Origin of the sequence: Streptomyces ruber, from assembly GCF_014648075.1 — a bacterium.
Lineage (GTDB): Bacteria > Actinomycetota > Actinomycetes > Streptomycetales > Streptomycetaceae > Streptomyces > Streptomyces ruber.
In genome coordinates, this window is sequence record NZ_BMQK01000002.1 from 1 (window position 1) to 461,373 (window position 461,373).

318 protein-coding genes, 1 tRNA gene, 1 rRNA gene, 10 pseudogenes and 1 riboswitch (1 of these 331 only partly in view) are annotated in these 461,373 nt (G+C 72.2%); of the genes and pseudogenes, 188 read left to right on the forward strand and 142 right to left on the reverse strand.

The window, feature by feature from the left end; translation table 11 throughout:
• Positions 1-159: 159 nt before the first annotated feature.
• The 3 genes from rrf (at position 160) to IEZ04_RS04905 (ending at position 1,220) form a co-directional block, all read left to right on the forward strand.
• Positions 160-276 (forward strand): 5S ribosomal RNA (gene rrf / locus IEZ04_RS04895).
• 113 nt (positions 277-389) lie between these two features.
• A complete protein-coding gene (locus tag IEZ04_RS04900) occupies positions 390-1,052 on the forward strand; it encodes a DegT/DnrJ/EryC1/StrS family aminotransferase (protein WP_189216013.1) in 663 nt (220 codons plus the stop codon).
• A gap of 92 nt (positions 1,053-1,144) precedes the next feature.
• Positions 1,145-1,220, forward strand: a tRNA-Thr gene (locus tag IEZ04_RS04905).
• A 44-nt stretch (positions 1,221-1,264) separates the two neighbouring features.
• Here IEZ04_RS04905 and IEZ04_RS04910 read toward each other — a convergent pair.
• On the reverse strand, positions 1,265-4,015 hold the full coding sequence (locus tag IEZ04_RS04910; RefSeq protein WP_189215423.1) for a SpoIIE family protein phosphatase: 2,751 nt from the start codon (positions 4,013-4,015) through the stop codon (positions 1,265-1,267).
• Positions 4,016-4,398: 383 nt separating this feature from the next.
• Between IEZ04_RS04910 and IEZ04_RS04915 the strand changes: the two genes are divergently transcribed.
• From IEZ04_RS04915 to IEZ04_RS04955, 9 genes are all read left to right on the forward strand, one after another.
• Complete coding sequence (locus IEZ04_RS04915; RefSeq protein ID WP_189215424.1) at positions 4,399-9,927, forward strand: HAMP domain-containing protein; 5,529 nt, start codon at positions 4,399-4,401, stop codon at positions 9,925-9,927.
• Between the two features lie 381 nt (positions 9,928-10,308).
• Positions 10,309-10,986, forward strand: a complete 678-nt coding sequence (locus tag IEZ04_RS04920) for a response regulator (RefSeq protein WP_189215425.1) — start codon at positions 10,309-10,311, stop codon at positions 10,984-10,986.
• 202 nt (positions 10,987-11,188) lie between these two features.
• Complete coding sequence (locus tag IEZ04_RS04925) at positions 11,189-13,918, forward strand: DNA translocase FtsK (RefSeq protein ID WP_189215426.1); 2,730 nt, start codon at positions 11,189-11,191, stop codon at positions 13,916-13,918.
• A 274-nt stretch (positions 13,919-14,192) separates the two neighbouring features.
• Complete coding sequence (locus tag IEZ04_RS04930) at positions 14,193-15,053, forward strand: helix-turn-helix domain-containing protein (protein WP_189215427.1); 861 nt, start codon at positions 14,193-14,195, stop codon at positions 15,051-15,053.
• A gap of 116 nt (positions 15,054-15,169) precedes the next feature.
• A complete protein-coding gene (gene rimO / locus IEZ04_RS04935) occupies positions 15,170-16,642 on the forward strand; it encodes a 30S ribosomal protein S12 methylthiotransferase RimO (RefSeq protein ID WP_189215428.1) in 1,473 nt (490 codons plus the stop codon).
• Complete coding sequence (pgsA, locus tag IEZ04_RS04940) at positions 16,639-17,325, forward strand: CDP-diacylglycerol--glycerol-3-phosphate 3-phosphatidyltransferase (RefSeq protein WP_189215429.1); 687 nt, start codon at positions 16,639-16,641, stop codon at positions 17,323-17,325. The genes rimO and pgsA overlap by 4 nt, the downstream gene beginning before the upstream one ends.
• The gene (locus tag IEZ04_RS04945; protein WP_189215430.1) at positions 17,322-17,867 is read left to right on the forward strand and encodes a CinA family protein; all 546 of its coding nucleotides are present in this window, start codon (positions 17,322-17,324) and stop codon (positions 17,865-17,867) included. The genes pgsA and IEZ04_RS04945 overlap by 4 nt, the downstream gene beginning before the upstream one ends.
• Positions 17,868-17,976: 109 nt before the next feature.
• Positions 17,977-18,354, forward strand: coding sequence for a helix-turn-helix domain-containing protein (locus IEZ04_RS04950; protein ID WP_189215431.1), 378 nt, complete (start codon positions 17,977-17,979; stop codon positions 18,352-18,354).
• Positions 18,355-18,764: 410 nt separating this feature from the next.
• On the forward strand, positions 18,765-19,001 hold the full coding sequence (locus IEZ04_RS04955) for a hypothetical protein (protein ID WP_189215432.1): 237 nt from the start codon (positions 18,765-18,767) through the stop codon (positions 18,999-19,001).
• Positions 19,002-19,030: 29 nt separating this feature from the next.
• Here the strand turns inward: IEZ04_RS04955 and IEZ04_RS04960 are convergent, their stop codons facing one another.
• The 3 genes from IEZ04_RS04960 to IEZ04_RS04970 form a co-directional block, all read right to left on the reverse strand.
• Entirely contained in the window at positions 19,031-19,861 is an 831-nt protein-coding gene (locus IEZ04_RS04960; RefSeq protein ID WP_189215433.1) for a DNA-formamidopyrimidine glycosylase family protein, read from the reverse strand.
• A 95-nt stretch (positions 19,862-19,956) separates the two neighbouring features.
• Positions 19,957-24,903 carry an ATP-dependent helicase gene (locus IEZ04_RS04965; RefSeq protein ID WP_189215434.1) on the reverse strand — a complete coding sequence of 1,649 codons (4,947 nt, stop codon included), beginning with the start codon at positions 24,901-24,903 and terminating at the stop codon, positions 19,957-19,959.
• 70 nt (positions 24,904-24,973) lie between these two features.
• Positions 24,974-25,969, reverse strand: a complete 996-nt coding sequence (locus tag IEZ04_RS04970; RefSeq protein WP_189215435.1) for a hypothetical protein — start codon at positions 25,967-25,969, stop codon at positions 24,974-24,976.
• Between the two features lie 79 nt (positions 25,970-26,048).
• Between IEZ04_RS04970 and IEZ04_RS04975 the strand changes: the two genes are divergently transcribed.
• The 4 genes from IEZ04_RS04975 to recX all read left to right on the forward strand — a co-directional run bounded on the left by IEZ04_RS04975 (position 26,049) and on the right by recX (position 29,969).
• Complete coding sequence (locus IEZ04_RS04975; protein WP_189215436.1) at positions 26,049-26,243, forward strand: DUF3046 domain-containing protein; 195 nt, start codon at positions 26,049-26,051, stop codon at positions 26,241-26,243.
• A gap of 116 nt (positions 26,244-26,359) precedes the next feature.
• Positions 26,360-27,607, forward strand: coding sequence for an AI-2E family transporter (locus IEZ04_RS04980; protein WP_189215437.1), 1,248 nt, complete (start codon positions 26,360-26,362; stop codon positions 27,605-27,607).
• 253 nt (positions 27,608-27,860) lie between these two features.
• Positions 27,861-28,988, forward strand: a complete 1,128-nt coding sequence (recA, locus tag IEZ04_RS04985) for a recombinase RecA (RefSeq protein ID WP_189215438.1) — start codon at positions 27,861-27,863, stop codon at positions 28,986-28,988.
• Between the two features lie 3 nt (positions 28,989-28,991).
• Positions 28,992-29,969, forward strand: coding sequence for a recombination regulator RecX (gene recX / locus IEZ04_RS04990; RefSeq protein ID WP_229820850.1), 978 nt, complete (start codon positions 28,992-28,994; stop codon positions 29,967-29,969).
• A 58-nt stretch (positions 29,970-30,027) separates the two neighbouring features.
• On the opposite strand, the gene IEZ04_RS04995 is transcribed toward recX, so the two are convergent.
• The 8 genes from IEZ04_RS04995 to IEZ04_RS05025 form a co-directional block, all read right to left on the reverse strand.
• Positions 30,028-30,453 carry a rhodanese-like domain-containing protein gene (locus IEZ04_RS04995; RefSeq protein ID WP_189215439.1) on the reverse strand — a complete coding sequence of 142 codons (426 nt, stop codon included), beginning with the start codon at positions 30,451-30,453 and terminating at the stop codon, positions 30,028-30,030.
• Complete coding sequence (locus tag IEZ04_RS05000) at positions 30,450-31,001, reverse strand: cupin domain-containing protein (protein ID WP_189215440.1); 552 nt, start codon at positions 30,999-31,001, stop codon at positions 30,450-30,452. The genes IEZ04_RS04995 and IEZ04_RS05000 overlap by 4 nt, the downstream gene beginning before the upstream one ends.
• 85 nt (positions 31,002-31,086) lie before the next feature.
• Positions 31,087-31,266, reverse strand: a complete 180-nt coding sequence (locus IEZ04_RS35925; protein ID WP_373296252.1) for a putative leader peptide — start codon at positions 31,264-31,266, stop codon at positions 31,087-31,089.
• A 24-nt stretch (positions 31,267-31,290) separates the two neighbouring features.
• Positions 31,291-33,054, reverse strand: coding sequence for an FAD-dependent monooxygenase (locus tag IEZ04_RS05005; RefSeq protein ID WP_189215441.1), 1,764 nt, complete (start codon positions 33,052-33,054; stop codon positions 31,291-31,293).
• Positions 33,055-33,244: 190 nt separating this feature from the next.
• The gene (locus IEZ04_RS05010) at positions 33,245-34,201 is read right to left on the reverse strand and encodes an amino acid ABC transporter permease (protein ID WP_189215442.1); all 957 of its coding nucleotides are present in this window, start codon (positions 34,199-34,201) and stop codon (positions 33,245-33,247) included.
• Positions 34,198-34,866 carry an amino acid ABC transporter permease gene (locus IEZ04_RS05015; protein WP_189215443.1) on the reverse strand — a complete coding sequence of 223 codons (669 nt, stop codon included), beginning with the start codon at positions 34,864-34,866 and terminating at the stop codon, positions 34,198-34,200. The genes IEZ04_RS05010 and IEZ04_RS05015 overlap by 4 nt, the downstream gene beginning before the upstream one ends.
• A 75-nt stretch (positions 34,867-34,941) precedes the next feature.
• Entirely contained in the window at positions 34,942-35,772 is an 831-nt protein-coding gene (locus IEZ04_RS05020) for a glutamate ABC transporter substrate-binding protein (protein ID WP_189215444.1), read from the reverse strand.
• A 178-nt stretch (positions 35,773-35,950) separates the two neighbouring features.
• Positions 35,951-36,727, reverse strand: a complete 777-nt coding sequence (locus IEZ04_RS05025; RefSeq protein ID WP_189215445.1) for an amino acid ABC transporter ATP-binding protein — start codon at positions 36,725-36,727, stop codon at positions 35,951-35,953.
• A gap of 469 nt (positions 36,728-37,196) precedes the next feature.
• Between IEZ04_RS05025 and IEZ04_RS05030 the strand changes: the two genes are divergently transcribed.
• Positions 37,197-37,883: a response regulator transcription factor gene (locus tag IEZ04_RS05030; RefSeq protein WP_189215446.1), complete on the forward strand. Its 687-nt coding sequence runs from the start codon at positions 37,197-37,199 to the stop codon at positions 37,881-37,883.
• 9 nt (positions 37,884-37,892) lie between these two features.
• A complete protein-coding gene (locus IEZ04_RS05035; RefSeq protein WP_189215447.1) occupies positions 37,893-39,323 on the forward strand; it encodes a sensor histidine kinase in 1,431 nt (476 codons plus the stop codon).
• Positions 39,324-39,338: 15 nt separating this feature from the next.
• On the opposite strand, the gene IEZ04_RS05040 is transcribed toward IEZ04_RS05035, so the two are convergent.
• Both IEZ04_RS05040 and IEZ04_RS05045 read right to left on the reverse strand, forming a co-directional pair.
• On the reverse strand, positions 39,339-40,334 hold the full coding sequence (locus IEZ04_RS05040) for a TAXI family TRAP transporter solute-binding subunit (RefSeq protein ID WP_189215448.1): 996 nt from the start codon (positions 40,332-40,334) through the stop codon (positions 39,339-39,341).
• 153 nt (positions 40,335-40,487) lie between these two features.
• Positions 40,488-41,681, reverse strand: a complete 1,194-nt coding sequence (locus IEZ04_RS05045; protein WP_189215449.1) for an N-acetylmuramoyl-L-alanine amidase — start codon at positions 41,679-41,681, stop codon at positions 40,488-40,490.
• Positions 41,682-41,909: 228 nt separating this feature from the next.
• On the opposite strand from IEZ04_RS05045, the gene IEZ04_RS05050 reads away from it, so the two are divergent.
• The 3 genes from IEZ04_RS05050 (at position 41,910) to IEZ04_RS05060 (ending at position 44,654) form a co-directional block, all read left to right on the forward strand.
• Positions 41,910-42,314, forward strand: coding sequence for a pyrophosphohydrolase domain-containing protein (locus tag IEZ04_RS05050; protein ID WP_189215450.1), 405 nt, complete (start codon positions 41,910-41,912; stop codon positions 42,312-42,314).
• Positions 42,315-42,393: 79 nt separating this feature from the next.
• The gene (gene miaB, locus IEZ04_RS05055; RefSeq protein ID WP_189215451.1) at positions 42,394-43,911 is read left to right on the forward strand and encodes a tRNA (N6-isopentenyl adenosine(37)-C2)-methylthiotransferase MiaB; all 1,518 of its coding nucleotides are present in this window, start codon (positions 42,394-42,396) and stop codon (positions 43,909-43,911) included.
• A 29-nt stretch (positions 43,912-43,940) separates the two neighbouring features.
• Positions 43,941-44,654 carry a class III extradiol dioxygenase subunit B-like domain-containing protein gene (locus tag IEZ04_RS05060; RefSeq protein ID WP_189215452.1) on the forward strand — a complete coding sequence of 238 codons (714 nt, stop codon included), beginning with the start codon at positions 43,941-43,943 and terminating at the stop codon, positions 44,652-44,654.
• A gap of 65 nt (positions 44,655-44,719) precedes the next feature.
• Here IEZ04_RS05060 and IEZ04_RS05065 read toward each other — a convergent pair whose 3' ends face one another.
• Both IEZ04_RS05065 and IEZ04_RS05070 read right to left on the reverse strand, forming a co-directional pair.
• Complete coding sequence (locus IEZ04_RS05065; protein WP_189215453.1) at positions 44,720-44,968, reverse strand: antitoxin; 249 nt, start codon at positions 44,966-44,968, stop codon at positions 44,720-44,722.
• Positions 44,969-44,992: 24 nt separating this feature from the next.
• Entirely contained in the window at positions 44,993-45,217 is a 225-nt protein-coding gene (locus IEZ04_RS05070; RefSeq protein WP_308429780.1) for a hypothetical protein, read from the reverse strand.
• A 288-nt stretch (positions 45,218-45,505) separates the two neighbouring features.
• Between IEZ04_RS05070 and miaA the strand changes: the two genes are divergently transcribed.
• The 6 genes from miaA to hflX all read left to right on the forward strand — a co-directional run bounded on the left by miaA (position 45,506) and on the right by hflX (position 53,873).
• Positions 45,506-46,444, forward strand: coding sequence for a tRNA (adenosine(37)-N6)-dimethylallyltransferase MiaA (gene miaA, locus IEZ04_RS05075; protein ID WP_189215455.1), 939 nt, complete (start codon positions 45,506-45,508; stop codon positions 46,442-46,444).
• Between the two features lie 101 nt (positions 46,445-46,545).
• Positions 46,546-47,091 carry a hypothetical protein gene (locus IEZ04_RS05080; protein ID WP_373296253.1) on the forward strand — a complete coding sequence of 182 codons (546 nt, stop codon included), beginning with the start codon at positions 46,546-46,548 and terminating at the stop codon, positions 47,089-47,091.
• A gap of 64 nt (positions 47,092-47,155) precedes the next feature.
• Complete coding sequence (dapF, locus tag IEZ04_RS05085) at positions 47,156-48,025, forward strand: diaminopimelate epimerase (RefSeq protein ID WP_189215456.1); 870 nt, start codon at positions 47,156-47,158, stop codon at positions 48,023-48,025.
• A gap of 297 nt (positions 48,026-48,322) precedes the next feature.
• Positions 48,323-50,461 (forward strand): RelA/SpoT family protein, encoded by a 2,139-nt coding sequence (locus IEZ04_RS05090; RefSeq protein WP_189215457.1) that lies wholly within the window; start codon positions 48,323-48,325, stop codon positions 50,459-50,461.
• A gap of 173 nt (positions 50,462-50,634) precedes the next feature.
• Positions 50,635-52,203, forward strand: coding sequence for a M1 family metallopeptidase (locus IEZ04_RS05095; protein WP_189215458.1), 1,569 nt, complete (start codon positions 50,635-50,637; stop codon positions 52,201-52,203).
• Positions 52,204-52,376: 173 nt separating this feature from the next.
• Positions 52,377-53,873, forward strand: a complete 1,497-nt coding sequence (gene hflX, locus IEZ04_RS05100; RefSeq protein ID WP_189215459.1) for a GTPase HflX — start codon at positions 52,377-52,379, stop codon at positions 53,871-53,873.
• A gap of 136 nt (positions 53,874-54,009) precedes the next feature.
• Here hflX and IEZ04_RS05105 read toward each other — a convergent pair whose 3' ends face one another.
• Entirely contained in the window at positions 54,010-55,191 is a 1,182-nt protein-coding gene (locus IEZ04_RS05105; protein ID WP_373296254.1) for a trypsin-like serine peptidase, read from the reverse strand.
• A 73-nt stretch (positions 55,192-55,264) separates the two neighbouring features.
• Complete coding sequence (locus tag IEZ04_RS05110; protein WP_189215461.1) at positions 55,265-56,491, reverse strand: trypsin-like serine peptidase; 1,227 nt, start codon at positions 56,489-56,491, stop codon at positions 55,265-55,267.
• Between the two features lie 421 nt (positions 56,492-56,912).
• Here IEZ04_RS05110 and IEZ04_RS05115 point away from each other — a divergent pair, with 421 nt between their 5' ends.
• The 3 genes from IEZ04_RS05115 (at position 56,913) to IEZ04_RS05125 (ending at position 61,264) form a co-directional block, all read left to right on the forward strand.
• On the forward strand, positions 56,913-58,361 hold the full coding sequence (locus IEZ04_RS05115; RefSeq protein ID WP_189215462.1) for a diaminobutyrate--2-oxoglutarate transaminase family protein: 1,449 nt from the start codon (positions 56,913-56,915) through the stop codon (positions 58,359-58,361).
• A 68-nt stretch (positions 58,362-58,429) separates the two neighbouring features.
• A complete protein-coding gene (locus IEZ04_RS05120; RefSeq protein ID WP_229820851.1) occupies positions 58,430-59,143 on the forward strand; it encodes a GNAT family N-acetyltransferase in 714 nt (237 codons plus the stop codon).
• Between the two features lie 138 nt (positions 59,144-59,281).
• Positions 59,282-61,264, forward strand: coding sequence for an ATP-dependent DNA helicase (locus IEZ04_RS05125; protein ID WP_189215464.1), 1,983 nt, complete (start codon positions 59,282-59,284; stop codon positions 61,262-61,264).
• Positions 61,265-61,439: 175 nt separating this feature from the next.
• On the opposite strand, the gene lexA is transcribed toward IEZ04_RS05125, so the two are convergent.
• Complete coding sequence (gene lexA, locus IEZ04_RS05130) at positions 61,440-62,222, reverse strand: transcriptional repressor LexA (protein ID WP_189215465.1); 783 nt, start codon at positions 62,220-62,222, stop codon at positions 61,440-61,442.
• A 553-nt stretch (positions 62,223-62,775) separates the two neighbouring features.
• Here lexA and nrdR point away from each other — a divergent pair.
• Positions 62,776-63,339: a transcriptional regulator NrdR gene (gene nrdR, locus IEZ04_RS05135; RefSeq protein ID WP_189215466.1), complete on the forward strand. Its 564-nt coding sequence runs from the start codon at positions 62,776-62,778 to the stop codon at positions 63,337-63,339.
• A 159-nt stretch (positions 63,340-63,498) separates the two neighbouring features.
• Positions 63,499-66,393 (forward strand): vitamin B12-dependent ribonucleotide reductase, encoded by a 2,895-nt coding sequence (locus tag IEZ04_RS05140; RefSeq protein ID WP_189215467.1) that lies wholly within the window; start codon positions 63,499-63,501, stop codon positions 66,391-66,393.
• Positions 66,394-66,456: 63 nt separating this feature from the next.
• Here IEZ04_RS05140 and IEZ04_RS05145 read toward each other — a convergent pair whose 3' ends face one another.
• Positions 66,457-66,990 (reverse strand): TerD family protein, encoded by a 534-nt coding sequence (locus IEZ04_RS05145; RefSeq protein WP_189215468.1) that lies wholly within the window; start codon positions 66,988-66,990, stop codon positions 66,457-66,459.
• Between the two features lie 154 nt (positions 66,991-67,144).
• On the opposite strand from IEZ04_RS05145, the gene IEZ04_RS05150 reads away from it, so the two are divergent.
• The 5 genes from IEZ04_RS05150 to IEZ04_RS05170 all read left to right on the forward strand — a co-directional run bounded on the left by IEZ04_RS05150 (position 67,145) and on the right by IEZ04_RS05170 (position 71,265).
• A complete protein-coding gene (locus IEZ04_RS05150; protein WP_189215469.1) occupies positions 67,145-67,750 on the forward strand; it encodes a YdbC family protein in 606 nt (201 codons plus the stop codon).
• Between the two features lie 107 nt (positions 67,751-67,857).
• Positions 67,858-68,517 (forward strand): histidine phosphatase family protein, encoded by a 660-nt coding sequence (locus IEZ04_RS05155; RefSeq protein WP_189215470.1) that lies wholly within the window; start codon positions 67,858-67,860, stop codon positions 68,515-68,517.
• Between the two features lie 40 nt (positions 68,518-68,557).
• Positions 68,558-69,541, forward strand: coding sequence for an ADP-ribosylglycohydrolase family protein (locus IEZ04_RS05160; protein ID WP_189215471.1), 984 nt, complete (start codon positions 68,558-68,560; stop codon positions 69,539-69,541).
• Positions 69,542-69,849: 308 nt separating this feature from the next.
• Complete coding sequence (rnhB, locus tag IEZ04_RS05165; RefSeq protein ID WP_189215472.1) at positions 69,850-70,551, forward strand: ribonuclease HII; 702 nt, start codon at positions 69,850-69,852, stop codon at positions 70,549-70,551.
• A 69-nt stretch (positions 70,552-70,620) separates the two neighbouring features.
• Positions 70,621-71,265 (forward strand): hypothetical protein, encoded by a 645-nt coding sequence (locus IEZ04_RS05170; protein WP_189215473.1) that lies wholly within the window; start codon positions 70,621-70,623, stop codon positions 71,263-71,265.
• 241 nt (positions 71,266-71,506) lie between these two features.
• Here the strand turns inward: IEZ04_RS05170 and IEZ04_RS05175 are convergent, their stop codons facing one another.
• Both IEZ04_RS05175 and IEZ04_RS05180 read right to left on the reverse strand, forming a co-directional pair.
• Positions 71,507-72,133 (reverse strand): hypothetical protein, encoded by a 627-nt coding sequence (locus IEZ04_RS05175; protein ID WP_189215474.1) that lies wholly within the window; start codon positions 72,131-72,133, stop codon positions 71,507-71,509.
• A 403-nt stretch (positions 72,134-72,536) separates the two neighbouring features.
• On the reverse strand, positions 72,537-74,717 hold the full coding sequence (locus IEZ04_RS05180) for a RecQ family ATP-dependent DNA helicase (protein ID WP_189215475.1): 2,181 nt from the start codon (positions 74,715-74,717) through the stop codon (positions 72,537-72,539).
• Between the two features lie 163 nt (positions 74,718-74,880).
• Between IEZ04_RS05180 and IEZ04_RS05185 the strand changes: the two genes are divergently transcribed.
• The 5 genes from IEZ04_RS05185 (at position 74,881) to IEZ04_RS05205 (ending at position 83,188) form a co-directional block, all read left to right on the forward strand.
• The gene (locus IEZ04_RS05185) at positions 74,881-76,536 is read left to right on the forward strand and encodes a DUF4192 domain-containing protein (protein WP_229820852.1); all 1,656 of its coding nucleotides are present in this window, start codon (positions 74,881-74,883) and stop codon (positions 76,534-76,536) included.
• 738 nt (positions 76,537-77,274) lie between these two features.
• Positions 77,275-79,170, forward strand: coding sequence for a glycogen debranching N-terminal domain-containing protein (locus IEZ04_RS05190; RefSeq protein ID WP_189215476.1), 1,896 nt, complete (start codon positions 77,275-77,277; stop codon positions 79,168-79,170).
• A 142-nt stretch (positions 79,171-79,312) separates the two neighbouring features.
• Complete coding sequence (locus IEZ04_RS05195; RefSeq protein WP_189215477.1) at positions 79,313-80,071, forward strand: NUDIX hydrolase; 759 nt, start codon at positions 79,313-79,315, stop codon at positions 80,069-80,071.
• A gap of 93 nt (positions 80,072-80,164) precedes the next feature.
• Positions 80,165-82,138, forward strand: a complete 1,974-nt coding sequence (locus tag IEZ04_RS05200; protein ID WP_189215478.1) for an ATP-binding cassette domain-containing protein — start codon at positions 80,165-80,167, stop codon at positions 82,136-82,138.
• A gap of 162 nt (positions 82,139-82,300) precedes the next feature.
• Complete coding sequence (locus IEZ04_RS05205; RefSeq protein WP_189215479.1) at positions 82,301-83,188, forward strand: FadR/GntR family transcriptional regulator; 888 nt, start codon at positions 82,301-82,303, stop codon at positions 83,186-83,188.
• Between the two features lie 353 nt (positions 83,189-83,541).
• Here the strand turns inward: IEZ04_RS05205 and IEZ04_RS35565 are convergent, their stop codons facing one another.
• Positions 83,542-83,676: a hypothetical protein gene (locus tag IEZ04_RS35565; RefSeq protein WP_268245656.1), complete on the reverse strand. Its 135-nt coding sequence runs from the start codon at positions 83,674-83,676 to the stop codon at positions 83,542-83,544.
• On the opposite strand from IEZ04_RS35565, the gene IEZ04_RS05210 reads away from it, so the two are divergent.
• Together IEZ04_RS05210 and IEZ04_RS05215 are read left to right on the forward strand one after the other, a co-directional pair.
• Complete coding sequence (locus IEZ04_RS05210) at positions 83,618-85,159, forward strand: RNA polymerase sigma factor (protein WP_189215480.1); 1,542 nt, start codon at positions 83,618-83,620, stop codon at positions 85,157-85,159. The two genes, IEZ04_RS35565 and IEZ04_RS05210, sit on opposite strands and share 59 nt — an antisense overlap.
• A gap of 160 nt (positions 85,160-85,319) precedes the next feature.
• Positions 85,320-86,144 carry a S1 family peptidase gene (locus tag IEZ04_RS05215; protein WP_189215481.1) on the forward strand — a complete coding sequence of 275 codons (825 nt, stop codon included), beginning with the start codon at positions 85,320-85,322 and terminating at the stop codon, positions 86,142-86,144.
• Positions 86,145-86,340: 196 nt separating this feature from the next.
• On the opposite strand, the gene IEZ04_RS05220 is transcribed toward IEZ04_RS05215, so the two are convergent.
• On the reverse strand, positions 86,341-86,571 hold the full coding sequence (locus IEZ04_RS05220) for a DUF7455 domain-containing protein (protein ID WP_189215482.1): 231 nt from the start codon (positions 86,569-86,571) through the stop codon (positions 86,341-86,343).
• Positions 86,572-87,013: 442 nt separating this feature from the next.
• On the opposite strand from IEZ04_RS05220, the gene IEZ04_RS05225 reads away from it, so the two are divergent.
• On the forward strand, positions 87,014-89,137 hold the full coding sequence (locus IEZ04_RS05225) for a DNA gyrase/topoisomerase IV subunit B (RefSeq protein ID WP_189215483.1): 2,124 nt from the start codon (positions 87,014-87,016) through the stop codon (positions 89,135-89,137).
• A 95-nt stretch (positions 89,138-89,232) separates the two neighbouring features.
• Here the strand turns inward: IEZ04_RS05225 and IEZ04_RS05230 are convergent, their stop codons facing one another.
• From IEZ04_RS05230 to IEZ04_RS05250, 5 genes are all read right to left on the reverse strand, one after another.
• Entirely contained in the window at positions 89,233-89,913 is a 681-nt protein-coding gene (locus IEZ04_RS05230; RefSeq protein ID WP_189215484.1) for a response regulator, read from the reverse strand.
• Complete coding sequence (locus tag IEZ04_RS05235) at positions 89,910-91,622, reverse strand: sensor histidine kinase (protein ID WP_189215485.1); 1,713 nt, start codon at positions 91,620-91,622, stop codon at positions 89,910-89,912. The genes IEZ04_RS05230 and IEZ04_RS05235 overlap by 4 nt, the downstream gene beginning before the upstream one ends.
• Before the next feature lie 142 nt (positions 91,623-91,764).
• Positions 91,765-92,697 (reverse strand): ferredoxin family protein, encoded by a 933-nt coding sequence (locus IEZ04_RS05240; RefSeq protein WP_373296272.1) that lies wholly within the window; start codon positions 92,695-92,697, stop codon positions 91,765-91,767.
• Positions 92,698-92,952: 255 nt separating this feature from the next.
• Entirely contained in the window at positions 92,953-93,195 is a 243-nt protein-coding gene (locus IEZ04_RS05245) for a hypothetical protein (RefSeq protein ID WP_189215487.1), read from the reverse strand.
• Between the two features lie 164 nt (positions 93,196-93,359).
• Positions 93,360-93,917 carry a DUF6082 family protein gene (locus IEZ04_RS05250; protein WP_189215488.1) on the reverse strand — a complete coding sequence of 186 codons (558 nt, stop codon included), beginning with the start codon at positions 93,915-93,917 and terminating at the stop codon, positions 93,360-93,362.
• Between the two features lie 392 nt (positions 93,918-94,309).
• Between IEZ04_RS05250 and IEZ04_RS05255 the strand changes: the two genes are divergently transcribed.
• On the forward strand, positions 94,310-95,383 hold the full coding sequence (locus IEZ04_RS05255) for a CobW family GTP-binding protein (RefSeq protein ID WP_373296255.1): 1,074 nt from the start codon (positions 94,310-94,312) through the stop codon (positions 95,381-95,383).
• Here the strand turns inward: IEZ04_RS05255 and IEZ04_RS05260 are convergent.
• Positions 95,380-97,833, reverse strand: a complete 2,454-nt coding sequence (locus IEZ04_RS05260) for a DNA gyrase/topoisomerase IV subunit A (protein WP_189215490.1) — start codon at positions 97,831-97,833, stop codon at positions 95,380-95,382. The two genes, IEZ04_RS05255 and IEZ04_RS05260, sit on opposite strands and share 4 nt — an antisense overlap.
• A gap of 420 nt (positions 97,834-98,253) precedes the next feature.
• Here IEZ04_RS05260 and IEZ04_RS05265 point away from each other — a divergent pair, with 420 nt between their 5' ends.
• The 4 genes from IEZ04_RS05265 to IEZ04_RS05280 all read left to right on the forward strand — a co-directional run bounded on the left by IEZ04_RS05265 (position 98,254) and on the right by IEZ04_RS05280 (position 103,282).
• Positions 98,254-99,630, forward strand: a complete 1,377-nt coding sequence (locus IEZ04_RS05265; protein WP_189215491.1) for a M16 family metallopeptidase — start codon at positions 98,254-98,256, stop codon at positions 99,628-99,630.
• A complete protein-coding gene (locus tag IEZ04_RS05270; protein ID WP_189215492.1) occupies positions 99,627-101,015 on the forward strand; it encodes a M16 family metallopeptidase in 1,389 nt (462 codons plus the stop codon). The genes IEZ04_RS05265 and IEZ04_RS05270 overlap by 4 nt, the downstream gene beginning before the upstream one ends.
• Positions 101,016-101,218: 203 nt before the next feature.
• Positions 101,219-101,385, forward strand: a riboswitch (cyclic di-AMP (ydaO/yuaA leader).
• Positions 101,386-101,397: 12 nt separating this feature from the next.
• Positions 101,398-102,174, forward strand: a complete 777-nt coding sequence (locus IEZ04_RS05275; RefSeq protein ID WP_189215493.1) for a M23 family metallopeptidase — start codon at positions 101,398-101,400, stop codon at positions 102,172-102,174.
• Between the two features lie 406 nt (positions 102,175-102,580).
• The gene (locus tag IEZ04_RS05280; protein ID WP_189215494.1) at positions 102,581-103,282 is read left to right on the forward strand and encodes a GntR family transcriptional regulator; all 702 of its coding nucleotides are present in this window, start codon (positions 102,581-102,583) and stop codon (positions 103,280-103,282) included.
• 244 nt (positions 103,283-103,526) lie between these two features.
• Here the strand turns inward: IEZ04_RS05280 and IEZ04_RS05285 are convergent, their stop codons facing one another.
• Complete coding sequence (locus tag IEZ04_RS05285; protein ID WP_189215495.1) at positions 103,527-103,808, reverse strand: HPr family phosphocarrier protein; 282 nt, start codon at positions 103,806-103,808, stop codon at positions 103,527-103,529.
• Between the two features lie 201 nt (positions 103,809-104,009).
• On the opposite strand from IEZ04_RS05285, the gene IEZ04_RS05290 reads away from it, so the two are divergent.
• The 4 genes from IEZ04_RS05290 to IEZ04_RS05305 all read left to right on the forward strand — a co-directional run bounded on the left by IEZ04_RS05290 (position 104,010) and on the right by IEZ04_RS05305 (position 109,568).
• Positions 104,010-106,877 carry a bifunctional acetate--CoA ligase family protein/GNAT family N-acetyltransferase gene (locus IEZ04_RS05290; protein WP_189215496.1) on the forward strand — a complete coding sequence of 956 codons (2,868 nt, stop codon included), beginning with the start codon at positions 104,010-104,012 and terminating at the stop codon, positions 106,875-106,877.
• Between the two features lie 86 nt (positions 106,878-106,963).
• The gene (locus IEZ04_RS05295) at positions 106,964-107,551 is read left to right on the forward strand and encodes a DUF5998 family protein (protein ID WP_189215497.1); all 588 of its coding nucleotides are present in this window, start codon (positions 106,964-106,966) and stop codon (positions 107,549-107,551) included.
• A complete protein-coding gene (locus tag IEZ04_RS05300) occupies positions 107,551-108,792 on the forward strand; it encodes an alkaline phosphatase family protein (RefSeq protein ID WP_189215498.1) in 1,242 nt (413 codons plus the stop codon). The genes IEZ04_RS05295 and IEZ04_RS05300 overlap by 1 nt, the downstream gene beginning before the upstream one ends.
• Positions 108,793-108,884: 92 nt before the next feature.
• Entirely contained in the window at positions 108,885-109,568 is a 684-nt protein-coding gene (locus IEZ04_RS05305) for a thymidine kinase (protein WP_189215499.1), read from the forward strand.
• Here the strand turns inward: IEZ04_RS05305 and IEZ04_RS05310 are convergent.
• Positions 109,545-110,345 carry a VOC family protein gene (locus IEZ04_RS05310; RefSeq protein WP_189215500.1) on the reverse strand — a complete coding sequence of 267 codons (801 nt, stop codon included), beginning with the start codon at positions 110,343-110,345 and terminating at the stop codon, positions 109,545-109,547. The genes IEZ04_RS05305 and IEZ04_RS05310 overlap by 24 nt on opposite strands.
• Positions 110,346-110,703: 358 nt before the next feature.
• On the opposite strand from IEZ04_RS05310, the gene IEZ04_RS05315 reads away from it, so the two are divergent.
• A complete protein-coding gene (locus IEZ04_RS05315; RefSeq protein ID WP_189215501.1) occupies positions 110,704-111,531 on the forward strand; it encodes a sulfurtransferase in 828 nt (275 codons plus the stop codon).
• A gap of 89 nt (positions 111,532-111,620) precedes the next feature.
• Here the strand turns inward: IEZ04_RS05315 and sepH are convergent, their stop codons facing one another.
• Complete coding sequence (sepH, locus tag IEZ04_RS05320) at positions 111,621-112,649, reverse strand: septation protein SepH (protein ID WP_189215502.1); 1,029 nt, start codon at positions 112,647-112,649, stop codon at positions 111,621-111,623.
• A 472-nt stretch (positions 112,650-113,121) separates the two neighbouring features.
• Between sepH and IEZ04_RS05325 the strand changes: the two genes are divergently transcribed.
• Positions 113,122-113,985 (forward strand): hypothetical protein, encoded by an 864-nt coding sequence (locus IEZ04_RS05325; RefSeq protein ID WP_189215503.1) that lies wholly within the window; start codon positions 113,122-113,124, stop codon positions 113,983-113,985.
• On the opposite strand, the gene IEZ04_RS05330 is transcribed toward IEZ04_RS05325, so the two are convergent.
• Together IEZ04_RS05330 and IEZ04_RS05335 are read right to left on the reverse strand one after the other, a co-directional pair.
• Complete coding sequence (locus IEZ04_RS05330) at positions 113,909-115,240, reverse strand: D-arabinono-1,4-lactone oxidase (RefSeq protein WP_189215504.1); 1,332 nt, start codon at positions 115,238-115,240, stop codon at positions 113,909-113,911. The two genes, IEZ04_RS05325 and IEZ04_RS05330, sit on opposite strands and share 77 nt — an antisense overlap.
• Positions 115,188-116,441, reverse strand: a complete 1,254-nt coding sequence (locus tag IEZ04_RS05335) for an MFS transporter (RefSeq protein ID WP_189215505.1) — start codon at positions 116,439-116,441, stop codon at positions 115,188-115,190. The genes IEZ04_RS05330 and IEZ04_RS05335 overlap by 53 nt, the downstream gene beginning before the upstream one ends.
• A gap of 166 nt (positions 116,442-116,607) precedes the next feature.
• On the opposite strand from IEZ04_RS05335, the gene IEZ04_RS05340 reads away from it, so the two are divergent.
• Together IEZ04_RS05340 and IEZ04_RS05345 are read left to right on the forward strand one after the other, a co-directional pair.
• Positions 116,608-117,735: a ferrochelatase gene (locus IEZ04_RS05340; RefSeq protein WP_189215506.1), complete on the forward strand. Its 1,128-nt coding sequence runs from the start codon at positions 116,608-116,610 to the stop codon at positions 117,733-117,735.
• An 8-nt stretch (positions 117,736-117,743) separates the two neighbouring features.
• Positions 117,744-118,571 (forward strand): inositol monophosphatase family protein, encoded by an 828-nt coding sequence (locus tag IEZ04_RS05345; RefSeq protein WP_189215507.1) that lies wholly within the window; start codon positions 117,744-117,746, stop codon positions 118,569-118,571.
• A 113-nt stretch (positions 118,572-118,684) separates the two neighbouring features.
• On the opposite strand, the gene IEZ04_RS05350 is transcribed toward IEZ04_RS05345, so the two are convergent.
• Complete coding sequence (locus tag IEZ04_RS05350) at positions 118,685-118,858, reverse strand: hypothetical protein (protein WP_189215508.1); 174 nt, start codon at positions 118,856-118,858, stop codon at positions 118,685-118,687.
• 475 nt (positions 118,859-119,333) lie between these two features.
• Here IEZ04_RS05350 and IEZ04_RS05355 point away from each other — a divergent pair, with 475 nt between their 5' ends.
• The 4 genes from IEZ04_RS05355 to IEZ04_RS05370 all read left to right on the forward strand — a co-directional run bounded on the left by IEZ04_RS05355 (position 119,334) and on the right by IEZ04_RS05370 (position 122,967).
• Positions 119,334-119,987 (forward strand): response regulator transcription factor, encoded by a 654-nt coding sequence (locus IEZ04_RS05355; protein ID WP_093832080.1) that lies wholly within the window; start codon positions 119,334-119,336, stop codon positions 119,985-119,987.
• Positions 119,988-119,992: 5 nt separating this feature from the next.
• On the forward strand, positions 119,993-121,231 hold the full coding sequence (locus IEZ04_RS05360; RefSeq protein WP_189215509.1) for a sensor histidine kinase: 1,239 nt from the start codon (positions 119,993-119,995) through the stop codon (positions 121,229-121,231).
• Between the two features lie 418 nt (positions 121,232-121,649).
• A complete protein-coding gene (locus IEZ04_RS05365; RefSeq protein ID WP_005481602.1) occupies positions 121,650-121,946 on the forward strand; it encodes a DUF4193 domain-containing protein in 297 nt (98 codons plus the stop codon).
• A 13-nt stretch (positions 121,947-121,959) separates the two neighbouring features.
• Positions 121,960-122,967: a hypothetical protein gene (locus tag IEZ04_RS05370; RefSeq protein WP_189215510.1), complete on the forward strand. Its 1,008-nt coding sequence runs from the start codon at positions 121,960-121,962 to the stop codon at positions 122,965-122,967.
• Between the two features lie 69 nt (positions 122,968-123,036).
• On the opposite strand, the gene IEZ04_RS05375 is transcribed toward IEZ04_RS05370, so the two are convergent.
• Positions 123,037-123,498: a DUF3093 domain-containing protein gene (locus tag IEZ04_RS05375; protein WP_189215511.1), complete on the reverse strand. Its 462-nt coding sequence runs from the start codon at positions 123,496-123,498 to the stop codon at positions 123,037-123,039.
• 58 nt (positions 123,499-123,556) lie between these two features.
• Here IEZ04_RS05375 and IEZ04_RS05380 point away from each other — a divergent pair, with 58 nt between their 5' ends.
• From IEZ04_RS05380 to IEZ04_RS05415, 8 genes are all read left to right on the forward strand, one after another.
• Positions 123,557-124,141: a PaaI family thioesterase gene (locus IEZ04_RS05380; protein WP_189215512.1), complete on the forward strand. Its 585-nt coding sequence runs from the start codon at positions 123,557-123,559 to the stop codon at positions 124,139-124,141.
• A complete protein-coding gene (gene dut / locus IEZ04_RS05385) occupies positions 124,138-124,653 on the forward strand; it encodes a dUTP diphosphatase (RefSeq protein WP_189215513.1) in 516 nt (171 codons plus the stop codon). The genes IEZ04_RS05380 and dut overlap by 4 nt, the downstream gene beginning before the upstream one ends.
• Position 124,654: 1 nt before the next feature.
• Positions 124,655-125,422 (forward strand): DUF3710 domain-containing protein, encoded by a 768-nt coding sequence (locus IEZ04_RS05390; protein WP_189215514.1) that lies wholly within the window; start codon positions 124,655-124,657, stop codon positions 125,420-125,422.
• 335 nt (positions 125,423-125,757) lie between these two features.
• Positions 125,758-126,468 carry an ABC transporter ATP-binding protein gene (locus IEZ04_RS05395; protein WP_189215515.1) on the forward strand — a complete coding sequence of 237 codons (711 nt, stop codon included), beginning with the start codon at positions 125,758-125,760 and terminating at the stop codon, positions 126,466-126,468.
• A 136-nt stretch (positions 126,469-126,604) separates the two neighbouring features.
• The gene (locus IEZ04_RS05400; RefSeq protein WP_189215516.1) at positions 126,605-129,229 is read left to right on the forward strand and encodes an ATP-binding protein; all 2,625 of its coding nucleotides are present in this window, start codon (positions 126,605-126,607) and stop codon (positions 129,227-129,229) included.
• Positions 129,226-129,906 (forward strand): response regulator, encoded by a 681-nt coding sequence (locus IEZ04_RS05405; protein WP_189215517.1) that lies wholly within the window; start codon positions 129,226-129,228, stop codon positions 129,904-129,906. Before IEZ04_RS05400 ends, IEZ04_RS05405 begins: the two co-directional genes overlap by 4 nt.
• Positions 129,907-129,997: 91 nt before the next feature.
• On the forward strand, positions 129,998-130,396 hold the full coding sequence (locus IEZ04_RS05410; RefSeq protein ID WP_189215518.1) for an OB-fold nucleic acid binding domain-containing protein: 399 nt from the start codon (positions 129,998-130,000) through the stop codon (positions 130,394-130,396).
• A 3-nt stretch (positions 130,397-130,399) separates the two neighbouring features.
• On the forward strand, positions 130,400-131,164 hold the full coding sequence (locus tag IEZ04_RS05415) for a DUF3159 domain-containing protein (protein ID WP_189215519.1): 765 nt from the start codon (positions 130,400-130,402) through the stop codon (positions 131,162-131,164).
• A gap of 80 nt (positions 131,165-131,244) precedes the next feature.
• Here the strand turns inward: IEZ04_RS05415 and IEZ04_RS05420 are convergent, their stop codons facing one another.
• Positions 131,245-131,922: a potassium channel family protein gene (locus IEZ04_RS05420; protein WP_189215520.1), complete on the reverse strand. Its 678-nt coding sequence runs from the start codon at positions 131,920-131,922 to the stop codon at positions 131,245-131,247.
• The gene (locus tag IEZ04_RS05425) at positions 131,922-132,593 is read right to left on the reverse strand and encodes a potassium channel family protein (protein ID WP_189215521.1); all 672 of its coding nucleotides are present in this window, start codon (positions 132,591-132,593) and stop codon (positions 131,922-131,924) included. Before IEZ04_RS05425 ends, IEZ04_RS05420 begins: the two co-directional genes overlap by 1 nt.
• A gap of 494 nt (positions 132,594-133,087) precedes the next feature.
• On the opposite strand from IEZ04_RS05425, the gene IEZ04_RS05430 reads away from it, so the two are divergent.
• Positions 133,088-135,136, forward strand: coding sequence for an APC family permease (locus IEZ04_RS05430; protein ID WP_189215522.1), 2,049 nt, complete (start codon positions 133,088-133,090; stop codon positions 135,134-135,136).
• 68 nt (positions 135,137-135,204) lie between these two features.
• Complete coding sequence (locus IEZ04_RS05435) at positions 135,205-136,533, forward strand: class I SAM-dependent RNA methyltransferase (protein WP_189215523.1); 1,329 nt, start codon at positions 135,205-135,207, stop codon at positions 136,531-136,533.
• A 367-nt stretch (positions 136,534-136,900) separates the two neighbouring features.
• Here IEZ04_RS05435 and IEZ04_RS05440 read toward each other — a convergent pair whose 3' ends face one another.
• Together IEZ04_RS05440 and IEZ04_RS05445 are read right to left on the reverse strand one after the other, a co-directional pair.
• Positions 136,901-137,800, reverse strand: a complete 900-nt coding sequence (locus IEZ04_RS05440) for an MBL fold metallo-hydrolase (RefSeq protein WP_189215524.1) — start codon at positions 137,798-137,800, stop codon at positions 136,901-136,903.
• Between the two features lie 38 nt (positions 137,801-137,838).
• Positions 137,839-139,110: an MFS transporter gene (locus IEZ04_RS05445; protein WP_189215525.1), complete on the reverse strand. Its 1,272-nt coding sequence runs from the start codon at positions 139,108-139,110 to the stop codon at positions 137,839-137,841.
• A gap of 125 nt (positions 139,111-139,235) precedes the next feature.
• Between IEZ04_RS05445 and IEZ04_RS05450 the strand changes: the two genes are divergently transcribed.
• A complete protein-coding gene (locus IEZ04_RS05450) occupies positions 139,236-139,445 on the forward strand; it encodes a hypothetical protein (protein WP_189215526.1) in 210 nt (69 codons plus the stop codon).
• Entirely contained in the window at positions 139,432-140,823 is a 1,392-nt protein-coding gene (locus IEZ04_RS05455) for an amidase (protein ID WP_189215527.1), read from the forward strand. The genes IEZ04_RS05450 and IEZ04_RS05455 overlap by 14 nt, the downstream gene beginning before the upstream one ends.
• 65 nt (positions 140,824-140,888) lie before the next feature.
• Here the strand turns inward: IEZ04_RS05455 and IEZ04_RS34600 are convergent, their stop codons facing one another.
• Positions 140,889-141,683 carry a creatininase family protein gene (locus IEZ04_RS34600; protein ID WP_229820854.1) on the reverse strand — a complete coding sequence of 265 codons (795 nt, stop codon included), beginning with the start codon at positions 141,681-141,683 and terminating at the stop codon, positions 140,889-140,891.
• Positions 141,684-141,975: 292 nt separating this feature from the next.
• Between IEZ04_RS34600 and IEZ04_RS05470 the strand changes: the two genes are divergently transcribed.
• Positions 141,976-142,551, forward strand: coding sequence for a TetR/AcrR family transcriptional regulator (locus IEZ04_RS05470; protein ID WP_189215529.1), 576 nt, complete (start codon positions 141,976-141,978; stop codon positions 142,549-142,551).
• A gap of 194 nt (positions 142,552-142,745) precedes the next feature.
• Here the strand turns inward: IEZ04_RS05470 and IEZ04_RS05475 are convergent, their stop codons facing one another.
• Positions 142,746-143,201, reverse strand: coding sequence for an alpha/beta hydrolase (locus IEZ04_RS05475; protein ID WP_229820855.1), 456 nt, complete (start codon positions 143,199-143,201; stop codon positions 142,746-142,748).
• A 636-nt stretch (positions 143,202-143,837) separates the two neighbouring features.
• On the opposite strand from IEZ04_RS05475, the gene IEZ04_RS05480 reads away from it, so the two are divergent.
• From IEZ04_RS05480 to IEZ04_RS05495, 4 genes are all read left to right on the forward strand, one after another.
• Complete coding sequence (locus tag IEZ04_RS05480) at positions 143,838-144,041, forward strand: cold-shock protein (RefSeq protein ID WP_014145516.1); 204 nt, start codon at positions 143,838-143,840, stop codon at positions 144,039-144,041.
• A gap of 343 nt (positions 144,042-144,384) precedes the next feature.
• Positions 144,385-145,881: a DEAD/DEAH box helicase gene (locus IEZ04_RS05485; protein WP_189215530.1), complete on the forward strand. Its 1,497-nt coding sequence runs from the start codon at positions 144,385-144,387 to the stop codon at positions 145,879-145,881.
• 46 nt (positions 145,882-145,927) lie between these two features.
• Positions 145,928-146,332 (forward strand): CBS domain-containing protein, encoded by a 405-nt coding sequence (locus IEZ04_RS05490; protein WP_189215531.1) that lies wholly within the window; start codon positions 145,928-145,930, stop codon positions 146,330-146,332.
• A gap of 49 nt (positions 146,333-146,381) precedes the next feature.
• Complete coding sequence (locus tag IEZ04_RS05495; RefSeq protein WP_189215532.1) at positions 146,382-146,717, forward strand: SCO5918 family protein; 336 nt, start codon at positions 146,382-146,384, stop codon at positions 146,715-146,717.
• A gap of 134 nt (positions 146,718-146,851) precedes the next feature.
• Here the strand turns inward: IEZ04_RS05495 and IEZ04_RS05500 are convergent.
• Together IEZ04_RS05500 and IEZ04_RS05505 are read right to left on the reverse strand one after the other, a co-directional pair.
• Positions 146,852-147,288: pseudogene (locus tag IEZ04_RS05500) on the reverse strand (DDE-type integrase/transposase/recombinase); the annotation flags it as partial.
• Between the two features lie 66 nt (positions 147,289-147,354).
• Positions 147,355-147,897, reverse strand: a pseudogene (locus IEZ04_RS05505) (hemolysin III family protein); the annotation flags it as partial.
• Between the two features lie 550 nt (positions 147,898-148,447).
• Between IEZ04_RS05505 and IEZ04_RS05510 the strand changes: the two are divergent.
• The 3 genes from IEZ04_RS05510 (at position 148,448) to IEZ04_RS05520 (ending at position 154,307) form a co-directional block, all read left to right on the forward strand.
• Complete coding sequence (locus tag IEZ04_RS05510; RefSeq protein ID WP_189215533.1) at positions 148,448-150,133, forward strand: ribonuclease J; 1,686 nt, start codon at positions 148,448-148,450, stop codon at positions 150,131-150,133.
• A gap of 744 nt (positions 150,134-150,877) precedes the next feature.
• On the forward strand, positions 150,878-152,527 hold the full coding sequence (locus tag IEZ04_RS05515) for a glycoside hydrolase family 43 protein (RefSeq protein WP_373296256.1): 1,650 nt from the start codon (positions 150,878-150,880) through the stop codon (positions 152,525-152,527).
• Between the two features lie 352 nt (positions 152,528-152,879).
• Complete coding sequence (locus IEZ04_RS05520; RefSeq protein WP_189215534.1) at positions 152,880-154,307, forward strand: non-reducing end alpha-L-arabinofuranosidase family hydrolase; 1,428 nt, start codon at positions 152,880-152,882, stop codon at positions 154,305-154,307.
• 953 nt (positions 154,308-155,260) lie between these two features.
• Here the strand turns inward: IEZ04_RS05520 and IEZ04_RS05525 are convergent.
• Positions 155,261-158,359, reverse strand: coding sequence for an FG-GAP repeat domain-containing protein (locus IEZ04_RS05525; protein WP_229820856.1), 3,099 nt, complete (start codon positions 158,357-158,359; stop codon positions 155,261-155,263).
• Positions 158,360-158,808: 449 nt separating this feature from the next.
• Here IEZ04_RS05525 and IEZ04_RS05530 point away from each other — a divergent pair, with 449 nt between their 5' ends.
• From IEZ04_RS05530 to IEZ04_RS05540, 3 genes are all read left to right on the forward strand, one after another.
• On the forward strand, positions 158,809-165,591 hold the full coding sequence (locus IEZ04_RS05530; protein ID WP_229820857.1) for a polymorphic toxin-type HINT domain-containing protein: 6,783 nt from the start codon (positions 158,809-158,811) through the stop codon (positions 165,589-165,591).
• Positions 165,592-165,700: 109 nt separating this feature from the next.
• A complete protein-coding gene (locus IEZ04_RS05535) occupies positions 165,701-166,267 on the forward strand; it encodes a hypothetical protein (protein WP_189215537.1) in 567 nt (188 codons plus the stop codon).
• Positions 166,268-166,327: 60 nt separating this feature from the next.
• Positions 166,328-167,140 carry a transposase family protein gene (locus tag IEZ04_RS05540; RefSeq protein WP_229820858.1) on the forward strand — a complete coding sequence of 271 codons (813 nt, stop codon included), beginning with the start codon at positions 166,328-166,330 and terminating at the stop codon, positions 167,138-167,140.
• 1,143 nt (positions 167,141-168,283) lie between these two features.
• Here IEZ04_RS05540 and IEZ04_RS05545 read toward each other — a convergent pair.
• Positions 168,284-168,529: a DUF397 domain-containing protein gene (locus tag IEZ04_RS05545; RefSeq protein WP_189215538.1), complete on the reverse strand. Its 246-nt coding sequence runs from the start codon at positions 168,527-168,529 to the stop codon at positions 168,284-168,286.
• Positions 168,526-169,386 carry a helix-turn-helix domain-containing protein gene (locus IEZ04_RS05550; RefSeq protein WP_189215539.1) on the reverse strand — a complete coding sequence of 287 codons (861 nt, stop codon included), beginning with the start codon at positions 169,384-169,386 and terminating at the stop codon, positions 168,526-168,528. The genes IEZ04_RS05545 and IEZ04_RS05550 overlap by 4 nt, the downstream gene beginning before the upstream one ends.
• A gap of 201 nt (positions 169,387-169,587) precedes the next feature.
• Here IEZ04_RS05550 and IEZ04_RS05555 point away from each other — a divergent pair, with 201 nt between their 5' ends.
• Positions 169,588-169,992 carry an ATP-binding protein gene (locus tag IEZ04_RS05555; protein ID WP_373296257.1) on the forward strand — a complete coding sequence of 135 codons (405 nt, stop codon included), beginning with the start codon at positions 169,588-169,590 and terminating at the stop codon, positions 169,990-169,992.
• Between the two features lie 169 nt (positions 169,993-170,161).
• Positions 170,162-171,652, forward strand: coding sequence for an ATP-binding protein (locus tag IEZ04_RS05560; protein WP_373296258.1), 1,491 nt, complete (start codon positions 170,162-170,164; stop codon positions 171,650-171,652).
• A 161-nt stretch (positions 171,653-171,813) separates the two neighbouring features.
• On the opposite strand, the gene IEZ04_RS05565 is transcribed toward IEZ04_RS05560, so the two are convergent.
• Both IEZ04_RS05565 and IEZ04_RS05570 read right to left on the reverse strand, forming a co-directional pair.
• Positions 171,814-173,181: an FG-GAP repeat domain-containing protein gene (locus IEZ04_RS05565; RefSeq protein WP_189215542.1), complete on the reverse strand. Its 1,368-nt coding sequence runs from the start codon at positions 173,179-173,181 to the stop codon at positions 171,814-171,816.
• 282 nt (positions 173,182-173,463) lie between these two features.
• The gene (locus IEZ04_RS05570; protein ID WP_189215543.1) at positions 173,464-174,531 is read right to left on the reverse strand and encodes a mannose-binding protein; all 1,068 of its coding nucleotides are present in this window, start codon (positions 174,529-174,531) and stop codon (positions 173,464-173,466) included.
• Between the two features lie 407 nt (positions 174,532-174,938).
• Between IEZ04_RS05570 and IEZ04_RS05575 the strand changes: the two genes are divergently transcribed.
• The 4 genes from IEZ04_RS05575 to IEZ04_RS05590 all read left to right on the forward strand — a co-directional run bounded on the left by IEZ04_RS05575 (position 174,939) and on the right by IEZ04_RS05590 (position 181,836).
• Positions 174,939-175,745, forward strand: coding sequence for a type VII secretion system-associated protein (locus IEZ04_RS05575; protein ID WP_189215544.1), 807 nt, complete (start codon positions 174,939-174,941; stop codon positions 175,743-175,745).
• On the forward strand, positions 175,742-177,064 hold the full coding sequence (locus IEZ04_RS05580; protein WP_189215545.1) for a ricin-type beta-trefoil lectin domain protein: 1,323 nt from the start codon (positions 175,742-175,744) through the stop codon (positions 177,062-177,064). The genes IEZ04_RS05575 and IEZ04_RS05580 overlap by 4 nt, the downstream gene beginning before the upstream one ends.
• Positions 177,065-177,295: 231 nt before the next feature.
• On the forward strand, positions 177,296-180,610 hold the full coding sequence (locus IEZ04_RS05585; protein ID WP_189215546.1) for a right-handed parallel beta-helix repeat-containing protein: 3,315 nt from the start codon (positions 177,296-177,298) through the stop codon (positions 180,608-180,610).
• Complete coding sequence (locus IEZ04_RS05590; protein ID WP_189215547.1) at positions 180,607-181,836, forward strand: S8 family serine peptidase; 1,230 nt, start codon at positions 180,607-180,609, stop codon at positions 181,834-181,836. The genes IEZ04_RS05585 and IEZ04_RS05590 overlap by 4 nt, the downstream gene beginning before the upstream one ends.
• Before the next feature lie 622 nt (positions 181,837-182,458).
• Here IEZ04_RS05590 and eccCa read toward each other — a convergent pair.
• Complete coding sequence (gene eccCa / locus IEZ04_RS05595) at positions 182,459-186,514, reverse strand: type VII secretion protein EccCa (protein ID WP_189215548.1); 4,056 nt, start codon at positions 186,512-186,514, stop codon at positions 182,459-182,461.
• Positions 186,515-186,975: 461 nt separating this feature from the next.
• On the opposite strand from eccCa, the gene eccD reads away from it, so the two are divergent.
• The 11 genes from eccD to IEZ04_RS05650 all read left to right on the forward strand — a co-directional run bounded on the left by eccD (position 186,976) and on the right by IEZ04_RS05650 (position 246,230).
• A complete protein-coding gene (eccD, locus tag IEZ04_RS05600; protein ID WP_189215549.1) occupies positions 186,976-188,379 on the forward strand; it encodes a type VII secretion integral membrane protein EccD in 1,404 nt (467 codons plus the stop codon).
• 102 nt (positions 188,380-188,481) lie between these two features.
• A complete protein-coding gene (gene eccB / locus IEZ04_RS05605) occupies positions 188,482-190,086 on the forward strand; it encodes a type VII secretion protein EccB (protein ID WP_189215550.1) in 1,605 nt (534 codons plus the stop codon).
• 430 nt (positions 190,087-190,516) lie between these two features.
• Complete coding sequence (locus IEZ04_RS05610) at positions 190,517-190,852, forward strand: hypothetical protein (protein ID WP_189215551.1); 336 nt, start codon at positions 190,517-190,519, stop codon at positions 190,850-190,852.
• An 89-nt stretch (positions 190,853-190,941) separates the two neighbouring features.
• Entirely contained in the window at positions 190,942-191,250 is a 309-nt protein-coding gene (locus IEZ04_RS05615) for a WXG100 family type VII secretion target (protein ID WP_189215552.1), read from the forward strand.
• 281 nt (positions 191,251-191,531) lie between these two features.
• Positions 191,532-191,999, forward strand: a complete 468-nt coding sequence (locus tag IEZ04_RS05620) for a type VII secretion system-associated protein (protein WP_189215553.1) — start codon at positions 191,532-191,534, stop codon at positions 191,997-191,999.
• 131 nt (positions 192,000-192,130) lie between these two features.
• Entirely contained in the window at positions 192,131-196,285 is a 4,155-nt protein-coding gene (locus IEZ04_RS05625) for an AAWKG family protein (RefSeq protein WP_189215554.1), read from the forward strand.
• A gap of 178 nt (positions 196,286-196,463) precedes the next feature.
• Positions 196,464-196,919, forward strand: a complete 456-nt coding sequence (locus IEZ04_RS05630) for a YbaB/EbfC family nucleoid-associated protein (RefSeq protein WP_189215555.1) — start codon at positions 196,464-196,466, stop codon at positions 196,917-196,919.
• A gap of 2 nt (positions 196,920-196,921) precedes the next feature.
• Entirely contained in the window at positions 196,922-197,293 is a 372-nt protein-coding gene (locus tag IEZ04_RS05635; RefSeq protein WP_189215556.1) for a hypothetical protein, read from the forward strand.
• An 81-nt stretch (positions 197,294-197,374) separates the two neighbouring features.
• Complete coding sequence (locus tag IEZ04_RS05640; protein ID WP_189215557.1) at positions 197,375-244,816, forward strand: lonely Cys domain-containing protein; 47,442 nt, start codon at positions 197,375-197,377, stop codon at positions 244,814-244,816.
• On the forward strand, positions 244,813-245,454 hold the full coding sequence (locus IEZ04_RS05645; protein ID WP_189215558.1) for a type VII secretion system-associated protein: 642 nt from the start codon (positions 244,813-244,815) through the stop codon (positions 245,452-245,454). The genes IEZ04_RS05640 and IEZ04_RS05645 overlap by 4 nt, the downstream gene beginning before the upstream one ends.
• Positions 245,451-246,230 carry a type VII secretion system-associated protein gene (locus IEZ04_RS05650; RefSeq protein WP_189215559.1) on the forward strand — a complete coding sequence of 260 codons (780 nt, stop codon included), beginning with the start codon at positions 245,451-245,453 and terminating at the stop codon, positions 246,228-246,230. The genes IEZ04_RS05645 and IEZ04_RS05650 overlap by 4 nt, the downstream gene beginning before the upstream one ends.
• A gap of 409 nt (positions 246,231-246,639) precedes the next feature.
• On the opposite strand, the gene IEZ04_RS05655 is transcribed toward IEZ04_RS05650, so the two are convergent.
• The 4 genes from IEZ04_RS05655 to IEZ04_RS05670 are packed head-to-tail and all read right to left on the reverse strand — an operon-like array spanning position 246,640 to position 253,170.
• Complete coding sequence (locus tag IEZ04_RS05655) at positions 246,640-247,005, reverse strand: STAS domain-containing protein (RefSeq protein ID WP_189215560.1); 366 nt, start codon at positions 247,003-247,005, stop codon at positions 246,640-246,642.
• Positions 247,006-247,011: 6 nt separating this feature from the next.
• A complete protein-coding gene (locus IEZ04_RS05660) occupies positions 247,012-248,442 on the reverse strand; it encodes a PP2C family protein-serine/threonine phosphatase (RefSeq protein WP_229820859.1) in 1,431 nt (476 codons plus the stop codon).
• Positions 248,443-248,500: 58 nt separating this feature from the next.
• The gene (locus IEZ04_RS05665; RefSeq protein WP_189215561.1) at positions 248,501-248,818 is read right to left on the reverse strand and encodes an STAS domain-containing protein; all 318 of its coding nucleotides are present in this window, start codon (positions 248,816-248,818) and stop codon (positions 248,501-248,503) included.
• A complete protein-coding gene (locus IEZ04_RS05670; RefSeq protein WP_373296259.1) occupies positions 248,818-253,170 on the reverse strand; it encodes a SpoIIE family protein phosphatase in 4,353 nt (1,450 codons plus the stop codon). The genes IEZ04_RS05665 and IEZ04_RS05670 overlap by 1 nt, the downstream gene beginning before the upstream one ends.
• A gap of 403 nt (positions 253,171-253,573) precedes the next feature.
• Here IEZ04_RS05670 and IEZ04_RS05675 point away from each other — a divergent pair, with 403 nt between their 5' ends.
• Positions 253,574-253,936, forward strand: coding sequence for an STAS domain-containing protein (locus IEZ04_RS05675; RefSeq protein WP_189215562.1), 363 nt, complete (start codon positions 253,574-253,576; stop codon positions 253,934-253,936).
• Positions 253,937-254,112: 176 nt separating this feature from the next.
• Here IEZ04_RS05675 and IEZ04_RS05680 read toward each other — a convergent pair whose 3' ends face one another.
• Both IEZ04_RS05680 and brxD read right to left on the reverse strand, forming a co-directional pair.
• Positions 254,113-256,251 carry a DEAD/DEAH box helicase gene (locus IEZ04_RS05680; protein ID WP_189215563.1) on the reverse strand — a complete coding sequence of 713 codons (2,139 nt, stop codon included), beginning with the start codon at positions 256,249-256,251 and terminating at the stop codon, positions 254,113-254,115.
• A 12-nt stretch (positions 256,252-256,263) separates the two neighbouring features.
• A complete protein-coding gene (gene brxD, locus IEZ04_RS05685) occupies positions 256,264-257,604 on the reverse strand; it encodes a BREX system ATP-binding protein BrxD (protein ID WP_189215564.1) in 1,341 nt (446 codons plus the stop codon).
• A gap of 105 nt (positions 257,605-257,709) precedes the next feature.
• On the opposite strand from brxD, the gene IEZ04_RS05690 reads away from it, so the two are divergent.
• A complete protein-coding gene (locus IEZ04_RS05690; protein ID WP_189215565.1) occupies positions 257,710-258,456 on the forward strand; it encodes a DUF3800 domain-containing protein in 747 nt (248 codons plus the stop codon).
• Positions 258,457-258,616: 160 nt separating this feature from the next.
• Here the strand turns inward: IEZ04_RS05690 and pglZ are convergent, their stop codons facing one another.
• Positions 258,617-261,610 carry a BREX-2 system phosphatase PglZ gene (gene pglZ, locus IEZ04_RS05695; protein ID WP_189215566.1) on the reverse strand — a complete coding sequence of 998 codons (2,994 nt, stop codon included), beginning with the start codon at positions 261,608-261,610 and terminating at the stop codon, positions 258,617-258,619.
• Positions 261,607-265,536, reverse strand: coding sequence for a BREX-2 system ATPase PglY (pglY, locus tag IEZ04_RS05700; RefSeq protein WP_189215567.1), 3,930 nt, complete (start codon positions 265,534-265,536; stop codon positions 261,607-261,609). The genes pglZ and pglY overlap by 4 nt, the downstream gene beginning before the upstream one ends.
• Before the next feature lie 367 nt (positions 265,537-265,903).
• Between pglY and IEZ04_RS05705 the strand changes: the two genes are divergently transcribed.
• Both IEZ04_RS05705 and IEZ04_RS05710 read left to right on the forward strand, forming a co-directional pair.
• Positions 265,904-268,423: an NACHT domain-containing protein gene (locus IEZ04_RS05705; RefSeq protein WP_189215568.1), complete on the forward strand. Its 2,520-nt coding sequence runs from the start codon at positions 265,904-265,906 to the stop codon at positions 268,421-268,423.
• A gap of 363 nt (positions 268,424-268,786) precedes the next feature.
• Positions 268,787-269,554 (forward strand): hypothetical protein, encoded by a 768-nt coding sequence (locus tag IEZ04_RS05710; protein WP_189215569.1) that lies wholly within the window; start codon positions 268,787-268,789, stop codon positions 269,552-269,554.
• Positions 269,555-269,763: 209 nt separating this feature from the next.
• Here the strand turns inward: IEZ04_RS05710 and IEZ04_RS05715 are convergent.
• Both IEZ04_RS05715 and IEZ04_RS05720 read right to left on the reverse strand, forming a co-directional pair.
• Positions 269,764-270,000, reverse strand: a pseudogene (locus IEZ04_RS05715) (hypothetical protein); the annotation flags it as partial.
• On the reverse strand, positions 269,997-270,347 hold the full coding sequence (locus tag IEZ04_RS05720; RefSeq protein WP_229820860.1) for a hypothetical protein: 351 nt from the start codon (positions 270,345-270,347) through the stop codon (positions 269,997-269,999). The gene IEZ04_RS05720 and the pseudogene IEZ04_RS05715, both read right to left, overlap by 4 nt.
• 251 nt (positions 270,348-270,598) lie before the next feature.
• Between IEZ04_RS05720 and IEZ04_RS05725 the strand changes: the two genes are divergently transcribed.
• Together IEZ04_RS05725 and IEZ04_RS05730 are read left to right on the forward strand one after the other, a co-directional pair.
• The gene (locus IEZ04_RS05725; protein WP_189215571.1) at positions 270,599-271,441 is read left to right on the forward strand and encodes a helix-turn-helix domain-containing protein; all 843 of its coding nucleotides are present in this window, start codon (positions 270,599-270,601) and stop codon (positions 271,439-271,441) included.
• Positions 271,423-271,632 (forward strand): DUF397 domain-containing protein, encoded by a 210-nt coding sequence (locus IEZ04_RS05730; RefSeq protein ID WP_189215572.1) that lies wholly within the window; start codon positions 271,423-271,425, stop codon positions 271,630-271,632. Before IEZ04_RS05725 ends, IEZ04_RS05730 begins: the two co-directional genes overlap by 19 nt.
• A gap of 77 nt (positions 271,633-271,709) precedes the next feature.
• Here the strand turns inward: IEZ04_RS05730 and pglX are convergent, their stop codons facing one another.
• The 3 genes from pglX to wrbA all read right to left on the reverse strand — a co-directional run bounded on the left by pglX (position 271,710) and on the right by wrbA (position 280,832).
• A complete protein-coding gene (gene pglX, locus IEZ04_RS05735) occupies positions 271,710-275,336 on the reverse strand; it encodes a BREX-2 system adenine-specific DNA-methyltransferase PglX (protein ID WP_189215573.1) in 3,627 nt (1,208 codons plus the stop codon).
• On the reverse strand, positions 275,333-280,051 hold the full coding sequence (pglW, locus tag IEZ04_RS05740; RefSeq protein WP_189215574.1) for a BREX system serine/threonine kinase PglW: 4,719 nt from the start codon (positions 280,049-280,051) through the stop codon (positions 275,333-275,335). The genes pglX and pglW overlap by 4 nt, the downstream gene beginning before the upstream one ends.
• 175 nt (positions 280,052-280,226) lie before the next feature.
• Positions 280,227-280,832, reverse strand: a complete 606-nt coding sequence (wrbA, locus tag IEZ04_RS05745) for an NAD(P)H:quinone oxidoreductase (RefSeq protein WP_189215575.1) — start codon at positions 280,830-280,832, stop codon at positions 280,227-280,229.
• A gap of 318 nt (positions 280,833-281,150) precedes the next feature.
• Here wrbA and IEZ04_RS05750 point away from each other — a divergent pair, with 318 nt between their 5' ends.
• The 4 genes from IEZ04_RS05750 (at position 281,151) to IEZ04_RS05765 (ending at position 284,097) form a co-directional block, all read left to right on the forward strand.
• On the forward strand, positions 281,151-281,540 hold the full coding sequence (locus tag IEZ04_RS05750) for a cell division protein SepF (RefSeq protein WP_189215576.1): 390 nt from the start codon (positions 281,151-281,153) through the stop codon (positions 281,538-281,540).
• Positions 281,541-281,691: 151 nt separating this feature from the next.
• A complete protein-coding gene (locus IEZ04_RS05755) occupies positions 281,692-282,903 on the forward strand; it encodes an AAA family ATPase (protein WP_189215577.1) in 1,212 nt (403 codons plus the stop codon).
• An 87-nt stretch (positions 282,904-282,990) separates the two neighbouring features.
• The gene (locus IEZ04_RS05760) at positions 282,991-283,338 is read left to right on the forward strand and encodes a nucleotide pyrophosphohydrolase (protein WP_189215578.1); all 348 of its coding nucleotides are present in this window, start codon (positions 282,991-282,993) and stop codon (positions 283,336-283,338) included.
• A 288-nt stretch (positions 283,339-283,626) separates the two neighbouring features.
• Positions 283,627-284,097, forward strand: coding sequence for a DUF6099 family protein (locus IEZ04_RS05765; protein ID WP_189215579.1), 471 nt, complete (start codon positions 283,627-283,629; stop codon positions 284,095-284,097).
• A 42-nt stretch (positions 284,098-284,139) separates the two neighbouring features.
• Here IEZ04_RS05765 and IEZ04_RS05770 read toward each other — a convergent pair whose 3' ends face one another.
• Both IEZ04_RS05770 and IEZ04_RS05775 read right to left on the reverse strand, forming a co-directional pair.
• Positions 284,140-285,015, reverse strand: a complete 876-nt coding sequence (locus tag IEZ04_RS05770) for a PhzF family phenazine biosynthesis protein (protein ID WP_189215580.1) — start codon at positions 285,013-285,015, stop codon at positions 284,140-284,142.
• Positions 285,016-285,108: 93 nt separating this feature from the next.
• Positions 285,109-285,477, reverse strand: coding sequence for a hypothetical protein (locus IEZ04_RS05775; RefSeq protein WP_189216062.1), 369 nt, complete (start codon positions 285,475-285,477; stop codon positions 285,109-285,111).
• Between the two features lie 248 nt (positions 285,478-285,725).
• Here IEZ04_RS05775 and IEZ04_RS05780 point away from each other — a divergent pair, with 248 nt between their 5' ends.
• The 3 genes and pseudogenes from IEZ04_RS05780 to IEZ04_RS05790 all read left to right on the forward strand — a co-directional run.
• The gene (locus tag IEZ04_RS05780; protein ID WP_189215581.1) at positions 285,726-286,649 is read left to right on the forward strand and encodes an LLM class F420-dependent oxidoreductase; all 924 of its coding nucleotides are present in this window, start codon (positions 285,726-285,728) and stop codon (positions 286,647-286,649) included.
• Positions 286,650-286,850: 201 nt separating this feature from the next.
• Complete coding sequence (locus IEZ04_RS05785) at positions 286,851-288,332, forward strand: 3' terminal RNA ribose 2'-O-methyltransferase Hen1 (protein WP_189215582.1); 1,482 nt, start codon at positions 286,851-286,853, stop codon at positions 288,330-288,332.
• Positions 288,329-289,114, forward strand: a pseudogene (locus IEZ04_RS05790) (AAA family ATPase); the annotation flags it as partial. The gene IEZ04_RS05785 and the pseudogene IEZ04_RS05790, both read left to right, overlap by 4 nt.
• Before the next feature lie 151 nt (positions 289,115-289,265).
• On the opposite strand, the gene IEZ04_RS05795 reads toward IEZ04_RS05790, so the two are convergent.
• The 3 genes from IEZ04_RS05795 to IEZ04_RS05805 all read right to left on the reverse strand — a co-directional run bounded on the left by IEZ04_RS05795 (position 289,266) and on the right by IEZ04_RS05805 (position 290,714).
• On the reverse strand, positions 289,266-289,517 hold the full coding sequence (locus IEZ04_RS05795; RefSeq protein ID WP_189215583.1) for a hypothetical protein: 252 nt from the start codon (positions 289,515-289,517) through the stop codon (positions 289,266-289,268).
• 509 nt (positions 289,518-290,026) lie between these two features.
• On the reverse strand, positions 290,027-290,215 hold the full coding sequence (locus tag IEZ04_RS05800) for a hypothetical protein (protein ID WP_189215584.1): 189 nt from the start codon (positions 290,213-290,215) through the stop codon (positions 290,027-290,029).
• Between the two features lie 319 nt (positions 290,216-290,534).
• Positions 290,535-290,714, reverse strand: coding sequence for a hypothetical protein (locus IEZ04_RS05805; protein WP_189215585.1), 180 nt, complete (start codon positions 290,712-290,714; stop codon positions 290,535-290,537).
• A gap of 117 nt (positions 290,715-290,831) precedes the next feature.
• Here IEZ04_RS05805 and IEZ04_RS05810 point away from each other — a divergent pair, with 117 nt between their 5' ends.
• Entirely contained in the window at positions 290,832-291,083 is a 252-nt protein-coding gene (locus IEZ04_RS05810; RefSeq protein ID WP_229820861.1) for a GntR family transcriptional regulator, read from the forward strand.
• Here the strand turns inward: IEZ04_RS05810 and IEZ04_RS05815 are convergent.
• Positions 291,080-291,655 carry a hypothetical protein gene (locus tag IEZ04_RS05815; protein WP_229820862.1) on the reverse strand — a complete coding sequence of 192 codons (576 nt, stop codon included), beginning with the start codon at positions 291,653-291,655 and terminating at the stop codon, positions 291,080-291,082. The two genes, IEZ04_RS05810 and IEZ04_RS05815, sit on opposite strands and share 4 nt — an antisense overlap.
• Positions 291,656-291,744: 89 nt before the next feature.
• Positions 291,745-291,942, reverse strand: coding sequence for a hypothetical protein (locus tag IEZ04_RS05820; RefSeq protein ID WP_189215586.1), 198 nt, complete (start codon positions 291,940-291,942; stop codon positions 291,745-291,747).
• A gap of 1,240 nt (positions 291,943-293,182) precedes the next feature.
• Here IEZ04_RS05820 and IEZ04_RS05825 point away from each other — a divergent pair.
• The 15 genes and pseudogenes from IEZ04_RS05825 (at position 293,183) to argF (ending at position 307,218) form a co-directional block, all read left to right on the forward strand.
• Positions 293,183-293,413, forward strand: a complete 231-nt coding sequence (locus tag IEZ04_RS05825; RefSeq protein WP_189215587.1) for a helix-turn-helix domain-containing protein — start codon at positions 293,183-293,185, stop codon at positions 293,411-293,413.
• A gap of 112 nt (positions 293,414-293,525) precedes the next feature.
• Positions 293,526-295,853 (forward strand): AAA family ATPase, encoded by a 2,328-nt coding sequence (locus IEZ04_RS05830; RefSeq protein ID WP_189215588.1) that lies wholly within the window; start codon positions 293,526-293,528, stop codon positions 295,851-295,853.
• Positions 295,854-296,091: 238 nt separating this feature from the next.
• On the forward strand, positions 296,092-296,646 hold the full coding sequence (locus IEZ04_RS05835) for a hypothetical protein (RefSeq protein ID WP_189215589.1): 555 nt from the start codon (positions 296,092-296,094) through the stop codon (positions 296,644-296,646).
• Between the two features lie 460 nt (positions 296,647-297,106).
• Entirely contained in the window at positions 297,107-297,313 is a 207-nt protein-coding gene (locus tag IEZ04_RS05840; RefSeq protein ID WP_189215590.1) for a helix-turn-helix domain-containing protein, read from the forward strand.
• Positions 297,310-297,597, forward strand: coding sequence for a hypothetical protein (locus IEZ04_RS05845; protein WP_189215591.1), 288 nt, complete (start codon positions 297,310-297,312; stop codon positions 297,595-297,597). Before IEZ04_RS05840 ends, IEZ04_RS05845 begins: the two co-directional genes overlap by 4 nt.
• Positions 297,590-298,180, forward strand: coding sequence for a hypothetical protein (locus tag IEZ04_RS05850; protein ID WP_189215592.1), 591 nt, complete (start codon positions 297,590-297,592; stop codon positions 298,178-298,180). The genes IEZ04_RS05845 and IEZ04_RS05850 overlap by 8 nt, the downstream gene beginning before the upstream one ends.
• Positions 298,167-298,541, forward strand: a complete 375-nt coding sequence (locus IEZ04_RS05855; RefSeq protein ID WP_189215593.1) for a hypothetical protein — start codon at positions 298,167-298,169, stop codon at positions 298,539-298,541. The genes IEZ04_RS05850 and IEZ04_RS05855 overlap by 14 nt, the downstream gene beginning before the upstream one ends.
• Positions 298,542-298,720: 179 nt before the next feature.
• Entirely contained in the window at positions 298,721-299,239 is a 519-nt protein-coding gene (locus IEZ04_RS05860; RefSeq protein WP_189215594.1) for a hypothetical protein, read from the forward strand.
• 449 nt (positions 299,240-299,688) lie between these two features.
• A complete protein-coding gene (locus IEZ04_RS05865) occupies positions 299,689-300,363 on the forward strand; it encodes a hypothetical protein (protein WP_189215595.1) in 675 nt (224 codons plus the stop codon).
• Between the two features lie 60 nt (positions 300,364-300,423).
• Positions 300,424-300,621 carry a hypothetical protein gene (locus tag IEZ04_RS05870; protein ID WP_189215596.1) on the forward strand — a complete coding sequence of 66 codons (198 nt, stop codon included), beginning with the start codon at positions 300,424-300,426 and terminating at the stop codon, positions 300,619-300,621.
• 11 nt (positions 300,622-300,632) lie between these two features.
• Positions 300,633-300,818 (forward strand): hypothetical protein, encoded by a 186-nt coding sequence (locus tag IEZ04_RS05875; RefSeq protein WP_189215597.1) that lies wholly within the window; start codon positions 300,633-300,635, stop codon positions 300,816-300,818.
• Between the two features lie 74 nt (positions 300,819-300,892).
• Positions 300,893-302,731, forward strand: a pseudogene (locus tag IEZ04_RS34605) (recombinase family protein); the annotation flags it as partial.
• 147 nt (positions 302,732-302,878) lie between these two features.
• A pseudogene (locus tag IEZ04_RS34610) lies at positions 302,879-304,723 on the forward strand (polynucleotide kinase-phosphatase); the annotation flags it as partial.
• 100 nt (positions 304,724-304,823) lie between these two features.
• Entirely contained in the window at positions 304,824-306,050 is a 1,227-nt protein-coding gene (locus IEZ04_RS05885) for an arginine deiminase (protein ID WP_189215599.1), read from the forward strand.
• A gap of 157 nt (positions 306,051-306,207) precedes the next feature.
• Entirely contained in the window at positions 306,208-307,218 is a 1,011-nt protein-coding gene (argF, locus tag IEZ04_RS05890) for an ornithine carbamoyltransferase (protein WP_189215600.1), read from the forward strand.
• Between the two features lies 1 nt (position 307,219).
• On the opposite strand, the gene IEZ04_RS05895 is transcribed toward argF, so the two are convergent.
• The 4 genes from IEZ04_RS05895 to IEZ04_RS05910 all read right to left on the reverse strand — a co-directional run bounded on the left by IEZ04_RS05895 (position 307,220) and on the right by IEZ04_RS05910 (position 309,978).
• Positions 307,220-307,669: an ATP-binding protein gene (locus IEZ04_RS05895; protein WP_189215601.1), complete on the reverse strand. Its 450-nt coding sequence runs from the start codon at positions 307,667-307,669 to the stop codon at positions 307,220-307,222.
• A gap of 339 nt (positions 307,670-308,008) precedes the next feature.
• Entirely contained in the window at positions 308,009-308,827 is an 819-nt protein-coding gene (locus tag IEZ04_RS05900; protein ID WP_189215602.1) for a PaaX family transcriptional regulator, read from the reverse strand.
• An 84-nt stretch (positions 308,828-308,911) separates the two neighbouring features.
• Positions 308,912-309,118: a DUF5999 family protein gene (locus IEZ04_RS05905; RefSeq protein ID WP_189215603.1), complete on the reverse strand. Its 207-nt coding sequence runs from the start codon at positions 309,116-309,118 to the stop codon at positions 308,912-308,914.
• A 212-nt stretch (positions 309,119-309,330) separates the two neighbouring features.
• Complete coding sequence (locus IEZ04_RS05910) at positions 309,331-309,978, reverse strand: TetR/AcrR family transcriptional regulator (RefSeq protein WP_189215604.1); 648 nt, start codon at positions 309,976-309,978, stop codon at positions 309,331-309,333.
• 132 nt (positions 309,979-310,110) lie between these two features.
• On the opposite strand from IEZ04_RS05910, the gene IEZ04_RS05915 reads away from it, so the two are divergent.
• Positions 310,111-310,809 (forward strand): YqeB family protein, encoded by a 699-nt coding sequence (locus IEZ04_RS05915; protein ID WP_189215605.1) that lies wholly within the window; start codon positions 310,111-310,113, stop codon positions 310,807-310,809.
• Between the two features lie 309 nt (positions 310,810-311,118).
• Here IEZ04_RS05915 and IEZ04_RS05920 read toward each other — a convergent pair whose 3' ends face one another.
• Entirely contained in the window at positions 311,119-311,604 is a 486-nt protein-coding gene (locus IEZ04_RS05920) for an NUDIX hydrolase (RefSeq protein ID WP_189215606.1), read from the reverse strand.
• Positions 311,605-311,810: 206 nt separating this feature from the next.
• Between IEZ04_RS05920 and IEZ04_RS05925 the strand changes: the two genes are divergently transcribed.
• Positions 311,811-311,954, forward strand: coding sequence for a hypothetical protein (locus IEZ04_RS05925; RefSeq protein ID WP_189215607.1), 144 nt, complete (start codon positions 311,811-311,813; stop codon positions 311,952-311,954).
• A 381-nt stretch (positions 311,955-312,335) separates the two neighbouring features.
• Here the strand turns inward: IEZ04_RS05925 and IEZ04_RS05930 are convergent, their stop codons facing one another.
• Complete coding sequence (locus IEZ04_RS05930) at positions 312,336-312,635, reverse strand: hypothetical protein (protein WP_189215608.1); 300 nt, start codon at positions 312,633-312,635, stop codon at positions 312,336-312,338.
• 79 nt (positions 312,636-312,714) lie between these two features.
• Entirely contained in the window at positions 312,715-313,476 is a 762-nt protein-coding gene (locus IEZ04_RS05935) for a carbonic anhydrase (RefSeq protein ID WP_189215609.1), read from the reverse strand.
• Between the two features lie 504 nt (positions 313,477-313,980).
• Here IEZ04_RS05935 and IEZ04_RS05940 point away from each other — a divergent pair.
• The 4 genes from IEZ04_RS05940 to IEZ04_RS05955 are packed head-to-tail and all read left to right on the forward strand — an operon-like array spanning position 313,981 to position 318,500.
• On the forward strand, positions 313,981-315,693 hold the full coding sequence (locus tag IEZ04_RS05940; protein WP_189215610.1) for a carbamoyltransferase family protein: 1,713 nt from the start codon (positions 313,981-313,983) through the stop codon (positions 315,691-315,693).
• Positions 315,694-315,744: 51 nt separating this feature from the next.
• Positions 315,745-316,464, forward strand: coding sequence for an HAD family hydrolase (locus IEZ04_RS05945; RefSeq protein WP_189215611.1), 720 nt, complete (start codon positions 315,745-315,747; stop codon positions 316,462-316,464).
• Positions 316,457-317,767: an MFS transporter gene (locus IEZ04_RS05950; RefSeq protein WP_189215612.1), complete on the forward strand. Its 1,311-nt coding sequence runs from the start codon at positions 316,457-316,459 to the stop codon at positions 317,765-317,767. The genes IEZ04_RS05945 and IEZ04_RS05950 overlap by 8 nt, the downstream gene beginning before the upstream one ends.
• On the forward strand, positions 317,736-318,500 hold the full coding sequence (locus IEZ04_RS05955; RefSeq protein WP_189215613.1) for a hypothetical protein: 765 nt from the start codon (positions 317,736-317,738) through the stop codon (positions 318,498-318,500). The genes IEZ04_RS05950 and IEZ04_RS05955 overlap by 32 nt, the downstream gene beginning before the upstream one ends.
• A gap of 102 nt (positions 318,501-318,602) precedes the next feature.
• Here IEZ04_RS05955 and IEZ04_RS05960 read toward each other — a convergent pair whose 3' ends face one another.
• Both IEZ04_RS05960 and IEZ04_RS05965 read right to left on the reverse strand, forming a co-directional pair.
• Positions 318,603-320,132 (reverse strand): helix-turn-helix domain-containing protein, encoded by a 1,530-nt coding sequence (locus tag IEZ04_RS05960; protein ID WP_189215614.1) that lies wholly within the window; start codon positions 320,130-320,132, stop codon positions 318,603-318,605.
• 89 nt (positions 320,133-320,221) lie between these two features.
• Positions 320,222-320,419: a DUF4236 domain-containing protein gene (locus tag IEZ04_RS05965; protein WP_189215615.1), complete on the reverse strand. Its 198-nt coding sequence runs from the start codon at positions 320,417-320,419 to the stop codon at positions 320,222-320,224.
• A 394-nt stretch (positions 320,420-320,813) separates the two neighbouring features.
• Here IEZ04_RS05965 and acnA point away from each other — a divergent pair, with 394 nt between their 5' ends.
• On the forward strand, positions 320,814-323,537 hold the full coding sequence (acnA, locus tag IEZ04_RS05970; RefSeq protein WP_189215616.1) for an aconitate hydratase AcnA: 2,724 nt from the start codon (positions 320,814-320,816) through the stop codon (positions 323,535-323,537).
• A gap of 233 nt (positions 323,538-323,770) precedes the next feature.
• On the opposite strand, the gene IEZ04_RS05975 is transcribed toward acnA, so the two are convergent.
• A complete protein-coding gene (locus IEZ04_RS05975; protein WP_189215617.1) occupies positions 323,771-327,565 on the reverse strand; it encodes a GH92 family glycosyl hydrolase in 3,795 nt (1,264 codons plus the stop codon).
• 548 nt (positions 327,566-328,113) lie between these two features.
• Here IEZ04_RS05975 and ngcE point away from each other — a divergent pair.
• The 9 genes from ngcE to IEZ04_RS06020 all read left to right on the forward strand — a co-directional run bounded on the left by ngcE (position 328,114) and on the right by IEZ04_RS06020 (position 341,252).
• On the forward strand, positions 328,114-329,565 hold the full coding sequence (gene ngcE, locus IEZ04_RS05980) for an N-acetylglucosamine/diacetylchitobiose ABC transporter substrate-binding protein (RefSeq protein WP_189215618.1): 1,452 nt from the start codon (positions 328,114-328,116) through the stop codon (positions 329,563-329,565).
• 62 nt (positions 329,566-329,627) lie between these two features.
• A complete protein-coding gene (locus tag IEZ04_RS05985; protein WP_189215619.1) occupies positions 329,628-330,551 on the forward strand; it encodes a carbohydrate ABC transporter permease in 924 nt (307 codons plus the stop codon).
• A complete protein-coding gene (locus IEZ04_RS05990) occupies positions 330,551-331,477 on the forward strand; it encodes a carbohydrate ABC transporter permease (protein WP_189215620.1) in 927 nt (308 codons plus the stop codon). The genes IEZ04_RS05985 and IEZ04_RS05990 overlap by 1 nt, the downstream gene beginning before the upstream one ends.
• A 674-nt stretch (positions 331,478-332,151) precedes the next feature.
• Positions 332,152-333,351, forward strand: coding sequence for an ROK family transcriptional regulator (locus IEZ04_RS05995; RefSeq protein WP_189215621.1), 1,200 nt, complete (start codon positions 332,152-332,154; stop codon positions 333,349-333,351).
• Between the two features lie 133 nt (positions 333,352-333,484).
• Positions 333,485-334,582, forward strand: a complete 1,098-nt coding sequence (locus IEZ04_RS06000) for a sugar ABC transporter substrate-binding protein (protein ID WP_189216024.1) — start codon at positions 333,485-333,487, stop codon at positions 334,580-334,582.
• Positions 334,583-335,067: 485 nt separating this feature from the next.
• On the forward strand, positions 335,068-335,859 hold the full coding sequence (locus tag IEZ04_RS06005; RefSeq protein WP_189215622.1) for an ATP-binding cassette domain-containing protein: 792 nt from the start codon (positions 335,068-335,070) through the stop codon (positions 335,857-335,859).
• Positions 335,856-337,151 carry a sugar ABC transporter permease gene (locus tag IEZ04_RS06010; protein WP_189215623.1) on the forward strand — a complete coding sequence of 432 codons (1,296 nt, stop codon included), beginning with the start codon at positions 335,856-335,858 and terminating at the stop codon, positions 337,149-337,151. The genes IEZ04_RS06005 and IEZ04_RS06010 overlap by 4 nt, the downstream gene beginning before the upstream one ends.
• 222 nt (positions 337,152-337,373) lie before the next feature.
• The gene (gene dxs / locus IEZ04_RS06015; RefSeq protein ID WP_189215624.1) at positions 337,374-339,341 is read left to right on the forward strand and encodes a 1-deoxy-D-xylulose-5-phosphate synthase; all 1,968 of its coding nucleotides are present in this window, start codon (positions 337,374-337,376) and stop codon (positions 339,339-339,341) included.
• A gap of 387 nt (positions 339,342-339,728) precedes the next feature.
• The gene (locus IEZ04_RS06020) at positions 339,729-341,252 is read left to right on the forward strand and encodes an amino acid permease (protein ID WP_189215625.1); all 1,524 of its coding nucleotides are present in this window, start codon (positions 339,729-339,731) and stop codon (positions 341,250-341,252) included.
• 5 nt (positions 341,253-341,257) lie between these two features.
• On the opposite strand, the gene IEZ04_RS06025 is transcribed toward IEZ04_RS06020, so the two are convergent.
• Positions 341,258-341,635: an NTP pyrophosphohydrolase gene (locus IEZ04_RS06025; RefSeq protein ID WP_189215626.1), complete on the reverse strand. Its 378-nt coding sequence runs from the start codon at positions 341,633-341,635 to the stop codon at positions 341,258-341,260.
• Between the two features lie 76 nt (positions 341,636-341,711).
• Here IEZ04_RS06025 and IEZ04_RS06030 point away from each other — a divergent pair, with 76 nt between their 5' ends.
• A complete protein-coding gene (locus IEZ04_RS06030; RefSeq protein ID WP_189215627.1) occupies positions 341,712-342,734 on the forward strand; it encodes a PLL family lectin in 1,023 nt (340 codons plus the stop codon).
• A gap of 82 nt (positions 342,735-342,816) precedes the next feature.
• Here the strand turns inward: IEZ04_RS06030 and IEZ04_RS06035 are convergent, their stop codons facing one another.
• The 4 genes from IEZ04_RS06035 to IEZ04_RS06050 form a co-directional block, all read right to left on the reverse strand.
• Complete coding sequence (locus tag IEZ04_RS06035; RefSeq protein WP_189215628.1) at positions 342,817-344,946, reverse strand: 3-hydroxyacyl-CoA dehydrogenase NAD-binding domain-containing protein; 2,130 nt, start codon at positions 344,944-344,946, stop codon at positions 342,817-342,819.
• Positions 344,943-346,160, reverse strand: a complete 1,218-nt coding sequence (locus IEZ04_RS06040; RefSeq protein ID WP_189215629.1) for a thiolase family protein — start codon at positions 346,158-346,160, stop codon at positions 344,943-344,945. Before IEZ04_RS06040 ends, IEZ04_RS06035 begins: the two co-directional genes overlap by 4 nt.
• Before the next feature lie 117 nt (positions 346,161-346,277).
• Positions 346,278-347,333 (reverse strand): LacI family DNA-binding transcriptional regulator, encoded by a 1,056-nt coding sequence (locus IEZ04_RS06045; protein WP_189215630.1) that lies wholly within the window; start codon positions 347,331-347,333, stop codon positions 346,278-346,280.
• On the reverse strand, positions 347,330-349,756 hold the full coding sequence (locus IEZ04_RS06050) for a glycoside hydrolase family 2 protein (protein ID WP_189215631.1): 2,427 nt from the start codon (positions 349,754-349,756) through the stop codon (positions 347,330-347,332). Before IEZ04_RS06050 ends, IEZ04_RS06045 begins: the two co-directional genes overlap by 4 nt.
• 165 nt (positions 349,757-349,921) lie before the next feature.
• Between IEZ04_RS06050 and IEZ04_RS06055 the strand changes: the two genes are divergently transcribed.
• From IEZ04_RS06055 to IEZ04_RS06065, 3 genes are read left to right on the forward strand one after another with little or no spacing between them, the layout of a single operon-like run.
• On the forward strand, positions 349,922-351,253 hold the full coding sequence (locus tag IEZ04_RS06055; RefSeq protein ID WP_189215632.1) for an ABC transporter substrate-binding protein: 1,332 nt from the start codon (positions 349,922-349,924) through the stop codon (positions 351,251-351,253).
• Complete coding sequence (locus IEZ04_RS06060; RefSeq protein ID WP_189215633.1) at positions 351,253-352,140, forward strand: carbohydrate ABC transporter permease; 888 nt, start codon at positions 351,253-351,255, stop codon at positions 352,138-352,140. The genes IEZ04_RS06055 and IEZ04_RS06060 overlap by 1 nt, the downstream gene beginning before the upstream one ends.
• Positions 352,137-352,961: a carbohydrate ABC transporter permease gene (locus IEZ04_RS06065; protein ID WP_189215634.1), complete on the forward strand. Its 825-nt coding sequence runs from the start codon at positions 352,137-352,139 to the stop codon at positions 352,959-352,961. Before IEZ04_RS06060 ends, IEZ04_RS06065 begins: the two co-directional genes overlap by 4 nt.
• A gap of 15 nt (positions 352,962-352,976) precedes the next feature.
• Here IEZ04_RS06065 and IEZ04_RS06070 read toward each other — a convergent pair whose 3' ends face one another.
• The 3 genes from IEZ04_RS06070 to IEZ04_RS06080 all read right to left on the reverse strand — a co-directional run bounded on the left by IEZ04_RS06070 (position 352,977) and on the right by IEZ04_RS06080 (position 356,182).
• On the reverse strand, positions 352,977-354,266 hold the full coding sequence (locus IEZ04_RS06070; RefSeq protein WP_189215635.1) for a ribonuclease D: 1,290 nt from the start codon (positions 354,264-354,266) through the stop codon (positions 352,977-352,979).
• 224 nt (positions 354,267-354,490) lie between these two features.
• Positions 354,491-355,153: a response regulator transcription factor gene (locus tag IEZ04_RS06075; RefSeq protein WP_189215636.1), complete on the reverse strand. Its 663-nt coding sequence runs from the start codon at positions 355,151-355,153 to the stop codon at positions 354,491-354,493.
• A gap of 357 nt (positions 355,154-355,510) precedes the next feature.
• Entirely contained in the window at positions 355,511-356,182 is a 672-nt protein-coding gene (locus IEZ04_RS06080) for a DUF3000 domain-containing protein (protein WP_189215637.1), read from the reverse strand.
• A gap of 201 nt (positions 356,183-356,383) precedes the next feature.
• Here IEZ04_RS06080 and hemE point away from each other — a divergent pair, with 201 nt between their 5' ends.
• Complete coding sequence (gene hemE / locus IEZ04_RS06085; RefSeq protein ID WP_189215638.1) at positions 356,384-357,451, forward strand: uroporphyrinogen decarboxylase; 1,068 nt, start codon at positions 356,384-356,386, stop codon at positions 357,449-357,451.
• A gap of 28 nt (positions 357,452-357,479) precedes the next feature.
• On the opposite strand, the gene IEZ04_RS06090 is transcribed toward hemE, so the two are convergent.
• Positions 357,480-358,298: a rhomboid family intramembrane serine protease gene (locus tag IEZ04_RS06090; RefSeq protein ID WP_189215639.1), complete on the reverse strand. Its 819-nt coding sequence runs from the start codon at positions 358,296-358,298 to the stop codon at positions 357,480-357,482.
• A gap of 121 nt (positions 358,299-358,419) precedes the next feature.
• Here IEZ04_RS06090 and IEZ04_RS06095 point away from each other — a divergent pair, with 121 nt between their 5' ends.
• The gene (locus IEZ04_RS06095; protein WP_189215640.1) at positions 358,420-358,749 is read left to right on the forward strand and encodes a hypothetical protein; all 330 of its coding nucleotides are present in this window, start codon (positions 358,420-358,422) and stop codon (positions 358,747-358,749) included.
• Positions 358,750-358,781: 32 nt separating this feature from the next.
• Here the strand turns inward: IEZ04_RS06095 and IEZ04_RS06100 are convergent, their stop codons facing one another.
• Positions 358,782-360,173, reverse strand: a complete 1,392-nt coding sequence (locus IEZ04_RS06100) for an FAD-dependent oxidoreductase (RefSeq protein ID WP_189215641.1) — start codon at positions 360,171-360,173, stop codon at positions 358,782-358,784.
• Between the two features lie 80 nt (positions 360,174-360,253).
• Between IEZ04_RS06100 and hemG the strand changes: the two genes are divergently transcribed.
• Positions 360,254-361,738, forward strand: a complete 1,485-nt coding sequence (gene hemG / locus IEZ04_RS06105) for a protoporphyrinogen oxidase (RefSeq protein ID WP_189215642.1) — start codon at positions 360,254-360,256, stop codon at positions 361,736-361,738.
• Complete coding sequence (gene hemQ / locus IEZ04_RS06110) at positions 361,735-362,466, forward strand: hydrogen peroxide-dependent heme synthase (protein WP_189215643.1); 732 nt, start codon at positions 361,735-361,737, stop codon at positions 362,464-362,466. The genes hemG and hemQ overlap by 4 nt, the downstream gene beginning before the upstream one ends.
• A gap of 11 nt (positions 362,467-362,477) precedes the next feature.
• On the opposite strand, the gene IEZ04_RS06115 is transcribed toward hemQ, so the two are convergent.
• From IEZ04_RS06115 to IEZ04_RS06130, 4 genes are all read right to left on the reverse strand, one after another.
• The gene (locus IEZ04_RS06115) at positions 362,478-364,139 is read right to left on the reverse strand and encodes an alpha/beta hydrolase (protein ID WP_189215644.1); all 1,662 of its coding nucleotides are present in this window, start codon (positions 364,137-364,139) and stop codon (positions 362,478-362,480) included.
• Positions 364,140-364,262: 123 nt separating this feature from the next.
• Positions 364,263-365,639 carry an MbnB/TglH/ChrH family RiPP precursor modification enzyme gene (locus IEZ04_RS06120; RefSeq protein ID WP_189215645.1) on the reverse strand — a complete coding sequence of 459 codons (1,377 nt, stop codon included), beginning with the start codon at positions 365,637-365,639 and terminating at the stop codon, positions 364,263-364,265.
• A 115-nt stretch (positions 365,640-365,754) separates the two neighbouring features.
• Positions 365,755-366,558 carry a DUF4142 domain-containing protein gene (locus tag IEZ04_RS06125; RefSeq protein WP_189215646.1) on the reverse strand — a complete coding sequence of 268 codons (804 nt, stop codon included), beginning with the start codon at positions 366,556-366,558 and terminating at the stop codon, positions 365,755-365,757.
• A gap of 107 nt (positions 366,559-366,665) precedes the next feature.
• Positions 366,666-367,406 carry a peptidyl-tRNA hydrolase gene (locus IEZ04_RS06130; protein ID WP_189215647.1) on the reverse strand — a complete coding sequence of 247 codons (741 nt, stop codon included), beginning with the start codon at positions 367,404-367,406 and terminating at the stop codon, positions 366,666-366,668.
• A gap of 71 nt (positions 367,407-367,477) precedes the next feature.
• On the opposite strand from IEZ04_RS06130, the gene IEZ04_RS06135 reads away from it, so the two are divergent.
• Positions 367,478-368,356, forward strand: a complete 879-nt coding sequence (locus IEZ04_RS06135; RefSeq protein WP_189215648.1) for an ABC transporter ATP-binding protein — start codon at positions 367,478-367,480, stop codon at positions 368,354-368,356.
• Positions 368,353-369,027 (forward strand): ABC transporter, encoded by a 675-nt coding sequence (locus tag IEZ04_RS06140; RefSeq protein ID WP_189215649.1) that lies wholly within the window; start codon positions 368,353-368,355, stop codon positions 369,025-369,027. The genes IEZ04_RS06135 and IEZ04_RS06140 overlap by 4 nt, the downstream gene beginning before the upstream one ends.
• On the opposite strand, the gene IEZ04_RS06145 is transcribed toward IEZ04_RS06140, so the two are convergent.
• The 5 genes from IEZ04_RS06145 to IEZ04_RS06165 form a co-directional block, all read right to left on the reverse strand.
• Positions 369,019-369,216 carry a hypothetical protein gene (locus IEZ04_RS06145; RefSeq protein ID WP_189215650.1) on the reverse strand — a complete coding sequence of 66 codons (198 nt, stop codon included), beginning with the start codon at positions 369,214-369,216 and terminating at the stop codon, positions 369,019-369,021. The genes IEZ04_RS06140 and IEZ04_RS06145 overlap by 9 nt on opposite strands.
• On the reverse strand, positions 369,213-369,428 hold the full coding sequence (locus IEZ04_RS06150; protein WP_189215651.1) for a hypothetical protein: 216 nt from the start codon (positions 369,426-369,428) through the stop codon (positions 369,213-369,215). The genes IEZ04_RS06145 and IEZ04_RS06150 overlap by 4 nt, the downstream gene beginning before the upstream one ends.
• Positions 369,429-369,829: 401 nt before the next feature.
• Positions 369,830-370,738 (reverse strand): hypothetical protein, encoded by a 909-nt coding sequence (locus IEZ04_RS06155; protein ID WP_189215652.1) that lies wholly within the window; start codon positions 370,736-370,738, stop codon positions 369,830-369,832.
• A 175-nt stretch (positions 370,739-370,913) separates the two neighbouring features.
• On the reverse strand, positions 370,914-371,732 hold the full coding sequence (locus IEZ04_RS06160) for a polysaccharide deacetylase family protein (RefSeq protein WP_189215653.1): 819 nt from the start codon (positions 371,730-371,732) through the stop codon (positions 370,914-370,916).
• Positions 371,733-371,800: 68 nt separating this feature from the next.
• Positions 371,801-373,708, reverse strand: coding sequence for an FAD-dependent oxidoreductase (locus IEZ04_RS06165; protein WP_373296260.1), 1,908 nt, complete (start codon positions 373,706-373,708; stop codon positions 371,801-371,803).
• Here IEZ04_RS06165 and IEZ04_RS06170 point away from each other — a divergent pair.
• A complete protein-coding gene (locus IEZ04_RS06170; protein ID WP_189215654.1) occupies positions 373,707-373,913 on the forward strand; it encodes a hypothetical protein in 207 nt (68 codons plus the stop codon). The two genes, IEZ04_RS06165 and IEZ04_RS06170, sit on opposite strands and share 2 nt — an antisense overlap.
• 84 nt (positions 373,914-373,997) lie before the next feature.
• Here the strand turns inward: IEZ04_RS06170 and IEZ04_RS06175 are convergent, their stop codons facing one another.
• The 4 genes from IEZ04_RS06175 to zapE form a co-directional block, all read right to left on the reverse strand.
• Positions 373,998-375,389, reverse strand: coding sequence for an alkaline phosphatase PhoX (locus tag IEZ04_RS06175; RefSeq protein WP_189215655.1), 1,392 nt, complete (start codon positions 375,387-375,389; stop codon positions 373,998-374,000).
• Between the two features lie 192 nt (positions 375,390-375,581).
• Entirely contained in the window at positions 375,582-377,189 is a 1,608-nt protein-coding gene (locus IEZ04_RS06180; RefSeq protein WP_189215656.1) for a SulP family inorganic anion transporter, read from the reverse strand.
• A gap of 8 nt (positions 377,190-377,197) precedes the next feature.
• On the reverse strand, positions 377,198-377,779 hold the full coding sequence (locus IEZ04_RS06185; protein ID WP_189215657.1) for a carbonic anhydrase: 582 nt from the start codon (positions 377,777-377,779) through the stop codon (positions 377,198-377,200).
• Positions 377,780-378,540: 761 nt separating this feature from the next.
• A complete protein-coding gene (gene zapE, locus IEZ04_RS06190; protein ID WP_189215658.1) occupies positions 378,541-379,665 on the reverse strand; it encodes a cell division protein ZapE in 1,125 nt (374 codons plus the stop codon).
• 30 nt (positions 379,666-379,695) lie between these two features.
• Between zapE and IEZ04_RS06195 the strand changes: the two genes are divergently transcribed.
• The 7 genes and pseudogenes from IEZ04_RS06195 to IEZ04_RS34620 all read left to right on the forward strand — a co-directional run.
• Positions 379,696-380,520 (forward strand): pyrimidine reductase family protein, encoded by an 825-nt coding sequence (locus IEZ04_RS06195; protein ID WP_189215659.1) that lies wholly within the window; start codon positions 379,696-379,698, stop codon positions 380,518-380,520.
• A 128-nt stretch (positions 380,521-380,648) separates the two neighbouring features.
• Positions 380,649-381,134, forward strand: a complete 486-nt coding sequence (locus tag IEZ04_RS06200) for an indole-3-glycerol phosphate synthase (protein WP_373296261.1) — start codon at positions 380,649-380,651, stop codon at positions 381,132-381,134.
• 76 nt (positions 381,135-381,210) lie between these two features.
• Entirely contained in the window at positions 381,211-382,617 is a 1,407-nt protein-coding gene (gene murC / locus IEZ04_RS06205; RefSeq protein WP_189215661.1) for a UDP-N-acetylmuramate--L-alanine ligase, read from the forward strand.
• Positions 382,618-382,631: 14 nt separating this feature from the next.
• On the forward strand, positions 382,632-383,039 hold the full coding sequence (msrB, locus tag IEZ04_RS06210; protein WP_189215662.1) for a peptide-methionine (R)-S-oxide reductase MsrB: 408 nt from the start codon (positions 382,632-382,634) through the stop codon (positions 383,037-383,039).
• 167 nt (positions 383,040-383,206) lie between these two features.
• Positions 383,207-383,479 (forward strand): annotated as a pseudogene (locus IEZ04_RS06215) (ATP-binding cassette domain-containing protein); the annotation flags it as partial.
• A gap of 4 nt (positions 383,480-383,483) precedes the next feature.
• Positions 383,484-383,762 (forward strand): annotated as a pseudogene (locus IEZ04_RS06220) (ATP-binding protein); the annotation flags it as partial.
• A pseudogene (locus tag IEZ04_RS34620) lies at positions 383,729-383,857 on the forward strand (response regulator transcription factor); the annotation flags it as partial. The pseudogenes IEZ04_RS06220 and IEZ04_RS34620, both read left to right, overlap by 34 nt.
• A gap of 36 nt (positions 383,858-383,893) precedes the next feature.
• Here IEZ04_RS34620 and IEZ04_RS06225 read toward each other — a convergent pair.
• Positions 383,894-384,769 carry a Sco1979 family transcriptional regulator gene (locus tag IEZ04_RS06225; protein ID WP_189215663.1) on the reverse strand — a complete coding sequence of 292 codons (876 nt, stop codon included), beginning with the start codon at positions 384,767-384,769 and terminating at the stop codon, positions 383,894-383,896.
• A gap of 384 nt (positions 384,770-385,153) precedes the next feature.
• Here IEZ04_RS06225 and IEZ04_RS06230 point away from each other — a divergent pair, with 384 nt between their 5' ends.
• Positions 385,154-386,059, forward strand: coding sequence for an ATP-binding protein (locus IEZ04_RS06230; RefSeq protein WP_189215664.1), 906 nt, complete (start codon positions 385,154-385,156; stop codon positions 386,057-386,059).
• The gene (locus tag IEZ04_RS06235; protein WP_189215665.1) at positions 386,037-387,029 is read left to right on the forward strand and encodes an adenosine kinase; all 993 of its coding nucleotides are present in this window, start codon (positions 386,037-386,039) and stop codon (positions 387,027-387,029) included. The genes IEZ04_RS06230 and IEZ04_RS06235 overlap by 23 nt, the downstream gene beginning before the upstream one ends.
• 30 nt (positions 387,030-387,059) lie before the next feature.
• On the opposite strand, the gene IEZ04_RS06240 is transcribed toward IEZ04_RS06235, so the two are convergent.
• From IEZ04_RS06240 to IEZ04_RS06270, 7 genes are all read right to left on the reverse strand, one after another.
• Complete coding sequence (locus tag IEZ04_RS06240) at positions 387,060-387,656, reverse strand: GTP-binding protein (RefSeq protein ID WP_189215666.1); 597 nt, start codon at positions 387,654-387,656, stop codon at positions 387,060-387,062.
• Positions 387,637-388,011: a DUF742 domain-containing protein gene (locus IEZ04_RS06245; protein WP_189215667.1), complete on the reverse strand. Its 375-nt coding sequence runs from the start codon at positions 388,009-388,011 to the stop codon at positions 387,637-387,639. Before IEZ04_RS06245 ends, IEZ04_RS06240 begins: the two co-directional genes overlap by 20 nt.
• A complete protein-coding gene (locus IEZ04_RS06250) occupies positions 388,004-388,432 on the reverse strand; it encodes a roadblock/LC7 domain-containing protein (protein WP_189215668.1) in 429 nt (142 codons plus the stop codon). Before IEZ04_RS06250 ends, IEZ04_RS06245 begins: the two co-directional genes overlap by 8 nt.
• A gap of 98 nt (positions 388,433-388,530) precedes the next feature.
• The gene (locus tag IEZ04_RS35570) at positions 388,531-391,341 is read right to left on the reverse strand and encodes a sensor histidine kinase (RefSeq protein WP_189215669.1); all 2,811 of its coding nucleotides are present in this window, start codon (positions 391,339-391,341) and stop codon (positions 388,531-388,533) included.
• Positions 391,342-391,532: 191 nt separating this feature from the next.
• The gene (locus IEZ04_RS06260) at positions 391,533-392,723 is read right to left on the reverse strand and encodes an NAD(P)/FAD-dependent oxidoreductase (protein ID WP_189215670.1); all 1,191 of its coding nucleotides are present in this window, start codon (positions 392,721-392,723) and stop codon (positions 391,533-391,535) included.
• 62 nt (positions 392,724-392,785) lie between these two features.
• Positions 392,786-394,369: an amino acid adenylation domain-containing protein gene (locus IEZ04_RS06265; protein ID WP_189215671.1), complete on the reverse strand. Its 1,584-nt coding sequence runs from the start codon at positions 394,367-394,369 to the stop codon at positions 392,786-392,788.
• Positions 394,366-396,300: a beta-ketoacyl synthase N-terminal-like domain-containing protein gene (locus IEZ04_RS06270; RefSeq protein ID WP_189215672.1), complete on the reverse strand. Its 1,935-nt coding sequence runs from the start codon at positions 396,298-396,300 to the stop codon at positions 394,366-394,368. Before IEZ04_RS06270 ends, IEZ04_RS06265 begins: the two co-directional genes overlap by 4 nt.
• Positions 396,301-396,955: 655 nt before the next feature.
• Between IEZ04_RS06270 and IEZ04_RS06275 the strand changes: the two genes are divergently transcribed.
• A complete protein-coding gene (locus IEZ04_RS06275; protein WP_189215673.1) occupies positions 396,956-397,987 on the forward strand; it encodes a GAF domain-containing protein in 1,032 nt (343 codons plus the stop codon).
• 128 nt (positions 397,988-398,115) lie between these two features.
• Here IEZ04_RS06275 and IEZ04_RS06280 read toward each other — a convergent pair whose 3' ends face one another.
• Both IEZ04_RS06280 and IEZ04_RS06285 read right to left on the reverse strand, forming a co-directional pair.
• Positions 398,116-399,072, reverse strand: coding sequence for an AraC family transcriptional regulator (locus IEZ04_RS06280; RefSeq protein WP_229820864.1), 957 nt, complete (start codon positions 399,070-399,072; stop codon positions 398,116-398,118).
• Positions 399,073-399,253: 181 nt separating this feature from the next.
• Positions 399,254-400,528: a cytochrome P450 family protein gene (locus IEZ04_RS06285; RefSeq protein ID WP_189215674.1), complete on the reverse strand. Its 1,275-nt coding sequence runs from the start codon at positions 400,526-400,528 to the stop codon at positions 399,254-399,256.
• 518 nt (positions 400,529-401,046) lie between these two features.
• Here IEZ04_RS06285 and IEZ04_RS06290 point away from each other — a divergent pair.
• The 6 genes and pseudogenes from IEZ04_RS06290 to IEZ04_RS06315 all read left to right on the forward strand — a co-directional run.
• Positions 401,047-402,516: pseudogene (locus tag IEZ04_RS06290) on the forward strand (S8 family peptidase); the annotation flags it as partial.
• A 68-nt stretch (positions 402,517-402,584) separates the two neighbouring features.
• Positions 402,585-403,163, forward strand: a complete 579-nt coding sequence (locus IEZ04_RS06295; RefSeq protein WP_189215676.1) for a hypothetical protein — start codon at positions 402,585-402,587, stop codon at positions 403,161-403,163.
• Entirely contained in the window at positions 403,156-404,331 is a 1,176-nt protein-coding gene (locus IEZ04_RS06300; RefSeq protein WP_189215677.1) for a damage-control phosphatase ARMT1 family protein, read from the forward strand. The genes IEZ04_RS06295 and IEZ04_RS06300 overlap by 8 nt, the downstream gene beginning before the upstream one ends.
• Before the next feature lie 137 nt (positions 404,332-404,468).
• Complete coding sequence (gene cyc2, locus IEZ04_RS06305; protein WP_189215678.1) at positions 404,469-406,685, forward strand: germacradienol/geosmin synthase Cyc2; 2,217 nt, start codon at positions 404,469-404,471, stop codon at positions 406,683-406,685.
• 53 nt (positions 406,686-406,738) lie between these two features.
• Complete coding sequence (gene phsA, locus IEZ04_RS06310) at positions 406,739-408,616, forward strand: O-aminophenol oxidase PhsA (protein WP_373296262.1); 1,878 nt, start codon at positions 406,739-406,741, stop codon at positions 408,614-408,616.
• Positions 408,617-408,863: 247 nt separating this feature from the next.
• Positions 408,864-409,772 (forward strand): phosphotransferase family protein, encoded by a 909-nt coding sequence (locus IEZ04_RS06315; protein WP_189215679.1) that lies wholly within the window; start codon positions 408,864-408,866, stop codon positions 409,770-409,772.
• A 29-nt stretch (positions 409,773-409,801) separates the two neighbouring features.
• On the opposite strand, the gene treZ is transcribed toward IEZ04_RS06315, so the two are convergent.
• Complete coding sequence (gene treZ, locus IEZ04_RS06320; protein WP_189215680.1) at positions 409,802-411,547, reverse strand: malto-oligosyltrehalose trehalohydrolase; 1,746 nt, start codon at positions 411,545-411,547, stop codon at positions 409,802-409,804.
• A gap of 172 nt (positions 411,548-411,719) precedes the next feature.
• Here treZ and IEZ04_RS06325 point away from each other — a divergent pair, with 172 nt between their 5' ends.
• Positions 411,720-412,271, forward strand: a complete 552-nt coding sequence (locus IEZ04_RS06325; protein WP_189215681.1) for an FHA domain-containing protein — start codon at positions 411,720-411,722, stop codon at positions 412,269-412,271.
• Positions 412,272-412,297: 26 nt separating this feature from the next.
• On the opposite strand, the gene IEZ04_RS06330 is transcribed toward IEZ04_RS06325, so the two are convergent.
• From IEZ04_RS06330 to glgX, 3 genes are all read right to left on the reverse strand, one after another.
• Complete coding sequence (locus IEZ04_RS06330; protein WP_189215682.1) at positions 412,298-413,548, reverse strand: M14 family zinc carboxypeptidase; 1,251 nt, start codon at positions 413,546-413,548, stop codon at positions 412,298-412,300.
• Positions 413,549-413,694: 146 nt separating this feature from the next.
• Entirely contained in the window at positions 413,695-416,064 is a 2,370-nt protein-coding gene (gene treY / locus IEZ04_RS06335; protein ID WP_189215683.1) for a malto-oligosyltrehalose synthase, read from the reverse strand.
• A gap of 181 nt (positions 416,065-416,245) precedes the next feature.
• Positions 416,246-418,378 (reverse strand): glycogen debranching protein GlgX, encoded by a 2,133-nt coding sequence (glgX, locus tag IEZ04_RS06340; protein WP_189215684.1) that lies wholly within the window; start codon positions 418,376-418,378, stop codon positions 416,246-416,248.
• A gap of 333 nt (positions 418,379-418,711) precedes the next feature.
• Here glgX and IEZ04_RS06345 point away from each other — a divergent pair, with 333 nt between their 5' ends.
• Positions 418,712-419,950 carry a DUF5919 domain-containing protein gene (locus IEZ04_RS06345; protein ID WP_189215685.1) on the forward strand — a complete coding sequence of 413 codons (1,239 nt, stop codon included), beginning with the start codon at positions 418,712-418,714 and terminating at the stop codon, positions 419,948-419,950.
• Positions 419,951-420,064: 114 nt separating this feature from the next.
• Positions 420,065-420,787 carry a 3'-5' exonuclease gene (locus IEZ04_RS06350; protein ID WP_189215686.1) on the forward strand — a complete coding sequence of 241 codons (723 nt, stop codon included), beginning with the start codon at positions 420,065-420,067 and terminating at the stop codon, positions 420,785-420,787.
• A gap of 40 nt (positions 420,788-420,827) precedes the next feature.
• Here IEZ04_RS06350 and IEZ04_RS06355 read toward each other — a convergent pair whose 3' ends face one another.
• A complete protein-coding gene (locus IEZ04_RS06355) occupies positions 420,828-421,679 on the reverse strand; it encodes a phosphotransferase enzyme family protein (protein ID WP_189215687.1) in 852 nt (283 codons plus the stop codon).
• A gap of 262 nt (positions 421,680-421,941) precedes the next feature.
• Here IEZ04_RS06355 and IEZ04_RS06360 point away from each other — a divergent pair, with 262 nt between their 5' ends.
• From IEZ04_RS06360 to IEZ04_RS35760, 5 genes are all read left to right on the forward strand, one after another.
• A complete protein-coding gene (locus IEZ04_RS06360) occupies positions 421,942-422,913 on the forward strand; it encodes a carbohydrate ABC transporter permease (protein ID WP_189215688.1) in 972 nt (323 codons plus the stop codon).
• Positions 422,910-423,743: a carbohydrate ABC transporter permease gene (locus IEZ04_RS06365; RefSeq protein ID WP_189215689.1), complete on the forward strand. Its 834-nt coding sequence runs from the start codon at positions 422,910-422,912 to the stop codon at positions 423,741-423,743. Before IEZ04_RS06360 ends, IEZ04_RS06365 begins: the two co-directional genes overlap by 4 nt.
• Entirely contained in the window at positions 423,743-425,035 is a 1,293-nt protein-coding gene (locus IEZ04_RS06370; RefSeq protein ID WP_189215690.1) for an ABC transporter substrate-binding protein, read from the forward strand. The genes IEZ04_RS06365 and IEZ04_RS06370 overlap by 1 nt, the downstream gene beginning before the upstream one ends.
• Before the next feature lie 68 nt (positions 425,036-425,103).
• Positions 425,104-426,294 (forward strand): macrolide-inactivating glycosyltransferase, encoded by a 1,191-nt coding sequence (gene mgt, locus IEZ04_RS06375; protein ID WP_189215691.1) that lies wholly within the window; start codon positions 425,104-425,106, stop codon positions 426,292-426,294.
• Positions 426,287-427,261: a TIGR03086 family metal-binding protein gene (locus IEZ04_RS35760; RefSeq protein WP_308429781.1), complete on the forward strand. Its 975-nt coding sequence runs from the start codon at positions 426,287-426,289 to the stop codon at positions 427,259-427,261. Before mgt ends, IEZ04_RS35760 begins: the two co-directional genes overlap by 8 nt.
• Positions 427,262-427,271: 10 nt before the next feature.
• Here the strand turns inward: IEZ04_RS35760 and IEZ04_RS06390 are convergent, their stop codons facing one another.
• The 20 genes from IEZ04_RS06390 to IEZ04_RS06485 form a co-directional block, all read right to left on the reverse strand.
• Complete coding sequence (locus tag IEZ04_RS06390) at positions 427,272-428,021, reverse strand: sirohydrochlorin chelatase (RefSeq protein WP_189215692.1); 750 nt, start codon at positions 428,019-428,021, stop codon at positions 427,272-427,274.
• A gap of 6 nt (positions 428,022-428,027) precedes the next feature.
• Entirely contained in the window at positions 428,028-428,957 is a 930-nt protein-coding gene (locus IEZ04_RS06395) for an ABC transporter permease (RefSeq protein WP_189215693.1), read from the reverse strand.
• Positions 428,944-429,735: an ABC transporter ATP-binding protein gene (locus IEZ04_RS06400; protein WP_189215694.1), complete on the reverse strand. Its 792-nt coding sequence runs from the start codon at positions 429,733-429,735 to the stop codon at positions 428,944-428,946. Before IEZ04_RS06400 ends, IEZ04_RS06395 begins: the two co-directional genes overlap by 14 nt.
• Positions 429,736-429,780: 45 nt before the next feature.
• Positions 429,781-430,884, reverse strand: coding sequence for an aliphatic sulfonate ABC transporter substrate-binding protein (locus IEZ04_RS06405; protein ID WP_189215695.1), 1,104 nt, complete (start codon positions 430,882-430,884; stop codon positions 429,781-429,783).
• A gap of 243 nt (positions 430,885-431,127) precedes the next feature.
• A complete protein-coding gene (locus tag IEZ04_RS06415) occupies positions 431,128-432,462 on the reverse strand; it encodes a sulfate adenylyltransferase subunit 1 (protein WP_189215697.1) in 1,335 nt (444 codons plus the stop codon).
• Positions 432,463-432,464: 2 nt separating this feature from the next.
• Positions 432,465-433,400 carry a sulfate adenylyltransferase subunit CysD gene (gene cysD / locus IEZ04_RS06420; protein WP_189215698.1) on the reverse strand — a complete coding sequence of 312 codons (936 nt, stop codon included), beginning with the start codon at positions 433,398-433,400 and terminating at the stop codon, positions 432,465-432,467.
• A complete protein-coding gene (cysC, locus tag IEZ04_RS06425; protein WP_189215699.1) occupies positions 433,397-433,975 on the reverse strand; it encodes an adenylyl-sulfate kinase in 579 nt (192 codons plus the stop codon). Before cysC ends, cysD begins: the two co-directional genes overlap by 4 nt.
• 1 nt (position 433,976) lies before the next feature.
• The gene (locus IEZ04_RS06430) at positions 433,977-434,723 is read right to left on the reverse strand and encodes a phosphoadenylyl-sulfate reductase (protein WP_229820865.1); all 747 of its coding nucleotides are present in this window, start codon (positions 434,721-434,723) and stop codon (positions 433,977-433,979) included.
• Complete coding sequence (locus IEZ04_RS06435) at positions 434,720-434,899, reverse strand: hypothetical protein (protein WP_189215700.1); 180 nt, start codon at positions 434,897-434,899, stop codon at positions 434,720-434,722. Before IEZ04_RS06435 ends, IEZ04_RS06430 begins: the two co-directional genes overlap by 4 nt.
• Before the next feature lie 151 nt (positions 434,900-435,050).
• Positions 435,051-436,742, reverse strand: a complete 1,692-nt coding sequence (locus IEZ04_RS06440; RefSeq protein ID WP_189215701.1) for a nitrite/sulfite reductase — start codon at positions 436,740-436,742, stop codon at positions 435,051-435,053.
• A 136-nt stretch (positions 436,743-436,878) separates the two neighbouring features.
• Positions 436,879-436,962: a putative leader peptide gene (locus tag IEZ04_RS35930; RefSeq protein ID WP_316944184.1), complete on the reverse strand. Its 84-nt coding sequence runs from the start codon at positions 436,960-436,962 to the stop codon at positions 436,879-436,881.
• 150 nt (positions 436,963-437,112) lie between these two features.
• The gene (locus IEZ04_RS06445) at positions 437,113-437,688 is read right to left on the reverse strand and encodes a GNAT family N-acetyltransferase (RefSeq protein ID WP_189215702.1); all 576 of its coding nucleotides are present in this window, start codon (positions 437,686-437,688) and stop codon (positions 437,113-437,115) included.
• A 79-nt stretch (positions 437,689-437,767) separates the two neighbouring features.
• Entirely contained in the window at positions 437,768-439,177 is a 1,410-nt protein-coding gene (locus IEZ04_RS06450; protein WP_189215703.1) for a hypothetical protein, read from the reverse strand.
• A 164-nt stretch (positions 439,178-439,341) separates the two neighbouring features.
• Positions 439,342-440,406 carry a GAF domain-containing protein gene (locus IEZ04_RS06455; RefSeq protein ID WP_189215704.1) on the reverse strand — a complete coding sequence of 355 codons (1,065 nt, stop codon included), beginning with the start codon at positions 440,404-440,406 and terminating at the stop codon, positions 439,342-439,344.
• A gap of 302 nt (positions 440,407-440,708) precedes the next feature.
• Complete coding sequence (locus IEZ04_RS06460) at positions 440,709-442,346, reverse strand: acyl-CoA dehydrogenase family protein (RefSeq protein ID WP_189215705.1); 1,638 nt, start codon at positions 442,344-442,346, stop codon at positions 440,709-440,711.
• A 202-nt stretch (positions 442,347-442,548) separates the two neighbouring features.
• The gene (gene sbnA / locus IEZ04_RS06465; protein ID WP_189215706.1) at positions 442,549-443,538 is read right to left on the reverse strand and encodes a 2,3-diaminopropionate biosynthesis protein SbnA; all 990 of its coding nucleotides are present in this window, start codon (positions 443,536-443,538) and stop codon (positions 442,549-442,551) included.
• 198 nt (positions 443,539-443,736) lie between these two features.
• Positions 443,737-444,834: a 2,3-diaminopropionate biosynthesis protein SbnB gene (gene sbnB / locus IEZ04_RS06470; protein WP_189215707.1), complete on the reverse strand. Its 1,098-nt coding sequence runs from the start codon at positions 444,832-444,834 to the stop codon at positions 443,737-443,739.
• Positions 444,831-445,832: a TauD/TfdA family dioxygenase gene (locus IEZ04_RS06475; protein WP_189215708.1), complete on the reverse strand. Its 1,002-nt coding sequence runs from the start codon at positions 445,830-445,832 to the stop codon at positions 444,831-444,833. Before IEZ04_RS06475 ends, sbnB begins: the two co-directional genes overlap by 4 nt.
• A gap of 53 nt (positions 445,833-445,885) precedes the next feature.
• A complete protein-coding gene (locus IEZ04_RS06480; protein ID WP_189215709.1) occupies positions 445,886-448,534 on the reverse strand; it encodes a non-ribosomal peptide synthetase in 2,649 nt (882 codons plus the stop codon).
• Positions 448,535-448,551: 17 nt separating this feature from the next.
• On the reverse strand, positions 448,552-450,951 hold the full coding sequence (locus IEZ04_RS06485) for a Pls/PosA family non-ribosomal peptide synthetase (RefSeq protein WP_229820889.1): 2,400 nt from the start codon (positions 450,949-450,951) through the stop codon (positions 448,552-448,554).
• Between the two features lie 1,385 nt (positions 450,952-452,336).
• On the opposite strand from IEZ04_RS06485, the gene IEZ04_RS06490 reads away from it, so the two are divergent.
• Both IEZ04_RS06490 and IEZ04_RS06495 read left to right on the forward strand, forming a co-directional pair.
• On the forward strand, positions 452,337-453,497 hold the full coding sequence (locus tag IEZ04_RS06490; protein WP_189215711.1) for a YihY/virulence factor BrkB family protein: 1,161 nt from the start codon (positions 452,337-452,339) through the stop codon (positions 453,495-453,497).
• Between the two features lie 464 nt (positions 453,498-453,961).
• Positions 453,962-454,654, forward strand: a complete 693-nt coding sequence (locus IEZ04_RS06495; RefSeq protein WP_189215712.1) for a helix-turn-helix domain-containing protein — start codon at positions 453,962-453,964, stop codon at positions 454,652-454,654.
• Here the strand turns inward: IEZ04_RS06495 and IEZ04_RS06500 are convergent.
• Both IEZ04_RS06500 and IEZ04_RS06505 read right to left on the reverse strand, forming a co-directional pair.
• On the reverse strand, positions 454,651-455,067 hold the full coding sequence (locus IEZ04_RS06500; protein WP_189215713.1) for a VOC family protein: 417 nt from the start codon (positions 455,065-455,067) through the stop codon (positions 454,651-454,653). The genes IEZ04_RS06495 and IEZ04_RS06500 overlap by 4 nt on opposite strands.
• A 271-nt stretch (positions 455,068-455,338) precedes the next feature.
• Positions 455,339-456,523 carry a LacI family DNA-binding transcriptional regulator gene (locus IEZ04_RS06505; RefSeq protein ID WP_189215714.1) on the reverse strand — a complete coding sequence of 395 codons (1,185 nt, stop codon included), beginning with the start codon at positions 456,521-456,523 and terminating at the stop codon, positions 455,339-455,341.
• Positions 456,524-456,681: 158 nt separating this feature from the next.
• Here IEZ04_RS06505 and IEZ04_RS06510 point away from each other — a divergent pair, with 158 nt between their 5' ends.
• Positions 456,682-458,403, forward strand: coding sequence for a carboxylesterase/lipase family protein (locus IEZ04_RS06510; RefSeq protein ID WP_189215715.1), 1,722 nt, complete (start codon positions 456,682-456,684; stop codon positions 458,401-458,403).
• Here IEZ04_RS06510 and mmuM read toward each other — a convergent pair whose 3' ends face one another.
• Positions 458,404-459,321, reverse strand: a complete 918-nt coding sequence (gene mmuM, locus IEZ04_RS06515) for a homocysteine S-methyltransferase (RefSeq protein WP_189215716.1) — start codon at positions 459,319-459,321, stop codon at positions 458,404-458,406.
• Between the two features lie 358 nt (positions 459,322-459,679).
• On the opposite strand from mmuM, the gene IEZ04_RS06520 reads away from it, so the two are divergent.
• The 3 genes from IEZ04_RS06520 to IEZ04_RS06530 form a co-directional block, all read left to right on the forward strand.
• The gene (locus IEZ04_RS06520) at positions 459,680-460,444 is read left to right on the forward strand and encodes an XRE family transcriptional regulator (RefSeq protein WP_189215717.1); all 765 of its coding nucleotides are present in this window, start codon (positions 459,680-459,682) and stop codon (positions 460,442-460,444) included.
• A gap of 151 nt (positions 460,445-460,595) precedes the next feature.
• Positions 460,596-461,072 carry a putative endonuclease domain-containing protein gene (locus IEZ04_RS06525; RefSeq protein WP_189215718.1) on the forward strand — a complete coding sequence of 159 codons (477 nt, stop codon included), beginning with the start codon at positions 460,596-460,598 and terminating at the stop codon, positions 461,070-461,072.
• 184 nt (positions 461,073-461,256) lie between these two features.
• Positions 461,257-461,373: the 5' end (the start) of an RICIN domain-containing protein gene (locus tag IEZ04_RS06530; protein ID WP_189215719.1), read on the forward strand. Its footprint extends 1,296 nt past the window's final position; only the first 117 of its 1,413 coding nucleotides appear in the window; its start codon is at positions 461,257-461,259; its stop codon lies off the right edge, out of view.

Sequence of the window (461,373 nt, forward strand, 5' to 3'; positions counted from 1 at the left end):
GGGTTGATAGGCCGGATATGGAAGCCAGGTGACTGGTGGAGTTGACCGGTACTAATAGGCCGAGGGCTTGTCCTCAGTTGCTCGCGTCCACTGTGTTGGTTCTGAAACCACGAACGACCCCGTTGCTGTGCAGCGGTCGGGTTGAGAGTTTCATAGTGTTTCGGTGGTCATAGCGTGAGGGAAACGCCCGGTTACATTCCGAACCCGGAAGCTAAGCCTTACAGCGCCGATGGTACTGCAGGGGGGACCCTGTGGGAGAGTAGGACGCCGCCGAACAATCATTGAAAGAGTCGGTCCCCGGACTTCAGGTCGGGGACCGACTCTTTTTTGCTTTACGTCACTTCACGTTCACGTTGCGCGATCACCATCCCTGCATGGGTACGGTTGAAATGCTCAACGCAGCGGGCATCGGGGCTGGTGACGAGGTCGTCGTGCCGGCCTTCGGCAACGTGGAGATCGCGGAGGCCGTGGCCCTGAACGGTGCCGTGCCGGTCTTCGCCGACATAGATCCGGTGACGTACTGCCTCGCCCCCACAGCGGTGGACGCGGTCGTCACCTCCCGGACAGCAGCTGTCGTCGTCGTACACCGCTTCGGCCGGTCGGCCGACATCACAGGATTGCGTACTCTCGGTCGGCGGCACGGATTCCTCGTGCTGGAGCAGGGTGAGTCCGAAGCCCCGTACGACGAGATCGCCCGGCGGAGACAACGGGCCGCCTACCTCGACGCGAGACTCAACGGGGTCTGGACGCCGCAGGACGCCGAGGGGCACACCTACCAGCAGTACGTCGTGCGCGTACCCGGCAATGGGCGACCGGACCGGGACGCCTTCGCGCGGGCCATACAGGTCAGGGGAATCGACTGCCGGGTGCCGGTGAAGACCCCTGTGCACCGTACGCCGGCCTTCCGCCGGGACGTGTGTCTGCCGGAGACCGAGCGAGCCGCGGACGAGACGCTGGCCCTGCCGGTGGACGCGTCGCTGACCAGGCGGGACATGCAGCGGATCGTGTCCGCGTGCAACGCACTCGGCGGACTGCTCCAGCCCGCTTTCTGAGCGGGCGGAGCGATCGGCCACGGTTGGGAGCACACGCCCGTTCGGGGTATGATCTATTCCGTTGCCGCGGGGAAACACCGAAAAGGCAACAGGCCCCTATAGCTCAGTCGGCAGAGCGTCTCCATGGTAAGGAGAAGGTCAACGGTTCGATTCCGTTTGGGGGCTCCAGCGAAGAAGGCCCCGCCCATTCGGGCGGGGCCTTCTTCGTGCCCTCAGTCCTGCAGGCCGGGGACCCGCATCGCCAGGATCGCCATGTCGTCCGACGGGGCGTCGGAGGCGAAGCGTTCGACCGCGCGCATGATGCGGGCCGCGACGGCGCCCGCCGTGAGGCCCGTGCAGGCCGTCAGGACGTCCGCGAGGCCGTCGTCGCCCAGCATGCGCGTGCCCTCGCGGCGCTCGGTGACACCGTCCGTGACACACAGCAGGACATCGCCCGGGTCGAGCCGCACCTCCTGCTCGTACAGGTCGAGTTCGTCCATGACACCGAGCAGCGGCTGCGGTTCGGCGGCCGGCTCGACCGTGCCGTCCTGGCGCAGGCGCAGCGGCAGCGGGTGGCCGGCGCAGACGACCTTCAGCAGGGCGCCGCCGTCCTCCTGGGGCCACAGCTCGCCGTACAGCAGGGTGAGGAAGCGGCCGCGGTCGCCCTCGTCGAGGATCGCGGAGTTCAGTCGTTCGAGGACCGACGGTCCGCTCAGCCCTTCGCGGGCCAGCAGCCGGAGGGCGTGCCGGGCGAGGCCGGTGACGGCGGCCGCGTTCGGTCCCGTGCCGCAGACGTCGCCGATGGCGAACCCGTACGCGCCGTCGCGGATCGGGAACAGGTCGTAGAAGTCACCGCCGACCTCGTTGCCCTCGCCGGCCGCGCGGTAGATGACGTCGACCTCGACGCCGTCGATGTCCGGCAGGCCGGGCGGGAGGAGGCTGCGCTGGAGGGACTGGCTGATCGCCATGCGCTCCGAGTACAGGCGGGCGTTGTCCAGGGCCAGGGCGGCCCGGCGGCTGAGGTCCTCGGCCAGTTCCAGGATCTCCTGGCGGAAGTGTTCGTCGGTGGGCTTGCCGAGCGTCAGCATGCCGATCACGCGGTTGCGGGCGACGAGGGGCAGGACGACCGTCTCGCCGCCCACCGCCGAAGCCGTCGCCAGGGTCGTACCGATGCCCGAGCTGACCGTGGTCGGCTCGTTCAGGCCCAGGCTGCGCATGGACTGGCGCAGTGCCGCCTGGTGGGCGGCCTCGGACGGAGCCGACCAGACCCGGGCGCCGGGAGTGGGGATCGGCTCCGGTGGCGGAATCTTGGACAGGAGGGCCTTGAGGCCGTCGATGCGCTCCTCGTCCTCGTGGAGGACGTACGAGAGGTACGGCTCCGAGGCCTGGTCGGCGATCGTGTAGACCGCGCACCAGGTGGCGAGGGTCGGGATGGTCATCTGCGCCATCAGCGCCAGGGTCTGGTCGCGGTCCAGGGTGCCGGCGAGCAGGTCGGACGCCTCGACCAGGAAGCTGAGCGAGCCGCGGCGCAGCCGTTCCAGCTCGCCCAGGCGGGCCGACTCCACGGCGAGCGCGATCCGGTCGGCGGCGAACTGCAGGCGCAGCGCCTCCTCGTTGGAGTACCGGCCGGGTGCCTCCGCCGCCACGCCCAGCGATCCCGTGAGGCGGCCCTCGACCTTGAGCGGGACCGTGACGACCGAGCGCATGCCCGTGCCGTTCATGAGGGGCACGGCGCCGGGGACGGCCGTGAGGTCGTCGTGGACCGCGGGCATGCGGGCCGAGCTGTAGCGGCCGGGGCCGGCCTCGACGGGGACGCGGGCGAAGCGCTGCCGGGCGGAGGGCAGGCCGGTGGAGGCGCGGACCTCCAGTTCCGTCTCGTCGTCGGTGGCCAGCAGCAGGAAGGCCGCGTCGCTGTCGAGCATGTCGCGGGCCCGCTCGACGGTGCGCTGCAGCAGGCCGTCCAGGTCGTCGGGGGCGGGGGAGCCGATGAAGACCTCGAAGGGGTCCGTGTTCTGGCTCTCGGACGAGGTCGCCGTGTCCGAGGACGAGCCGCGCAGCGGGGTCTGCAGCACGGCGCGCTCGTGGTCCCGTACCAGGAGGCAGACCGTCGAGGGATCGCCGTCCGTGTCCCGTACGCGCAGGTGGGAGGCGTACACGGGGGTCACGCGGCCGTTGGCGCCGCGGATGCCGTAGCTGCCCTCCCAGCGGGAGAGCTGGAGGGCCTCGACGATGCCGGTGCTGGTGCCCGGGGTGTGCGGCCAGGCGGCGAGGTCGGTCAGCGGCTTGCCGACGACCTGCTCGGCGGGGTAGCCGAAGAGTTCCTCGGCGTCCTCGTTCCAGGCGCTGATCGCGCCCGAGCGGTCGATCTGGACGACCGCGACGCGCACCCGGCCGTCGGCGAGCGGCAGCAGGTCGGCCGGCAGCGACGGGCCGGCGGCCCGGGTGCCCACCGGGCGCTCGGGGAGGTCGAGCTGGAACCAGACCTGCTTGTGCGTCGGCGTGTACTCGACGCCCCAGCGGGCGGCCAGGGCCGCGCACAGCTGCAGTCCGCGGCCGCCCTCGCGGTCGGGGCTGCCCATGTTGACGGGCGCCGACTGGAGAGCGATCTCACGTTCTGGGTATCTGTCGGCGACCTCGATCCGTACGCCGTCCTCCGTGCGGAGGCACAGGACGTCGGCCGCGGTGCCCGCGTGCACCACCGCGTTGGTGACCAACTCGCTGGTCAGGACCACGGCGTCGTCGACGATGTCGGCGAACCCCCAGCCCTGGAGGGTGTCGCGGACGAAGGAGCGGGCGGTCGCGACCGATCGCCCGACGGGCTCGAAACTGGCAGCCGCGCGCGCGGTGATCACAGAACTCCTTGTCCGGTTCTCTACGAGCGGATGTGCGTGGCCGGCCCGCTCCTGGGGAGGCAGAAGCAGGGGGTGGTGCTTTGTCGGCCGAGGATCCTGGGGTGTTCCCCCGGGATGCAGTCCGGTGGTCATGGTGCGGCCGCCCCTCCGATGCCTGCCCGCTCGTGCTCGTGCCACCGCCCAGGCCGGACGGACCGGCATGGCTGGACAGCCGCATGCAAGGTTACTTACCTTCGCCGTCCATGCGGATGCCGGTCGCCCGTGAATCCGCCTTCGAAGGCGCGCGGACGATGTGCGAAGCTGCCGAACTGTTATGGCCTGGTTCAGCCATGGTGAAACACTGGGCAAGCTTCTAGGGAAGGTCCGGCCAGGTCGAGTGCCTTCCGTACAACCGGGCAGCAGCTTTCCGGCGGCTCCTGGTATATCGAGGCGGCGCCACACGGCTGCGCACGGCACGCCGAGTAGCACCTGAAACACGCAGAGCAGTGACGGTCGACCCCTGCGGGAGGGACACAGTGGAGTCTGGCGCAGCGGCGCGAGGCACGAAGACGCGCGCGAAAGGCGGACAGTCCCTGGGGAGTAGGCGCACTACGCGCAACGGCACCACCGCGGTGGACACGGCTGCCCTGAACCGGCTGCTCGCGGCCCTGGAGGCGATGCGCGACGGCAACTTCCGCAAGCGCCTGCCGGTCACCGGCGACGGCGTGATGTCGGAGATCGCCGCCGTGTTCAACGACGTGGCGGACCGGAATCTGCACCTGACCGGTGAGCTGTCGCGCGTGAGGCGCGTGGTGGGCCGCGAGGGCAAGCTGACCGAGCGGCTGGAGACGGGTGCCTGTGAGGGCTCCTGGGCGGCGGCGATCGACGCCTCCAACTCGCTGGTGGACGAGCTGGCACGGCCCGTGTCCGAGGTCGGCCGGGTGCTGTCCGCGGTGGCGGAGGGTGATCTGTCGCAGCGCATGGAGCTGCGGGCCCAGGGCACGGACGGGAACGGCGGGCATCCGCTGCGCGGAGAGTTCCTGAAGGTCGGGCGCACGGTCAACAATCTGGTCGACCAGTTGTCGACGTTCACCGACGAGGTCACGCGCGTGGCCAGTGAGGTCGGTACCGAGGGCAAGCTGGGCGGTCAGGCCCGGGTGCGCGGGATGTCCGGTTCGTGGAAGGACCTGACCGATTCCGTCAATACGATGGCGTACCGGCTCACCGCGCAGGTACGGGACATCGCGCTGGTGACGACGGCGGTCGCTAAGGGGGATCTGTCGCGCAAGGTCACGGTGCACGTGGCCGGCGAGATGCTGGAGCTGAAGAACACCGTCAACACGATGGTCGATCAGCTGTCCTCGTTCTCGTCCGAGGTGACGCGCGTTGCGCGTGAGGTGGGTGTCGAGGGTGAGCTCGGCGGCCAGGCCCAGGTGCCGGGTGTGGCCGGGGTGTGGAAGGACCTCACCGACTCGGTGAACCTCATGGCCGGCAATCTCACGGCCCAGGTGCGCGGGATCGCGGAGGTCACCACCGCCGTCGCCAACGGTGACCTGTCGCGGAAGGTGACCGTCAGCGCGCGCGGCGAGGTCGCGCAGCTCGCCGAGACGATCAACCAGATGACCGAGACGCTGCGGACGTTCGCGGACGAGGTCACACGTGTCGCCAACGAGGTCGGTGCCGAGGGCCGCCTCGGCGGTCAGGCGAACGTGCCGGGCGCGGCGGGTACCTGGAAGGACCTGACGGACTCCGTCAACACGGTCTTCCGGAACCTGACCACGCAGGTCAGGGACATCGCCGCGGTGACGACGGCGGTGGCCAACGGTGATCTCTCGCAGAAGGTCACCGTGGACGTCGCGGGCGAGATGCTGGAGCTGAAGAACACCGTCAACACGATGGTGGACCAGCTGTCCGCGTTCGGTGCCGAGGTCACGCGCGTGGCCCGGGAGATCGGTGTCGAGGGTGAACTGGGCGGTCAGGCGCAGGTGCCGGGGGCGGCCGGGACCTGGAAGGACCTCACCGACTCCGTCAACACGGCGTTCCGCAACCTCACCGGACAGGTGAGGAACATCGCGCAGGTGACGACGGCGGTGGCCAACGGTGATCTCTCGCAGAAGGTCACCGTCGACGTGTCCGGCGAGATGCTCAAGCTGAAGAACACCGTGAACACGATGGTGGACCAGCTGTCGAGCTTCGCCGACCAGGTGACCCGGATGGCCCGTGACGTGGGCACGGAGGGCCGCCTGGGCGGTCAGGCCCGTGTGGACGGCGTCTCGGGCACGTGGAAGGAGCTCACCGACTCCGTCAACTTCATGGCGGGGAACCTGACCATGCAGGTGCGCAACATCGCGCAGGTGACGACGGCGGTGGCCCGCGGCGATCTGTCGCAGAAGATCGACGTGGACGCGCGCGGGGAAATCCTCGAGCTGAAGAACACCATCAACACGATGGTCGACCAGCTCTCCGCCTTCGCCGACCAGGTCACCCGGGTCGCCCGCGAGGTGGGCACGGAGGGCCGGCTCGGCGGTCAGGCGCAGGTGCCCGGCGTCGCCGGTGTGTGGCGGGACCTCACCGACTCCGTGAACGGCATGGCCGGCAACCTCACCGCCCAGGTGCGCAACATCGCGCAGGTCGCGACGGCGGTTGCCCGCGGTGACCTGTCGCAGAAGATCGACGTGGACGCGCGCGGGGAGATCCTCGAGCTGAAGAACACCCTCAACACGATGGTCGATCAGCTCTCCAACTTCGCCGAGCAGGTCACGCGCGTGGCCCGCGAGGTGGGCACCGAGGGCATGCTCGGCGGCCAGGCCGAGGTCCAGGGCGTCTCCGGCACCTGGAAGGACCTCACGCAGTCCGTGAACGGCATGGCCAACAACCTGACCATGCAGGTGCGCAACATCGCCGAGGTCACGACGGCGGTCGCCAACGGCGATCTGTCCAAGAAGATCACCGTCGACGCGAAGGGCGAGATCCTCGAGCTCGTCACGACCGTCAACACGATGGTGGACCAGCTGTCGAACTTCGCCGAGCAGGTGACCCGGGTGGCCCGTGAGGTGGGCACGGAGGGCCAGCTGGGCGGCCAGGCCCGGGTGCCCGGCGTCTCGGGCATCTGGAAGGACCTCACGGACAACGTCAACGTGATGGCCAACAACCTGACCAGCCAGGTGCGCAACATCTCGCAGGTCGCGGGCGCGGTCGCCAACGGCGACCTCACCAAGAAGGTCACCGTCGAGGCCAGCGGCGAGGTGGCGCAGCTCGCCGACACCGTCAACACGATGGTGAAGACCCTGAGCTCGTTCGCCGACCAGGTGACGCGGGTGGCCCGTGAGGTGGGCACGGACGGCATCCTCGGCGGGCAGGCGCGCGTACCGGGCGTGTCCGGCACGTGGAAGGACCTCACCGAGTCCGTGAACCAGATGGCGTCCAACCTGACCGGCCAGGTGCGCAACATCGCGATGGTCACCACGGCCATCGCCAAGGGCGATCTGACCAAGAAGATCGACATCGATGCGCGCGGCGAGATCCTGGAGCTCAAGACCACGATCAACACGATGGTCGACCAGCTCTCGTCCTTCGCCGAGGAGGTCACCCGCGTCGCCCGCGAGGTGGGCACCGAGGGCCAGCTGGGCGGTCAGGCGCGGGTGCGCGACGTCGACGGCACCTGGCGCGACCTGACCGAGTCGGTGAACGAGATGGCCGGGAACCTGACCCGGCAGGTGCGTGCCATCGCGCGCGTGGCCACCGCGGTGACCCGCGGCGACCTCAACCTGAAGATCGACGTGGATGCCTCGGGCGAGATCCAGGAGCTCCAGGACTACATCAACAAGATGATCGCCAACCTGCGCGACACCACCATCGCCAACAAGGAGCAGGACTGGCTCAAGGGCAACCTCGCCCGGATCTCGGCGCTGATGCAGGGCCGCCGGGACCTGGCGGACGTGGCCTCGCTGATCATGAGCGAGCTGACGCCCGTGGTCTCCGCGCAGCACGGGGCGTTCTTCCTCGCGCTGCCGCTGGTCGACGGCAAGGACCTCAAGGACCTCGGCGTCGCGGACGACGACGCGTACGAGCTGCGCATGCTCGGGTCGTACGGCTACTCCATGGGGTCCATGCCGACGTCGTTCCACCCGGGCGAGGCGCTCATCGGGACGGCCGCGAAGGAGAAGCGCACGATCCTCGTGGAGAACGCGCCGAGCGGCTACCTGAAGATCTCCTCCGGCCTCGGCGAGGCACCCCCGGCGCAGGTCATCGTGCTTCCGGTGCTCTTCGAGGGCACGGTCCTGGGCGTCATCGAGCTGGCCTCGTTCACGCCGTTCACGCAGATCCAGAAGGACTTCCTGAACCAGATCGCCGAGATGATCGCGACGAGCGTCAACACCATCTCCGTCAACACCAAGACCGAGCTGCTGCTGAAGCAGTCGCAGGAGCTGACCGAGCAGCTCCGGCTGCGCTCGGAGGAGCTGGAGCAGCGGCAGAAGGCCCTGCAGGCCTCCAACGCAGAGCTCGAGGACAAGGCCGAGCTGCTGGCCCGGCAGAACCGCGACATCGAGGTGAAGAACACGGAGATCGAGGAGGCGCGGCAGGTCCTGGAGGAGCGCGCCGAGCAGCTCGCCGTCTCGATGCGCTACAAGAGCGAGTTCCTCGCGAACATGTCGCACGAGCTGCGCACCCCGCTCAACTCGCTGCTCATCCTCGCCAAACTGCTCGCCGACAACCCGGAGACCAACCTCACCCCCAAGCAGGTCGAGTTCGCCGAGACGATCCACGGCGCGGGTTCCGACCTGCTCCAGCTGATCAACGACATCCTCGACCTGTCCAAGGTCGAGGCGGGCAAGATGGACGTCTCCCCGACGCGCATCGCGCTCGTCCAGCTCGTCGACTACGTGGAGGCCACCTTCCGCCCGCTGACCGCGGAGAAGGGCCTGGACTTCTCGGTGCGGGTCTCGCCGGAGCTGCCCGCCACGCTGCACACCGACGAGCAGCGCCTGCTGCAGGTGCTGCGCAACCTGCTGTCCAACGCGGTGAAGTTCACCGACACCGGCGCGGTGGAGCTGGTGATCCGGCCGGCGGGCGCGGACGTGCCCACGGCGATCCGGGAGCAGCTGCTGGAGGCCGGCTCGCTGCGGGACGCGGACGCCGACCTGATCGCGTTCTCCGTCGCCGACACCGGCATCGGCATCGCGGCCAGCAAGATGCGGGTCATCTTCGAGGCCTTCAAGCAGGCGGACGGCACCACGAGCCGCAAGTACGGCGGTACGGGCCTCGGGCTGTCCATCTCGCGGGAGATCGCGCGCCTGCTGGGCGGCGAGATCCACGCCCAGAGCGAGCCCGGACGCGGCTCCACGTTCACCCTGTACCTGCCGCTGCACCCGAGTGAACTGCCGCCCCAGGGCTACTCGCAGGCGGCGCCCGCCATGGAGGCCGGGGAACTGGTGGAGGCCGAGGCCGGGGAGGGCAGGCCGTCCGGCATCGAGACGCCGGCCGAGGTGAGGTCGTACCAGGCGACCCAGAACGGGCCCGCCGCGCTCTTCCGGCGGCGCCGCAGGGCACTGCCGGCCGCGGGCGGGCACGGCACCGCGGCGGGCGGGACCGCCGCGCCCTCCGGACCTCCCGGGCAGGAGCAGTGGTCGCCGAACGGCCAGGACGCGGCGCAGCAGCCGCAACAGCAGCCGCGCCGGCCGGTCCTGTTCGAGAGCGAGAAGGTGCTGATCGTCGACGACGACATCCGTAACGTCTTCGCGCTGACCAGCGTCCTGGAGCAGCACGGCCTGTCGGTGCTGTACGCGGAGAACGGCCGGGAGGGCATCGAGGTCCTGGAGCAGCACGAGGACGTGGCGGTCGTCCTGATGGACATCATGATGCCGGAGATGGACGGCTACGCCACGACGACGGCGATCCGGCGGATGCCCCAGTTCGCCGGGCTGCCGATCATCGCGCTGACGGCCAAGGCGATGAAGGGCGACCGGGAGAAGGCCATCGAGTCGGGCGCCTCGGACTACGTCACGAAGCCGGTCGACCCCGATCATCTGCTGTCGGTGATGGAGCAGTGGATGCGGCCCGAGTGACCGGTGTTCCGGAGCGCGGGGACCGCGTCGCGGACGGCCGGGAGCACGGCGGTGTGCGAGCCGCGCGCCCGGGTACGAGGCGGAAAGCGGGTCCCGCGGTGGCGAGTTGTCGCCCCCGCGGGACCGGTGCGGCATAACTGAGTGTGGTGGAAGTCGTGTAGAAGGGCGGGATTCGGGGAACCTTCTGGTCCCCCGCTACGTTTCTGCTACGTGCACGGTGACATCGCGGTGACAGGGTGTGGCGACAGGCGGGGTACGGCTACGATGACCGGCACAAGGACGGGCGGCGCAAGGAAGTCGTCCCCTGGGGCGGCTCCCGGAAGTGCCGCTTCAGGTCCTGCGGACAGGGGAGGCCCCACGCCGGGGCGAGGAGGGCGGGCCATGGTGCAGAAGGCCAAGATCCTCCTGGTCGATGACCGGCCGGAGAATCTGCTGGCGCTGGAGGCCATTCTCTCCGCGCTCGATCAGACACTGGTGCGGGCATCGTCCGGGGAGGAAGCGCTCAAAGCGCTGCTGACGGACGACTTCGCGGTCATTCTGCTGGACGTCCAGATGCCGGGCATGGACGGTTTCGAAACGGCCGCGCACATCAAGCGGCGGGAGCGGACCCGGGACATCCCGATCATCTTCCTCACCGCCATCAACCACGGGCCGCACCACACCTTCCGCGGGTACGCGGCAGGCGCGGTCGACTACATCTCCAAGCCGTTCGACCCATGGGTGCTGCGCGCCAAGGTCTCCGTGTTCGTCGAGCTGTACATGAAGAACTGCCAGCTCAGGGAGCAGGCCGCGCTGCTGCGGCTGCAGCTCGAGGGCGGCTCGGCCGCCGGTGACAGCAAGGAACCGACGGGAATCATCGCGGAGCTCTCCGCGCGGCTCGCCGCGGTCGAGGAGCAGGCCGAGGCGCTCTCCAAGCAGCTGGACGAGGAGTCGGCGGACGCCGCGGTGGTGGCCACGGCCGCCCACCTCGAACGCAAGCTGTCGGGGCTGCGTGGCGCGCTGGACGCCCTCGAACCGGGCACGGGCAGCGGAACGCCTTCCGTGCCGTCGCAGAACTGACAGCGGCTCGCGGAGGGCTCCCCGCCACCGCCACCGGGCCGCGCGAGTCGCGCCGCGTTGCGGCAGGCGGCGTAAGCCCCGTGACGGGAAGTCAGGGCGTCGCACGGGCCGCGTCAATTCCTCGTTCCCCCGGATACGACACGAACGGGTGAAGCATTGGGCACACGTGTCCGTTGTGGTCTCCGACGGTAATCTCACACTCATGGCCTCACGTCAGCCCGCAGCCAAGAAGCCGCCCGCGAAGAAGGCGGCCGCCCCCACCAAGGCTCCGGTGAAGAAGGCCCCCGCGAAAAGGCCCGCCGCGCGGAAGGCGCCCGCCAGGAAGGCGGCGGTGAGGAAGGCTCCACCGAAGCCGGCACCCAGCCCGACCGGGGGCGTGTACAGGCTTGTGCGCGCTGTCTGGCTCGGTGCCGCGCATGCCGTCGGCGCCGTGTTCCGAGGCGTGGGGCAGGGCGCGCGGAATCTCGACCCGGCGCACCGCAAGGACGGCGTCGCGCTGCTGCTGCTCGCCCTCGCGCTGATCGTCGCCGCCGGCACCTGGTCCAGCCTGCAGGGACCGGTCGGCGACCTCGTCGAGATGCTCGTCACCGGTGCCTTCGGCCGGCTCGATCTGCTGGCGCCGATCCTGCTCGCGGTGGTCGCCGTACGGTTCATCCGCCACCCCGAGAAGCCCGAGGCCAACGGGCGCATCGTGATCGGCCTGTCGGCGCTCGTCATCGGCGTGCTCGGGCAGGTGCACATCGCGTGCGGGTCGCCCGCGCGCAGCGACGGCATGCAGGGGATACGGGACGCCGGGGGCCTCATCGGCTGGGGCGCGGCGAGCCCGCTGACGTTCACCATGGGCGAGGTGCTGGCCGTACCGCTGCTCGTGCTGCTGACGGTCTTCGGGCTGCTCGTCGTCACGGCGACCCCGGTGAACGCCGTCCCGCAGCGGCTGCGGCAGCTCGGCCAGAAGCTCGGCATCATCCAGGACGACGCCGGCCGGGCGTACACCGATGACGACGAGCGGTACGAGGAACAGTGGCGCGAGGCGCTGCCCGCGCGCTCCCGCCGGCGCGGTCCCGCCCCGCAGGGCTACGACGCCGACGAGGCCGAGCAGGACGAGCTCGCACAGCGCCGTGGGCGCTCGCGGCGCTCCAGGGCGTCGCAGTCCGACCCGAACCGCCCGAAGGGCGCCGTGGACGTCGCCGCGGCCGCCGCGGCCGAGCTCGACGGCGCCGTCCTGCACGGCATGCCGCCCTCTCCGGTCGTCGCCGACCTCACCCAGGGCGTCACCGCCGAGCGCCAGGGCCGCGAGGAGACCACACCCGTCCCCGCGGCGCGCACCAAGGAACCCGCGCGGCCCGCCGCCAAGGCCTCCCGGCCGGAGACGAGCGGCGCGGTCCCGGACCTCACCAAGGCTCCCCCGGAGGCCCCCCGCGACCTCCCCGCGCGCGCGGAGCAGCTCCAGCTCTCCGGCGACATCACCTACGCGCTGCCGTCCATGGACCTGCTGGAGCGCGGCGGACCCGGCAAGGCGCGCAGCGCGGCCAACGACGCCGTCGTCGACTCGCTCACCACCGTCTTCACCGAGTTCAAGGTGGACGCCCGGGTCACCGGCTTCACCCGCGGGCCGACGGTCACCCGGTACGAGATCGAGCTCGGCCCGGCCGTGAAGGTCGAGCGGATCACGGCGCTCACCAAGAACATCGCGTACGCCGTCGCCAGCCCCGACGTGCGGATCATCAGCCCGATCCCCGGCAAGTCCGCGGTCGGCATCGAGATCCCCAACACCGACCGCGAGATGGTCAACCTCGGCGACGTGCTGCGGCTCGCGGAGTCCGCGGAGGACGACGACCCGATGCTGGTCGCGTTCGGCAAGGACGTCGAGGGCGGCTACGTCATGCACTCGCTGGCGAAGATGCCGCACATGCTGGTCGCCGGCGCCACCGGCTCCGGCAAGTCGTCCTGCATCAACTGTCTGATCACCTCGGTCATGATGCGGGCGACCCCGGAGGACGTCCGGATGATCCTGGTCGACCCCAAGCGCGTGGAGCTGACCGCGTACGAGGGCATCCCGCACCTCATCACGCCGATCATCACCAACCCGAAGCGGGCCGCCGAGGCGCTCCAGTGGGTCGTGCGGGAGATGGACCTCCGGTACGACGACCTGGCCGCCTTCGGCTACCGGCACATCGACGACTTCAACCGCGCGGTGCGCGAGGGGAAGGTCAAGCCGCCGGAGGGCAGCGAGCGCGAGCTCCAGCCGTACCCGTACCTGCTGGTGATCGTCGACGAGCTGGCCGACCTGATGATGGTGGCGCCCCGGGACGTCGAGGACGCCATCGTGCGCATCACGCAGCTCGCGCGCGCAGCCGGCATCCATCTGGTGCTCGCCACGCAGCGCCCGTCCGTGGACGTCGTCACCGGTCTGATCAAGGCGAACGTGCCGTCGCGGCTCGCCTTCGCCACCTCCTCGCTCGCCGACTCGCGCGTCATCCTGGACCAGCCCGGCGCCGAGAAGCTGATCGGCAAGGGCGACGGGCTGTTCCTGCCGATGGGTGCGAACAAGCCGGTCCGTATGCAGGGCGCCTTCGTGACCGAGGAGGAGGTCGCGGGGGTCGTCCGGCACTGCAAGGAGCAGATGACGCCGGTCTTCCGGGACGACGTCGTGGTCGGCACCCAGCAGAAGAAGGAGATCGACGAGGACATCGGCGACGACCTGGACCTGCTGTGCCAGGCGGCCGAGCTGGTCGTCTCCACGCAGTTCGGCTCCACCTCGATGCTCCAGCGCAAGCTGCGGGTGGGCTTCGCCAAGGCGGGGCGGCTGATGGACCTGATGGAGTCCCGGAACATCGTGGGGCCCAGTGAGGGCTCCAAGGCGCGGGACGTCCTGGTCAAACCCGACGATCTGGACGGTGTGCTGGCGACACTCCGTGGGGAGGATTCCTAGAGCCCGGGCGTCGGCCGGTTCCGCACGCGTACGCGTGACGGGGCCGGGTAGGTGACCGTGACTCACCCGTAAGGAACCGGTGAGCAACCGTTTCCCTCCGGCATACGTCAAGTTGAGGGAGGGGACAGTCGGCTGTCCCACCCTTGTCCCACCCGCAGGATGTCGGGCCATTCTGATGGCGTACAAAGTCCCACCGCCCGGTTGCCCCACCCTTTCGTACCACCCCTAGACTGAACCTCCAGCACAGGTGGCTACACCCTCGAAAGGCGCCCCCGTGTCCATCGGCAATCCCTCTGACGGCAACTCCTCCGAAGACGAGCGTCCGTTCGACATCGAACAGGACGAACACGAGGCGGAACGCCCCTCGATCGGTCACGTCCTCAGGCAGGCGCGCATCGCGGCCGGGCTGACCGTGGACGACGTCAGCAACGCCACCCGGGTCCGCATCGCCATCGTGCACGCGATCGAACAGGACGACTTCGCGCCCTGCGGCGGCGACGTCTACGCGCGCGGGCACATCCGCACGCTGGCGCGCGCGGTGCACGTCGATCCCGAGCCGCTGCTCGCCCAGTACGACGGCGATCACGGCGGGCGGCCCGCACCCACCCCGGCGGCCCCGCTCTTCGAGGCGGAGCGCATCCGTCCCGAACGCCGTGGCCCCAACTGGACCGCGGCCATGGTCGCCGCCATCGTCGCGGTGATCGGGTTCGTCGGCTTCACGCTGTTCAACGGCGACGACGGAGACAGCGGGACGACGCAGGTCGCCGAGGGCTCCACGCCGACGACGAGCAAGCCCGCCTCGCAGGCACCGGAGGCCGAGAAGCCCGAGACGGAGCCCGAACCCTCGGACAGCGCCATCGCGGCGGCCCCCCGCGACAAGGTGACCGTCCAGGTGAGCGCCGTCGACGGCCGCAGCTGGATCTCCGCCAAGGACCACAGCGGCCGGCTGCTCTTCGACGGGCTGCTGAAGCAGGGCGACACCCAGACCTTCCAGGACCAGCAGCAGATCGACCTCGTCCTCGGCGACGCGGGCGCGATCCAGCTGTACGTCAACGGCAAGAAGATCGAGGACGAGTTCCGGGCGGGCGCGGTCGAGCGCTTGACGTACACCAAGGGTGACCCCGAGGCCGGATAGGCGCAGGCCGGAGCGGACCGAGGGACACCGCACGGGGACACGGGGACACGGGGTTGGCCGGGATCGGCCAACCCCGTCGACGTGGGTCGTCAGTAGGACGAAGTAGTCTTGAGCCCATGCCTGAACGCCGTACCGTCGCACTGGTCACTCTCGGCTGCGCCCGTAACGAGGTGGACTCGGAGGAGCTCGCAGGCCGCTTGGAGGCGGACGGCTGGGAGCTCGTGGAGGACGCCGAGGACGCGGACGTCGCCGTCGTCAACACGTGCGGCTTCGTCGAGGCCGCCAAGAAGGACTCCGTGGACGCGCTCCTGGAGGCCAACGACCTCAAGGGCCACGGCAGAACCCAGGCCGTCGTGGCGGTCGGCTGCATGGCCGAGCGGTACGGCAAGGACCTGGCCGAGGCGCTGCCCGAGGCCGACGGCGTGCTCGGGTTCGACGACTACGCGAACATCTCCGACCGGCTCCAGACCATTCTGTCCGGCGGCATCCACGCCTCGCACACCCCGAAGGACCGGCGCAAGCTGCTGCCGATCAGTCCCGCCGAGCGGCAGAGCGCGGGCGCGGACGTGGCCCTGCCCGGGCATGCCCCGGCCGACCTCCCGGACGGCCTCGCCCCGGCCTCGGGCCCCCGCGCGCCCCTGCGCCGCCGGCTGGACGGCTCGCCCGTCGCCTCGGTGAAGCTCGCCTCCGGCTGCGACCGGCGGTGCTCCTTCTGCGCCATCCCGTCCTTCCGCGGCTCCTTCATCTCGCGCCGGCCCAGCGACGTGCTGAACGAGGCGCGCTGGCTCGCCGGGCAGGGCGTCAAGGAGATCATGCTGGTCTCCGAGAACAACACCTCGTACGGCAAGGACCTCGGCGACATCCGGCTGCTGGAGTCGCTGCTGCCCGAGCTCGCCGAGGTGGACGGCATCGAGCGGGTGCGCGTCAGTTATCTGCAGCCCGCCGAGATGCGGCCCGGGCTCATCGACGTGCTCACCTCCACGCCGAAGGTGGCGCCCTACTTCGACCTGTCCTTCCAGCACTCCGCCCCCGGTGTGCTGCGCGCCATGCGGCGCTTCGGCGACACCGACCGCTTCCTGGAACTGCTCGACACGATCCGCGCCAAGGCCCCGCAGGCCGGTGTCCGCTCCAACTTCATCGTCGGTTTCCCCGGCGAGACCGAGGACGACCTGGCGGAGCTGGAGCGCTTCCTGAGCGGCGCGCGGCTGGACGCGATCGGTGTCTTCGGGTACTCCGACGAGGAGGGCACCGAGGCCGCGACATACGAGAACAAGCTGGACGAGGACGTGGTCGCCGACCGTCTCGCGCGCGTGTCCCGGCTGGCGGAGGAGCTGGTCTCGCAGCGCGCCGAGGAGCGCGTCGGCGAGACGCTGCAGGTACTGGTCGAGTCGGTCGACGGTGAGGACGGTGCGTACGGCCGCGCCGCGCACCAGGCACCCGAGACGGACGGCCAGGTGGTGTTCACGAGCCGCGAGGGGCTGCGCGTCGGTCTCGTGGTCGAGGCGAAGGTGATCGGTACGGAGGGCGTCGACCTGGTGGCCGAGCCGCTCCCGGGCCCGTCCGTGAGCGGCGAGGAGGAGGCCAGATGACGGGAGTCCCGGCATCCGCGGCGGGCGGTTCCCCCGGCGCTCCGGGGGGCACCAAGCCCGTACGCGGTGGGAAGCTGGGCGCTGCCGCCGTCGACCAGGCCAGCCTCTGGAACATCGCGAACGTCCTGACCATGCTGCGGCTGGTCCTCGTGCCGGGTTTCGTCGCGCTGATGCTGATGGACGGCGGATACGACCCGGTGTGGCGCGCCTGGGCCTGGGCTGCCTTCGCCGTCGCCATGATCACCGACGTCTTCGACGGGCACCTGGCGCGCACGTACAACCTCGTCACCGATTTCGGGAAGATCGCCGACCCGATAGCGGACAAGGCGATCATGGGCGCGGCGCTGGTCTGTCTCTCCGCGCTGGGCGATCTGCCGTGGTGGGTGACGGGCGTCATCCTCGGCCGGGAACTCGGTATCACCCTGCTGCGTTTCCTGGTCATCCGGTACGGCGTCATCCCCGCGAGCCGCGGCGGCAAGATGAAGACGCTGGCGCAGGGCACTGCCGTGGGCATGTACGTGCTGGCGCTGACTGGACCCCTGGCGACCCTGAGGTTCTGGGTGATGGCCGTGGCGGTCGCGCTGACCGTGGTGACCGGACTCGACTACGTAAGACAGGCCATTGTGCTGCGGAGGCGAGGAATGGCCGAGCGCAAGGCCGTGTTGAAGGAGGCGGAAGGGTGAGTTCCGAGGTCGCCGACGTGCTGCGACTACTGACGGTGAGGCGGGAGACCCTCGCCGTCGCCGAGTCGCTGACCGGTGGTCTGGTGGCCGCGGAGATCACTGCGGTCCCTGGGGCCTCGCGGGCCTTCCGGGGGTCGGTGACCGCGTACGCCACGGAACTCAAACGGGAACTGCTGGGTGTCGACGGCACCTTGCTGGCGGCACACGGAGCGGTACATCCGCAGGTGGCGGCCCAGATGGCGGCCGGAGTGCGCAGAGCGCTCGGCGCGGACTGGGGGATCGCGACCACCGGCGTCGCGGGCCCCGATGCACAGGACGGGCAGCCGGTCGGCACCGTCTTCGTAGCGGTCGACGGGCCCGGCGACCCGGATTCCGGCGACGGCGGTGGCCGGAAAGTGTCCTCTCTACGGTTGAACGGCGACCGGGCGGAAATCCGTATGGAGAGTGTACGGAGCGTACTCGCCCTGCTGCTTCAGGAGCTCGCGGGCGAACAGAGCGGGAATGAGCGGGCACAGGATACGGAACAGAACGGGGGGACTTGATGTTTGCAGCCCTGAGTGAACACGACAGCGCTCCCCGCACGGCCGCGGCACGAGGCGGTACGGTGGGGCGTGAAGGATGCGGTTACGCGGTCCGAGGAGGGAGCCACCGATGATTCTGCTCCGTCGCCTGCTGGGTGACGTGCTGCGTCGGCAGCGCCAGCGCCAGGGCCGTACTCTGCGCGAAGTCTCCTCGTCCGCCCGAGTCTCACTCGGCTATCTTTCCGAGGTGGAGCGGGGGCAGAAGGAGGCTTCCTCCGAACTGCTCTCCGCGATCTGCGACGCGCTGGACGTACGGTTGTCCGAGCTCATGCGGGAAGTGAGCGACGAGCTCGCCCTCGCGGAGCTGGCCCAGTCGGCATCGGCCACCGAACCGGTGCCCGCACCAGCGCGCCGTCCCATGCTGAACTCCGTCTCGGTGACCGGTGTGTCACCGGAGCGGGTCACGATCAAGGCGCCTGCCGAGGCGGTGGACGTCGTCGCCGCGTGAGGTGCGCACACGGCTGAAGAACAGTCGAGAGGCCCCGGCCGGGGCCCTGTCCGGGACACCCGGAGGGGCCCCGGCCGGGGCTTTTCCGTATCCCTGTTTCGCGACAGGCCGTACTCCGCTTGCCGGTCCCCGGTACGGCGGTCATCGTGGAGAAGGCGGGGCCTGAGGCTGAGGAGCACGGGTGGCGCCTGTGGGCGGCGGTCACCGAGCGCGTACGGCGCACTCGGTGACCGGTGGGTGCGGAACGCGCCGTCGTCACGTCGGTCGCGCTGTCGTCGTACCGGTGCGGTCGCGGTGCCTCTTCGTGCCCCCTGATGCGCCCTGCCGACTGATACGGACGGCTGCCTAATGTCGGACCGGAGGGCCCGATACGGCTCCGGAGAGCCGGGGCGGCCTGGAGGTGGCGGCCAATGCGGACAGTGCGCTGGGGGGCGGTACTGGGGTTCGGGGCGCTCTGGTGGTGGGGCACGCTGCGGATCGCGTGCGCCTCGGACGCGGGCCTGGTCGAGGCGACCGTCGCCGCCGGCGGATGGGGGCTGAGCCTGCTGCCGGTGCACTGCGCGCCGAAGGACCGGAGCGAGCCCGGCGACGCGCCCGCCACGGTGCCGTCGCCTCAGGCGGACGGTACCGTGCCCGGACCGCCGTGATCAGTACGTAGCCGTCCGTATGTCCGTGATCAGTACGTCGTACGGCGGTGGCGGTGCTGTGAGCCGGCCGGGGCCGGGCCCGTCTGGCACGTCGGGCACCAGTAGGAGACACGTTCTCCGGCGCCGTCGCCCTGGTAGGCCACGCGGACGGAGGTCCGGCAGCGCAGACACGGGCGGGGCGCTCGGCCGTACACGAAGAAGTCCGGGCGGGGCAGGCCCGTGGTGTTGCGGACCGGGCGGTCGCGGTTGACCTCCAGGAGCTTCTGGGCCAGGTGGGGGAGTTGCGCGGCATGGCCCGGCGGGAGGTCGCCGACCGGGAGCCACGGGGTGACCCGGAGCAGGAAGCAGAGCTCGCACTTGTAGACGTTGCCGATGCCGGCGAGGACGCGTTGGTCCAGGAGCGCCTCGCCGAGGGGGCGGGCGGGGTCGGCGAGCAGGTTGGCGAGGGCACGGTCGGGGTCCCAGTCGGGGCCGAGGAGATCGGGGCCCAGGTGACCGACGGCGTGCTGCTCCTCGGAGGTGCGGATCAGCTCCAGGACCGGGAGGCGGTAGCCGACGGCCGTGCGGTCGGTGTTGCCGAGGACGGCACGGATCTGGTGCGAGGGACCGCCGCTCCAGCGCTGTCCGGCGGCGAACACCTTCCAGACGCCGTCCATCCGCAGGTGCGAGTGCAGCGTCAGGCCGCCCTCGATCCGGGCGAGGAGGTGCTTGCCGCGCGGAGTGACGTCCAGGACGGTACGACCGGTGAGGTCGGCGGTGGCGAACCGCGGTACCCGCAGGTCGGAGCGGGTCAGCACCGTGCCCGCGAGGGCGGTGTGCAGCCGGGCCGCGGCCTGCCAGACGGTGTCTCCTTCGGGCATGGTTCCAAGGGTGGCATGTCGTATGCCGACGAGGACGGGCGCGGTGCGGGGAGCGGTGGTGGGCGGGGGCCGGGGCCGTCCGGGAACGGGCGGGGTCAGGCGCGCAGTCTCAGGCCGCGCGGCGTGGCGACGAAACCCGCTCCCTCCAGGAGGGCGCCGAAGGGCGAGGTGAGGGCCGGAGCGCCGTTGACGCGCTCCACCGTGACCGTGCCGAGGGCACCGGCGCGGGCGGACGCGGCGAGGGCCTCGGCGGCGGCCGGCAGCCGGGGGTCGGCGGTGACCGCGGCGTCCGGGTCCGCGGGCCAGGCCAGCAGGGTCTTGCCGCCGCGCTCCATGTACAGGGTCAGCTCGCCGTCGACCACGACGACCAGGGCCCCCGCCTTGCGGCCCGGCTTGTGGCCGGCCCCGGACGGCGGCTCCGGCCAGGGGAGGGCCGCGCCGTACGTGTTGGCCGGGTCGGCGGCGGCCAGGACCACGGCCCGGTCGCCGCCGGCGCGGCGGCCCGCCCGGTCGCCCGGGTCCGTGGCGTGGCGGCCGGTGTAGCCGTGGCCATGGGGGGCGGCCCCGAAAGGGTGGCCGGGCGGGCCACCCGTGTCGGTCGGGAGGCCGTGCCGGCTGTGCGAAGGAATCGGGAAGCCCGGCCGCCCGACACGCGGGGCCGGGAAGCCCGGGTCGTCACCGGAGCCGCCCGGGGGGAATGCGGCCGCACCGGTGGCGTTCGGTGGGATGCCGGTCCGGTCGAGGTGCGGGGGGTACTCGACAGGCGCGAATCCGGCCTCCGAGCCGCCGCCGGTCTCTCCCCGCTCCCGCGCGTTCGCCGTCGCACGCAGGCGGTCCACCGCGCCGTCCATCGCGAACTGGGCCGCGCCGAGCCCCTCCACCACATAGCCGCGACGTGCCTGCCCGCTGTCCTCGAACGCGGACAGCACACGGTAGACCGCCGAGAAACCGCCCTCGACGCCCTCGGCGGCCACGGCGCCCCGGGTCACCACGCCGTGCCGGTCGAGGAGCGTGCGGGCCAAGGCGTGGGCGCGCACGGTGGGGTCCGGCTCCTGCGCGGGGAGCAGCGACCAGCGGCCCGCGACCGTCGGAGGGCCGGTACGGGACTGGGGGCGTGCGGCGGCCGTCAGGGAGCCGTAGCGGCCGCGTGGCACGCTGCGCTTGGCGCGGTGGGCCGTGGCACCGGCCGTGCGGCCCGAGCCGAGGAGCGAGCGCATCGGAGTGAGCGTGTCGTTGGTGAGCAGTCCCGACCAGGCCAGGTCCCAGACGGCGTCGGCCAGTTGGGGGTCGGTGACGTCGGGGTGCGTGGTGGCGCGGACCTGGTCGGCGATCTGGCGGAAGAACAGTCCGTACCCCCCGGACAGGGCGTCCAGCACCGCCTGGTGGAGCGGTGTCGTCTCCAGGAGGTGCGGGGCGGGCAGCAGCAGCGGGGCCGCGTCCGCGAGGTACAGGGAGACCCAGCCGTCCTTGCCGGGGAGCGCCCCGGCGCCCGCCCAGACGACCTCGCCCGACGCGGTCAGCTCGTCGAGCATGGACGGCCGGTAGTCGGCGACCCGGGACGGCAGCACCAGCTTCTCCAGGGCCGACGCCGGCACGGAGGCGCCCTGCAGCTGTTCGACCGCGCGGAGCAGTCCGTCGACGCCCCGCAGCCGGTGACCGCCGCCCACGTGCTGCCACCGCGGCAGGAACTGCGCGAGCGCGGCGGGCGGCACCGGCTCCAGCTCGTGCCGCAGCGCGGCGAGCGACCGGCGGCGCAGCCGACGCAGCACGGCCGCGTCGCACCACTCCTGGCCGATGCCCGCCGGATGGAACTCGCCCTGGACCACCCGTCCGTTGGCCGCGAGACGCTGGAGGGCGCCCTCGGTGACGGCCGTACCGAGGCCGAACCGGGCCGCCGCCGCGGCCGAGGTGAACGGGCCGTGGGTGCGTGCGTACCGCGCCAGGAGGTCGCCGAGCGGGTCCTTGACCGGCTCGGTGAAGGCCTCCGGGACGCCGACGGGCAGCGCGGTGCCGAGCGCGTCGCGCAGCCGTCCCGCGTCCTCGATCGCCGCCCAGTGGTCGGCCCCGGCGATCCTGACCCGGATGACGCGGCGGGCCGCGGCCAGCTCCCGGGCCCACTGCGGGTCGGCGCCCCGCTCCGCCAGCTCCGCCTCGGTGAGCGGGCCCAGTAGCCGCAGCACGTCCGCCACACCCTCGGAGTCCTTCACCCGGCGGTCGTCGGTACGCCACTGCAGCTCCCGCTCCAGCTCGGCCAGCACCTCGCCGTCGAGCAGTTCGCGCAGTTCCGCCTGGCCCAGCAGTTCGGCCAGGAGCCGTGAGTCCAGCGACAGCGCGGCGGCGCGCCGCTCGGCGAGGGGGGAGTCGCCCTCGTACAGGAACTGCGCCACGTACCCGAAGAGCAGGGAGCGGGCGAAGGGGGAGGGCTCGGGCGTGGTGACCTCGACGAGCCGGACCTTGCGGGACTCGATGTCGCCCATCAGCTCGCCGAGGCCCGGGACGTCGAAGACGTCCTGGAGGCACTCGCGGACCGCCTCCAGCACGATCGGGAACGAACCGAACTCGCTCGCCACCTCGAGCAGCTGGGCGGCCCGCTGGCGCTGCTGCCACAGCGGGGTCCGCCTGCCCGGGTTGCGCTTGGGCAGCAGCAGCGCGCGGGCGGCGCATTCCCGGAACCGGGACGCGAACAGGGCCGATCCGCCCACCTGGTCGGTGACGATCCGGTCGACCTCGCCCTTGTCGAAGGCCACGTCCGCCGCCCCGACGGGCGCCTTCTCGGCGTCGTACTCCGTGCCCCCCTTCACGGGGTCCTGGTCGAGCAGGTCCAGCCCCATCAGGTCGGCGTCCGGCAGGCGCAGCACGATGCCGTCGTCGGCGTGCATGACCTGGGCGTCCATGCCGTACCGCTCGGTGAGGCGGGCACCCAGGGCGAGCGCCCAGGGGGCGTGCACCTGGGCGCCGAAGGGCGAGTGCACGACCACCCGCCAGTCGCCCAGCTCGTCACGGAAGCGCTCGACGACGACGGTGCGGTCGTCGGGCACATGGCCGCATGCCTCGCGCTGTTCGGCGAGGTAGGTCAGGACGTTGTCCGCGGCCCAGGCGTCGAGGCCGGCCGTGAGCAGGCGCAGCCGTGCGTCCTCGGGGGTCAGGGAGCCGATCTCGCGCAGGAAGGCGCCCAGCGCGCGGCCCAGCTCCAGCGGGCGGCCCAGCTGGTCGCCCTTCCAGAAGGGCAGCCGGCCCGGGACTCCGGGTGCGGGGGAGACCAGGACCCGGTCGCGCGTGATGTCCTCGATCCGCCAGGAGCTGGTGCCCAGCGTGAAGACGTCCCCCACACGGGACTCGTACACCATCTCCTCGTCGAGCTCGCCGACCCGGCCGCCGCCCTTCTTGGGGTCGGAGCCCGCGAGGAACACCCCGAAGAGACCGCGGTCCGGGATGGTGCCGCCGGAGGTGACGGCGAGGCGCTGGGCACCGGGGCGGCCCGTGACCGTGCCGGCGACCCGGTCCCACACCACGCGCGGGCGCAGCTCCGCGAAGGCGTCCGACGGATAGCGGCCCGCGAGCATGTCGAGCACGGCCGTGAACGCGGACTCCGGGAGCGAGGCGAAGGGTGCGGCGCGCCGGACCACGGCGAGCAGGTCGTCGACCTGCCAGGTGTCCAGCGCGGTCATGGCGACGAGCTGCTGGGCGAGCACGTCCAGCGGGTTGGCGGGGACGCGCAGGGACTCGATGGCACCGCCGCGCATCCGCTCGGTGACCACGGCCGCCTGCACGAGGTCACCGCGGTACTTGGGGAAGACGACGCCCGTGGAGACCGCGCCCACCTGGTGTCCCGCGCGGCCCACGCGCTGGAGGCCGGAGGCGACCGAGGGCGGCGACTCGACCTGGATGACGAGGTCGACCGCGCCCATGTCGATGCCGAGCTCCAGGCTGGAGGTGGCGACGACGGCCGGCAGGCGGCCCGCCTTCAGGTCCTCCTCCACCTGGGCGCGCTGCTCCTTGGAGACCGAACCGTGGTGGGCGCGGGCGATGACCGGAGGCGCGCCGTGGGCCGCGCCCGAGTTGCCCATCAGCTCGGCCGGGGAGTGATGCTCCTCCAGGGCCTCCAGTGACTCCCCGGTGGCCCGCTCGTAGGCGATCTCGTTGAGCCGGTTGCACAGGCGCTCCGCGAGGCGGCGGGAGTTGGCGAACACGATCGTCGAGCGGTGCGACTGGACGAGGTCGACGATCCGCTCCTCCACGTGCGGCCAGATCGACGGCCGGTCGGTGCCCTGCCCGTCGTCGGCCGCCGGGGAGCCGCCCAGCTCGCCCAGGTCCTCGACCGGGACGACCACGGACAGGTCGAACTCCTTGCCGGACGGCGGCTGGACGATCTCCACCTTGCGGCGCGGCGAGAGGTACCGGGCGACCTCGTCGACCGGCCGGACGGTCGCGGAGAGGCCGATGCGGCGGGCGGGCCTCGGCAGGAGCTCGTCCAGCCGCTCCAGGGAGAGGGCGAGATGCGCGCCGCGCTTGGTGCCGGCGACCGCGTGCACCTCGTCCAGGATCACTGTCTCCACGCCCGCCAGCGCGTCGCGCGTGGCCGACGTGAGCATCAGGAACAGCGACTCGGGAGTGGTGATCAGGATGTCCGGCGGCCGGGTGGCGAGGGCGCGGCGGTCGGCGGCCGGGGTGTCGCCGGAGCGGATGCCCACCTTGATCTCGGGCTCGGGCAGACCGAGGCGCACGGCCTCCTGGCGGATGCCGGTGAGGGGGCTGCGCAGGTTCCGCTCCACGTCGACGGCGAGGGCCTTCAGCGGGGACACGTACAGGACGCGGCAGCGCTTCTTCGGGTCGGCGGGCGGCGGGGTCGAGGCCAGCTGGTCGAGGGCCGCGAGGAACGCGGCCAGAGTCTTGCCGGAGCCGGTCGGGGCGACGACGAGCACGTCGGAACCCTCGCCGATCGCCTGCCACGCCCCGCTCTGCGCCGCCGTGGGCGCGGAGAACGCCCCCGTGAACCAGGCGCGGGTCGCGGGGGAGAAGGCGTCGAGCGGGGAACGGACCATGCACCCATCCTGCACCCACGCACTGACAATGCGGTTGACCTGCGAGGACGGCGTCGCTGCGCCTCCGGCGTCACAGCCTCCCGTACGCGCGGAGCGTGAGCAGTGCCTCGAGGGTGACGATGGCACGGCCCTCCAGCTCGGGGCCCGGAGCCCAGTGGCCCCGGGAAGACCGTGCATGCGCCGAAGAGCGGGAAGGACGCGGCCAGCCGCCGTCGTCCCGTTGCGCTGCCGCCAGGAAGTCCAGCGAGCGGGCCATCTCCTCGTCGGTGAACCACGCGCGCGCGAGGGAGTCCGGAGTGCGGGCGAAGTCGTACGGGAAGTGGTGCCCGCCCGGCACGTCGCCGGGCGGATCCGGTGGCGCCGCCGTGTCCTTGTCCCTGTCCCTGTCCTTCAGGTCGTCCGGGTCCAGCACGACCAGCCGGTGGTCGCGGACGAGGCGGCCCAGCCGGTCGGCGGCCGCCTCCGCGCGCGAGCGGTCGGGCACGGAGTCCAGGAAGGCCACGGCCGCCTCGACCTCGTACGGATGGGACCGTTCCAGGGACTCCACCGCCTGCCAGCAGAAGTCGGTCGCCCGGAACAGCCAGGCGTGCCACACCTCGTTGCCGTGCAGCAGCCCCACCACCGGCCCGGTCGCGAGGAGGTCACTGGGCGGGGCGTCGACGACGGGGAGGAAAGGAGCCGCCGGATACCCCCGCTGACTGGGATGGATCGCCGGGAGGGCGCCGTCCGGCGTCGACACGGACGTCAGGTACCGGCAGATGCGCTCCGCCCGCTGTCCGGCGCAGCGCCCGATCGAGTCGAGCACGCGCAGCGCGTGCCCGGTGTGCAGCGGCTGGCTCACGGGTCCGCGCAGATCGGGTTCGAGCGCGTGGCCGTATCCCTCGTCCGCGTTGCGGTAGGCGGACAGCGCGGTCTCCACCGCGTCGGCGCTCCCGCCCAGGAAGTGGTACACGAAGCGGTGTTGCTCCAGCACGCGCGCGGTGTGCCAGACGAACTGCTCGGCGCGCGTGAGAAGGGTGTGCGCCGGGGGCGTCGGGGGGAGTGGGGGTGCTCCTGTTTCGGCCATGCGTCAGACCGTAGGGTGGAAAGCGTTCTCGGCAAGCGGTCCCGGCTCGGCCCACCCCCGGGCGCGGGATACTGGTGTCATGCGGTTGACGGTCTTCTGGCAGCGGATGGCGGAACACTTCGGTGAGGGGTACGCGGACACCTTCGCACGCGACCACGTGATGTCCGAGCTGGGCGGGCGCACGGTCCGGCAGGCGCTCGACGCCGGCTGGGAGGCGAAGGACGTGTGGCGCGTGGTGTGCTCGGCGATGAACGTTCCGGCCGAGAGGCGCTGAACCTTTCGGACGGAAAGTGCTGAACACCTGCCGAACGCGCGGCCCGGCCGCCGAATGCCCGTACGAAGACACCGAGGTGGGGACTGATCGCCCCCGCCGTGGGCGAAACTTGCTCCGTGGCACCCACAGACGAGACCGCGCAGGTCGACCAGCCCGCACACCCTGACGGCACCGCACCGCCCCCGGCGGCCGACACCGGACGGGGCGACCGCATGCCGCGCTGGCTGCCGCGCGCCATGGTGCTGGCCCTGTCGCTCGTCGCCGCGTTCCAGCTCGGGAGCTGGGCGTTCCACCAGCTCATCGGGCTGCTGATCAACGTCCTCATCGCGTTCTTCCTGGCACTCGCGATAGAGCCGGCGGTCAGCTGGATGGCCTCGCGCGGGCTGCGCAGGGGGTTCGCCACCTTCATCGTCTTCTTCGGCGTGCTGGTCGCCACCGCCGGGTTCTTCACGCTGATGGGCTCGATGCTCGCGGGCCAGATCATCAGGATGATCGAGGGCCTCCCGGAGTACTTCGACTCCGTGATCAGCTGGGTCAACACCACCTTCCACACCGAGCTCAAGCGGGTGGACATACAGGAGGGCCTGCTCCGGTCCGACTGGTTGCAGAGATACGTGCAGAACAGCGCCACGGGTGTGCTGGACGTCTCCACACAGGTCCTGGGCGGTCTCTTCCGGCTGCTGACGATCACGTTGTTCTCGTTCTACTTCGCCGCGGACGGCCCGCGGCTGCGGCGCGCGCTGTGCTCCGTGCTGCCGCCCGCCCGGCAGGCCGAGGTGCTGCGCGCGTGGGAGATCGCCGTCGACAAGACCGGCGGTTACCTGTACTCGCGCGGCCTGATGGCGTTGATCTCCGGCATCGCGCACTACGTCCTGCTGCAGTACCTGGACGTGAACTACGCACCCGTGCTCGCCGTCTGGGTCGGCCTGGTCTCCCAGTTCATCCCCACCATCGGCACCTACCTGGCGGGTGCCCTGCCGATGCTGATCGCCTTCACGGAGAACCCCTGGTACGCCCTCTGGGTGCTCGTCTTCGTGGTGATCTACCAGCAGTTCGAGAACTACGTCCTGCAGCCGAAGCTGACCGCCAGGACGGTGGACGTCCATCCGGCGGTCGCCTTCGGATCGGTCATCGCCGGCACCGCCCTCCTCGGTGCCGTCGGGGCACTGATCGCCATTCCCGCGGTCGCCACGATGCAGGCGTTCCTCGGGGCGTACGTGAAGCGGTACGACGTGATGGACGAGTCCCGGGTGCAGGGCCGTCGCAGGCGCAGTCCGGGCAGGGTCCTCGCTCGCGTGCGGCGGCTGCTGGAGCAGGAGAAGCGGCCGGAGCAGAAGCGGAAGTCGGGCGACGGTTCTCCCTGAAGGGCGGGGCCGGGGCGGACGGCGTCGACCCGTGTGGTGCGCTTGACACTAAAATCGAACATCCATTCTTATGGAGGCTCCGGCCAGGCTCTCGGCGGGGGATTCCGGGGGGTTTGTCGCGGTTTCTGTCGCGGTTCCCGCGGAGGGGCGCCGGAGTTATCCACAGGCCGAACGGCGTCGAGGCGCATTGTCAGTGGCAGGCGTTAGCGTTTTTGACGTGAAGCGAACGACTCAAGCAAACCGGGTGGAACCCATGGCAGGAACCGACCGCGAGAAGGCGCTCGACGCCGCGCTCGCACAGATCGAACGACAATTCGGCAAGGGCGCGGTCATGCGCATGGGCGAGCGGTCGAAGGAGCCCATCGAGGTCATCTCGACCGGCTCGACCGCGCTCGACGTGGCCCTCGGTGTCGGCGGCCTGCCGCGCGGCCGCGTCGTGGAGATCTACGGACCGGAGTCCTCCGGTAAGACCACACTGACACTGCACGCCGTGGCGAACGCGCAGAAGGCCGGTGGCCAGGTCGCCTTCGTGGACGCGGAGCACGCCCTCGACCCCGAGTACGCGAAGAAGCTCGGCGTCGACATCGACAACCTGATCCTCTCCCAGCCCGACAACGGCGAGCAGGCCCTGGAGATCGTGGACATGCTGGTCCGCTCCGGCGCCCTCGACCTGATCGTCATCGACTCCGTCGCCGCGCTGGTCCCGCGTGCGGAGATCGAGGGCGAGATGGGTGACAGCCACGTCGGTCTGCAGGCCCGTCTGATGAGCCAGGCCCTGCGGAAGATCACCAGCGCGCTCAACCAGTCCAAGACCACCGCGATCTTCATCAACCAGCTCCGTGAGAAGATCGGTGTGATGTTCGGCTCCCCGGAGACCACGACCGGTGGCCGGGCGCTCAAGTTCTACGCCTCGGTGCGCATCGACATCCGACGCATCGAGACCCTGAAGGACGGCACGGAGGCGGTCGGCAACCGCACCCGCTGCAAGGTCGTCAAGAACAAGGTCGCGCCACCCTTCAAGCAGGCCGAGTTCGACATCCTCTACGGCCAGGGCATCAGCCGTGAGGGCGGTCTGATCGACATGGGCGTGGAGCACGGCTTCGTCCGCAAGGCCGGCGCCTGGTACACGTACGAGGGCGACCAGCTCGGGCAGGGCAAGGAGAACGCCCGCAACTTCCTGAAGGACAACCCCGACCTCGCCAACGAGATCGAGAAGAAGATCAAGGAGAAGCTGGGCGTCGGGGTGCGGCCGGAGGAGGCCGCCGCCGAGCCGGGAACGGACGCGGCGGTCCCGGCCGCGGCCGTGGGCGACGCCGCGAAGACGGTGCCCGCTCCGGCGGCCAAGACGGCCAAGACCAAGGCCGCGGCCGCCAAGAGCTGATCCGTGACACGGCGAACGGACTGGGCCGAGTACACCCGCCCCGTGGTCCCCGGCGACGGCGACCCATGGGGCGGGGACCACGCGGACGATGCCGAGGCCGAGGGGACGTACGGGGGATGGCCGGCCGGAGCTCGGCCGCCGGCCGACGGCCGCCGATCCGAAGGCGGCCGGGTGGGTGTCGGTGGCCGGTCGGCCGACGGGACGTGGCCGACCGACGGTCCGGGCGGTACGGAGCCCTGGCCGACGGGCGACGGACCGGGCCGCGAGGGCGGTGACCGGAGCCACGAGGACGGTGCCCCTGGTCGTGAGGGTCGCGGTCGAGCTCGCGGCGGCGGTAGCCCGCACGGGAGGCACGGCCGTGGGCGCCGGCGGCGCGACTTCGGGGAGTCGTCCTTCGGGGAGTCGTCCTTCGAGGACGCGTCCGGCGGCCCGCAGGACGAAGGCTCCTCCTCCTCGTCGAGGGCCGAGAAGGGGGAGTCTTCCTCGGGGGACCCGGTCGAGCGGGCGCGGGCGATCTGTCTGCGGCTGCTCACCGGGACTCCGCGTACGCGGAAGCAGCTCGCCGACGCGTTGCGCAAGCGGGACATTCCCGAGGACGTCGCGGACCAGGTGCTGTCGCGGTTCGAGGAGGTCGGCCTGATCGACGACAGCGCCTTCGCGGACGCCTGGGTGGAGTCCCGGCATCACGGCCGGGGCCTGGCCCGACGGGCGCTGGCGCGGGAGCTGCGGACCAAGGGCGTGGACTCCACACTGATCGACCAGGCCGTGGCCCGGCTGGACTCCGATCAGGAGGAGGCCACGGCACGCGAGCTCGTCACCCGCAAGCTCCGCTCGACGCGCGGCCTCGACCGCGACAAGCGCCTGAGACGCCTCGCGGGCATGCTCGCCCGCAAGGGCTACTCCCAGGGACTGGCCCTCAAGGTGGTCCGCCAGGCACTGGAGGAGGAAGGGGAGGACACGGAGGGACTGGAGGAGTTCTGACGGACCGCGGGGCACCGGCGTGCCCCGGCCGACGGACCGCCCCGTCGGCCGACGGGCGTCAGCGCGTCACCGGTAGTCCGGCTCGTCTCCAGGCCTGGAAGCCGCCCACCAGGTCCGTCGCCCGGTGGAGTCCCAGTTGCCGCAGGGACGCGGCGGCGAGGCTGGAGGCGTAACCCTCGTTGCAGACGACCACGATGCGCTGGTCGTGACTCGTGGCCTCGGGAAGCCGGTGGCTGCCCAGGGGGTCGAGACGCCACTCGAGTTCGTTGCGCTCGACGACGAGGGCATCGGGGATCGAACCGTCACGGTCGCGCAGGGCCGCGTAACGGATGTCGACCAGCAGGGCCTCGTCCGCCCGGCGGGCCTCGTACGCCTCGCGCGCCTCGACACGGTCGAGGTCCTCGCGGACGCGCTCCAGCAGCTCGTCGATCCCGACCGGGCGCCCTCGCCGGTGCGACGGTCCGCGTTCGGGGCCGGCGTTCACTGCCAGTCCTCCGGGATCTCGACCTGCTCCAGCCGCAGGACCCGCCCCGTACGGGAGTAGCGGCGGATGCTGGGCAGGGGCGGGTAGTAGGCGTGCGCGGAGACGGCGTGCTGCTCGGTGGACTCGTTGAGCACCTCGTGCACGTGGTGGCGGCCGAACGCGCGGCCACGGCCGGCCGGCAGCTGCCGGGTGCGGTCCACGCCCTCGGTGAGTTCCAGCGTCTGCCAGCCCTCGGTGGGCAGCCGGGCGGCGAGCGCGTTCTCGGTCAGCTCACCGGCGGCGGTGACGAAGGCGCCCACGGAGTCGGCGTGGTCGTGCCAGCCGGTGCCGGTGCCGGGCGGCCAGCCGATCAGCCAGGCCTCGCTGCCGCCGGGACCTTCGAGGCGGATCCAGGTGCGGCCCTCGGGATCGAGGGGGAGCGAGGCGATCAGCTCGGCGTCGGCGGCCGCACGGCGCGCGAAGTCGAGCAGTTCCGCCTGGGTCGGAGCGGAGGCACGGGCGCGGGAAGGGGAGGGAGAAACGGGGGAGGCAGCGGGCGTTACAGACACGGGTACCGTCCTGAGAGTGTTCGCGTGGGGCGCACGGCAGCGCTCGCGGGCGCGTGCCGACGCGCACGGGGAAGCAGAGACGCGTTCAGCAGGACGGACGACACACGCAACCCGCATAGCGGAGCAGGTCCATGTGGACCCTCCGCCAGAGGTGCACGCAGGTGTCGGTCACGGACGGGAGTACACCACGGCCGGGAGAAGCGGTCAACCGGTGGTCACGTGCTGGACATCGTCGTGCCCGCGGGAGTCCGGTTCCTCGGCTCACAGCGCCATCGGCTCCCCCGCTCCCTCAGCCGGTCCCCGCCTCCTCCTCCGTCTCCGGCGTTGCGCGTCTCCCCAGCGTCGCCTCCGCCGCCGCGTACAGCTCGGCCGGGCGCACCCCGCTCAGCGCGGTCACCAGGTGGCCGTCGGGGCGGATCAGCAGGACGGTGTGGGCGGCCGCGCCCGGGTAGCCCTCGGCGACCAGCAGTTCGGCGGGGCCCGGCAGCGCGGTCACGGCGGCCGCGAGCCGGGGCATGATCCCCGCGCTCACCCAGTGCTTGCGCTCCCACACTCCGGTGCCCGGCGCGATCAGCACCACCAGCAGCGCTCCGCGTCCGAACCGGTCGCGCAGCCGTACGAAGGAGCCGTCCTCGGCGGTCACCCGCACGTCGGTGACCGCGGCGCCCGGCCGCGTGTCCACGGTGGTCTCCGACTCGGCGTGCGGAGGCGTGAGCGGTGACTCGGCGTATGTTCCGGGCGCGCCCAGCGGTCCGCGCCCCAGGTGCCCGCCCTCGAGGAGCGCGTCATGGCCGCGGCCCGGACCGCGGACGTACGAGCGCAGCCCACCGCCTCCGCGCAGGACGGGCAGCGCCTGGTCGGCGGCGCGCAGCCGGGCGGCGACGATCGCCCGCCGCTCCGTCTGGTAGCTGTCGAGCAGTGCCTCGTGCGGGCCGTGGTGCCAGGCCAGCGCCAGCTTCCAGGCGAGGTTGTCGGCGTCCCGCAGGCCCTCGTCCAGCCCCTGGGTGCCCAGCGCGCCGAGCAGGTGTGCCGCGTCCCCGGCGAGGAAGACCCGGCCGGCCCGCCAGCGGCGCGCGAGGCGGTGGTGGACGGTGTGGACTCCGGTGTCGAGCAACTCGTACGGCGGGGTCGAGCCACCGCTCCAGCCCGCCAGCGTCTCCCTGATCCGGGTCACCAGCAGCTCCGGTGTGACCAGGTCCTTGCCCGGCGGCAGCAGCCAGTCCAGGCGCCACACCCCGTCGGCGAGCGGCCGCGCGGTCACCTCCCCGCCCGAAGGGCCGGTCGTCCGCCACGGCGGTGACCGGTGCAGCAACGCCTCGCCGGGACGGGGGAGTTCCGTGCGCAGCGCCGCCACCGCGTGCCGTTCCACGGCCGTACGCCCGGGGAAGCGGATGTCCTGGAGCTTGCGGACCGTGGAGCGGGGGCCGTCGCAGCCGACGAGGTAGCTGCCGCGCCACCAGGTGCCCTTGGGGCCCCGGGTGTGTGCCGTGACGCCCGACGCCTCCTGCTCGATGCCGTCCAGGCGGCTCTCCACGGCGACCTTGACCAGCCGCTCGCCGGAGACGGCCGCGCGCAGGGCGTCGGTCAGCACGTGCTGGGCGATGTGCAGCGGGGCGACGTGCGTGTCACCGGCATCCGCGCCCGCCGCGGTACGGCCGGCACCCGTCCCGGCACGGCCGGACGCAGCGGCGTCGGCCGTCCGAGCGGAGACCCGCCCCGGTGCTTCCCCGGGAGCCCCCGCGGGGCCCCGTCCCGAAACGCCTCCTGGGGCCCCTCCGGACACGTCCTCCGCGAAACGCACCTCCCGCGTCACCTGCTTGCGCCGCATCGACCGCCAGCCGGTCCAGCGCAGGCCCGCCTCGTCGAGCGGCGTCCCGGTCAGCCGGGTGAGCAGCGCGGCCGTGTCCTCGCGCAGGACGACCGTTCTCGCCAGGCGCTGCTCGTCCTTCCCCGGGCCCTCGTCGAGGAGGACGGAGGGGACGTCCTGGCGGGCGAGCGCGAGGGCGAGCGTGAGCCCCACGGGCCCTGCTCCCACGATGATCACAGGGTCCACGGCGCGGTACCCCCTGCCGGGACCGGTGCCCTGCGGAACGTACGGGAACAGGCAGTTGAAGGGGGGTGCACGATCACATAGCGTATGCAACCCATTGCCGGTGCTTGCGTCAAGTGACGGAGGCAGTGGCGATCACGCCACTGCCTCCGCTTTTTCACACAACGTCAGTTCATTCCGACCGGCGGGCCGTTCAGTGCGGTGTTCGTCCGTCTCCCTGCGCGGCCGCGGTTCCGCCCCCGGCCCTGGCACCCGGGTCGGCGCCGTGCACACCGACCACCTCGCCCGGCGCGTTCAGGTCGGCCACCTCCTCGGCACCGAGGACCGCGCCCGTGCTCTTCTTGCTGCGCCGCAGCCTGCTCTCCAGCCAGGAGGCGAGGCTGGTGAGGATGAAGTTCAGCACGATGTAGATGACCGCCACCACGATGAAGCTGGGGATGACGTTGGCGTAGTTCGCCGCCAGGGTCTTGCGGGCGTTGAGCAGTTCGGTGAAGTTCAGCATGGCGCCGCCGAGCGCCGTGTCCTTCACGATCACGACGAGCTGGCTGACGATCGCCGGCAGCATCGCGGTGACGGCCTGCGGCAGCAGGATGCTGGTCATCACCTGCGTCTTGCGCATGCCGATCGCCTGCGCGGCCTCCGTCTGTCCCTTGGGCAGCGACAGGATGCCCGCGCGGACGATCTCGGCGAGCACCGAGGCGTTGTACAGGACCAGACCCGTGACCACCGCGTACAGCGGCCGGGAGTCGCTCTCGATGCCGGTGTAGTCCGAGTAGAACTGGTTGGCGAACACCATCAGCAGCAGCACCGGGATGGCGCGGAAGAACTCGACGATCACCGCCGCCGGGACGCGTACCCACTTGTGGTCCGACATCCGGGCGATGCCGAGGGCCGCACCCAGCGGCAGGGCGATGATCATCGCCAGGGCCGCCGCCTTGAGCGTGTTGCCGAGGCCGGGCAGCAGATACGTCGTCCAGGCCGCGCCCTCGACGAAGGGCGTCCACTTGGCCCCCTCCGTCTGGCCCGCGTCGGACATGGTCTGCCATGTCCACCACAGGGCGAGCACCAGCACGACGGCGAAGACCACCGAGAGGATCAGGTTGCGCCGCTTGGCCCGGGGGCCCGGAGTGTCGTACAGGACGGAACTCATCGCTTCACCGCCAGTCGCTTGCCGAGCCATCCGAGAAGCAGGCCGGTCGGCAGCGTCAGCACCACGAAGCCCAGGGCGAAGATCGTGGCGATGAGGAGGAGCTGCGCCTCGTTCTCGATCATTTCCTTCATCAGCAGCGCGGCCTCGGCCACGCCGATGGCCGCCGCCACCGTGGTGTTCTTGGTGAGGGCGATCAGTACGTTGGTCAGCGGGCCGATCACCGTGCGGAACGCCTGCGGGAGCACGATGAGCGTCAGCACCTGGGTGAAGCTCAGCCCCAGGGCGCGGGCCGCCTCCGCCTGGCCGACGGGCACCGTGTTGATGCCGGAGCGCAGCGCCTCGCACACGAACGTGGCGGTGTACGCGCTCAGTCCCAGCACGGCCAGCCGGAAGAACTTCGTGTCGAAGTCGTCGGCCGCGCCGAGGGCGACACCGAAGATGTTGGAGAGGCCCAGCGAGGTGAACACGATGATGACGGTGAGCGGGATGTTCCGCACGATGTTCACGTAGGCCGCGCCGAAGCCGCGCATCAGCGGCACGGGGCTGACCCGCATCGCGGCCAGTAGCGTTCCCAGGACCAGGGAACCGACGGCCGAGAGCAGCGTCAGCTGCACTGTGGTCCAGAACGCCCCTAGGACGTCGTAGCCTTCAAGAAAGTCGAACACGATCTCCCGCGCTTCCGCGTGTGCCGAGGGGAGTGGTGGGCCGCCGCGCCGGACGGCCCGCCACGGGTGCCTGCCTTACTGGACGATGTCGCCGATCTTCGGGGCGGGCTCGTTCTCGTAGTTCGCCGGGCCGAAGTTGTCCTCGACGGCCTTGTCCCACGCCTTCTCGCTGACCATCTTCTCCAGGGCGGCGTTGATGTCGTCGAGCAGCTCGGTCTCGCCCTTCTTGACACCGATGCCGTAGTTCTCGTTGCTCAGCTCCAGGCCGGCCAGCTTGAACTTGCCCTTGTACTGCTCCTGCGCCGCGTAGCCCGCGAGGATCGAGTCGTCCGTGGTCAGGGCGTCGACCGCACCGCTCGCCAGACCGTCCAGGCACTCGGAGTACGTGCCGGTCTCCTGCAGGTTGGCCTTGGGCGCGAAGTCGTCCTTGACGTTCTGCGCGGAGGTGGAGCCGGCGACCGAACACAGCTTCTTGCCGTTGAGGTCCTCGCCCTTGGTGACGTTCTCGTCGGCGCGGACCAGCAGGTCCTGGTGCGCGAGGAGGTAAGGGCCGGCGAAGTCGACCTTCTCCTTGCGCTCGTCGGTGATCGAGTAGGTCGCCGCGATGAAGTCGACGTCGCCGCGCTCCAGGGCGTTCTCACGGTCGGCGCTCGGCGTCTCCCGCCACTCGATGTCCGCCTCGTCGTAACCGAGCTCCTTGGCCACGTACTTCGCGACGTCGACGTCGAAGCCCGTGTAGCTGCCGTCGGGCGTCTTGAGGCCGAGGCCCGGCTGGTCGAACTTGATGCCGATGGTGATCTTGTCGCCGCCCGAACCGCTGTCGCTGCCGCCGCCACCGCAGGCGGTGGCGGTCAGGGCGAGCACGAAGGCGGTGGCCGAGGCGGCGGTGACCTTGCGGAGCTTCATGGTGAACATCCTTTGCGTGGTGACGAGAAGCGGGCCGTCGGTGCGGGCGACGGTGCGTCGGCTGCGGGTGGCGCGGGAGCCGGGCCCTGCGGGTGAGCAGGTAGGGAAGACGCCTCCGAGGAGAGGAAGGGACCCCTCGGAGGCGCGGGACCCGGTGACCAGGCCCTTGTCGTGGACCTCAGTGGTGCAGGATCTTCGACAGGAAGTCCTTGGCCCGGTCGCTGCGCGGGTTGCTGAAGAACTGGTCGGGCGTCGCCTCCTCGACGATGCGCCCGTCGGCCATGAACACGACCCGGTTGGCGGCCGACCGCGCGAAGCCCATCTCGTGGGTGACGACGATCATGGTCATGCCGTCACGCGCGAGCTGCTGCATGACCTCCAGGACCTCGTTGATCATCTCGGGGTCGAGCGCGGAGGTCGGCTCGTCGAAGAGCATGACCTTCGGGTCCATCGCCAGTGCCCGCGCGATCGCCACCCGCTGCTGCTGACCGCCGGAGAGCTGGGCGGGGTACTTGTCCGCCTGCGTGCCCACGCCGACGCGGTCGAGCAGGGCGCGTGCCTTCTCCTCGGCCTTCGCCTTGTCGGCCTTGCGGACCTTCACCTGCCCGAGCACGACGTTCTCGAGCACCGTCTTGTGCGCGAAGAGGTTGAAGGACTGGAACACCATGCCGACGTCGGCACGGAGCCGGGCGAGCCCCTTGCCCTCCGCGGGCAGCGGCTTGCCGTCGATCGTGATGCTGCCGGAGTCGATCGTCTCCAGGCGGTTGATGGTGCGGCACAGGGTGGACTTACCGGACCCGGAGGGTCCGATCACCACGACGACCTCACCCCGGGCGATGGTCAGGTCGATGTCCTGGAGCACGTGCAACGCGCCGAAGTGCTTGTTGACGTCCTTCAGGACGACCAGGTCGTCGGTCGCGGCCACGCTCTCCTTGGCCACCGATACTTCGGTCATCGCTTACTGGCTCCGTCCTCCTCGGTTTCGGAGGACAGTAGTGACCCTACGCGACCAGCGTCATTACATCTGAGGGGAAATTGAGCATAACGATCCGATAGCAGATCATCACGCTGCGTGGTGGACCATGGTGGCCGATTACCGCCCTGTACCGGCTGGGTAACGCCGGACGACACCCACTTGACGCCGTCCTCGGTCATCGGCGTCACTGCCAGGAGACACACGCGCGCGTGCCCGCGTTCTCCGCGCGTTGCGATCTCGTTCACGCGAACGCGACCCGTGCGGCCGGAATTCGGCGTCCGCGCGCGGGAACCGTACGGCCGACCCACTCCGAGACGAAAGACGCACCCGTCACTCGCCGAGACCGACACAGCCCCCTTCACAGAGACCGACACGCACCCATTCACAGGAACCGACACCCACAGCGACCGCCGCGCACAGACACCACCGCACACCGGAGGGGGACCGAATGAGACTGCTGCTCGTGGAGGACGACAACCACGTCGCCGCCGCCCTCTCCGCGGTGCTGGCCCGGCACGGCTTCCGGGTCACACACGCCCGCAGCGGCGAGGAGGCACTGCAGGCACTCGTGCCCGGCAGCGCCGGCTTCGGCGTGGTGCTGCTCGACCTCGGCCTGCCCGACCAGGACGGCTACGAGGTCTGCGGCAAGATCCGCAAACGCACCAGCACCCCCGTCATCATGGTCACCGCCCGCTCCGACGTGCGCTCACGCATCCACGGCCTGAACCTCGGAGCGGACGACTACGTCGTCAAGCCCTACGACATCGGCGAGCTGCTCGCCCGCATCCACGCCGTCAGCCGGCGCCGGGCGGCCGACGACAGACCGGGGACCGCGGCGGGCGTGATCGGACTCGGACCCGTGCACATCGAACTGCCCACCCGCCAGGTCAGCGTGGACGGCATGGTGGTCCAGCTGACCCGCAAGGAGTTCGACCTGCTGGCGCTGCTCGCCCAGCGCCCCGGAGTGGTCTTCCGCCGGGAACAGATCATCAGCGAGGTGTGGCGCACCAGTTGGGAGGGGACGGGGCGCACCCTGGAGGTGCACGTCGCGTCCCTGCGCTCCAAGCTGCGCATGCCCGCACTGATCGAGACAGTGCGCGGAGTCGGGTACCGGCTCGTCACCCCCGCGGCATAGCGTGCCCGGGTGCGCACTCGTCTGCTTCCGCTGCTCATCGTCCTCATGGCCGCCGTGCTGCTGGCGCTCGGTATCCCGCTGGCGGTGAGCCTGGCGACCGCCAAGCAACAGCAGGTGGTCGTCGACCGCATCGACGACACGGCGCGCTTCGCGGCCCTCGCGCAGTACGTCACCGACCGTTCCGCCGGTGCACCGGCCGACGGCACGAGCGAGCGCCGCGAGACCCTGCAGCGGGAGCTCGACCGCTACCACGAGGTGTACGGCATCCGCGCGGGCGTCTTCGAGCGCGGATGCAAGGTCGAGCGCGAGGCGGAGTGCGGGGCCATGGCGGCGGCCCCGCGCCGCTGGACGGTGCCCGAGGCGGGCGGAGGCCTCGACGCCTACGGCGAGGCGCTGCTGGGACGGCGCAGCCACGACCCGAAGCAGGTGTGGCCCTGGGAACGCGGCCGGCTCGTCGTCGCGTCGCCCGTCGTCCGGGACGGCGACGTCGTCGCCGTCGTCGTCACCGACTCGCCCACCGACCGGATGCGGTCGGCCACCCTGCGCGGCTGGCTGGTCATCGCGGCGGGCCTGGTCGCCGCGATGCTCCTCGCCGTCGGTGCCGCGCTGCGGCTGACCGGCTGGGTCCTCAAGCCCGTACGGGACCTGGACGCCACCGCCCACGACATCGCCACCGGACGGCTGAAGTCCCGGGTCCCGGTGGCCGGCGGGCCGCCCGAGTTCCGGCGGCTGGCCCGGTCGTTCAACGAGATGGCCCACAACGTGGAGGAGGTCCTGGAGCAGCAGCGCGCCTTCGTCGCCGACGCCTCGCACCAGCTGCGCAACCCCCTGGCCGCGCTGCTGCTCCGCATCGACCTGCTCGCCCTCGAACTGCCCAGCGACAACGAGGAGATCGCCTCCGTGCGCGCCGAGGGCAAGCGGCTCGCACAGGTCCTCGACGACCTGCTCGACCTGGCGCTCGCCGAGCACGCCGAGGCGGATCTCGCGCTCACCGACATCGGTGAACTGGCCGCCGAGCGGGTCGCCGCATGGGGTCCGGTGGCCGAGAGCAAGGGCGTACGGCTGCTGGGCGACTGCCCGCCCACCACCGCCTGGGCCGACCCGATCGCCTTGTCGAGCGCGCTGGACGCCGTGATCGACAACGCGCTGAAGTTCACTCCGGAGGGACAGGACGTCTCGGTGACGGTGTCCGCCGACGGCGAGGTCTCCACGGTCGTCGTCGCCGACAGCGGGCCCGGACTCGGCGAGGAGGAGCTCGGCCGCATAGGCGACCGCTTCTGGCGCAGCCCGGGGCACCAGAACATCAAGGGCTCCGGGCTCGGTCTGTCCATATCCCGCGCGCTCCTCGCGGCGGGCGGCGGATCGATCGCGTACGCCCACCACGAACCGCAGGGGCTCAAGGTGACGGTGACGGTGCCGAGGAGCGGGCCGCTCGCCTGAGAGAGGGCCCGGGCCCTACGGCTTCACCGAGCGGTAGTAGCGCCGTGCGCCCTCGTGCAGGTTCACGGGGTCGGTGTAGATGGCCGTGCGCAGGTCCACGAACTGGGCCGAGTGGACGTGCGAGCCGATGTCGTCGCGGCTGTTGATCACCGTCCGGGTGAGCCACTCGGTCAGCCGGGGGTCCACGTCCGCGCGCGTGATGAGCAGGTTCGCCACGGTGAGCGTCTGTATGGGGTGTCCCGGGCGGCCGGACCCGTACGCGTCGGCCGGCATCACCGAGGACCGGTAGTGGCCGAAGACGTCGTCCTGCTCGTGCAGGCTGTCCACGGTGGCGGCGTCGATCTCCACGAACCGGAAGTCGTCCGACTCGACGAGCTTCTCCAGCCCGTCCGTCGGCAGCCCGCCCGACCAGAAGAAGGCGTCGATGCCGCCGCTGCGCAGCCGCTCCGGTCCCTCCGCGATGCTGTCCGCCTCCGGCACGACGTCCTGCCGCGGATCCAGCCCGGCCGCCCGCAGCACCCGGTCCGCGATCAGCCGTACCCCGGAGTCGTCCGGTCCCACGCCGACCCGCTTGCCCTCGAGGTCCTTGATCTCCTCGATCCCCGACGCACGCGACACGACGAGCTGCACGTAGTCGTCGTACAGCCGGGCGATGCCGCGCAGCCGCTCGTGACCGGGCTGCCGGTTCTGCCGGTACGCCTCCACCGCGTCGGCCGCGGCGATGGCGAAGTCGGCCCCGCCGTCGGCCACGCGCTTCACGTTCTCCTGCGAGCCCTCGCTCGGCCGCAGCTCCACCTTCAGACCGGGCATGTCCTCGTGGATCGCGTTGCGCAGGCGGTTCCCGTACTCGTGGTAGACGCCCTTCTCCGTCCCGGTGCTGATCGTGATCGTTCCGGTCGGGGGCTCCTCGCGCGGCCACAGCCACCACAGGAGCAGCCCCAGGACCACGAGCGCCGCCGTGACGGCCGGCAGGCGGCGGTGGGCGCCATAGCGGCGGAGTGCCTCGAACATGGCGTGATCCTGCCAGGTCAGGGGGCGGCGGCCAAGGGCCGCGGGCGGCCGGGACGGAGCCGTTACCTCCCTCCGCCGCCCCGCGGGCGACGGTCCGGCCGCGTGCCGCGCGGCGCCGGGCCCGCGCACCGCGGACCCGGCACGCGCGAGGTCCTAGAGGCCGTCCGCCACCGCCGAGCGCAGGCGGTCCAGCTCCCGGTACATCCTCCCGCCCGGGCACTTCGTCCTCATCCAGTCCCGGTGGCCGCTGATCTCCGGCACCTCCTTGCGGGTGTCGTCCACGGGGTTCGTGTACGTCACGCGCGCGTACGGGTCGACACCGTGCTGCCGTACCAGCACACGGACCAGACGGGTCAGCGCCTTCCGGGCGGCCCGCGAGGGACCCTGCTCCGTCAGGTTGCCGATCAGGGCGATGCCCAGGTTCCCGGAGTTGCAGCCGCCGACGTGGAAGGCGGTCACCACCCTGCCGTCGGCGTCGTGTCCGGGCAGTCCGTCGCCGCCGGTATGGCGTCCCTCGTAGACGCGGCCCCGATGGTCGACGAGGAAGTGGTAGCCGATGTCGCCCCAGCCGTTGGTCATGGTGTGGAGCTGGTAGATACCGCGCACCGTGGCGGCCGGGTGCGGGTCGGCGTTGGACGTGGCGGTGTGGTGCACGGTGATGGTCTGGAAGGGGTGGTAGGCGGCCGGTGTCCGCTCCGCGCCGTCCTCGTCGTACCGCAGCGACTCGTCCGCGCCCCAGGCCGCCCGGGACACGTAGGCGAGGCCGCGCATCCGCGTCGTGTGCCTCGGGACGGTCATCGCCCGCCGCGGACCGCGTGTGGTGTCGAGCGCCAGCGACCGCAGTCCGGTCGCCCCGGCGGGCGCCCTCAGCTCGTAGCCGGCGGCCTGACCGGCGGGGATCAGCAGCCCGCCGCCGTCGGCGGGGGAGCAGCCGCTCGTGGGGAACGCCCGCCAGGCGCCCTCGGTCCCGTCGGCGCCGCGCAGCCGGATGCCGCCGCCGGTGGCCTCCGGCGCGCCCTCCCAGCGCACGCCCACGAAGCCGATGGGGAAGGCGGCCGACACGGGCGCCTCGCCGACGGCCGCCTCGGCGCGGGTCACGGGGAAGGTCTCGGCCATGAGGCCGGCCCGCGCGGCGGCGGCGACGGCGGTGCCCGCCCCGGCCGTGCCGGCCTCGACGGGGTCCGCTCCGACGGTGTCCGGCCCGGGGGTGTCCGGTTCCGTCGGCCCGGCCGTCACGGCCGGTGTGATCACGGCCCCGGCGGCGACGGCGCCCGCGGCGCCGATCAGGGCGCGCCGGGTGACGTGGGACTGCGCCCGGTGGGCGGGAGAGGCGGGAGGAACGGTCACGGCGGGTCCTCAACATTCCTGGTCGTACGGCGTCTGCCGGAGTACGGACGACCGGCCGCCCGGGTGCGCCCGGGTCGGCCGTGCTTGTGAAGACCCAACGGAGCGTAGGGGGTTACGTCACCGCCTTCCATGGCGCGTCCCGCCGTCGGCGGTCCGCCGTATCGCTGTCGGCCGTCCGCCCCGACGCACGGGCGGGGGCGGACGGACGGGTGTGGTGAGGGTTGCCGGATGCAGCCCTCACCCGCCACGTCCGTCCATGAGTTCCACCGTGCCTTCGGGCTCGACGCGCGCACCGTGCCGACGGAGGCGTCACCGGAGCTCGCCGCCCACCGGGCCGAACTGCTCGCGGAGGAGGCCGCCGAGGTCGCTGAGGTGGCCGTCACGGGCCCGCTGGACCGGCTGGCGCACGAACTGGCCGACGTGGTGTACGTGGCGTACGGCACCGCGCTCGTCCACGGGATCGACCTGGACGAGGTGATCGCCGAGATCCACCGCGCCGACATGTCCGAGCGGGGCCCCGACGGGCACGTGGCCCGGCGGGCGGACGGCAAGGTGCTGAAGGGCGAGCACTACCGGGCGCCGGACGTGGCGGGGGTGCTGCGCCGGCAGGGATGGCGGGACGGGCAGGGCTGACGCGGGGAGCGGGCCGCGTACCGACGGCCGGCGACGGCCGGAGGCGGAGGCTCCCCGGTACACCGCCTACCCTGGTGGCATGAGCAGCAGTGACCGGAGCCAGGCAGCGGGCGTCAAGACCTACGAAGTACGCACCTACGGGTGCCAGATGAACGTCCACGACTCCGAGCGCTTGTCCGGTTTGCTCGAGGAGGCGGGGTACGTCCGCGCCCCCGAGGGCACCCGCGAGGGCGACGCCGACGTCGTCGTCTTCAACACCTGCGCCGTCCGGGAGAACGCCGACAACCGCCTCTACGGCAACCTCGGCCGTCTCGCCCCCATGAAGGCCGCCCGCCCCGGCATGCAGATCGCCGTCGGCGGCTGTCTGGCGCAGAAGGACCGCGACACCATCGTGAAGAAGGCGCCCTGGGTGGACGTCGTCTTCGGCACGCACAACATCGGCAAGCTGCCGGTGCTGCTGGAGCGCGCCCGCGTCCAGGAGGAGGCGCAGGTCGAGATCGCCGAGTCGCTGGAGGCGTTCCCCTCCACGCTGCCGACCCGCCGCGAGAGCGCGTACGCCGCCTGGGTGTCCATCTCGGTCGGCTGCAACAACACCTGCACGTTCTGCATCGTCCCGGCGCTGCGCGGCAAGGAGAAGGACCGCCGCCCCGGCGACATCCTCGCCGAGGTCGAGGCCCTGGTCGCCGAGGGCGTCTCCGAGATCACGCTGCTCGGCCAGAACGTCAACGCGTACGGCTCCGACATCGGTGACCGCGAGGCGTTCAGCAAGCTGCTGCGGGCCTGCGGGAACATCGAGGGCCTGGAGCGCGTCCGCTTCACCTCGCCGCACCCGCGCGACTTCACCGACGACGTGATCGCCGCCATGGCCGAGACGCCGAACGTGATGCCGCAGCTCCACATGCCGCTCCAGTCCGGCTCGGACACCGTCCTGAAGGCGATGCGCCGCTCGTACCGGCAGGAGCGTTACCTCGGGATCATCGAGAAGGTCCGCGCGGCCATCCCGCACGCGGCCATCACCACCGACATCATCGTGGGCTTCCCCGGCGAGACCGAGGAGGACTTCGAGCAGACCCTGCACGTGGTGCGCGAGGCGCGGTTCTCGCAGGCCTTCACCTTCCAGTACTCCAAGCGCCCCGGCACCCCCGCGGCCACCATGGAGAACCAGATCCCCAAGGAGGTCGTCCAGGCGCGCTACGAGCGTCTCGTCGCCCTCCAGGAGGAGATCTCCTGGGAGGAGAACAAGAAGCAGGTCGGCCGCACCCTGGAGCTGATGGTCGCCGAGGGCGAGGGCCGCAAGGACGGCGCCACCCACCGCCTCTCCGGCCGCGCCCCCGACAACCGCCTGGTGCACTTCACCAAGCCGGAAGCGGAGGTCCGCCCCGGCGACGTGGTGACCGTGGAGATCACCTACGCCGCCCCGCACCACCTCCTCGCCGAGGGCGCCGTCCTGGACGTGCGCCGCACGCGCGCGGGGGACGCCTGGGAGAAGCGGAACGCCAAGCAGGACGCCAAGCCGGCCGGCGTGCTGCTCGGTCTGCCGAAGATCGGTGTCCCGGAGCCGCTGCCGCTCGCCACCACGGGCTGCGGCTGCGACTGATCCCGGCATACGGGACTACGCTGCTGATCATGCTTGTAGCCGCCGCCGTCTGTCCCTGCCCGCCGCTGCTCGTGCCCGAGGTCGCCGCCGGGGCGGCGCCCGAACTGGACGCCGCGCGGGCCGCGTGCGCCACCGCGCTCGGGGTGCTGGCCACCGCGCTCCCCGACCGGCTCGTGGTGGTGGGGCCGGCCGGGGAGACCCTTCCGTACCCGCAGGGCACGGCGGGCTCCTTCCGCGGCTTCGGTGTCGACGTCGACGTACGTCTCGGGCCCGGCGAGCCGGACGGCACGGCCGCGGAGACCGGTCTGCCGACCTCCCTCGCGGTCGCCGCGTGGCTGCTGGCGCGCACGGAGTGGGCCGACACGCCCGTCGAGGGGCTCGGCGTGGCGCAGCACCTCCCGGCCGGCCGGTGCGTGGACACGGGACGGGAGATCGCGGCACGGTCGCCGCGTGTGGCGATGCTGGTGATGGGCGACGGCAGCGCGTGCCGCACGCTCAAGGCGCCGGGGTACCTCGACGAGCGCGCGGCCGGCTTCGACGCGGAGGTCGCGCGGGCGCTCGGCTCGGCCGACGGCGCCGCCCTGAAGGCGCTCGACACCGGCCTGGCGCACGACCTCAAGGCGGCCGGCCGGGCCCCGTGGCAGCTCCTCGCGGGCGCCGCCGAGGGCACGGGCCTGTCGGGCTCGTTGCTCTACGAGGACGCCCCCTACGGCGTGGGGTACATGGTGGCCACCTGGTCCTGAGCCATGGGACGGCGGTGGGCGGCCGCGGAGTGCTCCGCGGCCGCCCACCGCCGTCGTCATGCGGCTCAGGAGGCCGGAGGACGGGGCGGGGGCCCGGCTCCGTCGTCCTTGTGCGCGAGCCGGTCCATGGCGCCCTTGGCCTTGTCCGTGCCCATGTGGATCCGGTCGCTGTACCTGCCCTTGGTCCTCTCGTCGACCATGTGCGCGGCTTTGTCGAGACCCCGCTCGACCTTGCCCCCGTGTTCCTTCGCGAGACCCGAGATCCTGCTCGTGGCGGGGCCGCATTTGGCTTTCAGACTGTCCAGGAGACCCATGGGTCCACCTTCCTCGCGGAGCGGTTATGTGCGGGCGCCCTCGCCGGCCGTGTCGTCCGCGGCGTCGTCCGCGGCCCCGGCGGCGGTCTGCTGCGCCGGGATCTCCACGTCGTCGGTCCCGCCGGGGTTGTCCGGCGCGTCCTTCCCGCCGTCCTCGGTGCCCGGCACCGCCGCCTCGGTGACGGCACCGGCCCCGGACGCCTCCGGGGTGCCCGCCGCCTCCGGCGTCCCGGCCTCTCCGGGTGTCACCGGCCCGTCCGCTTCTGACTCCTCCGTCGGAGCGGCGGCCAGTGCCTTTCCGGTCGACGCCTCTTCCGCCGCCTTCGACCTCCGCAGAAGTCGTGCAAAAACGCCCATATACACTCCAACATTACTCGTACGGGCGAAATCTCGCGTCGCCCGGTGCGTCCGATTGCCTCGCCCGGCCGCCGGCGCCGGGATACCGGCGGTCCGAACCTCGCAACAGGAACGACACCGACCGTGTCGCGTCACGTAACTCGTTCGAGGGGAGGATGTGAGGTTTGCGAGACTGGGGCGGTGAGCAGCGCACCCTCCGCCCCCCGTGTCATCGCCGTCGTCGGACCCACCGCGGCCGGCAAGTCCGATCTCGGCGTCTTCCTGGCCCAGCGCCTCGGCGGTGAGGTCGTCAACGCCGACTCGATGCAGCTCTACCGGGGGATGGACATCGGTACCGCCAAACTGACGCCCGAGGAACGCGGTGACGTCCCGCACCACCTGCTGGACATCTGGGACGTGACCGTCACTGCCAGCGTCGCCGAGTACCAGCGGCTCGCCCGCGCGCGGATCGACGCGCTGCTCGCCGAGGGGCGCTGGCCCGTCCTGGTGGGCGGTTCCGGGCTGTACGTCCGCGGCGCCGTCGACAACCTGGAGTTCCCCGGCACCGACCCCGAGATCCGGGCCCGGCTGGAGGAAGAGCTCGCCCTGCGCGGCTCCGGCGCCCTGCACGCCCGCCTGGCCGCCGCCGACCCCGAGGCCGCGCAGGCGATCCTGCCCAGCAACGGCCGCCGCATCGTGCGCGCCCTGGAGGTCATCGAACTCACCGGCAAGCCGTTCACCGCCAACCTCCCGGGACACGACTCCGTCTACGACACCGTGCAGATCGGCGTAGACGTGGCCCGTCCGGAACTGGACGAGCGCATCGCCCGCCGGGTCGACCGCATGTGGGACGCGGGGCTCGCCGACGAGGTGCGCGCCCTGGAGGCGCGCGGGCTGCGCGAGGGGCGTACCGCGTCGCGCGCGCTCGGCTACCAGCAGATGCTCGCCGCGCTCGCCGGGGAGTGCTCCGAGGAGGAGGCGCGGGCCGAGACGGTGCGCGCCACCAAGCGTTTCGCGCGCCGCCAGGATTCCTGGTTCCGGCGCGATCCCCGGGTGCACTGGCTGAAGGGCGGCGCGGCGGACGTCACGGAACTGCACGGGCACGCGCTCGCATTGGTCGAACGACCGGTCACAGCCTGATCACGTCCTGGCATCGGGACGCTCAGGCCGTCATCCGGGCCTTCGGGACCGTGCCATCATCGAGCTTCGATCGACCAGTGGAAGCCTAGTTGGGAGGGCGCGTGGCGATGGAGGCCGGCCCTCGCGACACCGCGCAAGGAGCGGGCGGTGACGTCGCGGCACCCGCGACCCCCGCGGCCCAGGAGCAGCGGACCCTCGAGGAGTACCGCCCGGACCCGGAGGCCGGTCCGCTGAGTCCCGACGGCCCCGAGGAGCAGCCGCCGGACGGAGTGACCGCCGACGGACCGGCGCCGGACGAGATGTCCGGACCGGAGGTCGAGGTGGAGCTGCGCCCGCAGCGGCGGATGCGGATCTGGCAGCTCGCGCCCATCGTGGGCCTGGGCGCGGTCGGTTCGCTGATGTTCGCCTTCCCGCTCGCCTTCGAGTTCGGCGACGGCGGCGCCGTGGTCGCCATGCTGGGCCTGCTGATCTGCGCCTGTGCGGCCGGCTGGGGGATGATGGCCGCCCGCCGGGTCGGCAGCACCTGGCCGGGACTGCCGCAGCGCGGATCGGGCCGGCGCCCGGACTGGCGCGTGGTGCTCGCGTACGCGGTGGTGGTCGCCGTCCTGGTCGGCCTGGCCGTGTGGCGCGTCGCCCGGCTGCGCTGAGGCCCGTCGCGCGACCGGCACCCGCGCCGCCGGGGCTGCCGTACCCACCCCGTACGATCGAGGAATGAGCACGCGGATCGCCTTCCTCAAGGGGCACGGCACCGAGAACGACTTCGTGATCGTCCCGGACCCCGAGAACGCCATCGACCTGCCCCCGGCCGCCGTCGCCGCGCTGTGCGACCGCCGCGCGGGCATCGGCGGTGACGGTCTGCTGCACGTCGTGCGGTCCGCCGCGCACCCCGAGGCGCGGGCGATGGCGGCCGAGGCGGAGTGGTTCATGGACTACCGCAACGGCGACGGCTCGGTCGCCGAGATGTGCGGCAACGGCGTGCGGGTCTTCGCCCGGTACCTGCAGCACGCGGGCCACGCGGCCGAGGGCGACCTGACGATCGCCACGCGCGGGGGCGTGAAGACCGTGCACCTCGCCAAGGACGGCGACGTCACCGTCGGCATGGGCCGGGCCCGCCTTCCCGAGGGCGACGTCACGGTGGCCGTCGGCGAGCGCTCCTGGCCCGCGCGCAACGTGAACATGGGCAACCCGCACGCGGTCGCCTTCGTGGACGACCTCGGCCACGCCGGCACCCTGTACGAAGCCCCCTCCTTCAGCCCGGCCGCCGCCTACCCGGACGGGGTCAACGTGGAGTTCGTGGTGGACCGCGGCCCCGGGCACGTGGCGCTGCGCGTGCACGAGCGCGGGTCCGGCGAGACCCGCTCGTGCGGCACGGGCGCGTGCGCCGTGGCCGTGGCGGCGGCCCGCCGTGACGGCGCCGACCCGGCGGTGACGGGGCTGCCTGCGACGTACACCGTCGACGTGCCCGGCGGCACCCTGGTGATCACCGAGCGCCCGGACGGCGAGATCGAGATGACCGGCCCCGCGGTGATCGTCGCCGAGGGGGAGATCGACGCCGAGTGGCTGGAAAGCGCGGTGCGCTGATGCGCTCCGCGGCTCGGCATAGCAGCGCACGGGGCGCCGCGGAACACGGAATCGCACGTGACGAGCGCGTGCGCGATCGATTCCACGGTCCGCGGTGTTCCGCATGGCGCGAAACCGTAAACACCACCCGCCTCGCTCGAATGGGTGATCCGTTTCACGCTCGGCGAGAGGCGGTCAACCGGGCGTGGTGGGCTCGATAGCATCAAGCACCGGTCCGGACGGGGGAACGACGCCCACCCCTGAGCCGCCGTATGCCCAAGGGCACCCGTCCGCCGGTCCACGGAGCCGGAGGTGCCCATGAGTGCGGAGGCCACGAACCCCCTCACGCCCGCCACTGTGACGACCGCGAGTCACCGCAGGAAGAACCGCCCGCGCATCGATCTGCGCCGCCTCGGCCGGGCCGCCGTGCTCGGCCCGGCCGCCCGCGACCGGCTGCCGGACGCCATCGGCCATGTGGTCGAGGCCCACCGCGCCCACCACCCCGACGCCGATCCCGACATCCTGCGCCGCGCCTATCTGCTCGCCGAGTCCTCGCACCGCGGCCAGATGCGCAAGAGCGGCGAGCCGTACATCACGCACCCGCTCGCCGTGACGCTGATCCTCGCGGAACTCGGCGCCGAGACCACGACCCTGACGGCCTCGCTGCTGCACGACACGGTCGAGGACACCGAGGTGACGCTCGAGCAGGTCGGTGCCGAGTTCGGCGAGGAGGTCCGCTACCTCGTCGACGGCGTCACGAAGCTGGAGAAGGTCGACTACGGGGCCGCCGCCGAACCCGAGACCTTCCGCAAGATGCTCGTCGCCACCGGCAACGACGTCCGCGTGATGTCGATCAAACTCGCCGACCGGCTGCACAACATGCGCACGCTGAGCGTGATGCGCCGCGAGAAACAGGAGCGCATCGCCAAGGTCACCCGCGACGTGCTGATCCCCCTCGCCGAACGGCTCGGCGTCCAGGTCCTCAAGACCGAGCTCGAGGACCTGGTCTTCGCGATCCTGCACCCCGAGGAGTACGAGCGCACCAGGGAACTGATCGCCGGCAACGCGGACCGGGCGGCGCGCGACGGCGACACCCTGTCCGAGACCGCCGACGAGGTGCGCGGGGTGCTGCGGGAGGCCGGCATCCAGGCCGAGGTCGTCATCAGGCCCCGGCACCACGTCTCCGTGCACCGCGTCGCCCGCAAGCGCGGGCAGCTGCGCGGCGCCGACTTCGGACGGATCCTGGTGCTCGTGGGGGAGGACGCCGACTGTTACGCGGTCCTCGGTGAGCTGCACACCTGTCTCACCCCGGTCGTCTCCGAGTTCAAGGACTTCATCGCCGTACCCAAGTTCAACCTGTACCAGTCGCTGCACACCGCCGTCGCGCGCCCGGACGGGCAGGTGGCCGAGGTCCTCATCCGTACGCACCAGATGCACCGGGTCGCCGAGGCCGGCGTCGTCGCGCTCGGCAATCCCTACGCGCCGGGGGCCGACGACCCGTCCGACGGCGAGCGCGCCGACCCCACCCGCCCCGGCTGGCTCTCCCGCCTCCTCGACTGGCAGGAATCGGCGCAGGACACCGACATGTTCTGGTCCACCCTGCGCGAGGACCTCGCCCAGGACCGCGAGATCACCGTGTTCCGCCCCGACGGGGGCGCACTGGGGCTGCCCGAGGGCGCGAGCTGCGTGGACGCCGCGTACGCCCTGTACGGGGAGGACGCGCACGCCTGTATCGGCGCCCGGGTCAACGGCCGGCTGGCGACGCTCAGCACGGTCCTGAAGGACGGCGACACGGTGCAGCTCCTGATGGGCCAGGACGTGGCCTCGGAGCCCTCCCGGGAATGGCTGGAGCACGCGCACACACCCGGCGCGCGCATCGCCATCCAGCGCTGGCTGGCCACCCATCCCTCGGACCCCGGCACCGGCACCGCCGCCGAGGACCCCGCCCCGCGCCCCGGCGGCGGTGGCGCCCGGCACGTGCCGGACGCGCCCGCCCCGCGCCCGGCCTCCGAGAGCGTCGTCGTCGACCGGCCGGGCACCGGCGCCCGCCTCGCGCGCTGTTGCACACCGGTACCGCCCGACGAGATCACCGGCTTCCTCGTGCGCGGGGGCGTGGTCACGGTCCACCGCGTGGAGTGCGCCGGTGCGGCGCGCATGCGGTCCGCGGAGCGCGCGGAAGTCGGCGTGCGCTGGGGCGACACCGGGGAGTGCCGTGTCACGCTGGTCGCCGAATCCTTCCAGCGGCCGCACCTCCTCGCCGACCTGACCGAGGCCATCGCGCTGGAGGGCGTGGCGATCGTCTCGGCCACCGTCGAGCCCCCCACCCAGCAGCGCGTCCGCCACACCTACACGCTGCAGCTCCCGGACGCCGCGCACCTGCCCGCCCTGATGCGCGCGATGCGCGATGTCGCGGGCGTCTACGACGTCGGCCGCGCCCAGCACCCGGCCGCGCAGTAGCACCCGGTCGCGGGCGGTCGCAGAGACCTTTCAGCAACGGCCGGCCGCACGGCACGCGCGCGGGACACAGGTCCGGGGCGTTCGCGCCGGGAGGAGTCGTCGGGTGCCCCCGTTCGAGTGGGCTCGGCGCGCGTCGTCGTCGCGGAGCGCCGGCGCGCTGATAGCCGTGGTCCATGCTGCTCACACCCCGCTCCAGGACCCGTGGCGCCCAAGGGGCCCGGCCCGTCTCCCGGCCCCGTCGCGCCAGGGCGGCCCTGCTCGCCTCCGCCGTCTCCGTCTGTCTGCTCGCCGCGAGCGCGCCACCGCCGGCCGAACCCCTCGGCGTCGGCGACCGGCTCTTTCCCGACCTCGGCAACCCGGGGTACGACGTCACGTCGTACGACCTCGCCTTCACCTACTCCGGCGACAACAGGAAGCCGCTCTCCGCCGTCACCACCGTCGTGGCGCGGACGACGTCCCGGCTGGAGCGCGTCAACCTCGACTTCGCCCACGGCGAGGTCGAGTCCGTCCGGGTCGACGACGCGCCCGCCACCTTCGCCAGTGCGCGAGAGGACCTGGTCGTCACCCCCGAGGAACCGCTCGACGAGGGCAGCACGGTGCGCATCACCGTGCGGCACACCAGCGACCCCGTGTCCGCGGGCCGGGAGGGCGGCTGGCTGCGCACCCGGGACGGCCTCGTCATGGCGGGCCAGGCCGACGCCGCCCACAGGGTGTTCCCCTGCAACGACCACCCCTCCGACAAGGCGATGTTCACCTTCCGGATCACCGCGCCCGCCGGGTACAGAGCCGTGGCCAACGGTCTGCCCGCCGGTGAGGGCCACACCACCAGGTCGACGACCTGGACGTACCGCACCGAGCACCCCATGGCCACCGAGCTCGCCCAGATCGCGATCGGCCGCTCCGCGGTGCTCCACCGGTCCGGACCGCACGGCCTGCCCGTCCGCGACGTGGTCCCCCGCAAGGACCGCGGCACACTGGAACGGTGGCTCGGCAAGACCCCCGGCCACATCGCCTGGATGGAGGGCAAGGTCGGCCGGTACCCCTTCGAGACGTACGGCCTGCTGGTCGCCGACGCGAAGACGGGCTTCGAACTGGAGACGCAGACGCTCTCCCTGTTCGAGCGGCAGCTCTTCACCCGGCGCGAGTTCCCGGAGTGGTACGTCGACTCGGTGATGGTCCACGAACTGGCACACCAGTGGTTCGGCAACAGCGTCAGCCCGCGCACCTGGTCCGACCTGTGGATCAGCGAGGGCCACGCCACCTGGTACGAGGCGCTGTACACGGAGGAGAAGGGCGGCAGGACCCTGGAGGAGCGCATGAGGCTGGCCTACGCCGCGTCCGACGGCTGGCGCGCCGCCGGAGGACCACCGGCGGCTCCCAAGGCGGCGGAGCCCGGCCGGAAGAGCGCCATCTTCCGGCCCAACGTCTACGACGGCGCCGCGCTCGCCCTGTACGCCCTCCGGCAGGAGATCGGCCGTTCCGCCTTCGAACGGCTGCAACGCGCCTGGGTGTCGCTGCACCGCGACGGGACGGCCGGCACGGACGACTTCCGGGAACTGGCCTCCGCCATGGCGGGACGCGACCTCGACGGCTTCTTCCGCGCCTGGCTGTACGGGGAGCGGACGCCCCCGATGCCGGGCCACCCGGACTGGAAGCCCGCTCCGCAGACGAAGCCCGCACCGGAGGGCGGGCCCGAGCCGGAGACGAGGCCCGCGGCGCCGGGACGGTCCGGAGCGGAATAACACGGTGCCGATACGGGCCGTGCCGTGCGACCATCTTCCGGTCGGCGTCGCGGCCCGGCCCCTCGGGGCGGCGGTACCGGGAATCTCCCGGGGTACCCGGACGTTGTCATGAGTGACGGAGCACAGCCGTCGCCGTTCGAGCAGTCATCGACTCCCATCGACGTAAGGATCCAATGACCTCCTCTTCTTCCCCTTCCCAGGCCGCACAGAGTGTCATCGAGCAGAACTATTCCGACGGTCTCCGGGCCGATGCCCTGATGGAAGAGGACGTCGCCTGGAGCTACGAGATCGACGGAGAGCGGGACGGCGACCAGTTCGACCGCTCCGAGCGCGCGGCGCTGCGCCGCGTGGCCGGCCTCTCCACCGAGCTCGAGGACGTCACCGAGGTCGAGTACCGCCAGCTCCGCCTGGAGCGCGTCGTCCTCGTGGGTGTCTGGACCTCGGGAACCGCTCAGGACGCCGAGAACTCGCTGGCCGAGCTGGCCGCCCTCGCGGAGACCGCGGGCGCGCTCGTGCTCGACGGCGTGATCCAGCGCCGCGACAAGCCGGACGCGGCGACCTACATCGGCTCCGGCAAGGCGGGCGAGCTGCGGGACATCGTGCTGGAGTCCGGCGCGGACACCGTCATCTGCGACGGTGAGCTCAGCCCCGGCCAGCTCATCCACCTCGAGGATGTCGTCAAGGTCAAGGTCATCGACCGTACGGCCCTGATCCTCGACATCTTCGCCCAGCACGCCAAGTCCCGCGAGGGCAAGGCGCAGGTGGCGCTCGCGCAGATGCAGTACATGCTGCCGAGGCTGCGCGGCTGGGGCCAGTCGCTGTCCCGGCAGATGGGCGGCGGCAAGGGCGGCGGCCTCGCCACCCGCGGTCCCGGTGAGACCAAGATCGAGACGGACCGGCGGCGGATCCGCGAGAAGATGGCGAAGATGCGCCGGGAGATCGCGGAGATGAAGACCGGCCGCGAGATCAAGCGCCAGGAGCGCCGGCGCAACAAGGTGCCCTCGGTCGCCATTGCGGGCTACACCAACGCCGGCAAGTCCTCGCTGCTCAACCGCCTCACGGGCGCGGGTGTGCTGGTGGAGAACGCCTTGTTCGCGACCCTCGACCCGACCGTGCGCCGGGCCGAGACCCCGAGCGGGCGGCTGTACACGCTGGCGGACACCGTCGGGTTCGTCCGCCACCTGCCGCACCACCTCGTCGAGGCGTTCCGCTCCACGATGGAGGAGGTCGGCGACTCCGACCTGATCCTGCACGTGGTGGACGGTTCGCACCCGAACCCGGAGGAGCAGCTGGCCGCCGTGCGCGAGGTGATCCGGGATGTCGGCGCCACCGGCGTGCCCGAGATCGTCGTGATCAACAAGGCGGACGCGGCCGACCCGCTGTCGCTCCAGCGGCTGCTGCGGATCGAGAAGCGCGCCATCGCCGTCTCGGCCCGTACCGGCCAGGGCGTCGACGAACTGCTCGCACTGATCGACAACGAGCTGCCGCGGCCGTCGGTCGAGCTCGAGGTGCTGGTGCCGTACACGCTGGGCAGGCTGGTCGCCCGCGCCCACACCGAGGGCGAGGTGATCTCCGAGGAGCACACCGCGGAGGGCACGCTGCTCAAGGTGCGGGTCCACGAGGAACTGGCCGCGGACCTGGCGCCGTACGTACCGGCACCCGCGGTCTGATCCACCGCACGCGCCCCGGCCGTCAGCGGACCGGCCGCACGCACCACGGACGGAGGCCCGCCCCCCCGCGAACGTGTGGGGGCGGGCCTCCGCACAGGCGCAGACCGGCATCGCGCGGTGTGCGTCCGGCCGACGGCTACCGGCCGCCGTACCGGGCGCCCATCGTGTCGTACACGCGCTTGGCGTCCCCGCCCAGTCGCGGTCCGGCGAGCCAGGCGCCGTCGACCGGGCCGATCGACGTGTTCGACACCAGTTCGAGCCGGTCGCCGACGCGCCGGAACCAGCCGCCGCCGGACGCGCCACCGGTCAGGGGGCAGCCGACGCGGTACATCGTCGGCAGCTCCGGGCCCAGCGACAGACGGCGGGGCCGGTCGACGCAACGGAACATCGTGAGGCCGTCGTACGGGGGTGCGGCCGGGTAACCCCACACGCTCACGGGGCCGACCTCGGACACGGGCGGCGCGGAGAAGTCCACGGGCAGGGCCGTGCCGACCGTCTCCTCCAGCGACCTGCCGCCCGACTCCGGGCGTACGCGCAGGACCGCGTAGTCGTACGCGGCACCGGCGCCCCCGGTCTCTGAGCCGTTCCTGATCCACTGCTCGGAGGTGGCGGCCCGGTCCGCCCACCACAGGCCGTACGGGGCGACCTCCCGCTCGGTGGCGTCCGCCAGCCCGGCCTCGGACCTGCCCAGGTCGTTGAAGGCCGGGACGAAGGCGATGTTGCGGTACCAGCCGCCCGACCTGCCCGCGTGCACGCAGTGGCCCGCCGTCCACACCAGGTTGGACTTTCCCGGGTGGTACACGTCCCGCACGACCGTGCCCGAGCAGACCAGGGAGCCCCCGGGGGAGTCGAAGAAGAGCTTGCCCATGGGAGCGGCGTACTCGCGATACGGGGTGCGTTCGGGCACGGCTTCGGCCAAGGGCGGCGGGGGATCGCTGAGCTGCCGGTGGGCGAGGGCGTCCCGAGCCGGGACGGTCTTCCCGGCCGCGTCGGCGGACCGCATCCGGTCGGGCTGCCACAGCCCCGCGATCACCGGGTTGACGAAGTCCTCGGCCGCACCGGACCACCGGTCCCAGTCCCGCCACCCGCCGTCCCGCCAGTGGTCGACGTCGATGCCCAACCGGCTGAGCCGGTCGGCGAGGCTGTCGCCGGTGCGGCCCGGCGGCCGGGAGACGCCGCCCGCGCCGCCGTGACCCGGCTCGCAGGCCGTCGCGGTCAACGCCAGCGCCACGGCGACTCCCGCCGCGGCGAGTACACGGTGCCGAAGTGCGGAGAACATGGTGCGCCCCCCGGTGGACTGCTGTCTGGCGCGCCTCATCGCGTGCGGCGCGCGGGAGCGGACAACGGGTGGGCGGAAGCGTATCCGGGCGCCCGGCCCGCCCGCGCGCACATCACTGCCCGGCGAACTTCTCGCTCACCGCTTCGTAGACGCCCTCGGCCTCCGTGCCCAGCCGCGGACCCGCCAGCCAGCCCGCGCTCACGGGGCCGATGGAGGTGTTGGACACCAGCGCCGGCCTGCCGTCCGAGCCGGTCGCCACCCAGCCGCCGCCGGACGCGCCGCCGGTCATGGTGCAGCCGATGCGGTACATCGTCGGGTCCGACGCGAGGAGCGACAACCGGCCGGGCGCGTCCGTGCACTGGTACAGCGTCTGGCCGTCGTAGGGCGCCGAGGCCGGGTACCCGGTCGCGGTGATGCTCTCCACGTCCGGCACCGCCGGCGCGTCGAAGTCCACGGGCAGCGCCGAACCGACCGTCTCCTCCAGCGACCTGCCGTCGCCGCCCTCCTCCGGCGTCACATGGATGACCGCGAAATCGTACGACGCGCCGTCACCGCCGGTCCGACCGCCCTGCTCGATCCACTGCTCGGAGGACTGCGCCCAGTCGGCCCACCAGACGCCGTACGGAGCGATCTCCTCCTTCGTGGCGGTCTGCACGTCCGCCGCGCTCATCGCGCTGTCGTTGTACGACGGCACGAACGCGATGTTGCGGTACCAGCCGCCCGACCTGCCCGCGTGCACGCAGTGACCGGCCGTCCACACCAGGTTCGACCTGCCCGGGTTGGCCGGGTCCTCGACCACGGTCGCCGAGCAGACCATCGTGCCCTCGGGCGAGTCGAAGAACACCTTGCCCGCCTCGGGCACGTTGTCGTGGTACCCCGCCGGCACGGCACTGGCCTGTACGGGCGCCGGAGTCGGATCGGTCACGCCCCGGTCACCCGTGAGGTCGCTCGCGTCGACCTCCTTCTGCGGCTCCTCCGCCTCCCGCATCCGGTCCGGGTCCCAGAGGTCCTGGATGATCGGGTTGACGAAGTCCTCGGCCTCGCGCAGCCAGTCCTGCCGGTCCCAGTCCTTCCAGGCGCCGTCGCGCCACTTGTCGACGTCGATCCCGTGCTCTTTCAGCTTGTCCTTGATGCGGTCCGGGATCTCGATCCTGCCGTCCTTCCCCGGGGAGTCCTCGGTGGCGGGCGCCGCGTCCGCGCCGCCGTCGTCGCCCGAGCCACAGGCCGTGGCGGTCAGCGCGAGCGCCATGGCCAGCCCGACGGCGGCCGGCACGGGGGAGGTTCTGCGGCGCGCGCCCCGGACTCGGCGGGCGGCGAAGAGCGGACGTATGGATCGCATGGTGTGAAACTCCCCCTGGAGCGCTGGAGCGAAGAATCCTGTGCTGCCGAAGCGGTCGGCCTCCGCGGCGGACACCGGCCGCACACCTCCGGTCGCGTACGTCTCCTCTTCGTACGCGCCCCCGCGCGCGGCCCGGTACGGTTCGCCGCACCGTGTTCCGGTGTGAACTCCCGTGCCAGGAGGTCCGTCCGTGACGGCATCACACAGTATGCGGTCGCCGTGTGCGACCGCCGCGCGGCACTTCCGGCGGACCGGCGACGGTCGCGTCACGAGTGATCCCGCCGGGCCGCCCGTCCGCCGCGCAACGATCTCCGGCTCGCCCGCTTCCCGGTGCGCGCCGCGTCGTTGGTACGGCAAGGGGCCCGCCGTCCGTGCTCGGGCCCCGGCCGACTCGCTGCCGGAAGCGGAAGGAACCGCCGTCGTGGGTGTGACCGAGTCCGCGGACATCACCGCGGAGCGCGGACCCGAGGGAACGCGTGCAACGAAGGGGTACGGCGAGGAGCGGGGGAGCGCGAGCGTGCGAGCGGCGCACGGCGGTGTTCCGCGCCGTCAGCCGGCCCGTGAGCCGGCGGCCCGCACCTATGCGCACGCGCTGCCCGTCGTGCCGGTGCGGGCACGCGGGCTGACCATCGAGGGCGCGGACGGGCGCCGCTACCTGGACTGCACGTCCGGCGCGGGCGCGCTCGCGCTCGGCCACAACCACCCCGTGGTGCTGGAGGCGATCCACGGCGTCCTGGACTCGGGGGCGCCGCTGCACGCCCCCGGCCTGGCGACGCCCGTCGAGGACGCCTTCACCACCGAGCTGTGGCGGACGCTGCCGCCCGGACTCGCGGACCACGCGCGCGTGCGGTTCTGCGGACCGGCCGGGACGGACGCGGTGCAGGCGGCCTTCGCGCTGGTGCGCGCCGCGACCGGGCGCTCCGGGATGCTCGCCTTCACCGGCGCCCACCACGGGACGGCCGGGAACGCCCCCGAAGCCGCCGAAGCCGCCGAGACCTTCGCGGACGTGGCCGGGGCGCGGGTGACGCGGCTGCCCTATCCCCAGGACTTCCGCTGCCCGTTCGGCGTGGGCGGCGAGCACGGTGCCGAACTCGCCGCCCGCTGGACGGAGTCCCTGCTCGACGACGCGCGCCCCGGTACGCCCCGGCCCGCCGGGATGATCGTCGAACCCGTCCAGGACGAGGGCGGGGTGGTCCCCGCGCCGGACGGCTGGATGCGCCGGATGCGCGAGATCACCGCCGCGCGCTCCATCCCGCTGATCGCGGACGAGGCACAGACCGGCGTGGGCCGCACCGGACGCTTCTGGGCGGTGGAGCACAGCGGCGTCGTGCCCGACGTGATGGTCCTGTCGAAGGCCGTCGGCGGCAGCCTGCCCCTGGCCGTCGTGGTCCACCGCGACGACCTCGACGTACCGGGACCCGACGGTCGCGTGGGCACCTTCCGCGGCAACCAGCTGGCCATGGCCGCCGGCACGGCCACCCTCTCGTACGTCCGTGAGAACCGTCTCGCCGAGCGCGCCGAGGCGCTGGGCGCCCGGGTGCTCGGCCGACTCCGGGAGCTGTGGCAGCGATTCCCGTGCGTCGGTGACGTACGCGGCCGCGGGCTGATGGTCGGCGTGGAACTGGTCGGTCCGGAGGGGGCTCCGGCCGGCTCCACCCCGCGGCCGGCCGCCCCCGCACTCGCCGCCGCGGTACGGAGGGAGTGCCTGCGGCGCGGCCTCATCGTGGGACTCGGCGGGCACCATGCCGCCGTCGTACGTCTGCTGCCGCCCCTGACGATCACGGACGAGCAGGTGGACGCGGTGCTCGACCGGCTGGTGGACGCGGTGGCGGCCGTGTGCTCGACTCATCCCTCGACTGAAGGTGACTGAGGTAACTGAAGGGACTGAGGTGACTGAAGGTGACCCGATGTGACCGCGGTGACTGAAGGAGTGTGACCGTGTCTTCCGACACCCAGGACAATGCGCAGGACAACGAGGACACGCTCGATCTCCGTCTGACCGAGGACTTCCTGTCCTTGCTCGGCCGGGAGGACGAGTGCCAGGACCGGGGCGCCGGGGTGTCCGGTCCGGAGCCGGCGGGGGACCTGCTCGACCACCTCGCCGACTGGGGTCCGGCCGTGACCCCGATGGGCCCGCTGCACCTGAGGCCCGTACGGGTCGAGCGCGACGTGCCCCTGATCGCGCGCTGGATGAACGACCCCGCGGTAGCTGTTTTCTGGCAGCTCGCCGGGCCCGGATCCGTGACCGAACGGCACCTGCGCCGCCAGTTCGACGGGGACGGGCGCAGCGTGCCCTGCCTGGGCGTGCTGGACGGCACCCCCATGAGCTACTGGGAGGTCTACCGCGCGGATCTGCACCCCGTCGCCCGGCACTATCCGGCCCGGCCGCACGACACCGGCGTCCACCTCCTCATCGGCGGTGTCGCCGACCGGGGGCGGGGAACCGGCTCCGTCCTGCTCCGGGCCGTCGCGGACCTCGTTCTCGCCAGGCGGCCCTCCTGCGCGCGCGTCGTCGCCGGACCCGACCTCCGCAACACGCCCTACGTCTCCGCCTTCCTGAGCGCGGGCTTCCGGCTGTCCGCCGAACTCGACCTGACCGACCGGCGAGCCGCCCTCATGGTCCGGGACCGGGCACTGCGCGATGTGCTGTGACGCCGCCCGCCGCGTGCCCGCCGGCGCCGCTCGTCCCCCGACCGTCGACGCCGGCCCGCAGCCGCCCGTCCTGATCACACCGCCCGTTCCCGCCTCGACCGCACGGTTGTCAGTGCCGGGCCGTAGGGTGGTCGCGCTATGACGAAGCCCTCACTTCCCGAACTCCTGCATGCTGCCGTCGCCGCTGTCGGCGGCACGGAGCGCCCCGGCCAGGTGACCATGGCCGAAGCCGTCGCGGAGGCGATCGACGACGGCTCCCACCTGCTGGTCCAGGCGGGCACCGGCACCGGAAAGTCGCTCGGCTACCTGGTGCCCGCGCTGGCGCACGGGGAGCCCGTGGTCGTGGCGACGGCCACCCTGGCGCTGCAACGGCAGCTCGTGGAGCGGGACCTGCCGCGTACGGTCGACGCGCTGCACCCGCTGCTGCGCCGCCGCCCGGAGTTCGCGATGCTGAAGGGCCGGTCGAACTACCTGTGCCTGCACCGACTGCACGAGGGGGTGCCGCAGGACGAGGAGGAGGGACTCTTCGACCAGTTCGAGGCGGCCGCCCCCACCAGCAGGCCGGGCCAGGACCTCGTGCGGCTGCGCGACTGGTCCCAGGAGACCGAGACGGGTGACCGCGACGACCTCACCCCGGGCGTCTCCGACCGGGCCTGGTCCCAGGTGTCGGTGTCCTCCCGCGAGTGCCTCGGCGCGTCGAAGTGCGCGTACGGCGCCGAGTGCTTCGCCGAGATGGCACGCGAGCGCGCCAAGCTGGCCGAGGTCGTCGTCACCAACCACGCCCTGCTCGCCATCGACGCCATCGAGGGCGCCCCCGTGCTGCCGCAGCACGAGGTGCTGATCGTCGACGAGGGGCACGAGCTGGTCTCCCGGGTCACGGGCGTGGCCACGGGGGAGCTCACCCCGGGCCAGGTGAACCGCGCGGTGCGCCGCGCGGCCAAGCTCGTCAACGAGAAGATCGCCGACCAGCTCCAGACCGCCGCCGAGGGCTTCGAGCGGCTCATGGAGCTCGCCCTGCCGGGCCGGCTGGAGGAGATCCCGGAGGACCTCGGCTATGCGCTGATGGCGCTCCGGGACGCCGCCCGTGCGGTGATCTCGGCACTCGGCAGCACCCGCGACAAGTCCGTCCAGGACGAGGACGCGGTACGCAAGCAGGCGCTGGCGTCCGTGGAGAACGTGCACGACGTGGCGGAGCGGATCAGCAACGGCTCCGAGTGGGACGTCGTCTGGTACGAGCGCCACGACCGCTTCGGGGCGTCGCTGCGCGTCGCGCCGATGTCGGTGTCGGGTCTCCTCAGGGAGAAGCTCTTCACGGACCGCTCGGTGATCCTCACCTCGGCGACGCTGAAGCTCGGCGGCGACTTCAACGGGGTGGGTGCCTCCCTGGGCCTCGCCCCGGAGGGCACCCAGGGCGAGGACGTCCCGCAGTGGAAGGGCGTCGACGTCGGCTCACCGTACGACTACCGCAAGCAGGGCATCCTCTACGTCGCCAAGCACCTGTCACGTCCCGCGCGGGACGGCGACCGCGCGGACATGCTGGACGAGCTCACCGAGCTGATCCAGGCGGCGGGCGGACGCACCCTCGGTCTGTTCTCCTCGATGCGGGCGGCCCAGCTGGCGGCCGAGGAGCTGCGCACCCGCATCCCCGAGTACCCGGTTCTCCTGCAGGGCGAGGAGACGCTCGGCGAGCTGATCAAGAACTTCGCGGCGGACCCGAAGACCTGCCTCTTCGGGACGCTCTCCCTCTGGCAGGGCGTCGATGTGCCAGGACCGAGCTGCCAGCTCGTCGTCATGGACAAGATTCCCTTCCCGCGTCCCGACGACCCGCTGATGAGCGCCCGCCAGAAGGCCGTCGAGGAGGCGGGGGGCAATGGCTTCATGGCCGTGGCCGCCACCCACGCCGCCCTGCTGATGGCCCAGGGCGCCGGCCGTCTCGTCCGGGCGTCCGGGGACCGCGGTGTGGTCGCCGTGCTCGACCAGCGGCTGGCGACGGCCCGGTACGGAAGCTATCTGAAGGCGTCGCTGCCCGACTTCTGGTACACGACGGACCGCAACCAGGTGCGCCGGTCGCTCGCCGCCATCGACAAGGCGGCGCAGGCGGCGGAAGCGGCGGAGGCTTAGACAGAACGACGGCCGGTTACGCTCCGTCCCGGACGGGACGGAGCGTAACCGGCCGCTCAAGCGCTACGGGAGCCGGGGTGCCCGGGGGTCCTGCGAGGTGGACAGCACAGGACCCCGGAACCGGCGCAGGGGGTTCCGGGGCCCGGATCGGGGGCGGTGTGTTCTCGCCCGGGGCTCACACCCGCCGCAGTACGGCCACCACCTTGCCGAGGATGGTCGCGTCGTCGCCGGGAATCGGTTCGTAGGCCGCGTTGTGCGGGAGGAGCCAGACGTGGCCGTCCTCGCGCTTGAAGCGCTTCACGGTGGCCTCGCCGTCGAGCATCGCGGCCACGATGTCGCCGTTCTCGGCGACGGGCTGGCGGCGGACCGTCACCCAGTCCCCGTCACAGATCGCGGCCTCGATCATCGAGTCACCGACGACCTTCAGCACGAAGAGCTCACCGTCGCCGACGAGCTGACGCGGGAGGGGGAAGACGTCCTCGACGGACTCCTCGGCGAGGATCGGGCCGCCGGCGGCGATCCGGCCGACGAGCGGGACGTACGACGCGGCCGGCTTGCCCGCGGTGTCCGTGGGCTGCGCCGTCGTCTGGTCGGAGCCGCGCACCTCGTACGCGCGCGGCCGGTGCGGGTCGCGCCGCAGGAAGCCCTTGCGCTCCAGGGCCATCAGCTGGTGCGCCACCGACGAGGTGCTGGACAGCCCGACCGCCTGACCGATCTCGCGCATCGACGGCGGGTAGCCGCGCCGCTGCACGGAGTCCCTGATGACCTCGATGACGCGACGCTGCCGATCCGTGAGCCCCGAGCTGTCGGCCCGGATGCCGGGAGGTCGGCCGGGCAGGGACCTCTTCGGTCCCTCCTGGGTCGTGGCTTCGTTGATCGCGTGCACCTGGTCGTAACCGCCCCGGGAACGGTCCTGGGTGGTGATGGTGGCGCTGGCGCTGTCTGCGGTGGTGGTCACGTCGTCGGCCCCTCTCGATGTTCTCCCGTGCTGGACAACGGTAGAGGCTTTCGAAAGGTTGCGCCAAACACACGTTCGAGTGAAAAAGTGCCGATCGCCTGACGCGATCGCGGGTCAGGGTGTAAGGCGCTGCCCGGCGGGCAGAGAGGTCACTGCGTGTACTCTTCACCGCCGGGACGGGGCCCTGTGTGCCCCCCGCCGCCGCGCGCCCCAGTCTGCCATCCGGTGCCCTCGCGCGCGTGCGCCGGCTCCTCCGTGCGGCCCTGTCCGTGCCGCGCTCGCCGTAGCCGCGCCCGCCTCCGCGGGAAACGTCCGGGACGTCGCGGCCGGGCGCACTCCGAGGCATATGCCGATACGTGTGCGACACGCGCGGCGTGGGCGGTTTTTCGCGCCGATCCCTACATGTAGTGCTTGGATTGCGGGAGCGACCCAGAAGTTGTGGTCCCCCTGGTCTCCGGGCCCACGGGGATCGCCTATGCTGGGGGCTGCTTCGCGGGGCTCCAGTGGCCCGGCGAGGCTGTTGAGTCTGCTGTGGAGGAGGGTTCGGAGTCCCATGCACTGCCCCTTCTGCAGGCACCCCGACAGCCGTGTCGTCGACTCCCGTACGACCGATGACGGCACGTCGATCCGCAGGCGCCGCCAGTGTCCCGACTGCACCCGTCGCTTCACGACGGTGGAGACGTGCTCACTGATGGTGATCAAGCGGTCCGGCGTCACGGAGCCCTTCAGCCGCACCAAGGTGATCAATGGCGTGCGCAAGGCATGCCAGGGGCGTCCCGTCACCGAGGACGCGCTCGCCCAGCTCGGCCAGCGGGTCGAGGAACAGGTGCGCGCCACCGGCAGTGCCGAGCTGACCACCCACGACGTGGGACTGGCCATACTCGGCCCGTTGCAGGAGCTCGACCTCGTGGCCTATCTGAGGTTCGCCTCGGTCTACCGGGCGTTCGGCTCGCTGGAGGACTTCGAGGCCGCCATCGCGGAACTCAGGGAAGAGCGGGACAAGCGCTCGGCCGCGGACGACGAGGACGGCAAGGGTGCCGCCGCGGAGTGCGCGGAGCCCGCGCACGGGCCCGGGAGGACCGGACAGGTCCCCGTGCCCGCCCGCACCGCCGACTGACCGGCGGGCCGCCCGGCCGGGCCGTCCAGGCCCCGGCGACGGGCGACGATCAAGACCTGTCGCGGATGATTGAGCGGCGCCGCGACATATGACAGGAACACCGTGCCACGGAAACAAAGTGGCACTTCAGGGCGTTTTAGCCCGATACAGGGAGGCGGCATGACAGAGACGGCGAGCGGTCCGGCAGCACGAGGTTCCCGCGCGAAGGGCACCAAGGCCACCAAGGGACTGCGTATCGAGCGGATCCACACGACCCCCGGCGTGCATCCGTACGACGAGGTCGAGTGGGCGAGCCGTGACGTCGTCATGACCAACTGGCGCGACGGCTCGGTCAACTTCGAGCAGCGTGGCGTCGAGTTCCCCGAGTTCTGGTCGGTGAACGCGGTCAACATCGTCACCAGTAAGTACTTCCGCGGTGCCGTCGGTACGCCGCAGCGCGAGGTGAGCCTCAAGCAGCTCATCGACCGCATCGTGAAGACGTACCGGAAGGCCGGTGAGGACTACAAGTACTTCGCCTCGCCCGCCGACGCCGAGATCTTCGAGCACGAGCTGGCGTACGCCCTCCTGCACCAGATCTTCAGCTTCAACAGCCCGGTCTGGTTCAACGTCGGAACCCCGCAGCCCCAGCAGGTCTCCGCCTGCTTCATCCTGTCCGTCGACGACTCCATGGAGTCGATCCTCGACTGGTACAAGGAAGAGGGCATGATCTTCAAGGGCGGCTCCGGCGCCGGCCTGAACCTGTCCCGCATCCGCTCCTCCAAGGAGCTGCTCTCCTCCGGCGGCAACGCCTCCGGCCCCGTCTCCTTCATGCGCGGCGCCGACGCCTCCGCCGGCACCATCAAGTCCGGTGGTGCCACCCGCCGCGCCGCCAAGATGGTCATCCTCGACGTCGACCACCCGGACATCGAGGACTTCATCGAGACGAAGGTCAAGGAGGAGGAGAAGATCCGCGCCCTCCGTGACGCGGGCTTCGACATGGACCTGGGCGGCGACGACATCACGTCCGTCCAGTACCAGAACGCCAACAACTCGGTCCGGGTCAACGACACCTTCATGAAGGCCGTCGAGTCCGGCGGCAAGTTCGGCCTGACGTCCCGCATGACCGGCGAGGTCATCGAGGAGGTCGAGGCCAGGGCCCTGTTCCGCAAGATGGCCGAGGCCGCCTGGGCCTGCGCCGACCCGGGCATCCAGTACGACGACACGATCAACCACTGGCACACGTGCCCGGAGTCCGGCCGTATCAACGGCTCGAACCCGTGCAGCGAGTACATGCACCTGGACAACACGTCCTGCAACCTCGCCTCGCTGAACCTGATGAAGTTCCTGAAGGACGACGGCAAGGGCAACCAGTCCTTCGAGGCCGAGCGCTTCCAGAAGGTCGTCGAGCTGGTCATCACGGCGATGGACATCTCCATCTGCTTCGCCGACTTCCCGACCGAGAAGATCGGTGAGAACACCCGCGCCTTCCGCCAGCTCGGCATCGGCTACGCCAACCTCGGCGCCCTGCTGATGGCGACCGGCCACGCGTACGACTCCGACGGCGGCCGTGCCCTCGCCGGTGCCATCACCTCCCTGATGACCGGCACCTCCTACCGCCGCTCCGCCGAGCTCGCCGCGGTCGTCGGCCCGTACGACGGCTACGCCCTGAACGCCCAGCCGCACCTGCGCGTGATGAAGCAGCACGCCGACGAGAACGAGAAGGCCGTCCGCATGGACGACCTGGACACCCCGGTCTGGGCCGCCGCCACGGAGGCCTGGCAGGACGTGCTCCGCCTCGGCGAGAAGAACGGCTTCCGCAACGCCCAGGCGTCCGTCATCGCCCCGACCGGCACCATCGGTCTGGCGATGTCCTGCGACACCACCGGCCTGGAGCCCGACCTCGCGCTGGTCAAGTTCAAGAAGCTGGTCGGCGGCGGCTCGATGCAGATCGTCAACGGCACCGTCCCGCAGGCCCTGCGCCGCCTGGGCTACCAGGAGGAGCAGATCGAGGCGATCGTCGCCCACATCGCCGAGAACGGCAACGTGATCGACGCCCCGGCCCTCAAGCAGGAGCACTACGAGGTGTTCGACTGCGCGATGGGCGAGCGCGCCATCTCCCCGATGGGCCACGTGCGCATGATGGCCGCGATCCAGCCGTGGATCTCCGGCGCCCTGTCCAAGACGGTCAACATGCCGGAGTCGGCGACCGTCGAGGAGGTCGAGGAGATCTACTTCGAGGCATGGAAGATGGGCGTCAAGGCGCTCGCCATCTACCGCGACAACTGCAAGGTCGGCCAGCCGCTCTCCGCGAAGAAGAAGGACGAGAAGGAGAAGATCGCGGAGAAGGCGGAGGAGACGATCCGCGAGACGGTCGAGAAGGTCGTCGAGTACCGCCCGGTCCGCAAGCGCCTCCCGAAGGGACGTCCCGGCATCACCACGTCGTTCACCGTCGGCGGCGCCGAGGGCTACATGACCGCCAACTCCTACCCGGACGACGGCCTCGGCGAGGTCTTCCTGAAGATGTCGAAGCAGGGCTCCACGCTCGCGGGCATGATGGACGCCTTCTCCATCGCCGTCTCGGTGGGCCTCCAGTACGGTGTGCCGCTGGAGACGTACGTCTCGAAGTTCACGAACATGCGCTTCGAGCCGGCCGGCATGACGGACGACCCGGACGTGCGGATGGCGCAGTCGATCGTCGACTACATCTTCCGCCGCCTGGCGCTCGACTTCCTGCCCTTCGAGACCCGCTCCGCGCTCGGCATCCACTCCGCCGAGGAGCGCCAGCGCCACCTCGAGACCGGTTCGTACGAGCCGGCGGAGGAGGAGGTCGACGTCGAGGGCCTCGCCCAGTCCGCGCCCCGCGCGCAGGAGCTGAAGGCCGTCACCACGCCGAAGGCCGAGGACGAGGGGGTCAGGCCCGCCCCGAAGCAGGCCCACACCAGCGCCGAGCTGGTGGAGATGCAGCTGGGTATCCAGGCGGACGCCCCGCTCTGCTTCTCCTGCGGCACGAAGATGCAGCGGGCCGGTTCCTGCTACATCTGCGAGGGCTGCGGCTCGACCAGCGGCTGCAGCTGATCCGACACGCCGGAGGGCGGTACGGCCCACAGCCGTATCGCCCTCCGGCGGTCGCGGGCGGGCTCAGGGCTGCCGGGGAGCGCCCATGATCCGGGCGAAGGACGCGGGGTCCGCGTCGTACCCCTGGAGGTCGGGGCGGAAGCTCCACACGCCGGCGTCGTCGCGCACGAACTCCGCCACGGTCGCGGCCGTCGCCCCGCGCGCGTCGCCGAAGTCGTGCTCGTCCATGACGTCGTAGCCCTCGCGTATGCGCAGCGCGGGGTGCTGGATGTCGGCGAACGTCTTCTTGCCGTTCTGCTGCTGGATGGCGACACCGACCACCACGCGCGCGTAACGCGGGGCGAGCCGGTCCAGCTCCAGGACCATGACCTCGTCCCAGCCGAAGCCCTGACCGGTCTTGCTGTCCCGGCCCAGGGTGATGGTGCCGTCGGGGGAGCGGCTGTCGAAACTCACCACGTAGTCGGGGTCTCCGTGCGGGGCCGATGCCAGGTAGGTCGCGGCCAGGAGATCCAGGTCCACGGACGGCTGTCCCAGCGGACTGGGGTCCCACTTCACCGACACCTCGACCTTGCGAATGCCCTTGTTGAGGCCCTTCACCGGATCTCCCTCCCTTTGTCACGGTGTGTCTGTCACCTGAACTGACGTGCAGTCCAAGCCAGTTGCCCATCCTCGCACGCGCGCGCGACGTGTGCGCCGATGCGCCGCGACAGCGCGTGACCGGCGCCACGTCCTGTGGCCTTACCATGGCGCGGTGCTGGTCAAGTGGACACGCTGCACCGTGATGGACCGCCGGGGGTTCGAACGGGGGCAGCGGAAGTGGGCGGGGCTTCCGGGGGAGCCGGGTTTCCGAGGGCAGGGCGGTGGCTGGAGCCGGGTGCGCCCGGGTGTGGCCCACGTCTTCTCGTTCTGGGAGAACCGCACCTTCTACGACTCCTTCATGGCGCGCTCCCACGACCGGCTCGCCGCCTCGCAGTCGGGCACCTTCAAGAACCAGCAGGCCAAGCTGTTCGACCACCGCTTCGACGTGAAGACCGGCTTCGAACCGCGTTTCACGGACGCCGATCTGGTGCGGGTGGCGCACTGCCGGGTGCACGAGGAGCGCGCCGAGCACTTCGCGCTGATGCAGGAGAAGGTCTGGAACCCCGCGATGGCCGGCTCGCCCGGCATGCTCCGCGGTCTGTTCGGCGAGGCGCCCGGGCACGAGTTCCTGATCCTGTCCATGTGGCAGTCGGCCGCCGAGCACGGCAAGTACCGCGCCGAGCGCGTCGAACGGCTCGCGCTGAGAACCCAGGTGGAGGCGGACGTCGCGGCGCTGGCGGGCGACATCGTGGAGCTGGAGCCCGGCTGGACGGTATGAGGTCCGCGGTGCGGCGCACTCTCCGGACGCGCGGGAGCCGTGTGACCTAGACCGTATGAGGCCCGCACTGGTGCTCGATCGGCGGTCACCCGATCTAGGGTTTCGGCATGGCACGACCACGGCGCATCGTCCTTGTCCGGCACGGCGAGTCGGAGGGCAACGCCGACGACACGGTGTACGAACGCGAACCCGACCACGCGCTGGCGCTCACCGAGCGGGGCCGGCTGCAGGCGGAGGAGACGGGCGAACGGCTCCGCCGGCTGTTCGGCCGGGAGCACGTCAGCGTGTACGTCTCCCCGTACCGGCGCACCCACGAGACCTTCCGGGCCTTCCGGCTCGACCCCGGGCTGGTGCGCGTCCGCGAGGAGCCGCGGCTGCGCGAACAGGACTGGGGCAACTGGCAGGACCGCGACGACGTACGGCTGCAGAAGGCGTACCGGGACGCCTATGGGCACTTCTTCTACCGCTTCGCGCAGGGCGAGTCCGGGGCCGACGTGTACGACCGGGTCGGCGGCTTCCTGGAGAGCCTGTTCCGCAGCTTCGAGAACCCCGACCACCCGCCGAACGTGCTCCTGGTGACCCACGGCCTGGCCATGCGGCTGTTCTGCATGCGCTGGTTCCACTGGTCGGTCGCGGAGTTCGAGTCGCTGTCCAACCCGGGGAACGGGGAGACGCGGATGCTCGTACTGGGCGAGGACGGCAGGTACACGCTCGACCGTCCCTTCGAACGCTGGCGGGAACCGCAGTCGTACGGCGCCACCGGATAGGGTGGCGGCACGACGGGCGGTCACTTAGAGTGGCGGGGCGATGACCGCTCACTCCTTCCGCTCGCCTCGCTCGCGCGGCTCCTCTCGCGCCCCCCGCCCGTCTCACTCCTCTCGCTCGTCCGACTCCTCGCACTCCGCCACCGGCCGGCGTCTGGAGCGGGCCCTGGCGAGCCTGCGCGGACTCTCGGTCGGTGACGCGCTGGGCTCGCAGTTCTTCGTCCCCGATAACATCCCGCTGCTCCGGCGCCGCGCGACGCCGTCCGGCCCCTGGCAGTGGACGGACGACACGGAGATGGCCTGCTCCGTGGTGGCCGTCCTCGCGGACCGGCACCGGATCGACCAGGACGAACTGGCCCGTTCCTTCGCTGAGCACCACGACTTCGACCGTGGGTACGGGCCCGCCGTGAACCGGCTGCTGCGGCTGGTCCGGGAAGGCGGTGACTGGCGGCGGCTGGCGTCCGGGCTGTTCGACGGACGGGGGTCCTGGGGCAACGGTGCCGCGATGCGGATCGCCCCTCTGGGCGCCTGGTACGCGGACGACCCCGAGCAGGCGACGCACCAGGCGGAGATCTCGGCGTACCCCACCCACCAGCACCGCGAGGCCGTGGCCGGCGCCATGGCCGTCGCGGCGGCCGCCGCCTTGGCGGCCGGTCCGGCGGGACCGCCGAACGCCGGGGAACTGCTCGACGGGGTCGTCGCGCTGGTGCCGAAGAGCGCCGTCGCCGCCGGACTGCGCCGCGCCCGCGACATGCTCGACTACGAGGACGCGGGTACGGTCGCGGCCGTCCTGGGCTGCGGGCGGCGCACGTCGGCGCACGACACCGTGCCGTTCGCGCTCTGGTCGGCTGCGCGGGCCCTCGGCGACTACGAGCGGGCGTTCTGGACGACGGCCCAGGCCGGCGGTGATGTCGACACGACCTGCGCCATCGTCGGCGGGATCGTCGCCTCCGGAGGGGCGGGTGCGCCGCCCGAGGAGTGGGCACGGCAGACGGAGGAACTGCCGGAGTGGGTACCGGGACGTTAGCGCGGTCCTTCCCGTTCGCGCACCCGCCGATCGCCGACGGATGCGGCACCGCCGGGCCCGGTACGGTCCGACGCGGCGAACAGCCATGTCGTGCTGCTCTTCTCGGCGCTCTTCAGTCCCTGACGGGTCGTGATGGGGAGCTGCTCAAGGGTGTGCGCGAGCGAATGAAGGGGGCGATCCGCCCGGGCGCTCGGCGGAGGCGCCGAGGAGGTGGCCGGGCGTCCGGTGCGACCCCCGCGGGTACTCGAAGGCGCCAGGGGTGACCGGGGTGTCGTGCGGGATTCGGGGCGGCGTAGGCTAAGGGCGTCATGCCGTACGAACCGCCTACCCACACCGTCGAGCGCTCCCTTCGCGCCACGACCGGAGCCAAGGTCATTGCCGGTGTCGACGAGGTGGGTCGCGGCGCGTGGGCCGGTCCCGTCACCGTCTGCGCGGCGGTCACGGGCCTGCGTCGACCGCCGGAGGGCCTCACCGACTCCAAGCTCCTCACGATCAAGAGGCGCACCGAGCTGGCCGAGACCCTGCGCAAGTGGGTGACCTCGTACGCCCTGGGACACGCCTCCCCCGAGGAGATCGACGAGCTGGGTATGACGGCCGCCCTGCGGCTCGCCGCCCAGCGTGCGCTGGACGCTCTGCCGGTGCGGCCCGACGCGGTGATCCTCGACGGGAAGCACGACTACCTGGGAGCACCCTGGCGGGTACGTACGGTGATCAAGGGGGACCAGTCGTGCGTGGCTGTCGCGGCCGCGTCGGTGATCGCCAAGGTCCAGCGCGACAAAATGATGGCCGAACTGGCCGTCGAACATGCACACTTCGGTTTTGCGGCCAACGCCGGGTATCCGTCTCCCGTGCACAAGGCCGCGCTGGCGGAGTGGGGTCCCACCCCCTACCACCGGCTGTCGTGGGCGTATCTTGATGCGCTGCCCCAGTGGCGGCATCTCAAGAAGGTCCGCAACTGCGCGGACGGAAGCGTTCCGGAGATCGAAGGCCAACTCGGCTTCGATTTCTAATCGGTTTCGTTCGTACTCATGTGCCACCCGCCGACGCGAGTCGCACCTGCGTTTGATTAACATCAGATCATGCCTCCCGAGGAGCCTCAGATTCACGAGAGTGCCCAGGGTCCGCGCGCCATTCCGGCCGGCGGCCGCGTCGCGCCCACCCCTCGCCCCGTACCCGGTCCCCGCCCCGCGGCCCCGGCGCGTCCCGGTCGTCCGGGGCCTGCCAGGCCGACGCCGGGCCAACGCGCACCGCGCGACACCGCCCCCGCCAAGCCGGGGCCCCAGTCCGCTCCGGCCGCCGCCGCGGCCCCTCCGGCTGCGGCCGCCGCTGCCACCACCCCACAGATCCAGTTGATCCCGGCCCCTCCGGAGGGTGCGCTGGACGCGGCGGAGGAAGCCGTCGACCTGCTGTTCGAGTCGGGCCGTGCTCCCGGGGAGGTGCTCGTCATCACCACCGGCGAGCCGCACCCGTGGGCCGCGCACGAGCTGTCCTTCGGTGAGGCCGCCTACTGGTCGCAGCACGACGCGGGAGACGACGTCTTCTACGTGGACGCCGCTGCCGCCGACCGGGCCCAGCCCCGTCCCGTCGTCGTGGTCGCCGTCAACGGGGGCACCGACGCCGCCGCCGGACAGGCGCTGCCTCTGGCTCTCAAGCGCGCCGGCGCGCTGCTGATCGTCTGCGGGGACCCGCAGCGGATCAACTCGGTGCTGGGCGCGGGGGTCTGAGCGCTTCCCGCGGCAGCCCGCGCGCCCGGTCCTCCTGCGCCCCGCGTCTCCGGTTCCCGTCTTCGGCGTCCTCGCTCGAAGTCGTCCGTACTGGGGCGCGGGGTGTGCCATGGGCCGGTGGGAGTGCGCGCCCGAGAGGGCATGTGGCTGGAAGCCGGCCGCCGGGCGCTCCGTACGGACTCCGTGCCGGGTTGCGCGGTGCCGGTCACGTCCTGTGCTGCGGGTGGCCCGGGCTGCCGGGTCAGCGGGCGGCGGCCCGCCGCAGCATCTCCGACGCGGCACCTCCGGTGCGCGGCGGTGGCGGGGCGGCGGCAAGGGGCTCCGCGGGGGAACCCGCGTGGGGGCGGCGCCCGCCCCGGCCCTCCCCGAGGACCTGCCAGCCCTCACGTGTCAACGTGATGTACGCCCCGCAGCGCAGCCCGTGCAGCGTGCAGGCGTCCCGCAACCCCCACATCCACGCCCCGTCCTCCTCCGTCCAGCGCCCGTCTCCGTCGCGGCAGTAGAGCAGCACCGCCGTGCGTACCGGAGTGCGGCGCCTCAGGTCGTGCGGAATCACCCGGCGCAGCTGGGCGAGCAGCGCGTTGCGGAACAGCCAGCCGTCCGCCGTGGCCGGACGGCGGTCGAACGAGGCGCTCGCCAGCAGCCGTTCGTCCGGGGCGAGAACGGCCACGACCGCGGTGTCCGGCCGGGGCTGGTGGCGTGCGTGCAGTCCGCTGACGACTTCCCGTGGGTTGCGCAGCAGGGGGATACCGGCGGCGGCCCACTCCGCGGGTTCGAGTATGCGGGCCACCGGGTTGGCGGGAGCGGCGTACAGGTCGGTGCTGGTCGACGTGTTCGCCGCCGAGGACGGAGCGATTCCGAAGGTCACGATCCTCCCTTCGGCTACGCGCCCACACTGCGGGCGGGGTGGACATGGGGGCGCGTACCGCGCGGGGCCTTGGTGAGACGCTGGAGGAACCGTGCGGGAGCGGACTTCAATTCTTGCCGTCGAACTTCGTTGCGGCAACGAGCAATCGGTGTTGCTGACTGCTTTCTGGTGATCTGTCGCCTATATCCCTGCGCTGTGGGTTCCAGGGCGATGCGTGAGTTGACCGGGGCCGCCGCCTTTGCGACGGGCCGTCCCTGTACGGGTGCCTCCCTGCGAGCGTTTCCGGACTTCTGCGGCGACGGCCCGCCGCACGGCGGTCACCCGCCGTGCGAGGCATGCCCCAGGACAGTCACCGCCTGTCGGGACGGCATCGGCGGAAGCGGGGGAGGCCGCCGTACGGCGGTCATCCCTGTACGGCCAGCACCAGCGGCAGCACCTCCTGTGCGCCGGCACGTCGCAGCATGCGTGCGGCGACCGCCAGTGTCCAGCCCGTCTCGGTCATGTCGTCCACGAGCAGCACGGGACCGCCGGCCGCCCGCAGGGCCTCGGCGAGGGCGGGCGGCACGGTGAGCGCTCCGTGCAGCGCCTTGAGCCGCTGCGCGCTGTTGCTGCGGGGGACCCGGGCGACCTGGTCGGTGTACTCCAGTGAGCCCAGCAGCGGCAGCCGGCCGATCTCCGCGACGCGAGTGCCCAGGGACCGGACGAGCTGCGGACGGGTGCGCGAGGCCATGGTGACGACACCGGCCGGCCGCGACGGTGCGTCGGGCTGTCCGGACGCCCAGCCGCCCGGCCCCTTCGCCCAGTCGGCCAGCACCCCGATCACGGCCTGGACGACATCGTCCGGCGCGGGGCCGTCCGATGCCTGCGGGGTGAGCATCGGCCGCAGCCGGTTGCCCCAGCCGATGTCGGACAGCCGTCCCAGCGCCCGGCCGGTGGACGCCTGTTCACCCGCGGGGATACGCCCCTTCAGGTCGACGCCCACCGCGGGCAGTCCCGTCGGCCACATCTTCCGGGGTTCGACCTCGACACCCGCGCGCGCGAGCTCACCGTGTGCGGCGGCCAGCGCGGCGGGTGACACGGAGTCCGTGAACCGGGGCTTCGCGCAGTTGTCGCAGCGGCCGCACGGTGCCGCCCCCTCGTCGTCCAGCTGCCTGCGCAGGAACTCCATGCGGCAGTCCGTCGTCGTGACGTAGTCGCGCATCGCCTGCTGCTCGGCCGCGCGCTGCTTGGCGACCCAGGCGTACCGCTCCGTGTCGTACACCCAGGGGACGCCCGTCGAGATCCAACCGCCCTGGACGCGCCGTACCGCACCGTCCACGTCGAGGACCTTGAGCATCGTCTCCAGCCGGGACCGCCGCAGTTCCACCAGCGGTTCCAGGGCGGGCAGCGAGAGCGGCCGCTCCGCGTACGCGAGCACGTCCAGTGTGCGGCGCACCTGCTCCTCCGGAGGGAACGCGATCGAGGCGAAGTACTCCCAGATCGCCTGGTCCTCCTTGCCGGGCAGGAGCAGCACCTCGGCGTGCGCCACGCCACGCCCGGCGCGTCCCACCTGCTGGTAGTACGCGATGGGCGAGGACGGCGAGCCCAGGTGCACCACGAAACCCAGATCCGGCTTGTCGAACCCCATGCCCAGGGCGGACGTGGCGACCAGCGCCTTCACCCGGTTGGCGAGCAGGTCCTCCTCGGCCTGCTCGCGGTCCGCGTTCTCCGTCTTGCCGGTGTACGACGCCACCGCGTGTCCGCTCTGCCGCAGGAACGCGGTGACCTCCTCGGCCGCGGCCACCGTGAGTGTGTACACGATGCCCGAGCCCGGGAGCTCGTCGAGGTGCTCGGCGAGCCAGGCCATGCGGTGGGCGGCGTCGGGCAGCCGGAGCACCCCGAGGCTGAGGCTCTCCCGGTCGAGGGGACCGCGCAGGACGAGTGCGTCCGTCCCGCCGCCGGTGCCCAGCTGTTCGGCCACGTCGGCCGTCACGCGTGCGTTGGCCGTCGCGGTGGTGGCGAGGACCGGGACGCCGGGCGGCAGGTCGGCGAGCATGGTCCGCAGCCGCCGGTAGTCCGGACGGAAGTCGTGACCCCAGTCCGAGATGCAGTGCGCCTCGTCGACCACGAGCAGACCGGTCGCCGCGGCCAGCTCCGGCAGCACCCGGTCGCGGAAGTCGGGGTTGTTCAGGCGCTCGGGGCTCACCAGGAGCACATCGACCTCGCCCGCGGACACCTCGCGCTGGATGGTGTCCCATTCCTCGGTGTTCGAGGAATTGATGGTGCGTGCCCGGATCCCGGCGCGGGCCGCGGCGTCCACCTGGTTGCGCATGAGGGCCAGGAGAGGGGAGACGATGACGGTGGGGCCGGCGCCCCGCTCGCGCAGCAGCGCCGTCGCCACGAAGTAGACCGCGGACTTGCCCCAGCCGGTGCGCTGCACGACCAGCGCTCTGCGCCGGTCGGCGACCAGCGCCTCGATGGCACGCCACTGGTCCTCGCGCAGCCGGGCCGTACCCGCCGGAGCGCCGACGAGTCGGCTCAGTACGGCGTCGGCGGAGGTCCGCAGGTCCTGGCGGTCCGTGAGGGGCAGGTCGTCGTTCGTCATGCCCCCATGCAACCCGATGCCTCGGACATCGTGCGAGTGGGGCCGGGCCGGGCTGTGGACAACTGTTGAGGTGTTCATGACGGCGCGACTGATTTGCTGTGTACATGCAATGACTTATCCACAGGGTCAAGCGGAATCTTGGCATCCGCGAGATGGTCACGGCATGACGAACCACAGCCAAGCGGCCGGTCGCTCCGGCGACGACCACATCAGTGAGCAGAGCGGGCAGGGCATGCGCGGGGCGCCCGGTGGACGCGGTGACCTGCCGGAACGTTCGACGCCGACGCCGCCGGGAGAGGACGGACACGCTCGCGGGCACACAGCTGACGAGAACTCCGGCTCCGTCCCGGAGCGCGAGCGCCTCACGGCGTTCCCGGGCCACGACTCGGCCGACGGGTACGGAGGGCATGGCGCCGCCGCCGGATCGCGCGGCCAGCACCAGGTCACGCTGCGTTCGCCGGCGGAACTGGCCGACGCCTTGCCCTACCTGCTCGGATACCGGCCCGAGGACAGCGTCGTGCTCGTCGCGGTGCACGAGCGGGACGGACGCGGCCGGTTCGGCGGGCGGGCGAGGCTCGGCATCCCGGCTCAGGACGACGACTGGCCCGCCGTGGCCGAGCAGCTGGCACACGGCCTGGTGACGGGCAGTGAGCGCCGGGGCGCCAGGCCGGAGAGCATGGTCGCCTTCTTCTGCCAGGAGCCGCGGCACGGGGAGTCGGGACGGGACGTCATGGAGCGTCTGCGACCGCTGGCACAACTGCTGCGTCTGGCCTGCGGGAGGTTCGAGGTGCCCGTGGTCGAGGCGTTGTGCATCGCCGACGGGCGCTTCTGGTCGTACTGCTGTCCCGGCGACCGCTGCTGTTCGGGCGAGGGCGAGGCGATGGGCCTGCCCGGCACGTCGGTCCTGGCTGCCGCGACGGCCTACGCGGGCCTGCAGGTACGCGGCACCCTGCGGGAGCTGAGGGTCCGGCTCACCCCCTGGGAGAACGCCGCGGCACCGGAGCAGGAGGCCGCGCTCGGCGCCGCCGACTCCGCGCTCCTTCCCCGGCTCCTGCGGGACGAGAGCCGTGCGGAGGTGGCGGAGGAGACACTCGGACTCGCGGGCCGCCTCCTGCGCCGCCTCGCGGACGCCCCACCGGTGCCCGGGACACTCCAGGCGGACCTGCGCGACGACGAACTCGTCGACCAGGAGGAGGCCGCCGCGCTGATCCTCGGCCTGCAGGACCGCACGACGCGCGACCGCGCGGCCGAGTGGATGGAGGGCGAGGAGGCGGGCCCGGCCCTCCGGCTCTGGCGGACCCTCGCGCGCCGCTGTGTCGGCTCGTACGGGGAGCACGCGGCCGCTCCGCTCACCCTCGCGGGCTGGGTCGCATGGTCCTCGGGCGACGAACTCGAGGCGAGGGAGGCACTGGCCATGGCCCTCGCCGCCGACCCCGACTACCTCTTCGCCCGCCTCCTCCACCAGGCCTGCAACGAGGGCCTCGACCCGGAGTCCGTGCGCCGCTGTCTCCGCGCGGAGCGTGAGGACCACGCGGCTCCCGCGGCCGCCGGTCCCGGTCCTCGCGGGCGGAAGGACAGGACCGGCCCGGGCCGTCCGGGCCGTCCGCGCCGGACAAGGACCGAGAAGGGCCCCGGCGCTCGCGCCGCCCGGCGGCCCGCCGCGAGGTCCGGCGCCCGTCGGCGGCCGCACGACAGCGCCCCACCCGCCGGTCAGGGCCCGGGACGCGGCACCGATGCCGCGGGCGGCAAGCCGCCCGGCGGCGCCGTGCAGGGCGCGGACAGGGGAAGCGGTGGCCGTGTCGAGGCGGAGGAGGTGTGAGTGACGGAAGGCGTGAGGACGAAAGCGTGAGGACGAAAGCGTGAGAACGGAAGGCGTGAGCGACGGAAGAGGCGTGAGCACGCTGCCGAGCCCGGTCGGCCTGCCTACCGGTCACCGCCATTCGGTCGGCTTTTCGGATCGGGCCGTGACTCGGCTGAGGCCCCCTCCGTTCACCTGAGTGGCGGAACCCGTGGCGGGTCGCACCGCCGCACCGCCCTCGTTCCACCGCCCTCGTCCCACCGGAGCCCCAGACCCGGCGCCGAGCACACCGCAGGCGCGTCGAGCGCAGGAGAAGTCGACCCCATGTCACTGCTCACCCCGCCCTCCGCCCCCGACGACGACCGTTCGTCCCCCCGCCGCCCGGCCCAGCCCTCCCACGACGACGCTCCATTGCTGCCGAGGAGTGGAGCACTCGACAGCTCCGCAGTGCGCGGAGCGGGGACGGGCGCCCGGCCGGCACCGTACACGAGCGCGGGCCACCGCTCGCGGCGTCCACTCGCAGACCAGACGGACAAGGGCGAGCCGGTCCGGTCCCCCGGCCCGGTCCGGGCGTCGGCCGGCCTTCCGGACGTCTGCCGGCCGTCGCCGGGGCCTCCGAGCCCCAAAGCCCCGGTCATCGGCCGCTCCCCGGGCGACCGCGCGGCACCGCGTCCGCTTCCGGTCCCGGCGCCGCTCCCTCGGCGTCCCACCGACCTGCCACCCGCGCACACCGCGTTGATCTGCGTGGATCTTCCCGGCATGGCGCTCTCCACGGAGCGCGGACAGCTGGCCGGTCAGGGACTGGAGGGCTTCTACCGCGCGGGCCGGCGGCTGCTCTCCCGCTGCCAGTTGCGGGTGGCCGGCCGGGAACCGCTGGCCGTGCAGGCACGGATGGTCGCGGCGGACCGGGCCAGTTTCACGGGGACGCTCCAGGTGTGCGCCGACACCGGTCCCGATCCCGAGATCATGGTCGAGCGCACGCGGTACGCGGACGGTACGGAGCGGATCACCCTGCACAGCTCCGCGCTCCGCGCGCTGCGGCTGCCCGTCGAGGTGGCGCTCGGCACGGACCTCGCGGAGCTGGGCGCCATCGCCTCGGGCCGGGCCGGGCCCGAACTGCCCGCCAGCGTCCACGACTCCGGGCTGCGCTGGTCCTGCCCCTCCGGGCACTCGGCCGTCACCGCCGATCCGCCGCCCGCCGACGCCCTCGCCTCCGCGGGACTGCTGCGCTGGGAGCTCGACCTCCCGCCGGGCGGCACCCGCAGCGTCGAGCTGCGCGTACGACCGGACGGTACGGGACCCGTCAGGGCGGTGGGACGCGGGGCCATGAGTCCGATCGCCCAGCCCGCGGCGGCCGGCGACGACCCCCGGGTCCAGGCCCTGCTGCACACCTGTGTCCAGGACCTCCGCGCGCTCCTGCTGCGCGATCCCGCGGGCCCGTCGGACACCTATCTGGCGGCGGGGGTGCCCTGGCGCTGCGGCATGGCCCCGGCCGACGCGCTCGTCGCCGCCAGGATGACGCTGCCGCTCGGCACCCGGCTGGCCGCGAGCACGCTGCGGACCCTGGCCCGGACCCAACTCGCCGGACCGGGGCGGCGGTCCGGTGCGATCCCCGGGCCGTTGCGGGACGCGGGCCCGTACCTGCCGCCGGCCTGCAGCGGCACGGAGGCCACGCTGCTCTTCCCCGTACTCCTCGCGGAGGCCCGGCGCTGGGGACTTCCGGAGCCGGAGACCGAGGAACTGCTGCCGGCCGCCGAGCACTGCCTGAGATGGCTGCGGAGCACCGTCGCCGAAGGGCCCTACCTGCCCGACCCGCAGCCCGGCGGGCCACAGCGCTGCGAGACCCAGGCGCACGCGCACAGGGCGGCGGTGCTGGGCGCCGATCTCCTGGAGGCGTACGGCAGACCGGGGGGTGACGAACTGCGGGAGTGGGCGCGGGAGCTGCGCGACGCGTTCCGGGAGGACTTCTGGGTCGAGGACCGGGGCGGCGGCAGGCCGGCGGCCGCCCGCACCCCGGACGGACGGCCCGTTCCCCACCTGGGGGCGGCCGCCGTCCACCTCCTCGACACCGGGCTGCTCGGGTCGGGCGCCCCGGCCCCGGGCCTGCTCGACCGGGTACGGACCGAGCAGCTCGCCCGTCTGCTGGGCGGCCCGGCCATGGACTCCGGGTGGGGGCTGCGGACCCTGGGGGCCAAGGACGCGGCGTACAACCCCTTCGGGCATCGCGGGGGTTCCGTGCGCGTGCACGAGACGGCGGTGGCGGTCGCGGGGCTGGCAGCCGCCGGATACGAGAAGGAGGCGAGTGCGCTGCTCCGGGGCGTGCTGGCGGCGGCCGAGACCTTCGGCCACCGGCTGCCCGAGATGTACGCGGGGGAGCAGCGCACGGAAGGCGGCGCCCCCCTGCCCCACCCGGCGGCCTGCCGGCCCGCCGCGACGGCCGCGGCCGCGGGAGTGCTGATGCTGACCTCCCTCGCCGGGATCCGCCCCGACGCCCCGGCGGGAACGGTGACGCTGCGCCCCGTGCGCAGCGCCCCGCTGGGCGAGGTCGGGTTCACCGGACTGCGGGTCGCGGGGGCTCCCTTCTCGGTACGGGTCAGCCGACTCGGCCTGGCGATGGTGGAGGAGGCTGCCGGAAGACTGCAGTTGGGGGTGTGACCTCGGACGATGCACGTGGTGACGCCTCGGTGCCGGCCGCCCGTGGACGGTACCGGGGCCAGGGCCGGACAGGAGCGGGACACCGGGCGGAGCGATCGGCGAAGGGAGTGCTTATCGTCAGGGAGACGACTATGATCGCGGCATGCCCTACGACCCGTCAGCCTTCCCGCCTTTCGCTGTCACCGTGGACCTGGTCGTGCTGACCGTGCGCCGCCATGCCCTGTGTGCGCTGGCGGTGCGGCGGGGTGAGCAGCCGTTCCAGGGGCGGTGGGCGCTGCCCGGCGGGTTCGTACGGTCCGACGAGGACCTGGCGCAGGCCGCCGCGCGTGAGCTGGCCGAGGAGACCGGACTGTGCGCCCACGACCCGTCGGGCCCGGCCCAGGACAACGGCGCGCACCTGGAGCAGCTCGCGACGTACGGCGATCCCGAGCGCGATCCGCGGATGCGCGTCGTCAGTGTGGCCCATCTCGCCCTCGCCCCCGACCTGCCCGCGCCCAGGGCGGGCGGCGACGCCAACAGTGCGCGATGGGCGCCCGTGGGCGAACTGCTGCAGCAGGGCGGTCACGGACGCGACGGCGAGCCGGTCGCCCCGCTCGCGTTCGATCACGCGCGGATTCTGGCGGACGGTGTCGAGCGAGCCCGTTCCAAGATCGAGTACTCCTCACTGGCGACGGCCTTCTGCCCGCCCGAGTTCACCGTCGGCGAGTTGCGTCGCGTCTACGAGGCCGTGTGGGGCGTGGCCCTCGATCCGCGGAACTTCCACCGCAAGGTGACGGGCACGCCCGGCTTCCTCGTGCCGACCGGCGGGACGACCACGCGCCAGGGCGGCCGTCCCGCCCAGCTCTTCCGCGCGGGCGGTGCCACCCTCCTCAACCCGCCGATGCTGCGGCCGGAGGTCTGAGGCCCCTGGTCCGCCCGGTTCCCAACCCGCCGAAGCCACAGCTGGTGTACGAAACCGTGAAAAAAACGGGCAAATCGCGCTATCTTGCTGTGGGTGATCCAGGCCATCGGACTGACCAGCGCCTCCCGCAGGGAGCGTCCGCCCGCCGTCGACAACGTCTCCCTCGAAGCGTGCCCCGGCCGTGTCACGGCGCTCCTCGGAGCCCCGGGCGCGGGCAAGACGACAACGCTGAGACTCATGCTCGAACTCCAACGGGGCCGCGGCATCACCTACTTCGCGGGGCGCCCGCTGCACCGCGTCGAGCACCCGCCGCGTGAGGTCGGCGCGGTCCTCGGTGACGTACCCGGTCATCCGGCCCGCACGGTCCGCGGCCACCTCCGCCTGCTGTGCGCCGCTGTCGGCGTGCCCGGGCGGCGGGCGGACGAAGTCCTGGAGGCCGTGGGCCTCGTCAGCCTGCGCGACACCCGCCTCGGCGCCCTCCCGCACGGCATCGACCGCCGCCTCGGCGTCGCGTGCGCGCTGCTGGCCGACCCGCACACCCTCGTCCTCGACGCCCCCGCCCACGGACTGCCCGTCCGGGAGCGCCGCTGGCTGCACGGGACGCTGCGCGCCCACGCGGCCCAGGGCGGCACCGTGCTGTTCACCACCCGCGACGCCAAGGAGGCGGCCCGGCACGCCGACCACGTGATCACCCTGGACAGCGGCCGGCTCGTCGCCGACCAGCCGGCGGCCGACTTCGCCCGCATCCGCCTCCGCCCCCGTGTCGCCGTCCGCAGCCCGCACGCCGCCCGGCTCGCGGCGCTGCTGGCCAAGGAGGCCCGCGACGCGCGCCGCCCGGTCGAGGTCGTGCGCGAGGACGGCAACCGGCTCTCGGTCTACGGCACCGCCTGCGCCGACGTCGGAGAGACCGCGTTCCGGCACGGCATCCTGGTCCACCGACTCACCGAGGAGACGGGCGACATGGGGCCGACAACGGCAGACGACGCCCGGCCCTCGGGCGCCCCGGCGTCCGCCGCGCCGACGCCGGGCGACCGGGCCGAACCGGTGCCCGCCGCCGCTCCGCACGCGGCACGTGCCGAGGCGTCCGCCACCGTGACACCACCCCCGGCCGCCACCGAGCCCTCGCACGCGCCAGTGACGGAAGCCTCGGCGGACCGCGCGGCGACACCGGTTTCCCGGACGGCGGCGGCACCGCCGACGACGGCGGCTCCGGCGGCGGCCGGCGACCAGCCCCCGCTCGCCCCGCTCCCTCCGCTTCCCCCACCCATCACCGTCCGCCCCGCCCGGGCCCCCACGTATCCCCTCCGCTACGAGCTGCGCCGCGCCGCCGGGACCGGTGCCGGCCGGCGCACCGTGGTCGCCGCACTGGCCGGCTCCGTGCTGCTCTCCCTCGTCCTCGCGCGCATCGGGCACACTCCGGGCCCCAGCCTCCTCGTCGCCTGGCCGCAGGAGCTGCCCCTGCCGCCCGCGGCGCTCGGCGCCGGGCTGCTCGGGGCGCTCGCGTTCGGTGAGGAGTTCCGGCACCCCGTCCTGGCCGCCGACCGCGGCGCCGTTCCCCGCCGTCCGGGACTGCTCATCGCGAAACTGGCCGTCGCCGCGGCCACCGCGGTGCTCCTGGCCGTGCTCACGGTGGGCTGTGATCTCGAAGCGCTCCACCTGCTGTACGGGCGGGAGGTCGGGGGTGTGCCCGCGGACTGGCCGTCCGCGGTGACGAGTTGGATCGGCCTCGTCGTCGGGTGCTCCTGGGCCGGGGTGCTGGCCGCCGGGATCTTCCGGTCCACCTCCGCGGGGCTGGCCGCGGTGCTCTCGGTGCCCGTTCTCGTCGTACCCCTCGTGCACACGGTGCAGGGGGCGGGCGCACGGATCGCGGCGGGGCTCTCGGCACAGCTGCGTGAGCTGGCCCCGGTGCGCCTGGTGCGCGCGGTGCGGTGGCCGTTCGGAGGGGAGGAGTACCTGACCGCCGCGGCCCGGGCGGTCGGCCAACCCGTGGGCGGAGCACTGCTGTTGTCGCTGGCCGGGCTGCTCGGCGCATACCTGCTCACGACCCTGCGCGGCGGGGCCCGATGACTGCTGTCGGCGCTCTTCCGTCGCCGCCCTATGCACAACTCCACGGAGAACGCCCATTTCTTTCCGATAAGGCGTCAATTGCGATGGGGTGAGCGATCACCCTTTCGTGTGCTTTTCACCAAAGCCCTCAAGGCAGTTGAGGGCGGCGCCGACAAAGGATGCGTGAGTACCCTTGCGCACACCATGATGACCGCCGCCCGCTCCGCCGACTCCGGCCTGGCCGGCCCGGGCGAACTCGACCGCTACTCCTACACCGAAGCGCCCGGCGCCGACCGCGTCGGCGCCCCGGCCTGGGAAGGCTCCGACCCCGAGCTGGGACGCGTCGGCCGGCGCGCAGCCGGCAGCCGCGGACGCGGACTGCACGGCCAACTCGTCCAGCAGCTCGGACAGATGATCGTCTCCGGCGATCTCGGCGCGGACCGCCCGCTCGTCCCCGAGGAGATCGGACAGCGGTTCGAGGTCTCCCGCACCGTCGTCCGCGAGTCGCTCCGCGTCCTGGAGGCGAAGGGGCTGGTCAGCGCCCGCCCCAACGTCGGCACTCGGGTGCGCCCGGTCAGCGACTGGAACCTCCTCGACCCGGACATCATCGAGTGGCGCGCCTTCGGGCCGCAGCGCGACGACCAGCGGCGCGAGCTGAACGAGCTGCGCTGGACGATCGAACCCCTCGCCGCGCGCCTGGCCGCCGGGCACGGACGCGAGGAGGTCCAGCAGCGGCTCGGCGACATGGTCGAGATCATGGGTCACGCCATGGGGCAGGGCGACGCGCTCACCTTCTCGCGGGCGGACGCCGAGTTCCACTCCCTGCTCATCCAGGTCGCGGGCAACCGCATGCTGGAGCACCTCTCCGGCATCGTCTCGGCCGCCCTGCAGGTCTCCGGCGGCCCGGTCACCGGTTGTGACCGGCCCAACGAGAACTCGCTGGCGCACCACGCACGGATCGTCGACGGCCTCGCCGCGGGCGACGGCGCGGCGGCCGAGGCGGCGATGCGCCAACTGCTCACGGTCCACCCCGAGGTGGAGCGCGTGGTCCCCGCGCCGCGCGAGCACTGACCGCGCACCGGGGGCGGCACGGTCGTCGGGTGCGGGTCCTCTCCCTGAAGCACCCGGCTGCGTCGCCTTCCGCCGTCGGGCTCCATCGGCTCCCCCGGGGAACCGGCGGGGTCCGACGGCGGAAGGGGCGGTGAACACACCGGGTACGCGCCCATGAGGGTCCCGACTGGCAACCTTTGATCGGGTTCAGGTGCATATGGGCGTCTACGGGGTGTGACTCGGGCCACGCAGATTGGGCGTAACGCTCCTCGGAACAGTGCGATGACCTAAGAGGTGACAGCCGAGAAGGGAATACGGACGCCGCTCATGGCGCTGTGCTCTTGTCGGCCCCCGCCTGCGCCGTCGGCCCATCCTCAGTCGGCGGTCGTCGGCTCCTGTTCGCAGTGGACGGGGCCGGAAGCCGTTTTCCAACGTTCCGAGAGGTTGTTCGTGTCGGCCAGCACATCCCGTACGCTCCCGCCGGAGATCGCCGAGTCCGTCTCTGTCATGGCGCTCATTGAGCGGGGAAAGGCTGAGGGGCAGATCGCCGGCGACGACGTGCGTCGGGCCTTCGAAGCTGACCAGATCCCGGCCACTCAGTGGAAGAACGTACTGCGCAGCCTCAACCAGATCCTCGAGGAAGAGGGTGTGACGCTGATGGTCAGTGCGGCGGAGCCCAAGCGCACCCGCAAGAGCGTCGCAGCGAAGAGTCCGGCCAAGCGCACCGCCACCAAGACCGTGGCGGCGAAGACGGTGACCGCCAAGAAGGCCACTGCCACCGCCGCCCCGGCGGCCTCCCCGGCCGACGATCCCACCGAGGGCGCCGCACCCGCCAAGAAGGCCGCGGCGAAGAAGACGACCGCCAAGAAGGCCGTAGCCAAGAAGGCCGTCGCCAAGAAGACGGCGGCCAAGAAGACGACAGCCAAGAAGGACGACGTCGAGCTGCTCGACGACGAGGCGCTCGAGGAGACCCCGGCCCCCGGCAAGCCCGGCGAGGAGCCCGAGGGCACCGAGAACGCCGGTTTCGTCCTGTCCGACGAGGACGAGGACGACGCGCCCGCCCAGCAGGTCGCCGCCGCCGGCGCCACCGCGGACCCCGTCAAGGACTACCTCAAGCAGATCGGCAAGGTCCCCCTGCTCAACGCCGAGCAGGAGGTCGAGCTCGCCAAGCGCATCGAGGCGGGCCTCTTCGCCGAGGACAAGCTGTCCGCCGCCGACAAGCTCGCCCCGAAGCTCAAGCGCGAGCTGGAGATCATCGCCGAGGACGGCCGCCGCGCCAAGAACCACCTGCTGGAGGCCAACCTCCGCCTCGTGGTCTCCCTGGCCAAGCGCTACACGGGCCGCGGCATGCTCTTCCTGGACCTGATCCAGGAGGGCAACCTCGGTCTGATCCGCGCGGTGGAGAAGTTCGACTACACCAAGGGCTACAAGTTCTCCACGTACGCCACCTGGTGGATCCGTCAGGCGATCACCCGCGCCATGGCCGACCAGGCCCGCACCATCCGTATCCCGGTGCACATGGTCGAGGTCATCAACAAGCTGGCCCGCGTCCAGCGCCAGATGCTCCAGGACCTGGGCCGCGAGCCCACCCCGGAGGAGCTGGCCAAGGAGCTCGACATGACCCCGGAGAAGGTCATCGAGGTCCAGAAGTACGGCCGCGAGCCCATCTCGCTGCACACCCCGCTCGGCGAGGACGGCGACAGCGAGTTCGGTGACCTCATCGAGGACTCCGAGGCCGTCGTACCGGCGGACGCGGTCAGCTTCACGCTCCTGCAGGAGCAGCTGCACTCCGTGCTCGACACCCTGTCCGAGCGCGAGGCGGGCGTCGTCTCGATGCGCTTCGGTCTCACCGACGGTCAGCCGAAGACCCTCGACGAGATCGGCAAGGTGTACGGCGTCACCCGTGAGCGGATCCGTCAGATCGAGTCCAAGACGATGTCGAAGCTGCGGCACCCCTCGCGTTCGCAGGTCCTGCGCGACTACCTGGACTGAGGACGACCGCCTCGACCGCGCAGCGGCGAGTTTCGGTCGTACGTCCGAAGGCCCGGCCTCCCTGGTGGAAGCCGGGCCTTCGGCGCGTGTGCAGCACGCCGGAGCCCTCCCGGTGGACCACTCTGGGTGTGCCACCGACTCCCCGCAGTGAGGAGCCCCCATGCGTCGCCGCTTCGCCCGAGTACTGGCCCTCACGGCCGCCGCGGTCGGTGCGGCCGTGATACCGCTCACGGCGTTCGGGCCCGCGACGGCGCACGCCGTCATCGGTGGTCACCCGGTCGAGATCTCGCGGACCCCGTGGGCGGTGGCGCTGTCGAGCCGCGACCGGTTCGGCCCGGAGAGGTCGGGACAGTTCTGCGGCGGGGTGCTGGTCGCGCCCTCGACCGTGCTGACCGCGGCCCACTGTCTGAGCGAGGCCGTGCTGGGGACGCCCCGCGAGCGGCTCACGGACCTGAGGGCGATCGCGGGCCGCGGGGATCTGCTGTCGAAGCGGGGCCGCGAGATCGCGGTACGCAGGATGTGGGTCAATCCCGGCTACGACATCGGCACCAACGCGGGCGACTTCGCGGTGCTCACCCTCGCCGCGCCGCTGCCGGCGAGCTCGGTGATCCCCATGGCGCGGGCCGGTGACGCCGCGTACCGGCCCGGCACGGTCGGTGCGGTCTACGGCTGGGGTGACACGACGGGGACCGGCGACTACGCCCGTACGCTACGGGCGTCGAACGTCCGGATCCTGCCCGACTCCGTCTGCGAGAAGGCGTACCCCGGCAGTGAGGAGGGCACGTACGCGGCCCGGACCATGGTGTGCGCCGGTGAACCGGCGGGTGGCCGGGACGCCTGCCAGGGCGACAGCGGCGGCCCGCTGGTCGCCCGGGGCAAGGTGATCGGTCTCGTGTCCTGGGGAAGCGGATGCGGTCACGCCGGGAATCCGGGGGTGTACACCCGGATCTCGGAGATCGCGGGAGCGCTGGGGCGCGCCCGATGAGACGGGGAAGGCCCCGTCGGCCGCGGGCGGTGGGCGGGTCTCGTCAGTGGCCGTGCCGTGCGTGCCGTGTGTGACCCGTGAGGTGCACGGTGTAAGCGGTGTCATGGGTACGAGGACGGGCGGTCACTCCCTGAACAGGGGGTGACCGCCCGGTTCACCGGCCTGGTGCCGGCGCTGGCTCGTCGTGTTGCGAGTGTCAGCGTTCCTCTTCGCCGGCGGACGCCGGGACGGACGTCAGTCGCTCGGTCTCGTCCTGTATCTCAGCGGCGATCTTCTTGAGCTCCGGCTCGAACTTGCGACCGTGGTGAGCGCAGAAGAGCAGTTCTCCACCGCTCAGCAGCACGACCCGCAGGTAGGCCTGGGCGCCGCAACGGTCGCATCGGTCAGCGGCCGTCAGCGGGCTCGCGGGGGTCAGAACAGTAGTCACGTCGCCTCTTCTCTAGCTCGACGAGCTGTCGTACCAGGGTCAACATCCAACCAGGCCGAAAACGTTCCCGCTCGCGGCATTTCCTCGAAAAAATCTTTCCAGGCCGGCTGTCTGCTGCCGGTTGGCGGCGAATGTGCCGTAGTGCATGTCTGTATGTCGTACGGTTTCGCGCTGTCTATTGGTTGTCAGGTCCTCACCGGCCCCGTCGCCGGTTGTTCATGAGGACGTGCCCGGAGCCTAAATGGTTCATGCCTCGAAGGGAACGTGATATGTACTTCACTCCAACGAGGGATCGAACGCCCGTGCGACTCTGGACTACTCTGAGACCAGAGGAGGGTGGCGTTACAACGGCTCTACCAGGCATCGGTACCCTCGGAGCGGCAACCGAGCCGCGTCCTTACCCCAAAGGACCCCACCTGAAATTCAGCGAGGAGCGAACCGCGTGACCGCCGACACGTCCGTGCCGTCCACAGCGCTGCTGACCGGAGCAGACCGGGACGGTTCCAACTACACCGCGCGGCACCTGCTCGTCCTCGAGGGGCTCGAGGCCGTGCGCAAGCGCCCCGGTATGTACATCGGATCGACCGACAGCCGCGGTCTGATGCACTGCCTCTGGGAGATCATCGACAACTCCGTGGACGAGGCCCTCGGCGGCTACTGCGACCACATCGAGGTGGTCCTCCACGACGACGGCTCCGTCGAGGTCCGCGACAACGGCCGTGGCATCCCGGTCGACGTCGAGCCCAAGACCGGCCTCTCCGGCGTCGAGGTCGTCATGACCAAGCTGCACGCCGGCGGCAAGTTCGGCGGCGGCTCCTACGCGGCCTCCGGCGGTCTGCACGGCGTGGGCGCCTCCGTGGTGAACGCGCTCTCGGCCCGGCTGGACGTCGAGGTGGACCGTGCCGGGCACACCCACGCGATCAGCTTCCGGCGCGGCGTGCCCGGCGCCTTCGCGGGGAACGGCCAGGACGCCAAGTTCGAGGCCGGGAACGGCCTGCGCAAGGCCAGGAAGATCCCCAAGAGCCGTACCGGCACGCGCGTGCGCTACTGGGCCGACCGCCAGATCTTCCTCAAGGACGCCAAGCTCTCCCTGGAGACGCTGCACCAGCGCGCCCGCCAGACCGCCTTCCTGGTGCCCGGACTGACCATCGTCGTCCGGGACGAGCTCGGGCTCGGCGAGGGCGGCAGCAAGGGCGAGGAGTCCTTCCGCTTCGACGGCGGCATCAGCGAGTTCTGCGAGTACCTGGCGAGCGACAAGCCCATCTGCGACGTCCTGCGCTTCTCCGGGCAGGGCACCTTCAGGGAGACCGTGCCCGTCCTGGACGAGCACGGCCAGATGACGCCCACCCAGGTCACCCGTGAGCTCGGCGTCGACGTCGCGCTGCGCTGGGGCACCGGCTACGACACGACCCTCAAGTCGTTCGTGAACATCATCGCCACCCCCAAGGGCGGCACCCACGTCGCGGGCTTCGAACAGGCCGTGGCCTCCACCATGAACGAGGTGCTGCGCGCCAAGAAGCTGCTGCGCGTCGCCGAGGACGACATCGTCAAGGACGACGCCCTGGAGGGCCTCACCGCCGTCGTCACCGTGCGGCTGGCCGAGCCGCAGTTCGAGGGCCAGACCAAGGAGGTGCTCGGCACGTCGGCGGCCCGCCGCATCGTGGCGAACGTGATCTCCAAGGAGCTCAAGGGCTTCCTGACCTCCACCAAGCGCGACGCGGCCGCCCAGGCCCGCGTCGTCATGGAGAAGGCCGTCGCCGCCGCCCGTACGCGCATCGCGGCCCGTCAGCACAAGGACGCGCAGCGGCGGAAGACCGCCCTGGAGTCCTCCTCGCTGCCCGCCAAGCTCGCGGACTGCCGCAGCGACGACGTCGACCGCAGCGAACTGTTCATCGTCGAGGGCGACTCCGCGCTCGGTACGGCCAAGCTCGCCCGGAACTCCGAGTTCCAGGCGCTGCTGCCGATCCGCGGCAAGATCCTCAACGTCCAGAAGTCGTCCGTGACCGACATGCTCAAGAACACCGAGTGCGGTGCGATCATCCAGGTCATAGGGGCCGGCTCGGGCCGGACCTTCGACATCGACGCCGCCCGCTACGGCAAGATCATCATGATGACCGACGCCGACGTGGACGGTTCGCACATCCGGACGCTGCTGCTGACGCTGTTCCACCGCTACATGCGGCCCATGGTCGAGGCCGGCCGGGTCTTCGCCGCGGTGCCGCCGCTGCACCGCATCGAGCTCGTGCAGCCGAAGAAGGGCCAGGACAAGTACGTCTACACGTACTCGGACCGCGAACTGCGCGACAAGCTCATGGAGTTCCAGACCAAGGGCGTCCGTTACAAGGACTCGATCCAGCGCTACAAGGGCCTCGGCGAGATGGACGCCGACCAGCTGGCCGAGACCACGATGGATCCGCGCCGGCGGACCCTGCGCCGGATCAACCTCTCCGACCTGGACGCCGCCGAGCAGATCTTCGACCTGCTGATGGGCAACGACGTCGCCCCGCGCAAGGAGTTCATCTCCAGCTCGGCGGCGACGCTGGACCGGTCGCGCATCGACGCGTGAGCGCTCCGCCGGGTGCGGGGGCGTAGGTCCGGTGACTGTCTGCGGGTCGGTTGTGGCCGGTCACGCAGTTCCCCGCGCCCCCGAGGGGCGCGGGGTCACGCGCGCGTGGCCCACTCGTAGCGGTGTTCCGGGCGGCCCGCGTCGCCGTACTTCAGGGTCAGTCTGGCCCGGCCCGTGCGTTCCAGGAGTTTGAGGTAGCGCTGGGCGGTCTGGCGGCTCAGGCCGGTCCGCTCGGCGATCTCCTGGGCCGACAGCGGGACGTCGGCCGCCATCAGGACCCCGCGTACGAGCTCCGTGGTCGTCGCCGAGTGCCCTTTGGGCAGGGTGGGTTCCCCGCCCGCCGAGAGCGCTCCGAAGATCCGGTCCACCTGGGCCTGTTCGGCCTCGCCGCCCCCGTCGAGCGTCCGGCGCAGCTCCGCGTACGCCTCCAGCTTGGCGCGCAGGCCGGCGAACGCGAACGGTTTGACCAGGTACTGGAGCGCGCCCTGGCGCATCGCCGCCTGCACGGTCGAGACGTCGCGGGCCGCCGTCACCATGATCACGTCGGCATCGAGACCGCGTCGCCGCATCTCCCGCACGACCTCCAGCCCCGTCCGGTCGGGCAGGTAGTGGTCCAGGAGGACGAGATCCACGCCCGGCAGGGCGTCCAGCTGCCGCAGCGCGTCCGCCGCGTCGTGCGCCCGGCCCGCGACCCGGAAACCGGGCACCTTCTCCACGTAGGCGACGTTCACCTTGGCGACCCGTTCGTCGTCGTCCACGACCAGGACCTCGATCATCGCGACTCCTCCTCGGTGGCTGCGGCGGCGCTGCCGGCTTCTCGCACGGGGCCGGCCTCGGTGATCAGGTCCGACGCTAGCCGGTCACCGGCCGGTCCGGGCTCCGCCAGTGCCTCCGGCAGGACGACCGTGAACTCGGCGCCCCCGCCGTGCGCCTCCGTGACGCGGGCGCTGCCCCCGTGCCGTTCGGCGAGCCGGCGCACCAGCGACAGGCCGATGCCGCGCTTCCCGTGGGCGGGCGGCTCCTTGGTGGACCACCCGTCCGTGAAGACCAGTTCCCGCCGCTCGACGGGGATTCCGGGGCCGTTGTCGCGCACGGTGAGGACCGCCGTACGTCCCTCCGTGCGCGCTTCGACCTCCACGCGCGCGTGCGGGGCGCCGGCCGCCGCGTCGAGCGCGTTGTCGACGAGGTTGCCGACGACGGTGACCAGCCCCCTGGGGTCGATCAGGCGGTCCGGCAGCAGGGTCGGGGCCGACAGCGACAGGACCACTCCCCGTTCGGCCGCGACGGCGGCCTTGCCGACCAGGAGCGCGGCGAGCAGAGGATCGTGGATCCGCTCCGTGATCTGCTCCGAGGTGGTCCTGTGGTCGCCGACCACCTCGCCGACGAACTCCATGGCGTCGTCGTGCATCCCGAGTTCCAGCAGCCCCAGCAGTGTGTGCATCCGGTTGGCGTGTTCGTGGTCCTGCGCGCGCAGGGCGTCGATCAGGCCGCGGGTGGAGTCGAGTTCGCGTCCGAGCTGCTCCAGCTCGGTCCGGTCGCGCAGGGTCGCGACGGCGCCCCCGTCCCCGGTGGGCATGCGGTTGGCGACGAGGACGCGCCGGCCACGGACGGTGAGCAGATCGGTGCCGGTGACCCGGCCGGCCAGCACGTCGGTTGTACGGCCCGGGCCGAGCGCCTCGTCGAGGGACCGGCCCACGGCTTCGTCCCCGATGCACAGCAGACGTCGCGCCTCGTCGTTCAGCAGCCGTACGCGGCCGCCGCGGTCCAGGGCGACCACCCCCTCCCGGATGCCGTGCAGCATCGCCTCGCGTTCCGCCAGCAGCGCCGAGATGTCGGAGAAGGCGAGGTCACGGGTCTGCCGCTGCACCCTGCGGGAGATCAGGTACGCGGCCAGCGCCCCGATGGCGAGAGCGGCACCGGCGTAGGCGAACAGCCCCGGCACGGCGTGGACCAGCCGGGCCCGCACGCTGTCGTACGCGATCCCGACCGAGACCACGCCGACGATCCGGCCGTCGGCGTCGCGCAGCGGCACCTTGCCGCGGGCGGAGCGGCCCAGGGTGCCCTCGTCGATCTGCATGACCTCGCGTCCGCCCAGCGCCGCGCTCGGGTCGGTGGAGACGACCTCGCCGATCTGCTCCGGGTCGGTGTGGGACCAGCGCACGCCGTTCCTGTCCATCACCACGACGTACTCGGCCCCGCTGGCCCGGCGGACCCGTTCGGCCTCGCGCTGCACGGGACCGTCGGCCGAGGGCCGCGTCGCCACGAGGTCCGCGGCGAGCTGCGGCCGGGTGGCCGTCGTCTGCGCGATCGCGAGGGCACGGCGCATGGCCTGGTCGTCCAGCTGGTCGCCGAGTGGCGCGAGGAACAGCCCGGTGGCGAGGACGACGACGCCGGCGGCGATCGCCACCTGCATCAGCAGCACCTGGGAGAACACCCGTCGTGGCAGGCCGAGGCGCAGGCGGCGTGCGGGAGGAGGGGAACTCATGTACCCGACGGTACGTGGACGGCCGGATCCGGCCGCGATGCCCTGGCGTGTCCGTCGCCGGCCGGCACGGGACCACGCGCGCGTGGTCCCGTGCGAAGGCGCACGCGGGTGTGTGTGACCCGGTGCCGTGCGGTCCCGGCGCTCAGTGCGGGAGCGCCGTCGGCGTCAGCTCACGCACGGCCACGACGTCCATCCGGGCCGGGGAGCCGAGGGGCGAGCCACAGCTCTCCGGCCGGGGCGGCAGCGAGGCGCCCCGGGCGACGGTCACGCGCCATCGGCGGCCGTCGGTGTGGGCGACCGTCACTTCCCAGCGCGGTGCCGCGCCGTCGGTGCGGACGACGGCGAGCGCCTCGGCGGTGTGTTCGCGCGCGGCCGTGCGCACCGCCAGTTCGGCCGCCTGCCCGGGCCGTTCCCAGGCGGAGCTGCCCCGGCAGCCCTCGACGACCACACGGCCTTCGCGCACCCCCTGGAGGACCTCCTTGACGTGGTGCGCCTCGGCGCGGCCGTACGCGTAACCGGACGGCAGGACGAGCAGCGTGGGCGAGAACCGGTGACCGCCCAGGTGCGTGACCTCCCAGACGCCCTCGACGCCGGAGGCGGCCAGCTCGGCGGCGAGCGGCCGGCCGAGGAGCGCGCAGCAGCGGTCGCGCTTGCCGTTGGTGCACACGAGCGCCAGCGGCTCGCCCGTGTGCGGGCGGCCGCGGAGGACCGTGTCGAAGGTGTGGTGCCCGCCCTTCCCGAGCGCGGCGAAGTCGAGGTCGAGGAGCTTCTCCGGCTCGGTGGTCGTGGCGCCGTGCAGCCATGTGTTCCCGGGCCTGGTGTGGGCCGCGTACACATGGCGCTCGCGGGCTTCACGGCGGTCCGCGTGGCGGCCGGGGCGGCGGATGAGCGCGACGCGTACGCCGGTGCCGTCCGAGGCGGCTTCGAGGGCCCGGCCGAGCGCCGGGTCCAGGTGGCTCGACGTGAGGGCTCTGACGCCCCAGGGCCCCGGCTGTTCCACCAGCAGCCAGGTGGTCGCGCTGGCCGCCGTCCCCGCCAGAGGCTCGTCGAAGTGCCGCGACGCGGTCGTGCACATAGTCACGGAGGTGAGCCTAACCTGACTCGGGCAGCGATATGTTCGGCCCGGGTTAAAGGGGCTCATTCCGGCGCATGGCGGGGTGCGCGGGCGCGGAACGAGCGGCCGGGCGGGAGCCGGCGACGGACCGCTCAGCGTGTGGTCGCGCGGCCCGGGGCGTGGCCGGCCGTGCCGGGCGTACGGTCGCACGACCGTGCGGTGCTCGGCCGCACCGGAGGGCGCGGCGCGCGAGCGGAACCGGCCGCGCGGCACGCGCTAGACATCGGGGATGTCGGCCTTGGCCTTCACCAGGGTCTCGCGCGTGATCACCACGATGCGTTCGTACTCGGCGCGGGCGGCGTCCGCCGGGAGGTGGGAGTCGAGGGAAGTGGTGGCGTCCGTGCCGATGACGGCGAAATTGCCGTCCGCCAATTCGAAGATGTCCGGGCACGTCGCCCCGGAAGTGCTGCCTCGATGACGTGGGGACACCCCAAGACGACGGCGGATGATCTGGCTCACTGTAGAACCCCCTGCTCCCGAGGCACGAGTCGGCTCACTGTCCAACGCCGGAAGAACGCAAAGGCGGTGTATCGGTTACTGCTGGGCCGCTTGTTTCACTCGTATGAGTGATGAGAGGGAGCGGAGTTTACTCATGGCGGCGGGGCGGTGGTGGGCATATCGGTTTATTCGTCGGTCGGCGGCTCCCCCACCACCCACCATTCCTCGGTGTCCGCGTCCTCGAGTTGCCGGAGCAGGTCGTCCACCATCAGCCCGAGCTCGGCCTCGTCGGTGTCCGCGAGGCTCGCCCGCTGCTGACGTGTGGCGTACCAGTAGTCCCGCACCGTCGGGTTCTGCAGGAATCCGCGTACGTGTTTGAAGAACTCCTCGCGACTGATGTTGCCGATGCGGTAGTAGAGGAGCAGGTTGGTGTATTGCGCGTTGGCGAAAAGGAACTGACGGCGCTGCTTGGGGGAGACCGAGGTCTCGTACAGATCGAGCACTTCCGCCAATTCCGGATCATCGATGGCTTTGCTGAGCATTTCCCAGTGCAGTCGCTGCTGACTGGTCAGATTGGTGTGCCGCTGGGTGTGCGCGGTCTGTTCCAGTCGCGTCAGTCGCAGGTGCACCGCTTCCAGTTCACGGTGGTGCAGTGCTTTGCCGATGAGGATTCCCGCGATCATGCCGATTCCCACCGCGGCGGCCGGAACCGGCCCGCGCAGACCCATGTTCCTTGCGGTCATGTCAACTCCCGATCGGGCGCTTGCCGTCTCCCAGTGTGACGGAGCGGCTCCGGTCGGCTGGGAGGCGGAGGAGGAGGCGCACAGGGGGTACCGCGGGTCGCACGGCGGCGCCGTGCGCTGAGGGAAAGAGCGAGGGCTCCGCCGCCGTCCGTGGCACTTCGGTCCGGTTCGTGGTGATCCCCACCGCTCGTATCCTGGGACGGCATTCAACGGTCGTAGGAACGGGAGCCGAGCGGGGCCCGCCGAACGCCGGAGCGCGAGCCGCGTCGTGAGCGGAGCGGGCGCCGGCCGGTGCCCGCCGTCGAAGGGAGAGAGCCGCGTTGAGCCGGCCGAGCCGACCTGACCAGCCGGGCACACCGTCGCGTCCGGGGCCGCCGCAGATCCCGGTCGTCGTGCTCGCCGGATTCCTCGGCTCCGGCAAGACGACCCTGCTGAACCATCTGCTGCACCGCAGCGGGGGCAGCCGTATCGGCGCCGTCGTCAACGACTTCGGTGCCATCGAGATCGACGCGATGGCCGTGGCGGGGGCGCTCGGCGACTCCACCGTCTCCCTCGGCAACGGATGTCTGTGCTGTGCCGTCGACGCCGGCGAGCTCGATCTGTACCTGGAGCGGCTCGCCCGCCCGGACGCCGGCATCGACGTGATCGTCATCGAGGCCAGCGGGCTCGCCGAACCGCAGGAGATCGTCCGGATGGTGCTCGCCAGCGAGGAGCCCCGGGTGGTCTACGGAGGGCTCGTCGAGGTGGTGGACGCCGCCGAGTTCGACGCCACCCGTGAGAGGCACCCGGAGATCGACCGGCACCTCGCCCTCGCCGATCTCGTCGTCGTCAACAAGCTGGACCGCGCGGACGACGCGGACCGGGTGCCGGAGCTCGTCCGGTCGCTCGCCGGCGACGCGGCCGTCGTGCCCGCCACGTACGGCCGCGTCGACCCGGAGCTGCTCTTCGACTGCCGGCCCCGTGAGGAACGCATCGGGCAGCTCTCCTTCGACGACCTGCATGTGCACGCGGAGGACGACGCCGAGGGAGCCGAGCACGGAGGGGAATCCGGTCCCGGTCACGCCGGGCACCTGCACGCGGCGTACGACACCCTGTCGTTCGCCTCCGAGGTGCCGTTGGACCCCCGGCGGCTGATGGAGTTCCTCGACAGCCGCCCCGAAGGGCTCTACCGCGTCAAGGGGTACGTCGACTTCGGGCCGCACGACCACGGCAACCGGTACGCCGTGCACGCCGTCGGACGGTTCCTGCGCTTCTACCCGGAGCCCTGGGCGCCCGGGGAGCCCCGCCTCACGCAGCTCGTCCTCATCGGCACCGGGATCGACTGCGCGGCGCTGGACAAGGCACTGGAGGCGTGCCGGGACGACGCCCCGCACGCCGACGAGCACGGCATGTGGGGCGTCCTCCGCTACGTGCAGCAGCCCGACGGGCAGGCCGAGGAGGCGGACCCCCTCGGCCCGGACGTCTAGACCGGTCCCGCGACGACCGCCACCGTCTTGGCCAGGGACACGCCCGAGCCGTCGCGGCGCGGGTCGATCTCCGGCAGTTCGACCGGGGTGCCGTTCTTCTGCGCGGCCCTGGCCGGGACCGGGCCCGCCCAGGCGAGGGAGAGGCAGTCCTCACCCTTGAGGAACCGCTGGCAGCGCACCCCGCCCGTGGCCCGGCCCTTGCGCGGGTACTGGTCGAACGGCGTCAGCTTGGCCGTCGTCTGCACCGAGTCGTCGAGGGTGCCGCGCGACCCGGCCACCGTGAACACGACCGCGTCCGCGGCCGGGTCCACCGCCGTGAAGGAGATCACCTTCGCGCCCGTGGCGAGCTTGACGCCCGCCACACCGCCCGCCGGACGGCCCTGCGGGCGGACCTGCGAGGCCTGGAAGCGCAGCAGCTGGGCGTCGTCCGTGATGAAGACCAGGTCCTCCTCGCCCGTGCGCAGCTCGACCGCGCCGACGATCCGGTCGCCCTCCTTGAGGGTGATGACCTCCAGCTCCTCCTTGTTGGACGGGTAGTCGGGGACCACACGCTTGACCACGCCCTGCTCCGTGCCGATCGCCAGGCCCGGTGACGACTCGTCGAGCGTGGTCAGGCAGACGACCGTCTCGTCGCCCTGCAGGGACAGGAACTCGGTCAGCGGTGCGCCCCCGGAGAGGTTCGGCGCCGGCAGCGACTCCGGGAGCTGCGGGAGGTCGATCACGTTCAGCCTGAGCAGGCGGCCCGTGGACGTCACCACGCCCACCTCGCCCCGGGCCGTCGCCGGCACCGCGGAGACGATCACGTCGTGCTTGGCGCGCTTGGCGTCCTTGTCCGGGAAGGGCTCGCCGTTGGCCGTGCGGGCCAGCAGCCCCGTCGAGGACAGCAGGACGCGGCACGGGTCGTCCGCCACCTGCAGCGGGACCGGCGCGACCGGTGCGGCTCCCGACTCCAGCAGCAGCGTGCGCCGGTCGGTGCCGAACTTCTTCGCGACCGCCGCCAGTTCGCCCGACACCAGCTTGCGCAGCTCGGTGTCCGACTCCAGGATCCGGGTCAGCTCCTCGATCTCCGCGTTGAGCCGGTCCTGCTCCGCCTCCAGCTCGATGCGGTCGAACCTGGTCAGCCGGCGCAGCGGGGTGTCCAGGATGTACTGCGTCTGGGTCTCCGAGAGGGAGAAGCGCTCCATCAGGCGCTGCTTGGCCTCGGCGGAGTTGTCGCTGGCACGGATCAGGCGGATGACCTCGTCGATGTCCACCAGCGCCGTGAGCAGGCCCTCGACCAGGTGGAGGCGGTCGCGCCGCTTGCCGCGGCGGAACTCCGAACGGCGCCGTACGACGGTGAATCTGTGGTCGAGGTAGACCTCGAGGAGCTCCTTGAGGCCCAGGGTGAGCGGCTGGCCGTCCACGAGGGCCACGTTGTTGATGCCGAAGGACTCCTCCATCGGCGTCAGCTTGTAGAGCTGCTCCAGGACCGCCTCGGGCACGAAGCCGTTCTTGATCTCGATGACGAGGCGCAGGCCGTGCTCGCGGTCCGTGAGGTCCTTGACGTCGGCGATGCCCTGGAGCTTCTTCGAGCCCACCAGGTCCTTGATCTTGGCGACCACCTTCTCCGGGCCGACGGCGAAGGGCAGTTCGGTGACGACGAGGCCCTTGCGGCGCGCCGTCACGTTCTCCACGGACACCGTGGCGCGGATCTTGAAGGTGCCACGGCCCGTCGCGTACGCGTCCCGGACGCCGGAGAGACCGACGATCCGGCCGCCGGTGGGCAGGTCGGGGCCGGGAACGTGCTTCATCAGGGCGTCGAGGTCCGCGTTCGGGTGGCGGATCAGGTGCCGGGCCGCCGCGATGACCTCGCGCAGGTTGTGCGGCGGCATGTTGGTGGCCATGCCGACGGCGATGCCGGAGGCGCCGTTCACCAGCAGGTTCGGGAAGGCGGCCGGCAGTGCCAGCGGCTCCTGCTCCTGGCCGTCGTAGTTGGGCGCGAAGTCGACCGTGTCCTCGTCGATGGACTCCGTCATCAGGCTCGTGGCCTCGGCCATCCGGCACTCGGTGTACCGCATGGCCGCCGGCGGGTCGTCGTTGCCGAGCGAGCCGAAGTTGCCGTGGCCGTCGACCAGGGGCACGCGCATCGAGAAGGGCTGGGCCATACGCACCAGGGCGTCGTAGATCGACGCGTCGCCGTGCGGGTGCAGCTTGCCCATGACCTCGCCGACGACGCGGGCGCACTTCACGTAACCGCGTTCGGGGCGCAGGCCCATCTCGCTCATCTGGTAGACGATGCGGCGGTGCACCGGCTTGAGGCCGTCACGGGCGTCCGGCAGGGCCCGGGAGTAGATGACCGAGTACGCGTACTCCAGGAAGGAGCCCTGCATCTCGTCCACGACGTCGATGTCGAGGATCTTCTCCTCGTACGCGTCGTCGGGCGGCGGGGTCTTCGTGCTGCGGCGGGCCATCGCTGCTGCGGCTCCTTCACAGTCTTGCCGGGGCATGAACGGATATTGACGCGCTCCATTGTGGACCGCCCCGCCGACAACCGCCGACCGCCCCACTGACAACCGGGTACGGCGGACCGGTTCACGGGCCGGGCGGGGGCGCCCCACGCGTCGGTGCGCGGGCCGGTCCGTGGCGCGTCCACACCGGTCGCGCCCCCGCTCCGGTGTGAACGCCGCCGGGCCGGAGCGGCGGGGCAGGCGGGCCGGGCCCGTCCGCTCCCTCCGCGCACCTCGCACCCGTCCGTACCCGTCACCCCGCGTCTCGCTCTCGGCGTACCGCGTCCGGGAACTTCGCCAGGCGTCCGCCCGCTTGCATACAGTGGCAGAACCGGCAGGAATTCTGCAGTTTCAACGAAAGCTTCCGCGATCGAAGGGACGTACATGCCCATGGGTCACACGGCCACAGCCGAGGCAGGCTCCGGGGGCCTGACAGCGACCGAGCACCGCCTGGCCAACGGCCTGCGCGTGGTGCTCTCCGAGGACCACCTGACCCCGGTCGCGGCGGTGTGCCTCTGGTACGACGTCGGCTCCCGGCACGAGGTCAAGGGCCGTACCGGCCTGGCTCACCTCTTCGAGCACCTGATGTTCCAGGGCTCCGGACAGGTGAAGGGCAACGGCCACTTCGAGCTCGTCCAGGGCGCGGGCGGCTCGCTCAACGGCACCACCAGCTTTGAGCGCACCAACTACTTCGAGACCATGCCCGCCCACCAGCTGGAGCTCGCCCTCTGGCTGGAGGCCGACCGCATGGGCTCGCTGCTCGCGGCCCTGGACGAGGAGTCCATGGAGAACCAGCGGGACGTCGTCAAGAACGAGCGCCGCCAGCGCTACGACAACGTCCCCTACGGCACCGCCTTCGAGAAGCTGACCGCCCTCGCCTACCCGGAGGGCCACCCCTACCACCACACCCCGATCGGGTCGATGGCCGACCTGGACGCGGCCACCCTGGAGGACGCGCGCGCGTTCTTCCGCACGTACTACGCGCCCAACAACGCCGTGCTCTCCGTGGTCGGCGACATCGACCCGGAGCAGACGCTCGCCTGGATCGAGAAGTACTTCGGTTCCATCCCCGGGCACGACGGCAAGCCCGAGCCCCGCGACGGCTCGCTGCCCGACGTCATCGGCGAGGAGCTGCGCGAGGTCGTCGAGGAAGAGGTCCCCGCGCGGGCGCTGATGGCCGCCTACCGTCTCCCGGAGGACGGCACGCGCGCGTGCGACGCGGCCGACCTGGCGCTGACCGTCCTCGGCGGCGGCGAGTCCTCCCGCCTGTACAACCGGCTCGTACGGCGCGACCGCACCGCCGTCGCCGCCGGATTCGGCCTGCTGCGGCTCGCCGGTGCGCCCTCCCTGGGCTGGCTGGACGTGAAGACCTCCGGTGACGTCGAGGTCCCGGTCATCGAGGCCGCCGTCGACGAGGAGCTCGCCCGGTTCGCCGAGGAGGGCCCCACCGCCGAGGAGATGGAGCGCGCCCAGGCCCAGCTGGAGCGCGAGTGGCTGGACCGGCTCGGCACGGTCGCGGGCCGCGCCGACGAACTGTGCCGCTACGCCGTCCTGTTCGGCGACCCGCAGCTCGCGCTGACCGCCGTGCAGCGCGTCCTGGAGGTGACCGCCGAGGAGGTCCAGGAGATCGCCAAGGCCCGTCTGCGGCCCGACAACCGCGCGGTGCTCGTGTACGAGCCGGTCGCCGCCGAGGAGGACGCCCCCCAGCAGGCCGCCGCCACCGCCGAGGCCACCGACGAGAACGAGGAGCCGGCGAAGTGACCGAACTCGCGACCATGGACCTCCACCCGCAGCCCCAGGCCGGCGAGGCCAGGCCCTGGGCGTTCCCGGCCCCCGGGCGCGGCACCCTGGACAACGGGCTGACCGTGCTGCGCTGCCACCGCCCCGGCCAGCAGGTCGTTGCCGTGGAGGTGCTGCTCGACGCGCCCCTGGACGCCGAGCCCGCGGGCCTCGACGGCGTCGCCACGATCATGGCGCGGGCCTTCTCCGAGGGCACCGACAAGCACTCCGCCGAGGACTTCGCCGCCGAGCTGGAGCGCTGCGGCGCCACCCTCGACGCGCACGCCGACCACCCCGGCGTCCGCATCAGCCTCGAGGTGCCCGTCTCACGGCTGCCCAAGGCGCTCGGCCTGCTCGCCGACGCCCTCAGGGCGCCCGCGTTCGCGGACGGCGAGGTCGAGCGGCTGGTGCGCAACCGGCTCGACGAGATCCCGCACGAGCTCGCCAGCCCGGCCCGCCGTGCCGCCAAGGAGCTCTCCAAGGAGCTGTTCCCGGCGGACTCGCGCATGTCGCGCCCGCGCCAGGGCACCGAGGAGACCGTCGCGGCCATCGACTCGGCGGCCGTGCGCGCCTTCTACGAGAAGCACGTCCGCCCGGCCACGGCCACCGTGGTCGTCGTCGGCGACCTCACGGACGTGGACCTCGACGCGCTGCTCGGCGACACCCTCGGCGCCTGGACCGGCTCCCCGGCCGAGCCGCGGCCCGTGCCTCCGGTGACCGCCGACGACACCGGACGCGTCGTCATCGTGGACCGTCCCGGCGCCGTCCAGACGCAGCTCCTGATCGGCCGCGTCGGCCCGGACCGGCACGACCGGGTGTGGCCCGCGCAGGTGCTCGGCACCTACTGCCTCGGCGGCACCCTCACCTCCCGCCTGGACCGTGTGCTGCGCGAGGAGAAGGGCTACACCTACGGCGTGCGGGCGTTCGGGCAGGTGCTGCGTTCCGCGCCCGAGGGCACCGGCGCCTCGCTGCTCGCCATCAGCGGCTCCGTCGACACGCCCAACACCGGTCCCGCGCTGGCCGACCTGTGGACCGTGCTGCGCACCCTCGCCGAGGGAGGCCTGACGGACGCCGAGCGCGACGTGGCCGTGCAGAACCTCGTCGGGGTCGCGCCCCTGAAGTACGAGACGGCGGCGGCCGTCGCGGGCACGCTCGCCGACCAGGTCGAGCAGCACCTGCCCGACGACTACCAGGCGACGCTCTACCGGCAGTTGGCCGGGACGGGCACGGTGGAGGCCACCGCAGCCGCCGTGAACGCCTTCCCGGTGGACCGGCTGGTGACCGTCCTGGTCGGTGACGCGGCCCAGATCGAGGCGCCCGTGGCCGCCCTCGGCATCGGCGAAGTGACCGTCGTGCGGGCCGAGTAGGGACGGAGCCGCGCCCGGGGGCCTTGGTGGCCGACGCGCCACCAAGGCCCCCTTTTGCCCGTATTGGGGGTGAGATGGCAAGGGATGGGCCGTCTGCCCTGTGGCGTACGCTACAAAACCTGTCTTTCGTTTGTTGTTCGAAAGACGGGACCCTTAGCGTCGGTCCGGCTGTTCGTCAGGCAGCATGCCGCGCCCGCGGCAGCGGACAGTCATCGCCGAGTCCCCGCACGGCGCGAGCCAGGGGAGCCGGGGACCCGCCACAGTCCCCCTGGGGTGAATCGGGTGCCCTTCACGCAGTGGAGGGAACCTGTAGGAGACCTTCCTGCTCCGAACCCGTCAGCTAACCCGGTAGGCGAGAGGGAAGGAAAGGACCAGCCACTTCATGGCGTTCAGTTGCGCCACCGGGAAGCACCGGCGTCCCGGCCGGGTGAAGCAGGCCACCACGCGCACCGTGGGTGTCGCCGCGCTCACCACCACAGGCGTCATCGGCACCCTGGCCGCCCCGGCGCTCGCCGCGGACACCTCCGACGGGCAGGCCGGCCTCACCCTGGCGCTCAGCATCGGCGACTCGGTGGCCGAGCAGATCGACGCGCAGGCCGCCGCCCAGCGGCAGGCGGCCCAGGACGCGGCCGCGCGGGAGGCCCGCGAGGAGGCCGAGGCGCAGGCGGAGAAGCTCGCCGCCGAGAGGGCGGAGAAGGAGCGCGAGGCCGAGAGGGAGCGCGCCGCCCGTGAGGCCGAGCGCAAGCGCCTCAACGCCCGTGTCGCCCCGATCGCCGGCTCCTACGTCTCCACCGGCTACAAGGCCGGTGGCTCCGTGTGGTCCTCCGGCAGCCACACCGGCGTCGACTTCCACGCCGCGTCCGGCACGGCCGTCCAGTCGGTCGGCGCCGGCACCGTCGTGGAGGCTGGCTGGGGCGGCTCGTACGGCTACCAGATCGTCATCGAGATGACCGACGGCACGTACACCCAGTACGGCCACCTGTCGTCCATCGGCGTCTCCGTCGGCCAGGCGGTCCTGCCGGGCCAGCAGATCGCCCTCTCCGGGGCGACCGGCAACGTCACCGGGGCGCACCTGCACTTCGAGGTCCGCATGACGGCCGAGTACGGCTCCGACATCGACCCCGTCGCCTACCTGCGCGCGCACGGCGTGAACGTCTGACCCCCTGGGACGGCACCCGCTGCGGCGACAGACCCTCAGGCGGCGACCATGGGGCGGCGCCCCCTGGACCGGAGAGCGAGCCCCCGGCGGCGGACATCCCGCCCCGCGCTCCCGGCCCAGAAGCCCCGGGAAGCCCCGGCTCCTCCCCGAGCCGGGGCTTTCGCCGTCACGGCCCGTCCCGTCGGCCCGTCCCGCATCGGCCCACCTCGGGTCGACCTGTCCCCGGGTCGACCTGTCCCCGGGTCGACCTGTCCCGTATCGACTCGGCGCGCTCGGACGCGACCACTGTCCAAAAAATATCCATGGATTCCGACCCGCCGTCGGAAATTCTGGCCCGCTGCAATAGAGTCGCAGGAACACGCCTCAGTCGACGGCGTTTCACGGGTTTTAAGGCGGAGGTCCGGTCATGCGTATTCCGGCGCACTCGGTATGCACGGCGATCCGTGATGACATCGTCGCGGGTGTCTACGAGCGCGGCAGCCGCCTCACCGAGGAACTGCTGGCGCGCCGCTACGGCGTCTCGCGCGTCCCCGTGCGCGAGGCCCTGCGCACCCTGGAGGCGGAGGGCTTCGTGGTCACCCGCCGGCACGCGGGCGCGTGCGTCGCGGAGCCGACCGAACAGGAGGCCGCCGACCTGCTGGAGATGCGCATGCTGCTGGAGCCGCTGGGCGCCGCGAGGGCCGCGCAGCGCCGTACCGAGGCGCACCTCAAGGTGCTGCGCGGCCTGGTCAGACTGGGGCAGGAGAGGGCCAGGCGCGGCCACAGCGAGGATCTGCGCTCGCTGAGCGGCTGGTTCCACGAGACGCTCGCCCAGGCGTCCGGCAGCCCCGCGCTGACCTCGACGCTCGCCCAGCTCCGGCACAAGATCGCGTGGATGTACACGGTGGAGACCCCCGCCGACCCGGTGGAGTCCTGGGCCGAGCACGGCGGCATCGTCGACGCCGTCGCGCGCGGGGACGGCGAGCGGGCGCGTGCGATCACCGCCCTGCACGGCGAACGGGCGGCCGACACGCACCGGCTGCGGTTCCCCCGCGCCGACCGCGCGGAGCGTCCGGACCGTGTGAGGACTTCGCAACATCGCGTAAACATGCCGAGTCTGCGGCATTAACACGAAAGCCGTATACAAAGAGAAGCGGAATTCCTGGGGGATTGATTCTGCTGCCCGCACACGGTTAATCGAGCCGGTGCGTGCAGCTGTAATCCGCCGTGTGTGCGGGACAATTCCGCCGTCGGGTCGCCGCAGCGAACAAGACGCCGTGAAGGGATATGGCGAAGGGCCCGCCCGGCATTCGGACGAGCCCTTCACCTGTGCACCGGAGGCCCCTGCGGGGTCCCCGGCACCGCCGATCCCCTCAGACGGTCTCGGGAAGCTCGTCGAGCCCCTCGGCGACCAGCTTGGCCAGCCGGTCCAGCGCGGCGTCCGCGCCCTCCGCGTCGGAGGCGAGGACGATCTCCTCGCCGCCCTTGGCGCCGAGACCGAGGACCGCCAGCATGGAGGCCGCGTTGACGGGGTTGCCGCCGGCCTTGGCGATCGTCACGGGAACTCCCGAGGCCGTGGCGGCCCGGACGAAGATGGAGGCGGGGCGGGCGTGGAGGCCCTCGGTCCAGCCGACGTTGACGTGGCGCTCAGCCATGTGATGCTGCCCTTCGGTGTTTCTGAAGTTGCCAGGGGTCCCTGGGGTCCCTGAGGATCCTTGGGGATCCTTGGGGATTCCGTACGAATTCTCCCGTACGGTGAAACGGCTCCGGACGCGGCCCACGGCCCGACCACGACCCGGTCCCGCCACGAGCGGCGCCCCGCCCCCTGTCGGAGGCGAGCCGTACTCTGGGGAACCATGCAGACCTCGCCGGACCGGCACGAGTACCCCGCTCACTGGGAGGCCGACGTGGTGCTGCGCGACGGCGGCACCGCGCGCATCAGGCCCATCACCGTCGATGACGCCGAGCGCCTGGTCAGCTTCTACGAGCAGGTCTCCGAACAGTCGAAGTACTACCGCTTCTTCGCGCCGTACCCGCGCCTGTCCGCCAAGGACGTGCACCGCTTCACCCACCACGACTTCGTGGACCGGGTGGGACTCGCGGCCACGGTCGGCGGCGAGTTCATCGCCACCGTACGCTACGACCGCATCGACGCGAACGGCATGCCCGCCGGCCCGTCCACCACCGCCCCCGCCGCCGGCGAGGCCGAGGTCGCCTTCCTGGTGCAGGACGCCCACCAGGGCAGGGGCGTCGCCTCCGCCCTCCTGGAGCACATCGCGGCGGTCGCCCGGGAGCGCGGCATCCGCCGCTTCGCCGCCGAGGTGCTGCCCGCCAACACCAAGATGATCAAGGTGTTCACGGACGCCGGGTACCAGCAGAAGCGCAGCTTCGAGGACGGTGTCGTCCGCCTCGAGTTCGACCTGGAGCCCACCGACCGCTCCCTCGCGGTGCAGCGCGCGCGGGAGCAGCGCGCCGAGGCGCGCTCGGTGCAGCGGCTCCTCGCGCCCGGCTCGGTCGCCGTCATCGGTGTGGGCCGCGCACCCGGGGGAGTGGGCCGCAGCGTCCTCGGCAACCTCCGCGGTGCGGGCTTCACCGGCCGCCTGTACGCGGTGAACCGGGCCGTGGGGGACAGGGACGAGATCGACGGCGTCCCCGCGTACCGCTCCGTCGGCGAGATCACCGAGCCCGTGGACCTCGCGGTCGTCGCCGTCCCCGCGGAACAGGTGCCGGACGTCGTCGCCGAGTGCGGCGCGCACGGCGTGCAGGGGCTCGTGGTGATCTCCGCCGGGTACGCCGAGAGCGGCCCCGAGGGGCGCGAGCGCCAGCGCGAACTGGTGCGCCGCGCCCGTACGTACGGCATGCGCGTCATCGGGCCCAACGCCTTCGGGATCATCAACACCTCGCCCGCGGTCCGGCTCAACGCCTCGCTCGCCCCCGAGATGCCGCGCCCCGGGCGCATCGGCCTGTTCGCCCAGTCCGGCGCCATCGGCATCGCCCTGCTCTCCCGGCTGCACCGGCGCGGCGGCGGCGTGACCGGCGTCACGGGCGTGTCGACCTTCGTGTCCTCCGGCAACCGCGCCGACGTCTCCGGCAACGACGTCCTCCAGTACTGGTACGACGACCCGGACACCGACGTCGCCCTGATGTACCTGGAGTCGATCGGCAACCCGCGCAAGTTCACCCGCCTCGCGCGCCGCACGGCCGCCGTCAAGCCGCTGGTGGTGGTCCAGGGGGCGCGGCACGGCGGAGCGGCGCCCACCGGCCACGCCGTACGGGCCACGCGGCTGCCGCACGACACCGTCTCCGCGCTGCTCCGGCAGGCCGGGGTGATCCGCGTCGACACGATCACCGAACTGGTCGACGTGGGACTGCTGCTGGCCCGCCAGCCGCTGCCCGCCGGCCCGCGCGTGGCGATCCTCGGCAACTCCGAGTCGCTCGGGCTGCTGACGTACGACGCATGCCTCACCGAGGGCCTCAGGCCGCAGCCGCCCCTGGACCTGACCACCGCCGCCTCCGCGGAGGACTACCACGCGGCCCTCACACGCGCGCTGGCGGACGACGCGTGCGACGCCGTCGTCGTGACCGCCATCCCGCGCGTGGGCGAGGCCCCGGCCACCGACGAGGCCCTCGCCGAGGCGCTCCGCTCGGCCGCCGCCACGGCCCCGGCCAAGCCGGTCCTGGTGGTCCACGTCGAGATCGGCGGCCTCGCCGACGCCCTCTCCACCCTGTCCGCGCGCTCCCCGCGCCTGGGGGACGCCGCCACCGCACCCCTCGCCGCCCCGGCCCCGCCCGGCGCGGAACCGGCGCCCGCGCGCGCGGAGGACGCCCCGCCACCCGAGGACACCCGCCGCATCCCGGCCTATCCCGCCGCCGAGCGCGCCGTCCGGGCCCTCGCCGAGGCGGTCAGGTACGCCCAGTGGCGCCGCGAGGCGACCGAGCCGGGCAAGGCCCCCGGCGTCTCCGTGGTCCCCGAGTACGAGGACATCGACGAGAAGGGCGCCGCCGCGCGGATCGCGGCGCTGCTCGAACGGGACGAGGCCCGCACGCTCGACGCCGGCGAGACGAGCGAGCTGCTCGCCCGGTACGGGATCGCGGTGCGCGAAGCCCGGCCCGCGCCCACCCCCGACGAGGCCGTGGCGGCCGCCCGTGCCCTCGGCCACCCCGTCGCCCTCAAGGCCACCGCACCCCACCTGCGCCACCGTGCCGACCTGGGTGGCGTCCGCCTCGACCTGGCGGACGAGGACCAACTGCGCCGGGCGTACGACGAGTTGACCGGCCTCTTCGGCACGCCCGCGGAGCTGCGCCCCGTCGTGCAGGGCATGGCCCCGCGCGGGGTCGACACGGTCGTACGGGCCGTCATCGACCCGGCGGCGGGCGCGGTGCTGTCCTTCGGGCTCGCCGGGGCCGCCTCCCAGCTGCTCGGCGACGTGGCGCACCGCCTGGTACCGGTCGCCGAACGGGACGCGGCCTCCCTGGTCCGCTCGATCCGGACGGCGCCGCTCCTGTTCGGCTGGCGGGGCTCCGACCCCGTCGACACCGACGCCCTGGAGGAGCTGCTGCTGCGGGTGTCGCGGCTGGTCGACGACCATCCCGAGGTCGTCGCGGTCTCCCTGGAACCGGTCGTGGTCGCCACCCGCGGCGTGAGCGTCCTCGGCGCCACCGTACGGCTGGCGCGGCCGCCCGCCCGCGACGACCTCGGCCCGCGGACGCTGCCGGTGTACTGAGGCGCACCCGCGCGGGCGTCCCGCACACCGGTCCCGCGCACGACAGCGGTGCCTCGCAGCCGACGCACCCCCGTAGGATGGAGGGCATGGCCAAGACCAGTACGACGACCCAGGGGCTGCGCGCGGCGATCGAGCGCAGCGGCTATTACCCGGCTCTCGTGGCCGAGGCGGTGGAGGCCGCCGTCGGCGGCGAGGCCATCCGGTCGTACCTGGTCCACCAGGAGACCACGTTCGACGCCAACGAGGTGCGGCGGCACGTGACCGTGCTCGTCCTCACCGGCAACCGGTTCATCGTCAGCCACACCGACGAGCAGGCCGCGGACAGCACCTCCCCGACGCCGTACGCCACGACGTCCACCGAGTCCGTGAAGCTCGGCCGGATCTCGTCGGTCGTCCTCAGCCGCGTGGTCGCCAACCCGGAGTCGTACACGCCGGGCACGCTGCCCCGCGAGGTCGTGCTGACCATCGGCTGGGGCGCCGTCTCCCGGATCGACCTGGAGCCCGCCGCCTGCGGCGACCCCAACTGCGAGGCGGACCACGGCTACACGGGCAACTCGACGGCGGACGACCTCAGCCTGCGCGTCAGCGAGGCCGGGGACGGTCCCGAGACGGTGCGCCAGGCCCTCGCCTTCGCCCAGGCCCTCTCCGAGGCGACCGCGGACGTCACCCGCTGATGTCCCACCCGTATCCCCCCGCCGCCCATGACCGGGGGCGCTCCGCGCCCGCCCCGCCCGGCCCCGCCTGGGACGAGCCGGAACCCCTCCCCGTCGGCTCCGCCCCCGTGCCCGAGTACGGCGCGGGCTCGCTGGCCGACCTGCTGCCCACGCTCGCCGCGGGCATGGGGGTTCCCGGCACGACCGCCGCGATATCCGAGCTGACCGCGGCCGACCGGAACTGCGTCTTCCTGATCGACGGGCTGGGCTGGGAGCAGCTGAGGGCCCACCCGGCCGAGGCCCCGTTCCTGACCTCGTTGCTCGCCTCCTCCCGCGGCGGCACCGGACGCCCGATCACCGCGGGATACCCCGCGACCACCGCCACCTCCCTGGCCTCCGTGGGCACCGGCCTGCCGCCGGGCGCGCACGGCCTCCCCGGGTACACCGTCCGCAACCCGGACACCGGTGAGCTGATGAACCAGCTCCGCTGGAACCCGTGGACGAAGCCGGACGCCTGGCAGCCGTACCCCACCGTCTTCCAGCTGGCCGACCGCGCGGGCGTGCACACCGCCCAGGTGTCGTCGCCCGCCTTCGAGCACACCCCGCTGACGAAGATCGCGCTCAGCGGCGGCACCTTCCACGGCCGGCTGACCGGCGAGGAGCGCATGGACCTCGCGGCGGAGCAGCTCGCCGCCGGTGACCGCTCGCTGGTCTACACGTACTACGCCGAGGTCGACGGCAAGGGCCACCGCTTCGGCGTCGACTCGGACGCCTGGCGCGGCCAGCTGATGTACGTGGACCGGCTGGTGCAGCGCCTCGCCGAACAGCTCCCGCCCCGCAGCGCCCTGTACGTCACCGCCGACCACGGCATGATCGACATCCCGTTCGACGAGCAGCACCGCATCGACTTCGACGAGGACTGGGAGCTGCGCGCCGGGGTCGCCCTGCTGGGCGGTGAGGGGCGTGCGCGTCACGTCTACGCGCTGCCTGGCGCCCGGAACGACGTGCTGACCGTCTGGCGCGAGGTGCTGGGCGAGCAGTTCTGGGTGGCCTCGCGCGACGAGGCGGTCGCCGCGGGCTGGTTCGGGCCGGCCGTCGAGGACCGGGTGTACGCCCGCATCGGCGACGTGGTCGCGGCGGCCCACGACGACGTCCTGCTCATCGCGTCGGAGCGGGAGCCGAACGAGTCGTCGATGACCGGCAACCACGGCTCGATGACCCCGGCGGAACAGCTGGTGCCGCTCCTGGAAGTACGCACCTGACCGGTACGCCCCGCGTCCGGACGAGCACGACCCGCCACGGTCCGCGACCCGCCGCCCACCCTTCGCCTCCTCCGAAAGGTTCCCCACGTCCCATGCCCGAGCTGGTGTTCTTCTCCGGAACGATGGACTGCGGGAAGTCGACGCTGGCCCTCCAGATCGAGCACAACCGCTCGGCGCGCGGTCTCCAGGGTCTGATCTTCTCGCGGAACGACCGCGCCGGAGAGGGCAAGCTGTCCTCGCGGCTCGGACTGGTGACGGACGCCGTGGAGGTCGCGGACGGCCAGGACCTGTACGGCCACCTCGTCGACCACCTGTCCCGGGGCGGCCGCGCGGACTACGTGATCGCGGACGAGGCCCAGTTCCTCGCCCCCGAGCAGATCGACCAGCTGGCCCGGGTGGTGGACGACCTCGGCATCGACGTCTACGCGTTCGGCATCACCACCGACTTCCGCTCCAAGCTCTTCCCCGGCTCGCAGCGCCTGGTGGAGCTCGCCGACCGGGTGGAGGTCCTCCAGGTCGAGGCCCTGTGCTGGTGCGGAGCCCGCGCCACCCACAACGCCCGTACGGTCGGCGGGCACATGGTGGTCGAGGGGGCGCAGGTGGTCGTCGGCGACGTCGACCAGTCCGGGACCATCGGCTACGAGGTGCTCTGCCGCCGCCACCACCGGCGCCGTATGACGGCGGCCACGGCCCGCGCGGGCGCGCTGTCGCCGGACGTGCTCCCGGTGGACGCGGGACCCGCCACGGAGACGTCAGCCCAGCCCGTGCACCAGTGAGAACACCGCTCCCTCCGGATCGGCCACCGTCGCGACGCGTCCGTGAGCCGTGTCGCGGGCCGGTTCGAGGACACGGCCGCCGAGGTCGCACACACGGGTGACCGCCTTGTCGGTGTCGCCGACCTCGAAGTGGGTGAGCCAGTGCGCGCCGCGGTCCCGGGGGAGGGCCGTGCCGACCCCGTGGATACCGGCGACCGGACGGCCCTTGCAACGCAGGATGACACGCCCGGGGACGGCGGGGGCGGAACCGCCCGGCTCGTCCTCGTAACCGAACACGGCCCGGTAGAACCTCGCGACGCCGGACGTCTCGCGGGTGCGGAGTTCGTGCCAGGCGGGAGCGCCGCAGACGCCCGTCGCGTCGGCGCCCCGGTGCGCCGTCGGCTGCCGGATGCCGAAGACCGCGCCCGCCGGGTCCGAGGCGAGGGCCAGACGGCCCGCACCGGCGGCGTCCAGGGGGCCCACCCCGACCGTGCCCCCGCAGTGCCGCACCAACTGGGCCGTGAGTTCGGCGTCGTCCGAGGCGAGGTAGGGGGTCCAGGCGACGGGCGGATGACGGTCGGCCGCCAGCTGCCCGATCCCGGCCACCTCGCGGCCGTCGAGCAGGGCCCGTACGTACGGCCCCGGTCGCCGCGGGCCCGGCAGGAACTCCCAGCCGAACAGCGCGCCGTAGAACTCCTGGGCCTCGGTCACCCCGTGCACCATCAGGGTCGTCCAGCAGGGCGTGCCGGGCGGACGCGCCGTACCGTCCGGGCCGGCCGGCACCCGTGCCTCGGTCATCGTCACTTCCTTCTCGGCCTCTCGCGGCGGCCGTGTCGGGTCCGCTCACCGCACGCGCGTACCGCGGTTCCGCGCGCCGACGTTCCGTTCGCGTTGCCCGCACCCCGTGTCGCTGTGTCGCTCGCGCGACGCGTGGTGCGTCGGATTCCAGCCGCGCCGCGGCCGTACGGCGGCAGTTGCGGAAGGATGCCTGGATTATCGCTTCTCTTCCGCTTCGGTACGCCGTACGTGCGGTGCCGCTCAGGTGTGCGACATGTACCCGGTACCCGGACCCCTACGTGCCGTGATCAGGTCCGCTCGGCGCGCAGAGTAGCCGGGCCGGGGCGCGGCGGCCACCCTGTGCGCAAGGATGGGGGACATGAACCCCATCATCTCCGCGTCCGAACTCGCCGACGCCCTCTCGGGCCCGCGTCCCCCGGTCGTCCTGGACGTCCGCTGGCAGCTGGGCGGCCCGAACCTGCGGCCCGACTACGAGAAGGCGCACATCCCGGGGGCGGTCTTCGTCGATCTCGACTCCGAGCTCGCCGGTCCGGCGGGTCCCGGCGGCCGGCACCCGCTGCCCGACCTGGAGGTCTTCGGTGCCGCGATGCGGGCGGCCGGCGTCTCGGCCGACCGGGACGTCGTGGTGTACGACGGCGGGCTCGGCTGGGCCGCCGCGCGCGCGTGGTGGCTGCTGCGCTGGGCGGGGCACCCGTCGGTACGGGTGCTGGACGGCGGACTGGCCGCGTGGGAGGGGCCGTTGACCGCGGACGTCTCCCGGCCGGATGCCGGAACCTTCGAGCCCGCCACGGACGCCCTGCCGCTCCTGAACGCCGGCGCGGCCGCCAGGGTGGCCCGTGAAGGACTGCTCCTGGACGCCCGGGCGGCCGAGCGCTATCGAGGCGACGTCGAGCCCATCGACCCGGTCGGCGGCCACATCCCGGGCGCGGTCTCCGCGCCGACCAGCGAGAACGTGGACGACTCGGGCCGTTTCCGAAGTGCCGGCGAACTCGCCGACCGCTTCAGGGCTCTGGGTGCGGCCGAGGGGGTCGCGGTGGGTGTCTACTGCGGTTCGGGTGTCTCCGCGGCCCACCAGGTCCTCGCCCTGGCCGTGGCGGGCATTCCGGCCGCCCTGTACGTCGGTTCGTGGTCGGAGTGGAGCCAGGACGGCGACCGCCCGGTGGCGACGGGCCCGGACCCGCAGTGAGGCCGACCGCGCCGGCCGCTCGGTGAGAAGGCCCGCATCGCAGTGAACGATGCGGGCCTTACGCACGTACGAGTGAGTGGTCCTGCTCGCTAGTCCTGCTTCTTCCGCCGCGTACCGAACACGATCTCGTCCCAGCTCGGCACCGCCGCACGGCGTCCCGGACGGACGCCGTCCGCCTCGGCCTGGCGGTCGGTGGCGCCGATGAGCCGGTCGCGGTGGCTCCCGACCGAGCGCGGCATGAGCACGTCCGCGTAGGCGGAACCGGCCGAGGCCGCAGGCGCCGGGGGCTCCTCCGCCTCGGGCCCGGGCGCGCCCTCCTCCGGCGCCTCGGCGGGCAGTTCGGGCACGACCAGGTCGCCCCGGTAGCTGGGGACGGCCTCCAGGATGCTGGTGAGGGAGTCGCGCTCGCCCGCGCTCTCCTCGGCGGGCTCGGCCGACGGGGGCGGTGGGACGGGACGTTCCGTCTGGCGGTCCAGGGGGCGGTCGCGCGGCAGCCGTGCGATGCGGGGCACGAACGGGAGGCTGGGCTCGGCGCTGCCGAGGTCGTCGGACTCTCCGATCAGCGAGCGCGCCTCGGCGTCCACGGCCTGGACGAGGCGCCGGGGCGGATCGTACGTCCAGCTCGCGGAGTGCGGTTCACCGGCGACGCGGTAGACCAGCAGCACCTCCCAGGTGCCGTCGTCGCGCCGCCACGAGTCCCACTGGACGGTGTCCTTCTCGGCGCCGCGCAGCAGCAGCCGCTCCTGGACGGCCTCGCCGAGCTGCGGACCCGCGGCGTTCTCCCCGGGCCTGCGGACCGGTGTCTTGCGCGCCCGCTCGGCCATGAAGGCGCGCTCGGCGAGCACGGGCCCCTCGAAACGGCGTACCCGGTCGACGGGGATGCCGGCGAGCTGGGCCACTTCCTCGGCCGACGCGCCAGCGCGTATACGTGCCTGGATGTCGCGCGGGCGGAGGTGGCTCTCCACCTCGATCTCGATCTGCCCGAGGCGGGGACGGTCGCCGCGTACCGCGGCGCGCAGCCGCTCGTCGATCGGAAGGGTGTACTCCGTCGCGTCGGCAGCCTTGAGCACCAGCCGTGTGCCGTCATTGGAGACGGCCACGACACGCAGTTCGGGCATGGGGACCTCCCGGGTGGTGCCTGCCGACGTCACGTGCGTCGCTGCTTCCGCTAGTCGAGTGTGGCCTGCCCGGGTGCAGCCTGCCACAACCTTGCCGGGTTGCCCGGCGTGTCGGGCCGGGGCCCTGGGCCGCCGTTATGGCACGGTGACCAATTCGCAACGCTAAGTGATGAATCTCATCACCCTGTGCAACGATCCCCCTCCCGGCGGTCCTCCGAGGCCCCGGACGCCCTGGCAGGAGTCCGGACCCAGGGCTCGCAACAGTACTCCATTCGGGCCACTTGCGTGGATCGGCACGCCGCCGAATGTTCCGCGAGGAGAGGGAGTTGACCGTCCGAAGTGTCTCTTTCGTCATGGTCGGGTGTGGCGGAGTTCACGGAATCTCCAGAAACGGAACCAGCCGTTTCGCTCGTACGTCCCCCTCTCGTGCAATCGGACGACCAAGTACGGGAAAGGAAGGCAAGCCTCGGTAATGCGTGCGAAAGCGGACGATGGTGAGGAAACGGCAGCCGACGGGGGTGGGAGGAGCAGACTCGAACTGAGCCTTCCCCAGGTCGCCGGAAGCGCGGTCGCCGCGGTGGTGGCCGCCAAGTTCGCCTCGTACTTCGGCGTCTACGGGACGATCCTCGGTGCCGGCGTGGTCAGCGTGATCGCGACCTGCGGGGGCACGGTCCTCCAGCACGTCCTCAAGCGCACCGGCGAGCAGCTGCGCGACGTCCGTGGCGCCGCGGCGCAGGCCGCGCCCGGCCGTCCGCCGGCGCCGGCGGACGGGGAGTTCGGCCGGGCGACCCTGCACCGCGCGCGGGCCGGGGGACGGCGGCGGCCCGTGATCGCCGCCGCCCTGGTCTTCGGCGTCACCATGGCCGGCATCACCACGTACGAACTGGTCTCCGGCTCCGGGCTCGGCGGCGGGAGCGGCACCACGGTCGGCAGTGCGCTGTCCGGCCACAACAGGCCGTCGTCCCCGGACGGTCCGGGCACCTCCGACTCCCCGGACCCGACGCCCTCCGGCGGCTCCGCCGACTCCTCCGGTTCCCCGGAGGCCTCGCAGGACGGCGGATCGTCCTCCCCGGCGCCGTCCGCCACGAGCGGCGGTACACCCGGGAACGGTGTCCCCGGGGAGAGCGGGGAGAGCGGGGAGAGCGGGGAGAGCGGGGACGGCGCCGGGAGCGGTACGGAGGAGAGCGCGACGCCGGACGCCGGTGGGAGTGCCGCCGACGGTGGCGGGTCGGACGGATCCCCGGCCCCGGGCGCCTCGGCTACGAGCCCAGCACCCTCCGCAAGTAGTCGTTCTGGAAGCGCCGATCCGGATCCAGCCGGTTCCGCAGCTCCGTGAACTCGCCGAACCGGGGGTAGACCCCGGCGAGATGGTCGGCGTCCCGGGTGTGCACCTTGCCCCAGTGCGGCCGCCCCTCGTGCGCCGTGAAGATCCGCTCGGCGGCGGTGAAGTACGCCCGGTACGGGCTGCCCTTGAACGAGTGGACGGCGACGTAGGCGCTGTCGCGGCCGGACGCGGTCGAGAGCGTGATGTCGTCGGCGGGCGCCGTGCGGACCTCCACGGGGAAGCTGATCCGTAAGGGGGAGCGGTCGACCATCGCCTTGAGTTCACGCAGCGTGTCCACCACCGCCGCGCGCGGAACGGCGTACTCCATCTCCACGAAGCGCACCCGCCGCGAGGACGTGAAGACCTTGTGGGGAATGTCGGTGTACATGCGCGCGGACAGGGCGCGACTGGACATGTGTGCGATCGCGGGGATCGTGGCGGGCACGGCGCGGCCGACCCAGTTGGCCACCCGGAAGACGCCGTTGGAGAGGAACTCGTCGTCCAGCCAGCCGCGCACCCGGCCCACCGGCCGCTCGGGACCGGCGCTGCGGTTGTTGCGCTTGGTGGTGGTGTTGCCGGTGTGGGGGAACCAGTAGAACTCGAAGTGCTCGTTCTCGGCCCAGAGCTGGTCGAACTCGGCGAGGACCCGCTCCAGGCGCATCGGCTCCTCACGGGCCGTGAGCAGGAACAGGGGCTCCACGGAGAACGTGACCGCGGTGACGACGCCCAGGGCGCCGAGACCCGTCCGGGCCGCCGCGAAGACCTCCGGCCGCTCCGTGCGCGAGCAGGTGAGGACCGAGCCGTCGGCGGTGACCAGTTCGAGCGCCGTGATCTGGGCGGCGATCGCGCCCGACTCGCGGCCGGTGCCGTGGGTGCCGGTGCTGATCGCGCCGGACACCGTCTGCGCCATGATGTCGCCCATGTTCGTGAGCGAGAGCCCCTCGCGCGCGAGCGCCACGTTGAGCCGCCTGAGCGTGGTGCCGGCCCCGACGGTGACCGTCATGGCCCGCCGGTCCACCTTGTGGATACCGGTCAGCAGGTCGGGCCGGACCAGCACACCGTCGGTCGCGGCGGCGGCCGTGAAGGAGTGCCCGGTGCCGACGGCCTTCACCCTGAGGCCGTCCTCGGCGGCGCGCCGCACCGCCGCGGCGAGCTCCTCGACGGAGGCGGGGGTGACCTCCCGCACCGGCCGGGCCGTGACGTTGCCGGCCCAGTTACGCCATGTCGTGCTGTTCGTGGTCGTCGTCCCGCTGGCTGTGCCGTTCAAGGGTTCCTCCCCGCTGCCCGGCCGGCCTCCGCAGCCGGCGGTACCCGAGGAAACCGACCGCCGCCGCGACGGCCCCGGCGACGCCCGGGACCCCGTACCCGGCGTCCGCTCCGGCGGCGTCGATCACCCAGCCGGACACGGAGGAGCCGAGCGCGACCCCGACCGCCAGGCCCGTACTCACCCAGGTCATGCCCTCGGTCAGTTGCGCGCGTGGTACGTGCTCCTCGACGAGGGCCATCGTCGTGATCATCGTGGGGGCGATGGCGAGGCCCGCGACGAAGAGCGCCACGGCCAGAAACGGCAGGTTCCCGACCAGTTGGAGGGGGATCATACTCACGGCCATGGCGCACACGCCCAGCAGCCAGCGACGCGCGGGGGGCCCGGCGAGGCGCAGCAGCCCGAAGACGATCCCCGCGGCGCAGGAACCCGCCGCGTACACGGCGAGGACGAGGCTCGCGGCACTCTTGTGCCCCTGCTCCTCGGCGTAGGCCACGGTGACCACGTCGACCGCCCCGAAGATGGCCCCGGTCGCCACGAAGGTGAGCACGAGGACCTGCAGCCCGGGCGAGCGCAGGGCCGAGCGGCCCCGGCCGTGCCGCTCGCGCGGATGGGGCGCGGGCTCGGTGGCGCGCTGGGCCGTCAGCCAGAAGACGCCGACCGCGAGGAAACAGCCGGCGAGCAGCGGTCCCGCCTCCGGGAACCACGCGGTGGACAGGCCGATGGAGATGATCGGCCCGAAGATGAAGCACACCTCGTCGACCACGGACTCGAAGGAGTACGCGGTGTGCAGGTGCGGGGTGCCGCGGTAGAGGGCCGCCCAGCGCGCGCGGGTCATCGCCCCGATGCTGGGCGTGCAGCCGACGCCCGCCGAGCAGACGAAGAGCAGCCAGTCCGGCCACCGGAAGTGGGCGGTCAGCAGCAGGCCGGCCGCCGAGGTGAGGGTGACCAGTACGGCGGGGCGCAGCACCCGGCGCTGCCCGTGCTGGTCCACCAGGCGCGAGACCTGCGGGCCGGCCACCGCGGCGGCCAGCGCGATGGTTGCCGACAGCGCCCCGGCGAGGCCGTAGCGGCCGGTGAGCTGGGAGACCATCGTCACCACGCCGATGCCCATCATCGCCAGCGGCAGCCGGCCGAGGAATCCGGCGGCGGAGAATGCCTTGGCGCCGGGGGCGGCGAACAGGGCGCGGTAGGGGCTCGACACGAGGGCTCCGGGGGTGCCGTGGATCCGGTGTACCCGGACAGCGCGGAGTGGCGCCTTGTAAGGCGCCACTTGAGGTCATACAGCTTACGCGTCGGGCACCTCCCCCGCATGCGCATTGCGCGGGCCGCGATGCCGGTTGTCAGTGGCGGGTGGCAGGATCGTAGACATGCCCGACGCAACTGACCCGACCCCGTACGACGCACTGCTGCTCCTCTCCTTCGGAGGCCCGGAGGGACCCGACGACGTCGTCCCGTTCCTGGAGAACGTGACCCGTGGCCGCGGCATCCCGAAGGAACGCCTCAAGGAGGTCGGACAGCACTACTTCCTCTTCGGCGGGGTCAGCCCCATCAACGACCAGAACCGCGCCCTGCTCGAAGCGCTGCGCAAGGACTTCGCGGAACACGGCCTGGACCTGCCGGTCTACTGGGGCAACCGCAACTGGGCGCCGTACCTGACGGACACCCTGCGCGAGATGGTCGCCGACGGCCGCCGCCGCATCCTCGTCCTGGCCACCAGCGCGTACGCCTCGTACTCGGGCTGCCGCCAGTACCGGGAGAACCTCGCCGACTCCCTCGCCGTCCTGGAGGCGGAGGGTCTGGAGCTGCCGAGGATCGACAAGCTGCGGCACTACTTCAACCACCCGGGCTTCCTGGAGCCGATGATCGAGGGCGTCATCCAGTCCCTCGCCGACCTGCCCGAGGAGGTCCGGGACGGCGCGCACATCGCCTTCAGCACCCACTCGATCCCCGACTCGGCGGCCGACACCTCCGGTCCGGTCGAGGAGCACGGGGACGGCGGCGCGTACGTCAGGCAGCACCTGGACGTCGCGCGGCTGATCGCGGACGCGGTGCGCGAGCGGACCGGTGTCGACCACCCCTGGCAGCTCGTCTACCAGTCCCGGTCCGGCGCCCCGCACATCCCGTGGCTGGAGCCGGACATCTGCGACCACCTGGAGGAGCTGCACGGCGCCGGGGTCCCGGCCGTCGTGATGGCCCCCATCGGGTTCGTCTCGGACCACATGGAGGTCCTGTACGACCTCGACACGGAGGCCAAGGCCAAGGCCGAGGAGCTGGGTCTGCCGGTGCGCCGCTCGGCCACCGTGGGCGCCGACCCGCGGTTCGCCGCCGCCATCCGCGACCTGGTCCTGGAGCGTGCCGCGGTGGAGAGTGCCCGCCCGGTGACCCCGTGCGCCCTCGGCGCCCTCGGCCCGAGCCACAACCTGTGCCCGGTGGGCTGCTGCCCCGCCCGCGCCCCGAGGCCCGCCGCCGCGGGCGCCGACAGCCCCTACGCGTGAGGAGCGCCGTGAGCGACCAGTCAGAGCCGACCGGGCCCTCGGCCGCCCTCAGGGCCGAACTACTGGAGATCGCGCTCGACGCGGCGGCCCGCGCGGGCGCCTTCCTGCGCGACAGCCGGCCCGAGGACCTGGGCGTGGCCGCGACCAAGAGCAGTGCCGTCGACGTCGTCACGGAGATGGACATCGCCTCCGAGAAGATGATCACCGGTCTGCTGGCCGACCGCAGGCCGGACGACGGGGTGCTCGGCGAGGAGGGCGCCAGCGTCGAGGGCAGCAGCGGTGTCCAGTGGGTGATCGACCCGATCGACGGCACCGTCAACTACCTGTACGGGCTGCCCAGTTGGGCGGTGTCCATCGCGGCCCGGGTGCACGGGGAGACGGTGGCAGGAGTGGTGCACGCCCCCGTGCGCGGGGAGACGTGGCGCGCGGTCCTGGGGGAGGGGGCCTGGCTGAACGACCGTCCCGTGCGGGTGCGGCCCGCGCCCGACCTGGGCCTCGCCCTCGTCGGCACCGGCTTCGGCTATCTGGCCGAACGCCGCGCCCGGCAGGCGGAAGTCGTCCGCGAGCTGATCCCGCAGGTGCGAGACATCCGGCGCGGGGGCTCGGCCGCGATCGACCTGTGCGACGTGGCCGCGGGCCGCCTCGACGCGTACTACGAGCGCGGACTGAACCCCTGGGACTACGCGGCGGGCGACCTGGTGGCCCGCGAGGCGGGCGCCCTGACCGGCGGCCGGCCCGGCGAGCCCCTCTCGCCCGAACTGACCGTCGCGGCCCCGCCCGGCCTCTTCGAGCTCCTCCAGGCCCGCCTGGAGGAGCTGGGGGCCTGGCACGACTGACGGCACCTCCGGGTGCTCCCGTGCGCGTGAACGGCGTCCGGGACAGCACGAAGCGGGGCCCCGTCCGGATCTGCCGGGGCCCCGCTCCTTGCCGTACCGGTCGTGCCGATGGGTCAGGCGTGAGTCGCGCCCACCTCCACGCCGTGTTCGGCGGCGAGGCGGTGCAGATCGTCCAGCTCCGCCTCCTCGACCTCCGCGAGGAAGTCGTCGCCGGTCTCGCGAGCATGCGTGAGGTCGGACTCGGTCGCCCTTATGCGCTGCAGAAGTCCTGCGGTGAAAGCGTCCATGCTGCGCCCCCTCGTCCTGGGTCGTGGGTCGGTGGCACGGGGGTGTGCCGTCGGGAGGGGCGATCACGTCTCCGCTGAGTGCCCAGCGCTGCCCTGCTGGGCGGCGGCGGTGCCGGACACCCACGCCCGCCCTGCGGAAGCGGATCGCGGCGGGCCACGTGATGATGCGGCACCAGCAGAGCGTGATCGCGGGGTACAAAGCGTCCTCCCCCCGCCGACTTCCGGGGAAACCTCGACCGGACGAGAATTTCCCGCTTCCTTCCCGCTTCCGCGGCCCCGGCCGCTTCCTCCCACCCGGTACTCAGCCGGTCCGCACCGGTTCCCGTCCGGTCCTCACCCGGTTCCGCCCCCGGCTTACCGCCGACTTATGACCGAAAAGGGCAGGATGGAGGCACAGACCCAGGAAGAACCCTGCCCGCGCGCGGACGCAGTACCGCGTGCTGCCGCGTGGGCGGACACAGGAAGGACAAGGGACGTGCGCGTACTCGTCGTCGAGGACGAGCAGCTGCTCGCCGATGCGGTGGCCACCGGACTGCGCCGGGAGGCCATGGCCGTCGACGTCGTGTACGACGGCGCGGCCGCCCTCGAGCGCATCGGCGTCAACGATTACGACGTGGTGGTCCTCGACCGCGACCTCCCCCTCGTGCACGGCGACGACGTATGCCGCCGGATCGTCGAACTGGGCATGGCCACGCGCGTGCTGATGCTCACCGCGTCCGGCGACGTCAGCGACCGCGTCGAGGGCCTGGAGATCGGCGCCGACGACTACCTCCCCAAACCGTTCGCCTTCAGCGAGCTCATCGCACGTGTGCGGGCCCTCGGACGGCGTACGAGCGTGCCGCTGCCGCCCGTTCTGGAGCGCGCCGGCATCAAGCTCGACCCCAACCGCCGCGAGGTCTTCCGCGACGGCAAGGAGGTCCAGCTCGCGCCCAAGGAGTTCGCCGTCCTGGAGGTGCTGATGCGCAGCGAGGGCGCCGTCGTCTCGGCGGAGCAGTTGCTGGAGAAGGCCTGGGACGAGAACACGGACCCGTTCACCAACGTCGTGCGGGTCACCGTGATGACCCTGCGCCGCAAACTGGGCGAACCCCCGGTGATCGTGACGGTGCCCGGCTCCGGCTACCGGATCTGATCCCCGTGGTCGCCTCACCCGCGCCGCCCACGGCGCCACCGAAGCCCACCTGGGACCCCAGGAAGCCGGAGCCCCCGTTCCCCTGGCTGCGCCCGACCATCCGCATACGGCTCACGCTGCTCTACGGCGGCATGTTCCTGATCGCCGGCATCCTGCTGCTGTCGATCATCTACCTGCTGGCGGCCCAGGCCATCCAGGAGGGCAGCCTGAAGCTCAAGATCTCCGGCAGCAACATCACCGTCAGCAGTGACACCTGCCCGGGTCTCGAGAACCGCAGCATCGACGCGATCAACGCCACGCTCCAGGCGTGCAACGACATCCAGCAGCAGCATGCGCTGGACGGCCTGCTCAGCAGGTCGCTGCTCACACTGCTCGGCCTCGCCGTGATCGCGTTCGCCTTCGGGTACGCGATGGCCGGGCGCGTCCTCTCGCCGCTCGGCAGGATCACCCGCACCGCGCGCGCGGTGGCGGGCTCGGACCTGTCCCGGCGGATCGAGCTGGACGGCCCGGACGACGAGTTCAAGGAGCTGGCGGACACCTTCGACGACATGCTGGAGCGGTTGCAGCGGGCCTTCACGGCCCAGCAGCGCTTCGTCGGGAACGCCTCGCACGAGCTCAGGACACCGCTCGCGATCAACCGGACCCTCCTGGAGGTGCACCTGTCCGATCCGGGCGCCCCCGTGGAGCTGCAGCAGCTCGGCAAGACGCTGCTCGCCACGAACGAGCGCAGCGAGCAGCTCGTGGAGGGCCTGCTGCTGCTCGCCCGCAGCGACAACCAGATAGTCGAGCGCAAACCCGTGGACCTCGCGGAGGTGGCCTCCCAGGCCATCGACCAGGTGCGCAGCGAGGCGGACACCAGGAAGGTGGAGCTCCGCGTCGAGCTGGCCCCCGCGGTCGTCCAGGGCAACGGCGTGCTGCTGGAGCGCATCGCGCTGAACCTCGTCCAGAACGCCGTCCGGTACAACGTGCCGGGCCCGAACGGCTGGGTGGAGGTCAGCACCGAGGTCCAGCACGGCCAGGCGGTCCTGGTGGTGGTGAACACGGGGCCGGTGGTGCCCGCCTACGAGGTCGACAACCTCTTCGAGCCGTTCCGGCGGCTGCGCACGGAGCGCACCGGCAGCGACAAGGGAGTGGGCCTCGGCCTGTCGATCGTGCGGTCGGTGGCCCGGGCGCACGGTGGTCACATCGCCGCACAGCCACGCGAGGGAGGCGGACTCGTGATGCGCGTCACGCTGCCGACCTGAGATGCGAGCGGCCGGGTCGATCTGTCATCATGCCCGCCAACACCGGAGGATGTTCGCTTTGCGCGGAATTTTCCGGTGCCGGCGCCGAGAGGGGCGTGTGTGATCGATCACAGGGGCGATTTTCCGGCCATCCACTCTCTGTGATCATGTGACCTGTCGGAAAGTCGGGAAAATCCGGGTTTTCCGGGGCCTAGATCACGGGAAGTACACGGTGAGACGCCTTTGGCGTGCGGCATTCGGACCGTGTACGGTCCCCTTCGCCATCCAAGCCGATCACTCTTGAGGAGTCCGGTTGGGTGTCGATTGAGTAACAGACCTTGATGTGAGGCAAAATCTCCGCCTCAGGTCGGGCACAAGTCCGGCCTCTCATGCGTTACGTGCGCTGAGACACCGCAGACACCCAGAGGGGGAGAGCGACATGGCAACGGATTACGACACCCCACGCAAGACCGACGACGACGTCGACTCGGACAGCCTTGAAGAACTCAAGGCCCGGAGGAACGACAAGTCGACCTCGGCCGTCGACGTCGACGAGTTCGAGGCCGCCGAGGGCCTCGAGCTGCCCGGGGCCGACCTCTCGAACGAGGAGCTGGCCGTCCGGGTGCTGCCCAAGCAGCAGGACGAGTTCACCTGCATGAGCTGCTTCCTGGTGCACCACCGCAGCCAGCTGGCCCGTGAGAAGAACGGTCAGCCGATCTGCCGCGACTGCGACTGAGGCAGGGTCGGCCGTGACCGGCTCGACCCCTCCTTGGAAGCGCCGCCTCCGCAAGGAGGCGGACGAAGGGCCGTACGACGGCCCTCGCGGTGAGCGTGACGACGAGCGAGGCTCCCCCGACTCCGGGGTGGCCTCGCTCGAACGTGCGACCGGTGCTACGTCGGGGGACACCGGGCACCCGCACACCATGGAGAACACGCACAGCGGAAACGATCGGCCGGGGCTCCCGGCCCCGGCGGCCCCCGCCGAGCCCCCTGCCGGACGCCGCTCGGCGGTCATCGGAGGCAGGCTGCGCGAAGGGCTGAAGGCACGTGCCGGCAAGGGCCGCGGCCGGGCCAGAGCGGGCCTCGCGTACCTCGCCGACCGACTGATCGAGACGGCCCCGCGCATCCCCGTACGGGATCTCGCGACCCTGCGCCGGCAGTTCCCGGGCCTGGGTCCCGAGCAGATCGCGGACAAGCTGGTCGCCGGAGCGGCGAACGCCTCGTCCGCGGTCGGCGCCGGTATCGGGGCGGTGGCCATGATGCCGGTGCCGCCGGCGATGCCCACGGAGCTGGCCGCCGAGATCACCGGCGTGGCCGCGATCGAGCTGAAGCTGATCGCCGAGCTGCACGAGGTCTACGGGCAGCGGCCGCCGGGGAACCTGAAGGAGCGCAGCACCGCCTACCTGGGCTCCTGGTCCGGGGAGCGCGGCATCGACGTGACCAGGCCCGCGACCTTCAACGCGGCGCTCGGCAGCCAGATGAAGCGGGAACTGCGACAGCAGATCATGAAGCGCATGGTGCGCAACCTGCCGAACCTGATGCCCTTCATGGTGGGGGCCGCGGTCGGCGCGGTGATGAACCGGCGCGACACCAAGCACCTCGCCGAGCGCATCAGGAAGGATTTGCGCAGGAACCAGGTGCCCTGGGAGGCGCTGCGCGAGCTGCCCGCGCTGGAGGGACCGGCGGACCCCCTGGAGCTGGAGGAGGCGCCGAAGAAGCCCGGCCGCTGGGGAGGGTTCCGCTCGGCCTCCGACTGAGTGCCGGCGCCCGCCTCCCGGCGGCGCCCGGCGCCTTCGGGAGCCCGCGCTCCCGAAGGGCCCGACGGCTCACGCGGCGGTGCGCGCCGCCTCCAGGGCCGCGGCCAGCCGCTCCGGCTCCCGCGTCGACAGGTACAGGTACGGGGTCGGGTCCTCGGGGTCGGTGACCGGGACGCGGACCGCCCAGGGGACGTAGGCCCGCAGGAGCATGAACGCGCGCGGGTCGGCCTTGTGCATGCGCCAGGCGCGGGCCTCCTCCGGGTCCAGCACCTCGGCGTCCCCCAGCGCCGACACCGGGATCTTCGCCTCGCCCGCGACCAGGACGTCCCCGACCACCCGGATGCGGACGGAGCCGTACGAGCTGGCCGCGACCGCCGCGACCGCCGTGCCGCCGGCCAGGCCGCCCAGCATGGGCAGCACGCCGAAGGGGAGCAGGACCAGCGCCATGGAGACCCCGACCAGCAGGGAGATCAGCCACCAGGAGCGGGGGGCGGTGAGACGTTCTTCGTACGGCGACGCGGAGGGCTGCATGAGGTCAAGCTTGGCACGGTGTCGGGCGGCCGCCCGCGCGCGGGTAAGGTCTGCGCCTGTGAGTGGTACTTCCGCAGCCCTGACCCCGCCGGCCGACGCGCAGACGCCGGTGCGGCACCCCGACGCCCCCGCCCCCGGCGAGCTGCTCGGCGCGCACTACGAGCAGTGTTTCGGCTGCGGTGGCGGACAGCCGCACGGGCTGCACCTGGAGGCCCGGGCCGCGGACGGCGTCGCCCTCACCGCCGAGTTCACCGTGCAGCCCGCCCACCAGGGCGCTCCCGGCCTCGCCCACGGCGGCGTCCTCGCGGCCGCGCTCGACGAGGCCCTCGGCTCGCTCAACTGGCTGCTGCGCACCATCGCCGTGACCGGCCGGCTGGAGACGGACTTCCTGCTGCCGGTCCCCGTCGGCACGACCCTCCACCTGGAGGCCGAGGTCACCGCGGTGGCCGGACGGAAGATCTACGCGGTCGCCACCGGACGCGTCGGCGCCCCCGACGGGCCCGTGGCCGTGCGCGCCGACGCCCTCTTCGTCGAGGTGAAGGTCGACCACTTCGTCGAGCACGGCCGCCCGGCGGAGATCCAGGCGGTCATGGACGACCCGGACCAGCTGCGCCGCGTCCGCGCCCTTGAGGTGAACCCGTGAGCCGTACCCCGCTGGAGGTACTCGTCCGGCGCGTCGACCCCGACGTACCCCTCCCCGCGTACGCCCACCCCGGTGACGCCGGTGCCGATCTGCGCACCACCGAGGCCCGTGTGCTGGCGCCCGGGGAGCGGGCGGTGCTGCCCACGGGGGTGGCGATCGCCCTGCCCGAGGGGTACGCGGCCTTCGTGCACCCGCGCTCCGGTCTCGCCGCCCGCTGCGGTGTCGCCCTCGTGAATGCCCCGGGGACGGTTGATGCCGGGTACCGTGGGGAGATCAAGGTGATCGTGGTGAATCTCGACCCGCACGAGCCGGTGCGGTTCGAGCGTTTCGACCGGATCGCCCAACTGGTCGTCCAGCAGGTCGAGAAGGTGCGCTTCCAGGAGGCGGCGGAGCTTCCCGGCTCGGCCCGGGCCGAGGGTGGCTTCGGGTCCACCGGCGGTCATGCCGCCGTGGGCGGCACAACGGGTGGGAATCGATACGCTTCGGTCGTATCCGACCGGGAAGGACAGTGACGTGTTCGGACGTCGCAAGAAGAAGGGCTCCGCCGAGGACGCGGCGGGCGCGGCGGGCGAGGCCGAGCAGGTCGTCGACGGCGTCGACGCTGAGGCGGACGAGGTCGGGCGGGAGCGCGTACGCCTGGAGCCCGAGCCCCGCCCCGACGGGCCCTGGGACAGCTCCGAGGTGCGCGAGCCCGGCGAGGGCCGCGTGGACCTCGGCGGCCTCTTCGTGCCCGGGGTCGACGGCATGGAGCTGCGGGTGGAGGTCGCCGGTGACGCCATCGTCGCGGCGACCGTCGTGCTGAGAGAGAGCGCCATCCAGCTGCAGGCCTTCGCCGCGCCCAAGCGCGAGGGCATCTGGGGCGAGGTGCGCGAGGAGATCGCCTCCGGCATCACCCAGCAGGGCGGTGTCATCGAGGAGGTCGAGGGCCCGCTGGGCTGGGAGCTGCGGGCCCAGGTGCCGGTGCAGCTCCCGGACGGCACGGGCGGCTTCCAGGTCGTCCGGTTCGTCGGCGTGGACGGGCCGCGCTGGTTCCTGCGCGGTGTGATCTCCGGCCGCGGCGCCGTGGAGCCGCAGACCGCGGGGCTGCTGGAGCAGATCTTCCGCGACACGGTCGTCGTGCGCGGCGAGGGCCCGATGGCCCCCCGCGACCCGATCGTCCTCAAGCTGCCGAACGACGCCCAGATGGTGCCCGAGGGCGTCCAGCAGGAGGAGCAGGGCTCGCGCTTCGCGGGCGGCATGAGCAGGCTGCAGCGCGGACCGGAGATCACGGAGGTCCGGTAGGGCCTGTCGTTCAATCCCCGTCTGCCTCGCGACGCCGGGCACGCACTCTCGCCGCACCGGGCGAAGCCCGAGCACGCCAGTACGAGGACGTTTGCCTGGCACTCCCAGCCTCCGGCCGGGGGACCCCCGGAGCACGCACCAGACGCCGCGAGGCCGCCCTGCGGGCGACGACGGGAATCCGACGACAGGCCCTGGCCCGCGCACGGCGGGCGAGGCGGAGCCGCACACCGCACGGGCCGTACCCCGGAAGGGGCGCGGCCCGTCGCCGTGCCCGGCTGTTGATCGGCGGGACGCCCGGTGGCCATACTGGCGGCCGGCCGACGGGGGAGGGGCTCATGGCGGACACGACCGTGACGGGCGCGACGGTGACGGACACGATGGTGCGCGTCGAGAACGTGCACCGCTCGTACGGGACCGGAGCCGCCGCCGTGCACGCGCTGCGCGGCGTCCGCCTCGACGTGCCGCGCGGCGAGCTGGTCGCCCTGAAGGGACGCTCCGGAGCCGGGAAGACCACCCTGCTGAACCTCGTCGGCGGGCTCGACGAACCGGACGAGGGACGGATCACCGTGGACGGGCTCGACCTGTCCACGCTCGGCGAGGACGGGCTGCTGCGGCTGCGCCGGGACCGGATCGGGTTCGTGTTCCAGTCGTTCGGGCTCATCCCCATCCTCACGGCCGCCGAGAACGTGGGAGTGCCCCTGCGACTGCGCCGCGCGGACCCGCGCGAGCGGGAGGAGCGTGTCGAGCTGCTGCTGTCCCTGGTGGGCCTCGCCGACCACGCACGGCAGCGGCCCGGTGAGCTGTCCGGCGGCCAGCAGCAGCGCGTGGCCATCGCCCGCGCGCTCGCCAACAACCCCTCGCTCCTCATCGCCGACGAGCCCACCGGCCAGCTGGACGCGGAGACCGGTCACGCCGTCATGGAACTGCTGCGCGCCGTCGTCCGCAGCGAGCGGGTCACCGCGCTGGTCGCCACCCACGACCCCACACTCCTCGACCTCGCCGACCGGGTGCTGGAACTGCGGGACGGGGAGGTCGTGGCCCACTGAGACGGGGCCTGCCACCCCGTCGCGTCAGGGTTGCGTCAAGGACGGCTCCCGGCCCGTCCCCACCTCGCCTTCGCCGTGGCAGTGGGCCTTAGGGTCGACGCTGCGTACACAGGTGTGACGGGAAGACAATGGGGCCATGGCACGCGGCACGCTTCGGATCTACCTCGGCGCGGCACCGGGCGTCGGCAAGACGTACGCCATGCTCTCCGAGGCGCACCGCCGGGTGGAGCGCGGCACCGACTGCGTCGTCGCCTTCGTGGAGGACCACGGCCGGCCGCGCACCCAGGTGCTGCTGCACGGCCTGGAACAGGTCCCCCGCAGGGAGATCGAGTACCGGGACGCCGTCTTCACCGAGATGGACGTCGACGCCGTGCTGCGCCGCGCCCCCGCCGTCGCCCTGGTGGACGAACTCGCCCACACCAACGTGCCCGGCTCCCGCAACGAGAAGCGCTGGCAGGACGTCGAGGAACTGCTCGCCGCGGGCATCGACGTCATCTCCACGGTCAACATCCAGCACCTGGAGTCCCTCGGTGACGTCGTCGAGTCGATAACCGGCGTACGGCAGCGGGAGACCGTCCCGGACGAGACGGTGCGCCGGGCCGACCAGGTCGAACTCGTCGACATGTCGCCCCAGGCGCTGCGCCGCCGCATGGCGCACGGCAACGTCTACCAGCCCGACAAGATCGACGCGGCCCTCTCCAACTACTTCCGCCCCGGCAACCTCACCGCCCTGCGCGAGCTGGCGCTGCTGTGGGTGGCCGACCGGGCCGACGAGTACCTCACCGAGTACCGCAGCCGGCACCGGGTGTCGAAGATCTGGGGCTCCCGGGAACGCATCGTGGTCGGCCTGACCGGCGGCCCGGAGGGACGGACCCTGATCCGGCGGGCCGCCCGCCTCGCGGAGAAGGGCGCGGGCGGCGAGGTCATAGCCGTCTACATCGCCCGCAGCGACGGACTGACCTCGGCCTCCCCGAAGGAACTGGCCGTCCAGCGCACCCTGGTCGAGAACCTCGGCGGCACCTTCCACCACGTGATCGGCGACGACATCCCGGCCGCGCTGCTCGACTTCGCCCGCGGGGCCAACGCCACCCAGATCGTCCTGGGCTCCTCGCGCCGCAAGACCTGGCAGTACGTGTTCGGGCCGGGCGTCGGCGCCACGGTCGCCCGGTACTCGGGACCCGACCTCGACGTCCACATCGTCACCCACGACGAGGTCGCCCGGGGGCGCGGACTGCCCGTCGCCCGGGGCGCACGGCTCGGCCGGGCCCGCATCCTGTGGGGCTGGTTCGTGGGCGTGGCCGGTCCGCTGCTGCTCGCGCTGCTGCTGAGCACCGTCGACCTCGGCCTCGCCAACGACATGCTGCTCTTCCTGGCGCTGACCGTGGCGGCGGCCCTGCTCGGCGGGCTGCTGCCGGCCATGGCCTCGGCGGCGTTCGGCTCGTTCCTGCTGAACTACTACTACACGCCGCCCCTGCACCAGCTCACCATCGCCGACCCCAAGAACATCGTCGCCATCGCGATCTTCGTCGGGGTCGGCATCTCGGTGGCCTCCGTGGTGGACCTGGCCGCCCGGCGCACCCACCAGGCGGCCCGGCTGCGCGCCGAGGCGGAGATCCTCTCCTTCCTGGCGGGCAGCGTGCTGCGCGGCGAGAACAGCCTGGAGGCGCTCCTGGAACGGGTCCGGGAGACCTTCGGCATGGACTCGGTGGCGCTGCTGGAACGCACGGGCGACCGCGACCCGTGGACCTGCGCGGGCCGCTCGGGCACCCGGAAGCCGGTGACGCGGCCCGAGGACGCGGACGTGGACGTCCCCGTCGGCGACCACATGGCGCTCGCCCTGTGCGGGCGCGTGCTGCCCGCCTCCGACCGCCGGGTCCTCGGCGCGTTCGCCGCCCAGGCCGCCGTCGTCCTGGACCGCCAGCGCCTCCAGCACGAGGCCGAGCGGGCCCGCGCCCTCGACGAGGGCAACCGCATCCGCACCGCGCTGCTCGCCGCCGTCAGCCACGACCTGCGCACCCCGCTGGCCGCGATCAAGGCCGCGGTGTCCTCGCTGCGCTCCGACGACGTGGCCTGGTCCGAGGAGGACCAGGCCGAGCTGCTGGCCGCCATCGAGGAGGGCGCCGACCGGCTCGACCACCTCGTGGGCAACCTCCTGGACATGTCCCGCCTGCAGACCGGCACCGTCACCCCGCTGATCCGCGGCACGGACCTCGACGAGGTGGTGCCCATGGCGCTCGGCGGCATCCCCGAGGACAGCGTGGAGCTCGACGTCCCCGAGACGCTGCCCATGGTCGCCGTGGACGCCGGGCTGCTGGAACGGGCGGTCGCCAACGTCGTCGAGAACGCCGTCAAGTACAGCCCCGCCGGCCGGCGCGTCCTGGTCGCCGCCAGCGCGCACGCCGGGCGCGTGGAGTTGCGCGTGGTCGACCGCGGCCCCGGCGTCCCCGACGAGGCCAAGGACCGCATCTTCGCGCCCTTCCAGCGCCACGGCGACGCCCCGCGCGGCGCGGGCGTCGGTCTCGGGCTCGCGGTGGCGCGCGGCTTCGCCGAGGCGATGGACGGCACGCTCAACGCAGAGGACACCCCCGGCGGCGGACTCACCATGGTGCTCACCCTCCGCGCGGTGGACGGCCCCGACGCCCCCGCCCGCGACGCACACGAAGAACACCACGCACACGAAGAACACCACGCGCACGAAAAACGCGACGCACACGAAGAGCGCGACGCACACGAAGAACCGGAAAGGCAGGCAGCCTCATGACCAGGGTGCTCGTGGTCGACGACGAGCCGCAGATCGTGCGTGCCCTCGTGATCAACCTGAAGGCACGCGCGTACGAGGTCGACTCGGCACCCGACGGTGCCACCGCGCTCCGGCTCGCCGCCGACCGCCACCCCGACGTCGTCGTCCTGGACCTCGGGCTGCCCGACATGGACGGCGTCGACGTGATCAGAGGCCTGCGCGGCTGGAGCCGGGTGCCGATCCTGGTGCTGTCCGCCCGGCACTCCTCCGACGAGAAGGTGCAGGCGCTCGACGCGGGCGCCGACGACTACGTCACCAAGCCCTTCGGCATGGACGAGCTGCTCGCCCGGCTCCGCGCCGCGGTCCGCCGGGCCGAACCCACCGGCGGTGGCGAGGACGACCTCGTGGAGACCGACGGGTTCACCGTCGACCTCGCCGCGAAGAAGGTCAACCGGGGCGGCAAGGACGTACGGCTGACGCCCACGGAGTGGCATCTGCTGGAGGTGCTGGTGCACAACGCCGGCCGTCTGGTCAGCCAGAAGCAGCTGCTCCAGGAGGTGTGGGGGCCGTCGTACGGGACGGAGACCAACTACCTGCGGGTCTACATGGCCCAGCTGCGCCGGAAGCTGGAGGCCGACCCGTCGCACCCGCGGCACTTCATCACCGAGCCGGGGATGGGTTACCGCTTCGAGAAATAGCGCGCGGGGCCCAGGAGGTCCCCGTGCGTGAGGGAGCGCATGTGGGCGCGCTCGTCCGACCGGTGTGGACGGCCCCCGGTACGCTTTCGGTATGAGCCCTGTTCCTCGTCCCGAAAAGCCGGCGGGCCGGTTCCGTCGTATGCTCGGCCGGCTCTCCTCCTCCCAGGAGGACCTGGAGTCGGAGGAGCTGCGGGAGGACACGGAGACGGCCGGCTGCACCCGCATCGGTGACTGCCGGGACCGTGAGATCGTCACCGTCACGGGCACCCTGCGCACGGTCACGCTGCGTCCGCGGGCCGGGGTTCCCGCCCTGGAGGCCGAGCTGTTCGACGGTACGGCCGCCCTCGACGTGGTGTGGCTCGGCAGACGTTCCATCGTCGGGATAGAACCGGGGCGCAAACTGATCGCATCCGGCCGGATCTCGATGAGCCGGGGCCGTAGGGTGCTGTTCAATCCGAAATACGAACTCAGACCGCTCGGACGGGAGTAGCCGGTGACGTCCCTCGACAAGCCGACCGAAGCCGCAGCCGATACGCAGGAGGACAGGCGCGACGACAAGGCGGTGACGGAGGCCGCTCTGTTCGAGGCGTTCGGCGGTGTCCGCGGCATGGTCGAGACCGTGCTGCCGGGCCTGCTCTTCGTCACGATCTACACGATCAACAAGGACCTGCACAGCTCGGCCATCGCGGCCCTCGCCGTGTCGCTGGTCCTGGTCGCGGTGCGGCTGGCCATGAAGGACACCTTCAAGCACGCCTTCAGCGGCGTCTTCGGGGTCGCCTTCGGCGTGGTCTTCGCGATGATGACCGACAACGCCAAGGACTTCTACCTGCCGGGCATGCTCTACACGCTCGGCCTCGGCCTCGCGTACATCATCACCACGCTCGCCGGAGTGCCGCTGCTCGGCCTGGTCCTCGGCCCGGTCTTCAAGGAGAACCTCTCCTGGCGCACCCGCAACCCGGGCCGCAAGAAGGCGTACGCGAAGGCCAGCTACGCCTGGGGCCTGATCCTGCTCGGCAAGTGCGCGATCCTCTTCCCGCTGTACTGGTGGGCCGACACCACCCAGCTCGGCTGGGTCCTGGTGGCGCTGAAGATCCCGCCGTTCCTGCTGGCGGTCTGGTTCACCTGGCTGTTCCTGGCCAAGGCGCCCGCGCCGATCGACGTCTTCGCCGAGATGGAGGCGGAGGAGCGCGCGGAGAAGGAGCGCGAGAGGCAGCGCGAGGCGGAGCGCCGGGCCGCGGAGGCCGCGGAGCGGCCGTAGGCGTCCGGACGGCACGAGTACGTGAGTGGGGGCGCCCTGAACCGTTCAGGGCGCCCCCACTCACGTACACCGTGCCCGGGTCAGCGCGAGGCGTCCTCGCGCCGTACCGACAGCAGGTCCTCCAGCTGCTCCTCGCGGGCCTGCGCGGCCACGAAGAGGAGTTCGTCGCCCGTCTCCAGGGAGTCCTCCTGGGTCGGGGTGAGCACCCGGGTGCCGCGGATGATCGTGACCAGGGAGGTGTCCTCGGGCCACTCCACGTCACCGACCCGGGTGCCGGCCAGGGCGGACTCCGGGGGCAGGGTCAGCTCGACGAGGTTGGCGTCGCCGTGGCTGAAGCGGAGCAGCCGTACCAGGTCGCCGACGCTCACCGCCTCCTCGACCAGGGCCGACATCAGACGCGGGGTGGAGACGGCCACGTCCACGCCCCAGGCCTCGGTGAAGAGCCACTCGTTCTTGGGGTTGTTGACGCGGGCGACGACGCGCGGAACCCCGTACTCCGTCTTCGCCAGCAGCGACACGACCAGGTTGACCTTGTCGTCGCCGGTGGCGGCGATGACGACGTTGCAGCGCTGGAGCGCCGCCTCGTCGAGGGAGGTGATCTCGCAGGCGTCGGCGAGCAGCCACTCCGCCTGGGGCACGCGTTCGACCGAGATGGCCGTCGGCGCCTTGTCGACGAGCAGGACCTCGTGGCCGTTCTCCAGCAGTTCGCCCGCGATCGAGCGGCCGACCGCCCCGGCTCCGGCAATGGCGACCCTCATCAGCGACCGCCCTCCTCGGAAGGACCCTCGGCGAAGGCCGCCTCGACCTTCTCGATGTCGTCCGTGCGCATCATCACGTGCACCAGGTCACCCTCCTGCAGCACCGTCTGGGAGGTGGGCAGGATCGCCTCGCCCAGCCGGGTCAGGAACGCGACCCGGACACCGGTCTCCTCCTGGAGCCTGCTGATCCGCTGGCCCACCCAGGCCGCCGACGCGTGCACCTCGGCGAGCTGCACCCCGCCCGTGGGGTCCCGCCACAGCGGCTCGGCCCCCGAGGGCAGCAGCCGGCGCAGCATCTGGTCGGCGGTCCAGCGGACCGTGGCGACCGTCGGGATGCCCAGGCGCTGGTACACCTCGGCGCGGCGGGGGTCGTAGATGCGCGCCGCCACGTTCTCGATGCCGAACATCTCGCGGGCCACACGGGCGGCGATGATGTTGGAATTGTCACCGCTGGAGACCGCGGCGAACGCGCCCGCGTCCTCGATGCCCGCCTCGCGCAGGGTGTCCTGGTCGAAGCCGATGCCGGTGACGCGACGGCCGCCGAAACCGGAGCCCAGTCGTCGGAAGGCGGTGGGGTCCCGGTCGATCACCGCGACCGTGTGCCCCTGATGCTCCAGGGTCTGGGCAAGAGCGGAGCCCACTCTTCCGCAGCCCATGATGACGATGTGCACGACCGTCCTTCCGGTGTCGATGATTCCTGCGCAGCCGACACGTCAGACGCGGCAACGCCGGACAACAGGGTCTCAGACCGACGCCCAAGCTACACACGCGCGGTCGGCCCGTGGCACCCCTGTGCGGGCCCCGCCGGCCGCCGCTCAGCGGCGGCTGATGCTGCGGACGCTGAGCAGGGTGAGGACACCGAGCCCGACGAGTGCGGCGGCCGCACCGAGCAACTCCGCGGTGGCGTGCGTCATTGGATCTCCAAGGAAGCAAGGGAGGAAAAGGAAGGGCAGTAGGGGAAGAGGAGCGGAGGAAAAGGTTCAGTCATGCGCAAGGAAAGTTTTTGTCATATAGACACGCCCGTGCGGCGTGCGCCGGAATCAGCGGCCGCTCGCGTACCCCGATTCACCCGGTAAGCAGACGTACGCACCCCCGTCGCCGGGGCGACGAGCCGGGTGCGGGGGAGGCTGGGCGCCCCGCGTCCTGACGGCTTACGATCCCTTGCGTGTCCAAACTGACCGACGTGCCCAAACGAATCCTCATCGGGCGCGCACTGCGCAGTGACCGGCTCGGGGAAACGCTCCTGCCGAAGCGCATCGCTCTTCCTGTCTTCGCCTCCGACCCGCTCTCCTCCGTGGCCTACGCCCCGGGGGAGGTGCTGCTGGTCCTGTCCATCGCGGGTGTGTCCGCGTACCACTTCAGCCCGTGGATCGCCCTTGCGGTCGTGGTGCTGATGTTCACCGTGGTGGCCTCCTACCGGCAGAACGTGCACGCCTACCCGAGCGGCGGCGGCGACTACGAGGTGGCGAACACCAACCTCGGCCCGAGGGCCGGCCTCACCGTGGCGAGCGCCCTGCTCGTCGACTACGTGCTGACCGTCGCCGTCTCCATCTCCTCCGGCGTGGAGAACCTCGGCTCGGCCGTCCCCTTCGTCGTCGAGCACAAGGTGCTCTGCGCCATCGGCATCATCGTGCTGCTGACGCTGATGAACCTGCGCGGGGTGCGGGAGTCCGGGAAGCTCTTCGCCATCCCGACGTACGTGTTCGTCGCCGGTGTCTTCATCATGATCGTCTGGGGTGCCTTCCGCGGTCTCGTCCTCGGCGACACCATGAGCGCCCCCACCGCCGACCTGGAGATCGCGCCCGAGCACCAGGGGCTCGCCGGCTTCGCCATGGTCTTCCTGCTGCTGCGGGCCTTCTCCTCCGGCTGCGCCGCGCTCACCGGTGTCGAGGCGATCTCCAACGGCGTGCCCGCCTTCCGCAAGCCGAAGTCCCGCAACGCGGCGACCACGCTGGCGATGATGGGCCTGCTCGCCGTCACCATGTTCTGCGGCATCATCGGCCTGGCCCTGGCGACCGGCGTCCGCATGGCCGAGACCCCCGCCCACGACCTGCTCCGCGACGGTGTCCCGGTCGGCGACGGCTACGTCCAGAACCCGGTGATCACCCAGGTGGCCGCGGCCGTCTTCGGCGACGGCACGTTCTTCTTCGTGCTCCTGGCCGCCGCCACCGCGCTCGTGCTGTTCCTCGCGGCCAACACCGCGTACAACGGCTTCCCGCTGCTCGGCTCGATCCTCGCCCAGGACCGCTACCTGCCGCGCCAGCTGCACACCCGCGGCGACCGGCTCGCCTTCTCCAACGGCATCGTGCTGCTCGCGGGCGCCGCCGCGCTGCTGGTGTGGATCTACGGCGCCGACTCCACGCGGCTCATCCAGCTCTACATCGTGGGCGTCTTCGTCTCCTTCACCCTCAGCCAGATCGGCATGGTGCGGCACTGGAACCGCCACCTGGCAGGCGAGAAGGACCCGGCCAGGCGCCGCCACATGGTCCGCTCCCGCGCCATCAACGCCTTCGGCGCCTTCTTCACGGGGCTCGTCCTGGTGGTCGTCCTCGTCACCAAGTTCTCGCACGGCGCGTGGGTCGCCCTGCTCGGCATGGTGATCTTCTACGCGACGATGTCGGTGATCCGCCGGCACTACGACCGGGTGGCCGACGAGATCGCCGCGCCGGACGAGCCGCAGGACGACGTCGTACGGCCCTCGCGCGTGCACTCGGTGGTCCTGGTCTCCAAGGTCCACCGCCCCACCCTCCGCGCCCTGTCCTACGCCAAGGTGATGCGCTCGCACACCCTGGAGGCGCTCAGCGTCAACGTCGACGCCGCCGAGACCAAGGCGCTCCGGGACGAGTGGGTCCGGCGCGGCATCGACGTCCCCCTGAAGGTCCTCGACTCGCCGTACCGGGAGATCACCCGGCCCGTCATCGAGTACGTCAAGAGCCTGCGCCGCGAGTCGCCGCGGGACGTGGTCTCCGTGGTCATCCCCGAGTACGTGGTCGGCCACTGGTACGAGCACCTGCTGCACAACCAGAGCGCGCTGCGCCTCAAGAGCCGGCTGCTGTTCACCCCGGGGGTGATGGTCACCTCGGTGCCGTACCAGCTGGAGTCCTCGGAGGTGGCGAAGCGGCGGGCGCGCAGCCGCCAGGACTGGCACGCGCCGGGCACGGTGCGGCGCGGCCCGGCTCCCCAGCGGGACAAGGAGTCCTCGCCGACGTCGTAGACTGGTCGGCTGTTGTTCTCATCGGTTCCGCAGGTTCCCCCCTCTCGCAGCTCTGGAGTCACCCCGCCATGCAGGCAGAACAGAAGAAGTCGCTGGTGGGCCAGGAGTACGAGGTGGAGATCGGCCCCGTCGCCCACGGCGGCCACTGCATCGCCCGCACCGACTCCGGCCAGGTCCTCTTCGTCCGGCACACGCTGCCCGGCGAGCGGGTCGTCGCCCGGGTGACGGAGGGCGAGGAGGGCGCGCGCTTCCTGCGGGCCGACGCCGTCGAGATCCTGGACCCCTCCAAGGACCGCATCGAGGCCCCCTGCCCCTTCGCCGGTCCGGGCCGCTGCGGCGGCTGCGACTGGCAGCACGCCAAGCCGGGCGCCCAGCGCCGCCTCAAGGGCGAGGTCGTCGCCGAGCAGCTCCAGCGCCTCGCGGGCCTCACGCCCGAGGAGGCCGGCTGGGACGGCACGGTGATGCCGGCCGAGGGCGACAAGGTCCCGGCGGGCCAGGTGCCGTCATGGCGCACGCGCGTGAGTTACGCGGTCACCCCAGACGGCCACGCGGGCCTGCGCCGCCACCGCTCCCACGGGGTGGAGCCGATCGACCACTGCCTGATCGCCGCCGAGGGCGTCAGCGAGCTGGGCATCGAGCAGCGCGACTGGACGGGCATGGAGTCGGTCGAGGCGATCGCGGCGACGGGTTCGCAGGACCGCCAGGTGATCCTCACCCCGAAGCCGGGCGCGCGCCTGCCGATCGTGGAGCTGGACCGTCCGGTCTCGGTGATGCGCGTCGGCGAGAAGGACGGCGGCGTGCACCGCGTCCACGGCCGCCCCTTCGTACGCGAACGCGCGGACGACCGCACCTACCGCGTCGGCTCCGGCGGCTTCTGGCAGGTCCATCCGAAGGCGGCGGACACCCTGGTCAAGGCGGTCATGCAGGGCCTGCTGCCGCGCAAGGGCGACACGGCCCTGGATCTGTACTGCGGCGTGGGCCTCTTCGCCGGTGCCCTCGCCGACCGCGTCGGCGAGAAGGGCGCCGTCCTCGGCATCGAGTCCGGCAAGCGCGCGGTGGAGGACGCCCGGCACAACCTGGCCGGGTTCGACCGGGTGCGGGTGGAGCAGGGCAAGGTGGAGGCCGTACTGCCGCGCACGGGGATCACCGAGGCGGATCTGATCGTGCTGGACCCGCCGCGCTCCGGTGCGGGGAGGAAGACGGTCGAGCACCTGTCGTCGCTGGGGGCGCGGAGGATCGCGTACGTGGCGTGCGATCCGGCGGCGCTGGCGCGGGACCTGGGGTACTTCCGGGACGGGGGGTACCGGGTGCGGATGCTGCGGGTGTTCGATCTGTTTCCGATGACGCATCATGTGGAGTGCGTGGCGATTCTGGAGCCTGCTGCAAAGGGGCTCTGACCTCGGGCTTTCTTGGGTATTCCAGATGTGGTCGGTGGTGCTCGACCTGTTTCCCGAAGTGCACGATGTGGAGACTCACCGCAACCTCCTCGGCCGCCGCCGACCTGGTGTTCTATCCGTCATGCGAAGGCAGCTGATCCGGCTCGGACGGCCCGGCCTCGCGTCTGTGGCACGTGGTCTTGACGCTCGATCCACGCTCGTTCTGACGGCTGGTCAGTGAGGCTGCCGCCGGACGAGCCGGACGAGCCGGACGAGCCGGATGAGCCGGACGAGCCGTGGGGGTCCGCGGGGCAGATGCACGGTCGAGGGTGTCGGCCTGCGGCGCCGCCGCGCCTGTCGGGCCCCGGCGGCCCGGTCGGCTCGCAGGTCAGGTCGCCGGGACGGGCCGCAGCCGGTAGGCGTCCCCGTGCGCGACGACACGGCCGGCTGTGGGCGGGGCGAAGTGGGTGCCGAGGAGGAGGGTGTCCGTGCCGGCGATGGAAGCGAGCAATTCACCGCGGGTGGTCTCGGACCGCTGTGGGTCGATGTCCACGCAGGCGCCGATGGCGGGGTGGGCGAGTTGGACCGGGTGGTGAATGCAGTCACCGGTGATCAGCGCCGTTTCACCCTGACTGCTCAGTTCGACCGCGACATGGCCGGGGGTGTGGCCGGGGGTGGGGACCAGGCGCAGGCTCGGGGTGATCTGCGCGCCCTCGGCCGGGACGTCGACCAGGTCGAGCAGACCGGCCTGCTCGACCGGGATCACCGAGTCGCGGAACATCTGGCGGCGCGCCTCCTCCATGTCGTACGCGGCCCAGAACTCCCTTTCGGCGCGTGCGGTGAGGTAGCGCGCCTCGGGGAACGTGGGGACCCACTCGCCGTCCGCCTTCCGGGTGTTCCAGCCGACGTGGTCGGCGTGCAGGTGGGTGAGGACCACCAGGTCCACGGAGTCGGGCGGGAAGCCGGCGGCGGTCAGGCGCTCGGGGAAGTCGGTGCGCAGGTTGTGCCAGGCCGGGTTGGCCCGTTCCTTGCCGTTGCCGATGCCGGTGTCGATGAGTACGCGTAGCCCGTCCACGGCGAACGCGAAACTGTGGCTGTCGATGTGGAGGATGCCGTCCTCGCTGGCGAAGTGGGGGCGTAGCCAGTCCTGGCCGGCTACTACCCGAGGAGTGGCGTCGGGCAGCAGCCAGCGTCCGGTCGTGGGCGGCAGCAGTATTTCGTCGATGCGGTGGACGGTGATGTCGCCCACGGCCCAGGAGGGGACGGGGGTGTCCGAAGGAGCCTGCATGATCTGTCGTTTCCTTTGCTCTTCAGCTCTTCAGCTCTTCAGCGGAGCGGTCGGTTGCGCGGCCTGCTGTAGGGCCTTGTTCGGGTTCGTGACACGGCGAGCGCTGTGAGGGCCGCTGCTGCGAGTAGTGCGGCGATGATGGCGTAGGCGTGCGAGGTGGTCCTGAGCCCGTAGTACTGGGTGGCGACCCCCGCGGCGATGGTGGGCAGGCTCATGGAGAGGTAGCTCAGAACGTAGTAGGCGGCCAGCGTCGCGGCGCGGTACTGCTCGTCGAGCGAGACGAGGAGCATGCGAAGTACCCCTTGGGAGACGGCGCCGAAGGCTACGCCGGCCAGGGCCGCGCCGCCGTAGACGGCCGGCAGTCCGATGCCGTGCAGACCGCTCAGGGCCAGGACCGCGGCGGGCAGGACGGAGAGGCATCCGCCGATCGCGGTGGTGAGGGGATCGGTGCGCCGCAGAACCCACATGGTGAGTGCGGCTGCGGCGCTGAGGGTGAAGAAGACCATGCCGAGGGCCGCCTGCGGGGCGTTGGGTGCCACCAGGCGCACGAGGGCCGGCCCGAGGGAGGAGTAGAAGCCGCCCAGTGCCCAGGTCGCGACGATTGCGGTGCCGGTGGTCAGCAGGGTGCAGAGCACCGCGGGCGGTACACCGAGCTTCGGGCGCAGCGATCGGAGTGCGCCTGCCCGGCGGTCGACTGTCTCCATGGTGAAGGTGACGGCGATCGCCTGGGCGGCGAACAGCGCTGCCATCAGCGCGTGGACGGTGACCGTGGGGGCCGGGGCGAAGCGGACGAGGAGGGTGGAGACGAGAACGCCCGCGGCCATGCCGGCGACCGGGGCGATGGTGTTGGTCAGGGCGGACCGACCGGGATGCCGCGGGTTTTCCAGGTCGAGGAGAGCCGCGCCTGCGGTGCTGGTGGCCACGCCGGTGGCCACTCCTTGCAGGAGGCGGGCCGCTGTCAGAGAGCCTGCGCCGTCCGCTGAGGCGAGGAGAACCATGGCGACGGTCTGCGCGCCCAGGGCGCCTGCCAGGACGGGACGCCGTCCGAGGCGGTCGGAGAGCGCTCCGGTGGTGAGAAGGGCCGACAGCAGCGCCAGGGAGTATGCGCTGAAGACCACCGTGACGGCGAGCGCTGAAAGGCCCCACTGGTCCTGATAGAGGGGGTACAGCGGTGTCGGGGCACTGGATGCCGCCAGGAGGGCCACGAGTACGGACGCGTCCAGCGCGAAAGTGGCGGCACGGGTTTTCCCGTGGGCGCGACCGCCCCCGACAGGGCAGTGCGCGAGTGAGCCGGGCATGACGTCGGACATGGAACTCCTCCCTAAAAGCAACGCGTTTGCCTTAAGGCACGATAGGGCTTACGGTCAAGCTAAAGCAAATCATTAGCTTTTGGCGTGGGGTGCCTCGTCGCTCCAAGCCCGACCAGGGAGAATCCATGTCCTCCGCCGAACTCACACCGCCCGAGGCCGCCCGCTGGGCCGCCCGTGCCGGGCTTTCGCTGCCCGATGACCGCCACTCCGTGGTCGCGGCCACCGCCAGCCACATCCACTCCGTCGTCGCGGTCCTGCGTGAGCTGGACTTCGGTGACACCCCGCCCGCCGGTGCCTTCCGTGCGGAACAGGAGAAGCGCGATGCAGCCGTATGAGTTGTCCCTCGCCGCCGCCGCACAGGAGATCCGGGAGCGACGGCTGTCCCCCGTCGAGCTGGTCGACTCGGTCCTCAACCGCATCGAGCAGGTGGAGCCGCACGTTGCGGCCTACGTCGCGGTTTCCGCTGATCAGGCCCGCCGGACCGCCCGTGAGGCCGAGCGCGAAGCCGCACAGGGCTCCTACCGAGGCCCTCTGCACGGGATCCCGGTAGGACTCAAGGACGTGATCGATGTCGGCGGCGTGTCCACCACGGCAAGCTCCAGGACCCGGGCCGGTCACCGCGCAGCCTCCGACAGCGCGGTCGCCGCGAATCTGCGGGCGGCCGGCGCGATTCTGATCGGCAAGACGCACACCCACGAGTTCGCCTACGGGCTGACCACCCCGCAGACCAACAACGCCTGGAATCGCGGCAGGGTCGCCGGTGGCTCCAGCGGCGGTTCCGCCGTCGCCGTGGCCTCCGGTGCGGCGACGTTCGCCCTCGGCACCGACACCGGCGGATCAATCCGGGTGCCCGCCACCCTGAACGGGGTGGTCGGACTCAAGCCGACGTATGGACTCGTACCCCGCCACGGCGTGACGTCGCTGTCCTGGTCGCTCGACCACGTCGGCCCGATCACCCGCACCGTCGACGACACGGCCCTGGTCCTGGCCGCCATCGCCGGGCACGACCCCCGCGACCCCGCCTCGGTGGCCGTCCCCGGCGTCGACTACCGGCCGCGCCCCGACCCGGACCTGACGGGAGTGCGTGTCGGCGTGCCTCGCAACTACTACTTCGAACACGTCGACGCCGAAGTCGCGGCCGCCGTCCGCCGTGCCATCGCGCAGCTGGAGGCGCTCGGTGCCCGGCTCATCGAGATCGACATACCGATGACCCGCTACATCCAGGCCACCCAATGGGGCCTGATGGTGCCGGAAGCCACCGCATACCATGAAAGAACCCTGCGTACCGTCCCCGAGTTGTACCAAGCGGATGTCCGGATCCTCCTGGAGGCCGGCGAGCTGATGGGCGCGGGCGACTACCTGCGGGCGCAGCGCGCCCGGACGCTGATGCGCGACGAATGGGCCCGCCTCCTGGCGGAAGTCGACGTGATCGCCGCCCCTGCGGTCCCGATGGCCGCGGTCCCGTCGGGCCAGGAGACCGTCACCTGGCCCGACGGCACGGTCGAGAGCGTCTCCGACGCCTACGTGCGCCTCTCCTCCCCGGCCAACATCACAGGAGTGCCCGCACTCTCCGTCCCGGTCGGCCAGGACGCGGCAGGCATGCCCATCGGCATGCAGTTGCTCGGACGGCCCTTCGCCGAGCGGACGCTGCTGCTGGTGGGCCACGCATACGAGCGGACGCAGTCCGCCCGATCGCTCGCACCCCTCACCTGAGAGCGGTGTGTGGGCCGGGCAGGAAAGTTCCGGCCCGGCCCGCACACCGCTCGGCTCCGTCGGGATCAGGACCAGATGCCCGCGACGGTGAAATCGGCGAGGACTCCGGCACAGCCGTCGAGCAGGCGCTCGCCCTTCGCCGCGGAGGCGGTGCGGGCGTCACCCGCGGTGCCGGAGCGCGTGATGATGTCGAAAGTGAGGAACGACGGACGACCGAGGGATCCTCGCGGAGGGCAGGAAGACGTCCGGGCCCACCGCCTGGGCGACACACTCGACAGAGACACGGTGCCACCGAAGGGCATGCGGTGCTCGGCCAGGCCGCACCACACCGACGGGGCGACGACCATGGGAACATCGGCGGCATCAGCGGCCTTGCGGCATGCCTCCACGGCGAGGAAGTCGTCGACACCGGTCGGCGGGTGTTCACCGTGTTGCTCGGACGAGCCCACCGGCAGCAGCACGACGGCTTCACGCTGCGCCAGTTCGTGCAGCTCTGAAGCGGTCAGACGGTTCCAGCGAATCTGGGGCATGGCCGTAAGCCATGGTCTTGCCGGCGTTCTGCTTGCTCTTGCCGGAGACGAACGTGTCCCGGTCCTTGCGTCCGGCGGCCGGACCCGTATCTCGGTGCCGTCGACGATACCGGTCCTCCCATTGCTGCCGAGGTGGTCGACGACCTCGGCCGGAGACCGCAGCCGCACACCGGAACTGACGGTGCAGCCGCGCTCGGCGAGCAGGGGCCGCACCTCGCCGACGGCGTGGGTGATGGTGGAGCGGTCCACACCGAACCAGCAGGCCAGCACGTCGTGAGTGACCCCGTGGCGGAGATGGCCGAGCGTCGCCAGGAGCCGGTCGATGAACACGAGCCGGTGCTTCGCACCGACGCCTACAGCCCGCTTCCGCGGCCGGCAGACGAACCTGGCCCGGTGCCGCTCGTGCCATAAGGGACCTACCTCGGCAACGAGTTGCGCGATCACCTCGGTCGACAGGCCCGTGATCCTCCGGTCACTGACGATCGCGAGTCGCGTTCCCCACCACATATCCATGATCGGTGACCGCGGGCTCGGCCTCTCACCGCTTACCGTGCACGAGCTCGTTAGTGAGCCCGGGTATCGGGGTCCGCTAAACGCAAGGACTGTGCTTTAAGCTGGTGTGATGAGCAGCAAGCAAAGGGTCCGCCCCGGCGGGCGCAGCGCACGCGTCCAGGCGTCAGTGCACACCGCTGTACGGGAACTCCTGGAGGAAAGGGGCCGCGAGGCACTGACCGTCCCACTGGTCGCCCAGCGCGCCGGAGTCACCCCGTCGACCGTCTACCGGCGCTGGGGCAACCTGCAGGAACTGCTGTCGGACGTCGCGGTGGAGCGGCTGCGACCCGACACCGAGCCGGAGGACCACGGCGACCTGCGGTCCGACCTCACGGCATGGGCCGAACAGTTCCTCGACGAAATGACATCCGTCTCGGGCCGCGCCTATATCCGCGACGCCCTGCTCGGTGACCCGGACGGCAGCAACGCCGGCCAGTGCTCAGCCTATGCGGCCGAACAGATCAACGTCATTCTCGCTCGAGCCGCCGACCGCGAGGAGAACACTCCCGACGTCGAGACGGCCATGGACCGCATCGTCGCCCCCATGATGTATCGCATCCTCTTCCGTCCGGCCGGGCTCGACGCCGCGTACGCCCGCCAGCTTGTGACTGAGCTCTTCGGCATACGCGGGAAGGGCGACCAGTGACCGGGCGAAGGAGGCTGTAGACGTGTCGCCCGAAGACCGCCTCGGCCACCACGGTCAGTCCGAGAAGCTTCCCGGATCCGTCGGGCGAGGCCGGCAACAGCGGTTGCGCCACGCCGTCTTCTCGATGCCGTCGCCGTCCTCCTCCTGGCGCTGGAAGAACCGGGCGTACTTGTCGAACCCCTGAGGACTGTGACTCAACGCTTCGCGAAGACAAGGGGGCGGGTGGTGGCGAGCGTGTCCGTCTTGCACACCGTGCCGTCGGCGGGGTGGGTGCCGTGGAGGAGGGCGGCGTCAACTGCCTGGTTGACACACGAGTTGATGCCGTAGGAGCCGTGTCCGACTCCTTCACGCGTGAGCAGGACCGCGGAGTCCAGGGTCCGGGTCATGTTCTCGGCCCAGTGGTGGGGGGTGACGGGGTCCAGTCGGCCTGCGACCACCAGTGCCGGGGGCGCACCGGCGCCTGTGAGCGGCTCGGTGACGCGGTCCTTGTTCGGCGCGGGCCACCGAGCGCAGTTCAGGGCGGAGTAGGCGGCCCGGGTCCCGATCCGCCTGGCCTCGGCAACGGCCTTGGCGGCTGCGGTCTTGTGCGCGGCGATGCCGGCCGGGGTCTGCCAGTCGGCGCAGCGTACCGCGGTGTGGACTTCGAACATCGCTGCGGTGCCGGTCGGCGGCGTCCAGTGGGGCACAACACCGGCAGGCCCCGCACCCTCGGCGAGGAACGTCACGAGATGACGTTCGCCACCGGCAGCACCGTCGTCACCGGCCTGCTGGTCGGCGCGGATGGCGCCCGGTCGCGGAACGCCGATCGTCGCGAGCAGCCGAGGGAAGGGTGCAGCGGTGATGTGTCACCTCGTCCAGCCCGCCGGCGACCTCGGTAGCCGTCGTGAGGCTCGTTCGACCGCTCCGGCCGGTCCGGAGGGCGGTGCGCAGGTTCGAGAACGTGATCCAACCTGTCGTTTGGCGCGCCCCATGCTTCCCGGAACGCTGCGCTCCGGCTGGATCAATATCTGTGCCCGCGGGCTGAGATTTTAACGGAACATGCAGACAGATTTTCTGCCGTGATATGTGAACTCCGATTCTTCCCTGCACACAGGTCGCTGCGGCGTGCTACTGTCGATCCCAGTTGCGTTTGTGGTTCCCGAAGACTTCAAGTGCCTCCGGCTCGGCCTCTGTGCCACTGGTAGCGCTTTTGTATATCCGGTCTTTTTCCGGGCGGGGTGATCATCGCGGCGACGCGGTGTCCGCACAGTGCGGACACTGAGGCACTGCCCCAAAGGAGAAATGACATGGCTGCTGGTACTGTGAAGTGGTTCAACGCGGAAAAGGGTTTCGGCTTCATCGAGCAGGACGGTGGCGGCGCTGACGTGTTCGCCCACTACTCGAACATCGCCGCCCAGGGATTCCGCGAGCTGCTCGAGGGGCAGAAGGTGACCTTCGACATCGCGCAGGGCCAGAAGGGCCCGACGGCTGAGAATATCGTTCTCGCCTGACGGTGACGCGTATTTCGTAGCTGGGACCCGCATCCTTTGGGGTGCGGGTCCCAGATGCTTGCGTTTCCTGCAGTAGTTTTTCCTGTGGACGACAACCGGGAAACCCGTATGCTCACCGCATGCGAAGCACCCTCCAGGGGTGCGCGCAACCCGTCATGGCTTCATCGCGATGGACGCCCGAACATTTCGTCCGCTTTGCGTCACTCAATTCAACGCCAGTGCGCGTACGGATATCCTTCGGTCAGATGCGCTGTCGCGTTCCACCGGCCCGTTCTTGCGATTCTCCGTGTTGCTCATCGCTGCGGGAATTCCTTGATATGTGCCACATCGAGGAAGGTCCCGCATGAAGCGCACACGTTCGAACGACCGTTTCACCCGTACCCGTAAGGGCAGTGCCGACTCCGGCAGGGGCGGCAGCCGTTCCGGTCCGTCGGGCCCGAACCGGTCGGGCAGTTCGCGCCGTTCCGGCGGTTACGGCCGCCGACCCGCCGCGGTCCAGGGGGAATTCGCGCTGCCCGAGACGGTCACTCCCGCACTTCCCGCCGTGGAGGTCTTCGCCGATCTCGACATGCCCAAGGCACTGCTGGCCGCGCTGGGTTCGCAAGGCGTGACCGTGCCGTTCCCGATCCAGGCCGCGACCCTGCCGAACTCCCTCGCCGGGCGGGATGTCCTCGGCCGTGGCCGCACCGGCTCCGGCAAGACCCTCGCTTTCGGTCTGGCACTGCTGGCCCGTACGGCCGGGCAGCGCGCCGAGGCCCGGCAGCCGCTGGGACTGGTCCTCGTACCGACGCGTGAGCTGGCGCAACAGGTCACCGACGCGCTCACCCCGTACGCCCGCTCCGTGAAGCTGCGGCTGGCCACCGTGGTGGGCGGGGTGCCGATCGGCAGGCAGGCGAGCGCGCTGCGCGGTGGCGCCGAGATCGTCGTCGCCACACCGGGACGCCTCAAAGACCTCATCGAGCGCGGCGACTGCCGGCTGGACCGGGTGTGCGTCACCGTCCTCGACGAGGCCGACCAGATGGCCGACATGGGCTTCATGCCGCAGGTCACCGCCCTTCTCGACCAGGTCTGTCCCGAGGGCCAGCGCATGCTGTTCTCCGCCACCCTCGACCGCAACGTCGACCTGCTCGTGCGCCGCTACCTCAGCGACCCCGTCGTGCACTCCGTCGATCCCTCAGCCGGCGCGGTCACGACGATGGAGCACCACGTGCTGCACGTCCACGGTGCCGACAAGCAGACGGCCACCACCGAGATCGCCGCGCGCGACGGCCGCGTGATCATGTTCCTCGACACCAAGCACGCCGTCGACCGCCTCACCGAGCACCTCCTGAACAGCGGGGTAAGGGCCGCCGCCCTGCACGGCGGGAAGTCGCAGCCGCAGCGCACCCGCACGCTGACGCAGTTCAAGACCGGGCACGTCAACGTGCTGGTGGCGACCAACGTCGCGGCGCGCGGCATCCACGTCGACAGCCTCGACCTCGTCGTCAACGTCGATCCGCCCACCGATCACAAGGACTACCTCCACCGCGGCGGCCGCACAGCCCGCGCCGGCGAGTCCGGCAGCGTCGTCACCCTCGTCACCCCGAGCCAGCGCCGTGCCATGACCCGCCTCATGGCAGCGGCCGGCATCGTCCCGCAGACCACCCAGGTCCGCGTCGGCGGGGAAGCCCTGCACCGCATTACCGGCGCCCAGGTACCCTCTGGCGTCCCGGTCGTCATCACCGCACCGGTAGCCGAACGCCCCAAGAAGCGCGGCGCGACCTCACGCGGCCGACGCCGCCCCGCTTCGGCGGCCCGCCGCGCGTCCGTACGGCAGTCGACCGTCGGTACGGCGGCATAGAACCTTCGTGATCAGAAAGCCGGCCCATCCCCGCAGGAGGCACCCTTTGATGCTGGTCCAGACGCAGTTCCGCCCGGAGAGTGCCCACCGCGTGCACGGCACGGTGGCCGACACCATGGAAGCGGCCGGACCGCAGGTCTGGGGGGACATGACCGTGGAGGTGGCACTGTCCGTGATGGCCGCCGCCCGTACGGGTCATCTGGTCGTCTGCGACGATGACGGTCTGTGTACCGGTCTGGTCACCCGGGCCCGGCTCACGGCCGTTCGTGACGGCTCCGGGTACACGGACCGGATCCGTCTGCGTGACATCGCCGACGTCACCGCTCCCTTTGCCTCGCCGCTGACCACGAGGGCCGAAGCCGAGCGTGCGATGCGGCACCGTCGGCTCGGGGCCCTGCCCGTGGTCGACGAACGGGGCAACGCTCTGGGTGTCCTCGCCCTCTCCCGCTGAACCGCTTCACGGCGGTCGGTCCCGTTTCCCCTTCTCCCCGTGAGGCATCATGCGCTGTGTCATCGCCCGCTTCCCGTTCGACCTGACCAAGAGCGGCGTACTGGAATCGATGAAGGGCATCAAGCCCGAACCGGTCACCGGCGAGTCCGTGATCATCGGACGACGCCACTACCCCGCCAAGCAGGTCGGCGAGGTCGTCACCCGCCAGGACCGCCGCGATTTCAGCACCGGCGAGGTCCTGCGGGCCATGTCCCGGCTCGGCTTCACCTGTCGCTCCGCCCTTCCCGAGGCCGCACCTGCGCGCGTGGACAGCCCGTTACCTGCGCGTGTGGACAGCCCGTTGCAGCGGGCTTCCGCGATGCTCGGCACCCCCCTGTCCGGCTGACCGACGGGACACGCGGGAGTCGAACACAGAACTGAGGGCTCTACCGGCATGCCGGTAGAGCCCTCACTGCGTGCCACGCCGCTCCCGGCGGTCATGTCCCGCTGCGGACACCGTTGGCATTCAGCGGGCCAGTTGTATCGCCCTGTGAGGTTGGGGACGCGGCTGGCGGGTGGTTCGCCTGCGCGCGCGGTGTGTCCGCGGTGGTGATTGCAGGTGTGCAGCCACTGGGGAACGCTTCGCGGCGCTCGGCTTCTGACCGGTAGGGGCGGGCGTGAGCCCACTCGTCGAGCAGGGTGCGGTTGAAGCGCTCGACCCCGCCGTTGGTCTGCGGCCGGTAGGGCCGGGTGCGCTTGTGGGTGATCCCGGCCGTCGCGAGAGCGTCGCGCCAGTCGCGTGAGCGGTAGCAGGATCCGTTGTCGGTCAGTACGCGCTCGACGGTGACCCCGGCCCGGGCGAAGAAGAGCTGGGCGCGGGGCCAGAAGCCGGTGGCGGTCTCCTTCTTCTCGTCGGCGAGGATCTCGCTGTAGGCGAGGCGGGAGTGGTCGTCGACAACGGTGTGCAGGTAGCTGTAGGCGGCGTTCGTGGTAGCGCCGGTGTGGAAAAAGTCGGGCAGGTAGCGCACCGGTGCCCACCCCAGGGCCAGACAGCAGGGGGTGTGGGGCCAGCGGGGAGCGTTGACCCACAGGACACGGAAGGCCATGCCGGTCAGCGCGTCCGTCCGTACGGTCCACAGCAACGGGTTTCGCTGGTCAGGAGGGAGGAGAAGGACGGCCAGAGGGGTGCAGGTGCCGGCGATGATCAGGAAGATGTTGGCATGGTCGAGGCGACGCAGGACGGCCTCGCCCAGCGGACCCCAGGTGCCCAGGTGGTGGACGGCGCTCGTCCCGGACAGCAGCCAAGCGGTGACGGAGTACACGGTGCAGGCCAGGGCCGTCTGCTGGGTCCGGGGCAGGCAGACAAGGACGATGCCGGCGGACAACGAGGCGGGAACCATCGCGGCATGGAGTCGGCCACGCAGCTTCGGCTTGACCGGCTTGACCAGGTCGGCCGCCCGCTCGACCAGGTCGGTCACCGGGTGAGACTTGCCTCCGGCATTCTCATGACGGGATACGCCGGTGAGCCCGGTCAGGGCGGCTCTCGGACGCACCTTCCCGTCCTGTCTCGATCTTCCGGGCATCATCGGCAACCGTCCGATCCTGGTAAGAGCCTCCCCGTAACAGCGTCTTCGGAGGCCGGGTCGTAACGTCGAGCCGGGAATTCACCCCACGGGACCTGCCCGGCCATCAGGCGAGTGCAGAGGCCGGCGACCCGCCACCAATCGGGCCCGCGGCAGCCGTGTAAGTCGACCGACCGTGGGTAAGGCCAAGGTTCCCGAGCGCGCATCTCCGTCCGTCTACGCCCACGGACCGCCGATGCCCCCGAGTTCCGCGCATGTCCTGAACAACGCCGACGGCACCCGGGTCGCCGGTACACCGAGTGGACCAGCGCCGAGGCGCACAAGGAGGCCGCGGATGCCGGCCACCACAACGAGGGGCACGAAAGCATCGTCGGCACCACCGGGCCCACGGCTCACCCACCGAAGGCAGTACAGCCTGTCGCCCCTCCCCGTTCCGGCCGCCGGCGCCATCCATCATCCTGGTGCAGCAGGTGCGGGTGCCCCGGACCGCCGGGAAAAAGAGACCACACAGGCGGTGGATCATGCCGTCCCACTCTCCGGGTACCGTGAAAACATGAGTCATCCACACCCCGAGCTGAAAGCCGCCCCGTCTCTTCCCGAGGAAGGGCTGCGGGTCATCGCCCTGGGCGGCTTGGGCGAGATCGGCCGTAACATGACCGTCTTCGAGCACGCCGGAAAGCTGCTCGTCGTCGACTGCGGCGTGCTGTTCCCCGAGGAGACCCAGCCCGGAGTGGATGTGATCCTGCCGGACTTCACCTCGATCCGGGACCGGCTGGACGATGTCGTGGCCGTGGTACTCACCCACGGCCACGAGGACCACATCGGCGGCGTGCCGTACCTGTTGCGTGAGCGGTCCGACATTCCCCTCATCGGCTCCAAGCTGACGCTGGCGTTCCTGGAAGCCAAGCTCAAGGAGCACGGCATCCGGCCGCGCACGGTCCGAGTGCGGGAGGGAGACCGGCGCGGTTTCGGGCCGTTCGACTGCGAGTTCGTGGCGGTCAACCACTCCATCCCCGACAGCCTCGCGGTCGCGATCCGCACCCGGGCCGGGATGGTGCTGCACACCGGCGACTTCAAGATGGACCAGTTCCCCCTCGACGGCCGCATCACCGACCTGCGCGCCTTCGCCCGCCTCGGCGAGGAGGGCGTGGACCTGTTCCTCACCGACTCCACCAACGCCGAAGTGCCCGGCTTCACGACTTCCGAGCGTGAGCTGAACCTGGCGATCGAGCAGGTGATGCGCACCGCGCCGCGCCGGGTCATCGTCTCCAGCTTCGCCAGCCATGTGCACCGTATCCAGCAGGTCCTGGACGCCGCCCACCAGAACGGCCGCAAGGTCGCCTTCGTCGGCCGGTCGATGGTCCGCAACATGGGCATCGCCCGTGATCTGGGTTATCTGAAGGTCCCCTCCGGCCTGGTCGTGAGCACGAAGGAGCTGGAGAAGCTCCCGGACCACAAGGTCACTCTGGTGTGCACCGGCTCTCAGGGCGAACCGATGGCCGCGCTGTCGCGGATGGCCAACCGCGATCACCAGATCCGCATCGGCGAGGGCGACACCGTCCTGCTCGCCAGCTCCCTCATTCCAGGCAACGAGAACGCCATCTACCGGGTGATCAACGGGCTCACCCGGTGGGGCGCCCACGTGGTCCACAAGGGCAACGCCAAGGTGCATGTCTCCGGGCACGCCAGCGCCGGCGAACTCGTCTACTGCTACAACATCGTCAAACCGCGCAACGTCATGCCGGTGCACGGCGAATGGCGCCACCTGCGGGCCAACGGCGACCTCGCCATCCGTACCGGTGTCGACCCCGACCGGGTCGTCATCGCCGAGGACGGCGTCGTCGTCGACCTGGTCGACGGGCGCGCGTCCATCACCGGCAAGGTCCCCGCCGGCAACGTCTACGTGGACGGCATGGAAGTCGGCGGCGCCACCGAGGCGTCCCTCAAGGACCGCCTCACCCTCGCTGCCGAAGGCGTGGTCACGGTGGTGGCAATCGTCGACGCGGACACCGGCGCCCTCGCCGAAGCCCCCGACTTCCTGGCCCGGGGCTTCGTCCACGACGACGCCACCTTCGAGCCGGTCATCCCCGTCATCGAAAAGACCCTGGCCACCGCGGCCGAGGAAGGCGTGGGGGACGCGCGCCAACTCGAACAGCTCCTCGCCCGCGCTGTGGCGAACTGGGCGTTCCGCACCCACCGTCGCAAGCCCCTCATCATCCCCGTCATCATCGACGCCTGAGCCACACCCGGGCAGGCGTCCGGGGCCGGACGCCGATGTGCACGAGGTGAAACTCGGCGACGAGTCGGTCCTGATGTCCAGCCTCATCACCGGCCCACCGGGTCGGCCCGTACGAATCGCGCCCGGGTTTCGTCCGGACGCGTCCGGGGCGGCCCGGTGGCGAGCGCTGCGCCGGGCATCCCGCAGCTGGCCTGCCGCCCGAGCAGCAACATGACGGCCACGGGGATTCAGTGGCGCGGACAGCCCGGTGTACCGGCCCAAGGAGGAGAGAAAGTCCGGCTAGACATGACGCTCATTTGACGCTCCGGCCGCCTCACAGCCCGTGCCCAAGGCAGGAAAGCCCCATGTGACCTGCAGGTTCCCCCGTCCGCACACCTTGTGACGTGTTTCCTATGACGCATCACGTGGAGTGCGTGGCGATCCTGGAGCCGGCCGCCAAAACGCTCTGACCTGCCGGTCGGATGCGGTGGAACCGGCTTGCCTCCGGGGCTGCTCCCGCGCTGCTCCGGTTGTTCCCTTCGGCGGTGTGTAGTGCGTTGTTCCACGCATGGGTCCGCGAAACGTTTCGGCTCCGATAGCGACACATGCGAGAGGTATTGACGTCGTTCATCGGCTCCCTATCATTCAGGATGCTCGACACTTCGACCTTTGTTCGTAATCTCGAACGTGTCGCAGTCGCTCCATCGCACAGCAGGGCACCTCAGGGTCACGCCCCCGAACGCCGAGCCGCAAGGAGCCTGCCGTATGGGCATGTTGTCATGGCCTCATCAACCTTTCCCCCGTCGTCGCGCGCTGGCGACCGCCGCCGGCCTCGCCGCCGGCGCGGTCCTTCCGCTGACGGGAGCCGCCCGCGCCGCAGCCGCTCCCGCCCAGGGGCCGGCCCGCGTCACCGCCGGGGAGTACGCGAACCCGGTGATCTGGCAGGACTTCGCGGACATCGACGTCATCCGCGTCGGAGACACCTACTACGCCTCGGCCTCGACCATGCACTACTCGCCGGGCGCGCCCGTCCTGCGCTCGTACGACCTGGTGAACTGGGAGATCGCCGGCCACTCGGTGCCGGTCCTGGACTTCGGCGCCAAGTACGACCTGAACGGGGCCCGCGGCTACGTCAGAGGGATCTGGGCGTCGTCGCTGGCCTACCGTCCGAGCAACAGGACGTTCTACTGGCTGGGCCAGATCGACTTCGCCCGGACGTACGTCTACACCGCGACGGCCGTCGAGGGGCCGTGGAACCGGCTGACGACGATCGGCACGCCCTACTACGACGCGGGGCTGCTGGTCGACAGCGACGACACCCTGTACGTGGCGTACGGCAACACCACGATCAGCGTGGCCCAGCTCTCCCCGGACGGTCGTACCCAGGTGCGCACGCAGCAGGTGTTCACGACCCCGTCGAGCGTCGGCACCCTCGAGGGCGCCCGCTTCTACAGGATCAACGGGCAGTACTACATCTTCCTGACCCGCCCCGCGAACGGCCAGTACATCCTGAAGTCGTCCGGCGGCCCCTTCGGTCCGTACACGATGCGCCAGGTCCTCCTCGACCTGCGCGGGCCGATCCCCGGCGGTGGCGTCCCGCACCAGGGCGGTCTGGTCCAGACGCAGAACGGCGCCTGGTACTACCTGGCATTCGTCGACGCCTACCCCGGCGGCCGGGTGCCCGCGCTGGCCCCGGTCACCTGGACCGGGGACGGGTGGCCCGTCGTCCAACTGGTGAACGGCGCATGGGGCGCCTCCTACCCCAGCCCGGCCGTACCCGCTCCGCCCCGCCAGGTCACGCCGATGACCGGCGTCGACACCTTCGACGGCACGACCCTCAAACCGAGATGGGAATGGAACCACAACCCGGACAACTCCAAGTGGTCGGCCGGCAACGGTCTGACCCTGCGCACCGCGACGGTCACCAACGACCTGTACTGGGCCCGTAACACCCTCACGCACCGCATCCAGGGCCCCACCTCCACCGCCACCGTCCAGCTCGACCACTCCGCGATGCGGGACGGCGACCGGGCCGGACTCGCGCTGCTGCGTGACTCCTCCGCGTGGATCGGTGTCAAGCGCGAGGGCGGCGCCACACGGGTGGTGATGGTCGGCGGGCTGACCATGGACAGCAACTGGAACACCACCGGCACCGGCTACGAGCTCGCGAGCGCGACTGTCCCGGGCAGCCGCATCTGGCTGCGCGCGACCGCGGACATCCGCCCCGGCGCGGCGCGTCCGGGGACCTTCTCCTACAGCACCGACGGCATCGCGTTCACCCGGCTCGGACCGGACTTCTCGATGGGCAACGACTGGCGGTTCTTCATGGGATACCGGTTCGCCCTCTTCAACCATGCCACCCGGGCGCTCGGCGGCTCGGTCCGCGTCACGCGCTTCGAGCTGTCCACGCCCTGAAGGCGGGCCGATGAAGACCGACCGCCCACCGCACCCGGCCGTGCAAGGAGAAGGCCGTGCAAGGAGAAGCATGAACCCGCTCCCGCTCCTCGGACGCCGCCGAGCCCCAGTCCTGGGCCTGCCGGCCGTGACCGTCCTCATGACGTCCGGGACCGGGACCGGGACCGCGGCGGGCGCACCCGGCGCCCTCCGAGCCTCCGCCCCGGGCACTCATGCGGCCCGAGGGTGCCGGGCGCCACCGGTCTTCCGAAGGGCGCGAAGGACCGGGATCTCACGAGCGGTCCGCCGTGATGCCCACAGACCGCCGCTGCACACCACCCCCCAAGCTTGGAGAAGTCCCATGCACAGCCTCATGCACAGAGCAAGTCTCAGCCGCAGGCATCCGTCCGTGGTGCTCGCCGCCGTGGTCGTGGCCCTGGTCGCGTTGGTGGCGACGCTCCTCGCCCCACCGGCTCGGGCGGCCGCCAGTGGCGCCTTGCGCGGTGTCGGTTCGAACCGGTGTCTCGATGTGGTGGGCGCCGGCCAGACCGACGGCACACAGCTGCAGATCCACGACTGCTGGAGCGGCGGGACCAACCAGCAGTGGACGTTCACGGACGCCGGCCAGCTGACCGTGTACGGCAACAAGTGCCTGGATGTTCCGGGCAACGCCACCGCGGCCGGTACCCGGGTGCAGATCTGGACCTGCACCGGCGGTGCGAACCAGCGCTGGCGGGCGAACTCCGACGGCACGGTCGTCGGCGTGCAGTCCGGGCTGTGCCTGGAGGTCACGGGCGCCGGTACGGCCAACGGCACCGCGGTGCAGCTCTGGACGTGCAACGGCGGCAGCAACCAGAAGTGGACCGGTCTCACCGGGACGCCGCCCACGGACGGCGCGTGTTCTCTTCCGTCGACGTACCGGTGGTCCTCGACGGGTGTGCTGGCGCAGCCGGCGAACGGGTGGGCCGCGGTGAAGGACTTCACCACCGTGACGCACAACGGCAAGCACCTGGTCTACGCGTCGAACTTCTCGGGATCGTCGTACGGCTCGATGATGTTCAGTCCCTTCACCAACTGGTCGGACATGGCGTCGGCCCGCCAGACCGGGATGAACCAGGCCGCGGTGGCGCCCACGCTGTTCTACTTCGCGCCCAAGAACGTCTGGGTGCTGGCGTACCAGTGGGGTGCGTGGCCCTTCATCTACCGCACGTCGAGCGACCCCACCAACCCCAACGGCTGGTCGGCTCCGCAGCCGCTGTTCACCGGGAGCATCTCCGGCTCCGACACCGGCCCGATCGACCAGACCCTGATCGCCGACGGCCAGAACATGTACCTGTTCTTCGCCGGTGACAACGGCAAGATCTACCGGGCGAGCATGCCGATCGGTAACTTCCCGGGCAACTTCGGCTCGTCGTACACGACGATCATGAGCGACACGAAGGCCAACCTCTTCGAGGGCGTACAGGTCTACAAGGTGCAGGGCCAGAACCAGTACCTCATGATCGTCGAGGCGATGGGCGCGAACGGACGCTACTTCCGCTCCTTCACGGCCTCCAGCCTGAACGGCTCGTGGACCCCGCAGGCCGCCAGCGAGAGCAACCCCTTCGCGGGCAAGGCCAACAGCGGTGCCACCTGGACCAATGACATCAGCCACGGCGACCTGGTCCGCAACAACCCCGACCAGACCATGACCATCGACCCCTGCAACCTGCAGTTCCTCTACCAGGGCAAGTCCCCCGCGGCGGGCGGCGAGTACAACCGACTGCCGTGGCGGCCGGGTGTGCTCACCCTGCAGCGCTGACCCCCGATCGGACGGTGACCGTGATGTGGTGCGGTCCGCGGGCGTGTGAGCGAGCGGTTCACGGCGTGGGCGACTCCACCCGCTGACCGGCACTCACCGCCTCCGCCCGAGGAACCCCCGGCCGTGCGGCGGCCGGGGGTTCCTCCCGCTTCCGGTGCCGTCGTCGCCGCGGCTCAGCCCCTGGGACGTGCGGCCCGGCACCGACCGTTCCGCTCTCTGCCAGATCCACCTCGCCGGTCCCGGCACCGACGCCGCCGAGGCCCTCGGTGCTGAGGGGCGACGAGAGCCGGCCAGGCGACCCTCGGCGGCTCGGGCATCAACATCCGGGACCGGTCATCGAGATCCAGGGCCGGTCATCGAGATCCAGGGCCGGTCGTCGAGGCTGACCCTCAGCTACCGCACGACGCGCGGGATACCGGAGTCGGCGATCCGGCTGTTGGACGGTACGCATCATGACGATCCGGACGGCGACCGCGACGACCTGACGGGTTGTCGGTCAGTGCCGCACGCACGGGCCGCGACCGCACTGCGGCGCGCGGTGCAGGGGTGGCGTGACGTCGCACGCGAGTCCGTTGCGATGTGTCCCTCGTCCCGTCGCGGCCCGTCCGCGGTGATCGGCACGGACACGATGCCTCGTTCGGCGTGCCGAGCCATCACCCCGACGGCCATGTCGTTGGCCGGGACGCGTCCCGCGCGCCTCCGGGGGCGCGCGCCTGGAGGCACAGTGACCGAATTCGTCGTCAGCGGGAACTGGAATAGGCCCGGGCCCTGCTCTTCAGCTCTTCGTCCCCGCCCCCCGCGCCCGGGACGCTCTCACCCTCACCCTCACCCTCACCTGGCACGGCGAGTCGAGCCGTTTCCCGAGTGCGCTGGGGGTGACGGGTACGCGCCCGTGAAGGAGCGGCCGGTCGCGCGGGGCGACCGGCCGCTTCGATGGTGCGTGGGATGTGAGATCAGGAGATCAGTTTGATCGCCTGCCAGCCGCTGGTGCCGGCCACTGTCGGTGGGCCGACCAGGCCGGTGCGTCGGCCCGGGACGAACTCAAGGCCCGCTGTCGTGTTCGACGTCGTGGTCCACAGGTCCGGGACGCCGTCGCCGTCGCTGTCGCCGGAGGCGGTGAACAGCGGGCGGGCGGTGGTGGTCCAGCCGGTGGCGTACGACGTGCGGCTGGAGCCCGCGCCCAGGGAGGCCGGGTCGGTGCCGCCGTCGGGGACGCCGTCGCCGTCCGCGTCGCCCGCGCTCTTGCCGCGGTAGACCCAGAGCTGGCCGGTGGAGGTGTTGCGGGCGATCAGGTCGGTGAAGCCGTCGCCGTCCACGTCGCCCGGAGAGGCGAGCTGCATGACGCCCCAGCCCGAGGTGCCGATCAGGTAGCCGGAGTCGACGGTTCCGTAGGCGTAGCCAGGCAGGAACCACAGCTGGTCGCCGACGACCGCGACGAAGTCGGGGTAGGACGACTCGCTGTCCGGGGTGATGTCGCCCACCGAGACGATCTGCTTGATCGTCGACGGGTCGAACGTCGCCTCGGTCTCCGGGTCCGGGAAGAAGTACACCTCCTGCTTGGTGTCCTCGGTGAACTCGCCGAGCCCGTTGTTCGGGTAGAGCCACAGCTTGCCGTCGGGGCGGCGGGCCACCAGGTCCTCGTAGAAGTCGCTGGTCCAGTCGCCGCGGTGGGTCAGCAGCGAGCCGTCCCAGCCACCGCCGGAGGACAGCGGGAGCATCGTGGCGACCTGACCGCCGCCCGTACCGCCGTACAGCCGCAGGTTGTTGCTGCCGTCGACGGCGAAGAAGTCCGGATTGCCGTCGCCGTTGACGTCACCCGGCTTGTCGGGGACGCCGGGGCTCTTGACGTAGAAGCGGTACGGGTAGATCGGGCCGGGATTGCCCCCGGCGTCGACCATGCGCACGTACAAGGTGTGCGGTCCCGGGGTGAGCGGGGTGATCCGTGCCGTCGCCGGGCCGCCCTTCGCGGCAGGCTTGGCCTCCGTGCTCGGCGGGGTGCGGTCCAGGCCGTACAGGTACTTGGTGGCGTCCGCCACGCCGTTGGCGCCGAACTCGAACACCCCCTCCGTGCGGGCCAGGGCGCCCTCGACCGGCTCCATGTCGGCCGTGGTCTCCGGGAACAGGTCGTCCTGGGAATCGACGGTCGGCATCACGGTCGGGGCGTTCGGGTCGAAGCCGAAGCGGCAGCCCGGCGCGCCCTTCGTCGGGGTCCAGTCGGAGGCGAAGGACGCGTCGGAGGGATCCTCCGCCTGCGCCTTCCAGGAGAACTGCCCCTTGCTGGCGCCGATATGGTCCTGCAGCGTCTTCTTGGGCACCGTCACACGCGCCTGGGCGCCTTTGGAATTGCCGGTGGTGACGGTGACCGTGACGCGCTTGTCGAAGATGATGCCGGGCGAGACGTCGTGCTTGCCGGTGGCCCACAGGTGGAACTGGACGTTGACCTTGCCGCCGTCCTGGTCCCACACCTGCGCCGTCAGCGTCACGTCGGTGTTGCCCAGCGTGACGTACGACGAGCCGTTGCCGCACTCGGTGCTGCTCACCCTGGTGCTGGGGATGGTGTCCAGCGCCCACGGGTTCTTCGGCGGACGGTTGAACTCCACGATCAGCTTGGCGTCCGGCTTGAACTTCTTCCAGCTGTAGGTGTCCTTGTCGTCCTCCGCCTTCTGCGGGGCGCGCAGACCGAAGGTCACGTTCGACCACTTGTTGGCGGCGGCCTTGACCGCCGCGTCCGTGGCGTCGAAGTCGACGGCCTTGTCCGGGCAGCCGACGTTCTCGTTGCCGTGCGCGTAGTCACGGCTGTCCTGCCGGGTCGCCCAGGAGGGCTGATTGCTCCACGTCGTCTTGGACGAGATGCCGCCGGTCAGCCACAGCTCCACCGGCTTGGCCGTGCAGGACCACGAGTGGGTCTCGGTGATCTGGAACTGGGCGTCCTCCACCTTCACGCCGGCGAGGAACTTCGAACCCACCCGGAAGAAGGAGCGAGCGGTGCCGCCGCTCGACGACTCGTAGCCGACACGGGCCTCGCTGGTGGTCCCGCCGTCCCAGCCCGTGCCGTTCCAGTAGCTGTCCGTCGGGTGCGGTTTGTAGGCGATCGTCCACGCCTCGCGCGTGCCGGTCATCCGTGGGTCGATGTAGACCGGGAACTCGGTGTCCGGCGCGCGCAGCAGCTCCTGGTCCGGAGTGAGCACGATCCGGCCGCCGGTGACCTCGACGTCGACCTTGCTGCTCTTGGTGCCGGGGGTGAGCGGGGACGGCTCGGACTCGGCCGCCGGGGCCTGTGGCGTGGTGTCGGCCGCGGTGCGTGCCGCCTTCGACGCGGGCGTGGGGGCCTGCTCCTCCTCGCGGGAGGAGTCCCACATCCGGGCCGTGGAGGTGGCGAACACCGTCTGGCCGGCCGCGTTCGCCGCGCGGAGGGTGCCCGTCTCGGCGTCCTGCTGCACGTCGAGGCCCTCGGTGCGCAGGCCGAAACCGACCTGTTTCAGTTCCGGACGGTCCGCCGCCTCGGGCGTCTTGACGATCAGCGCCTGGCTGAAACCGTCCACGCTGGCCCGCACCGCCAGGTCCACGCCCGGGAAGACCTCGGGATAGGTCGCGGTGACGCCGTCGAGCACCGGTTCGGGCAGCGGCGCCGGCCAGGTCAGGGCGAGTTCGCCGCCCCGGTCGGCGAGGGTCACCAGCTCGGTGTCGCCCCCGGCGGAGAAGGTGACGTCACCGGGCACGGCCGTGGGCCGGATCCGGCCGGCCGCCTCGGTGAGCGTGGTGTCCACCGGCAGCCAGCGGCCCTCCCGCTTCACCCGGACCGGCTGGGTGTGCTGGGTTGTGCGCAGGTTGCCGTTGGGCAGGGCGTGGGTCTCGCTGGTCTCGGAGCGGGCGGAGACGATCTCCACGGGGTCGCCGGTCTCAGCGGCCTGCCGCAGCGCGCGCTCCTCGTCGTTGCGGGGTGCCGTCGTGGAGTCGGTGTCCGCCGCGTTGGTGTCCGTCGCAGTGGTGTCCGCCGCCGCGGCGAAGTCGCTGGTCAGCGGAGTCAGACCCAGTGTGCCACCGGTGAGCACCGCGACGAGCGTAATTCCGCCCCATCGCCTGGAAAGGTGGCGTCTTCGGGATTGTTCTGGCATGGGCGAATCCCCCCGGAATCGTTGCCGTGCTTGCCTGCTTCGCGAACTCCGCCCGGAGTTCGCCGCAGCCCCTGGGTGCGGGCCGCAGCGCCGAACAGTACACGCCAAGTGGGCATTTCTTTGCCGATTGCTGACCTGAGTGGGGATGGTCGCATTGCCGTCCCATTGCTTGTCAGGTCGATCTTCACCGTTTACTGTGCGTCCGTTCACCGCTCGATCACACAGGGTGAGTTAGGGGGGGTCCGGTAGTGGACCAGCTGATAAGACAGCTGCGCTACCTCGGTCACTGGCATAGATCCGTGTCCCTTTTTGTGGGACTCGTTCTTTTCTTCGGGCTGGTGCCCGATGATGCCAATGCCGCGGACGGCAGTTCCCGACGTGGGGACGTGCAGCGCGAGAAGTCGGTCCCGGGCAGGGATTTCGACAAGAAGAGCCCGCCAGCGCGCGATGACGCCAAGGGCGCATTTCAGCCATCGGCCGGAAAGATTCCGGCCGATTCTTTTACGACTCTGGTCACCGGCCGGGACAGCAAGCTGCCCGAGCGGGCACCGCTGACCGGTGACGCCGGCCTCGGCTCGGCAGCGGCACGGACCGCCGTGCAGGACCGCATGGTGAAGGTCCGCCAGGCCCAGCCTGCGGCCGAGGGTTCCGGCAAGGGCGTGCGCACCCGTGGCGCGGCGCCGAAGCGCGCCACCGCCGACGCCGGTACGGCCGTCGACATCCAGGTCAAGGACCAGGCCACGGCCCGTAGGTCGGGCGTGAACGGGCTGGTGTTCACCGCGGCGCCCACCGCCGGCGGTCTGGCCCCGTCCGCCTCCGGCTCGGTGGAACTGGAACTGGACTACGCGTCCATCAAGGACACCTACGGCGGTGACTGGGGCTCCCGGCTCCGCCTGTACCGCCTCCCGGCCTGTGCGCTGACCACGCCCGAGCGGGAGGAGTGCCGTACCCGTACCGAGCTGCCCGGCGCCAACGACGCGGCCGCGCAGAAGGTCACCGGCACCGCCGACCTGGCCGCCGCGCCCACCGTGTTCGCCGCCACGGCGGCGGCCTCCGGACCCGGCGGCAGCCACGAGGCGACCTCGCTGTCGCCGTCCGGCTCCTGGATGGCCGGTTCGTCCTCCGGCGGCTTCGCCTGGACGTACCCGATCGAGGCGCCCGAGGTTCCCGGCGGCCCGCAGCCCGAGGTCGAACTGTCCTACTCCTCGCAGGCCGTGGACGGCCGTACCGCCTCCACCAACGCGCAGTCCTCCTGGATCGCCGAGGGCTGGGACTACGAGCCCGGCTTCATCGAGCGGAAGTACCGTTCCTGCTCGGACGACAAGGGCGAGGTCGACGGCAAGAAGCCGAACAACACCGGCGACAGCGGCGACCTGTGCTGGGGCTCCGACCACGTCGTGATGTCGCTGGGCGGCAACACCACCGAGCTCGTCAAGAAGGACGGCACCGACGAGTGGCGTCCCGCCGACGACGACGGCTCCCGCCTGGAGCGGAAGACCGGCGCCGCCAACGGCTCCAAGGACGGCGAGCACTGGGTCCTGACCACCACCGACGGCACGAAGTACCACTTCGGCCTGAACAAGCTGCCCGGCGCCCCGGACGGCACGGTCACCAACTCGGCACTCACCGTGCCGGTGTTCGGCAACCACCCCGGCGAGCCCTGCCACGCCACGGCGTTCATGGACTCGGACTGCAAGCAGGTCTACCGCTGGAACCTGGACTACGTCGTCGACCCGCTCGGCGACGCCATGACCCTGTGGTGGAACAAGTACACGAACCACTACGGCCAGAACATGAAGGCCGACCAGCAGGCGTCGTACGACCGCAACGCCCAGCTGTCCCGCATCGACTACGGCCTGCGCTCCGACAAGCTGTTCGGGACCCTGCCCGCCGGCCGGGTCGACTTCAAGCTGGCCGAGCGCTGCATCAAGACCGCGTCGTTCGACTGCGCCGAGTCCAAGCGGACCACCGCCAACGCCAAGCACTGGCCGGACACCCCGCTGGACCAGGAGTGCGTCGCCGACGCCAAGTGCACCGACAAGTTCTCCCCGACGTTCTGGTCGACCAAGCGGCTGACGAACATCGTCACCAGTGTGCTCTCCGGCACCGCGCTGAAGACGGTCGACTCCTGGACGCTGGAGCAGACCTTCCCGGACACCGGTGACGGCACCTCGCCGGCGCTGTGGCTGGAGTCCATCACCCGCACCGGACACGGCGCAGGCGGCACCGCGGCGATGCCGAAGGTGTCCTTCTCCAGTCTCCAGATGGACAACCGGGTCGACGGCGTCGAGGGTCTGCCGCCGTTCTCCCGGCACCGTATCCACGCCATCGACACCGAGACCGGCGGCCGGATCGCCATCACCTACTCGGACCGTGACTGCCGGGCCCTGTCGCCGCGTCGGATGCCGGCGTCCCCCGAGTCCAACACGCTGCGCTGCTTCCCGCAGTACTGGACGCCCAAGGGCGCCCTCAACCCGGTGCAGGACTGGTTCCACAAGTACGTCGTCACCGAGGTCCGTGAGGAGGACCTGGTCACCGACAGCCCCGCCAAGGTGACCTCGTACGAGTTCCTCGGCAACCCCGGGTGGGCCTACGACGACAGCGAGTTCACCGAGAACAAGCACCGCACCTGGTCGCAGTTCCGCGGCTACGAGCGGGTCCGGACCCGCCTGGGCGGCGGCGACGACGTCAAGCAGCTCACCGAGCACCGCTACTTCCGCGGCCTGCACGGCGACAAGCTGCCCTCCGGCACCCGGTCGTCCACCGTCACCACCACCGACGGCGCGGACTACTCCGACCTGCCGCAGTACCAGGGCCAGCTGCTGGAGCAGATCACCTACGCCTCCGACGGCGGACCGGTCGACTCCGCGACCGTCACCACCCCGTGGGCGGTGAAGACGGCCACCCGCACCCGTGCCGGGACCACGCCGCTCGAGGCGTGGATGACCCGCCCGGAGACCGTCCGCACCCGCGAACACGTCAAGGGCGACACCTGGCGCACGTCCACCGAGACCACCAAGTACGACAGCTACGGCCTGCCGTACCAGGTCCAGGACACCTCGCCCGGCGGCAAGGTCCGCTGCTCCACGGTCGAGTACGCCCGCAACACCTCGGCGTACCTGATCGAGCTGGAGTCGCGGGAGAGGACCACGCTCGGCGCCTGCGGCAGCACCGGCGGCGAGGTCGTGGAGGACACCCGCACGTTCTACGACGACCTGGCGTTCGGCGCGGCCCCCACCAAGGGCCTGCCCACCGAGGTCCAGGAGCTGAACGGCACCGGCGACGGCTACGTCACCATCGACAGGACGCAGTACGACATCCACGGCCGCGAGACCGCGACCTGGGACGCGGACAACCGCAAGACGTCCGTGACGTACACGCCGGCGACGGTGGCCCGCCCGACCCAGCAGCTCTCCACCGACCCCCTCGGTCACACGGAGACCACGGTGTTCGACGACGTCCGCGGCCTGCCGCTGACCGAGGAGGACGCCAACGGCAAGAAGGCCACGATGGAGTACGACCCGCTGGGCCGGCTCCTGAAGGTCTGGGAGATCGACCGCGACCCGGCGACCCAGACCCCCACCGCCACGTACGACTACACCATCCGCCGCGACGGCCCGACGATCGTCACCTCGCGGACGCTGAAGGACAACGGCGAGTACGCCGTGTCGTACGAGATCCTCGACGGCCTGCTGCGCGAGCGGCAGACGCAGGACAAGGCGATCGGCGCGGGCCGCATCGTCAACGACACCTTCTACGACAGCGCCGGCCGCGTGTGGAAGGAGAACGACGGCTACTTCAACGAGGACCAGCCCGAGCCGAAGCTCCTCCAGGTCGGTGACGAGAAGGTCCCGTCCCAGAACCGCACCACCTTCGACGGCTTGGGCCAGCCCACCGCCGAGATCACGTACAACCACGGTAACGAGAAGCTGCGCACGACGACCGAGCGGGACGGGGACGTCTCCACGACGATCCCGCCGAAGGGCGACACGGTCACGGCGTCGTTCGAGGACGCCGAGGGCCGCGTGACGCGGCAGCGCGAGTACACCGACGAGGCCCGCACCAAGTGGCGGGACACCCTCTACGAGTACGACGACCTCGACAACCTGCGCAAGGTCACCGCCCCGGGCGGTGCCGTCACCACCTTCGAGTACGACAAGCGGGGCCGGCAGACGGCGGTCACGGACCCCGACGGCGGCCGTACCGAGATGCGGTACGACAACGCGGACAACGTGGTGGAGTCGGTCGACCCGATGGGCCGGTCCCTGTTCACCACCTACGACGCGGGCGGCCGTCCGACCACCCTGCGCGAGGGCAGCGCCACCGGGCCCAAGCGCCTGGAGTGGACGTACGACACCCTCGCCAAGGGCTTGCCGACCGCGCAGATCCGCTACGACAACGGCCGTGAGTACCGCGAGGAGGTCACCGCCTACGACGACGCCTACCGGGTGAAGAAGTCCCAGACGGTGATTCCGGAGGAGGAGGCGGGCCTCAACGGCACGTACGCGTACGAGTACTCGTACACGCCCACGGGCAACCTCGCCTGGGTCTCCGTGCCCGGCGTCGGCGGCCTGATCACCGAGCGGATCGTCTTCCGCTACAACTCCGACGACCTGCCGATCTCCATCAGCGGTGCGTCCACGTACCTCGCGGGCGCCGAGTACTCGTCGTTCGGCGAGATCCTCCGCACGGACGCGGGCGTGGCCGGCAAGCAGGTGCACGGCAATTACACGTACGACGAGTTCACCCGGCGCCTCCAGACGGCCGCTTTCGACCGCTCGATCGCCCCTGCCTCCATCACGCAGACGCGATACGGCTATGACGAGGCCGGCAACGTAACCAAGATCACTGACGCTCCCGGCTCGGCGTCCGAGGGCACCGGCGGGACCGACACGCAGTGCTTCGTCTACGACCAGCTCCGGCAGATGACCTCCGCCTGGACGTCGAAGAAGGCGGACGACTGCTCGGCGGCCCCGTCGAAGGACACCGTCGGCGGCCCGGAGGCGTACTGGCAGTCGTTCCAGTACGACGCGGCGGGCAACCGCACGCAGCTCGTCGAGCACGACACGACGGGCGACACCGCCAAGAACGTCACGCGTGAGTACGTCTACGGCAAGACGGGCGTCGGCGGCCCCAACGCGCTGGCCGAGGTCAAGTCGACCGGCCCGCAGGGCCAGACGCTGGCCACCTTCGCCTATGACAAGGCGGGCAACACCACCGGGCGCCAGCACGGCGGCACCAACCAGACGCTCGAGTACGACGTCGAGGGCCAGCTGCGCAAGGTGACCCAGCCCGTCGAGGGCGGCGGCACCAAGACCACGTCGTACCTGTACGGCGCGGACGGTGAACGCCTGATCCGCACCGGCGCGGACGGCAGCCGCACGCTCTACCTCGGCGAGGCGGAGCTGACGGTCAACGCGAACAACACCAGCAAGAAGGCGGAACGTTTCTACGGGCTCCCGGACGGCTCCACCATGGTCCGTGCGACCGGTGGTGTCCGGCAGTTGATGCTGGCCGACCACCACGGCACGTCCCACACGGTCGTGGACATGGCGGACCCGGCGATGGGTGTGACCCGGCGCAAGTCGATGCCGTTCGGCGAGACGCGAGGGCTGCAGCCCACGTCGTGGCCCGGACAGCGGGGCTTCGTGGGCGGCACGGTCGACCAGGACACCGGCCTGACCCGCTTGGGCGCGCGTGACTACGACCCGGCCACGGGACGGTTCATCCAGGTCGACCCGATGGTCGACTACGGCCAGCCGGCCACGATGAACCCGTACGCCTACAGCAACAACGCTCCGGCCACCTTCTCCGACCCGTCGGGGGAGTTCTTCCCGGTTCTGATCGGTATCGCGGCTCGTATCGCCATCCAGGCGGCGATCCGTGCGGCGGCCCGTCGTGCGGCGATCATCGCGGCTCGGAAGGCGGCGCAGGCGGCGGCCCGTCGGGCGGCTGCGCTGGCGCGCAAGCGTGCGATCGAGGCGGCCAAGCGCGCGGCTGCGAAGGCCCGTCGGGAGGCGGCCCGGAAGGCGGCGGCGGCCCGGCGTGCGGCGGCGAAGCGGGCTGCGGCCCGGGCTGCGGCGAAGCGTGCTGCGGCGCGCCGTGCGGCGGCCCAGGCTCGTGCCCGGGCGGCGCGTGCGGCGGCGAAGCGTGCGGCGGCGCGGCGTGCGGCGGCGCGGAAGGCGGCGGCTCGTCCGAAGCCGCGGGCGAAGCCTCGTTCGCAGCCGAAGCCTCGGCCCAAGCCTCGGCAGGTGCAGCGGGCGGTGAAGAAGGTCGCCAAGGAGGTCAGGAAGGAGGCCAAGGAGACCGTCAAGGATGAGGCGCAGGGGCAGACCTGCAACAGCTTCGTGCCGGACGCCAAGGTCCTGATGGCCGACGGCTCGACCAAGCCGATCGAGAAGGTCAAGGTCGGTGACAAGGTCATCGCCACTGATCCGAAGACGGGGAAGACCTCCGTTCAAACGGCGACGGCGACGATTATCGGCAAGGGCAGCAAGGACCTGGTCCGCATCACGCTGACGGTCCACGACGGCTTCTCGTCCGCCAAGGCGACGACCACGACGGTCACCGCGACGGCCGGCCACCCGTTCTGGGTGCCGTCCCTGCGGGAGTGGGTCGACGCGGGTGAGCTGAAGCCGGGCCAGTGGCTGCAGGCGTCCTCGGGTACCTGGATCCAGATCGGCGCGGTCAAGGCGTGGACGGCGAAGAAGGCGACGGTTCAGAACCTGACCGTCACCGACGTCCACACGTACTATGTGCTGGCGGGGGCCACGCCGGTTCTGGTTCACAACTGCAACGAGAGCACATGGACTCCTGACGAGAACTACTCACCGGAAGCCGTTGCTGCCAGGAGCGCGGCGAACAAGGCGTACTACGAGACTCCGCAGGATATTCACGATCTTGTGAGTGATGTTGTCTCGAACCCGAACTACCCACAGCGAATGACAGGCCGCGCTGGCAACAGGCGCCCTGACGTGTATGGGGCTCACGGAGCTCCCCGAGCGGCTCAAAAGTGGAAAGGTTCGGCCATTTACGATAATGGTGACCCGCTCAGTCAGGCTCGCATTCTAGTCAACGGGAATGGAAAAATCGCCTACGTTGGGAGGGCCAAGGATGGATCGCATAACTATAATCAGATCATCCCTTATCCTTGGGCTACCCGGCCATAGGATTTCATAGCGGTCGGTGACCGCTAGCGGGGGCTGGTGTGGGTGGTTCTCGGGCCGCTTACATCAGCCCTCTGTGATATGCATTTTGGGGTTTCAGGTTATGAATGAGATGACACTCTCGACTTCATTTGCCAAGGCTGGGCTGGGGTTGCTGGGAACGGCCGATGTGGCTGATCCGCTTATTCCTCCAACTCTCGCAACGTTTGCGAGTAGTTGCTCCTCGGAGGATGGAGCATTTGGGGAGTCGGTCAACTTGGCAGATCCGGAGTTGTGGAGAAAAGCGAACTCTGAGTGGCATAGGCTGGCGCTACGTAGTGGACTCTTCAGCGAGGTTGACCCGCATTTTCTGGTGGCGGTCAAAGGTTCAGATGTCGACTCGATTCAGTGGTGGTGGGTGCGGGTCAAGTTGCTGGATGAGTGGGACATTGTTGGTGCGGGAGCGGCGTCTCGAATCCTTGGAAACGGTCCCTGTCAGCCTTCATTTGTCATGCTGTCTCTCGATGGCGGCGTCATCTTGAGATGTGACGTCGGGCAGGGATTTATCGATTTCAGTGTCGTGCGCGAACCCTACCGTGCTCAAACACTCCGACGGCATGGCGAATGGATGGCTGGTTCGCCGCGTGTCGATGAACTCACTCGTGCTGCGATAAGGCGCTGGCTGGACAGCCATGGTTGACCATTACATTGAGCCTCTTCCAACCTGACGGGTGGTTGGGTCGGCGCCCCGGTGGCGGGCATGAAGGAAGCTCCTGGTAGACGGGTTCACGACCAAGATCACCAGTTCGCCAGGAGCTCTCGTGCTTGTCTACCCGCCGCCATCGATCTGTCCAGCCGTACCCTGCAGCGGCTCGCCGGTCTGCTCGCGGGGCACCGGCGTCGGATCGGATTCCGCTGGCGCCGCCTCACCTGCGGCCGGCAGGCCCTGCTCGTCCTCGCGCACCTGCGCTGCGGCGACACCTACGCCCGCCTGGCGGCGGGTTTCCGCATCGGGATCGCGACGGTCTACCGCTACATCCGCGAGGCCGTCGATCTCCTGGCCTCGCTCGCTCCAACGCTGCAGCAGGCCATGGAGACGGTCCGAGGGAAGACGTACGTGATCCTCGACGGCACGCTCCTGCTGATCGACCGCATCGCCGCCGACCGCCCGTACTACTCGGGAAAGAGGAAGCACCACGGCATGAACGTGCAGGTCCTCGCCGACCCGGCCGGACGCCTGATCTGGGCCTCGCGCGCACTGCCCGGCGCCGTCCACGACCTGACCGCGGCCCGGACCCATAACATCCCCGCTGCTCTGGCCGCCGACAACATCAAGTACTGGGCGAACAAGGCGCACCAGGGCGCGAGCCCCACCATCCGCGTCCCGTTCCGGGGCAGAAACCTGCGCGGCTGGCGCCGGCGTCACAACCAGGACCATGCCAAGATCCGCAGCCTCGGCGAACGCGCCATGGCTGTCCTCAAGGGCTGGCGGCTCCTGCGCAAGCTCCGCTGCAGCACCACCCGCATCACCGCCATAGTCCGAGCCATCGTCGCCCTCGAACTCGCCAACTGATCAAGATGGAGCACCTTCAATGAACGTCGGGTACCTTACCCCGCAGCGGGAGTGGCTTGAGCACAGAGTCTATCTCGCTGATGATTCAGCGGAGGATGCCATCCGCCCCGCTTTGGCGGATGTCACTGAGATCGCACTCGATTTCCTACAGCGGCAGGCCTCCTATGCCGGTCTTGTCTCAGCTATGGAGTTGGACAAGGGGCAAATGTCGACCGCGTGCTGGAACGAAAGCCGCTCGCGTTGGCGTTGAAGGAAGCGTGAGGGAAGCTCATCGCGCGCTCAAGCCCATGAGGCGGCAAGTGGAGGAGGCTAGTTATCTGGCTCCTCGTTACCTGCGTTATCTGCAAGGCTTCGAGAGGGAGTTTCCGTTGAACTGAGCACGCAGAGCGGCACGAGGTGGTCGCGCTTGACATGGTATCCGGGAAGCGCGCGTCGAAAGCCTCCAGGCTTCACCCAGTCTCACAATTCATAATCGCTGCTGCGGATAGGGCGGCCACCTGGTGAGGATCATCTACATCGCGACGCGAGTAGTCGGGAAACGGGAGTTCGCTGCCATCATGACGCAGGGCGGCATTGTGTGTACCAATCTGGTGATTAGCCTTGATTCTGCATGAGGGTCCGTCAGCTTGCTGGCGGGTCCTTCTCGTTCGCTCGGTATCGGAGTTTCCGCTTGTCAGTGGCTCGACAGCCACCCTAGTCCGGGCTCTGACACACAGATCACGCAACGAAGCCGCCGGCCGTCAGTCAGTCGGCCCAGGGGCCGGTGTCTGCGCATCGCCTTCTTATTGGCCGTCGGCCGCATGACTGGATGAGCGGTAAGCGATGTCGGACGACGAGGTTTGCTGAGAACGGGCGGACTGGTAGCTGCAGTGACTCAACATTCTGTCGACACGGCGGACGCCCTCCGGCGGACACCACATTTAGCCGTCGTCACGCCTTATGGTGAGCGAGCTCAGCCCAGAGTCGACCGCGGCCAAGGCAAACGTAACCCGCCCTGCCGACGCTTCACCAAGCCGGTGAATTATGCGGTCACAGCACTGGCTTCGGCGGGCGATCGCCAATAGGCAGGGCACTCCAAGTCGGTGAACGGAAGTGTCTCCTTCCGGTTGGGTCCACAGGTGAGCACTTATGCGTGCGCAGGGGTCAGGCTTGCGTCGCGTACGAGAGGAAGGCGGTCCATGCCAGCGGAGCGAGGGTGAGTTGTGCGCCTCGTGCGACTTTGGAGTCGCGGACGTGGACGGTGCCGGGGCAGTTGGCCACCTCGACGCAATCGTCGCCTGAGCCGCTGCTGTAGGTGGACTTGTGCCAGGACAGTGCGACTTCTATGCAGTCACCGTCCCCGCCGCTGCTGTAGCTACTCTTGAACCAGGCTGGCTCTGTAGTGCTCATAGCGCTCCTCGCATTCGATGCAACAGACCCAGGGAATCGCCGAGGGAGAGGGCCTGGGAGCGCATCCTGGCATATCGCATCTGGAGAGTGCTGACGACCTTGGAACTGGTAATGAACTGGCCGCTCTCTTGCCCTTCGCAGTAGCCGAACCATCGGTTCTCCGGGGTTTCCAGCAGTCGCACGGGGCCGTGCAGGCCAGCATGGTCCTCCTGCACCTGCGGCATCACCTGTACCTCGACATTTCGCGCTTCGGCGAGTGCCAGGACATGGTCGATGAGCTGCCGTGTCACCTCCACCCCGCCCGTCCGCCGCAAGAACAAGTGCTCCTCCAGGATGAAGCTGAACGCCGTGTTCGGCCGCTCCCGCAGCAGCCGCTGTCGCTCCGCCCGGGCCACCCACTGAGCCTCGATCTGGTCATCTCCCAGGGGCGGCAGCTGGTTCACGAACAGCGTGCGCGCGTACGCCTCTGTTTGCAACAGGCCCGGGATCAGGCGGCATTCGTACGTGTGCAGGTTTACCGCCTCCGCCTCCAGCCGGGCCCACTGCCGGAACCAACTCGCCAGGCCCGGTTGCCGCGACAGGTGTCGTGCCGCACCTCGCAGTACCCCGAACGCGTCCAGGATCTCCTCCGCGCGCTCCACGAAGTCCGGTGGCGGGAAGCGGCGGCCCTGTTCGATGGACGCCACCGTGGGAACCGAGTAGCGCACCCTCGGGGCGAACTGCTCCTGTGTCAGGCCCGCCCGTCTGCGGAACCCCTTGACGACTTCGCCGAACGTGCGGAGGCTGTCCGAGACCTCCGGTTCCCCGCCGCCACAGCCACCGCCGAGGGCGCTCGTTCCGCCCGTACCGTCCGCCATGCCAGGACCCCTCCCGCACGCCCGCCGCGCCGTTCACGCGGCACTCGGACATGATTACGGTCAGTTACCTGTACTGTCCACCGCGTCCACTCCTACGCTGAGTCGGCGTACGAGTCCCTGACCTGGCAATCAGGTCGGTGACCAGGCCAGATTGTCGCCATGACGCTCCGCTCCACGCCTCAGCGACTCGTAACCGTACGTATGTTCACGCAGCGGTTCAGCTCCACCCCGCTCGGTGCGCGCCTCGCCCGGCACCTCGCGATGTATCGGCTGCATGACTGGGGCGTCCCGCGCGAGTGCGACTTCTCCCATGCGGCCGCGCTGCTCGTCGCCGAGCTGACCGCGAACGCCGTCACCCACGGCCGCGTACCGGGGCGGGACTTCGAGCTGCGGCTCACGCTGGACCCGTACACGCTGCGCGTCGACGTATCGGATGCGCGCGGTGAGTGCCGGCCCTCGGCGTCCGAGGATGTGGCCGTACCACCGGAGGGTGCCGTCGGCGGCCGGGGGCTGCTGCTCGTCGCGGCGCTGGCCGACCGATGGGAGGTGCTGGACCGGGTCCCGGTCGGCAAGACCGTGCGTGCCGAACTGGACCTTCGGTACTGACGTCGCTCGCCCGCCGGCTTCTTCTGGTGGCTGGGTGCCGACCCGGGAGCGGGTCGGGCGATGGTGTGTCCTTGCCGGACAAGTGCAGCTCGACCGATTCTGTCTAAGTAGACTTAGACAGAAGCCGTCGTAGTCCATCAGGCTGCTAGGAGCGCCCGTGGGGAAGAACATGCCGGCCAAGCCTGAGGACGTGGTCGATCGCGATCGTGAGTGGGACCTGCTCACCGAGTTCGTTGCGGATCCCGATCCTGCGATGCGACTCGGCATCGTGTCCGGGCGCAGGCGGCACGGGAAGTCGTATCTGCTGCAGGCGCTGTCCGAGAAGGTCGGCGGTCTGTATGTGACCGCGGTGCGGGAGGAGGGGCGGCTGCCGGCGATCCGGCGGTTCAGCGACGCCATCGCGGCTCACGCGGGGCTGCGGCCCGGCACGCTGCGGCTGGCCGACTGGCGTGAGGTGCTGTCCAATGCTCTCGACGTCACCGCTCGTTCCGGCACTCCGCTGCTGGTCATCGACGAGTTGCCGTACCTTCTCCAGCACTCGCCCGACATTCCCGGTCTGCTCCAGCAGCTCTACGACGAGCGTCAGCGCGGCACCGGTCCGGGCCCCGGACCTCGGGTGATCCTCTGCGGATCCGCGATGAGCGTCATGCACGAGCTGCTGTCCGGGACCAAGCCGTTGCGCGGTCGTGCGGTGATCGATCTGCGGCTGGGGGCCTTCGACTACCGGGCGAGCCGTGCCTTCTGGCAGATCGAGGACGCGATGACCGCTTTGCAGGTCCACGCGGTTCTTGGTGGTGCTCCCGGTTATCGGCCGGTGGCCGGTCGACCGGATCCGAGCGACGGATTCGCTCCGTGGCTGACCCGTACCCTCCTGGATCCCGGCCGGGCGGTCTACTCGCGTGCGGAGACGGAGTACCTGCTGCGCGAGGACCCCCGCATCACTCAGCACACCCTGTACTACGACATCCTCACCGCGATCGCTCGCGGGGCGACGACCCCCACCAAAATCGGTGCGGCCCTGGAACGTCAGCGCAACGCCGTCGCCCACCCGCTCGACGTCCTGGAGTCCACCGGTTACATCCAGCGTGAGCAGGACATCCTGCGCCCCCGCCACCCGGTCATCACGCTGGCCGATCCCGTCATCCGCTTCAACCAGCTCATCACGCTGCCCCAGGCGGCCGTCGTCGAGCAGGGCTTCGCCGAGCAGGCATGGCAGGCCGCGGCGCCGACCTTCAACTCCAGGATCCTTGGCCCGCACTTCGAGGACCTCGCCCGGACCTTCACCCGCCGGTACGCCCACACCCTGCTCCCCGGCGGCCTGCCCGGTCCGGTCGGCACCACCGAGGTGGCGGATCCGGCGGCCCGCACCAGGCACGAGGTCGACGTCATCGCCCTGGCCCTGGGTGAGCGCCCGCAGGCACCTCGCGCCAGGATCGCTCTCCTCGGTGAGGCCAAGGCCACTGCCGCTCGCCGCGGCACCGGCGACGTGCAGCGTCTGGAGCACATTCGCACCTTGCTCGCCGGCCAGGGCTATGACACCACGGGCACCACGCTGGCCCTGTTCTCCCTGCACGGCTTCTACCCGGATCTGGTCGAGTCGGCGGCCCGGCGTGACGATCTGCTTCTGGTGGATCTGCCGGCTCTTTACGGGATTGGGTGACCGCCGGCTTCGTCGGCACCGTGGCCTGGGCCTGCTCTTGCTGCCGTGCCACCGCCGTTGGTGCGCAACGGCATGAAGGTGCGTAGGTCAGGACGGTGTACCGCAAACAGCGGCCGGTCGCGCAGGGCGACCGGCCGCTCCGATGGTGTGTGGGTGTGAGGTCAGGAGATCAGTTCGATCGCCTGCCAGCCGCCGGTGCCGACCACTGTCGGTGGGCCGACCAGGCCGGTGCGTCGGCCCGGGACGAACTCCAGTCCCGCTGTCGTGTTCGACGTCGTGGTCCACAGGTCCGGGACGCCGTCGCCGTCGCTGTCGCCTGAGGCGGTGAACAGCGGGCGGGCGGTGGTGGTCCAGTCGGTGGCGTAGGCCGTGCGGTTGGCGTCCGCGCCCAGGGACGCTGGGTCGGTGTCGCCGTCCGAGTGGCCCGCGCTCTTGCCGTGGTACACCCACAGCTGGCCGGTGGAGGTGTCGCGGGCGATCAGGTCGGTGAAGCCGTCGCCGTCCACGTCGCCCGGAGAGGCGAGTTGCATGTCGCCCCAGCCCGAACTGCCGATCACGTAGCCGCCGTCGATCGATCCGTAGAAGGAACCCGGCAGATACCACAGCTGGTCGCCGATCACCGCGACGAAGTCGGGGTGGGACGGCTCGCTGCTGTTCGGGTTGATGTCGCCCAGCGAGACGATCTGCTTGATGGTCGACGGGTCGATGACTGTCCCGGTCACCGGGTCCGGGAAGAAGTAGACCTCCTGCCGGGTGTCCTCGCTGAACTCGCCCAGCCCGTTGTTCGGAAAGAGCCACAGCTTGCCGTCGGAGCGGCGGGCCACCAGGTCCTCGTAGTAGTCGCCGGTCCAGTCGCCCCGGTGGGTCAGCAGCGCATCGTTCCAGCCTCCCCCGGCGGACAGCGGGACCATCGAGTCGACCCGGCCGCCGCCCGTGCCGGCGTGCAGCCCAAGGTTGCCGGTGCCGTCGATGGCGAAAAGGTCCGGATGCCCGTCGCCGTTGAGGTCACCCGGCTTGTCGGGGACGCCGGGGCTCTTGACGTAGAACCGGTACAAGTACATCGGGCCGACGTTGCCTTCCGCGTCCTGGATGCGCACGAACAGGGTGTGCGGACCCGGGGTGAGCGGAGTGATCGATACCGTCGCCGGGCCGCCCTTCGTGGTGGGCACGGCCTTCTTGTTCGGGTGGTCGAAGTCCAGGCTGTACAGGTACTGGGTGGCGTCCGCCACGCCGTTCGCGCCGAACTCGAAGACGCCCTCGGTGCGGGCCAGGGCGCCCTCGACGGGCTCCATGTCGGCTTTGGTCTCCGGGAACAGGCCGTCCTTGGAGGTGACGGTCGGCATGACGTCCAGGCTTTGCCGTTCGGCGCTGATGCGGTGGCCCGCCTCATTCTGCGTCGACGTCGAGCCGGTGTCCGTGGCGGCGGTGGCGAGCGGTGTCAGGCCCAGTGTCGCGCCGACGAGCGCCGCGACGACAGCGGTACGGCTCCAGCGCCGGGCCGGGCGCTGTCTTCGGGATGTTGCTGGCATGGGCGAATCCCCCCGGAGTCGTTGCCGTGCGAACTCCTCACGGAGTTCACCGCGAGCCCTGTCGATGCGGGTCGCAGCGCTGAACAGTACACGTCAGCGGGGGAGTTCTTTGCTGGTTATTGGTGGAGTGCAGGTTTTCGCAGAACCTGACTATTCCACTTGTCAGGTCGCTCTTCCTCTGCGGAATCCCGCGGTCGCGGTCATGGCCCGTCGGCAGCGTCCGCCCCGGCCCGGGAGTCGGTCCGGGGCGGACGCCGCCCTCCGCGTGTCCCGTCGCGTGGTTCAGGTCGACCAGACGACGTTGCCGTTGTGCAGGATGACCACCTTGCCGTCGGCCCGCAGGACCAGCTGGGCGTTGGCGTGGCCGTGGCTGCGGGAGGCCCAGATGGGGCGGTCGTCGCCGTTGTGGATGACGAGGTTGCCGTCCTGCTGGAAGATCGCGCGGTGGTTCGGGCCGAAGGTCATCGACGCCCAGATCGCCTTGCCGTTCTCGTTGTAGACCACGAGGTTGCCGTCGGTCTGCATCACCATGCGGATGCGGTTGGTGGTCCAGGCCTGGTTGACCTCCAGGACGCTGGTCGCGTAGACCGTCTCGGTGCTCCAGGCCGGCTTCGGGGTCTCCTTCGGCTTCGGCTTCGGCTTCGGCTTGGGCTTGGGTGCGGCTTCGGCCTTCTTCTCCGGGGCCTCCGTGGTGGTCGCCGGGGCCGGGGCCGGAGGAGCGACGGCCTTCACCGGTGCTTCCTGCTTCGGCTCCTCCGTCTTCTCCTCCTCCTTCTCCTTCTCCTTGGTCGGCGACGGGCTGGGCTTCTCCACGACGTAGTCGTCCATGCCGGCGGTGGCCGGTTCCTGGTTCAGGACGGTGCCCGCGCCCTCCACGGCCAGTTGCTTGGCGCCGTCGTGGCGGTTGTCGTCCTCCGTGCCTCCTGCCAGCAGCAGTGGTACGGCTATCAGGGCGGCCCCGGCGAGCGCGGCCCCGGCGAGGACCGGCTTGCGGGGGCGGGTGCTGTCGACGGCGGTGGCGGACTTGGCCGGCGGGGGCGCCGCCAGGGCGGCCGTCGCCACGGCGGCGCGCTTCTCGCTCGCCTTGGCGGTGGCCTTCTCGGCGGTGGGGGCGGCCGCTGTCTTCGTCTCCGGGGCCTCGACGGCCTCGGGCTTGGCCTCGGCGGCGGGCTCGGGCTTCGGGGCGGCGGGCGCCTGCTCGTCCTTGGGGGCCGGGGCGGCCGGGGCGGGCGGGTTCTGCGCGGCTTCGGGCGAGGGGGCGGTCGCCGGCTTGTTCTCGGCCTCCTGCTCCTTGCGGGAGGCGGGGGCCGGCTCCGCGTTCGCGCCGGAGGCGGGGTTCTGGGGGGACATGCGGTTACTCCTCGGTGGCGGAGCTGTCGTCGGTGGTGGGCAGGAGAGGCCCGCGCAGCGGCCGGGCGGGACGAGCGCCGGGGTGTCCCGTGGGCGCATCGGGCGAGTGCCGTGTCGAGGTGAGCCGGTCCGGTCCTGCCGTCGGGTTCCGCGTGGTCCCAACTTAGCCCGTCACGGTGTGATGTTGACTCCTGTCTCAGAAGTCTCTGGTGTCACATTGTCCGTCTCCGGGGCACTGCTCCCGGAAAGTCCCCGAGGCGGGCGGCGAACGGGCGCGCCCAGGTCCTGTTCGGGTCCTTTTCGGGCCCCCGTTGACATGGCCGATATGGCATCCTGTTGAATCCCGACTGATCAACGTCGGCGTGCACGTCTGCCGTTCGGCACCCAACGCAAGAGTTCAGGTGGAAATGCGGCCCGGAGAACAGCAAGAGGCCAGGCCTGGTGCCACGGTCCCGTTGTCCGGTGCCGGCGCCGATCCGGCCACCGGCCCCCAGGTGACCGGCCCTGAGGTGACCGGCGCCGGGACGGCCCGCTCCGACGCCGGTGAGCCCGAGGACGTTCCCGAGATACCCGAAGCCGTACGGGCTGCCGCGCTGCGGGCCCCGGGGCACTGGATCGGGGTCGTGGACCCGGAGTTCACCGAGGAGCGCACGCCGCCGGAGTGGGCGGTGCTGGGCGAGTGGCGGTCCGACGAGAGCGGGGGCGTCGGCACGTACCGCGCCAATCCGGCGTACCGGCCCTCGGCCCGTGTGCTCGGCTGGCCCGAACCCACCGACCCGGTGGACGCGGCGGCGCAGCGGGCCGCCACCGGCTACGGCTCGGTGGACGAGGCGCTCGCCGCGCTCGCGGAGGCCGAGGTCACCGTGGTGGCCGGACCGGACGGCAAGCCCCTGGTCGCCGCCGGGCAGGACGGGGCGCCGGTGGTGCTGGTGTTCACCTCATCGGCACACGCGTTCATGTCCTCAACACTTGCGCATGACACCATTCCGGCTCGGGAGCTGGCCCGTTCCCTGAGCGACGGCGGCACCCAGCTGCTGGTCAACGCCGGGGCCGTCGCTCCGCTTCTCGTTCCGGCGGACCGAGTTTCCGGCGGAGGCGAAGAGGCCGCTCCCGTGGCGGAGGGCCACGGCGCCTTCCACGGCTCCGACGACCAGGCGGACCGCACCGGCAGTTCCCCCGAACCCTGGCCCCACACCTCAGGGAGGTTCCCGTGACGCGTTCGGCGCAGCAGCCCCCCACGTCTCCGGCCGCGCGTACGGAGTCCGTCAAGACGACTCAGACTCAGACTCAGTCCAAGGACGTCACGACCCAGTCGAAGGATGTCGAGAGCGAGTCCAAGACCGTCGAGGCGGCGCCCGAGACCGCCAAGGCCGAGTCCAGGACAGCAAAGGCCGAGTCCGCGCCCGAGTCCCGTTCCGAGGCCGCTTCCGCGGGCAGTGCCGTCAGTGCGAAGGTCGCGGCCGCGCTCGCCCCCGAGGGCGAGCCCGAGCCCGGTTCCGTGGCCAAGGCCGAGGGCAAGTCCGACCCCGAGTCAAAGGCCGAGGCGGAGGCCAAGGCCGGACCCGGCACCACGTCCGACGCCACCCCCGAGTCCGACTCCGAGGCCGACCCCAGCGCCGCCACCGCCGTCAAGAGCCGGCTCCCCGCTCTCGTACGGACCATGACCGCCACCGCCATCGACCGGCCGCAGCCGGTGGCCGGGCCGGTGGGGCGGCCGGGGCGGGCGGTGCTGGCCGGGGCCGCGGTCGCCGGGGCGCTGCTCGTCTCGGTGCCGTTCCTGCTGCTCGGCGGGGACAACGAGGAGGACGAGAAGGTGCCGACGGCCGCGGCGACCGTCGTCGGCGGGGACGGCCGGGACGCGCCGGGCGAGTTCGCGGTGAGCCCTCCGAGCGCCTCCGCCTCCGCATCCGAGGACGGTGAGAAGGAGTCCCCGAAGCCGGAGGCCAAGGAGGAGAGCGCTCCTCCCGCCGCCGCGGCCGACGCGGAGAAGGAGAAGGCCGCCGAGGCCGAGAAGGAAGCCGCCGAGCAGGAGAAGAAGGACGAGGAGGCCGCGGACAAGAAGAAGGCCGCGGAGGCCGCCGAGAAGAAGCAGGACAGCGCGCCGGACAAGAAGGCCAACGCGGCCGCGGGTCCGGCGATCGGTGACACGGTGACGTTCCGCAGCCATCTCTCGGGCCGTTGCCTCGACGTACCGGGGAGCGACTTCTCCGACGGCAAGAGGCTGTGGGTGTGGGACTGCAACGGCGCCGCCGCCCAGAAGTTCCGGCTCGCCCCCGACGGCACGATCCGTTCCGTCGGTGCGGACAACCTGTGCATGGACGTGGCGTGGGCGGACTTCAGCGACGGCACGCTCATCCAGCTCGCCTACTGCAACGGCGTCGACGCCCAGAAGTTCGCGTTCAACGGGTCGCACGACCTGGTCAACACGGCTGTGGGCAAGTGCGTCGAGATCGTGGACGGCAACCGGGCCAGGGGGGCCTATCTGCAGCTGTGGACCTGCACGGGTGCGGACAACCAGAAGTGGAGTGTCTGACCCCGGGAGTGGGACGTCCGACCCCGGAAGTCGCTTCTGGCCCGCTTCCGGCCCGGTGACCCCGCAACCGCTGTCCGTAAGATTCGCCCCCAGTTCCCCTCAGTAATCGCTCCCCAGTTCCCCACGGGCACCGTGGAAGCGTGATGATGGCACCGTCGGCTCGCCGACACACGGCCCCCGCACCGCGCGGAGGCCCTGCCCAAGACGCCGACGAAGCAAGGAGGTTCGCGCGTGTCGCGCCAGGTACTGTCGGTCGGTCCCGACGAGCGGGACCGTTACCGCACGATCGGTGAGGCACTCGCTGCGGCCCGCACCGGTGCACTCATCAGCATCCGGCCGGGGACGTACGCGGAGAACCTGGTGATCAACACCCGGGTCACCCTCACCGCCGCCGAAGGGCGGGGCACCGTGGAGATCCGGCCCCGTACGGGCAGCGTGCTCGCGCTGCGCGCCGACGCCGTGATGCTCTCCGAGCTGACCCTGCGCGGCGGCGACCCCGAGACGCCGGCCGTGGACGTACGGCGCGGGCAGGCCGCGCTCGACGGCTGCGAGATCGTCGGTGCTGCGTGGACCGCGATGCTGGCCGGGGGCACGGGCTCGCTGGCCCTGCGGGACTGCCGGGTGAGCAACTCGCAGGGCGCGGGCATCGTGGTCACCGGGACGACGCCCACCACCGTGGAGTCCTGCACCCTGGAGCACCTGGGCACCAGCGGCCTGGTCCTCGCCGAGCAGGGCGAGGCGCACATCCGCGGCTGCACGGTGCGCGACGCCCGCGGCAACGGCCTGCTCGCCAACGGCGAGTCCCGCGGCACCGTCGAGGACTGCGACCTCTCCTCCACCGACAAGCCGTCCCTCGCGCTGGAGCAGAACTCCTCCGTGACGGTGACCCGCACGGTGGTGCACGACACCAGCACCGGTGTCCACCTGAGCAGCGCGGGCCGTACGACGCTGGAGGACGTCCGGATCACCGGGGCCGCCGGCATCGGGATCGCCCTGGCGGCGGGGACGGATCCGGTGCTGCGCCGCTGCCGGGTCTCCCGTACCCGCGGCAACGGCGTGCTGGTCACCGACCGGGCGCGCGGCACCTTCGAGGACTGCTGGGTGGACGGCGCGCAGGGCGTGGCCGTACGGGTCGCCGGAGCCGCCTCCCCTGCGCTGACCGGTCTGACGGTCCGCGACTGCACCGACACCGGGCTGCTGTTCGAGGAGGACTCGGCGGCGGAGCTGGACCGCCTGGAGGTCATCGGCGGGGCGCCGGCGGTCGCGGTGCGCGGCGGCGCCAACCCGCTGCTGCGCCGGGCCCGGCTGGTGGAGCCGTCGGGCGACGGCATCGCGGCCACCAAGGACGCGCGCGGCCGGGTCGAGGACTGCGAGATCGTCCGGCCGGGCGGCGCGGGCGTGCGCGCGGCCGGCGGCAGCACCCTGTACCTGGCGGGCGGCGGGGTCTCCGACGCCGCCACCCACGGGCTGGTGCTGGACGACGGCGGCAACGTCACCGTCCGGGACTTCCGTATCGAGCGGTCCGGCGAGGAGGGGGTCGTCGTCGAGGCGGGCGGTGAGCTCACCGCCAACCGGACGACGGTGCTCACCCCGCAGGGCCACGGCTTCCTGCTGCGGGAGGGCGCGATCGCCTCGCTCAGCGGCTGTGAGGTGGCCGGCGGGGAGCAGGACGGGTTCCGGGTGGAGTCCACCGCGCCGGTCTCGCTGGTCAACTGCCTGGCGCGGGAGAACCAGGGCGGCGGTCTGGTCCAGACGACGCCCGGCGAGCGGCTCGCCGTGGAGGGCCTGAACAGCAATGGCAACGGCAAGCGGGACGCCTGGGGCACCGGCAGCGCCGAGAACACCGACCCGGCGGGTTCCGGGGCCGCGGACGGACCCGCGCAGGACCGGCCGGACGGTCCGCTGGGCGCGCTGAACGCGCTGATCGGCCTGGACAACGTCAAGGAGCAGGTGCGGACGCTGGTCAACCTGACCAAGCTCGCCCAGCGCCGTGAGCAGCTCGGCATGCCCGCCCCGCCGATGAGCCGCCACCTGGTGTTCGCCGGTCCGCCCGGTACGGGCAAGACCACCGTCGCCCGGCTGTACGGGGCGATCCTGGCCGAGCTGGGGTCGCTGCGCAGCGGGCACCTGGTGGAGGTGTCGCGCGCCGACCTCGTCGCGCAGGTCGTCGGCGGTACGGCGATCAAGACGACGGAGACGTTCGAGCGGGCCCTGGGCGGCGTGCTGTTCGTCGACGAGGCGTACACGCTGACCTCGGACAGCGGGCACGGCGGCGCCGACTTCGGCCGGGAGGCCGTGGACACGCTGCTGAAGCTGATGGAGGACCACCGTGACGAGGTGGTCGTGATCGTCGCCGGCTACACCGACGAGATGGAGAAGTTCCTCGCCTCCAACCCCGGTCTGGCGTCGCGTTTCTCGCGGACCGTCGAGTTCGAGAACTACACGGTGCCCGAACTGGTCGCGATCATGGAGGCCATGTGCGCCCAGCACCAGTACGAGCTGGGGGAGGGCACCGCGGAGGCGCTGGCCGCGCACTTCGAGGCGATGCCGCGGGACGCCGGGTTCGGCAACGGCCGCGCCGCGCGCGGGGTGTTCGAGGAGATGGTGGACCGGCAGGCGGTCCGGCTGGCCACGGCGCAGCAGATCGGCGAGCGTGACCTGCGGCTGCTGCTGCCGGAGGACGTCTCCGCCACCGCCGCCGCCAAGGCCTCCGAGACCGGCGCCCCGGAGAACGACCCGCTGACCCGTCTCGGCGACATGATCGGCCTCGCCGAGGTGAAGCGCGAGGTCACGGACCTGGTGAACCTGATCACCACGGCCCGCCACCGCGCCGCCGCCGGGCTGCCGGTGCCCTCGCTCAGCAACCACCTGGTCTTCACCGGCCCGCCGGGTACCGGCAAGACCACCGTCGCCCGGCTCTACGGGGAGGTCCTCAGCCAGCTCGGGGTCCTCCGGAGCGGCCAGCTCGTCGAGGCGGCCCGCGCCGACCTGGTCGGCCGGTACGTCGGCCACACCGCCCAGCTCACCCGCGAGGTGTTCGACCGGGCGCGCGGCGGTGTGCTGTTCATCGACGAGGCGTACACCCTCACCCCGCGTGGCGGCGGCAACGACTTCGGCCAGGAGGCCGTGGACACGCTGCTGAAGCTGATGGAGGACCACCGCGACGAGGTGGTCGTGATCGTCGCCGGCTACACCGACGAGATGGAGCGCTTCCTCGCCTCCAACCCCGGTCTGGGCTCCCGCTTCCCGCGCCGGGTCGCCTTCGCCGACTACACCTCCGAGGAACTGGTCACCATCGTGCGCACCCAGGCCACCGCCATGGGCTACGAGTGCGGGCCGGGCACCGGCCCGCTGCTGCGGGAGTACTTCGACTCGCTGCCGCGCGACCGGTCCTTCGGCAACGCCCGTCTCGCCCGCCAGGTGGTGGAGTCGATGGTCACCCGGCAGGCCGGGCGGCTCAGTTCGCTCGCCGCGCCGACCCTGGACGACCTGCGGGTGCTGCTGCCCGAGGACGTCACCGCCGCGACCGTGAAGGCGGCCCGGTGAGGCGGCCCGCGGCAGGCAGGGTCCGTCCGCTGTGCGGTGCGGCGCTGGCCGCCGCGCTGCTGCTGCCTTTGGCCGCGCCCGCCGCCGTCGCGGCCGACGGGAAGGGCCAGGAGCTGCCGGGCATGCCCTCCGCGCTCGACCCGGACGCCGCACAGGTGGAGTGCACCCCGGCCTCCGGGGAGAAGGCGAAGAAGCAGGACTGGTCGCGTCAGCGGCTCGACCTGGACCGGGTGCACCGGCACGGCACCGGGGCGGGGGTGACCGTCGCCCTGATCGACACCGGGGTCGCCACGGACGCCGCCGGGCTCGGCGACCGGGTCACCGCCCAGGCCGCGGCCGGCGAGGACTGCGTGGGGCACGGCACCTTCCTGGCCGGGCTGATCGTCGGGGCGGGGGAGGGCGAGGCGCGGCTGACCGGGGTCGCCCCGGGCGCCGAGCTGCTGGCCCTGCGCGGCACCGACGAGCGCGGGGAGCCCGCGGCCTCCCTGGTGACGCAGGCGGTGCGCGCGGCGACCGACGCCGGGGCGGACGTGATCGCGGTCGGGGTGGCCCTGCCCGAGCGCGACGAGGAGCTGACCGAGGCGGTCGCCGCGGCCCGTGAGGCGGGCGCGGTGGTGGTCGCCGCCGCCACCCCGGACCCGCCGTCACGGGGCGACACGGACGAGATCCCGGCCCGGACGTACTGGCCGGCCGGTGAGCCCGGTGTCCTCTCCGTCGCTGACATGCTCCCCAGCGGCGCCCGCCCGGACGGCGTCCTGCCCACCGACGGCGTCGACCTGGTCGCGCCCGGTGCCGGGGTGGTCTCCGGCGGTCCGCGCGGCGACGGCCACTACCTGGGGGCGGGCGCCTCGGTCGCCACCGCGTACGTCGCCGGGGCCGCCGCGGTGGTCCGCGCCGACCGTCCGGACGACACCCCCGAGGAGGTCGTCCACCGGCTGACGGCCACCGCCTACCCGGCGGACATCCCCCAGCTCGACGCCTACGCCGCCGTGACCACCGTGTTCGGCGGGGCGGACGACGCCGCCTCGCGGACGGACGCCGCCTCCGCCCCGGTGGCGGTGCGGGACACCGCCGGGGCCGACAGCGCCACGGCCCGCGCCACGGTCTTCGTGCTCCTCGGCACGGCCGGTGTCCTCGGCGCACTGTGGGTGGCCTTCGCCCTGCCCCGCGCCCGGGCCCGCGGCTGGCGCCCGGCGGAGGCGGGCGGGGAGAGCGCCCGGAGCTGACCGGCTCCGGTACGCGGTACGCGGTACGGACGATGCCCGGTGGGGGCCACCTTGTGGTGGCCCCCACCGGGCTTTTCAGGTGGTTGCCGGAGTGTGGGGCGGGCTGTCCGGCGGGACGTGCGGGCGGCACCGGTGGGTTCGGTGCATGTGCTGCGGTGCGGTACGGGGTGCCGGTGGGTTGGGCGCTGTTCGTTCCCTGAGGGGTCGCCTTGCGGTGAAGCCCTTCACGTCTTCGACGTGGCTGTCGGAGTGCGGGGCCGGCGGCCCGGCGGGCGGCCTCCCGGCGGGGTACGGGTACCGCGGTGTGGGATGCCCGGTGGGACGGGTGCTGTTCGTGCGGAGGGGCGCCTCACGGTGGCTGCCCGCACGTCTGCGACGCGGCTGCCGGGTGTGGGGCGGGCGGGCCGGTGGGGACGCGCCACCTGCTGCGGGCGGTGTGCGTGCACGGCTGCCGAGGCGCGGGCCGGGCCGGGCAGCCGGGCGGGACGCGCGGCCCTTTCCGGTGGGGCGGGGGCGGGAAACGCGCACCGGGGCGGCGGTCCGGTACGGGGTGCCGCGCATGCCCGGAGGGGGGCCACCACGTGGTGGCCCCCCTCCGGGTGTTCCGTCGCACCGCCGGGGGTCAGCCCGTCTGTCCGCCGGTGTCCTCCACCAGAGCCGTCTGCATCAGGCGGGCCTTGCGGCGGGCGATGTGCAGGGCGCGGCCGGGCGGGAGGTTGCGGGGCTTGGTGTTGCCGAAGAGGGCGCCCTCGGTGGGCGGGCAGGACAGCAGCACCGCCGGGTTGTTGGCCTCGTCGAGGCGGCGCAGCAGGGCGTCGTTCATGGCGCGTCCGGCGCCCATCGCGCTGCGGGCGACGACCATGTGCAGACCCATCTCGAAGCCGAGGGTCAGGTGCTGGAACAGGGGCTCGAAGGGGTTCTGGAAGTTGTTGCTCGCCACCATGTCGTAGTCGTCGACGAGGACGAACAGCCGCGGCCCCGTCCACCAGTCGCACCGGCGCATCCGGGCGGGGGCGATGTCGGCGCCGGGGACGCGGGTCTTCATCGCGCGGGCGGCGCCCTCGACGGTGTCCTGGAGGTTGTCCAGGGAGATCACGTGCCCGATGCGGTACTCCTCGGGGATGGCGTCCACGAGGGTGCGGCGGTAGTCCACCACGATGATCTTCGCCTCGTTGGGCGCGTACCGGGTGGTGATGCCGTCGACGACGCGGCGCAGCATGTTCGTCTTGCCGCTCTCGGTGTCGCCGACCACGACCAGGTGCGGGGTGCGGCTGAAGTCGTGCCAGACCGGTTCCAGGGCGTCCTGGTCGATGCCGAGCGGGAGGCGCAGGCCGCCGCCCTCGGTGGCCTCGGGCGCGGGGAGCTCGGCCAGCGGCAGCCGGTGCGGCAGCATCCGGACCTGAGGGGCGGGCGCGCCGGTCCAGTGCTTGGAGACCTCGGTGACCAGGTGGGCGACACCGTCGCCGAGGTCGTCGAGGGAGCCGCTGCCGTCCAGGCGGGGCAGGCCCGCGAGGAAGTGCATCTTGCTGTCCGGCGTGATGCCGCGGCCGCCGCTGCGCGGCACCGAGCGGGCCTTGCGGGTGTCGATCTCGGAGTCCATCGGGTCGCCGAGGCGCAGTTCGAGGCGGGTGGCGGCCTGGTCACGGACCTGGGCGGACAGCTCCACCCAGCGGGTGGTGGTGACGAGCAGGTGGATGCCGTAGCTGAGGCCGCGGGCGGCGAGCTCGTTGAACTTCGGTATCAGGTCGTCGTAGTCCTGGCGGACCGTCGACCAGCCGTCGACGACCATGAACACGTCGCCGAAGGGCTCGTCGGGCCACTCGCCGGCCGCCCGGCGGCGCCGGTAGGACTGCATGGAGTCGATGGTGTGGTCCACGAAGAACTGCTCGCGGCGGGCGAGCAGCGACATCACCTCGGCGACGGCCCGCTGCACCCGCTCCGGGTTGAGCCGCGCCGCGACACCGCCGACGTGCGGGAGCCCGGCGAGCTGCGAGAGACCGCCGCCGCCGAAGTCCAGGCAGTAGAACTGGATCTCGGCCGGGGTGTGGGTCAGGGCCAGGGCGGTGATCAGGGTGCGGGCCAGGGTCGACTTGCCGCTCTGCGAACCGCCCGCGATCGCGACGTGGCCCTCGGCCCCGGAGAGGTCCACGGTCAGCAGGTCGCGGCGCTGCTCGAAGGGCTTGTCCACCAGGCCGACCGGGACGCGCAGCTTGCCGGTGCCGGGCCAGGCGGCGGAGGTGAGGCCGCGCTCCGGGTGCGGAGCGATGCCGGGCAGCAGGGCGTCCAGCGGGGACGGCTCGTCCAGCGGCGGCAGCCACACCTGGTGGGCGGCGGGACCGGAGTCGCGCAGCCGGTCGAGGGCCACGTCGAGGAGCGTCTCCTCGTCGCCGTTCTCCTCCGGCTTCGGCTCCGGTTCGGGCGCGGCCTCCAGGGCGCGCGGCACCACCCAGCCGCTCGTCCACGGCACCACCTGGCTGGCCACCCGGGCCTGCACCACCGCACCGGTGCGGCGCCGGTAGGTACCGGAGGAGTAGGCGGCGCGGAACCGGACCAGGGACTCCACACCGGACTTCAGGTAGCCGTTGCCGGGCGCGGAGGGGAGCTGGTAGGCGTCCGGCACGCCGAGCACGCCGCGGCTCTCCATCGCGGAGAAGGTGCGCAGGCCGATCCGGTACGACAGGTGGCTCTCCAGCTGGTGCATACGTCCCTCGTCCAGGCGCTGCGAGGCGAGCAGCAGGTGGACGCCGAGGGAGCGGCCGAGGCGGCCGATCATCACGAACAGGTCCATGAACTCCCGGTGCGCGGAGAGCAGCTCGCTGAACTCGTCGACCACCACGAACAGGCTGGGCAGCGGGGCGAGGGGCGTCCCGGAGGCGCGGGCCCGCTCGTACTCCAGGGCGGAGGTGTAGTTGCCGGCGGCGCGCAGCAGCTCCTGACGGCGCATCAGCTCGCCGTGCAGGGCGTCCTGCATGCGTTCCACCAGGGCGGCCTCGTCGGCGAGGTTGGTGATGACGGCGGAGGTGTGCGGCAGTTCGTCCAGGCCGAGGAAGGTGGCGCCGCCCTTGAAGTCGACGAGGACGAAGTTGAGGGTCTCGGAGGAGTTGGTCAGGGCGAGACCGAGGACGAGGGTGCGCAGCAGTTCGCTCTTGCCGGAGCCGGTGGCGCCAATGAGCATGCCGTGCGGGCCCATGCCGCCCTGCGCGGACTCCTTGATGTCGATCTCGACCGGGCGGCCGTCGAGGCCGACGGCGACGGGCACCCGCAGCCGGGAGGCGCCGGTGTGCTTGGCGAAGTGGCCCCGCGCGTCGTGCCGGTGCAGGTCGGGGATGCCGAGCAGGGTGGTCAGCTCGACGTCGGTCTCCATGGGCTGCGCGATGTCGGTGCCCAGGCTGATCCGGCGGGAGGTGAGCAGCCGGGCGAGGGACTCGGCACCGAGGAGGCCGAGCCGGTCGGGGCGGCCCAGCGGCACGGAACGCTCCTTGCGGCTGCGGTCGGTGCGCACCAGGTTCACCCGGTCCGGACCGACGGTCAGCCGCAGCGTGTTGCTGCCGGGGCGCCAGCGCAGCGCGCCGGAGATGTCCAGCACCAGGGCGTTGCGGTAGCCCTGGGTGGCCCAGCGGTGGCCCTCGGGCACGGTGACACCGTCCAGGACGACGACGGTGAAGGGCTCGTCGCGGCCGGGGCGGGCGTCCGGATCGAAGCCGGGGCGCTCGGCGAACTCCGTACCGAACAGGTCGTCCAGCTCGGTGAGGTCCGCGGTGATCCGGCGGACCGGGCCCGCGCCGTCCTCCTCGTACGGATGCAGCGCGTGCGGCAGCCACTTGACCCATTCCCAGTCGGGCCGCCGCTCGTCGCTGGCGCAGACGGCGAGCCACAGCTCCTCGGGGGCGTGGAACACCGCGAGCTGGGCGAGCAGGGCGCGCACCAGGGACCGTATCGCCTCGTCGGCCGGGCCGTCCGCCCGCGCGCCGTCCGCGGCGCCGTCGCCGTCCGCGCCCGGCCGGCCGAGCGACTGCCCCTGCGGCGGGACGGTCTGCTCCGCGGCCTCCTCGCCGGGCACCTCCTCGGGGCGCAGCAGGAGCCGGGCCGAGCCGCGCAGGTACAGGCCGAGGGGCTGCTCGGGGATGGTGGAGTAGGCGCGGACGAAGCGGCGCAGGGCATGCGCGCTGAGCGGTTCGAGGTCCTCGACCGGCCGGGTGGAGACCGGGTTGAGGGTGAGGGCGAGCTGCTGCTCGCCGACCGCGATGCGGACCTCGCCGAAGTCCTCGTCGGCCGGCCGCCGTTCCCACAGCCGCGAGGTGCGGGCCAGGGAGCGCAGCGAGGCGGGCTCGGGGTGCCGCCAGGCGAGCGCCCGCTGCTGCTCCACGATGGTGGCCCGGACCCGCTTGCGGATCTGCGACAGATAACGCAGGTAGTCCCGGCGTTCGCCCTTCAGCCGCTGCTTGCGCTCACTGGAGCGGCGCATCAGCTGGCCGAGCAGCATGGCACCCGCGGAGAGCGCCATGACGCCGATCGCCAGGTACATGAAGACGCCGTTCCCGCCGCCGGGGCGCAGGAACATCAGCATCATGGATACGGACATGAGCGCCATCGGCAGATATGTCCATATCGCCGAGGTGTCCGGGACGGTCTCGGAGAGGACCGGTGGTTCCTGGAGGGTCAATTGCCCTTCGGGCATCTCCGGTCCGCGCCTGCGGGCGGGACGGCGAAACAGCACCACACTCAAGGGAGAGAACCTCCGGTTTCACTGGGCATTCCGGCCCGGACCGTTTACCAGTACACCCGGTGACGGAACCGTCCGTATCACGCTGATTCCTAGACGCTCCGGACATCGGTGAACGGTGCGTGAATATTTCGAGGGGGAAGTGGGCGGGACCGACTTCCGTACCGGCCAACTCCTTATCCGGGTACGGTGTCAGGTCCGCAGCGCGATTCGGTGGGCGTAGGAAGTAGTCTGCATTCACGGAACGCGACCTGTCCACGCGGGTGGGTCCGTCGCCCGGTGCGCGCGCCCGAATTCCCCGCTCGTTCCCGTGCCAGGCCCCTGGCCCCGGCCACGCAGGCGTTCCGTACTCTTCGCATGTCCCCTTTACCGGGAAGCCCTCCCCAAGCTCCCCACGGAAGACGAGAGTTCTGCTGATGACCGACAGTGCGGTGGCCGAACTGTGCCGCCTGACCGTACGCGCGCCGAGCGTCTCCGTCGATCTGGCCGTGCCCGCCGACGTGCCGGTCACCGACCTGCTGCCCACCCTGCTGCGCTACGTCGGTGAGGAGGCCGAGGAGGCCGGACTCGACCACGCCGGCTGGGTGCTGCAGCGCCTCGGCGACGCCCCGCTCGAGGAGGAGACCACCCTCGCCCGCGCCGGGCTCGCCGACGGCGACGTGCTCTACCTGCGCCCGCACACCGAGGCGCTGCCCGAGGCACGCCTCGACGACCTGGTGGACGGCATATCCGACACGGTGGACCGGCGGATGCGCAGCTGGAGCCCGAAGGCGGCCCGCGGGCTGCTGGCCGGCACGGCGGCGGCGACCGTGGTGGCGGCCCTGGTGCTGGTGTTCCGGCCGGGGGTGGGCTCCGCTTCGCTGCGGGTGCTCTGCGCCGGCGTGGCGGGGCTGCTGCTCCTCGCGGGCGCGGGCTCGGCCAGCCGCGCCGTCGGCGACCGGCTCTCCGCGACCGTGCTGGGCCTGCTGGTCGCGCCCTGCCTGGCGCTGGCCGGCTGGGTGCTGCCGGGCGGTGACGTGACCGGCCCGGACGCGGCGCAGGTCGTGGGCGCGCGGCTGCTCGCGGCGGGTGCCGCGGGCGCGGGCGGCGCGGTGCTGGCGCTCGCGGCGACCGCGGTCGGCGCCCTGCCCCTGTTCGCCACGGCCGTCGTCGCGGTGGCCACCGCCGTCACGGGCGCGCTGATCGGGTACACCGGGCTGGACGCACAGGCCTCGGTGGCGCTGGTGGTGACGGTGCTCGCGCTCGCCGCCGGCGCGGTCGCGCCGTTCGCCTTCAAGCTGGCCGGGATGCGGATGCCCTCCCTGCCCTCCACCGCCGGCCAGCTGCAGGAGGGCATCGAGCCCTACGCGGGCGAGGAGGTCGCCGAGCGCACCGAGCTGGCCGGACGCTGGGTGACCGCGCTGTTCGCGGCCACCGGCGTCGCCTCCGCGGCGGGCCTCGCCGTCCTCGCCGAACGCCCGCAGTTGCCCGAGGTGCTGACCGCGGCCGCGCTCAGCCTGCTGCTGCTCCTGCACTCCCGCGGCCTGGTGCACATGGCCCAGCGGCTGGTGCTGGCGGTGCCGGGCATCTGGGGTCTGCTGCTGCTCGCCCGCGCCTGGGCGGTGGACAGCCACGGCGACATGCGGGTGGTGGTCTTCGCGGTGCTGCTGGCCGCCGCGGCCGCGCTGGTGATCGCCACCTGGACGGTGCCGGGCCGCCGGATGCTGCCGTACTGGGGCCGCGCGGCGGAGCTGGCGCACACCGGCCTCGCGGTCGCGCTGCTGCCGCTGAGCCTGTGGGTGGCCGGTCTCTTCGGCTGGCTGCGCGGCCTGTTCGGCTGACCCGCCGGACCACCGAGCCGCTGAGCCCGCCCGTGCTAAGGGCCCGGAGGACCCGGCGGCCCGGCGGGCCCCGAGACATGGACGACAAGACGAGGAGAGGCCGTGCAGTCCAAGCGCGACCAGGTACACGCGCACAGTTTCATGATGGGCAGGCTCAGCTCGGGCCTGCTGACGGCCGACCCGGACGCCCCGGAGAGCCCGCTCGGGCGCACCACCCGCGGTGTGGTCTTCGGTCTGCTGTTCACCGTGCTGATCGGCGCGGGCGCCGTGGTGTACGGGCTGCTGCGCCCCGGCGGGAACGACGGCTGGCGCGACGGCAAGCACCTGGTGGTCAACCGTGAGACCGGCGCCCGCTACCTGTGGACCGACACCGACGGCGTACTGCACCCGGTGCGCAACTACACCTCGGCGCGGCTGATCGGCGGCTCCGACCTGCCGACCGAGGACGTCGGCAGCGCCTCGCTGCGGGACGTCCCCGTGGGCGCCCCGGTGGGCATACCCGGCGCCCCGGACACCCTGCCGGAGGCCGGGCAGCTCGACGGCGGGGCCTGGCACATGTGCGTCACCGGACCGGGCGGGGCGCTGCCCAGCACCTCCGGGACGGCGGCCTCCACCGCGGTGGCCGAGCCGGGGGCGACGACCCTGGTGGCCGGGGCCCCGGTGGACGCGAGCGGTGTCGCCGAGGACCGCGGGGTGCTGGTGAGCGGCCCGGACAAGGACAGGACCGAGTACCTGGTGTGGCGGGGCAGCAGGCTGCCGCTGGACCGTGAGTCCGACGCCCGCAACGCGCTCGGGTACGGCTCCGAGGAGCCGGCGCCGGTGTCGGCGGCGTTCCTGGACGCGCTCGCGCCCGGCCCGGCCCTGGCCCCGCCCGAGGTGCCGGGCCGCGGCGAGGAGGGCCCGACGCTCGGCGGCGAGGCCACCCGCATCGGCCAGGTCTTCCAGGTCAGCGTCGTCGGCGGCGAGAGCACCTACTACCTGCTGCGCGAGGAGGGCCTGGTGCCGCTGACCCGGCTCGGCGCCGCGCTGGTGCTCGGTGATCCGGCCACCCAGGAGGACGCGTACCAGGGGGAGTCGCCCGAGGCGCGCACGGTCGGCGCGGACGCGCTGCGCGAGCACCTGGCGAAGGACGCGGGCGAGGCGGGCTCCGCGGAGCTGCCCGACGCGCCGCCGGCCCCGCAGTCCGTGCCGCGCGGCAGCGCGCTGTGCGCGCAGGTGGACGGCGACGACGGCGGTGCCCGGATCGGCTCGGTGCTGGTCCCGCTCACCGAACTCGCCCCGGTGGCGGTGTCGGCGGGCACCGCGGAGCCGCTCGAGGCGGCCTGCGTCCCGGCGGACGCCACGGTGGTGCGGCCCGGTCACGGCGCCCTGGTCCGGGCGCTGAACGCGAGCGGTGCCGCGCACGCGGGGACCACCTACCTGGTGGCGGAGAACGGGGTGAAGTACCGCGTCCCCGGCGAGAGCGCGCTGGCGGCGCTCGGGTACACGGCGTCGGACATCGACTCCGTCCCGGCCCCGCTGCTCGCGTCGCTGCCGACCGGCGCGGACCTGGCCCCGGCCGCCGCCTCGGGCACCGCGGAGCCCAAGGTGACGGCTCCCCGGTGCGGTACCGCCGCCGCGGAGAAACGCGAGAAGAGCGCCGGGGCGGACGAAGGGGCCGTCACGCGCGTCTCCGACGTCACGCGCGTCTCCGACGTCGTGCGCTGAGCGAGGGGTGTCCGAGCCGCGAATCCGGCGCCGACGGTGCCGGATTCGCGGCGAAGTCATTACGGCACCGAGCGTGACGGAGAACCTCAGAAAAAGCTCAGATATTTCGGCCGGGGCGCGTGCGCGGGAGTCCGCCGGATAGCCGTCCATTGCCGGACGCGATTCTTCTCGGTGACCGTTCGACTTCTTCGCGTGTCCGTTATCCGCCCGTTCCGTGCCGGCCGGCGGGCGGTGCGTGTCCCGCTGCCCGGGCGGCCGGACAAAGTGTGTTCATCCCGTGGAAACGTCCGGCCAACTCCCTTGTCACGTCGGCATTATGACGAGCGATCGCTTAGCTCAATTTTTCCCCGACTCGCGTTGCGTGGAACGCCAGAATCCTCTTAACTTCATCGGGCAAGAGTGCGACGCGCCTCAACGAAGGGAACGCGACATGGCGGACACCGCCGGCAGGAAAGCGGATTATGCCAAGGGCTTGGGAGGTGTCTCCTCCCTGGAGTCGGCTCGCTCCTCGGTCGAGAGCATCCAGGGCAACGTGGAGCAGATCGCCGCGCGTTCGGGCGTGGGCGGCGACGAGGGCCAGGCCCTGCTGAAGCTCTTCCGCAGCTGGAACAGCGAGGCGCAGACGGTCGTCGTGCAGATCAGCAAGATGATCGACGCGCTCCAGGAGAACGTGACCTCCTCGAACCGTCTGGCGCAGGAGAACCAGGACCTGCTCGAGGTCCAGAACAGCAAGACCGTCCAGGGCGTCTTCGAAGCGCTGCGCTGACCCACCCCTGCGGCGCCGGCCTCCAGCAGCGAGGCCGTACCCCGTGACTCATCCGGGCCCCCGAGCCCGGTCACCCGAGAGGAGACGTCATGGCCGACGGCATCATTGACATCCAGTACAGCGTGGTCCGGAACGCCATCGAGGAGATGCAGGGCCAGACCCAGCAGATCCGCTCGACACTCAACCGCCTGGAGGACGAGCTGCGACCGCTCATCGCCTCCTGGGAAGGTGACGACCAGACCATGTACCGCTCCGTGCAGGCGGAGTGGAACGCCGCGACCCAGCGCATGGGCCAGCTGCTCGCCGAGACCAGCGCGCTGGTCGGGGACATCCACGACGGCCACGCCCGCGACGAGCGCAGGAGCGCGGACAACTGGGGCGCCGTGCGTGCCCGTTAAGGGCCGGCCGTTCCCTCGGTGAAACGTCGCCCGGCGTGATCACAAGAGGGCGAACCGCCCGTACGGCGGTCCCGTACGGGCGGTTCGGCAACGGGCCGGGGCCCCTCCGCCCGAAGAGCTCCCGGGGGGAGGCCCGCCGGACGCCGCCGGGCTGAGCTCCCCGGACGGGCCCCGCGTACCCTCCCGGCGCACGGGCCCACCGGTCCGGCGTCAACCATCACCGGGGCGCCCGCCGGGGCCCCGGTCCCCGTCCGGCACCAAGCGGCAGGAGAGAGAGTCCCATGGCCGGTGAGCAGGCCGACGTCAGGCATTTCGACCTGAAGCAGATGGAGAACTTCCGGGACAACGAGGTCCACCCGGCGTACACCGCTGCGAAGGAGTACCGCGAGGAGGAGAAGGACGGCATCCGCCCGCTCGACCACCTCATCCGCGGATACATCACCCCGGAGAACGACGACAAGAACGCGCAGATCCTGCGCATCGGCCCGATGATCAGCAAGTCCGACGTCTCGGGACCGGAGCTGATCGAGGAGATCAAGGCCGCGGCCACGGCCATCGACAAGCTGCTCGGTGACCAGATCGACCTCTTCAAGGAGCTCAAGGAGGCCCTCACCGAGACCATCGAGGAGGCCAACAAGACCAAGGAGAAGAACATCGACGCGATCGACGCGCAGACCCTTCTCACGACCTTGGAAGAGGTCGACACCCTGATCGCCGGCAGCTCCGGCGGAACGACCAACAAACCCTGAGTCCGCCGCCGCGCGTGCCGGTGGGGGCCACGGCCGTCCGACGCGCCCGCGGGAAGACACCCCGACGCACCACACCCGTATGAGGACGCGGTGCGCCGGTACGGACGACAACCGACCAGAAAGGGCGCCCGGTGGCTGATCGGTACGATCAAAACTACGAGCAACACGTCGAGAAGTACGACGACGCCGCCGATCCGTCGGGCGACAAGTGGGGGCCCCTGGTCGCTCACATCACCGGTTACCCCGTACCGGACCGCAAGACCATCTTCGAGAAGCTCACCTCCGAGCACGGTGGCCCGCTCTTCCGGATGGACATCAGGGAGCGCAGCCTCAGCACGATGGTCGAGGACCGCTCCGGCTTCCTGGTGGACGACGGCCAGGACTACGACATCTGGTTCTTCGACGGCGGCGACAGCACGTCGATCAGGCAGGCCAGGATCGTCTTCGAGGGCCGCGTGAAGGACGACGCCGGGGAGATCCACTTCGCCGGACCCGGATCCGACACCGTCGAGGGCGCGTCCGTCCGTGAGGGGAACACCTTCACGGACTACAACAAGGACGAGATGAGCACCATCCCGCTCGCCCAGTACATGAACGGGCCGCGGACGGCGCTCATGGCCCTGCGGGGCGGCAGCACGGACGGCGTCGCGTTCGCCGGCCTGAACGTCCCCGCGCTCGACACGGTGGACCTGAAGTCCTTCGACGCCACCGGGCAGTCCTTCGACCGCGCCGCCCAGTTCTTCAAGAAGCACGCGGAGATCCTGAAGGACTGGGAAAACCGTTTCAGCGCGGAGGACGCCAGCTGGAAGGGTGAGGTCGCGGACATCTTCACCAACCTGCTGGGGAAGATCCGCGAGAACTACGACAACTACGTCGAGTCCTTCGACGCCACGGCCGGCAGCGGCGACGCGACCGGCACCGGCGGCACCGTGTACTCGCGTGCCCTGTCGCTGGGCCGCGGCTACCTGGAGCAGGCCGCCTCGGACCTGCTGGACGCGTGGCTGGAGTGGGCCAACTCCCCGTACTACGACCCGCACCAGGTGCTGCGCTACGTCCTCGACGAACTCGCCCACTGGGTCAACGAGAACAACGTCGGCAGAACGCAGGTCAAGGCGACCACCTACGGCGGTTACTACACCACCAGCACGGTCGTCAGCCACGATCCGGAGGCGGGTTTCACCCAGGTCCACCCGGTGTACGGCGACCTCAAGGACGTCGGGAACTGGAAGAAGGTCGGCGAAGAGGCGGTCAAGATCTGGAGCCAGGGCGTCGACGCGTACCTGGGCGAGCCCGCCGGCCGGGTGAAGGCCGCGCTGAACAACCACTTCCTCGACCTGGGCAAGGACTTCTCGGAGAACATCCCCGAGCCGAAGTCGACCACCTCCGTCACGGCCGACTACACGCAGGATCAGCTCAACAACGAGCAGGACGACATCAACCAGCAGAACGAGGACTACAAGAAGTGGCAGGAGGAGATGCGCGAGCAGCAGAAGCGTGACGAGGAGGAGGCCCGCAAGTACCAGGAGGAGATGCGCGAGCAGCAGAAGCGGGACGAGGAGGAGGCCCGCAAGTACCAGGAGGAGCTGCGCGCCCAGCAGCAGCGGGACCAGGAGGAGGCCCGCAAGTACCAGGAGGACCTGCGCAACCAGCAGCAGCAGGACGAGCAGGAGGCCCGCAAGTACCAGGAGGACCTGCGCAACCAGCAGAAGCAGGATGAGCAGGAGGCGCGCCAGTACCAGGAGGACCTGCTTGAGGAGCAGGGACGCCAGGCCGAGGAGCAGGCCCAGACCCTCCAGTCGAGCCTCGGGAACGTCAACGGTCCCGGCGGGCTCAACGAGCAGATCCTCGACGGCCTGGGCGACCTGAACCAGAACACCCCGGTCACCGAGAGCCTGGGTCTCGGCGACGTGAACGGCGGGGGCGGGAACGGCCAGCAGGTCACCCCCGACCTGGAGCAGGTCACCCAGACCCTGGACAGCCTCGGCAACGTGAACGGCCCGGGCGGCGACGGCCAGCAGTCCACGATGATCCCCCCGGTCACCACAGGGCTGGGCAGCCTCGGCGGACTCAACGGCGGGGCCGGCGGCGCCCTGCGCACCCCGAACGGCGGCAGCACCCAGCTCGACGACGGCAAGATCACCACCGCCCTCCCGGACGGCAGCAGCACCAGCTTCGACCCCGACACCGGAGTGCTCACCACCACCGCCCCCGACGGCACGGTCACCACGCAGAACCTCGGCAACGGCCTGGAGGTGCTGAACCCCGACGGGTCGAGGACGTCGCTCGACGACAACGGCAACCTGACCACGACGTTCCCGGACGGCACCACCCAGACCATCGACCCCGCCACCGGCCAGGCCGTCACCACCAACCCCGACGGCACCACCACGACCACGAACCTGGGCAGCCTCGAAGGGCTCAACGGCGGGCTCGGCACTGGTCTCGGCGACGGTGTGCTCGACACCCCGACCGGCGGCAGCACCCAGCTCACCAGCGGTGGTGATCTGATCAGTGAGTTCCCGGAGGGCGGCAGCAGCAGCTTCGACCCGGACAGCGGGGTGCTCACCACCACCGCTCCCGACGGTACGGTCACCACGCAGGACCTGGGCAACGGCCTGGAGGTGACGAACCCGGACGGTTCGGTGACGTCGCTGGACGACAACGGCGCGCTGACCACGACCTTCCCCGACGGCACCGTCCAGAGCGTCGACCCCGCCACCGGCCAGGCGACCATCACGGCCCCCGACGGCACCGTCACCACCGAGAACCTCGGCAGCCTGGGCGGCCTCAACAGCACCCAGGGCGGCCTCGGCAACTTCAGCTCCGACCTGATCAACACCGCCTCGTCGGGCCTCGACAGCCTCAACAACAGCGGTGGCGGCGTGCTCGACACCCCGACCGGCGGCAGCACCCAGCTGACCGGCGGCGACGTGACCACGGAGCTGCCGGACGGCAGCAGCACCAGCTTCGACGCCGAGACCGGAACGCTCACCACGACCCACCCGGACGGTTCGATCACGACGACGGACCTGGGCAACGGCGCGAGCGTGATCAACTCGGACGGTTCCGTCACCTCCCTCGGCGAGGACGGCAACCTGACGACCACGTTCCCCGACGGCACCACCCAGGTCGTCGACCCCGTCACCGGGCAGACCGTCACCACCGCGCCCGACGGCACGAGCACCGTCCAGAACCTCGGCTCGCTGGGCGACATCAACGGCCAGAACGGCCTGGGTGACATCGGGAACATCACCGACGACCTGGACCTCGGCGACATCAACACCGGCGGTGGCGGCCTCGACAGCCCGACGGGCGCGGAGACCTCGCTGGCCGGCGACGACCTGCTCACCACGTTCGCGGACGGCAGCAGGGCGACGTTCGACACGCAGACCGGGATGCTGACCACCACCAACCCGGACGGGTCGATCACGAACACCGACCTCACCCACGGCGCGCGGGTGAACAACCCGGACGGTTCCACCACCTTCCTGGACAACGGCCTGCTGACCACGGAGTTCCCGGACGGCAGCAAGCAGGTCGTCGACCCGGAGACCGGGATCGCCACCGTCACCGACGCACAGGGCAACACCGAGACGATCGACCTGCACGAGCTCAACTCGTCCGGCATCAACACGTCCAGCGGCCTCGGCGGTCTCGGCGAGATCGGCGGTCTCAAGGACATCGGCGGCCTCGGCGGTGGCGGTGGCGGTGGCGGTGGCGGTGGTGCCGTCTCGCAGAACGTGCCCCTCTCCGAACTGGGCCTCGGCGGCGGCGTGAGCACCGGGGCCACCGGAGGCGGTCTCTCCACGGCCGCCTCCGTGTCCGCGGGCGGTCTCACCGGAGGCGCTGTCGCCCCCCTGGCGGGCAGTACGGACGGCACGGGCGCCCCGCTCGCTCCGGCGGCCGCCGCGGCGGCCGCCGGAGCGGCCGGAGCGGGTGCGGCAGGCGGCCCCGGGATGCCGATGGGCGGCGGCATGCCGATGGGCGGGGGCGCGGGAGCCGGCGCCGAGAAGGGCAACGGGGAGCGGGTGCGTTCCGTGCTGGTCGACGCGGCGGAGGAGAGCGAGCGCCGCAACCGCAGGCGGCGCGGCCCGTGGAACCGCCAGGAGGACACCGACACCTTCCTGTCCCCGGCCTCCCGCGTCGCCACCACGGGCGGCGACTCCTCCCCCGAGGGCGAGCGCGAGCAGGGCCGCAGGACCACCTCGTCCGCCGACTACCTGGAGGAGGACGCGGACGTGTGGGGCACCGAGGACGGCGGCACCCCGGCCGTCATCGGACGGTGACCGCCGGCGGCGGACGGGCCCGGTGGCCGGGAAGAGACGAACGCCACCCGGCCCCGGCTTGGCCGCCGAGGGTGTCACCAGGCAAGATCAGCACAACAGTTGACGGAGCGACGACCAGGACCGGACACACGGACGCGACGTCCGGACGTACGGGAAGAGCCCGAGAGGTGGAGCAGGCGTGACGGAACCGCTGGAGAAGCGTCTGGAGAAGGCGATGGCCGAACTCCACGCGGCCCAGGAGGCGGTCGCGCGCACCGAGCGCGAGCTGCGGCAGGCGTCGTTCGCGGTCGCCTCCTCCGACCGCGCGGTCCGCGCCACCGTGGGCCCGCAGGGTGAGCTGACCGGGATCGAGTTCCTGGAGAACAAGTACCGCGACATGTCCCCGCAGGAGCTGGCCGCCAGCGTCCTGGAGGCGGCGAACGCGGCGCGCACGAAGATGAACCGGCACGTGATGAAGGCGATGGCGCCCTTCACCGGGCCCAGCACCGAGGTGCCGGAGCTGAAGGGCTTCGACCTGGACTGGGAGCGGATCTTCGGCCCCGAAGTGGTGCACGGGGCCGACGAGGACAAGGCGAGCGATGCTCCGGCCAAGCCCGCCTGGCGGGACGCGCTCAGCGAGGACGGGGAGGACTGACGATGGCAGGACGGTACTACTACGACCCCGACCTCATCGAGGCTCTGAACGAGCAGATGAGGGAGATCGCCACGCTGACCCAGAGCATGACCGAGGAGTTCGTCGACGGTCTGGCCCCCACGGTCCGGTGGCCCGGCACGGAGGGCGACTTCGCCGAGAAGGCCGGCCCGCAGGAGCGCAAGGAACGGCAGTTCGCCAAGGACACCATGTTCAGCATCCGGGACGCGGTGGTGAGCGTCACCGATGCCATGCAGAGCCAGATCGACATGGTGAAGCACCGCCGTGACACCAACGTCGAGGGGATCGATCAGGTCAACAGCACCATCGACCCCAACGGCATGAGCGGCGGCGACGCCGGCCATGGGCGCCGCTGACCGTCGCCTCGCAGGCCGCTCCCGCACCGAGCCGGGAGCGGCCGCTCCGTCCTGCCCGCACGGCCCCGGGGGCGGCCCGCGGTGAGCATCCAGGTACCCCCCGAGATCAACTGGTGGGTCTTCGTCCTCATCGGCGAGAAGTTCACCGACGCGGACGAGGATCTCGCCCACGACAGCCGCGTGCCCTACCACGACCTGAGCCGGAAGCTCGAGCGGCTGTCGGACCTGATCGAGAAGTCGATCCACGACATGGCCAAGGCCATGCCGGAGAGCGTGGCCCAGTCGTACGCCCAGGCGATGGGCACGCTCACCAACGACGGCGGCAAGAACTACCTGCGTGAGTTCTCCGACCAGCTGCGCGCGGTGGGTGAGGGCCGGCGCAAGACCTCCATGGACATCATGGAGTCCAAGTGGCAGATCATCGCCGAGATCGTCCGGATGCTCATCGAGATCGCCATCTACACGGCGATGTCCTTCTTCACCGGAGGGCTCTCGGCCAGCCAGATCATGATGGCCAAGCTGCGCAGCCGGTTCGCCATCCTCATGACGCTCAGCCACCTGCTCCAGCGGCTGCACCTGACGCCCACGCTGAGCGAGGCGTTCTCCGAGGCGTTCACCACCTTCGCGGTGCGGCTGGCGATGATGAACTTCGCCCCGGACGGCCGCCGCCCCGACGGCTTCGACTGGAACGCGATCCTCAAGGACGCCGCGTTCGGCGCCGCCGCGGGCCTCCTCACCGACATCTTCGCCAACTGGGCGAGGAACATCGTCAACAGCTACGACAACACCTTCTTGAAGAACGGGTCCGACCTCGACTTCAAGAACCCCAACCTGAAGAACGACCTGGACGACCTGGACCTCGACCTCCCGAACCCCAAGTCGGACCAGGATCCCGTCCCGGGCCCGAACGACCGCCCGGACCCCGATGCGACCGGAACCGGGAACGGTCCGGACCTCGGCAACAAGCCGCCGTCCTTCTTCCAGAACAACTTCCGCAACAACAGTGACCTGTGGCGCAACAGCCAGATCCTGCGCGACAACCAGGACCGGCCGGGGGCGCTGGCCGGGCACTACGGGCTCAAGGGAGTGACCGACTTCCTCGCGGCCGGTGCGGGTGAGTCGCTCGCGGAGATCTTCATCAAGGGCGTCTTCGACGGCGACTGGTCCACCAGCTGGAAGACCTTCGTCGGCTCGGGCGTCAGCAGCCTGGTCGAGTCCGGGCTCACCGACATCGGCGTGAACAGCGCCGCCGAGCTGCGCAACGCCATCGACAAGCTGCGCAACCAGCCGCCGCCCACCGTCTCCGGCGCCGACATCGGCTCCGGCACGGGCGACCCCGCCGACACCCCGGCCTCCGGGGACGGCCCCGACAGCACCGACGGCTCCGCACGCCCGGACACCACCGGCGGCGGCGGTACCGCGTTCGGCCCGACCCCGTCCGTGGTCCCGCTCGGCACCGGCCAGGGCGGGACGACCGGCACCCAGTCGCCCCCGCCCGCCTTCGCGGAGAACCCGCCGCCGTACACCGACGTGGCCCCGCCGCCGTACACGACGGTGGACCCGCCGCTGTACACCCCGGGCCCGCTGCCCGTGACCGCCGCCGAGAACGCGCTGTGGCAGCAGGTCCACAACGGCACCCCCGAGATCCGCGAGCAGGCCCTGCGCGACCTCGCCGCCCTGCGCGGCTCCCGGCAGCCGCTCGGCAGCGCCGAGATCGAGGTCCGCGACAGCCTGAACAGCAACCTGTCGCGGCTGCCCGAGGTCCGGGTGGTGCCCGCCGGCGGCAGCGCCGCCACCCAGGTCGACGCCGACCAGGTCCGGCGCACCCTCGACGGTCTCGGGGTCCCGGTCACGGTGGGCGCCCCGCTCGACGTGACCGGCGGCGCCGGCAACGGTCCCACGGCCCCGGCCGACCGCCCCGCCGGTTCCGTCGCGGACGGCACCGGGCAGAGCCCCGTGGCGGTGACGAGCCCCGGCCAGGCCGCGGAGACCGACGGCACCGTCGGTCTGGGCGGTGCGGGGCCGGAGGTGTCTCCGGAGGGGGCCGCCGGGAACTCGGTCGTGGACTCCTCAGTGAACGTTCCTACGGCGAACGTTCCTGCGGCGAACGTTCCTACGGTGAGCGGTCCTTCGGCGGCGAACGGGTCCTCGGGGAACGTCTCCTCGGGGAACGTCGGCGTGGGCCCCGGCAGCGACGCTCAGGATCTCCAGGAGGAGGCGGCCGGGCAGGGCGACCGTACGGCTGTGGATGTCGGGAACCCGGTCGTGGACTCCCCGGGGAACGGTCCCTCGGTGAGCGGTCCGTCGGCGAACGCCTCCCCGGGAAGCGCCGGCGTGCGCTCGGGTGTGGACGCTGCGGGGAGCGAGGTCCAGGAGTCGCCGGAGGAGACGGCCGGGCAGGACGACCGTACGGTGGTGGATCCTGGCCCGGGCGGTGCCAGGCCGGAGGTGTCCTCGGAAGGGGCTGCCGGGAACTCGGCTGTGGACTCCTCGGCGAACGTCTCCTCGGGAAGCGCCGGCGTGGGCCCGGGTGTGGACGCCGCGGGGAGTGCGGTCCAGGACTCCCCGGAGGAGGCGGCCGGGCAGGGCGACCGTCCGGCTGCGGTGCCGGGCCAGGGGATCGGCGGGCCCGTCGCCACCGGCTCCTCCAACGCCTCCGCGGCGCCCAGCCCTTCCGCCGCTTCCGGCACGGGCACGTCCTCCGGTACGGGTGCCGGCACGGGCACCGGTGTCCGGCCGGGGAGTGTCCCCAGCGCGACGGGCACGCCGTCCCCCTCCGCCACGTCGCCCCAGGGCAGGCCCGTTCAGGACACCCCTGCCCAGGACAGCACGGCTCCGGACAGCACGACCCCGGTGGACGACTCCCCGCAGGCCCAGGCCGCGGCCCCGCAGTCGCCACCGGCCACCACCTCACCGGACGTCGCCCCGGACCCGTCCGAGGGCGTCCCCGCCCCGGCCGACGACCTCACCACCGCCCCGCCGAAGGTGAGCACCACCAGCTCCCACACCGACGCCGGCGACGTACGCGCCGACAGCGGCGGGACCGACGTGAAGGCCGGTCCCGTCCCCGCCACCGTCACCCCCGCGCCCGCCCAGGCACCGCCGCTGACGATCGTGGTCTCCGAGGTGCCGCCGCCCGGCGAGGGGTCGCCCGAGGCCGCCGAGCTGCTGGACGGGGCCGGAACCGACCGGGCCGTGGTGCTCGGGCCGCCCGTCGCGCCGGACGGGTCCAACCGCCCGGTGCGCGCCGCCGTGGAGCTGACCCGTGAGGCGCCGGGCGCCCCGGTGCGGGTCCGCCCGCTCACCGGCCCGCCGCCCGTCGCCGTGCCGGACGGCACCGCGGGCCCCGCGAACACCGGGACGACCGCCGGCACGGACCGGACCACGGACGGCACGGACACCACCGTCACCGTGGACAGCGCGTTCCCCGGCGCGGACGTACTGCTGCCGCTCGCCGACGCCCTCGGCCCGGCCCCCGCGCAGGACCCGCCGTCCCGCCCCGCCACCGAGAGCACCGTGAAGACCGTCGGCGGTCCGGACGTCACCGCCCCGGCCGAGCCGAAGACCCTGCTGCTCCCGGAGCCGAAGCCGCCGCTGCAGAGCGACGGCGCCGGCCCGGTCCTCACGGTCCCGACGACCACCACCGACATCACCGGCACCACCGACTCCGCCGCGGCCAAGCTCGCCGCCGACGCGCGTCCGTGGACCGAGCCGGCCACCGAGCTGCACCTGCAGTCGTCGGACCGGGGCGACGGCGACGGAACCGGCGGGCACGCCTCCGGCCCCGGCGGCGGGCGTGGGGCCGGGACCGGCGGCACTCCGCCCCCGCTCCCGCCCACCACGCCCGACACCACCCCGGCGACGGTCACCGCGGCGCCCCCGCCCCCGCCCGGGCGGATCGTCGTACGCCCCGCGAACGACGGCGGAAACGATCCCGCACGGCCTGCGGACCAGCCGGCCGTCACCACCCTGGACGGCCTCACCGTGCCCGTCGCGCAGCTGCGGCGCCTGACGCCGGACACGGCGCCGAAGCCCCGGCCGGGGCGCGCCGTACGGACGCTGACCGTCTCGCAGAGCCCGGCCGAGGACGGTACGGCGCAGAGCGCGGCGCACCGCGCGCTGCTCGACCAGGACACCTTCCGCGGTGTGCGCACCACGTCCGCCGAGCCCGCCCCGGACCCGATCACGGCACCGGAGACGGTCCCGGCCCCGGAGACCGCCGCCGACCCGCCGGCCACCCGTACCGTGTTCACCGGCCCGCCGGCCCCCCTCCCCGGCGCGGACACCGAGCAGGGCGCCGACTACTTCGTGGGGCACGGCACCCCCCGTACGGTCACCCTCGGCACCGACGACCCGGCGCACCCCACCGTGACGGTCAGCGGTGTGCAGCTCGGCCGGGCGCTGAGAGCCTGGGCGGACGACGGCGACCAGGACCGGCCGCTGGTGCTGTTCTTCTGCGAGACCGGGCGGCAGCCGAAGGTGGCGGGCCTGCCGGTGGCCCAGCACGTGGCGAACCGCACCGGGCGGCCCGTGTACGCGCCGACCACCGAGGCGGGCACGGCCCTGGACCAGGACGGCAACGTCCGCGCGGTGCTCACCGAGGACGCGGACGGGCCGGGGCGGTGGCGGCTGTTCACCCCGGAGCCCAGCGGCGCCGACCTGGACCGGCTGGCGCGCGACGCCGGCCTGCACGCGGGCCCGGAACCGGCCGACGTCTTCGCCCGGGCCCGTACCCTCCAGCAGATCCGCACACTGCGCGAGGCCCTCGGCCCGGACGCCGAGCGGCGCCCGGAGAACCGCGGTCCGCTCGCCGGACTCGCCTACGTGGACGGCCTGCGCTGGCTCACCCCGGACGCCGCGGCCCGCTACGGCGACGGCCGGATGACCCCGGACCTGCTGGACCGGATGGTCACCGACTGGCACACCGCCACCGACGGCCCGGCCGTCGATCCCACCGCCGGTCCCACGACCGAGCAGTACGCCGCCTTCCTGCGGGCCGCGGCCGACCTGCGCGCCACCGCCGGGCCGGACACCACGCTCGACGCCCTGCTGCCCCCGCCGCCGCCCGAGCTGCCCCCGACCACGCTGGTCTCGCAGGAGGACGTGCGCGGGCTCTCCGTCCCGCCCTCGATACAGGTCGCGTGGTCGCTGTCGGGCGATCCGCTACCGCTGTCCGAGCTGGGCCTCAGCCCCGAGGACACCGCCGAGCTGACCCGGCGTCTGCTCGGCCCGGCGCCGACGGTCACCGCCTCCCGGGAGCCCGCCTCCCAGGAGCCCGTCCCGCAGGGCTCCGCTCCCCAGGGACCGGACACGTCGACCCGGCCGAGGTCGGACAGCGTCGACACGCTGACGGCGCGTGACAAGTACGGCTTCCCGGAGAAGAACTACAAGGGCTTCCGCAACCTCTCCCGGGGCAGGAACCTGGTCCTCGACATCCGTCCGACCAATCCCGGCGCCGCGAAGTGGCTCGACGCCGGAGCCATGGCCAAGCCGGCGGGCATCAAGGCCAAGAGCATCAGCGACGTCGACGTCCACCTCGGCGCCCAGGCGGACGACATCGGACTCGTCGGCTACTTCCGGCCGACCCTGCCCGAGCGCGGATCCCTCACGGACGAACAGTGGGACGAGATCGTGTCCCGCTTCAACCAGCGCTCCACCGAGTTCCGGGAACTCGCCCCCACGATGGCGGCGTACGAGCGCGACAACACCTTCGTCGTCAGGGACGGCGTGGTGCACGGAGTGGACCGGGACGGCACGCGGCGCCCCGTCACCAGCGACCACGACGTGTTCGACGTCTCCACGCCCGGCGGCACACGCGTGCCCTCCTCGCAGCACGACGCGCTGATCGAGGAGATGCGGACCCGGGACATGGGTGTCGAGCACGGCGCCCACATGTTCTGGACCCCGGCCACCGACTTCGACAAGTCCGTCTTCGACAAGGTCGTCAGCTCGCACCGGAGTCCCGACGGCGAACCCCTGCTCCGCTTCCGCCCCGAGAACAACCACGCCGAACTCACCTGGACCGCACCGTTCGCCGCACCGCCCGCTCCGGCGCCCGTGCCGGGGCGGCCGGAGGACCCCGCCGACCACGTCCGCGCGGACGGCCGTACCTTCCTGCGGGTGACCGCCCGGGCCGACGGGGACACGCTCTTCCGGGCGGTGCTCGACAGCGCCCGCGGCCGGGACGTGCCGCCCGCCTGGGCCGCGCGGAACATCGCCGGGCTGCGCGATCTGGTGCGTGACCGTGTCATCGGTTCCGAGCTGGGCGCCGTCGCGGACGACCTCACGCCGGACCCGGTGCTGTCCGTGCTGGACGACCAGCGGATGCGCGCCCTGGTCGGCGTGGACGACCCCGCCGAGCAGGGCCGGATCACCGAGGAGTGGAACCGGACCGCGCAGCAGGTCGTCACCGACGGCGACGCCGGACGGTGGCGGCAGATCCTCGCCGAGAGCGGCTACCCGCAGCTCGTCGAGGTGGCGCCCACCCCGGCCGACGCGCGGCGGCTCGGCGGGCGCGGGCTGCTCGCCGCGGTCGCCGAGCGCCCCGACCTGTGGCCGTCGCCCTTCGCCGACCTGCTCCCGGAGGCGCTCGCGCACACCCTCGGCGTCGGTCTGCGCGTCGTGCAGCCCGACCGGCAGGGGACGGACGCGCCCGTCGTCACCGAGCTGAATCCGGGCGGCACCCACGGCACCCTGCACCTGGCGTGGGACGGGAACGACCACTTCGACGCCCTGGTGCCGGCACCGGCCCCCGACCCGGTCACGCCCACGCCCGCACCGGAACCCACCGGGTCACCGGTCTCCCGGGAGCCGGACGGCACCGACCCGTTCGGCGAGTGGCTGCGCGGCATGGGCGGCATCACCGACCTCGACAGCGCCCCCGCCCCCGACCAGGGCGACCGCGCGCTGCTGGAGGTCCAGCTCGACCGGTACCGCCCGGCCCGCCTGCTGACCGGCGAGGACGCCCGCCCGCCGGGTCCGGCGCCGCGCACGGTCACCTTCGAGGACGGCAGCAGGCTGCCCACCGTCCTGATCAGGCCGGGCGCCGATCCGCGGGACACCGCCCCCGACGGGACGGACAGGACGGACGGGATGCCGCAGGGTGCGCCGACCGGGCTGATCCCCGGTCCCGGCGCGCTCACCCTGCGCTCGCCCGAACTGGTGGCGCGGGAGATCCTCGACCAGCTGCCGGCGACGGTGCGGGCGCGGTTCGACGAGTCGGAGCTGCTGCGTCTGCTGACCGACCAGCCCTCCGCGTTCACCGCCCCGCGCGGCGCCCGGTTCGTGGGCCGGGAGAAGTCCGGGGTCGGCCTGGAGATGACGGTCGAGGCCGTCCCGTACCACCGCTGGGAACGCTTCTCCGACGTGGGCGAGCCCGTCAAGATCGACACGACGCGGCGCGGGCAGGCCGCCACGGGCGGCGGGCGCACCGTGGGCTTCGGACGCCGGCTCGCCGGCGCCCTGAGCCTGGGCCCGCCGCTCAGCTGGCTGCTGAAGATCAACGCCTCGCTGGGCTGGACCCGTAGGACGGACTACTCCCAGGGCACCACGGCGCTCCACCAGACCGAGGCCCGGGGTACGGACGGCTCGCACCTGCACCTGGACGACGTCCACTACCGGGTGCGGGTGGAACGGGTCACGGAGGCGCCGAGGTCCACCGGACGGCTCGGTTCCGTCGGACGGCTCGGTTCCGTGCCGCGGCGGGACACCGACGTCACCGGCACGCCCGCGCCGGGTTCCCGCTGGGTGCGCACCCCGGTGCACAGCGCGGAGTTCGGCATGCGGGACGGGCTGAGCTGGCGGCTGCCGGACGATCTCACCGTGCCGTTCGAGGGACCCCGCCGGGCACCGGAGACGCTCACCTTCCCGGACGGGACGGTCCCGCGGCTGTCCGACTCCACCGGCCTGTACCTGGTGGACCCGCCGGAGGACGTGGCGCTGGCCGTCTCCGAGGCGAGGCCGGGCAGTTCGGCGCACCGCACCCTGGTGTCGTTCGCCCGGCCGGACCGGCTGCTCGGCATGTTCGGGCGGCTCACCGGGCCGGTCAGCGGACCCGAGCTGACCCGGGGGAGCGGTCAGCACCCGATGGGGCACCTGGTCGTGGAGCGGTCGGTGCCGCACCGGGCCGACCTCGTCACCGAGTCGGTCAAGACGGAGGTGCGCGACCTCGCCCAGACCACGTACTCCAACCAGCGCGGTCACGTCCGCGAGACCCGGTTCGGGCTCCAGGTCACCTCCGGGCCGAACCACCAGTTCGCCGGGCCGCTCACCGACGTACGGGTCCAGGGCGGTCCGCTGGTCCGTATGGACCTCGCCGCCGGACGGGGCCACTACCTGGGCACCGACGCGGTCCGCAAGGTCGCCGGCCGGGTCCGTGACCAGCCGATGGCGCTGTACCGGGTGGAACGCACCCTGATGGTCCGCCGGGCCGGTGAGCCGCCGTCCGCGGCCCGGCCGGTGCGGGTGGTCAGCCTGGACTGGATCTCCACCCAGGACGCCCGCCGGCTCGCGGGCTGGGACAGCCGTACGCCCGGCCGGACGGGACCGAACCCGGACGCCGAGCCGCCGGTGCCGTGGTACCTCACCCGTGAGGACCCGGTGCACCTGGGCGGCCAGGTCCGCGCGGAGGGCTTCCGCCCGCAGCCGCGCGCCCAGGTCCTGCCCACGATCCTCGAACAGGCGGAGGAGCACGACACGCCTCCGGCCGGCCGGACGGACGGCACTCCCGCGGACGTCCGGGACGGCTCCCTGGACGGCGTCGCCCCCGACGACACCCGGGACGGCTCCCTGGACGGCGTCGCCCCCGACGACACCCGGGGCATGCCGGACACCCGGGTCGTGCCCCGCGACGACGCCACCGCCCAGGACGTCCAGGGCACCCAGAACACCCAGGACACCCAGGCTGTGCCCCAGGACCCCGTGCGGGCCTTCGCGGACGCCGTGCTGGAGACGCTGCACCGCTCGTACCCGTCGCTGTTCGTCCCGCCGCTGATGGCGCGGCACCCGCGGCTGGCCCGGCTCTGGTACGGGGACGGGCGGCTGCGGACCGCGCTGCACAACGACCGGCAGGTGCGCGAGGCGCTGAACCGGCCCACCCTGACGCAGAGCCTCGACGAGCTGACCACCACCGGCATCCCGGTCACGCTCACCGAGGACGGCAAGGTGCGCCGCGGCCACCACACGCTGACCCTGCGGGCACGGCTGACCGACCGCCGGTTCGAGACCCCGCTGAGCGAACGCTCGATGCGCAACTCGGTGGTCGGCAACGAGATCTCCGGCCAGGGCCAGCAGGAGGGCAGCACCTACACCGCCGGTGTCGAGCTGGGCATCTCGCCCCGCGACCACGACAAGGTGCCCGGCCCGAACGCGCCGGCCCGGACCGGCAACACCATGGTCGGCGCCCGCTACGCCCGGGGTTACCAGGACGCCACCCGGAACACGATCACGGTCTCCGACGACCACCTGGCCTTCCAGACCGGCGTCGACCTCTACAGCTACCAGGTGGACCTGAGCGCCACCTTCGAGGGCCACCGCCGCCCGCGCGGCTGGACCAGGCTCGTCACGGTCGGCCTGCTCGGTGCGGGCGTCTTCGTCAGCAAGGTCGAGGAGCGCCCGCTGTTCAGCGGGGGCACCGAGACCGTGGGACGGGTCGAGCTGGCCGTGCCCACGGCGCACGGCTCCGACCGGTACGCCCCCACCGACCCGCCCGCCGGCGCGACGGCGCCCACGCCCGCACCGCAGCGGCTGTCCGCCCTGGAGGCGGACCAGCTCCTCGACGGCACCCGCCCGCTGCCCAGGACGGAATCGGACGCCCAACGCCTCGTGAAGCGGCTGCTGAGCGCCCCGCACGTGGTGCTCAGCACCGAGGGCGGCCCGCAGCGCCAGCAGCTGATGCAGGACACCGCCGACCGCGCCTCGGGCTCCTCCTGGCACGTCAGCGCGCCCGGCACACCGGTGCGCACCGCGCTGCGCCGGGCGATGGCGAACCTCAGCGTGGCCGGGCAATTCGGCCAGTACCTCGGCCCGTTCGGCTCCCGGATCACCGGGCTCAACGGCGCCGGGCCGCTGCGCGCGCACTACCTGAAGGCCGCGGTCCGCGGCGAGCTGGACAACGTACGGGTCATGAGCGACCCGAAGCCGTCCGGCATGGAGCGCGCCCTCGGCAACGAGCACAAGGCCGTCGGCAGCGACACCGCCACCTCGCGCACCACGCTCGGCCTCCAGGGCGGCTACATGCCGTTGCAGCAGGTGTCCGGCAACGAGGCGCTGGTCGGGTCGTACTCGACCGTGCTCCAGTACGCCCGGGGCAAGGCGCGCGGTGTCTCGCGGAGCGTCGCCCGGGGACGCAGCACCACCCTGACCTTCGCCGGGCGCATGTACCTGGTGGTCGCCGACGCCACCGAGACGATCGCGGTGCGGGACCGCTGGACGGCCGCGCTGGGCACGGTCGGCACCCGCGCCGGGGAGCGGATCAGCTCCGCCGCCGGAAGGCTGTCCGAGGGCCTCGGGCGCGGACTGTCCCCGCGCCGGGCCGCCGCCGCCCTCCAGCGGATCCGCGACGCGGTGATGTTCCAACTGCCGATGCAGGACGCCATCGAGGCCGGGCTCGCCCCGGACGGGCTCGGCACCGCCACCCCGCGCAACCTCGGCGGCGGCTACCGGGTGCCGGACTTCCTTCGCGGCCGGCGCTTCCCGACCCGTCCCGGCGGCCAGCTCGACGCGAGCGGCGCGGCGCCGGACCTGATGCGGCGGCTGGAGAAGATGGGCGTGCCCTCGCACGACCGGGAGCAGGTCCTGCAGCGGCTCTCGCCGGACTTCCTCCGCGCCCACCTGCACGAGCTGACCACCGACGGGATGAGCCTGCCGGTCCACTACCGCACCTGGTCGCGCCCGCACCACCTGCCGGCCGGGGGCAGCCCCGGACAGGTCCGGTTCAGGCTGACGCCGGTCGCCACGGACGTCGAGCGGCTGCGCACCGGGTACGAGCTGAGCGACAGCCGGGGCGCCGCCCGCGAGAGCTCCGACAGCGCCACCCGGGACCAGGGCGGCGACGTCACCCTGAGCGCGGGTACGCGCTCCACGGGCAGCGGCCCGTTCCTGGCCAACCCCGCGCTCCAGGGCACGGCGGCCCAGCAGCCGTCGAGCGGCCGGACCGAGACCGAGGGCAGCTCCGAGACGCCGGGCATGGGCACCACGCAGGCGCACGCGGAGGTCGTCACCCATTACGTCCTGACCGTCACCATGACGGACGCGGTCGGCGACGCGCTCCCGCCGCGTGCCGTCACGAGGGTCGGCACCCTCAACGAGATGGTGTCGGCGGGCCTGCTCACCCCGGTGGGCGACGGCGACGACGGCACGCTCACCGAGCAGGACGTGCCCGAACCGGAGCGCGCGGTACGGATGCTGACGGCCGACCAGGCCCGGCCGGACGCCGTCGCCGCCTGGCGCGGCGCCGGTGACGGCACCCGCGCCCCCGACCCCGACATCCTGCCCTTCGACGACCGGATCGGCTCCGGCCTCGTCGCCGTGGACGTCCGCGGCGCGGCCAACGTGCAGGACGCCCTGACCCTGGCCACCGCCCGCGCCGACGGCCTCGGCGACGGCGACCTCGGCACCCGGCACACCGGCGACGACCTCGCCGAGCGCGTGCGGGCGGCCCGCCGCACGCCGCTCACCGGCCTGGGCACGGCGCCCGCGCAGGCACAGCAGGAGGCCACCTCGCAGGGCGGGCTGACCGCCGGGTTCCGCGAGGCGCTCGGCGCGGACGGCTCCGCCCTGCCTCCGCAGACCTCCGCCCGCCTGTTCGGCCAGGCCCACACCGCCGACTCCCGCCTCTACGCGAAGATGCACCGCAGCGGCGCGAAGCTGCTCGCCGTGGAGAGCAAGCCCAGTATCAGTTCCACCGTGAAGCCGAAGAGCTCCGAGGCGCAGGAGACCGGCATCCCGGACAACGTCGAGGGCGCGGTGTCCACCGCGCCGATCCTGACCACCGGCAACGCCGGTGTGGCCGTTCCGGGTTTCCCGGTCCCGGTCGGCGGCGCGGACAACGCCACCGCGCTCAAGGCCGGCCCGGACAGCGGAGTCGGTTCGGCCGTCAAGGACACCGCCGACCGCGCCATGCTGTTCTCGGTGCCGGTGACCTGGCTGGCCGTGACCGAGGCGGACCACCGGATCACCGACAGCCGCCCGCTGCACGCACTGGGCAAGGCCGAGCGCGGGCCGCGCGCCGCCGAGGCCGGGACCACCGTCCTGGTCTGGCTGAGCGAGGACGTCGCCCGCGAGTACGGCCTCCTCGACGACACCACGTTCCCCGACGAGGTCGGCACGGCCTGGGACGACATGGCCAAGGCCGCCGAGGACCTCGCCGCCGCCGAGACGGAGTACTACGACGCCCGTGCGCGGGCCCGTGAGACCTGGCTCGCCCTCACCCCGGCGGAGCGGACCGCGCTCGGCGACGACGACCCCTCGCGGGCGACCGCGCTGCCCCGGGACGTCGCCGAGTCCCCGGCCGTCGTCGCCTGGCAGGCCGCCCGCGACGCGGTACGGCTGTGGGAGGGGCGCCTGGACACCGCCGCCGCGGACCACCACCGGCTGCACCTCGCCGCGTCCCGCCTCACCGCCCACCACCAGGGTCTGGCCGCGGTGCCGGTACGGGACGTGCCGCAGGAGTACGCCGAGCCGGACTGGCGCTCGCAGGCGCCGAAGCCGTACACGGTCGCCGACGCCACCGACACCGCCCCGCGCACCCTCACCTCGCCGGACGGCGCCACGGTGCGCGAGGTGCACGACGTGCCGCACGACGGCGCCTCGTTCTTCCACGCGCTGCTGGCCGCCGCGAAGGACCGGGGCCGGCTGCCCCACCTGCTCGGCACCGACCTCGCCGACCGGTTCACGGCCGCCCCCGCCGACCCCGCGGTGACCGCCGAGGCCGTCGGCGCCGCCCGCGACCGGCTCGCCTGGGCGCTGGGCGAGAACGGCAACGAGGACCTGCTCGACGCCCTCGCCCTCGACGTCGCCGACACCTTCACGCAGGCCGAACTGGACGCCGCCGGTGTGGTGCTGACCCCGGCCCAGCAGGCCGAGTTCGACGCCCTGGGCCGCCTTCCGGAGACGTTCTGGCCGACGCCGGAGCAGCGGGTGGCCCTGGCGGGTGCGGCCCTGTCCCGCCCGTTCGCGAGCGAGCCGCTCCAGGACGGCGCCGGACGGCCGGACGGCACCCCGGCACCGCCCGAGCGCCGCGCCGGCGACAACGGCGGCGCCGACCTGCTGCCCGCCCTCGCCGCGCGGGTCCTCGGCACCCCGCTGACCGTGGTCACCGGTGAGGGCCGCGACCAGCTGTTCCTCCCGCACGGCGGCGATCCCGCCGCCGTCGATCCGGCCGCCGACCCGGTGCTGTTCTCCGCCGACGGCTTCTTCGCCGCCGCCCTGCCGCCGGGCACCCCGGCCCCGGTCACCACCGCGCTGCCGGCCCCGGGGACCACCGGGACCTCCGGCACGCGGGACACCACGACCGGACAGCCCGCGAAGCCGGCCGCGCACCGCACCCACACCACCGCGCCCTGGCTGCCGCCCGCCGACAGCAGCGGCCCGCGCTACCGCCTCGCCCGCGACGGCGTCCTCACCGCGCCCGACGGCGCCACGTACACGCAGGGAACGCCCACCGGCCGCGGCAACGGCTTCTTCGGCGCGCTCTCCACGGCCCTGTACGACGCCGCGGGGCGGCCGGGCGTGGACCGGCGCGAGGCCGGCCGGCTGCGGCTGCGCGCCGGGATGTCGCCCGCCCGGCTGATGCGGCTGAACGGCCTGCCGGGCGCCCCGGCCGAACGGGACACGCTGTTCTCGCCCCCGCCCCTGGTGCGGCGCGGCGGCGCCCCCGCGCCGACCGCGGAGGCCCTGGAGGGCCATCTGCGCCGCCACCTCGCCCAGGCCCCCTGGGGTCCCGCCGCCGACCGGGCGGTCGCCGAGTGGGCGGCCGCCGCCACCGGCACCACCGTCACCCTGGTCGAGGAGAACGGCACCGCCCACACGTACCCCGGCCCGGCCGGCGAGAACGGCCCGCACCTCCGGCTCCGCCGCCGCGGCGGCGACTTCGTCCCGCTGGTCCTGCGCACCCCGGCACCCGCCCCGATCCCGCGGACCGACGGGCAGGGGACGCCGACCGACGGGCAGGAGGCGCGGACCGACAGCACCGCGCGGACGGCGCCGGCGGCACAGGACCCGGCCGCTGTCCCGTTGCCCCCGTCCCCTTCCGCGTCCGCCGAGGACCCGCCGGGGCTCCCGGAAGGGCCGGAAGGGGAAGAAGCGTACGAGCTCAACACGCTGAGCGGGCGCGGCGGGCGCAGGGGCGGGCGCTCCACCTCCGACGGCCAGTACGCGGACCTGGCCCACGGTTCGATGCCGGACTCCTCCGCGTCGTCGTCCTCCGGCTACGACTCGGCCCTGGCCTACGGTTCGATGCCGGGCTCCTCCCCGTCGTCCTCCGACTACGACTCGGATCTGGCCTACGGACCCTCGTACAGGTCCTCCTCGCGCGCGTTCACCGGCACGGTGGGCGGAGTGCTCTTCACGACGGACCGCGAAGGCCCCTTGATGAGGGAACTCGCCCAGTTCCTCAGCGCCGTGGCCGGTCCGCTCCTGGCCTCCCTCGACTCCATCACCGTGACGTTCGGCCGTCCGCAGGGCTCGGGCGTGGGCCACTGGGCGTCGGACAGCCGGACGGTCGTGCTGAATCCGAACCACGCCGCGGTGCGCAGGGCGGGTGACAGCCGTCTGTTCGGGGCCGCTCTGTTCGAGCTGCTCAACGGCTCCGCAGACGCCCGCCGCGCCGCATGGGACGGCTACGCCTACGACGGCAGCATCGAGCACTGGGCCGCCCAGGAGGGCATCTCGCCCGCGGCGTACTACGGCCGTGAGATGGAGCGCATCGAGTTCGACAACACCATCACGCACCGGCGGCTCATCGCCGACGCGGGCAGGTCGGGTACCAACGCCGACCTGTTCTCCGGCGAAGCCGGTGACTTCCCGTCCTACTACCAGCGCCAGGTGCGGTCCGGGCACACCCACAGCTACGAGTTCCGCTACGGCCTCCTGCGCGCGCAGGCGGCCGCCGACGCGGCCCGTGCGGCCGAGGTCGGGACGGCGTACGCACCGCCGGCCCCGCCGCTGTCGCAGCAGGACCCGGCCTCCGTCCCGCCGCCCCTGCCCGCGGCCCCCACCGGCGCCTCCATCGGTGGCGACGCGCTGGACACCGGCCGCCGGGTCGGCACCGTGCTGCAGAACCTCGGCCACCCCGTGGTGCTGGCCGGAGCGGCCCGCGGCCGGGTGCAGTTCGGGGTGCCCCGGCCGCTGGACGCCGTGGAGTTCCAGCTCTCCGCGAGCACTCTCCCCACCGCCACCGAGATCCGCCGGGCGCTGGAGCGGGAGTTCCCCGGCGCGCCGGTGCGGACGCCCGCCGTCACGGGCGGCGGCCGGGTCCTGAACGTGTCGGCGGACGGCGTCCCGATCAGGATCACCGCCGTGGACCGGCCCCTCACCGACACCGTCACGGTCGACGGCTTCACCGTGCCCGCGCCCGCCGACTCCGTCGCCGACGCCGCCCTCGCCCTGGCCACCGCCACCGACCCGGACCTGCGCGGACGCGACCTCCTCGACCTGCTGTGGGCGTCGCGCGCCGCCTCCGCCGACGGCCCGCGCACCCTCGGCCCGGTCACCGCGCGTGAGGACGCCTACCGCTCCGCCCGGCCCGCCGGCGCCGTTCTCTCCCTCACCGTCAGGCTCAGCGAACTGCTCGACACCGCGGCCCTGGACGCCGACACCCTCGCCCGCCACGAGGGGACCTGGCGCGCCCTCGGCGTCACCGACGGCGACCTGCCCGGCCTGCGGACCGAACTGACCGCGCTCGCCGACGCGCTGCGCGCCGCCCCCGAGGTGGGTGCCGACCCGGTCCGTGCGCTCGCCGCCCGGCTGCCCGGCCTGTCCGCCGCCGACCGGGACGCCGCCCTGGCGTTCCTGCCACCCGCCGACCGGGAGCGTCTGGCCGCCGACCCCGCGCTCGTGGACGCCCTGCGCACCACGCTCGCCCCCGAGGAGTTCGCCCAGGTCGCGGCGCACCTCATGACCCAGGTGCCCGCCGGGGTCGAGCAGCCCGTCTCCGCCCGCGACCGGGCCCGCACCCAGATCGTCCGGATGCTGCACGACCCCGAGGTCACGGCCCGGCTCCTCAAGAGCGGCTCCCGCGTCGTGGTGGTGCCCAGGACCGAGGCCATGACCTCCGTGGACGCCTTCCGCTTCCTGCGGGGCGCCGTCACGGCCGACGGCCGCCCCTGGGACGAGGTCCGCGGCGTCGGCGTGCGCGCCGCGGCCGTCACCGAGGAGAACCTGCTCGGCGAGCGCACCACCGTCACCACGGGCATGACCGCCTACGCCGACGGCTACTCGACCACCACGCACGAGTTCGCCCACACCGTGCACCAGCACGGTCTGCTCCCCGGCGACCGGCAGGACATCACCGACGCCTTCCGCGCCACCACGCGGGCGGGCGAGGCGGGCAACTGGCCCGACGGCCCCCTCCACGGCTACGACGCCGACGGCCGCCGCAGCGCCCCCAACTACAGCAGCCGCGACGAGCTGGAGTTCTTCGCCCAGCTCACCAACGTCTACCTGATGACCAACGGCGGCACCGACGACTACACCGGGCTGCCCCGCAACAACGGCGGCCCGGAGTGGGTGCGCACCCACCAGCCCGCCCTGTACCCGCTGCTGCGCCGCCTGTACGGCGAGGGCCCGCGGGTCGCGCCCCGCGACCCGCGCAGCGTCGCGCCGGCCCGCCCGCGCGGGGTCCGGCCCTCGGACGTCAACCCCGTCGAGGCCGTCGACATCGAGAACGAGGCGCTGGCCCGCGCCCGCGCCCTGTGGGACGTCGCCGAGGGCACCCAGGGCGACGGCAGCGACTCGTACGAGGCCGTCCGCGCCCTGTGGGACGGCACCACCGGCAGCCACCTGCCACAGGCCCACACCCCCGCGCCACAGCCCGTCCCGGTGCCGGCCGCCCGCCCCATCCCCGCGGCGCCGCCGCCCGCCGACGACTCCGTCCAGCGCCGCCTGCGGGAACTGCGGGACCTCCTCGACGCCACGTTCGGCTCCCAGCCGCTGCCGCAGGCGACCCGTGACGGACTCTTCCACTCGCTGCGTGTGATCGAGGCCGCGCGTGCCGGTCATCCCCGCTTCGGCCGCAGTCCGCTGGACCTGGACGGCATCACCCGCATGGTGCTGCACCTGCCGCCCGACGCACCGGTGGACGCCGCCCAGCACTACGACGCGTTCCTCGTGGTGGGCAGCGCCCACCGCCGGAACCGCGCCGGCAGCCTGGCCGCGATCGCCGCGTACGGGCTGACCAAGGGGGGTTATCCGCAAGCGACCTCGCTCCGCGGTCCCGACGGGGCGCCGCACGGCCGGAACTTCACCGGGCGCCCGGGCCTCCAGCTGCACTTGGAGCAGACCGCCGACTTCCAGGGCGTACGCCCCGCGCCCTGGGGTCCCACCGCCCACGCGGTGGTGGCCGAACGCAACGACGACGGCCTGGTCATGGTGGGCGGGACGCCGGTGTCGGACGCCGAGTTCGCCGAGATCGTGCTGCACGACCCCGAGCGGCGGCCGGGCGTCCCCGTCGTCCTCCTGATGGGCGAGGAGGACGGCCGCAACGAGGCTCTGGCGCGGGTGATCGCGGACCGCACCGGCACCCGCGCCTGGTTCACCAACGGCGATCTGCGCCTGCAGCCGGTTCCCGGCGGACGGCGGGCACCGGTCCTGGCCGCGCCGGACTCGGCGGACGATCCGGCCGGCGCCTGGCTCCCGGCCGACCCCGGTCTGGTCCCGGACGATCCGGAAGCCACCGTCACCGCGTCCGACGGCACCCTCTTCCCGGACAGCGACATCCACTCGTACCCGCTGCCCACGATCGACGGGCAGCGGTTGACCGGGCGGGCGTTCCTGGACGCGCACGACATGGCCCTGCGCGAGCAGTCCATGCGCCCGCTGTCCGCGATGCAGCACTACTCCGACTTCCTGGATTCGCTGCCCGGTGTCCACGGCTCCAAGGAGAGCGGGGCGCTGCCCCTGCCGCGGGCCCTGGCCGACTCCTACGTCGCCGTCGGCCACGGCGACAGCGGACGCACCACCGTGCCCCGCCGCAGCACCGGCGCCAACCAGGCCACCCCGCCCGTCCAGCTCGGCCGGATGCTGGCCCGGCGCAAGAGCCTCCAGGCCCTGCCGCCCGAGCAGCCGGTGTGGGCGCTGTGGTGCGAGCTGTCCTACCGGCGGCCCGGTCAGGACCTGCTGACCTACCCGCCCTCCGCGCAGCACGTCGCCAACGAGACCGGCCGCACCGTCTTCGCCTCGGACGCCCAGGTCGGCACCGCCGACGCCGAGAACGGCCTGCCCCCGCGCGTCATCAAGTTCGACGACCCCGACCACCCCCAGGGCCACTTCCACGAGTTCCGCCCCGAACCCGGCACCACCGCCCTGACCGCCCTGGCCGACCTCGGCCGCCTGCCCGCCCAGCTCCCGCGGCGCACCACCCGCGCCCTGCACTGGGTGCGCGCCCTGCGCCTGACCCACGGCCTGGACATCGACAGCGACCCGGCGCGCGAGACGGAGTTCCACGAACTGATCGAGGGCTTCGGACGACTGGAGGAGCTCCGCTTCCAGGCGGCCGGCGGCACCGACCCCGGTCCGCTGACCTGGGGCGGTCTGCAGCACATCACCGGCGAGTACGCGGTGCGCCGGGGCTGGGACCGCTCGCTGTCCGCCAACTCCCTGGAACACCTGCTGCGCGCCGCCCTCGACGGGGACCTGCGCCCCGCGGACGCCGCCGGCCCCGCGGCGGCGCCGCCCGCGGACGACGCGGTCCAGCGCCGTCTGCGAGAGCTGTGGAACGTCATCGACGCCACGTTCGGCTCGCAGCCGCTGCCGCAGGAGATGCGCAACGGGCTGTTCAACTCCCTGCGCGTGATCGAGGCGGCGCGCGCCGGACACCCCGACTTCGGCCGGGAGCCGCTGGACCTGGACGGCATCACGCGCATGGTGCTGCACCTCCCGGCCGGCACTCCGGTGGACGCCGCCCGGCACTTCGACGCCTTCACCGTCGTGAGCAGTGCCCACCGGCGGGGGCGCAGTGGCAGTCTGGCCGCGATCGCCGCGTACGGGCTGACCCGGCAGGGGTATCCGCCGGCGTCCTCGCTCCGCGGTCCCGACGGGGCGCCGCACGGACGGAACTGGACCGGACGCCCCGGCCTCGCCCTGCACTTGGAGCAGACCGCCGACTTCCAGGGCGTACGCCCCGCGCCCTGGGGCCCCACCGCCCACGCGGTGGTGGCCGAACGCAACGACGACGGCCTGGTCGTGGTGGCCGGGACGCCGGTGTCGGACGCCGAGTTCGCCGAGATCGTGCTGCACGACCCCGAGCGGCGGCCGGGCGCCCCCGTCGTCCTCCTGATGGGGGAGCAGGAGAACGGTCAGAACGAGGCTCTGGCGCGGGTGATCGCGGACCGCACCGGCACCCGCGCCTGGTTCACCAACGGTGACCTGCGCCTGCAGCCGGTCCCCGGCGGACGGCGGGCACCGGTCCTGGCGACGCCGGACTCGGCGGACGATCCGGCCGGCGCCTGGCTCCCGGCCGACCCCGGTCTGGTCCCGGACGACCCGGAAGCCACCGTCACCGCGTCCGACGGCACCGTCTTCCCGGACAGCGACATCCACTCCTATCCGCTGCCCACGATCGACGGGCAGCGGTTGACCGGGCGGGCGTTCCTGGACGCGCACGACATGGCCCTGCGCGAGCAGTCCATGCGCCCGCTGTCCGCGATGCAGCACTACTCCGACTTCCTGGATTCGCTGCCCGGTGTCCACGGCTCCAAGGAGAGCGGGGCGCTGCCCCTGCCGCGGGCCCTGGCCGACTCCTACGTCGCCGTCGGCCACGGCGACAGCGGACGCACCACCGTGCCCCGCCGCAGCACCGGCGCCAACCAGGCCACCCCGCCCGTCCAGCTCGGCCGGATGCTGGCCCGGCGCAAGAGCCTCCAGGCCCTGCCGCCCGAGCAGCCGGTGTGGGCGCTGTGGTGCGAGCTGTCCTACCGGCGGCCCGGTCAGGACCTGCTGACCTACCCGCCCTCCGCGCAGCACGTCGCCAACGAGACCGGCCGCACCGTCTTCGCCTCGGACGCCCAGGTCGGCACCGCCGACGCCGAGAACGGCCTGCCCCCGCGCGTCATCAAGTTCGACGACCCCGACCGCCCCCAGGGCCACTTCGAGGAATTCCGTCCCGAGCCTCGCGCCATCGCCCTCGGTGCCCTCGCCGACCTGGGCCGACTGCCCGCCCAGCTGCCCCGGCGCACCACCCGCGCCCTGCACTGGGTGCGCGCCCTGCGCCTGACCCACGGCCTGGACATCGACAGCGACCCGGCGCGCGAGACGGAGTTCCACGAACTGATCGAGGGCTTCGGACGGCTGGAGGAGCTCCGCTTCCAGGCGGCCGGCGGCACCGACCCCGGCCCGCTCACCTGGGCCGGCCTGCAGCACATCACCGGCCAGTACGCCACACGCCAGGGCTGGGACCGCTCCCTGACCGCCAACACCCTCAACCATCTCCTGCGTGCGGCCCTCGACGGGAACCTGCGCCCCGAGGACGCCACCGGACCCACCGCCCCCGCCGCGCCGCCCCTGGCCTCCTCCGGCGGCACCGCCCCGGCACCGGCGAACGCCCCCGGTCCGTCCGCCCACGGCGACGCCCAGGACGTCCGCACCGGCTCGTACACGCAGGACCCGGCCGATGGCCTCCGGGGCGAGGAGGAGGCGTACGACCTGGACACGCCGTCCGGCGCCGAGCGCGGAGGCGGGGGCGGCCGGCCCCGGCTCGCGCGGCCGGATGCCGCGGCGCTGGCGCAGTTCCGGTTCACGGACGACCCCGAGGCCGAGAGGCTGGCGCAGTTCCGGTTCGCCGACGACACCAGCGACGACACCGGCAGCCAGGACGCCGACCCGGACCTCACGCCCGAGGAGTACCTCGACCTCCTCTTCGGCTCCGCGGCCCGCGACGACCACTCGCCCGAGATGCTCGTCGGCACGGCGATGGCGCTGCGGGAACTCGCGCGGAAGCACACGGACGCGACGGGCAGCGCCACCGGTGTGCTCGGCGAACTGCACGGCCTGGCCAGGCGGGTGCTGGGGCTCCGCCCGAACACCCCGGTCGGCGAGGGGCACCTCCTGTTCCTCGGGTCGCTCGCGCTCAGCGCCTCACCGGCCGAACTGGCCGACGAGGACGCCCTCGCCTCGTACATGCGGCGCCACGACGCGGCCCTCGGCCGGGAGACCCGGTTCACGCGGGGCAACGGCACCGTGCGGAACTGGACCGGCACCGGGGACCAGGTGCCGCCCCTGGACACCTACGCGGTGGAGCACGAGGACGGTGGGCTGAGCGCATGGCCCGCGCAGTGGTCGGACCCGTACGTGGTCCTCGCCCAGGAGTACGGCAACTCGGTCCGGCTCAACACGCCCGACGGCATGGTCACGCTGGACGACGCCGGCGAGTTCGCCCGGCTCGTCACGCGGGACCCGGCGCGGCACGGGAAGAGCGACATCGTCCTGGCCTTCCCGCACGAGGACATCGCGTCCCTGGCGCAGCACGTCGCCGACCTGACCGGCGCCCGGGTGTGGTTCTCCGAGCACGCCCCGCGCCCGTCCACGGACTGGCGGACCGGCACCGACCGCATCACGCTGGGTCCCGTCCGAGACGGTGTCGGCACGGTGTGGAGTTCCGTCCGGCCGGACCAGGACGCCGACAGCGACGGGGACCTCGCGGACATCGTCGGCCTGTACGAGAACGACTCCGAGCCCGGCGACGGGATCCAGGCGCGCCGGGCCGAGCCGCTGACCACGACGGACTACGGTGTCGTGGACAACCGCGGCGAGGGTGTGCTGTTCCGCAAGCCCGGCAGGGCCCACGGTGGGTGGCAGACCCCGCGGGCGCTGTCGGGCACGGAGGACGCCCCCAAGCTCCTCCTGTCCGAGCAGGACTACGACCAGACGCTCGTCACCGCGCGCCCCGCCCTGCGGATCTCCTCCGACCGCACGCTCGCCGTCGAGGACGACACGCCGGGGCAGCAGGTCTTCGCGACGCGGGAGGCCGTCGACAGCGCCTCGGCCAAGCTGGCGCGTGCGGGCCTCGCGGTGCGGTTGCGGACCGACGAGGACCTGAGCATCGTCCTGCCCACCCCCGACGGGGGCAGCAGACGGCTGTTCCGCGTGATGCCCGACTTCCTGACCCGCTCCGGGAAGTCCACGGAGGAGGTCTGCCGGGACTTCGCCGACATGCTGGCCGGCAACGCCCGCACGTCGCACATGGTCTTCCGCGCCCCCGGGGGCGGCCCGGCGGTCACGGCGCCGGTCAACGCCTCCGACGGGGCCGAGGTCACCGGCACCCACCACCTGGCCGACGCCCTGGGCCACGTCGCGGACGGCGACGTGCGGCCGGAGACGGCGGACCCGGCGTGGGCGGCCTCGTTCGTCCGCCGGGACGACCGGCCCACCGGTGGCGACGGCAGCGGTCCGCTGCCCGGCCGCGCGTACGGCAGCGCCCTCAGCCTCGCCCAGCCGGCCGACCCGCGCCGCGACGCCCTCTCGGACGCCGCACGCCGGATCGGGGTCAACGAGCACGCGTGGGCCGACGTCGGCGAGGGCTACCTCGTCCAGTCCGTCGCGGCGTCCGGCGCCCACGGTCAGCCGAGTCTGGAGCGCAACTACGCCAAGCCGCAGGTCGACGCCAGCAGTGCGTACTTCGGCTACCACTTCGCCACTGTGGTCCTGTCCAGCGAGGACGGCAGCCACCAGGTGTCCCTGGAGAACCACTCGCGCGTCGTGCGGCGCAATGACCGGCACCGCAGGGCGGTCCTGGCGAACCTGCGCAACCAGGACCTGGACGACCTGCGGGGGACCGCTGCGCAACTGCGTCAGGAGATCGGGCGCCAGGAACAGGCCGGTACCGACGAGCACCTCACGGAGCTGCGCGGTTACCTGGACCTGACCTTCGCCCTGATCAGGGCGAAGCAGGCCCAGACGGAGATGCGTGCCGCGCCCGCGGGCTCACCGGAGCACGCGGAGGCCGAGAAGAGGTTCGAGGCCGCCACCCGCGCCGCCGCGTCCCGCGTCGGGAACATCGAACCCGTCATCCCGAGCAAGCACCTGTGGTACATGCGGATGTACTCGCAGCGACCCGGCGAGTCGGCCCACGACGCCAACGCGGAGCTGCTGACCGAGGAACCTTCGTTCGAGGCCAATCCGCTCACCGCCGTCGTGGTCCGCGGCCAGCAGGCGCTGCCGATGTCCGTCTCCTTCGACAAGGACGCCCAGCAGACGCCCGAGGGTTCGCGCAACGCCATCCGGCACCTGGCCAAGATCGTGGCCAGGACGGGACTGTGGAACGCCGCCAACGGGCTGCCGCTGCCGGACGTCACGGTCAGCGGGCAGCGCAGCGCGCGCCTGGGCGGCCGGGACCTCGGCAAGGTACGTGCCGAGGCGGTCGCGGCCTCGTTCCGGCGCGAGCTGGCCGACGCGCTGGCGGCGCTCCAGGACGGCACCCCGCAGCCGCACCTCACGGCCGACCGCTTCACCGTCGACCCGGTCTCGGTGCGCGACCGCCGGCCCTCCGTACGCGGCGCCGCGGTCCCCGCCACCGTGGACATCACGGTCGACGACCACCGCGGCGGCCTGCGGCACGTCGCCACCCGCGGCCTGCGGGGCGGCTCGCCCGACGACGGTCTCGACCCGGTGGCGGAGCAGTGGCCCATCGGCCGCCCGGTCACCGTCATGCGGCCCCGCTTCGGCGTCGACCCCGCCTTGGTCGTGCCCGCCTCCGACGTACCGGCGACCGGCGTACCCACGACCGACGCGGACGCAGACGCGTCCGCGGACACCGGGCGCGGAAAGGGCAGGGCCGCGGACGACGTCCCGGCCGCCACGGACCCGCGGCCCGACCGCTGGTACACCTACGTCCGTCCCGCCGAGTCCCGCTCGGAGCCCTTCCGCTACGAAGTCGCCGACACCGGGCACATCAGGCTGCCCGGCGGGGACGAGATCCCGCCGACCGGGTGGACGCGGTTCGGCCACGACTTCGTCCACGCGCCGACGGGCACGCTCCTGCGGGGCGACAGCGGCTGGATCGGCCGCGTCGCCAACATGGACACCCTGTCGGCGGTCATGGCGGACCTGGACCAGGACTCCGCGCCCCACCGGGTCGTCGCGGACCCCTCCGCCCTGTACCTGGTGCCGGAGGACGGCGGCGACACGGCCCTGCGCATCCCGCTCCAGGTCCAGGAGACGGCCGGCTCCGCCGAACCCACCGCTCCCGCGGGTCTCGTCCTGACGGCGCCCCCGCCGGCCGCGCCCCTGCTGGTGCCCACCGGACGCACCCCCGTGTACGGCTTCAACGCCTTCCCCCAGCTGGTCCGGGCGCTGCACGAGGTCGCCCCGGCGCTGCGGAGCTCCTGGGGCCTGCCGGCCGACGCCTCCGTGGAGGCGTCCGTCGCCCGCCTCGGCGAACTCGTCCAGGCCGGGCAGCTCGGCCTCGACGTGCCCCGCGCCGGCGCCGGGCTCACCCCGCGCATGCCCGGCAGCCGGCCCCTGGGCAGCCCCGGCGGCATGCCCACGCTGTCCATCGCGCTGTCCTCGCCCCGGCCGGTCACCGACAGCGACGGCGTCGACCGGGCCCGGGGCGCCGCCGGCACCACCACCACCGCCGACAGCTCCTCCGCCCCGACCGACCAGGGCACCCACAGCCTGCGCCCCGGCAGGCAGCTCCTCGCGCTGAACGTGCCGCTCGCCGCCCAGCAGCCGCACACCTCCGCCACCGGCGCCACCGGCACCGGCCCGAACCGGCTGCGCGCCGCCGCGCCCGCCGACCGGCGCGGCACCCGCAGCCACGAGACGACGGTCGACGCCGTCATCACCGTCGAGGGGCCCGAGGGCCGGCGCTGGGTCACCGGCACCGCCGTCGTGCGGCTGTGGGAGAACGACCTGCTCGGCTTCGGCGTCACCCCCGCACGCCCCTACGCCGGGGTGTACGACGTGCCCGCGATGCTCGCCGGGCAGGAGGCGGAGGACCTGCGCGACTGGGCCCGGCACCCGGTCACCGACCTGCCGGCCGCGCTCGCCGCCGGGCTCGACCCGGAGGACTCCACCGCCCGCCTGTGGCTGGACCTCGGCGACGACCCCGACGGCAGCCGTCTCGCCCGCGCCCTGTACGCCGCCTCCCGCACCGCCGTGCGCGCCGCGCGGCCGGTGGAGCTGGTGGTGCGGACCGCCGACGGCCCGCGCCACTGGCCGTTCGCCGCCGACGGCACCCCCACCGACACGACCGACGCCACGCGTGGCGCCTGGAAGGACTGGCGCGAGGCCGCCGACGCCCACGACGCCGCCGTCGCCGCCGAGCAGCAGTCCGCCGCGCCGGAGCAGGAGTACCGGCAGGAGCCGGAGGTCGCGGCCGAGGCACTGCGCGACATCGAGCGCACCCTGGGCGACCGGCCGACGCAGGCCGCCCGCCGGACCGCCCTGCGCGATCTGGCCCGGCTCTCCACCGGCCTCGACACGGTGCGCCGCGCCGAGGGCACCGGCGTCTCCGGCTCCCTGCTCGGCTCGCTGTCCGCCACGCCCCCGGCCGCGCCCGGTCCGCGCCGCGCCCCCGCGGCCCCCGGCGGCGCCCGTCTCGCGCCGCCCGCCACCGTCGCCCCGGGCGTGCCGCCCACGCTGCGTACCGCGTTGCCCCGGCCCGTCGTCCGCGACCACGCCGACCTGCTGCGCATCGCCGAACGGGTCACCGCGCGGGAGTCCGCCCGCGGCCTGTCCGTGGAGCGCTGCCTGCAGCTCCTCCGCGCGCTGCGCGCCGCGCTGTACCCGGCCGGGGTCCGCCCGGCGGTCACCCTCGACGACAGCGCCGCCGTACGGACGCCGTCCCCGGACAGCGCGCTCGCCCAGGGGCCGGGCTGGAACCGCGTCGGCTCCTGGGAGGCGCTGGCCGAGGCGGTCGCGGCCGCCGGGCCCGGCACCGCCGCGTTCCTCCTCGCCCGCCGCCCGGGCTCCCTGATGGGACACGCCTGGGCGGCCTACCACCTCGGCGACGGCCAGGGCGTGGTGTGGCTCGACCTGTCGGCGCCCGCCACCCGGATGCTGTCCTCGCAGGCGCCGCCGTTCACCGCCGCCGAGGCCCGCGCGGTGCTGATCGACCCGTCCGGGCAGGTGCTGCCGGACGCCCTGCCGGCGTTCCTGCAGTCCTCCTCGACCACGCACGCCGTCCTCGACGCGGCCACCGAGCGCAACCGCTACGCCGGTGTCGGGCTGGAGGTCGAGGACCGGCGGTTCTTCCTCATCCGGGGCCTGGCCGAACCCGACGCCAAACTGGTCCTCGCCACCGGCCCCGGCCTGAAGATCGTCACCGACTGGACCGACTTCTGGCGCACCGCCGACGGGCGCTTCCACCTGCACCGCCCCGAGATCGTGCCGGGCGAGCCGGAGCCGTACCTGGAGTCGTACACCATCGGCGAGTTCGTCCTCGACCCGATGGGCTCCGTGCCCGGTGAGCGGCGCCAGTCCCCACAGCAGGCGCTGGACCGGCTGGAGAGGGCGATGGACGGGGTCGCGGGCGCGGACGCGCGGCCGGACGGGGTGCCGCTGGCCGCGCTGCTCCCCACGTCCGACGGGTGGACGCTCAGCGACCTCGGCGACAGCGTGCTCGTCGCGCCCGCCCCCGTCGGCTACGACGGCACGTACCTCACCCAGGCCACCCCGGGGTACCCGGCCGACCGGCTCCGCGAGCTCCAGGACGTCGGCGCCGCCCACCTCTCCTCCCCCTGGCTGCGCCCTCTCGTCTCCCTCGGGCGCGGCTACGGCCGGGACGTCACGGCCCACTACGTCCGCCGCCTGCTCGGCCGTGACGACGTGCCGTCCGAGCTGATGCCCTTCCTCTCCGTCATCCCCGACATCGACGAGGTGTGGGGCTACGCCTGGCTGGCGTACCACCACGTCGCGGCCCGCCCGGCCGGGGTGGTCATCCAGGCGGCGGCCCTGCCCGGCGCGCAGCCGATGCTCACCAAGCACCTCCTGCCGGTGGCCTCCCGCAACCCGCTCGACCGGATCCTGGGCGCGCTGCGCCCCCGCACCCGCGCCTTCCTCGCCGGCCGGCTCACCCCGCTCGGGGAGGACCTGTCCGCGCTCACCGAACGGGCGCACGCCACGATCGCCCGGGCCCTGGAGGAGTACCAGCGCAAGCTGTCGCCCGGCCGTCCGTACTTCGCGGGCTTCTTCGACACCGCCGCCTCCGCCGCCCCCAGCCCGCGCGAGCACCTGACGGCCGCCTTCACCGGCCGCACCTCCGACGGCCGCCTGGTGACCCAGCAGGAGACCGTCGGCATGGACGACTACCCGCAGCTGGACACCGAGGGGGGACGCCTGCAGCTCGGCCTGGTCCTGCCGGAGCTGCGCGACTTCGGCTACACCGGCCGCTTCCTGACCCGCGAGCAGATCCGGCGGGCCGTCGGCGAACTGGTCGAGCTCACCGGGCGGGCCTACCAGCGGGCGGCCCAGCTGCGCACACCGCTGCCCGAGGACATGCTGCGCGCCTCCGTCGAGCGGATCCTGGACCACCCGGCCGTCCTGGCCGTCGCCGACTTCCTCGCACTCGCCTCCGGCCAGGGCTGGCCGCAGGCCGACGGCCGCCGCCAGGGACTGCTGTCGGTGCCCCGCGCGCACAGCATCGCCGAGACCCTCGGCCGCTACGCGCTCGGCTTCCCGGTCCCCGCGGACCACCCCGACCTGAGCACCCTGCGGGACGCCGCCGAGCGGGCCGCCGCCCTCCAGGACCAGGTGCCGCCGGCCGAGCGGGACCGGACGGCCGCCCTGCTCGCCGCGGTCCGGAACGCCCTCGCCCACGTCGCCGACCCGGCGCGGCGGCCCGAGACCGTCCCCTGGGCGGCGGTGATCGTCGCCGCCGACGGGACGTACGTCCCGGTCGAGACCATCGCCCTGCTCAAGCACCGCGACCCGAACGGCCGCCCCGTCGGCCTGTCCTCCCGGCCCGCGGCCGACTGGCGGGACGCCCGCCGCCAGACGTACGGGCTGCTGCCCGGCACCGGGCACTTCACCTGGATGCGCTACGGGCCGGCCCCCGCCGAGAGCGCCCCGCAGCCGCTGCCGTTCACCGACCCCTACCTGGTGGGGCTGCGCGGCGACGCCTCCGGTCTCGCCCTGGCGCTGAACGGCGCAGGGTCCGCCGTCCTGGACGCCGACGGCCTCGCCGACCTGCTCTTCGCGGCCGATCCCGACCTCACCGCGTCGCTGCCGGACCGCCCGGTCCTGTTCCCCGCGGCCGACCTCACCGGCGCCGCGGCCCACGACCCGCTGGAGCGGCCGCTGCTCGGCCAGGCCGCCGCCAACGTCCTGGACCGCTGGGTCTGGGGCACGGCGGGCGGCTACGAGACCTTCCTCGCCGCCCCTCACACCCAGGCCCCGGCCCGGTTCCGGCTCGCCGAGGGCGACACCTGGTCCGCCTTCCGGCCCGAGCCGACCGGCCCGCAACTGGCCCGCCTCACCCGGGAGGTGACCGGCGACCCCGCCCGCGCCCCGCAGGTGCTGCGCCACCTGCGCGCGCTGCGCCTGGTCTACGGCCCGCACCTGGAGGACGACCGGACGACCCTGCACACCCTGCTGCGCGGCTTCCAGGCCCTGGAGGCCGACCGTCTGCAGCGGGGCCTCACCGCTCCGCTGACCTGGGGCGAGCTGCGGCAGTCGATCGCCGCGGAGTTCACCGGTGGGGTGCTGGCCGAGCCGGCGCCGCCCGTCGGCCTGCCGTTCCTGCTGGTCGCCGCGGCCGGCCGGACCGGGACGGACCTGGAGCTGTCGGGGCTCGACCTGACGCCGCGCCACCACAGTCCGCGCGCCTGGGCGTCGGCGTCGCAGGCCCCCGGCCCGTACGGACAGCACGGCCAGGGCGGCGAGCCGTCGCTGTTCTCCCCGGCCGGCCCGGCGGCGACCGGACAGCCGGACCCGTCCGCCGACCTCTTCCCCCCGGCCGCCCCGCCCGCCCAGCCCGCTGCGGCTCCGGCCGCTCCGGCTCCGGCCGTTCCGGTGTCCGGGCCCGCGCCCCGGCCGCTGTCCGGGACCTTCACCGGCCCCGGCGACCCGCTGCTCGGCCCCGGCACGCTGATCCGGGGCGCCGGAGGCGCCGTGCGGGGCCGCAACCTCACCGGCAGGCCGCTCACCGACGTCAACGTCGCGAAGGTTCGCACCGTGCAGGTGCACCCCGGCGCGGTGCCGCGGGTGTTCGCCCGGTCCGCGCCCTGGCCCGACACGGCCTACGTCGTCGCCGCGCCCGGCGGCGCCGGGCAGACCTGGCTGCCCGACGGGCGGGTCTTCGGCCCGGACACCCTCGCCGACCTGCTGGCGGCCGACCCGGAGCTGGCCAAGCTGCCCGCAGACGTCCCGGTGCTGCTGGTCCTGCCCTACGCGGGCGGCGACCACCAGCGGACGCTGTGGGCGGTGGCCGAGCGGCTGGGCCGCACCGTGTGGGGCGCGAGCGGCGACGCGCGCCTGCTTCCCGACGGCGACCGCCACGGCCCGGCCCTGACCGACCGCAACCCCGACGCTCCCGTCGGGTCCTGGATATCGGTCACCCCGGCCGGCCTGGCACTGCCGGAGGAGGACCGGGAGTTCACGGCCGTCGACGGCACCCGCTTCCGGGAGAGCGAGATCGTCAGCCGTCCGCTCGCCGACGACCGGGACCAGCGCTTCGGCCGGCTGTCCCTGGCCGGCCCGGACGGGCGGGTGCGGCAGGACGAGGACCGCTTCCGGCGCTTCCACCACCTGAACGAGCTGGTCAACCTGGTGCCCGCCGACTCCGGCCGCCACGACGGCACCCGGCAGCCGGTCGCGCCGCCGCCGGGCGGCATCTACCTGTACGCCACCCACGGCAACCCCGGCCGGATGCAGGCACCGCTGCGCGACGGCCGCACCGTGTGGCTCGACAAGCACGAGGCCGCCCGCTACCTCGGCGGACTGCGCGACGTGCGCACCCTGCCGCCCGGTCACCGCATCCACCTGGAGATCTGCTGGAGTGCCACGGACGGCGACCCGCGGCGGCGCAACCAGCCCTTCGCCGAGGCGCCGCACGTCGACGACCCGCTGGCGGAGGTGCCGCTGGCCCAGCTCGTCGCCAACACCACCGGCCGCGAGACCGACGCCCCGACCCGTCAGACGGGCCTCAACGGCCACACCCGCCTCGCCATGTCCTCGGCCCGCGGCACCCTCGGCCGCCGTGTCCTGTTCCGGCCCGAGCCGGGCCCGGACGCGCTCGACAAGCTGGCCCGCGACGGCGGCCTGCACACCGGCCCCGGCCCCGTGACCGCCGAGATCCGCAACACGACCCTGCGCCTGGTGCGCGCCCTGCGCCAGACCTACGGCAGCGCCGTCGAGACCAATCCGATCCGTTACCCGCGTCTGTGGCAGGGCATCGCGGCTCTGGAGCGCCTGCGCGCCAACGATCCGATGCTGTCCGCGGGCACCCCGTTCCGCATGGACCTGTGGGACCTCTTCACCCAGGTGCACACCGGGCGGACTCCCGACGTGGCCGGCCGGACCGCGCTGCTCGACCACGCCCGCACCCTGATCGCGAGCGACCCCACCGCCGAACTCGGCACGGCGATCCCGTCACCGGCCCTCAGCCTCACGCTGCGCGAACTCGGCACGAGCGGCGACGCCCTCGTGCGCTATGTCCAGAACCTCCCCGCCGGCGCCACCCCCACCCCCCAGCACTGGGCGTCCACCCTGTGGGCCACCGCACGCGCCGCCCAGCGGCTGTTCGCCACCCCGCCCGCGGAGCAGCGGGAGGCGCTGGGCCGCCGGATCCTGCACCTGGCCGACGGCACCCCGTGGAACCTCGACCGGCAGAAGGAGGTCTGGGCGCTGACGGCCCGCGCCGCCGCCCAGGGCCTGGACATCACCGATGCCAATGTCCTGGCCGCCCACCACCTCACCGACAGCGGCGCGTTCGGCCCGGCGACCTGGCTCGCGGATCCCTCGCAGGCCACCGGCGTCAACTGGAGCGGTACCCCGGCGCCGCGCGGCGTCAACTGGGCGGACCCCCGGCAGATCGTCCCCGGCCCGTCCGGTACCTCCCTCAGGCCCTCCGCGGCCCCCTGGGCCGGCGCCGGCCTGCCCGACCCCCGGGTCTACCTGGTCCACACCGACCCGACCGGCCGGATCGTCCTGCACCTGCCCGGCGGAGCGCGGGCGACCGTCTCCCAGGACGAGTTCCTCGCCCTCCTCGACCTCGACCCGGTCCTGCGCGACCTGCCCCTGGGCAACCCCGCGGTGTTCCTGAACACCGGGCCGGCGCCGCTGCCCGCCGGATTCGTGGAGCGCTTCGCCCAGCACACCGGCCGCACCGCCCACACCGCCGCCGGGCCCATGACGCTGACCGGCCCGGACGACGCGCCGCGCACCGTCCTGCTCATGCTCGACCCCACGACCGGCGGCCCCGGCCGCTGGACCACCGGCCGGCGCACTGCGCCGGGCACCCAGCAGGCACAGACCCAGACCCAGCCCCGGACACAGGCGGGGATCACCCTCTTCGCCCCCGACGTCCAGAACCCCACGGTGCAGTCCCCGGCCGACCCGTCGTCCGCTCTGGCCGCGCTCGCCCTCGACGACCCCGGCGCCACCGGGGACCTCCCGGCCGCCGGCACCGCCCTGGACCTGCCGCCCGAGACCCTGCTGCGCAACGCCTCCGGGAACCCCACCGGCCGCAACCTCACCGGCACCGCGGTGCGCCGGGTGCGCATGGGCAGTGCCCGCGTCGTCGTCGGCGACGCCTCGCCCGACGGCGCCGACTCGCGCCCCGCGCCCTGGGGCGAGAGGGCCTACGCGGTGTGGGCCGAGAGCGACCCCGCCGGCCTGCGCACCGCGGACGGCCGGGTGCTCGGCCCCGAGGACCTGGCCGCGACCCTGGCCGCCGACCCCGAGCTGGCCAAGCTGCCGCCGGACGTGCCGATCGTGCTGGTGGTGCCGGGAGCGGCGAACTTCCGCCACCTCGAGATGCTGAGGGCCCTCGCCCGCCGTACCGGCCGTACGGTGTGGGCGCCCAGCGGCGAGGCGCAGCTGCGGCGCACCAAGAAGGGCGACCACGTGCCCGTCCTCGTCGACCGCGGCCCCGGGCACGCGGTCGGCGCCTGGGTCCCGGTGCACCCGGACGCGGTGGGCGCGCCGCCGGTGAACCGCGCCTGGACGGCCCTGGACGGCACCGTGTTCCGCGACGACGACGTGGACAGCCGGCCGGTGGTCTCCGACCGGGACGAGCGGTTCGGCCGGATGTCGCACGCCGACGACGTGCGCGAGCGCGAGGAGCTGCTGCGCGGCTACGCGCACGCCACCCGCCTGGTGCGGCGCACCCCGTACCCCGGCGGGAGCAAACTGACGAGCGTCGAGCCGCGCGAGCCCGCCGAGGCGGCCGCCTACACCTTCGTCGCCCACGGCCTGCCCGGCGGACTCCAGCTCGCCCTGCGCGACGGACGGACGGTCTGGCTCTCCGGCGAGGACGGCGGACGCTACATCGGCGGCCTGCCCGAGGTGCGGGACCTGCCCCGGGACCACCGCATGGGCCTGGAGGTCTGCTGGTCCGCGTCCAGCGGCAACCCCGCGCGCATACAGCTCGACAACCGGATGGCGCCCACCCCGGACGACCCGCTCGAGGAGCTGTCGCTCGCCCAGCACACGGCCAACGCGAGCCGCCGCGTGGTCAACGGCTCCCTGATGAGCAGCGGCATCGGCGTCGGCGCCCGCGTCCTGTTCGACACCCCCGGCGGGCTGCCCGGGGTGCGCCTCGACTTCCACCCCGAGCCGACCGCCGCCGAACTGGACACCCACGCGGTCACCGCCGGACTGCACACCGGCACCGGCCCCGTACCCGATGCAACCCGCGCCACGACGCTGCGTCTGGTGCGCGCGCTGCGCCTGGTGTTCGGCGCCGAGGCCGAGGCCGACCCCGCCGGGTACGCGCGGCTGCTCAAGGGCATCGGCGCGCTGGAGACGCTCCGCGCCCAGGACCCGCAGCTGAGCCGCTACACGCCGTTCCGCATGGAGCTGTGGTCCGCGATCGCCCAGCGCGTCGCCGGCGGGCGCACTCCCGCCTCCGCCGACTACCGCACCGCCCTCGACCAAGCGGTACGGATGCTCTCCACCCCGCAGCGCGGCCCGCTCAGCGCCGGTATCGGCGACCCCCTCCTGCGCAACGCCCTCGCGCAGCTCGCCCAGCACGGCGAACCCCTGGTGCGCACGGTGCTGCGCCGGCCGCCGCAGGCGGGTGCGGTGGGCCCCAAGGAGACCGCGCAGGTCCTGTGGGCCCTGCACGCCGGGGCCCGCAAGCTGGCCGGCCTCGGCCCGGACGGCGAGGCCAGGGCCCGCCGCATCCTGCACCTGCCCGCCGACCAGCCGTGGACGCCGGCCGGACAGCGGCAGCTGTGGTTCCTCGCGGCGCACGCCGTCGTGGCCGACGTCGACGTCAACGACGACACCGCGCTGGCCGCACTGCACCTGACGACGCTCGGCGCGTTCGCCCCGCAGCACCACCTGGTCCGCGACGGAGGCCGGTTCACGGGCTTCAACTGGAGCGGCAACCCCGCGCCGGGCGGGCTCGACATGGAGGCGTTCACACGGCACATGCCCCAGTCCGACGGCGGCGTCGAGCACCGCAGGAGCGAGTACCCGTGGACGGTGCAGAAGCAGGAGGAGGCCGCGGTCTTCTGGGCCGACGCCCACCCCGACGGGCGGATCGTGCTCCGGCTGGCCGGACAGCCCGAGATCACCGTGTCCGACGAGGAGTTCCTCGCCCTGCTCGACATGGCGCCGCCGCTGCGCGCCGGCGCTCTCGAGGTGCCCGTCGCGCTGCTGGTCCCCCGGACCACGGGCCCGGGCCGCAACCTGCCCGCCGCGGTCGCCACCCGCACCTCCCGTCCTACCTGGGCCTTCACTGGCGTCCTGCATCCCGACCCGGCGCCCGCAGCCGACGGCGCCGCGCCCGCCCCGCTCCATCTGCTCGCGCCGCCCGACCCGGACACCGGGCAGCACGGCCGCTGGGGCCGCGCCATGCCGCCCGTCCCCACCCCGGTCATGCTCACCGAGCCGCTGGCCGACGAGGCGGGCGCGCCGACGCTGGTCTCCTCGCCGGCCCCCGCCTCCGCCCCCACGTCCACCGTGGCGCCCCGTCCGGCCGCGGACGCCACGGGCACCTTCCACCTCGGGCAGGCCGCCCCCGCGCACCGCGCGCCGACCACCAGCGCCGTGCGTCCCTTCGGCGCGCCCGCCCCGGCCGATCCGCCCGCGCGGCGCGTCCTCCGCTACCCCGCGCCCGAGCAGATCAACGCCACCCCGGTGAGCACCGACCCGTCGTCCGCCCTCGCCTCGCTCTCCCTGGGCGACGCCACGGCTCCCGCCGCCGACGAGGCCCCCTGGTCGGTGCCGTCCTGGCGCCCGGCCGGCACCCCCGGAACGGTCCGCTTCGCCGCCTTCTACCAGGACCGCGAGTGGCGGCGGCGCAGCGTCCAGCTGGAGTTCACCCTCGCCGGGCTGATGAGCACGCACTCCGGCATCACCGAGGCGGCCCGCACCGCGGCCTCCCGCCTGTACGCCGACCTGACGGAGCGTTACGGCGAGGAGCGCGCACAGCGTGCCTTCCTCGACCCCGGCATCCCGTACGAGAACCCCGCCCGGGCCCTGGACCGGCTGCTCACCCTGCCGCCCGGCGTCCTCGCCCTCGACGAGCTGATGGCCGCCTACGCCCGCGCCGCCCACGCGGGCCGCGAACTCCCCGCGGACCTCGCCGAGGCGCTGGCCCGACCCGTCGGCAACCGCGCCAAGTACGCGCCCGGCAGCGCCTACCGCGCCGTGCACGACAGCCGCGGCCTGCGCCGGGTCGGCGGCGAGCGCAACGTGGCGCTGCGCCTGCTCCAGACCTACGCCGCGCTGGGTGCCTCCCCGCTCGAACTGGCGGCCTTCCGCGGCGCCCTGATCTCCTGGCTGATCCCGGCCGACCTCGCCTCCCTGCACGAGATCCTGCTCGCCTCGCACCTCGCCGGGACCGCCCCGAACCACGCGCGGGAGCGGACGTCGGCGCTGCGCGACGGCGCGGGCCTGCACCTGTGGGCGGACGCGTCGGTGCGCGAGGCCCGCCTGCTGTCCCTGCTGCCGCCCGGCGATCCGCGCGCCCGCCACCTGATCCCGCCGCACCAGGCGCTCTACGAGGCCCGGATGCGGTACTCCTCGCGGATCACCCCGCAGCGCCTGTCCATCCCCGGCGACCTGCTGGACCTGGTGGACGGGGCGCTGCGCGACCCGTACGGCCTCGAGGGCGACCGCGGTCAGGCGATGTTCGACTGGCTGCACCGGAACGGCCGGCCCGGCATGCGGGCCCTGGCGGAGCTGGCCCCGGCGCACCTGACGGCCGTCTTCCTGTACAGCGCCAACGACTACCGCCTGATGAAGGCGTACCTGAACGGGCGGCGCCTGGGCGCCGGCTTCTCCCGCCACCTGGTGCGCGTCAACACCTGGGCGCTGATGCGCCGGGCGGCCGAGGCCAACGCGGTGAGCACGCTGCCCGTCACCCTGCGCCGCCTGGAGGGCGCCCACGAGCTGTACGACGACATGTTCGACGTCGCCGACGAGCTGGGCACGCGCAGCGAGAAGGTGGCGGAGCTGCGGCGCCGGGCGGACGTGTTCGCCGACCGGCTCCACGACGAGCTGCCTCTGCACGTCGACATGGCGACCGAGGCGCTGGAGGTGCTGCCGCCGGTCCAGCGGGACGTCTGGTGGGGCGACCGCGGCATGCCCGGGCCCCTGGACCGCCCGGAGCACGGACCGGTCTACGGCCGGGACTTCATCGACGTGCCGTTCGTGCGCAGCACCTCGCTCGACCGCGACCAGGCGTTCGGGTTCATGGCCCGCAACAAGCCCGGACCGCCGGACGCGCACCCCGGCATGGTGCACGTCCGCGGTTCCACGGCCCGCGAGGTCACCCCGTTCGTCGCCTACGTCTCGGAAGTGGAGGCGATCTACCCGCCGGGACAGCACTTCCGCGTGGACAGCCGTACCGTGGAGCCGCTCCGCAACGGCCCGGCCACCGGTTACGAGCACATCACCGTGCACGAGACGGCCTCGCCGTACGCGTCCCTGCCGCCGGTCCGGCTGCTGGGCGCCCCGGACGACCTGCTGCGGATCACCGAGCCGGCCCCGTCGGGTCCCTGGCCGTCACTGCCGGAGCTGCGGGAGATCCGCGGCGAGGACGGCGCCCTGATCGGTGTGGCGTCCTTCGACGACGCCGACTGGGCGGTGCGCGAGCCGGACTACCGGCGGCTGGCCGAGAACAACGGCTTCGTCGCCTGGGAGCGGGACGCCGACGGGCGCCCGGTGGCCTCCCACCACAGCAGGCCCGGCGACGCCGGCACCACCTTCCACTTCGCCTCGCACGGCGGCGCCACGGGGCTGGCCCTGCACACCGAGGACGGCGGCGTCCGCCACGACGACGGGACCTCCACCGGCCTGGCGCTGCGCCCCCTGCTCGGCCCGCGCTTCCGCAGCGTCACCGTCCTGGCCTGCGGTCCGGCCGGTGCCGTCGCCGACCGGGCCGCCGCGCGGGCGCGGGCCCGGCGGCTCGCCGACGCCACCGGGCTGCCGGTGCACCTGCCGGTGGGCCGGACCGCGGTCTCCGACGGGGTGCCGCACCTGCTGGAGGACGCCGAGGGACGACCCACCGAGTGGGTGACCGAGTACCCGGGAGGCCGGGCACCCTCGGCGGAGGCGGCCCCGTCGCCCGCGCCCCGGGCCGTCCCGGCGGTCCGCTACCCGGACGCCGGACAGGTCAACGCCGACGACCCCATGGACGTCGACGACAAGAGCGAGGAGGGGGAGACCTCCGATTCGGACTCCGACTCCGACGAGGAGATGGGATCGGACTCCGGCGGCGGGACCGGCCCCGGAACGGCCGACCCCGGTACGACCGGCCCCGGCGGGATCCAGTTCGTCTTCGAGAACGGCTTCGGTACGACCCACGCCTCCGGCGAAGCCAGTGAGGAGAGCGACTCCGACTCCGACTCCCGCTCCGAGGTCTCCGAACACTCCTACGCCCCGGAGGACCTCAGCGGCTCCGAGGACGACTCCGACTCCGAGGACGGCCCCGGCGCCCGGGAGCAGCGCCCGCCGAACCTCGCGTCCTGGCGGATCACCGGAGCGCCCGGCAGCCCCCGCTTCACCGCCCTGTACCCGAACCCGCAGTGGCGGCAGCTCAGCCTGAACTTCGAGTTCGCCCTCGCCCAGCTCCTCGGCGCCCGTCCCGAGGTCCAGCAGGTCGTCCGGGAGACCCTGGGCCGTGCCCACCGCTTCCTCACCGAGCGCCACGGTGAGGAGGCCGCCACCCGGACCCTCTTCCCCACCCCGGACGACCAGGGGACGCAGCCCGGCGACCGGCTCGCCCGCCTGCTCGGCCCCGACGCCCGGCCGACCCTGTCCGAGCTGTTCCTCGCCTACGCCAACGCGGTCTTCGCCGCCCCCCAGTCGCCCGCCACGGTCGCCCGGACCCTGCCCGGCACCATCCGCGGCACGGGGCAGCCCCTGCGGTCGCTGCCACCGGCCGTGGGGCATGCCTGGCACCAGTACGACAGCCACGGCTTCCGCAGGGTCGCCGGTCCCGACGGGCCGGCCCTGTGGCTGCTGCAGGGCGCGCTGGAGACGGGCGCCACCCCGGCCGAGGCCGCGATGCTGCGTACGGCGCTGATCGCATGGGCGGTGCCCGCGGGCGTCCACTCCCTGCACGAGGTCCTGCGCGCCTCGCACCTGCTGGGCATGGGCGGTCCCGAGGAGCGCCGCGCCGCCGCCCTGGACGCCTCCCGGCTGCACAGCTGGGCGCGCGAACACCTGGTCCCCTGGCACCTGATCCCGCCCACCCCCGCGGGCGCCGCCCTGCGGGAGCGGCTGAGGGCCCCGCACGAGGTGCTGTACAGCCACTACAACCGCTTCCCGGCGGCCGTGACGGGTGAGCTGAACCTCCCCGACGACCTCGTGAGGATGGTGCGGGACATGCTCGCGCCGGGCAGCACCGGCATGGACCAGAACGACGAGCGCCTCGTCATCGGCCGCGAGTGGCTGACGCGGTACGGGGACGCGGGCCGCGAGGCACTGCTCCGCCTGTCGCCCGGTCACCTGACGGCGCTGCACGTCTACACCTTCCACGACTACCAGCTGATGAAGGCGTACCTGAAGGGCGAGCGGCTGGGCCGGGGCATGAGCCGCTGGATGGTGCGCCGGATGGTCTGGAGCCTCGCCAGGCGCGGTAAGTACGACCGGATCCCGCTGATCATGCGCATCCAGCCGAACTTCCCGGCGATCTTCACGGGGGTGCAGCAGGCGGTCGGGAGCGGCGACCGGGCGCAGCTCCTGCGGGCGCGCCGCCACCTCGACGCCGTCGCCCGCGGCGTGCACGCCCAGCTGCCGGGCCACATCGACATGACCTCGGAGGCGCTGGAACTCCTCCCGCCCGTCAACCGCACCGTGTACTGGGGCGACCGGGCCGTGCCCGGCACCCTGCGCCGCCCCTCCGAGTCCTCCGCGCTCTACGGCGGCCGGCGGATCACCATGCCGTTCTTCCGCAGCACCGCCCTGGAGCGCAGCAGCGCCCTGGACTTCGCGCTGCACCGCGGCTCGCCGCCGCGCGGCATGCACCCGCAGCTCACCGAGGTCGCGAACTCCCAGGCGCGGGAGATCGCCATGTTCTCCTCGTGGCCCAAGGAGGCGGAGGCCCTCTACCCGCCCGGGGTGGTCTTCGACCGCGTACGCCGCTCGATACTCCACTACGGCAGGGACCGCCGGCCCTTCGCCCTCCTGAGGGTCACCGAGACCCCCGGCGCCCCCATGCCGGCGACCGCCCCCCTGCCGGCGCCGGACGCCGGTCCCGACGGCCTCGGCGTGCTCTACGCCCACCCGCGCTGGTGGTCGCTGGCCGCGGAGTACGAGCACGCCCTCGGCCGGACCCTGGCCCAGGAGGACGCCGTCGTCGACGCCGCCCGCGACGCCGTACGCGCCCTGTACGCCTACCTCTCGGACCACCTCGGCCCCGACGCCGCGGTCTCCGCGTTCCCCGACTCCGGCTCCGACTCCGACTCCGAATCGCTCCCGGACGCCGACGCCGACCCCGCCCAGCGGATGGCCGACCTGCTGGACCACGACGAGCTCGACACCCTCCTCGAGGCCTTCACCGAGGCCGCCTACGGGCCGCTGGACCAGCCCGGCCGGCAGTCCCTGCGCCGCCTGTGGCACGAGCACCCGGAGCTCAACACCCGCGGGCTCACCACCACCGTGGCCCCCTCCGAGCCGCACGCGCCGGAGGGCAGCTGGTACCGCGACCGCCACGACCGGCTCGGCCACCCCGTCCGGGACGGCCGCGCCACCCGCTTCGAGTGGCTGCTGCGGGCCTACGCCGCCCTGCCCGGCACCGACCCCGACCGGCTCCTGGAGCTGCGTACCGCACTGCTGGCCGAACGACTGTTCGACGGCAGCCACTCGCTGGCCGAACTGCTGGAGGCCGCGCAGGCGGCCGGGGTCCGCGACACCGGCGAACCACGCCCCGCCGACACCGGCGCGGCGGAGCTGTACGCCTGGGCCGACGCCGTGTTCGCGCCCCGCGTCCGGCTCGCCTCGGACCCGACCCTGCGGGAGGTGCTCGGCGACGACCCGAACCTGCCCGAGCAGCTGATCCTGCCCCACCAGCGGCTCTACCGGCAGCACACCGCCTGGCTCACTCCCTGGATCACCGCAGGCGCCGCCGAACCGGCCGCGATCACCTCGCTCGCCGGACTGGACGGCGAGACCTGGAGCGCCGCCGACCTGGAGACGCTGCCGTGGCCCGGCGGCCCCTCCGCCCGCGAGCGGCGCGCCGCGCTGCGCGCCTGGCTGCTGCGGCACGAGAGCCCGGCCCTGCTGCGCAACCTGACGGCGGCGCACGTACCCGCGCTGTACCTGGCGAGCGGACCCGACGGGGCCCTGGCCGAGGCCGCCCGGGGCACCGGCCCCGACGCCGCCGCGCGGTTCCGCCAGGTCCTCGCCGCACGAGCCGCCGCCCTCGTCGGCCGGGGCGCGAAGGACCCGGCGTACCCGCTGGTGCTGCTCCGCGACAACCTGCTGCGCTCGCTGGCCCGCCAGGCGGCCCGGGTGCCCGCGGGACCCTCCCGTGCCACCGCTCTGCAGTCCCTGGCCCAGCGGGCCGGGCAGCGGGCCGCCGAACTCGCCGACGGCGCCCGTGCCGAGCTGCTCGCGATGGCGCGCATGGCGCACGAGGCGCTGGAACTGCTGCCGCCGGTGGACAGCACCGTCTACCACGTGGGCCTGGAGTCCGGCACCCCCGAGCAGGTCGCCACCCCTCGGCCGGGCACCGTCCACGACCGCCCGGCCCTGCACACCGTCCACACCTCACGGGAGCACGCCGTCCGCGTGATCGCGGCGGGGACCCTCCCGGAGGGCCGCCGCCCGGTGCTCTACGAGGTGCGCGGCTCCACCGCGCGGGACATCGCGCCGTTCTCCCGCCTCCCCGGAGCGCGCTATGCGCTCTACCCGCGCCCGGCGCGCTTCACGGAGGTCTCCCGCGAGCTGCGCCACGACGCAACCACCGGCCGCGTCTACACCCACGTCCTGCTCCAGGAGGCCCCCGACCAGGACGCCGCCGCCTGGGAGCGGGAGATCCTCGCCCGCCCGGTCGTCGCCCCCGACGGCACCTGGTCCGGGCTGACCGCCTACACCGCCCAGGAGTGGTCCGAGCGCCGCCGCGGCCTCGCCACCCTGCCGGTCCTGGACTACTTCAAGTACTACGACACCGCCTCCGAGGAGTGGGAGCCGGAGCGGGTCCCGGTGCCCTGGGACAACGGCGCCGTGTTCTTCGCCGTCCCCAGCGACGGCCGCCTGGTGCGCGCCGGCTCCCCGTACGGCTCCCGGCTGATCACCGGCGGGCAGGCGGGCACCTACCTGCGGCGGCTGCTCACCGGCCCCCGCGAGGCCGCCACCGTCGTCGTGTTCGGCCCCCCGGCCGCCGCCGGGCCGCTGTCGCGCACCCTGGCCGACGCCTCCGGCCACGAGGTCGCCGCGGCCACCACGACCAACGAGACCTACGACCGCGGCCAGGCAGGCGGCGTCCCGCACGGGCTCCAGCTCGACCAGGTCCCCGGACAACCGCGCCCCCGCTGGCTGATCAGCGCGCCCACCACGCCGTCCGGCCGCGCGGAGGACACCGGTTCCCCGGCCGACCTGCTCTCCTCGCTCCACGCCGACCCCCGCTGGGACGCGGCGAGCCGCGCCTACGAGCGGACCCTCGGCCTGGCGCTGGCCGCCGACCCGGCGGTCCTGGACACCGCGCGCGCCGCGGTGCGCGCCGTCCACCGCCACCAGCAGCGGCACGGGACGGCCGACCCCTCCCGCGCCGCCGCCGTGCTGTTCCCCGAGTCCGCCATGCCCTCGGACCCGCTCGCCGCCCTGGAGAGGCTCCTCGACCCCGCCACGGACGTGACGCTGTCGCGCCTGATGGGCATGTACGCCCGCGGCACCGGCCTGACCGACTGGTTCGCCACGGACCGGCCGCGGGAGCGGGACGAGGACGGCAACCACCGCCGCGACCACCGCGACCGCGGGCTGCCGCTCGGCGACGGTCCCGCGCACACCGCGCAGAAGGCCCTGACGCGGTACCGCATGCTGCCCGGCACCCGCCGTGAGGACTCCGCCGCCTTCCGCGAGGCGGTCCTCGGCTGGCTGCTGCCCACCGGCCGCCACTCGCTGACCGAGATCCTCCTGGCCTCGCACGCCGCGGGCCTCGGCGACGCCGCCGAACGCGCCGTCGTCCTCGGCGACGCCGCCCACCTGTACGCCTGGGCGGAGCGCACCCTGCGCCCCGCCGGCCGCCCCGGTGCCCAGGACCCGGCCGCGCTGCGCCCGCCGCACCGCGCCCTGTACGCCACCGACACGGCCCGGATCGGCGCGGAGGCCACCGGCACCTGGATGCTGCCCGAGGGCCTCGCCGGCGCGATCCGGCGCGGCGAGCGCATCCTCGCCGCCGACCCGGACGCCGACCCCGACGGCCTGCTGGAGCGGGAACAGGCGCTCCTGGAACGCCTGCGCCGGCACGGCGGCTCCGCCCTGGACGGCCTCGACGAGTCCCACCTGACCGCGCTGTACCTGCTCGGCGGCCCCGACGCCGCCCTGCTCGGCGGTGTCCCGGTGGTCCCGGCGGCCCGCGCCGCCCTGACCGCCGCGCTGGAGGGCCGCGGCGACTTCCCGGTGCTGCTGATGGAGGTGCCGGAGTTCCGCAGCCTCGTCGGAGAGGCCCGCGCCCTGCCCGCCGCCGACCGCGCCGCCCGCCTCGCCACGTCGGCGGTCCTCCTCGCCGACGTCGTCGCCCGCTCCGCCGACCTCCTGCGCACCCGCGCCGACCAGCACACCGCCGCCGCCCTGGAGGCGCTGTCCCTGCTGCCGCCGGTGGACACCGCCGTGTGGTGGGGGAGCTGGCTGCCCGGCGAGGCGCCCGCCTCCCAGGAGGCCGCCGACGCGCTGCCCGGCGTGGTCACCGCGGCCCGGCTGCACCCCGTACGGCTGAGCCCGTCCGCGGCTCTGCGGGCGCTGGCCGACGCCTCCCGCGACGGACACCACCCGGTGCTCTACGAGGTGGAGCGCTCCTCGGCGCGCGACATCAGCCCCTACGCGGCGAACCCGGAGGAGCGGCGGGCGGCGCACGCCGCGCCCGCCGAGTTCGACGTGACCGCCCGCGTCCCGCGCACCGACCCCGACACCGGCCTGCGCTACACGCTGGTACGCCTCGCCGAGCGCCCCGCCGCGCTCCCTGAGGCCCCGGCACAGCGCACCGCCGCTCCGCACTACCCCGAGCCCGACTACTGGAACAACCCCTGGGCGGGGCAGCGCACCGTCACGTCCCCCTCCGAGATCACCACCCAGGAGATCCGCACCGCCGACGGACGGCTGGTCGGCCGCGCCTCCTTCACGGCCGCCGACTGGTCGCTGCGCGCGCCCTTCTACTCCGGGCTGCGGGACACCGCCGGCTACACCGAGTGGAGCCGGGGCCCCGGCGGCATCCGGGTCGCCCGGCAGCGCGCCCTGCCCGCCACCGGCTCCGGCGGCACCTTCTTCTGGACCTCGCACGGCGGCACCGACGGCTTCACCGTCGCCGGTCCGGACGGCCTGCCGTCCGGCGCGACGGGGGACACGGTCGGCCGGCTCCTCGGCACCGGTCCGCGCGATGCGGGCTTCACCAGCGTCACCGTCGTGGTCTGCGAACCCGTCCGCGGCGACGGCGGACCGGCCGACCCGGCCGACACCGCGCGCCGCGTCCAGGGCATCGCCGACGCCACGGGTCTCGACGTGTTCGTCAACACCGGCCGGGTCGCCGTCACCCCGATGCGCCGCCCGGACGGCAGCCCGGCCGCCGCCGTCCACCTGCTGGAGAACGCCGACGGCACCCCCAACGGCTGGCTGCGCGTCAGCCCCGCCTTCCGCGCCGCGCCCCCGCTCCCGGCACCCCCCTTCGAGCGCGTCGCCCCGGCCGGCCCCACCGGGCAGGCGGTGCTGCCCGGCAACCCCTGGTCGGTGTCCCGCTGGCGGATCCCCGGCGAGCCCGACAGCCTCCGCTTCGGCCCGCTCTATGCCCGGCGCGACTGGCGCACCCTCAGCTACCAGTACGAGGTGAACCTCGCCCGGCACATCGCCGCCCGGCCGCAGACCCGCGCCGTCCTCGTCGACGCCGTCAGCCGGCTCCACGCGCGCCTCGCCGCCCAGCACGGCCCGCACGGCGCCGACCTGGCCCTCGGCCTCGCCGCCCCCGGACAGCCCGCCGCGGCGGGCCAGGCCGGGCCGAGCCCCGCCCTGGCCCGGTTCCTGGAGCAGCAGCCCACCGTCGGCCAGCTGATGCAGGCGTTCAGCTCAGCCGCCTACGGCCCCGCGCCCACCAGCCTGCGCAACTCCGAGCCCGGCCGGATCGGCTCCCCGCACCCGCCGCACCCGCGCGGCCACCGCCAGGGCGCGTACCGCCTGGCCCACGACGACCGCGGCTTCCGCTACGTCGGCGGCACCGTGGGCCCGGCCCTGTGGCTGCTCCAGGCGTACCGGGCGACCGGCGCCGACGCCCAGCGCATGGTCGCGTTCCGCTCCGCCGTGCTGGCCTGGTCGGTGCTCACCGACAACCAGTCACTCGCCGAGGTGCTGCGCGCCTCCCACCTCGCCGGCGTCGGCACCGACGAGGAGCGTGTCGCGCTCACCCGCGACGGCGCCCGGCTCCACCTCTGGGCCCGCCGCAGCCTGGCCCCCGACCTGCCGCTGCCCCTGCCGCACCACGCGGCCTACGACGCCACCACCCGCTTCCGCTCCTCGTACGACCTGGAGATCCCCGGGGACATCGCCACCGCGCTGAACGCGGCCCTGACCGGCACCAAGGTGCCCGAGAAGTCCGAGGAGCTGACCGAGCGTGCCGAGGCCGCCCGGAAGTGGCTGGAGCGGTTCGGAAAGGCGGGCCGCCGCGCCGTCACCTCGCTGGCGCCGGGCCACCTCACGGCCCTGTTCCGCTACACCGGCTCCGACCACAAGCTGTTCAAGACCTTCGTCACCGCGAGCCGCCTCGGTCCGGCGGGCGTCCGCTGGCTGATGCGCCACCAGGTGTGGACCCTGGCCCTGGAGGACGCCCGGGCCGACCACCACTCCCGGCCCGAACTGCTGCTCGGCGACGACGAGCTGGGCGACGTCATCTCCGACCTCACCGACCTCTTGGGCACCAGCGAGAACTCCGACTCCGACTCCGAGGACCTGCCCGACGCCGGCGAGGGCCCCGACCCGGAGGACCTGGCCGAGCTGCGGCGCCGGACGGACCGGATCGCCGACCGGATCTCCGACGCGCTGGCGCTGCACGTCGACATGGCGACCGAGGCGCTGGAGATGCTGCCGCCGGTGGCCGCCCCCGTGTGGTGGGGCGGCTGGCTGCCCGGCCCCGTCGACGCGCCGGGCCCCTCCCCGCTGCTGCACGACGGCACGCTGTTCGTCACCCGCTTCCGCAGCACCACCGAGCGCCTGGACCTGGCGCTGGGCTTCGTCCGCGACGACGCCGAGCTCGAGGAGGACCGCCACCCGGTCCTCGGCCACCTGCCCCGGTCGACCGCCCCACTGGTCACGCCGTTCTCGATGTGGCTCACCGAGGAGGAGGTCCTCTACCCGCCGGGCCGCGCCCACACCGTGGTCGCCCGCCAGGTCCGCGAGGACGCCAACATCAGCGAGCCGTACGCCGTCCTCACCGTCGCGGAGCTGCCGCCGTACCCGCCGCGCGCCTACCACAACGCCGAGGACGTCGAGGAGGCCGCGGCCGGTGACGGCACCGCGTCGGCTCCCGCCCGTCCCACCGCGCCCGATCCGGAGCCGCCGGCCCCGCGCGGGACGCTGCGGCGCACCGACGACGGCGGAGCCGACCTCGACGGCACCCGGTACGACCTGCGCCCCGTGCCCGCCGCGCCCGGCCGCACCGCCGAGACCGCACTTCTGGCCGCCCTCGGCGACCGCGAGCCGCTGACCTCGCTCCTCCCCGAGGCGGAGCCCGGCCGCAGTGCCGCCTTCCGCACCTGGCTGGCGGGCGCCCTCGACGACGAGCACCTCACCGACGAGGAGGTGCCGCCGCTCGACCCGTCGGCCATGGTGCCGCTGTCCCTGCTGGAGAGCGCGGGCCACTCGCTGACCGGCTCCCAGCGGACGCAGGGCGCCCTGCTCGGCGACGTGCTGCCGGTCGCCGACCTGGACGCCGGACCCGGCGTACGGCTGCGGCTCCTGCTCGCCGACCCCTCCCTGGGCGGCGCGGACACCGAGCCGACGCTGCCCGTGCTGCTCGCCGCCGCCCTGCGCGCCCTCGGCGTGCCGGCCGCCGTGGCGCAGGCGGACGGCACGGTCACCCGCCTCGGACCCGACGCGGAGGACCCCGCCGTACTCCTCGTCCACGACGGCGACCAGTGGCTCGCCGGAACGTCCGTGACGGCCGTGACGGATTCCGCCGCCGCGGCACCCGCCCCCGGCCGCCACGCGGCGGACCGGTCGCAGCGCATCGCGCGGGCGATCGACGACGCGCCCCCGGCGGTCCGCCGCCGACTGCGGGAGCTGGCGACCGCCCCCGCCCCGGACGAGGCGCCGGCGTGGATCCGCGGCCGGATCCACTACCTGGAGCAGGCGGAACTCTTCGAGCAGCGCCTCGGCGACCACCTCGCGGACCGGCCCGAGATCAACGACCAGATCGCCGTCATGGCGGCCGAGCTGTTCCGGCGCGCGGACGCCGCGGGCCGCTGGCGCGAGCTGGGCTCCGACGACCCCACCGTCGACGGCGTGGTCGGCGTGGACCGCGACCGGATCGAGGCGGTCGTCGCCTCCGGCAACCTGCGCGAGCGCATGGGCCTGCTCTGGGTCGGCGAGCGGACCACCTCCGACCTGCTGGGCGTCTCCAACCTCAACCCGCCGCAGATCGAGGCCGAGCGCGCGGACCGGCCGCACCACGCCGACCTGGACGCGTACGAGGCCCTGACCGCGCTCGGCACCGCCCTGTCCCCCGCCGACCGCGACCGGCTCACCCGCCTCGAACGCGCCCTGCGCGTACCGCTGGCCCCCGAGCAGGTCCGGCCGCCGCTGAGCGCCGCCGAGCGCGCGCTGATGCCGGACGGCGTCCTGCCCTGGATCCCGGGCGTGTCCCGCTACGACATCGCCATGAGCACCACGCTCCCGACCGCCGCCCACGCCACCGGCGGCCTGGTGCGGGCCGGCACCTCCGGCACCACGCACCGGCTGCTGCGCAACGCCGCGCACATGCGCGAGCAGTGGGGCCTGGACATCGACCTGGGGCTGGTGCGGCTCGCGCTGATGGCGGAGATGCTGCCCGTCCGCCACCACTCGCTGCACGAGATCATGCGGGCCTCGCAGATGGTCCTGGACGACCTGCGGGCCCGCGGGATCGCGGAGTCGCCCGACCTCGACTACGCGGACAACTGGGGCCGTTACTGGCGCATCGCCCCACTCACCGAGGAGGAACTGCGCACCCACGTCGCCGTCGACGGCCTGTTCCCCGACGAGCACGCCCGCGCCGAGATGGACCGGCCGGCAGGCGGCCCGCTGCCGGGCGGACCGGGCCGCACCCCGGACCCGGACGAGGCCGCCTGGCTCGACGCCCACCGGCACACCATGGACGACGTCCTCGACCTGCTGACGGCGCTCGGTCCCGCCGCCGTCCCCGACGACGCCGGGGACGACCGGGACACCGGCGGGCGGCTGCGGCGGCTCGTCGAGGACTGGTTCCGGGACCGGGGCCTCGTACCCTCCCTGGACCCCGACCGGAACATCCGGCGGATACTGGACGACCACCCCCGACATCTCCCGAGGAACCCATGAACGACACCGCAGCAGCCGACGCCACCGGGGCCGGGCCCGGCCCCGGTGAGGACACCGCGCCACCGGTCCCGGAGGAGCTGAGGGAGGCGGCCCGGCTCGCCCCCGACCACTGGCTGGGCATGGTGGACCCGACGTGGACCGGGACGGGAGAGCCGCCGAACTGGGCGGTGGTCGGCCAGTGGCGCTCCGGCCCGGACGGCGAGATCGCGGAGTGGCGGCCCAACGAGGAGTACCGCCCCTCCCCGCAGGCGCTGGACTGGCCCGCTCCCACCGACCCCGTCGACGAGGCGGTGCAGCTCGCCGCCACCGGCTACGGCCCCGGCGACGCGGTGCCGCGCACCCTGGCCGCCGCCGAGGTCGCGATGCTCCTCGGCCCCGGTGGGACGCCCCTGTCGGCCGTCTCCCCGGACGGCGAGCCGGTGGTCCCGGTCTTCACCTCGCCCGTCCACCTCCACGCCGCCGGCCGCTTCGGCTACGAACTGCTGCCCGCGCTGGACGTCCTGGACCGGCTCCCGGAGGGCCACACGCTGTACCTCAACCCCTCGGGACCGGTCAGCATGACGGTCGACACCGACGCGCTGCGCCGCGCGGCCGAGGAGACCTCGACCGAGCCCGCCGAAGGCGGTGACCAGGCATGACGACGCCCCCGGACACCCCCGGAACCCCTGACCCGTCCGGCACCCCGGCCCTCGTCCCGCGCGGCCACCCCGCCTTCCGGGAGCCCCCGCAGGAGTACGTGGACGCCGCCCGGCTCGCCCCCGACCACTGGCTCTCGGTGATCGACCGGCACTGGGACGGCGCCGCCGGCGAGGCACCGCCGGTCTGGGCGATGCTGGGACGCTGGCGCAGCGACGCCCACGGCGAGATCGTCGAGTGGGAGGAGAACCCCCTCTACCGGCCCTCGCCCGACGCCTACGGCTGGGACCCGCCGGTCAGCCCGGCGGACGCCGCGGTGCGCCTGGTCGCCACCGGCTACGACTCCGAGGAACTGCTCGCGCTGGCCCTCGCCGACGCCGAACTGGCGGTCTGCGTCGACGCCGGGGGCGCCCTGGCGGTGACGGAGGCGCCCGACGGCACGCCCGCCGTCCCCGTCTTCTCCACCGCTCCCGGGCTGGACCAGGAGCGGCTGCCGCCGCACGAGCTGATGGCGGTGCCCGCCCTCCTCGACCGGCTGCCCGAGGACCGGGAGGTGCTGTTCCTCAGTTCCTCCGCCCCGGTGGGCCAGCTCCTGACCGCCGACGCCCTGCGCGCGGGCCTGGACGCCGTCCGGCGCTACGGTGAGCCGGACCCCGGGGCCGTTCCCGGTGCCGGACTCCGGCCCGCCGACCTCGACGACCTGCGCGCGACGGAGTCGGCCCGGAGGCTGCCCGGACTGTTTCCGGACACGGGAGCGGACGGACCGACCTCGGCGTGACACCGGGCCGGTGAGCCCGGGGCACGCGACCCCCGAGCGGACCTCAAGCGGAGAACGCCCCGTTCCGATCCACCCGGAGCGGGGCACCGGCGCTCCTGGGAGTCGGCCCGACCGGGCTCGTCCTCGCGCTGGCCGCACACGCGTGGCCGTACTGCACAGCCGCCCGGCTGTACCTCGCCGCCCGGGGCCGGCTTCCCTGGCGGCTCCAGCACTTCCTCGACGACGCCCACCGCCTGGGGATCCTTCGCCAGGTCGGCCCCGTCCACCGATTCCGCCACGCCCGACTGCAGGAACGCCCGGCCCGTGCCGTCGACGTGCCGGGCCCGCGTCTGTCCGCCTCGGACCCCGCTTCCCGGCCTGTGACGGACTCGGTGCGCTGACCGTTCCCGCCGCGCGGACCCGCGCGGCCTCAGCCGGAGGCGCCCCCGCCCGAGTAGGCCAGCGCCTCCGCCAGCGTCGCGTGCACCGGCAGCAGCGCGTCGACGCCGGTGAGGGAGAGCATGCGGGTCAGGCGGCCGGGGACGGCGGCGAGGACGAGCGTGCCGCCCGCCTCCCGGGCGGCGTGCCAGATGCCTATCAGCACGCTCAGGCCGGTGGAGTCGAAGTAGTCGACCTGCGCGAGGTCCAGGATCAGACGCGGAGTGCCTGTCTCGATGAGCTCCAGGGCGTCCGCGCGCAGGACGGGCGCCGTGTGCAGGTCCACGTCTCCGATGAGGGTGGCGACGGCGAGGTCCGGGCCGGGGCGCCGGACGCTCAGGCGAAGTGTGTCGGTCACGTCGAACTACTCCTGGCCGAGGTGCTCGGGACTTGCGGTGGTACGGGCGGTGGCGCTGACGCCGGTCTTCGGCGCGGTCGTCGGGCCGGGGACCGACAGGGCGAGCAGGGCGACGTCGTCACCGGCCTGGTCGGGCAGCGAGGCGAGCAGGGTGATGGTGTCCTCCACCAGGGCCGAGGCGGTCGGGATGCCGTCGCGTCGCTCCAGGAAACCGGTCAGCCCCTCGTCACCGAGCATGGCGCCCTCGGCGGTGCGGGCCTCGGTCAGTCCGTCGGTGTAGAGGAAGAGGGTCTCACCACGGTCCAGGGTCAGGACGGTCCGGGCGAAGCGGGCCTGCCGGAAGGCGCCCACGAGCATGCCGCCCTGCAGCTGTACGGGCCGTGCCGACACCGTGCCGCTGTCGTCGGTTCCCAGGTGGTACGCCGGGGGGTGGCCGCCGGCGGCCAACGTGACGGTGAAACCTTCCTTCTCGCGCGGCTCCAGGACGCCGTAGACGGTGGTGCAGTAGCGGCTGCCCGCGGTGACGTCGGTGAGCAGTTCCGCGTTGAGGGCGCCCAGGACGGTCACCGGGTCGGGGTCGACACGGGCGGCGGCGCGCAGGGTGTGGCGGGCCAGGGCGGTGACGGTCGCCGCCTCGGGGCCCTTGCCGCACACGTCGCCCATGAAGAACGCCCACCGTTCGCCGTCCAGGGGGAAGACGTCGTAGAAGTCGCCGCCGACCTCGTGGGCGGAGGCGGTGCGGTAGTGGCAGGCCAGTTCGAGCCCGGGGACGGCCGGGAGCGCCGGGGGGAGCAGGGTGCGCTGCAGGGTGGAGGCGAAAGCGGCGATGGACGCCCGGTCCTTCTCCGCCCTCTCCCGCGCCTCCCGCTCGGCGCGCAGGGTCCGCAGCGCGGACAGGCGCAGTTCCAGCTGGTCCATCACGAGCGCGGCGAGGTCGACGAGCGTGGCGGTGTCGTCCTCGGTGATGACGCGGGGCCTGGTGTCGAGGACGTTGACGGTGCCCAGCCGGTGACCGTCGCCGGTGGTGATCGGCGCGGCGGCGTAGAACCGTATCCCCAACTCGCCCGTGACCAGGGGATGGTGCGCGGCGACGGGGTCGAGGAGGGTGTCGGGGATCACCAGCGCGCCGTCACGCCGGACGGCCGAGGCGCACAGCCCCGGGACCCGGTCGACCTCCTCGATCCCTTTCAGTCCCTCCAGACCGTGCGCGGCCTTGAACCGGACGCGGTCGGTGTCCACGATCGTGACCGTGGCCGCGGGGGCGTCGAGCAGCCGGGCGGCCAACGCGGCCACCCGGTCGAACGCGCCGTCCGGCGGCGTGTCGAGGATGTCGTAACGCCGCACCGCCGCGATCCGCTCCCGCTCCGCCCGGTCGTCCGGTTCCGCCCGGCGGCGCCGGGCGGCCGGAGGGCCGGCCGCCGATGCGTGCTGGGTCAACGGATCCCCCTCTCTCCGCGCCGGAGCGCCGTCCGCCGACCGGAACGGGAGGGCCGGGTCATCGCCCGTCGGCCCCGGAGCCGTCACGGCCCAGGCCGTGCACGGTGGTGAGGTCGGCGAGCCCGGATATCGTGAGGACGGACTCCAGGACGGGCGTCGCGATGAGTTCCAGGCGGTCCGCGTGGGCGAACAGCACGTTCAGCCCCGCGCTGTCGAGGTACTCCACCTCGCTCAGATCGAGGACGAGAGGTCCGGACACGCTGTCGAGAGCCTCGGTGAGGCTGCCGATGTTGCTCATGTCGATCTCGCCGACGGCCGTCAGCAGCTGGGTGCCGTCCGGACGCCTGCCGGGGGTGAGAGTGAGCTGGGTGGTCATCAGGCGATCCTCGTGTGCATGTCGACGGTGGTGCCGGACGGGCCGGGAACGATGGTGACCTGCTGCATCATGGCCCGCATGAGGGCCACGCCACGGCCTCGGTGGGCGTTGAGCTCGGGCTGCGGGGTCTTCCACCGGCCGGTGTCGGCGACGATGAGGTGCAGATCGTCGGCGAACGCCTCGGCGCGCAGCCGGACGGTCTCGCCCGGGGCGTGCCGATGGCCGTGCTCGATGGCGTTGGCGCAGGCCTCCCCGACGGCGACGAGGATGTCCTGCACCTTGTTCGCCGGCAGGTCGCACTGGCCCAGCCAGCTGCGCAGGGCCTTGCGCACGGGCGCGAGCTGCGACGACTCGGCGGGGAAGGTCATGTCCAGCGGGGCCGGGTGGCGGTACAGCAGCAGGGCGACGTCGTCGTCGTACCCGTCCGCGGGCGCCAGCCGGCTCATCACGTAGGTGGCGAGCTCGTCGACGGCCTCCAGACGGCCCTGCTGCACGGCCTCGCTGGCCTGGTTGATGCCGACCTCGAGCGACCGCCGGCGGCGTTCGACGAGACCGTCGGTGTACAGCAGCAGCGTGGCGCGGGCCGGCAGCGTGCACTGGCCCTCCGGGCGCACCCGGCCGGGCCGTACGGCGAGCGGCAGCGACCGCCCGTCGTCCAGCAGCTGTTTGGAGCCGTCGGGCCGGACGAGGATGCCCGGCGGATGCCCGGCACTGGAGTAGGTCAGCTCCCCGGTCTCGGGGTTGAGGACGCCGCAGAAGACGGTGGTGCAGACGGCTCCGGGGATGCCGGCGGCGAAGTGGTCCAGGGCCATCAGCGTCTGGGAGGGACTCGCGTCCTGCAGCAGCAGGGCACGGCAGGCACTGCGGAGCTGCCCCATCACGGTGGCCGCCTCCAGACCGCGTCCGACGCAGTCGCCGACGACGATGCCGATCCGGCCGTCGGGCAGGGTCACCGTGTCGTACCAGTCGCCGCCGACCTCCAGGGGGCGGGTGGCGGGCTCGTAGCGCACGGCGAAGCCCTCGGGGAGCCGGGACGGGCCGAGGATGGCGCGCTGCAGGGCGATCGCCGTCTCGCGCTGCTGGTCGATCTGGTGCGCGCGGACCAGTCCCTGCGCGAGGTGACCGGCCAGCAGTGACAGCAGCAGCTGGTCCTCGTCGGTGAAGGGCCGGTGCTCGCCCAGGTCGAGCCAGAGGGCCAGCGGACCGTCCGGGTGCTCCAGGAGCACACCGGCCCCGGTGGCGTCGGAGACCGGGGTGAGGGACGGCTGCTCGCGCAGGCCCGTCAGCGACGCGCGACGCCCGGCGGGCAGGTCCGCCCAGACCGGCTGCCCGTCGGTGGAGGTCAGCCGCGGTGCGTCGCCCCCGTCGAAGACGGCGGCGAGGACACCGCGGGCGTTCCACAGGTTCCTCAGTTCGCCCAGTGCCCCCGACAGCGCCCCGGACAGGCTGGTGGCCTGGGACAGGGCCGTGCTCAGCGCGGCCCGCGCGGTCTCGCGCTGGACGGCGTAGTGCTCGGCGGTGACGTCGCGGAAGGTGCCCACGGTGACCCGGCGGCCGGTGACGGGGTCCTCGGCGTCGTTGAACGCGGCCGTCACCCACAGCCGGTGCCCGTCCTGGTGGGTGACCGGGATGGTGTACGAGCCCTGGGGGCGGTCGAGGAGCAGGGCGAAGGCCTCACTGACCTGCCGGTACGCCTCGGCGTCCGACTCGGGGTCCGGCCACCACGGGTGGACCGGCTGGTAGGGCAGCCCCTCCGGGCCGTAGCCGAGGGTTTCGGTGAACGCGGCGTTGATCTCGATGACGGCGCCGTTCTCGTCGCAGACGAAGAACGCCTCCTGCAGGGAGTCGATGAGCGCGGTCCGCCAGCGGGCGTGGTGGCTGCGCAGCCGCGCCATCTCGACGTTGGCGCGGACCCGGGCGAGGAGCTCGGCGGCGGCGAACGGCTTGACGAGGTAGTCGTCGGCGCCGGCCTGCAGACCCTCGATGGACGCCTCCTGCCCGGCGCGGGCCGACAGCAGGATGACGGGCACGAAGACGGTGCGCGGGTCGTTGCGCAGCGCCGCCACCATCTGCAGCCCGTCGAGGCGCGGCATCATCACGTCGCTGACCACCAGGTCCGGCGGGTCGCGCCGGATGGCGTCCAGCGCCTCCGCGCCGTCGGTGACCGAGGTGACGTCGTAACCGGCGCCCGTGAGGATGCGGGTGAGGTACTCCCGCATGTCGGTGTTGTCGTCGGCCACCAGCACCCGCGCCCGGACCGCCGGCCCGGGGGTCTCGAGCGCGGAGCCGCCCGCCTCGGCCGGCGCGGCGGCCGGCGACAGGAGAGCCGCCGCGTCCTCGGCCTTCTCCGCCCTCTCGGCGTTCCCCGTCGCCCCGTCGCTCTCCGCGCCGCCCGCCCCAGTGGTCGCGGTGGTACCGGTGGTCCCGGTGGTCCCGGCGGTCAGGAACGGGAAGGTGCCCGCGCCGGTGTCCGCCGCCGACGCGCCCGTACCGGCGCCGGCCCCCCGGTCGTCGGGCAGCCAGCGCAGGGCTTCCTGTACGTAGGGCTCGGCCGCGGAGGCCGCGACGGTGCCCGGGGACACCACCGACTCGGCGGGCAGGTGGGCGGCGCCGAAGGGCAGCCGGACGGTGAAGGACGTGCCCTCGCCCTCGACGCTGTCCGCGGTGATCGTGCCACCGTGCAGGCCGACCAGTTCCCGGACCAGGGCCAGCCCGATCCCGCTGCCCTCGTTGGAGCGGGAGCGGGCGTGCTCGATGCGGTGGAACCGCTCGAACAGCCGGGGGATCTCCGCCTCGGGCACACCGATGCCGGTGTCGGCCACGGTGACCACGGCCCGGCCGTCCTCGGCACCCACCGTGACGCGGATCGAGCCGTCGAAGGTGAACTTCAGCGCGTTGCTGAGCAGGTTGAGCACCACCTTCTCCCACATGCCGCGGTCGATGTGGACCGGCTCGTCGAGCGGCGGACAGTCGACGTGGAAGGCGAGCCCGGCCCGGTCGATCGCGCTGCGGAAGACGCTGGCCAGCTCGGCGGTGACCGCGGCCAGGTCGACCGGCTCGAAGCCCGCCTGCATCCGGCCGGCCTCGATGCGGGAGAAGTCCAGGAGCGTGTTGACCAGCTTGCCCAGCCGCAGCCCGTTGCGGTGGATGAGCTCCAGCTCCTGCCGCACCTGCGGGTCCGCCCCGGCGAGCCGGGTGCGCAGCTCCTCCACCGGCCCCATGATCAGGGTCAGCGGCGTACGGAACTCATGGCTGATGTTGGAGAAGAAGGTGGTCTTGGCCCGGTCCAGCTCGGCCAGCTCCTCCGCACGGCGCTGCTGGGCCTCGTAGGAGCGGGCGCTGCCGATGCCGGACGCGATGTGCCCGGCCGTCAGCTCGATGAAGCCGCGGTACCCCTGGTCCAGCGCGCGGTACCGGTTCAGCCCCGCCACCAGGAAGCCGTACGGGGCGCTGCCCTGCTGCAGCAGCGGCACCACCAGCGCGTGCAGGGGCGGCTCGGACCAGTCGCCCCGGGGCAGTTCGCCGAAGGCCGCGTCGGTGAGCGGTACGAGCATCGCCTCGCCGCGCGCCAGGGCCGCCGCCGGCCACAGCGCGTCGGGGGAGTCGACCGGCACGAGCGCCGGGGCGGCCGGATGACCGGCGGGCACGCCGGTGGCGCCGACGAGCTGAGCGGCACCGCCGTCGCCGTCGGCGTCATTGAAGAGATAGGTCAGCGTGAAGGGCAGGTCCCGCCGGTTCCGGGAGAGCTGCCGGTCGGCGAACGACAGCACCTCCTGCTCGGTGCGGACCACGCTCGGGTCGGAGCCCAGGTGCCGCAGCGTGGCCATCCGGCGCTCGCCGATGACCCGTTCGGTCTCCTCGCTGACCACGCACAGCATGCCGACCACGGCGTCGGAGTCGTCGCGCAGCGGGCTGTAGGAGAACGTGTGGTAGCTCTCCTCCGGGTAGCCGGACCGCTCGACGAACAGCAGCAGCCCCTCGTCCCACGTGGCCTCCTCGGTGCGGAGCACCGTGTCTATCCGCGGGCCGATGTCGCCCCAGATCTCCGCCCACACCTCGCTCGCCGGCCGGCCCAGCGCCCACGGGTACTTCCGGCCCAGCGTGTCACGGCGGTAGGCGGCGTTGCAGAAGAAGGTCAGCTCCGGCCCGTACGCCATCCACATGGGGAAACGGGACGACAGCAGGATGCTCACGGCCGTCTGGAGGCTCTGCGGCCATGTCTCGGGCCGGCCGAGCGGGGTGGCCGCCCAGTCCACCTCGGCGAGATCCCGGCCGACCTCGCGATCGGCGTCGAACACGCCGTACCCGGCTGCCGCGGGCACCTCGTGCCCAGCGTCGTCGTAACGCGCCACGCCACACCCTTCCGCTCGTGACGGGCCACCCCCCGCGGGCCGTCACCCGTGCCGATCACGCACGTGGGCAGCGCGGCAGGCCGGTGAGCATCGGCACGCTTCTTCGGGCGACCCGTGTGCGGTTCCTGCGAGTACGGGCCTCCCGCTGAGTCCCGGTGCTGCTCTATGCGAGCTGTTGCGACTTCGTAGGATAAGCCAACCACTCGGGAATTCCGCAGGCAGGGCATGAGGCCGGAGCCGCGCAGTGGGAACGGGGAGGAGGGGGAGGAGAGCGCGTGCGGCACGTTCCGCTCCGTCACGAACCGCACACACGGCACACCCGCCGCATACTTGCAGCACACCCGCCGCGTACACACAGCACACCTGCCGCACGACACAGCACACCCGCCGCACAGGAGACACGGTGACCGACATAGAGGGCACTCTGGCCATCACCCGACAGCACCATCCCGCGGGGCCGGTCGTGCTGAGCGTGGCCGGGGAGCTGGACCACTACACCGCCCCCAGCCTCACCCAGGCCGTCGGAGAGGTCCCGTTCGGCCCGGACACGGACGTCGTCCTCGACCTGTCGGGTATGGAGTACTGCGACTCCACGGGCCTGACCGTCATCATCACGGCCTACCACCGCGCCGAGTCCGCGGGCTCGTCCTTCGCGGTCGCGGGCCTCCTGCCGGCCATGGACCGGGTCTTCCGCGTGGTGGGGCTGGACCAGGTGTTCACGCTGTTCGGCAGTGCGGAGGAAGCGGTCGAGGCATTGACGGGGTGAGCGCTCGCCCGAGTGGGTGCTTTCGACCCGCCCGCCCCGCGACCGCTTGCGCGGGCCGGGCATCGGCCGTCGCGGTGATGTCCGGTCCATGACGGAGTGTGGGTGATCCCGACGGGGCAGCCAGGGGCGTGTGGTCGACTACACGCCGCCTGACGAGCGGTGTTCGCAGCGGGTCGTCATCCGGCCCGTCCGGTCCGGAACAGCACGGGGTCCCGCAGTACGGTTCGGGCGCCGTCGAAGTCGGCGAGCCGGGCGGCGACCGTCGCCACCGCGAGGTGCTGCGGCAGCGCGGCGGAGAACTTCAGTCCGTGCACCGCGCGGTGATCGACGTCCGGAAGAACGAGGGCGGCGCTCTCGTCGGCAGCGGAGTCCCGCGCCGCACGCCACATGTCGTACGTCAGATCCTCGCGCAGACGCAGACAGCAGTCCGTCGGCCGCTGCACCGGGTCGGTGACCGCCGGCAGCGCCGCGGCCAGCGTCGCATTGGCGCGGTGACCGGCCCAGGTCCACCAGCGCACGTCGTCGCCGACCCGGGAGATCAGCGTCCCGCCGGGCCGGACCATGTCCGGTGCATCGCCCTCCCGCCACCCGGCCAGGCACGCCTCCGCGCGGCGGGTCAGCGACACCGGAGGGTCGGCACCGAGCAGCACCTCACGCATCGCACGCGTCAGGGCGTACGACAGACCGAGTACAGACCCACTGGTCCACTTGGCGATGCCGCCGCTGTCGGCCGGCTCGACGAAGACGCGTCGGCGTGTCCAGTCGATGTACGTGACCTGCCAGCTGCGACCGGCGAGCAGCAGCCGCCGGGGTCCCGCCCGCTCCTCGGTCAGGACGGAAGGGTCCGTCTGACCGATCTCCGTGCGCCCGGCGAACACGGTGAACTGCGGAGGAGCCGTGAAGGAGGCGGTCAGCTCGATGAAGTGACGGCGGCCGAAACGGCGCTCGGCCTCGGGGCCGATGAACAGCATGCCGCCGTCCTCGTCGAGGAAGCCCTCGTCCAGCAGATGGCGCAGTACGGGAGCGGCCGTGCGGTCGAAGGGTGCCAGGCCGTTCCACGTGCCCGGCCACACCTGATCGCCGAGCTTGTGCTGCTGCAAGGTGGCGGCGAGCAGTTGCTGAGCCACCAGGTGACGCGGTTCCGGTGGCGCCGTCACCGGTTCCACCCAGCCTCGCCCCCAGAGCAGCAGCAATCCGGCCGCCTGCAGCAGGGCGTCCTTGCCGGTGGCGAGAAACAGACAGTTGCGGATACTGCCCGGCCGCCTGCCCGTCCGCCCGATGCGCTGGAGGAAGGAGGCCACGGTGCGTGGCGAGTCGATCTGGATGACACGGTCCAGGTCGCCCACGTCGATACCCAGTTCCAGGGTGGATGTCGAGACGATGACACAGTCACGCGCCTCGGCGAACGCCTGCTCGGAGCGGGCCCGTTCCTCGGCCGACAGCGAGGCATGCGAGAGGAACACGGACACCTCGCGGGCCCGCAACGCCGCACCCAGCTCCTCCACCTGGCGCCGCGACTCGCAGAACACCAGCCGTTTCTCGCCCCGGTGCAGAGCGGCGATGACCTTGGCGGCGTTGTCGAGGGAACCGACGTAGTCCAGCTCCACTTCACCGGGAGGGGGTCCACCCGGCTTACCAGACGCTGCTGGGGTGTGCTCCGGGGCGATGACCTGTCCGGGCCGCACCCCCGCTCCGGATCCCTGGAGCCAAGTGAGCAACTGCCGCGGGTTGCCGACGGTCGCCGACAGCCCGATGCGCTGCAGGGGGCGGCCCGCGATCCGCTGCAGCCGCTCCAGCACGGCGAGCAGATGCCAGCCCCGGTCGTCACCGGCGAAGGCGTGCACCTCGTCCACCACGACCGCCCGGACGCTCCCCAGCAGACGGCCGTGGTCGGTTTTCACGCCGATGAGCATGGACTCCAGCGACTCGGGCGTGGTGAGCAGGATGTCCGGCGGGTCGGTACGGATGCGCCGCCGCTGTGACTGCCGAATGTCCCCGTGCCAGAGGGCGGCGCGGCGCCCGAGCCACTGCGCGTAGCCGTCGATACGCGTCACCAGGTTGTTGAGCAGTGCTTTGAGAGGGCACAGGTACAGCACCGACGTACCGGACCAGCGCTGTTCCGACATGGCCGACAGCAGCGGCAGGCAGGCGGCCTCCGTCTTGCCGCCAGCGGTCGGGGCGAGCAGTATGGCGTCCTCACCGTCCATCAACGGGTCGATCGCGGCCCGTTGCAGGGGACGCAGATCGGGCCAGCCCAGGGTGTTCACCACGTGGTGCAGCACGACCGGGTCGAGCCGGCCGACAGGGTCACCCATCACATGCGCCCCTCACAGGTCCAGCTCGATGTCGCCCGCCGAAGCCGCGGGGCCGGCCGCCAGATTCCTCTCGACGTCCGTCAGTTCGCTTCCGGTGACCGTCAGCCGGTAGTGCCGTCGGGGGTCGAAGTCCTCGAACTGGTCGATACGGTCCAGGACATCACCGACGAGTTTCTTCAGGAAGAGCCGGGGAGCCACCCCCACCCTGCCGCCGAGTGCACCACCGACGGCCGTGGCGAGGTCGGAGACGTAGGCATCGTCCGCGAGGGCGGTGATGCGCTCCGGTGCGTCGGCACCGGCCGCGTACAGATCGCGGATGGTCACTCCCAGGGCCACCAGCGATTCCTCGGTGAACCCCGGCAGTCGCAACTGCACAGCGCGCGGGTTGTCGAACCGGGGATCGGCGGTGAAATCGGTGGCGAGCCGCTGGGCGAGAGGAGCGAGCCGCTGGACGCCCTGCGGTCCGTCGTAGAAGGCGGGGGTGCCGGTGATGACCAGGTAGAGGCCGGGGAAGCGGCCCGAGTGGACTTCGTCGATGAGCTGCCGCAACGCGTTGAGCGCCTTGTCCCGGGCATCCGACCGGACGCGCTGCAGTGTCTCCACCTCGTCGAGGACGACGAAGAGCCCCCGGTGTCCGGAGTCCCGCAGCACCGTCAGCAGCCCCTGGAGGAAGCCGAACGCTCCGAAGTGGTCCAGATCACCGCGGACCCCGGCGGAGCGGCGCGCAGCCGCGGCGACGTGGGGCTGGCCGCCGAGCCAGGCCAGGACGGCCGCTGCGGTGGCCTCGTCGCCCTGGGCGAGCGCGGAGCGGTAGCCGCGCAGGGCGGTGGCGAAGGACGGGGCGTGCCGTGACACCTCGGTGAGCCGGGCGGTGAGCAGCCGGTCCACTTCTTCCGCGAGGTCCTCCTCGCCCGCGCCGGCGGCGAGGGCATCTTCCTCCAGCGCGTAGAACCAGGCGTCCACGACGGGCCTGAGTGCGCTCGGCGGGAAGCTCGCGGTGGCGAGCCGCTCGGTGAGCCGCCGGTAGACGGTCTCCAGCCGGTGCAGGGGCGTCTCCGTCTCCGAAATCTGGATCTCGGCGACGGCCATGCCCAGCCGCTTGGCCCGTTCCGCCAGCCAGCGGGTGAAGAACGTCTTGCCCGACCCGTACTCACCGCGGACCGCTTTGAAGACCGACCCTCCCGAGGCGACCGCCGCCAGTTCGGCGTCGAGCGCGGACTCGAACCGGTCCAGGCCGGTCGCCAGCAGGTCGAGGCCGCTCTCCGGTACGGCGCCGCGCCGCAGCGCGTCGACGACCGCGCGTCGACGGGCGGCGGAGGCGGGAGAGGCCGGTGAAGGACTGGTCGTACTCACCCCATCAGTCTCTCACTGCACAAGTGTCCGAAGACCGGCCTGCTCACGGCAGCGACGGGCCAACGCATGCATGGCATACACCTGTTGTGTGGAACACTCGGCGCCGTGTTGCTGACCTACGTCGATGAGTCGTACGACCGGGACCGCTACTGGATGGTCGCCCTCGTCGTCGCCGAACGGCATCTCCGACCGCTGCACCTGGCCCTCGACTCGGTCGTCCGCAAGGCCGCGGACAGCTACCCGGTCGAGGCCGACGCCGAGCTGCACGGTCACGCGCTGGTGCACGCACGGGACGACTGGCGGCGCATGGGCGAGAAGGGCAGCAACATGATCCGTGCCCGGATAGGCGTGTACGCGGACGCCATGAAGGCGATCGCCGCACACGATGTAGGCGTGCTCGTTCGCGGGCTGGACCTGCGGGCGCACCGCTCCTCACCGCCGACGGAGCGGGACGCCGACGCATCGCCCCACCGGATCGTCCTGCGGCATCTGCTGGAGCAGATCTGCGACCACGTGCAGGCCCGTGACGAGCTGGCCCTGGTGATCGCCGACGAGATCGACGGCGCCGATGACCACCGGCGGCACTTCCGCGACTACCAGATCGAGGGAACGGGCGGCAGCCTCAGCAGCACGCTGCCCTGTCTCGTCGACACCATCCACTTCGCGCCGTCGAAGTCGAGCCGTCTGCTGCAGGCCGCGGACCTGATCGCCTATCTGCACCGCCGGCTGGTCAGCGGCCAGGACGGCGACCCACGGGCCCGCAGGGCCAACGAGAAGCTGTGGTCGTTCGTGGCGCCGAGCGTCGTCCACCAGCACTGCTTCGTTCCGGAGCACCCACTGCACGACGGCTGACGCCGCTGCCGGGCGATACGAGGCAGCACAAAGGCCCCGCATATTCACCCTGCGGGGCCTGAGGCGAACCGGGCGTCCGTTGCTTGTATGACGTCCCTGCCGCCGAGGCTAGCACGGCATCCCGGCGAGCGGGATGCCGTGCACCGGGTCCGTACGCCCGTCAGGCGAGCCCGAACTGCTCCCGCAACAGTCCCGCGTGCAGACGCACCGTACGGCCGTCCGGCAGCGTCTCAAGGACCTGTACGCCGTCGTAGTTGAGGAGCTGACGCAGTACGGCGGCGAAGCCGTCCGCCCGGCCCGTCGGGTGCCCGACGCGCTGGGCGAGCGCCGTCACGGGCAGGGTTCCGCCCGCGTCGATGAGGGCGGCGACCGCCGCCTGGAACTTGGCCATCTCCCGTTCCTGAGGTCTGCGGGCCAGGAGCTCGGCCTGGCTGCGCAACGCATCGGAGGCGAAGAGCTGCGTGACGAGGGCATCCGCAGCGGAACGGGTCTGGTCCGCCGCTGCCCGAGCTTCCGCTTCCCGAGACGGTTCCGGCGCAGCGGGGGACGTCGGCACCTCGGCCATGTCGAACAGGGAGTCATGCGTCTCGGCCAGTTCGGCCAGCTGGGCCTGCGTCTTCGACGGCTTGGACCGGGTCTGCTTCTTCGGCGGCGCCGACGGTGCCGCCTCCTGCCGTTCCACGGCGGCCACCGGCGCCGGCCCGTCCAGCTGCCACCATCTCGGCTGCTGATCGCCCAGCTCCCGCCAGTCCCGCGGAGGTGTCGCACCGAACCGCAGAAAGGCAAGGACGGGAATGGCGAACTCGGCGGGGGACGCCCCACCGTGATACCCCGCCTTGAGAGCCGTATAGCGCGAGTCGGCGTCCCACAGGGCGACGATCGACGCACCGGACTCCGGCCACACCACCCGGGGACCGCTGAGCTCGATCTCGGCGTCGGCCAGGGACCCGCCGGGCGTGCGGTGGCGCGCGGACCCGGGGGAGGCGGCCTCGACCTTGGTGCCGTGCCGGTCCACCACATGCCCGTGGTCACTGGTGACGAGTACCGCCATGCCCTGAGCGGCGGCGACTCGCAGCAGGTCGGACAGGCCCGGGATGTGATGCGGACGCCAGGAGCCGTCACCGAGCTTCTGCTCCTTGCCCAGCCGGTCGTCGATGGCGTTGAGAACCACCGCGACATGGGTGCGCCCGTCGGTGAGGGCCTCGGTGAGGGCTGGGCCGAAGGTGTCCCCGGCGGTGTCGGCACGCAGGTCGTCCTTGTGGAACACCGCCGCCGGAGCCCCGCCCCACAACTTGAGCGTGGGGAACAGCCGCTTCTCGTCGGCCTGGGAGCCCTTCATCAACGTGCCCGTCAGCAGCGAGGTGCGGGAGACGGCGGTGAGCGTCGGCAGGGCGGCAGCCATGGCGCGGCGCCGCGGCGGCCCGTCGTCCTTCACCGGATCGAACTCCGCCCAGGAGCCCCGCAGCTCCTCGGCCAGCTCGGTGGCGATGGCCGCGCTCATCCCGTCCAGTACGAGGAGCAGGACGCGCCGGGACTCCCCGCCCCGCACCACGGGCTTCACGACCCGTTCGAGGAAGTTCTCCACCGTGAGCATGGAGCCCGGCGCCTGACCGGCCGCCGTGGACGTGGCCAGGGTGCGGGCGAAGTGCCGGTCGATCCCGTGCCGCCGTTCCCGGACCCGCACGGCGAGCGCGTCGTACGCCGCCTTGAGTACGGGCTCGGGGTCGCCGCCCGCCTCGATGTGCTCCAGGGCCTGATCCACCCAGCCGGTCTCGGCGACGTGGCGCTGTATGCCGGCGGCCACCGTCGGGCAGTCGACGACCGGGTCGGCGGCCAGCCAGCGGGTCAGCCGCCAGGCCATCAGGACTCGCCCGATGCGGACGCGGATGTCCGGCTCGTCGGCACGCCGGTGACCGCGCAAGGCATCCACGGCCCCGGTGGTCGTGTCGGCCTCGCCGGACCGCAGCGCGTGCCCCACGGCGGTGAAGCTCGCCTCCAGACCCGCGGGCAGCAGTGGGCTGGTCCGCGCCGCCGTCTCCGCACCGAACTGCCGCACCAGGGCGGAGGCCCGCTCCAGCACGGTGTCACTGAGGCGCCGTGCCTCGCGAGCCTCGTCGGCCGCAACACCCGCGCCACGCGCCGCGGTGGCCAGCAGAGCGGACACGTACTCCTCGCAGGCCCGCCCGAACGACGACGCCAGGGCGTCGAACTCCTCGCCCGTCGCGGGCAGGTGCTCCCCGAACCAGCGCTCCGCCCGGCCCCGAGCCCGGTAGGTGTCGGCATCGGCAGGCGCGTGCTGCCACAACGTGGCGCACACCAGCCCGTAGGCGACCGCGTCGGGGCCGTGCTCGGCGTCGACGAGGGCGAGGAGCGCCCGTCCGGCGAGTCCCGCCTGGTCCTGTTCGCCGAGGAACGCAGCGATGCCCCGCCGTTCGGGGCCGCGCAGCGCGAGCAGCCGCTCCGGTCCGCCCGGGGTCAGGGACCAGGCGAGCAGCGAGTGGACGTCGAGCGCACCGCCCGGCCGGGGGACCGGCGACAGATCGGCGTCGGTCGCGTACGCCCCGAGCCGCAGCCGCCGCTGGGCCAGCGCGGACAGGGCCGTGAGCCGGGAGAGCACGGTGCCCGACACCGGAGGCCAGCCGCCGGGCGGTGTGGCGTCGAGCAGGGCTTCGGCGGCCCAGCCCGCGGCCCTGAGCCGGGGGTCGACCTGCCCGGCGCCGAACGCCTCGCGCACCACGTCCCAGCTGTCGACGGTGTCGATGCGCTGCTTGTGGGCACGGGCCAGGATCGCCGGGTCGAGCTCGCTCTGCTCCCGGTCGGTGAGCACCACCAGCACGCGCGGTCCGGCGGGACCGTCGACTCCGCTCCCGTCCGTTCTCCCTTTCGTGAGCAGATGCTCCAGGACCAGTTCGTGCACGGCGAGCGGCGACGGCGCCGCCGCGACACGGGCGGTGTACCCGTCGCCCCACACGGGCTCGGCCGGCCCGTCCCAGACGGGCGCGGACCGCAGCAGGACCACGCGCCGCCGGTCCTCGCCGCTCAGCGAGGCGGCGAGCGATGTCTGCGACGACAGGTACTGGGTGACGGTCGCCGGGTTCAGCGGTACGGCGAGCCCGGCGGACGCGGTGGCGTCGGCAGTGGTGACGGTGCTCATCGCTCGACGACCCGCCAGGTGATCTCGATGGTGGCGCCCGGGTCACGGTTCACCAGCTCGGCCAGCTCCGCCTGGAGCTCGGCCGCGGCACGCGCCGCCGTCGTACGCCCCCCTCCGGACGTGCGGACCGGGCGGCTTCCACCGCCGCCACCGCTCCCGGACCCGGCGGGCGCGGGCGGAAGGGTGGTAGGCACCGGCGGATGGCTGGAGTTCCCGCTCAGCGACACCTCACCCGCGCTCGGCCGGGCGGGCTCGGGCGGCGGAGTGGTGGAGGTGGCAGCGGCCCGGTTGCGCTTCACCAGCGCGAGGACCTCCCGCTCGGTACGGGACAGCGCCTCGACCAGGTTGCTGGTCTGCTGGTCGCTCCGGGCGACGTTGCGCAGCGAGTCCAGCAGCGCCAGCCCTTCCGGCCCCTCGTTGAGGGCGAGTTCGAGAGTCGTCCAGGAGGCGTCGTTCAGCGCCTGCGCCACCTTCCGTGCCTGGACGACCGAGGCGCCGTACCGTTCGGCACCGACCTGGCCGAGGTCGAACGACGCCAGCGCCTCCACGGTCTTCTTCGCCCCGGCGGCGCCCTGTCCCGCCGTACGGACGAGGGCTCCCAGCAGGTCGGCGGACCGCCGGGCGAGGGCCAGCCGACCCGTCTCGTCGGTCTCGTCAAGCTGGAGGAACCCGGTGTGCGTCTCCAGCTGCCGCACCAGGTCGGCGGCAGCCTCCTGATGGGTACGGGCCAGCTCGGTGATCCGGCGCGCGAACTGGTTGACGATCCGGCCACGGCGCAGCGAGGGAGCCGTCTCACCGAAGATCGCGGCGAAGCGCTGCCGCGCGGTGTCCCAGTCCTCCCCGGAGGGCAGCGGCTGGCTGCGCAGCGCGTCCCCCTCCTTCATCTGCGAGAGTTCCGGAGCGGGGTCGAGGGGCATGCCGCCGCGCACCCACACCCGGTCGTCCATCTCGGCGAACGAGGCGACGACGAGCCGGGCGAGGAAGTCCGGCAGCCCGCGGGGGCTGGGCTCGTCCGTCCAGTCGGTCAGTGTGATGAGGCTCAGGTCACCGGTGGCGCCGCGGTCCCGGGCGAGCTTGCGGAAGTGGTCGGCCCAGTACGGCGACAGCTCGAAGTACGCCTCCTTCTGCTGCCCCAGCCGCAGCGGCCCGACGATGCGCTGCATCAGCTTCCTGTCCCCACTCGGCACCTCGGCGCGTCCGTCGCGTGCCTCGGCGGCGGCCCGCACATGACCGAACACCTTGCGGGCGTCGGCCGACTTCACGGTGATGCCGGTCCCGTCGGGGTCGAGGTCGGGGTGGTCGGGGTACTGGGAGGCGAGCAGCTTGCCCGCGATGTGCCGCAGCCCGTCGTGCAGCGACTGCCCGATGGAGAAGTGGAGCCCGCCGACCTCACGCAGCGACTGGAGATGGTCGGAGAAGTCGAGCTGCACGTCGGCGGCCTTCTTCTCGGCGAGGCCGTACGCCTGCTTGAAGGCGGCCCTGATGTTCTTGAGCAGCGACTCCCGCTGGGTCTCCAGCAGCCCCTTGGCTCGGGCCCGGTTGTCGGCGTTGAGATGGGCCGCGTACTGGCCGCTGAAGCGCTGGTCGTCGGCGAGTGCCTTGTCGATGACCACGAGCCGCCGGAAGTCGGCGTACCGCTGGGCGGACAGATGAGCGGGCAGCCAGGCGACGGTCCGGGTCCGCTCGCCCTGCTGTCTCTCCCGCAGCCGCTGCATCCGGCCGGCGTCCTCACGGGCGCCCCACTCGCTGTCGTCGAAGGGCAGGTCGATGACGATCCGCCACAGCCCCTCCTCCTGCGGCACCAAGTCATGGTCGGGCAGCTCGTCCTCGTCGGCGACGTTCCCGAACACGACCTCGGCGCTGCGCTCGGTGCCGCGCCACACGAAGTCCAGCCGGTCGGTGAGCTGCCCCTGCCTCAGGTCCAGCTCCTCGGTGAGCAGCCGTTTGGCGAGCGCCTCTCGGTTCGCCGGGTTGTCGTTGACCTGCGCGTTGGCGATGACCGAGTCGACGTCCACGCCGGACAGTTCGAGCCGTACGCCCGGGTTGGCGTCGGTGCCGGTCTCCTTGATCTCGGGGAACCGCCCCGCCCACTCGGCGATCTTGTTCTTCAGGATGCCGTACTCGCGCCCGGGGATCGGGGCGACGACGGACCCGTAGTTGAGCGCGGACAGCCGCCGGATGGTGAGATCCGACAGGGCGGGCACGCTCGGCGCCAGCGCGGACAGCAGCAGCGTGCCGATGATGCGGTTGTCCCCGACGAACGTCTTCACTCGCCCCCGCAGATCGGGGTCGGTGATGCTGTCGGGTCCGCGGTGGGTGTACTGCTCGATGTCCTCCTCGGTCACGTTGTACGTGGCGAGCAGGTACGGGCGCAGCTTGGTCCGGTACAGCTTGTCGGCGGCCTCGAACACCACCTTCAGACTGTCGGTGAACGGCTTGTCGCCACCGGAGGTGATCAGCGGATACAGATCACCGACCGGTATCAGGTCACCGAGCCGCAGCTCGTCGCGGTGGTCGGCGAGCAACTGCCCCATCAGCTTCATACCGGTCCGGTTGCGCTGGAGCGCGGACGACACATGGACGAGGGTGTCCATGAAGGCCGGCGAGAAGGGGTACGTCAGCCGGAAGCTGGCCTCGTCCGCCCCGATCCCGTCGGTGCCCCGGTCGGACCCGAGCAGCGTGTCCCACACCTCCTGGCGCACCTTGCGGGTCTTCAGGAACTCCGCCTCGATCAGCGCGGCGGCCTCGGTGCTCTTGGGCTGGAGCAGCCGCGCCCGCGCGATCTGCGGCAGGTTGCGGTCCTCCAGCGTGATCTTGTCGAAGCGCCCGGACGCCTGGTTGAGCGTGTCCTGGATCGACGCCTCGGCCGCCCCCGACAGCTCCTCGCCCACCAGCTCCCGCAGGTCACGCTGGCGGGCGATGAAGGACACGACCGGGATGGCCCGCCGCGCGTCGGCACCCTCCACGAAGTTCGTGATCTTCCCGGCCTCCCGCCCCACGAACTTCTGGTCGTGGATGAGGGTGGCGAGCCACAGGATCAGCTCGTCGAGGAAGAGGATCAGCCCGTCGTACCCGAGCTCCTTCGCATGCGCGGCGATCACGGACAGCCCCGCGTCGAGCGAGATGAACCCGTGCTCGTTCTCGGCGGCGTTCTTCGTGAAACCCGGCAGCAGATTCGTACTCGCATCCTGCACCAGCCGTGCCCGCAGCTCGGCGGGCGTAAAGGGGCTGACGAGGTTGAGGGCGTGCCCGGACTCGTGGATCTCCTCGGCGGCCAGCGCGATGTCGAGGAGCTCGGGCGTCCAGGCGAACGACTCGCCCCACTCGTCGTCATCGTCCCCGGCGTCCGCGCCGTCCGGCGAGGTGAGCCCCTCGATGATGAACCGGTCGCCGTGCCGGGCCCGCAGCGCCCGGATGTCCTCGAACAGCGCGTCGGTCCGGTACACCTGCGGCGTGGGCGCGTCAGGGTGCAACTTCTTGACGTGGCTGACGTACCCGCCGAGGACCCGCTGCTCCATCGCCTTGGCACCGAGCATGTGGTACGGCACCAGGAGGAATCGTTTCCCCTCGGCACCGAGCCACTCGTGCTTGGCCAGCAGCGGATCGAACTCCCCGCGCCGCCGCGCGGCAGGGCTGCCGCTGAGCAGCGCGTGCAGCACGGCCATGAAGTGCGACTTACCGGAACCGAACGAGCCGTGCAGATAGGCGGCCTTGGACGTGTGTCCGTCGAGCGCGGCCCTGATCAGCCCGAGCGCCTCGTCGAAGTTCTCCAGCAGCCGTTCGGTGACCACGTAGTCCTTGAGCGCGTGCTCGGCGCCCTCGGGAGTGGTCGCCTCGGACAGCTGGAGCACGAAGTCCGAGGTCGATATGGACTCCTTGATGTCGATGACATCGCGGAGAAGAGGTGGCTGCTGGGCCTGTGCCATCGCGGGTCTCGCTTCCCCCCGGCCGTCGGGGCACGTCGGTGCTGCGGCCGTGTCGCTCGCTGTCGTTCGTTCGTTTCTGATTGAACCTCAGAACATTGTCCGACAAGGTTGCGTCACTTGGGGCGGGTGGTCCGCGTGACGTCCAGGAGGTCGCTCACGAGGCGCTCACTGAGCCAAAGCAGAAGGGGCGGTCCTCGGTGATGTGATCGCTGGGCAGCAGGGCGCTGCCCAGCAAGCCGGACACGTCGACACCGGACGGGTGGACAAGCTCACGAAGCCTCTGGTGGAGACGGATTTCTTGGTCTAAAACCCATCTATCGGGAGCATCACTTGCCTGTCATTCCAACTGGCATGTTCAGTCGCCAAATTGGACAAGGCTCACTCGCTGGACATATCCGTGAGCACGAGCGGTGTACTTGGCAACGACCGGTCACTGGCTGACGATTACGAGATGGACAGGCGGGTTCTCAGGTGGGCTGGCGTACTGATGGTGGGGGGAGCGTCTGCAGGGCTTGCGGCGTATGTCGATCATGTCGGGCTAGACGACGCAGACAAGTCCGCCAGTGTATTTGGCGCCTTTGTTGGGCTTATTGGGACATTCGCGCTATTCTGGGACCGGGTGCTCGCGAGACGAGCCACCTCGACTGTCGGCCGCCTCGAAGACTCCGCCGACGCTTTGGCTCAAGCCGTGCGCACCCAGTGGGAAGAAGAATACAAACTGCGTCGTCTCAACGACCCCTACCCCCTGCCGGTCTCATGGCGAGCTGCGGACTTCGATCTAATGGAGGAGTGGTCGCTACTGGAGGCGACGGCGGCGGACTGGCCCAATGGTTCTCGTCGGGATACCCAAGGTTGGGCCACAAGCGCGCCGGAGATCTCAGGGGCGGGTGGCGAAATTTTAAGCATTCTGAACAAGGTACCTACAAAGCGCCTAGTGGTCCTGGGGGAGCCCGGTTCAGGGAAAACGATGTTACTGGTCCGGATGTTGCTGGATTCGTTCGAGCGTCGTCATGCTGGAGAACCCGTCCCAGTTCTCTTTTCGCTAGCTTCATGGAATCCCCTCAAGCAGTCTTTGAGTGAATGGCTGGTTGACCGCTTAACGCAGGACTATGCTGCGCTCCGCAACCCTGCCCCGGGAGTAGTGGCAGATACCAGCTGCGCGCAAGCACTCCTAGATCATCGAATGATCTTCCCCATTTTGGACGGGTTCGATGAGATTCCTGAGCGTGTACGCCCCGTGGCCTTGGGCAGTATCAATGCCGCTCTCTCCCTCGGGCAAGGGGCGGTACTTTCCAGTAGAATCGAAGAGTACCGTACAGCAACCCAAGGATCTGCCAGCGCCGTGCCCGTGAAACTAGCCAGTGCAGCAGCGATCGAGCTGAATTCACTCGATACCGAGGAGTGCATTAATTATCTCTTGCGCGACGCTGGCGGCAGTGGGACCACGGCCGCGTCACGCTGGTCTCCCGTGTTTCATATCATGCGTGGTTGTCCAGATGCGCCAGTGAAGCAGGCGTTACGTACGCCGCTCATGCTTTTTTTAGTGCGGACCATTTACAATCCGAGGCCAGGTGAGAGCACCGGATCACTGCCCGGTCCATCTGAACTGTGTAACCCTTCTCAATTCCCTGATGCTGCCGCGATCGAGCGCCATCTTTTCGACGCCTACATACCTGCCGCGTATCGACACAACCCGGAATCCCGGGCGCGGCCGGAGTGGTCAGCAGCGGACGCGGAGCGGTGGTTTAAGTTCTTGGCCGAGCATCTAGAGGAACGATTGAATGGCACGACCGACATTGCTTGGTGGAAGCTGCTGGAGTCAGCCCCCAAGATTCTACCCAATCTAGTAACGGCCCTAATTGGCGGGCTGGCCTGCGGGCTAGGGGCGGGCTTCGGCTCGGGGGTCGGTATTGGCTTTGGTTTGGGGGTTGGAGCTGGCATAATATGTGGCTTTACTGCAGGGCTTCCACTCAGATCGATCGGGAACGTGCGAACTTCTCTGAGTGGGTTTATGGCCGGCCTGGTAGGCGGTCTCCTCGGAGGGCTGGTCGCTGGACTGGTCGGCATGGTGGGCCTGGGGTATGCCGTGGGACCAGCGGGTGGAATCGCAGCAGGGCTGGGAGTCGGTGTAGCTGTGGGCCCGGCAAGCGGTCTGGCTGGCGGTTTCGCTGGGGGACTTGTTGGTGGGGCAATAGCTGGCATGCTTTCCGGAATTGGAATTGGCCTTCCCTCGGGGCTCATGAACGGGCTAGGAGTAGGCTTGGCCGCGGCCGTGACGGTGCATTTCGTTGGGCGAAAAGAGCCAGCACAGAGACTGGATTGGAAGCCCATCGGAGTGGTCGGCGGAGTCACGGTTGGAATGGCGGTGGGAATAGCCTCAGCGTTGGTGGCTGGAATCGGCATAGGATCTTTGGTAGGAATAATCGTAGGGATTGCTAGCGCCCTTGTAGCTGGCCTTGCGGGAGCATCGGCAGATCCCACTGCATACAAAGATCCGCAGGAATCACTGGCCGGTGACAGTCGCACATTCTTCATCTACATGACGGCTACCCTGGCCGCAGTCTGGGCAATATCTACTCTCATAACAGGCATTGCTGTGACCACTGAAAACCAACTTTCGGTTGACTTGGGTAGAATGCTCATTGCCGGTGCGATGCCCGGACTCTCCATCGCTATTGCCGTTAGTGTTGTTCAGGCTTTCACCAAGGCTGTTTGGGGGGCGCACACGATCGCGCGGATTTGGCTGTCGGTGCGGAGGTGCCTCCCCTGGCGACTCATGGAATTCCTGGCAGACGCACACAAGAAGGGTGTTCTACGTCAAGCTGGAGCGAGTTATCAATTTCGGCATGCGGAGCTGCAGCGCCGATTGGCGTCCCGTGATGCATAGCCTTATCTCAGTGAGCCTCAAGAGTTTCCAAGGGAAGACGGGAGCGGAGCAACGGCCCGCCAAGCCGTTTCGGGCTTCCATGGCTTCCCGCACTTGGGCGGGGACAGGAGTGCAGCAGGGAGCGCATCGGCAAGCGCGCCGGGCATGCAAGATCCCGCGACCGTCGGTCAGTTGTCGTCACGCGCATGCCGGTTGCTTCCGAACTGGACAGCGCGCGCCGTTGCACTCCGACGCACCACCCACTGGCCGGAACACAGCTTGTAGACATTTCAACCGGACATCCACCCTGACCTGGTCGGCCAACGACCGTCAGGGGGGATCATGCCATTCGGCAGGGAAGACAGAGCGCGACTTCAGAAGCTGGTGCACCAGCTCGACTGCATCGCCAACGACCTCACCGGGCTCAAGCAGATAACCACCGACCTCACCGCGCTCAAACAGCAGGTCGCCGACCAGCAGCACGCGATCGACGAGGCCCGCCGCGATGCCAACGCGGCCATTAACAACGGCCTCACTGAGATCCGAGCCACCGTCCGCGCCGGCCTCGACCGACCCAACGAGCTCCTCACCGGGCCACTCGTCGCGGTCGACAAAGAGCTGGCAGCCATTCGAACTGGCATCAGCGAGCTGAAGACGCAGGCCGAGTGGACAGGCAAGCACGACCCGGGTGGTTCCGAGGACGAGCCGCCGAACCCGCCCGAGCCTCCGCAGCCGCGGTGCGGGCCGACCGGTCCGCCCGAACCCGACCCGGACATCCTGCGTGCCGCCGCAGGCATCGCCCACGCCACTGTCCAAGCGCAACGTGACACGTGGGCGTTCCTGATCCAGGTCGCCGGCAACGAGACGCACTTCCACATTCCCGGCAAGGTGAAAGACGACGACGGGTTCGTCAAGGTTCGCTTCTCCGGTCCCAGCCTTGTTGCGGCCGTCACCAGCCTGCACCGTGTCGCCCACACCACGGACAACCCCAACACCCGGGCCATTGCCGAACACGTCCGTGACAAGATCACTGCCGCTGTGCGCGAAGTCCTGAACAACCCCCGTAGCGGCAACACGGGCAAGCCGGTCTGCATCGTCATCGACGATCGACCCGCATCCGCGGGATGCGAACCGAAGACCGGCTGCGAGTAACAGCACCGCGTCCCCGCAACCGAGAGCGGGCGCGGGGACGCGCCGGTGGTGCAGGCAGGGACGGCGTACAACTGCGGCTCTCGTGACCGTCATGTCCTCTGCGGTGGTCGGCCGGTACGCATGGGCCATGGTCACTGGGTACGGGGTCAGGGGCCCTGGCAGGTGTCCTCGTCCTGGTGGGCTGTGGCTGTCCAGGTGTAGCCGATATCGAGGTCCGCGCGGCTGCGGGCGTTCGCCTCGGCCACGCGGGCGTGCATCAGCTCCGCTGCGTCGATCGGCCGTACTCGTTCCGGGGCGGCGTCCCATTCCCGGCCGCCGCTGAGGGGGCGCAGCTGGAGGTAGGGACCCTCGTGACCCATGACGACGCCGACGCGGCCGGAGGCGGTATCGCGCACGGCTGCGCCTGGCGGCGGTGGTGCCGGGGTCGGTTCTGCGGGATCGTTCATCGGGTGGCGCCCGCGTCGATGACGGCGGCCAGCGCGACGGCTACAGGGGCGGAGCACACGCCGAGGTGCACGAGGGCGTAACGGGCGCTGGCAGGGGAGCCGCCGCCGTCCCGGTCCTGTTCATCCTGTCGGTCCTGCTCGTCCTGCTGGTCCGGGACGACCTCGGCCCAGGGAGTGCGGACATCCATCGCGGGGAGCTGGATGCTGGCGCGGGTCAGGGCGGCGGCCAGGACGTCTCGAGCCTCGATGGCCTCCTGAACTCGCGAGCGGGAGACGCGGACGGGGCGGGGACGGGTGGCGGTGGCGTCGGCGGGGTGGTCCGGGGTGCGGCGGGGGAGGGACGGCATGGCTTGTTCTCCTTGTGCGTGGCGCCGGTCGGCGCGAGCGGGTGTGCTGGTTTCGCGGTTCTTATGTGGCACCCACCTGGTGTCGATTACCTTGCGTAGTGGGGTCATTACGAGCATGCCGCCGAGTTGTGCCGTGTGAGTCGATGGCGCGTTCTCGTTCCCCGCTGCGCGACGCATGTTCCACAACTTCCACAGTGATCAGTACGGGCGTGCGGGCGCGTGTGTACGTGTACGGGTACGAAGGGAGCGCCATGCCGCAGCGCCGCATCGTCACCGGCCGCAGCCAGGAGCCGCGCCGGCGGTTCGCCGAGGAGTTGCGCGAGCTGCGCACCCAGCGCGGTGACAGCCTGCGCCAGCTCGGTGAGCGACTGGGCTGGGACTGGTCGTTGTTCGGGAAGATGGAGAAGGGGGAGACGCTGGGCGGACCGGAGGTGGTCCAGGCGCTTGATCAGCACTATGGGACGCCGGGGTTGCTGTTGGCGCTTTGGGAGTTGGCGCGGGCGGACCATACGCAGTTCCGGGAGCGGTACCGGCGCTACATGGCGTTGGAAGCAGAGGCGACCAGCTTGTGGCACTTCGCGGTCGGCGTCCTGCCGGGCCTGCTTCAGACGGCGGGGTATGCGCGAGAGCTCCTGGCAGCAGGCGGCCTCAAGGGTGATGAACTTGAGAAGCAGGTCGAGGCGCGCATGGGACGGCGGGAGTTGTTGGAAGGGGACGAAGCGCCGCCCTTTCGTTCCATCCTCTCGGAGGCGGTTCTGCGGTCACCGCTGCGTGACGTGGTCGAGTGGCGCAAGCAACTGGAGCACCTGCTTGAGATGGCAGAGCGACAGGAAGTGACGGTTCACGTACTGCCATTGAGCGTTGGGCCCCACGGCCTGATGAACGCGACCGTGATGTTCCTGCGACTGCTGGACGGCCGTACGGTGGCATACATGGAGAACGGCTACCGGGGCGAACTGATCGAAGAAAACGGCCCAGTTGATCGTTTGCAGCGTGCGTACGATGCAGTGCGCGACCTGGCCATGTCTTCCGCCGAGTCGCGGAAGTTCGTTCTGCGCTTGTTGGAGGAAACACCGTGCGATCCCTCGACCTGACCCTCGCCACCTGGCGCAAGAGCAGCTACAGCAACCAGGACGGTGGTGAGTGCGTCGAGGTTTCCGACGACTTCGCCGGCCTGGTTCCTGTGCGCGACAGCAAGAATCCGCACGGCCCAGTGCTCGCCTTCGCGGCGGACGGATGGACGTCATTCGTTGCCATGGTGAAACAGGCTGAGCTGCGGGGCTGACGGGTAACCGTACGGTTCGCAACTGACGGCCCCATGCACAGCACTACCTGTGTGTGGGGCCGTCGTCGTGAGTCGGACTACTTCTTGCTGGTACGGCGGCCACGCGCCGCGGCGGCGGGACGCCAGGCGCGCAGATCATCGTCCGTGAGGCCGTGCTCGCCCTGGACCATCTGCCGGTCGCCCCTGAAGAACGCAGCGGGGGAGGCGCCGAAGGTGGCGTCGAACTCGTCGTGCCACTGGTCGAGCCAGGGCTGAAGTTCCAGCAGCCCGGCCAGGAAGGGCGTCAGTTCCTCCGTGGTCAGCGACTCGTTCGCGGCGATGTACGCGTCGAGGGCGTACGCCTGCTCCCGGTGGTCCCAGCCGGCCCAGCCGTACAGGTCGGGGGTGGCCACGTTGCTGTTTCCGTAGGAGATGAAGCGCTCCTTCGGCACGTCGAGCTTGCCGCGCGCACGCCAGTAAGAGGGGCGCAGGAAGTCCGCGGAGGTGTACTTCGGCGGTACGGGGATGCTGTCCCGGATCTTCCGCTTGGTCGGCTCGTCCGGAGCGGCGTCTTCCTGCCGCTGGAGGTCCCAGACGTGCTCCCAGTCCGCGCGCTTCTTCAGCCCGGACGGCTTGTAGCGCAGCGCGGCGAGGAACGGCACGTGCTCGTCGGTCATCAGCTCGGCAACGACGGCGGGCAGTTCCTTGCGGGGAGCGTAGATCTTCGCAACGGAGACGAAGTCCTCGTCACGGGAAAGGGCATCGGTAAGCCGAGAAAGGGTGACGAGAGCGGGCATGTCGTTCTCGTCGTACCAATGCTCGCGGCTCTCGATCCGGTCAAGCAGCCAGGACCGGAGGGCCTTCTCCTGGAGCGCGTCCCACCCTTCGGTGGCCCAGCGCCGCTTGTACTCCGGCCGCTCGACCATGCCAATGGCGCGGTTTGACTCGATGGCGTCGATCCGCTTCTGCACGACCTCGCGGTAGGCGGCGGGCCAGTGCGCGGGTATCTCCTTGATGGGCGTGGACCCGTGCCGCTTGAACCACTCGTCGCTGGCCTCACCCGCGGCTACACGCCGCGCTAGTACTATTTCGAACGCGCGCTCTCCGAGAGAAATCTCGGGAATCTCGAGGGAGTAGGGATCATCGGAGACACGGAGATCTTCGGAGCATAGGTTGTAAATCGAGTAGACCTGCCAGTCGAGCTCCTCTTGAAGGGTGATCATGCGGGCGCGGGTGGAGTGCCAAGTCATCTGTGCTTCGCGGAGCACACGGCCGTCGGGCACTGCATCAGCAGTGATAGCAGACGGGCTCACAGTCGCGAGTTTTTGAGCCGCAGCATCCAGAGCAGTGGCGATGGCGGTGGGGTAGGAAGAAGGAAGAGGGAACTCCGCCAATTTGGTCCCGGTGAATTCGTAACTCCATGACCAGGGCTGGTCGGACTGGCCCCCGCCGGACTCCGGGCTACCGCCCTTCTTGTGGCTTACCTGCTTCAGCCAAAACCCGGCAGCCGAGCTATTGAGCAAGCCAAGCAGTCGCAGATACTGTTCCTCACTGGAGCCCGCCTGCAACTTAATCACTGGCGCGGTACGGATGAAGACCTTTTTGTGGCGGTTCAGCGCAAAATGATTGTGAGTAGCCACAAAAGGGAACGCAATCGAGAACCGGGTGTTGTATCGCTTTTTGAAGAACATCGAATACTCGAACCACTCGAGGCCGCGCTCCAGTTGAGTCTTACCGAAAGCGACACGGTCCCGCAGGAAAACTCGAGAAGGCCAGAGTAGCCGCTCCACAGCTTCCGGTGCTACAGCTACCAGATCGTCTTCATCGTACGGCCACAGCGATTGAGTTGAATCGTTGACGAGATAGTCTCGGACTTGTTCACCTTCAACCAGCTGGCGCTGCTGAGGCGTAGGAATGTCGTGGCGACGTAGTGCTCCTGCGCCGATCATGTAGGCACCGTCTTCGCGGGTGACCGCTCCCGCCCCTAGCTCATCTGTGATAGACGCCAGTTCCGCTTTACTGTTAGTAACCAGCTGCTCGACCATCTCTAGGCCGCCATCTGTCAGAATCCACGGCTGCTTGCCGAAGTAACGTGCTCTTTCTAGATCGTCGACTGAAACCCACTGGCTAAACGATCCTGGTTGATCGATTTGCTTCACGATCGCATTCCAGACCAGTCCGTCTTCACCCTTATCGGGAGCGACAGGCTCTCCTTGAACGCTTCGTACTGTCCTCACCGTTGCGACGCGATGCGATCCCCCACGTCGCCTGCCGACAAGGATGACCGTCGGAGTTCCATGTCCGGGAATGTAGGCGCCAGATGTGTCGATGACCTCAGTCAGCTCCACCTCATGCCTGAAGTGCGTTTCAATAAGTGAAGTCCCGAACTCTCGCTTCATGAACGAGTTGGCTGTAATCTGCCCGACCATGCCATACCCGAGTCCGGTTTCGGCATTGCCGATAGTCGCCAACTCAAAGAATCGCTGAGCAAAGGGTACCGAAAGGGCGTAGGATCCTGCGCAGGCGTCGTACAGGTCTCGATAGAGCTGATTGAGCTTCTTGTCTTTAACTGTAATGTATGGTGGATTGCCAACTACAACGTGGTACCTCCCTGGCTGGAGAATGTCCGGGTGTTTGTGTACGTCCTCGGTTTCGTACTTGAATTCGGCGAGCTCGTCTGCGCCCTCTTCCTCCGAATCATCGAACAGGTTCCCCTGCCGATGCCGGTGCTTGATCAACGAGTCACCTACTGCCAAGTGCACAGGCCACTCGTACACCGCCGCCTCCGCCAACGTCCGCACCCGACTCGCAGCCATGGCAGCAACAAGCAACCGGAACCGCGCAATAGCCACAGCGAACGGGTTGATATCCACCCCGTGCACCGAGTCCAACGCCGCCCGCACCCGCTCATGCACATCCCGCCCCGGCTGCCCCTCAGCCCAAAGCCGAACCAGCCGCCGAAACGCCCCCAACACAAAGTGCCCCGACCCGCACGTAGGGTCGATCATCTTCAGGTCCTCGTACCCGAACTCCCGCACCGCCGGAGTCATCGTCCGGTCAAGGATGAACTCCTCCACAAACTCCGGCGTTTGGAGCAGCGCATACGTCTTCCGCGCGGACTCGCTCAGGTCCTGGTACAGGTCACCCAGGAACCGGGTGTCCCAGCCCCGCGTACCGTCGCCGTCCTCCTCCAGCGGGTCGGTGAAGTCGTGGACCAGGACACCGTCCTCGTCCCGCTCCCGCCAGAAGTCGATCAGCTCCCGCGCCCCGTCATGGGACAGCGGTATCTGGTACAGCGGGTTGTGCCGCTGGTCGAACAGCAGCCGGCCCGCCTGCCCGGAGCCCAGGTCGGCGAATGCCTTCTCCAGCCAGCCGCGGTACGTCGGGTCCTCGTCGGTCGCCACGTACTCCTGGTACCGCGCCAGCGCCAGGTCCCGGCGGTCGTCCTCCGGACCCGTCAGGTACGGCTCGGGTATCAGCCGGTTGTCCTCGCAGAACCGGACGAACACCGTGCCCAGCACCCAAGCCACCGCGGCCTGCGTGACGCGCTCGTTCAGCCACGAGTTCCACGTCGCCGCCGTACGGCCCAGCTTGCGGGCCTGGTCGTACTCGCCCTTCAGGCGGACGCCGACCTCCCAGACGGCTTTCACCTGTTGCCCGAGGTCGGCCTCGACCGCCTTCACCTGCTGCTTCAGGTCTTCCAACAGCGCCTTGCGGTCGATCACGAGCCGCCCCCCTCAGTCTCACCTAACGCACCGGCGTCGGAGCCGGTGCCCGTACCCGCGCCGGACCGGTGGTTGTTGTTCACCCACGAGTCCGGCAGTTCTATCCATTCGCCCAGGCCCGCCTGGTACGGCACCGCGACGGAACCGAGCCTCGGCTCCCGCGCCGGGTCGCTCTGCGGGACCAGCAGCCACAGGCCGCGTCCGCCCTGCCGCGCCGCACTGGCCAGGCGGCCCAGGACGCCCATCGCGTCGTACCGCGCGAACACCGCCGAGTCGGTCAGCAGCACCGGTCCCGGCGCCGCCCCCGTGCCCGTACCGGAGCCTGAAGCGGAGCCCGTACCGGCACCGCTCCGGCCCTCACCGGCCAGCAGCTCCCGCACCCGCGGTTCCACCGCGCCCCACGCCGTCCGCGCGTACTGGGCGAACTTCACCGCACCCCGCGAACCGGGCTCGGCCACGTCCGCCTTCAGCAGCGTCTCCCATGTCGGCTTGGTGCCCGGAGTGACGAGCGCGTGCATCGCCTCCAGGAACAGCGCGGTCACCGAGATCACCTCTGCTCCGGTCCGGTCCGCGCGGGCGAGCTGCTCCACCGCGTTGCACGACAGTCCCTGGCGGACGGTCAGTACCCGGAAGCCGTCCCGGCGCGCGGCGCCCATGAGCCGCTCCTCCGCCCGCACCGCGCTCGCCACCACCGGGTCGTCGGAGTAGCGGGTCGCCAGACCCAGCACCGTGGACTGGCGGCCGGCGCCCGCCGTCATGTAGCTGGAGGCGCTGTCCAGCCGCGTCGGCAGGTACCGCAGCGTCTGCGTGTCCTCGCGGGTCGACAGGGTCAGGTCGAAGCCCGCGTCGCGCAGTGCCTTGGTGAGCGGGCCGCCGGTCGGCAGCTCGTGCGTCGTACCGCCACGGCCGTCCGGCACGACCAGTTCGGGGAAGCGGGCCCGTACTCGCTCGTGCACGTCCTGGCCGGTCAGGCCTGGCTGTCGCTCCTCCGGTACGCCTGGGATCAGGCGGACCAGACCAGCCTGCGTCAGGCGCAGTGCGCGGACCAGCGGCAGGTCGCGCGGGTAGATCTCCAGGCGGGGCGTGGCCGCCGCGTTGGCGGAGGCGGCGGCGGCCAGTTCCACCAGGCGCCGTTCGTCCCAGTCCAGCGTGCCCGGCGGCGGCGTCAGGGCGCTCAGTTCGGCCAGGACCGTCGAGGCCGTGGGCAGGGTGTCCAGGTCCGTCAGCCTGTCGGCCTTGCGGCCCAGGCGGATCGCGTACTCCAGCAGGCCGGGGGCGGTCGGGGTGTCGGGGGCGTCGCCCTCGCGCACGTCCAGGGCGAGCAGGCCCGCACCGAGGGACTCCTCGGTGGCCCGGCGGTTGGCCTGGTGCTGGAACTCCGCCTCGGCGGGCTCCAGTTGCTCCACTTCCACCACCGCCCGCACAGCCGCCAGCGCCAGCGCCCGGCGCTGCTCGCGCTCCGGGAGCTGCGTGCCGCGGCGCAGGACGAGGGCGTCGGCGATCTCGGCGGCAGGGGCCACCCGGCCGAGGCCGGCTAGGAGGTCCATGATCTCTTCGCGCAGGGCCTGGACCGCCGGGTCCTTCTTCCAGCGCTTGCGCTCCTCCTTGAGAAGCTTGGAGACCGCGGGCGCGGACATGCCCAGCCGGTCGGCCACGTCCTTCTGGAAAGGCCAGACACCGATGTCGGGCAGGGCGCCGCGCTCGTCGGGGAGGCGCAGCAGCAGCCGTACGGCCTCGATCTTGGTGCGGTTGGCGCCGTTGTTGTTCGGTTCCGGGACGAGGAGGGTGGTGAGGGTGTCCAGGCTGAGGGAGCGCAGTCGGATCTCGGGGCGGTCGTCGGCGGCACCCGGTGTGCCGGTCGCGGCGGCCCCGGCGGCGGCCGTGACCTGTTCCAGTTCCTCCCTGGCCTCCGCGCGGCCACGCGGCGTCAGTGGTGACACCGGGGCCTGGCTCAGCAGCTGGCCCCACTCGCGCTGACGGCTCTGCAGCTCGCCGCGCGTCTTGGCGCCGAGGCCGGGGGCGTTCAGCAGCTTGCGGCGGCTGTAGTCCAGGAGCTGGCCGACGGTGGTGATGCCCAGGCCGTACACGAACGATTCGGCAGCGGGGGTGAGACCCGCCGCCGACAGGTGCGTGTCCCGGGTGACCTGCTGGGCCAGCAGGTCACGCTGCTGCTGGGCCGTGAGGGGTTCGGCGTCCGCGATGGCGGGCTGTCCCGGGCGGCCGGGCGCGGCCTCGCCCTTCGCCGCCGTCTCGCCGTTGCGGGGGCGGTGGCTGGACGGGACGGTCTGCGAGGCGTCCAGGAAGATCTTCTTCCAGGCGTCGCGCATCGGCTTCAGCTCGGGGAAGCGGCGGGAGGTGTCGCGGTGCAGGGCCTTCTGGAAGAAGGCCGTCAGGCCGTCCGCCACGGGGCGTTCGAAGGCGTCGGACTCGATCCTCGGGTGGGGCCACTCCTCCGGGTCCGTCATGTGCGGCGGCACCGAGCCGTCGCCCCACTTGGGCAGCTCGCCCGAGGCCATCTGGTGCAGGGTGACCGCCAGCGCGTACCGCTCGGCGTGCGAGTCGTACGCGGTACGGGTCAGCCTGCCGATGAACGGGTCGAGATAGCCCTCCGTGCCCGCCTCGTAGTCCTTGGCGGGGTAGCCGGCGAGGGAGAAGTCGATGAGGACGAGCTCGCGGGTGCGGTTGGGGCGGACGCGGATGGCGATGTTGTCGGGCTTGATGTCGCGGTGCCAGACGCCCTCGCCCTCCAGGAAGTCCACGGCGCCGAAGAGGTAGTCGCCGTACGCCTCCAGCTGGTCCATCGGGAGCCGGCCGCGCTCGCGGAGCTGCCGGGCGACGGTCTCCTCGCGGCCCCGGGTGCGGGAGCCGCCGGACTCGGCGGGGTCCGTGGTCTCCTCGCGCTCGTCGCCCACGTACTCCAGCGCGAGGACCGTACGGCCGCCGATGTGCAGCGGTTCCGGCTCGACAAGGCGGATGACCCGGGAGTCGGCGCGCAGCCGTCGCATCACCTCGGCCTCGCCGACCAGGAACTTGCTCCGGTTGTCGGAGAGCGCCACCTTGAGCACGGCGAGCGGCCGTGTCCTGCGGGCCTCCGCCTCCAGGTCACGGACGAGGAAGGCGCGGCTGGTGGACCCGGTGCCCAGACGGCGGACGATCTCCCAACGGTCCGCGAGGACGTCGCCGCGTACGGCCTCCAGAGGGTCCTTCTCGGGGGCGGCGGGGGCGGGAGCCGGAGCGGTGAGGGTGTCCTCGACCAGCTCCAGCATCTCCAGGAACTCATCGACCGTGGACAGGCGGCGCTCCGGGCGGTACGCGGTCGCGGCCTGCACCAGGAAGTCGATGTCCTCCGACAGGTCGTCCACCAGCGAGCTGGGCCGGAGACCCTCGCCGGCCTCCAGGCGGGCCAGCAGCTCGGCCTGGCTGGCGGCCGGGGCCTTGCCGGTGACCAGGAGGTAGGTGAGGACACCGAGGCCGTACACGTCGAGGTAGACCGGGTCGGCATTCAGGGCGGTCAGCTCGGGTGCGAGGTAGGGGTCGGAGTCGTCCGCCAGGTGGGTCGCGGACAGGGCGGTCGGTGCGTGGCGTGTCCGGCCGGGCGCCGCGCCGCTGGTGCCGCCGCGGTGCGTGGCGATCTGCCAGTCGGATATCTCCAGACGCGGGTTGAGCCAGGCCGCGTCCTCGCCCAGCGCCTGGTCGCGGGGGCCGCGGTTGCGCGGGACGACGTGCACGGAGCGGGCGGCGAGCGCGCGGTGGTAGAGACGGCTGGAGTGCGCCGAGCGCATCGTTTCTGCAAGCTGCCGCACCAGCGCCATACGGCTCAGGACGTCGAGCTTCGGCCCGTACTGGAGCAGGTACTCGTCCAGACGCAGGGTCTCGGGGTGGTAGTCGAAGATCAGAGCCGGGCCGGCGGAGTGCCCCGACGGGTCGTACTGCTTGAGCTCGACGGCTCCCGGGTGCTTGAACCGGCGCAGGACCGCGGCCTCGCGCCGGGCCGCGTTCTCCACGGACCGGCGGAGGGTGGCGTCGGAGCCGCGCTCGCGCAGATAGATCCGTACGCGGGCGATCTCGGGCAGCTCGCTGTGCTTGGCCAGGTAGTCGGCCCAGGTGGGGCCGGAGTCGAAGGACTTGCGTTCCAGGTGGTACGGGCCGACCGTGAACTCGGCGTCGCTCTTGCGGATACCGATCCGTTCCAGCGCTGCCTTGATCTCGCGCGAGTCGATGGCGGTGATACGGCGGCGCTCGTCGCGCGGCGCCTGCTTGAGCATCGCCACCAGGTCGTCGACCTTGAACACGCCGTTCTGGTCGTGGGCCGGGAGCCGGACGCGCAGGGAGCCCTCGGTGAAGCAGACGGCCTCGCCGACGTACACCCGCTTCCTCGGGCCCAGCAGGCCCGCCAGTTCCTTGGCCTTCTTGTTGACCAGGTGGAGCGGGTTGCCGTGCGGGCGGCGGTGACCTCCGGGCGTGGTTTGTATCCAGGTGCCGTTCTCACTGGTGAGCGAGCCGTGCCAGTTCTTGAGCTCGATCATGTAGACGCCGCCGGGAGCGACGATCAGAAGGTCGACCTCGCGCACGTGCCCGGTGTTGGCGGTGAAGGTGAAGTTCGACCAGGCGCGCCACGGGTCGGAGTCGGGCAACTTCTCCCGGATGGCCTCCAGCCCGCGGCGCTCGTGGTCGAACTCGGACTCGGTGACCGTGGTCCACCGGCCTTCCCGCATGCGCTGCCCCCGCCCTCTTCAACTCCCGGCACCCGACCGCCAGTACGGCCGGCCGACCCGTCCGCCGCGCTGCGGCGGACGGTGGATGTGCAAAGAGATACTAAGGGTGATCTTTGATGTTTGAGTCCGATTGTGGGGCGACAGCGGCGATCAACTGGCGTGGGCGCAGCCGCCCTCAGCTCACCCGCAACCGCTCCGCGATGTCCGCCAGATGCCGCCCCTGGTACCGGGCCGCCTCCAGGGTGGCCGCGTCCGGGCCCTCGCCGCCGCCGCTGGGCCAGCTCGTGCCGTACGGGTTGCCGCCCGCCGCGTAGAGCAGGGGGTCGGTGTAGCCGGGCGGGACGATGACGCAGCCCCAGTGGTAGAAGACGTTGTTCAGGGACAGGAGCGTGGACTCCTGGCCGCCGTGGCGGTTCATGGCGGAGGTGAAGCTCGTCGCGGGGTTGCTGGCGAACACGCCCGCCTGCCACAGGCCGCCGGCCTGGTCGATGAACTGCTTCAGCTGGGCACTTACGTTGCCGAAGCGGGTCGGGGTGCCGAACGCGTACGCGGTCGCCCACTCCAGGTCCTCCAGGGTCGCCTCGGGCACCTGGTTCTTCGTGGCGTCGACGTGCGCGCGCCAGGCGGGGTTGGCGTCGACGGCGGAGTCCGGGGCCAGCTCGGGCACCCGGCGGAGGCGGACGTCCGCGTTGCGGGCGGCGGCACCGGCCGCGACGGCCTCGGCCAGCTGGTGGACATTGCCGGTGGCGCTGTAATAGATCACGGCGACGCGGACACTCATGGGGACGGCTCCCGGGGATCGGTGGATCGGGTCTCCCACTGTTCCCGGGAAGCGGGCGGTCCGGTCGTGCCGCACCGCCGTACGGTCGCGCCGTCTCCCCCGAAGGTGTCAATGCCGTCCCGGGCGCAACGCTCCGGCGGCCAGCGGGTACCGTACGGGGATCACCGCGCAGTCGGCTGCCCGACCGGGTACGGGAGCGGGTTCCGGCCGTTGTGCCGAATGGGGGCGTAGCGGTCCGTGTCGTTGTTGGGCCGAACGGGTGACCTTGCGTAAGAATTGACTGGTGCAGACTTTCAGTGCGACCCAGGGGGAGGGCCGGTGAACAGCCACGATGTCACCGACGAACAGTGGGAGGGGCTCGCCCAGGTCGTTCCGTTGCGGGGCCGGGACGCATGGCCGTCCGCGGTCGGGCACCGTTCGATCCCCGATGCGGAGACGGAGGCGCGGCGCCGCTTCGTCGTGCTGCGGGTCAACGTGTTCGCCGACGCCCGTGACGTCGCCGAGACCCTGATGGCGGGCATACCGGTCCTGCTGGACCTCACGGGCGCCGAGGGCGAGGTCGCCAAACGGGTGCTGGACTTCAGCACCGGCGTCGTCTTCGGCCTGGGCAGCGGGATGCACCGCGTCGACCGGAACGTGTTCCTGCTCACTCCGCCCGGTACCCAGGTCGGCGGAATGATGGAGGAGGCCGGGGTCCCCGGCCTGTGACGCGCCGCGCCGGCCGACCCGGCGCGCGCGGTCCGGACGGGGCGCGCGTACGGGCCCGGCGCGCACCGGCGGCTCCAGGCGGTCCCCCGATCGTGGGAAGGGCGCGAGGGCGGAACGGTTCCCCCGGCGGACCGGTGCCTACCGTCCGCCCATGACCGTCTCGTCGCCGTCGACGCCCCGTCCCCGCCCCCGCTCCGCCTCCCGTACGGCCGCCGCACCCGGTCCGGCCGCGGCGGCCCGTCCCGGCCGGCCCGGCATCGTCGAGCTGCGGCTGTCCGCCTTCGCCGGGCACCGCGCCGCCGTCCTGCCGCTGGGACCGGTGACCTTCCTCGCCGGCCGCAGCGGCAGCGGCAAGTCCACCGCGCTGCGGGCGTTCGAGGCGCTGGCCCGGCTCGGCGGCGGAGCCGTCCTGCACGAGGTGTTCCCGGAGCCGGTCGCATGCGTACCGGAGCGGGCCCGGCCCGACGCCCAGCGGCGACGCGGCTTCCGCATCGGCTGCACGGCCGACGGCCCGGAGGGTCCGGTACGGCTCGACGTCGCCGTCCAGGCCGAGCCCGAGCTGCGGGTCGTCGGCGAGCGGCTGACCGGGGGCGGACAGGTCCTGCTGGAGACGGCCCTGCGCGACCCCGGCCGCCCCGTCGTCCAGGCGGCCTGGCACACCGCGGGATCGGCCCCCGTCACGCGCGGCCCCCTCCCCGACGACCGGCTCGGTACGGCCCTGTTGCCGCTGCGCGTCGCGGGCCGGACCGACGGCCAGCGCCGGGTGCTCGCCGCGGCCGAGCAGATGGTGGTCGCCCTGCGCTCCGTCTTCCCGTGCGACCCGCGGCCCGGCGCGATGCGCGGCCCGGTGCCGCTCGGCCCGGGACGGCTGCTGCGCGGCTGCGACAACCTCGCCGAGGTGCTGTGGCGTACGCGTACGGAGTGCGGGCGGCGGCACGCGCGGCTCGTCGAGGCGGCCCGCGCCGGGTGCGCGGGCCCGGTCGCGGACGTGTCGGCGGCGCCGCTGGGCGACGGCACGGTACGGGCGCTGCTGGACCGGGGCGACGGGACGCGTACCCCGCTGGCGCTGCTCGGCGACGGTGAACTGCGGTACCTGGCCCTCGCCCTGGTGCTGCTGACCGGGCCGGGGGTGCTGGAGGTGGATCCGGCGGGGGAGGTGCCCGCGGCCCTCCAGGGCCTGACCGTCCTGGCCGACGGGTTCGACCGCGCCCTGGACGCGCGGCAGACGCGCGAGCTGGTGCGGCTCTCGGCCCATGTGGGTGAGCGCGGGCACATCCGGCTGGTGGGCGCGGTCGGCGACGCGACGGCCACCGCCGAGGTGCGCGGGACGCACGGGGTGACCGTGGTGGAGATGGGCGGGTGACGGGCCACCGGACGGTGGACGGGGACGGGCCACCGGACGGGGACGGGCCACCGGACGGCCGGTGGCCGGGTGGTACACCTTGACCCCGTGACCGAACCGGACCTGGACCTGGACCTGGCGACCCTGCAGCGACGCCTCGCCGACTTCGCGGCGGCCCGCGACTGGCAGCGGTACCACACCCCCAAGAACCTCGTGGCCGCGCTGAGCGTCGAGGCCTCCGAACTCGTCGAGATCTTCCAGTGGCTGACTCCGGAGGAGTCGGCGCGCGTCATGGAGGACGCGGAGACGGCCCACCGCGTGCGCGACGAGGTCGCCGACGTGCTCGCCTACCTGCTCCAGCTGTGCGAGGTGCTCGGGGTCGACGCCCTCGCGGCGCTGGACGCCAAGATCGACCGCAACGAGCGGAGGTTCCCGCCGGATATGCGGGTGGAATAACCACCTCCGGAGAGAGTTCCGAAGGCAGGCGGGAAGCGGGCCGGAAGCGAGACGGCGGCGGGCCGGAAGCGAGACGGCAGCGGGCGGGCGGCGGGCAAAGGAGGGCGGGAAGGAAGTCACTCCTTCCGTTCGTCACTCTCCGTAGTGGTCGAGTTGTCCGAGGCCAACTTGTTGTCCACAGATTTCGGTCTTCCTCTGGCTTTTCGTCCCACCTGCCTTCACTCTGGGTAGTGGCAGCGGAGTTAGGGCGGACGTGCGAACAGCGCGTCGGACAGACGGGGACAGCGCATGGACGCGGTGCGGCTCATCGTGGCGAGCAAGCGTGCCCTGGCGGGAAGCGGAGAACAGCGCGATGTCATGACGGAGGCCTGGCAGGCCCAGGCCCTGGCCCAGGCGATAGGCAGCCGCCTCGCGGTGTCGGGTCCTCCCGAGCTGCGGGGCGAGGCCCTCGGGCTGACCGAGTTGTCGGGCAGAGGATGCGGGGTCCTCGACACCCCGGCGCTCACGGTCGACGCTCTGCGGGCCGCCCAGCTCACCGAGCTGGGCGACGCCCGCCAGGCGCTCCTGTCCCTCGGCGGTCTCCTCGGCGAGGTGGGCATCGCCCTCGTGGGCATAGCCTCCGCGGCGGACGACGAGGCGACGTACTGGCAGTGCATGGAGGCCATCGACGCGGCCGACGAGTCCCGGGACCGGGTGCTGGAGATGTTGCGCCGCCTGGCGGCCAGGGACCAGGCGCTGCCCGAGCGGGAGGCGGGCTGACGGCGGGGGCGCGCCCGCCGTGCCGGGCGGCGCGGCCGGACGTCAGGCGATCACGGTGGCCGTGCCCGAGACGGTGATGCCGCCCTCGGCCGGGACCCGCACGCGCAGCAGACTGGGGCGTCCCACGTGGCGACCCTGGTGGATCACGACCGCGCCGGTGCCGGTCGCCCCGAGCAGACCGGTGTCGCGGAGGTAGGCGCCCACGGAGGCGGCCGCCGACCCCGTGGCCGGGTCCTCGGTGATCGCGCCGACCGGGAAGAGGTTCCGCGCCTCGAACCGCTGCTCACCGTCCCGCTCGCCGAGCGACTTCAGCACCGTGACCGTACCGAGCCACCGCTGTTCGTCCATGAGCACGCGCAGGACGTCCGGGTCGAAGGAGAAGCCGTCGAAGGTGTCCTGGTCGGCGAGGACGAGGACCGGATGGGTGTTGCCGGCGAACGCCTGCCGGGGCGGACGGGCGGGATCCAGGTCGTCCTCCGAGAGGCCGAGGACACCGAGCAGCCGTGCCAGGACGTGTGCGTCGAGCGGTTCCACCCGTGGCTGCACGCTCGTGAACGAGGCGATCACCTCGTCGCCCTCCCGTGCGATGTCGATCCGCACCTCTCCGGCGGACGTCTCGAACAGGAACGCGTCGGCCTCGGTCCGCCGGGCCAGCGCGACGGCCGTCGCCACGGTGGCGTGCCCGCAGAACGGCACCTCGGCGGTGGGGGAGAAGTACCGCATGCCCGCGCGCCGCGGCCGGCCGTCGTCCGGGGGCCGTACGACGAACGCGGTCTCGGAGTGACCCACTTCCGCCGCGACGGCCTGCATCTCCGTGTCGGACATGCCCCGTGCGTCGAGGACGACCCCGGCGGGGTTGCCTCCGGCCACAGTCGCGGGGAAGGCGGCCAGGTGGAGCACGGAATCGGGATCGATCATGGCTGAGACGGTACCCCCCGGGGACGGCTCGGGGCCGTCCCGGTCCCCGCCCCCGCCCCCGCCCCCGGCATCACGAGGGCCTCGGGCGGCGGTTCAGGCGGAAGCGGTGCCGGTGCCGTCGGCCGGGATGTCCGGCGCGCTGTCCGCCGGGGCGGCCGCCGTGCTCTCCGTCGCAGTGGTGCCCGGGCCGTCTGTCGCAGTGGTGCCCGGGCCGTCTGTCGCAGTGGTGCCCGAGCCGTCCGTCGGAACCGTCGTCGCCGGGGTGGCCGGAAGCGTCGGTGTGCCGGGCGCCGGGGTGCCGGCCGCCGGGGTGGGCCGGGAGTGCGAGAGGTCCGCGTCGAGCCGGGACAGGTCGGCGTTGAGGGCCGCCATCAGCTCCTCCATCTGCTGCAGCAGTCCTCCCGGCTGCGCGGGCGCGGTCCGTTCCGGCACGGCGGCTCCGGCTTCGGCTTCCTGGGACATCACGGCCTCCTGGGCCCTCGGCCCCGAAAGCGGGGCCCGTCGGTGAACGCCCCGGCAGCGGCCGCCGGCGACGGGTGCCGGGCGGTCCGGCTCCGCCCACGCCAACGACGGCCGTTCGGCCCGGTCACTGGACCCGGACGCGGCGCGGGCCCCGGTTGACGCGTTTTCACCCGACCGGGGCGACCGGGGCGGAGAGGGCGTCCGGGACCGGTGGCGGCGGCCCGTCCGCGAGCGTGCAGGATGGAGCCATGGATCTCCGCATCTTCACCGAGCCCCAGCAGGGCGCCACCTACGACACCCTCCTCACCGTCGCCAAGGCCACCGAGGACCTCGGCTTCGACGCCTTCTTCCGCTCGGACCACTACCTGCGCATGGGATCGGTGGACGGCCTGCCCGGCCCCACCGACGCGTGGATCACCCTCGCCGGTCTCGCCCGGGAGACCAGGCGCATCCGGCTCGGCACCCTGATGACCGCCGGTACCTTCCGGCTGCCCGGCGTCCTCGCCATCCAGGTCGCGCAGGTCGACCAGATGTCCGGCGGCCGGGTCGAGCTCGGTCTCGGCGCGGGCTGGTTCGAGGAGGAGCACAAGGCGTACGGCATCCCCTTCCCGAAGGAGAAGTTCGCGCGCCTGGAGGAGCAGCTCGCCATCGTGACCGGCCTGTGGGCGACGGAGGTCGGCCAGACCTTCAGCTACGACGGCGACCACTACCAGCTGACCGACTCGCCCGCGCTGCCCAAGCCCGCGCAGCCCAAGGTGCCCGTGCTCATCGGCGGCCACGGTGCCAAGCGCACCCCGGCGCTCGCCGCGCGCTACGCGGACGAGTTCAACATCCCGTTCGCCTCCCTCGAGGACAGCGAGCGGCAGTTCAAGCGGGTGCGCGCGGCGGCCGAGGAGGCCGGGCGCAAGGGCGACGACCTGGTGTACTCCAACGCGCTGGTGGCCTGTGTCGGCAAGGACGACGCCGAGGTGGCCCGCCGCGCCGCCGCGATCGGCCGTGAGGTCGACGAGCTGAAGGCCAACGGTCTGGCCGGTTCCCCGGCCGAGGTCGTCGACAAGATCGGCCGCTACCGGGAGATCGGTTCCCAGCGGATCTACTTCCAGATCCTCGACCTCGACGACCTGGACCACCTGGAGCTGATCTCCGCCGAGGTGCAGTCGCAGCTCCGGTAGCGAGGTCCGATAGCGAGAAGCGGGCCGACCACCCGCGAACCCGGCCGCGCGAATAACCGAAGGCGCCGGTCGGGCGGCCTGTGGGATGGTTTCCGAAGTCGTCCTGCCGCGCCCCCAGGATCACCTCCTGGGGGCGTCGTGCGTACGGCGGCACCCCTGGACACCACTACCCCAAGAGCCCCCTCTGGAGAGGTCCTCCGGATGTTCCTGACGATCAGCACCACCGGCACCCCGGAACGCCCCGCGACCGAACTCGGTCACCTGCTGCACAAGCATCCCGACCACGCGCAGGCGTTCTCCACCTCCTACGGCACGGCGCACGTCCTCTACCCCGAGGCGAGCGACGAGCGCTGCACGGCGGCGCTGCTGCTGGAGGTGGATGCCGTGGCGCTGGTCCGGCGGGGCAAGGGCAAGGGGCGCGGCGGCGCACCCGACGCCGCGCTCGCGCAGTACGTCAACGACCGCCCGTACGCGGCCTCCTCGCTCCTCGCCGTGGCGCTGAGCAGAGTGTTCTCCACCGCGATGAAGGGCGTCTGCCGCGCCCGCCCCGAACTGCCGGGCGAGCCGCGCCCGTTGCGCGTGGAGATACCCGCGCTGCCCGCGCGCGGCGGCCCCGGCCTGGTGCGCGGACTGTTCGAACCGCTCGGCTGGGCCGTGACCGTCGACGCGGTGCCGCTGGACACCGAGTTCCCCGAGTGGGGCGACTCCCGTTACGTACGGCTGGTGCTGGAGTCGGCGGAGCTGACCCTGGCCGAGGCGCTGCGGCACCTGTACGTCCTGCTGCCGGTCCTCGACGACGCCAAGCACTACTGGGTGTCGGACGACGAGGTGGACAAGCTGCTGCGGGCCGGTGAGGGCTGGCTGCCGGCCCACCCCGAGCAGAAGCTGATCACCAGCCGTTATCTGTCGCGCCGCTGGTCGCTGACGCGTCAGGCCATGGAACGGCTGGAGCTCGTCCGGCTCGCCGAGGCGGACGACAGCGAGGTCGAGGAGATCGACAACGCGGTGGCGGAGGAGAGCGGGACGGAGGCCGACGAGAAGCCGACGCCGCTCGCCGTGCAGCGCCGGGACGCGATCCTCGGGGCGCTGCGGGAGGCGGGCGCCGCGCGGGTGCTCGACCTCGGCTGCGGGCAGGGCCAACTGGTGCAGGCCCTGCTGAAGGACCCGCGCCACACCGAGATCGTCGGCGTCGACGTGTCGGTGCGCGCGCTGACCGTCGCCGCGCGCCGGCTGCGGATCGAGCGCATGGGGGAGCGGCAGTCCTCGCGGGTCAGCCTGTTCCAGGGCTCGCTCACGTACACCGACAGCCGGCTCAAGGGGTACGACGCCGCCGTGCTCAGCGAGGTGATCGAGCACCTCGACCAGCCGCGGCTGCCCGCCCTGGAGTACGCGGTGTTCGGCTCGGCCCGCCCCCGCACCGTGCTCGTCACCACCCCGAACGCCGAGTACAACGTCCGCTGGGAGTCCCTCCCGGCCGGGCACGTCCGCCACGGCGACCACCGCTTCGAGTGGACCCGCGAGGAGTTCCGCGCCTGGGCGGAGGCGGTCGCGACGCGGCACGGCTACGCGGTGGAGCTCCGGCCGGTCGGGCCCGACGACCCCGAGGTCGGACCGCCCACGCAGATGGCCGTGTTCACCCTGCGAAGCATCACTGACACCGAGAAGGAGGCGACAGCGGCATGACGGAGACCGAGAACCGTACCGAGACGGTCCCGGGACGCGTCCTGCCCGTCACCGACCTCTCCCTCGTCGTGCTCGTCGGCGCCTCCGGCTCCGGCAAGTCCACCTTCGCCCGTCGGCACTTCAAGCCGACCGAGGTCATCTCCTCCGACTTCTGCCGCGGGCTCGTCGCCGACGACGAGAACGACCAGAGCGCGAGCGGCGACGCCTTCGACGTCCTGCACTACATAGCGGGCAAGCGGCTGGCGGCCGGCCGCCGGACCGTCGTCGACGCGACGAGCGTGCAGCAGGGCGCCCGCAAGCAGCTCATCGACCTGGCCCGGCAGTACGACGTGCTGCCCATAGCCATCGTGCTCGACGTGCCCGAGGAGGTGTGCGCGGCCCGCAACGCCGGCCGCGCCGACCGGGCCGACATGCCGCGCCACGTCATCCGGCGGCACACCCGGGAGCTCCGCCGCTCGCTGCGGCACCTGGAGCGCGAGGGCTTCCGCAAGGTGCACGTGCTGCGCGGCGCCGAGGAGGTCGAGGCGGCCACCGTCGTCACCGAGAAGCGCTTCAACGACCTCACCCACCTCACCGGACCCTTCGACATCATCGGCGACATCCACGGCTGCGCGTCCGAGCTGGAGACGCTGCTCGGCAAGCTCGGGTACGTGGACGGCACGCACCCCGAGGGCCGCACGGCCGTCTTCGTCGGCGACCTCGTCGACCGGGGCCCCGACACGCCGGGTGTGCTGCGTCGCGTCATGTCCATGGTCACAGCCGTTTCCAGGGGCGTCATTCCGTTCCGGATCATGGTCCCGACTGGCTGATCAACGGCTCACATAGCACGAGGCCACGGGTGGTGTCTCCCGTGGCCTCTCGTGTGTCCGCCGGGCCCGGTGCCCCGGGGCGGGGTCTCGTGCGCTCCGAGACCCCACGGAGGCCCGTCCCGGGCTATGTGGCGGCAGGCGGCTGCCCGTCCTGGTGCACGGGGGCCGGGAGGGACTGCGATTCCTCGGGCTGGGCGGCCTCTCTCCGGGCACGCTTCAGCTCCTGCCACGCCTCCCAGGCACGTCGGATCGACGCGAAGAAGTCAGGCAGTTGATCGACGAATTCCTTGAGAGCATGCAGGGCGCCCTTCAGGCAGTACAGCAGGATTGCCAGTACGCCGAAGACGGCGAGGATGGTGATCGTTGCCCCGTCCAACGGACCTCGGTCCCTTTCAGATCGGGTGACCGAGCGGGAGGCTTATGCGCAGGGCATTCGTCAGCTCGGCCACACATGAGTGGCTCGAACTGAGAAGCCCCGCGTCCGACGTATCGCCGGGATCTCAGTGGCAGGGCCTGGCCCTACCGTGGATCTCTAAACTGAAGATCGAATCAAGTGTTAGACGACACTGACAGCACAAACCACACACCGCTACGGCTGGCTGACATCGGATGAGCGCATAATTCCCCCCGATCGAGGTGGGAACCACCCACTCAGCAGCCCGCCCACTGACTGGTCCGTCACTGCCAGTGCGGACACACGCCAAGAACGGCAAGAGTGATCTTGCTTTTCACCCACAAGAGTTCGCAGCTCCAACGTGGGTGCCATTGCAAGTCAAGCTTACCGCGTTAACGCTCAACTGTGCGAGGATTTCGGGCATTTGGGCGCTGAGCTGCGGGAATGGCAAAGCCCCGCCTGGTCGGAAGGCGGGGCGAGGCCGTGGTGGCTCAAGCGGCGACGGGCGGCTCCTCGTCGTCGTCCACCGGGGGCTTCTTGAAGCGGTGCCACGCGTCGCGCGCACGCCCGGCGGAATCGATCACGTCCGGGACCTGGTCGAGCAGCCCCTTCATGGCGAAGAGGAAGATCGAAGCCACGCCAGCGACGGCGAGAATGGCGATGATGACGGTGCCGTCCACCGATCCTTACCTTCCCTGTCATGGGTCGGATCGGGTGCGCAGGCAGCCTCGATCCGAACCCTACGGTTCGGACCGAGACACCCGCGCTGACGTGTGCGCAAATGTTCTCGGGCGGGCTGTTATCGCTAGCCCAAGCGTTGTAGCAAGGCTGTTTCAACCATGCCTTCATCGCTGAGACACGTCACTCGGCGCACCGAGGAATCAGCTCCAGCATGCGTTACACCAAGTGCCTTCACCTGCACTTGGCTGTGGCCAGCATAGCGCACGTGGACGCAACCTTGTTCGAGTAACTGAAGCTCAGTCCGGTCGGGTTGAGTGGTCAACGGTGCGCCGGTCGGCCCCGGCCGGGTCGGCAGCGGTGGCACTCGCAGAGCGGCCACCGGTCATCGAGCAACGGCAGGTTCGGCAGCTTCTCGAACTCCCCCGACCACGCGCTGACCTCGCGCATCTCCTTGGTTCTGGCGTCGTACTTGTAGACCCTGATCGACAGTCCGGCCATGGCAGCCCCCTTGTGGTCCTGACCAGCAGGTATCGCGATATCGCAGAGTACCGCGATATCGGGATATCACAGAAGTCTGCGATAGCGCAGGAGACCGCGAGATCGTACGGTCAAGGAGTGAGTGTTGATCTTGACCGTTCTCGTCCGGTCTGGCGGCAGGTGGCCGAGGTGATCGGTGCGCGGATCGCCGACGGGACCTATCCGCCGGGCAGCCGCGTGCCGGGCATCGTCGAGCTGAGCGCAGAGTTCGGCATCGCCGTCAGTACCGCCCAGAAGGCCCTGGCGCACCTGCGCGACACCGGCCAGGTGCGCACCGAGCTGGGCCTCGGCACCTTCGTCCCCGACGCCGACCCAAAGCGAGCCGGCTAACCTCGACGCCCCCGTCGAGCGGTGAGGGTGGCCGCTTCGCGCAACGCAGCCGTGAAACGTTCGTCGGCGGCCTTCGACTCCTCGACGGCCCGGACGGCGGCGGGGGTCGCAGCTTCGATATCCCACTGTCTCCCGTCGCGCTCCCGAGCCTCGCCGTCGTCTTCCGCCAGGGCGAGTTGCAGATATTGGATGGCGCTCAGTGCGTTCCTGACCGCGATGTTCGATTCCCTGAACGCCTGCACCAGTTCCGGCGTTGTGTAGAGCACCAGTTTGGTGATGACCAGGCGGTTCGCCTCGTTATTGGGGTCAAGGACAAGCTCGTGGTAGTCCGCGCTGGAGACTGCCCGGCGTAAGAAGGCTGAGTCGCGGGTCCTGCTGAGGGCGTACATCCTCCGGTGCGCCTCCTCGATCGCGTCGGCTCGACGCTCCCAGATCTTGAAGGCGCCTTCACGGTCGCGCGTTGCGCGCTGTGTGAGATGTGCCGACATCAGGGTGGCCAGCGCGCCGATGACGGCGCCCAGCAGTCCGGCTCCGGTGCTGATCAGGGCGAGGGTAACCGGTGTGATCGTCACACATTGAGCGTAAGCACGGTTGCGGCCTTGTGGGGCCGAGACTGGCGAGGTCCCGGAGACCAAGGAGGCTCTCCGGGACCTCCGCACGTTCAGAGCACGCCGAGCGACGTCATCACGACCAGGCACAGCGTCAGCGACCCGCCGAAGACGCCGCCCCCGTAGAGGAACGCGTGGCCCTTGGGGCTGGCGGGAGTGTGCTTGATCAGGCCAGCCACCATGCCGACGATGACGGAGACCAGGGCGCAGATGACGACGATCAGCACCTTGACACCGAGAGTGAGGTTCAACGGTCCGAAGCACCTTTCCGGTGGCGGACCGATGGCACGCAGCTCTCAGCCCGACCACCACGTAACCAACGTGAGGTCATGCTGAGGCCGTGCCGACGTGTCTTGGCTCTCGGTGCCTTGCCAGGGCGGTGTGTGGCCTGACTGCTCCGTACGGCTAGCTACTGGGTTCCGTGAACCCCTGCACTTCCAAATTCCTCGCGACTAGGCCGGACGAACTTCGTCCACACAACTGCGGCGGCCCCCTTAATAGGTGGGAGTCGCCGGAGCGGGCTACCCGACTACGTCGGCGGCGGGCTCGCGAGGCGATTATGTGTCTGCTTCAACTGTAGCTGACAGAGCGGTCGTTGGTGTCGGAACCGCCTGAGGCCGGGACGGTGTCTCCGGGGGGCTCGTGCGGGCGGGTGCGGCCCGGGTGCCCGCCCCGGGCCGTCAGGCCCGGGACGACCCCACCGGAGGCCGGGACGATATATGCCGGGGTGGCCCGGCCGGAGCACCGGACGCCCGGTCGTCAGGTTGAGGCCCGGGGGATAGGCCGGCGGTTACCTGTCGTGACAGCCATGACGACGAGTGACAGCCGCGGGACGGGTCGCCGACCCGGACCGGCCGCACGTACGCCGAAGGGGCACCCCAAGACGGGGTGCCCCTTCGAGCAAGAGACCGTTCACTCAGCTGCGGCCACGTGTACCAAACCCACCACGACGCTTACGGCTGACATAACAAACTCAATAACCTTCATGCCAACCTCCACCATGCGATTTGAAATTGTGCGAACAATGGCGCTGCTCTTGCGGTAACTGCGAATGACCCTGGAAAACTCGTAGGAGTGCCAAATAGCCAGACCAGCCGCAAGCGTGATGGCCGGAGTTGAACCGGCCGCAGCGACAGCTCAGTGAACGCTCTCTCTGTACTTCTTATTGTACCTCAGTTGACATTGTCTGGCTAGGCGTCAGGTTGAGGCCCAGGCGGCCCGCCGGCCTTACTTCTCGTGACAGCTATAACGACGTGTGACAGCCGCGGAGAGGGCCTTCGATACCCCCCTGAGAGGGCACGCTGACCGGATCAGGGGCCTTGTCGCAACCGCAAGTACGACAGTGCTTGTGGCGCTATGAAATCCCGTGTTCTGCTAGGGGTACGCCGGGGCCCAGCCTCCGGCCAGGGGCTCGCCTCATCTGTTGGCGACGCAACCCCGAGGATCCCGCCGTGTTCGGCACCCACGTGAGAAGCCAACGACGGGAATCCCATGTCAACGCGCACTTTCGATCCTCAGGCTCTCCGCCGAATTCGGCTGGAGCGTGGCCTGTCGCAGATCAAGCTTTCCAAGGCCGTCGGCCTCTACTCGACTGCAATTGGCCTGATGGAGAACGGCCGCAACGGCCCCTCGGTGACCACGCTGGTCGCCATCGCCGACGCCCTCGGGGCTCGCATGGACGACTTCATGACCCGCGCCGACCGCGAAGAGGTGTCGGCGTGATGGAGATCGCCAAGGGCGCCCGACCGCTCACCGAGGCGGAGCGCCGACGCCTGCTCGCCCTGATCTTCGGCAACCGCAAGCTCAAGGACCAGAACGGCGGTGGCCGAACGAAGTGACCACTGACATGCAGCGACCCCCGGTCGCCACAACCGAGGGCCGCCAGAGTGATCTCGTCACCACCACTACCACCGAAACACGCAGCTTGGATGCTGCGCAAGATGGGTCCGAAGTAGCCGCCGACCTGTTCGATTACCTGTGGGACGAGCGCCCCGGGTGGGTGTGCCTGGCGACCGATCACCGTATTCGCGACATCAAGTCGAAGCGCATGTCATCCGACTTCCGTAATTCGGCTTGGTACTCGTGGCCCGAGGACCGCAACAAAATCTGGGCACACGCCGAGATGGTCATGAACAGCCGTGAAGTGTGGTTCACACCTGCGCTGCTCCGGACCCAGGACCGCAAGGCCACCAACGCCACCGACAACGGACGCATCTGCCAGGTGGACGCTGACCACACGGACGAGTGGACCGAGGAGGAGACGGCCACCCGCTCGGCTCTCCTGGAGAAGCTGAACGCGGCGGTCGTGAGGTCGGGCACGAACGGCAACTTCCACGCCTACGTGAAGCTCGACCGGGACACTCCGCGTGCTGTCATCGACCGGCTTAACGCGCAGCTCACGGCGGCGTTCGCTGGCGACAGCTCGAAGGAGAACGCCAGCTCGGTACTGCGCATGCCGGGCACGTTTAACCACAAGACGGACCCGAGCAACCCCGTGGGCCTGGAGCGGCTCCCGGAGGACTTCGCGGGGTGGGACCCGGCCGAGCTGGCGTCCCTGCTGCCGGAGACCCAGAAGACCCCTGCCGGAGCCCGGGACGAGGCCACCCCGTGGGCGGTGCCGGACGCGCCGAGCAGTCTGACCGAGTGCAGGACGCTGGGCGATCTGCTGTCGCTGCCCCCGGAGCATGACGACCGCAGCACCTGGGAGTGGGTGCAGAGGGTGGCCGGGCACGAGTCGCGCGCCGAGAGCATGAAGCCTTGCCCGAGCAAGCGTGAGTACATCGCACGGGTCATCAGCTACGACGGTGCGTCGGAGGCTCCTCGCCTCCTGCACGACGAAGCGCAGTTCTTCGAGGTGCTGGAACACAAGTGGGAAGAGGACGGAGTCAAGCGAAGCGACTCCAAGACCGCGCTGGCCGCCCAGCTCGCGAAGGGTGAGATCGATCCGGCCGAGGCTGTTGAGTCCTGGAGCGACTTCAACCAACGAGTCTTCGATGACATCGCCGGTATCCACATCAGCAACGTTGCTCAGGAGCGCTACTACGGGCCGTTGCTGAAGCTCGCCGAGACCGATGCCGAGGCGTTCGACGCTACTCCGTTCGCGAGGACTGAGCTGCTGCGGCAGATCAACCGCACACGAGCCGAGCAGAAGGCGAAGGTGCTGGCCGCACCCGGCAGCAAGGAGCTTGGTCGTCCGTCGCGCCGCAAGGACTGCACCGGGGTGGTCTATGACACGACCGCACCGGGATTGTTCATCCAGCCGGGATGGATCACGCTGTTCATGGCTGACTACGAGGTCGGCAAGACCATGCTGGCCTACTCGCTGGCGGCCGACCGGCTGCGCAGGGGCGACGAGGTCGTCGTGATCCAGGAGGACGAGGCCGCCGACCAGACGTGGAGCAAGATCGACGCCTTCTGCCTCACCGAGGAGGAGGAAGACCGCTTCCAGCCGTACAACTACCAGGGCTGGAACCTGGTGGCCACGCCCGAGATGCTCGACGCGCTCATGGAACGGCACCCGTGCACGACGCTTCTGATCATCGACTCGGTCATGAAGATCACCAAGTTGGCTGGACTGGAGGAAGACAACCCCGGCGCGGTCGCGCTGTGGACCGTCTTCGAGCGGTTCGCGGCGAAGTACCCGCAAGTGGCGGTCCTGCTGATCGACCACCAGGGCCACAAGGGCGGGGGCCACGCCCGGGGCGCAACCGGCAAGGCTCAGATGTCGTCGGTCGTCCTTGAGGTCTCCTCAAAGATCAAATTTGCCCGGGACCGCAATGGCCAAATCAAGGTCACGGTGCACAAGCACCGGAACGGCGAGAGTACGGGCCACACCTGGCGCGGTGACGTGATCGTCCGTCAGGACGACGAGCCGTTCCACATCAAGTGGACGGACGAGGGCGTCAAGGGCCAGGCGGGGGGCGTCGATGAGTATGTGCCGACGCCGGGCAAGGGCGGCAAGCTCAGCACCCGCGACCGGCTGAGCCTGGCGTTCATGCGGCGCAAGGGCGAATGGCTGTCGATGGCCGACCTGATGGAGGCGACGGAAGCCGCCCGGCCAACGGTCACCAACGCACTGAGGGCGATGGACGGACAGATCGAGGAGCGCCAGCACCCGGAAATCACGAGCGCCAAGCAATACCGCCCGGTGCGGTCGGCGTAGGTGTTCTGCCCATGGCCGCCGGAGGGGGTGTTCGGAACACCCGGCCGAACACCCCCCAGAACAGTGCTCCACCGCCGGTCAGAGGGGGTGTTCGGGTGTTTCAAACACTGTTCGAACAGGGGGGTGTTCGGGGTGTTCGCCTCCCCTCTGGGGAGAGGGAGGCGAACACCCCCGGAACACACCCTGCAGCGACCCGCGCAACACTCTCCGCAACAGCTGATAGGGGAGAGGTAAGGCAGTGAACGACTTGGACAGGCGCGGCAGCAGGATCTTCGGCCGAGTGGAGGGGGAGGTGGCCTGGCCGTCTGGGGCAGACAGCCCGTATCGGCTGATGAAGCTCAGGGAGCCGGAGCGGTACGAGCGCGAGACGGCTGAGCAGGCCGACGCCCAGCGGGTCATCGTCGAATGGGCCGAGTGGTACGGCCTCAAGCGGGCGAAGATGGCCTGCTGCCCCGGCTGGCTCACGCGCAAGGTCAGCAGGCGATGCAGCATCGACCGTTGCACCGCGTTCGGCGGCGGTGCAACCGACCACCGCTGGCTGGAACACAGGGTCGGCTGGGTCCTCGACGGGCAGCCGGTGGCCCTGACGTCGGCCGCCTACGGCATCTCGGACGAGTATCGCGCCCGATTTGAATGGTGGGTTGCCGAAGACCCCCGGCTGGCGGTCGCCCTCGGCGGCCAGGGCTGGTACGGCATCGGTTCCACGCAAGTGCTGATGTGGCGTACTGACGTCATCGAGGTGATGGAGCCCGCGCCGGAGTCGGTGCGCGCCTTGGGCTATCGGCAGCTCTGAGGCCAGGGACGGTACTGCGGAGGGCACGAGAGGGCGGGGCCGGGCCCGAGTGCCGCAGGCACCGGGCGAGGCCACGGGACGGCCAGAAAGACCCCACGACGACGGTAGCGCGCGGCAGCGGGTGGCCCCCGGGAGCGCCAGCACCGGCCCGCAGTAACGAGTGGTGACTGGCGAGCACGGGAAGTAAGGCCGGCGGTCACCTTGAGAGCAACCCGCCCGCGCGGCGCTGCCGCCGCCGGGCACGCGAGAGCCCCCAACCCTGACGCCCGACGGCACGGTTGGGGGCTCCGCCGTGCGGGCGGCTGGCCCACCTCCGGGGTCTGGGCGCCCCCGAGCGGGAAAGTGGTGGACCCAGGACTTTCCCGCACGTCCAAAAAACACCAGCGGCGCGGTGGCCGTCTATTTGCCGTGAATGCAACCGGTATGACGCTGGCGGTATCACAGGTGATTCTCTGGGGACATGAGCGCCGGACAAAGGCTGCGGCACTTTCGGGAGCAGCTCGGCATATCCCAACGGGCGATGGCCGATGAACTCGGCACGACGCACGTGGTGGTCGGCCGCTGGGAACGAGGCGTGTTCAATCCGAACGTGTCGAGCCTTCAAAAGATCGCCGCCTTGATGGACTGCACGATGGATGAGCTGGTGAAAAAGGAGGTGACCAGATGACGGCAGTGCCGGTGGAGGCGCAGACGTGGCTAGTGGGGCGCATTCACGACCAGGAAGTCCTCAGCGAAGTGACCGGCTGGTGGCTGGATGAAGACGGCGTGAACCCGCTGACGGTCGGCACCTGGACCGGCTGCCGGGACGGCTTGGTGATGCGGGGGACGGTGCAGCAGGCGGCACGGGTGGCCGCCATGCGTGAGCTGGTCGACTGGGCCGAGCGCGCCAGCAGCGTCGAGGAATGCGAGGCCATCGAGCGCGTGCGGGCGTGGGTGCTGGCGAGTGGCTAAATACGAGCCGCCTGAGGAGGCGGAAGAGGTCAGTAAGGAGCTCGCAGAAGACAGTTCGATTCGACTGGTCGGTCCACGCGCGGAGATGGCCGTGGTGATTCAAGTGCTGGCCGAACAGGGCCTTGGTCGCAATGCGATCGCGCGTCGAATGAACGTCCCCAATACGACGGTTACCGAAATCGCCCAGGTGATCGGGGTCAACTTCGACCGCTCCCAGACCGAGCAGGCTTTGAAAGCCCGGCTGACCGACCTGAAGGTGAAGAACATGGCCGTGGCCGAGGGCCTGAGCGAGGACCTGACCCACGCTCGGATCAAGCTCCGCATGGCTAATAATAACCGTGACTTGGCTTTCGCCGCGAAGACCATCAGCGATCTTGCGAGAGCAGTGCACAACCTCACTCCAGGGGTCACCGAGGAAGACAAGCTTGAAGAGGCTCGGGACTTCCTGCTCGAATTCAACGACAACCTGCGCGCAGCACGCGACCAATTCGAGACACGCACCGGCCTGGACATGGGGTCGGACGAGGCCACCCGGATTTCCCGACGAGAACTTGGATTGGACGGCAATAATGACGAACCGTAATTCCGGCGAGGTCGTGCAGGGACCGATGACCTCGGACGGTCCGAGCGTCGAGGAACTGAGGGCCGCGCGCCCGGGGTCGACCGGCGGCTTCTACCACCGGGGCGAACGCGGTCCGCTCGACTGCGCCGTCATCTGGGGCGAGGTGGTGGCCGGGGATGGCACGGTGACTGACGACCAGATGGCCGAGGTCCGCAAGGCCGCCGCTATCGGTGCCGACAGCCGCCACGCGGCACAGGTGGCCAAGTCCTTTACCGAGCGGCGCGATCCGATGACCGGCCAGGCGATCCGTACCTACGAGGACGGCCGGTCCGAGCTGGTGGACGAGAGCCGCCCGGACCACCGCTGGCGCGGCTGCGCATAGCCACCGGGCGCCCGGGACGGGGCACGGACGGCCTCCCGTCCCGCTCGGGGCCCACGGGCCCGGTCAGACCACGAGAGATCCAGGGAGAGCCGCCGGGAGCCCGGCACGTGAGGACACGCGAAACGCGGATGCCCAGGCTCGTTTCCCACCCCATCGCATGACACACAAGAAGAGGAACCATGACCAGCACAGACAACCTGATCACCCGCGCCCGGCTGGCGATCGAGGCCGAGGAGAAGGCGCGGGTGGTGGCCAAGGCGGCCGAGCTGGCCGAGGCCGACAAGCACGCCGAGTCGGTGGCCGAACGGCAGGCCCAGCACGACCAGCTCAAGGCGGACGCCGAGGCGGCTCTGTCGGCCGAGGGCGTGACGCTGCCCGAGCTGGCCGACCTGTTCGATGCGGCGGTGGCCGCCCTGGCCGCCCTGGCCGAGGGCGCCTGCACCCGCAACGACCTGATCGGCCAGCACGCGGCCGGTCTGGCGCTGGCCAAGCTTCCCAACGCTGAGCGCACGCCCGTCCGTGAGCTGCTGGCGCGCGCGACCGCCCAGGCCGCCGAGCAGGTCCGAGGCCGGGACACCGACCTCGGGCGGCTGATCACGAGCCTCAACGCGGACGGCGGACCCCTGTGGCGGATCACGCCCGTCGAACGTGCCCGCCGCGTGCAGACCTCAACCGATCACGTCGACCTCCCGCTCTGAAATTCGGACCTCAACATGAGCCCCGGGGCCGAGGCTCGACCCGACCTTGACGACCCAGCAAGTCGGGTCGGCCCGACCGCCGGCTCATGTTGCCTACACGCACCCGCAAGCCCCTTGAGGTGCACCCGGGTCGGCCGACCCGCCCGAACTTGAACAACTTGAACTTGAACACCTTGCCCCGACCCTCCCGCCGGGCCACGCGGGGCGCGGCCCGGCGGGAGGGTGCTAATTCAAATTCCGGGTTCGAATTCAGGTTCCTCGGGCGCCAGGAAAAGGGCGGTCACGAGGCGTGAGTGGCGGTGTGTGGATGGGGGTGGTCACGCCTTTTCCGCGCACCTTTTTGGATTCGGCTTCATTTCAGGAATTGTGCGCTGCGCAAATCCCGTGATTTTCTTGAATTCTCGGCAATTCCGCCGGGGTCCGGAATTCGGGAAAGCAGGGGGCACGAAATGGCCGCAGAAATCACCAAGGGCATCCGGGTCGTCACCAAGGACGGCCACCTGGGCACCGTGGAGAACGAGCCCGCGCTGACGGCCTCCGGCCACGTGGTCACCGTGAAGTTCGACGACCCGTCGATCTCGGCGGGCGGTGGCGCTGGCTACGACGTGAACGACCTCAAGCCCGCCCCCGCCGACGAGGAGCACCCCTGCGAGTGCTCGGCCTACGACGCCCTCGACCCCGAGGAGCTCACCGACGAGCGGCTGGCCAACGGTGACTACGAGGTCTTCACCACCGGCTGTACCGCCACCACCCGCCGGACCTTCGCGCCCGGTCACGACGCCAAGCTCAAGTCCTTCTTGATCAGGCACGGTGCGGCCGGGCACGAGATCCGCCGCAGCGAGGCGGGGGTGGCCAGCAGCGCCAGCGCCGAGGAGCACGCCGCGCGCTACGCCTTCGCCCGGATGGTCACGGCCGGTGTGCAGCGCGCCGAGGCGAAGGCCGCCGAGAAGGCCGCCCGCGCCGAGGAGCGCGCCGCCCGCAAGACCGCCCCCCGCGCCAGGCGCCCGAAGAAGGTCACCGCCAAGGTCGGCCGCGCGACCTTCACCGGCCGGATGGACGGCGAGCACTTCGTCTACGAGGTGAAGGGCAAGGAGCGCCGGACCCTCAAGTTCGTGGCTGTCTGACCGACCCGCCCCGCCGGGCGGTCGGCACAGGCCGCCCGGCGGCTCCCCGAGGAGCCCCACATGTACAAACTCACCTGGCGCACGCCCGAGGGCCGCCCCGCCCTGGCCAAGGTCTTCGACCCGGCCACCGTCCGCAAGCTCGCGGCCGACGCGATCGACGCCAACCCCGAGGGCAACCACCTGCGCGTTCAGCAGCTCGTCAGCTGCCCGATCGTCGGCGACCGCATCTGGGCCGAGGTCACCCACCAATTCGTCTGAGGAGCCAGCTCATGAAGATCCGCCTTAATGCCGTCATCGAGATTGATGCCGACGCCTGGGAGAACATACACGGTGGCGAGCAACCGCTGACCGCCGAGAACGCCACCGCCTACGTGGAGCAGATTTTCGATGTCCACGGGCGCGTAACGGAAATCACAAAAACCTTCAGGCTCATCGTCGTTGACCAGGACGCCTGACATGAACCGGCCCGGTCGGGGGCCATCACCCCCCGACCGGGCCAACGCTGAGCGAAACAAGAGGAAACCCAGCTATGACCCAGCAAAGCACAGCCATCGCCACGGGCGTAATCGAACGCGTAGCGGCGGGTGGCCAGCTCCGGGCGGTCGCCTATGCCCGCGTTTCCACCGAGGACCAGGCCAAGGGCTACGGCGTCCAATACTCAACTAAAAAGATCATGCGCCACATCGAGCGCAAAGGCTGGCGGCGCGTCGGCACCTTCTGTGACGAGGGCATCAGCGGCAGCCTTGAGGCGCACCAGCGCGAAGACCTCAACAAGCTGATGGAGCTGGCGCGTGAGAAGCCCAAGCCCTTCGACATCGTCGTCGTCAACGAAGGTCGCGCCATCGGTCGTACCGGTCGCGCCTTTTGGCGGTGGGTCTGGGAACTCGAAGACATGGGCATCTTCGTCGGCGTCGTCCAAGACGACTACGACAACACGACCGCCGAGGGGCGCAAGAAGATGCGCCGTGACGCCGACTACGCCGAGACCGAGTGGGAGACCATCCGCCAGCGCACCCAAGGCGGCCTCCAGGAGAAGGCCGAAGAGGGCGGTTGGGTCGGTGGCCCCCCGCCGTACGGCTACGAGATCGAGGACCAGGGCAAGAAGGGCCTTTCACGCCTCATCCAGTGTGCGGCTGAGGTCAAGGTGTTGCGCCGCGCCCGGGAACTGCTGGTGGAGTTCGGCCTGAACATGCGCCAGACCGCCGCACGCCTGAACGCCGAGGGGCTGTTCACCCGCTCCGGCAAGCCATGGTCACATCAGAACCTGCGTGCCCGGCTGATGTCCACGGCTGTCCTCGAAGCCGTGTTCATCTTCCGCAACACGGCCGTGAAAAACGGCCGAGGGCCGAAGCTCGACCAGAACGGCCAGCCGCTCTACGGCGAAACCGTCCGCATCGAGCTTGACCCGATCTTCACGCCGGGCGAGGTGGCCGACCTGAAGGCCGCTGTCGGCGAACCCTCCGGCAAGCCCAAGGGCCAGGCTGGCGTCTATCCGCTGTCGAAGCGCGTCACGGCCCAGTGCGGCAAGCACTACATCGGCGGCAAGCGTCACAAGGGGCCCGGCCGCTGGTACCGCTGCAAGGGCCGACAGGAGGAGTACGCACACGCGCCGACGTGTGACGACCCGCAGATCCCCGCCACCGAGCTTGAGGCCGCAGTCTGGGCCGAGGTCGTCAGCCTGCTCGGCGATCCTGACCAGCTCCGGGCGATGGCGGCTGAGTGGGTGGGCATGGCCGACACAGACCAGGAGGCGCAGCGAGCCAGGGTGGCCGATCTGAGCAAGCAGGTGACCGACCGTGAAAGGGCCATGACCGAAACCTTGACCACCTACGCCCGGCTGAACGTGCCCACCTCCACGATTGAGGAGGTCGTCAAGACGCTCACCGACGAGCTTGATCAGCTCAGGGAGATGCGCGACGAGGCACAGCGGTGGATGGAGGAGACCGAAGCGGCCGAGCAGCGCGCGAACGACCTTGCCGCCCTGGCCGAGCTGGCGCGCACGCGGCTGGCCGACATGACGCCCGACGAGCAAGGCGAAATCCTTGCGTTGTTGGACGTGCGCGTCACCGTCCTGGGCGCGAGGCCCGAGCGCAAGACCAACAAAGGCTGCACCCTCACCAAGTGGTTTGCTGACTCGGGACGGCTGGTGCCACTCCCGCTGACCGATGAGGTGTGGGCCCTGGTGGAACCGGTCGTCAAGGCATGGGAACCACCGAACCATCGCCTCATCGACGGTCGCGCGGTGGTCGACGGCATCCTGTTCAAAGCGCGCACCGGGTGCGGCTGGCACGACATTGAGGTGTCGGGCGATGTCCTGTGGAAGACCGTGCATTCACGATTCAACCGCTGGCTTCGCGCTGGTGTGTGGGACGAGATCATGAAGGTAATTCCCAACGAGGGCACGCTTCCGGCGGGGATGCCCGTGCTGCCGCCTCTCAAGATTGAGGGGCGCGTAGACCCGCACATCCTGCCCCTAGAAGGCGTCCGGCACGAGGAAGCACCTGCGGAAACTTTTATGGTGGCGGCGGGCACCGCGCTCTGCGTGCCCGGCAATCACGAGAACAAGCTGGGCCGCTGGCTGAAGGGCCGCAAGGTCCAGCTCACGCACGGCCTCGCGGAGACCGTCGAGCAGCTGGAGGGGGAGAGCGAGGAGTTCCGCGCGCGGGTGCGGGAGTTCGTGGACGGGCTGGTCAGCCACTACGTCCTCGACGGCGGCCGGCTGGTGGTGTGCCACGCGGGCCTGCCGGAGAAGTACCACGGCCGCACCTCGGGCCGGGTGCGCTCGCACGCGCTGTACGGCGACACGACCGGGGAGACGGACGAGTTCGGCCTGCCGGTGCGCTACCCGTGGGCGGAGGACTACCGGGGCCGCGCGGCCGTGGTCTACGGGCACACCCCCGTCCCCACGGCCACCTGGCTCAACAACACCATCTGCCTGGACACGGGCGCCGTGTTCGGCGGCAGGCTCACCGCGCTGCGCTGGCCGGAGCGGGAACTGGTCGACGTACCGGCCGAGCGCGTCTGGTACGAGCCGGCCAGGCCGCTGGCCACGGAGGCGCCCGGCGGGCACGAGGGACGCCCGCTAGACCTCGCCGACGTGCACGGCCGCCGGACCGTCGAGACCCGGCACGCCGGGCGGATCGCGGTCCGCGAGGAGAACGCGGCGGCGGCCCTGGAGGTCATGAGCCGTTTCGCGGTGGACCCGCGGCTGCTGCCGTACCTCCCGCCGACCATGGCCCCCACCGCGACCTCGAAGGTGGAGGGCTACCTGGAGCACCCGACGGAGGCGTTCGAGCAGTACCGGCAGGACGGGGTCGAGCGGGTCGTGTGCGAGGAGAAGCACATGGGCTCGCGGGCGGTGGCGCTGGTGTGCCGGGACGCGGAGGTGGCCCGGGAGCGCTTCGGTGCCGGGGGAGGCGAGACCGGCTCCCTGTACACCCGCACCGGCCGTCCGTTCTTCGACGACCCGGCCGTCACGGAGGAGGTCCTCGGCCGGGTGCGCGAGGCGGTGACGGCCGCCGGGCTGTGGGACGGGCTCGGTACCGACTGGCTGCTGCTCGACGCCGAGCTGCTGCCGTGGTCGCTGAAGGCCGCCGGGCTGCTGCGGAAGCAGTACGCGGCGGTCGGGGCGGCCGCCGGCGCCGCGTTCCCGGGCGCGCTGGCCGCGCTGGAGGGTGCCGCGGCGCGCGGCGTGGACGTGGGCGGGCTGCTGGCGCGGCAGCGCGGGCGGGCCGCCGACGCGGCGGCGTTCACGGAGGCGTACCGGCGGTACTGCTGGCCGACGGACGGACTGGAGGGCGTGCGGCTCGCGCCCTTCCAGCTCCTCGCCGTCCAGGGCCGCAGCCTGGCCGCGCTGCCGCACGACGAGCAGCTGGCCCTGATCGACCGCATGGTCGGGCACGACGGGTCCGGTCTGCTGCGGACGACGCGACGGCTGTACGTCGACACCGGGGACGCGGAGTCGGTGCGGGCGGGCGTCGACTGGTGGCTGGAGATGACCGGCCGCGGCGGCGAGGGCATGGTGGTCAAGCCGGTCGGGGCGGTCGTGCGGTCGGGGTCCCCCCGCTCGAGCGAAGCCGGGAGCGGGGGAGGCAAGGGGCGGCTGGTGCAGCCGGGCGTCAAGTGCCGCGGCCGGGAGTACCTGCGCATCATCTACGGCCCGGAGTACACCCGCCCGGACAACCTGGCCAGGCTGCGCGGCCGCTTCCTCGACCACAAGCGGTCGCTCGCCCTCAGGGAGTACGCCCTGGGGCTGGAGGCGCTGGACCGGCTGGCCGGGGGCGAGCCGCTGTGGCGGGTGCACGAGGCGGTGTTCGGGGTGCTGGCGCTGGAGTCGGAGCCGGTGGACCCGCGGCTGTGAGGCGGGGCGAGGGTCCGGTGTGACGCACGGGACCCTCGCCCACCTGTGCCGATCAGGGCTTCCGAGGGGTGAAACGCGTTCGAACGGTCAGGATGGAGACATGGCATTCCACGTCGACTCCGAGGCCGGGCGGCTGCGCCGGGTCATCCTGCACCGGCCCGATCTGGAGCTGAAGAGGCTCACCCCCAGCAACAAACACGCCCTGCTCTTCGACGACGTGCTGTGGGTGCGCCGGGCGCGTCTGGAGCACGACGGGTTCGCGGACGCCCTGCGCGACCGCGGGGTCGTCGTCCACCTGTTCGGCGACCTGCTCACCGACGTCCTCAGGATCCCGGCGGCCAAGAAGCTGATCCTGGACAAGGTCTTCGACGAGAAGGAGTACGGGCCGCTCGCCACCGACCACCTGCGGGCCGTGTTCGAGGACCTGCCCACGGCCGAGCTCGCCGAGGCCCTGGTCGGCGGGATGACCAAGCGCGAGTTCCTCGATGCGCACGCCGAGCCGACGTCCGTGCGCTTCCACGTCATGGACCTGGACGACTTCCTGCTCGGACCGCTGCCCAACCACCTCTTCACCCGGGACACCTCCGCCTGGATATACGACGGGGTCTCCATCAACGCCATGCGCTGGCCGGCGCGGCAGCGCGAGACCGTCCACTTCGAGGCGATCTACCGGCACCACCCGCTCTTCCGCGACGAGTCCTTCCACGTCTGGTCGGAGGGGCTCGCCGACTACCCGTCCACCATCGAGGGCGGCGACGTGCTGGTCATCGGCAACGGCGCCGTGCTCATCGGCATGAGCGAGCGCACCACGCCGCAGGCGGTCGAGATGCTCGCGCACAAGCTGTTCGCGGAGGGCTCGGCGCGCACCATCGTGGCCCTGGACATGCCGAAGCGGCGCGCTTTCATGCACCTAGACACGGTGATGACGATGATCGACGGCGATACGTTCACCCAGTACGCGGGGCTCGGCATGCTCCGCTCGTACACCATCGAACCGGGCGCGTCGGACCAGGAGCTGAAGGTCACCGACCACCCGCCGGAGCACATGCACCGCGCGATCGCCGCCGCGCTCGGGCTCAGCGAGATCCGGGTGCTGACCGCCACGCAGGACGTGCACGCGGCGGAGCGGGAGCAGTGGGACGACGGCTGCAACGTCCTCGCGGTGGAGCCGGGCGTCGTCATCGCGTACGAGCGCAACTCCACGACCAACACCCATCTGCGCAAGCAGGGCATCGAGGTGATCGAGATCCCCGGGAGCGAGCTGGGCCGGGGCCGGGGCGGGCCGCGGTGCATGAGCTGCCCGGTGCAGAGGGACGCCGTGGGCTGAGCGGCCGCCCGCGAGCCGGAACCGACCCGCTTGCATACAAATGTTACCGGTCGTATAGACTTCCACCCCGTTCGCCGGTCCTCACCGGTCCTCACCGGTCCCGTTCCGCGGTTCCGTTCAGCGGTCCCTCCCCGTCCCCGTCCCCAGGAGTGCTCCCATGGCGACAGTCCCGACCACCCTCGCAGGCCGCCACTTCCTCAAGGAGCTGGACTTCACCGGGGAGGAGCTCCGCGGTCTGGTCGAGCTGGCCGCCGAGCTCAAGGCCGCCAAGAAGGCCGGGACCGAGCCGCGGTACCTGAGCGGCCGGAACATCGCGCTGATCTTCGAGAAGACCTCGACGCGCACGCGCTGCGCGTTCGAGGTGGCGGCCGCCGACCAGGGTGCCTCGACGACCTACCTCGACCCGTCCGGCTCGCAGATCGGCCACAAGGAGTCCGTGAAGGACACGGCCCGCGTGCTCGGCCGGATGTACGACGCGATCGAGTACCGCGGCGACAGCCAGCAGAAGGTGGAGGAGCTGGCCGCGTACGCCGGCGTCCCCGTCTACAACGGCCTCACCGACGACTGGCACCCCACCCAGATGCTCGCCGACGTGCTCACCATGACCGAGCACTGCGACAAGCCGCTCACCGGGACCGCCTTCGCCTACCTCGGCGACGCGCGCTTCAACATGGGCAACTCCTACCTGGTCACCGGCGCGCTCCTCGGCATGGACGTACGGATCGTGGCGCCGGAGTCCTACTGGCCCGCCGAGGAGATCGTCACCCACGCCCGCAAGCTCGCCGAGACCAGCGGGGCCCGCGTCACGCTCACCGAGGACGTCGCCGAGGGCGTCCGGGGAGCCGACTTCGTCGCCACCGACGTGTGGGTGTCCATGGGTGAGCCCAAGGAGGTCTGGGCCGAGCGGATCGCCGCCCTGACCCCGTACGCGGTGACCATGGACGTGCTGCGCGCCACCGGCAACCCGGACGTGAGGTTCCTGCACTGCCTGCCGGCCTTCCACGACCTCGGCACCAAGGTCGGCCGGGAGATCCACGAGGCGTACGGCCTGGACTCCCTGGAGGTCACCGACGAGGTCTTCGAGTCGCCGCACTCGGTGGTCTTCGACGAGGCGGAGAACCGTCTGCACACGATCAAGGCGGTCATGGTCGCGACGCTGGGCCGTTGAGCTACGACAGGCCCTGACGGACCGACACCACCGGCAGCGCGAACCACACCGCCTTGCCGGAGGCGGTGGGCCGGTGGCCGCAGGACGAGCTGAGCGCGCGGATGAGGAGGAGTCCCCGGCCGTGCTCCTGCCAGGGGTCGGGCTGCTCCACCGCCGGCCGCACGAGGTCGCCGGGCGGCTCCGGGTCCTGGTCGTGGACCTCGACCCGGCAGCTCGTCGGCAGCAGCTCCACGACCAGCTCGATCGGCGCCCGGCCCGCCGTGTGCTCGACGGCGTTGGCGACCAGTTCGGCGGTGAGCAGTTCCGCCGTGTCGCGGTCGGCGGCGTGCTCCTGTTCGGCCAGTGCCCTGCGGACCAGCGCGCGGGCGACCGGCACGGCCGCGGCGGTGTGCGGCAGCGCGACGCGCCAGGATGCGGGACTTGCGGGTTCGTGCACTACGGGTCCGTTCATGAGCAGGCTGTCCTGCTTTCAACTTCAGGAATGGTACGGCGCCCTCCCGCGGGCACGCCCGGCGGGCGTCGTACAGGACCTCGGACCGCCTGCCGGCCCCGTTGCCGGACGGCCCCTTACCTGTACTTACGCACGGCCGCGCCCGATCGCGCCCGCCGTTACGGGGCTGTCGCACAGGCGTGACCGTGTCACGGGCGTCCGGGGCGGAGGGACCGGTGCGTCACGACGCCGGGTACGGACCGGATTCCTGAAGGAGGTACGGAAGTGCGGAGGGGTGGAGGGGCGGAGGGACGGAGAGACCCGGGGGTTCACCGAGTGCACGGGACCATGACGGGGGAGTCACTTCACTCCGACGAAGGCGGCCCCCGCGTCCCTCAGCCGCTCGTGCAGCGCCCGGAAGACGGCCGCCGAGCGCGCCCCCGGCCAGTCGGCGGGCAGCAGCGCGGCCGGCAGTCCGGGATCCGCGTACGGCAGCCGGCGCCACGAGTCCAGCATGAGCAGGTAGTCCCGGTAGGCCTCTTCCGGGGGCGTGTCCGGGCGCGCCTCCCACGCGCGCAGCATGTGCGCGTGCCGGTCGAGGAACGCCTCGTGCTGCTCGGCGATCGCGGCCAGGTCCCACCAGCGCGCCACCGCCTCGCCCGTCACCGCGAAACCCAGGTGCTCGCCCCGGAACAGGTCCACGTACGGGTCGAGCACCAGCCGCCGCAGGCTGCGCCGGGTCTCCTCGTACAGGCGTGCCGGAGCTATCCAGACCCCGGGGGCCGCGGTGCCGAAGCCGAGGGCGGCCAGCCGGGAGCGCAGTACGTGCCGCTTCTGGCGCTCGGACTCCGGCACGGAGAACACGGCCAGCACCCAGCCCTCGTCCTCGCTCGGGGAGGTGGTCGCGTACACGCGCCGGTCGCCGTCGTCGAGCAGCTCCCGTGCCCGCGGCGACAGCGCGTACCCGGCGGCGCCGGCCGCCGTGCGGGCGGGCACCAGCAGTTCGCGCCGCTTCAGCCGTGACACCGACGACCGCACGGAGGGCGCGTCGACACCGACCGCGGCGAGGAGCCTGATCAGCTCGGACACCGCGACCGGCCCCGACACGGAGCGGCCGTACGCACCGTAGAAGGTGACGATGAGGGAACGCGGGGTGGACTGCTCGGACACGTTGATCATTTTAGGCATTGAACAACATGTGGATCTTGCTGATCCCCCCCGGCGCGCAACCGGACGGCGGCGCGGCGCTGCCGTGACTCCGGCTCAGGCGGCGACGGTCAGCTGCTTGCCGACCGGCACGCGCCGCGGGGCGACCACGGTGCCGTCGGGCAGGATCCCGCCGGTGTCGTCGAAGACGATGGCCCCGTTGCACAGCAGGTTCCAGCCCTGCTCGGGGTGGAAGGCGACGATGTGGGCGGCGTCGCTGTCCGGACGGTCGGCCGAGGGGCACGGGGGCTGGTGCGAGCACATGGCGCGCCTCCGTCGAAGAGGATGGGCCGGCGGGCGGTGGGCCACCGCCTCGCCCTGGTGCCGTACTGCTGTGGTGCCGTGGTGCCTGTACCGAGGACTCTGCGCCCGCCCGCACCCCGGCGCCAAGCGCTGTCGAGGAGTCGTGACAGCACCGGGACGCGCTGTGACAACGCCGACGTGCCGGGGACGTAGGGGGGACGAGGCCCCGCGGGTCACCCCGGCTGCCGGGAGGTCCCGGGCCGCAGGAAGCGCTGGAGGATCAGGCGCAGGGTGGGGAGCTCGGCGGCCGGGTCGAAGGACGGATCGGTGGCGGCGCTGGTGTAGAGGGCCGCGATGAGGGCCATGACCCAGGCCGCGGCCTCGTCCGGGTCCAGGCCGGGATCGATCTGGCCGGCCGCGGCCGCGTTCCGCAGCAGCGTGCCGACGGTGGCCCGCTCCTCGTCGTTGTCGCGGCTCAGCAGCGCCTCGAGCTCCGGGTCGCGGTAGGCCTGGATCATCGCCTCCATGACGAGGGCGGGCACCAGCGGCTCCAGGGCGGGGGCGGCCAGGAGGTCGACGGTCTCCAGGAGGGCGGCCCACGGGTCGTCGGCGGCGCGGGCGGCGGCGAGGCGTTCGGTCTTGGTGGGGCCACCGCCGTGCCCGTCGCCCTGCTCGCCGACCGGCTCCTCCTCGAAGACGGCGTGGAAGATCGCGCGTTTGTTCGGGAAGTAGTGGAACAGGTTGCCCGCGCTCATGCCGGCGGCCTTGCAGATCTCCGCCGTGGTGGTGCGCTCGAAGCCCTTGGTGGCGAAGAGCCCGGCCGCGGCGTCGACGATGTGCCGGCGTCGTGCCCGGTGCCTGGCCGGGTCGACTGTTCTCATCAGGCTTCCTCTCGCTCGGCTCTCGGCCAAGCGCATCGTAGGCGAACAATAATAGACCGAGTGCTCGGTCTATTATTGCGGAAAGGCCTCCGCGAGACGGCGGGGCGGCAGGACGCGAGGGGGAACATGGACATGCACAAGGCACACGGACGGAGCCCGCAGGACGACCGGGTGACTGTGCTCAGGGAGCCGGTCGCCGGCACCGTGCTCCTGTGTGCCGGTCTCACGGCGGCGGGTGCGGGGCTCGGCTGGCTGGTCGGCCCTCTGGCCCGTCTGCTGCTGACGCTGCCGTGGGCGCCGCTCCAGGGACCGGCCGAGCTCGTCGCGTCCCTCCCCGCGCCGGTGCTGCCCGTCGTGGGGGCGGTGGCGGGGGCGGCCCTCGGACTGGTCGCCCGGTACGAACAGCTCGTGGTCGATCTGTCGGACGACCGCGTCGCGCTCACGAGCAGAGGCCGGAAGCGGGAGTTCCCGCGGGACGTGGTCGCCACGGCGTTCCGGGACGGCAAGCACCTGGTCCTGCTCGGCCACGACGGCGGCGAGCTGACCCGGCAGGAGTGCGACCTGGACGCCGGCCGCGTCGCCGGCGCCTTCACCGCGCACGGCTACGCGTGGGCGGACGCCGATCCGTACGAGGACGACTTCCGCCGCTGGGTCCCGGACACCCCCGGCCTGCCGCAGGAGGCGAACGCGATCCTCAAGACCCGTCAGAGGTACTTGGAGAAGCACGGCTCCTCCCACGACGACGTCCGGGAACTGCGCGAGGAACTGGCACGTCTCGGTGTCGTGGTGAGGGACGAGAGACGACGCCAGTACTGGAGGACGAGCGCATGAGGCCGGCAGTGAGCCGCACGGTCGTCAGGAGTGGGAGGGCGGGATGAGACGGGTACGTCACGGTCCCGCCCCGGGGGCCTGGGGGCCTGGGGGCCTGGGGACGATCTCCCTGGGCGCCCGGTTGATGTTCCCCGACGCCGACGCCGACGCCGACGCCGACGCCGACGCCGGCGCCGACCCGACGCCGACATCGACACCGACACCGACATCGACACCGACACCGACACCGACGAGGACGGGCCCGGCCCTCAGCGACGACGCGGGGGCGCGGAGTACGGGACCGGGCCGGAGGCCGTGACTCCCCGGTGCTCAGTGCTGGATCAGGCCGCCGACCGGGACCGGAGCGACGTGGCCGGTCGGCGGCCGGGTCCGGGCCAGGGTGAGGCCGATGTCGACCAGTGAGGAGCGGCGCAGCCGCGTGACGTCGGGGACCGGCGTCCAGACCGACTCGGCGATGGTGCCGTCCGGCTCGGGGCGGAGCCGGCCGCCGGTGATGCGGACCTGGTAAAAGACGCCCACGTTGTGGAGCTCGGGGCGGCCGGGGACGGTGCGCTCGGCCGCGGGGACCACTCGTGAGTCCACGCCCAGCAGGCGTTCGACGACCGCGTCGTAGCCGGTCTCCTCGGCGATCTCCCGGAGCACCGCGTCCGACGGATCCTCCGCGTGCTCGACCCGGCCGCCCGGCAGGGTCCAGTTGCTCCGGCCCCGCGCCGGTACGTAATGGGCGAGCAGCACCCGCCCGTCCTCCACGCACACGGCGTACGCCGCCAACCGGAGATCCGTTCCCGGTCCCATGCCCGCCCCTCCTCACCGGACGCCTCCGACGCCCACCGGAGGGCAAGTCTCCCTGGTGCCGTCGCTCCCGCAGCCCCCGGGGGTCCGGTGCCCGCTTCACGGAGTGGGCGGTTGCGCTTCGGGGTGCGGTCGCGACGCGCTGCGCGTGCTCGAGTGCCTCCTCCGGCGTCTCCTCGCCCGTCAGCGCGGACTGGATCGCCGTGTGGATGCCGGTCGCCGCCTCCGGCCACCCGGCGCCGAGCCGGCCGGTACGGGCCCGGGCCGTCGCGACGCTGTCGGCGAGCGCGGCCATCGACGGCGCCTGCTCGGCGTACTCGGCGGCCACCGACGTACGGGGGACGGCACGGTGAAGTACTGAGGACGCCTGCCGCAGGACCGTGGGCATGAACTGCGACGGGGGAACGCTGCGGTGCTCGACCCCGACGCCGGCGGCCCTGCCGCAGGCGTCGAGCAGCTTCCCCCACTGGGCGTGCTCGGTGCCGTCGGTGTAGTAGTCGAGCGCGGGGATGGCGGTGCCCTCGTCGGCGGAGGCCCCCGTCACGGTCCCGCATCCGGCCGCGGCCGGCACCAGGGCGGCCGCGACGAGAAGGGCGGCGGCCCGCCGCGCCGCCGGTCCGGGCGCTGAGCCCCTGGAACTCCTGGAGCCCAGGGTGGTGCCCTCCCGAAGGACCTGTGTGGATGTCACGTGCGGGAGGCATGGGTCGACTCACGGGAATCCCACGGTGACCCCGTCATCGGGCGGTCTCGCCGGCCGCGCGCGCCGCCGTCAGATCGGTGCCCCGGGACAGGGCCGGCGCCCGCAGCGCGGCGAGCCTCGCCGCGGTCCCCGGCCTGACGCCCCCGAGCGCGAGGGCGCTCCCGGCCCGGCGGCGCAGCTCCTCGGCGCCTTCCGGGCTCCACAGGGTGTCGCCGAGCGCGGCCCGCAGACGGCCGAACACGGCCAGGGGCGGCCGCAGGGCCAGCAGCCGGTCCCCGGCCGCCGGCGCCTCCCGGCTCCGGCCGGCGCGGGTGAGGCCGACGATCGCCTGCACGCACCATCCTTGCGGCGACCGCGCGTCCGTACATCGCGTGAACGGCCCAGGTGAGCGGCGGCCGTCCCCGGCGCGCGCCTCAGCCGACCCGGTGGACCAGCTGCGTGGTCAGTTCATAACGAGCGCCGACGACGAGCAGTGCGCCCTCCTCCACCTTGGCCGCGAGGTCGGGATCCGCCGCGAGCTGGGAGCGGACGAGTTCGATGTTGGCGTCGATCGTCGCGTCGACCCGGGCGTCGCCCTCCTCGCCGTGGTCTATCGCCGGACGTATTCGGTCGGCCAGGTACTGGATGTGAGCGGGCAGCTGTGCCTCCGACTCGTCCGCCTCGACCGCGGCTCTCACGGCTCCGCAGGACTGATGCCCGAGCACCACGACCAGCGGTATGCCCAGTTCCAGCACCCCGTAGGCGATGCTCCCGAGAACGGCCTCGTCCAGCACCTCGCCCGCCGACCGCACGGTGAGCAGATCACCGAGGCCCTGGTCGAACACCAGCTCCGGCGGCACACGGGAGTCGACACAGCCGAGCACGAGGGCGAACGGATGCTGCCCCGTCGTCAGCTCCTCCCGGACGGTCCGCGTCTCATGGGGATGCTGCTCACGGTAGGTCCGCCAGCGCCGGTTGCCCGCGGCCAGCTCCCGCAGGGCCTCCTCGGGGGTGCTCGGGCGGGGGCGCGTACGCCCGGAGGAGGGCGCGGCGGAAGCGGGAGAGGTGAGCGCTGCGTCGGCGGCGAGACCGGTACCGAGCAGCGTGCCGGCGGTCAGGGCGGTACGGAGCAGGGAGCGCCGGGCGGGGGCAGGGCCGGAGGCGGCAGGTCGGCGGGCCGCGGTGTGGGTGATCATGGCGGGGAACGTACGTCCGTATGTGCGGGCTGTCCCCTGCGTTGCCATGCCATGACCGAGTGCTGAACCAGCCTTGGGGCTACACATGCCGGCCCATGACCGTCGGCCCGTGCGGCGATGACCGGGCGCAAATCCGGCGGCTCCTGTGGAGATGGCCCGTCGGCCGACGGCAGAGGGTTGTTTCCGGTCAGTTACTTGCTGTGACCACCTTTGTAACGCTCGCCGTCCGGTCATTCCGGCACGGGAGATAAGTCGGACATCGTTTTAATATGCAACTGGAGCGATCACTGTTGGTGACCGTCGCGGCCGGTCACGTTTTCTCGCAGGGTGACGGCCCGTACCGGTTATTGCGGACGTGTATACCCGGTGTTCAGGGTCGGCATGGCCAGATGGAGGTATGCACCATTGCCTGCCGATCGGGCGGACTGTTAGCTTCCGGCAGCTTCTTCGATATCCGGAAGAAAATAAATGGCCCGCGACCGGGTCAGCGGCAAGGAGAACCGAATGCTCGTCCTGGGAATCACCAACAATGATCTCGCCGGTGCCTGCGTCGTGCGCGACGGAGAAATCGTCGCCGCTGTCAGCGAGGAACGTTTCTCGCGGGTGAAGGACCACAAGACCTGGCCGGCCCGGGCCATCGATTACGTACTGCGGGAGGCGGGCGCGGAACTCTCGGAAGTGGACCGCGTCGCCTACGGATGGTGCGCCGGCCTCGACGCGGAGAAACACCTGCTGCTGTACGTGGATCGCATAGCGGAAGAGGCGCTCCGCAACCCGCAGGCGTTACCCCATGTGCGCAAGCGCGTGTCCGACGAGATCCGCAACGACAAGGAGAAGCGGGGGGAGTTCGACGCCTTCGTCGAACAGCACGGCCTGCGCGGGAAGGCCGTCTACATCGATCACCACGAGTCCCACGGCCTGAGCGCGTTCCTGTGCTCGCCGTTCGACGAGGCCCTCGTGGTCACCTGCGACGGGCGTGGTGACTTCCAGTCCCTCACCGTCACCCGCTGCACCGCCGAGGGCGAGGAGGTGCTGCAGCGGGAGACCTCGGTGGACAGCCTCGGGTATTTCTACGGGCGTATCACGAAACTGCTCGGCTTCAAGCCCAACCGACACGAGGGAAAGATCACCGGTCTGGCTTCGAGAGGTAATCCGGAGAAGCTTCTCCCGTTGATGCGGAAGATGATCGACATCGACGAGGACGGCAGGGTCCGCGCATTCTGCGGAGACTATTACCAGCCGTCCTACGACGGATATTCCGACGTTCTTCTCGCGGAGATCGCGGAATGCGATCCCGCTGATGTCGCCGCAGCCGCGCAGCAGCACGTCGAGAACATCCTGACCGCCGTCGTCGCGCGGCACATCGAAAGTGTTCCCAGCGGGCACATCTGCCTGGCCGGCGGGGTCTTCGCGAACGTGAAACTCAACCAGCGCATCGCCGACACCAAGGGGGTGCAGAACATCTATGTCCTGCCCCCGATGGGCGACGGCGGGCTGCCGCTCCAGGCCGCCGTGGTGGCGGAGTACCGGGAAAGCGGTCGCAGGCCCCGCGTGCCCTCCATGGCGCTGGGGCCCGACGCGACCATCTCCGAGGGCCGGCTGGAGGAAGTGCTGAAGGACTATCCGGAACTGCGTTACCGCCGGTTCTCCGAGGGGTTGCGCGACGCGGTGGTCGACGCCCTGGAGCAGGACCGGGTGATCGGCCTCTTCCGGGGACGCATGGAGTTCGGGCCGCGGGCGCTCGGCCACCGCAGTGTCATCTACGGCACGCACGACCCGGCGATGAACGACTGGCTCAACAAGCGGCTGAACCGTACGGAGTTCATGCCCTTCGCGCCGATCACCGCGGAGGAGCTGGCCGCGGACTGCTACGTGGGCTGGCGACCGGACCAGCCCTCGGCACGTTTCATGACCATCACCTACGACTGCCACGAGGAGTTCGCCAGGACGTCTCCCGCCGTCGTGCACGTGGACAACACCGCGCGCCCCCAGATCGTCCGCAGCGAGGACGACGCCTTCCTGTACGACCTGCTGCTCGCCTGGCACCGGCGCTCCGGCCAGGCCGCGCTGGTCAACACGTCGTTCAACAAGCACGAGGAGCCCATCGTGGGGTCGCATCGGGACGCGCTGGACCCCTTGCAGGACGAGGTGATCGATCTCCTGCTCATCGACGACGCCTACCTGGTCTGGAAGGAGCGCGGCGCGAGCGCCGCCTGATCCGCCGCCCCATCGCCGATTGATCCTTTCGAAGAAACCTGAAGGAACCCGATGACGTCAGAAGCCGGTACGCGGTATGAGGTCGAGGCCGTCGTCTTCGACATGGACGGAGTCCTGATCGACTCCAGGACGGTGATCGAGAACGCCTGGAGGGACGTGGCGCGACGTCACGGCCGCGTACTGGCTTCCGCGGACATCGAACATCACGTGCACGGGCGTGCCGGAGCGGAGACGGTGCGGCTGCTCTTCCCTGACCACACGGACGACCAGCGCGCCGCGATCTGGGCGGAGGTGGACGAGCTGGAGGAGGAGTCACCGTACCAGGCCGTCCCGGGAGCCGACGCGCTGGTGCTCCGGCTCGCACAGGAGGGGGTTCCCCTCGCGCTGGCGACCGCCGGCTGGCCGCGCAAGATCGAGAACGCGCTGGGGCGGCTGGGCATTCTGCACCTCTTCGACACCCGGGTCACACGGGACGACGTGACGCGTGGCAAGCCGCATCCCGACCCCTACCTGAAGGCCTTCGAGTCACTGGGCAGCGCTCCCGCACGCACGCTGGTCTTCGAGGACTCGCTGAGCGGCGTCACCTCCGCGGTGGCGGCGGGCGCGGTGTGCGTGGGCATCGGCGGTGACGGCCTCCGCCGGGCGGGCGCGGTGGCCGTGGCCGACGACTTCACCGGCCTCCTCCTGGAGACCGATGCCCGCGGTGCCGTACTCACCGGCCTGGACGTAGCGATCCGCTTCACCGCCGGGGAAGTGGGCGCCCATGTCTGACGGTGGTTCGAGACCGCGGCGCGGCGGCGACAGCGGTGGCTCCGCGGCGGCGACGGCCGTGCCGGCCGGGCCACGGGTGATGCCCAGGTCCGGTGAGCTCTCCGCCTTCCTCGTCTTCCTCGTCCTCGGCATCCTCACGGCGTCCCTCGGGGCCTCCCTGCCGTACCTCAGGGAGCAGTTCTCGACCACACGGCATCCCGGGAGCATCGTCACCTTCTACAACGCGGGTGCGCTGGTGTCCACCGTCGTCATCGGCCTCCTCGGCCGCAGGATGAGGGTGCGTCCCGCCATCGGCGTACTGTTGGCCGTCTTCGCCGGAGGGGCGGCCGGGATGGGCCTCAGCCCCGCCTGGTCCTGGTACCTGTCGTTCGCCACCATGGCCGGCGTCGGTTACGGCGGCCTGACCCTGCTGCTCAACACGGCCTTCGCACGTGGCTTCGGGGACCGGAGCGTGGTGATGGTGAACCGCCTCAACGCGGTCTTCGGCATCGGCGCCATGCTCGGCCCGCTGGCGGCCGGAGCCGTGGGGCGGGTCGACATCCGCCTGCTCGCCCTGATCACCGCACTGATCGCCCTGGTCTGCGTTCCGGTGTGGCGCGCGGGCGTCGTACTGGAGGCGGCAGCGGACGCGAAGGAGCACGAGAACGGGAGCACACCCGCCCGCCATGCGGGGCTCGGCCTCCCCATCGTGCTGTTCCTCGCCGTCGGCCTGTGCTATGCCGGGACGGAGACCAGCATCGGGGCCTGGCAGTCGACCCAACTGGTGCGCAGTGGCTGGGACACGCAGACGGCCACCCTCGCGGCCTCCGGCTTCTGGGCGGGTATGGCGGTGGGACGCCTGGTGGTGCCCCGCCTCACCCGGCACCTCCACCCGAGTACGAGCATCCCGCTCTACCTCTCGGCCGGAACGGCCATGCTCCTGCTGGCCGCCGTCCCGAACGCGGCCGTCGTCGCCTACCCCCTCGCCGGACTGTGCCTGGCGCCGGTGCTGCCGACTCTCATTTCCTGGCTGTCCGGGCTGGTGCGCGTACCCCAGCGGGCCACCTCGGCCCTGACCCTGTGCTGCATGCTCGGCAACGCCGCTCTTCCCGCCGCCGTGCAGGCGCTCGTCGGAGGCTCACGCCTGCCCGAGTCCATCGCCTTCGCCCTCGCGGGCTCCGGTGCCGTCTGCCTGCTGTTCGCCGTGCTGACGCGCAGGACGGTGCGCGGCACCGAGGCCGCGCGGCCGCCGGGGGACGTGCGGGGCGGCGACCGACACGAGGAGACCCCCCATGCTGATCTGCGCCCTCGATCCGACATCTGACGGCTCCGTCGTCCTTCTCGAGGACGATGTCCTGTTGTTCGACGTGGCGATGCCGCGATCGGACCGGCCCTTCGAACCGCTGCCGGACATCCTGGCGGACTTCGGTTACCGTCCCGGTGACATCGCCGAGTTCGTCATCGCCGGAGTCGGTACCGGCGCGGAGGCAGCGCCGGACCGCTCCGCAGCGGGCACCCGTTCGCTGGCGACGGCATTGACCGGCACCTTCTCGATGCGAGGGAGGAAGTACCCCTTCCGCGGCTTCGGCCGCGCGTTCGCGCACCTCGCGGGCGCCTACGCCATCAGCCCTTTCGCCCGTCGGGGCGAGCCCGCCCTCATCGTGGTGGGCGACGGCGGGACGGCCGCGCGGCTCTCCTACATCACGCCCTCCGGATGGGTCGACAGCGGCGGCCGGGTCCCCTCCCCGGCCCCGCGGGACCTGGATGACCGCATCCGCTCCTGGAAGGGCGCCGGCCCGTGGAACCTCGTCCTCGCCGGCAACGCCGGTCACGCGGCCGGATCGACCGGTGCGCTGCGGACCCTGCCCACGCTTCGTGACGCCTGGCTGTCGCCGCTGCCCGGAGAGACCGGTGCCGCACTGGGTGCGGGCGTCGCCCGGCTGTTCGAGAGACGTGGTATGGCCTGTGCCATTGGCTGGCACTCCCGGCTCGTCCCGGTCCTGGGCGCCGCTTCCGCCGGGGCGGAACCGGAGACAGTCGTCACGGGGGTCGGCTGAGTCGTGCGGGCTGCCGCCGCGTGCCGTCCCGACCCGGAACCCGTGACCCGTGGCCCGGGTCCCAGGTCAGGAGGGGCTTCGCGATACTTTCTCCTGGAACCTTCAGATGTCCCGGAAGATCTCGATCTGCGCCCCCACGGAGTTCAACCGCTCCGCCAGATCCTCGTACCCCCGGTTGATCACGTAGACATTGCGCAGCACCGACGTGCCCTCCGCCGCCATCATCGCCAGCAGCACCACCACCGCGGGCCGCAGTGCCGGCGGGCACATCATCTCGGCGGCGCGCCAGCGGGTCGGGCCCTCGACCAGGACGCGGTGGGGGTCCAGCAGCTGGAGGCGGCCGCCGAGGCGGTTCAGGTCGGTCAGGTAGATCGCCCGGTTGTCGTAGACCCAGTCGTGGATCAGGGTCTTGCCCTGGGCCACCGCCGCGATCGCGGCGAAGAACGGGACGTTGTCGATGTTCAGTCCGGGGAACGGCATGGGGTGGATCTTGTCGATCGGCGCCTCGAGCTTCGAGGGGCGGACCGTCAGGTCGATCAACCGGGTGCGGCCGTTGTCCGCGACGTACTCGGGGGTGCGGTCGTGGTCGAGGCCCATCTCCTCCAGCACCGCGAGCTCGATCTCCAGGAACTCGATGGGCACGCGCCGGACCGTCAGCTCCGACTCCGTGACGACGGCCGCCGCCAGCAGGCTCATCGCCTCGACCGGGTCCTCGGAGGGCGAGTAGTCCACGTCCACGTCGATGTCCGGCACGCCGTGCACGGTGAGCGTGGTCGTGCCGATGCCCTCCACCCGCACGCCCAGGGCCTCCAGGAAGAAGCACAGGTCCTGGACCATGTAGTTGGAGGAGGCGTTGCGGATGACCGTGGTACCGGGGTGGCGGGCGGCGGCGAGGAGCGCGTTCTCCGTGACCGTGTCGCCGCGCTCCGTCAGGACGATGGGGCGGCCGGGGGAGACCGAGCGGTCGACCACGGCGTGGTAGTGGCCCTCCGTCGCGGCGACCTCCAGGCCGAACCGGCGCAGCGCGATCATGTGCGGCTCGATGGTGCGGGTGCCGAGGTCGCAGCCGCCCGCGTACGGGAGCCTGAAGCGGTCCAGCCGGTGCAGCAGCGGGCCGAGGAACATGATGATGGAGCGGGTGCGGACCGCCGCCTCCGCGTCGATGGCGTCCATGTCGAGGGTGGCCGGAGGGATGATCTCCAGGTCGACGCCGTCGTTGATCCAGCGGGTGCGGACGCCGATCGAGCCGAGCACCTCGAGGAGGCGGTAGACCTCCTCGATGCGCGCCACCCGGCGCAGCACCGTGCGCCCCTTGTTGAGCAGCGAGGCGCACAGCAGTGCCACGCACGCGTTCTTGCTGGTCTTGACGTCGATGGCGCCCGACAGACGACGTCCGCCGACCACGCGCAGGTGCATCGGACCGGCGTAGCCCAGGGAGACGATCTCGCTGTCCAGGGCCTCGCCGATGCGGGCGATCATCTCAAGGCTGATGTTCTGGTTGCCGCGCTCGATGCGGTTGACGGCGCTCTGGCTGGTACCGAGAGCCTCCGCGAGCTGCGACTGCGTCCAGCCCCGGTGCTGCCGGGCATCACGGATGAGCTTGCCGATGCGTACGAGGTAGTCGTCTGCCATGAGTCGAGACTATCTCACATATGAGATTTCGCATCCGGAGGGCGGCGTTCGGATGATGAGGCGTCAGTGACCGCTCCGGCCCGGAGTGTTCAGCGGCGCCTGGCCGTGCGGGTGCTGCGCCAGCCGAACGGGCCCGGCAGGTCCATCGACGTCGTGCGGCGCCCCGTGCTGCTGTGCGTGTAGCGCGGGCCGCTCCTGCCGCCGGTGGTGATGGACCACGAGCGCCTGTTGATGTTCAGCCGTACGCCGGGGAAGATGCGGAAACTCTTGCGGAACGTCAGGGGCACGTCGGGCTCCTTCCGGGGTGCCGGTCGCCGGTCGCCGGTTGTCGGTGGTGGTCCTTGGCTCCCCGCTTACCCCGGCTCCGCGTGCCGATGGGTGCCCGCGCCCATCTGGTTGAAAGTGAAAGCCCGCACTCCGCGTCATCTTCCGCCGCGGCGGGGCACCCGTAAGTGACCCGTGGGTCACGGGCGGACATCACGGCGGGCCCGGGCATGACCAAGCGGCCCCCATGTACTAGAGTTATCTCGACATCGAGATATCTGCCGAGGCGCACCGAGGCCGCGCGCCATCACCAAGCTGGCGGTAAGGCGAACCTAACTTAGCCTTACCTTAGCGGATCGTCGAGACGGCGTGGCGGCAGGATGCCGGTGGTACGCGCACATAAAGAAGGAGACTGTCGTGTCGGCGAACAGCTTCGACGCCCGCAGCACGCTGCAGGTGGGCGACGAGTCGTACGAGATCTTCCGGCTGGACAAGGTGGAGGGCTCGGCCCGCCTGCCGTACAGCCTCAAGGTCCTGCTGGAGAACCTGCTCCGTACCGAGGACGGCGCGAACATCACCGCCGACCACATCCGCTCCCTCGGCAACTGGGACTCCCAGGCCCAGCCGTCGCAGGAGATCCAGTTCACGCCGGCCCGCGTGATCATGCAGGACTTCACCGGCGTGCCCTGCGTGGTGGACCTCGCCACCATGCGTGAGGCCGTCAAGGAGCTGGGCGGCGACCCGAACAAGATCAACCCGCTCTCCCCGGCCGAGATGGTCATCGACCACTCCGTCATCGCCGACAAGTTCGGCACCAACGACGCCTTCAAGCAGAACGTCGACCTGGAGTACGGCCGCAACAAGGAGCGCTACCAGTTCCTGCGCTGGGGCCAGACCGCGTTCGACGACTTCAAGGTCGTCCCGCCGGGCACCGGCATCGTGCACCAGGTGAACATCGAGCACCTGGCGCGCACGGTCATGGTGCGCAACGGCCAGGCGTACCCCGACACCCTCGTCGGCACCGACTCGCACACCACCATGGTCAACGGCCTCGGCGTGCTCGGCTGGGGCGTCGGCGGCATCGAGGCCGAGGCCGCGATGCTCGGCCAGCCGGTCTCCATGCTCATCCCGCGCGTCGTCGGCTTCAAGCTGACCGGTGAGCTCCAGCCCGGCACCACCGCCACCGACCTCGTGCTGACCATCACCGAGATGCTGCGCAAGCATGGCGTCGTCGGCAAGTTCGTCGAGTTCTACGGTGAGGGCGTGGCCGCCACCTCCCTCGCCAACCGCGCCACCATCGGCAACATGTCGCCGGAGTTCGGCTCCACCGCCGCGATCTTCCCGATCGACGACGAGACCCTGAGCTACCTCAGGCTCACCGGCCGCTCCGAGCAGCAGGTCGCGCTGGTCGAGGCGTACGCCAAGGAGCAGGGCCTCTGGCTGGACCCGGCCGCCGAGCCCGACTTCTCCGAGAAGCTCGAACTGGACCTGTCGACGGTCGTCCCGTCGATCGCCGGCCCGAAGCGCCCGCAGGACCGCATCGTCCTCGCGAACGCCGCCGAGCAGTTCAAGCAGGACGTCCTCAACTACGTCTCCATCGACGAGTATGAGGCCAGCAAGGAGTCCTTCCCCGGCTCCGACTCCCCGTCGACCATCCCGAACGGCACCGTCCCGTCCAACCCGGTCCCCGTCACCGCCCCCGACGGCTCGACCTACACGCTGGACCACGGCGCGGTCACCGTCGCGGCCATCACCTCCTGCACCAACACCTCCAACCCGTACGTCATGGTCGCCGCCGCGCTGGTGGCCAAGAAGGCGGTCGAGAAGGGCCTGACCCGCAAGCCGTGGGTCAAGACCACCCTCGCCCCGGGCTCGAAGGTCGTCACGGACTACTTCGACAAGGCCGGGCTGACCCCGTACCTCGACAAGGTCGGCTTCAACCTCGTCGGCTACGGCTGCACCACCTGCATCGGCAACTCCGGCCCGCTGCCGGAGGAGGTCTCCAAGGCCGTCAACGACCACGACCTCGCGGTCACCTCGGTCCTCTCCGGCAACCGGAACTTCGAGGGCCGCATCAACCCCGACGTCAAGATGAACTACCTGGCCTCCCCGCCGCTGGTCGTCGCGTACGCCATCGCGGGTTCCATGAAGGTGGACATCACCAAGGACGCCCTGGGCACCGACCAGGACGGCAACCCGGTCTTCCTGAAGGACATCTGGCCCTCCGAGGCCGAGGTCAACGACGTCGTGGCGAACGCCATCGGCGAGGACATGTTCTCCAAGTCCTACTCCGACGTCTTCGCCGGCGACGCCCAGTGGCAGTCGCTGTCGATCCCGACCGGCGACACCTTCGAGTGGGACCCGGAGTCCACCTACGTCCGCAAGCCCCCGTACTTCGAGGGCATGGAGATGGAGCCGGCCCCGGTCGAGGACATCACGGGCGCCCGTGTGCTCGCCAAGCTGGGCGACTCGGTCACCACCGACCACATCTCCCCGGCCGGTGCGATCAAGGCCGACACCCCGGCGGGCAAGTACCTCACCGAGCACGGTGTGGAGCGCCGCGACTTCAACAGCTACGGCTCGCGCCGCGGCAACCACGAGGTCATGATCCGCGGTACGTTCGCCAACATCCGCCTGCGCAACCAGATCGCGCCGGGCACCGAGGGCGGCTACACGCGTGACTTCACGCAGGAGGGCGGCCCGGTCTCCTTCATCTACGACGCCTCGCGCAACTACATCGAGCAGGGCATCCCGCTGGTCGTCCTGGCCGGCAAGGAGTACGGCTCCGGCTCGTCCCGCGACTGGGCGGCCAAGGGCACCGCGCTCCTCGGCGTGAAGGCCGTCATCGCCGAGTCGTACGAGCGCATCCACCGCTCGAACCTCATCGGCATGGGCGTCCTGCCGCTCCAGTTCCCGGAGGGCCAGTCCGCCGAGTCCCTCGGTCTGACCGGTGAGGAGGCCTTCTCGGTCACCGGCGTCACCGAGCTGAACGACGGCACCACGCCGCGCACGGTCAAGGTCACCACCGACACGGGCGTCGAGTTCGACGCGGTCGTCCGGATCGACACCCCCGGTGAGGCCGACTACTACCGCAACGGCGGCATCATGCAGTACGTGCTGCGGAGCCTGATCCGCAAGTAAGCGCGTCAGTACGGCAGTTCGGGCCGCATCCCCCGTCTTCCGGGGGGTGCGGCCCGTTGCCTTCGCGGAAGCGTGAAACCCCTGCGTCAAACGTTTACAAGGCGACCGCAGGGAGCTAACTTCTCCAGGTGCGTGAGGTGGGAGCGCTCCCAGCCCCCGGTGGACCGGAACCCGCCGAGGGGTCCCGTTCCCACCTCACGCCGCCTTTCCGTGCGAAGCGCCGGTACCGGGCGTCAGGACAGCAGCTCCACCTCCGCCAGCGTCGACTCACCGGTCAGGACGAGCCGGTAGTGCTGGTACGCCCCCGGCTTCTGCACCGAGAACGCGCGCGTCTGCCGGTCCCAGGCGAAGGACTCGCCGGAGCGCCGGTCGAGGGTCTGCCAGGACGTGCCGTCCTTCGAGCCCTGGAGCGTCCAGCCCGCCGGTGCCTTCGTCCGGTCCCTGGACGACGTCAGCGTGTACTGCACCGCCTTCGTGCGCCCGGAGACCGGGAGGTCGACGGAGACGACGGTCGCGTCCGTCGCCGAGGTGTCGTCGAAGAGCGCGCCCTCGCCCTCCAGCGCGTCCGAGCGGGGCGTCGGCACCTCGTCGTCCTTCGTGATCGAGACGGGCGCCGCGTTCTTGCCCGTGCCCCACGCCGACGGCTTCGGCCCCATGTCGAACTCCAGCACCGCGCCCTTGGCGATCAGCGAGTGCGGCAGCGAGGTCGACGTCCACTTCTTGCCGTTGACCTTCAGGCCCTGCACGTAGACGTTCTTCGCGCTGTTCTTCGGGGCCTTGATCACCAGGTCCCGGCCGTTCTCCAGGTGGACGGTCGCCTTCTTGAACAGCGGGGAGCCGATGGCGTACTCGCCGCTGCCCATCACCAGCGGGTAGAAGCCGAGCGAGGAGAACAGGTACCAGGCGGACTGCTCGCCGTTGTCCTCGTCGCCGGGGTAGCCCTGCCCGATCTCACTGCCGGTGTAGAGGCGGGAGAGCACCTCGCGGACCTTCTCCTGCGTCTTCCAGGGCTGCCCGGCCGCGTCGTACATGTAGGTCACGTGGTGCGCGACCTGATTGGAGTGGCCGTAGTTGCCCATGCGCACGTCGCGGGCCTCGGTCATCTCGTGGATGACGCCGCCGTACGACCCCTTGAACTCGGGCGACGCCGTCTCGGGCGTGGAGAAGTACTCGTCGAGCTTCTCGGCGAGGCCCTTCCGGCCGCCGTACAGGTTGGCCAGGCCCCGGCTGTCCTGCGGGGCGGTGAAGGCGTAGCCCCAGCCGTTGGTCTCCGTGTAGTCGTAGCCCCACACGCGCGGGTCGTACTCGGCCGAGTCGACCCGCCAGTCACCGTTGGCGTCCTTGCCCTGGAAGAAGCCCGCGTCCTCGTCGAAGAGGTTCACGTAGTCCCGGGCGCGGTCCAGGAAGTAGTCCGACTCCTCCTTGTAGCGCTTCTCGCCCGTCTTCTCGTACAGGGCCCGGCCCATCCGGGCGATGCCGTAGTCGTTGAGGAAGCCCTCCAGCGCCCACGACAGGCCCTCGTGCGTCCCGGTGCTCGTGTAGCCGAGGAACGGCGAGGTCTCCATGCCCTTGCGGCCGACGCCGGAGGAGGGCGGCACCACCGTCGCGTTCTTCAGCGCGGCCTCGTACGCGGCCTTCGCGTCCATCCGCACGCCCTTGACGTACGCGTCCGCGAACGCGACGTCCGAGGAGGTGCCCGTCATCAGGTCGGCGTAGCCGGGGGAGGACCAGCGCGAGGTCCAGCCGCCGTCCTTGTACTGCTGCACGAACCCGTCGACCAGCTCGCCGGCCTTCTCGGGGGTGAGCAGGGAGTACGCCGGCCAGGTGGTGCGGTAGGTGTCCCAGAAGCCGTTGTTCACGTACACCTTGCCGTCGACGATCTTCGCGCCGGTGTGCGTGGGGGTGTCCTGGCTCTCCATCGCCGTGAACGGGGACGCGTACCTGTCCTTGCCGCCGACCTTCTCGAAACCGGAGTTCGGGTAGAGGAAGAGCCGGTACATGCCGGAGTACAGCGTGGTCAGCTGGTCCGGGGTCGCGCCCTCCACCTCGACCCTGCCGAGGAGCTGGTCCCACTGCCGCTGCGCCCGCTGCTTCACCTTGTCGAACGAGGTGCCGTCCGGGATCTCCTGGCGCAGGTTGTCCTTCGCCTGGCCGACGCTGATGAGCGAGGTGGCGATGCGCAGGGTGACGGTGCGGTCGGCGCCCGCGTCGAAGCGCAGGTGGCCCTTGACGCCCGACGAACCGCCGTCCGTGACCGGCTTGTCGAACGTGCCGTACACGAACAGCCGGGTCGCGCCCGTCGACAGGCCGGACTTCACGTCCGAGTAGCCGGTGAAGGTGCCGTCCGCCTCGTTCAGCGTCAGGCCCGCCTGGTCGGTGACGTTGTCGAAGAGGACGCTCGCGTCGTCACCGGGGTAGGTGAAGCGCATGACCGCCGCGTGGTCGGTCGGCGCCATCTCGGCCTTGACGCCGTTCTCGAAGCGCACCCCGTAGTAGTGCGGGCGCGCCGTCTCGTTCTCGTGCCGGAAGGCCAGCTCCCGGGCCTCGCGGCCGGTGTCCGGGGTACCGGCGGCGGCCGACGGCATCACCTGGAAGGTCTGCCGGTCGCCCATCCAGGGGCTCGGCTCGTGGCTCGCGCTGAAGGCCTGGATCGTGGGCAGGTTGTCCGCGTTGTTGCCGCGGTGGTAGTCGTACAGCCAGCTCAGCGAGCCGGCGTTGGTCACCGGGGTCCAGAAGTTGAAGCCGTGCGGCACGGCGGTCGCCGGTATGTTGTTGCCGCGCGAGAAGCTGCCGGTGGAGTGGGTGCCGCGGGTGGTGACCGCGTAGTCCGACAGGTGGGCCTTCGGCTTCTCGGGGGCCTTGACCCGCAGCGCCACGTCGTCGATCCAGCCGCGGAACTTCGCCGGCCCCTTCGGGGAGTCGTACGCGACCAGGATGCGGTCCACCGTCCGGCCGGCCGCGACCGAGCCTATGCGCGAGGTGACGTTGTTCCACTGGTTGACGTACAGCACCTTGGCGTCGCCCTGCCCGCGGGGTGTCAGCGGGAAGCCGTGCTGGTCGGTGGCGCGCAGGTCGCTCAGATAGGTGCCGTCGGTGAAGGCGAGGTCGACGGAGACGTTGGTGGCGTCGTAGTCCAGGTCGCCGTCGGCCATCTGGGGAAAGATCCGGTAGGCCAGCTCGGTGTTCCGGCCGACCGCCACATCGACGTCGAAGACCTTGTTGTACGAGTACGCCCGGTCGTCCGCCGTGTGGCGGCCCGCGTACCGCAGCGCCCGCTTGCCGGTGAAGCCCGCGCCGGACTTCGCGGTGGGCGAGCCGCTCGGTCCGCGGTCGACCAGCGTGAGCATGTCCTGCGGGACCGGCTCGTTCTCCTCGCCGCCCGTGGAGAACTGCACGTCGGCGAGTTGGAGGGCGTCGGACGCGCCGTTGTTCCGGGTGATCTCCAGTCGGAAGTGCCGGTACTCGGCCGGTGCCTGGAGGCCGTACGACTTCGTCTGGTACCGCTCCGGGAACGACTCGCCCGTCCGGGTGTCGAGGACCGTCCACGCCACGCCGTCCGCCGAGCCCTTGAGCACCCAGTCCCTCGGGTCGCGTTCGGCGTGGTCGTTGGCCGAGGTCAGCGCGTACGTCGTGATCGCGGCCGGGGCGTCGAGGTCGAACTCGGCCCAGCCGGTGGGCGCGAAGGTCAGCCATTTGCTGCCCGGTTCGCCGTCGGCGAGGTTCTCCTTCACCTCGTTCGCACCCGTGTTCTCGCCGCTGGCCCGGACGTCCGTGACGTGGTCGGTCACATTGCCGGGGATGCCGCTGCTGTAGCCGCCGTCGACGCCGGAGGCCCGCTTGGAGCCGTCCGGTGCCGTGTCGACGGTATTGAGCCAGTCCGGTGCGGGATCGTCTGTCTCGAACGAAGAAGCGAACTCCCGGTCCGCGGCCGCGCGGGCGGGCAGCGCGACCGCCGCTCCCTGCGAGGCCAGGACCAGTGCGAACGCGGCCGCGCCGAGCGCCGCCGTGGAACCCCATCTGTGCCGCATGCTGCGAGCACCCTCCCTGCTGCGCCTGATCACCGACGATCAGAATCGGACAACGTTGTCAACTTGCTGCGCAAGCACAAGTAGGGTTCAAGTGGTCGGCGCTGTCAAGGGTGTTGAGTGAGGCATCCGGGGACGCGCGTGGCGCGATTCCTACCGCAGGCCCCACTCCTGACGGGGCGGGAGCGTGTAGATCTTCCATGGAGAACGGAGCCGCTCCGCTCATATTTCCGCGAGGTCTCAACTAGGAAAAGACCCACGGCCAACCTTGTTCTCGATGTTGATCCCCCGTCGGCAAGTGGACTATACCTGTCGCATCCGCCCAGTCGTTCGACTGCTGAGGACACGCACGGTCCGGGGAGGAAACCCGGGCGGCCGCGGACGTGTCACACACGCCGACGGGCCACCCGTCCCGGTTGAATCCCTCACGCACGCTTCGCACGACCCAGCACCACCAGCACCATCCGAGTACCACCCAGCTTGAACCCGACCGCGGTGCCGGGGAGGATCCGGTACACCGCCTGAGTCCTGGAGAAAGCGAGGACTTGAGCATGGGATCCACTTCCGGCACGAGCAATGGTTCCGCAGGCGTCGGCCGCCGCAATCTGCTCAAACGTTCGGCGGCCCTCGGCCTGGTATCCGTACCGGCCATGAGTTTCCTGTCCGCCTGTGCCAGCGGCGGGGGCGGCTCGCAGGACAAGGCCAAGGAGGGCAAGAAGACCGAGCAGAACCCGCTGGGTGTCGACGGGAGCGCCGCGCTGTCCGTCGTCATCTTCGACGGCGGGTTCGGCACCAAGTACGCGACCGACGCCAACGCGGAGTACAAGAAGGCCTTCCCCGACGCGAAGATCGACTTCCACAGCACCCAGAAGATCCAGTCCGAGCTGCAGCCGAAGTTCAACGGCGGCACCCCGCCGGACCTCATCGACAACTCCGGCGCCCAGCAGATGGACGTGGGTGTGCTCAGCTCCAAGAAGCAGCTCGCCGACCTCACGCCGCTGCTCGACGCGCCGTCCATCGACGACCCGTCGAAGAAGGTTCGCGACACGCTGCGCCCGGGCATCGTCGAGATGGGCCGGTTCGACGGCGACCCGGTGTGGACCCTGTACTACGCGTACACCGTCTACGGCGTGTGGTACTCGCAGACCGCGCTGGACCGGCTCGACGCGGAGTACCCCGAGGACTGGGACGCGATGCTCGCACTGTGCGCCAAGGCGAAGAAGCAGGGCATCGCCGGCTGGACGTACGCCGGCAAGTACCCGTACTACGTCCCGTTCTCGCTGTACCCCTTCATCGCCAAGATCGGCGGGCGGGAGGTGCTCGACAGCATCGACAACCTCGAGCCGAACGCCTGGAAGCATCCGGCCGTCAAGGCCGCCTTCGAGGCGTACTACGAGCTCCAGCGGAAGGGTTACGTCCTCCAGGGCACCCCGGGCATCGACCACATCCAGTCGCAGACCGCCTGGGCCAAGGGCGAGGCACTCTTCATCCCGAACGGCTCCTGGGTGGAGAACGAGTCCGCCAGCGTGATCCCGGACGACTTCCGGCTCTCCGTGGGCGCGCCCTCCGCCCTGGACGCGTCGGACAAGATGCCGTTCGGCACTCTCTGGGCGTCCGGCGGCGAGCCCTTCATCGTCCCGGCCCAGGCCAACAACGTGGCGGGCGGCATGGAACAGCTCCGCATCATGCTCGGCGAGACCTCCTCGAAGAACTTCACCGCCCAGGTGAAGTCGCTGTCGGCGCTCAACGGCGGCACCGACGGCATCGAGCTGACGCCCGGCCTGAAGTCGGCGGTCGCGGCCCTGGACAAGGCCGGCGACAACATCGTGAACCCGCGCATCGGCGACTGGTACGTGAAGCTCCAGAAGGAGCAGATCGGCGTCTCCGGGCTCGGCGAGATGATGGCGGGGCGGATCACCCCGGCCGAGGCCATCAAGAAGATCCAGGACTTCGCGGACGCGACGGCGAAGGACGAGTCCATCAAGCACTACAAGCACCAGTAGCGGCACGTGGCACGGCAGCGTCATCAGCGGCGGCGGCCGCCAACCGATCGGGGTCGTTGATCATGCAACACGGCAAGTACCGGTTCATCGCGGGGTTCCTGATCGTTCCCCTGGCCTTGTACGCGGTCTTCGTCATCTGGCCGTTCGTCCAGGCGATCTACTACTCGTTCACCGACTGGACCGGGCTGAGCCCCGACTTCGCGATGGTTGGCTTCGCCAACTACAGCAGGATGCTGGGAGACGACGTCTTCTGGAAGTCGCTGCAGCACAGCGTGATCTTCGCGCTGCTGCTGCCGCTGGTGACGCTGGGCCTCGCGCTGTTCTTCGCCTTCATGCTCAACGTCGGGGGGCGGCGCCGGAAGGGCGCCGCCATCACGGGCGTGCGCGGTTCGGGCTTCTACAAGATCGCATACTTCTTCCCGCAGGTGCTGTCGATCGCGATCGTCGCCCTGCTGTTCCAGTTCGCGTACAACCCGAACGACGGCGTGATCAACGGGACGCTGGAGTCGATCGGGTTCGGCGACGTCCGGCCGAACTGGCTGGGGGACCCGAACCTGGCCCTGTGGTGCGTGATGGCGGTGCTGCTGTGGAGCACGGTCGGGTTCTTCGTGGTGCTGTTCTCGGCGGGCATGGCCTCGATCCCCAAGGACTTCTACGAGGCCGCCCTCCTCGACGGCGCCAACCGCTTCACCACCTTCTTCCGGATCACCTTGCCCCTGCTCTGGGACACCGTGCAGTCCGGCTGGGTCTACATGGGCATCCTGGCCCTCGGCGCCGAGGCCTTCGCCGTCGTGCAGATCATGACGGTCGGCCCCGGCGGCCCCGACTACTCGACGAGCGTGCTCCCTCTGTACGTGTACCAATCGGCGTTCCGGGACGCGAACGCCGCCTACGCAACGACGATCGGTGTCGCCCTGCTCATCGTCACGCTGCTGTTCGCGGCGGTCGTGATGCGGCTGGGCCGGCGCGAGCGGCTGGAGTACTGATGAAGACCACCGACACCCCGCCGCCCCTGGAGCCGCTCGAGGCCCGCCCGCAGGCGGCGACGACGGACCCCGCGAAGGAGGAGGCCGCCAGGGGCGGCGAGGGCGGCGGCGTCCTCAACGTCTTCTCGCACGGCATCCTGATCATCTGGGCGATCATGGTCGTGCTGCCGCTCGTCTGGGCGGTCATCACGTCCTTCAAGGACGACAGCTCCATCTTCAGCTCGCCCTGGTCGCTGCCGGACCGGCTGCACTTCGAGAACTGGTCGCGCGCCTGGTCGCAGGCCCACATGAGCGACTACTTCGGCAACACGCTGATCGTGGTGAGCTGTTCGCTGGTCGGCACGCTGGTGCTGGGCTCGATGGCGGCGTACGTGCTGGCCCGCTTCGAGTTCCCGGGCAACCGCCTCGTCTACTTCCTCTTCGTGGGCGGCATGAGCTTCCCGGTCATGCTCGCCCTGGTCCCGCTGTTCTACGTGCTCAGCAATATGAGCCTGCTGAACACCCTGCCGGGCCTGATCCTCGTCTACATCGCCTACTCACTCCCGTTCACGGTGTTCTTCCTGACCTCGTTCTTCAGGACGCTGCCGACGTCGATCGCCGAGGCCGCGTTCGTCGACGGCGCCTCGCACACCCGGACGTTCTTCCAGATCATGCTGCCGATGGCCAAGCCCGGCCTGATCAGCGTGGGCATCTTCAACTTCCTCGGCCAGTGGAACCAGTACATGCTGCCGACGGTCCTGAACACGGACCCGGACAAGAAGGTGCTCTCCCAGGGCCTGGTCGAACTGGCCACCAGCCAGGGCTACAAGGGTGACTGGTCGGGCCTGTTCGCGGGCCTGGTGATGGCGATGCTGCCGGTGCTGGCCGCGTACATCCTGTTCCAGCGGCAGGTGGTGCAGGGGCTGACCGCGGGGGCGCTGAAGTAAGGCCGCGTTGAGGGGCGGTAGGGAGCGCGAAGGCTCCTTACCGCCCCTCTGCCGTCTCGGCTCGACGCGCACAGGCGGGTGCCGTCGAACGCGCCGGCAGCATCGTCGTCGTCAACGTCCCGTTGAGCCCCGCGGAGACAGCCGAGCTCCTCGCGCGCACGCCCGCGTCGCCGTCAGTTCCTTGGGTGAGCGACAGTGCTCGCACCGTCGGCCGAGTACATCCTGACTCCCCAGGTAGTCACCGTGCCCAGTCCGTCGACGCTTACGGATACCCACGCGGGCAGCGTTCTTTCGGGGACGGGGACGGGGACGGGGACGGGGACGGGGACGGGGACGGGGACGGGGACGAGGGCGGGGGTGGGGACGGGGACGGAGTCGAGGGCGAGGGGGTCGAACGGCGGGTGCGGTCCGCTGCCGGTGGCCGCCTTCCCCGTGGACCGGGCGGGTGGCGGGGCGCCGGGCCGGGCGGCCGGGCCGTGGCCGCGCTCACCGGAGTGCGTATTGCCGCAGGCAGGGGCGGCAATTCACCAGCACACCACCCATTTGCTCACGGGAGCGGAGTCACCTCTTGCTCAACCTCTTGACGGGAGGCAACCCGAACGGCTCAGCTTAGAGTTCACTAGTTGGACATACGCGGGGCCTCATCGAAGCGGCCTCGGGCGCGGGAGGTCGTCGTGGAGACTCCAGGGTCGCAGTCGTCGCTGCACCGGGCCAACCTCGAGCGGGTGGTACGGGCCGTGCGGCTCGCCGGTTCGCTCACGCAGGCGGAGATCGCGAGGACGACGGGCCTGTCCGCGGCGACGGTCTCCAACATCGTGCGCGAGCTGAGGGAGGGCGGGACCGTCGAGGTCACACCGACCTCGGCGGGTGGCCGCCGGGCCCGTGCCGTCTCGCTGAGCGGGGACGCCGGCATCGTGATCGGCGTCGACTTCGGGCACACGCATTTGCGCGTCGCGGTCGGGAACCTCGCCCACCAGGTGCTGGCCGAGGAGTCCGAGCCGCTCGACGTGGACGCGTCCGCCGCGCAGGGCTTCGACCGGGCCGAGCAGCTCGTCAACCGGCTCATCGAGGCCACCGGCGTGGACCGCGCCAAGATCGCGGGCGTGGGCCTCGGTGTGCCCGGCCCGATCGACGTGGAGTCCGGCACCCTCGGCTCCACCTCCATCCTGCCGGGCTGGAGCGGCACCCGGCCCGCCGAGGAGCTGCGCGGGCGGCTCGGCGTGCCCGTGCACGTCGACAACGACGCCAACCTGGGCGCCCTGGGCGAGCTGGTGTGGGGGAGCGGCCGGGGGGTCAGGGACCTGGCGTACATCAAGGTCGCGAGCGGTGTCGGCGCCGGGCTGGTGATCGACGGGCGGATCTACCGGGGGCCCGGCGGCACGGCGGGAGAGATCGGTCACATCACGCTGGACGAGTCGGGACCGGTGTGCCGCTGCGGCAACCGCGGCTGCCTGGAGACCTTCACGGCCGCGCGGTACGTGCTGCCGCTCCTGACGCCCAGTCACGGCACCGACCTGACCATGGAAGGCGTGGTGAGGCTGGGGCGGAACGGCGACCCGGGGTGCCGTCGCGTGATCGCGGACGTCGGCCGGCACATCGGCAGCGGGGTCGCCAACCTCTGCAACCTGCTGAACCCCAGCCGGGTGGTGCTCGGCGGCGACCTCGCCGAGGCCGGTGAGCTGGTCCTCGGACCCATCAGGGAGTCCGTCGGACGGTACGCGATCCCCAGCGCCGCCCGGCATCTGTCGGTGCTGCCGGGGGCGCTCGGGGGCCGGGCCGAGGTGCTCGGGGCCCTCGCGCTGGCGCTCAGCGAGATGGGCGATTCGACACTTTTGGACGGCACGTCACCCGCAGTCACCCCTGCCTTCACTTAGAGAACGTATGGCACCGTTGCCATCTCGTTAAGGATTTACTTCTTGACGTCGCACGCGTGGCCGAGTTGACTTCCAGCCACCTCGGCCGCAACGACGCGGCCATGTCAGGGAGGTTTCTGAAGTGAACACGCGTATGCGTCGTGCCGCTGTTGCCGTTGCCACCGCCGCGATGGCCGTCTCGCTCGCCGCCTGTGGCAGCGCCGAGGAGGCGGGCGGCGACAGCGAGTCCGCCGCCGCTCCCAAGGGCGACGACCTCAAGATCGGCCTGCTCCTTCCCGAGAACAAGACCGCTCGGTACGAGAAGTTCGACAAGCCCCTGATCGAGAAGAAGATCAAGGAGCTCACGAACAACAAGGCCGAGGTCCTGTACAACAACGCGCGGCAGGACGCCAACCTGCAGAGCCAGCAGGTGGACACGATGGTCACCAACAAGGTGGACGTGCTCATCCTGGACGCGGTGGACGCCAAGGCCATCAAGAACTCGGTGCAGAAGGCGAAGGAGGCCGGTATCCCGGTCGTCGCCTACGACCGCCTCGCCGAGGGGCCGATCAGCGCTTACACCTCCTTCGACAACGAGGAAGTCGGCCGCACCCAGGGCGAGGCCCTGCTCAAGGCCCTGGGCGACAAGGCCGCCGACAGCCAGATCGTCATGATGAACGGGGCGATCACCGACCCGAACGCCAAGCAGTACAAGGACGGCGCCCACTCCGTCCTCGACGGCAAGGTCAAGATCGGCCGCGAGTTCGACACCAAGGAGTGGTCGCCGGACAACGCCAACGCCAACATGGAGTCGGCGATCTCGGCGCTCGGCAAGGACAAGATCGCCGGTGTCCTCTCCGCCAACGACGGCATGGCCGGCGGCATCATCACCGCCCTCAAGGCCGCCGGCGTCGCGGACATCCCGGTCACCGGCCAGGACGCCGAGCTCGCGGCCGTGCAGCGCGTCATCACCGGCGAGCAGTACATGAGCGTGTACAAGTCCTACCCGCAGGAGGCCGCAATGGCCGCCGAGATGGCGGTCGCCCTCGGCAAGGGCGAGGACCTCGGCTCCATCGCCAAGGACAAGGTCTCCAGCGAGAGCGCCAAGGACGTCCCGGCGGTGCTCGTCCCGGTCGTCTCCCTGACCAAGGAGAACGTCAACGACACCGTCATCAAGGACGGCATCTACACCGTCGCCGAGATCTGCTCGGACAAGTACAAGTCGGCCTGCGCCGAGCTCGGCCTCGAGTAGGTCCCGGCTCACGTCGCCCCACCCGTACGGGAGTTCACCGGCCCGGCCCGCCGCGACCGGCCGAGCCCACCGGCTCCCGCACGGAGGACGGCTCCCGTACGGGTCCGGCCCGTGACGGGTACGGTCCCGCGACGGGTACGGTCCCGTGACGGAACCGGCTCCGCGACGGGTACGGTCCCGCGACGGAACCGGCTCCGCGACGGGTACGGTCCCGCGACGGAACCGGCTCCGCGACGGGTACGGTCCCGCGACGGAACCGGCTCCGTGACGGGTACGGCCCATGACGGGTCCGGCCCGCGACGGGCGGCACGCGACAGGTCCCGCACACGCGGCCGGGGCCCGGTGACCCACCGGCCCCGTCCGCCCACAGCTCCTCCGGCGCCCCGTGTTCACCAGCCCCGCAAAGCTCGTCCGGGGCGCCGGACGGAACTCCCCCCCCATACTTTTCTCAGCACAACCTCCCGCCGGTTCAGGCGGCGAAGGAGATGGTTCACGTGTCCGCTACGCCCGTGCTGGCGTTGCGCGGGGTCTCCAAGCGGTTCGGTGCCGTACAGGCGCTCACCGACGTCACGCTCGAGATCCACGCCGGTGAGGTGGTCGCCCTGGTCGGCGACAACGGCGCCGGAAAGTCCACGCTGGTCAAGACGATCGCCGGCGTGCACCCCATCGATGAGGGCGTCATCGAGTGGGAGGGCAGGCCGGTCACGGTCAACAAGCCGCACGACGCCCAGAACCTCGGCATCGCGACGGTCTACCAGGACCTCGCGCTGTGCGACAACATCGACGTCGTCGGCAACCTCTTCCTCGGCCGCGAGATCAAGCGGCGCGGCGTCCTCGACGAGGTCGAGATGGAGCGGCGCGCCCGCGACCTGCTCACCACCCTCTCGATCCGCATCCCGAGCGTCCGCATCCCGATCGCCTCGCTCTCCGGCGGCCAGCGCCAGACCGTGGCCATCGCCCGCTCCATGCTCGGCGAGCCCAAGCTGGTCATCCTCGACGAGCCCACCGCGGCCCTCGGCGTCGAGCAGACCGCCCAGGTCCTCGACCTGGTCGAGCGGCTGCGCGAGCGCGGCCACGCGGTCATCCTCATCAGCCACAACATGGCCGACGTCAAGGCCGTCGCCGACAAGGTGGCGGTGCTGCGCCTCGGCCGCAACAACGGCGTCTTCGAGGTCGCGACGACCTCGCAGGAGGAGATCATCTCCGCCATCACCGGCGCCACCGACAACGCCGTGACCCGCCGTGCGGCGCGCACGAACGGGGAGGTCAGCAAGTGAGCACCGACAAGGCCTCGACGAAGCCGCAGAAGACGGCCACCGTCGAGAACACCGAGGCCGCGGCCGCCGCGGTCACCGCCGTCGACCCCCGCCTCCTCGTCCGCGAGCAGGGTCTCGCGGGCTACCTGGACGAGTTCAAGCGCAAGATGCGCGCCGGTGAACTGGGCTCCATCCCGGTCGTCGTCGGCCTGATCGTCATCTGCGTCGTCTTCCAGAGCCTGAACTCCGCGTTCCTCTCCGCGGAGAACCTGAGCAACATCACCATCACGATGGTCGGCACCGGCATGATCTCCGTCGGCATCGTCTTCGTGCTGCTGCTCGGTGAGATCGACCTCTCCGTCGGCTCGGTCAGCGGCGCGGCCAGCGCCCTCGCCGCCGTGCTCGCCGTCAACCAGGGCTGGCCCGAGTGGCTCGCGGTCCTCGCCGCCATCGCGGGCGGCGCCGCCTTCGGCGCCCTGCACGGCTTCTTCTTCGCGGTGCTCGGCGCGCCCGCCTTCGCGGTCACCCTGGCCGGTCTGCTCTTCTGGCTGGGCTTCATGCTCCAGACGCTGGGCGAGAACGGCACCATCAACCTCGACAGCGACGGCCTGATCGGCCAGCTCACCACGTACCACTTCTCGGACATCGCCGCCGCCTACGGCCTGGCCGCCGTGGTGACCGCCGTGTTCTTCCTCACGGGCTTCCTCGGCAACCGCCGCCGCGAGGCCGCGGGCGTCCCGTCCCGCCCGATGAGCGACCTGGTCCTGCGCACGGTGCTGCTCGCGGTGGTCTCCTTCGCCGCGGCGTTCATGTACAACCAGTACAAGGGCCTGCCGCTGGCCACGGTGATCTTCCTGGTGTTCCTGGTCGCCACCGACTTCCTGCTCCGCCGCACCTCGTACGGCCGCAAGGTCTTCGCGCTCGGCGGCAGCGTCGAGGCGTCCCGGCGCGCGGGCATCAACGTCACCGCGATCCGGATCTCGGTCTTCGCGATCTCCGGCGGTTTCGCGGCCATGGGCGGTCTCTTCCTGGCCTCGAAGATCGCCTCGGCGAACCAGAGCGCCGGCGCCGGTGACCTGCTGATGAACGCGATCGCGGCGGCCGTCATCGGCGGCACGAGCCTCTTCGGCGGCCGGGGCCGCACCTGGAACGCGCTCCTCGGTGTCATGGTGATCGTCTCGATCCAGTACGGCCTCCAGCTGGAGTCCATCGCCGAGCCGGTCAAGTACATGATCACCGCGGCGGTGCTGCTCACGACGGTGGTCATCGACTCCGTCACCCGCAAGACCCAGAAGACGGCCGGCCGCGCCTAGCGCCGGCGTCCTCTTCCGGCCGAAGTGCCCGGCACCCCGCGTCGGTGCCGGGCACTTCCGCCTGCCCGGTTACGTTTCGTACGGGAACTCGGGTGCAGGATGTCCTACGGCCACACGCGTGACGCGACGCGAACGCGGAACCCGGCCACCGCCGTCCATGGCGGAACATTAGACTCGACAGACCCGGCATAGCTCGATCAGCTCTACTGCAAGGAGGCACGGGTGCCGCTGCTGACCCGCATCAGGGGACCGCGCGATCTGGACCGACTCAGCCTGGAGGAGCTGAACCAGCTGGCAGAGGAGATCCGGACCTTCCTGGTCGACGCGGTGTCCAAGACCGGCGGCCACCTCGGCCCGAATCTCGGTGTGGTGGAGCTCACCATCGCGCTCCACCGCGTCTTCGAGTCGCCGAAGGACAAGGTGCTGTGGGACACGGGCCACCAGTCCTACGTCCACAAGCTGCTCACCGGCCGCCAGGACTTCTCGAAGCTGAAGATGAAGGGCGGCCTGTCCGGCTACCCCTCGCAGGCGGAGTCCGAGCACGACGTCATCGAGAACTCGCACGCCTCCACGGTCCTCGGCTGGGCCGACGGCCTGGCGAAGGCCAACGAGCTGCGCAAACGCGACGACCACGTGGTCGCCGTCATCGGTGACGGCGCCCTCACCGGCGGCATGGCCTGGGAGGCGCTGAACAACATCGCCGAGGCCAAGGACCGCCCCCTCGTCATCGTCGTGAACGACAACGAGCGCTCCTACGCCCCCACCATCGGCGGCCTCGCCAACCACCTCGCCACCCTGCGCACCACCGACGGCTACGAGCGCTTCCTGGCCCGTACCAAGGACCTCCTGGACCGCACCCCGGTCGTCGGCAAGCCGCTGTACGAGACCCTGCACGGCGCCAAGAAGGGCCTGAAGGACTTCATCGCCCCGCAGGGCATGTTCGAGGACCTGGGCCTGAAGTACGTCGGCCCGATCGACGGCCACGACATCGAGGCCCTGGAGTCGGCGCTCGCCCGCGCCAAGCGCTTCGGCGGCCCGGTCATCGTGCACTGCCTCACCGAGAAGGGCCGCGGCTACCAGCCGGCCCTCCAGGACGAGGCGGACCGGTTCCACGCGGTGGGCAAGATCCACCCGGACACCGGTCTGCCGATCAAGACCTCCGGCGCCGACTGGACCTCCGTCTTCGGCGAGGAGATGGTGAAGCTCGGCGAGGAGCGCGAGGACGTCGTCGCCATCACCGCCGCCATGCTCCAGCCGGTCGGCCTGGACCGGTTCGCCAAGCGGTTCCCCGAGCGGGTCTTCGACGTCGGCATCGCCGAGCAGCACGGCGCGGTCTCGGCCGCGGGGCTCGCGCACGGCGGCCTGCACCCCGTCTTCGCCGTGTACGCCACCTTCCTCAACCGCGCCTTCGACCAGGTGCTCATGGACGTCGCCCTGCACAAGTGCGGCGTGACGTTCGTCCTGGACCGGGCGGGCATCACCGGCACCGACGGCGCCTCCCACAACGGCATGTGGGACATGTCGATCCTCCAGGTCGTCCCCGGCCTCAGGCTCGCCGCGCCGCGCGACGCCGACCAGGTCCGCGCCCAGCTCCGCGAGGCCGTCGAGGTGACGGACGCCCCGACCGTGGTCCGTTTCTCCAAGGGCGCCGTCGGCCCCGCCGTGCCCGCCGTGGGCCGTGTCGGCGGCATGGACGTGCTGCGCGAGCCGGGCACGGACACCCCGGACGTGCTGCTCGTCTCCGTGGGCGCCCTCGCCCCGATGTGCCTGGAGATCGCGAACCTCCTCGACCAGCAGGGCATCTCGACCACCGTCGTCGACCCGCGCTGGGTCAAGCCGGTCGACGAGGCCCTGGCCCCGCTCGCGGAGAAGCACCGCGTGGTCGTCACCGTCGAGGACAACAGCCGCGTCGGCGGTGTCGGCTCGGCGATCGCCCAGGCCCTGCGCGACGCGGGCGTCGACGTACCCCTGCGCGACTTCGGCATCCCGCCGCGCTTCCTGGACCACGCCTCGCGCGCCGAGGTGATGACCGAGATCGGCCTGACCGCCCCGGACATCGCCCGCCAGGTCACCGGCCTGGTCTCCCAGCTCGACGGCCTGCCCTCGACCCGGCTGCGCGCGAACGGCACCACTCCCGCCGCCCGGACCGCCGCCGAGACGGTCGACTCGGTGGAGCCCGCCCGCGACTGACCGGCTACCGGCCGCGCTCCCGTCGGGGCATGGTCACCGCGTGGGAACGGGCCCTCGTCCGAGGGCCCGTTCCGGTGTTCGGGTAGGGCGTCGGCCGCGCGCGTGACCCCTCTCGCGTGTGCTCTCGATGCGATCGCTCCCGGCGGTCTCAGTCACCTCGTTCCCCCCGGTGTGGCTTCCTCGCATCTCAACTCACCTGTGGGCGTGGGTAGTTGTAGGTTCTGGCCGCGCCGTCTCGCAGCCCGGGGCTGCTGATCCGAATGGGCCGGTTTCCCCCCTCTTTACGGTGGGGAAACCGGCCCATTCGCGTGACGTGCCCCGGCGTGGGGCATAGGCAGTAAGCCCCTCCGGAACATGTCGGGGACTACGCAGCACGGGAGGCAGCAGGTGAGCAGCACCCTCTTCCGGACGAAGAAGGTCGAGCAGTCGATCCAGGACACCGAGGAGCCGGAACACGCGCTGAAGAGATCACTGTCCGCCCTCGACCTCACCGTCTTCGGCGTCGGTGTCGTCATCGGCACCGGCATCTTCGTGCTCACCGGCACCGTCGCCAAGAACAACGCGGGCCCGGCCGTCGCCCTGTCCTTCGTCGTCGCCGGGGTCGTCTGCGCGCTCGCCGCGCTCTGCTACGCCGAGTTCGCCTCCACCGTCCCGGTCGCCGGCTCCGCGTACACCTTCGCGTACGCCTCGCTCGGCGAGCTGCCCGCCTGGATCATCGGCTGGGACCTGGTCCTGGAGTTCGCGCTCGGCACGGCGGTGGTCGCCGTCGGCTGGTCGGGCTACATCCACTCGCTGCTGGCAGGCGCCGGCTGGGAACTGCCCGCCGCGCTCGCCGGACGGGACGGCGCCGACGGCTTCGGGTTCGACATCCTGGCAGCCGCCCTGGTCCTGGTCCTCACCGGCATCCTGGTCCTCGGCATGAAGCTGTCGGCCCGGGTCACCCAGGTCGTCGTCGCCATCAAGGTGGCCGTCGTCCTCGTCGTGATCATCGCGGGCGCCTTCTTCGTCAAGGGCGCCAACTACCAGCCGTTCATCCCGCCGTCGGAGCCGCAGGAGGCGGGCGGCTCCCTGCACGCCCCGCTGATCCAGCTGCTCGTCGGCTGGGCACCCGCCAACTTCGGCGTGATGGGCATCTTCACCGCCGCCTCGATCGTCTTCTTCGCCTTCATCGGCTTCGACATCGTCGCCACGGCCGCCGAGGAGACCAGGAACCCGCAGCGGGACATGCCGCGCGGCATCCTGGGCTCCCTGTTCATCTGCACCGCCCTGTACGTCGCCGTGTCGATCGTGGTCACCGGCATGCAGAACTACTCACAGCTCTCCGTGGACGCCCCGCTCGCCGACGCGTTCAAGGCCACCGGGCACCCCGCCTTCGCGGGCATCATCAGCTTCGGCGCGGCGGTGGGTCTGACGACGGTCTGCATGATCCTGCTGCTGGGCCAGACCCGCGTCTTCTTCGCGATGAGCCGGGACGGGCTGCTGCCGCGCTTCTTCTCCCACGTCCACCCCCGGTTCAAGACCCCGCACCGGCCGACCGTCCTGCTCGGCGTGGTCATCGCGGTCGTCGCGGGCTTCACGAGCCTCAGCGAGCTCGCCGAGCTCGTGAACATCGGCACGCTGTTCGCCTTCATGGTCGTCGCGATCAGCGTGCTGATCCTCCGCCGGACCCGCCCGGACCTGCCCCGCGCCTTCCGCACCCCGTGGGTGCCCGTACTGCCGATCGTCTCCGTCCTGGCCTCCCTGTGGCTGATGCTGAACCTGCCCGCCGAGACCTGGATCCGCTTCGTGGTCTGGATGGCCCTGGGCGTCGTCGTCTACTTCCTGTACGGGCGTACGCACAGCCGGCTGGCGCGGCAGGCGCAGCCGGCGGCGGGCGAGGCGGGACGGCGGCCGGGGCCCGGCGCCGGGTGACGGCCTCAGCCGTCGCCGCGCACGGCCCGGGGACCCCGTACGTCCGCACCCAGCTCCCGGACCCTGCGCCGCAGCTCACGGTCGGCCGTCACGACGATCACGGACCGGCCGCCGGCCTCGGCGACGAGCTCGACGATCCGGTCGTCCCCGCTGCCGGGCGCCCCGACGACGCGCACCCCCGGGACGGCCGCCACCCCGCGGGCCGCTCCCTCGACCACGAGAGCGATGTCGGGGGAGCCGTGGATCTCCGGCACGCCGTCCCGGGCGAGCCGGTCCCGCAGCCGCTCCGCCGCTCCGCGCCGGTCGCGCCACCAGCCGTCGGGCACGGAGCCGACGACGTTGGCGGCGTCGATGATCACGAGCGGGGCGTCGGTGTCGTCCATGGGGCCAGGGTGGCACGAAGGACCGCCGAGCCGAGCCCGCGTACCGTACGCGCGCACGGTTGCTTAGGGTTGAACGGTGAACGGAGACTGGCTCCTCCGCGGCCGTGACGGCCGCCTGACTGTCTACCTCCCCTCGGACGACGCCGTCCTGTGCCGTGCGGAGCTCGCCGACGGCGGCCCCTGGGAGGCACCCCGCAGGCTCGGCGGCGACCAGAAGGTGCTGATGCGACCGGCCATCGGGCAGGGCGCCAACGGCTACGCCCATCTGGTCGCCTGGCGGCCCACCGGGTCCGGCCAGGCCGGCCTGGTGCACTCGACGCACTTCCGGCCGCGCCTCGCCGCCCTGGACTGGAAGCCCGTCGGCCACCCCGACGGCAAGGGCGAACGCACGGGGACACCGGCCGTCGCCGTCGACGTCTGGGGCCGCGCACAGGTCTTCGTCCGCAACGGCAGCGGCGGGGTGAGCCTGCTGGGGCAGCGGGAGAAGGGCGGCTGGGACGCGTGGCGCGAACTCGGGGGAGAGGGCGTCCAGGAGCAACTCACCGCCGTGGCGGGCCGGTCGGGACGGGTCGTCGAGGTGTACGCGTCCGTCCTCGGCGGGCTCCTGCACTGGCGCAGGGAGAAGCCGGGCACGCAGCCGGTGCGGTCGCCGGACGCCGAGGCGGCCGTCCGGCCCGGCACCCTGTACGCACTGGCCACCTCCGAGGAGCACACCACGCTCTTCTTCACCGACGCCGACGGCACGGTGTGCGCCTGGCGCCCGGGCCAGGGCGATCCGGTGCCGCTGCTGCCCGCCGCCGGTCCCGGCCCGGTCTCCGCCGTACGCTGCGACATCGAGGGCACCGACTGCACGGTCCTCGCCCAGCGGACGGAGAACGGCCGGGTCGCCTTCGCCGCGTACCCCACCGAGCAGGAGTCGGCCGGTGCCTGGTGGACCGAGTCCGGCCCCCCGCTGCCCGCCGACGCCACGGTCTCCCTCGCCCTGGACGAGCACGACGAGCCCGTCGCGGCCACGGTCTCCCCGTCCACAGGAACCTTCCTGCTCAGCCGGCGCAAGGACGAACCGGGCCTGGCGCTCCGGGCGTGGCAGGAGATCTGAGCCACGGAGGCCCCGCGGAAGCACGGAGGGCGGGCCGTCGTACGGCCCGCCCTCCGCGCCGGTCGGCGAGGAACGCCAGGGGTTACGCCGGGACGCTCGCCACGCCCGGCTCCAGGAACCGCTTGCCGTTCACCCGCTCGCTGACGCCCTCACGGTCCAGGTACGGCGTGATGCCGCCCAGGTGGAACGGCCAGCCCGCGCCCGTGATCAGGCACAGGTCGATGTCCTGAGCCTCGGCCACCACGCCCTCGTCGAGCATGAGGCCGATCTCCTGGGCCACCGCGTCCAGCACCCGGGCCCGCACCTGCTCCTCGGTCAGGACGGTGTCGCCCTGCCGGAGCAGCGCCGCGACCTCCGGGTCCAGCTCCGGCTTGCCGGAGTCGTACACGTAGAAGCCGCGCTTGCCGGCCTGCACGACGGAGCGCAGGTTCTCGGAGACCGTGAAGCGGTCCGGGAACGCGCCGTTGAGGGTCTCGGAGACGTGCAGACCGATCGCCGGGCCGACCAGCTCCAGCAGGACCAGCGGGGACATCGGCAGGCCGAGCGGCTCGACCGCGCGCTCCGCGACGTCCACCGGGGTGCCCTCGTCGATCACGGTCTGGATCTCGCCCATGAAGCGGGTGAGGATGCGGTTGACGACGAACGCCGGGGCGTCCTTCACCAGGACCGCGGTCTTCTTCAGCTTCTTGGCCACGGCGAACGCCGTGGCCAGCGCGGCGTCGTCGGTCCGCTCACCGCGGACGATCTCCAGCAGCGGGAGCACCGCGACCGGGTTGAAGAAGTGGAAGCCGACGACCCGCTCGGGGTGCTTCAGCTTCGACGCCATCTCGGTGACCGAGAGGGAGGACGTGTTCGTGGCGAGGATCGCGTGCGCCGGGGCGACCGCCTCGACCTCCGCGAACACCTGCTGCTTGACGCCGATCTCCTCGAAGACGGCCTCGATCACGAAGTCCGCGTCGGAGAAGCCCTCCGCCTTGTCCAGGACACCGCTCACCAGCGCCTTCAGCCGGTTGGCCTTGTCCTGGTTGATGCGGCCCTTGCCGAGCAGCTTGTCGATCTCGGCGTGGACGTAGCCCACACCCTTGTCGACGCGCTCCTGGTCGATGTCGGTCAGGACGACCGGCACCTCCAGGCGGCGCAGGAAGAGCAGGGCGAGCTGCGAGGCCATCAGGCCCGCGCCGACCACGCCGACCTTCGTCACCGGGCGCGCGAGGGACTTGTCCGGGGCGCCCGCGGGACGCTTGCCGCGCTTCTGCACGAGGTTGAACGCGTAGAGGCCCGCGCGCAGTTCACCGCTCATGATCAGGTCGGCGAGGGCCTGGTCCTCGGCGTCGTACCCCTGCTGGAGGTCGCCGTTCTTCGCGGCGGCGATGATGTCGAGCGCGCGGTAGGCGGCCGGGGCCGCACCGTGCACCTTGCCGTCGGCGACGAACCGGCCGCGCGCCACCGCCTCGTCCCAGGCCTCGCCGCGGTCGACCGCCGGGCGCTCGACCACGATCTCGCCCTTGAGGACGGCCGCCGTCCAGGCGAGGGACTGCTCCAGGAAGTCGGCGCCCTCGAAGATCGCGTCCGCGATGCCGAGCTCGTAGACCTGGGCGCCCTTGAGCTGCTTGTTCTGGTTGAGCGAGTTCTCGATGATCACCGAGACGGCCTTGTCGGCGCCGATCAGGTTCGGCAGCAGGGTGCAGCCGCCCCAGCCGGGGACCAGGCCGAGGAAGACCTCGGGGAGCGAGAACGCCGGGACGGCCGTCGACACCGTGCGGTACGAGCAGTGCAGGCCGACCTCGACGCCGCCGCCCATGGCCGCGCCGTTGTAGTACGCGAAGGTCGGGACGGCGAGGTGCGCCAGGCGCTTGAAGACGTCGTGGCCGCCCTTGCCGATCGCGACCGCGTCCTCGTGCCGCTTCAGCAGCTCGACGCCCTTGAGGTCGGCGCCGACCGCGAAGACGAACGGCTTGCCGGTGATGCCGACGCCGACGATCTCGCCGTCCGCGGCCTCCTTCTCCACCTGGTCGATCGCGGTGTTGAGGTTCGCGAGCGACTGGGGACCGAAGGTGGTCGGCTTCTTGTGGTCGTGACCGTTGTCGAGGGTGATCAGGGCGAAACGGCCCGCACCCAGGGGAAGGTCGAAGTGGCGTACGTGCGCCGTCGTCACGACCTCGTCCGGGAACAGCTCGGCCGCGCCCTTCAACAGTTCGGCGGTGGTGCTCACTTGTCCCCCTCGAAGTGCGGGTTCTCCCAGACGACGGTCGCGCCCATGCCGAAGCCGACGCACATGGTGGTCACGCCGTAGCGGACCTCGGGCTGGTCCTCGAACTGCCGGGCCAGCTGCGTCATCAGCCGTACGCCGGAGGAGGCCAGCGGGTGGCCGAAGGCGATGGCGCCGCCGTACTGGTTGACGCGCGGGTCGTCGTCCGCGATGCCGTAGTGCTCCAGGAAGGCCAGGACCTGCACGGCGAAGGCCTCGTTGATCTCGAAGAGGCCGATGTCCCCGATCGACAGGCCGGCCTGGGCCAGGGCCTTCTCCGTCGCCGGGATCGGGCCGTAGCCCATGACCTCCGGCTCGACGCCCGCGAAGGCGTAGGAGACCAGGCGCATCTTGACCGGCAGCCCGTTCTCGCGGGCGAAGTCCTCGGAGGCGATGAGCGAGGCGGTGGCGCCGTCGTTCAGACCGGCGGAGTTGCCGGCCGTGACCCGGCCGTGCACGCGGAACGGCGTCTTCAGGGTCGCGAGGCCCTCCAGCGTCGTACCCGGGCGCATCGGCTCGTCGGCGGTGACCAGGCCCCAGCCCGTCTCGCCGCCCTCCGGGGTCGTACGGCGCACGGACACCGGCACCAGGTCGGCCTGGATCTTGCCGTCGGCGTACGCCTTGGCGGCCTTCTCCTGGGAGCGCACGGCGTACTCGTCGGCGCGCCGCTTGGTGATCGTCGGGTAGCGGTCGTGCAGGTTCTCCGCGGTCATGCCCATGAACAGGGCCGACTCGTCGACCAGCTTCTCGCTGACGAAGCGCGGGTTGGGGTCGACGCCCTCGCCCATCGGGTGGCGGCCCATGTGCTCGACACCGCCCGCCACGGCGACGTCGTACGCGCCGAAGGCGACGGAGCCGGCCACCGTGGTCACGGCGGTCAGCGCGCCCGCGCACATGCGGTCGATCGAGTAGCCGGGGACCGAGGTCGGCAGGCCCGCGAGGATGCCCGCGGTGCGGCCGATGGTCAGGCCCTGGTCGCCGATCTGGGTGGTGGCGGCGATGGCGACCTCGTCGACCTTCTTCGGGTCGAGACCGGGGTTGCGGCGCAGCAGCTCCCGGATCGCCTTCACGACGAGGTCGTCGGCCCGGGTCTCGTGGTAGACGCCCTTCGGGCCCGCCTTGCCGAACGGGGTGCGGACGCCGTCCACGAAGACGACGTCCCTGACGGTACGAGGCACGATGGCTCTCCTCCAGGTGCGGGACGGCACTGCCGCGATGCGCTGAGCGCACGCTCAGGCCCCATGCTACTTGTGGGTAACCATGCTGCCCAGTCCCCCTGGCCGCAGCGGTGAACGTCACACGTGGCCGGCCCCCCGGGGCGGCGCCGTCGACCCCCGCGGCGTCAGCACCGGAGTGGGCACCGGATGCGACCCGCCGCCCCTGCCCGTGATCACCTCGAACAGCGTCCGCGCCACCTCGGCCCCGAACCCGTGCACGTCATGGCTCATCGCGGACAGCCGCGGATGCGTCAGCCGGCACAGCTGGGAGTCGTCCCACGCCAGCAGGGACACGTCGGCCGGGACCCGCAGCCCCATCTCCGCCGCCACGGAGAGACCGGCCACCGCCATGATGTCGTTGTCGTACACGATCGCCGTCGGCCGGTCCTCGCCCGAGGCGCTGAGCAGCGACCTCGTCGCCCGCGCCCCCGCCCCGCCCGAGAAGTCGGTCGCCATCTGCGCCCCGGCCAGCCCCAGCGCCCGCGCGGCCTCGTCGAACGCCGCCGTACGGATCGAGGTGTGCCCGAAGGCCGCCGCCCCGCCCACCCGCGCGATCCGCCGGTGCCCGAGCGCCGCGAGGTAGCGCACCGCCTCCGTGACGGCGGTCGCGTCGTCGGTCCACACGGAGGTGAGGGAGCCGGTCAGGGACGGGTGCCCGACGGCCACGACCGGCATCCCGGACCGTTCGACGGCCGGCACCCGTGGGTCGCCCGCGTGGAAGTCGACCAGGATCGAGCCGCCGACCTGCTTGGCCTTCCACCACGCGTCCAGCAGGGCCACCTCCTCGTCCAGGTCCCGTACCAGCCGCAGCAGCAGGGAGCACGAGCGCTCGGTCAGCACGCTCTCCACGCCCGACACGAACTCCATGTAGAAGGGTTCGAGCCCGAGCAGCCGCGCCGGCCGGCAGATCGCCAGGCCGACCACGTCCACCCGCCGCCCGGCCAGTGACCGCGCGGTCGGATTGGGCGCCCAGCCCAGCTCCCGCGCGGCCGCGAAGATCCGGTCCCGGGTGGCCTCGGACAGCCCAGGCCGGTGGTTGAAGGCGAGCGACACCGCCCCCTTGGACACCCCGGCGCGCGCGGCGACGTCCTTGATGGTGACGCGCGGCGCAGGGGAGGGCGGTGTCGTCGTCACAGGGCGGGCTCCACGCAGTACAGGGCGGTCCGCGCGGCGGACGAGTCCGGGTGCGGCCAGCCGTCCACGCCGATGGTGACGCGCTCGCCGGGGAGCAGCGTGACCAGTCCGGTGTCGGCGCGTGCGCCGGGCGCCAGCCGGTCGGCCTGGAGCAGCAGGTCCCGCACCAGCGTCCGGGCGGTCACGGTGACGGCGGTGACGGGGCCGGGGGTGACCGAGACCTCGAACTCCGGCCGCGGGTAGGGGATGTCCTTGTCCGGCGCCGGGAAGTGCAGGGCGCGCAGCGCTCCCCCACTCTCGGCTCCGCTCGACCGGGGGGACCCCCACGCGTCCGCGACGAGGAACTCCTTCGGCCCGGTGGGCACCAGGTCGCGCGGTACGCGGAGGTCGGCGACCGAGCGCGGGAAGGCGGTGAGGGACACGGTCGTCGCGCCCAGCACGGTCCCGTCGACGGACATCCGGCGCAGCCGCAGCGTGCCGCGCCACACCTCGGCGGCCTGGTTCACCGCCGCCAGCAGTGGACCGTCGCCGCCGGGCCGCAGGGTGAGCAACCGGTCCGCGTACAGCCGGCGCAGCTCGTGGTACAGCGGCTTCGGGCGCCCGTCGCCGTCGATCGCCGCCCAGGAGGTCACCGGCCAGCAGTCGTTGAGCTGCCACACGACCGTGCCCGCGCACACCGGCCAGTTCGACCGCCAGTGCTCGATCCCGGCGGCGACGGCCCGCGCCTGGTTGACCTGGGTCAGGTAGTGCCAGCGGTCGAACTCCTCACCGGGTGTCCCGTCGGGCACGGCGAAGTGCCGGGCGAGCCCCCGCTCCAGCTTGCCGTTGCCGTCCTCGGCCTTCTGGTGGTGCAGCATCCCGGGGGAGCCGGCCGCGAGCTCCTCACCGGGCAGCGCGCGCCGCAGCGTGGCGTACGCGGGCGGCGCCTGCCAGCCGAACTCGGCCACGAAACGCGGCACGTTCGCCCGGTACTCCGCGTAGTCCTCCCGGTTCCACACCTCCCACGAGTGGTGCGTGCCGTGCGCCGGGTCGTTCGGGTGGTGGTCCCAGGAGCCCGACCAGGGGCTGCCCGCCGCGTACGGCCGTGTCGGGTCGAGCTCCGCGACGACGCGCGGCAGCAGCCCCAGGTAGTAGCCCTCGCCCCAGGACTTCCCGGCGAGCCGCCGCTCCCAGTCCCAGTCGCGGAAGCCCCACAGGTTCTCGTTGTTGCCGTTCCACAGCACGAGCGAGGGGTGCGGCATCAGCCGTACGACGTTCTCGCGCGCCTCCGCCTCCACCTCGCCCCGCAGCGGCTGCTCCTCGGGGTAGGCCGCGCACGCGAACGGGAAGTCCTGCCACACCAGCAGTCCCAGCTCGTCGCACGCGTCGTAGAAGTCCTCGCTCTCGTAGATGCCGCCGCCCCACACGCGCACCAGGTCCACGCCCGCGTCCGCCGCCTGCGCGAGCCGCTCGCGGTACCGCTCGCGCGTGACCCGGGACGGGAACACGTCGTCCGGTATCCAGTTGACCCCGCGCGCGAACAGCCGCGTCCCGTTGACGGCGAACGTGAAGGCGCTGCCGTGCGCGTCCGCGCCCCGGTCCAGCTCCACGGTGCGGAAGCCGATGCGACGGCGCCAGGTGTCGAGCGGCACGTCGCCGTGCAGCAGCGTCAACTCCACGTCGTACAGCGGCTGCTCGCCGTACCCGCGCGGCCACCACAGCTCCGGGTCCGGCACGTCGAGCCGTACGGTGCCGCCCGTGCCGTCGACGGCCGCGACCGCCCGTACGTCACCGGTCCGCGCCTCCAGCGTGAGGTCGGCCTCGACCCGGGTGCGTTCCACGTCGACGCGCAGCTCGACCCGTCCGTGCCGCCCGTCGACGGTGACCAGCGGGCGCACCCGGGCGAGCCGGGCCGTCGACCAGTGCTCCAGCCGCACCGGCCGCCAGATCCCGGCCGTGACCAGCGTCGGACCCCAGTCCCAGCCGAAGGAGCAGGCCATCTTGCGGATGTGCTGGAAGGGCTCGGGGTAGGCGTTCGGGCGGTCGCCGAGCCGTTGTCGCACCGCCTCCGCCTCGGTGTACGCGGAGGCGAAGCGCACCGCGAGCCGCCCGCTGACGCCCGTCACGTCGAAGCGGTACGAGCGGTGCATGTTCCGCACCTTGCCCAGCGAGCGTCCGTCCAGCACGATCTCGGCGGCCGTGTCGAGGCCGTCGAAGACGAGGTCGGTCCGCTCGTGCCCGGAGGAGGCGGTCAGCTCCGTCTCGTACGTCCACTCGCGGCGCCCCACCCACGCCACCCCGGTCTCGTTCCGCCCGAGGAAGGGGTCGGGGATCACCCCGGCCGCCAGCAGGTCGGTGTGCACACAGCCCGGCACCGTGGCGGGCAGCGCCCCGCCCTCGTGACCGAGGGTCCATCCGTCGGTGAGCGGTGTGGCGTCCAGCATCCGCACTCCCTAAACCGGTCGAGCGACCCTCGCGTTGGGTCTCCCCGGAACATCTCGCATCCCTTGGCGAAATCGCGACTTTACCGGTTCAGTGACGGTCTGTCAGAGTGCCGAACCAGCCATCCCCTTCCACCCACTGGTGCTCATCCGTCCCGAACGGAGCTGATGCACGTGAACCACCGCAGGAGCCACCGAGGTCTCATCGCGACACTGCTCGCCGCCGCGATCGCGGCCGCGGGCTGCACGGGCGGCGGTGCCTCGTCCGAGGGCGCCGACGCCGAGGCGCCCGACGACCCGTCGAAGGTGTCCGGAACCATCACGGTCCTCACCCACCGCACCGACATCGTGCAGGACGGCACGATGGACCGCTACGCCGAGGCGTTCAACCGGACCTACCCGAAGGTGAAGGTCGAGTTCGAGGGCATCACCGACTACGAGGCCGAGGTCAAGATCCGGATGAACACGGAGGACTACGGCGACGTCCTGATGATTCCGGCCGTCATCAAGAAGAACGACTACCCGAAGTTCTTCGCCTCGCTGGGCACCGAGGAGGAGCGGAGCGAGAAGTACCGCTTCACCGACTACACCGCCGTCGACGGCAAGGTCTACGGCCAGAGCCCGATCGGCGTCACCCCGGGCTTCATCTACAACAAGAGAGTGTGGAGAGAGGCCGGAGTCACGGACTGGCCCACCACACCGGACGCGTTCGTCACCGCACTGAAGGCGATCAAGTCGAAGACGGACGCGGTCCCCTACTACACCAACTTCGCGGCGGGCTGGCCGCTGGCCCAGTGGACGACCGTCAACGGCTCGGTCGGCTGTGACACGGGGGCGACCACCAAGCTGGCCGAGGGCGACCCCTGGGCCGAGGGCGCCGACCTCCGCGTCGCCGACGAGCTGCTGTACGACATCGTGCGCGAGGGACTGATCGAGAAGGACCCGACCACCACCAACTGGGAGGCGTCCAAGCCCCGCACCGCCAAGGGCGGGATCGCCACGCAGTGGCTCGGGAGCTGGGCGATCATCCAGTTCCGGCAGGCCGCCGAGCAGGCCGGCGCCGACCCCGACGACATCGGCTTCATGCCCTTCCCCGCCCAGCAGGACGGGACGTTCTGCGCGGTCGTCGCGCCCGACTACAACCAGGCGGTCAACGTCCACTCCGACAACAAGCCGGCGGCCCGCGCCTGGATCGACTGGTTCACCGAGAAGTCGGGCTACGCGGACGACAACCTCGCCCTCTCCCCGCTGAAGGACGCGGCCCTGCCCGACGTGCTGAAGGACTACGAGGCCGCCGGGGTGACGTTCATCGAGACCGAGGACAGCAGGGGCGGTGAGGTCAAGGAGATCGACAACGCCTCCGAGGTCGGCATCTACCAGCCCGACTACCGCCAGGAGCTGGTCGACATGGCCCGCGGCGCGAAGGACGGCGAGCTCGACGACTACCTCGCCGGGCTCGGCGAGCGCTGGACCGAGGCGGCCACGTCCCTGGGGTCGTGATGGAACGGCTGCCGAACGCGGTGAAGGCGCGGAAACTGCTCACTCCGTGGCTGTTCCTGATCGCACCGCTGGTACTGCTGATCGTGTTCACCTACGCGCCGGTCGCGAACATGCTCGTCTACAGCTTCACCGACTGGGACGGCGTCAGCCCCGAGCTGAGCTTCACGGGCGCCGGGAACTACGTCGACATCTTCACCAGGTCGGAGCTCTTCCAGGTCTTCCTGGTCAGCGGCTACTACCTGGCCGCCTCCGTGGTGCAGATCGCCCTCGCGCTCTACTTCGCGACCGTGCTGAGCTTCGACGTCCGCTTCCGCAACTTCTTCAAGGGCGTCATCTTCTTCCCGTACCTGATCAACGGGGTCGCGATCGGGTTCGTCTTCCTCTACTTCTTCCAGGACGGCGGCACGCTCGACTCGGTGCTCGGTCTCTTCGGGTACGAGTCCGACCGCGCCTGGCTCGGCACCTCGACGTCCGCGAACGTCTCGCTGGCCGGGGTCTCGGTCTGGCGTCACCTCGGGCTGAACTTCGTGCTGTTCCTGGGCGCCGTCCAGTCGATCCCGGGGGAGCTGTACGAGGCGGCCGAGCTGGACGGCGCGGGGCGGTGGCAGCAGTTCCGGTACATCATCGCGCCCGGCATCCGCCCGGTGCTGAGCCTCACCGTGATCCTGTCGGTCTCCGGCTCGCTGTCGGTCTTCGAGATCCCGTACATCATGACCGGCGGCGCGACCGGCACCGAGACCTTCGTGATCCAGACGGTGAAGCTGGCCTTCCAGTTCAACAAGACCGGGCTCGCGTCGGCCGCCGCGGTCGTCCTGCTGCTGATCATCCTCGCGGTGACCTGGGTGCAGCGCCGGCTCGTCCCCGACGACAAGGTGGATCTCGTATGACACCCCTGGCCCGCGTGCTCACCCACCTGTCCCTGGCCGTCGCCTCCGTCGTCGTGCTGCTGCCGCTCGGCGCCGTCTTCCTGACCTCGCTGAAGACGCCCCGGGAGATGGCGGACGACAGCGGCGCGCTCTCGCTCCCGGACGACCTGCTCAACTTCTCCAACTACGTCACCGCGTTCCAGGACGGCCGGATGGTCGCGGCCTTCGGCAACACGGCCTTCATCCTGCTCTTCGCCATCGCGGGCACGGTGGTCATCGGCTCGATGGCCGCCTACGCGATCGACCGCTTCACGTTCCGCTTCCGGGGGCTGGTGGTGGCGCTCTTCCTGGTGGCGACCCTGGTGCCCGGGGTGACCACGCAGGTGGCCACCTTCCAGATCGTCAACAGCATGGGCGTGTTCGACACCCGCTGGGCGCCCGTCCTGCTCTACATGGGCACCGACATCGTGTCGATCTACATCTTCCTGCAGTTCGTCCGGTCGATCCCCGTCTCGCTGGACGAGGCCGCGCGGCTGGACGGCGCGGGCGCCTTCACGATCTACCGGAAGATCATCTTCCCGCTGCTGAAGCCCGCGATCGCGACGGTCGTGATCGTGAAGGGGATCACCGTCTACAACGACTTCTACATCCCCTTCCTCTACATGCCCTCCGAGGACCTTGGCGTGATCTCGACGTCGCTGTTCCGTTTCAAGGGGCCGTTCGGCGCGCACTGGGAGGTGATCTCGGCGGGCGCGGTCCTCGTCATCCTGCCGACGCTGATCGCGTTCCTGTTCCTGCAGCGCTACATCTACAACGGCTTCATGCGGGGGGCGACGAAGTGAGACCGGGGGCCTGCTTCAGGCCCCCGTGACCGACAGCGCCCCCACCAGCACCGGAGTCACCTGCTCCACCTGCCACGGCCGCGCCCCGTGCGCGGCCAGCGCGGCGGACACCGTCCCGGCGTCCACGGGGGCGGGCGGCTCCCAGCACACCCGCCGCACGGTGTCCGGGGCGATCAGGTTCTCCTGCGGCATGCCGAGCCGCTCGGCCAGCCCGGACACGGCGGCCCTGGCGGCGGACAGCCGCGCCGCGGCCGTCGGGTCCTTGTCGGCCCAGGCCCGCGGCGGCGGGGGACCGGCCACCGGCTGCCCGGGCTGCGGCAGCCGGGACTCGGGCAGTTCCCGCGCGCGGTCGACGGCGGCCTGCCACTGCTCCAGCTGACGGCGGCCGATGCGGTGCCCGAAGCCGTTCAGCGCGGCCAGCGCGTGCACGTTCGGCGGCACGGCGAGCGCGGCCTCGACGATCGCCGCGTCGCTCAGCACCTTGCCCGGCGAGACGTCCCGGCGCCGCGCGATGCGGTCCCGGGTCTCCCACAGCTCCTTCACGACGGCCATCTGCCGGCGCCTGCGCACCTTGTGCATCCCGGACGTACGGCGCCAGGGGTCCTTGCGCGGCTCGGCGGGCGGTGCCGAGGCGATCGCGTCGAACTCCTGCCGGGCCCACTGCAGCTTGCCCTGCCGGTCCAGCTCCTTCTCCAGCGCGTCGCGCAGGTCGACGAGGAGTTCCACGTCGAGGGCCGCGTAGCGCAGCCACGGCTCGGGCAGCGGACGCGTCGACCAGTCGACCGCGGAGTGGCCCTTCTCCAGGACGTAGCCGAGGACGCCCTCGACCATCGCGCCGAGGCCGACGCGCGGGAATCCGGCGAGGCGGCCGGCCAGCTCGGTGTCGAAGATCCGTGCCGGGACCATGCCTATCTCGCGCAGACAGGGCAGGTCCTGGGTGGCCGCGTGCAGCACCCACTCGACGTCGGCGAGCACCTCGCCGAGGCCCGACAGATCGGGGCAGGCCACGGGGTCGATCAGGGCGGTACCGGCACCCGCGCGGCGCAGCTGCACGAGGTAGGCGCGCTGTCCGTAGCGGTACCCGGAGGCGCGCTCGGCGTCGACGGCGACGGGGCCGGAGCCGGCGGCGAAGGCGGCGACCGCCTCGGCGAGCGAGTCCTCGTCGGCGATCACGGGCGGGATGCCGTCCTGCGGTTCCAGCAGGGGGATCGGCGCTTCCAGCGCAGAAGATCCGCCGTCGTCCGGAGGGGCGCCCCCGGTGGTTCGCAGTGAACTGTCTGCTGCGGTCTCTTGGGCGTCGGTCACCTGTCAAGGGTATCTGTGTATGGACTGCACCTGCCGACGGAACGTTCCGTCGACGCGGCGACGAGGGTCGTAAACCGGTCAGCCACCGCGTGCGCCCGTGCCCGGGTGGTGGGAGGACCGGGCCCGGTGAACGGGAGCGGGGAAGCCGGGCCCGGTGGTCAGGGGCGCGGGACCGGAGTCCGGACGCCGGTGCGGCGTGGGGGTGGCCGGCCCGGGACGGGCGCTCAGTGGATGATCCCGGTGCGCAGGGCCACCGCCACCATCCCGGCGCGGTCGCCGGTGCCGAGCTTGCGGGCGATGCGCGCGAGGTGGCTCTTGACGGTGAGCGCGGACAGGCCCATCGACACGCCGATCGCCTTGTTGGACTGGCCCTCCGCGACGAGGCGCAGCACCTCGACCTCGCGGCCCGACAGCTCGCGGTAGCCGCCCGGGTGGCTCGGGGCGCCCGGGGGGCGGCGGTGCATACGGGCGGCGGCGGAGCCGATGGGGGCGGCGCCGGGACGGGCGGGCAGGCCGAGGTTGGTGCGGGTGCCGGTGACGACGTATCCCTTCACCCCGCCGGCGAGGGCGTTGCGGACGGCGCCGATGTCGTCGGCGGCGGAGAGGGCGAGGCCGTTGGGCCAGCCCGCGGCGCGGGTCTCGGACAGGAGCGTGAGTCCGGAGCCGTCGGGCAGGTGGACGTCGGCGACGCAGATGTCGCGGGGGTTGCCGATGCGGGGACGAGCCTCCGCGACGGACGAGGCCTCGATGACGTCGCGCACACCGAGCGCCCACAGGTGGCGGGTCACGGTGGAGCGGACGCGGGGATCGGCCACGACCACCATCGCGGTCGGCTTGTTCGGGCGGTAGGCGACCAGGCTTGCGGGCTGCTCGAGGAGAACGGACACCAGGCCTCCTGGGGTGCGGGACGGAACCGGCTCGCGGGGATCAGGACCGGGACCAACCGTGCTTTCAAGGTCACAGACCTCTTCGGCAACAGGCCGGGCGTTCTTTAGAGAATGATCACGATTTGGTGAGTAACAATACGTGCAATTCGGACACGCCTTCGATCATTCGAAGATCGAACGGTGTCGCTCCGCGTCGATACGGGTCCGAAAGTGGCCGTATCGACAAAGAGGCAGAGGCAAACGGGTGATCTCTGCGGGAAGCGGGCGCGGACGCGCGAAGGCCCCTCGGCGGTGCGGCCGAGGGGCCTTCGGAAGGGGTGGCCCGCCGGGTGCGGACGGGGCCGGGCGGGGACGCGGCTAACGGGTGCGGGGACCCCGGCGCTGGGGCAGTGAGACGACGGACGCGTCGCCCGCCGTGGCCGGGGGCAGACCGGCGACCTGCGCGAGGAGGTCGCACCAGGAGACGAGGTGGGAGGCGGTGTCGGGGACGCCGCCCAGGCCCTCGCGCGGGGTCCACGAGGCACGGATCTCGATCTGCGAGGCGGCCGGGCGGGCGCTGAGGCCGCCGAAGTAGTGGGAGCTCGCGCGCGTGACGGTGCCGCTCGGCTCGCCGTACGGCAGGCCGCGGGACTGGAGCGCGCCGGTCAGCCAGGACCAGCAGACGTCGGGGAGCAGCGGGTCCGCGGCCATCTCCGCCTCCAGTTCCGCGCGGATCAGGGTGACCAGCCGGAAGGAGCCCTGCCAGGCCTCGTGCCCGGCCGGGTCGTGCAGCAGGATCAGACGTCCGTCGGCGAGGTCCTCCTCGTCCTCGTCGAGGACCGCGGCCTCCAGGGCGTACGCGTAAGGGGCGAGCCGCTGCGGCGGGCGCGCGGCCTCGAGCTCGATCTCCGGCCGCAGACGGGCGCCTCTCAGCGCGTCGACGGCCGCTCGGAAGGGCAGCGGCGCCGTCTCCATAGCTCTCCGGTCCCCCTCCTTCGGGTCGCCCATCCCGCCAGTGTCGTCCGACAGTCGTCCCTGAGCCGCAGCCATGCGGGGAAGAGTAAGGGGAACGGGGCCCCGGCGCGGGGAGAGACACCCGTACGCGAGGTCACGGTCGCATCGCGGTGGGCGAACGCGCGCCGATACGGTTCCCGCACCCGGGCGCGCCCGCACGGGCCGGTGCCCCGGGCACCGCGCACGCCGCGGGGGCCCGGGGCGAAGGGGCCCGCGCGCCGTGCGAGACTTTTCGGCGTGAGTGCCATCGTCAGCCCTTCGGGCCCCCAGCCGACCGCCACGTACGACTCCGCCTTCCTCAAGGCGTGCAGGCGCGAGCCCGTGCCGCACACGCCGGTGTGGTTCATGCGGCAGGCGGGGCGCTCCCTGCCGGAGTACCGCAAGGTGCGCGAGGGCATCCCGATGCTGGAGTCCTGCATGCGCCCCGAGCTGGTCACGGAGATCACGCTCCAGCCCGTGCGGCGGCACCACGTGGACGCGGCGATCTACTTCAGCGACATCGTCGTCCCGCTCAAGGCCATCGGCGTCGACCTCGACATCAGGCCCGGGGTCGGCCCGGTCGTCGAGAACCCGGTCCGCACCCGCGCCGACCTCGCCCGGCTCCGCGACCTGACCCCCGAGGACGTCCCTTACGTCACCGAGGCGATCGGGCTGCTCACCGCCGAGCTCGGCGAGACCCCGCTCATCGGTTTCGCCGGCGCCCCCTTCACCCTGGCCAGCTACCTCGTCGAGGGCGGCCCGTCCCGCAACCACGAGCACACCAAGGCGCTCATGTACGGCGACCCGCAGCTCTGGGCCGACCTGCTGGACCGTCTCGCCGAGATCACCGCCGCGTTCCTGAAGGTGCAGATCGAGGCCGGCGCCAGCGCCGTGCAGCTCTTCGACTCGTGGGTGGGCGCCCTCGCGCCCGCCGACTACCGGCGCTCCGTCCTGCCGGCGTCGAGCAAGGTCTTCGAGGCCGTGGCAGGGTACGGCGTCCCCCGCATCCACTTCGGCGTCGGCACCGGTGAACTGCTCGGCCTCATGGGCGAGGCGGGCGCGGACGTCGTCGGCGTCGACTGGCGCGTCCCCATGGACGAGGCGGCCCGCCGCGTCGGCCCGGGCAAGGCGCTCCAGGGCAACCTGGACCCGGCCGTCCTCTTCGCCGGCCGGGAAGCCGTCGAGGCCAAGACCCGCGAGGTCCTCGACGCGGCGGCGGACCTGGAGGGCCACATCTTCAACCTCGGTCACGGCGTCCTGCCCACCACGGACCCCGACGCGCTGACCCGGCTCGTCGAGCACGTCCACACGCAGACGGCGCTCTAGTACGCCCCTGAAGCCGGCCGGGAGCCGCTCACCAGCCGTGCCGCGCGCGCCTGCCCCACAGCAGGCCGCGCGGCTCGGGCGGCGGCGGGGTGCCGGGGCGCAGCGGCCACGCCAGCAGCATGCCCACGAGGAACCCGGCGACATGGGCCGCGTACGCCACGCTCCCCGCGGCCGAGACGCCCTCGCCCGCCGAGTACACCGCCTGCAGCACGAACCAGAAGCCCAGCACCAGCCACGCGGGCAGCCGCAGCGGCAGGAAGATCAGAAACGGGACCAGCACCCAGACCCGGGCCCTGGGGTAGAGCACGAGATACGCGCCGAGCACCCCGGCGATCGCCCCCGAGGCGCCGATCAGCGGCTCGCCCGAGTCCGCGTTGAGCAGGGCGTAGCCGTACGTGGCCGCGTACCCGCAGACCAGGTAGAACAGCGCGAAGCGGACATGCCCCAGCCGGTCCTCGATGTTGTTGCCGAAGATCAGCAGGAAGAGCATGTTGCCCAGCAGGTGCAGCCAGCCGCCGTGCAGGAACATCGCCGACAGCACGGACAGCACCGGCGACTTGTCGTAGCCCGGCGGTCCCACCACACAGCCGGGCCCCTGCGGGCCCACCCCCGTCCCGCCCGTGGGCACGAGCTGCGGCATCCGCGCGTGGATCAGCTCCTGCGGCACCGCGGCGTAGTGGTCGAGGAAGGCGTGCAGCCTGCACAGCTGCGCCAGCCCGCCGTCGCCCGCCACCGAACCGGCCAGGCCCGGCATGAGAAGGAAGACGACGACGTTCACGGCGATCAGCGTGTACGTCACGTAGGGCGTGCGACGCGTCGGGTTGACGTCATGGACGGGGATCACCACAGGGGACGTGTGCCCCCGTTCCGGCTCCGGAACCGGCGCGTTGAACACGGTGGCGCGACCGTGCGTATGTCTTCGCAACGCCCGCGATGCCAGGCCCGACGGACCACGTGAGGAACAGGCGATGAACGACCGAGTCACCCCGCCGATGCACGCCCTGCCCGACGGCGAGGCCGAGATAGCCCTGGTGGTGCGGCTGCCCTGGGAGGACGTGGCGCGGCTGGGCCAGGAGGCCGGCCGGCTCGCCGCCCAGATGCAGCGCCCCGTCACCCTCGACGAGGCCGTCGGTCACCGGCTGCGGACCGCACGCCCGGCCGCCGCCCACGCCAAACCGCCGGCCGACCCGTCGATCGCGGGTCCCCTGCCCGCCACCGCCTCGGTGTCGTCCCTGCCGCCGCGCCCGCCGGCCGAGCAGGCCCGCCAGGCGATCGACCGGATCAACGGGTCGGTCTGACCGGGCGCCGTACGGCGCGGCACGCCCGGACCTCACGCGCCCCCGCGCCGCACCGCGCCCACCGCCTTCCTGGCGGCCACCAGCACCGGGTCCCACACCGGGGAGAACGGGGGCGCGTACCCCAGGTCCAAGGTGGTCATCTGCTCCACGGTCATGCCCGCGGTCAGCGCCACCGCGGCGATGTCCACGCGCTTGCCCGCGCCCTCGCGGCCGACGATCTGCACCCCGAGAAGACGTCCCGTGCGGCGCTCGGCGAGCATCTTCACCGTCATGGGGGCCGCGTCCGGGTAGTAGCCGGCGCGGCTCGTGGACTCGATCGTCACCGTCTCGAACTGCAGCCCCGCCCGCCGCGCGTCCTTCTCGCGCAGCCCGGTGCGGGCGATCTCCAGTGCGCAGACCTTGCTGACCGCCGTGCCCACGACGCCCGGGAACGTGGCGTACCCGCCGCCGATGTTGGTGCCGATGATCTGCCCGTGCTTGTTGGCGTGCGTGCCCAGCGGTATGTGCCGCTCCCGGCCGGAGACCAGGTCGAGCACCTCCACGCAGTCGCCGCCGGCCCAGACGTTCTCGTGGCCGCGCACCCGCATCGCCAGGTCGGTCAGCAGCCCCCCGGCCCCGCCCAGCGGCAGCCCCGCCCGCTCGGCGAGGGTCGTCTCGGGCTGAACGCCGATCCCGAGGACGACGACGTCCGCCGGGTACTCGGCGTCCGCCGTGGCCACCGCGCGGACGCGACCCTCGCCGTCCGTGCGGATCTCGGTGACCTCGGCGCCGTTCACCATGGCGATGCCCATGCCCTCCATGGCGTCGTGCACCAGACGGCCCATGTCCGCATCGAGCGTCGCCATGGGTTCCGCGCCGCGGTTGACGACGGTCACCTCGTACCCGCGCGTGAGGAGCGCCTCGGCCATCTCCACGCCGATGTAGCCCGCGCCGACGACCACCGCGCGGCGGCCCTCGGTGGCGGCGAGGGTGTCCAGGAGGGCCTGCCCGTCCTCCAGGGTCTGCACCCCGTGCACCCCGCGCGCGTGGGCCCCCGGCAGCGACGGGTGGACGGGGCGGGCACCGGTGGCGATGACGAGCTGGTCGTACGGCGTCCAGGACTCGGCCCCGGAGCCGAGGTCCCGCGCGCGGACGCGCTGCTTCTCCACGTCGATCTCCAGGACCTCGGTACGCATCCGCAGGTCGATGTCCCGGGCCCGGTGCTCCTCGGGCGTGCGGGCGATCAGCCGGTCCCGTCCGGTGACGTCGCCGCCCACCCAGTACGGGATGCCGCACGCCGAGTAGGACGAGAAGCGGCCCCGCTCGAACGCCACGATCTCCAGCTCGTCCGGTCCCCGCATCCGGCGCGCCTGCGAGGCGGCGGACATGCCCGTCGCGTCGCCGCCGATCACGACCAGTCGTTCTCTCCCAGAGTCCTTGACCATGCCGACCACGCTACGGGGCGGCCCACGGATCACCGTGACCGGCGTCGGCGCCTGTCAGTGGGGTCTGAGAAGGTGGGTGCATGCGCGGAACAAGTGCGGAGACCGCGGGCATCGCGGACACAGGGCAGGTCATCGTCATCGGGGGCGGCATCGCGGGACTCGTCGCCGCCCACCGCCTGCTGGACCGGGGCGCACGGGTCACCGTGCTGGAGGCGTCGGACCGGCTCGGCGGGAAACTGCTGCCCGGCGAGATCGAGGGGGTCCGCGTGGACCTCGGCGCCGAGTCGCTGCTGGCCCGCCGCCCCGAGGCGGTCGGCCTCGCCCGCGCGGTCGGCCTCGGCGACCGCCTCCAGCAGCCCGCCACCGCCACGGCCTCCATCTGGACCCGCGGTGCCCTGCGCCCCATGCCCAAGGGCCACGTCATGGGCGTGCCCGGCGCCGCGTCCGCCGTCGCCGGGGTGCTGTCGGAGGAGGGCCTCGCACGCATCGAGCGGGACGCCGGCCTGCCGCGCACGGAGGTCGGCGACGACGTGGCGGTGGGGGAGTACGTGGCGGCGCGCCTCGGCCGCGAGGTCGTCGACCGCCTGGTGGAGCCCCTCCTGGGCGGGGTGTACGCGGGCGACGCGTACCGCATCTCGATGCGTGCGGCGGTGCCCCAGCTCTTCGAGGCGGCCCGCGCGCACACCTCGCTGACGGAGGCCGTCCGCGCGATCCAGGGACGGACGGCCGCGGCGGCGCGGACCGGTTCCGCTCCGTCCGGGCCGGTGTTCATGGGCGTCGAGGGCGGTGTCGGGACGCTGCCGCTCGCCGTCGCCGACTCCGTACGCGCGCGGGGCGGCGAGATCCTGACCGGCACGCCGGTGACGGAGCTGCGCCGCACCGGCACGGCGGAGGCGGGGCGCGCGGGCGCCTGGCGGGTGGTCGCCGGGGGCCGTGTCCTGCACGCCGACGCGGTCGTCGTGGCCGTGCCCGCACCGGCCGCCGCCGGGCTGCTGCGCGCCGAGGCCCCGGCCGCCGCGGCCGAGCTGGCCGGCGTCGAGTACGCCTCCATGGCCCTGGTCAGCCTCGTCTACCGCCGGGCCGAGGCGGAGCTGCCGGAGGGCAGCGGCTTCCTCGTGCCGCCGGTCGACGGGCGGACCATCAAGGCGTCGACGTTCGCGTCCCGCAAGTGGGGCTGGATCGCGGACGAGAACCCGGACCTGCTGGTGGTGCGCACCTCCGTCGGGCGGTACGGCGAGACGGCGGTCCTCGGTCACGACGACGAGCACCTCGTGGACGTCTCCCGGCACGACCTGCGCGAGGCCACCGGCCTGGACGCCGCCCCCGTCGCCACCCGCGTCACCCGCTGGGCCGACGGCCTGCCCCAGTACCCGGTCGGCCACCACGCGCGCGTGGCCCGCGTCCGCGAGCAGGTGGCCAAGCTGCCCGGTCTCGCCGTGTGCGGTGCCGCGTACGACGGCGTCGGCGTCCCGGCGACCATCGCGAGCGCGTACGCCGCGGTGGACGCGCTCACCGCCGACCCGGTGCCGGGGCCCGCGGACGGGAGGAGGACAATAAGGCCATGAGTGACACTGCTCCCGCCGCCGAACCTGCCCGCATCCCGAACAAGGGCAAGCTGGCGAAGGACCTCAACGAGGTCATCCGGTACACCCTGTGGTCGGTCTTCCAGCTGAAGGACGTGCTGCCCGAGGACCGCGGCGGCTACGCCGAAGAGGTCCAGGAGCTGTTCGACCAGCTCGCCGCCAAGGACGTCACCGTCCGCGGCACCTACGACGTGTCGGGCCTGCGCGCCGACGCCGACCTGATGATCTGGTGGCACGCCGAGACGAGCGACGCGCTGCAGGAGGCGTACAACCTCTTCCGCCGTACGAGGCTCGGCCGTGCGCTCACGCCGGTGTGGTCGAACATGGCGCTGCACCGCCCCGCCGAGTTCAACCGCTCGCACATCCCGGCGTTCCTCGCCGACGAGACGCCGCGCGAGTACGTCAGCGTCTACCCCTTCGTGCGCTCCTACGAGTGGTACCTCCTCCCCGACGAGGAGCGCCGCACGATGCTCGCCGACCACGGCAAGATGGCCCGCGGCTACCCGGACGTGCGCGCCAACACGGTCGCCTCGTTCTCGCTCGGCGACTACGAGTGGATCCTCGCCTTCGAGGCCGACGAGCTGTACCGCATCGTCGACCTCATGCGTCACCTCCGTGGCTCCGAGGCCCGGCGGCACGTCCGCGAGGAGGTGCCGTTCTTCACCGGCCGCCGCAGGTCGGTCGCCGAGCTGGTGGCGGGTCTGGCCTGAGGCCCTGACGGTCAGCGCAGCGCCCGGGCGGCCCGTTCCCCGGCGGACGGGCTGCCCGGCGCCGCCGGCCTCGGCTCCGGGCGCGGCGCGCACGACGCGCCCCGCTCCGGGACCCGACCCTCCAGCAGGTAGGCCTCCAGGTGGGCGTTGACGCACGCGTTCCGTCCGCCCGCGACCCCGTGCGTACCCGCGTTCCGCTCGGTGACCAGGACCGAGCCGGACAGCCGCCGCCGGAGCTCCAGCGCCCCCTCGTAGGGCGTCGCCGCGTCCCGTTCCCCCGCGAGGAGCAGCGTCGGCGGCAGCGCGCCGGGGCCCGTGCGGACGTCGAGCGGCCGCTGCCGGGTCGCCTTCCAGTACGCGCACGGCAGGTTCATCCACACGTTGTCCCACGTCTCGAACGGTGCCGTGCGCGCCAGCCGGGTGTTGTCCCGGTCCCAGGTGCGCCAGTCCGTGGGCCAGGGTGCGTCGTTGCACTCCACGGCCGTGTAGACCGCGTTGCCGTTCTCCTGCTCGGTGATCCCCTCGGCACTCGGCGCCGCCTGCTGCACCAGCGGCTTCGCATCGCCCTTCAGGTAGCGCGACAGCGCCAGCGCCCGCTGCGGCCAGTAGTCGTCGTAGTACCCGGCCTGGAGCATCGCGGCCTGCAGCTGCCCCGGCCCGACCTTGCCGCCCGCGGGCTCGGCGGCGAGCCGCGCCCGTGCCCGCTCGTAACTCCTGAGCACCTCCTGCTCGGTCCTCCCCAGCCCGTACACCGCGTGGTGCCGGGCCGTCCACGCGCGGAAGTCCGCCCAGCGGCGCTCGAACGCGGCCGACTGGCGGAGGTTGTTGCGGTACCAGATCCCCTCGGGGTCGGGGTTCACCACCGAGTCGAACACCATGCGGCGCACGTGCGAGGGGAAGAGCGTCGCGTACACCGCCCCGATGTACGTGCCGTACGAGGCACCCATGAACGTGAGCTTCTCCTCGCCGAGCGCGGCGCGCAGTACGTCCAGGTCACGCGCGTTGTTCAGCGAGTGGTAGTGCCGCAGCCCGCTGCCGCCCCGCCGGTCGCAGCCGCGCGCGTACGCCTGGGCCCGCGCGACGCGTTCCCTCTTGTACGACTCCGAGGGGTGCGTCGGCTGCTGGGAGGGCCCCTTCTTCACCAGTTGCTGCGGGTCCCGGCAGGACAGCGGCGCCGAGCGCCCCACACCGCGCGGGGCGTAGCCGACGAGGTCGTACGCGCCCGCGAGGCGCTGCCACTCGGGCAGGTGGGCGGCGAGCGGGAAGTGCATGCCCGAGGCGCCGGGACCGCCGGGGTTGTAGACGAGGGCGCCCTGCCGCGCGACCTTGCCCGAGCCCTTGCCGGAACCCTTGCCCGTGGCCTCGACGCGGCTGACCGTCAGCTTGATCTTCGAGCCGTTCGGCCGGGCGTAGTCGAGGGGAACCGTGACGGTGCCGCACCGCACGGGCGCCGGAAGACCCTCCTCCTTCGGGCAGACGCCGAAGCGGATGCCCGCCGCCTCGGCGCGCCGGGCCGCGACGGCGGCCCCCTGCGCCTCGGCGACCGCCGTGCCGTCGATCCCCGTGAGGACCGAGACGTCCGGCCAGTGGCTCGTGTCGCTGCGCGCGGGGGCGGCGGTCAACGCTGTCAGCAGCAAGGACCCGACGGCTCCATAGACGGCGGCGGCTCTCATCGCGTGATCCCTTCGGTCCTTACGGTGACGACAGAAGGGATGTTTCGATCACTGGTGGACGAAGTAAAGCAACCAGGCCGTGGGCGCGTCCCCATTGCCCCGGGCCGCCGTACGCACGGGCGCTCAGCGGCGGAGCAGCACCCGGCGGGCGGTGCGGGCCAGACGCGCGGTCGCCCGCCCGGAAGGCGGCGTCGGCCCCGACCGCTCCCGCCACCACGCCCGCAGCCGCCGCGCCTCGGAACCCCCGGGGACCCCGTCGCGCAGCAGTCCCTCGACGAAGTCCAGGGCGTCGCGGCGGTACCCGCCGGTCAGCGGCCGGCCCTCGGCGTAGGCGAGGAAGGCCGGCCGGTACGCCCCGCCGAGGATCTCCGGGAGCTCCGGCGCGACCTTGGCCACGACGTCCGCGCGCTTGGCGGCGAGCGCCCGTGCCTGCACGCCCAGCCGTGCCCGGTCGAACCCCTCGGGCGCGGGTGTGCCCGCGACCAGCGCGGACAGCAGCGCGGCCTGCCCGGTCCCGAGGCGCTGCCGGGCGGGGGCGGTGTCCGCCTCGGCTTCCGGTGCGCCGCCCCGCGGCCCGGGGAGCGCCCGCACGCCCGCGCCCCCGTTCCCGCCTGCGCCGGAGGCACCCCGTACCGTCTCCCGTATCGCCGCCACCTCCCGCTCCAGCTCCTCCGGCGCGGGGAAGTTGTCGTCCCGTTCCAGGAGGACGCCCGGCGGGGTCACCCGGGAGGCCAGGCCGGCGAGGATGTCGTGGACCTGCCGGGGGACGGGGTGGGCGTGGCTGTCGTGCCAGACGCCGTCCCGTTCGAAGCCGCCCGCCACATGCACGTACGCGACGGCCTCGACCGGCAGCTCGTCGAGCGCCCTCGCGGGGTCCTCGCCCTGGTTGACGTGGTTGGTGTGCAGGTTGGCCACGTCGATGAGCAGCCGCACCCCGGTCCGGTCGGCCAGCTCGTACAGGAACTGTCCCTCCGTCATCTCCTCGTCGGGCCAGGACAGGAGCGCCGCGATGTTCTCCAGGGCGAGCGGCACCGGCAGGGCGTCCTGGGCGATGCGGACGTTCTCGCACAGCACGTCCAGCGCGTCGCGGGTGCGCGGGACGGGCAGCAGGTGGCCCGCCTCCAGCGCCGGGGTCCCGGTCGGCGGGCCGCCCGCCCGGACGAACGCGATGTGCTCCGTGACCAGCGGCGACCCCAGCGCCCCGGCCCGCTCGGCGAGCGCCCGCAGCCGCTCCGGGTCGGGACGGCGGGCGCCGCCGAGGCCGAGCGAGACGCCGTGCGGCACCACCGTGACGCCCCGTTCCCGCAGCCGGGTCAGCGACGCGGGGAGGTGCTCGGGGCACACGTTCTCCGCCACGACCTCCACCCAGTCGACGCCCGCCGTGCCCGGTGTGCTCGTGGTGTCTGTCGTGCCCGCCGTGTCCGTCATGCGCTCCACGGCGTCGGCGATCTCCGGCCGCCAGCCGATGCCCGTCCCCAGGCGCACGTGCCGCTGCTGCATCGTTCCTCCCCCGGATCACCCTCGTACCGGTCGCCCGGCGTGACGGGGTGATGGCCCCGGGCACGGCCGCCCAACCCCGCGAGGCGGACCTTCAGAGCAACATTTGAGCTTCGGCTCAGCCGACCCGCCCGCCGGTCCGCGGCACCTCCGGCACCGTCGCCTCCGGCCGGTCCGTGCTGATGACGCCGGGCTCGCCCGGCGACGGCTGCGACGTCACGCTGATGTCGCCGGTCGCCTCGGCGGGCGGTGCGGCCGGGACGGAGACACCGGGCCGGGGCGCCGGCGGACCGGTCGGGCTGGCGGTCGAACCGGCGACGGTGTCGTTCGCGATGGCGTCGAAGTCGACCTTGCCCGTCTTCTCCAGCACGGTGATGTGGTCGAGCACGGTCTGGTTGGCGTCCGAGGCGAGCTGGCGCACCAGTGTGTTGCGGGTGCTGTTCCGGACCGCGCCGATCGCCGGAAAGATCTTGCCGTGGGCGGCGCGCAGGAGGTTGGCGAACTTGTACTCGTAGTCCGCGCCCCGCGCCTGCGTCAGTTCGTTCAGCCAGCCCCGCTGCTGTTCGTTCGGCACGTTGGGCAGTTCGACACCGAGCTGCTCCGCGACGATCCGTACGCGGTTGTCCAGGTCGGTGTGGCCGACGACGAGGTGGTCGGCGGCCTCCTTGATCGCCTGGGTGGGCGCGCGCTCCAGGGCCTGCTGGCCGGCGGGCAGCTCCCACAGGCCGGCCAGCCGGACCCGCACGATCAGATCGCGGTCGGAGGCGGTGAGCGGACCCCACCGGGTGTTCACCGCGCCGGCGGCGACATTGGCCTGTTCGGTGCCGGACCGGTCCGCGTACGACCAGACGGGGAACGCCAGCGCGCCGGCGGTGCCGATGAGTGCCAGGCTGACGAGGACCGAGCCGTTGATACGCCGCATGGGGACGCCTCCCGGAGAAACCAACTGGTCGTTGGGGATCGTTACGTGGCCAGTACCGGTAAGTACGTGCGAGGCGGCGGTGATGTTCAGCGGCGTCCGCGGGACCGTCAGCGGTGGCGCAGCGCCGGGTGGTCCGCCACCACCGTGCAGGAACCGGGGGCGATCTCCGTGAAGCCGGCGTCGCGGACCACGGGGAGCCCGGAGGCGGTCAGCTCGCGCCACCGCGCCGGGTCGGCGGTGCGCACGGCGAGCGGGAAACCCGCCTCGCGCCAGACGGTGCGCTCCTCGTCGTCCAGCTCCCACCAGGCGAGCTGGGCGCCGTGCCCCGCCTGGGCCATCGCCTTGCCCGCCGACATCTCCAGGTCCGGGCTCAGCCACAGCACGGGAGCCGCCGGGTCCGCCCCGACCGGGGGCTCGGGGTCGTCGAGGTCCGTCCCCGAGACCTGGAGCTTCGCCAGTTCCTTGGGCCAGCCGTCCAGCGGCACCGGCGGGAACACCCGTACCTCGGCCGACTTGCCCGTCACCGTGATCCCGGGCAGCGCCTCCGCGCGCCGCCACTCCGCGCCCCGCGCCCGGCGGACGACCTTGCGGATCCGGGCGTCCTGCCAGTCCCGCATCGCCCGCGCCCACTCGCCGTCGCCGAGGGACCGCTCGTCGCTCAGCATGACGAGCACCGCGCGGGCCGCGGTCTGCAGCGCGTCGGTACGGGCCGGGGGCGCGGCCTTCTCGATCCGCACCACCAGGGGCAGCACGAACTGGGGCGCCTCGTCGCGCGCGGTCTCCTCGCGGCGGAACGGCCGGGACGGCTGAGACGGCAGGGACGCGGAGCTGGGGTCAGGGATCGTCACACGTCCCAGTCTGCCAGGCAAAAGACGCGGATCCCTGCGCGCACCCGTACATCCGTACGAGGATGGGGCCCATGGGAAGCGGGGTGCGGAGCGGGACACGGATACGGCTGGACGGCGTCGGCCGTCGCTACGGGCTGCGCGGGCGCTGGGTGCTGCGCGGGGTCGACCTGGACGTGGCCCCCGGCGCCCTGGTCCGCGTCGAGGGCGCCAACGGCACCGGCAAGTCCACGCTGCTCCGGCTGCTCGCCGGACTGGACGCGCCCACGGAGGGCAGGATCGTCGGACGCCCGCGCACCGCGTACGTCCCCGAGCGCTTCCCCGCCGCGCTGCCCTTCACCGCGTCCGGGTACCTCACCCACCTCGGTGCCGTCCACGGCCTGACCCGCGCGGCCGCCGCCCGCGCCGCCGACGAGTGGCTGGAGCGCCTCGGGGCCGCCGGACACGCCCGTACGCCCCTGTCGGAACTGTCCAAGGGCGGCAGCCAGAAGGTCGCCGTCGCCCAGGCCCTGCTCGCGGCGCCGGAGCTGCTCGTCCTGGACGAGGCGTGGACCGGGCTCGACGCGGCGAGCCGGGAGGAACTGGAGCGTGCCGTGGCCGAGCGCACGGCCGACGGGGCCGCCGCGGTCTTCGTCGACCACGACCCGCGCCGGCTCGCGGGGATGACGGACGCGACGTACACGGTCGCCGACGGTGCCCTGACACGCCGTACCGCGGCCGAGCCCGCGTGGCCGGACGGGCCCCGCGTCGCTGTCGAGGCCAGGGGACCGGCGGGCGCGCGGCCGCCGGCGGAGGCCGTGCGGCTCTCCGTGTCCGTGGCGGAACGGGCGGACGGCGCCTTCCGCCTCGATGTCACGGGACCGCGGTCGGACGCGGTCCTGCGGGCACTGCTCGGGGCGCGGCCGCCCTGGCACGTGGTGAGCGTGCGGCCCCGTGAGGAGGGCCGCCGGTGACGACCGCCCTCCTCCGCTACCAGGCCGCGCTCCTGGTGCGCTCCCAGCGCTGGCTGCCGCCCCTCATCCTGTACGTGGCGGCCCTCGGCATCGGCGTGCAGGGCGGGCAGCCCGTGCTGGACTCGCTCGGCTGGACGGCCGCCGCGCTGCTGCCCGTCACCGCGTGGCTGGTGCGCGTCTGCGCCACCAACGAGCCGGCCGCCGCCCGCGGTTGTGCCGGCGCGGCGGCCGGCCCCGGCCGGGCGCACCTCGCGTCCCTGCTCGTGGCCCTGGGCGCGGCCGTGCTGCTCGGGGCGGCCGCCGTGGGCGTCGTCCTGGCCGTCAGCGAGCCGGCGGGCACGGACCGCCGGACACCGGTACCGGTGGGTCCGGCGAGCGGCGCCGGGCTGTCGGCCGTCCTCGCGTGCGCCCTCGTCGGCGCGGCCGTCGGCGCGCTGACGACGTGGCCGGTGCTGCGCTCCCGGGGCCGCGCCGTGCCCGCGCTGCTGCTCGGGGCGCTGCTGGCCCTGGTCACCACCGGCTCCCCGGCGCGGGCGGCGGTCGACGCGCTGGTGCGGGGTTCGCAGGAGGGCACCGTTCCGGCGCCGCTCCTGCCGCTGGCCCCGGCCGCCCTGTTCATGGCGGCCGCGACGGCGCTCTCCTGCGCGCTCACCACCCGTCGCTCATCCTGAACAGGCGGACCGCTGGGCCTCCTGCCACTCGCACACCGGGCACAGGGTGACGCCCTTGTACGTCTCCGGGTACTCGGTCGGCTGCCGGCACAGCACGCACTCGGCGTACGGAGGGCCGTCGGCCTCGGCCGGCTGCCCGGTCCGCCGCCGCTCCTCCGGGCCGGTGGCGCAGTAGTCGCTCTCGCTCATGTGTCCAGCGTAGGTCCGGTCGTCGTGGTCGTCGTGGCCGCCGTGGCCGTCGTGGTCGCCGCGAGAAGTTCCTCCGTCCACGCACGCACGGCCCGGCCGACCTCGGCAGTCACGTGTGCGAGCAGGGTGCCGTCCCGTTCCCCGGCGGAGCCGGCCACCGCGCCGGTCTCTCCCCCCAGCGCCGGGTCGGCGGCGGCCAGGGGGCCCCGCACGGCGAGGCGACGGGCGTCGAGACACCCTGCCGGGATGCGACGCGTCCCCGCTCGGCGGCCCGGTCGACTCGTACGACGGCACCGATCCGCCCCGCCGCCGCGCACAGGCCGCCGTCGGCACCGCGGACGACCAGCTGGAACGGGCGTCGCGGCCCCGTTGCGTGATCCGGCCCTGTGGCCCCGGGACTGCCCCGCCGGCCCGGCCCGGAGGTGAGCGACGGTCTGCGGATGCTGCCCGTGGTGCGGCCCGGGTAGGCCGTGACCCTGGCCGGCGCACCGTCGGGCGGTACCGTCACGGACCTGCGCCACCGAGGACACGCACCGTGTCGCCCGGCACGCGGCACGGACGGGGGCGGCGGCCGGTCCGCGCCTCGGTCCCGGCCGCTGATGCGCTCACGGCGTCACGCGGGCCCCGGCCGTTTCCCGGCGGTCTCCTCCTCGGAGTCGGAGGAGGACGACGCGTTCTCGTCGGAGGAGGACGACATGGCCTCCAACGTCGCACGCGCTTCAGCGGTGAGCTGCTTCTTGCCGCTCAACACGTCCTGGTAGTACCTGGCCCCACCGCCTGCCTTGCTCGCCTTGCCCATCGGGAAGTCCTCCAGGAACTCCGGCGCCTCGTGGTACGGGTCCGACTGCCTGTCCAGAGCGCTTCGCAGTGCCTTGCCGGCCCCGGGGAACCTGTTCTCCTCGGACGCGGCGATCGCGTAGAGCATGGCGGCCGCGCGTCTCTGCGTCGCGTCCAGCCTGTCGAGGTTCTCGGAGCTCACCTCTCCGCTGCGCAAGGCGTTCGTGAGGATGCCGAACTGATCGGCGTCGAGCTGCGGAACCACCTGCTCGTACTTCTCCCCGATCGTCTCGCTCCCGGGGTGCTGCCGCGCGTTCGAACGGATCCAGGGCACTCCGCCCCGCCCCTGAGTCACCGTGTACGGGCCGAAAGGGGTCTGGTACTCCCCGGGGGCGAGCGGCGCCTCGCCCTCTCCCAGGCGGTCCTTGGCGCGCTGGTGCGCCCTCCGCAGCCTGCTCTCCGCGTCCATGGGTTTCTCGTCGACCGGCGTCTCGTCGACCGACATCTCGTCGTCGGACCGGGGCGGGGCGGGGGCGCGCTGGACGGGTACGGCGCGTCCGACCGCCGCCACGGCAGCGGCGTTCCCCGCTGTCAGCTGCAGGGTCCGCACGGCGTTCGCCGTCATCGGCCTCCCGGCCGACCGGGCCACCGCCCCGCCGGCCGGACCCGGCCGGGACCGGGGCCGGTGCTCGTGCCCGGCACCGTACTCCGACTCCGAGCCCGCGTTCCGCACCTGCCTGCGCATCCCGACCACCTTCACCTCGACAGTGCGCGCACCCGTTGAGTGCCGACCCGCTCCCCGTCGCATTGTCCGGAGGCACGGGGTGCGCGGGCAGTGCGGCGGGGGCATACCTTCGGGCACGATCCGTTGCCCGAAGAAACGCCCCGGCCGCACCGCACCGGTACACGGCCGACTCGTCCTACCGCCGTGCCGCCGCCCCGATCAGCTCCGACACCTTCACGAACCGGTACCCGCGCTTCCGCAGGGCGGGGACGATCGTCCGTACGGCGCGCTCGGTCACGGGGGCGGCGCTGCGGGTGCAGTGCATGACGACCACGGACCCCGGCCGCACCTCGTCCAGCACCTGCCGCGCCACCGCGTCCGCGTCCGTCGCGAACGCGTCCCCGCTCACCACGTCCCACTGCACGGCGGTGACCCCGGTCGGGGCCAGCGCCGCCAGGGTCCGGCGGTCGTGGCACCCGCCGGGGAAGCGGAAGTAGGGGACGGTTCTCCGTACCCCGGCCTTCCGGAAGGCGGCGAACGCCCGTTCGACGTCCGCCCGCATCCGCTTCCGGGAGAGGGTCGGCAGCCCGTAGCAGTCGTCGGTGAAGGCGTAGTGGCTGTACGAGTGGTTCGCGACCTCGAACAGCGGGTGGCGGCCGATGGCGCGGGCCTGGGCCGGGTACTCCTCGGCCCACCGGCCCGTCATGAAGACCGTGGCCGGGACCCGGAGGCGGCGCAGGGCCGCGATCAGCCGGGGATTGTCGAACCGCTCGCCCGCGGCCGCCCGCGCGCCCTGATCCGCGGTCATGTCGGCGTCGAAGGTGAGCGCGACGCTCCTGCCGCGCGTGCGGGGACCGTGGGCGAAGACCGGTGCGAGGGCGGGCGCCCGTGAAGGGGCCGCCAGGGCGGGACGCCGTGCCGTCTGCGCCGCCTGCGGTGCCGGTGCGGTACCGCAGGCGGCCAGAGCGGCCCAGAGGGCGCAGGCGGCGGTGAGGTGCCGTGCGGAAGCGATCACCGAGTGAAGGTATCCGCATCAGTCTGATGAACAGACGATTCAGGGTGTCATGTCACCCTCTCGGACCCTCACAGCTCCCGCCGCTCCAACGGCTTCGTCGCCGGGCCCTGGACGACCTTCCCGTCCACGTCGAAACGCGACCCGTGGCAGGGGCAGTCCCACGACCGCTCGGCGGAGTTGAAGGCGACGATGCAGCCCATGTGCGTACAGCGGGCGGACAGGGCGTGCAGCCGTCCGCTGTCGTCGCGGTGCACGGCGACCTGCCTGCCGCCCGTGCGGACGACGCCTCCGCCGCCCGGGGGGATCTCGTCGGCGGAGTCGAGGGAGTGCAGCCGGTCGCCGATGAAGTGCATGCCCACCTTGGCCTGGTGCTGGAGGAAGGCGGGGGCCTCGCGCGCGACGGTGCGCAGCCGGCGCGGGTCGTAGAGGTCGGCCCACGCCGGGCGGCCGCCCGTCAGCAGGTCGGACAGGAGGCGGCCCGCCATGATGCCGCCGCTCATGCCCCAGCCGCCGAAGCCGGTCACGACGTACGCGTGCTCGGCCCTCTGGTGGAGGGGGCCGACCAGCGGCACGGTGTCGGTGGGGCTGTTGTCCTGGGTGGCCCAGCGGTGGGTGAGGGGGACACCGGGGAAGCGCTCGTTCGCCCAGGCGGAGAGCCGCTCGAAGCGCTCGTCGGTGTCGGCGGTGCCGGGGGTGAATCCCTCGCCGGTGATGATGAGCAGTCGCCGGCCGTCCTCCAGCGGCGCGGTGCGCACCGAGCGCTTGCCCTCGTCCGGGGTGATGTACATGCCGTCGGGGTCGCGGTCGGCGTCCATGGGGCCGGCGACGACCAGCTCACGGTGGCTGGAGAGCCGGGCGAAGGCCATGGACCGGTCGAAGATCGGATAGTGCGTGGCCACGACGACGTCCCGGGCCGTCACGGTCGCCCCGCTCTCCGTGGTGACCCGGCAGGGCTCGCCCTCCCGCAGTCCGACGACGGGCGTGTGCTCGAAGACCTGCCCGCCGCGGGCGACGAAGTCGTCGACGAGGGCGAGGAGGTACTTGCGCGGGTGGAACTGCGCCTGCCCGGTGACGCGCACGGCCCCCGTGACGGGGTACGGCAGCGGGGTCTCTCCCACGAACTCCGCGGGCAGCCCGGCCGCGCGCGCGGCCTCGGCCTCGGCGCGCACCTGGGGCACCTGCTTCTGGCCGTGCACATAGGTGTACGAGTCCCGGCGCTCCCAGTCGCAGGCGATGCCGAGCTCCTCGACGAGCTCGGCGGCCCGCTCGACGGCCTCGCTCTGCGACACCGCGTACAGCCGCGCCGCCTCTTCGTTCCGGGTCCGCCGCAGCTTGTCGTAGACCAGCGTGTGCAACACGCTGACCTTGGCGGTCGTGTGCCCGGTCACGCCGCCGGCGACCGTCCCGGCCTCCAGCAGCGCCACACTCCGCCCGAGCCGCGCGACCTCGTAGGCGGTGCTGATCCCGGCGATGCCGGCGCCCACCACCACCACGTCGACGTCGAGATCACGGTCCAGGGGCGGGTGCGCCGTGCCCGGTGCCGTCTCGATCCAGTACGAGCCCCGATTGTTCTCCATGGGCGGCCGGGTACCCCGCCCCGGCCACCCCATCCGGCCTGCTGTTTCGGGCAGCCGGGACCGGCTCGGCGGTTCGAGCACGAGGGCTTCGTCGACGGCCTCGATCGGGCCCGCCCGGTCGGGATCGGTGCTCGGGAACTCGGAACGCACCGTCACCACGACCCACAGGGGACTGTCCGCGTCCAGCGCGCCACGCAGCAGGCGGAGGGAGGACCGTTGCTCCTCGACGCCGGTACGGGTGAGCAGTTCCTCGGCCTGGTCGACCACGACCGGAACGTGTCGCCCGTGATCCGCGTCGGCGACCGGCTCGGCGGCCGGGTCGGCCAGTGCGCGCGGTCCCGAGCCCAGCCGTGCCTCCACCTCACCGGACGCACGTGCCTGGGTGCCCGTCACGGTCATGGCCGGCGCAGCGGTCAGCGCACACGGCGCGGCATCGGAGTACGCCCGCCGGCAGACGGGGTTCACCCGGACCGCCGCCGAGCTGCAGCGGCTCCTGGATCACAGAGGCACGGCCGGGGGCGGCGGCGAGGCGTTCGTCCAGCGCTGCGAGGGGGGCATCTCCGTCCTGAACGACAGCTGGACGGTGAAGTGGACGCCTGAGTGACCTGCCGGGCCGCTCATGGAACGGCGTCGTCCGCCCGGTCCGGTCATGCCGAGCGCCACAGGAGCCGCACCGGCAGCGAACGCCTCATGAACCCCGCCGCCAGGGCCCCGTCACCGCGAACGTCGTCCCCGGCGTGTAGCAGTTGACGTACATCGTCCGCCCGTCCGGGGAGAACGTGACGCCCGCGAACTCGCCCCACTCCGGTTCCTCCGGCGTCCCGGTGTTCTGGGCGTTGCGGGCCACGGCGTACACCTCGCCGCGCCGCGTCACGCCGAACACGTGCTGTGCGCCGTCGCCGTCCTCGCAGACCATCAGGCCGCCGCCGGGGGCGAGGCAGATGTTGTCGGGGGACTCGCCCGGCAGCGTCACGTCCGTGGCCGGGCCGAAGACGATCACCAGGGTGAGGCGGCGCGCGTCCGGGTCGTACCGCCAGATCTGGCCGTGGTGGTCCGCGGCCGAGCCCTCCGCGCTGCGGGCGAAGGACGAGACGAAGTACACGCACCGGCCGCCCCAGTAGCAGCCCTCCAGCTTCTGCGCGTGCGTGATGCCCTTCCTGCCGAAGTCCTGGAAACGGATCGGGGTCCCGGTGGCCTGGGGGTCCGGTACGTCCACCCACTCGATGCGGTCGAACGCCGTGCCCGTCTCCTGGATGGAGGACAGGTCGGGCACGTCCGGCACGCGCATCGCCTGCAGCCGGCCGCCCGCGCGCAGGGAGCCGGTGCCGCCGAGCGGGCGGTCGGGGAGGAAGCGGTAGAAGAGCCCGAAGGGCCGCTCGAAGGCGTCCTCCGTCTCGTAGACGATCCCGCGCCCCGGGTCCACCGCGACCGCCTCGTGCTGGAAGCGGCCCATCGCGGTGAGCGGGACGGCCCCGGTGCGGTGCGGGTCCACCGGGTCGACCTCGAAGATGAAGCCGTGGTCCTTCGCGTAGCCGTTTGTGCCGGCCCTGTCCTCGGTCTCCTCGCAGGTCAGCCAGGTTCTCCAGGGGGTGGGGCCACCTGCGCAGTTGACGGCCGTACCGGCGATCCCGACCCGCTCGCCGCGCACCTCGCCGTGCCCGTCCAGGGTCAGGACCGTACATCCGCCCTTGCCCGCCGGGTCGTACGTCAGGCCCTTCACCGTCGGCACCGGAACGCGGCCGTCGGCGCGGTTCTCGTGGTTGCGGACCAGGTGGACGCGGCCGGCTCCGCCGCCGAAGGCGGCCATGCCGTCGTGATTGCCGGGAACCGCTCCCTCACCGGAGCGGAGCCGGTCGCCCTCACGGGAGAGCACCTGGTAGCGGAAGCCTCTCGGCAGGTCGAGCAGCCCGTCCGGGTCGGGGACGAGCGGACCGTGTCCGGAGTGGCCGGAACCGAAGCGCCCGGGGCCGTCCGCGGCGGCGGCCGTCCCGGCGAAGAGTTCGGAGAGCGCTCCGGAGAAGGCGATGCCCGCTCCCAGGGCACCGGAGCGGGCGAGCACTTCTCGTCGTGTGGCTGACATGGGTGACTCCTCCTGCTGGCGGACAGGACGTGACCCGCTTGTGTGTACCACGTGGTTCCCGGCGCGGGAACCATGCGCGGAGGCCGTGGGCGGACGTGACAGGGCCGTGGCGCTCCGGGTGTGCTTCCCGAAGTGCCACGGCCCCTGCGACGGCGCCCCTACGGTGTCACCGGTCTCCGCGGGACGGCTCTGTCACCGCTTCTCCGCCCGCACCGGCTGCTTCGCCGGCTCGGCGTCCCCGGCGTCCACGGCGTCCCCGGCGGACACCGCGGATGTCGTGGCCGGCGCCGGGTCCTCCGTCGGCTCGTTCACCTTCACCGGCTCCGTGTCCGGTGCGCTGTGGCGGGCCGCCCAGTTCTCCAGCGCCGTGCGGCAGGCGTGGTCCAGGTGGTGCACTCCGCCCAGGTGCAGCTCGATCGGACGGTCCTGGGGGAGGGCCTCCAGACTGTCGAGGATCTTGGGCAGCTTGAGGAAGGTCGCGTTGCCCGACAGGTACGCCTGGATGGGGCCGGCGCCCTTGTCGATGATCTCCAGCTTGATGTGCGAGGCATCCCAGGCGGTCTTGACCACGGACAGGGCCAGACCGATCAGGACACCCTCGAACATGTTCACCGCGACGATCGCGACGGCGGTGACGATCAGGATCAGCGCCTCACCCCGGTGCGACCGCCACAGCGAGGCCACACCCTTGAACGGGATCAGCTTGTAGCCCGCGTGGACCAGGATGCCCGCCAGCGCGGGCAGCGGGATGTACGCCAGCACGGACGGCAGCAGCGCGGCGAACAGCAGCAGCCAGACGCCGTGCAGCACCCGCGAGGCCTTGGTGCGGGCACCCGCCGCGACGTTGGCGGAGCTGCGCACGATCACCGCGGTCATGGGCAGCGCGCCGAGCACACCGGACACGGTGTTGCCCGCGCCCTGCGCCATCAGTTCCTTGTCGTACTCGGTCCGCGGACCGTCGTGCAGCCGGTCCACGGCCGCCGCGCTGAACAGCGACTCGGCGGACGCGATCAGCAGGAAGGCCAGGATGGTGCCGAGCAGGGCGACGTCGGCGAGCTCGCCGAAGGCCTCCAGGCCGGGCGGCTGGATGGACGCCAGCAGACCCTGCACCTCGACGGTGGCCACCGGCAGGCTGAACACCAGCGTGACGACGGTCGCGAGGCCGACCGCGGCAAGCGCTCCCGGTACCGTCTGCGCGGCCTTGGGCAGCTTCTTCCAGAACACCATCACGGCGATCGTGCCCGCGGCGACCGCGAGCGAGGCGAGGGCCGTCGTACTGCCCACGGCGTCCACGACCGCTCCGGGCAGCCCGAAGATCTTGTCGAGACCGGAGGCGGGGGCCTCCAGGCCGGCCGCCGAGTACAGCTGGCCCGCGATGAGCACGAGACCGATGCCGGCCAGCATGCCCTCGACCACGGAGACCGATATGGCCCGGAAGTAGCGGCCCAGCTTCAGCGCGCCCATGACGAGCTGGAGCAGGCCCGTGATCAGCACGATCACACCGAGCACGGGCAGCCCGAACTCACGGACCGCTTCGAAGACCAGCACGGTGAGGCCCGCGGCCGGTCCGGACACCTGGAGGCTGCTGCCCGGCAGCAAACCGGTCACGAGACCGCCGACGATGCCGGTGACGAGGCCGAGTTCGGCCGGCACACCGGACGCGACGGCCACGCCCACGCACAGCGGGAGGGCGACCAGGAAGACGACGAGCGAGGCGGTGAAGTCCTGCTTCCAGTACGGGAACCGGGGCTTCCGGGGCGCCTCGGTGGACGGCTGGGGCGCGTTGGTGGTCGTAGTCATCGCGCCGCTCACAGGGACTCGAACGAGTCGGTGTCCGCCCGGTGTTCGCGCACGGCTCCGGTGTGCACTTCGTAGTACCAGCCGCGCAGTCCGAGGGTGCCCTCGTTCAGGCGCTTCTCGATGCAGGGGTAGGACCGCAGCCGGAGCAGCTGCGACAGGACGTGGTGCTGCACGGCCTCCGCGACGGTGGGGTCGCCGGCGTCACCGGTTTTCGGGTGGTCACAGGAGTGCGCGAGCCAGTCGCGCACGGCGGGTACGGCGGTGAGGTCGTCGCCGCGGACCAGGGCGCCCACGGCGCCGCAGTGCGAGTGGCCGCAGACCACGATGTCCTTGACGCCGAGGACCTCCACGGCGTACTCGATCGTGGCGGCCTCGCCGGTGGGGGTGCCGGAGCCGTACGGGGGCACGACGTTGCCCGCGGTGCGCAGCTCGAAGAGCTCGCCGGGGCGGGCTCCGGTGATCAGGGCCGGGACGACCCGGGAGTCGGAGCAGGTGATGAACAGGACGTCTGGCGACTGGCCGGCCGCCAGAGCGGCGAACTCCTCAGGGCGCTGTCCGAACGTGCGGGCGTTGTCGATGAGGGGCTGCATGTGGGGACTCCTCCTGGCGCGCCATCAGGGCGCGTCGGGCTGACAAGACAGAGTGTGGGGGGTCGGACTCTGCTGCTCAGCAGCGGAAAACCTGCAGTAGGGCCGGAGTGTGCGCCGCTCCGGTTCTCTCCGGACGGGACGAGACGGAGGGGGGAACCCGCGGGGGAGCGGTCACCCAGCGCTTACCCTCCGGTGGTTGTTCGAACACCAGGCACGCGTGCACGGCCGCGACGCCGCGGTGACGGTCGCGGGTCCGCAGGGGGTCGGTCGGGTCCCCTGGCGGGCCGCAGCCGCGGTGAGTGACGGCCTCGTCGCGCACCGACGTACCCGTGAGTTCGTTTCCGGGCTCAGCTTTGGCCTCAACATGACGAAGCGTGTGCACGGATGCGAAGGAAGCCGAGGGCGCGAAGAACTGCAGGGCGAGCAGGACGGCCGCGAGGATCCTGGCCGCGGAACCGATGGTGGTGCCTCGCAACTTCCCTCCCCCCAGCGCAGTGTTGTGCAGAGTGTTGTCTCTTGAAAGTGTCAACAGATAGTCAACAGCGAGTCAAGAAGTACGTTAACCCAGCAAAGTTGTTTGCAGGGTTAACTTAGCGTTGCGAGCTGAAGACAGCCTGAAAGTGGAGATGTGGATGGCTTGAATCGATCCTTGACGGCGTGGTCGACGGTCGAGTAGCCCCCCAGTGTCCGTGCGCATGGGGAAGCCCCCTGGTGCCTGAGGTGGCCAGGGGGCTTCCGTGACGGTGCGGTGGGGGCGCGGGTCAGTCCTGTTCGACGAGCCCCTTGGCGTCGCGTGCGAGCGCGGTGAGGCGGGATATCGCGCGGAAGTACTTCTTGCGGTAGCCGCCCTTCAGCATCTCCTCGCCGAACAACTGGTCGAAGGGCAGCCCGGAGGCGAGTACCGGCACCTCCCGGTCGTACAGCCGGTCGGCGAGGACGACGAGCCGCAGCGCGGTCGACTGGTCCGGGACGGGGCGCACATCGGTGAGGCACACGGCCCTGACCCCGTCCGTGAGGGCGCCGTACCGGCTCGGGTGCACGCGCGCGAGATGCTCGAGGAGCTGCGGGAAGGCGTCGAGCGAGGCGCCCTCGGTGGCCTGCGCGGCCTTGGTGACCTGCTCGTCGGCGTACGGCGCCGGGGCCTCGGGCAGCCCGCGGTGACGGTAGTCCTCGCCGTCGATGCGCAGGGCGCGGAAGTGCGCGGACAGCCCCTGTATCTCGCGCAGGAAGTCGGCCGCCGCGAACCGGCCCTCGCCGAGCCTGCCCGGCAGCGTGTTGGAGGTCGCGGCGAGGGCGACCCCCGCGTCGACGAGCTTGCCGAGCAGCGACGACACCAGGACGGTGTCGCCCGGGTCGTCCAGCTCGAACTCGTCGATGCACAGCAGCCGGTGACCGGAGAGCGTGGCGACGGTCTGCTGGAAGCCGAGGGCGCCGACCAGGTTCGTCAGCTCCACGAACGTGCCGAACGCCTTGAGCGCGGGCTCGGCGGGCGTGGCGTGCCAAAGGGAGGCCAGCAGATGGGTCTTGCCCACGCCGTACCCGCCGTCGAGGTAGACGCCGCGCGGGCCGGAGGGGGCCTTCTTGGCGGCCTTCCCGAAGCCGCCGAAACCGCCGAAGAGCTTGCGCCGGCCGCCCGTGCCGCCCGCGTCCGCTCCGTCCAGACCCGCCGCGAACGCGCTCAGCACCCTCACCGCCTCGGTCTGGCTGGGCTGGTCCGGGTCCGGTATGTAGGTGTCGAAGCGCGCTCCGCCGAACCGGGGCGGAGGCACCATCTCGGCGACGAGCCGGTCCGCGGGAACGTGGGGCTCGCGGGCGCACAGGGACAGCGGGGCCGCGTCGGGGATCGAAGGGGATCCGGGCGCGGAGAAGGACGACGACACGATCATCCACTCTACGGCCGTGCCACACTGCACGACATGCGACGTCTGTTCCCCGTGACCGATGTGACCGAAGAGACAGCAGGGACAGCGGCCCGGAAGGCCGCGGACACCACCGACCGCGCATGGGAACTCGACGAACTGGCGGAGGCGTACGCGTACCCCGCCTCCGTCTCCGCCCCCGCCTCCACGGGAGCCCCCGAGCCCTGGCTGCGCGCCAACATGGTGTCCACCCTCGACGGCGCCGCCCAGCACGACGGGCACTCGAAGCCGATCTCGGGCGCGGCCGACATGCGGATCTTCGGCACCCTGCGGGCGCTCGCCGATGTGGTGGTCGTGGGCGCCGAGACGGTACGTCAGGAGGGGTACCGGCCGGCCCGCGCGCGGGAGGAGTTCGCGGAGCGCAGGAAGGCGGCCGGACAGGGGCCCGCGCCCGCCGTCGCGGTGGTCAGCGCGAGCCTGGACCTGGATTTCTCGCTGCCGCTGTTCACCTCCCCGCTCGTCCCCACCCTCCTGCTGACCGGTGCCGCCGCGGCGCCCGACCGGGTGGCCGCCGCGGAGCGGGCCGGCGCCCGGGTGGTCATCGCCGGGGACGGCACGGGCGTGGAGCCCGCGCGGGCCGTACGGGCCCTCGCCGGACTGGGCCACACCCGGCTGCTGACCGAGGGCGGCCCGCGCCTCCTCGGCCAGTTCGTGGCGGCCGGTGTGCTGGACGAGCTCTGCCTGACGGTCTCCCCCATGCTCACCGCGGGGGACGCCCAGCGCGTCGCCGGAGGCCCTCCGGTCGCCGTGCCCCGCCGCTTCGAGCTGGTGTCCCTGCTGGAGGAGGAGGGCTTCCTGTTCAGCCGGTACCGGCGGAGCTGACACGGGGGCCGCGGGGTACCTGATACGCGGCCCCGTCCGCATCACGGGGCAGGATGGTTTCCGCGGGCCCGGTGCGGCCCGCGGCGGAACGAGGGCCCCGGGCCCTCGACAGGAGAAGGGCGCCAGCCGTGTTCCGAAGCGTTTTGATGATCGAGAAGGCCCTGACCTCCGCCGACGTGGAGTTCGTCACGACCCTGCACGGCGACGAACCGGTCTCCTTCCACGTGCTGCTCCAGCCCCGCGGCGACCAGGCCGACCGGTTGCTGCGCGCCATCGACGACGTCGCCCTGGGCGCGCTGGACGAGGCGGCGCGCGAGGGCGAGACGCCCGAGGGCGACGAGGCGAAGGTCCCGGCGCGACAGGCCCTGGACGTCTCCCTGGTCGCCCTCCGCGCGGCCGGCCACGAGGCGGACGGCCGTCTCGTCGAGGACCACCCGCTGGACGCGCTCAAGACGCTGGTCGACGAGGCCGGCGCCGACGAGGTCATCGTGCTGACCGACCCGCACTACGTGGAGGAGTTCTTCCACCGCGACTGGGCGTCCAGGGCGCGGCACAAGGTCGGGGTGCCGGTGCTGAAGCTGTTCTCGCACGCCAAGGCGGGCAGGGACGCGTGAGCGGGCCCCCGCGCGCGGGGCATAGGCTGGGCCGCTGAACAGTCCGCCGTACCGTTACGCACACCAGGAGAGACGCATGGCACCCGGCCTTCCCACCGCCATGGAGCGACCGCACTTCATCGGCATCGGCGGCGCCGGGATGTCGGGCATCGCGAAGATCCTCGCCCAGCGCGGGGCCCGGGTCGCGGGCAGCGACGCCAAGGACTCCGCGACCGCCGAGGCGCTGCGCGCGCTCGGCGCGACCGTGCACATCGGGCACGCGGCGGAGCACCTGGCGGACGACGCGAGCTGCGTCGTCGTCTCCTCCGCGATCCGCGCGGACAACCCCGAGCTGGCCCGCGCCGCGGAACTCGGCATCCCGGTGGTCCATCGCTCGGACGCCCTCGCCCGCCTCATGGACGGCCTGCGCCCGATCGCGGTCGCCGGCACCCACGGCAAGACGACCACGACGTCCATGCTCGCGGTCGCCCTGACCGAACTGGGCCTCGCCCCCTCCTACGCCATCGGCGGCGACCTGGACGCCCCCGGCTCCAACGCGCTGCACGGCGAGGGCGAGATCTTCGTCGCCGAGGCGGACGAATCGGACCGCAGCTTCCACAAGTACGCCCCCGAGGTCGCCATCGTCCTCAACGTCGAACTGGACCACCACGCCAACTACGCCTCGATCGACGAGATCCACGAGTCCTTCGAGACGTTCGCGGGCCGCGTCGTGCCGGGCGGCACCCTGGTGATCGCGGCCGACCAGGAGGGCGCGCGGGAGCTGACACGGCGGCTGGCGGACGCGGGCCCCGGCTCGCCGCGGACGGTGACGTACGGGGAGTCGGAGGGCGCGGACGTGCGCATCACCTCCGTGGTGCCCCAGGGCCTGAGGAGCGAGGTCACCGTGGAGCTGGACGGGACGCCGCTCACCTTCACGGTCTCCGTCCCCGGCCGCCACTACGCGCACAACGCGGTCGCCGCGCTCGCGGCGGGCGTCGCGCTCGGCGTCCCGGCGGCGGAGCTGGCTCCCGCCCTGGCCGCGTACACGGGCGTCAAGCGCCGCCTGCAGCTCAGGGGCGAGGCGGCGGGCGTCCAGGTGATCGACTCCTACGCCCACCACCCCACCGAGATGACGGCGGACCTGGAGGCCATGCGCGGCGCCGCCGCCGACGGCTCCCGCCTCCTGGTCCTCTTCCAGCCGCACCTGTTCTCCCGCACCCAGGAACTGGGCAAGGAGATGGGCGAGGCGCTGGCCCTCGCGGACCGGTCCGTGGTCCTGGACATCTACCCGGCGCGCGAGGACCCGATCCCGGGCATCACCAGCGAGCTGATCATCGAGGCGGCGCGCGCGGCCGGTGCGGACGTGACGGCGGCCCACGACAAGGACGGCGCCCCGGCGCTGCTCGCGGGAATGGCGACCCCCGGTGATCTCGTTCTCACCATGGGAGCGGGCGACGTCACCGACCTCGGCCCGCTGATCCTGGACCGCCTGAAGCAGCAGTAAGGGGCTGATTTCCCATGTCGTACGACGTCGAGAAGCCGGACGAGCAGTGGCGGGCGGAACTGTCCCCGGCCGAGTACCAGGTCCTGCGCCAGGCGGGCACGGAGCGCCCGTTCACCGGTGAGTACACCGACACCAAGACCGAGGGCGTCTACTCCTGCCGCGCCTGCGGCGCCGAACTCTTCACCTCGACCACCAAGTTCGAGTCCCACTGCGGCTGGCCCAGCTTCTACGACCCGAAGGACTCGGACGCCGTGGAGCTGATCGAGGACCGCTCCCTCGGCATGGTCCGCACGGAGGTCCGGTGCGCCCGCTGCGGATCGCACCTCGGGCACGTGTTCGAGGGTGAGGGGTATCCGACGCCGACGGACCAGCGGTACTGCATCAACTCGATCTCGCTGCGGCTGACGCCGAGCGAGGGCTGAGACCCGCGTCGTCCGCGCCGCCCGGCACCGTGCCGGGCGGCGCGCGGTCACGTCGGCGCCCGGTGGCGTGCCGTGACGTATGAGCCCCGACACCGACCGATCGGCTGATGCGCCTTCGAGCGCGACGGCCGATGTGCGGACCCCCGGCCGGGCGGGAGGCTCGGGGCATGTCGGTCATCGAAGTCGGTGAGCTGCGCAAGTCCTACGGGGGGCGCGCCGTCGTCGACGGGGTCTCCTGCGCCGTCGAGGAAGGCGAGATCTTCGGGATCCTCGGCCCGAACGGCGCGGGCAAGACCACCACCGTCGAGTGCGTCGAGGGGCTGCGCGTCCCCGACGCGGGGCGTGTCCGTGTGGCCGGGCTGGACCCGGTCGCCGAGCACGAGGCGGTGACCCGGGTGCTCGGCGTGCAGCTCCAGGAGAGCGAGTTGCAGGCCAAGCTTCGTCCAGGAGGCCCTGTCGAACGCCGCACGGCACGCGGACGCCTCCCGCCTCGGCGTGACGCTCAGCTTCATGGGCGACGAGGTCACCCTGGACGTCCGCGACGACCGCCGGGGTTTCGACCCGTTCGCCCTCCCGCCGCGCACCGGCACCGGCGGCTTCGGGCCCGACGGCATGCGCGCCCGCGCCGAACGCATCGCCGGGTCGCTCACCGTCGAGTCCGAACCGGGCTTCGGTACGGCCGTGTCGGCGCCCGCGAGCTGTTCATCAGCGAGGCCACGGTGAAGACCCATCTGACGCACCTGTACGCGTAGCTCGGCGTGAACGACCGCGCGGCGGCGGTGGCGACGGCGTACGAGCGGGGAATCCTCGGCGGCTGAGCCCCGGTCCCGGGCGTCGGCGGCGGGTCCCGGGCGTCACAGGTCCTTGCGCAGCAGCCGGAGGACCTCCTCGGTCCTCCGCGCGGGCGCCGCCTGGGCGCTCAGCCGGTCCAGGGCCTCGCGGTGGATGACGACGTCGTCCGGCTTGTCGAGGTAGGCGGCCCCCGCCAGCCCGCCGAGATAGACGACGTCGGGCAGTTCCGGCGCCCGGAACCGGAACAGGTGGAACGCGCCGGAACGCAGCGCCGGATGCGGGCCGTTGCCGAACGGCATGATCTGCACGGTCACGTACGGCAGCCGGCCGACCTCGATCAGGTGGTCCACCTGAGCCCGCATCACCGCGGGGCCCCCGATCGGCCGCCGCAGCACGGTCTCGTCCAGGACGGCCCACAGGCGGGGCGGCTCGGGGCGGGACAGGAGCTCCTGGCGCCGCATGCGCAGCGCCCACGCGCGGTCCGTGACCTCGGCCGGTGCCTGCGGGTCGGCGGCGCTCAGCTGGGCACGGGCGTACGCCTCCGTCTGCAGCAGGCCGGGGACGAACTGCGGCTCGTACGCGCGGATGTGCAGGGCCGCCTGCTCCAGGCTGAGGTACGGGGTGAACCAGTCCGGCAGCACGTCCCGGTAGGTGTGCCACCAGCCGCGCTTGTTGGCCTCGCGGACCGAGGCCAGGAACGTGTCGATCTCCTGGCGGTCGCCGACGCCGTAGACCTGGAGGAGCTTCTCGACGTCCGGCAGGCGCAGCCGGGCCACCTTGGCGGACTCCATCCGGCGGATCGTGGAGTGGCTCACGCCGATCGCCGCGCCCGCGTCCTCGTACGACAGACCGGCCCGGCCGCGCAGCGCCTCGAGCTGCCTGCCGAGGATCATGCGCAGCACGGAGGGGGCGCCGCCCCAGTCGGTCTCCGCGGTCACGACACTTCCCCCTCACGTTCACACATCGGCCCGTGACGGGATGAGAGTCTGTCACGATCGTCCGCTGACGGAAGTCGAGCGGACGCAGCATGCCTCTGGCGCTTTGCAAATTTCAACTTGCCGGTTGCGAGTCGATGTTGGCAGGTGCCAGAGTGGTCGTGCCGCCCCCGTCCGGTGAACGCAGAGGCCGAACAGCCCCGTTGGGGGAGACGGGGTCGTACCGCTTCGCTCCGCGCAACGAGCCGCCGCAATGTCGCGGTGTCCGCGTGGCGTCCCGTGCTGTGCCGGGAGGGTGTGGCACCGGCACCGTCCGTGGTGCGCGGCGACACCGCTCGCCGTGCGTCGGCACCGATCATGGTGCGAGCTGACGAAAGGCGAACGGCGATGGCTACGCCCTTCCTCCCCCAGCCGTCGGGCCGGCTGACCGGTGGCCCCCGGTCGTCGTCGGCCGACCGTCCGCACGAGGTCTCCCCGCTCCCGGCCCTGCCGGCACAGGCCCCGAAGCCGCGGTTCCCGGCCGGGGCCTCCGGGCCGGTCCGGTCCTCCGCGCCGCACTCGGACCCGCACCCTGCGCCGCGGAGCTCCCACCGCACCGCCGCGTTCGACCTGTCCGCGACGCCCTCCTCGGTGGCGGCGGCCCGCCGGACCGTACGCGTGCTGCTGGAGGCGTGGGGCGTCGACGACGACACGGGCGACAACGCCGTCCTGGTGGTCTCCGAACTCGTCACCAACGCGCTGACCCACACCGGCAGCGTGCGGATCGTGTGCCGGCTGAGCTGGACGGGACGGCGGCTCCGGGTCGAGGTCGAGGACCAGAACGGCGGCGGGCCCCTTCCCCTGCGGCGGGAGCCGGGGGACGACGACCAGCACGGGCGCGGGCTGCTGCTGGTGGGCGCGTTGAGCCGCGACTGGGGTGTCAGGGACACCGCTTGCGGCTCGGGGCGCGTCGTCTGGGCCGAGCCGGCCTCCGGGGACTGCGAGAAGGCCGAGGAGCCCGAGGAGCGCGAGGGGCCGGAGGCCGGCGAGTCGTCCTCCAGCGGCAGCGGCGCGCCTTCCCCGGGCGGGCCGTCGTCGGCCGTCGTACGGCGTGCACCGGCTCCCGCGTTGCCGGTACGGGCGGTCGAACTGCCGTCGCGGGAGGTGGCGTTGTGGTCGAAGGGGGACCAGGTGCCGCCGTGGGAGGCCACGGCACCGTCGAGACCGGTCGCGCCGGCCCCCCGCCCCGGCCGGACCGCCCCCCACCCGGCCACCGGAGGGCCCCTGTCCCATGGACCGGCCGTACATCCCTGACCAAGGATGGGGGGTGACCGAAACAGACATCGACGTGCTCGTCCTCGGCGGGGCCGGCGTCGACACGATCGTCCACGTGCCCGAGCTGCCGCTGCCCCCGGCCGACAGCCACATGGTGCCCGCCATCGAGACCCGTGCCGGGCAGACCGGCGACTTCGTGGCCCTCGGCCTGCACGCGCTCGGGCTGCGCACGCACCACCTCGACATGGTCGGCGACGACCACGAGGGCGACCTGGTCCGTGCCCTGCACCGGGAGCGCGGCATCCCGCTCACCGAGGTTCCCTCGCCCGCGGGCACCAAGCGTGCGGTGAACCTCGTCGGGCCGGACGGAGGGCGGCTGTCGCTCTACGACAGCACACGCGTGCGGGACGCCGACCGGCTCCCGGCGGACACCGTACGGTCCCTCGCCGCGGCCGCCCGCCACGTCCACGTCTCCCTCACCCACCCCTGTGTCCACACCCTGCCGCTGCTGCGGGAGACGGCGGAGACGGCGGGACGGGCGAGGGCGACGGGGAGGGCGGGAGCTGCGGGAGCGACGATCTCGACCGACCTGCACGACTGGGACGGAGCGAACCCGTACCACGAGCCCTTCGCCCTCGCGGCCGACGTGGTGTTCCTGTCGGCCGCCGCGCTCCCGGACCCGGAGAAGACGATGCGGCGGATCGCCGAGCGGGGCCGGGCCCGGGCGGTGGTCGTCACGGCCGGTGCCGACGGGGCGTACCAGCTCGTCGACGGGGAGCTGAGCCACGTCCCGGCCGTCCGGCCCGCCGCTCCCGTCGTGGACTCCAACGGCGCGGGCGACGCGTTCGCGGCGGGTTACCTCTTCGGCATGCTGTCCGGCGAGCCGCCGTGGCGGTGCGGACGGTACGGGGCCGTCGCGGGGGCGCACGCCTGCACCGTACCGGCGACCGTCACCCATCCCCTCGGACGGGACGAACTCCTCGCCCGGGCCGCCCGGACGGCGGCCTGAGCCTCCGTGGCACCGTCCGGCGCCAGGGCGTCAGACGCCGCCCGTCGTCGCGAGGCGGGCCTCCGCCTGCTTCCGCGCCGTGTCCAGGACGGCCAGCAGGACCTCCTTGCTGGACGCGCGTTCGCGTACGTCGCAGAGGACGACCGGCGTCGACGGGTCCAGGTCCAGGGCCTCGCGGACCTGCTCGGCGGTGGCGTCCCGGCGCCCGTCGAAGCAGTTCACGCCGACGGCGAAGGGGATGTCGCGCGCCTCGAAGAAGTCGATGGAGGCGAAGGAGGCGTCCAGCCGGCGCGTGTCCGCCAGGACGACGGCGCCCAGCGCGCCGCTGGACAGGTCGTCCCACATGAACCAGAAGCGGTCCTGGCCCGGCGTGCCGAACAGGTACAGCACCAGCTCGGGCGAGATGGTGATGCGCCCGAAGTCCATGGCGACCGTGGTGGACGTCTTCTTCTCCACACCGGCCAGGTCGTCCACGCCGACGCTCGCCGCGGTGATCCGCTCCTCGGTCTCCAGCGGCGCCACCTCGCTCACCGAGCCCACCATGGTGGTCTTGCCCACGCCGAATCCACCCGCGATCAGGATCTTCAAGGCGGTCGGCAGGACCGGCTCAGAGCTGACGGATACCATCCATCACCCTTTCGATGAGTTCCACGCTCGGCTGCTCGCTCAGCGAGGGCGGGGACTGGACAATGATCAGCTCGGCGTTGAGCAGGTCGCCGCAGAGCACCTTCACCACGCTCACCGGCAGATCTAACTGGCCGGCGATCTCGGCCACCGCCACCGCGCGGTCACGGCACAGCGAGAGGATCGCCATGGACTCCGGTTCCAGGTGATCCTGCTCGTGCTCGTGGTCGTGCCGCGCGACGATCAGTGTGATCAGCGTGAAGCTGTGCTGGCTGTGGCGGGTCCGGCCACCCGTGATGGCGTACGGCCGGACATGGCGTCCGGCCTGCTCATCGTCGAGCCACCGTGGGTCACGCATCCTGGACGTGACCGGCCGCGGTCTCCACGCGCGGCGCGGCGGACAGGTACTTGCCGACCTGCTTGACCAGCGTTCCCATCTCGAACGCCATCATCCCGACGTCGACCTCCTCCGAAGCGATGGCGGCGAGCCGCGCGCCCCGGCCGGCGGCGGTGACGAACAGGAACGCCCGCTCCATCTGGATGACCGTCTGCTGGACCTCTCCGCCGTGGAAGTGACGGGCCACGCCCCGGGCGAGGCTGTACATGCCCGAGCCGACCGCGGAGAGGTGTTCCGCGTCGTCGCGGCGGATGTCCTTCGACTTGCCGATGAGGAGGCCGTCACCCGACAGCACCACGGCGCAGCGGATCTCCGGAATCCGTTCCACCAGCCCGTCCAGGAGCCAGTCCAGCTGGGGACCGGAGTGTGCCTGCTCAGTCATTACTGATAGTTCCTCACAGTTAGTGGCGCCGGGGGGTGCGCCGGTCAGCTGGCGCATCGGGGGAGGTGCGCCGGTCGTGTGGCGCCCGCAGGCGCGCGTCAGTAAGAGCCGGGGTCTCGCGGCGCCTTCCGGTCGTCGGTGCCGTCCGGCTCGCCGCCCTCGGAGAGCCGGGCCCGCTTCAGACCCTGCTGAATGGCGATCATCGCGCGGGCCGAGGCGTCGGGGGAGAGGCCGCCCGACCCGTCGGTCCCTTCGTTCTGGTGTCCCGCCTCCTTGCGCAGCTGCTGGGCGAGGCTGGCTCCCCGGGTCCGCTGCGGCAGGACCGTCGGGGTGGTCAGGGGCCCGGAGGCCTCCCCGGCGGAACCCGCGGCCGGGGCGGACCGGCGGGCGCCGGCGCCCATGCCCGCACCGGGGGCGGCACGACCCGGGCCGTGACCCGCGCCGGTACCGGTACCGGCAGGGACACCCGCGCCGGAGCCGTAGCCCGGCGCGGACGCAACCGCTCCCGCACCGGCGCCTGCACCAGTGCCCACGCCCGCGCCCGCACCGGCGTGCAGGCCCGCGCCCGCGGGGCGGCCGTCGCGCGGACCCGGTTCGGCGCGGTGCGCCGGATGTTCCTGCGGGGCCGTCCAGGCGGCCGCGGCGGTGTCCCGGTGCGGGGAGCGGTCGGACACGGGCGGCAGCAGACCGGCGCCCCCGTAGTCGGGGAACCCGCTGTAGTCCGGCGTCCGGGAGTGCGTCAGGACCTCCGGGGCGGGCGTCGGCACGGCCGTACCCGTGACGACCAGGCCCGCACCGCCCGGAACGGCACCGGGAGCCGGGCCGACGGGCTCGGTCCCGGACACCGCGGCGGCCGCCGGGGCGTCGGTCCGCTCCGCCGCCGGGATGCCGGTCCGCTCGGCCCCGGAGTCCCGGACGGCCCGGTTCTGCTTCGCGGCCGCCGACTTGAGCTGGTCGAGGACCGGCGAGTCGATCTCCGTGAGGAGCCCGGACGGCAGCAGCACGACGACGAGCGTGCCGCCGTACACGGACTCGCGCAGCTCCACCTTGATCTTGTGCCGCTCGGCGAGCCGCGCCACCACGAAGTGGCCGAGGCGCGGGTCCTCGCCCAGCGCGGTCATGTCCAGCTTCGGCGGGTGCGAGAGCAGGTGGTTGGCCTTCTCGCGCAGGTCCTCCGGCATGCCGAGGCCGTGGTCCTCGACGTGCACGGCCAGGCCCTTGGCCACCTTCGTGGCGCTGACGAACACCTGGGTGTCCGGCGGGGAGAAGCTCGTGCCGTTCTCGATGAGCTCGGCGAGCAGGTGGGTCACGTCGGCGACGGCCCGCCCGGTCAGGGCGACACGCAGGTCCGCGGGCAGGTTCTTCACCTTGACCCGGGTGTACGCCTCGGTCTCGGCGACCGCGCTGCGCATCACGTCCGTGATGGAGACGGGCGCGGTCATCCGCCGGCTCGGCGGGGACCCCGAGAGGATGACCAGGTTCTCGGCGTGCCGGCGGACCCGGGTGGCCAGGTGGTCGACCCTGAAGATGTCCTTCAGCAGGTCGGAGTCCTCGTGCTTGCGCTCCAGGTCGTCCAGGAGCGAGATGAGGCGGTGGATCAGGATCTGCGTGCGCCGGATGAGCTGGGCGAAGACCTTCTCGGTGCCCTCGCGGCCGATGTTCTGCCGCACCGCGGTGTCGGCGGCGACGCTGCCGAGGTGGTTGATGGCCGCGCCGAGCCGCTCGAGCTCGTCGGCGGCGGTGTGGTGGGGCTGTGCGCCGGCCGGCTGCGGTTCGACGCGCTCGCCCCGCTCGATCCGGGCCATCACCTGCGGCAGCCAGACGCCCGACAGCTCCTCGGTCTTCCTCTGCAGCTCGGTGATGCGGTCCAGCGCCGTGCGCCGGCCGCGCAGCGCCAGCAGCGCGCCGCCGACGAGGGCGGCGAGCGTGGCGGCGGTGCCGAGCAGCAGGCCGAGGAGCAGGTCGCCGGCCCGGTCCGAGGCCTCGTCCGCGACGCCCCGCACCGAGTCCCCGCCCAGGGTCTGCAGTTCGCCGACGACGGTGCCGGCGGCCTCCGGCCAGGACGACGCCTGCCCGGGCAGCGGCAGCCCCGTACCGCCGGCGTCCAGGATCGCGCTCTCCACCACGCCGATGGACGTCCACTGCCGGCTGCCGGTGATCTCCCCGTAGTCGGCCGCCCCGCTCCCGGGCAGGTCACGGGCCGTCAGGGCGGCCCGCAACTCCTGCTGTACCGCCAGGTACTGGACGAACCGGGAGCGGGTGGAGCCGCTCATCTCCTCCACGGGCAGCGCGCCGGAGATCAGCGCGTCCTCCCGGGAGAGCATCTCGGTGAGCCGTACGAGGGCCGTGGTGGCGGCGCCGGTCCCGGCGAGGTCGGCGTCCTCGCTGCGCAGCGCGGCGGCGATCAGATCGGTGCCGCCGGTGACGGCGCCGGTGAAGTATTGGAACGCGTCCGAGCTGTTCAGGCTGAGGTCGTCGACGGCCTCGCGCCGTGCGGTCAGCTCGTCCAGCGCCTGGACGAGTCTCTGGTCGCCGCCGCGGAGGTCGGCTGCGTCGAAGGCGAAGGAGGAGACGGCGGTGCGGTACGAGGCGACGGCGGCGTCCGTCTCCTCCCGGGCCGCGTCCAGCTCGGTGCGCGCGGCGTCGGTGCGGCCGCCCTGCCAGACGGCGGTGAGACGGCGCTCCTGCTGGAGCCGGGTGACGAGGGCCTGCGCCGGACCGGCGACCGAGGAGGCCCGGTCGCTCTCGGATCTCAGCTGGATCTGCTCGTCGATCAGTCCCGCCGCCGTATAGCCCCAGACGCCGGTGGCGAGGACCGCGGGCACGACGAACGGCACGACGAACGAAAGCCGGAGATTCTTGCGAGAGGCGGACCGATGACGTGTCCGCCGGTCGCGGGTGCCTGGCATCTGATTCCTCGTACGACAGCGAAACACTGATGACGGTAGGGGCGGTGGTGCACTTGCCCGAGATCCCCCGCGCGCCGCCTTGACACGACTCTGGTGTATGTCAGCGGCGTGTGAACCGTATCAGGCCCACGGCTGACCGTCAGCATCCGCTTGACCGCAACTGGGCAGGTGTTCCGGCCAGTTGACGGCGATTACAAAAGCGAGAGGAGCTTGGGGGTGTAAAGTGCCTGGGCCGACCCTATACCGGCCGCCATGTCGAAGTAGATCGAGGTCAGTTCGGGGTCCGTCTGCACCGCTCTGAGCAGGGACAACCGCTGTTCGTTGGGTTCCAGTCGAGCGACCGACAGGGTGGCCTCGTAGCCCGGGGCGAGCGCCCGGTCGCGGTCCTCGGCGAATCTCCGCAGGGCGTCGTCCAGCCGTTCCGGGGCCTCGCCGAGAACGGGTCCCGTGTGCTGTACAAGAGATTCCGCTTGCTGGAAACCGTCGCTGATGCCGCGTGCGGTGATGGAGTCCTTGTGGTGCCCGGAGTCGCCGACCAGGACCCAGCCCGGGCCGGTGGCCTGCCGGAAGAAGTTCTGCTGGTCGCCCGTGCCGCGCAGCCGCTCGACCGGCTGCCTGCCGCGCAGCCGCTCGTACAGTTCCGGCGCGGTGGCGCGTATCTGCTCCAGGTACGCGGTGTACGCGTCGGCCCGTACCTCGTCGAACCGCGACTGCGGGAAATAGGCCAGAACCAGTGTCGCCCCGTCGTTGGTGGCGACCGCCGAGACCCAGGCCCCGGCCCGCTCGTACGACTCCATGGTGACCGGGACGTCCGTCCAGTACGTGTAGTAGGCGCAGGTCAGCCGGCGGTCCTCCACCGTGTACGGCGCGCCGGCCAGCCCGGCGACCGTGGAGCGCATGCCGTCGGCGCCGATCACGAGCCGGGCGCGCTCGGTGAAGACGCGCCCGGCGTGCCTGCCCTCGACGCCGACCACCCGGCCCGCGTCGTCGCGGAGCAGACCGGTCACCGTGCACCGGTCGCGGTACTCGACCCCGTCCGCGACCGCCGCCCGCACCAGGACCGGGTCGAGGGCCCGGCGCCGGGGCGCGTACGCGGCGCGCTGGCCCTCCACGCCCCGGGCGGACCCTTCGAGCCGTACGTCCGTGCCGGTCACCTCGTAGCGGACGTGCGCGAGGGGCGGGCAGCCGGTGGCGCGCACGGCGTCGAGCAGGCCCCAGCGGGCGAGGGCGGCCACGCCGGGCTGGTGCACGAGGTGGGTGGACAGGACGTCCGTGCCGAAGGCCGACCTGTCGAGCAGGAGCACCCGGTGTCCCGCGCGGGCCAGCAGCATGGCGGCCGGGGCCCCGGCGCAGCGCGCCCCGACCACGATGGCGTCGTACATGTTCGTGCCTCACTCGCGTGTAGGTACGGGGAGTTGGGGGAGGTGGGGGACCGGCGGGCGGCTCAGCCGGAGCGGGAGAGCTCCGTGAGCAGGGCCCGGCGGTCGATCTTGCCGTTGGCGTTCAGCGGGAGTGCGTCCACGACCGAGATCCGGCGGGGCAGCATGTAGGGCGGCAGCCGGTCGCCCAGGCCCGTGAAGATCCGCTCGGGGACGCAGCCGGCGCCGCTGACCACCGCCTGGAGCTCCGGCTCGCCGTCGGACGCGGGCACGGCGAGCACGACGGCGTCGCGCACGCTCTCCTGCTCACGCAGCATGGCCTCGATCTCCCCGAGCTCGATCCGGTGTCCCCTGATCTTCACCTGGTGGTCGGTGCGGCCGAGATGGACCAACTGGCCCTGGTGCAGGGCCACTCGGTCACCGGTGCGGTACCAGTGCCCCTCGGCCGGCCGCTGTGCGCCGTCGAGACCCACGAAGCGGCCGCGGTTGTTCGCCGGGTCCAGGTAGCCGGGGAAGCGCTGCGGGCCGCGCATGCACAGTTCGCCGTGGTCGGCCGGCCGGCCGTCCTCGGCCAGCAGCACGAAGTCCAGCGTGGGATGACTGAGGCCGATGGGGGCGGTGCCGTTGGGGGTGACGGGCCAGTCGGCCGGGTCGGCCGGGAAGCGGTACGCGGTGCAGGAGACGGTCAGTTCGGTCGGGCCGTACAGCACCTCGAGCACGCTCTGCGGCGCGGCCTCGCGCCACTCGCGGGCCGCGGCCAGGGTGAGCGGTTCACCGCCGAAGACGCTCATGCGCAGGCTCGGCATGCTGCCGGGCCTCAGGGTGCCGAGCCGGGAGGCGAAACCGATCATCGACGGCACCGAGAACCAGTGCGTCAGCCGCTGCGAGTTGATGGTCCTGACCGGCGACAGCAGCTGGCTGCGGGCCTGTACGACCAGGGTCCCGCCGCCCGCCCAGGCGACGAACAGGTCGTGCGCCGCGGCGTCGAAGGTGAGCTCGAAGGTCTGGGAGAGCCTGCTGCCGGGCCCGACGCCGTACCGGGTGGCGACGTGACCGATGTTGGCGCAGATGTTCCGGTGGGTGATCGGCACCCCCTTCGGCGCGCCCGTGGAGCCGGAGGTGAAGATGATGTACGCGAGGTCGTCCGGAGTGGCCCGGTGACGCTCCGGGGCGGCCGCGGGCGGGAGGGCCGCGAGGTCGTCGGCGGTGAGGACGAGCAGGGGGACCGGCAGGCCGGGGCCCGGCGCGTCGGCGAGGACCAGGTCCAGACCCGCCGCCCGGGCGATGTCCGCGGTCCGCCCGGCGGGATGCTCCGGGTTCAGCGGGACGACGGTCGCGCCGGCCCGCAGGATCGCCAGGTACCCCGCGTACGCGAGCACGGACCGGCTCGCCAGGAGCCCGATCCGGCGCGGTGCCGCCCCGGCCCCCGCGGGGACCAGCCGGGCCGCGATCCGCTCCGCGAGGTCCCGCAGCCCGGCGTAGGTGTACCGCTCCTCGCCGATCTCCAGGGCGACGGCCGCGTCACCGAACTCGTCGGCGGAGCGCGCGAACCAGTCGTACAGGGTGCTCGGCCGGCCCCCGGCGGCCGGATCGAGGGGGTTCCCGGCTCTGTCGTCGCCACCGCCGTGGGACTGTGTCCCGCCGCTCATGCCGCGGCCCCCAGCGTCCGCGTCCACGCGCGCAGTTCGCCCACCGTGCGCAGCCGGCCGAACTCCTCGGGGTCGATCTCGCGGCCGGAGCGCTTCGTCAGCTCCACCACGATGCGCAGCTTGGCGAGCGAGTCGATGCCTATCTCGGTGAGGGTCGAGCCGTCGTCGAAGCCGGTGCGGGCGTGCTCGCGCAGGACCCAGGTGGACAGGTCGCCGCCGTCCTCGGAAGCCCCGTCACCGGGCCAGTACCGTTCGGTCTGCCAGGGGTAGAGCGGGAGCGGCACATAGGTGCCGCCCTTCCTGAACTCGGCGTCCCAGTCCACGTCCAGGCCCGCGCGGTAGCGGTCGGCGGCCTCCGAGGTGCGGACCGGGCCGGTGCGCGTGCCGGTGAGCGCGGCGATCAGCTCCTCGTGGGAGGAGCCGACGACGGCCATCCGGCAGGGGTGGTGCTGGCGGCGGGTGGCCGCGCTGAAGCAGATGTCCCGCACCGCGTGGGCCGCGCCGGGTCCGCCGGGGCGCAGGTACTCGGCGTACGCGCGGGCGAGCGCGGAGAGGGCGGCGGGGGTGCGGGCGGACAGCGGCAGCACGTACGGCCTGCGGGGCCGGAGCGCCTTGACGCGGACCCGCGGCGGATCGGCCTGGCGCAGCACCACGTGCGCGTTGAGCGCGGAGGAGCCCTGCCCGGAGACGCCGACGACGGCCGGGCGGTCGCGGTCGGGCAGGTCCTGGAGGGCGCGCGGGACGACGACCGGCAGCCGCTGCCAGTCGACGCGGGGGCTGGGGGTGCGCAGGTGCAGGCTGGCCGGCACCTGCCCGTGCTCCAGGCAGAGCACCGCCTTGATCAGCCCGGTGAGACCGCCGGCGGCCTCGGCGTGCCCGACGTTCGTCTTCACGGAGCCCACCAGCAGGGGCCGGTCGGCGGGACGGCCCTCGCCCAGCACCTCGCCGAGCGCGGTGATCTCCAGCGGGTCGAGGGCGGGGGAGCCCGATCCGTGCGCCTCCACGTAGTCCACCTCGGCGGGGTCGACGCCGGCGTCCTCGTACGCCCAGCGCAGCACCTCGGTCTGCCCGGTGAGCGAGGGGTTGAGGACCGAGTCGCTGGTGCCGCCGTCGTTGCCCACGGCGCTGCCCTGGATGACGGCCCGTATGCGGTCGCCGTCGGCGAGGGCGGCGGTGAGCGGCTTGAGCACCACCACGCCGACCGCGTCGCTCGGCGCGTGCCCGTCGGCGCCCGCGTCGCCGAACCTGCTGCGGCCGTCGGCGGACATGGACCCGGCCGCGGTCATCACCACGCCCTCGTCCGGGCGCAGCGTGAGGTTCACCCCGGCGACCAGGGCCAGCGGGCTCTCCCCGGCGCGCAGGCTCTGCACCGCCTGGTGCACGGCGGTGAGCGACGAGGAGCACGCCGTGTCCACGACAATGCTGGGGCCGCGGAAGTCGAAGAAGTGGGACAGGCGGGCGGACAGCAGCGAGCGGAAGTTGAGCATCTGGGAGGCCGTCGCGGCCTCCGGCCCCCGGCGGAGCGCCAGTTCCAGGTAGTCCGCGCGGGCGTTGCCCACGAAGACCCCGGTGCGGCTGCCCGCGAGCCGGTCGGGCTGCTGGCCGGCGTCCTCCAGCGCCTCCCAGGCGGTCATCAGCAGCAGTCGTTGCTGCGGGTCGAGCTCGACGGCCTCGGTGGCGGACAGACCGAAGAACCCGGCGTCGAAACCGGCGGCGTCGACGTAGCCGGCGCGGCGGCTCGCCAGTCTGCCGGGGCCCGGGCCGGAGTCGTGGAGGGCGTCGGCGTCATAGCGGTCGGGCGGGATCTCGCTGGTGGCGTCGACACCGGCGCGCAGCAGGGACCACAGCTCATCGGCCCCGGATGCGCCCGGCAGCCGGCAGGCCATACCGATCACCGCGACCGACCGTGCGTCCACGTCCGACTTCTTCAACGCAACTCTCCTTCGCTGCTTCGTCGATGTGCGTGTGGGATGGCGCGCTTGACGTCCGCCCGGCAGTTGGGGTTCCCAACGAGGCGGATGGTGACAGGGTTACGAGTGTGAGGTGAAGCCCCGGTCGCCGTCGTACCGGGGTCGCGACGAATCGGCTGAGCGCTGTGCCTCCGCGGCCCCGGCGCGGCGACCAGCGGCTCCGGACGTCACGGCAGGACGCCGTGCGCAGAGTTGATCTTGGCGTGAAATGGGTCGGAGCGCCAGCGTGTCCAGGACCACACGGCGGCGGGATGCCCGCAGCTCGTGACGCACTTGACACAGCAGCCCCGGCTCTCCCTCCCAGGAGCCCCACGCGCACCATCGTCGAAAACCAGCCCACCGAGAGATTGTCGTACGCCGAATCGTTTCCGCTCGATTTCCGCCCCGGGATTGGCGAGAAGTGATCGGCCAGTGTTGAAACATGGAAAAATTTGGACAGACTCCGAGATTAGGCGTGTGTGGCTCGTGAGACAGAAGTGACGATCCGTGAGGCTCTCACATGGGAGCCGGGATCACCACGTCCGCGTCGCCGACCTGTTGAGAGGGTGTGAAACGAGACGGATTTCAACGGGAGTGGTGATCCGTGGAGTCCGAGATTCTGCTTTCATCTGACCTCATGGATCCCTTGAAGACATCCGAGCAGTTGCGTCTGGCGAGCGAGCAGCGCAAGCTGCGACTGCAGGTTCTCGGCCTCAACAGCCTCGAGGCGGAGGCCACGTTCGACCGTGTCGCCCGGCTCGCGGCCAGCTTCACGCAGACCCCGCTGGCCATGGTGAACTTCATCAACGACGAGCGGCAGATGTTCCGCGGCATGTACGTGCCCACCGCGTCGCCCGACGACAAGGCGGACCCCGCGGGCGGCGGCGTCGTCTTCGACCTCAGCAGCGCAGCCCGTGAGGCGCCCAACGACTACGGCTTCTGCCCCCACGTGGTGGCCCAGGGGTCCCAGCTCGCCCTGGACGACGTCTTCGACTACCCGCGCTTCAAGGGCAACCCGCTCGTCAACGACATGGGTGTGCGCTCGTACCTCGGCACCCCGCTGCGCGACAACACCGGCATGATCCTCGGCACCGTGTGCGTCGCCGACATGAAGCCCCGGAACTGGGACCGCAAGCTCCGGGAGGGCATGCAGGAGCTCACCGAGACGCTGCTCGCGGACTTCAAGCTGCGGGACAGCCTGCTCGCCCAGCAGCAGGAGCTGTTCGCCGTGTTCGACGGCGCCCCGTTCCCCATCATGCTCACCGAGGGCGCGAACCACCTGCTGCGGTACGCCAACGGCAAGCAGGGCTCCGCCTTCGGCATGGTGCCGCAGTTCAGCCCCGGCCGGACGGCGCTGCCCGGACTCGAGACCATAGGGGTCTTCAACGCGATGGACGAGGCCTTCCACACCGGCCGCGCGGCCACGCTGCCCCGCGTGCAGATCAGCACGTACGACTACCCGCAGCCGCAGGAGTTCAGCTTCCTGTGCACCCCGGTGCGCACCTCGCCCGGCGCGCCCATCAGCGGCGTCCTCACCGTGGCCATGAACGTCACGGGTCAGGCCTTCACCGGCCACGAGCAGCAGGCGTTCGCCGCGAACGTCCAGGAGCGTTTCGAACGGCTGGGCTCCGGCGGCGTCGCGGGCGCCTTCCCGGGACAGCGCGCCTGACGGCCGTACGCCCGGCGACCGTGCCCGGGCAGAGGGACGCCGAGCCGTCCGGCCCGGCCGACGCGGCGGACACACGGGAATCCATCCGCCACCGGCCGGGCGGCCGTCCGCCCGCGTGGCCGCCCGGGTCAGCGCAAGCCGTGACGCCACTCGCGGGGGCTCACCCCGTACCGCCGGCGGAACGCCGTGCTCAGCGTGCTCGCCGAGGTGAAACCCGACGCGTGCGCCAGATCCGTGATGGTCAGGTGCCCGCAGTCCGCGCACGCCAGCCGGTCACGGACCAGTCTCAGCCGCTCCTCCTTGATCAGTTCGCGCGGCGTGGTGCCCGCGAGCTGCAGGGCCAGCTGCACCTGGCGCAGCGACCAGCCCAGAGCGCGCGCGACCGTCGTGCCGGTGAGCGCCGGGTCGGCGGCGTGCTCGCGCACATGACGGCGGACCATCGCCTCGACCTCGCGGAGGTGACCCCGTGCGTCGGGGCGGTCGTCGCCGGCGGCGAGCATGCAGACCAGCTCGACGACCCGGTCGGTGACCGCGTCGAACTGGCCGTCGGCGAGCCGGTCGCGCTCCCGGTACAGGCTGTCCAGCATGGAACCCGTGACGGCGCCCAGCCCCTTCGTCAGGTCGAGGCCGGTGGCCAGCGGCGACCGGCGGCTCAGCGGGCCGTTCACCGCACGGGCCGGGATCGTGAGGATGAACGCCCGTGCGTCCGCGGTCTGCAGGCACTCGAAGGGCGCCGCGAAGCTGACCACCGCGCCGGTCCCGGGAACCAGCCAGGACTCCTGCTCGTCCTGCCGCAGCCGGATGCTCCCGCTCACCGGTACCACCAGGCGGTAGTCCTCGTCCGGGGCCCGGCGCACCTGGCCGGGGGTCCGGCTGTACCGGATCTCGTCCGACCGGAACATGACGAGCTGATAGGTGCCGGAGCGCTGGAGGACGGTCTCGCCCCGGAAGTCGTCGGGGCGGGTGTAGCCGTAGTCCATCCGCGGCTGGTAGGCGGCGATGTGCTCGCTCCAGAAGTCGGCCCGCTCGCCCGCGTCGACCACATCGGTGGTCCGCGACTCCACCAAGTAGCTCCCCGTGAGCAACGATCCTCCTCACCGCGACGATTGCCGACGGTGCGCGCGCACCGCCCCCCGTGCGGCCCGGCGTCACCGTCCGCCGGTCACCGGGCGTCACACGGAGGGACCTTAGCGCGGCGGTTCCCGCGGGAGCCGGGTACCCGGGCGGGAGCCGGGGAGCGTTCCGGGGCGGGGGAGGCGGCGGAGTTCAGCCCAGGCGTACGGGCAGCCGGCGGTGCCCGTTGGAGATGAAGGACTCCACGTGTCCCGTCCCCTCCGCGCCGGGCGCGAGTTCCAGGCCGGGGAACCGCTCGAACAGGGCCGGCAGGGCGACCGCGGCCTCCAGGCGGGCGAGCGGCGCGCCCAGACAGCGGTGCACGCCGTAGCCGAAGGCCAGGTGCTCCTTGTCCGGACGGGTGACGTCGAAGAGCGCGGCGTCCTCGCCGTACCGCGCGGTGTCGCGCCCGGTCGCGGCGTACGCGGCCAGGATCGCCTCGCCCTTGCCGATCACCGTGTCCGCCGGGCCGCCGAGGTCGCCGAGCGCGATGTCCTCGACGGCGTACCGCAGCGGCAGGTTGGCGACCGGGGCGTCGTACCGGAGGGTCTCCTCGACCACGTCGTCCCAGGAGGCCCGGCCCGAGCGCACGAGGGCCAGCTGAGCGGGGTGGGTGAGCAGGGCGTGGACCGCGTTGTCCAGCAGGTTGACGGTGGTCTCGTGGCCGGCGCTGATCACCAGGAACAGGGTGTCGAGCAGTTCCCGCTCGCCGAGCCGGGCGCCGTCCTCCTCGTCGCGGGCCGCGATCAGCCCGGTGGTGAGGTCGTCGCCGGGTGCGGCCCGCCTGTCGGCGACGAGTCCGGCGAGGACGCCGTACAGCCCCTCGTACGCGGCGGTCATCTCGCCCGCTCCGGCGGACGTGTCGAAGACGCCGTCCACCAGCCGGCGCAGCTCGGCCGCGCGGTCCTCGGGCAGGCCGAACAGTTCGCTGATCACCTGGATCGGCAGCGGGTAGCAGAACTCCTCACGCAGATCGACGGTCCCCGACCGGCGCGCGGCCTCCTCCACCCGGTCCAGGAGCGCCCCGGTGATCTCCTCGATCCGGGGCCGCAGCGCCATGGTGCGGCGGGCGGTGAACGCCTTGGAGACCAGGGTGCGCAGACGCCTGTGGTCGGCGCCGTACGCGGTGAACATGTTCCGCACGGCGACCCAGGTGAACAGCGGCCAGTCGGGGGTGATGTCCCCCTCCCGGAACCGGGTCCAGTGCCGCCGGGCGTCCTTGGACACCCGCGGGTCCGTCAGCAGCCGCTTGAGCAGCTCCGGGCCGACGACCGCCCACGCCTCGACCCGGCCGGGGAGCTCCACCCGGGCGACCGGCCCCCGCGCACCGATCCGGGCCGCCTCCCCGTGGATGTCGCGGCCGGTGCCGTCCAGCACCACGGGGCCGGGTGCGGTGGTCGCGGCGCTGGACTCTCCGGTCGTTCCCATCGGGCCTTCCCTGCTCGTCTCGGTGTGACGGGCCGTCACGCTACGGCCGGCCGGCCGGCCCAGGTGACCGTGCGCGGCACCCGCTGCGTGTACGGGCAAGATCCGTGCGCGCAGCGCGAAGTCGACGCCTCACCCGCCTCATAGGCTCGAAGCCGCGGGTGGCGCCGACGCGTACGACGCCGACGGCACCGGTGGACGCGACACGGGGGTTCGCGTCCACCGCCCCGGCAGCCGTGCGACGGTGCCGCCCGCGCGCGTACGCCCACGCCCAAGGGGGCGTCCTCCGTCCCCGCCGGTGGCACGTCGAGGGTTTTCCCTGTATCCGCGCAGGTCGGCCCGCACTTATCGTTCATCTGCGGCTGATCCACAGGCAACCCCGGGCGGGTCCGCCGCGACCAGGCCGGCCTCACGCGTCACGCCCCTTTCCTTGTTCCCCCACGCCGCTTCGACGCGCGCCACGAGGCGATGCACCGTCGCATCCCGCCGCCCGCGCGGAGCCGGTCACGAAAGGCAAGCCCTTGCGCACCTCCCCCTCCCGTGCCGCGGGACGGAAGCTGATATCCGTCGCCGCCGTCTCCGCCACCCTGCTCGCCGGCGTCACCACCACGGCCGCCGTCGCCCAGCCCGCCGCCGACGGGCACGCCCCGGTGACACCGCAGAGATCCGCCCCCGCCCTCGCCGGTCCCGCCGAGGCCGCCCCCTCCGTCCCCGCCGAGCGCCTGATCGTCGGCTACAAGCCGGGCGCCGCCGAGGCCACCTCCGACCGGGCCGCCTCCTCCGACGCCGCGGCCAAGGGCCGGAAGGCCGGCGAGGACCTCGGCTTCGAGCGCCGCCTCGGCTCCGGTGCCGCCCTCGTCGGCCTCGGCGACGGCCTCAGCACGAAGGCGGTCTCCGACGTCATCGCCGAGTACAAGGCCGACCCGCAGGTCGCCTACGTCGAGCCGGACCGCCTCAACACCCCGCTGGCCACCCCGAACGACACCCACTACACCAAGCAGTGGGACCTGTTCGAGACCACCGCCGGCATGCGCGTGCCCGGCGCCTGGGACCTCGCCACCGGCAGCGGCGTGACCGTCGCCGTCCTGGACACCGGCTACGTCGCCCACTCCGACCTCGCCGCGAACATCGTCCCCGGGTACGACTTCATCTCCGACACCTTCGTCTCCGTGGACGGCGACGGGCGCGACAGCGACCCCTCCGACCCGGGCGACTGGAACAGCGCCAACGAGTGCCAGACCGGCTACCCCGCGGCCGGCTCCTCCTGGCACGGCACCCACGTCGCGGGCACCGTCGCCGCGGTCGCGAACAACAACAAGGGCGTCGCGGGCGTCGCGTACGGCGCCAAGGTCTCCCCGGTGCGCGTCCTCGGCAAGTGCGGCGGCTACGACTCCGACATCATCGACGCCATCACCTGGGCGTCCGGCGGCACCGTCGCCGGCGTCCCGGCCAACCCGAACAGGGCCGACGTCATCAACATGAGCCTGGGCGGCTCCGGCCGGTGCACCACGGCCACCCAGAACGCCGTCAACGGCGCCGTGAACCGCGGCACCACCGTCGTCGTCGCCGCGGGCAACAGCAACGCCAACGCCGCCAACTTCTCCCCGGCGAGCTGCTCCAACGTCATCTCCGTCGCCGCGACCAACCGCAGCGGCGCCCGCGCCTCGTACTCGAACTACGGCACCACCGTCGACATCGCGGCCCCGGGCGGCCAGACCGGCACCGCCTCCGCGGACGGCATCCTGTCCACCCTGAACACCGGCACGCGGACCCCGTCGGCCGAGGCCTACGCGTACTACCAGGGCACCAGCATGGCCGCCCCGCACATCGCCGGCCTGGTCGCGCTGATGAAGTCGGCGAACCCGTCGCTGACCCCGGCCCAGATCGAGTCGGCGATCAAGGCCAACGCCCGCGCCCTGCCCGGCGCCTGCTCCGGCGGCTGCGGCGCCGGCCTCGCGGACGCCGCGAAGACCGTGCGGGCGGTACGGGGCTGAGCGGCCCCCGCCCGTGAACGGCCGGCCGGTGCGCACACGCACCGGCCGGCCGTTAGCGTAGGCGCATGCAGAGCGACGAAGCCCCCCGACCGGTGGGAGTGACGTGTCCGGGCTGCGGCGGTTCCGGGCCCGCGGTGCGCGCGGTGCCCGACGTCTGCGCCGACCCGGAGGCGCGACGCGACGGCCTGGCCGACCGGCTGACGCAGGGACCGGGCCTCACGTCCCGCTCCGACACCGTCGTCCACACGATCGAGGGCCTGCTGCTGGTGTTCGTGGGCGCCGCCCTCGCCCACAGCGGCATCCGCAGCGGCGAGCCGCTGTACACGGTCGGCGGGTCGGTGCTGGCGGTGCTGATGCTCGCCGTCACGGCGGGAGTGGTCCGCAGCGAGATCCGCGAGCGGCGCGTGCAGGCGGGACGGCCGCGCGCCGACGCCCTGTGGCGTGCGGCCTCCCACTGCTCGGGCTGCGGGGCGGTGTTCTTCCCGGGCGGCGTCCCCCGGTCCCGCCCGCTCACGCCGGAGCAGTTCAGGAAGTACGTGTGGACGGAGGCCGGTTACGGTGACCAGCTCGACGAGCGGGCCCGGGACGCGGCCCCGCCTCCCACGGACCCGGCCCGGCCGGGAGGAGTGCCGGACCATGTCTGAGACCACTGACGCCCCCGTCATCACCGGTGCCGACCCCGCGTCCTTCCCGCACAGCGTGCTCGCCGACCGCCACCCCGCCCTGATCCGCCGGGTGCGCGACGCCTTCCCGTACGGACCCGAGCAGCACCGGGCCCTGGACGCGCTGCTGAAGAGCGCCGTGGAGGGCACGGTCGAGGCGCTGGACGGCGACGCGTGGTGGGACGCGTGGGGCGTCGCCGAGTACGTCGGCCGCTCCTGGTTCGAGGTGCCCTTCCTCTGGTCCGAGAGCTACTTCTACCGCCGGCTGCTGCACGCCGTCGGGTACTTCGGAGGGCCTCCGTGGTCCGCCCCGTGGCAGGGCGTCGACCCCTTCCGCCCCTTCAAGCTCGCCGAGCTCGGGGGCCCGGAGGCCCGCGAGGAGATCGCCGCGCTGGACCGGCTGGCCGGCCTGACCGAGGCGGAACAGCGCACGGCCCTGCTGCACGGCTCGCTCTGGGGCAACCGCGCCGACCTCGGCTTCCGCCTCCAGAGGGCCGGTGACCACGATGACGACGCCGACGGGGCGGGCGCCGGCGAGCTCGTCGCGGACGACGGCGACGTCCTGTGGCGGCTGCTCCCCGGCGCCGGGACGCTGCTCCTCGTCGCCGACAACGCGGGCTGCGAACTCGTCCCCGACCTCCTCCTCGTCGACCACCTGCTGCGCCACGGCCACGTCGAGCGGGCCGTGCTGCACGTGAAGCCGTACCCGTACTACGTCTCCGACGCCACCACCGCCGACGTCGTCGACGCCGTGCGCCATCTGGCCGCCGCCGGCACGGAGCACGGCCGGCGCCTGTGGTCCGCGCTGGCCGACGGCCGGCTCGCCCTGCGCGCCCACCCCTTCTCCTGCGGCCCGCTGCCGTACGCCGAGATGCCGGACGACCTCCGCGCGGAGTTCGCGGCCGCGGACGTCACCGTCATGAAGGGCGACCTCAACTACCGCCGTCTGGTGGGCGACCGCATGTACCCGCCGACCACCCCGTACCGGGACACGACGGCGTACTTCCCCGGCCCGGTCGCCGCCCTGCGCACCCTCAAGTCGGACGTGATCACCGGCCTAGCCCCGGACACGGAGGCCCGGCTCGTCGCCGCCGAGGGACAGCGCTGGCGGACCAGCGGGACGCACGCGCTGATCCAGGTACGGACGTAGCGGCGGGCCCGGCTGCGTTCCGGGCCTGTTCGCAGCGGGCACCCGGAGAAGTTCCGCCGGCGCTCCGGATTCACGCGATGGTGTGACCATGTGCCGCTGCCCGGATGCCGCCGCAGGCGCTCGGGTAGTGCCCGGCCATGACACAGCCGTTCCGCCTCCCGCACTTCTACCTGCCGTACCCCGCGCGGCTGAACCCGCGTCTGGAGGAGGCCCGCGCCCACTCCGCCGCGTGGGCGCGCGGCATGGGCATGCTGGAGGGTTCCGGCGTCTGGGAGCAGGCGGACCTCGACGCGCACGACTACGGGCTGCTGTGCGCGTACACGCACCCCGACTGCGACGGCCCGGCGCTCTCCCTGATCACCGACTGGTACGTGTGGGTCTTCTTCTTCGACGACCACTTCCTGGAGAGGTTCAAGCGCACCCGGGACCGCGCCGGCGGCAGGGCCCACCTCGACCGGCTGCCGCTCTTCATGCCGCTCGACCCCGCCGCCCCCGTGCCCGAGCCGGAGAACCCCGTCGAGGCGGGCCTCGCCGACCTGTGGGCGCGCACGGTCCCGTCGATGTCGCGGGACTGGCGCACCCGGTTCGCGGCCGCCACCGAGCACCTGCTGAACGAGTCGCTGTGGGAGCTGTCCAACATCGGCGAGGGGCGGATCGCCAACCCCGTCGAGTACATCGAGATGCGCCGCAAGGTGGGCGGCGCGCCCTGGTCGGCGGGGCTCGTGGAGTACGCGACGGCCGAGGTCCCCGCGCGCGTGGCGGGGACGAGGCCGCTCAGGGTGCTGACGGAGACGTTCGCGGACGCCGTCCACCTGCGCAACGACCTGTTCTCCTACCAGCGGGAGGTCGAGGACGAGGGAGAACTCAGCAACGGCGTCCTCGTCCTGGAGACCTTCTTCGGCTGTACGACGCAGCAGGCGGCCGACACCGTCAACGACATCCTCACCTCCCGGCTCCACCAGTTCGAGCACACGGCGCTCACCGAGGTCCCCGCGCTCGCCGCGGAGCGGGGGCTCACGCCCGGTGAGGCCGCCTCCGTCACCGCCTACACGAAGGGGCTCCAGGACTGGCAGTCGGGCGGCCACGAGTGGCACATGCGCTCCAGCCGGTACATGAACGAGGGCGCCGCCTCCGCGCGCGGACCGCTCGACCTCGGCGGCGCGGCGCTGTCCGGCCCGGTGCCGCTGTTCCGGGCGGGCCTCGGCAGGTCCGGCGCCGGGGTGGGCGCCCTGCTCGCCGGGGCCGCCGCGGACCGGCTCCGCGCCCACACACACGTCCCGTACCAGAAGGTCGGCCCGTCCCTGCTGCCGGACTTCGACATGCCGTTCGAGGTGCGGCTGAACCCGGGGCTCGACGGGGCGCGGCGACGCCTGCTGCCCTGGGCGCGGCGCACGGGCATCCTCGGCGAGGGCGTCTGGGACGAGGACCGGCTCGACGCGGCCGACCTGCCGCTGTGCGCGGCGGGCCTGGACCCCGACGGCACCCCGGAGGCGCTCGACCTCGGCGCCCGGTGGCTGACCTGGGGCACGTACGGCGACGACTACTACCCGCTCGTCTTCGGCCGGCGGCGCGACCTCGCCGCGGCCCGGCTGTGCACCGAGCGCCTGTCGGCGTGCATGCCCGTCGAGGACGGTGAGCAGCCGCTCCTCCCGGCCGACGCCATGGAGCGCGGCCTGACCGGTCTCTGGCGCGACACCACCGCCGGGATGGGCCGGGACGCCCGCCGCAGGCTGAGGGCGTCGGTGGAGGCGATGACCGCCGCCTGGCTGTGGGAACTGTCCGACCAGCTGCAGAACCGTGTCCCGGACCCGGTCGACTACCTGGAGATGCGCCGCGCCACCTTCGGCTCCGAGCTCACGATGAGCCTGTGCCGCGCGGGGCACGGCCCGGCGGTCCCGCCGGAGGTGTACCGCAGCGGACCCGTCCGGTCCCTGGAGCACGCCGCCATGGACTACGCGATGCTGGTCAACGACGTCTTCTCGTACCAGAAGGAGATCGAGTACGAGGGCGAGATCCACAACGGTGTCCTCGTCGTGCAGCACTTCTTCGGCTGCGACTACCCGGCCGCGCTCGGCGTCGTCCACGACCTGATGACCCAGCGCATCGGGCAGTTCCAGCACGTGGCGGAGCACGAACTGCCCGCCCTGTACGAGGACCTCGGCCTCCCGGCGCGGGCGCGCGGCGTCCTCGACGGCTACGTGGACCAGCTGCGGAACTGGATGGCCGGCATCCTCAACTGGCACCGCCACGTCCGCCGCTACCGCGCCGACCACCTCGCCCGCCGCGCCCACGGTTTCCTGCCGGACCGGGCTCCCGCGCCACCGGCGTGGCGGCCCGAACCGGTGGTGCTCTGAAGGGAGGTCTCCGCGATGAGGGGACCAGGAACGGAACACGGGGGTGTCCGACCTTGACCGACACGATCGACGAGGCCGCCGTCCACGTCGCCGGAACCGGCGAGGGGACGTCCGCCGCGGGGGAACTGACGCCGTACGTCGCCCCGCTGCCCGTGCCGCCCCTGCTGCGGCCGGCCACCGGCGACGTACCGCACCAGACCGAGATCGCGCTGCGCCCCGCCTGGGTGCGGCTCCACCCGCAGCTGCCGCCGACCCTGATGTGGGGATACGACGGACAGGTGCCGGGCCCGACCGTAGAGGTGCGGCGCGGGCAGCGCGTCCGCATCTCCTGGACCAACCGCGTCCCCAGGGGCAGCGAGTACCCCGTCACCGCCGTCGAGGTGCCCGCCCGCGCCCCGGGTGTCCCGCCCGCCACCACCGAGCCGGGCCGCGGCGGCGCCGAGCCGAAGGCGGACGTGGCCGCGCTCCCCGCCTGGTCCGTGACGCACCTGCACGGCGCGCAGACCGGCGGCGGCAACGACGGCTGGGCGGACAACGCGGTCGGCTCCGGCGACGCCCAGCTCGCCGAGTACCCGAACGACCACCGGGCGGCGCACTGGTGGTACCACGACCACGCCATGAACATCACCCGGTGGAACGTGCACGCGGGCCTGTACGGCAGCTACCTCGTCCGGGACGACGAGGAGGAGGCACTCCGGCTGCCGCGCGGGAGGCGGGAGATCCCGCTGATGCTCGCCGACCGCAACCTGGACACCGACGAGGACGGCCGCCTCGACGGGCGCCTGCTGCACAAGACGGTCGTGGTCGAGGAGCGCGACCCGGAGACGGGCAAGCCGGTCACCCTGCCCTTCACCGGGCCTTACACGACGGTCAACGGCCGCATCTGGCCCTACGCCGACGTGGACGACGCCTGGTACCGCTTCCGGCTCGTCAACGCCTCCAATGCGCGCGTCTACCGCCTCGTGCTGATCGACGAGGACGGCGAACCGGTGCCGGGCGTGGTCCGGCAGATCGGCAGCGACGGGGGACTGCTGCCGCGCCCCGTGCCGGTCGACTTCGCAGGTGAGCTGCCGGTGCTCAGCGCGGCCCCGGCCGAGCGGTTCGACCTGCTCGTCGACTTCCGGGGGCTCGCGGGACGTCGGCTGCGGCTGGTCGACCAGGGCCGCGGGCAGGCGCCCGGGGTGCCCGACCCGGTGAACGACGTCCCCTATCCGCAGGTGATGGAGTTCCGCGTCCGCGAGAGCGGTGAACGGGACACCTTCGAGCCGCCCGACGTCCTCTCCGGCTCCTTCCGCCGGCTCACCCACGCCACCCCGCACCGCCACCGGCTCGTCGTCCTCACCCCGCCCGGCACCACGGGCGGCGGCGGGCACCCGGAGATCTGGGAGATGGCCGAGGTGCGGGACCCGATCGGCGTCCAGGTCCCCGCGGCCGGCGTCATCCAGGTGACCGGCGCGGACGGCACCACCAGGACGTACCGCCGCACCGCGCGCACCTTCGACGACGGGCTCGGCTTCACCGTCGCCGAGGGCACCCACGAGCAGTGGAGCTTCCTCAACCTCTCCCGGGTGCTGCACCCCATGCACGTCCACCTCGCCGACTTCCAGCTGCTGGGACGCGAGGCGTACGACGTCTCCGGCTTCGACCTGTCGACCGGCGGCACGGTGACGCCGGTCCGGTCCGACCCGGGCACCCCGGTCCCGCTCGCCCCCAACGAGCTCGGCGACAAGGACGTCTTCCAGGTGCCGGGCGAGCAGATGCTGCGGGTGCTGGGCCGCTTCGACGGGGCGTACGGCCGGTTCATGTACCACTGCCACCTGCTGGAGCACGAGGACATGGGCATGATGCGGCCCTTCGTCGTCCTGCCGGAGGAGGTGCTGAGGTTCGGCCACGGGGCGGGGCACGGCGGCCATGAGGGCCACACGGGTTGACGGGACGCCACGGGTGTCCGTGCCACGGGCCAGCGGCTCGCGCGCGCCGCGGCGGAGGGGCAGGATGCTGCCCGTGGAACCGCACACCCGCGCCCCTCACCGCCCACGCCGGCGGGCACCGCCTCGGCACCACCCCGCGCGAACCGGCCGTAGCCGGCCGACCGGCTGCACCGGACGCGGAGACGCACCGTACACCAGGAGCCCACCGACCACCGGACCACGGCGGCGCGACCACGACCCGGGGACCATGAGCCAGGCACCGACACCCACCGCGGACACCGTCCGCCGACTGGTCCGTACCCTGCTGCCCGACGGCGGCGCGCCCGCGGTGCGGCCCGTCACCGAGGACGGCGCGCACCGCACCTGGTGGGTCGGCACCCGGCACGTGCTGCGCCTGGCCCCCGACCGCGAGGCCACCGCACGGCTGCGGCGCGAACTGCGGCTGCGGGACCTGGTCCGCCCGCACCTCCCGGTGCCCGTCCCGGCGAGCGCCGCGCACGGCGAGTGGGCGCCCGGTCTCGCGTACACCCTCGACGTGAGGCTGCCCGGCGGCACCGGCGAGGACCTCACGGTGTCCGCGCTCGGCGAGGCCGATCTGGCGGGGCTGCTCACCGGACTGCGCGAGGTGCCCGCGGGCCGGGCCGGGACGCTGGGCGTCCCGCCCGCCGCACCGCGCCCGCTGGAGAGCCTGCGGACGGCCGCTGCGGCAGCGGCCCGCCGGCTCGCGGAGGCCGGCGAGTTCACCGGCCGGTTCGGCCGGCTCACCCCGTCCGCCGCGGACCGGCTCGCCGCGCCCGCGCCCGTCCTGGTGCACCACGGCCTCCGGGGCGAGCACCTGGTGGTGAGCGGCGACGGCCGGGTGCGCGGCGTCCTCGACTGGACCGGGGCGGTGATCGGCGACCCCGCCGAGGACGTCGCGGGGCTCGCCCTGGCGGTCGGCTCACCGGCCGCCGTCCGGGCCGCCACACTCGCCGGGTACGGGGCCCGCACCTGTCTGCGCGGCCTGTGGCTGGCCCGCTGCGACACCGTGCTCCGGCTAGCCGGCGGGCTCCGGAACCACGACGACGCACCGCTCCCGCTGCTGCGGCACCGGCTGCGGCGGGCCTGGGAGCCCATCCTGCTGGAGCGGATCACCGAACTGCCCGACGGGGACTGACCGGACCCGGACCGCGGCGGCCGCCCCGGTCACCCCTGTCCCAGCACCACGCACGACTCGCCGGGCAGCCGCAGCACCCCGTCCCGGCCCGGTGCCTCGACCGGCTCCCAGGCGGCCAGCACGCGCGCGCGGTGCAGACCGAGCTGGATCGCGGCGGGCTCCGGGCCCAGGTTGACCGCCACGCGGACGTCGCCGCGGCGGAAGGCGAACCAGCGGGCCGCCTCGTCGTGGGCGACCCTGACCTCGGCGAGATCGGGATCCGACAGGTCGGGCTGCGCGCGCCGGAGCGCGATCAGCTCGCGGTACCAGGCGAGCACGCGCGCGTGGGGCTCGCGCGCGGGCTCCGACCAGTCCAGGCACGAGCGGTCGCGGGTCGCGGGGTCCTGCGGGTCGGGGATCTCCTCCTCGGCCCACCCGTGCTCCGCGAACTCCCGGCGCCGGCCCCGCCGTACGGCCTCGGCGAGCTCCGGGTCGGTGTGGTCGGTGAAGAACTGCCAGGGGGTGCCCGCGGCCCACTCCTCGCCCATGAACAGCATCGGCGTGAAGGGCGCGGTGAGCATCAGCGTCGCCGCGCACGCCAGCAGCCCGGGGGACAGGTGCGCCGCGAGCCGGTCGCCCTGCGCGCGGTTGCCGATCTGGTCGTGCGTCTGCGTGTAGCCGAGCAGCCGGTGCGCCGAGACCCGCGTACGGTCCAGCGGGCGGCCGTGTCCGCGGCCCCGGAACGTCGAGTACGTGCCGTCGTGGAAGTACCCGCCCGTGAGGGTCTTCTCCAGCGCCTCGAAGGGCGCCCGCGCGAAGTCCTCGTAGTAGCCCTGGGACTCGCCCGTGAGCGCCGTGTGCAGCGCGTGGTGGAAGTCGTCGTTCCACTGCGCGTGCAGCCCGTACCCGCCCTGCGTGCGCCGGGTGATGAGCCGCGGGTCGTTCAGGTCCGACTCGGCGATGAGGAACAGCGGCCGCTCCACCTCCTCGGCGAGCGCGTCCACGGCCGTCGACAGCTCCTCCAGGAAGTGGCACGCGCGCGTGTCCTTCAGCGCGTGCACCGCGTCCAGGCGCAGCCCGTCCAGCCGGTAGTCCCGCAGCCACGCCAGCGCGCTGCCGAGGAAGTACCCGCGCACCTCGTCCGAGCCGGGCGCGTCCAGGTTGACGGCCATGCCCCAGGGCGTGTGGTGCCGGTCCGTGAAGTACGGGCCGAACATCGGCAGGTAGTTGCCGGACGGACCCAGGTGGTTGTGCACCACGTCGAGGACGACGCCGAGGCCCAGTTCGTGGGCCCGGTCGACGAAACGCTTCAGCGCCTCGGGCCCGCCGTACGGCTCGTGCACCGCCCACAGCGACACCCCCTCGTACCCCCAGCCGTGCGTCCCGGGGAACGGGCACAGCGGCATCAGCTCGACGTGGGTGATCCCCAGTTCCACGAGGTGCTCCAGCCGCTCCGCGGCCGCGTCGAGCGTGCCCTCGCGCGTGTAGGTGCCCACGTGCAGCTCGTACAGCACCGCGCCGGGCAGCCCGCGCCCGGCCCACGGCACCCGCCACGCGTACCGCTCGTGGTCGACCACCGCGCTGAGCCCGTCCGGCCCGTCCGGCTGACGGCGGGAGCGCGGGTCGGGCAGCACGGGGCCGTCGTCGAGCGCGTAGCCGTACCGCGTGCCGTCGGCCGCCTCCGCCTCGCCCGTCCACCACCCCGGACGCCTCGTATCGCGGTCCAACGCGCGCGTGGTGTCCGCGCAATGGAGCGTCACCCGGTCTGCCTGTGGTGCCCACACCTCGAACTGCACGGACGGTTCCCCTTCGGCTGCGGCATGTGAGGTATCCCGTCCATGGTGCGGCACATCGCGATCACCGCGCTGGCGAATCGGCCCTTTTGCCCGACAGGGCGCCACTGTGACCGGTGGCGACCGGTTCCGCGCTTTCTGGACAGCCGGGCCGCGCTGACCGACAATCACACGCGTGACGTCGTCCTTCGAGTTCAACACCTCCCCCGCGCGGCTGTCCGACACGGAGCGCGAGCGGGCGCTGAAGGTGCTGCGTGACGGCGTCGCCCTCGGCCGTCTCTCGCACGACACCTTCGTGCGCCGCATGGAACTCGTGCTCGCCGCCCGGCATCCCCACGAGATCGCCACGCTCACCGCCGACCTGCCCACCGAGAACCGCTGGTCCCGGCTGGTGTTCGGGACCGTCCGCGCGGTCTCCGGCTTCACCGTGGCGCTGCGCAGGACCTGGCAGACCGAGCGGCTTCCCAAACTGCTGCTGCCCCGGCCGGACGGCGGGCACCCGCTGCGCATAGGGCGCGACCGCGCCAACGGGCTGCGGCTCAGCCACGAGACCGTCTCCCGGGTGCACGCCGAACTGAGCCACCAGGGCGGGCTGTGGGTGCTGCGCGACCTCGGCTCGACCAACGGCACCACCGTCAACGGGCGCCGTGTCGTCGGCGCGGCCGTCGTCCGCGACGGCGACCAGGTGTGCTTCGGGCACGTGGCGTTCCGGCTGGCGGCGGAGTAGGCGGCCACCAGGGGAGCGCGGCGGCTTCAGACCAGGCGGTCCCGCGCGTGGCGCGCCGCCGTCACCACGGTCCTGACCTGGTGCTCCACCTGGTTCTCCAGGGGCACCCAGCGGGCCCCGAAGCGCTCCGCGAAGGCATCGCTCCAGAGGGCCACCAGCTCCTCCAGACGCGGCGCCGCGCTGTCGTCGGCCTGCCGGAGCACCCGCAGCAGCATCGCGGCCGCCCGCAGCGGCAGCCGGCGCCCGAACGCCTCCAGACTGCCCACGTACGCCACCGTCGTGTCCGGCGGTGTCCCCCGCGCCCAGTCCGCGGCCAGCCCCGGCACCAGGTCGAGGGCCCACCGCGAGGCGCGCAGCAGCGGCCCCTCCGCACCCGCCAGCCGCGGCAGCGCCTCCCGCAGGATCCGCTCCACCCGGCACGCGTCCTCGCTGAGCCGCCGCGCCAGCCCGTCGAGCGCCGCCGCCGGGTCCGGGTGCGGGGCGGGGTCGTCCACCAGGTCGCTCGCCCACATCGGCACCTCGACGACCGCGGTCAGCCCGCCGTACCGGTGGGCGTGGTACCAGGTGCTGTGCCGGGCGTCGTCCGGCATGCCCGGGTGCGCCGCGCCCGGCCCGGGGTCGGGCATCACGCGCACGCCGGGCCCGGAGGCGGGCCAGCCGGCCGCGTCGGAGGCGCTCGTCTCCACCGGGATGTTCAGCTCGGCCGCGGACTTGGCGAACGGTTCGGCGAGGCCGGGCACGTCCCGGGTCAGCTGTACCCAGCTGCCGCCCAGGTCGGTGCCGTGCAGGGTCACCTGGAGGTAGGGGCGCAGCTCGTCGATGACCCGGGTCAGGGTGCGGGTCTCGGGCGGCAGCCGGTCCGGCGGCAGCACCGACGGCGACCACTCGGGCTGCTCGGGACCCGCGGGGCGGAAGAACCCCAGGTGGTAGTCGAACAGGGTGCGCGGCGCCGGAGTCGTGTGCAGGCTCGCCCCGTCCGGGTCCGCGCAGAGCAGGAAGTGCCAGGAGGCGCCGGCCCGCAACTCCCGCTCGCGCACCACCCGTTCGGCCAGCGCCAGCAGGGTCGAGCCGCCGGTCGGCTCGTTGGCGTGGGCGCCCGCGACGACGAGCACCGCGCTCGGGTCGTGGCCGACGGACAGCAGCTGGAGGGGGCGTCCCGCCCGGGAGACGCCGACCTGTCTCAGGGCGCACAGGGCGGGACGGTGGGCCGCCAGCGCCCGGGCGGACGACTCCACTTCCGTGACCGTGGGGTAGCGCAGTTCCCGCAGGAGACTCACCCCCGTCCTGTCCGCCCGGCGTCGCCTCTCGCAGTCTCCCCGCACGGAGGGAGGTGTCAAGGAGGTGACGGGGGCGGCTCCAGGGGGCGCCTGGGGGCATACGCCATCCGAGGGGAGTCATATGACCGGGGCCGTGATCGTCGCGGTCAGTCCCGGACGCGCTCCAGCAGGACCACCGGCAGATCCGCGAAGAGGTCCGCCGCGCGCGCGTGTCCCGTGAACTCCCGCTCCGGCGCGAGGACGTCGCCCCACCGTCCGGGAGGCAGCGCCAGCACGGTGTCGCCCCAGCCGCCCGCCTCGGCCAGCCGCAGCGACAGCCGGGTGACGGCCGTGACCACCTCCCCGGACCGCGCGAACGCGACACAGTGCGCGGCGGCCCGGCCCTCGGCGGACAGCGGGCGGTACGTCGCCCGCTCCCCGAAGACGTCGGGGCGCCGGCGGCGCAGCCGCAGGGCCGCCGCGGTGACGCCGGCCTTCTCCGAGAGCAGCTCACCGCGCTCGAACGGCCGCCGGTTGTCCGGGTCCACCAGCGCCAGGTACTCGTCCTCCGTGCCCTGGTAGACGTCCGGCACACCCGGCATCGTGAGCTGGACCAGCGCCGCGGCCAGCACGTTCGCCCGCACATAGGGCGTGAGGGCGGCCCGCAGCGCCGCCACGCGCCGGTCGTCGGCCGGGCCCCGGGCCACGAACTCGGCCACGGCGCTCTCGTACCCGGGGTCCTGCTCCGTCCAGGAGGTGTACAGGCCAGCCTCCCGCACATGCTTGAGCAGGGCCCCCTGGAGGCGCTCCGCGTCCGCCGGGCCCAGCCCGAACGCCGTCTGCCAGGCGGCCCACGCCAGTTGCGCGTCGGGCACGCCGGGGCCGTCGCGGGTCACCTCGGTGAGCAGGCCGGCCCACCGCTCGGGGCACTCGGTGAGCACGGCGAGGGCGGCGCGCACGTCGGCGCTGCGCTTGGTGTCGTGCGTCGACAGCACCGTCCCCGTGGTGGGCCAGTCGCGCTGCACGCGCGCGCAGTACGCGTGGAAGGCCTCCGGGGCGACGGCCGGGGCGCCCGGGTTCCCGCCCACCTCGTTCACCGACAGCAGCGGCACGTAGCGGTAGAACGCCGTGTCCTCCACGGACTTGGCCCGCAGCGCGGACGAGGTCTGCGCGAACCGCGTCCGGAACTCCTCGCATCCGGGCCCCTCGCCCGCAAGCCCGAGCACCAGGTCGCGCACCGTGTCGACGGCCCGCGCCTCCTCGGGCACCACGAACGCGGCGCGCGCCTCGGCCGCGGCCTCCTCGGTGAGAACGGCGGAGGCGTCCTGGGAGGCGTACGGCCGGTACACCTCCATGCGCACCAGGAGCTCGCACAGCGCGGTGCGCAGGGCCCAGGGCGCGTGGTCCCGCAGGGCGGGATCGGGGGCGTGGACGCACAGGTGGTGCGCCACACGAGTGAGCCGGTCCACCTCCGTGGCCAGCTCGTGCGTGATCACCTTGTACGCGGCGCGCCGCACCGTGGCCGCCCAGTGGCCGCCCCGGTCGGGCTGCGGGGCCGCGTACCGCCGGTACTGGCCCAGCAGCTCCCCGGCGCCCGCCGGGTCGACGAACAGGCCGTCCACGTGGCGCAGGGCGTCGTACCCGGTGGTGCCCGCGACCGGCCAGGCCGCCGGCAGCGGCTCGCCCTCGGCGAGGATTTTCTCCACGACCGTCCAGCGCCCGCCGGTCGCCTCGTGCAGCCGGCGCAGGTACGCCTCCGGGTCGGCGAGGCCGTCCGGGTGGTCCACGCGCAGTCCGTCGACGACGCCCTCGTCGAGCAGTTCGAGGATCTTGGCGTGGGTGGCGGTGAACACCTCCGGGTCCTCCACCCGCACCCCGATCAGCTCCGAGATGCTGAAGAAACGCCGGTAGTTGAGCTCGGTGCGGGCCAGCCGCCACCACACGGGGCGGTACCACTGCGCGTCCAGGAGCTGCGGCAGCGGCAGCTTCTCGGTGCCCTCGCGCAGCGGGAGGACGTGGTCGTAGTAGCGCAGCTCCCGGCCGTCGACCACGAACTGGTCCAGCTCGTCGCCGAGCGGGCCGCCGAGGACCGGGAGCAGCACCTGTCCGTCCTGCGCGTCCCAGTCGATGTCGAACCAGCGCGCGTACGACGAAGCGGGGCCCTCGCGCAGCACCTCCCACAGGGCGCGGTTGTGCCGCGGGGCCATCGCCATGTGGTTCGGCACGATGTCCACGACCAGGCCGAGGCCGTGCTCCCGCGCGGTGCGCGACAGCTCACGCAGGCCCTCCTCCCCGCCCAGCTCGCCGCGCACGCGCGCGTGGTCCACGACGTCGTACCCGTGCCCGGAGCCCGGCACGGCCTCCAGCACCGGCGACAGATGGAGGTGGGAGACGCCGAGCGAGGCCACGTACGGCACGGCGGCCGCCGCGGCGGCGAAGGTGAAGTCCGGCTGGAGCTGGAGCCGGTAGGTGGACGTGGGCGCGGTCGTCGCGGTCGGCACGGCCTCGTCCGGGGGCCCGGAGCGCTCAGGTGTCATGCCACCCTACGTACCCGCTCGCCCCGGGAACCTGCGCACCCGACCGTGGGAACGGTCGGGCCCCGGCCGCTCCCCGGCCATGATCACGGCACCGGCCGCGGCACGGGGGCCGCCGCGGTACGGCGGACCGCCCGGGTGGAGGAGCCACCCGGGCGGTCCGCGCGCGTGTGCGGTCCTGCGGTTACGCCGGCCGCTGGAGCACCGTCAGGCTCCGGTCCTGCAGGGTCAGCCGGTCGCCGGCCTTGACCTTCGCGCCGTCGCCCGGCGGCACCCCGTCCGAGCGGGCGGTGTCGACCACGACCTGCCACTGGCGGCCGTGGTTGACCGGCACCACGAACTCCAGTGGTCTGTGCGAGGCGTTGAACATCATCAGGAACGAGTCGTCCGTGATCCGTTCCCCGCGCACGTCCGGCTCCGAGATCGCGTTGCCGTTGAGGAAGACGGTCAGCGTCGACGCCTGGGCCGAGTCCCAGTCGCGCTGGGTCATCTCCTCGCCCGCCGGGGTGAACCACGCGATGTCGGACAGGTCGTCGTGGGTGCCCTCCACCGGCCGTCCGTGGAAGAAGCGGCGGCGCCGGAAGACGGGGTGGTCCCTGCGCAGCCGCACGATCGCGCGCGTGAAGTCGAGCAGGGCGGTCCGGTCGTCGCCCGCCTCGGAGTTCTCGGGGTCGGGCCACGGCACCCACGAGATCTCGTTGTCCTGGCAGTAGGCGTTGTTGTTGCCGCCCTGGCTGCGGGCGAACTCGTCGCCGTGGCTGAGCATCGGCACGCCCTGGGACAGCAGCAGCGTCGCGATGAAGTTCCGCATCTGCCGGGACCGCAGCGCCAGGACCCCGGGGTCGTCCGTGTCGCCCTCGGCCCCGCAGTTCCACGACCGGTTGTGGCTCTCCCCGTCGCGGTTGTCCTCGCCGTTGGCCTCGTTGTGCTTCTCGTTGTACGCGACCAGGTCGTGCAGCGTGAAGCCGTCGTGGCAGGTCACGAAGTTGATCGAGGCGAGGGGCCGGCGCCCGTCGTCCTGGTACAGGTCGGAGGAGCCGGTCAGCCGGGACGCGAACTCCGCCAGCGTGCGCGGCTCGCCCCGCCACAGGTCGCGGACGGTGTCCCGGTACTTGCCGTTCCACTCCGTCCACAGCGGCGGGAAGTTGCCCACCTGGTAGCCGCCCTCGCCGACGTCCCAGGGCTCGGCGATCAGCTTCACCTGGGAGACGACCGGGTCCTGCTGGACCAGGTCGAAGAACGAGGACAGCCGGTCCACCTCGTGGAACTGCCGGGCCAGCGTGGCCGCGAGGTCGAAGCGGAATCCGTCGACGTGCATCTCGGTGACCCAGTACCGCAGCGAGTCCATGATGAGCTGCAGGACGTGCGGGGAGCGCATGAGCAGCGAGTTGCCCGTCCCCGTGGTGTCCATGTAGTACCGGGGGTCGTCGGTCAGCCGGTAGTACGAGGGGTTGTCCAGGCCCTTGAAGGACAGCGTGGGCCCCAGGTGGTTGCCCTCCGCGGTGTGGTTGTAGACCACGTCGAGGATGACCTCGATCCCGGCCTCGTGCAGCGCCTTGACCGCCGACTTGAACTCCAGCACCTGCTGTCCGCGGTCGCCCCAGGAGGCGTAGGCGTTGTGGGGGGCGAAGAAACCTATGGTGTTGTAGCCCCAGTAGTTGTTCAGGCCCATGTCCACCAGGCGGTGGTCGTTGACGAACTGGTGGACGGGCATCAGTTCCAGGGCGGTGATCCCGAGCTCGGTGAGATGCTCGATGACCGCCGGGTGCGCGAGGGCGGCATAGGTGCCGCGCAGTTCCTCGGGCAGTCCCGGATGCCGCATCGTCAGGCCCTTGACATGGGCCTCGTAGAGGACGGTGTGGTGGTACTCGGTGCGGGGGCGCCGGTCGTCGCCCCAGTCGAAGTAGGGGTTGACCACGACCGAGGCCATCGAGTGCGGGGCCGAGTCGAGGTCGTTGCGGCTGTCGGGTGAGCCGAAGTGGTATCCGTACACCTCCTCGCCCCATTTGATCGAACCGCTGATGGCGCGCGCGTAGGGGTCCAGCAGCAGCTTCGCCGAATTGCAGCGCAGTCCGCGCTCGGGTGCGTACGGGCCGTGCACGCGGTAGCCGTACCGCTGCCCGGGCATGACGCCGGGCAGGTACGCGTGCCGTACGAACGCGTCCGTCTCCCGCAGTTCCACCGCCGTCTCGGAGCCGTCGTCGTGCAGCAGACACAGCTCGATCCGGTCGGCGGCCTCCGAGAAGACCGCGAAGTTGGTGCCGGCGCCGTCGTACGTGGCGCCGAGTGGGTATGCCTCTCCAGGCCAGACCTGCATAGGACCGACTCTTTCAGTTGGGCAGTGCCGTAGGGAGCGTCTTGCAGCCGAGTGTCCCCGAAAGTGATGGAACCACCTATGACTTGCGTCCCTCTCGTCGGTCGGCCACCGGCCGCCGCGGGCCGGTGGCCGGAAGTCGACCCCACGGGCGCCGCGGACCGGGCGGCTATGAAACCGCTCACTCGGACCCGGCCCGCGCGCGGGAACGGCCCGGCGGGACGCGGCCGTTGGAAAACGACCTGTCCATCCGGCTGCACCGCCCACCGCTCCCGGAGTACCCTTCCTTGATCGTTGAACAGGGGTTGCCCCGGGGGAGCGGAAGGCGGTGCACGGGTGGGCTCGGGAGGGCTGGAGCTGCCTCCTGGTGACGAGGGTCACGAGGGGGGCTCCACAGAGGTCCCACCCGGCGCGGTGTCGCTGGCGCGGCCGATGGAGAGGGGCTCCATCGGGCCGGAACTGGACTGGGACGCCGACGCCTGGCGCGAGGTGCGGACACGGGCCCAGCGGGCCGGCCGCGCCTACATCTGGCTGAACCTCGTCGAACAGCGGCTGCGCGCGGTGGTGGCCGCCGTGCTGCGTCCCGTGTACGAACCCGTCCACGGCGACGACTGGGTGGTGGCCGCCGCCGGGCCCGCCGGGCAGGAGTGGGTGCAGCGCGCGGTCGCCGTCCGGGAGGTCAGCCGCCGCAAGGGCTATCTGCTCGACCCCGCCGACGACAATGTGATCAGTTTCCTCACCCTGCCCCAGCTGCGCGAGCTGATGGTGCAGCACTGGCCGTGCTTCGAGCCGTACGTCGACGACCGGCGCGAGGTGGAACTCGTCCTGGACGAGCTGGAGGTGGCCCGCAACGTCGTCTCCCGCAACCGGGCGCTGTCGGAGGCCGTGCTGGCCCAGGCCGAGCGCGCCTCCGCCCGGCTCCTGGAGATCCTCGGCACGGGCGGCGACGTACCCTCCGCCCGCCGGCTGCCGGTCGACGCCGTCGAGGACCTGGTGGGCGACCGGTACGCGGACGTCGTGGGCGTGCACCCGGACCGCGTACGGCTGCTGCGGCAGTTCCCGGCGGAGGACCTCTTCGGCGGCGCCCGCCGGCTGGACGCCATCGGGATCGGCCTGAACCTGCTGGTGCAGAACTTCTCCGGCCGGCGGCTGGTACGGCTCGCCGACGCCGGGTGCCGGGTGCGGCTGCTGTTCCTGAACCCGGCGTCCAGCGCGGTGAAGCGGCGCGAGCGGGAACTCGGCGTCAAGCGCGGCGAGCTGAGCCGGGCGGTGGAGATGAACATCCTGCACATGCGCCGGGTGCGGTCCAGGCTGCGCGACCCGGGAGCCTTCGAGATCCAGGTGTTCGACGAGACGCCGCGCTTCACGGCGTACCTCGTGAACGGTGACGGCTCCGACGGTGTCGCGGTCGTCCAGTCGTATCTGCGCCGCTCGCGGGGCATGGAGTCGCCGGTCCTCGTGCTGCGGGGCGGGGGACGGCTGCTCAAGGCGGACGAGAGGGACGAAGGGTGCCTTTTCGAGACGTACCGTGAGGAGTTCGAACTGGCGTGGGTGGATTCCCGGCCGGTGTCGTGAGACCGCGGGCAACCTGTTGAGCGGACGTTGAGCGGAAGGCGGCGGTCCGGTTGTCAGTGGTGCGTGCGAGGGTAAAGGCCACCGGGGGAAAGCACCACTGAGGAGGGGGCCACCATGAGCTGGCACCGGGAGCCGCTGGTCGGCTTCGACCTGGAGACGACCGGCACGGACCCGCGCGAGGCGCGCATCGTCACGGCGGCGGTCATCGAGCTCGAGGACGGCGAGCCGGGCGCGTGCCGGGAGTGGCTCGCCGACCCGGGCGTCACCATCCCCGACGACGCGGTGGCCGTGCACGGCATCACCAACGAGCGCGCGACGGCCGAGGGCAGACCGGCCGACCAGGTCGCCGACGCGGTGGCGGACGTCCTCGCCGGGTACTGGCGGGCGGGCGTCCCGGTCGTGGCGTACAACGCCGCCTTCGACCTGAGCCTGCTCTCCGCCGAGCTGCGCCGGTACGGTCTGCCGTCGCTGCGCGAGCGGCTCGGCGGCGCCGAGCCCGCGCCGGTCGTCGACCCGTACACGATCGACCGCCGGGTGGACCGCTACCGCCGGGGCAAGCGGAACCTGGAGGCGGTCTGCGGGGAGTACGGGGTCGTGCTCGACGCGGCCCACGACGCGGCGGCGGACGCGCTGGCCGCGGCCCGGCTCGCGCACGCGATAGCCGGCCGCCACCCCAAGGTCGCGGCCCTCGCCCCGGCGGAGCTGCACCGCCGGCAGATCGAGTGGTACGCCGAATGGGCGGCGGACTTCCAGGACTTCCTGCGCCGCAAGGGGAACACGGAGGCGGTGGTGGATGCGACCTGGCCGCTGCGGGAACCGGCGGACGAACCGGTGTGACGCACGCCGGGCCCCGGGGCGCTCGCCGCGGAACGGACGCTCAGAACGGGTACCAGCGAACGGCCGCGTCCCCGTCCCGCAGCGACGCCACCCGCCGCCGGAACTCGGCCAGTGCCTTCGGGTTGCCCGGGGCGTGCTGGGCGACCCAGGCGCAGCTCGCCGTCTCGCGGGCGCCGCGCAGCACCGCGCAGCCGTCCCACTCGCGCACGTCCCAGCCGTACGTCGCGGTGAACGAGGCGTACTCCTCCTCCGGCAGCCCGTAGCGGTCCCGGGAGAGGGCCATGACCACCAGGTCGTGCTCGCGCAGATCGGTGGCGAAGGTCTCCAGGTCCACCAGGACCGGACCGTCCGGGCCGACGTGCACGTTGCGGGGCAGCGCGTCGCCGTGGATCGGGCCGGGCGGCAGGTGCGGCGTCAGGCCGGCCGCGGCCGCGGCGAAACCGTCACGGCGGTCGCGGAGGTACGCCGCGTCCGCGGGGTCGACCGCGTCGCCCGCGAGGCGCAGCCAGCGCTCCACCCCGCCGAGCAGTTCGCGGCGCGGCAGCGTGAAGGACGGCGCGGGCAGCGCGTGCACCCGGCGGAGCAGCCCGGCCAGGTCGCGGGGGGTCGCGGGGCGTACGGCGGCGGGCAGCCGGTGCCACACCGTCACCGGGTGGCCGTCCACCGAGAGCGGTTCCGGCGCGGCGGCCCGTACGGCGGGGACGTCCGCCTCGGCGAGCCAGAGCGCGACGTCGAGTTCGCGGCGGGCGCGGCCGAGGAGCTCGGCGTCGCGGCCCACCTTGACGACCAGGTCACCGACGGCGAACACCGCGTTCTCGCCGAGGGTGAGCAGCTCCGCGCCGCGTCCCAGCCCGGCCCCGGCGAGTACGTCCCGTGCCCGTGCCTCGTCCATCCGTCGCCTCCGTGTCCGTCCGTCCGTACCCGTTTTCGTCGGTAAGTGTCGCATTCGCACAGGTCGCAGGATGTGCGCGGTGCCTTGACGGACCCTCGGGCGCTCAGCACCATGGCGGGGGCCCGCCCGGCTCCGGGCGGCGCGCCGCACAGACCTGCGCGCAGGCCCGGACGAGCCGCCCGGAGGTGCCGTCGATGACGTTGGCGATCACATGACACGGATGACCCCGTGACACGGGCGCCCCGATGACCGGGGCGGCGCCGTGACGCGGGCGGCCGGGGCCGGCAGAGCGCCGTCCCGGCCGCGGCGGGAGCGGTCCGGGCGGGGCGGGCCCGGACGGGACCGACCCGGGCGGGAGCGGGCCGGTCCCGTCCGCGGCGCGTGGTTCCTCGTCCTGCCCGCGCTGCTGCCCGTCCTGGTGCTGAGCGTCGGCCCCCTGCTGTACGGGATCGCGCTGGCGTTCACCGACGCCCAGTCGGGGCGGGCCGGGCCCACGCGGTGGATCGGGGCCCTCAACTTCCGGGACCTGCTGCACGACACGCTGTTCTGGGAGTCGTTCCGGATCGGTCTGGTCTGGTCGGCCGGGGTGACCGTGCCCCAGTTCCTGCTGGCGCTCGGGCTCGCGCTGCTGCTCCACCAGGACCTCCGGCTGCGCCCGCTGGCCCGGGCCCTCGCGATCGTCCCGTGGGCGATGCCCGAGGTGGTGGTCGGCGTCATGTGGCGGCTGGTCTACCACCCGGACGCGGGCGTCCTCAACGAGACACTGCGCGACCTGGGCCTCGGCGACGGCCGCGACTGGCTGGGCGGGCCGGCCACCGCGCTGCCCGCGGTGATCGTGGTCGGCGTCTGGGCGGGCATGCCGCAGACCACGGTCGCCCTGCTCGCCGGGCTGCAGAACACCCCGCGCGAACTCCACGAGGCCGCCGCCGTGGACGGCGCGGGCGCCTGGCGCCGCTTCCGCAGCGTGACCTGGCCCGCCCTCAGACCGGTGGCGCTCGCGATCACGGCGCTCAACCTCATCTGGAACTTCAACGCCTTCGCGCTGGTGTACGTGCTGACCAGCGGCGGACCCGGCGGCCGCACCCGGCTGCCGACGCTGTTCGCGTACGAGGAGGCCTTCCGGTACGGGCAGTTCGGCTACGCGGCGGCGATGGGATGCGCGATGGTGGCGGTGATCTCGGTGATCCTCGCGTTCCACCTGGCGGCCCGGTTGCGGGGAGGCGAGGACGGATGAGATCCGGCACGGCGGCGCGCGCGGGCCAGTACGCGGCCCTGCTCGCCTACCTCCTCTTCCTCGCCCTGCCCTTCCTCTGGCTCCTCTCGACCGCCTTCAAACCGCCGCGCGAACTGGGCGGCCCGCACCCCGCCTGGATCCCGCGGGACCCCACCCTCGCCAACTTCCAGCAGGCCTTCGCCGAACAGCCGCTGCTGCGCGCCGCGCTCAACTCCCTGGTGGCGGCGCTCGGCGCGGCCGTCGTCGCCGTCCTGATCGCCACGCCCACGGCGTACGCCGTCGCCCGGCGCCGCACCCCGCTCGGCCGCGCCGCGACCGGCTGGGTGGTCGTCAGCCAGGCGTTCCCCTTCGTGCTGGTGATCGTCCCGCTGTTCCTGGTGCTGAAGAACCTGCGGATGGTCGACTCGGTGCCCGGTCTGGTCCTGGTGTACGTCGTGTGGGCGCTGCCGTTCGCGCTGTGGATGCTCATGGGGTACGTACGCGCCGTGCCGGCCGAACTGGAGGAGGCCGCCGCGGTGGACGGGGCGGGCCGGCTGCGCACGCTGGTCTCGGTGACGGCGCCGCTGCTCGCGCCGGGCGTCGCCGCGACGGCGCTGTTCGCGTTCGTCACCGCCTGGAACGAGTTCTTCTTCGCGCTGGTGCTGCTGAAGACCCCGGAGAGACAGACCCTGCCGGTCGTCCTCACCCGCTTCACCGGCCCGGAGGGCGTCGCCGACCTCGGCCCCCTCGCCGCGGCGGCGGCCCTCGCGACGCTGCCCTCGCTGGCCGTCTTCGCGGTCGTCCAGCGGCGGATCACAAGCGGGCTGCTCGCCGGGGCGGTGAAGGGCTGATGCGGACGACGAGGCGCATCACGGCGGCCCTGGCCGCCCTGGTGCTCGTGCTCACCGGCTGTTCCGGCGACGGCGGCCGGGAGGACGGCCGGATCACCCTGCGCTTCCAGTCCCTGGCCTGGCAGCGGGAGTCGGTCGAGGCGAACCGGGAACTGGTGGCGGAGTGGAACGCCGCCCACCCGGGCGTCCGGGTCGAGTACGTCCAGGGCAGCTGGGGCAGCGTCCACGACCAGCTGCTCACCTCCTTCATGGGCGGCGAGGCGCCCGACATCGTCCACGACGCCTCCGACGACCTGGCCGACTTCGCGTACGGCGGCTACCTCGCCGACCTGCGCGGGCTCCTGTCCGACCGGCTGGAGGCGGACATCCCGCGCCGCAGCTGGGAGACGACGACCTTCGGGGACGGGGTCTACGGCGTGCCGTTCCTGCAGGAACCGCGCGTCCTGATCGCCGACGCGGCCCGGCTCCGGGAGGCGGGCGTGCGTATCCCGACCCCGGACGACCCGTGGACCTGGGACGAGTTCCGCTCCGTGACGAAGGAGCTGAGCGACCCGGACGCGGGGAGGTACGGGGTGGCCTGGCCGCTCAAGGAACCCGTCCCGGCCACGCTCGACCTCTCCCTGTCCGCCGGGGGCCGGATGTTCCACCGGGACGCGGACGGAAAGGCGCGCATCCGCTTCCGCGCCGCCGACGCGGTGGTGCCGGGCACGGTCCGGGCCCAGGTGAACACCGACCGGAGCGCGTCCGGCAGCACGCTCGGCATGGGCGGCGCGGACACGCTGCCCGGCTTCTTCGGCGGCCGGTACGCGATGGTCCCGCTCGGCTTCTCCTACCGCCAGCAGATCGTCCAGCAGGCGCCCGAGGGCTTCGACTGGCAGGTGCTGCCCGCCCCGGCGGGCGCCGACGGGCTCACCCAGGGCGTCAGTCCGCAGACGCTCTCGGTCGCCGCGGACAGCCCGCACAGGGAGGAGGCGGCCGCCTTCGTCGACTTCCTGCTCCGCCCCGGGAACCAGGTGCGCCTCGCGCTCGGCGACTGGATGCTGCCCACCGGCCGGACCGCCCTCGCCGACCCGGCCCTGCGCACGGAGCGGCACGGCTGGGCCACCGGCACGGCCCTCGCGGAACACCTCCGCCCGGCTCCCGCCCAGTCCGTCCGCGGCTACCCGGAGTGGCAGGACAAGATCGCCACACCCGCCCTCCAGGAGTACTACAGCGGCGCGATCGGCCTCTCCGAGCTGCGGAAACGGCTGGTGGAGGACGGCAACCGGGTGCTCGCGCGCTACCAGAGGTGAGGCGCCGGGGCGGCAGGCGCACGGTAAATGAGTTGTACGAGACGTATCGTCTCGCCTATGGTCGCGGCATGACCTCGCACATCGCCATGTTCTCCATCGCCGCCCACGGCCACGTCAACCCCCACCTGGAAGTGATCCGCGAGCTCGTCGCCCGGGGGCACCGGGTGACGTACGCGATCCCGCCGGTCTTCGCGGACAAGATCGCGGAGACCGGCGCGGAGCCCAGGCTCTGGAACTCGACGCTGCCCACCCCGGACGACGACCCCTCGGCGTGGGGCGACACGCTCCTGGACAACGTGGAGCCCTTCCTGGACGACGCGATCCAGGCGCTGCCCCAGCTCATCGAGGCGTACCAGGGCGACGAGCCGGACCTCGTGCTGTACGACACCACCTCCTACCCGGGCGCCGTCCTCGCCCGCCGCTGGGGCGTCGGGGCGATCTCCCTCTCGACGCACCTCGTGGCCTGGCGAGGGTACGAGGAGGAGGTCGCCGAGCCGATGTGGCGGGAGCCGAAGCAGACCGAGCGCGGCAAGGCGTACTTCGCCCGCTTCCGCGCCTGGCTGGAGGAGAACGGGATCACCGAGGACCCGGACGACTTCTACGGTCACCCCGCCCGCTCCCTGGTCCTCGTCCCGAAGGCGCTCCAGCCGAACGCCGACCGGGTCGACGAGAGCGTGTACACCTTCGTCGGCGCCTGCCAGGGCGACCGCTCGGCCGAGGGGGAGTGGCAGCGGCCCGCGGACGCCGGGAAGGTGCTGCTCGTGTCGCTCGGCTCGGCCTTCACCAAGCGGCCCGACTTCTACCGCGAGTGCGTCAAGGCCTTCGGCGACCTGCCCGGCTGGCACGTGGTGCTGCAGATCGGCAAGCACGTCGACCCGGCCGAACTCGGCGACGTACCGGCCAACGTGGAGGTGCGCGACTGGGTGCCGCAACTGGCCGTCCTGAGGCAGGCCGACGCGTTCATCACGCACGCGGGCGCCGGCGGCAGCCAGGAGGGGCTCGCCACGGCCACGCCCATGGTCGCCGTGCCGCAGGCCGTCGACCAGTTCGGCAACGCGGACATGCTCCAGGCGCTCGGCGTCGCCCGGCACGTCCCGATGGAGGAGGCGACCGCGGAGACCCTCCGGGAGGCGGTGCTGGCCCTCGTCGACGACCCCGAGGTGGCGCGCCGGCTGGCCCGTGTCCAGGCGGAGATGGCGGAGGAGGGCGGCACCCGGCGGGCGGCCGACCTCATCGAGGCCGCGCTGCCCCGTGGCTGACACCGGGGACGCGGCCGTCGAGGCCGCGATCGAGGGCGAGCTGCGACTGCTGGACCCGGAGGTGTGCCGCTCGCCCGGCCTCGTGGAGGCCCTGCTGCACCCGGAGTTCGAGGAGTTCGGCGCCTCGGGGCGGCGGTGGGACCGGGCCGCGATCCTCGCGGCCCTCACCGACCCGGCCGGCCCGTTGCGGCGGCCCGCGACGACTTCCCGGATACGCGGCGTCCGGCTCGCCCCCGATCTCGTCCATCTCACCTACGACTCGGAGAGCGGAGGCCGCTGGGCGCACCGCAGTTCGCTGTGGCGGCGGACGGGGGACGGCTGGCGGCTGTACTTCCACCAGGGCACGCCGTTCGATCCGGCACGGGAAGCCCGTAGTGTCGCGGTCATGAGCGACGGACAGAGCATCAGCGAGCTGCTGGAAGCCGCCTCGGCCCGGGCCGTGCCCGTGGTGCGCGGGGTGCCCGACGAGCGGCTCGGCGGCCCGACGCCGTGCGCGGAGTACTCCGTGCGGGAGCTGGTCGGCCACCTCACGCACGTGGTCGTGGGCTTCCAGGCGTACGCGGCCAAGGGGGAGGCGGACTTCGCGGTCACCCCGGACTACGTCGGCGAGGACCCGGGCTGGCGCGAGCGGTTCGCCGCCGAGGCCGGGAGACTGGTCGAGGCCTGGGCGGCACCCGGCGCGGAGGAGGGGACGGCCGGGCGGACGGGTCTTCCCGCCCGCACCCTGGGGCACATGGTGCTCCTCGACCTCCTGGTGCACGCCTGGGACCTGGCCGTCGCCACGGGGCAGGACTTCGAGCCCGACCCTTCCGTGGTGGAGCTCCTGACGCCGGTGGTGGAGCAGATGGCTCCGACGGCCCGGGAGTGGAAGGCGTTCGGCGCCCCGGCGCCCGTACCGGACGGCGCCACCGCCTTCGAGCGGCTGCTGGCGACGACGGGACGGGACCCGCGCCGGGGCACGCCGTGAGGGGGTCGGCTCAGGCACCCAGCGCCGTCAGGAGCGCCGGCCGCCGGGCCGCCTCGTACCGCTCCAGCAGCACCCGCGCCACCTCGGGCGCCGGGCCCAGGACGTCCGCGAGGACGTCCGCCTGCGCGGCGCCCCGGGCGATGCGGTCCGGCAGGAAGCCGGGCGCGAGGACGTACGGCGCGACCGCCACGCGCTCGCAGCCCGCGGCGCGCAGCTCCCGCACCGCGTCCTCGGTGCGGGGGAGGGAAGCGGAGGCGAACGCGGGCCGCACGGCGCACCAACCGGTGTGCCGCCACTCCCGCGCGATATCTGCGATCACCGCGATCGCCTCCGGGTCGGTGGACCCCGCCGAGGCCAGGACGACCCCGGTCGAGGACTTGTCGGCGGGGTCGAGGCCCGCCTCGTACAGCCGCCGTTCCAGCGCCGCCACCAGCAGCGGCGACGGGCCGAGCACCGCCGCCTGACGGATGCGCAGCCGCCGCGGCGCCTCCCGGAGCACGGCGGGGATGTCGGCCTTGGCGTGGAAGGCGCGGGTCAGCAGCAGCGGCAGCGCCACCACGTCCCGTACGCCCTCCGCCGCCAGCGATTCCAGCACCCCCTGCACGGAGGGGACGTTGAAGTCCAGGAAGCCGGTCTCCACGCGCAGCCCCGGCCGCATCGCCCGTACCCGCCGCACCAGGGCGTGCACCGTCGCGGCGTGCCGCGGGTCGCGGCTGCCGTGGGCGATGACGAGGAGGACCGGGGACGTCGTGGAGGCCATGGATGATCAGCTTTTCACGAGGAGGCCGCGGCTGCGCAGGACCCACCGCTCCAGCGGGCTGAAGATCAGCAGGTCGATCGCGATGCCGACGACGAGGATGAGGAGGATGGCGAGGAAGACCATGGACATCGAGCTGGAGTTGCGGCCGTTCTCCAGCAGCTGGCCGAGCCCGGTGCCGAGGTCGGGGTGCTGGGCGATGATCTCCGCGGCCATCAGCGACCGCCACGAGAACGCCCAGCCCTGCTTCAGCCCCGCCACGTAGCCGGGCAGCGCCGCCGGCATCACGATGTGCCAGGTGCCGCGCAGCCCCGTCGCCCCGAGGGTGCGGCCGGCCCGCAGGAACAGCGGGGGCACCTGGTCGACGCCGGACACCAGCCCGTTGGCGATCGACGGGACCGCGCCGAGCAGGATCACCGCGTACATCATCTGGTCGTTCAGCCCCAGCCAGATCACGGCCGGCGGCACCCAGGCCACCGACGGCAGGGACTGCAGGCCGGACAGGACCGGGCCGATCGCCGCGCGGACAAACCTCACCCGGGACACCAGCAGACCCAGCGGCGTGCCGATCGCGAGCGCCAGCAGGAAGCCGAACAGACCGCGCGAGACGCTCGTCCAGATGTAGCCGAGCAGGGTGCCCTGCAGCCAGGCGTCCTCGATCTCGCCCCACACGTCGCCGGGCGCGGGCAGCTTGGACGGATCGTCGACGATCTCGAAGGAGACCAGCGCCTGCCAGACCACCAGCACCAGCGCGACGGCGACCAGGGGCGGCAGGATCTTGCGGACGAAGGTCTCCCGGAACGGGGGGCGCCCGGTCTGGACGGTGTCCAGCGCGTCCAGACCCGCCTCCAGGCCCGCGAGGTCGCCGCCGCCCTCCTTCACGCTCTTCTCGTCCCTGACGTCGCCGTCCTGCACGGCGGAGGTCTCAGTGCTGGCCATGGCGGCGGATCTCCCCACGCAGTTGTTCGGTGATCTCGACGGACAGCTCCGCCACGGCGGTGTCCTCGATACGGCGCGGCTGCGGGATGTCCACCGTCCACTCGCGGGCGATCCGGCCCGGACGGGAGGACAGCAGGACGACGCGCTGCGCGAGCCGTACCGCCTCGCGCACGTTGTGCGTCACGAACAGCACGGACAGCTTCGTCTCCCGCCAGATGCGGGTGAGTTCGTCGTGCAGCACGTCCCGGGTGATGGCGTCGAGCGCGGCGAACGGCTCGTCCATCAGCAGCAGCTTGCTCTCCTGCGCCAGCGCGCGCGCCAGCGCCACGCGCTGGCGCATGCCGCCGGACAGCTCGTGCACGCGCTTGCCGTACGCGCCGCCGAGGCGGACGAGTTCGAGCAGCTCCTCGGCCCGGCCGCGCCGCTCGTTCTTCGGCACGCCCCTCAGCTTCAGGGCGAGTTCGATGTTCTTGCCCGCGGTCAGCCACGGGAACAGGGCGTGCTCCTGGAACATCAGGGCGGGCCGCCCGTCGGTCGTGATCTCCCCGGCGGTCGGGGCGTCGAGCCCCGCCACCAGGTTGAGCAGTGTGGACTTGCCGCAGCCCGACGCCCCCAGAAGGGTGACGAACTCACCCGGGGCGACGTCGAGCGTGATGTCGTCCAGGACGAGCTGCTGCCCCGTGGGCTGGGCGAAGGACTTCGAGACGTGCTCGATCCGGGCGGCGTGCCGCACCGTGCCGGTGCCCCCGGCGCCCTCGGCGAGGGTGGTCGTGGCCATGGTCGTCACCTCCTGGGAATCCTGGGAACTGGTCGGAACACGCGGTTACCGCACGCCGAGGCCGGCGTCGTCGACCTCGGGCTCGCCCTCGGCCCTCAGCACCTCGTTCAGCGGGGCCAGGTCGTAGATGCCGTCCAGGTCGGGCTCCTCCAGCAGGCCCGCCGAGACCGCGTGCCCCGCCTGCGAGTCCAGGGTGGAGGCGAGCGGGTCGTTCAGGAACTTGATGGACTCCCAGGCCGGGTCGAGGACCTCGGCGGGCAGCGCCTTGCCGGAGTCCTGCTTCAGCCGCTCGTTCGCGGCCTTCTTGGCCTCGTCCGGGTTGTCGTTGATCCACGCGTTGGTCCTCACCGAGCCGCGCAGCACCGCCTCGACGACCTTCGGGTGCTCCTTCAGGAACTTCTGCGACACGATGATGTTCGTGATCACGAACGCCTTGTCGGGCCACAGGTCGGCCTCGTCCAGCAGCACTTCCGCGCCCTCGGCGACCAGCTTGGACGCGGTCGGCTCCGGTACCCAGGCGCCGTCGATCGAGCCGGACCTGTAGGCGTCCGGAGTGATCTTGTTGTCGGTGCGGACCACGGAGACGTCGCCCTTGCCGCTCTGCGCGTCGACCTTCCAGCCCTGCTCGGCGATCCAGTGCAGGAACGCGACGTCCTGGGTGTTGCCGAGCTGCGGGGTGGCGATGTTCTTGCCCTTGACGTCGTCCAGGGTCTTGATCTTGTCCGGGTTCACGACCAGCTTCACCCCGCCGGACGCCGAACCCCCGATGATCCGGAGGTTCTTGCCGCCGGACCTGGTGTAGCCGTTGATGGCCGGGGAGGGGCCGATCCAGCCGATGTCGATGGAGCCCGAGTTCAGCGCCTCGATCTCGGAGGGACCGGCGTTGAAGGTCGCGTACTCGGCCTTCGTGCCGCCGAGCTCCTTCTGGAGGATGCCCCCCTGCCGGCCCACCAGCGCGGTCGCGTGGGTGAGGTTGTCGAAGTAGCCGATCCGTACGGTGTCGAGGCCGTCGATCTTCTCCGCCCCGGCGGAGACCTGCTCGGCCTCGTCGTCGGTGGCCTGGGAGCCGTAGCCGCAGGCGGCCAGGGTGAGCAGAGGGAGCGCGGCTAGCACCGCGAGGGAGCGCCGGAGGGCGGTGGTGGCAGGCACGGGAGGCTGTTCCTCTCGTTGGCCCGGCGGTCACGGCCTGTCAGTGGGTCAGGCGCTGGCCGGGAGGTCGGCAGGTCTTCGTCGAACGCGCGACGTCGGGCGGGGGGTGGCGAAGGCGCGCGGGCAGTGCGCGTACGTCAGCACGCACATCGCGCCACTCCGCCCTGTCCGCTGCCGAGGTCGCCGCTGCCGACGCGGCCGCCCTCCTTCGCGAACGTCGAGTAGACGTCGTACGGGTTCATGTCAGAAGTCCCACCCGTCGTCGTCGGCCTCGTCCCGGACGGGCTCCGGCGCGGCGAACGACTCGCCGACCATGCCGGCGGCCAGCGTGGTGCCGTCGGAGGGGTCGATCAGGAGGAACGAGCCGGTGCGCCGCGAGTCGGCGTAGGAGTCGACCGGCAGCGGCTCCGCGGTGCGGACCGTGACCCGCCCGATGTCGTTGGCGACGAGCCGGCCCGGGTGCGGGTGCAGGGACAGGTCGTCCAGGGTCAGCCGGGACGGGATGTCCTTGACGATCGCCTTGACCGTGCGGGTGCCGTGCTTGAGCAGCACCCGGTGGCCCACGCTCAGCGCCTGGTCGGCGACGTGGCAGACGGTCGCCTCAATGTCCTGCGTGGTTGCGGGCGCGTCCTTCGTCGGCACGATCAGGTCGCCGCGCGAGACGTCGATGTCGTCCGCCAGCAGCAGGGTCACCGACTGCGGGGTCCACGCCACGTCCACCGGCTCGCCCAGCAGGTCGATCCCGGCGACCGTCGTCGTACGGCCGGAGGGCAGCACCGTCACCTGCTCGCCGACCCGGAACGTGCCGGCCGCGATCTGGCCCGCGTACCCGCGGTAGTCCGGGTGCTCGGCGGTCTGCGGGCGGATCACGTACTGCACGGGCAGCCGGGCGTGGCAGTGCGCCAGGTCGTGGCTGACCGGGACGGTCTCCAGGTGCTCCAGGACCGTCGGGCCGCCGTACCAGTCCATGTGCGCGGAGGGCTCCACGACGTTGTCGCCCACGAGCGCCGAGATCGGGATCGCGGTGACCTCCGGGACGCCCAGCTCGGTCGCGTACGCCGTGAACTCCTCCGCGATGGCCGCGAAGACCTTCTCCGCGTAGCCGACGAGGTCCATCTTGTTGACGGCGAGGACGACGTGCGGGACGCGCAGGAGGGCGGCGATGGCGGCGTGGCGGCGGGTCTGCTCGACGACGCCGTTGCGGGCGTCGACGAGGACGACGGTGAGCTCGGCCGTCGAGGCGCCGGTGACCATGTTGCGGGTGTACTGCACGTGGCCGGGGGTGTCGGCCAGGATGAAGCGGCGCCGGGGGGTGGCGAAGTAGCGGTAGGCCACGTCGATGGTGATGCCCTGCTCGCGCTCGGCGCGCAGGCCGTCGGTGAGGAGGGCGAGGTCGGGGCCTTCCTGGCCGCGGCTCGCGGAGGCGCGCTCCACGGCCTCCAGCTGGTCGGTGAGGACCGACTTGGAGTCGTGCAGGAGGCGGCCGACGAGGGTGGACTTGCCGTCGTCGACGGAGCCCGCGGTCGCGAACCGCAGCAGGGTGGTGGCCGAGAGCTCCTCGGTCGTGGTCGTGCTCATGGCTAGAAGTACCCCTCGCGCTTGCGGTCTTCCATCGCGGCCTCGGAGAGCTTGTCGTCGGCGCGGGTGGCGCCGCGTTCGGTGAGCCGGGAGGCGGCGATCTCGGTGATCACGGCGTCGAGCGTGGTCGCCGCGGAGTCGACGGCGCCGGTGCAGGACATGTCGCCGACGGTGCGGTAGCGCACCAGCCGCCGCTCGACGCTCTCGCCGTCCTTGGGGCCGCCCCACTCCCCGGCGGTCAGCCACATGCCGCTCCGCCGGAACACCTCGCGCTCGTGCGCGAAGTAGATCTCCGGGAGTTCGATGCCCTCGCGGGCGATGTACTGCCAGACGTCCAGCTCGGTCCAGTTGGACAGGGGGAAGACGCGGACGTGCTCGCCGGGGGCGTGGCGGCCGTTGTAGAGCTGCCAGAGTTCGGGGCGCTGGCGGCGGGGGTCCCACTGGGAGAACTCGTCGCGCAGGGAGAAGACGCGTTCCTTGGCGCGGGCCTTCTCCTCGTCGCGGCGGCCGCCGCCGAAGACGGCGTCGAAGCGCTGCTCGCGGATGGTGTCGGTGAGGGGGAGGGTCTGCAGCGGGTTGCGGGTGCCGTCGGGGCGCTCCTTGAGCACGCCGCGGTCGATGTAGTCCTGCACGGAGGCGACGTGCAGCCGCAGCCCGTGCCGGGCGACCACGCGGTCGCGGTACTCCAGCACCTCGGGGAAGTTGTGCCCGGTGTCGACGTGCAGCAGGGCGAACGGGACCGGGGCCGGGGTGAAGGCCTTCAGCGCCAGGTGGAGCATGACGATGGAGTCCTTGCCGCCGGAGAACAGGATCACCGGGTGCTCGAACTCGCCCGCCACCTCGCGGAAGATGTGGACCGCCTCGGATTCGAGGGCGTCCAGGTGGGACAGGGCGTACGGGCTGCCCGTCTCCTCGGAGACGGAGGCGACGGTCGTCATGCCAGACCCCTTTCGACGAGCAGCTCGTGGACGGCGGCCGCGGACTCCTGCACCGTCTGGTGCTGCGACTCGATGCGCAGATCGGGGGAGTCGGGCTCCTCGTAGGGGTCGTCGACCCCGGTGAGCCCGGAGATCTCGCCCGCGGCCTGCCGGGCGTACAGCCCCTTCACGTCGCGTACGGAGCACACCTCGACGGGGGTGGCCACGTGCACCTCGACGTACGCGGCGCCGCTCGCGGCGTGCCGCTTGCGGACCGCCTCGCGGCTGTCGGCGTACGGGGCGATGACGGGGACGAGGGCGAGGACGCCGTTGCGGGCCAGCAGGTCGGCGAGGAAGCCGATGCGCTGCACGTTGGTGTGCCGGTCGGCGCGGCTGAAGCCGAGGCCGGCGGTGAGGAACTCGCGGATCTCGTCGCCGTCGAGGACCTCCACGCGGTGGCCGTCCGCGCGCAGGCGCTCTGCCAGCTCGTACGCGATGGTGGTCTTGCCGGCGCTCGGCAGACCCGTGAGCCAGACGGTGGCTCCGGTGGTCACTTGGCTCTCCTGATCTCGGGGGGTCCGGGGGACGGTGGCCATGTCAGCCGTGCAGTCCGCACTCGGTCTTGGCGCGGCCCGCCCAGCGGCCGGCGCGCGCGTCCTCGCCCTCGAGGACCCGGCGGGTGCAGGGGGCGCAGCCCACGGAGGCGTAGCCGTCCATGAGCAGCGGGTTGGTGAGCACTCCGTGCTCGGCGACGTAGGCGTCCACGTCGTCCTGGGTCCAGCGGGCGATCGGGGAGACCTTCACCTTCCGGCGCTTCTCGTCCCAGCCGACGACCGGGGTGTCCGCCCGGGTCGGGGACTCGTCGCGGCGCAGGCCGGTCGCCCAGGCGTCGAAGCGGGCGAGCCCCTCCTCCAGCGGCTTCACCTTGCGCAGGGCGCAGCACAGGTCGGGGTTCCGGTCGTGCAGCCTCGGGCCGTACTCGGCGTCCTGCTCGGCCACCGTCTGACGGGGCGTCAGCGTGATGACGTTGACGTCCATCACCGCCTCGACCGCGTCGCGGGTGCCGATGGTCTCCTCGAAGTGGTAGCCGGTGTCGAGGAAGACGACGTCGACGCCGGGCATCGCGCGGGAGGCGAGGTGGGCGACGACCGCGTCCTCCATGGAGGAGGTCACGCAGAAGCGCCTGCCGAAGGTGTCGGCGGCCCACTTGAGGACGTCCAGGGCCGGGGCGTCCTCCAGGTCGCGGCCGGCCTGCTCGGCGAGCGCCCTGAGCTCGGCGCGCCGGGCCTCCTCGGGGCCGGCCGCCCCCGGTGAGGTCGTGTCGGGATCCACCTTGACGGTCATATGTCCCCTCCGCTGTCGGCTCGTCGAACGCCCCGGGACAGCAGCCCGAGATACTTCAACTGGAAGGCGCGGTTGCACGCGTGGCATTCCCAGGTGCCGTGCGCGGCCTGCTCGCTCGGACGCAGGTCCTCGTCACCGCAGTAGGGGCAGTGGAAGGGCGCGGCGCGCTCGCTCACGACAACGCCTCCCCTTCTTCCGTGGCTCGGTTCGCCTCCGGGGCGCCGGTGCCTCCGTCGACGGTCGGCCGTGCTCGGCCACTCGTTCCTCGCGGCCTGCGCGCGGCCTCCCTCTCGACGGAGGCGCGCCCCTTCGGCTCACTCGCCCGGCTCACGACAACGCCTCCTCGGAGGCCCGCGTGGCCCACGTCGCGAAGCGTTCGCCGGGCTCGCGTTCCTTCTCGAACCGCTTCAGGACGCGCTCGATGTAGTCCGGCAGTTCCGCCGAGGTCACCTTCAGGCCGCGTACCTTGCGGCCGAAGCCGGCCTGGAGGCCGAGTGCGCCGCCCAGGTGCACCTGGTAGCCCTCGACGTGGTTGCCGTCGTCGTCCAGGACGAGCTGGCCCTTGAGGCCGATGTCGGCGGTCTGGATGCGGGCGCAGGCGTTCGGGCAGCCGTTGATGTTGATGGTGAGCGGCTCGTCGAAGTCCGGCATGCGGCGCTCGAGTTCGTCGATGAGGGAGGCGCCGCGCGCCTTGGTCTCGACGATGGCGAGCTTGCAGAACTCGATGCCGGTGCAGGCGATGGTGCCGCGGCGGAACGGCGACGGGTTCACCTGGAAGTCCAGTGCCTCGAGCCCGGCCACCAGCGAGTCGATCCGGTCCCGCTCCACGTCGAGAATGATCATCTTCTGCTCGACCGTGGTGTTGAGCCGGTCGGAGCCGTGCGCGGCGGCCAGATCGGCGATCCTGGTCAGGGTGGCGCCGTCGACACGGCCGACGCGCGGGGCGAAGCCCACGTAGTAGCGGCCGTCGCGCTGCTGGTGGACGCCGATGTGGTCGCGCCACCGGGAGACCGGCTCGTCGGGCGCCGGACCGTCGACCATCTTCCGCTTCAGGTACTCGTCCTCCAGCACCTGCCGGAACTTCTCCGGGCCCCAGTCGGCCATCAGGAACTTCAGCCGGGCCCGGTTGCGCAGCCGCCGGTAGCCGTAGTCGCGGAAGATGCCGACGACGCCGGCCCAGACGTCCGCGACCTCGTCCAGCGGCACCCAGGTGCCCAGCCGCTGGGCCAGCTTGGGGTTGGTGGACAGGCCGCCGCCGACCCAGAGGTCGAAGCCGGGGCCGTGCTCGGGGTGGACCACGCCGACGAACGCCACGTCGTTGATCTCGTGGACGACGTCCTGCACGGGGGAGCCGGAGACGGCCGTCTTGAACTTGCGCGGCAGGTTGGAGAACTCCTTGCTGCCGATGTAGCGCTCGTGGATCTCGTCCACGGCCGGGGTGCCGTCGATGATCTCGTCCGCGGCGATGCCCGCGACGGGGGAGCCGATGATGACGCGCGGGCAGTCCCCGCACGCCTCGGTCGTGGACAGCCCGACGGCCTCCAGCTTCTCCCAGATCGCCGGCACGTCCTCGATGCGCACCCAGTGCAGCTGGATGTTCTGCCGGTCGGTGATGTCGGCGGTGCCGCGCGCGTACGTCTCGGAGACCTCGCCGATGGCGCGCAGCTGGGCGACGGTCAGCCGGCCGCCGTCGATGCGCACCCGCATCATGAAGTACCGGTCGTCCAGCTCCTCCGGCGCGAGGACCGCCGTCTTGCCGCCGTCGATACCGGGCTTGCGCTGCGTGTACAGGCCCCACCAGCGCATACGGCCGCGCAGGTCGTTGGGGTCGATGGAGTCGAAGCCGCGTTTGGAGTAGATCGTCTCAATGCGTGTCCGCACATTGAGACCGTCGTCGTCCTTCTTGAACTGCTCGTTGCCGTTGAGGGGCGTGTGGTGACCAACGGCCCACTGGCCCTCGCCACGGTGACGGCTCACCTTGCGGCGGGGCGCGGCGGAGTTCTGCGGGGTGGCGGCCATGGTGGATACGTCCTTCGGGACAGGCGGGGATGCGGCTCCGACCTGCGCGCGCGGGTGCGTCACGACATGCGTGCCGAGAGTGCGCGGCGTCGGCGCGGGCGAGGCGGGGAGGGAAGTGCGGCGGTGCTGGGTCTGCTCAGCTCGCCGGACAGATGGCGCTGGACATGCGGCAGAGATCGACGTGTCGCCGACTCACCAAGGCAATTCCAGTTCCGGACATGGCGGAAGCGTGGCACGGCTTTTTGGACCCAGTCCACCTTTGTCCGAATCACGGACAAGTCTGTCCCGTATGGCGAGACGGTGTGATGTGTGTCATGTGCGGGACGAGCGCGGGAGGCCGTGCCCGGCCGGCAGCCGCGGTGACCCGTGCTCAGGCGTCGGGCAGCGCACCGGGCCAGGGTCCCGGGGTCCCGGTCTCCGGCTCCTCCGCGGTGCTCGTGTCGAAGAGCCTGAAGCCGCGCCGCAGGTAGTTCGCCATCGCGTGCTCGCCGTCCTTGCTGCACGTGTGCAGCCACACCCGCTCGGTGGGGGCGAGCCCGGGCCACCGCCCGGCCAGGTCCCAGGCCCGCGCGGTCCCGTACGACAGCAGATGCCCGCCGATGCCGCGCCCGCGGAAGGCCGGCAGCAGCCCGAAGTACACGATCTCCACCACGCCCTCGTCCCGCGCCGCCAGCTCGACGTAGCCGGCGGGCGTGCCGCGGTCGTACGCCACCCAGGTCTCCACACCGGGCCGGCCGAGGTGCTCCCGCCAGCGCGCGTACGTCCACGGCAGCCGGTCGGTCCAGCGGACGTCACCGCCGACGGAGGCGTACAGGAACCGGCTGAACTCGGGTGAGGGGACCTCGGACCGGAGGACGCGGACGTCCCCCGCGGGAGGCCCGGCGGGCAGCAGGTCCGCCGGGGACGTCTGCTCCAGGGACCAGGTGGTGACGGTGATCGTGGCCATGGTGGCCAGAGAATCATGAGGTCCATGCGGTGACCAGGGCGGGTCCGCCCGGCCGGGGGCTGCCGGGGCCGGCGCCGCCTCAGTCCAGCGACTCGTCCACCGACGCCAGCGGCACCGCGTACAGCACCCGCTCGGGGGCGGCGTCCGACGCCTCCCCGCTCTCCGGGTCGCCCGGGTCCGCCGCCCGCTCGGTCAGCGTCCACAGCTCGCCGGTCTGCGGCCAGTACGACAGCGACTCGGCGCTCCGGCCCCAGCAGGCGCGGGACCCGTCGGCGGTGCACTCGGCCGCCGCCGCGCCGTCCTCGTCCTGCCGCCACAGCGTGCCGCGCCGGCCCTGGCCCTCGGGGGTGTGCCCGACGTACCAGTCGGCCCCGCCCGCCGCGCCGTGCCGGTGGGACAGCACGCCCCGGACTCCGGTCGCCTCCGTCTCGTACGCCTCCTCCGCGCCGACGAAGCCGAAGGGGTCGGCGCCGAGCAGCCCGGTGCGGTCGGACGAGGTGCTGAAGGGGTAGCGCCAGACGCGGGCCGGGGCGCCGTCGCCGGTGCTCGACGAGGTGGCCACCAGGCTGTGCGGGGAGGAGGTGCGGTCCAGCGAGAGGGAGGCGAAGCAGGGCGGTGCGCCGTCGTGCGCGGCGGTGCAGGTGCCGGCCGTCGCGGTGTACGAGCCGACCGCCGGCATCACGTAGCGGTGGCGGTGGGCCGACCAGCCGCCGTCCACCCGGCCGACCGCGTCGCCGGACACGCCGGCCCGCAGGATGCGGTCCAGGTCGAAGACGTACAGGGTGTCGTCGTCGGAGGCGGCGCCGTCGTGCGCCGTGACGATCAGCTTGTCCCGGTACCAGACCATGCCGCCGGCCCGGGAGCGCACCGGGGCGAAGTCCGTGCCGCCCTCGCGCGGGGCGACGAGGAGGACCCACTGGTACCTCAGGTGCTCCGGGTCGCTCGCGTCGATGAACGCGACCCGGGCGAAACCCCCGTCCGCCGGCCCGCCCGCGGCGCCGTCGGTGTGCGTCCAGCCGGCCAGGATGACGCGGTCGCCGCCCCACGTGCCGTCCGCGGTGGCGTCGCCGGAGGTGGTGACGGACCGCGGGAGCCACTCCCGGGTCGCCGCGTCGTCGGTGTCCCAGCAGTACGCGCGCGTCGCGGTGGGTTCGAGGGGGAGCGCGGCCCGCTCGGTGTCGGAGCAGTCCTCCTCGTTCCGCATCGGGCGGTCGGCGCTCCGCAGCACCTCGTGGACGCCGGCGGGGCCGCCCATCGCGTCGGTCAGGGAGTCGAGCGTCGTCTCGCGGGCCAGGCTCTCGTGCAGCTGGAACCGGTCCATCTCGGCGGCCGAGGTCAGCGGGGTGAGCGCCCCGGGCGTGTCATCGCCGGCGGCCTGCGAGGTGCTGATCAGGGTGGCGGCGGCGGTCAGCGCGAGCGCCGTGCCCGCCAGCCCCGCGCGCAGCGCGCGCCCTCGTCTGCGTCGTCGGTGTCTGCCGCGGTGCTGCATACAACCAACCTCCGATCACAGCCGGTCAACTGCTTCGACGCATCCGGACGTTGACGGAGAAGCAGGTGGGGTCGTTCGGGAGGGATGCTACTTCAGAGAACCGGGTGCCCGATCGGGGAACCGCATAAATGCGACGAGTACCCACACCCGGTGATCACGGGTGTTCACCGGGTATGCACGCCCGGCGCCGCTGCGCGGGGGAACGGCTCCGGCCCGTCCTCCGGCAGCAGGATCTCCACCTCCACGCCCTCCGCGAAGCGGTACGGGCGGTGCTCCAGATACGCCCCGAGGAGGCGCCGCATCCGGGACATCTCGGCGCGGACCGTGACCGTGCGGGCGGGGTCGCCGTACAGCGCGGCGGCCAGTGCGGAGGCGCTGTGGCCTGCGCGGTGCCGGGCCAGCAGGTACAGCAGCTCCGCGTGCCGGGCGCCGATCCGGTGGGTCCAGCGGCACGCGCCGCCCGAGGCGGTGACCGTCCAGCGGTGCGGGTGCGTCAGGTCCAGGACGAGGCGGGCGGTGCCGGAACCGGGCGGCGGCTCGGCGCAGGGCCGTACCAGCCAGCCGCCGGGCAGCGGTTCCACCGAGCAGACGCCGAGGTCCGGCAGCCGGCCGCGGCCGGGGGAGAGCGCCCTCGGCAGGACGACGCGTCTGGTGTACGGCATGCCCGTCACCGCGGCCGTCCAGCCGTTCTCGTCCACGGCCACCGCCCGTTCCCCGATCCGCGCCAGCACCGGGGCGGCGACCGCGCGCAGCCGTTCCAGCGAGGCCAGGTGCAGATCCCGCAGCCGGGCCTCGGCGAGCTTGGCCACCGAGCCGACGAGGGCGAGGGTGGCCGGGTGGTGCGCCGCGGGCGGACCGCTGACGTCGACCGTGCCGAGCAGCCGGCCGTCGCGCGGGTCGGTGATGGGGGCGCCGGCGCACGCCCAGGTGCGCACCGCCGTCCCGCGCCGGTCCACGCCGACGGCGAGGCCGTACCCGTCCGCCCTGCGCAGCACGGCGGCGCCGCCCTCGCGCCACAGCACCCGGCCCTCCGCGTCCGCGACCGTGACGACGTGCCGGCCCGAGTCGGTGAACGGCAGCAGTCCCTCGTGCAGCACCGGCAGGACGTGCCGCAGCCGTGAGGTCCGCCGGCGCCGTTCGACCTCCTCACGGCTGAGCGGGCCGCCGTGCGGGCCGTGGCCGGGGCCGGCCCCGGGGTGCCGCGTGACGTCCGACGGCGGGTGCGGCACTCGTTCCTCCCGGGTCGCCTGTCATCTCCGGGCCGTCTCCGGGCCGTCTCCGGGCCACGGCCGGCCCACGCGCGCGTCGACGGCAGACCTCATAGTGTGCCGCCGATCGGACCCGGAGGGAGCCGGTCCGGGCACGGGGAGCCGACGGCGGGCCGCCGCGTTGCAACCCCCCGCAACCCTGGCGAACAGCCGTCCGCGTACCGAGACTTGTCGCACGCCGTCCGCGAGGGCGGCGCGCTTCGGCCGAGGGCCGATTGACGGGGTGGTGCCGTGTCGGCGCGGCACCACCCCGTACGGTGCCGTCAGTCCACCACCGGCCGTGCCCGGGCCACCACCGAGGCGAGGTCCAGGGTGTGCGGCAGGGTGCCGAAGGCCGTGCCCCAGTCACCGCCGAGCCGGGAACCGCAGAACGCGTCGGCGACCTCCGGGGGCGCGTACCGGACGAGGAGCGACCCCTGGAGCACCAGTGCCATGCGCTCCACGAGCCGGCGTGCGCGGGCCTCGACACCGTCCAGGTCGGCGAGTTCGGTCAGCAGGTTCTTGATGGCGCCGTCCAGCCGGTGGTCGGCGCCCCGGGCCAGTCCGACCTCCCGGAGGAAGGCGTTCAGCGCCTGCGGCTCGCGCCGGAGCGCCCGCAGCACGTCGAGCGCCTGTACGTTCCCGGCGCCCTCCCAGATCGAGTTGAGCGGCGACTCGCGCAGCAGCCGGGGCATCCCGGACTCCTCCACGTACCCGTTGCCGCCCAGGCACTCCAGGGCCTCGGTCACCACCGGCGTACAGCGCTTGGTCACCCAGTACTTCGCGGCGGGCACGGCGATCCGCAGGAACGCGCGCTCGCTCTCCGAGCCGTCGTCGTACGCCGCCGCCAGCCGCATGCCGAGCGCGGTCGCCGCCTCCGACTCCAGCGCCAGGTCCGCGAGGACGTTGCGCATCAGCGGCTTGTCGACCAGCTTCCCGCCGAAGGCCTCCCGGTAGGTGCAGTGGTGGACCGCCTCCGCCACCGCCTGCCGCATCAGCGCCGCGGCACCCAGCACACAGTCCACGCGGGTGGCGGCCACCATGCCGATGATCGTGCGCACCCCGCGGCCCTCGTCGCCGACCCGGCGCGCCCACGTCCCGTCGAACTCGACCTCGGCGGAGGCGTTGGACCGGTTGCCCAGCTTGTCCTTGAGCCGCTGGATGCGGAACACGTTGCGGGTGCCGTCCGCCAGCACCCGGGGCACCAGGAAGCACGTCAGGCCTCCCGGTGCCTGCGCCAGCACCAGGAAGCCGTCCGACATCGGCGCCGAGCAGAACCACTTGTGGCCCGTCAGCTCGTACGTCCCGTCCTCGGCGAGCGGCCGTGCCGCCGTGGTGTTCGCCCGGACGTCGCTGCCGCCCTGCTTCTCCGTCATCCCCATGCCGAAGACCGCGCCGGCCTTCCGGGCGGCGGGCCGCATGTCCCAGTCGTAGACCATGGACGTCAGGCGCGGCTCCCACTCGGCCGCGAGGTCCGGGTCGGCGCGCAGCGCGGGCACCGCGGCGTGGGTCATCGACAGCGGGCAGCCGTTGCCCGCCTCGACCTGCGTCCAGACGACGAACGCGGCCGCGCGCCGCACATGGCCGCCGGGCCGGGTCCAGGCCGCCGTGAGGCCCTGGGAGACGCCCTTGCCGAGCAGCCGGTGCCAGGAGGGGTGGAACTCCACCTCGTCGATCCGGTTCCCGTAGCGGTCGTGCGTCCGCAGGACCGGCGGGTTCTCGTTCGCCAGCCGCCCCCACTCCCGCACCTGGTCGGAGCCCGCCGTGCGGCCGAACGCCGACAGTTCCGCACGCACCTCGTCGACGAGTCCGGGGGCGAGGTGCCGCTCGACCGCCTCGGCCAGTGCCCGGTCGGTGGAGAAGACGTCGTGGCCCCCGAGTGGCGGGGGCTGGTTGCTCACTTCATGGGTGCTCGCTGCCATGTGCGGAACGTACCCGCCGGTACGGGGAGGCTCACCCGGTGGACGGCGGGCGCCGTCCCGGCGTGGCGGCGCACGGGCACGCCGCGGCACCCCGGTGTGCCGTCGGGCCACCGGGGTGCCGCGGGTCGTCGGGAGGCGCGCTCCGGACCGGCCGGAGACCGGGCCGGGCGTGTCGTGGTCCGGGCCGTACGCGCGGGCGCGGTCAGGCCGAGCGTGAGATCAGCGGCAGCTCCCCGGTGGTCTCCAGGACGTCGGCGCCGTAGGTGTCGCTCACCCAGCCGTCGCGGTACACGGTGTCCAGGTAGCGCTCGCCCAGGTCCGGGGCGATGGCCACCGCCGTCAGGTCGTCGCTCCCGTTGCGGGCCAGCCAGTCGGAGGCGCCGCTGACCACCGTGCCGGTGGAGCCGCCGAACAGGAACCCGCGGCGGGCCAGCCGGCGGCAGGCGCGCACGGTGTCCGCCTCCTCGACCCGTACGAGGTCGTCCACCCAGGACTCGTCGAGCAGCGGCGGGGTGACGCTCATGCCGAGACCCGGGATCATCCGGCGGCCCGGAGCCCCGCCGAACGACACGGAGCCCTCACTGTCCACGGCCACGATGCGCACGCCGCGCCGGTGCTCCCAGAACCAGCGCGCGCACCCCATCAGGGTCCCGGAGGTGCCCACGCCCACGAACAGGACGTCCAGGTGCGGGAACTGCCGGGCGATGGCCGGTGCCGTGTTGCGGTAGTGCGCCCGCCAGTTGCCCGAGTTGGTGTACTGGTCGAGCCAGACGTAACGGTCGTCGGAGGCGCACAGCGCACGGAGGTACGCGAGGCGGGCGCCCAGGAAACCCCCGTGGGTCGCCGGCTCGGTGATGACGTGGACGTCGGTGCCCAGCGCCTCCATCAGCCGGCGTGTCTGCGGGTTGCAGCGGGCGTCGGTCACGCACAGGAACCGGTAACCCCTGCTCGCCGCGATCATGCTGAGTGCCACGCCCAGATTCCCGGACGAGGACTCGACCAGAACGGATCCCGGCGTGAGGATCCCGTCCCGTTCGGCGGCCTTCACCATTTCCAGCGCGGCCTTGACCTTGATCGAGCCCGCGAAGTTGAAGCCCTCGCACTTCAGGTACAGGGAGTGTCCGACGACCGGTCGCAGGTCGACGTACAGCTCTTCCTCGTTGAAGTCCGTGGGTGCGGAGATGACTGGCACTGCTTCCCCCTGGTTCACGCTTGCCATGTTGGTGCAATTGGCGTGTGGTAGTGACTTAGGTCTTCTTTCTCTGTTTTCTGTGTATATTTCGGGTACGTGAGGCACATACGTGCTGGTCGGGCGCGTGTGTGCGAACGGTGCGGGTGTTACGAGTGTTACGGCTGGTGCGGGTAGTGCGGGTGGTGTCGGTTCGGCCGGTCAGCCGTGGCGGCTCAGCTCGTTGAAGAAGCCGTCCACCACGTGCAGTTCACCGGCCCGGGTCACGGCCTCGTGGACATGGGCCCCCACCGCCAGGTCCAGGACGCCGAGGCCGAACGGCGAGAAGATCACCGGCCGGTCCGACGGCACGCCGGTCCTGCCGGAGAGCACGTCCTCCAGGGTTCCCGTCAGGAAGTCCCGGCCGCCGGTGAGCTTCTCGGCCAGGTGCGGCGAGGTGTCCGCCTTCAGGCAGTGCTCCACGTCGTCGACGAAGTTCGCCGCGCCGAGCAGGATCTCCGGCGCCAGGTCGCGCAGCGAGACGTGCAGCACCAGCGGGTCGTGGGCGAACCACTTCGGGTCGTGCACGTGCGGGGTGCCCGCGACCGTGGCGAAGACGACCAGGTCGCCCGCGCGGATCGCCTGCTCGGCGTCCTCGTGCACGGTGACCGGGGCGTCGGTGCCCGACCGCCGGAGGTAGTCCGTGAACCCGGCGGCGCTCTCGGCGATCAGGTCGTGCACCCCGATCTCCTCGAACGGCCAGCCCGTCGCCGCCAGGTACGTGTGGATGTACCGGGCGATCAGACCCGTACCGACGAAGACCACCCGGCCCGGCTTCCCGCGCCCCTCGCGGGCGTCCCCGAGCCGGTGGGCCGCCAGCGCCGCCGACGCGGCCGTCCTGGCGGCGCTGATCACCGACGCCTCCAGGCAGGCGAACGGATAGCCGGTGGCCGGGTCGTTGAGGATCAGCACGGCCGAGGCGCGGGGCAGACCGGACCTGATGTTGTCCGGGAAACTGGACACCCACTTCAGCCCGTCGACCCGGTGGCCGCCGCCGAGGGAGGCGGGCAGCGCGATGATGCGGGACGAGGGGCGGTCCGGGAAGCGCAGGAAGTACGACGGCGGGTTGACCGTCTCGCCCGCGCCGTGCAGCCGGTACACCGACTCCACCAGGTCCACGACCTCGCGCTCGCGGCCCGTCAGGACCTGCTGCACCTGGGCACCGGTGATCACGGCGAAGGACGGCGCTCCGTCGCTCGCGGGCGTCGCCGCCGGGTCGCCCTGCGGCTGCTGCGGGGGCTGCGGGTGCGCCGGGCTCATCGGGTGTTCCCTTCCAGGGTCGCGGAGACGTCGGAGAACCGCACCGGGTCGGCCAGGCCCACGAGGATCTCGCGATCCCCCTGGAAGGGCTCCCGGCTGTGCGCCGTACGGATGTTGTCGACGAGCAGGAGATCGCCCGCCTGCCACGGCTCGCGGCGGGTGTGGGCCGTGTAGACCTCGTTGATCGTCTCGACGACGTCCGGGCCGATCGGGTCGCCGTTGCCGTAGCGGGTGTTGAACGGCAGGCCGTCCTCCCCGTACACGTCGACCAGGTAGTCGCGGACCTCCTCCTCCAGGGTCCACTGGTTGAGGAACGCGACCTGGTTGAACCAGCAGCGGCGGCCCGTCACCGGGTGGCGGACCACGGCGCTGCGGCGCTGGCGGGTGTGCAGGGAGCCGTCGTCCTGCCAGGCGTACTCGATGGCGTGCACCCGGCAGTACGCCTCGATGGCGCCCCGGTCGTCCGTGCCGAACGCCTCCTCGAGGGTGGCGCCGATCTCGTCGTTGTAGCTGCGGGTGAGCAGCCAGCCCTCCCGCTCGAAGCGCTCCGTCAGCTCGGCGGGCAGCGCCGCGAGGACGGCCTCCGCGTCGGCGGTGCCCGTGACCCCGCCCCCGGTGGGCGCGGTGAGGCAGGCGAAGAGCATCAGGCCGGGAAACTCCAGCGTGTAGCTCAGCTCGTGGTGCATGCACATCTGCTGGTTGGCCGGCCAGGCGGTGGAGGAGTGCACGCCGTCGGCGTACGCCTCCCGCGGCGCGAACGCCTCCTTCTCCGCCATCAGGCCGTCGGCCACCCGCTGGAAGACGGCGCCGGTCTGCGCCCGGTCCCGCAGGCCGAGCCCGCGGACGAGCACCGCCCCGTGTTCGGCGACGACGGCGCGCAGCGCGTCCCGGTGCCGGGTGGTCCACTCCCGGGCGTCGCCGGCGGCGACGTCGAGGAGCGGTGGCCTGCCCTCGCTCAGGACGACGTCGTCGCGGAGCAGGGAAGTCGAGGACGACATGGTCGTGATGGTCCTTTCGGTAGTTCTGGTGATGCGGTCGGTGCGGGGGCGGCTCACGCGCTGGGCGCCTCGGCCGGCAGACCGGCCCCGGGCGGCGGGGCGGTGCCGGCCGGCGTGGCGGTCCGGTGTGGCGTGACGGGTGCGGTGGTGCCGCCGGTCGCGGCCGGGGCGGTGGTGCCCGCTGTCGTGACCGTCCCGGCCGGTGTTCCCGTGCCCGCCGTGCCGGTCCTGGTGTCGATCAGGTCGGCGAGGTCGGCGAGGACCGGGTGCTGGGTGACGTCCTTCGGGGACACCGCCCGGTCCAGGGCGATCGCCAGCTTCACCGCCGACAGCGAGGTGCCGCCGCGGTCGAAGAAGTGGTCCCGGCGGCCGACCCGGGCCTGCGGGACGCCCAGGACCTCGGCCCACGCGGCCGCCAGCCGCTCCTCGGTCGGCGTGCCCGGCGCGGGCGCGGGGGAGCCGTCGCCGGCGGCCTCCAGCTCCTCGGCCAGCGCGGTCAGCCGCTTGACGTCGATCTTGCCGTTCGCGGTGAGCGGCAGGTGCTCGCGCCAGTGGACGACCGTCGGCACCATGTACACGGGCAGCGACGCGGCCAGCGTCCGCCGCAGCACCTCGGCGTCCAGCGGCTTCCGCCCGCTGTAGAAGGCGACCAGGTGCTCGCCCCGGGCCACGACCACGGCGCCGTCGCGCACGCCCGCGACCCTGAGCAGCGCGTTCTCCACCTCACCCATCTCGATGCGGAAGCCGCGCACCTTCACCTGGGTGTCCTTGCGGCCCAGGAACTCCAGCTTGCCGTCGGGCCGCCAGCGCCCCTGGTCGCCGCTGCGGTACAGCCGCTCGCCCGGCCGGTACGGGTCGTCCCCGAAGGCGCGCCGGGTCCGCTCGGGGTCGTTGACGTAGCCCCGGCCGACACACACCCCGGAGAACACGATCTCGCCGGGGGCGCCCAGCGGCACCAGGCCCAGGTGCTCGTCGACGACGTACACGCGCACGTTGCGCACCGCGCGGCCGAGCGGCACCCGGTCCCCGTCCGGCGGCCGGCGCATCACCTCGTGGTTGGTGTCGTCCGAGGTCTCGGTCAGCCCGTAGGCGTTGGCCAGCGGAACGGCCGGGAACGCGGCGAACCAGCGCTCGGTCAGCTCCTTCTTCAGCGCCTCCCCGGTGACCGACACGCACCGCAGGTCGGGCAGCGCGCGCGGGTCGTGCTCCAGGTGGGTGAGGACGGCCTCCAGGTACGAGGGCACGGCCTGCAGCACGTTCACCCGGCCGGAGGCGATCCGGTCGACGTACCGGCCGACGTCGAGGATCACCTCCTGTTCCACCAGCAGCGTCCGCCCGCCGACCAGCAGCGCGGACACCAGCTGCCACAGCGAGATGTCGAAGCACTGGGGCGCGGTCTGGGCGACCACGGACCCCTCCTCGATGCCCAAGTCCTCGATCTTGGCGAGGAGGTGGTTGAGCATCCCGGCGTGCTCGCACATCGCCCCCTTCGGCTCTCCCGTGGAGCCGGAGGTGAAGTAGATGTACGCGAGCTGGTCCGCGGCGACGGCCACCCCCGGGTCGCTGTCGGCGTGGCCCTCCGCGTAGGCCGCGGTGACGAGGACGCGTCCCACACCGGGCAGCCTGTCCAGCGCCGCGTCGAGCGTGGTCGTGCTGCCCTCCTCGGTCACCACCAGCGCGCACTCCGCGCGGGACAGCGTCTTCGCGATGCGCCCGGCGGGGAAGTGCGGCTCGACGGGCAGGTAGACGCCGCCGGCCTTCAGCACGCCGAGCACGGCGGCCGTCCAGTCCAGGTTCCGCTCGGTCACCACGGCGACGACGCCCTCGCGCTCCAGGCCGCGCGCCAGCAGGGCCCGGGCGATCCGGTTGGCGCGGGAGTTGAGCTCCCGGTACGTCCACCGCTCCGCGCCGCACTCGGCGGCGACCGCGTCCGGGTGGGCCCGTACCCGCTCCTCGAACAGTTCGTGGACGCGCCGGTCCGGCAGCTCCCGGCGGGGTCCCGCGAGACCGTCGACCTGACGGCGGACCTCGTCGGCGGTGAGCAGGGACTGCCGCCCGTAGTCGGCGTCCGGGTCGAGGGCCAGCGAGGTCAGCGCGACGGCGTGGTAGCCGGCGATCCGGGCCGCGGCCTCCCCGCCGAGCACGTCGGTGCGGTACCGCACCCGCAGTCCGATGCGGTCGCCCTGCCGCAGCACGCCCACCCGCAGCACGACGCCCCCGTCGAGGGCGTCGTCGCCGCCGGTGGCGTCGAGCACGGTCTCGAACGGCGGCTCGGTCAGCCCGAGTTCCTCCCGCAGTCCGTCCAGGCCGTCCACGGAACAGTCCGCGTAAGCCCGTACGTCCGCCATGACCTGCCGTGCGTGCCGCAGCAGGTCGTGCCACGGGCCCGCGCCGGTGGTGAGCCGGCAGGGCAGCGGACGGCCGCCCGCGACGGCCACCCAGCCCGTGGTGATCTCCCGCTCACCGGACAGGACGGCCAGCACGCGCGCGTGCGCGGCGAGCAGCACGGAGTCCAGCGGCAGCGCCAGCGCCCGCACCGCCGCCAGGAACCCGTCGGGCAGCGCCACGTCGACCTCGCCCGTCCCGGCCGCCGGGGCCGGTGTCCAGCGGGGGACCGCCGTCCGCCCGCCGCCGGTCAGCACCCCGCGCCAGTACTCACGGGCGTCGTCGGCCCGCCGCTTCCTCGCGTTCGTCACATCCATCGGTCCGTTCCCCCGTTTCACCGTCGTCCCCGGTCCTCCGAGGCCGGGTTGCCGCCCCACCGCGCGCGCGGCGGTACTTGCTCGCCCTTCAGCAGGAAGGAGTCGGCGGCGAGCTCCGCCCCGTCGCCCATGGTCACGCCGTAGTGGACCAGCGAGCCGACCCCCAGGGTCACCCCGTCGCCGAGCCTGACGTGGTCCGACTTGAAGGTGCCGTCCTCCTGGGAATGCGCCTGCAGCCTGCTGCCGGCGTTGAGGGTGCAGTCGTCCCCGACCGTGGAGAGCGTCCGCTCGGTCAGGTAGGCGCCGTCGTCGAGGACCCGCTTGCCGAACCTCGCGCCCATCAGCCGCCAGGCCCAGACCTTGTACGGGGTGCCGTTCAGTATCTCCAGGTGCAGGTCGGGCACCTTCCACAGGCGCTCGATGTGCCAGAAGCGCTCGTCGTAGATGGAGAAGAGCTCCGGCTGGAGCGGGCGGAAGTGCAGGATGCAGCGCTCCACGAGCGCGAAGTACACGACGGTGAACACCAGGCCCAGCACCATGGAGGCGGTGACCACGGTGAGCTTCGCGGTGCCGGTCCAGTACAGGTCGACGGCCGCGAAGCCGAGCACCGTCAGCACGAAGCCGCAGAGCCACCTGAGGCACAGGTGCATCCCCATCGACTTCAGGTTGTATCGATTCTTCGCGCGCAGCCGGCGCTCGAACTCCGCGCCCTCGCGCAGGTGGTCGAAGCGGCTGTCGCGCTCGACCGACCGGGGGATCTCGAACGCCGGTGAGCCGAGCAGTCCGACCCCCTCACGGACCTCGCCGTCCAGGGGGACCAGCACCTTCGTCGCCAGCAGGCAGTTGTCGCCGGTCCGGCCCCCGGCCGGGTAGGCGATGGCGTTGCCGAGGAAGTTGTTCGCGCCGATCGAGGTCCGGGTGACCTTGAAGGACGTGGCCGAGTACTCCGCGTTCATGAGCGAGAGCCCGTCCGCGATCATCGTGCCGCTGCCGACCGAGGACAGGAACGGCGTCTCGTGCGCCAGCTCGGTACCGAAGTTGGAGCCGGTCTGTCGCACGCGGGACAGGTCGTACCCGAGGGCCTTCAGGTAGTACACGATGTAGGAGCTGTCGCCGAAGAGCCACTTGTAGAACCTGATGTTGGTCAGGCGGGTGATCGTGCGGTGCAGCCCGTAGTGGAAGCCGTACAGCGGATACACCTTGTCCGGCTCGATCATCCGGTTCAGCAGGCGTGGCACCGCGAGCACCGTGATCGCTCCGGTGACGGTGGCGAGCAGGAACAGCACCACGGACAGGACCAGCGCCTCGACGTAGAAGCGCAGCGAGCCGATGTCCCGGAACCGCGGGTTGACGAGCGCCTCCAGGCCGGGCGCCACCGCGAACAGCAGGTACAGCCCGCCGACGGCCAGCGGCACCCACAGCAGGAACACCTGGAGCAGCGAGGCGAGGGCGTAGCCGGACCGGCGGAACGTGCCGCACGGCGTCGGGGCCACCCGTACGTGGTCGATCGGGGTGCGTTCGGCCGGGGAACCGTGCCAGCTCTCCCGGGCCGGCACCGACTCGCCGGGGCGCAGCGCGGAGGAGTGGCCGAGCTGGGACCCGTCACCCATCGAGGTGTCGATGTCCAGCACGGTCCGCTCGCCCACGAACACGTCCCGCCCGAGGGTGACCGGGCCGGTGCGCAGGCGCCCGGCGTGGGCGTGGTAGCACTGCAGCAGCGAGTCCTTGCGGACGATCGTGCCCTCGCCGATCGTGAGCAGGTCCGCGGCGACGGGCACCGAACGGCTCAGGATCGTGACGTTCTTGCCGATGCGGGCGCCGAGCGCGCGCAGGTAGACCACGTACAGCGGGTTGCCGACGAGGAGCATCGCGGGGCTGGTGTGCAGCAGCGCCCGGACGGTCCAGAACCGCAGGTACGCCATGGACCAGACCGGGAACTCGGTCGGCCGGGCGCGGCCGATCAGCAGCCACTTGGCGGCGACCGGCAGCACGGTCAGGACGACGACGAGGGTCCCGCCGAAGAACGCCGCGCGCAGATAGACCTGGGTGGCCGACGGGCCGGCGGCCACCCATTCGTACCCTCGCGTCAGGGCGACCGCGCCGAACAGGCAGTACCCGACGAAGACGAGCAGCTGCAGTGTCCCGCACAGCGCGTGGCGGAACGAGCTGCCGGACGCCACCGGCTCGGCCTGCACGGGCGTCCGCTCGGGCCCCGGTTCGGGGGCCTCGGTCAGGGCGGCCGCCAGGGAGCGGACCGTCGGATGGCCGTAGACGTCCTTCATCGAGACCGACGGCAGATCGGACCGCTTCCGGATCTTCGCGCAGAAGTGGGCCAGCACCAGCGAGTTGGCGCCGAGATCGTCGAAGAAGTGGCTGTCGACCGGTACATGGTCGACGCGCACGACCGTGGCCAGCACCTCGGCGAGGACCCGTTCGGTGTCCGCGCGCGTGAGCGGCGCGGGCGTGTCCGTGGCGTCCGCGGGCGCGACCCGCGCGGCGGTGTCCGGGCGGGTGGCCGGGGTGTCGGTGTCCGCGCTCGGAACCTGCGCGGCCGGGAGGTCGGGCGGAGCGGCCGTCGTGGCCTCACCGCTGTTTCGCAGCACATGAACTCCTTGTGCGATGTTTCGTAGCGACGTGTGTTGGGTGTTCGGCGCCCGAGCCCGTCCGGATTGGTTCGGATTGAGGCAATCGTGACGAGGCCCGTCCGTGACGCGGCAGGCTGGGGCACCGGCCGTCCGCTTCCGTGTCCGCCGCCCGTTCCCGGGCATGCGGCCGCGCCCCTTCGTCCGGTTCATGGCGTGTGCCGGTACCCGGGGCATCCGCAGGTTCTGTCAGGGGCTGTGACAGGTCATGCCGCACCGGGCAGGCAATGCCTGACACGGACGGCGACATGCGGGGTGGGACAGGAAAGAGAAGCGCGTGGTGCGAGTGAAAGCATGGATATCTCCGGGGCGGTTCATCGTTGGAATACGCCCGGGGGTGAGCGGCGTGGCGCGTAGTGACATGTCGAGCGCGATTGTCCAGTCGGCGTGTGGAAAAGTGGAACCGGACAGCCGTGTGGGTCGGCGCGGAGCGAGACGGGGGTGATCCGCCCGGTGTTCCGGCGGGTCACGGGCAACGCTGCAGCTCGGACACTTGGTCAGGTATCCTCACGATCCCCCGTGGTGCGGCGCCCCTCCCCCCTGGCGGGTGTCCGCAGTGGAATGCAATTCGGATTCTTTCGGTCTAATAGTGAACAGGTCAAGGGAGTTCGGGCAATTGACGCTTTCCTGTGCCACTTCCGATCTTCTCCGAGGTCTTCGGCGCAGCCCCCGCATGTGCTTCAACGGGGAACTTCCCCTTCGGCAGGAACAAGCGTCATCGGCCGTTCCGCTTGGCGGCCCACCCTTTTCGGCCAGCGCGGTCATGACAGAATCGAATTCAATTAATCGCCGCCGGTTTCCCGTGGGTTGCCTTTGTATTTCTGCCGTACGGCGCGACCCGTGGGAAGCGAGCGGTCCGCCACCGGGACGCGGGCACGGCCGGCCTCCGCTTGACCGTGGCGTCGGCGCCGGTCACGGGGGAACCGGCGCGGGACGGATGCGTCACCCGTACCGTCGGGCGCTCCCGCGACAGGTGGCCGACGCCCACGCCACCCGTACCGCCGGACGCTGCGGCATCCGTACCGGACGGCCACGTCACCCGTACCGCCCGGCGCCGCGGTGCCCGTACCGGAACAGGCCCGGCAATCCGCACCCGCGGAAGGTCCGGCAGCCGTACCGCGAGGTGAGTGCCGCCCGTCGCGGCGGATACCGTAAGAGGCGTGCAGCCAGCAAGAAAGTTCTCCGAGAGCCCCTCCGGCCGTCTCCACCGGGCCCGCGCCCTCTACCGGAACGTCTCCAAGCGCAGGACCGCCTGGCTGCTGCTCAAGGACACGGTGAACTCGTGCATCGAGTACCGCATCCTCGGCCTCGCCGCGGAGGCGGCGTTCTTCACGCTGATGTCCGTGCCGCCGCTGCTCGTCAGCATGATCGGCCTGCTCTACTACGTGGACGGCTGGACCGGCGCCGACACCATCTCCGGCCTGGAGAACAACCTCATCGAGGCATCCCGCACGGTGCTGTCCGACCGCGGCGTGCAGGAGATCGCCCAGCCGATCCTGGACGACGTCACGAAGAGCGGCAGACCCGACGTCATCTCCGTCGGCTTCCTCTTCGCGGTCTGGTCGGGCTCCCGCGCGGTGAACGTCTTCATCGACACGATCACCGTGATGTACGGCCTCGACGGCGTCCGCGGCATCGTCAAGACCCGCCTTCTGGCCTTCCTCCTCTTCATCGTGGCGCTGCTGATCGGCTCGGTGGCGCTGCCCCTGATGGTCGTGGGCCCGGACGCGGTGGTGAGCGTCGTGCCGTGGTCGGCGACCCTCGTGCAGGTCCTGTACTGGCCGGTCGTGATCGTCCTGTCGATCGTCTTCCTGACGACGCTGTACCACGTGTCCGTGCCCGTGCGCTCGCCCTGGGTGGAGGACGTCCCGGGCGCCCTGGTGGCCCTCGGCATGTGGGTGCTCGGCAGCTTCCTGCTGCGCATCTACATCACCAGCACCATCGAGGGGGCGACGATCTACGGCTCGCTCGGCGCGGCCGTCGCCGTCCTGCTGTGGATCGGGGTGTCCGCCTTCGCGGTGCTGGTCGGCGCCGCCGTCAACGCGGCCATCGACCGGGTCTGGCCGGCCGCCGCGACCGCCGCCGCCCGCGCCGCCAACGAGCGCCTGCGGGAGGAGATCGCCGCCGAGTACATCGCCCGCGCCGCGGCCGCCCGCGCCGCCGACCCCGGCGACGCCGACGACCCCGACGACCCGGACATGCCCTCGGAGTTCCCCGAGCGCTGGTCCCGCTTCCTCCCGCCCGAGGACGTCACCGCACGCCTGCGCACCCACGCGAAGACGTCGCCCAAGCAGGGGGGCGAGGGACCGGCGGACGAGTGAGGCGGCACCTGCCACCGCCCGGCAGACCGCGACACCGCGGCGTCCCGCCGCCCGCGGGATCCGGCCCTCGCCGCCCGCGGGATCCGGCCCTCGCCGCCCGCCGAGAGCCGTACGGGCCGCCCGCCAGAGCCGTACGGGCCGCCGCCCGCCGCACGGGAATGCCGTCTTGCCCCGCCGGGGCGCCGGTCGAGGGGGCGGCCGGGGGATGGCCCATGCCGTCTCGTGACGCACCGCACGCCGTCGCCGCACCGTACGGAGACCCGCCCGCCTCGCCCGGTCGCCCCCGTCCACGGCTCACCGCCCACGTGCCCGGCGTGCTCCCCGTCGTCCCTGTCAGGGGACCGGCCGACGGCCGGGCCGCGCGGGCGGACCTCGGCGGACGGCCCGAATCCGGGCGTGCGTGTCCATGGGACGGCGGCCCGGGCCGCCGGAGTACCGCGACGGCGTCGCGTAGCCTGGCAGCCGTGTACGAGGAGTGGGCGTCCCGGCAGGCGGGCGCGGTGGTGTGGACGAAGACCCCCGGCGGGCCGTCGGCGCCCGGTGCCCACCTGGTGCTGCCCGACGGCTGCATGGATCTGCTGTGGCACGAGGGCCGGCTGTTCGTCGCGGGCCCCGACACCCGCGCGCACGCCCCCGGCGAGGCGTCCGGGAGCTGGGCCGGCATCCGCTTCTTCCCGGGCACCGCGCCCGCGCTGCTCGGCGTCCCCGCGCACGTACTGCGCGATCAGCGCGTCGGCCTCGCCGACCTCTGGCCCGCCGCGGAGGTGCGGCGCCTCACCGCGCGCGTGAACGCCGCGGCCACCCCGGCCCTCGGACTGGAGGAGCTCGCCCTGCGCCGGGCGGCCGCCCGCGACGCCCCCGACCCGCTCCTGCGCGGGATCGTGGCCGCGCTCGACGCGGGCCGCCCGGTCGCCGCGACCGCCGACGAACTCGGCATCGGCGCCCGCCGGCTGCACCGCCGCTCACTCGTCGCGTTCGGGTACGGCCCCAAGACGCTGGCCCGCATCCTCCGGTTCCGGCGGGCGCTCGCCCTGGCCCGCGCCGGGGTGCCCCTCGCCGAGACGGCGCACCGCACCGGTTTCGCGGACCAGGCCCATCTCGCGCGCGACGTACGCGCGCTGGCCGGGCTGCCGCTCCGGGACCTGCTCGCCGGCTAGCCCTCGCGCCCTTTCGTTCCTTCCGGGACCGACCGGGCGAACAGGTCCACGCCGTTGCCGTCCGGGTCCAGCACGACCGCGTACCGCTGCCCCCACACCGCGTCCCACGGCTTCAGCTCACCGCGGTACCCGGCGCCCACCAGGTCCGCGTACACCGCGTCCACCTCCGCCGGGTCCCCGCACAGCAGCGCTAGCGAGGTCCGGCCCCCGGACCGCGGCCGCCACGCGGGGTGGAAGGAGCGCACCGTCTCCTCGGTGTCGAGCAACAGCCGCACACCTCCCGGCAGCACGGCCTCCGCATGGGGCGCACTCTCGGAACCCTCGGGGAAGGCGAACCCGAGGCGGCGGTAGAAGGCGACCGAGGCGGCCATGTCGGAGACGACCATGCCGATCGCGTCGAATCGTGGAGTCATGCGTGCCAGCGTAGGAACGGCGCCGGACGGCGGTCTTGAAGGAATCGGACACCGGTCAGGGGGCGCGCCCGAAGGGGCGCGGGGAACTGCGCGACCAGCCACATCGAACCCGCAGACGAAGCACCCCGCGAACGACTCACCCCGCGGAGGAACGGCGCCGGACGGCGGTCTTGAAGGAATCGGACACCGGTCAGGGGGCGCGCCCGAAGGGGCGCGGGGAACTGCGCGACCAGCCACAACGAACCCGCAGACGAAGCACCCCGCGAACGACTCACCCCGCGGAGCGCCCCCGCCGCGCCGTGCTGGCCCGCGGCACCAGCCGCGTGGACAGCTCCGTACGCGTCCCCTCCGGGCGCTCGCCCGCCATCATCCGCACCAGCAGCCGCAGCGACGCCGCGGCCATCTCCGACAGCGGCTGCCGCACCGTCGTGAGTGGGGGAGCGGCCCAGCGGGCCTCGGGCAGGTCGTCGAAGCCGACCACGCTCACGTCGTCCGGCACCCGCAGCCCCCGCTCGGCCAGCGCCCGGTACACCCCGAGCGCCATCGTGTCCGAGCAGACGAAGACGGCGGTGGGCGGCTCGGGCAGGGCGAGGAGTTCCACCGTGCGGCGGTACGCGGTGGTCTCGTCGAAGTCGCCGTGGCGGACGTACTCGGGGCGGTGCCGGATCCCGGCGGAGGCGAGCGCCGAGCGGTACCCCGCGACCCGCGCGCCGCCGCACATGCTGCGCCGGAGCCCGGCGACGCACGCGATCCGCTCGTGCCCCAGCCCCAGCAGGTGCTCGGTGGCCGTGACCCCGCCCTGCCAGTTCGCGGCGCCCACCGACACCACGCCCGGCGGCGGCTCCACCACGGGGTCGATCAGCACGTAGGGGATGCGGCGCCGGTCCAGCCAGGCGTACTGGGCGGGGGTCAGCTCGGTGAGGTTGAACAGCACCCCGGACGACCCGCGCGCGGTGAGCTTGTCCATCCAGCCGCGCTCGGGGCGTCCGCCCCGGGGCCGGGCCAGCCCGGGGGAGACGACCACCTCCAGGCCGGCGTCGTGCGCCGCCTCCTCCACCCCGCGCAGGACCGCCCCCGACCAGGAGCTCTCCAGCGAGTGCACGACCAGGTCGATCAGCCCGGGCGCCCGCGCCGTCTCGACCCGGGGCCGGCGGACGTAGCCGAGCCGCTGGAGCGCCTCGGTCACCCGCTGCCGGGTCTCGGGCGCCACATCCTGGCGCCCGTTGACCACCTTGGAGGCGGTCGGTACGGACACCCCCGCCTCACGCGCCACCACGGCCAGCGTCGGCCCGGCCGTCGTGCCGCCGGCTCCGGTGCCGTCGGCTCCCGCGCGGACGGCGGCACCGCCCGGGCGGGACGCCCCGCTCCCGCGCGGCACACCCTGCGCGGGCGGCGCGCCACCCGCACGGGCCGCGTGACCGGTACGCACCGTGCCGCCGCTCCCGGAACGGACCATCGAAGACCACCTCTCCGGCCCGCCGCGGGGCCTGGATAGAAAGCGCTTCCTACCCTAGGTGGGCCATCGGGCGGCGGGAAGACGTCGGGAAGCGGCCCGCGGCCGGTGCGATGCTCGGAACGGAACGACTGTTCACGGGCGCGAGGAGCTGGTGGGCGATGACGGAGACGAGGGCGGACCGGACCGGGCCCGTGGTCAGGACACCGTACGGGGACGTACGCGGCAGGTACGAGGACGGCGTCGCGGTCTTCCGCGGCGTCCCCTACGCGGCGCCGCCCTTCGGCCCCCGCAGGTTCCGGCCGCCCGTGCCGCCCGAGCCCTGGCAGGGGGTGCGGGACGCGGGCGCGTTCGGCCCGACGCCGCCGAAACCGCCGTACTCGGAGGTGTACGCCCGGCTCCTGTACGACCCGGTGGTGCCGGGCGACGACTGCCTCAACCTGAACGTGTGGACGCCCGAGCCGGGCCGGGGCGCCCGGCTGCCGGTGATGGTGTGGATCCACGGCGGAGCGCTCACCCGCGGCTCCTCGGCCGTGCCGGTGTACGACGGCCGCGCCTTCGCCCGCGACGGGATCGTGCTCGTCTCGGTCAACTACCGCCTCGGCGTGGAGGGCTTCGGGCTCTTCCCCGACGCCCCGCCCAACGCGGGCCTGCGCGACCAGCTGGCCGCGCTCGCGTGGGTGCGCGAGGCGGTCGCGGAGTTCGGCGGCGACCCGGACCGGGTGACCGTCTTCGGGCAGTCCGCGGGCGCCATGAGCGTCGGCGCGCTGCTGGCGGCCCCGCAGGCCCGGGGGCTCTTCCGGCGGGCCGTGCTGCAGAGCGGGCCGCCGCAGGCCACCGACCGGGACAAGGTGCGGCGCATGGTGCGCCGGATGGCGGCCCGGCTCCGAGTCCCGGCGACCGCCGCCGCCTTCGCGGACGTCGGCCGGGACGCCCTGGCCGCGGCGCAGGCCGAGGTCGGCAGACGCAGCAGCCCGGTGCTCGGCGGCCCCGCCTTCGGCATCGTGGTCGACGGCGACGTGGTGCCGCGCGACCCGCTGGAGGCGCTGCTGGAGGGTGCCCCGAACACCCCGGATGCCCAGGACACCCAGGACGTTCCGAACGCCGCGAACGGCGGCGGCCCCGCCCGCGACGTCGACCTGCTCCTCGGCTGGACCAGCGAGGAGCACCGGCTGTGGCTGGCCCCCAGCGGACTGGTGGACCACCTCGACCGGCTGGGCGCGGTCGCCCTCGCCGCGGCCCGCGCCCGCTGCCGCTGCGGCCATGAGGTCCTCCGCGGCTACCGCGAGCTCCACCCGGACGCGAGCCCCGCCGAACTCGTCGGCCGGCTGGTCACCGACCACCTGTTGCGCGTCCCGCTGCTCCGCCTCGCCGACGCGCGCGTGGGCCGCGCCGCCCCCACCTACGTCTACGAGTTCGCCTGGCCGTCCCGCGTGCCCGGCCTCGGCGCCTGCCACGCCCTGGAGCTGGGCTTCGTCTTCGACACCGGGGACACCCCGGCGTCGGTGTCGCTCGCCGGCGAGGGGGCCCCGCACGAGCTCGCGAAGGTCATGCACGCGGCGTGGGTGCGGTTCGCGGAGACCGGTGACCCGGGCTGGCCGGCCTGGGACGCCACCCACCCGGTACGGATCTTCGACGACCCGGCCGCCGGGCCGCCCGGGAACGTCCACGGCCCGTACGACCGCGAACTCGCGCTCTGGGAGGCCGAGGCGCGCAGGGCGGCGCGGTCCGTCCCGGCCGGGGCCCTCGTCCCGGACGGGCCGGGCGGTGCACCGCGGTCACCGGACCCCCGTACACCCGTTCGGCTCAGGCGGGGCCCGGCACCGCTGTCGGCCGTACGGCGCCTCCGCCGCCCCGGCACCGGTGATGTCCGCCGTCCATGATCAGGACCGCAGAACCCCGGCGATCTCCGCTACCGCCGCCGGCCCCACCCGGCAGCACCCGCCGACCAGCCGGGCCCCGGCCCGCACCCACCCCGCCACCCGCTCGGCGGTGAAGGTGGCGGGGCCGGTCCACGCGCGCGCGTCCGCGTCCCAGCTCTCACCGCTGTTGGGGTAGACCACGACCGGCCTGCCTGTCACCCGCGCCGCCGTCGCGACCGCGGCGTCCACGTCGCGCGGGTCGCAGCAGTTCACGCCCACCGCGATCACCTCGTCCGCGTCGGCGGCCAGGGCGAAGGCCTCCTCCAGCGGCTGTCCCGCGCGCGTGCGGTCGCCGGAGACCGTGTACGACAGCCACGCGGGCACACCGAGTCCACGCACCGCCCGGAGCAGCGCCTCGGCCTCGACGGCGTCCGGCACGGTCTCCAGCGCGAGGACGTCGGGCCCGGCAGCGGCCAGCACCTCGAGACGCGGCCGGTGGAACCGCTCCAGCTCGGCCACGGTGAGCCCGTAGCGCCCCCGGTACTCGGACCCGTCGGCGAGCATCGCCCCGTACGGCCCGACGGACGTGGCCACCCACAGCGGCCGCCGCCCGCCACCGGCCCGCCGGGCCGCCTCACGCGCCACCCCGACACTCAGCCCCAGCAGCCCGGCCACCTCCTCCCGCCCGATCCCGCGCCGGGCGAATCCCTCGAACGTCGCCTGGTAGCTCGCGGTGATCGCCACGTCCGCACCCGCCTCGAAGTACGCGAGGTGGGCCGCGGTCACGGCCTCCGGCCGGTCGGCGAGGAGGCGGGCCGACCAGAGTTCGTCGCTCAGGTCGTGCCCCGCGGCCTCCAGCTGGTTGGACATGCCGCCGTCGAGGACGAGGGGGCGGCGGGCGAGGGTGTCGGCGAGGGACGGAGGGGTGGCACCGGTCATGCCGCGACGCTAGCCCATGCGCTCAGCGGTCGGCCGGGCGTCGGGGCCCCGCCGATCGGTCCTCCGGGCACAGCGGGGGCATGCACACGGAGGGAAACCCCGATCGAGGGCTGGGGCGTCGGCGGGCGGCAGGATGGTGGTGCGGACGGGCGTGCGTTCCAGCGTCCGAGGGTTGACGCGGTAGATCGCGACGGTCAGGCCGGGGTGCCAGAGGAACCGGTCACTGCTGGTAGCTGTCATGTGACACATGATCGGGTTCGCCGACCCTGCTGCGCGGCGGCGAGAGCGGCGTCATTCCGGCGGCGTAAAGGGCGTCATTTCGGTGTCATTCGCAGAGGTACGCGGGTAACTTCCCCACATGACCACGCCGAACAGCACACTCCGGGCCGTCCGCCTCGGCCTCTTGATGAGTCAGGACGACCTCGCCCATGCAGTCCGTGAGGCGGGACGGCGTGCGGGCCAGCCCAACGGGGCCAACAAGCGGCTCGTGCAACGCTGGGAGAGCGGTGAGACGGCCGCGCCCCGGCCGGTGTACGCCCGTGCCCTGGAGAGCGTGACGGGGCTGCCGATCGAATCTCTAGGTTTCGCGGCGCCGGTGCCCCAGGTGCGGGTGAGGGACGACGGCCACGGCGGCCACGATGTGACGGACAGCCCGGTGGGCGTACCAGTGGCCGGTGGTCGGCCCACGGCCCAGGCCGCCCCGAAAGGCAACCACTCCGGGGTCTGGCTGAGCAGGTACGAGTACTTCAGCTCCGGACGGGACGCGGCCTTCACCGGCAAGCACTATGTGGTGCTGCTCCAGCACGGCAACCGGCTCACCGGCCGCAGCCTGCCACATGGTTCGCTCGTCCCCGACAGTCCGTTGACGTTGGACCTTCAGGTGGAGGGCAGCATCGTGACCGGGACATGGACCGAGCAGACCGCGGCCGAGGGCTACTACCGTGGTGCGCGGTACTTCGGCGCGTTGCAGATGCTGATCGAGCCGACCGGGCGGCGAATGGCCGGGAAGTGGGTCGGTTTCGGTAAGGAGTTCGACGTGAACACCGGGCCGTGGGAGCTGACGTTCATGAATGCCGATACAGGCAAGGCCACTCTCGCTGCCTACGACAAGGCGCCGGAATGACGGAGTGCGGGCGCCGCTGAGCCCGTACCGGCGCGCGAGGGCTCGGCATCGCGCACGGTCTGGACGGGGCGTGAACCCGGTGTACTTGAACATATGCCTCCGGCATGTGAACGCCCTTTCGTTGTCCGTGGAAGCCGCAACAATCCCGGTTATGAGCGAACAGGTGCCTTCACCCGCCCCGGGCCCGACCTCTGATCACCCAGAGCGCACGGCCAACGACCCCACTATCACCAACCAGGCGCGAGCTCCTCGCCGGGAAGCGCGCCGCCTGGTCGAGGACAGACTGCACTTCACGAACGAGGACGAGCATCGCGTCTACCAAGCGCTCAAGCGGTGGCAGGCCGCCCTGCCGGACAACGAGACGATAGGGATCATGCCGCTGGGAGGGATGCGGGTGCGGGGAAACACCTTTGAGCCCGACTTCCTGGTCACGTATCGCGGACGCGCCGCCGTCATCGAGGTCGACGGCTCGCACCACAAGGGACGTGCCGCTGCCGACCACAGCCGCGACCGACTGTTGGTGCACGCCGGGGTGGTGTTCGTCGAGCGTCTGGTGGTGGAGGATGCTACGGAACCAGCCGAAATCGCAAAATTCGTGTCCGATTTCTTGGCGAGGCTGAAGCGGTAGGCAGGGCGATGCGCGGCCGGTGCTGTCCGGCTGGCTGTTCCCATCGCGTCACGCGCGACCCGTTGACCTCGTCGTAACACGCCTCTACCTTTTCCGCGTTCGGAGCGACAGAACCTGTACGAGATGTCGAACGCTTCTGTTCCCTTCCCTTGGACAGCGGAAGAAGGCGGGAGAAGTGACCGAGATGAGACGCGCATACGCGATCCTCCTCGCCGTCTGCCTGGCGGTGTCCGGAGCGCTCGTCACCGCCGGTACCGCCCGGGCGGCGCCGCAGACGATCACCAACGGGACGCAGTTCACC

What these genes read in the sequence shown, in the direction of transcription:
- IEZ04_RS06245 (WP_189215667.1), bottom strand. Translation starts at nt 388,011, where the DNA reads ATGCGTGACCCACGGTGGCTCGACGATGAGCAGGCCGGACGCCATGTC.
- IEZ04_RS05090 (WP_189215457.1), top strand. Translation starts at nt 48,323, where the DNA reads ATGAGTGCGGAGGCCACGAACCCCCTCACGCCCGCCACTGTGACGACC.
- IEZ04_RS05265 (WP_189215491.1), top strand. Translation starts at nt 98,254, where the DNA reads ATGCCCATGGGTCACACGGCCACAGCCGAGGCAGGCTCCGGGGGCCTG.
- IEZ04_RS05340 (WP_189215506.1), top strand. Translation starts at nt 116,608, where the DNA reads ATGCCCGACGCAACTGACCCGACCCCGTACGACGCACTGCTGCTCCTC.
- IEZ04_RS06005 (WP_189215622.1), top strand. Translation starts at nt 335,068, where the DNA reads ATGGTTCACGTGTCCGCTACGCCCGTGCTGGCGTTGCGCGGGGTCTCC.
- IEZ04_RS05185 (WP_229820852.1), top strand. Translation starts at nt 74,881, where the DNA reads ATGACGAACCACAGCCAAGCGGCCGGTCGCTCCGGCGACGACCACATC.
- miaB (WP_189215451.1), top strand. Translation starts at nt 42,394, where the DNA reads ATGAGCAGCAGTGACCGGAGCCAGGCAGCGGGCGTCAAGACCTACGAA.
- IEZ04_RS05870 (WP_189215596.1), top strand. Translation starts at nt 300,424, where the DNA reads ATGTACAAACTCACCTGGCGCACGCCCGAGGGCCGCCCCGCCCTGGCC.
- IEZ04_RS05515 (WP_373296256.1), top strand. Translation starts at nt 150,878, where the DNA reads ATGGGCATGTTGTCATGGCCTCATCAACCTTTCCCCCGTCGTCGCGCG.
- IEZ04_RS05020 (WP_189215444.1), bottom strand. Translation starts at nt 35,772, where the DNA reads ATGAAGCTCCGCAAGGTCACCGCCGCCTCGGCCACCGCCTTCGTGCTC.
- IEZ04_RS05295 (WP_189215497.1), top strand. Translation starts at nt 106,964, where the DNA reads ATGGCCAAGACCAGTACGACGACCCAGGGGCTGCGCGCGGCGATCGAG.
- IEZ04_RS06500 (WP_189215713.1), bottom strand. Translation starts at nt 455,067, where the DNA reads ATGACTCCACGATTCGACGCGATCGGCATGGTCGTCTCCGACATGGCC.
- IEZ04_RS05315 (WP_189215501.1), top strand. Translation starts at nt 110,704, where the DNA reads ATGAACCCCATCATCTCCGCGTCCGAACTCGCCGACGCCCTCTCGGGC.
- pgsA (WP_189215429.1), top strand. Translation starts at nt 16,639, where the DNA reads ATGACGGGAGTCCCGGCATCCGCGGCGGGCGGTTCCCCCGGCGCTCCG.
- IEZ04_RS06065 (WP_189215634.1), top strand. Translation starts at nt 352,137, where the DNA reads ATGACACCCCTGGCCCGCGTGCTCACCCACCTGTCCCTGGCCGTCGCC.
- IEZ04_RS35930 (WP_316944184.1), bottom strand. Translation starts at nt 436,962, where the DNA reads ATGTCCGGAACTGGAATTGCCTTGGTGAGTCGGCGACACGTCGATCTC.
- IEZ04_RS06230 (WP_189215664.1), top strand. Translation starts at nt 385,154, where the DNA reads ATGGCTACGCCCTTCCTCCCCCAGCCGTCGGGCCGGCTGACCGGTGGC.
- IEZ04_RS06445 (WP_189215702.1), bottom strand. Translation starts at nt 437,688, where the DNA reads ATGGCCACGATCACCGTCACCACCTGGTCCCTGGAGCAGACGTCCCCG.
- pglW (WP_189215574.1), bottom strand. Translation starts at nt 280,051, where the DNA reads ATGCGGGAAGGCCGGTGGACCACGGTCACCGAGTCCGAGTTCGACCAC.
- IEZ04_RS06350 (WP_189215686.1), top strand. Translation starts at nt 420,065, where the DNA reads ATGAGCTGGCACCGGGAGCCGCTGGTCGGCTTCGACCTGGAGACGACC.
- IEZ04_RS05410 (WP_189215518.1), top strand. Translation starts at nt 129,998, where the DNA reads ATGAGCCCTGTTCCTCGTCCCGAAAAGCCGGCGGGCCGGTTCCGTCGT.
- cysD (WP_189215698.1), bottom strand. Translation starts at nt 433,400, where the DNA reads ATGACGACCGTCGCCTCCGTCTCCGAGGAGACGGGCAGCCCGTACGCC.
- IEZ04_RS05950 (WP_189215612.1), top strand. Translation starts at nt 316,457, where the DNA reads ATGTCTGACGGTGGTTCGAGACCGCGGCGCGGCGGCGACAGCGGTGGC.
- IEZ04_RS06400 (WP_189215694.1), bottom strand. Translation starts at nt 429,735, where the DNA reads ATGGCCACGACCACCCTCGCCGAGGGCGCCGGGGGCACCGGCACGGTG.
- IEZ04_RS06480 (WP_189215709.1), bottom strand. Translation starts at nt 448,534, where the DNA reads ATGGATGTGACGAACGCGAGGAAGCGGCGGGCCGACGACGCCCGTGAG.
- IEZ04_RS05375 (WP_189215511.1), bottom strand. Translation starts at nt 123,498, where the DNA reads ATGCAGCCCTCCGCGTCGCCGTACGAAGAACGTCTCACCGCCCCCCGC.
- IEZ04_RS06460 (WP_189215705.1), bottom strand. Translation starts at nt 442,346, where the DNA reads ATGGCAGCGAGCACCCATGAAGTGAGCAACCAGCCCCCGCCACTCGGG.
- IEZ04_RS05775 (WP_189216062.1), bottom strand. Translation starts at nt 285,477, where the DNA reads ATGTCCCAGGAAGCCGAAGCCGGAGCCGCCGTGCCGGAACGGACCGCG.
- IEZ04_RS04910 (WP_189215423.1), bottom strand. Translation starts at nt 4,015, where the DNA reads ATGACCACCGGACTGCATCCCGGGGGAACACCCCAGGATCCTCGGCCG.
- IEZ04_RS05290 (WP_189215496.1), top strand. Translation starts at nt 104,010, where the DNA reads ATGCAGACCTCGCCGGACCGGCACGAGTACCCCGCTCACTGGGAGGCC.
- IEZ04_RS05475 (WP_229820855.1), bottom strand. Translation starts at nt 143,201, where the DNA reads ATGTTCGAAGTCCACACCGCGGTACGCTGCGCCGACTGGCAGACCCCG.
- IEZ04_RS05260 (WP_189215490.1), bottom strand. Translation starts at nt 97,833, where the DNA reads ATGGCCCGCCGCAGCACGAAGACCCCGCCGCCCGACGACGCGTACGAG.
- IEZ04_RS04975 (WP_189215436.1), top strand. Translation starts at nt 26,049, where the DNA reads ATGCGGTTGACGGTCTTCTGGCAGCGGATGGCGGAACACTTCGGTGAG.
- murC (WP_189215661.1), top strand. Translation starts at nt 381,211, where the DNA reads ATGGCACCCGGCCTTCCCACCGCCATGGAGCGACCGCACTTCATCGGC.
- IEZ04_RS05455 (WP_189215527.1), top strand. Translation starts at nt 139,432, where the DNA reads ATGCAGCCGTATGAGTTGTCCCTCGCCGCCGCCGCACAGGAGATCCGG.
- IEZ04_RS05480 (WP_014145516.1), top strand. Translation starts at nt 143,838, where the DNA reads ATGGCTGCTGGTACTGTGAAGTGGTTCAACGCGGAAAAGGGTTTCGGC.
- IEZ04_RS05770 (WP_189215580.1), bottom strand. Translation starts at nt 285,015, where the DNA reads ATGATCGATCCCGATTCCGTGCTCCACCTGGCCGCCTTCCCCGCGACT.
- IEZ04_RS05985 (WP_189215619.1), top strand. Translation starts at nt 329,628, where the DNA reads ATGCAACACGGCAAGTACCGGTTCATCGCGGGGTTCCTGATCGTTCCC.
- IEZ04_RS06165 (WP_373296260.1), bottom strand. Translation starts at nt 373,708, where the DNA reads ATGACCGTGACGGGCACCCAGGCACGTGCGTCCGGTGAGGTGGAGGCA.
- eccCa (WP_189215548.1), bottom strand. Translation starts at nt 186,514, where the DNA reads ATGCCCGAAGGGCAATTGACCCTCCAGGAACCACCGGTCCTCTCCGAG.
- IEZ04_RS05420 (WP_189215520.1), bottom strand. Translation starts at nt 131,922, where the DNA reads ATGAGGGTCGCCATTGCCGGAGCCGGGGCGGTCGGCCGCTCGATCGCG.
- IEZ04_RS05140 (WP_189215467.1), top strand. Translation starts at nt 63,499, where the DNA reads ATGACAGAGACGGCGAGCGGTCCGGCAGCACGAGGTTCCCGCGCGAAG.
- IEZ04_RS05300 (WP_189215498.1), top strand. Translation starts at nt 107,551, where the DNA reads ATGTCCCACCCGTATCCCCCCGCCGCCCATGACCGGGGGCGCTCCGCG.
- IEZ04_RS35565 (WP_268245656.1), bottom strand. Translation starts at nt 83,676, where the DNA reads ATGACAGAGACGGACTCGGCGATCTCCGGCGGGAGCGTACGGGATGTG.
- wrbA (WP_189215575.1), bottom strand. Translation starts at nt 280,832, where the DNA reads ATGAGTGTCCGCGTCGCCGTGATCTATTACAGCGCCACCGGCAATGTC.
- zapE (WP_189215658.1), bottom strand. Translation starts at nt 379,665, where the DNA reads ATGATCGTGTCGTCGTCCTTCTCCGCGCCCGGATCCCCTTCGATCCCC.
- msrB (WP_189215662.1), top strand. Translation starts at nt 382,632, where the DNA reads ATGTCGTACGACGTCGAGAAGCCGGACGAGCAGTGGCGGGCGGAACTG.
- IEZ04_RS05405 (WP_189215517.1), top strand. Translation starts at nt 129,226, where the DNA reads ATGACCAGGGTGCTCGTGGTCGACGACGAGCCGCAGATCGTGCGTGCC.
- IEZ04_RS06370 (WP_189215690.1), top strand. Translation starts at nt 423,743, where the DNA reads ATGCGGACGACGAGGCGCATCACGGCGGCCCTGGCCGCCCTGGTGCTC.
- IEZ04_RS06440 (WP_189215701.1), bottom strand. Translation starts at nt 436,742, where the DNA reads ATGGCCGCCACCCCGCAGAACTCCGCCGCGCCCCGCCGCAAGGTGAGC.
- IEZ04_RS05915 (WP_189215605.1), top strand. Translation starts at nt 310,111, where the DNA reads ATGCACAAGGCACACGGACGGAGCCCGCAGGACGACCGGGTGACTGTG.
- eccD (WP_189215549.1), top strand. Translation starts at nt 186,976, where the DNA reads ATGACCGACAGTGCGGTGGCCGAACTGTGCCGCCTGACCGTACGCGCG.
- IEZ04_RS05885 (WP_189215599.1), top strand. Translation starts at nt 304,824, where the DNA reads ATGGCATTCCACGTCGACTCCGAGGCCGGGCGGCTGCGCCGGGTCATC.
- IEZ04_RS05610 (WP_189215551.1), top strand. Translation starts at nt 190,517, where the DNA reads ATGGCGGACACCGCCGGCAGGAAAGCGGATTATGCCAAGGGCTTGGGA.
- IEZ04_RS06265 (WP_189215671.1), bottom strand. Translation starts at nt 394,369, where the DNA reads ATGAGCGGCGGGACACAGTCCCACGGCGGTGGCGACGACAGAGCCGGG.
- IEZ04_RS05975 (WP_189215617.1), bottom strand. Translation starts at nt 327,565, where the DNA reads ATGCGGCACAGATGGGGTTCCACGGCGGCGCTCGGCGCGGCCGCGTTC.
- IEZ04_RS05785 (WP_189215582.1), top strand. Translation starts at nt 286,851, where the DNA reads ATGTTCCTGACGATCAGCACCACCGGCACCCCGGAACGCCCCGCGACC.
- IEZ04_RS05095 (WP_189215458.1), top strand. Translation starts at nt 50,635, where the DNA reads ATGCTGCTCACACCCCGCTCCAGGACCCGTGGCGCCCAAGGGGCCCGG.
- IEZ04_RS05520 (WP_189215534.1), top strand. Translation starts at nt 152,880, where the DNA reads ATGCACAGAGCAAGTCTCAGCCGCAGGCATCCGTCCGTGGTGCTCGCC.
- IEZ04_RS06300 (WP_189215677.1), top strand. Translation starts at nt 403,156, where the DNA reads ATGTCTGAGACCACTGACGCCCCCGTCATCACCGGTGCCGACCCCGCG.
- IEZ04_RS05170 (WP_189215473.1), top strand. Translation starts at nt 70,621, where the DNA reads ATGCCTCCCGAGGAGCCTCAGATTCACGAGAGTGCCCAGGGTCCGCGC.
- IEZ04_RS05925 (WP_189215607.1), top strand. Translation starts at nt 311,811, where the DNA reads ATGCCGGTCGCCGCCTCCGGCCACCCGGCGCCGAGCCGGCCGGTACGG.
- IEZ04_RS04950 (WP_189215431.1), top strand. Translation starts at nt 17,977, where the DNA reads ATGATTCTGCTCCGTCGCCTGCTGGGTGACGTGCTGCGTCGGCAGCGC.
- IEZ04_RS05010 (WP_189215442.1), bottom strand. Translation starts at nt 34,201, where the DNA reads ATGAGTTCCGTCCTGTACGACACTCCGGGCCCCCGGGCCAAGCGGCGC.
- glgX (WP_189215684.1), bottom strand. Translation starts at nt 418,378, where the DNA reads ATGCAGGTCTGGCCTGGAGAGGCATACCCACTCGGCGCCACGTACGAC.
- IEZ04_RS05470 (WP_189215529.1), top strand. Translation starts at nt 141,976, where the DNA reads ATGAGCAGCAAGCAAAGGGTCCGCCCCGGCGGGCGCAGCGCACGCGTC.
- IEZ04_RS06095 (WP_189215640.1), top strand. Translation starts at nt 358,420, where the DNA reads ATGAACGACCGAGTCACCCCGCCGATGCACGCCCTGCCCGACGGCGAG.
- IEZ04_RS06390 (WP_189215692.1), bottom strand. Translation starts at nt 428,021, where the DNA reads ATGGCCTCCACGACGTCCCCGGTCCTCCTCGTCATCGCCCACGGCAGC.
- IEZ04_RS05935 (WP_189215609.1), bottom strand. Translation starts at nt 313,476, where the DNA reads ATGATCACCCACACCGCGGCCCGCCGACCTGCCGCCTCCGGCCCTGCC.
- IEZ04_RS06235 (WP_189215665.1), top strand. Translation starts at nt 386,037, where the DNA reads ATGGACCGGCCGTACATCCCTGACCAAGGATGGGGGGTGACCGAAACA.
- IEZ04_RS06115 (WP_189215644.1), bottom strand. Translation starts at nt 364,139, where the DNA reads ATGAGAGCCGCCGCCGTCTATGGAGCCGTCGGGTCCTTGCTGCTGACA.
- IEZ04_RS05450 (WP_189215526.1), top strand. Translation starts at nt 139,236, where the DNA reads ATGTCCTCCGCCGAACTCACACCGCCCGAGGCCGCCCGCTGGGCCGCC.
- IEZ04_RS06145 (WP_189215650.1), bottom strand. Translation starts at nt 369,216, where the DNA reads ATGAGCGAGAGCGACTACTGCGCCACCGGCCCGGAGGAGCGGCGGCGG.
- IEZ04_RS04960 (WP_189215433.1), bottom strand. Translation starts at nt 19,861, where the DNA reads ATGCCCGAAGGAGACACCGTCTGGCAGGCCGCGGCCCGGCTGCACACC.
- IEZ04_RS06240 (WP_189215666.1), bottom strand. Translation starts at nt 387,656, where the DNA reads ATGGTATCCGTCAGCTCTGAGCCGGTCCTGCCGACCGCCTTGAAGATC.
- IEZ04_RS05050 (WP_189215450.1), top strand. Translation starts at nt 41,910, where the DNA reads ATGCAGCCCTCACCCGCCACGTCCGTCCATGAGTTCCACCGTGCCTTC.
- IEZ04_RS06395 (WP_189215693.1), bottom strand. Translation starts at nt 428,957, where the DNA reads ATGGCCAGCACTGAGACCTCCGCCGTGCAGGACGGCGACGTCAGGGAC.
- IEZ04_RS05945 (WP_189215611.1), top strand. Translation starts at nt 315,745, where the DNA reads ATGACGTCAGAAGCCGGTACGCGGTATGAGGTCGAGGCCGTCGTCTTC.
- IEZ04_RS04920 (WP_189215425.1), top strand. Translation starts at nt 10,309, where the DNA reads ATGGTGCAGAAGGCCAAGATCCTCCTGGTCGATGACCGGCCGGAGAAT.
- IEZ04_RS05155 (WP_189215470.1), top strand. Translation starts at nt 67,858, where the DNA reads ATGGCACGACCACGGCGCATCGTCCTTGTCCGGCACGGCGAGTCGGAG.
- IEZ04_RS05550 (WP_189215539.1), bottom strand. Translation starts at nt 169,386, where the DNA reads ATGGCGGACGGTACGGGCGGAACGAGCGCCCTCGGCGGTGGCTGTGGC.
- ngcE (WP_189215618.1), top strand. Translation starts at nt 328,114, where the DNA reads ATGGGATCCACTTCCGGCACGAGCAATGGTTCCGCAGGCGTCGGCCGC.
- IEZ04_RS06450 (WP_189215703.1), bottom strand. Translation starts at nt 439,177, where the DNA reads ATGCAGCACCGCGGCAGACACCGACGACGCAGACGAGGGCGCGCGCTG.
- nrdR (WP_189215466.1), top strand. Translation starts at nt 62,776, where the DNA reads ATGCACTGCCCCTTCTGCAGGCACCCCGACAGCCGTGTCGTCGACTCC.
- IEZ04_RS05190 (WP_189215476.1), top strand. Translation starts at nt 77,275, where the DNA reads ATGGCGCTCTCCACGGAGCGCGGACAGCTGGCCGGTCAGGGACTGGAG.
- sbnB (WP_189215707.1), bottom strand. Translation starts at nt 444,834, where the DNA reads ATGAGCCCGGCGCACCCGCAGCCCCCGCAGCAGCCGCAGGGCGACCCG.
- IEZ04_RS06000 (WP_189216024.1), top strand. Translation starts at nt 333,485, where the DNA reads ATGCGTCGTGCCGCTGTTGCCGTTGCCACCGCCGCGATGGCCGTCTCG.
- treY (WP_189215683.1), bottom strand. Translation starts at nt 416,064, where the DNA reads ATGACACCTGAGCGCTCCGGGCCCCCGGACGAGGCCGTGCCGACCGCG.
- hemG (WP_189215642.1), top strand. Translation starts at nt 360,254, where the DNA reads ATGCGCGGAACAAGTGCGGAGACCGCGGGCATCGCGGACACAGGGCAG.
- IEZ04_RS05955 (WP_189215613.1), top strand. Translation starts at nt 317,736, where the DNA reads ATGCTGATCTGCGCCCTCGATCCGACATCTGACGGCTCCGTCGTCCTT.
- IEZ04_RS06510 (WP_189215715.1), top strand. Translation starts at nt 456,682, where the DNA reads ATGACGGAGACGAGGGCGGACCGGACCGGGCCCGTGGTCAGGACACCG.
- IEZ04_RS05325 (WP_189215503.1), top strand. Translation starts at nt 113,122, where the DNA reads ATGCGTGCGAAAGCGGACGATGGTGAGGAAACGGCAGCCGACGGGGGT.
- IEZ04_RS05195 (WP_189215477.1), top strand. Translation starts at nt 79,313, where the DNA reads ATGCCCTACGACCCGTCAGCCTTCCCGCCTTTCGCTGTCACCGTGGAC.
- IEZ04_RS05900 (WP_189215602.1), bottom strand. Translation starts at nt 308,827, where the DNA reads ATGATCAACGTGTCCGAGCAGTCCACCCCGCGTTCCCTCATCGTCACC.
- IEZ04_RS05285 (WP_189215495.1), bottom strand. Translation starts at nt 103,808, where the DNA reads ATGGCTGAGCGCCACGTCAACGTCGGCTGGACCGAGGGCCTCCACGCC.
- IEZ04_RS05555 (WP_373296257.1), top strand. Translation starts at nt 169,588, where the DNA reads ATGTTCACGCAGCGGTTCAGCTCCACCCCGCTCGGTGCGCGCCTCGCC.
- IEZ04_RS05065 (WP_189215453.1), bottom strand. Translation starts at nt 44,968, where the DNA reads ATGGGTCTCCTGGACAGTCTGAAAGCCAAATGCGGCCCCGCCACGAGC.
- IEZ04_RS06355 (WP_189215687.1), bottom strand. Translation starts at nt 421,679, where the DNA reads ATGGACGAGGCACGGGCACGGGACGTACTCGCCGGGGCCGGGCTGGGA.
- IEZ04_RS06175 (WP_189215655.1), bottom strand. Translation starts at nt 375,389, where the DNA reads ATGTCAGCCACACGACGAGAAGTGCTCGCCCGCTCCGGTGCCCTGGGA.
- IEZ04_RS05310 (WP_189215500.1), bottom strand. Translation starts at nt 110,345, where the DNA reads ATGACCGAGGCACGGGTGCCGGCCGGCCCGGACGGTACGGCGCGTCCG.
- IEZ04_RS06060 (WP_189215633.1), top strand. Translation starts at nt 351,253, where the DNA reads ATGGAACGGCTGCCGAACGCGGTGAAGGCGCGGAAACTGCTCACTCCG.
- IEZ04_RS06315 (WP_189215679.1), top strand. Translation starts at nt 408,864, where the DNA reads ATGAGCCAGGCACCGACACCCACCGCGGACACCGTCCGCCGACTGGTC.
- IEZ04_RS06080 (WP_189215637.1), bottom strand. Translation starts at nt 356,182, where the DNA reads ATGGCTGCGGCTCAGGGACGACTGTCGGACGACACTGGCGGGATGGGC.
- IEZ04_RS05680 (WP_189215563.1), bottom strand. Translation starts at nt 256,251, where the DNA reads ATGGGTGACCCTGTCGGCCGGCTCGACCCGGTCGTGCTGCACCACGTG.
- IEZ04_RS05445 (WP_189215525.1), bottom strand. Translation starts at nt 139,110, where the DNA reads ATGTCCGACGTCATGCCCGGCTCACTCGCGCACTGCCCTGTCGGGGGC.
- IEZ04_RS05240 (WP_373296272.1), bottom strand. Translation starts at nt 92,697, where the DNA reads ATGTGCACGACCGCGTCGCGGCACTTCGACGAGCCTCTGGCGGGGACG.
- IEZ04_RS04955 (WP_189215432.1), top strand. Translation starts at nt 18,765, where the DNA reads ATGCGGACAGTGCGCTGGGGGGCGGTACTGGGGTTCGGGGCGCTCTGG.
- IEZ04_RS05040 (WP_189215448.1), bottom strand. Translation starts at nt 40,334, where the DNA reads ATGTTCGAGGCACTCCGCCGCTATGGCGCCCACCGCCGCCTGCCGGCC.
- recA (WP_189215438.1), top strand. Translation starts at nt 27,861, where the DNA reads ATGGCAGGAACCGACCGCGAGAAGGCGCTCGACGCCGCGCTCGCACAG.
- IEZ04_RS06430 (WP_229820865.1), bottom strand. Translation starts at nt 434,723, where the DNA reads ATGACCGTCAAGGTGGATCCCGACACGACCTCACCGGGGGCGGCCGGC.
- IEZ04_RS35570 (WP_189215669.1), bottom strand. Translation starts at nt 391,341, where the DNA reads ATGCCAGGCACCCGCGACCGGCGGACACGTCATCGGTCCGCCTCTCGC.
- IEZ04_RS05825 (WP_189215587.1), top strand. Translation starts at nt 293,183, where the DNA reads ATGTCAACGCGCACTTTCGATCCTCAGGCTCTCCGCCGAATTCGGCTG.
- IEZ04_RS06250 (WP_189215668.1), bottom strand. Translation starts at nt 388,432, where the DNA reads ATGACTGAGCAGGCACACTCCGGTCCCCAGCTGGACTGGCTCCTGGAC.
- cyc2 (WP_189215678.1), top strand. Translation starts at nt 404,469, where the DNA reads ATGACACAGCCGTTCCGCCTCCCGCACTTCTACCTGCCGTACCCCGCG.
- IEZ04_RS05400 (WP_189215516.1), top strand. Translation starts at nt 126,605, where the DNA reads ATGGCACGCGGCACGCTTCGGATCTACCTCGGCGCGGCACCGGGCGTC.
- IEZ04_RS05910 (WP_189215604.1), bottom strand. Translation starts at nt 309,978, where the DNA reads ATGAGAACAGTCGACCCGGCCAGGCACCGGGCACGACGCCGGCACATC.
- IEZ04_RS06055 (WP_189215632.1), top strand. Translation starts at nt 349,922, where the DNA reads ATGCACGTGAACCACCGCAGGAGCCACCGAGGTCTCATCGCGACACTG.
- IEZ04_RS06170 (WP_189215654.1), top strand. Translation starts at nt 373,707, where the DNA reads ATGGCCGGCGCAGCGGTCAGCGCACACGGCGCGGCATCGGAGTACGCC.
- IEZ04_RS06180 (WP_189215656.1), bottom strand. Translation starts at nt 377,189, where the DNA reads ATGACTACGACCACCAACGCGCCCCAGCCGTCCACCGAGGCGCCCCGG.
- dapF (WP_189215456.1), top strand. Translation starts at nt 47,156, where the DNA reads ATGAGCACGCGGATCGCCTTCCTCAAGGGGCACGGCACCGAGAACGAC.
- IEZ04_RS06120 (WP_189215645.1), bottom strand. Translation starts at nt 365,639, where the DNA reads ATGCAGCAGCGGCACGTGCGCCTGGGGACGGGCATCGGCTGGCGGCCG.
- IEZ04_RS05895 (WP_189215601.1), bottom strand. Translation starts at nt 307,669, where the DNA reads ATGAACGGACCCGTAGTGCACGAACCCGCAAGTCCCGCATCCTGGCGC.
- IEZ04_RS06525 (WP_189215718.1), top strand. Translation starts at nt 460,596, where the DNA reads ATGAGCGAACAGGTGCCTTCACCCGCCCCGGGCCCGACCTCTGATCAC.
- IEZ04_RS05365 (WP_005481602.1), top strand. Translation starts at nt 121,650, where the DNA reads ATGGCAACGGATTACGACACCCCACGCAAGACCGACGACGACGTCGAC.
- IEZ04_RS05845 (WP_189215591.1), top strand. Translation starts at nt 297,310, where the DNA reads ATGACGGCAGTGCCGGTGGAGGCGCAGACGTGGCTAGTGGGGCGCATT.
- IEZ04_RS05620 (WP_189215553.1), top strand. Translation starts at nt 191,532, where the DNA reads ATGGCCGGTGAGCAGGCCGACGTCAGGCATTTCGACCTGAAGCAGATG.
- mmuM (WP_189215716.1), bottom strand. Translation starts at nt 459,321, where the DNA reads ATGACCGGTGCCACCCCTCCGTCCCTCGCCGACACCCTCGCCCGCCGC.
- IEZ04_RS05875 (WP_189215597.1), top strand. Translation starts at nt 300,633, where the DNA reads ATGAAGATCCGCCTTAATGCCGTCATCGAGATTGATGCCGACGCCTGG.
- IEZ04_RS05570 (WP_189215543.1), bottom strand. Translation starts at nt 174,531, where the DNA reads ATGTCCCCCCAGAACCCCGCCTCCGGCGCGAACGCGGAGCCGGCCCCC.
- IEZ04_RS04900 (WP_189216013.1), top strand. Translation starts at nt 390, where the DNA reads ATGCTCAACGCAGCGGGCATCGGGGCTGGTGACGAGGTCGTCGTGCCG.
- argF (WP_189215600.1), top strand. Translation starts at nt 306,208, where the DNA reads ATGGCGACAGTCCCGACCACCCTCGCAGGCCGCCACTTCCTCAAGGAG.
- IEZ04_RS05030 (WP_189215446.1), top strand. Translation starts at nt 37,197, where the DNA reads ATGAGACTGCTGCTCGTGGAGGACGACAACCACGTCGCCGCCGCCCTC.
- cysC (WP_189215699.1), bottom strand. Translation starts at nt 433,975, where the DNA reads ATGGCCACCGTCCCCCGGACCCCCCGAGATCAGGAGAGCCAAGTGACC.
- IEZ04_RS05865 (WP_189215595.1), top strand. Translation starts at nt 299,689, where the DNA reads ATGGCCGCAGAAATCACCAAGGGCATCCGGGTCGTCACCAAGGACGGC.
- IEZ04_RS05180 (WP_189215475.1), bottom strand. Translation starts at nt 74,717, where the DNA reads ATGACGAACGACGACCTGCCCCTCACGGACCGCCAGGACCTGCGGACC.
- IEZ04_RS05495 (WP_189215532.1), top strand. Translation starts at nt 146,382, where the DNA reads ATGCGCTGTGTCATCGCCCGCTTCCCGTTCGACCTGACCAAGAGCGGC.
- IEZ04_RS05305 (WP_189215499.1), top strand. Translation starts at nt 108,885, where the DNA reads ATGCCCGAGCTGGTGTTCTTCTCCGGAACGATGGACTGCGGGAAGTCG.
- IEZ04_RS06475 (WP_189215708.1), bottom strand. Translation starts at nt 445,832, where the DNA reads ATGTCGTCCTCGACTTCCCTGCTCCGCGACGACGTCGTCCTGAGCGAG.
- IEZ04_RS05960 (WP_189215614.1), bottom strand. Translation starts at nt 320,132, where the DNA reads ATGGCAGACGACTACCTCGTACGCATCGGCAAGCTCATCCGTGATGCC.
- IEZ04_RS05395 (WP_189215515.1), top strand. Translation starts at nt 125,758, where the DNA reads ATGGCGGACACGACCGTGACGGGCGCGACGGTGACGGACACGATGGTG.
- IEZ04_RS05720 (WP_229820860.1), bottom strand. Translation starts at nt 270,347, where the DNA reads ATGCCGTCCCTCCCCCGCCGCACCCCGGACCACCCCGCCGACGCCACC.
- IEZ04_RS05540 (WP_229820858.1), top strand. Translation starts at nt 166,328, where the DNA reads ATGAAGGAAGCTCCTGGTAGACGGGTTCACGACCAAGATCACCAGTTC.
- IEZ04_RS05560 (WP_373296258.1), top strand. Translation starts at nt 170,162, where the DNA reads ATGCCGGCCAAGCCTGAGGACGTGGTCGATCGCGATCGTGAGTGGGAC.
- IEZ04_RS05645 (WP_189215558.1), top strand. Translation starts at nt 244,813, where the DNA reads ATGAACGACACCGCAGCAGCCGACGCCACCGGGGCCGGGCCCGGCCCC.
- IEZ04_RS05920 (WP_189215606.1), bottom strand. Translation starts at nt 311,604, where the DNA reads ATGGGACCGGGAACGGATCTCCGGTTGGCGGCGTACGCCGTGTGCGTG.
- IEZ04_RS05840 (WP_189215590.1), top strand. Translation starts at nt 297,107, where the DNA reads ATGAGCGCCGGACAAAGGCTGCGGCACTTTCGGGAGCAGCTCGGCATA.
- IEZ04_RS06415 (WP_189215697.1), bottom strand. Translation starts at nt 432,462, where the DNA reads ATGAGCACGACCACGACCGAGGAGCTCTCGGCCACCACCCTGCTGCGG.
- IEZ04_RS05615 (WP_189215552.1), top strand. Translation starts at nt 190,942, where the DNA reads ATGGCCGACGGCATCATTGACATCCAGTACAGCGTGGTCCGGAACGCC.
- IEZ04_RS05350 (WP_189215508.1), bottom strand. Translation starts at nt 118,858, where the DNA reads ATGGACGCTTTCACCGCAGGACTTCTGCAGCGCATAAGGGCGACCGAG.
- IEZ04_RS06050 (WP_189215631.1), bottom strand. Translation starts at nt 349,756, where the DNA reads ATGCTGGACGCCACACCGCTCACCGACGGATGGACCCTCGGTCACGAG.
- IEZ04_RS05650 (WP_189215559.1), top strand. Translation starts at nt 245,451, where the DNA reads ATGACGACGCCCCCGGACACCCCCGGAACCCCTGACCCGTCCGGCACC.
- hemQ (WP_189215643.1), top strand. Translation starts at nt 361,735, where the DNA reads ATGAGTGACACTGCTCCCGCCGCCGAACCTGCCCGCATCCCGAACAAG.
- mgt (WP_189215691.1), top strand. Translation starts at nt 425,104, where the DNA reads ATGACCTCGCACATCGCCATGTTCTCCATCGCCGCCCACGGCCACGTC.
- IEZ04_RS06125 (WP_189215646.1), bottom strand. Translation starts at nt 366,558, where the DNA reads ATGCGGCGTATCAACGGCTCGGTCCTCGTCAGCCTGGCACTCATCGGC.
- IEZ04_RS04925 (WP_189215426.1), top strand. Translation starts at nt 11,189, where the DNA reads ATGGCCTCACGTCAGCCCGCAGCCAAGAAGCCGCCCGCGAAGAAGGCG.
- IEZ04_RS06100 (WP_189215641.1), bottom strand. Translation starts at nt 360,173, where the DNA reads ATGGTCAAGGACTCTGGGAGAGAACGACTGGTCGTGATCGGCGGCGAC.
- IEZ04_RS05230 (WP_189215484.1), bottom strand. Translation starts at nt 89,913, where the DNA reads ATGATCGAGGTCCTGGTCGTGGACGACGACGAACGGGTCGCCAAGGTG.
- IEZ04_RS05110 (WP_189215461.1), bottom strand. Translation starts at nt 56,491, where the DNA reads ATGCGATCCATACGTCCGCTCTTCGCCGCCCGCCGAGTCCGGGGCGCG.
- IEZ04_RS05250 (WP_189215488.1), bottom strand. Translation starts at nt 93,917, where the DNA reads ATGACCGCAAGGAACATGGGTCTGCGCGGGCCGGTTCCGGCCGCCGCG.
- IEZ04_RS05755 (WP_189215577.1), top strand. Translation starts at nt 281,692, where the DNA reads ATGACCGTCTCGTCGCCGTCGACGCCCCGTCCCCGCCCCCGCTCCGCC.
- IEZ04_RS05780 (WP_189215581.1), top strand. Translation starts at nt 285,726, where the DNA reads ATGGATCTCCGCATCTTCACCGAGCCCCAGCAGGGCGCCACCTACGAC.
- IEZ04_RS05235 (WP_189215485.1), bottom strand. Translation starts at nt 91,622, where the DNA reads ATGAGTTCCCCTCCTCCCGCACGCCGCCTGCGCCTCGGCCTGCCACGA.
- IEZ04_RS06285 (WP_189215674.1), bottom strand. Translation starts at nt 400,528, where the DNA reads ATGGGAACGACCGGAGAGTCCAGCGCCGCGACCACCGCACCCGGCCCC.
- IEZ04_RS06195 (WP_189215659.1), top strand. Translation starts at nt 379,696, where the DNA reads ATGCGACGTCTGTTCCCCGTGACCGATGTGACCGAAGAGACAGCAGGG.
- rimO (WP_189215428.1), top strand. Translation starts at nt 15,170, where the DNA reads ATGCCTGAACGCCGTACCGTCGCACTGGTCACTCTCGGCTGCGCCCGT.
- IEZ04_RS05485 (WP_189215530.1), top strand. Translation starts at nt 144,385, where the DNA reads ATGAAGCGCACACGTTCGAACGACCGTTTCACCCGTACCCGTAAGGGC.
- sepH (WP_189215502.1), bottom strand. Translation starts at nt 112,649, where the DNA reads ATGCCCGAACTGCGTGTCGTGGCCGTCTCCAATGACGGCACACGGCTG.
- IEZ04_RS05535 (WP_189215537.1), top strand. Translation starts at nt 165,701, where the DNA reads ATGACACTCTCGACTTCATTTGCCAAGGCTGGGCTGGGGTTGCTGGGA.
- IEZ04_RS06260 (WP_189215670.1), bottom strand. Translation starts at nt 392,723, where the DNA reads ATGTACGACGCCATCGTGGTCGGGGCGCGCTGCGCCGGGGCCCCGGCC.
- IEZ04_RS06135 (WP_189215648.1), top strand. Translation starts at nt 367,478, where the DNA reads ATGGGAAGCGGGGTGCGGAGCGGGACACGGATACGGCTGGACGGCGTC.
- IEZ04_RS05905 (WP_189215603.1), bottom strand. Translation starts at nt 309,118, where the DNA reads ATGTGCTCGCACCAGCCCCCGTGCCCCTCGGCCGACCGTCCGGACAGC.
- pglY (WP_189215567.1), bottom strand. Translation starts at nt 265,536, where the DNA reads ATGGCACAGGCCCAGCAGCCACCTCTTCTCCGCGATGTCATCGACATC.
- IEZ04_RS05025 (WP_189215445.1), bottom strand. Translation starts at nt 36,727, where the DNA reads ATGACCGAAGTATCGGTGGCCAAGGAGAGCGTGGCCGCGACCGACGAC.
- IEZ04_RS05575 (WP_189215544.1), top strand. Translation starts at nt 174,939, where the DNA reads ATGCGGCCCGGAGAACAGCAAGAGGCCAGGCCTGGTGCCACGGTCCCG.
- IEZ04_RS05990 (WP_189215620.1), top strand. Translation starts at nt 330,551, where the DNA reads ATGAAGACCACCGACACCCCGCCGCCCCTGGAGCCGCTCGAGGCCCGC.
- IEZ04_RS06365 (WP_189215689.1), top strand. Translation starts at nt 422,910, where the DNA reads ATGAGATCCGGCACGGCGGCGCGCGCGGGCCAGTACGCGGCCCTGCTC.
- IEZ04_RS05855 (WP_189215593.1), top strand. Translation starts at nt 298,167, where the DNA reads ATGACGAACCGTAATTCCGGCGAGGTCGTGCAGGGACCGATGACCTCG.
- IEZ04_RS05860 (WP_189215594.1), top strand. Translation starts at nt 298,721, where the DNA reads ATGACCAGCACAGACAACCTGATCACCCGCGCCCGGCTGGCGATCGAG.
- IEZ04_RS06520 (WP_189215717.1), top strand. Translation starts at nt 459,680, where the DNA reads ATGACCACGCCGAACAGCACACTCCGGGCCGTCCGCCTCGGCCTCTTG.
- IEZ04_RS05565 (WP_189215542.1), bottom strand. Translation starts at nt 173,181, where the DNA reads ATGCCAGCAACATCCCGAAGACAGCGCCCGGCCCGGCGCTGGAGCCGT.
- IEZ04_RS05060 (WP_189215452.1), top strand. Translation starts at nt 43,941, where the DNA reads ATGCTTGTAGCCGCCGCCGTCTGTCCCTGCCCGCCGCTGCTCGTGCCC.
- IEZ04_RS05510 (WP_189215533.1), top strand. Translation starts at nt 148,448, where the DNA reads ATGAGTCATCCACACCCCGAGCTGAAAGCCGCCCCGTCTCTTCCCGAG.
- IEZ04_RS06185 (WP_189215657.1), bottom strand. Translation starts at nt 377,779, where the DNA reads ATGCAGCCCCTCATCGACAACGCCCGCACGTTCGGACAGCGCCCTGAG.
- IEZ04_RS04965 (WP_189215434.1), bottom strand. Translation starts at nt 24,903, where the DNA reads ATGGTCCGTTCCCCGCTCGACGCCTTCTCCCCCGCGACCCGCGCCTGG.
- IEZ04_RS05635 (WP_189215556.1), top strand. Translation starts at nt 196,922, where the DNA reads ATGGCAGGACGGTACTACTACGACCCCGACCTCATCGAGGCTCTGAAC.
- IEZ04_RS05125 (WP_189215464.1), top strand. Translation starts at nt 59,282, where the DNA reads ATGACGAAGCCCTCACTTCCCGAACTCCTGCATGCTGCCGTCGCCGCT.
- IEZ04_RS06295 (WP_189215676.1), top strand. Translation starts at nt 402,585, where the DNA reads ATGCAGAGCGACGAAGCCCCCCGACCGGTGGGAGTGACGTGTCCGGGC.
- IEZ04_RS04970 (WP_189215435.1), bottom strand. Translation starts at nt 25,969, where the DNA reads ATGGCCGAAACAGGAGCACCCCCACTCCCCCCGACGCCCCCGGCGCAC.
- IEZ04_RS05545 (WP_189215538.1), bottom strand. Translation starts at nt 168,529, where the DNA reads ATGAGCACTACAGAGCCAGCCTGGTTCAAGAGTAGCTACAGCAGCGGC.
- pglZ (WP_189215566.1), bottom strand. Translation starts at nt 261,610, where the DNA reads ATGAGCACCGTCACCACTGCCGACGCCACCGCGTCCGCCGGGCTCGCC.
- IEZ04_RS05105 (WP_373296254.1), bottom strand. Translation starts at nt 55,191, where the DNA reads ATGAGGCGCGCCAGACAGCAGTCCACCGGGGGGCGCACCATGTTCTCC.
- hflX (WP_189215459.1), top strand. Translation starts at nt 52,377, where the DNA reads ATGACCTCCTCTTCTTCCCCTTCCCAGGCCGCACAGAGTGTCATCGAG.
- IEZ04_RS06275 (WP_189215673.1), top strand. Translation starts at nt 396,956, where the DNA reads ATGGATCCCTTGAAGACATCCGAGCAGTTGCGTCTGGCGAGCGAGCAG.
- IEZ04_RS06505 (WP_189215714.1), bottom strand. Translation starts at nt 456,523, where the DNA reads ATGGTCCGTTCCGGGAGCGGCGGCACGGTGCGTACCGGTCACGCGGCC.
- IEZ04_RS05725 (WP_189215571.1), top strand. Translation starts at nt 270,599, where the DNA reads ATGCCGCAGCGCCGCATCGTCACCGGCCGCAGCCAGGAGCCGCGCCGG.
- IEZ04_RS05280 (WP_189215494.1), top strand. Translation starts at nt 102,581, where the DNA reads ATGCGTATTCCGGCGCACTCGGTATGCACGGCGATCCGTGATGACATC.
- IEZ04_RS05765 (WP_189215579.1), top strand. Translation starts at nt 283,627, where the DNA reads ATGGACGCGGTGCGGCTCATCGTGGCGAGCAAGCGTGCCCTGGCGGGA.
- IEZ04_RS05440 (WP_189215524.1), bottom strand. Translation starts at nt 137,800, where the DNA reads ATGCAGGCTCCTTCGGACACCCCCGTCCCCTCCTGGGCCGTGGGCGAC.
- IEZ04_RS05275 (WP_189215493.1), top strand. Translation starts at nt 101,398, where the DNA reads ATGGCGTTCAGTTGCGCCACCGGGAAGCACCGGCGTCCCGGCCGGGTG.
- IEZ04_RS06155 (WP_189215652.1), bottom strand. Translation starts at nt 370,738, where the DNA reads ATGCGCAGGCAGGTGCGGAACGCGGGCTCGGAGTCGGAGTACGGTGCC.
- IEZ04_RS05665 (WP_189215561.1), bottom strand. Translation starts at nt 248,818, where the DNA reads ATGACCACCCAGCTCACTCTCACCCCCGGCAGGCGTCCGGACGGCACC.
- IEZ04_RS05215 (WP_189215481.1), top strand. Translation starts at nt 85,320, where the DNA reads ATGCGTCGCCGCTTCGCCCGAGTACTGGCCCTCACGGCCGCCGCGGTC.
- IEZ04_RS05435 (WP_189215523.1), top strand. Translation starts at nt 135,205, where the DNA reads ATGCAGGCAGAACAGAAGAAGTCGCTGGTGGGCCAGGAGTACGAGGTG.
- IEZ04_RS06025 (WP_189215626.1), bottom strand. Translation starts at nt 341,635, where the DNA reads ATGGACGACACCGACGCCCCGCTCGTGATCATCGACGCCGCCAACGTC.
- IEZ04_RS05160 (WP_189215471.1), top strand. Translation starts at nt 68,558, where the DNA reads ATGACCGCTCACTCCTTCCGCTCGCCTCGCTCGCGCGGCTCCTCTCGC.
- rnhB (WP_189215472.1), top strand. Translation starts at nt 69,850, where the DNA reads ATGCCGTACGAACCGCCTACCCACACCGTCGAGCGCTCCCTTCGCGCC.
- IEZ04_RS05805 (WP_189215585.1), bottom strand. Translation starts at nt 290,714, where the DNA reads ATGGCCGGACTGTCGATCAGGGTCTACAAGTACGACGCCAGAACCAAG.
- IEZ04_RS05940 (WP_189215610.1), top strand. Translation starts at nt 313,981, where the DNA reads ATGCTCGTCCTGGGAATCACCAACAATGATCTCGCCGGTGCCTGCGTC.